This is a genomic window from Variovorax beijingensis, assembly GCF_003951285.1.
In the GTDB taxonomy this organism is placed as follows: domain Bacteria; phylum Pseudomonadota; class Gammaproteobacteria; order Burkholderiales; family Burkholderiaceae_C; genus Variovorax; species Variovorax beijingensis.
The window spans coordinates 56547-392658 of sequence record NZ_RXFQ01000007.1 but is presented as its reverse complement, the minus strand read 5'-3'; the positions used below and the strand labels follow the sequence as shown (position 1 = coordinate 392658).

Here is a 336112-nt window from a genome sequence, read left to right as displayed (position 1 = left end):
AATACGTCGGCTCAGATGTTCCCTATGTCTACACCATCGACATCCTCTCCACTTGGAGGCACGAGAGTGGAGAGTTCGAGCTGATCGGACACGATTGCAAGCCCGAAGAACAGGTCAAGAGCGCCCGCCCATCCAGTCGACTGCTCGCCAAGCTCGAGTTGATGCGATCGTATTGCAGGACAGTTCAATGCAAGTATGTTTTGACGCACCCGGAGCTTATCGGGCTCCACCTGCAGAAAAATTTGGGGGCGCTTGATCCTCGGCTGACGCAACAGCAGATCGAGGCTCTCAGGTCGAGCTCACTCTATCGGCACACCGTCGATCATTGCTTGCGCTGGGCGTATCAGATGCCTGCATCAAAAGCTGGCGAAGAGGTAGCAAAGGCCAACAAATATCCCCCCGCAGAAGTGTTTCGTGCACTGCGTGCCGCGATATGGTTTCAAGACCTCGATCACGACATCTCGGTGCCACTCGAGCTGTACCAGCCACTCATTCGTGGTGGCCTCGAGCTACGTTCGAATCTCTTCGAACGCTGGTGCAAGGAGCGGCAATGAGCGATATCTACGACTTGCCGTTTGCACCGCTTGCTTTGGTCGATGACGTTAAGGGATCAAGCTTCTTCGGTGGTCCTTGCCGAATCCTCGGTTTTAACAAGACAACAGACACCGTCTGGTACATCGAATGCCCTCGCAATCGCCGCCAAAAAGAGCATTCGAACAAGATGCGCAGCTACGTCAAGAAGCCTCAAAAGAAATCATTGAAGCTTTTGAGCAGCCTCTTTGAAGGATCTAATCGAACCGCAATAGTTCTCAGGGTCAAGGAGGAGATCGTGTCTGATACCGACCTCCTGGCACAGATGAAAAACCCCAAGGACCGAGCTCGAGTCGAGGCGTACATAGAGCATCGCGACAAGCGATACGACATCATCTCCCCCTTACTCAGGATCGATGGAAACGGAAGGATTCGAACCTTCGCCGAGATGATCAGCGATGAGTCGCTGCCGGAGAGAATTCGAATCAGAGCGGCGGAGACGGGATGCGCCACGTCGCAGGTGTACGCCCTACTCCATCGATTTTGGGCGGGTGGCAGCCGACGAAACGCGCTGATGCCCGGCTACCCCAGATGCGGCAATCCTGGGAAATCGAAACCGCAGAACAATGCACTGGGGCGGCACTCGCGGCTATACAAAGCGGGACTTACTCCCGTGAAAGGGTATCCGCTCGATCGATGCAAAGGAGCTGATGCCGAGGAAGACGAAGAAAGTGACAAACAGAAACTCGCATGGGGGTATCGCCTCGTCTGTCACGAGATTCCTCCCCATGACGCCTACCTGGTGACGATGGCTTCTCACTGGGCGACTCACGAGGTACGGCCGGATGGCAGCGTATACGCAAAGCTCTTCCCGATACATCTACGCCCTACATACGCACAATTCGAGCGCTGGGGAAAGAAGCTCAACAAGAACAAGTCAGTCGCGCAGATTTACATGGGCGACAAGAAATGGGAGGAGCAGAACGTCGCTCGTGGTGGATCCGTTCAGGACATGACATCGTCTGTTGGTCAGCTTGGAGTTTTTGATGGCACCTCCAACGACAACTATCTCTCTTCGATCGAATCACGCCTGAAGAAACTCCCACCCATGACGAGATCGGTCCTCAAAGAGAATCGAAGCACCGTCATATTCGGGTGGTTTTTAGGATGGGAGAGTCCATCCCCTGCGACGGGCCTTGAGACAATTCTTGTCGGAGCAAGCTCTAAGGTTCCGATTGCTGCACGCGTTGGAATCACCATAGAGGAAGACCAAATCCCAGCTCTCCTCTGCAGAAACTATCTGGTCGACAACGGAGAGTTGAAAGCAGAAAAGCCGACGGAAGCCGAGGTTCAGTTCGGCATTGATATCGAATACACCCCCACATACAGCGGCGCTCGCAAGGGGAATATCGAGTCCGATCATCACACCGTGCAACTGCAACTCGACCATCGCCTATCCGGCACGACGTTCGGCAAACAACGGGAACGTGGGAAGGATCATCCAGCAGTACACGCCCTCTTCAATTTTCGAGAGTATTTGCGCGAGCTGATTCTCTGGATCATCGACTACAACAACGAAGAAGTGATCGAGCTGGCACCTGTCGAGATGCTGCTGAAGAACCCGGAGATCACCCCCACTCGGTTGAACATATTCAAGTGGCTGAGAGCACATGGGCAAACGGCCGAGGTCCCGTACACGATCGAATCGCTCCGAGCCTTCATGTTTCCGGAAGTCGAAGCCGTCGTACGCAAGAACGGGGTCTATTTGGTCGCACTCGTCAATGGCCGAAAGAGACTGATCCCCAAGATGCGATTCAGCAGCCCTGAACTCTTGGCGAGCGGCCTCCTATCGGCCGTCAAGTCGAGCGGCAAGTCAATTCCTACAAATCTGCGAATGGCAGAGACAAACATGACGGAGGCATGGCTACCTACGCAAACCGGAATGCTTCACTTGAAGAACGCATCTCCTGACTCTTCACTCAAGCACATTCCTTTGATTGATTGGATTCAGTTTTTGGAAAAGCACGAGCTCTCGAATGACCTCAAACGCGGAGAAAAAGAGCAGGCCGCGGCGGAACGCGTCGTCAATCGGCTTTCGACCATCGATCACGCTCGCGAGGAGCAGAACGCTGAGATCAAAGCGTTGTCCCGCCCACCCACAAAAAAATCCTACTCGGCCAATCTGACGCGAAACATGAAGGAAGAGATGGAGTTTCTGCGTCGTCAAGATCAGCAGTCCAAGCAAAGCTCATCGCCCCCTTCAGATGCGGAGACAAACGACACAACCAAAGGCGAATCCGATCTGCCAGAACACTCAAACGCGGCGTCGGAAGCAATGGATGCCTTCAATCAGGAGGAGTTTTCCGCATGACGAATGCTACTGTCGACCTTCGGGCCCGGCCTGAACTGGCTTTCGGCCCCAACCCCTTCTTCGAGGCGATGAATCCACATGTCGAGTTCGACGCTTGGGGTCGAGTCCTTCGAAACTACCCTCTGGAACATCACGATTGGCGTCAGGTTCCTCTGCCTGCAAGAACCGCACTATTGAAATTCCGAAGCCTTCACTTTGCCCCGGTGCGAACTATGTTCGAACCGGCCGATGGCCTTCAGGAACTCATTCGACGTTCGTGCATGATGCTGAACCCTACCAAGGTGGAGAACCAAGTTCGGGTCAACAAGCTCCTCGTGAGTGAGACCATGCCCCAGATGCGCATCTACTCCTCGTTGGACGGCGCCGGGGGCATTTGGCAAGGGATGACTGGCACGATGAAATCCTTCACGGCCAAGCGCGTTCTCGAAGTCTGCGTGCCGAATCCTGTCGTGGAGTACGGGCCGTCACAGGTGTGCGGCTGGATCAAGCTGACACAGATCATGTATCTGTATGTCGACTTCCCTTCGAACGGCACTCGGGGAGGTCTGCTCAAGCGCATCCTCTATCAAGTTGATCAGCTCATTGGTACTGACTACTCGTCAGATAACGCCCGCTCGGTAAACATCGACTCACTGTTGGTCGCGGTCTGCAAGGTGCTCATCAGTCATCGGGTCTTGCTGCTCGTCATCGACGAGAACCAGGAAGCGAACTTCGAAGATAGCCAATGGAAGATCCAGTTTGTTCTCTTCTATCTCTCGCTGATGAACTTCGGAATCTCGATATTGCTCTTGGGAAACCCGTTGGCATTCGCCAATCTCGACGCCTACTCTCAGGTGCAGCGCCGGTTCGAGGTAGGCGGTCGACATGATTACCTTCCGGCGGCATCGCCCAAGACAGTCTGGTGGGCGAAGGATCTCACCCCCAGAATGCGTCAGTTCTCCCTCGTCGATGACTGCGATATCTTGCCGGAAGAGCACGACAAGATCGAGTTCGGGCACACAAGTGGTCTACCAGGGCTCGTTGGCCTCCTCCAAGATGCCAGTCAGCGGAACTGTCTTCGCCGCAAAGGGGCCAAGGCGATATTGACCCGGGAAGACTACGAGGCTGGGAGCCGCTCCCCCAACTTCACCCGGGCCAAGAAGCTCGCCCTTGCCATCCAAGACGGCGACGTATCTGAGTACATCGATATTCCTGCACTGCCGGAGGATGACAATGCGGGTGGGAAGGCCACAGCCAAAGAAGATCAGAAGCAGGAAACCTTCATCCCAAATGCGCACGGGATCGCTGCGATTAAGAGGCTTTTGCGGAACTACAAAGCTGAAGTCACTCGAGTAGGGAACAAGCTCACTGCAGACCTTGAAATCCTAAGGCAGTGTTCGCCAGATGACCTGCGCATGTTGGGCGTGACGCAGAAGATGTTGAATGAAGCGCGAAAAATCGAAGATCAATTCTCCCGCGACAAAGGAGCCAAGTCACGGGGTCAGAAAGCAGAAGAGAAATAGCAAGTCGCAGCTCATCGATATCCATGATGAATCTTCCGGCTATTGAGAACGACGAGACGCTCTACAGTCTGTGTGCTACAGCGCATTCGATGAGCGCATCTTCCAGTTCACAGAGGAGCTCTCTTTCGCTGATAGGGACTTTGCACGGAACTCTTCAGCACGATCTCCCTGCCTCCATTCAGTGGCTTGTGGAATGTCGATTGGCAGAAAAAGACACGGCATCGAAAGTGGCGCGCAGGCACAGCATTGCAGCCTACTACTTCCCATTTGTTTCCCCTAGCAGATTGCCACTGATCTCCGACCTCTGGCTTGCCGGGAAGACAACTCATGCGCGCAGGCTGATTCAAAGCTCCTCAAGAACATTGCCTGTGGCGCATCCACTCAAGTGGTGCGGAGCCTGTATAGAAGAAGACCTCAGAAAACTGGGCCGCTCGTACTGGCATGTCGCGCATCAGTTCCCGACGACCTGGCGATGCAGCCGGCATGATTTCTCACTTGCATACATTGAGGGTCGGCACAAGAGATGGCTATTGCCGCGATCATGTCTGTTGCAACGATCTGCTACCGTGCCTTCAGGGAATGCCGCAATGGCCTCAATCCTTTCAACCGTTGGCGAAACGGCATCCAAGCTTGAATCGGTGCAGATTACGAGCATTCGTCAAGCGACCCTGAATCGACTCCAGGCGATGGGCGTGATTCACAGCACACGACGCGTACACCATGACCGAGTCCTCGCGTGGTTTCGCTCGAATCCTCTGTCGACATTTCTCCGGCAAGCCCCTGCGGGTCTCGCGAGGTTCTCCGAAGGAGAATGGATAGCGCCAATGCTTTGGCGTCAGAAACGCAGCAATGCTGTTCGTTGGGTGCTTCTTTGGTCCGCGTTAGATTGGAGCACCTCCGCCGAAGCCGGAGCATTTTTTTGCGACGCGGCGTCCGCCTTGCCGATCGTTCGTGCAGGACAGATCGAACTCTTTGAAGAGGCCCTGCCCACCCCCAATACTCCATTCAAGGTTTCAAGTGTTCTCGAATCGGCCTCCTCCTATGAAGAGGCAATGCGCATTCTTCAAGTACCGCGAAATCAGATTGCGCGATGGCTGGAAGCTGATCCAGAGATGCGTGCACGTTGGCGGCAAAGACTTCAGAAAGAGCGCGTAGAAGGTGCTTTGCAACGCCTTATCGGCTCAGTCCTTCGGGATCCCTCTATCTCATCTGCCGCTTCTCTATCCTCCGCGGATCTCCGCCTTCTCAAGAGCCATGCGCCGCAGGAATACGAGGCAATCACCTCGCGCCTAGCTTCCTTTCGACCGCGGCAAGGGACGCTTCCGTTTATCAACTGAGCTCTTGAGTAACGCAGGCTGCCCCTGTTTCGGCTTGCCCCACCAGTCATCGTGCCTTCACTTCCCCCAGTTTTTTGACAAGCCATTTAGGGCTGTCTTGTCTCAAAAACAGAGTCGCCACGCGTCCGGCTGTCGTAACTTCTTTCGCTGTCAGTTGAGGATTAAGTTCGATCAATTGCGAGATGTACGTTTTGCAGCAGTTCCTTCTATCGACAGTGCTAGCGTATCGGCCCTTCAGGGGCGTATCCGGCCACACAAATGGCGATGCACCCGTGTACCACGAAGGCACAGCTTTGTTGACCGCCCGGCGACGGGATGGAATCATTGCGTCGAACCAAACCTTATCGTTTCTTTCCAGAAAATCCGATGAATTGGAATGGCCCAACAGCCTAATCTGCGTACGAGAAACCTGCGGATTCTCTCGCAACAGGTCAAGAATTACCGCCCGGTGTTTCTCACGCTTTTCTTCGAGCGTCTTGCCCCGCGTATGAATTCGGGCAGGCAGGATTGCTTGCAAATGTGGGCGATCATTTACGAACAGCCATTTATGCTCAGTCGGATGCGCCGCTCTGAATGCGTTTAGGTTGCAGCCAGGATTCAATCTCACAAATTCATCAAGAACTGCGCGATATCCCGGCTGCATGGACAATCGCAGTGCATGCTTTCTTGCTTCACGCTGGCTCGCCCTCCAATTGTGCAACCTCTCACTAACTTCAAAGCCAGGCGGGATCGAACCCTGAAATGCTACTAGCTGTTGATATGCCCCACCATAGTCTCTGCAGAGTCGCAAAGGACTTACACCGTTCAGCAGCAGCTTCACGAATCCAGCAGGGATGCCCTGTTCTACAGCCTTCAACTCAAGCGCGTCCGCATCTGTCAGATGCTGCTGAAACGATGCTTCCGATCGATCAATGAGCCCCATCCTCGTGAGTTGGTCGCCTACCAGAATTCGCGAGAGAAACTGACGTGGTAGAGAAAGCAAAGAGAGCTGGTGCACCACGGACCTCTTCGATATTGCATCAACGAGATGAGGCGCAACGTTTGGCTCCCGACCATAGAGATTTTCTAGTTGGCGGTGCACGTCGTTCGCCAACTTCTCGATGGAGTGCTTCGTTTGAAGATCTTTGACAAGCGCGAGCCAATTCTCAGGGCGCAAGTACTCTTGACTTCCTGAAAATATCTCTTCACACAGCTTGGTCAATGCCGCAGGGGACGATGCGCTTGAATGACGATTCGCATGATGAGCTTGTTGCGAACCACATGAGCGGCACACCTGTCCTGGAAGCCTGAAATGTGTGCCTCGATCAAGAACTTCACCACAGTGCGAACAAGAATGCACGAGCGTGACTTGATGAGCGGCGCATACCTCAACGAAAGGCAACTGATGGATGACTCGCCATATCGGAAAGCCGGAAGTCTTCGCATCTAGGCTTGCACACATCGGGCAGTACTTCATCCTCGATGATCTACTGGGACCGAGATACACGAGGCGCGGATAGACGACGGAGGTCTCACCGGTCATCGAATCCCCCGTCATCCTTTGCGTCCATCCAAACTCGACTGAAGCCGGAACCAACCGGGAATAGAAGCCCCATACAGAGTGATTCATCAGCACATCCTGATAGGACAGTGTTCCATCCCCAATGCAGTCTGTGGCATCCTGCAACCGACGTCCAAGGACGTTAGCGTGCTTGGGCGAGGCGGCCGATCTGTAAACCGTGTCACACGCGTTCTCGAACGACGTGCCCATGCTGCGCCCTACGAAAACAACCGTGCTGTAAAGCAATCCTCCTGGTGGTAGCACAGGCAGGTATGGGGGTCTTCTGAACTCTATTTCGTGATCGGCTTGAGCCAGTTTCCGATTTTGGCGATTTTTTTGAACTATTCCGGACACGGGCAAGGAGGAAGATTGCATAGCTCTCCGAGGGGAAACTGGAGCTTGCTTGTTGCGAACTCTATTAGTGCTTCCCAGGGTGAGGTCGTGGTGAATGGGGGTCAAGGACAAGGCCGCCGGAGTTGCAGGACGACGTCCATTTTGCCCCGGCCGGCCCACCCTGGCACAGCCCCTTACTTGCTGCGCATCTCGTCGCGCAGCCGCTTGATCTGGTCGTGGTTGCGCTTGGCGCCTTCGGCCTGCTGCTGGATCACGGCGCGCACGTCGGCCGGCAGATCGGCCTTCAGCGCCTTGCGGTAGCGCGCCACCGCGGCGTCTTCGCCGCGCTCGCACTCCTCGAGCATGGAGAGCGCGCTGTTGGCGCCCACCGAACCCTTCACATGCACCCAGCCGCGGTGCATGGCGCCGGTCACCGTGCCGCCCTTGTCGGGTGAGCCGCCGAAACGCTGGATGAGCTGGACCAGCTCTGCCGCGCCCTTGGCGCATTCGGCCGAGCGGCTCTGGAAGACCTGCTTGAGCTGCGGCGAGTCGACCTCCTCGGCACAGGCGCGGAAACCGTATTCGCCGTCGCGCGAGTTCTCGAGCAGATCGTTCAGCACCTCGACCACGTCCTCGGTGGTGGCGGTATCGGCGGTGTTCATGTGGTTGGCCATGTATGACTCCTTGGTCTGCCTCATCGATAGGGAGGCGGGTTGAAATTGCCAGCGAAGGCGATGCCGGAGGGCAGCCGCATTGCGCCGGTCCCAGGAGAAATGGTGTTCGAGTGAACGAGGACCGGTGTCGGCTTCGCCTGACGTCGGCTGTAAGCGTTCTTCGGGGCGTGCCCCGGCCCGCGAATCCCCGCAGGCTTGCGGCCGTCGCCGGAATGCTGTACTTGCCTACACGCGCAAGCCAGCAGCGCGTGAGAAATGAGGCTTGCAGCTTTTCGAAGGACCCACAGCCCCATGACTTCCACCACGCAGATCGAGGCCCGCATCGCAGGCGATGTGGCATTCCGCGCCGGCGACGGCCCGCAGCTGAAGATTCCGAAGGGGAACTGCCAGATCGTGATGGCCGACGACAGCGTCGTGCTCACCTGGACCGACCAGGGCCAGTCGCTGACCGCGGCCATTCCCAAGCTCGAATTCGACCGCTACATCCAGGACGGCGCGATCGTGCTGGGCCGGGGCTGACAGGCGGCCCCGCCCTTGCGCTCACTCCTCGCGCAGGCTGCTGGCGCGCGCGTCGAGGGCCCGCGCATACGAAGCGGCTTCTTCGACCGTCATGGAGCCTTCGAGCTCGGCCAGCTCGAGCCGTTCGAAGTCGTAGGCAATCCATTCGAACAAGTGGGACCTGGGCATATCGTCGAAGCTTTCGCTGTCGCTCCATGACTGCAGGCGCACGGGCGCGCTTTCCAGCAGCAGCCGCAGGTACAGCGCGCGCGCAATCTTGATTTCCGCGATCTGGTGTGGATCGTCGATCAGCAGGCGCAGCTGCGCGAGCACCTGCTCGCAGCGCTGCACCCGGCGATGCGACTCGCCGATCGCGGCTTCGCACGCTGCGGGACAGTCTGCCCTCGCCTGCCAGGCCTGGTGGAATTCGCGCGTGATCCGTGCGTAGGCAAGCTGCTGGAGCCCGTGGAGCGCGCAGTCAAATTGGCCGTGCATGGCGTTGCGCCGAACTCGCCTCAAGCGGGCTTGTTGCCGGCGTCCTCCGCTTCGTCGTCGCCGTCGGCCGAGCCCGCGTCCTCGGTGCGGTCCGGCAGGATGTCCGCACCGGGCACCGACGGCGGCGCGTCCGCCGATGCGCGTTCACCGGTACCCTCGGCATCGGTGCTGCTTTCATGCGCAATGGGAATGGCGCCTTCCGCGGCGTCTTCGGGAATGGCGCTGCGTTCGCGCGACGTGCGCACGTCGCTTCCGCTGTCGCTCGTGTCGCTGGGGCCCAGGCTGTCGACGTCCTTTCCCTTCGGTTCCTCCGGCGGGCGCTCGCCTCCCAGGATGCTGCTCGTGGCCATGGCTTCCTTCGGTGATGAACAAAAAAAGAATTGGATGGTTGCGAGTCGCCAGACTGGACATCCGCAGCACCGGCCGGCGTAGGAAATGGGCGCATCCGGGCAGCAGCCATTCGCGGAGATTTCGCGCCCGGCGCTGCGCGCGGCAAACGCCGGCGTCGCGGCGCGGGGACGGGAGCTTGGGCTTTACTCCTACGCGGCGGGCAACCGTGGCCGCTAGCCTGAACGGCTCGTTTCCCAACCACAACACAAGCAACCATTCCCATCCCATGAAGAATTTCCGCCATCTTCTCCTGATTGCCGGCGCCATGGCGCTCGGTGCCTGCTCCAACATGCCCGGCCCCACGCGCTCGGCCAGCCCCACCGCCTCCGCGGACAACCGGCCCGACCCCACGATCCTGCTCGTGCCCGTGCGCATCGAGGACCCTGCGCTGGCCTCGGGCTGCTGGGCCCAGTTCTATACCGGCCGCAACTTCCAGGGCGACATGCTGACGCTGGTGGGACCGGCCGAGGTCCAGAGCATGGACCGCGGCACCGCACGCCAGCTCAAGCGCGACATCGACAGCGTGAGCGTGGGCCCGCGCGCCACGCTGAAGGTGTACGAGCATGCGATGTTCAGGGACCGCACGGTCGACTTCCCGGCGAACAGCCGCGAAGGCGGGCTGATGCGCAAGCTCGGCTTCGGCGGCCGCATCGAGGCGATGAAGCTCGACTGCGCCTGAACACCGCCGTGGCCGCCGCGCTCAGCCGCCGCGCAGCGTGGCGTGCGGATGCAGCGGATGCGCGAGCGTGTCGGCAATGAGCCGCAGCGCCTGGTCGCACTGCTCGCGCGACATCGGGCCGCCCAGGCAGATGCGCACCGCCTCGGGCGGATCGCCGTCGGTGGAAAAGGCCGCGCTCGCCACCACGCCGACGTTCTGCGTGCGCAGGTAGGAGGCAAACTCCACCGGGCTCCAGCCCGGCGAGAGCGGCAGCCAGGCATGGAAGCCCTCGGGATGCGCCTGCAGTCCGCTGCCGCCGAGATGCCGCACGGCCAGCGCCTGCCGCGCCATCGATTCGCCGCGCACGGCCTGTAGCATGGCCTCGGCGGTGCCGTCCTCGACCCACAGGGTTGTCAATGCGTTGGTGATGGGCGAAGCCATCACGGTGGTCGCGCGCATCGCGCCGGCCAGGCGCTGCGACTGGACCACGGTGGGCGAGCAGACATAGGCGCTGCGCAGGCCTGCACCAAAGCACTTGGAGAATCCGCTCACGTAGTAGGTGAGCCCGGGCGCCAGCGTGGCGAGCGCGGCCGGCGTCTGGCGCGGCAGCATGCCGTAGGCGTCGTCCTCGATGATCGGCACGGCGTAGCGCAGCGCCACGTCGGCCAGCGCCTCGCGCCGCGCGCGCGACACGGTGCCCGCGGTCGGGTTCAGCAGCGTGGGGTTGCAATAGAGCGCCTTCGGCTTGAGCGTCCTGCAGGCGTGCTCGAAGGCATCGGCAATGGGGCCGTCGTCATCGAGCTGCAGCGCATGCAGCTGCACGCCCAGCTGCGCCGCGATGGCCTTCACGCCCGGATAGGTGAGCGACTCCACGCAGATCAGCTCGCCCGGCCGCGCGAGCTGCGAGAACAGCGCCGTGAGCACGCCGTGGATGCCCGGGCACACGAGGATGCGGTCGATCCCCGCATCGGGCACGAAGGGCCGCAGCCAGTGCATCGCGGCCTCGCGGTCGTGCGCGGTGCCGCCGAAGTCCTGGTAACGCAGCAGGTCGTGCAGGTTGGCCTCTGCGAGCGCGCGGCTCGCGCTGTCGTGCAGGCGCGCCATCAGGTGCGGGTCGTCGGGCTCGGGCGGCATGTTCATGGTCATCTCGGCGCCGCTGCCACCGCGCAGCCGCAGGCTCGGGCTGCCCGAGCGGATGAAGGTGCCGGTGCCGGCGCGCGAATCGATCAGGCCGCGCTTGCGCGCCTCGGCATAGCCGCGCGCCACGGTCGTGTAGTTGAGCTCCAGCTCGGCCGCGAGCTCGCGCAAGGTGGGCAGCCGGTCGCGCACTGCGAGGCGGCCGGTCTTGATGTCGTCGGCAATCAATTCGGCCAGCAGCAGGTAGGCCGGCTTGGCGGTGTTGCGCAGCTGCTTGCGCCAGTGGGCGGTGATCGTGGTCATCGGCGGAGTTGATTGCATCCATTGATTGCATCGGGCAACCGATCAGGCACGCAGGAATCGCGCCCGCTCCAGAGTTACCGGACGCCTCGATCAGGTGCGATCAACTCCGTTGATCGGGTGCATTGATCGCATGGCGGATGCGTCTTTCCGGTGCAGGCGAGGCCGTGCCGGCCGCCTCTGGAGATGACTTTTCGTGCGTTCTAAAAAAGTTTTCGGGCGCCCAGGCCGCATCCGGGCGAATTGATCGCGCATTGATCGCACGCGCCGCGCCGGGCGCTGGCACATCGCCTGCGAAGAGAAAGGCGCGCAGGACCTGCGTTCATCCCCCTTTCAACCGGAGTACCCCATGCCCAAAGTCACCCGCCCCCGCAACGAGAAAGGCGAGTTCCTCGTCGACTACGAAGAGAAGGTGTTCGAAGACGTCAAGGCCGAGCCCGGCGAGAAGGCGCTCGTCACCTTCCACACCGTGGCCTTCGAGGGCTCGATCGGCTTCGTGAACCTGCTGCAGGCCACGCGCCTCAGGCGCAAGGGCTACGAGACCTCGGTCCTGTTGTACGGCCCCGGCGTGACGCTGGGCGTGCAGCGCGGCTTTCCCACGCTGGGCGACGAGGCCTTTCCGGGCCACCAGAACTTCAACAAGCAGATCAGCAAGTTCATGGAAGAAGGCGGCAAGGTGTATGCCTGCCGCTTCGCGCTGCAGGCGCTGTACGGCCACGGCGAGGGAGCGCTGATCGAGGGCATCACGCCGATCAATCCGCTCGACGTGCTGGACCTCGTGCTGCTGCACAAGAAGGCCGGCGCCGTGATTCTCGACACCTGGACCCTGTAAGGCAGGACCCGAGCGATGGCTTCCCCACCCCGCATCGTGCGTGCCGCGGCGATCCAGATCGCGCCCGACTTCGACCGGCCCGACGGCACGCTCGAGCGGGTGTGCGGCGCCATCGACGAGGCCGCCGCCAAGGGCGCGCAGCTGGCGGTCTTTCCCGAGACCTTCGTGCCCTACTACCCCTACTTCAGCTTCGTGCTGCCGCCGGTGCTGCAGGGCGCGCCGCATCTGCGGCTGGCGGAACGCGCGGTGGTCGTGCCGGGTCCGGTCACCCAGGCCGTGGCCGAGCGCGCGCGGCATCACGGCATGGTGGTGGTGCTTGGCGTGAACGAGCGCGACCACGGCAGCCTCTACAACACGCAGCTGGTGTTCGATGCCGACGGCACGCTGGCGCTCAAGCGCCGCAAGATCACGCCCACGTACCACGAGCGCATGGTCTGGGGCCAGGGCGACGGCGCCGGCCTCAAGGTGGTCGACACGGCCGTCGGCCGCGTCGGCGCGCTCGCCTGCTGGGAGCACTACAACCCGCTCGCGCGCTACGCCCTGATGGCGCAGCACGAGGAGATTCACTGCGCGCAGTTCCCCGGCTCGCTGGTGGGCCCGATCTTCGCGGAGCAGATGGAAGTGACCATCCGCCACCACGCGCTCGAGTCGGGCTGCTTCGTGGTCAACGCCACCGGCTGGCTCAGCGACGAGCAGATCCGCAGCGTGACGCCTGATACCAACCTGCAGAAGGCGCTGCGCGGCGGCTGCCACACCGCCATCGTCTCGCCCGAGGGCAAGCACCTTGCGCCGCCGCTCACCGAAGGCGAAGGCATGGTGGTCGCGGACCTCGACATGGCGCTGATCGCCAAGCGCAAGCGAATGATGGATTCGGTCGGCCACTACGCGCGGCCCGAGCTGCTGTCGCTCGCCATCAACGACCGGCCGGTGCAGACCACCGTGCCGATGCATCTCACGCAACCCCTCGTTCAACGGAGCCCCGACCATGACCACCACAATGACCCCGCCGGACAGCCGGCAGCTGATGACCGAGCTCCAGTCCTTCGGGTTGCGGCTGGTTGATCCTTCGGCCGGCGTGGCGAGCCGGCGCGGCGGCGCAGGCCCTTCGGACCACAAGGCCGTGACGGTGGACGGCCACACGATCATGGTGCCGGTCCACACCTCGAGCGCCTGGCATTCGCCGTTCACGGCCGAGGCGCCCGATGCGGCGGGCATGAGCCGCGTGATGCGCGGCAGCATTCCCATCGCGAGCATCAGCTTTCCGAAGCAGCCGCGCTTCTATGCGATGCAGACCTTCGACGGCGTGCCCTATTCGCACATCGCCACGCTGCACGGCAGCGACGTGCTCGCCACCACGGTGCTGCAAAGCTGCATCCGCTACGAGAGCCGCAGGAAAAGCTGCAAGTTCTGCGCAATCGGCCAGTCGCTCGCGGCCGGCCGCACCGTCGCGCGCAAGACGCCCGAACAATTGGCCGAAGTGGCGCGCGCGGCCGTGCTGCTCGACGGCGTGAAGCACATGGTGATGACCACCGGCACGCCCAACGCCACGGACCGCGGCGCGGCCATCCTCTGCGAGAGCGCCTTCGCGATCAAGGCCGCGGTGGACATCCCGATCCAGGGCCAGTGCGAGCCGCCCGACGACGACCAGTGGTTCCACCGCATGAAGGCCGCGGGCATCGACACGCTGGGCATGCACCTCGAAGTGGTGACGCCCGAGGTGCGCGAACGCATCATGCCGGGCAAGGCCAGCGTCCCCGTCTCGCGCTACATGAGCGCCTTCGAGGCGGCGGTGGGCGTGTTCGGGCGCGGCCAGGTCAGCACCTACATCCTGGCCGGCCTCGGCGACACGCGCGAGGCCATCCTGGGCACCTGCGACCAGTTGCTCGCGCGCGGCGTGTACCCCTTCGTCGTGCCCTTCGTGCCGATCAGCGGCACGCCGCTCGAGGACCATCCCGCGCCGTCGCCGGAATTCATGAAGTCGCTGCTGGCGCCGCTGGCCGAGCGCGTGGTGGCCGCCGGCCTGCGCTCGGCCGACATCAAGGCCGGCTGCGGCAAGTGCGGCGCCTGCTCCTCGCTGTCGGTCTACGAAAAAGAAAGCGGAAGCTGAGCATGCTGTGCATCGACGACCTCAGCGGGCTCGACCCGCACTACGCGCCGGTCGAATACCTGGTGCGCGAAGCGGCGCAGCAGTGGGAGCGCGAAGAGGCCATGGCGCTGCGCCGCGCGGTGTTCTGCATCGAGCAGGGCATCTTCGCGCGCGATGACCGCGACGCGATCGACGGCCATGCGCAGCTGCTGGTCGCCATGTCGTGCAACGGCGGCATGCCCGAGCAGGTGGTGGGCACCGTGCGCATCCACCGCGGCGAGGCAGCGGGCGAATGGTGGGGCTCGCGGCTGGCCGTGCATCCCGCGTTCCGCAGCCAGGGCCATCTGGGCGCCACGCTGATACGGCTCGCGGTGTCGCGCGCCAACGCGCAAGGCTGCGATGAGTTCTTCGCGCAGGTGCAGATGCAGAACGTGCCGCTGTTCCAGAAGCTGGGCTGGCAGCTGCTCGAGGAGAGCGCCGTCCACGGCCGTCCGCATGCGCGCATGCAGGCGGGCCTCGCCTTCTATCCGCCTTGCCACGACCCGCTGAGCGGCTTCGTCACGCGCGCGAAGGTGCTGTCATGACGAGCGTCCGCGACATTGCCGAAGCCCTGCGCGCCACGCGCGGCTTCGCCCACAAGCGCGACATCAGCGACGTGGTGTCGGCCCTCGGCCGGTCGCTGCCCGGCGGCCATGCCGCGCTCGCGCAGGCCGTGCCCATCGGCGACGACTGCGCCGCCATTCCCGACGGCCATGGCGGCTACCTGCTGTTCGCGATCGAAGGCATGGTGGAAGACTTCATCGTGCGCATGCCGTGGTTTGCGGGCTACTGCGGCGTGATGGTCAACGTGAGCGACATCTATGCGATGGGCGGCCGCCCCACGGCCGTCGTCGATGCACTGTGGAGTACCGGCATGAACCCGGCCGACGAGGTGCTGCGCGGCATGGCCGAGGCCTCGGTGCGCTACGGCGTGCCGGTGGTGGGCGGCCACAGCAACAACCGCAGCGAACGGCCGCAGCTGGCGGTCGCGATCCTCGGCCATGCGCGGCGCCTGCTGACGAGCTTCGACGCCAAGCCCGGCGACCTGCTGGTGATGGCGGCCGACCTGCGCGGCGCCTACGAGGAGCCCTTTCCCTACTGGAACGCATCGACCACGGCGCCGGCCGCGCGGCTGCGCGCCGACCTCGAACTGCTGCCCTCCATCGCGGAAGACGGCCTCTGCCGCGCCGCCAAGGACATCAGCATGGCCGGCGCGGTGGGCACCGCGATGATGCTGCTCGAATGCTCCGGCGTCGGCGCGCGCATCGACCTCGATGCACTGCCCAGGCCCGGCGGCGTGCCGCTGCTGCGCTGGCTTTCTTCTTTTCCGAGCTACGGATTCGTGCTCAGCGTGCCGCCTTCGCAGGTCGCGCCGGTGCTCGGCCGCTTCGCCGCGCGCGACATCGCCTGCGCGGTGGTCGGAGAGGTCGATGCAGCGCGGCAGGTGCGGCTGCAGGCAGGCGGCAACGAGGCCCTGCTATGGGACTTCGGCCGCGATGCCTTCATCCAGCCACCACAGGAGGCGCTCGCATGCCCGTGATGCACTTCCAGGTGCGCTGGCCCGACGCCAGCGAAACGCGCTGCTATTCGCCCTCGTCCGTGGTGCAGGATTTCTTCGCGCCCGGCGAGCGCTATGCACTCGAAGACTTCCTGCAGCGCTCGCGCGAGGCATTGGGCATCGCCTCCGAACGCGTGCGCGCCAAGTACGGCTTCGCGTGCTCGCAGGCCATGGACCAGCTCGCCGAGATCGAGCGCATCGCCATCCGCTTCACCGGCACCGCCGATGCCCAAGTCACCGTCGTCGCCTTCGATTGACGCCCCTGCATCCAGAGAGAAAGAAAGAAGACCCCATGTCCTATCCTTTTGGCGGACGCAGCCACTACAGCGTCATCGTCGTCGGCGGCGGCCAGGCCGGCCTGTCGCTGAGCCACGGCCTGCAGCAGCGCGGCATCGACCACCTCGTGATCGAGAAGCGCAGCCTCGTGCACAGCTGGCGCACGCAGCGCTGGGATTCGTTCTGCCTGGTCACGCCCAACTGGCAGTGCCAACTGCCCGGCTGGGCCTACAGCGGCGACGATCCGCACGGCTTCATGGTGAAGGACCAGATCAACGAATGGCTGGCCGGCTTCGTCGCGCATGTGAAGGCGCCGGCCATCGAGGGCGTCACGGTCGAGCGCGTGACGCGCGTGCCGGGCGCAGGCGGGCGCGAACGCTTCGACGTGCAGACCGACACCGGCAGCTACACCGCCGACCAGGTGGTGGTGGCCTCCGGCGGCTACCACCGCCCGATCGTGCCGCGCCTGGCCGAGAAGCTGCCGCCCCACGTGGTGCAGTACCACTCGGCGCAGTACCGCAATCCGGCGCAGCTGCCCGAAGGCGCGGTGCTGGTGGTGGGCTGCGGCCAGTCGGGTTCGCAGATCGCCGAGGACCTGCACCTGGCCGGGCGCAAGGTGTACCTTGCCACCGGCGATGCGCCGCGCTGCGCGCGCTTCTACCGTGGCCGTGAAGTGGTCGACTGGCTCGCCGACATGAAGTACTACGACATGCCCGTGACCGAGCACCCGCTGCGCGAGGGCGTGCGCGACAACACCAACCACTACGTGACCGGACGCGACGGCGGCCGCGACATCGACCTGCGGCGCTTCGCGCTCGAAGGCATGGAGCTGTACGGACTGCTCACCGGCCTGGGCGGCGACGGCACGCTGGAGTTCCAGCCCAACCTGCGCGAACACCTGGACAGCGCCGACGCCACCTACAACCGCATCAACGCCTCGATCGACAAGTTCATTGCCTCCCGGGGCATCGAGGCGCCGCCGCCCTCGGTCTACACGCCGGTGTGGGAGCCGCCCGAGGAGCGCACGCGCCTGAACCTTGCCGGGGCAGGCATTGCGAGCGTGCTCTGGTGCATCGGTTTCTCGCCCGACTTCGAATGGGTGGATGCGCCGGTGTTCAACGGCCGCGGCGCGCCGGTGCACCAGCGCGGCGTGACGGGCGTGCCGGGGCTCTACTTCCTGGGGCTGCCGTGGCTGCACACCTGGGGATCGGGCCGCTTCTCGGGCGTGGCGCGCGACGCGGAGTTTCTTGCCGCGGCGATCGAGGAGAGAAAGAACGCGGCGGCGGCAGGCCGAGCCGATGCGCGGGAGGAAGAACCGGCCGGTGCCCAGCTGCGCGCCGCAGCCTAGGCCGCGGCCTGGCGCATCGCCCGGGTGCGCGGCTCAGACCTGCTGCGCCTCGGTCAGCGCCTGCGCGGCCACCACCGCCTCGGTGCGGTTGCGCACGTTGAGCGCGCGGAAGATGGCCGCCAGGTGGATCTTGACCGTGCCTTCGCTGATGCCCAGGCTGCGGCCGATGAGCTTGTTGGGCTTGCCCTGCGAGAGCAGCTGCAGCACCTCGACCTGGCGCTCGGTGAGCACGCTGCGCAGGTGCTCGAGCGTCTGGGACGAAGCGCCTGCGGAGCGGGCATCGCCGTTCTGCGTGGGCGCCACGCCGGCCACGATGCCGGGCGGCAGCGCCGTGAGCATCATGGGCGGCACGTACACGCCGCCGGCCAGCACCAGCCGCACGGCCGACAGCATGACCTCGGGCGAGTAGGCCTTGGGAATGAAGCCGAGCACGCCGCGCTCCAGCGCGCTGCGCATGATGGCCGGGTCTTCGTAGCCCGAGAGCACGATGACCGGCACGGCCGGATGGCGGCGGCGGATTTCGTCGATGTGCGCCTGGCCGTCGGCGCCGGGCATGTTGAGGTCGATCAGGGCCAGGTCGAGCTCGTCGGTGGCGCCGGCAAGCAATTCGTCGACGCTCATCGCCAGGACGAACTCGATGCCGGGCTCGAGCTCCGACAACTTGGCCTTGACCGCCTCGATGACGAGCCGGTGGTCGTCGGCGATCAGAATTTTCATGGCATGTCCCAGTGTCCCCGCGTGCATCATTGAACTCAGCGGATGCCGAAGATACCGGCGATTGCCCCGCACAGCAAGCCGGTTTGCCCGACGAACGGCATAGTCCCCAAGCGATATGGCGCCCGCCGCCCCGCGTTCGGAAGATGGAATCCTTACTCGAAGGAACCGGGGACATGGGGATGTGCCATCGCAGCAGACGCCGGTGCAAGGCATCCTCCGCAATGCAGGCGCGGTGAGCGGGCGCGGTCATCCATGGTCCGGCTGCTCGACTGTTTTTCCGCATTCGTCTCCTTCGGCCTCGCCCTCGACGCATCGATTGCCGCCGGCCGCGCCGCGCCGCCCTCGCACGATGCCGCGCAGCAACAGGCGCGCCGGCTGCTCGACGCGGCGCGCGCCAGCGCATCGGGCCAGCCTGCCGCGCAGGTCGAATCGGCGGTCTTTGCGATGGTCGCCTGGATCGACGAGATCCTGGCGCGCCACCCTGGAGCGGCCGCGGGCGCGGCGCCGCTGCAGGTGCAGCTGTTCAACTCGAACAATGCGCACAGCGAGTTCTTCCACCACCTCTCGGCGCTGGGCGCCGAGGACGATGAACTGCGCGAGGTCTACTGGCATGCGCTGGTGCACGGCTTCAAGGGCCAGTACTACTTCGAGAGCGACGACCGGGGCGAGCTCGGCAAGCTGAAGGAACTGCACGGCCGCCAGCTGCGGCTCAGGCCCCTGGCGCTCGGCAGCCTGGTGCAGGACCGCATCACGCCGCAGCCCTATGGCGTGGCGGATCCGCCGGGCCCGCACGACCTGCAGCGCCGCGACCGCACGCTGCTGCGCGCGGTCGGCGCGCTCGCGCTGCTGCTGCCGCTGCTCTATCTCCTGTGGTGGCAGTGGTTGGCGGGGCCGTACGCGGGGGCACCGGAACCGGCGCAGCGCATCGAGCAGCATCTTCAGAGCTATGCATGTGCCGATCTCTCGGCTTCCGCCGACAAGGGCGGCAAGCTGCATGTGAGCGGCTTCGTCTCGCTGCCAGCCGACGTCGAGCGGGTGGAGCGCGAGGTGGCCGGCCTGCTCGACGTCGGCGCGCCCACGTTCGATGTCAAGCTGCGCGTATGGCCCCACTGCGAGGTGTTCGCCATCCTGAAGCCTTACCAGCTGCGCAACCGCGAGAAGGCCCACGGACTGGGCGTGACGGCCGTGACGGCCCGCAACGGCCGGCTGCGCGAAGGAGACGACGTGCGCATGCAGGTGGCCGCGCCCAGGCACGACAGCTACCTGTGGGTGGACTACTACACCGCCGACGGTTCGGTCATGCACCTGAACACCGGCCAGGCGCCGGTGCGGCTGCGCGCCGGCGAGAAGCTGGAGCTGGGCCGCGACATCCCGGCGAGCTGGCTTGTGGCCCCGCCCTTCGGCACCGTGCTGGTCACGGTGCTCTCGTCCCCCACGCCGTTCGGCGGCGCCGCCGACCGGCCGCCGTTCGAACTCGCTTCGGCCTACCTGCTGCGGCTGCGCGAAGCGCTCGCGGCCAACAAGGGCAGCGAGCGGCTGCTTGCCGATTTCGAGTTCCTCGAAACCACTGCGCGTTGAGAACCGCAGCCCGCCCTCCGCCATGCCTGCCGCGCTGTCGTCCGCCCATTTCTTCTGGCTCCTGCTCGCGCTGTGCCTGGCCGGTTTTGCACTGCTGTACGCCGCGGTCCGCGACGCGGGCCGCAGTGCGCGCCGCCGCGCGCTGCGCCGGCGCATTGCCGCGCTCGGCCCGCCGGCGGCCGCAGCCGACGAAGCCGCGATCGAAGCCATGAGGGAAGCCATGTCGCACGCACGCCAACTCCTGCGCCAGCCACCGCGGCAGCAAGCCGCGCCGGTGCCCTGGTTTCTCTTTCTCGGCGATGCGGCGGCCAATCTGCCGGGGCTGCTGGCGGCGGCCCATGCCGAGCACCTGCCACCCGCAGGCAGCGAGCCTTTCGGCGAACCCTACTGGCGCTGGTGGCTCACCGGCTCGATGACGGCCATCGAGCTCCACCCGAGCGCCGTCAGCGACCTGGCCGCGGCGCCGCACGCGCGCGCGCTGTGGCTCCAGGCGCTCCTCGCACTGGCCGAACGGCGCGACCGCGTGCCGATCAACGGCGTGGTGGCCTGCGTGGCAGCGAGCGAACTGCTGCACCCGGCCAACCCAGGCGTGAAGCCGCTGGCCGCCAGGATGCGCCGGCTGCTCGACGAAGCCGCGGACACCCTGCGCCTGCAGCTGCCGGTCTACCTGGTCGTGACCGGCCTGGAGCAGCTGGCCGGCTATGCCACGCTGCGCGGCGCGCTGCCGCCCGAGGTGCTGGCGCAGGCCATCGGCCATCGCCTGGCCGAACCGGCCGCCCATGGCGAGACCGCGGCCGAACGGCTCGATGCATTGTTCGACCCGATGGCGCGGCAGCTGCATGCGCTGCGGATGGCGCTGCTGCGCGAACAGCCGGGCGCATCGGGCCGGCTCGCGATCCATGAATTCATCGAGGCGCTGCGTGCGCTGCAGCCCGCATTGCGCGAGGTGGCCGATGCCCTGTTCGAAAGCCATGGCCGCGGCTCGCGCGGCCCGCGGTGGCGCGGCCTCTACGTGACGGCCGCCACATCGGGCGCGGCCGGCGGTGCGTTCGTGCACGACCTGTTCGAGCGCTTCCTGCCCGCCGACCAGCCACTCGCGCGGCCCGGCCGCCCGCCGAACGCCAGCGCGGCGAGGGCATGAACGGCCCGCGCGCGGGGCTTATTTGCTGTCGATGCGGATCTGCCGGGCGCCGAAGGTCACGGTGAGTGTCTGCGGCTTGCCGGGCTCCACCGCGCGCACTTCGCGCCAGCGCGCACGGTCGAGGTCGCGGAACGCGGCCATCACGCCGATGGCCTTGGCATCGGCCGGCAGGGTGAGGTCGAGCTTCCTGCTTTCGCCCGGGCGCAGCAGCATCTCTTCGCGCTGCACCAGCTCGGCGCCGAGCGTGGCCTGGTCCTTTTCGAACAGCGAGAAGAAGTCGGCCCCTTCGAAGGGGCCGGGCGACTTCAGCGCATAGATGCGCACCGTGAGCGGTGATGCGCGGCCGCGCGCATCGGGGTTGGCATCGGCACCGGCCGAGAGCGTGATCGACACCGGCGTGACCACGGGCTTGCTTGCGCAGCCCGCGATCAGAGCGCCGGTCAATGCAAGCCCGCAGGCCAGTGCAAGACGCCGCGAAACCGCAGCAAAGGAGCGTCCATAGGACGAATGGTGTGTACCCAGCGTGCGCATGCTATTCCCTTCGTTGCATTGACCGGTTCGGACGCATCTTTGATTATCACCAGCCAACTCGAACAGGCAACATGCTGACCAACGAACTTGTCGAAGCCCTGCTCACGCCCATCGGCGAGGCCTCGCCATGCGGCGACGATCTGGAGTACGACGCGGCCTTTACCGCGCTCACCACCGCAGCGCAAGGCAAGCCCGAGCAGCAGTTCGGCGACACCGTCATCCCTGCGGTGGAGCCGGAGTGGCGCGAGGTGGCCGAGCAGTCCGACGCGATCCTGCGCCGCAGCAAGGACGTGCGCGCCGCCGTGCTGCTGCTGCGTGCTTCCACGCGGCTGCAGGGACTTGCCGGTTTCGTTGCCGGGCTCGAACTGCTCACCCGCCTGCTCGACAAGTTCTGGGACGGCATACATCCAAAGCTCGATGCCGAGGACGACAACGATCCCACCATGCGCCTGAATGCGCTCGCGCCGCTCGGCGACGAGACGATGGTCCTGCGCGACCTGTACGACGCGCAGGTGGGCGTGGCGCCCGGCGTGGGCGCCATCCGCGTGCGTGACATCGCGGTGGCCAACAATGCATTGAATGCAGTGGGCGGCGAAGCCACCTATTCGCCGGCACAGATCCAGGGCGGCCTCGAAGCGCTCCATGCCGAGCGGCCCGAGCTGATCCAGGCCGCCATCGGCGTGCCCGGCCTGGTCGAGAAGCTGCAGGCCCTGCTGGTGGAGCGCACCGGCCGCTCCGACGCGATCGATCTCTCCCCGGTGCGCACCATCGGCCGCATGCTGCAGAAAGCCTGCAGCGCCGCCATCGGTGCGCCCGAAGAAGCCGGCGCCACCGAAGAAACGCAAGGCGATGCCCCGCAGGCCGGCGGCGCGCCGCGGCCCGCTGCCGCGCGCGGCGAGATCCAGAGCCGGCAGGACGCACTGCAGATGCTGGACCGCGTGATCCGCTTTCTCGAACAGACCGAGCCCGGCAACCCCGCGCCGCTCCTGATCGAGCGCGCCAAGAAGCTCATCGGCGTGAGCTTCCTCGAAATCATGGCCAACCTCGCGCCCGGCGCGCTGGACACGATCGAGACCGTGACCGGCAAGCGCCCGTCCGAGTAGCCGTCCTTCCCCTTTTTTTCCTGTTGATCGAACCGCCCCATCTACCCCCGCAAGGAGCATCGCCATGGCCAAGAGCAGTCAGAAATTCATCGCCCGCAACCGGGCGCCACGCGTGCAGATCGAATACGACGTGGAACTCTACGGCGCCGAGAAGAAGATCCAGCTGCCCTTCGTGATGGGCGTGCTGGCCGACCTGTCGGGCAAGCCGGCCGATCCGCTCGCGCCCGTGGCCGACCGCAAGTTCCTCGAATTCGACGTCGACAACTTCGACTCGCGCATGAAGGCCATGAAGCCGCGCGCCGCCTTCGCGGTGGAGAACTCGCTGACCGGCGAAGGCGAGCTCAAGGTCGAGCTCACCTTCGAGAACATGGAAGATTTCTCGCCCGCCGCCGTGGCCAGGAAGGTCGGTGCGCTCGACAAGCTGCTCGAGGCGCGCACCCAGCTGTCGAACCTCGTGACCTACATGGACGGCAAGAACGGCGCCGAGGAACTGCTGGCCAAGGTGCTCGAAGACCCGGCCCTGCTGCAGTCGCTGGCGGCCACCGCCAAGCCCGACGACGAAGCGGCCAAGCCGGCCGCCTGATCCCCAACACCCGACACACCGGACCCCGAGGAGAACCACCATGGCCGAAGCACTCGAGCAGAGCGCACTCAAGGATGTCGCCTATGCGGGCAGCGATTTTTCGTCGCTCCTGCAAAAGGAATTCAAGCCGCGCAGCGACGAAGCCAAGAGCGCCGTCGAAGCCGCGGTGCTCACGCTCGCGCAGCAGGCGCTGAGCAACAGCACCGTCATCGGCAAGGACGTGACCAAGTCGATCCAGTCGATGATCGCCGCGATCGACGCCAAGCTGACCGACCAGGTCAACAAGATCATCCACCACCCCGACTACCAGAAGCTCGAGAGTGCGTGGCGCGGCCTGCACTACATGGTGAACAACACCGAGACCGACGAGCACCTGAAGATCCGGGTGATGGACATCTCGAAGACGGATCTCGCCAAGAGCCTGAAGAAGTTCAAGGGCGCGGCCTGGGACCAGAGCCCGATGTTCAAGAAGATCTACGAACAGGAATACGGCCAGTTCGGCGGCGAGCCCTTCGGCGCGCTGGTGGGCGACTACCACTTCGACCAGAGCCCGCCCGATGTGGAACTGCTCGGCGAGATGGCCAAGATCGCCGCCTCGGCGCATGCGCCCTTCATCACCGGCGCGAGCCCCAACCTGATGCAGATGGAATCGTGGCAGGAGCTCGCCAACCCGCGCGACCTGACCAAGATCTTTCTCACGCCCGAATACGCCGGCTGGCGGTCGCTGCGCGACTCCGACGACGCCAAGTACCTCGGCCTGTGCATGCCGCGCTTCCTGGCGCGCACGCCCTACGGCGCCAACACCAATCCGGTGGAGGAATTCGACTTCGAGGAAGACACCGCCGGCGCCGACCACAGCAAGTACGCCTGGGCCAACGCAGCCTATGCGATGGCCACCAACATCAACCGTTCCTACAAGCTCTACGGCTGGGGTTCGCGCATCCGCGGCATCGAGTCGGGCGGCGCGGTGGAGAACCTGCCGCTGCACACCTTCCCGAGCGATGACGGCGGGGTCGACCAGAAGTGCCCGACCGAGATCGCCATCAGCGACCGGCGCGAGGCGGAACTGTCGAAGGCCGGCCTGCTCTCGCTGATCCACCGCAAGAACTCCGACTTCGCGGCCTTCATCGGTGCGCAGTCGCTGCACAAGCCGGCCGAGTATGACGACCCGGACGCCACGGCCAACGCCAACCTGGCGGCCCGCCTGCCCTATCTCTTTGCCTGCAACCGCTTTGCGCACTACCTGAAGTGCATCGTGCGCGACAAGGTCGGCAGCTTCAAGGAGCGCGACGACATGCAGCGCTGGCTCAACAAATGGATCATGAACTACGTGGACGGCGACCCCGTCAACTCCTCCGAAGAGACCAAGGCCAGGAAGCCCCTGGCCGCGGCCGAGGTGGTGGTGGAAGAGGTCGAGGGCAACCCCGGCTACTACACCTCCAAGTTCTTCCTGCGTCCGCACTACCAGCTCGAAGGCCTCACGGTGTCGCTGCGGCTGGTGTCGAAGCTGCCCTCTGCCAAGGGCGGCAAGTAACGGGCGGCATATGCCGTCGGGGGGCCTTTGAAAACGGGGCCCATTGCTCGTTCTCTCCATAGCTCCCGGGCACCACCGCCGATCAGGCACCGCACGGAAGCCCTTTTTATCTCTGACTCGCACACAACTGAAAGGTAAGCATCATGGCTGCAGACATGTTTTTGAAGCTCGAGGGCGTCGACGGTGAATCCAAGGACGATTCGCACAAGAAGGAAATCGACGTCCTGTCCTGGAGCTGGGGCGCCAGCCAGTCCGGCACCGGCCACGTCGGCGGCGGCTCGGGCGCGGGCAAGGTGAGCGTGCAGGACCTCTCGGTCACCAAGTACGTGGACGCCTCCTCGCACCTGCTGCTGCTCGATTGCTGCAACGGCCAGCACATCAAGAAGGGCACGCTGGTGGTCCGCAAGGCCGGGGCCACGCCGCTCGAGTACGTCAAGCTCACGATGGAAGACATCCTCGTCAGCAACATCCACACCGGCGGCAGCGGCGGCGAAGACCGCCTGACCGAAACCGTCACGCTGAACTTCTCGAAGTTCAAGTACGAGTACACGCCGCAGAAGGCCGACGGTTCCGGCGATGGCACCAAGGAAACCGGCTGGGACATCGCCGCCAACAAGAAGGTCTGAGGCGCCTTGCGCCGCGGCCGCCCGGTGGACGGCGGCCGCCCCCTTGACCTTCCAGCCGGAGACATGCGATGGCAACACTCAACGCCAAGGTCCTTCAGTGGGCCAGCGCACAGGTCGGCAAGCAGATCGGCGCGGGCGAATGCTGGGACCTGGCCAACTCGGCCCTGGGCCAGGCCGGCGCCGGCACCTCGTCGGATTTCGGCCCGATGGGCGCCGACGACGACTACATCTGGGGCGACGAGGTCGCGCTCAAGGATGCGCTGCCCGGCGACATCCTCCAGTACCGCGACTACGAGATGACGACGACCACCACGACCGACGTCACCTTCTCCGACGACTCGGGCTGGGTCGACGCCCCCTCGGTGACGGTCGGCCACCCGCACCACACCTCGGTGCTTTCCAAGAACCCGGGCACCGGCGCCATCACGGTGCTGGAGCAGAACTACAAGGGCAACAAGGAAGCGGTGCGCTCCAGCACGATCCGCTGGAAGGGCAGCTCGACCTCGACCACCACCCGCAAGCTGATGAAGCGGCAGGACAACGGCAAGATGGAATCGGCCGTCGTGGTGGTCACGGTGGACGTCACCGTGACCGGCACGCTCAAGGCCTACCGGCCGAAAAAGCCCTGAGGGAGCCTGCCGGCGGACAGCCGGCAGCGCGCGTCTAGTCCGCCGGTTTCCCGTTCGCCTCGATGGCCGCCGGCATCGTCTCTTCCTCGACCGCCGGCATCAGGCGCGTGGCATCGTCGCCGTCATCGGGAATCACCCACAGCGTGAGCGCCGTGTAGTTGTCGTACCCCGGCTTGGCGTGCGCCTTGATCTGCGCATCGAGCTGCTCGGTCCACTGGCTGGGCGTGCGCGAAGCGTGCAGCGTGTCGACCAGGCACTCGTCGCCCAGCGGCTCCCACACGCCGTCGCTGCACAAGAGCAGCACGTCGCCGGGCATCAGGCGCATGCGGTCGGACACCGTGATGTCGGGCGCTTCCTCCACCGAGCCGAGCGCCGAGAGCAGCATGTTGCGCTGCGGATGCAGGCGCGCGCCCTCCTCGTCGAGCATGCCGCCGGCCACCATCTGCTGCACCAGGCTGTGGTCGGTGGTGCGCGCCACGATGGCGCCGCCGCGAAACAGGTAGGCACGGCTGTCGCCGCTGTGCACCCAGGCCAGCGCCTGGCTCTCCAGGTCGATGGCCGCGAAGACCACCGTGGAGCGCATGCCGGCAAGCTTGCCGCCTTCGGCCTGGCGCGCCACCACGTCGCGGTTGGCCTGCTCGACCAGCGTGCGCAAGGTGAATTCGTCCAGCCCCGGCGCCGCCGAGAAGCCGCCCAGCACGCTGCTGCGCGCCGTTGCCGCCGCCACATCGCCGCCGCCATGGCCGCCCGCGCCGTCGGCCACCAGGCAGGCGACGTAGCGCTCGTCGTGCCAGTGGCCATGGACGTCCTCGTTGTAGTTGCGGCCGCCCTGCCGGGACAGCGTGACGATTTCGATTTCCAAGCGGGGTGCCTCGCGTTTGCTGGTGCTGTTGTATTCGTGCCTGAGGGAAAAGTTCTTCAGGTGTCCGACTTGAGGCGCGCCATCTGCTCTTCGTAGGCCTCGAGGAAGGCCTTGCCGAAGAGGTTGTGGAAGTCGTCTTCCGCCTCGCTCGCGATGCCGCCGTAGAGCGCGACGAACTGGTCCCAGAGCTTGGCCTTGCGGTTGGCGCTGAAGAGCGCGTCGAGCGCCGACTTCGCGCTGATCTTCTTCTCGAGCTCTTCGGGCTCGAAGCGCGCAATGACATGGGCCAGCGCCGCACGCATGCCCACCATCACGCCGAACTGGTGCGCGCGCAGGTCGTTGAAGGCATCGCGCATCGCGGCCTCCGGCGGCATGAAGCCGCGTACGCCGGGCCCCAGCAGGTGGGCCAGCGCGACCTCGACGGTCGGCGAGAACTTGAGCGGGTTGTTGGCTTGCGCCGCGATCATCGTGACCTCGGCGCGCACCTCGCGCTTGAACTCCTGGCGCGTGAGCAAGAGCTGCAGCGTGCCCTCGGTGGCGCTGCGCAGGATCGAGCCGATGCGCTCCATGAGGCCGGGCGTGAGCATCTCGGGCGCCTGGTGCGTGCTGGCGAGGCCGCGCAGGAAGGCGGCGAGCAGTTCGTCGTCGGAAGCGGTGCGCGGGGCTGCGGCGGGCACCCGCTGGACGGGCGGCGGCGGTGGTGGTGGCGGCGGCAGTGGCTCGAACGGCCGGCTCGCAACCTCGGGGCCGCTGATGCGTATCGGCTGCCCCGTGATGTCGTCGAAGCGCGGCGGTGCTTCCGCCGGCGCGGCGGCCGGTGGCGGCGTGATCGCCTTCGGCGGCGTGAAGCCGAACTGGTCGATCGGCAGGTGGTCGGAGCGCGGTGTCGGCGTGGGCGGCGCCGCGCTCTGCAACGCGGCCAGCGGATCGGCGGAAGAAGCCGTGTTCGGCTGCAGCAGCGGGTCGGCCAGCGGCGACAGTGCGAGCGGATCGCCGCCGATGCCGCCGCCCCCGCCCATGCCGCCGAAGAGCTCGTCGATGCCGGCTGCCTTGCCGTGCGCGGGCGGCGCGCCGAGGTCGGAGAAATCGTCGAGCGCACCCAGGCCTGCGGCCGGCGCGGAGGAAGGCGTGGGCCCGAGCAGGTTGGCGAACGGATCGATCTGCGCAGCCTGCGCGTTGCGCGAGCCGCTTTCCATCGGGTCGGGGAAGAGCAGCGGATCCGCGCTTGCCGGCGCGGCGGCCCTGGCACCGGGCGCACGGCCCCCACCGGCCGCGGCTGGCGCAGGCGATCCGAGCCCCGCAAGCAGGTCGGCAAAGGGATCGTCGCCGGTGCTGGCCGCGGGGGCTGCGCCCAGCGGCGCCGACATCACGGTATTGGGAATGGCCAATGCCGGCGGCGCGGCCGCGCTCATGCGCACGCTGAGTTCGAAGCTGCCCACGACCAGCCGCGCGCCATCGGTGAGCGGAGCCTCCTTGCCCGAGCCCAGCGACACGCCGTTGCACTGCATCGGATTGCTGCCGCGGTCGATGACGAAGTACTGGCCGTCGCGGCACAGCACCTGGGCGTGCACCCGCGAGACCGTGCGGTCGGGATCGACGAGCACCAGCGTGTTGGTGTCGGCGCGTCCGATGGTGCCCCCGTTGGGCCCGAAATCGGCAGCGATGGGCTGCCCCGCCGGAGCGCCTTGCCGGGTGATGACAGCGATATGGATCATGAATCTGCCCCCGAGGCTCTATGCCCTTCTACGCCCGAACACAGCCCGCGCATGCACGGGCGAAAAAACTCAGAAGGAGTATTCATTCCGTGGAGCAGGTTGGCAATCTCGCCTTAAGAGGTATGCCATTGCAGCCAGGCGGCGACGGCGGTGAAGATGAGGGCGATGAGGAGCCAGGTGCGGGTGGCGGGGTCGGTGCGCCGTGGTGTGTTGCGCGCCCAGCGCAACGCGGCCGCGATCAGGAAGGCGATGGCCAACGCAGCAAGGATGTACCGAGCCTGCATGGCTACGCCTCCATCTGCGACAAGAGCCACTGCTGGCGCCAGGCCGGCGCTGCCGCGTTGAACAGCGGCCTGCCCGGCGCCATCAGGGACAGATGCTCGGCGGCGGCGATGCGCTGGCGCTGGAACCCCGTCTTGAGCACGGCGAGGCAGTGCCCCTGCGTGACTGGTTCGCCCACGAAGCAGCGGATGCCGTGCGGAAAGCGGTGGCCGTTGACTTGCCACCATGCATCGATCTTTTCGGCATCGGGCCAGGGAAGGCCTTCGTCCTCGTCCATGGCAACGTCTTCGTCGTCCGGGTCGTCGTTGGGGCCGGCCACGGGGTTCTCCGGGGGCTGCAGTTCGAGATCTTCGGCGGCAAGGTCCAGCCCGGTGATCGTGCTGAAGGATTCGCCCGCCAGCCTTGCGAGCTTCAGGTCGCCCATCTGCGCGATGAGCCAGGGCACGTAGTGCGGGTCGCCGGCGGCACCGATGCCGCGGATCAGGATGCGGACCGAGTCATCCTTCTGGGCGAGCGTCTGGAGCAGCGCATGGGCCTGTTCGGCGGGAAGAACCTTGAGCGCCAGCATCGCAGCTGCCGCCTGGCAAGGACCGCCCTCCCCCGTGAACGCAACGAGCATTCGGAGTGCGGCCTGCCGGTCGCCGAGCAGCAGCGCGGCGCGGGCCGATTCGAAGCGGCGCTGGGCGTCCTCGTGCATCAGCCCGCCCAGGCAGCCGGGCAGCAGATCGATGCGGCCCAGCTTGCCGGCAACGACGATGGCCTGCGCCGAGTGCTCTTCATCGGCCATGGCGGTTTCGAGCACGGTTTGCGGGTCGGCATGGTGCATGGCGCATGCGGCAAGGCCTATGTCCCGGCGAAAGGCGTGCGGCGAATCCAGCAATGCGCGGGTGATGCCGCGCAACGCGGGGGCCGGCACCCAGCCGAAGGCGGAGACCAAGCCCACCCGCGCCTCGGGCACGGCCTCGGCAAGCGACAGCAATCTTTCGAGCAATGCAGGGTCTCGGGCCTCAATCGCGCCGACTGTCGCCACGAATACGGGCCCGGAGCCCGGTGAATCCAACGCGGCCAGGCCGAGATGCCTTGCGTAGTCGCCCGCAACAGCCAACCCATCCAGACTCGCCGCCAGGCGATCGTCCAGGCGCCGCAATCGGTGCAGTTCCACTTGGGGCGCACGCACCTGCACCGACCGCGTCGAGCGCAATGCATCCGCGCTCTCGAGGTGCTGCTGCACCACCGTCGGTACAGGAGGTCGGGCGAATGCGGACATGGCCATGTGCGAGATCAGTGGTCGCTCAGACAATGCGCGTCCACGCCTTTCCGTCGAATTCCATGATGTCGGTTTCTCCGTTCGACCACATCACGTCTTCGCAGGCACTGAGCTGGTAGGTGGTTTTCGGCGTGTGCTTGCCGTAGGCCACCGGACGCAGGCGGTCTCCGTCGAGAACGAAAAGGCCATCGAGCGTCGAGACGTAGAGTTTTCCCGCAAACCATTCCAGGTCCCAGATGTCCTCAGCCGTGTCGCCATGATCGATCAGCGACCATCGATCGGTCTGGCCATGCAGCAGTGTTCCGCCGTGTCCGCCGATGTACACGGTGCCTTCCGCAGTGCAGACCACCGCGGTCAGGTTGCGGTTCGTCGGAACGTCCTGCCGGCGCCATGCCTTGCCGTCGAAATGCCAGACGCCGCCCTTGAAGCCGACCGCAAAAAGGTCGGATCCGCCGAAGCCATGGATGGCCTGGCCATCGAAGCTGCCGGGCAGGCCTTCGTCGATCCGGGTCCAGCGGTCCAGCACGTCCATCCGATAGACCATCCCGCGGATGCCGATCGCATGGGCAACGCCTCCGATCTCGCGCACCGAGCGCAGTCCGCGCGAACGCTTCTCCTTCGGCGGCGGTGCGCTGTTCTCGAAGAGATCCTGCGTCACGCGGTCGTCATCGGTGTCGGCGGTGTAGTACCCGGCTTCGGAGATGTCCACCGTGCCGTCTTCGGGATGGTCGATCAGGCAGACGCTGTGGGCGTCATAGTTGCAGTCGCCGCGGTCGATTTTTCCGTCGTCCCACAGGAACACGTAGGCATGCGGTTCTTCGCGGCGCTCCAGCCTCGGATCGCAGGCATAGATGAATCCGCAGCGCGGCGAGATCACCGCCGCCGTGCGGAAGATCAGATCCTTGAAGGGGGCCTTGCTCATGGTCGACTCCTGTGACGCGCGGCTTCAGCGGCGCTTGGGTTTCTTGGGTTTCATGCTGCGCGGCTTGCTGACTTCGCCGGCCGTCGTGGGGCGGATCTGGTCGGACTCCTCGATTCCCATGGCCTGGTGTCCGGCGCGGACCTGGGACTGGGTGCAGTCCTTGTCGCAGCCCGTCACCGCGGCAACGGCCTTGGCGCCGACATCCTCCGCTTCCCCCACGCTCCAGCGCGGCTCCCCGATGATCGACTTGCCTGTCTTGGAGACGTTCTTGGCGTCCAGCGACTTGTGGTTGACCGTCAGGTTGTTGGTCTCGGTATGGATCTCCCCATGTGCACCGGTCGAATGGCTGTTGCCCTTCGCGCACACGCAGGGCGCGCCGTTGTAGCTGTATTTTTTTCCGGCACCCAGCCGGATGCGCTTGCCCGACGAGTTGTTGAACTGCGAATCGGGAACGACATGGTGGGGCGTCGGCTTCTTGCCCTTGGAGTTGGGACAGCAGTTGTTGGGGCTCTTCTTGGTCATGACGCAGGCCATGGCGTCCCTGCATTTCTCGTTCTTCTTGCTGCACATGCTCTTCATGGCCGCCTTGCGGCTGCGCGCGGGCATCATCTTCCCGCCCTTGCCGTCGGGCTTGAGAAAGGGGCCCGCTGCGGCGGTGCAATGCGTCTTCAGCTTCTTGGCTACCGCGGCGCACGGATGATCGCTGCCGGCGGCGAATGCGGCCTCGTCGATGTAGGGCCAGGTGGGCGAGTTGCCGGGAAAGGATGCGTGGTTGTGGGTCGTGATGTCCAGGTTCCTCACGACGTTCTCGCCCTCCACTTTCACATCCATCGACCACGCGTTGAAGTAGACCTTGCCCATGTTCTTGCTGGTCACCACGCCTTTCTTGGGTGCGCAGCCCGCCTCGTCGCCCGAGCTTCTCTTGAAGTAGCTCTTGTTCTTGAGCATCACCTCCTGGCCGGAGATCTTCACGCTCGTGGAGCCACTCGTCGTATCGGACGCCATTCCGGTATTCGGATAGGGAATGGGAACGCCCGGCGGCGTTGCGGGTGTCTGCGGCGGCGTGAAGCACACGTCCGGGAAGGCGCAGATCGCCTTGCCCGCCGCCTGCTTGCAGGACACCTCCATGTTGTTGGCATAGACCTGGTTGCTCATTCGGGCACCGTGTATTGCAGGCAGAGCGCCACGCGCTGGCCGGCGTCGTTGGCCATGTGCGCAAGGATGTTCGGGCCGGGGGCGTAATGCTTCTCACAGGCCGCCAGCGCACTGGAGACGATGGCAATGCCGGATGCGGCGCCCACCTCTCCGGTGCATTCCGCCGGATGCCAGATGTCGAACGCCTCCTTGCGAACGCGCAGCGTGCGCGACAGCGCCAGCGCCGCCTCCTTGAAGTAGTACTGCTCTCCCGAAAGATCGGTGATGCGCAAATCCATCTGGTGCATCTGGCACCCCGCGTCGGCCAGCGCCGCCTTGACGGCCTGGGCAAGACCTTCGGCGCGCAGCGGCTCTTCGCTTTCGATGTGCGCAAGCTCGCGGCCAAGGCCGATGCCGGTGCACAGCAGTTCGCCGGCACGGCCTTCGGGCGCGCCCAGCAGCAAGGCGCCGGCAGCCTCGCCGGGCATGAAGCCATCGGTATTGCCGGCCGTGAGGAGGCGGTCCCCACGCTCGTAGTGGCCGAGCGTGGGCCAGGACAGCAGGCTGTCGCTGGCGGCCACCAGCACGCGTGTCGCACGCGGCCCGGCCATCAACGCACGTGCCTGTGCGAAGGCCACCGCGACGCCCACGCGGCCCTGCGCAACGATCATCGAATCGGCCGAGAAGCCGACACCCAGCAGTTCCTGGATGCGCTGGAAGAGTTCGTCGTCCACCCCCTCCATCCGCCCGGGTCTGTCCGCTTCCGCAACGCACAGGATCAGGGGTAATGCATCCCACTGTTCCCGCGGGACATCCGCCAACGCCTCTCCGATCGCCATCGCGGCCATCCGCGCCAACCTGGCAAGGCCGCGCCAAGGCTGCTCCAGCGGCACCTGGTGCGCCATGATCCACTCTCCATCGGCATCGATGAAGCGGGTCTCGCTCGGATTCGTCAGCCTGGCGCGGAACGCCGCACAACTCGCCGGCGCAGTCAGCCCGACCGGCGTGACCAGGCCCGATCGAAGAATGGCGAACGGTGGCGAACTCATGTCGCCTCTGCCTCTTCGGACGGCATCGGGATCATCACCACCGGAATCGGGAAGGCCATCTGCTCGCGCTGCTGCCACCACTCCGTGCCCTTCTTTCCGACCAGCACCTGCGCGATCTCGTGCAGGTTCTTCCGCAATGGCCTCGTCACTCGCCACGAGAGGCTGAAGCGCCGCGCGTCCGGCTCGATCGCCACGGTGTCGAGCACGGCGGTGTAGTCCTCGCGCTCGCCGCGCTTGGGGAACACATGCACCGGCGCAATGAGGTGCGGAAGGGTGAAGTGCGTGATGCCTTCCGGCGTGAGATTGCCCAACGCCACCTCGACCGGGCCTTGCTGGAAGAACTCCAGCGGCACCTGCTGGTCCGCCGGTGCGGCCTGGAAGTACTGGGGATCGAAGTCCGGCGGCAGGAACGGAAAGTGCTTCTCCAGCCATTCGTCGTCGTAGGTTCCGGCAAAGCACGCGCGTGTGGACCACCCGCGCCCCACCGGACCGAAAGCCATCGGTTGATAATTGCCGCTTGGATCACGCACGGCATGGCCGATCTGTTCGGTCCGTGGCAGGGGCGCTCCGTCGATCCAATCCATCCGGTTGTGCCTGTGGAATCCGCAGCCCACCGGGTTGGGCATGAAAGCCACGTGCTCCGAGGGATCTTCATGCCGCAGATCGACCCCGCCGAATGCGACGTCGTACGAAAGAGGCTGCCGCACGAAGGTTCCGGGCGGCGACGCGGTGACACCGAGCGGCGCCCAGACCCAATGCCGTGGCCCCACCACGTTGAAGCTCTTGCTCCAACCACCCACCCTGACGCCGACCTCGACCTCCGTGGAGGGCCTCCCCTCCGGCGCGTAGGCAGTGCCCGACAGCAGGATGTCGCAGCGCGGCTTGCACGGTGCGAAATCCACCTCCTGCAAAGGCGCCGAAAGCCCCGGCTCTCCGGTGAAGGTGTCGGCAGTCACGAGCGGCAACTGCTGCTCGTGCAGCTCGAAATGCCCGGCCGCCTCGCCGGGCTGCGGAATGCGGAAGGTGCCCTTGATCACAACCACCAGAGACTCGCGCCCGCTGGGCGCCAATCCGATATTGATTCCCGCGACCATGCGCGTGGCGTTGACCAGTTCCACGAGGTCTTCTCCCGTCTCAGTTCAGCTGCACCGATCCGCCCTTGATCCAGTTGACCCCGCTCGATCGGCTCGAGACGTAGCTGCCCTGGATCAGCACCTTGCCCGCGCTCGTGAGCGTGATGCTGGCCTTGCCACAGCGCAGCACCAGCTGATCGCACGCGCTCACGAGCACGCGCTCCCCGTCGGCCTCGATTTCCACTTGGCCTGGCACATGGGGCACAGGCCAACCCTGCGCGCCGCGCAGTACGCCCATGACGATGGGCCGCACCGGATCCCCCGCTTCGAACATCAGCACGACGCTCTTTCCGATGTGCGCACCGTGCAGGTCGATCACGCTGCGCGCCCGAACGGCCGCCGTGCCGATCTGGCCGGCGAAGGTGACGAGCGGCGTCTGCCCCTCATCGGCGATGGCGATCAATTCTCCCGTGACAACCGAGTTCCACGGCGCAATGGCTGCAGCCGCCTCCAGCTGTGCGTCGATCAGGTCCCTGCCGCTCATGGTCGATCTCCTTGCATGCAGTCAGTTCTGCAGAATCTTCGAGCCCTTCATCACGATATTGCCGCTTGCCTTCGCGTTGATCTTTCCGGAAGCGTCGATCGTGATGTCCTTGCCCTTGATGACGATGGTCCCGTCCTTCTTCATCGTGATGCTGGCGCTGCCTGTCTTGATGGAGATGGAGTCGCCCGCATCGATCACGAGGTTCTTCCCGACGGTGAGCGCGTCGTCCTTTCCCACGCTGGACGTGCGCCCTTCGCCCACGCTGCGCGACTCGTTCTTGCCCACGGTGGTGGAGAGATTCGCCCCCACATCCACCGACCGATCGGCCCCGATGCTGCTCGACTGGTTCGCCCCCACATTGATCGTCTGGCTCGCCCCCACCGTCACCGCCTGCATCGCCCCCACCGTGATCTCCTGCGCGGCCCCCACGGTGATGGTCTCGTTGATTCCCACCGAATGCGTGCGCTGCAGCGCCACGGTCGCCGTCTCGCTCGCGCCCACCGTGATCGATCGGTTCTGCCCGATGGAGATGGTCTCGTTCAGATCCACCGTCTCCGTGCGGTTCTGGTGGATCGTGATGGTCTCGTCCTTGTCCACCGTCTCGGTGCGCTGGCCGTGCACGGTGATGGTCTCGTTGTTGTCCACCGTCTCGGTGCGGTCGTGCTTGACGTGCGTGGTCTCGTCGTGGTCGATGGTCTTGGTGCGGTCGTGGCCCACCCAGTGGGTCTCGTCGTTCTCGACCTCGATGTCCTGGTTCTTCTCGGCGTGCAGGTACACCTGCTCCGAACCCTTCTTGTCCTCGAAGCGGAACTCGTTGCAGTTCGAGGCGCTGCCCTTGGGGGTGGAGCGCGTGCGAAAGCCGCTCTGCGTGTGCGAGCCAAACGGGATCGGCTGGTCGTCGTTGTAGACGCGGCCCACGATGATCGGCCGGTCGGGGTCGCCGTTCAGGAAGTCGACGATCACCTCCTGACCGATGCGCGGAATGAAGTACCCGCCCCAGCCCTTGCCCGCCCACGGCTGCGACACGCGCACCCAGCAGGTCGACTTCTCGTCGCTCTTGTCGTAGCGGTCCCAGTGGAAGTGCACCTTCACGCGGCCGAAGTCGTCGGCGTGGATCTCCTCTCCGGCCGGCCCCACGACGATGGCCGACTGCGGCCCGGGCATGACGACCCGCGGCGTGAGGCGCGGCGGGCGGAACGGCACCTCGACCGGAATCGCGGTGATCAGGAAGGCGCTGGTGCCCTGCAGGTCGGTGCGCAGCGCGGGCGCGTCGGCGATCAGCGCCTCGAGTGCGGGCCGCGCCTGGGCGTTCACGGCGTCGTCGTCGAGCGCCTCGCGCAACGCCTGTTCGATGGGCATCCTCGGCGTGGCATGGGGAATGCTCTCGTAGCCGGGGTGGCTTGCCGCAAAGATGCAGGCGGCAATCACGTAGTCGCCATCGCGCGTGCCGTCGGGGTCGCCCTCGAAGGTGAAGCTGCGCCCCGCCGCCACGTCGGGCCAGGTGGTGAGCGCCCAGTGGCGCTGGCGGCGCGCGACGATCTCCTCGCCGCGCAGCTTGCCCTTGTCATCCGCATCCCCGCCCGTGAAATAGCCGCCGGCAAACTCGAAGGCCTCGAACTCGGCCAGCTCGTGCTTGTCGGGCTGACCGCCCGCGGCCTCGAGCTTCTTCTTGATGGCCTTGAAGTCGCTGTCGCACGAGGCGTAGGTGCCGGTGTCGAACTGGCGCGCGCTCACCCAGCGCGAGATCTCGTTGTGGCGCGCCTCGGTGGTGTCGGTGGCCATGTGGCGCAGCGTGCCCTCCACGGGCAGCTTGTCGTGCGCGATGTCGCTCGCGTCCGACAGGTGCATGGTGCCGGGCGCGTCGTGCGAATCGAACCAGTAGTAGATGCCTTCGTCCTCAAGCAACCGCGACAGGAACTGGTAGTCGCTTTCCTGGTGCTGCACGCAATAGCGCCGGGGATTGTGGGCGCCGATCACGTTGCTTGTCCTGGTCTTCTTGAAGCGCTTGATCGGGCTGTCCTCGAACACCGCGTCGAGCACTTCGAGCACCTTCTTGTCCTGCAGGATGCGCGAGTTGATGCGCTTGGTGAGCAGCCAGAACCAGGAGCGCAGGCCGATGCGGTATTCGAAGTGGCGTCCCACGTGGCCGGTGCGTTCGAAGCGCACGGCGTGGCCCTGGCAGTGGCGCTCGTGCATGCCGCCGTCCTTGTCCTGGAACTGGATGACCACGTCGAAGGCGCGGCCGAGGATGTCCTTGGCATCGAGCGCATGGTTCTTCGACAGCACGGTGAGTTCGTAGCTCGACGCGCGCGCGAGCGCCTCGTGGCCCACGATGCGCCAGAACATCAGCTCGCCGTTGGCGGGCGAATCGCTTTCGATACGGAACTCGTGATCGGACATGGCTTGGAACTCATGCAGGCATTCGTACTGCGGAGTGTGTGGACGATCGTTCCAGGCCGTTCCGTCAGGCCGCCAACATCAGGATCTTGACTTGGCTGGGCACCAGCCGGCACCCCGGCGCGTTGGTGCTGTTTTGCAGCGACACGCTGGTCATGCGCGTGGCCGGCATGCCCTTCAGCAGCACGGTGAAGGCGCCGGTCAGATGCCGGCTCGGCCCCATCACCATGCCCGACGCTACGCCGGTCGCGAGCCCGGCGTTGTCGCCGTTCGTCATCGGTATCGTGGTGCCCATGTTGTGCGCGGGCGCGCCCATGAACAGGATGGTCGGCACATTGGGCACGGCCATCGGCCCCATCGCGATGTTGGGATAGGGGATCGGCACTGGCCCCGCGGGGCTCGGCGTGAGGCAGACGTCAGGAAAGGCCGTGTCGGTGCCCATGAGCTGGCAGTTGGCGAACATAAGTGGCTCCTGAAAGTTCGGCGCTAGCCCAGGTGGATCTGCTCGCCGTCGAGCTTGGCAAGGTTGGCCGCATTCGCAACCAGGTTCTCCGCCTGCAGCTGCATCAACTGGTCGGCACGGTAGTCGATCTGCCGGCTGCGCACCTGGTCGATGCCTTCGACCGTGCGCAGGCTCCAGCGCGAGAACTGCACGAAACGTTCGGCAAACGACTCGAGCAGGTCGCTCACAATCTTGATGCGGCCGAAGGACCATGTCGCCTCACGTCCGACGCCGGTGACCGAGCCGACGCACAAGGCCGCGGAATCGGCCTGCAGCGCCAGTTGCCCGCCCTGCAGGTTCAACGCCTCTGCGCGCAGCGTCAACGCGCCATCCGTCACTTCGATGCTGCTGCCCGCAGGCAGCCGGATGCGCTGCGCGCCGGCCTGCGCGTGCGCTAGCACCGCCGTCACATAGAGGCCCTCGGCCAAGTCGCCGCACAACCATACCTTGTCTCCCACCGCAGGAGCGACCAGGCAGCTGGCGGCTCTGGCGGCAATGCGCTCGCCATTGGCGGTGTCGACCGTCAGCAAACCGCTCGCCGAGACGGCGCGCACCGTACCGCTGCCGTGGAGCGGCGTCGCGCAGAGCTGCATCAACGTGTCTTCTCGAATACTCATGGTCTCACTCCATCAGGAAAGGGGAACCGGCGCCCATCGTTCAGAGGCCAGCACGAGGGGATCGCTCTCGAGCGAGCGCGCCCGATCGGTATAGACGGCGTCCTCGTCGTTCACGGCATGCAGGTTGCAACGGAACATCGATGCGCCGCGCAGGTCGGCTTGGCGCAGGTCGGCATGCGAGAAATCCGCATAGGTCAGATCGCAGCCGTCCAGCCGTGCGCCTGGCAGAACCGCCCTGACCCAGTTGCTCTGATAGAGATTGGCCGAGGTGAAGCTGCTGTCCGCCGCCTGTGCGGCGATGAACAAGGCCTGGGCGAGGTCCGCATGGTCCAGGCGCGCGCCGACGAGCCCCGCTTCCATGAAGATCGCGTTCCTTGCATTGGCGTGGTCGAATCTGGCGCCGGCGAGCTGCGCCTTCTGAAAGTTCGCCTGCACGACCTGCGCATGCGAGAAGTCGCAACCGCTCAGATCGGCTTCCATGAACTGGCATGAGATGAATCGCTGGCCAGCGAATGAATGGCCGGACAGATCGGACTTGAGGAAGACGACGGTCGAGAAGGCCGTGTCCTTGAAAATGGCCTGCCGCAGATCGCACGCCATCAGCACGCAGCGATCCAGCGAAGCGCCACTCAGGTCCAGGATGCCCGTCTTGCAATCGACCACAGTGACCTGCGCGAGCCGCGATTCGACGAACAGGAGCCGGTTCAGTTCGGACTTCACGAAGCTCACGAAATCCAGGCGGCTGCGGCCCATCGCGAGTCCGTCGATGCGGCACTGGAAGAAGGCCACGCTCTTCATGTCGACGTCGACCATCACGACCCGGTTGAACGTGCATTCGGCGAACGAAGTGGAAGTCATCCGGCTGCGCTCCAGCGAGGTACGCTCGAAGCTGCAGCGGATGAAGACGCTCTCGTCGAGGTCGGCGGCAACCAACTGGCCGTCGTGAAAAGTACAGGTGTCGAACACCGCGCCGGACAGGTCCTGCCCGGAGAAATCCATGCCCGACAGGTCCTGGCCCATGATGGGTTCTGCGCGCTGCACGCACGCCAGAACCTGTGCCTTGTCCATCTTCATGCCTGCTCCGCAGTGCGCGCGTGGCGGGGGTAGGTCCGCATCCGCGCGGTGATCGCTTCGCCGAACTCTGCGCCGGCGCCGATGCGCACGCGCGCGAAGTCACTCTGGAAGAGATTGGCTCGGCGGTAGTCGGTGCCGTCCAAATGCGCATGTTGAAAGACGGCATCCACCAGGTTGGCTCCGCCCAGATTGGCATGGTTCAGCCGCGCTCGCACGAAACGTGTCTGCCGAGCGTCCGCACCCCGGAAGTCCGCATTCGACAGGTCGCTTTCGCTGAAATCCGAACCCTGCAGGCGTGCACCCCGGAACACTGTGCCGGAAGCCTCAACCCCGCGAAAGTTCATTGCCGCCAGATGCGCCTGCGAGAAATCGGCGCCTGTGAGCACGCAGCCTTTCACGAAGCAGCCGGACTCGATGCGCAGGCCCTTGAACGACGCGCGCTGCGCCGCCACCGTGACGAATGCGCACTTGCCGATCGTTGCGTTCGAGAAGTCGACACCCGAGAGGTCGCACTCGAGAAAGACGCACTGGCCGAAGCGCGCGCCGGCGAAGCTGCACTGTCGCAGATCGCGCTGACGGAAAAGCAGAACGCTCGCTGCGTGGGCGCCGCTGAAGTCGAGCGCGCCGATGGCCGCCTCTTCGAGCATCACACCGTCGATCCTCGCGCGGCGCCAACTCGTTTCGTCGATCCGGGCGCGGCTGAAGACTACATCGCTCAGCTCGGCACCGGAGAAATCCGCCTTCTCGATCCGGCAGGCCCCCAGGTTCGCGCGCGACAGATTGGCGCCAGCCAGATCCGTGAGCAGAAGTGTCGAATGGGCCAGAACGGCATCGCTCAGATCGGCGCGGCCAAGCCGGGTGCCGGTAAGATTGGCTCGCTCCATCAAGGCGCCCCGGAAGTCCGCGCCCTCCAGTTCCATTCCGGACAGATCTGCCCCGGTGAGATCCCAGTCGCGGAACGTCCCGCCCTGCGCATGGTGTTCCAGCACCCGCCGGCGCAGGGCAAGCGCCGCATCCTTGTCCAGGGCATCTGCCGGTGGCTGGTAGTGCGCACTCATCCGATACCCCACCAGCTGGCTGCGCTCTCCGGCACGCCATGTGGCAACCTGCCCGGCATCGGCCAGCATCTCCTTGAGTTCGTCGACTGCGCCCGGCGTGCGCTCGCCCTGCGCGATGAGCTGCTTCATGTGCGCGAGCAGGCCGTCCACATAGGGACGCGGCGGTCCGCGCATGGCAAGGCCTTTCATCTCGGCTTCGATCGGGGAAAAGGCCATGCCGCTTTGCGCGAACTGCCGCTTCACCGCCGCCAGCGAGGCGGCCTTGCCAGCTTCGGCCTCGGTGCGCATTGCGGCTGCCTGCGCCAAGACTTCCTTGCGCACGCGCAGGAGGTCGTCGATCGTGCGGATCCGCGGAAGCGGCGGTGCTTCGATCGGTGGTGCGTGCAGCGCCGGGTCCAGGCCATGCGACTTCACCAGTTCGTGGGCCGCAACCCGCGCCTCGCGAGCCCCCCGTGCGCCGCGCTCCAGCATGCGCCCCGGCTTCGGTTCCACGTTGAACAGCGAGACGGCCAGGTCCGCCGGAAGCAGATCGTCCTCGCGCAGCGACTCGATGGCACCGTCTTCCATGTCCAGCCGCTTGTCGCGCACTGCGAGGTAGTGTTCGGCCTCGCGCGGCGCCGACAGGTACTCCAGCCCGGCCAGAAGATGAACGATATCTGCACCGTCGTCCTCGAATATCTCGTGCAGCCCCTGGAACACCAGAATCGCCTTCTCGGATTCCGGAAAAAACCAGAGCGTATTCAAACGGTTCTGCACTTCCTTGAACTTTTCCTTCCCGCCGACGCGGTGGGTGACGAAGTTGCGCGCCTTCAACCCGGGCAGGCGGCCTTCGATCAACGCGTGTTCGGGGTGCATGTTCCGCAGCGCGTAGGCCTCGTCGCCGCGAAAGGCATCGGGTTGCTGCTGGTCATGCGGCGCTGCATTGAAGAACTGCCAGTCGGTGTCGGAGGCAACGGCGGGATATTCGTTGCGCAACCACTCGTCGCCGTAGGTGCCACGCAAGCTGGCTCGCTGAGGCCACGCCTGGTCGAGCGGCCCGAATCCCGCGGGCAGCACCTGCTGCTGGCGCGAGGCGATCGGGTTGTCGGCGTATTCGATATTGGGCAGGAGGTGAAGGCGCGCGCCACCGGTCTCCACCGGCGCTGCCCCTTTGCCCAGCGGATTCGCAGCGAACGCCGGCCCGCCGAATGCTCCGCTCCAGCGCAGCGGCATGCGGGAGAACGCGGCAGCCGTGCTGGGTCGATCACCGTCCCAGCAGCGGTCGCCATGAACCAGCAGCGTCTTGCGCAATGCGCCGACCTGCGCCGCGACGATGCAGCTGCGTCCATCGGTTCCGTGCGGGAAGGCGCCCCCCACGACGAGGTATTCCGCCCGGGCCCGCACCATCGCATCGTCCAGGGGCATCTCGGCTTCGGGCTGGCTCGCCCAGAACTGCCACAGCGATTTCTCGGGCCAGACGCGCGGCACCGGCGAGAGATCGACCTGCAGCAGCGTCGAAATCCCCAACCAGCACTTGCCTCGGTACTCGAAGCACCTTGTCAGCAGCGACAGAGGCATCGGCTTGATGACTTTCATACGCGTGCGTCAAAGAAATATCTTGACTGCGGCAAGCGTCAAGGCGAGGCCGGGAAATGCGCCAATGAGTGCTTCTGCCTTCTTGAGTTCGCAATCCTTGTCGGCAAGATTGAACATGGCCTTGTCCAGCTTGATGCCTGTGGAGGCCAGGTTCACGCCGTTGAGCGCGAACTTCGCATTGTCGAGCGCCATGTTGGCCAGATTGGCCGTGATCTTGATGCCGTACCCTTCGAAGATCTTTCCGCCGAACTGCTCCAGCGACATGTCGATGATCTTCGTGCCGCCCGGCGCGACGACGGTGAAGCCGCCCGCCGCGGTGAATGTCATCGGGCCGGCGGACGTCACGTTCAGCGCGCCGCCGAGCGTCTGGGTGAAGTTGGCGCCGATGGTCTGCGTCAGGCTCGCAGCCACCGTCTCCGTGCGCGATGCGCCGACGACGACCGTCTCATTGCCACCCACCGTCAAGTCGCGATTCGCTCCGATGGTCACGCCCTCGTTGGCGCCCACCGATTCCGTGCGGTTGGCACCGATCGTGATCTTCTCGTTGCTGCCGACCGTTTCGGTCCGGTTGCTGCCGATATCGATCTTCTCGTCGACGCCTACTTTCTCGGTCCGGTTGTTCTTGACCTCGACGTTTTCGTCGTTGTCGATCGTCTTCTTTCGGTCATGCCCTACCCAATGCGTTTCATCGTTCTCAACCTCGATGTCTTGATTTTTTTCCGCATGCAGGTACACCTGCTCGGAGCCCTTCTTGTCGTCGAAGCGGAACTCGTTGAAATTGGCCACCCCGCCCTTGGGCGTGGAGCGCGTGCGAAAGCCGCTCTGCGTGTGCGAGTCAAAAGGAATGGGCTGCTCGTCGTTGTAGACCCGGCCCACGATCAGCGGACGGTCGGGGTCGCCGTTGAGAAAATCGACGATCACCTCCTGCCCGATGCGTGGAATGAAATAGCCGCCCCAGCCCTTGCCGGCCCAGGGCTGCGAAACGCGGACCCAACAGGTCGAGTTCTCGTCTCCGTCGTTGTAGCGGTCCCATTGAAAGCGCACCTTCACCCGCCCGAACTTGTCGGCGTGGATCTCCTCGCCCTCGGGACCCACCACGATCGCGATCTGCGGGCCGGGCATGGTCACGCGCGGCGTGAGGCGCGGCGCGCGGTACGGGCGGTCCACGGGAATCACAGTCAGCAGGAACGCACTGGTGCCCGGCAGCGCGGTGTGCAGTGCGGGCGTGCCGGCAATCAGCTCTTCGAGCACTTGCAGGGTGTCGGCGTTCACCGCATCGTCGCGCAGCACGTCGGACAGGGCGGTGTGGATCGGTTGCTCGACCGCGCTGGCCGCCACGCTCTCGTAGCCGGGATGACTGGCCATGAAAGTGCAGGCCGCAATGATGTAGTCGCCGTCGCGCGCGCCGTCGGGATCACCCTTGAACTTGAAGCTGCGGCCCGCGGCCACGTCGGGCCAGTTGGTCAGGGCCCAATGACGGTCGCGGCGCGCGTTGAGTTCATCGCCGCGCAGCTTGGCGCGGTTCTCGGCGTCGTCACCGGTGAAGTAGCCGCCGGGGAATTCGAACATCTCGAGGCCGGCCAGTTCGTGGCCGCCAGGCACGTCGATCACCGCGCCCAGCTTTTTCTTGATGGCCTTGAAGTCGCTGTCGCGGGAGTCGTGCTTGCCGGTGTCGAACTGGCGCGCACTCACCCAACGCGAGATCTCGTTGTAGCGCGCCTCGCTCGCATCGCTGCCTGCATGGCGCAGGGTATCGGTCACGGCCAGCTTCTCGTGCGCCATGTCGCTCGCATCCGACAGGTGCATGGTGCCGGGCGCATCATGCGCGTCGAACCAGTAGTAGATGCCTTCGTCTTCCAGCAGCCGCGACAGGAACTGGTAGTCGGTTTCCTGGTGCTGCACGCAGTAGCGCCGCGGGCTGTGCGTGCCGATGACGTTGTCGGCCTTGGTCTTCTTGAAGCGCTTGATCGGGCTGTCCTCGAACACCGCGTCGAGCACTTCGAGCACCTTCTTGTCCTGCAGGATGCGGGAGTTGGTGCGCTTGGTGAGCAGCCAGAACCACGAGCGCAGCGTGATGCGGTATTCAAAATGCCGGCCCACGTGCCCCGCGCGCACAAAACGCACCGCATGACCCTGGCAGTGCCGCTCGTGCTTGCCGCCGTCCTTGTCCTGGAATTCGATGACCACATCGAATCCCCGCCCGAGGATGTCCTTGGCGTCTAGCGCCCTGTTCTTCGACAGCACCGTGAGCTCGTAGGCCGAGGGGCGCGCAAGCGCCTCATGGCCGACGATGCGCCAGAACATCAGCTCCTTGTTGGCAGGTGAATCGCTCTCGATGCGGAACTCGTGATCGGCCATTTTCGGGGGTCTCTTGTTGAAGCCTCAATCAAAGGCGTAGGTGAAGTCGGCATCCTTCACGTCGAGCGCGACGCGGCGGATCTCGCCGCCCGACGCCAGCCGCTGCAGGTACTCGACCGAAATGGTGGGCAGCACGGTGTTGGTCAGGATCGCGTCGATCACGCGCCCGCCCGACTCCGGGTCCTGGCAGCGCGCAACCACCTGGTCGATGACCGCCTCGCTGTACTCGAAGGGCACGCCATGGTTGGTCTCCACGCGCTTCTTGATGCGGCCCAGCTGCAGCCGCACGATCTTCTTCATCATGTCGGGCGACAGCGGGTAGTAGGGAATGGTGACGATGCGGCCGAGCAGCGCCGGTGGGAACACCTTCATGAGCGGCGCCTTCAACGCGTCGGCCAGCGCGTTCGAATCGGGCAGCAGCTCGGGGTCGCGGCACATGCTCATCACCAGCTCGCTGCCGGCGTTGGTGGTCAGCAGGATGATCGTGTTCTTGAAGTCGATCATGCGGCCCTCGCCGTCTTCCATCCAGCCCTTGTCGAACACCTGGAAGAAGATCTCGTGCACGTCGGGGTGGGCCTTTTCCACTTCGTCGAGCAGCACCACGCTGTAGGGCCGGCGGCGCACCGCCTCGGTCAGGATGCCGCCCTCGCCGTAGCCCACGTAGCCGGGCGGCGCGCCCTTGAGCGTGGAGACGGTATGCGCCTCCTGGAACTCGCTCATGTTGATGGTGATGATGTTCTGCTCGCCGCCGTACAGGGCTTCCGCGAGCGCCAATGCGGTCTCGGTCTTGCCCACGCCCGAGGTGCCGCACAGCATGAACACGCCGATCGGCTTCTGCGGGTTGTCCAGGCGCGCACGCGAGGTCTGGATACGGCGCGCGATCATCTCCAGGCCGTGCTTCTGGCCGATGACGCGCTGGTTGAGCGTGTCGGCGAGCTTGAGCACCGCCTCCACTTCGTTCTTGACCATGCGGCCGACGGGAATGCCGGTCCAGTCGGCCACCACCGAGGCCACGGCCTGCTCGTCGACCGAGGGCAGGATCAGCGGCGACTCGCCCTGCACCGCGTGGATCTTCGCCTGCAGTTCGTGCAGTTCGGCCAGCAGCGCGGCGCGGTCTTCGCTCCCTTCCGCGCCGGGGGAGGGCTGGGGCGGGGGCACGTCGGCCTTCGCATCGCCCTCGGCGGAAGCAGTGTCCACCGGCTTGCTCCCCGCACGCAGTTTGCTGCGCAACTCCAGCAGCCGATCGACCAGCCCCTTCTCCTCCTGCCAGCGCGCATTGAGCGCCTCGAGCTGCACCTTCGATTCGGCCAGCAGCGCAGCCACCTGCGCCGCGCGCCTGGTCACGTCGATGCCGATGGCTTCCTCGCGGCCGATGATCTCCTGCTCGACCGTGAGCCCCTCGATGCGGCGCATGCAGTCTTCAACTTCGGGCGGCGTCGCGTGCTGACTCACAGCCACGCGCGCGCAGGCCGTGTCGAGCAGGCTCACGGCCTTGTCGGGCAATTGGCGCGCGGGAATGTAGCGGTGGCTCAGCTTGACGGCCGCCTCGATGGCCTCGTCGAGCAGCTGCACGCGGTGGTGCTTCTCGAGCACGCTGGCCACGCCGCGCAGCATCAAAATGGCCTTCACCTCGTCGGGCTCGGGCACCTGCACCACCTGGAAGCGCCGCGTGAGCGCCGGGTCTTTCTCGATGTACTTCTTGTACTCGGCCCAGGTGGTGGCGCCGATGGTGCGCAGGTTGCCGCGCGCGAGCGCCGGCTTCAGCAGGTTGGCCGCATCGCCGGTGCCGGCCGCGCCGCCCGCGCCCACCAGCGTGTGGATCTCGTCGATGAAAAGAATGATGGGCGTGGGCGATGCCTGCACCTCGTCGATCACCTGGCGCAGGCGCTGCTCGAACTCGCCCTTCATGCTCGCGCCGGCCTGCAGCAGGCCGATGTCGAGCGTGAGCAGCTTCACGTCCTTCAGCTGCGGCGGCACGTCGCCTCGCGCCAGGCGCTGCGCGAAGCCTTCGACCACTGCCGTCTTGCCCACGCCGGCCTCGCCCGTCAGCAGCGGATTGTTCTGGCGGCGGCGCATCAGGATGTCGACGATCTGGCGGATCTCCTCGTCGCGTCCGGTGATCGGGTCCATCTCGCCCTTCCTGGCCTTCTCGGTGAGGTCGACCGCGAACTTCTTGAGCGCATCGCCCTTGCCCATGGCGGCAGGCGCCATCGCGCCGGAATCTTCGCCCGGTGCGCCGCTGCCCATGCCGGTGCCGTCCTGCGCGCGCATCTGCGATTCGGGCGATGCGTCGCAGATCTTGGCGAAGTTGTCGGCCAGGTCCTCGACCTTGACCTTCTCGAACTGCCTGGACAGGCCGAACAGCGGGTTGCGCAGGCTCTGCGTCTTCAGCATGCCCACCAGGATGTAGCCGGTGCGCACCTGCGCCTCGCCGAACTGCAGCGTGGCATAGGTCCAGGCGCGTTCGATGGCGTTCTCGATGTGCGGGGAAAAGTCGCTGATGGCGGTGGCGCCGCGCGGCAGGCGGTCGAGCGCGGCGGTCATGTCCTTGGCGATGACCGAGACGTCGAGGCCGTAGTGCTGGATCACGCGGTGCAGGTCGGAGTCCTGCGCCTGCAGCAGCTGGGCGAACCAGTGCTCCAGTTCCACATACGGATTGCCCCGCATCTTGCAGAACACCGTGGCGCCTTCGATGGCCTTGTAGGCCAGCGAGTTGAGCTTGCCGAAAAGGGCGGTGCGACTGATTTCACTCATGGAAGACTCCGTATCTGTTGAAGACGATTCATGCCGGTAAATTTGAAGTTCGGCGATCCGTGTCCGGCGTCAATGCGCAGAAAGCCTTGCGCTGGCCAGCCACCCCTGCACGTCCTGCCCCGCTTCGCGGCGCGGAACGATCGGCTCGATGCGCACGGCACCGAAACCGGCGGCCGCAAGGCAGGCCTCCACATGCGCCGCCGCATGGCGGTAGCGGCCGCTGCCTTCGAGCCTGAAGTCGTCCTGCCCCCCGGGCATGGCCTCGACCGTGAACGCCACCCCGCCTGCCGGACGCAGCGCGCGCGCGGCCGCCGCCAGCACCTCGTGCAGGTCGCCGAAGTAGCACAGCGTGTCAGCCGATATCACCAGGTCGAAGCGGCCGGGCTGCGTGTACAGGTAGTGGGTGAGCTCGGCCTTGTGCAGCACGTCGTAGCCACCGCGCTGCTCCGCGCGCTGCAGCATGCCGACCGACAGGTCGCAGCCGGCCAGGTGCGCAGCCCAGGGCCGCAGCAGCGGGGCGCAGAGTCCGGTGCCGCAGCCGGCATCGACCACGGCCAGGCTCGCGGCCGGCGCGCCATGCATTTCCTGCACCGCCTGCGCCACCAGCTCGGGCGCGCGGTAGTGCAGCTTCTCCAGGCTGGCGTCGAAGCTTCCGGCGTAGCTGTCGAACACGGTCTCCACATAGCCGTCGCTGGCGCGCGCGGGCGCCTGCCCCTCGCAGGCGGCCAGCAGATGCGTGACCACGGGATTGCCTGGATCTTCGGCCAGCCACTCCCGGTACATGACAAGGGCCTGCTCATGCTCACCGAGCAGTTCCAGCGCGCGAATCACCTGCGAGCGGGCGCTCAGGTTGCGCGGCTGCAGCAGCACCGCACGGCTGTTGGCGATCACGCTCTCATGGATGCGCCCCTGCTCCATCAATGCGATCGACAGGTTGTACCAGGCCTCGCTGAATTCCGGCCGCAGTTCGATCGCCTGGCGGCTCACGCGCTCGGCAGCTTGCCAGTGGCCCTTGCGGCGCTCGAGCGATGCGATGTTGCTCATCGCGTCGGCGCCTTCGTCGCCTCCTTTCGCGAAGGAGACGCTGTTGCCGTAGGCGAGCATCGCGTCGTCGATGCGGCCGGTCTCGACCAGCAGGTTGCCAAGATTGTTCCAGGCACCGCTGTGCGCGGGTTGCAGCGTGAGCGACCGTCCGATCAACGCGATGCTCTCGTTGCTGCGGCCTTGCGCATGGCGCAGCAGGCCCTGGCAGTGCAGGGCGTCGGGGTCGGCCGGCGCGGCCTCCAGGACGCGGTCCAGCAATTCGCCCGCCGCGTCCAGCTTCTGCGCCTTGATCAGGGCCGCGGCTTGCGCCAGCGCGGCCGCGTGCGTCATCGTGTCCGTGTCCGTGTGCGTTGGCGTCGTCGTCATGCGGCGGCTCCCATGGTGGCCTGGTCGGTACGAGCGGTCATCGGGCGGTTGCCAATGCGCACGTCCGCCGCGTCCTTGGCGCGCGTGCGCTGGCCGAGCCACGAGATCCAGCCCAGGCGCGGCGCGTTGCCCTTGGCCTGGCCGAGGCGCGTGGCGGGCACCTCGGCCTTCTCGAGCGCCAGCTCGGCGTCCCATTCGAGTTCGTCGCCGAGCAGCTGCTGCATCCAGCGCTGCAGCACCGGCTGTGCATTGCCGATCGGCAGGAACATGCGGTACTGCTCGAGCGTGAGCGGACCGATGTGCAGGCGCACGCGGTGCTGCCGGTCCCACGCGCGCGTGCCGAGCATCGCGCCCATGCCCATCGAGCGCGAACTCTCGCCCTGCCCCAGCCGCGTGAGCTCGCCGGCGGGCAGGCTCATCCAGTGGCCGACCCAGCGCTCCAGCTTCACAGGCACGCCGAAGTAGCTGCACAGCACAGACTCCACGCTCTCGGCGTTGTGCACGCGGCGCGCGAGCCAGCCCGAAAAATGGAGGCGGGCATCGTCGTGCACCTCGTCGCGCTCGATGCGCCCCGGCGTGCCGATGCCCACGAACGCGCCGACCTGCAGGCGGAAGCGGTCCTCGCCCGGCCGGTCGAGCGCCACCGCCGGCCGCGCCTGCGCCCATGCGCGGTAGAAGTGCAGCGAGAAGCGATGCAGAAAGCTGTCGAGAAAGGCCAGCCAGGTCGGGTCGCCATGGTTCAGGCTGCGCTCGCGGATGAAGTCGCTCAGGTGCACCGGCAGCGGGCCGTTGGGCCCGACATAGCTGAAGAAATGCTGCCGCAGGCGCGGCGGCGAGTGGGCGCTGGCCGGTTCGAAGCGGCTGAAGCTGGCCGGCGCGAACGACAGCGACGGCTCCTGCCCCACGCGCACCGGCTCTGCGCTCGGCAGCAAGGCGCGGCCCCAGCGCGGCGTGGTCGCGGCCACCGACTCCAGCCGGCGCAGCACCGCGAAATAGTCGTAGGACCACGGCTCGACCGACCACCCGCGCAGCGCGGTGTCGACTCTCCCGGCTACAGAATCTGCCGGGTCCCGCACAGCGGCCTCCATCGCATGGTCTCGCCCTTGCCCGCCACGCGCAGCACGGTTTCGACGAAGTGGTTGACCTCCACGTGGCGCGCCAGAAAGCGCGCCATCACCGCGCCGAACAGGAACACGCTGTGCCCGTGGAATGCGTCCTTGTCGACTTCGAGCGTCACTTCGAGCCCGCGCCCGAAGGCGATCGGGCCCTTGAGCGGCAAGCGGCGCGCCACGGGCTTGGCTCTGACCGAGAGCAGCCCGCGCACCTGGCCCTGGCGCATCTCGTCGGCATGCGTGGCATAGAGCATCAGCGTCTCGCGCAATGCGGCAGCGCCTTGCTCCGGCGTGCTGTCGGAGATCGACAGGTAGTTGAGCGCCAGGTGATCGACCACCCGCCAGCCCAGCCCCTGGCTCACCACCGGCGACACCGGCCGCGAAGGACCGCGCACCATGCGCACCCGCTGCACGGGGAAGGAGTCGACGCAGTCGAAATCGTTGTCGCGGCCCAGCGGCATCAAAAGCGGCAGGTCGCGGTTGGTGCACAGCGCGGCCACCGCGAGCTGCCGCAGCGTGGCGGCGTACGGCGCCTGCTGCGGATCGACGATCTGCATGTAGACCTCGGAGCCGATGTGGCTGCTGCGATGGCCCTCGGTGCGCTGGCGCACCGACAGCATCCGCGGCTCGCGCGTGGTCGTGAAGTAGGCCGGGTGGCTGTGCCGCGTGCCATGGAAGGCCGAATAGAAAGGACGGAACACCTGTTCGGCCGCCGCTGCATCGGCGCCCGGTGCGCCGTGGCCGATGACCTCGGTGACGGTGTGCACCTCGAAGTCCTGCGGCCGCGTGCGGTCGGGCACCAGGTGGAACTGGCTCACGCCTTCGGTCAGCGGCACGCGGTCGAGCCGCTTGTTGAACAGGTTGACCACCGGCACGCAGTGCAGCTGCACGTTGTCGGCGCTCACCAGTTTTTCGAGCGCCGCATCGCCGCGCGAGAACAGCAGCACGAGCTCGACCTCGGCGACCAGCATGGCCGCGAGCACCGGTTGCAGCCCGGCGATGCGCAGGAACTGGAAGCGCTGTGGAAACGCGAAGTACTCCTGCAGCAGGCGAAAGCCCGAGAAGCCGGTGGCCGTGACCGGCAGCAGCGCTTCATCGTCCTCGAAGCCGACCGGCTGTATTGCCGTGGCTGGCAGGCTCTGCGCCGCGCCCTGCAGCGCGCCGGTGGGCGACAGCGGCCGCACCATCACGCCGATGGGCTGGCCCAGTGCGCACTCCTGCAGCTGCCATGCCACGTCTTCGGCGCCGCCCAGATGCAGCACCAGGTCGTCGAGCTGAATCTGGCTGAAGTTGAGCCCCGCCGTCGCATGCAGCGTGATGCGCAGGCCGCCGCGGATGGCGCGGGACTGGGGGTGCGTTGTGAGCGGCAGGTCGGGCGCGTAGGTGAAGTACTGGGCGCGCTGGATCTCGATCGGCCAGATGCGCAGCGCGCTCGAGGTGCGGAACTCGCAATGCGTGTTCTGCCCCACCGCCTGCCGCGCGCGCAGCCCGGCGCCGCGCGGCAGCTTGGGGCCGGTTGCGAGGTTGGCGTCGTCCAGGTCGGGCGAGAACGAGACGACCGCCATGGCCGGCGTGGGTGCGAGGAAATTCGGATAGACGATGTCGAGCAGGTGGCCCGTGAAACGCGGGTATTCGGCATCGAGCTTGAGGTTGACGCGCGCCGACAGGAAGGCCGTGGCCTCGATCAGCCGCTCGACGTACGGATCGGCGACCTCCTGGCCTTCGATGCCCAGGCGGTGCGCGATCTTCGGAAAGGCGCGCGCAAACTCCGAGGAGCTCTCGCGGAAATAGCGCAGTTCCTGTTCATACAGGTTCAGCAGCCGAGGGTCCATGTCGGACTCACCTTGGGTTTTGCGCCATGTCCACGATCTCGATGCGTCCTTCTTCCAGGTCTACACGGCTTCGCATCAGGAACTCGAGCGGCACGGGCTGCGCCCACAGCATGCCGCGGATCTGCAGGCCGATGCTGTTGTGCGAGTCGAGTGCCGAGCCTTCCATGACGAGTTCAACTTCGAGAGTGCGGGACAAAATGCGCGGCTCGAACTGCAGGATTGCGTTCTTCAAAGCCTGTTCCATGCTGACACGCTGCACCGACGAGGTGAACTGGCCAGACAGCATAGGCAATCCGTAGTTGATGACCGAGCGTGCGGCGTTCGGGTATTGCTTGTCGTCCATGGCAAGCCCGAAGCCGGTGGCGTTGAAGAGCCAGCTCAGGTCGCGCAGCACGGCCGAGCGCAGCGCCTGCCTGGTGAGCGTGCGCTTCTCATCGCTCTCGCGCTTTTCGGTGGGCGCGTCGTCGACCAGGCGGTCGAGCAGCGAGGGCTGCAGGCGCTCCTGGGCGGTGAGTTCGGCCACGTTCAGCCGCCTGCGTCGCCGGGGCTGCCCTGCGCTGCGGCAGAGGCGGCCGGCGTGAAGAGGATCTCGCGCACATCCATGAGCGCGTACTCGCCGGCGTCGCTGCCGAGCACGCGCTGGCCGCGGCCGGCCCAGACCTCGGGGCGCAGTTCGCGCCACTCGGTCTTGCGCGCGAGAAGCAGCTCGCCGTCCTCGCTCTGCTCGGTGCCTTCGTAGCGGGTGGGAATGAGCGCCAGTGTCTCGCCGCCGTTCTCGAACTGCAGGTGCGCGGGCATCCAGACGCAGTCGCGCAGGTCCTCGGGCGGCTCGATCTTGATGTGCGCAAGCCGGGCGTAGGGAATCCAGTAGTACTTGCCGTTGACGAAGGCTTCGAGCACGGGGCCCAGGCGCATGTCGGCATCGGCCAGCCATTCGAAGGGCACGCCGTCGATGGTGCCGGCGATGGCGGGCGCGCCGTCGAAGGCGCGCTGGCGAAGGTCCTCGGCCAGCTCGCTCTCGCCGCGGCCCTGGCGCAACAGCGATTCGATCAGCAGCGCCAGCCATTCGTCGGGCTGGCCGAAGATCATCGGCGTGCGCGTGCCGGCAAACACCTCGGCGCGCAGGCCTTCGCAGCGCACGGCGTCGCCATACACCTGCTTCATGGGAACGGCGAGCGCATCGAGCTCGGCCGCGACGGTGAGCTGGTTGAGCGCGCGTTCCCACTGGCCCAGCACGCACAGCAGCTGCGCCATGAAGACGCGGTGCCTGCTGTCGGCGGGCTTGGCGCGGACCTCGTCGCTCAGGGCCTTGAGCGCGGCGACGGGATCGGCGGACTTGAGGAGTTCGGCGGAGGTGGCCATGTCAGTTCCCCGCGAAGGTGCAGGTGCGAACTGCCCCCCGCGCGCCCGTCTGCTGCTGCGGCGCCGAACGGATCTCCAGCTTCGTGTAGTCGAAGAAGATCAGGTCGCAGGGCCGCTTGGGCGTGCCGCCGGTGACGATGGCGTGGCAGTTCACGCGCGCGCCTTCGAGCACGAATTCGAGGTGCGACTGCTGGTCCTTGGAGCTGTCGCCACCGGCCTTGAAGACCGAGATGGTCACCTTCAGGTCGCTGTCCTGGCTCTTCAGCAGGCTGGCGATGGAGGCCGTGGCCGCATCGCAGTCGCGGATCACGATGAAGGCGTGGTTGCGCAGCTTGCCCTTGCTGGAGCCGGGCGGAACGACCACGTCCGACTTGTACGAGTAGCCGCCGATGTCCATGCGCTGCTTGCCGTCTTCGTACGTGCGCTTGGACTCCCCTTCGATCGGCGAGCCCTTGCTCTCGATCATCATCGCGAAGTCGTTGCCCGATTCGCCCGACAGGTAGTCGAGCAGGCGCAGGGCCTCGTCGGGGTCCAGTTTTCCATCGTAGGTCCAGCTCATGTCGATCTCCTGAAAAAAATCCGGTCGTCTGTCGTTACCTGGCGGACAAGGCTTCGCCCGCCCAATGCACCATCGCGGCAAAGCTCTGCCGCTCGCTGTCCGGCTGCAGGGCGCCGCGCACCCGCACCTGGGCCACCCCATCGGCCGTGCCGGCGCCGAACAGGCGCGGCGCGCTGTAGGGCGTTGCCGGCGCGGCCAGCACCAGCAGCCGGCCGCCTTCGGCGTTGAACCAGGGCAGTTCGAAGCGCTTGACGGCGGGCGCGTCGCGCGTGCCGCGCTTGAAGCGGTTGGTCTCGCCCGGGTCCCCGGGGTAGACCTGGCGCGCGCCGCCCTGCGGGTCGATGCCGACGACGACAAGGTCCACCGAGCGTCCGGTGGCGTTGCGCACATGGAGCACGGCGCGCTCGCCGCCGCGCAGCGGCAGCAGCCCGGCGCCGGCTTGGCGGGCCGGACCGCTGCGCACCAGGCGATCGCCGTTCCACACTTCGAACACCGCGTCGAAGCCATCGAACTGGGCATCCCTGGCAATGGTGTAGAGCTGGTTGAGCCACTTGAGCCGGGCCAGCATTTCGAGATGCCGGCGGGCCGCTGCGGAATCGGCCGGCAAAGGCCTTGCGCCCGCGCCGAGCGTGGGCGAGAGCACGTCGAGCCGGGTGGCGCTCCAGTGCACGTCGGCGCCGTCCGCCTCGGCCACGGCGACGACCGAGGCGGGGTAGTCGAGACTCAGCCCGGGCGGCAGGCCCTGCTCCGCGCGCACGCGCAGCGCAACCGAAGCCGGTTCGCCGAGCGGCGTGATGTTCCAGAGCGCGGCGCCGGGCAGCTCGCGCAGCGCGGGCGGCACGGCCATGCGCGCCTTGTCGGTGTAGGCCTGCAACAGCAGGCCCTCGGCGCTGCGCACCGTGCCGTCTTCCATCGTGGCCAGCACGCGCAGCGGCTGCTGCGCCACCAGGCCGTCGAGCTGGCCGGCCTGCAGGACCAGCGCGTCGCCGGAGCGCTGCGCGCGCCAGACCGGCCGCGTCGAAACCGGCTGCGCACGGTTGGCGAAGATCGGCGCATCGAGATTGCCCTCGGCCACCGGCGATGGCAGTTCGCGCGTGGGAAAGCGCTGCGCGAGTTCGTCGATCACCGGCGGATAGGTCGCGAGCACGCCGTCGAACAGGTCGCGCCAGGTGGCGGGCCTGCGCGAGAGCGCCTCCACCACGGCCCAGGTCAGGAGGCCCTGCGGGCGCGCATTGCGGCTCTTGCGCGGCAGGCGCAGCTCGGGCGTGATCTGGTGGCTCTCGGAGGCGAAGAGCGCGACATAGCGCGCACGCGGCACCGGCTCGGCCGCGGCAGGCCGTGCCGTGGCAGTGCGCGCCGCCGGACCAGGCGCGCCGAGCAGCTGGCCGATGCGCAGGCCACGCCAGCGCACCTCGTCGTCGGCCGGCCCTTCGGCGATGAGCGGGCTCTCGGCCGTGCTGCTGCGGGTCATCGAGTTTGCCGAGCAGGTGTCGAAGACGGAGGCGACGAACACGTTGCGCGCCAGGAAGGCCTGGATCCAGGCATCGAAATCGGCATCGCGCAGGTCGCCCGTGAGTGCGCTGTCGCTGCCGAGCGTGCCGCGCACATCGCGTGCGAGAAAGTTTTCCGAAAGGCCGTCGGGCTCCTGGTAGCGCTTGCTGCTGTCGCGCAGGCGGGTGCCGTGGCCCGAGAAGTAGAGCAGCACGAAGTCGCCGCTTCTCGATTGCGCGAGCAGCCGGCCGAGCGCATCGTGGATGGCCTGCGATTCGGGCAGCACCGCGCCGCTCACGCCGTCGGCGAGCACGGTGATGTCGGACGCCGCAAAGCCCTGCTTCAGCAAGGCATCGCGCATCAGCATCACGTCGTTGCGCGGCGCCTGCAGCCAGAGCGATTGCGGCTGGTTGACGAGCTCGGAAACGCCGACGAGCAGGGCGCGCTGCGTCGCAAGGGCGAGATTGCCGGAGGCCAGCAGCGCCAGCGACAACAACAGCTGCAAGCCACGCGACCGGAGCCAGGCAGAGCGCCCGATGGATACGCCGCGTGCCCCCTCCCCTGCCCTCCCCCGGCGGGGGAGGGAACAAGACAGGCGCGCCGCGCACGTCATGGGCGCTCCGCGGCCGGTCCGGCCGACTCGACCAGGGGCGATGCCGCGAGCACCGCGAGGCCGCCGACCGGATCGGCTGCGCGCAGCCGCCAGACGCCGTTCGCGCCCGGCCCGCCCACCACCTCGGCCTGCACCGCCTGCAGGAGCCGGTCGGCCTCGTCGATACGCACGCCGTCCTTCCAGCGCACGACCAGGTTGGCCTGTGCTGCAGCGGGCGCGGCGGGCACGGCACGAAAGCGCACATCGTCCTGTTCCGCATCCCGGCTGCCGAGCAGGCCGGCGTTCTGCACCACCGCGAACAGCGCCAGCACCGCAAATGCGGGACGCAGCCATCCGCCGGAACCGAACCAGTGCCGGATGCTGCCCCACCAGCCGCCCTCGGGCCGCTCCTGCGGCCGGGCGCGCGGGGAAGCGGGTGCGGCGGCCGGCATCGTGCCGGGGGACTGCACCCGCGCCGGGCCCAGTTTCAGGCCGGCGGCGCGGTACAGCGCCTGGTAGTCGGCGCGCGGGTCCTGCGCACCGAGTGGCGTGCCGGACAGCACCGAGAACACGCCGCCCACGGTGCGCAGCGCGATGCGGCCGGGTTCGGGGGCGATGGACAGCGGCACCTGCGCGGCCCATTCGTCGTGCACTGCGCGGATCGCGGCGAGCCGGGTGGCCGAGACTTCGCCGAGCACGCGCGCGCACAGCTGCGGGCTGGGTTCGAGCGTGAGCATGTTCCAGGCCTGCACCAGGCCGAATGCCGGCTCGAAGGGCTCGTCGTCGGGCTCGAGCAGCACGTCGAAAGGCCCGGCCCAATCGGCCTCGCCCGCAGCCATCCAGCCCTGCCACAGGTTGCCGTGGATGCAGCGGTCGAGCAGCACGCCGAGCAGCCGCCCTTCGTGCACCACGCTCACGAGGCGGCCCGGCGCCCAGCGCGCACTGAAGGCGCGCTGGGCGACAGCCTCGCGGCGCCGGGCCAATTCGGTGAGCGGAAGCACGAGATCGAGCACCGCGCGCGGCGGCGCGGCCGCGGTGCCCTGGTGCGCGCCATGGGATGCGGCACCGGGCATCGCGACGGCCGCCACGGCGGCTTCCTGGCCGGGTGCGCCTGGCCTCGCAGGCGCGGCGCCCGCGGCCTGGAACGCGCTTCGGATCACGCTGAGCGGGGGCCAGAGTTCGGTGTTCATGGCGGTCTGTTCCTGAATGGCTATGTCTTCAGGCATAAGACGCTTCAGCACCGAGGATTTTGAAAACCTGCAGGATCGCCGCCATGTTTTCGGGCTCGATGGCGATGCCCAGGGTCTGCTGGATCCAGCCACCCAGGCGGGTCCTGGCGTAGTCGGCGGTGAGGCCCTCGCGCTTGTGCACCAGGCCCAGCCGTCCTGCGCGGTAGTGGTAGGAGGCGATGGCGTGGCGCGAGGCAATGCCCGAGAGGCCGCCCTCGGCCTCCTTGCCGAAACCCTCGCACAGCAGGATGCGCTCGGGCTCGGGCAGTTCGGCGATGAAGGCGCGCGCGGCCAGCTGCACCGCGCCGGCGCTCAGGCCGTGCTCCGCGAGGCAGCCCTCGAGGTCTTCGCCGGCGCCCAGCGCATCTTCGAGCTGCGCTTCGCTGACCTGCTCGCCGATCGAGAGCTTGCGCCGGAACGCGCTCGCGCGCGTGCAGTCGATCAGGTAGCGGCGGAAGTACGCGCACAGCGCAAAGGCGCTGGAGGGTGCGCTGTGGCCCGCGCGCTCGTCGGCCTCGTCGGGATCGGCGTCGAGCCGCAGCACCTTCACGTAGATGAACTGCGCCACCAGCTCCTGCCGGCCTTCGCCCAGCACCTGGAGCTCGGGCGGATTGCAGGCCACGAGCGCGTCGCCCACGATGCGGTACATGGTGCCCATGTCACCGGGGGACAGCGTCTGCCGGCGCCGCCAGAGGCGCACGAGCTCGGTGCTTTCCGCGGACGAAAGGGTTTCTTGCATGGGTCAGCGGCCGCCGCCGGGCCGCCCCAAGGCGGGCCGCGCCTCCCCCTCGGGGGGTGGAGTTACAGGAGCGCAGCGAGTGAAAAGCCGGGGGGCAGACATGACTTAGTCGTCCACGCACACGCCTTCGGTCGGCACCAGGCACTGCGGCAGGCCGGCGCCCACCGGGCCGCCGCGCGTGCGGATGGCCGAGGACACCGCCGCCGTGGCCACGGCCAGGCCGCGCGGCAGCAATATCCAGAGCTGGCCGCGCTCCTTCATGCGGCGCGCGTTGTTCGCGGCCTGCTGGCCGTTGCCGAAGAAATAGTCGGCCCGCACCGCGCCGCGGATCGCGCCGCCGGTGTCCTGCGCAATGGTCAGCCGCTGCATCGGCGCACCGGTGCCGGGCGCACGGGTCGACACGAACACCGGGTAGCCAAGCGGCGTGCTGCGCGGGTCCACCGCGATCGAGCGGCCCGCCGACAGCGGCACGCCGAACGCGCCCACCGGCCCGCCCGAAGGCGACGGCGACTCCTTGAAGAACACGTAGCTCGGGTCCTTGATGCCCGAGCCGATCACCGGTCCGGCGGTGCGCCGCCCCGGCACCAGTACCGCGCCGCTGGCCGTGGGCCGCGCGAGCGTGAAGCCGCGCGTGCGGATGGTGCCCGTCGCGGTGCCGCCGGCGTCGTCGTCTTCATCGTCGCCGTCGTCGAGTTCCAGTTCGATGGACGAGCCGCGCACCTTGACCGGACTGCGAGGCTTGCCGTTGGCCGCACGTGCCAGCGTGGGGCGGAAGGGCTGGCCGTTCTGCTCGGCATAGGCCACGCGGATGATGTCGCCGTTGGCCAGCTTGATGCGGCCCGAGCCTTGGATCTGCATTTCGTAGAGCGCGGTGGCGCTGCTCACGAAAGCCAGCACGCGGGCATTGGGCGCGCCCTTGGTTTCGATCTCTTCGCGGGTGTAGTACGGCAGCAGCTGCTTGCCTTCGATGCGCAGGCGGACCTTGCGGTCGAGCGTGTCGCGCGTGATGCCCGAGAGGTCGAGCGCATAGAGCCCCGGTGCGCCCATGTCGCGCGTGCTGAGGCCGGCCTGCACCACCACGTTGCGGCCTTCGACCCGCGCCGCCACCGTGCCGTTGCCGGCCGGCAGCTTGCGCGCATCGGCAAACAGCATGTCCTCGGGCTGGCCGTAGACCGGATAGATGAACGGCGCCGCGTACTGCCGGCTGCCCGGGATCTCGGGCTCGAAGTAGCCGGTGACCACGCCGTCGGGCTTGCGGTCGTCGTCGCGGATCTGGTAGGCCGAGAACTCCTGCTCGAAGAAGGCGCGGATCGCGGTGTTGTTCTTGCTGTCGACCCGGAGGGCGCGCGCGCACACGTCCTTCCACTCGGCGCCGCGGCCGGTGAGCACCTTGCAGCTGCCGAGGAAGGCCGGCCAGCTTTCGGAGAAGTCGTCGCGCGCCCATCCGGGCACGGCATCGAAGCTGACCGAGGTGTAGGTGGCCAGCTGGGTCGAGAAGGTGCGCGCCTGGCCGGCCGTGCTCGAGCCGGTGGCGGCCGGCCGCAGCGGTGGCGTGGTGGTTGTCGTTGCACCGGCCGCCGTGCCGGCAGCGGCGCTGCTGCCCGCGTCGGCGCCAGCGGTGGCGGTGGCGGCCGGCGGCGTGTTGACGCAACCCGCTGCAAGCACGGCGGCTGCCGTTGCGGCCACCCGGCGCAGGGCGGAAATGAAAATCGGCGACGGTGTTGTGTACATGAAAGCCTCCTTGTCCGGAAAGAACGGCCCATCGGGCCAACGCTCTGCAGACGATTACTTCTCGACGATTTTGAAATTCGCGACGCCGTAGACGTCGTTGCATGGGGTGTTGGGCGCGCAGACCGGCTTGCCCAACAAAGGCGACGGACCTGTGCCGCGGCTGGCTTCGAGCGCCGCCAGCACGGGCAGTGGAAATTGCGGAAACACACCGTCGTTCTGCATCCCCGAGTCGCCGAAGTCGCGCTCGTGCTCGCTCACGAGCACCGCGAACTGGTTGGTGCCGGCCGGGCCGCCCGCATCCATCGGCCAGGAGGCACGCGGCAGCGAGAGCGGGCTGCCGGCGGTGATCTTGTTGTACTTGTCGAGCAGGTTCGGGAACAGCAGGAACATCTCGCCGCCGCTGGACAGCAGGAACACGTAGACGAAACCTTCGCGCTTGCTGCGGACCTCGAAGGCGAGCCTGTCCTTGCCGATCGACACCTCGGCCTTCCTGGGCGCGGCCGTCACGTCGAAGCCCGGCGCCGCGCCCGCGGCCAGCGACTGCAGCGATTCGAGCGGCGTGCGGGGCGCCGGAGGAGGAGGAGGAGGCGGCGGCGGCGCCTGGACCACGCGCGGTTCGGGCGGCGGCGGTGCGACCACGGCGACCTGCTTGCTGCCGGTGTCCCCTTCCGCACCCGCGGTGGTGCGGCCCTGGTACCACCACCAGCCACCACCGGCGGCGACGGCCAGCACGGCCACCGAGGCGATCGCGGCCACGGCCCTGCCGCTGTTCTTTCCGCCGGCATCCGTGCCCGGAGCGGGTGCCGGTGCGGGTGATGCCTTGCCCCTGCCGATCGTCGTCGGCAAGTCGGCGTTGCTGGTGCCTCGCGCACCGGGGCCGCCGGGCGTGGTGCGCGGCGGCGGCGCGATGCTGTGGCCCACCTCCAGGTCGAGCGCGGCGCGGAACTCGGCCATCGACTGCGGCCGCGACTCCGGCCGCACGCCCAGGCCCGCGTCGATCGCCTGCAGCAGACGCAGGCTGTAGCGCTGGCGCAGGATGTCGTTGCCCGCGAGCGGCACGTAGCTGTCGGACAGGAGCCGCGCCACCGAGGGCGGCGGCGCGCGCCCGCAGACGGCCACGTGCATCACCGCCGCGAGCGCGTAGACGTCGGTCCACGCGCCCTGCGACATGTCGGGCATCTCGGCGTACTGCTCGATGGGCGCGTAGCCCGGCTTGAGGATGACGGTGATCGCCTGCGTCTTGTCGGTGATCACGCGGCGCGCGGCGCCGAAGTCGAGCACCACCGGCCGGCCGGAGCCTTCGAGCAGGATGATGTTGTCGGGCGCGATGTCGCGGTGGTAGCAGTTGGCGCCGTGCATCACCGCCAGCGCCTGCGTCACGCCGTCCATGATGCGGATCAGCCAGGCCTCGTCCACGCCCGCGGGAATGGAGACCAGCGCCTGTCGCAGCGTGTCGCCGCGGTAGAACGGCATCACCATGTAGGTGGTGCCGCGCTCCTGCCAGAAGCGGTAGACCTTCAGCAGCGAGGGATGGTCGAACTGCGCGAGCAGGCGGGCTTCGTTGATGAAGCTGCGCATGCCGAGATCGAAGGTTTCCCTGTGGCGCTCGGACAGCGGGACCACCGTGCCGTCCTGCTGCCTTGTCGACAGCGATGTGGGCAGGTATTCCTTGATCGCGACGACGCGTTCGAGCGTGTGGTCCCAGGCTTCGTAGACCACGCCGAAGCCGCCCTGGCCGACGACCCGCGTGATCTCGAATTCCGCGAGGCGGCTGCCTACGGGGAGGAGGCCGGCCTCGCTGGTTTCTGCAGCGGCGGCTGCAGGGGCGTTAGAGAGGCTTGTGGAGCCGGATGTGATGACGGTGGCCGAGGTGTCGTCGAGTTGCTGCGCGGGCCGAGACATGACGCGGGTGCGGTCGTCTTCTGGGGGCATGCTGGTGTTTGGAGCTTCGGTCATTGACTGGCTCCTTTTTTTGTTCTTGGGGTTGTTTGGGTTTCGGGGCCGGGATGTCCGCCCGGCGGCGGACTCACTTTCTTTTGCTTCGCCAAAAGAAAGTAAGCAAAGAAAAGGCGACCCCACTGTCTGCGACCCTTCGCTGCGCTACGGGCAACCTGCGGTGCTCGCGTTTCGCGGGGTCTCGCAGAACTCGCTTCGCTCAAACAGCTGCGAGCCCTGATCCGCGAAACGCTCCGCTCCTCGGCGCATACAGAGGGGCTTGGATACCGAACGGGCCTTTGCTTCGCTCGGCCACCAAGCCACCGCGGCGCTGCGCACCGCGGTGGTTGGCATTGGCTGTTGAGATTGGTATTGGGGCCGAGCGAAGCGAAGGCTGCCCGCTCCCACCCCTTCTGTATGCGCCGAGGAGCGCAGATGGAGGCGGGATCAGGGCCGCAGCTGTCTGAGCGCAACGCAGTGGAGCGAGTTCTGCGGCCCCCCGCCGGAGTCGAGCACCGCAGGTTGCCCGCAGCGAAGCGGAGGGACGCAGACAGTAGGGTCGCCTTTCTTTTGCCTACTTTTCTTTGGCGAAGCAAAGAAAAGTAGGTCGCCCGCCGGGGCGAGACCCGGCCTCCGACAACAAGAGGAAGCAGGAAATTCATTCCCCCTCCCCCAAAAACAAAGCTTCAAACTGCCCATCCAAGGGCAACCCGGCAACAAGCATCCGAGCCCCCTCCCCAGCGCCCGGATCGCCAAGCCACAGAGACTCCCCCACCCCCGGCAGGTCAAGCGACTCCACCGCCCCCTCGCGCACCTCGAAGTCACTGGTGGCAGCAAAGAGCCTCTGCAGCACCGCATCGAACCGCAGCGCATCCAGATCCCCCTCGAGCCCTTCGAGCGCAGCCCGCGTCCCCTGCGCCCACCACCGCAGCGCACCCTGCAGTGCATCGCCCTGCAGCGCCCCGCCCGCGGACCCATCGAGTTCCACCGCCAGCGTGAACGGAAAGTACCGCCCCACCCCATCGACCGACGGCATCAGCACGCCGATCCACGCGCCTTCCCCGGCCACCTGCGGCCCCAGCGCAAAGCACCACATCGGCGCTTCGAGGTAATGCGACGTCCAGTCCGCATGCCGATCGCGCAGCCGCGCCAGTCCGCGCTGCAGCCACGGGTCCCACACCGAGCGGAACGACTCGGGCAGACGCCGGTGCGCGAAGTCGCCCATGCCCGGCAGCTTGCCGAACCATCCGGGCAACGCAGCGGCTTCGCTCACAACCCCTCCGGACAGGAGAACTCGCGCAGCTCCTTCAAGCGGATCGGATGCTGCACGCTGTTCGTCGTCACCTCGAAGCGCGTCTTGCGCGCGCCGATCTGGAAGGTGATGAAGAACTTCTCGGGCGCATCGCCGGCTTCGAGCTGCCCGTCGTCGAGCGCACGGAACAGCGCCCACGGCCCATCGACCGCGGCGCCCGAACTGCCGGTGGCCGAAGGCGGACTCACCTGGATGCGCACCTGGTTGCTGCCCTTCGGCCCAGGCCACTGCACGGCCATGGGCACCACCGGGCCGTGCGCGTACTTCACGAGCTGGCCGTCGACGTCGAGGATGAATTGCGTGATGCCCGCATCCATCTCCACCGGCTTGAAGTCCAGCCGCATCGACGGGCCTCGGCCGCCTCCGCGGAAGAAGATGTCCTTGATGCGCGCGGCCCGCTCGAACTGCGCCAGTGCCTGCGTGGTGACGGCGCCGCGCTCGGCCACGGGCTTGTAACGCCAGGGCTTGGTGCTGGTGTCGACCAGCGCAGCCAGCCGCTTCTGGAAGAACTCATCCATCAGGCCGCCGGCGCCGAACATCTGGCCGAAGTCCTCGGGCAGCACGTCGCGCTTGCTGCTGCCCACGAAGGGATAGCGGCCCGCAATGGCGCGGTTGCAGAAGTCCGTCACGGGACGCAGGTCCTGGCTCAGGTTGCCGCGCTCGGCCACCTGGGCCTGCGCCGCGCCCGACTGGCTCAGGTTCTCGACCATCGTGCGCACCGGCTCGGGCAGGCGGCCCGCGTCGGACTTGAGCTTGCCGGCCACGTCGCCGGGCGGCGGCGAGGTGCGGCCCTTCACGGCCGTGTCGACGGCGTTGAGGTACACGTACACCTCGTTGAAGAGCTTGAGCGCATCGTCGATGGGCGCGGGCTGGTTCGGCCCGGCAGCGGTGACGAGGCGGCGCAGCGGCTCGAAGCGGTCGTCCACGATGCTCTCGATGCGCTTGCCGCTGGCCACGGGCTTGTTGGGGTCGCCGCCGAACAGGTCTTCCAGGCCCTTGCGGGTGCTGGCGACGGTGGCGGTGGCCTTGCTCACCACGTCCTTGGGCTGGTCGGCGGGAATGAGCGTGGTTTCCTTCACCACCGCGCGCAGGAAATTCGCAAGCGGCGAGCCCACGCCCGAGAGAATGCGCGCGGCCTCGATGTTCTTCTCGAGCCCGCTGGCGCGGATCAGCCGCACGTCGGCCAGCAGGGCCTCCCAGACCTTGACGTACTCCGCGAGGTAGAGCCGGCGCACGCGGTCGGTCAGCGCGCCGAGCGCCGCCACGTCGCGCATGCGGTCGGTGGCGCTGCGGTCCTGCCCGAGCACCCACGGATCTTCCTGCGCGAGCAGGCCGGTGAGCACCGTGACCTCGTTCTGGAAGCGCTTGTGGTAGCCGTCGTAGGTGAACATGCCCGGCACGCCTTCGGTCAGCGGCTTGCCGCTGATGCGCTCGAACACCAGCGGCGCCGAGGGGCCCGCGGCCGTGGCGATGCTGAAGCCCGGGATGTCCTTGGTGGCGCGCTGGCGCTTCAGGCGGCTGAACACGCGCTGCTCCAGCGGATAGCTCGCGAGCACGGCGCGCACGCTGCGCACCAGGTTCTCGTCCATCTTCAGCGGCGAACGCGGCGGGCCCTGCGCAATGAGCACGTCGAGCTGGTCCTCGAGTGCCTGGCGCTGGTCTTCCGGAATGCCGCGGTCCAGGCTGCGCGCCCAGTCGAGCGTGATCCAGGCCTTGAGCGCCTCGGCATCGAAATGCTCGGGCTGGTAGAGCATGAGGTAGCTCTTGAGCGCCTCGTAGGTGTATTCGAGGTTGTCCTTCTGCGCGGTGCGCAGCTGGTCCTCGATGCGCTTGGCGATCTGCGGCAGGAAGGCGTCGTTGAGCGCGCGCTGGTGCGTGAGCATGGCGGCGGCGTCGAGCTTGTCGCCCTGGTAGAGGCCGAGCGTCATCGACAGCGGCTCGTCGCCCTGGCGGTTGTCGGGCGTCTTCCAGATGTCGCGCAGGCCCTGCAGCACGGGCGCCACCTCCACCAGGTTCTGCACCCGCGAAGGCAGGGCCGCGAGCGTCTGGCGCGCGGGGTCGACGCGCGCCTCGACCGACTTCAGGTAGTTGACGTTCTGCAGCGTGCTGTAGCCCCAGCCCGCGAGCAGCGCGAGCGTGACCAGCGTCATGGCCGCCACGCCCGCCACGCGCAGCGCATGGCGCCGCCGTTCGAGCTTCACGTTGGCGCCGGCCAGGCGCTGCTCGGGGAACACCACCTCGCGCAGCAGCGCGGTGAGAAAGTAGCTGCGGCCGCTCGACTTCTGCGGCGCGAGCATCGCGCGCTCGATGCCGAAGCTGCGCGAAAGGCTGCCCATCACGCGGTCGATCGGGCTGCCTTCCTGCGTGCCGCTGGTGAAGTACACGCCGCGCACCCATGGCGGCTGTGCGAAGCGCGAGCCGGTGAAGACCTGGTCGAGCAGGTCCGACAGCATCGAGCCGATGGAGCCGAACTGCGCCGGAAAACCGAAGATCGCCGCGCGCCGCGTGCCGTCGGTCTCGCGCTGCATGCGTGCGATGAGCCCGTCGTTGACGCGGTTGTGCAGCAGCGCGAACTCGCGGTGGAAGGCGGTGGACAGCCCCTTCTCGTCGGCCTGCACGTTCTCGTCGGCCGGCAGCGTGAAGCCGAAGACCTGTGCGCGCTGTTCCTTGCCGAGGTCGTCGAAGTAGTCGGTGAAGCCATAGAGCAGGTCGCTCTTGGTGACGAGCACGTACACCGGCAGCCGCGTGGTGAGCTTCGCATCGAGCTCGAGCAGCCGCGCGCGAATGGAGGCGGCCAGCTGCGTGCGCTGCTCGGGGCCCTGGCTCAGCAGGTCGGCCACGCTCACCGTGAGGAACACGCCGTTGAGCGGCCGGCGCGGGCGCGCCTTCTTGAGCAGGCCGAGAAAGCCCTCCCATGCGCTCTTGTCTTCCGACTGGTGGCTGTCCTGCGTGGTGTAGCGCCCGGCGGTGTCGATGAGCACGGCCTCGTCGGTGAACCACCAGTCGCAGTTGCGCGTGCCGCCCACGCCGCGGATGGCGCCGGGGCCGAACTTCTCGGCCAGCGGGAACGAGAGGCCCGAGTTGACCAGCGCCGTGGTCTTGCCCGCGCCCGGCGCGCCGATGAACACATACCAAGGCAGGTCGTACAGGTAGCTGCCGCCGGAAATGGAAAGCCAGTCGCGCCACCCGGGCTTCTTGCCCGCGGCATGCAGGCGCATCTGCTTGAGCGTGGCCACGGCTTCGCTGAAGCGCGTGTCGAGGATCTTCTGCTCGCCGTTGACCGGGGCGTCGGTCTTGACGGTGGGCGCCTTCATGAGGCCGTCGGTCAGGTGCTGGCTCGCACGGCGCGCGCGCCACCGGCGGTAGATCGCGCGCAGCACCACGACGAGCACGATGGCGCCGATCAGCAGCGCGCGTGCGAGCTCGCTTTCGAGCGGCGCCCACGCGCCGATCTTCACCAGCGGGCCGATCCACCAGATCAGCAGCGCGACGATGACCAGCGCCAGCAGGGTCAGCAGCAGCGGGCTGAACAGGAAGCCGAAGAGTTTCTTGATCATTTCGTCACTCCCGCCGCGGCAGCCGCGCGGTCCGGCTCGGACAGCAGCACGATGTCGACGCGCCGGTTGCGCGCGCGGTTGGCCGGCGTGTCGTTGGCGGCCACGGGCTCGGCGTCGGCCTTGCCGTCGGCGCGCATGCGCGCCGGCTCGACCAGCGTGCTGAGCGCGCCCTTCACCGCATCGGCGCGCGCGGCCGACAGGTGCCAGTTGGAGGGATAGCGCAGCGAGCGGATCGGCTGGTTGTCGGAGTGGCCGGTGATCAGCACCTCGCCCCTCACCTCGGCCAGCGCCTGGCCGATGCGGCGCAGCACCGGCAGCGAGGCGGCCATCGGCTCGGCGCTGCCGGAGCCGAAGAAGGAATCGCCGCGCAGCCGCACCACGCTGCGGTCGGCCTCGTCGGTCACGGTGACCAGGCCCTGCTTGATCTCGGGCTCGAGAAAGCGCGCGAGCCGCGGCGACTTGGCCGGCGCGGCGGGCGGCGCGATCTGGATGTTGGGCACGCGCAGGCTCGACACCGCGGCATAGGTGGTGTCGGATCGGTAGTTGAGCGTGAGCCGCAGGCCGAACCAGGCCAGCGCCAGCAGCAAAGCGAAGCCGGCCGCGAACACCCACAGCGGCAGCGATTCGCGCAGCCGCACCGTGCCTGCGCCCTGCCCGCGCCAGTGCGGCGAAAGCTCGGCTTCGAGCGGCGGACGGTCCTTGGCGATCAGGTCGGCCAGGCGCTGGCGCACCGAGTCGAGCTGCGCGCGGCCGTTGTCGACCACGCGGTAGCGGCCTTCGAAGCCGAGCGCGAGCACGCTGTAGATCAGCTCCAGCAGCTGGCGGTGCGTGGGCACGTCCTGCGCGAGCTTGGCGAGCAGCTGGAACACCTTCTCGCCGCCCCAGGTCTCGTTGTGGAACTGCACCAGCAGGCTCTGCTTGTTCCAGCCGGCCTGCACGCCCCAGGGCGTGTTGGCCACGGCCTCGTCGAGCGCGGTGCACAGCACGTAGCGCGCGGCCAGCACCGATTCGTTGCTGGCGCCGGCGCGACGCGCGGCGGCGTCGAACTGGTTCACCGCGTCGGCAGTGGAGGCGCGCAGGGCCGGCACGTTGGGCGGCTGCACCAGGTTGCGCAGCTTTCCGATCAGCACCAGCAGCTTGCCCGCGGCCGACACCAGTGGATTGAGCAGCCCGATCTCGCCGACCTCGGCGGCCGGCGTCGGATCCGCCCCGCCGAAGAAGGGCGCGGGAGCCGGCGCGGGCGGCGTGCCGGCCGGCGTGCGCGGCTTGGGCTTGATGACCGTGCGCTCCGACTCGAAGGCGGCGAAGGGATCGGGTGTTGTCATGATGGTGTTCCGTTTCCGTCAGCCCGATGCGGCTAGGAACGAATGGCCCAGAACGCGAGGTCGAGGCCGGGGAAGTCGCCCGCGATGTGCATCGCGATGCCGCCAGATTGCTCCAGCTGGCGCCACAGGTCGCTGTTGCGCGTTTCGAGTTCGAAATAGTTGGCGCCGGTGTGGAAGGGAATCTGCCTTGGCGCCACCGGCATCGGCGTGAGCGTGACGCCCGGCAGCGCCAGGTTCACGAGGTCGCGGATGCGCTCGACCGGGCCGATCTTGACCTGCGTGGGGAAGCGCGCGCGCAGCGCCTCGCTCGGCATGTTGGCATTCACCGCGAGCACGAAGGTCGCCTTGCGCTGCAGCTCCACGTCGGTCACCACTGCCACGCGCACGCCGTGCTTGCGGTCGTGCAGGTCGATGCGGATGGCCGACTGCTCCAGCACCATCGAGAGGCTGCGCCGCAGGTCGTCCATCAGTGGGCGGAAGCTCAGCGCCAGGTCGTCATGGATGTAGGGGCCGAAGCGCGTGACGCGGCGCGAATCGCGAAAGCTCGCCAGGTCGCCGGCCAGCCCGAGCGCATGCTCGAAGAAATGCTGCGGGTGCAGCATGGCGCTCTTGGCCAGATGCGCGAAGACCGCCTCGTTGCGGTTGACGGTCTGCAGCAGCATGAAGTCGGCGATCTCGGCCACGCCGCCGGTGCCGCCCTGCGTCATGCGGCCGGCCAGCGCCTCGCCGCGCTGGCGCAGGAGGCCCAGCAGCTCGTCGAGCCAGGAACGGATCACCGCATGGCCTGCCACGTCCAGCAGCGGCGGCAGCATGGCGCGGTCGAGCTGCACCTGGTTGTCGACGCGGCGCTCCAGCACGCGCGCCACGCCCAGCGTGGTCCAGGCGTCGGTGGCTTCGCTGGCGCGCATCAGGCGCGTGTGGAGCTGGCCCAGCTGCAGCACGGCGGTGCGCTCGCCCGCGGTGTTGGAGTCGGGCACCTCGGACTCGAGCACGCGGTGGCGCACCAGCTCTTCATAGTCTTCGGCGTCGGCCTCGCGGGCGCCGGCGCGTCGCAGCGGCAGCGCCAGCACCACGGCCTCGTCGCGCATGGCGGGCGGAATGTCGATGGGCTCGGGCAGCGGATCGACCGCCGGCATGTCGAACACCGTGCCGTCGCCGAAGATGCCCACCGCGCGCACCAGCGCGAGCTTGCCCAGCGTGAGCGCGGCCTGATCGATCTCGATCTCCGCGAACCCCCAGGCATAGGGCGTGGTGGAACGCAGCAGCACATGCCTCGCATGGTCGGCATGACGCTCGCTTTGCTGCAGGTGCTGGGGCTGCAGCAGCATCCCCTCGCTCCAGACCACTTTTGTTCGCCAACTCATCCGCACTCCGTCAACGGCAAGGGCTGCCTGAAAGAAACACGAAGTTTCCGGCGCGCGCCGCGGCGGGCAAATCCGCCTAACGGCCTAGATGCGGGGTTTTGGAGCTACGGCGAAGGGAGTAGATGCGCCTTGCGGGGCGTCGGCTCAGCGCGCGGCCGCGCGCAAGGCCTCGACCTGTTCCCGGTAGTTCTTCTCGATGCGCTGCAGGCGCTTCTCGCGCGCGGCGTCGTTGACCCAGGCGGCGGCCATGGCGTTCTGCTTGCCGAGCTGGTATTCGAGCATGGCCTCGGGCAGCAGCGCGCTGTCGTCGGCGGCGGCATAGCCATGGGCCGCGCGCAGGGTCTTCAGCACCTCGCGCTCGGCATCGGCGCCGGGGCCCTTGCCCTGGCCGTAGCCCACCAGGAAGGCCTGCAGCCGGGCCTGGAACTCGGGCGGATAGCTGCGCCGCACCACCATCTGCGCGCCGGGCGGCGGCTCGGACTCCCACACGATGTGCAGCCGCGCGGCCTCCACCGGGAACTGCTCCCTGAAGCGCTCGAAGTCGGTGGTGTTGTTGGTGGCCACGTCGGCATCGCCGTTGGCCACGGCGAGCGCGGTGGCCTGGTGGGTGCCGACGATCTCGCCGCGAAAGCGCGTTTCCATCGCAATCTTGCGCGGCAGGAAAAGCTGGCTCTGCGGAATGAGGAAGCCGGTCACCGAGCGGCTGTCGCCGCGCGCCAGCCGCCAGCGCTCGGGCTCGGCGAGCACGGCCTCCAGCGTGCTGGGCATGCCGGCCTTGCGCGTCAGCAGCACGGCGCGGTGCGTCGGCATGCCGGGCCGGCGCGCGATCTGCGCCACCACCTTCATGCGCCGCTGCATCACGGCATCGAGCGCCATCTTGGCCGAGAGAAAGGCCATGTCGATCTCGTCGCGCTTGATGGCGCGGTCGAGTTCCTCGTACGACGCCACCGAGTAGGCGCTCACGGGCACGCCCATGGCCCGGCTCAGGTCGGCCAGAAGCGGCGTCCACAGGGCGCGCGATTCGACCGCGCCGCCCAGCGGCAGCACACCGAAGCGGATCGACTTGACCGGCGGCGACCCTGCCTTGTCCGCCGTGCCGGCACTGCCCTGCGCCAGGCAGGCGGCGGCAACGGCCAGCAGCGCGAGCGCCGCGGCAACCGAACGCAGGAGACGCAGCATGGCCACCCGCGTCAGGGAGACAGGTCGCGCAGCACGGCGGTCTGTTCCGCGTACCCGCTTTCGATGCGCGAGAGCCGTGCCTGCCGCGCCGCATCGTTGACCCACTGCGCGCTCATGGCATTCTGTTTGGCCAACTGGTAGGCCAGCTTGGCGGCGGGCTGCAGCGAGCTGTTGTCCGCCGCCACGAAGCCGGCCAGGTCGTGCAGCGACTTGAGCACCACGCGCTCGGCATCGCCCTTGGGCCCCTTCGCGCGGCCATAGCCGATCAGGAAGGCCTGCACGCGGCCGCGCAGCTCGGGCGGATATTCGCGCCGCACCACGATCTGCGCATGCGGAATGAGCTCCGACTCCCACAGCACCTGCAGCCGCTCGGCCTCGGCCGGAAAGCGCTGCTTGAAGCGCTCGAAGTCGGCGGTGTTGTTGGTGGCCACGTCGGCTTCGTTGTTGGCCACGGCCAGCGCGGTGGTCTGGTGGGTGCCGACGATCTCGCTCAGGAAGCGCGTTTCCATCGCGATGTGATTGGGCAGGAACAGCTGCAGCTGCGGCACGATGAAGCCCGACACCGACTGCCGCTCGCCGCGCGCGAGGCGCCAGCGCTCCGGCTCCGCGAGCAGGCCCTTCATGCTGTTGAACGGGGGCGCCTTGCGCGCCAGCAGCAGGGCCCGGTAGCCGGGCAGCCCGTCGTGCCGCACCACCTGGGCCACCACCTTCATGCGCCGCTGCGTGACGGCGTCCAGTGCCATCTTGCCGGACAGGAAGGCCATGTCGACCTCGTCGCGCCGGATGGCCTGGTCGAGCGCTTCGTACGAGTTGACCGACAGCACGCTCACCGGCCTGGCGATGGCGCGGCTCAATTCGGCCAGCAGCGGATCCCAGTCGCTGCGCGACTCGAAGGCACCGCCCAGCGGCAGGATGCCGAAGCGCACCGGCGCATCGGGCGGCGGCGCGGACTGGGCAAGGGACGCCAGCGGCAGGCCGGCAAACAGCGTCAGGATGGCGGTTGCGGCGCCGCGGCGCACCACGCACGCCATGATGGCGGCAGCGCGCCCGAAGCGCGGGCGGCGGGAGGCGCCAGAGGCGTCGGAAGCGCCGGAAGCCTTCCGGGCGCGGCATGGGGAGGCCTGCATTTTTGGAACACGAAGACATGGGGCCGCTGCGGACCAGCGGGTCTAACATGGACAACGCGACGCAATTAGATACCAAATAGAAGCTATTTTTGTGATGTTTTCCCATCTTTCGCTCGCGCGGCCACCCCTCTAAGCTCAACTTTCATGCGCCAAATTCCCCCATGAACTGGAACTTCCGCGTCCTCCGGGGGCTTGCGCGCCTCACCTTCGCCCAGCAGCTGATCCTGCTGGCCCTGGTGCCCGCCACCGCGGCCACGCTGGCCGCCATTGCCGTGCTGACGCGCCAGCACCTGGACAACCTGACCGAGCTGATGCGCGCCAACGCGCAGACGGTGGCGCTGCAGGTGGCCACGGCGGCGCAGACGCCGCTGGTGCGCATGGACCGCCGCATGCTGCAGCGCACCGCCCAGTCGGGCACCTACCAGCCGCACGTGCAGCAGGTGCAGATCTGGTCGGAAGACGGCGAGATCGTGGCCAATTCCGAGACGGTCGACCGCGTCCGCGGCGAGGGCCTGCAGGTGGTGGTGCCGATCGTCAGCGACGAGGGCCGGCACAACGGCAAGGTGATGGTGGAGATGAGCCTGGACGCGGTGCAGGACGCGCGCCGCTCGGTGTGGCTCAACGTGGTGCTGGTGCTGGCGATCAGCCTGGTGGGCGTGGGCCTGGCGGGCTGGTGGGCGGCGCGGCGCATCAGCGAGCCGATCCGCGCGCTCGGCAAGGCCGTGGACCGGCTGGGCGCGGGCGAGGATGCGAGCGTGTCGATCGAAGGCACCTCCGAGATCCGGCACCTGCAGCACGGCTTCAACCAGGCGGCGCGGGCGCTGGCCGAGAGCCATCGCCTGCTGCAAAGCCGCATCAGCGAGGCCACCGCCGAGCTCGCGCGCAAGAATCAGCAGCTCGAAGTGGCAAGCCAGGCCAAGACGCGCCTGCTGGCGGCGGCCAGCCACGACCTGCGCCAGCCGCTGCATGCGCTCACGCTCTTTTCGGACGGGCTGGCCAACGGCGAGACCGACCCGGCGCGCCTGCAGCGCATCGGCCACATCCGCGAGTGCGTCGACTCGCTCGACCGGCTGTTCTCCGAGCTGCTCAATCTCTCGCAGCTCGATGCCGGCGTGCTGCAGCCGCAGTGGGCCGACTTTCCGCTGGACCGGCTGTTCGACGAGATCAGCCGCAACTTCCGGCCGGTGGCCGAGCAGCAGGGCCTGCGGCTGGTCGCGCGCAAGACCGAGCTCTGGGTGCGCTGCGACTACGTGATGCTCTCGCGCATCCTCAACAACCTGGTGTCGAACTCGCTGCGCCACACCCTCGAGGGCGGCGTGCTGATCGGCGCGCGGCGGCGCGGCAAGGGGGTGCGCATCGACGTGGTCGACACCGGCGTGGGCATCGCGCCGCAGCACCAGGCGCGCGTGTTCGAGGAGTTCTACCAGGTGGAGGCCACGGGCCGCCAGGCACCGCGCGGCGCGCGCGGCATGGGCCTCGGGCTGGCCACGGTGCAGCGCCTGGCGGAGCTGCTCAACACGCGCGTCGACCTCACGTCCAGGCCGCACAAGGGCACCTGCGTGCGCGTGCTCGTGCGCTCGGCGCCGGCCGCGCTGCCGCAGCCGGCCGCAGCGCCCGCCGCCGGCGGTGCCGAGGACGAGGCGAGCCTCGCGAACCTGCGCATCCTGGTGATCGACGACGAGCGCACCATCCTCGAAGGCCTGACGGTGGTGCTCGCCAACTGGGGCGCCGAAGTGCTGGCCGCACAGACGCGCGCCGAAGCGCTGGCGCTGGCCGACGCCTGGGAGCAGCCGCCCGACGTGGTGGTGAGCGACCTGCTGCTGCAGGGGGGCGACAACGGCCTGGACGTGATCGCCGCGCTGGAGCGCCACCCGCGCGGCATCAGCCCGGGCACGGCGCGGCTGCTGGTCACGGGCGAGACCAAGCCGGACCGCTTGCGCGAAGTGGCGAGCGCCGGCATCGCGGTGCTCTACAAGCCGGTGTCGCCGCGCGTGCTGCGCCAGGCGATCCAGGCGCAGCGCGCCGCGGTGCTGTCGAGCGCCGACGCCTGACGAGGGTAGTGCGTCGGACATAGGCCAAGCGGCTGCCGTACTGTGATCTTCATCACAGCCGCGCGGGGCTGCGGGCTGCGACATAAGCCCTCTGCCTTATCGCGCGACGCAGGCGGCTTCCGTACATTGGGTGCTGCACTTGCTGCTGAAGCAGCCCATGTTTGTCGCCGTGAACCCTCTCATCTCGCTCCTCCGGAAACGGCGACGCCAAGGCGCCTGCGCCGTGCTGGCTCTTGCTTGCATGGTGCAGCCCGCCGCCAGTGCCTCGGCGGCCGAGCTCACGGTGCTGGTGGGCGACGAACTCCCGGCGCATGCCGAGTTCGTGCAGCATCTGCGCGCGAGCCAGGAGCCCGGCAGCCGCTTCGACCTGGTGCGGCTGGCGCCGGGCGGCGCCGATGCCGCGCAGGCGGTGGAAACGGCCCGCGCCGAACCCGAGTCCGAGCGCGGCGCCAATGCCGGCGTGCGCACGCGCAGCCTGCGCACCGCGCCGGCGAACGCCGCACTCACCCTCGCGGTGGGCGCGCCCGCCGCACGCGCGGCACTGGAGCGCCCGGGCCAGCAGCCGCTGGTGCTCGCGATGCTGAGCCGGCTCGACTACGAGAGCCTTCGCGCCAGCAGCCCGGCGCTCAAGCGCGGCGACCGGCGCGTGGGCGTGCTGCTGCGCGACCCGGCCATGGCGGACCAGCTCGCGCTGATCGGCGCGGTGCTGCCGCAGAAGCACCGCATCGGCGTGGTCGCCACGTTCGAATCCGAACCGCTGGTGCGCGAACTGCAGCGCGCCGCGCAGAACGGCAATCCGCCCTGGGACATCCAGGTGGAGTACGCGCCCGATGCCCGGTCGCTGGCCGGCGCGCTGCGCTCGGTGGTGCCGCGCAGCGATGCCCTGCTGGTGCTGCCCGACCTGATCGGCGACAACCAGGCCGCCACGCTCTCGGTGCTGCACGCCGGTGCGGGCGCGGGCCTGCCGGTGTTCGGCGCCAGCGAGGGACTGGTGCGTTCGGGCGGCCTGGCCGCGGCCGTCTCCACGCCGGCGCAGCTGGCCCGGCAGGCGCGCCTGCTCGGGCAGAAGCTCGCGAGCGGCGCCGGCGGCGGCAGTCCGCTGGTGGAATCGGCCGCGCCCGCGACCGTGCGGGTCAACGTCACCGTGGCGCGCGGACTCGGCCTGCGCCTGCCCGAGGAGCGGGAACTGACCGAGCGGCTCACGGTCGTCCGATGAGCGCGAAGCCGCTGTCCGAAGGCAGGCGCGCCGATGCATCGGTGCCGCTTCAGCCGCCCGCGCCGGTGCCCACGCCCACGCTGCTGGTGCGCGGCAACCTGCAGCGCGACCTGTTCCGGCTTGGCGTGGTGCCGTGCGCCGCGGTGGCGCTCGCGCTCACCGGCTGGTTCACCCACAGCCGGCTGCAGACGCTCGAGGCCGCCTTCGACGCCGAAGGGCAGGCGGTGGCGCGCCAGGTGGCGGCCATGTCCGACCTGAGCCTTTATGCCGGCGACCTGCCGGCGCTGCAGAACGTGGCCAATGCCGCGCTGCGCGGCGGCCAGGTGATGCGCGTGGAAATCAGCAACAGCGCCGGCGTCTACGTGACGGCCGGTCCCAAGGCCTCGTCGCTCGCGCAGCTGCGCATGTTCACCTCGCCGGTCACGCTGCGCGAGGCCTCGCGCGCCAGCGCCTTCGCGCCTGCGGGCTCCACCGCCGCCGGCGACACGCCCATCGGCCTGGTGCAGACCTTTCGCGACACCACGGCTTATGCGCGCGAGCGCAGCCGCTCGCTGATCGCGAGCATCGGCATCGCGCTGGTGGCACTGCTCGCGGCCTGGGCCTCGGTGCGCCACATGGCGCGCACGGTGGCGCGGCCGCTGCGGCGCGTCTCGCGCACCGTGGCCGCGCTCCAGGCCGGGCACTTCGAAGCGCGCTGCGACGTGGCCGAGGACGACAGCCGCGCGTCCACCGGCAGTTCCGGCCAGGGCCGCGCGCACGAGCTCACGGTGCTCGCGCACGACATCGACCGCCTGGCCGAGCGCCTGCAGCGCAACCGCCAGATCAGCGAGGAGCGCGTGCGCGAGGCCACCGCGGTGGCGCTGCAGCGCATGGCCGAGGCCGAGCAGGCGGCGCTCTCGCGCGCCCGCTTCCTGGCCGCGGCCAGCCACGACCTGCGCCAGCCGCTGCATGCCATGGGCCTGTTCATCGACGGCCTGCTGCCGGGCGCCAGCCCCGCGCAGCGCCCCGCCATGCTGCGGCTGCAGGAGAGCACCGAGTTCATGGGCGTGCTGCTCGACGACCTGCTGGAGATCTCGCGGCTCGATGCCCAGGTGCTGACGCCGGCGATCACCAAGGTGCCGCTCGCGGCGCTGTTCGACCAGCTCGATGCGCAACATGCTGCCACCGCCGCCGAAACCCACGTGCGCCTGCGCTGGAGCGACCGGGGCCTCGCGGTGCGCAGCGATGCGGCGCTGCTGCAGCGCATCGTCGGCAACCTGGTGACCAACGCGCTGCGCCATGCGCCGGCCGGCGGCACCGTGCTGGTGGCCGCGCGCCGCGCCCGCGGAAAGAACGGCGACAGCGTGCGCATCGAGGTGCGAGACAACGGCATCGGCATTGCGCCCATCCACCAGGGCCGCATCTTCGAGGAGTTCTACCAGGTGGCCAACACCGAGCGCGACCGCCGCCGCGGCTTCGGGCTGGGCCTGGCGATCTGCGCGCGCATCGCGGCGCTGCTGGGCACCCGCATCACGCTGCGCTCGGCGCTGCAGGCGGGCAGCACCTTCGCGCTCACCCTGCCCGCGGCCCATGCGGCCGACGCCACCGCGCCCGAGCCCGCGCCGCTGGCGCTGACGCCGCTGGCCGGGCTGCACTGCATGGTGGTCGACGACGACCCCGCCATCCTCGACGGCAGCCGCGCGCTGCTGGAGCAGTGGGGCTGCCAGGTCGAGTGCGTGGCCACCGGCGCCGAGGCCATCGCACGGCTGGGCACGGGCGATGTGCATTTCGACGCGGTGCTGTGCGACCTGCAGCTGGCCGGCGACGCCGACGGCATGGACGTGATCGACGCCGCCAGGCGCCTGCAGCCCGATGCGCTCGCGGTGCTGGTCTCGGGCGCCACCGGGCCCGAGGTGCTGCAGCGGCTGCGCCACGGCGGCGTGATGCTGCTGACCAAGCCGGTCGCGCCGGCCAAGCTGCGCGCGCTGCTCACCACGCGGCGCCATGCGCACGCGGCCTGAACTGCACGCCCCTCTTCCACCACGCATTCAGCACGCATCGACCCCGCCATGCTCGACACCGCCGCCCTCAAGGACATCCGCCCCTTCGTCGCCACGCCCAGCTACAGCGGCGCCATGGCCAGCCTCTACGTGCGCAGCCTGCTGGGCCTGGTCAATGCGGCGTGGACGCATGGCTTCGCCATGCAGACGCGCTTCCTCGACGGCGACAGCCTGCTCACGCGCGCGCGCAACCGGCTGGTGGCCGAGTTCATGGCCGATGCGCAATGGACGCACCTGTTCTGGATCGACGCCGACGTCGGCTTCACGCCCGATGCGGCGCTGCGCCTGCTGCTGTCCGGCCGCGACGTGGTGGCCGGCGTCTACCCGCACAAGCACGACGGCTGGCCGGCCCAGGGCCTGGCCCGGCCGCTGCCGGCGGGCGCCACGCAGGCCGATTTCGACGCGCTGCATGCGCGCTATCCGCTGAACCTGCGCCATACGCCGACGCAGGCCGATGCCGACGGTTTCGTCGAGGTGCTGGACGCGCCGACCGGCTTCATGCTGATCGCCCGCGGCGTGTTCGAACGCATGGCCGCGGCCATGCCCGAGCTGCGCTACACCCCCGAGGCCGGCGACCACGCCAATGCGCACCTGCCGCACTGGCGCTTCTTCGACACCCAGTTCGAGCCCGCCACCGGCCGCTACCTGAGCGAGGACTTCGCCTTCTGCCGGCGCTGGCAGCAACTGGGCGGCCACGTGTTCGTCGACCTGCAGTCGCGCCTGTCGCACCAGGGCCTGAAGACCTGGCACGGGGACCTGCCGCGCGCACTGGGCGCCGCAGGCGGCCACGGCCTCCCCCCATGAGCCGGCACGCGCCGGGCCCGTCATGCCCGCCGGACCGGCGGATCGAAGGTCCACCGCACCCGCAGCAGGCCCCAGAGCTCCTCCGGCGTCAGGCCGGCGCCGGCCGAGCGCAGCAGCTCGTCGTGCAGCCCCTCGGGCGGCGGCAGGCCGGCCTGTAGATAGGTGGCCCGCCAGTGCGATTCGTACAGCACGGTCCGCTGCCGGGTCCAGCGCACCCGCAGCCCATGGTGTTGCATGAGCCAGCACATCGCCCGGTCGCACACGGGAGTCAGCGAACGCGGCAGCTGCGACCAGGCGCCCCAGAGAAACCCGGCCGAGCGGGCCAGGCTGATGCAGTTGGTGTCCACGAAATCCGAGCCCGGCGCCTCGTCCGGCGGAACGATGCGCAGGTGCTCGTGGCCCGGCAGGAACATATGCCGGGAAGAGAAGACCGCATCGACCGGCCGGCCCCGCTCCCGGGCCTCGGCGTAGGCCTGCACCACCGAGGCGACGTGGCCGGGCAGGAACAGGTTGTCCACGTCCAGGAAGCACACCACGTCGGCACCATCGGCCAGCGCGCACAGCGCGCCGATGCCGCGCGGCGTGCAGCCGAAGTTGGCGTTGCCTGAGGGCAGCACGATGTGCCGCACCTGCGGCCATTCGGCCAGCAGCCCGGGCTGCGGGAGGCCGTCCGCCACCATGTAGTGCACCACCTGCGAATGGCCTTGCGCGCGCACGCTCTGCATGCAGCGGCGCAGCACGGCGGCCGGCTCGCGGTGGTAGGGGGTGACCACGGCCACACTCCGCGGCGCGTCGTTCACCTCAGCCTCCCCGGTCCGCGTGCAGGGGAATGATGCGCGCCACGCCAGCCGCGGGCCGCGCCGCGGGAAAGAGTGCGGCCGGGCGGCGCGACGCGCAGGTGCTGGTCTCCCGTCGCACGCTGTGGCTGATGCCGCAGAACTGGTTGCACCCGCGCATCGCCGCGCGGACGAACTCCGCCTCGCGCCAGAACAGGCGCAAGTCGCCGGGCTTGTCCAGCCGCATGCCCGGAAAGCTGCCCGAGAAGCACAGGCGCGCCACGCCGTAGTGGTCCACCATGATGTTGCGCTCGTAGGTGTTGCAGATGTGTTCCGGCGTGCGCGTGTGCGAGCCCCAGCCGCGCGCCGCGTCCGGGCAGGCGCGCAGCGTGGAGAAGTACATGTGGACCTGATGCAGCCAGAGCGGGTTCAGCCCCAGGCGGAAGCGCTGGTCGCAGCGGCGGATCACCTCGACCAGCCGGTCCGGGTCCACGTCGCGGTGGGCGGCGAAGAAGGGATCGACCAGCTCCATCTGGCCGAAGCTGGGCTGCAGGAAGTTCAGCTTCAGCTTGTCGGCGCCCAGCTCGTCCAGCACGAAGGCGTAGAAGTCCTCCAGCTCGAGGTAGTTCTCGTCGAAGACGAGGCCCATCACGTTGATCCCGGTGTCGCCGCCCGGCGCGCGCGCCGCCAGCAGCAGGCGCAGCGCGGCGACCGCCTTGCCGAAGGCGCCCTTCACGCCGCGCGTGCGGTCGTGCAGGGCCGGCCGATGGCTGTTGAGCGACACCGAGATGCCGTGCGGGCCCTCGCGGATCATGCGCTCGGCCGTGGCCTCGTCGCGCACGCGGGTGCCGTTGATGACCGACAGGCAGGTCAGGCCGAGTTCGCGGCAGGTGCGCGAGATGTGGAAGTAGTCCTCCAGGTCGAGCATGCTCTCGCCGCCGCAGATCACCACGCTGCCCAGGGGATTCATCCCGGCGAACTCCGCCAGCACCTCGTGCCGGCGCGCCGGGCCGAGGTAGCGCGCACGGTCGGCGTCGTCGAGCTTCCAGAAGTCGCAGTGCTCGCAACGCAGGTTGCAGCGCTTGTTCGTCTGGATGAACAGGAACAGGGGCGGCGGCAGTTCCACGGCCAGCTTCGCCCTCAGAAATCCGCGCAGCCGTTCTTGCGGTCCGTGGCCACGCAGCTGGTGAGGTTGGGCCGCGAACGCACGCGCGACCATTCGCGTGCCAGCAGGTCGCCGTCCTGCTGCGCACGTTCGCCTTCCAGCGGCCCGGTGGCAAAGCAGATCGGCGGCGCGCCGAGGTTGCGGTCGAAGGTGTAGGTGTTGGTGTTGGGCAGCTCGCGCACCAGGTCCGCGCCCGGAGAGTCGGGGCGGCGCAGGCTGGCCGTCACGGTCAGGGTCCCGGGCACCACGTCCACCGCATAGCCGGCCGCCGAGGTGAAGCTGCCGTTGATCGCATAGCGCCCCGCGGGGCTGAAGATGCCGGCCAGGCTCGTGGGCGTGCCCATGAAGCCGGCCGTCCCGTCGCCCAGGATCAGCCCGCCGATGGTGAAGCTGAAGGGCGGGTTGGCCATGCCGAAGGGCCGGCTGGCGTCGCCGATGACCACCGTGGCCCGCGGCTGCTGGGCGTAGATGAAGTGGTTGTCGCCCGGCGTGATGCTCACGGTGCACAGCCCCAGGTAGGCGCAGTGGAACAGGTTGGGCGTGGCGCCCGAGCCGGCGAGGCCTCCGCGCGACTCGCCCACCCAGGTGTCGGCCCAGATGCGCCAGGGCGCGCCGCTTACGCTGCCGCCGCCCGCATTCTGGAAGCGAGACGCTGCCACCAGGTCGGTGCCCGAGGTGCTGGTGACGGCGGTGTCCAGCGTGAGGTCGCCCGAGAGCGTGCGCACGAACACCGTGTCGGCCGCCATCGAGGTGGCCGACACCACCTGCGGCTGGTTGGTGCCGGCGTCGAAGCCGGTGACCGACAGCGCACCGATGCGCACGCCGTCCACGTCCTGGTAGCGGAACGCGCCGGCGGCGCTGCCGCCCAGCGTGTTCTCGCTCACGTTGTTGGCCGCCTGGTCCAGCAGCACGCTGCCGCGGCTGGAGCGCGCCAGCAGGTGCTGGGCGGTGATCGGTGCTTTCACCGTCTGCGTGATGTCGCCGGCCGAGAGCAGGCCCAGGCGGTCCGCCGTGACGGCGCCGTTCAGCACGATGCCGCCGGCGCCCTCGCCCTGGCCTTCGTTCTGCAGCGTGAGGGCGCCGCCGCTCGTCAGCGGGCCGGCCACGGTGATGGTGCCTTCGTGCGTGTTGCTGCCCACCACCACGCTCGGCGCATTCAAGCGCGACATCAGCGCATCCGACAGCGTGAACCCGCCCCCCGCCGCACCGCCGACGGTGATGCCGGTGGCCGTGGCGTCGAAGGCATTGAGCGCCGCGTCCATGCCGCCCGGCCGCAGGTTGATGGTGCCGGCGGCGCTCACCGGCACGTCGATCGCCAGGGCCGGCGCGCTGCCGTCGTTGCTGGCGCGCAGCACCAGGTTGCCGCTGCTTTGCACCTGCGGCGTCGCGCCGGGACCGCCGGTGAACGACGAGATGCCGGGCTGGATCGACACGCCGGGCGTGCCCTGGAGCGAGCTGCCGGTCAGCTCGATGCTGCCGCCGCCGGTGGTGGCCAGGCGCGCGCCGTCTTCCAGCCGCACGCCGCTGTCGGTGCTGTCGACCGCCGCGCTGGCAAACAGGCCCTGCAGCGCGATGTTGCCGCTGCCCGTGGTGATGCTGCTGCCGCCGGTGACCAGCACGCCGTGCGTCGCATTGGACGCGCTCGATCCGCGGTCGAAGTCCTGCACGCCCCGGATCAGCACATTGCCGCTGGTGGTCGAGATGGCGGTGGCAACCGGGGCGCCCGTGGTGCTCAGGGAGAGGTAGTCCAGCTGCACGGCGCTGCCGCTCTGGCCCGTGCCGCCGGTCCCGGTGATGGCCACGTCGCCGGTGGCGCTGTCGATGCGCGTTCCGTTGAGGCTCACGCCGCCGCCGGCGATGCTCACGCCGCCGCCGGCGCCCGCATCGGACTGGCCGACGCGCGTGTCGATCCGGGTGCCCTGGAACAGCACGAAACCCGAGGGCGTGCCGGTCTGCCCGTTCAGGATCGACACCGCCCCGCCGTTGGTGATGATCTGGTTGTTGAACCGGCTGGTCACCGAATCGTAGATCCCGCCGGCGCCATGCGCATGGATGGACACCGCGCCGCCGCCCGTATCGATGGTGCCGTCCACGTCGATGTTGATGTCGCTGGACGCGGGGCTGCCGCCGACGAAGCCGGCGTCCAGCGTCACGTTGCCGCCGCGCGTTTGCACGTCGCCGCTGAGTGCGACGAACTGGGTGGTGCTCGGCCCGTCCGTCAGCAGGCGCAGCTCGCCCCCGCCGGTGTCGATGCTGGCGGAATTGAAGACCACTTCCGCATAGCCCGTGCCCGTGGCGTGCGCCAGCACGCGGCCGCCGTTGGTGGAGATGACGGCCTGGTCGGCCCCCGTATTGCCGAAGTAGTGGACGTAGCCGTCGAGCGCCCCGGCCGAGCCGGCATTGAAGATCACGTCCATCGGCCCCGTGGTCGAACGGATGATCGGCGCCAGGTACGAACTGGAAAACACGCGGTCGCCGATCGAATGCGCCGCGTTCAGTTCGAACACCAGCGGTGCGCTGCCCACCGTGCGCTCGATCAGCATGCCGCTGCCGAAGAGGATGTCGCCCGCATCGGTGCCCCCGCTGCCGGTGGTGATGCTCACGCTGGTGCCGGTGTTCAGCGCGCTGTTGATGTCGCCGTCCTGGATGGTCGAGGTGGCCACCGGCTCGAAGGGATTGGTGGGCAGGCTGCCACCGCCTGCCGCGCCGTGGACGATGGTGACGTCATAGGGATCGACGATCCACCGCCCCGCCAGGCCGGCCGGCGCCGAGGCGTCGACGCGGATGCCGCTCACGTCGAACGAGCCGCCCGATGTCTCGATCGTGCCGCCGTCGCCGCCGGCGCTGCCGCCCCGGGCCTGCAGGTCGCCGAAGGCGCGCACCGAACGCTCGCCCACGAGGGTGATGCTGCCGCCGTTGCCGCTGCCCAGGGCGTTGGCCAGCAGCGTGAGGTTCGGGCCGACCGAGACCACGCCCGAGTTCTCGTTGCCGGCACCGGGCGCGGTCGTGCCGCGGATCTCGATGCTGCCGCCGCCCGCGCCGCTGGCGTCCGCCAGGCCGCTGGCGTCCGCCGTCGATTGCGCGAGGATGTTGCGTCCCGTCACGGCGATGCTGCCGCCCATGCCGGTGGCGCTGGCGGCATCGAGCAGCGTGCCTTCGAAGGCGCCGGCTGTCAGGCCGATATCGCCCGTGCCGGCCGCGATCCGGATGCTGCCGCCCGCGGCATGCAGCCCATCGGTCTGCTGGGACGACGAAAGCCGCACACCGAAGGGCGTCACCGTCGCGTCCAGGGGCGCGAAGCCCAGCGCCACGCCCTCGCTGTCGAAACCGAAGCCCGCGCTGCCGGCCGTGCCGGTGACCTCGATGCTGCGGCCTGCGCCGGCCTCGACCCGCGTGCCCTCGATCACCACGCCATTCGAGGCGCCCACGGTATAGCTGGAGCCGAACTCGACGGCTTGCGTGCGCAGATCGGCGGCCATGCCCGACAGGTTGCCGCCCTGGCCCGTGATGCGCACATCGCCGCCGGTGGTCAATTTCGCGCCGGTGATCTGCACGCCGGCGCCGCCCACGGGCTCGCCGACCGGGCCGCCGCTGGTCCAGTCGCGCACTGTGCCGGTCAGGGCGATGTCGCCGCTCGCGGAAGACAGGGCGACCGAATAGTCGTCGCCGTTCAGCCGCACGCCCGAGCCTCCCGCGGCGCCGCGGCCGGCCAGCGTGATGCCGCCGGCCTGCGTGCTCAGCGTGCTGTCGCCGTCGATGCGCACGCCGTCGGTGGCGCTGAGAAAGCCGCTGCCCACCTCGGCGGTGCCGCCTTCGCCGCGCAGCGAAATGCTCCCCGCGCCGAGCGTGCTCAAGGTGCTGCCGCCCAGCCAGACGCCGCTGCGGATATCGCCAGCGCCATCGGCGTCCGGGCCCTTGACCTGCCCGCCGATCGCTCGCCCGTTGTCGCTGTCGCCCTGCCCGAAGAAGCGGATGTTCCCGCCGTTGGCATCGATGCGCGCGCGGTCCAGCCGGATGGCCGCCGCAATGCCGTTGGCCTGGCCGGCCTCGGCGGCGGCCAGGCCCTGCGCGTCGGCATTGAATTCGACGTTCAGCGCGCCGCTGGTGGAGGCGATGGTTGTGCCCTCGGCCGCCCAGCGCATGTCGATGTTGCCCACCGAATTCACGCGCAGCGTGGCCGTGCCGCCGCCGTCCTTGACCACCTGGGCGCCGGGCTGGAAGACGACGGCGTCGTTGATCTGCGCCACCTTGCTGGACGAACGCGTGGTCAGCGTCACGTCGGTGCCCTGGCTGAGCGCCTTGCCGATCACACTGGCCGCGATGTTGCCGGAATCGGTGTCGGCCACGATCGACAGATTGCGGCCCGCCTCGGCCGTCCAGCTGCCGTTGGCGCCACCTTCAATGCCGCCGGCGGCGATCTGCGCGCCCGCCAGCACATTCAGGTTGCCGGCCGTGGTGCGGATGCTGCCGCCGGCCACGCCGGCCGCATTGCCGCGCGCATCCAGCGTGCCGCTCACCTCGAGGCCGACCCCGCTGTCGACCTGCGCGCCGATGGCCTCCAGCACGATCTCGCCGCCGCGCTCGACCAGCGAGCGCGCGCGCACCGTGCCGCTCTGGTTGACCACCTGCTGCACCAGCCCGGAGGCGCCCACCAGCACCACGCGCCCGCCATCGGCCGTGATGGAGCCGGTGTTCATCACCAGCGCCTTGGTGCTGGGATCGGTCGCCTGCACGCTGGCCACCGACGTGTTCATGAGCCCGCCTTCGACCGGCACCGTGAACTTCGTCAGCCCGTCGCCTTCGAAGTCCAGCGTCACCCGGGCGCCCGAAGCCAGGCCCGCCGAGCCGCGCGCCACGTTGATCTCGCCTTCGTTGCGCACCAGCGCGCCGATCAGCCCGGCCGTGCCGCCTTCGCCCACGCTGATGACCGCGCCGGGCTCGACCGTCACGCGGGCAATGCTGGTGGCATCGTTGATGCCGCCGCCGAACACCAGCTGGCCGCCCTTGCCCACCACGCTGGCGTCCTTGGCGATCTGGCTGTCGCTGATGTCCAGCGTGGAGGCCACCACCCCCCCGACGTTGACCCGGGCGGTACCGCCGAAGAGAACGCCCGAGGGGTTGACCACGAACACATGCCCGTTGGCCGACAGCGTGCCGTTGATGACCGACTGCTCGATCACGCCGCCGGTGCCCACCACGCGATTGAGCATCACGCTCGCGGCGCCCATCTGCTGGTTGATGCTGAGCGTCTTGCCGCCGTCCAGCGAAAACGCGTTCCAGTTGACGATGGCATTCATCGTGCTCTGGTTCAGCCCCTGCCTGGCGGCCGTGCCGCCGGGAGCGACGCTCACGTTGCCGAACACCACGTTGCCGCTCTGCGGAAAGCCCGTCGGCAGGTTGAGCTGCGCCCAGGCCGGCACCATGCCCATGCAGGCCAGCGACAGCACGAGCGGCCGGACGCGCCAGTGCCGCGGCAGGGCTTTCGCGGAAAGATCGTGGTTTCTCATGCTGCCCTCAGAAGGTCTTTTGCGCCTGCACGTACAGCCGCGGATTGCGCCCGCCGCCGTCGGTGCGCGCCGGGTCGGTGCCGGCACGCCAGGCCAGCGTGGCGTTGATGGTGAAGTTGCCGGGCCGCGTCCAGCTCAGGCCGATGCCCGCGCCGCGCAGGCTGCGCGAATTGGGGCCGGCGTCGAAGATCGTCGGGTTCTTCGTCGGGCGCCCGCGCGCCGCGTCGTAGAACACGAAGGGCGTGAACTCGGCGTCGAACGACCAGCGCCATTCCACGGTGCCGATCACGCCCTGGTCCACCAGCAATTCGCCCGAGGGGTAGGCGCGCACGGCACGCGCGCCGCCCAGCGAGAGTTTTTCCGAGGCGTCGAGGTTCTTGCTGGCCCACTGGCCGCCCAGCGCCAGGTACAGCGAGTGCCGGGGCAGCACCGCCTGCAGGCGCGAGAGCTGGACGGTGGCCTTGGTGAAGCCGCCTTCGGTGCGGTGGCCGCCCAGGCCCTGGTCGGTCAGCAGGCTGTCGGCATCGCGGATCGAGAGCCGGCCGTGGTAGAGATTGCCGGTGCTGGCCCAGTAGCCGCCGCCCAGCCAGTCGTCGCGGCGCTCCCAGGTCCAGCCCAGGCCGAAGCCGCGCACCCGCTTGCGCGCCGAGAAGTCGACCGCCGTGTACTCGTCGGTGAGCTTCTTGCTGTCGGCCGACAGGCGCAGGAAGAGGTTGTGCTGGCGCTGGCGGATCACCGGGTAGCTCAGCGAGATGTCGAACACGTCGGCCTTGCCCTGGGCGCCCAGCTCCGAAAACTCGCCGCCCAGCTCGTAGTTGACGCGCGCCAGCCCCAGGCCGGCGCGCAGGCCGCTGCTGCCGATGGGCGCCTCGTAGGCGATGCGGCCGAACTGCAGCGCATTGCCGTTGGAGACCATGGCGCGCACGTCCAGGTTGTCGCCGATGCCCAGCGGGCTCGCCCAGCGCATCGTGCCGCCGAGGCGGTAGCGGCCCGATTCCTTGGTGCCGTGGTTGTCGGCCTCGGCCGCGAAGGCCCAGCGCGGCGCCGCCGCCACTTCCACCGACAGGTCGGTGGTGCCCGGCTGCGTGCCTTCCTGCAGCGCCGACGAGACCTTGATGCCGGGCTGGTCCGACAGCAGCAGCATCGAGCGTTCGTAGGCCGGTGCGTTCACGGCCTCGCCGGGCTGCAATGGCGCAAGAAAGCCGCGCACGCGCGCCTCGCCGACGGGCGCGTCGGGTGCAACGATCACCTCGACCTTGCCGAGCCGGCCTTCGATGACGCTGATCTCGACGATGCCGTCGCGCACGGTCTGCACGGGCACCACGGCCTGCGCGAGGAAGTAGCCGCGCTCCTTGTAGCGCGCGGTGATGGCCTGCGCCAGGCTTTCGAGATCGCCGAGCGTGACGTCGCGCCCGATGTACGGTGCAGTGATGCCCTGCAGCTCTTCGTTGCTCAGGGCCTTGACGCCGTTGAGCCGCAGGTCGTTGAGCCGGAACTTGGCCGCGGGCGGCCGCGGCGGCGCGGGCAGGCTCTGCGGCGCGACGCCGCCGGTGGCCTGCGCGAGGGGGCGGTCGCAGCTGCCGCAGGGATCTTTTGTCGGCAGCAGTGCATGGACATCGGCTTCCGCCGCGTGGGTGCGCTGGGCGGCAACCAGCAGCGTTGCGCTCACCAGGGCGGTGACGGCAAGGGCGATCCGGGTGGAGCGTTGGGTTGCGCGCATCTCAATGCTCCGCCGAACAGACATGGCATTTCTTCTTTTCATGTCATCAGCTCCCCACCGTGAGACGCCAGTTGCCGATCAGGTTGAACGGCGCCCAGAAGAAAGGGTGGGACATCTTGGGGTCCTTCAGCACCGCCAGCTGCCCAGCCTGCATCGCCTTCTGGATGTCGCGGCCCTTGGCCAGCTCGCCGTAGAGCGTGCCCATGAGCACCGCGGTCGCGTCGTCCGACACCGGCCACAGCGACGCGATCAGGCTCGAGCTGCCGGCCGAGAGAAAGGAGCGCGTGAAGCCCAGCACCTCGTCGCCCTGCGCGATGCGCCCGAGCCCCGACTCGCAGGCCGACAGCGTGACCAGCGCCGTGCCGTCCATCGGCAGGCCGAGGATCTCGTGCGCCTCCAGGAAATTCTGCTTGCCGCCCTCGTTGGCCAGCAGGATGCGCGAGTACAGCGGATCGACCGCGTCGGCCTCGGCATGCGCCGCCACGTGCATCAGCGGCGAACGCGCGGCCACGTCGCGGAACTGCGTCTTGGTGGCCGCGGCGCCCATGTACACGGTGTTGCGCGGGAACAGCTGCGCGAGCTGCTTCACCTCCACCTCGGCGCCGGGCAGGTCGTACTTGTCCTCGATGCGCGGGTTGCCGAAGGCGGTGAGCGATGCGCCCACGCGCGGCGAGCGCTGCGCGAGCTGCACCGCGATGCTGATCGAAGGCGCCACCGCCACAGGATGCGTCTCGATCACGTAGCGCCCGTCGAGCCGCAGCGCCTGGAACGGCAGGTAGTGCAGCGGCCCGTGCGGCACCACGATCAGCCGCTGCCCCGGTGCCAGGGCCAGCGGCCCGAGCAGCGCGGCGCCGAGCTTGTCGGCATTGGTGATGGCCGCGCGGCGGCCGCGCACGATGGAGTTGCGGAACACCTCGACCAGTTCGGTGAGCTCCTCGCGGCGCACCGCCACCGTCTTGGCCTCGATGCCGGCCGGACCGACGACCCACACCAGCAGCCGGTCGGGCAGCGAATGGAACTGCACCACGCGCTCGTCGGGCGCGAGCGTGCCCTGCAGCGTGGCAAGGTCCACGGTGGTCGCGGCGCGCTCGTTGATCTTCGCGCGGCCGCGCACTGCATCGAGCAGCGCGCGCGAGCGGCTGCGCTCGCTCACTTCGAAGGCCTGGCGCGCATCGCCCGCATCGCTGTAGATCGCGACGCCGCGCTCGAACACCGACTGCAGGTCCGAGAACAGGCCCATCTTGAATTCTTCGCTGCGGAACCTGGCGCGCACCTGGTCGATGCCGCCCAGCGCGCGCGCCACGGCCTCGGCCGCGGCCTGCTTCTGGCCGAGCGCGAGTTCGCTGCGCGCCACGCCGTCCCAGGCCCAGAGGCGGTAGTACTCGGTGTCGGTGCCGACCTGCCGCTCGGTGAGCGCGCGGTAGAGGTCGCGCGCCTCGGCCGGCTTGTTCTCGGCCAGCAGCAGCCGCGCGCGGGTGCGCTCGAGCTGGGCCGTGAGCGGCGCGTCCCTGGGCGGCGCCATGCCCGCGAGCACTTCGCGCGCCCTGGCAGCGTCGCCCGATTCGATCAGCGCATTGACGAGCGAGGCCTGCACCAGCGGCGCATAGCGCGACGAACTGTTGGCCAGCGCCTCGTCATAGCTGATCACGGCGCCCGCGTAGTCGCCGCGGCGGGTGCGCACGTCGCCGATCACCTTCTGCACCGGGCCGACCACCAGCCTGGGGTCGCGCGCCGGATGCTTGAGCGCCTCGCGTGCGAATTCCTCGGCCTTCTCGAGCTGGCCCGAATAGCTGTAGACGATGGCCAGGTCGCGATTGGCCATGGCCAGCAGGTTCGGATCGCTCGTGGCATTGGCCAGGTGCAGCGCCTTGCTGGCGGCGCGCACGCTCTGGCGGAATTCGCCGGCCTCGGCCAGCGCCACCGCCTGGCTGCAGTACTGGTAGCCGGACAGCTTGACCGCGTCCTGCCCGTAGAGCACCGCGCCTTCGCTGGTCAATGCCAGCAAGGTGTCGGTGTCGGCGAGCCGGGCCTGCTCCGCCCGGCCGGCCGCGGCTTCGGCATTCGGCGCCTGTTGCTGCTGCGCCGATGCCGGGGACCCATGGCCCAGCAAAAGAATGGCTGCCAGACCCAGCGCACCCAGGGCCCCTGCACGACGTGCCGAGCGCTCCCATTCCGTTCTTCTCGAAAACCACGTCATTGGACCCCCGCGCGCGGCCCGTGTGCCCGCGGTTGCGGGGGTCGACGTCGCGGAAGTGCGCGCCGTTCAGGCCTCGTGGGGAAAGTCTAGGATCGGGCCCCTGCGGCGCCTATTCGCAAGAAGGTCTAGCGCGAATGGACTACATCAGGCTGGGATGGCATCGATGTTGGCGCGGTCCCAGTGGCGGTGCTTTGCAATGGCGGCAATGAAGGCCTGCGCGATCTGCGTCGCCTCGCTGGTGTCGCCGAGGTTGGTGACCGGCGTGGCCGCGACGATGACGCCGGCGGGTGCGTCCCGCTGCTGCGCGTTCGCGCCGATGCCGAGCGTGGAGAGCAGCTGCACGCCGTCGCCCACGCTGCAGATGGCCTTGCAGTGCTTGTACGCCTCGAGCACGAAGTGCACCGCATCGCCCATGCCCGCCAGCGCCGCAACGCCCTGGGCGCCGCCGGGGATCAGCACGGCATCGAACATGACCGACGGCCCGTTGGCGAAGGTCATGTCGACGTCGATCTGCCGCTTCGTTGCGCTGGCGATGGTGCCCAGGCGGGCGCCGACCACCTTGCATTTGCCGCCGGCCTGCTCGAGCGCATCGCGGATCGGCTTGAGCGAGGCGGAGTCGACGCCGTCGGCCGCGAGGATCGCGATCCTGCGCGTGCGGATCGAACCGTCGCCGGTGTCGGCCATGCTGAGCGCGGGCGACTCCTCGATGGGCAGGGTCATGCGGTGCTCCCGGAACCCTGCGCGGCCCGCGGCCGCCTTGGCATCCGGCGCGCCGATGCCCAGCGGCTCGGCCACCCGGCGCGCGAGCTTCTCGTCGACGTGCGCCAGGTTGTCGACCATGCGCTGGCGAATGGCCGGCACCTCGACCTTGGAGAGCTCGAAGCGGAAGGCCGCAATGATGTGCTCCTTCTCGGCCGCGCTCTGGCTGTTGAAGAACAGCCGCGCCTGCGTGAAGTGGTCGTCGAAGGTCGGGCTGCGCCGGCGCACCTTGGGCGACTCGAGCTCGTCGGGATGCGACTGGAAGCCGGCGCTGCCGCCGTCGACCCTGAACTCCTTGCCGTCGCCCAGCGAGTTGGGCTCATAGGCCACCTGGCCGCGCGCAATGGCCTGGCGGTGCATGCCGTCACGCTGGAAGTTGTGGAACGGGCACACGCTCTTGTTGATGGGCAGCTCGTGGAAGTTGGCACCGCCCAGGCGCGAGATCTGGGTGTCGGTGTAGGAGAACAGGCGCCCCTGCAGCAGCGGGTCGTTGCTGAAGTCGATGCCCGGCACCACGTGCCCCGGATGGAACGCCACCTGCTCGGTTTCCGCGAAGAAGTTCTCGGGGTTGCGGTTGAGCACGAGCCGGCCGATGCGCTGCACGGGCACCATCTCCTCGGGGATCAGCTTGGTGGGATCGAGCAGGTCGAAGCCGAGCGAATTGGCCTTGTCGGGCGGCACCAGCTGCACGCCGAGCTCCCACTCGGGAAAGTCGCCCTGGTCGATGGCTTCCCACAGGTCGCGGCGATGGAAGTCGGGGTCCTTGCCCGCGACCTTCTGCGCCTCGTCCCACGCCAGGCCGTGGATGCCGAGCTTGGGCTTCCAGTGGAATTTCACGAAGTGGCTCTCGCCGCGGATGTTCACGAAGCGGAAGGTGTGCACGCCGAAGCCTTCCATCATGCGCAGGCTGCGCGGAATGGCGCGGTCGCTCATCGCCCACATCAGCATGTGGGTGCTCTCGGGCATGAGCGAGACGAAATCCCAGAAGGTGTCGTGCGCGCTGGCGGCCTGCGGCATCTCGTGGTGCGGCTCGGGCTTCACGGCATGGATGAGGTCGGGGAACTTCATCGCGTCCTGGATGAAGAACACCGGGATGTTGTTGCCCACGAGGTCGTAGTTGCCCTCTCGCGTGTAGAACTTGACGGCAAAGCCGCGCACGTCGCGCACCGTGTCGGCCGAACCGCGCGAGCCGGCCACGGTGGAGAAGCGCACGAAAACGGGTGTCTTCGCGTCCGGGTCCTGCAGGAAATCGGCGCAGGTGAACTGCGACATCGACTTGTAGACCTGGAAATAGCCATGCGCCGCCGAGCCGCGCGCATGCACCGCGCGCTCGGGAATGCGCTCATGGTCGAAGTGCGTGATCTTCTCGCGCAGGATGAAATCTTCGAGCAGCGTGGGCCCGCGCACCCCGGCCTTGAGCGAATTGTGGTTGTCCGGAATCTGAAGACCCTGGTTGGTCGTCAGATTGGGCGCATGATCGGTTGCGAATCCATCGAGCTGCTGCTGCTTGGCGTTGCTGCCGTCCGTGGCCTTCGAGCGGCGTCCGGCGGCGGCCTTGTTCTGAGGCGTCATCGAGGGTCTTTCATGGGAGGGTCAGCTTCGTTGTCGAGAAAAAGGTCCAGCACGTTCACCAGCGCAATCAGGCAGATGAAGCCCGCCACGGCGGCCACCACCCAGAACAGGATTTCATCCCCCCAAGCACCGGTGAGTGAATCGAACAGCGACGACAGATCCATGATTCGCTCCAGCAGATCAGATTGAAAAACTCGATGCTTGCGCTGCGGCCTCCATGAAGCCACGAAAGCGGGTTCGCGGGGGCAGTTGCGAGCGAATCCAAAGGTTATGTTTTTCTCACACTGTTACCCGTAGTGGCGCCTCGCCCACCCTTGTGGGAGAGGCGGTGCCTACGGGGTAGGAGCGCACCGACAGCACCTGGCTGCCGCCTACGCGGCCTGGCGTGTCGGCCCGCATCCGCGCCTCGTTCGCAGCCGTAGCATCGAACACAGGCGGCACGAAGCCTGCTTGGGCATTCGTGGACCGAAGCCATTTACACAGGGAAGAGAGAAAGAAACATGCAGATCAAGATCGGTTTCGACATCGAACTCGCCGTCACGGCGCCCACGGCACTGGTCTACATGCTGCATGTCCACCCTTCGCGCGCGGCGGACCTGCAGGACGGCGAGCACGTCACCCTCACGCCGCCGCTGCATACCGACTACTACATGGACGGCTTCGACAACCATTGCGCGCGCGTGCGGATTCCCGCGGGCGTGCAGAGCGTGCGGCTGCGCAACCATGCGGTGGTGTTCGACCCGGGCTGGGCCGATCCGGTGGACTTCGGCGCCGCCGAGCACGCGGCGGCGGACCTGCCGGTCGCCACGCTGCCCTTCCTGCTGCCGAGCCGCTACTGCGAGGTCGACAGCGAACTGCTCGCGTTCGCCTGGAGCAACTTTTCCAGCGTGGCACCGGGCTGGCACCGCGTCCAGTCCATCTGCGATTTCGTGCACGAGCACCTGCGCTTCGACTACCAGAGCGCGCGCGCCACGCGCACGGCGCTGGAGGGGTTCCGCGAGCGCACGGGCGTGTGCCGCGACTTCGCCCACCTGGCGATCACGCTGTGCCGCTGCATGAACATTCCCGCGCGCTATGCCACCGGCTACCTGGGCGACATCGGCGTTCCGCCCGTGCCCTCCCCGATGGACTTCAGCGCCTGGTTCGAGGTGTACCTGGGAGAGCGCTGGTACACCTTCGATGCGCGCCACAACGTGCCGCGCATTGGCCGCATCGTGATTGCGCGCGGACGCGACGCGGCCGACGTGCCGATCACCATGGTGTTCGGCGCCAACTCGCTCAAGCGCTTCGAAGTGACGACCGAGGAAGTGCCGCAATAGGCCCGCGGCCTTGCTCAGGCGGGCAGGAAGCCGAGCATCTCCATGGCATCGCGAAGGCCGGTGCGGCTGCGCTCCATCGCGTCCCAGGGCGTGTTGCCGGTGGCCAGGCGCGGGCCGATGTTGGCCACCGTCCAGTGGGCGGCGCTGTCCAGGTCGGGCAGCTCTTCCCAGGCCAGCGGCACCGACACGCCCATGCCGGGCCGGGCGCGCGCCGACCACGCACTGACGGTGGTGGCGCCGAAGCCGTTGCGAAGGTAGTCCGCGAAGATCCTGCCCACGCGGTTGCGCGGCCCGCTCTTGGCCACGAAGCGCTCCGGCACGGTGCGCGCCAGGTGCTCGACGATGGCCCGCGAGAAGCCGCGCACCTCGTCCCAGCCGAACTGGCGCCGCAGCGGCACCACCACGTGCAGCCCCTTGCCGCCGCTGGTCTTGAGGAACGACGGCAGGCCGAGCTCGTCGAGCAGCACGCGCACCAGCAGCGCTGCTTCCTGCATCTGCTGCCAGTCGATGCCTTCGCCGGGGTCGAGGTCGAAGGTCATGCGGTCGGGCTTGCCGATGGCGCGCGAGGTGGCGTTCCAGGTGTGCAGCTCGACGGTGTTGTACTGCGCCGCGCCGAGCAGCGCCTCGGCAGTGTCGATCTGCAGCAGCGGGTCGTGGCCCGGGTCGAGCGCGGGATCGAGCAGCTTGATGCCCGCGATGTCGCTGTGCTGCGCGTGCTTCTGGAAGAACAGCTCGCCGCCCACGCCGTCGGGCGCGCGCACCAGCGCCACCGGGCGCCCCTCGAGGTGCGGCAGGATCAGCGGCGCGACGCGCGCGTAGTAGGCCGCGAGATCGCCCTTGGTGAGGCCGCTGGCGGCGTCGATCACGCGCTCCGCGTGCGTGATGCGCGGCGCCTTCTGCGCCGTGGCCATGCGCCCGCTCATGCCGCGCGGCGCCGGGCGGTGGCGGCCTTGGCCGCAGTGCGCTTGCGTGCGGCGCCGCCGCTGCTGCTGCTTTTTGCGGCGGTCTTGCCATGGGCCCCGGGCTTGGCCTTGGGCCTGGGCTTGGCCCTGGTTGCCGCGGGTGCCTCTTCTTCATCGTCGCTGTCTTCGCTGGCCGCAGCCGCCTTGCCGCCCCCACCCTTGCGCAGGCTGCGCTGCAGCAGCTCGGTGAGGTCGATGATCTTCGCGCCGCGGCTCTCGACAGACTGGCCTTCCTCGGGCTCGATCTGCGCCACGGTCTCGGTCTGGCCCGCGGCCACCTTGCGGTCGACCAGCCGCAGGATCTCGTCCTTGAACTCGTCCTTGTACTCGTCCGGGTCCCATTCGGCGCTCATGTCCTCGACCAGCTGCTCGGCCATCTTGATCTCGTGCTCGCGCAGCCCCGCCTTCTTCGCGTCTTCCGACGGCAGCGGGAGCTCGGTCCAGGGCCGGATGTCGGCGCCCCAGCGCAGCAGGTTCAGCACCAGCCCCGGGCCCACGGGCACGAGCGCGGCCAGGTGCTGCTTGGTCTGGATCACCACGCGCGCCACGCCGATGCGCTGGCTGCGCTGCAGCGTCTCGCGCAGCAGCGCATACACCTTGGCACCGCGGTTGATGGGCGCCACGTAGTAGGGGCGCTCGAGATAGACGAACGGAATGCCGTTGGCGGGCACGAAGCTCTCGATCTCGATGGTCTGCGTGGTCTTGGGATAGGCGTCGGCAATTTCCTTGTCGCTCAGCACCACGTATTCGCCATCCTCGTACTCGATGCCCTTGACGATGTTCTCGCGCGCGATCTCCTTGCCGGTCTTCTTGTTGATGCGCTTGTAGCCGACCGGGTCCATCGTGCGCTTGTCGAGCCAGTCGAAGTCGATGCCGTGGTCGGTGGTGGCCGAGTACAGCGCCACCGGAATGTGGACGAGGCCGAAGCTGATCGCGCCCTTCCACAGGACGCGCGGCGCGGGGGCTTTTTTCGAGACTGCCATGGACACACTCCTTCAGCCTCGAGACTCTGCGCCCCGCGCCGCTGCGCGATGTAGGAGCGCGGCGGCGCCTGCCGTAGGTTCAGGCGGCGGCGGGCCCGAGCACGCGCTCGCTCGGATGCGCGAAGTAGAACCATTCGGCGCCGGGCAGCGCCAGCGCGTTGGGAAAGACGATGAATCCGTCGTCCGGCGCGCTCACCAGCGTGCCGTCGTGGCGCATGCCGATGGGTTCGCCGCGCTGCACCGCATCGAAGGTGGCCCAGTCGCGCACGAAGCTGTCATCCTCGTGCAGCCGGTCGGTCACGCTCGCCAGGCGCAGCAGCTGCGGCGGCTTGGGCGGCTCCGCCAGCAGGCCCTGTGGCAGCGCCGCCATGCCGAGCAGCGCGAGCGCGCGGCGGATGGCGCGCCACGCCACCTCGGGCGCCTTCGGGTCCCGGTGCTGGCCGCATTCGAGCGTGACGCCGTAGCCGCCGCAATTGCGGATGTACTCGTTGGTGCCGCGGCCGAAGTCGATCGCGTCCTCGCCCACCGCGATGCCGGCGGAACGCTGCGCGAGCCCGGCAGCATAGATGTCGAGCCAGCCCTCCACCACGATGGGCGTGCCCAGGTGCAGCGCGAGCAGCCCCTCCTCGCTGGCGCGCGCGAAGGGCTCGAGCGTGCCGGTGTTGTCCCGCGGGCCGATCATCGCGAAGGCCTCGCCCTCGCTCTGGAAGGAATGCAGGTCGAGCAGCACGTCGTGCCGCTCGATCAGCGGGCACAGCACGTTGGTGACCCGGTCTTCGTAGTCCGCGGGCTCCGCGCTGGGCTTGAACAGGCGGTTGAGGTTGCGCTCGCCCTCGCGCTGCAGGCGCCGCCGCGCCAGCGGGTTGGCGACCGGCACCAGCGTGAGCTGCCCGCGCCGCAGCCGGAAGGTGCCGCCGTCGAGCTCGGCCAGCACGCGCTCGATGCCCGCGGTACCGCAGGTCTCGTCGCCATGCACGCCGCCCAGCACGAGCAGCCGCGGACCGGGCTCCAGCGCGGCGAAGGTATGGATGCGCAAGTTGTCGGTGGCGGCGGCCGCAAGAGGATCGGAGGACATCCGGGCGATTATTGCGGAGGCCTTCCCCTGTGCGCAAAGCCGCTACTCGTTTCATAGCGGCACATTGCGTGCGTGCGTGCGTGCGTGCGTGCGTGCCTGCGGCCCGGCGCGCCGGGCCTACAGGGCATGCCTGGGCTGTCCTACCGGCTGCGGCCGGCGCGCCATGCAGGCTCGCCGTGGATGCACACAGACACCGCGAAGCGAAGGAACCAAGCGCCATGAGCAGCACCAAGCCCCGTACCAAGGACCCGGCCGAACCGAGCGACCCGCTGCGGGACGCCGGCGGCGGCGACACCAAGACCCAGCAGGGCGGCGATTCGGCGCCGCGCCTGCCGCACGAGCACGACGAGTCTTCCGACAGCCAGGAGACGCAGGACGGGCAGCCGCCCGAGGTCGGCCGCCAGGGCCACGAGGACATCGAGCGCGGCGTCGTGGACACCGACCGCGGGCCGGTCACGGACCGCGTCTACAACGACAAGGTCAAGCGCTGACCGAAGTTCCTACTTGCCGCCCACGCCCGCGAGCTGGTCGCGCATGGACGAGATCACCGCCGCGTAGTCCTTGGCGTTGAAGATCGCGCTGCCGGCCACGAAGGTGTCGGCGCCGGCGGAAGCCACGCGCGCGATGTTGTCGGCCTTGATGCCGCCGTCCACTTCCAGCCGGATGTCGCGCCCGCTCTGCTCGATGCGCTTGCGCGCGAGTTCGATCTTGCGCAGCGCCGAATCGATGAAGCTCTGCCCGCCGAAGCCGGGGTTCACGGACATGATCAGGATCAGGTCGATGTCGTCGATGGCCCAGTCGAGCGCCTCCAGGCCCAGCCCCGGGTTGAACACCAGCCCCGCCTTGCAGCCCGCGCCCTTGATGGACTGGATGCTGCGGTTCACGTGCGGCGAGGCATCGGGGTGGAAGCTGATGTAGTCGGCGCCCGCTTCCGCGAAAGAGGCGGCCAGCGCATCGACCGGCTGGATCATCAGGTGCACGTCGATCGGCACCGCCTCGCCGTCGGCCGTTTTGGCGTAGGGCTTGAGGGCCTTGCAGATCATCGGGCCGAAGGTCAGGTTCGGCACGTAATGGTTGTCCATCACGTCGAAATGGATCCAGTCGGCGCCGGCGGCGATGACCTTGGCCAGTTCGTCGCCCAGGTGGGCGAAATCGGCCGAGAGAATGGAGGGGGCGATGCGGAACGGCGTGCTGCTCATGCCCCGATTGTCGCAGCCGGCGGAAAACCCGGAAAGCAGTGCAAGGGAAGGCTCCAGTTACCATCGCGCGCATGCCGCACAGCCCCATCCGCGTCCAGGTCGAACCGCGCTATCTCGCAGACCAGTCCTCGCCCAAGGACAAGATCTACACCTTCGCCTATACCGTCACCGTGACCAACGAGGGCGAGACGAGCGCCCAGCTCATCGCCCGCCACTGGCTCATCAACGACGCCTCGGGCCATGCGCAGGAGGTCAAGGGCCTGGGCGTGATCGGCCAGCAGCCGCTGCTGGCGCCCGGCGAATCGTTCCGCTACACCAGCGGCTGCCGCCTGCAGGCGCCCAGCGGCACCATGCACGGCAGCTATTTCATGGTGACCGAGGATGGCGAGCGCTTCGACGTGCCGATTCCGATGTTCGTGCTGGAGGCGGACATCGGCGGGGCGCCCGTTTCACGGGTGCTGCACTAGCACTCCCCCAGGCTTCGCGCACTTCGTGTCGCTTCTCCCTCCCCCTCGCCGGGGGCAACACCTGAGGCCGGCAAAGCCGGTTCCTCGGTGTTTCTGGCATTTGGTTCTCCTTTTTAACTTTTTTCATGGCTGCTGCATCGCTTGACCTGCAGGGGCTGCTGGCCCGGCTTGATCCGACCGCGGACGTGGCGCAGCGCCACATCTGGCTGATCGACGTCTTCGACTGGCTGCGCGGCGACCGCGCGTCGCCGCAGGCCGCGGTGGGGCGGGTGTCGCTGCTGCTCGACGCGGTCGAGGCGCGGCCCGAGCTGCGCGAGCGCCTGCGTGCATGGTGGCGCGCCTTCACGCAGGCGGTCGACCTGACCACGCTGCTGGCGGACTACGGCTTTGCGCCGCGCACCGCCTTCGTGAGCGAGCTCACCGAACGGCTGCGCCGCAAGATCCTGCCCGGCACGCCCGAAACCACCGATGCCTCGGATCTTTTCCGTATGGTGCTGCCCGGCGCGTTCGACGCGGGCTGGATCGCGCTGCTGGACGACACGCAGCTCGCGCGCATCGGTGCCCTGCTGGCCGACGCCGCGCTCGACGACATCGACGGCGCCCCACGCTGGCGCCACACCGTGATGGACGCCGTCACCTACTGCAGCAGCCAGGTGGTGGCAGCCGGCTTCTCGCCCGAATTGCGGCTGCGCATGAGCGCGGCGAGCGAGAGCCGCGCCTTCCATGCGCTGATGTCCGATCTCGACGCATTGCGCGAGCAGATGTTCCGGGCACCCCGCGACGAAGACGCGCTGCAGGCCGCGTTCGCGGCCTTCCGCGACCGGCTCGACGCCTGCCGCGCCAGCGCCTCCTCGGTCTACACGCATCTGGAGGCCAACGGCGTCTCGGTCGGCCTGGTGTTCCGGCTGCGCCAGCTGCGCGAGCGGGTGCTGCGCATCCGCGAGCTGCTCGACTGCCTGATCTCGCCCGCACCCGCGCCCAGCGTGGCGCGGCTGGTGGGCCGGCTGGTGCTGGCCGGCGGCGAGCGCAACAGCATCCGCGCGCTGATCGCCTCGAACTCCTCGATGCTGGCGGCCAAGGTGACCGAGCGCAGCGCCGAAACCGGCGAGCACTACATCACGCGCGACCGTGCCAGCTACCTGCAGATGGTGCGCAAGGCCGCGGGCGGCGGCGCGCTCACCGCGCTGACGGTGCTGCTCAAGTTCGGCATCTATTCGCTGGCCCTGTCGGCCTTCTGGAGCGGGTTCTGGTCGGGCCTGATGTATGCCGCGAGCTTCGTCGCGATCCAGTTGCTGCACCTGACGCTGGCCACCAAGCAGCCCGCGATGACGGCGCCCGCCATGGCGGCGCGGCTGCGCGACATCAAAACCGATGCCGCGGTGGCCGATTTCGTCGACGAAGTGGCCAATCTGGTGCGTTCGCAGGTGGCGGCCGTGCTGGGCAACGTGGGCTTGGTGGTGCCCGCGATGCTGGCGCTCGCCCTCCTGGTGCAGTTCGCGCTCGGCCGGCCGCTGCTGGACGCGGCGCATGCCGCGGCCACGCTGCAGTCGCTCTCGCTGGCGGGCCCGACCGCGCTCTTCGCGGCCATGACCGGCGTGCTGCTGTTCGCGGCCAGCATCGTCGCGGGCTGGACAGAAAACGCCTTTGTCCTGCATCGGCTGGACTCCGCCATGCGTTACAACCCTCGCATCGGCGCTTTTCTGGGTGCCGCCCGCGCCCGCCGGTGGGCCACCTTCATGCGCACGAACATATCGGGCTTTGCCTCCAACATCTCGCTCGGGCTCATGCTCGGACTGCTGCCCGCATTCGCGGGTTTCTTCGGGCTCGGGCTGGACGTGCGCCACGTGACACTGTCGGCCGGGCAGATCGCGGCGGCCGCGGCCTCCATGGGCATGGCGGTGCTCCCGCAGCCCGCGCTGTGGTGGGCGGTGGCGGCCATCCCGGTGATCGGCGCGCTCAATGTGAGCGTGAGTTTCTATTTCGCATTCCGGCTGGCGCTGCGCGCGCACAGCGTCAGCCTGGGTGACCGCGCACGCATCCGCAGCGCCATCTGGGCGCGCTGGCGCAGCCGGCCCATCAGCTTTTTTCTACCTGCATGAATTTGACGAATCTCATCAACGACCTGCTGGGCTTCTGGTCCGAGTGGCTGCGCCCTTCGGCGGGCCTGCCCACCGTGCTGTGGTCGCTGCTGCTGGCCGCGGCGGCGGCCTCCGGCCACCTGGTGCAGCGCTACCTGGGCCTGCCCAAGGTGGTGGGCTATTCGATGGTCGGCGCGGTGGCCGGCCTGGCCGGCTTCGAGGGCGCGATCTGGCCGCTGCGCGGCATCAGCCTGTTCCTGCTGGAGCTCGGCGCGGCCGTGGTGCTGTTCGAAGCCGGCGGCCGGCTGCCGCTGCGCTGGTTCCGCCACAACCCGATGGTGCTGGTGCAGAGCCTGCTCGAAGCCACGCTCACCTACTTCGGCGTGTTCTGGATGCTGCAGCTGCTGGGCCTGCCCGATCCGGTGGCCAATCCCATCGCGCTGATGGCCATCGTCGCCTCGCCGGCGGTGCTGAGCCGCGTGATCATCGACACCCGCGCCTCGGGGCCGGTGACCGAGCGCGCCATGACGCTGGCCACGCTCAACACCTTCTATGCGCTGGCGCTCGGCTATGCGCAGGCCGGCCTGATCGAGCGGGCGCCGCAGACGCTGCTGCAGAAGCTCTATCCGGTGGCGGTGGTGCTCGGCCTCTCGTTCGTGGTCGGCGGCATCCTCGCACTGGCGCTGCGCACGGCGCTGCGCTTCATGAGCCCGACGAGCGAGAACACCTCGATCCTGCTGCTCGCGCTCATTGCGGCCGCCAGCGCCCTCACGGCCCACGTCGGCGGCTCGGCGCCGCTGGCCGCGCTGATCGGCGGGGTGCTGCTCAAGACGCTGAACCCCAAGCCCTGGGCCTGGCAGCGGCAGCTCGGCACGGCCTCGTCGCTGCTCACCATGCTGATGTTCGTGCTGGTGTCCATCGTGGCGGCGCAGGCCGATTGGACGCTGCCCGTGGCCAGCGTGGTGCTGGCGGTGATCGGCATCCGCCTGTTCGCCAAGATCGCCGGCGTGGCCATTGCCAACCCGGGCAGCGGCGCCAGCTGGAACCAGGCTTTCTGGGTGGGCTGCGCGATGTCGCCGCTGTCGTCGATCGCGCTGCTCATCGCCTCGAACTTCACCACCGCGTCGCCGCTGCTGGGCACCATGATCACGCAGGTGGCCCTGCCCTCGATTCTCCTGATGGAGGTGATGGGCGCCGTGCTCGCCACCGTGGCCATCCACGCGGTGGGCGAAAGCTCGGTGCCCTGGACGCCCCAGGCCTTCAGCACCACGGAGGACACGCAGCGATGACCGCGGCCATGCCCTTGCCCGACAGCGACGACTTCCGCTCCGCCGCGCTGCCCGCGGACCCGGAGAGCCGCGTGGTCAAGCTCGAACCCTTCAACCGCTCCGAGGCGCTGTCGCTCGGCGTGGAGCTCGAGCTGCAGCTCGTCAACACGCACGACTACGACCTGGCACCCTATGCCGAGGACATGCTGCGGCTGATGGCGCAGACGCCGCTGCCCGGCAGCGTGGTGCCCGAGATGACCTCGAGCATGATCGAGATCTCCACCGACATCTGCCACTCGGCGCAGGACGTGATCACGCAGCTCTCGCCGATCCGCGAGGCGCTCATCAAGAACGCCGACAAGCTCAACATCGCGGTGGTGGGCGGCGGCACGCATGCCTTCCAGCAGTGGCACGAGCGGCGCATCTACGACAAGCCGCGCTTTCGCGAGCTGTCGGAGCTGTACGGCTACCTGAGCAAGCAGTTCACCATCTTCGGCCAGCACGTGCACATCGGCTGCCCCGATGCCGACTCGGCGCTGCTGATGCTGCACCGCATGTCGCGCTACATCCCGCACTTCATTGCGCTGTCGGCCTCGTCGCCGTTCGTGCAGGGGCAGGACACGCAGTTCGACTCGGCCCGGCTCAACTCGGTGTTCGCGTTCCCGCTTTCGGGCCGCGCACCGTTCACGCTGAGCTGGAAGGAGTTCGAGGCCTACTTCGAGCGCATGACCCGCACCGGCGTCGTGCGCAGCATGAAGGACTTCTACTGGGACATCCGGCCCAAGCCCGAGTTCGGCACCATCGAGATCCGCGTGTTCGACACGCCGCTCACCGTCGAGCGCGCGGCCGCGCTCGCGGGCTACGTGCAGTCGCTCGCCGCATGGTTCCTGCAGGAGCAGCCCTTCGAGCCGACGGAAGACGACTACCTCGTCTACACCTACAACCGCTTCCAGGCCTGCCGCTTCGGGCTCGACGCGGTGTACGTGGACCCGGCCAGCGGCCAGCACATGCCGCTGCGCGACCACATCCTCATGACCATGACGCAGCTCGAATGGCACAGCGAGGCGCTCAACGCCACGCAGGCGCTCGGCGAGCTTCGCACCAGCGTGGAAGCCAACCGCAACGATGCGCGCTGGCTGCGCGAGAAGCAGGGCAAGGAGCGCCTCCTGGCGGAGGTGGTGCGGCAGGCGGCGCTGCGCTTTCGCGGCGGGGCCTAGCAGAACTCGAACGCAAAATCGAGTTGGAACGAGCGCAATCAGCTCGTTGCGAGTAGCGGCAGCGGGACGGGCGCCTACGCGTATGACGCCCTCGGTCGACGCCGGGCCAAGACAGTCAACGGCGCGACAGCTAGGTATAGAGTTAATGGGTGCTGGATATGCCTGTGCTGCAAGTGATTTTCGACATAAAAATCATGACCAATGCGTTTGAATTTGCTGTTGGGATCGTAGGCTTGCTGCTGCTTCATGAAGGCTTGGCGTCGCAACCGTCAGCTCGTACTCGCAGTCGCGCGGTTGCATTTGTCGGGCTAGCGATCGTCCTTGTTGGTGCTGCGCTTTTGTATTGGAATGCACAGGCATTGCGGAAATTTGCGAATGTGCTGCAAACACCGCCTCTAGCTGCGAAAGCAGCTATCCAGGCGGCAGAACTAGAGAAAGTGCCGCCAACCGAGCGGCGGGAACTAAGTGTTCGGGTAGCGAAGGCTGAGTTCGTTAGCGGCGGTGAACTTCTTGATGTCGTGACAGAGGATGGCCGGCTGGCGCCATACTCACCGAGCAAAGAAGATCTCGCAGCGCGTGATCGTCAACTGAAGGCGATATCGGAAGTGAACTCCCGGCGGCAAGAGTTGATAGATCGGGCACAACTGACAGAGACAGCTTCAATGCTTTGGCTGATAAGTTTGGTCATCGCCGTTTGCTCTGGGCTGTCGGCCGGGCACCTGCGTAGGCGGAGAAGTTGACTGTGCTGGAAGCGAAGGGCACGGCAAAGCAAGGCTGATTCTTGCAATCCGACATGGCGCTGAGAGCGGCACCTGGAGATCGCAAATGGAGAACCCGCTTATCCGTTCAGGCAACTATATCCGCCAGCGGAAAAATTTTCTGAAGTTCGCAGTCGTGTGCTTTGGCACAGTTGCTTCTGTTCTTTCTATTGCTTTCTTCGGCTCTTACGGCGGATGGCCGTTGTGGGTCTTTCTCATAATTGTTTCGTTCGCGGTGGGATATCTTTGGGGGATCGCGTTTTGGGCGCTGTTCTTGAAGAATGTCTTTCATCAGAAATGACCAGTTGTGCGGCCGTGCCCCTGGCGCTGGCCGATATCGCTGCCACGCCCAAATCCTCGATCGCGATTACCTCCACGTATGACGGAGCCGACATCCTGCGAGAACTGCCTGCGGTAGGCCGTGGGCGACACCTTGAACGCCGCCGCGAAGTGCTTTCGCAGCGACACCGCCGAACCGAAGCCCACGTCGGTGGCCACGCGCTCCACCGGCCGGTCGGAGGTCTCCAGCAGCCGCTGCGCGAGCGCAAGGCGCTGGTTCTGCAGCCATTGGCCGACGGTGGTGCCGGTGGCCTCGCGAAAGCGCCGCGTGAAGGTGCGCCGGCTCATCAGTGCGCGCCGGGCCAGGCTGTCGAGCTCATGCGGGCTCTGGAGATGGCGCCCCAGCCATTCGAGCAACGGCGCGAGGCGGTCGCCGTCGGCCGCGGCAGGCATCGGCTGGCGGATGTACTGCGCCTGTCCGCCCTGGCGGTGCGGCGCCACGACCATGCGCCGCGCCGCACGGTTCGCCGCCTCGGCGCCATGGCGCACGCGCAGCAGGTGAAGGCAGCAGTCGATGCCCGCGGCCGTACCGGCCGAGGTGAGCACGTCGCCATCGTCGACGTACAGCACCTCGGGCTGCAGCCTGACCCTCGGATATTGCCTGGCAAAGGCTGCGGCCAGGTTCCAGTGCGTGGTGGCCGGGCGGCCGTCGAGCAGGCCCGCCTCGGCCAGCACGAAGGCGCCCAGGCACAGCCCGACCACGATGGCGCCGCGCCGATGGGCCGCCTGCAGCGCGCGGATCAGCGCCGGCGGCGCGGGCCGGCCGTCGTCGCGCCATGAAGGCACGACCACGATCTGCGCACGCCGTATCGCCTCGAGCCCGTGCGGCACCACGAGCGTGAAGCCTGCATTGGTCTGCAGCGGGCCGGGCTCGGTGCCGCACACCAGCAGGCGAAAACGCGGGGCGCCCGCTTCCGTGCGGTCTTCGCCGAAGACCATGCACGGCACCGACAGGTGAAAGGGGCTGATGCCGTCGAAGGCGACGACGGCGATGGTTTCCGCGGTTTTTCCAGCCATGGCCCGATCTTATCGATGAATGGCTTCCGGGCCACTTTCTCCCGAAGGCTCCAGCGCGAACAATCGCGCCATCCCAACCACTTGCAACCACGGAGCCACCCACCATGAGCAACCATCCCGCCCCGCGCCGCGCCCTCGTCGTGATCGACGTGCAGAACGAATACTTCGAAGGCGGTGGACTGCCCATCGAGTACCCGCCGGTCGAAAGCTCGCTGCCGAAGATCGCGCAGGCCATGGACGCCGCGCGCGCGGCCGGCACGCCGGTGGTCGTGGTGCAGCACCACGCGCCCAAGGGCGCGCCGGTGTTCCAGGCCGACGCCCACAACGGCCAGCTGCATCCGGAAATTGCCAGGCGGCCGCGCGACCACCTGATCACCAAGACCTTCCCGAGCGTCTTCACCGGCACCGACTTCGCCGACTGGATCGCGCGCCACCAGGTCGACACGCTCAGCGTGGTGGGCTACATGACCCACAACTGCGACGCGTCCACCGTGTTCGAGGCCATGCACCGCGGCCTCAATGTGGAGTTCCTGTCGGACGCGAGCGGCGCACTGCCCTACTCGAATGCGGCCGGACAGGCCAGCGCCGAGGAAATCCACCGCGTCTTCAGCGTCGTGTTCCACAGCAACTTCGCGGCCGTGGCAAGCACCGAGGCCTGGATTGCCGCGCTGCAGGCCGGCCAGCCGATCGAGAAGGACAACGTGGTGATGTCGAACCGGCGCGCGCGGGGGTGAGCGGTTCAGCGCTTATGCTCGCCCCATGGGTGAATTCGACCTGATCACACGCTACTTCCAGCGCCCCGCCAAGCGCTCCCCGCTCGGCGTGGGCGACGACTGCGCATTGCTCGCGCCCGCGCCCGGCATGCAGCTTGCCGTGTCCTGCGACATGCTGGTCGAGGGCCGCCACTTTCTCTCGACCGTCGATCCCGCCCGGCTCGGCCACAAGGCGCTGGCGGTGAACCTCAGCGACCTGGCGGCCTGCGGCGCGAAGCCGCTGGCCTTCACGCTCGCGCTCGCGCTGCCCGGTGTCGACGAGCCCTGGCTCGAAGGCTTCTCGCGCGGCCTGTTCGCGCTGGCCGACGAACACGGCTGCGAGCTCGTGGGCGGCGACACCACGCGCGGCCCGCTCAACATCTGCATCACCGTGTTCGGCGAAGTGCCCGCCGGCGCGGCGCTGCTGCGCTCGGGCGCGCGCGTGGGCGACGACATCTGGGTCAGCGGCACGCTCGGCGATGCGCGGCTCGCGCTCGAGGCGTTCCGCGGCACGCTCGCACTGCCTGCCGACGTGTTCGCGCAGGCGCGCATGCGCATGGAGCAGCCCGCGCCGCGCGTGGCGCTGGGCCAGGCGCTGCGCGGCACGGCCTCCTCGGCGGTGGACGTGAGCGACGGCCTCGTGGGCGACCTGGGCCACATCCTCGCGTCGAGCAAGGTGGGCGCCACGCTCGATGCCGATGCGGCCACCGGCGTGATCGCCGCGGCCGCGTCCTGCGGGCTCGGCACCGAGATCCTGCGCACCTGCGCGCTTTCAGGCGGCGACGATTACGAGCTGGTCTTCACCGCACCGCCCGCGGCGCGCGCCGCGGTCGAACAGGCCGGCAAGGAAAGCGCCACGCGCGTGACGCGCATCGGCCGCATCGACGCCGAAGCCGGCCTGCGCATCGTGGACGCCGGCGGCGCGCCGGTTGCGCAGCGCTTCGGCTCCTTCGACCATTTCGTCTGATCAGGACCCTCGAACCATCGCCTGCATCTTGGCTTGGGCGGCGTTGATGGCATTCGACTGGCCATTGAGGTCCTGCAGCATCTTGTTGAGCTGCGCCTGCACGGCCGGATCGCTCACGCTGACCGACGATCCCGAGACCTGGATCTTCGACTTGTTCTGCTCGAGGTAGTCGCCCACCGCGAGCGCGCCGTCGAACACCTTGTCGAGCGCAGGAAACACCTCCTTGAAGGTGGCGGCCGGTGCCGAGACGGTCTTCTCATAGGCCTTGTCGTAGACCTGCTTCAGGTCGTCGGGCTGCTTGAGCTTCGCATGCGCGGCATCGGCCTTGGCCAGTTCCTGGTCGAGTGCGGTGCGCAGGCCGCCCAGGCCATCCTTGGCGGCCTTGAGGTCGTCGCGGCGTGACGCCAGGTCGGCAATCGAGCGCAGCGCACCCTTGGCCATGACCTGGCCCATCGGCTGGCTGACCGACTTGTTCATGCCCTCGTTGAAATCGGCGATCACCGCATAGTGCTGCGCATAGTCGCCGAAGGAGGTCTTCTCGTCGGCCGTGGGCGTGGGCACGCGCAGGCCGGGCTTGTCGAGCACGCGGGCCTGCAGGAAGCCGATGAAGGCGGTGCGCTGCTCGGCCTCCTTGCTGCCGCAGGCGGCGAGCAGAAGGCTGAACGCAAGGCACAGCCACAACGCGTTGGAACGGACCACGGCTCTTTTCATGATGGATGGGCGCTCGCGCTTGAATGGGTCGCCAAGCATACGATGACCAATGCCGCGGGCGAATACACCGGACGGCATGCAGGAAGGCCTAGGTCGGTTGCTTGAGCACGCCGATCAATCTCCGCGCGGCAACGAAGCGGACCACCAGCCACGCCGCCAGCGCGGGCGCGAACGCGAAGCTCGCGAACAGCCAGGCCGCGGCGGAGCGCGCGCCCGCGGCGCCACCGGGCTCGCTGAGGCCGGCGGCGTTGGCCACCAGCCCCGCCACTGCCGCACCCACCGCCATGCCGTAGAGCTGCACGGTCGTGATCGAGGCCGAGGCCAGGCCTTCCTGCCCGGCCGGCGCGAGCGACATCACGCGCGTGACCAGGTGCGGCCATCCGATGCCCACGCCCAGCCCCACGGCCGCCAGCGCGATGGCGGCCAGCAGCATCTCGAGCCCCGGTGCGAAGCGTCCGGGGGCCGGCAGCAGCAGCGCGAGCGCGGCAAGCCCCAGCGTGCAAGCCACCGGCCCGGCGCGCAGCATGCGGTCGGCGCCCGCGCCGCTGCGCCCCGACGACAGCAGCGAACCCGCGCTCCACCCGCCGGCCATCGCCGCCGTGAGGTAGCCGGCCGACAGCGGCGAATGGCCATGCAGCAGCTGCAGGAAGTACGGCACGAAGATCTCGGTGGTGGTGCCGATCAGGAGCAGCACCACGCTCGCGTAGATGGCACCCATCGGCGTGCGCAGCGCATAGGCGCCGGCGGGCAGCAGCCGCACCGCGGCGCGCCGGTCGATTCGCGTGGCGGCCACGCCGAGCCCGAGCCCCAGCACCACGCCGGCCGCCTGCCAGGCGAGCGCCGGCCAGAACTCGCTGGCCGCGATCACCAGCACCGAGGCCGCCAGCAAGCCGATCTGCAGCGCCGGGATGCGCGGCATGGCCGACGGCCGTTCGTGCCGCACGCCGGCCGCGGGCCGCAACTGCACCGCGACCAGCAGCGCCTGCACCGCAGCCAGCGGCAGCAGCGACCAGAAGGCCCAGCGCCAGTGCCCCGCCTGCGCGAACAGGCCGCCCACCGCGGGCCCGCAGAGCGTGGCCACGCCCCACATGCCCGACACCAGCGCCACCGCCCGCGGCCACAGCCGCGGCGCGAACACCAGCTGGATCAGCGCATAGCTCAGGGCCGCGAGCAAGCCGCCGCCCAGCCCCTGCACCGTGCGGCCTGCGAGCAGCCAGGGCATGGCCGGTGCGAGCGCGCAAGCCATCGAGCCCGCGCTGAAGACCACGAGCGCCGCAAGGCAGGCGCCGCGCGGGCCCAGCCGCGCAAGCAGCCGCACCGACAGCGTGGCGCCGAGGATCGACCCCACAACGAACAGCGTGGTGCTCCAGGCATACCAGTCGAGCCCGCCAATCTCGTTCACCACCGAGGGCAGCACGGTCGTCACGATGTGCACATTGACCGCATGCAGCGCGACGCCGCCCGTGAGCGCGAGCGCGCGCCAGCCGTTGCGGCCGCTGAACAGCTCGCTCCAGGTGGCAGAAGACGCAGGATGCAAAGAGGAAGGGTTGGCGGCAGCAGTGGAGTTGGATGAGGCGGCAGGCATATGGCGCGGTCCTTGGCGGACGACGGGTGGCAAAGCAAGGCCTGGATACTAGGCCCGCCCCGCGAATTAAACAAGCTATTGCTTTGATAAATAGAGGGTCTTGGACAGCCCCTCGAATGCGCGACACTCTGGCCTGATGCAAGTTGCTTCTTCCTCCGCAGGCCCCATGCCGCCAGCCACGCCCCGCCGTCCGTCGATCGCTTTCCTGTTGTCCCATCCGGCGCATTTCATCGCCATGGGCTTCGGCTCCGGCCTGCCGCGCGTGGCGCCCGGCACCGTCGGCACGCTCTGGGCCTGGGCTGCCTTCGCCGTGATGCAGCTGTGGTTCACGCCCGCGGCCATCGGCTGGATCATCCTGGCCGCGCTGCCGATCGGCTGGTGGGCCTGCAGCATCACCGCGCGTGACATGGGCGTGGCCGACCCGGGCAGCATCGTGTGGGACGAGGTGATCGCGTTCTGGATCGTGCTGTGGCTCGTCACCCCCGCCGGCCTCTTCGCGCAGGCCATCGCGTTCGGCCTGTTCCGCTTCTTCGACGCCGCCAAGCCCGGGCCGGTGGCCTGGGCCGATGCGCTGTTCAAGCAGCGCGACGCCGCCCAGGTGCGCTGGTGGCGCGCCGGCTTCGGCATCATCCTCGACGACCTCGTGGCGGCGTTCTGCACGCTCTTGGTCATTGCGCTCTGGCGCGCATGGTGAACTTGATGGAACCTTCGACCCCGGGGAATTCTCTTGCCGACCAGGACACGCCCTCGCTCGTCGCGGCCGCGGCCGAACTGCTGCTGAAGAAGGGCTGGATGCTGGCCACGGCCGAAAGCTGCACCGGCGGGCTCATTGCCGGCGCATGCACCGAGCTCGCGGGCTCCAGTGCCTGGTTCGAGCGCGGTTTCGTCACGTATTCCAACGCCGCCAAGACCGAACTGCTGGGCGTCGATGCCGCGCTGATCGAAGCCCATGGCGCGGTCAGCGAGCCGGTGGCGCGCGCCATGGCCGAAGGCGCCATCGCACATTCGGCAGCGCGCGCCGCGGTGGCCGTGACCGGCGTGGCCGGCCCCACCGGCGGCAGCCCCGACAAGCCGGTCGGCACCGTGTGGTTCGGCTGGTCGGTCGGCGGGCAGGTGCGCACCGAGCGCCGCCGCTTCGACGGCGACCGCGCCGCCGTGCGCGCGGCCACGGTGCACTACGCCCTGCAGACACTGGTGGGCCTGCTCGGCCCGCATCCCGGCACCACAACGAAGGCCCCATGACATGACGACATCAGCAGCCGCAGCCGCCAATGCCCAGACCATCGAACGCTTCTACGAGGCCTTCTCCAGGCTCGACGCCCCCGCCATGGCCGCCTGCTACGCCAGCGATGCGGCCTTCGACGACGAGGCCTTCTCGCTGCGCGGCCGGCACCAGGTGGGCGGCATGTGGCGCATGCTCTGCAATGCCACCAAGGCCAAGGGCGCCGACGTCTGGCGGCTGACCTGGCGCGACGTGCACGCCGACGACACCAGCGGCCAGGCGCACTGGGACGCGCACTACCGCTTCAGCGCCACCGGCCGGCTGGTCGACAACAGCGTCGATGCGCGCTTCGGCTTCACGCCCGACGGGTTGATTGCCACCCACCGCGACAGCTTTGCCTTCTGGACCTGGTCGCGCCAGGCGCTGGGTGCACCGGGCCTGCTGCTCGGCTGGACGCCGATGCTGCGCAACAAGGTACGCGCCACCGCGGCCGCCAATCTCGCCACTTATCTCGCACGCCAACCATGAGCAACAGCAACCTTGCCATCACCAACAACGAAGCCCTGCACCGCTATGAAGCGGCGCTCGAGGGCCAGCTCGCGGCCTACGCCGAATACAACCTGCTGACCGACGCCATCATGTTCACCCACACCGAGGTGCTGCCCGAGCACGAAGGCAAGGGCGTGGGCTCGGGCATTGCAAGGCATGTGCTCGACGAGGCGCGCGCCAGGGGGCTGCATGTGATTCCGGTGTGCCAGTTCATTGCGGGCTATATCCGCAAGCACCGCGAGTACGCCGACCTCGTGCGGCCGGACATCCAGCGCGCCTTCAAGATCTGAGGGCTTGCGCCTTCGGCGCGGGCAGCCAGGCGAAGGCCGCGATGCCCAGCAGCAGCAGCGCGGCAATGGTGGCCAGCACGGCCGTGAGCGGATCGCCGCCATGCGCCGCGGCCACCGAGGCCGCCACGCCGGTACCCCACTGCATGAGCGCAACGCCCAGGAACATCGCCATGGTGAAGACCGCCATCGCGCGGCCCGTGAGCGTCGCCGGGTAGGCCACGCGCACGTCGGCGTACTGCCAGACGATGAAGCCCGAGAGCACGCCGATCAGCACCATGCCGCCGATGTCCAGCCAGGCCGAGTGCGTGAAGGCGATGAGCGCGAACAGCGCCGCATAGCCGAGCGCGCAGACCACGATCCAGCGGCGGCGCGCGGCGCCGTCGCGGTCGAAGCGGCCGAACAGCGGCGCACCGAACAGCGAGATCACCGACACCGCGATGGCGACGTTGCCGCTTTGCACCAGCGAGTAGCCGTGGCGCTCCATCATGAGCGGCCCGAGCCAGAGCCCGCGCAGCGAGATGAAGGCGGCGTAGGTCACGGCCCCGAGCACCACGATGCCGAGCGTGTGGGGCATCGCGAGCAGCGCGCCGAACTGGCGGATGGCCTCGGGAATCGACTCGTTCACCTGCGGCACGGCCGAGGCGGGCTCGCGCACCCAGCGCCAGATCGCGAGCCACGCCAGCGCCGAGGCCACGGCCAGCACCAGGAAGCCCGCGCGCCACGAATACGCCTGCACCAGCCACGCGAGCGGCGTGCCGGTGGCCAGCATGCCCAGGCCGCCGATGGCCAGCACCAGGCCCGAGACGGTGGCAAAGCGCGCGGCGGGAAAGTGCCGCGCAATGAACACGGTGCACACCAGGAAGGCCGGTGCGCAGCCGATGCCGATCAGCGCCTGTCCCGCCACCAGCACCGCGTAGCTCGGCGCGAACGCCGACAGCAGCGCGCCCGCGATGGCGACCGGAAAGGCCACCAGCACCGTGCGCCGCACGCCATGCAGGTCGATGCCGATGCCCATGAAGAGCTGCATCGCACCAAAGGCGAAATGAAAGGCGCCCGAGAAAATGCCCAGCGCCTGGGCCGACAGCCTGAAGTCGGCCTGCAGCGGGCTCGCCATGATGGCGCCCACGGTGCGGAAGGCCTGGCTGAGCGCCACGCCGGCGCACAGCGCCAGCACCATGACCCACGCCGTGCGTGGCGTCAGCCGTGCGCTGGCGGGGCCGCTGTCAGGCACCGTGGCACTTCTTGTATTTCTTGCCGCTGCCGCAGGGGCAGGGATCGTTGCGGCCGGGCGTGGCTTCCTTGCGGAGGGTCTCGACCTTCGGGCCCAGGCTCTTCCAGAGCTGGCGCAGGTCGTACACGGCCCAGATGGCGGCGCCGAAATCGTCCAGCCGCTGCTGGCTCACGCTCGGCGGGCCGTCGTCGCTGAACATCGAGAGCGTGGGCTTGGCCCTGTCGTCCTCGGTCAGCGCCACGATGTTGTCGAGCGCGTCGTCGAGCATCTGGGCGGCTTCCTTGTCGCGCGGGGCGGCCCAGTCCTCGGGCCAGTTCTCGACCTCGTACATGAAGCCCAGCGCCCAGACCTGCGCGAACGAGGGAATCTCCTCGCCCGCCACCTCGGCGCGCTCTTCCTCGGGCAGCGAGGCAATGGCGCCGCGGGTGTCGAGCACCTCGGGCTGCCAGCTGCGCTCGTCGTCGAGCGACTGCACGTCGGCATCCAGGCCCTCCTCGATCTCGAGCCAGCGGCGCTTCCAGTTCCAGACGAACTCCATGTGCTGGGCCGGCACGAAGCCCTCGCCCAGAAGCACCGGCCAGTATTCGGCCGGCTCGATGGACCGGCGGGTGCAGATCAGCGCGGCCATGAAGCCTTCGCAGAATTCCCACTGGGGAATTTCCTCGTCCTGCTCGCGCATGGCGTCCAGCGCCTGGTCGAGGGCGTCGAAATCGTCGGGACCGAGGGGGGCGGAAGCGGCCGCTTCGGCCTGGGGGGTGTCGTGGTTGTTGGTCATGGCAAGTTCGGGGCAGCCCTCTATGATGCAGCAGGCTCCGGTCGACACTATTTCTATGCCCACGATTATTCCGTTTCCGACGCGCTACAGCGCCTTCGCCCTGTGCGTGGTCGGCCTGGCGGCCTGCATCGCCCTGGTGCTGGTGTCGCCCCACCTGTGGCTGGCCTGGGTGGGCGTGGCCGTCTTCGCGGTGCTTTCGGGCACCGGCGTGCACGACCTGCGGCAGGCGCGCCACGCCATCCTGCGCAACTACCCCGTCATCGGCCACCTGCGCTTCCTGCTCGAATTCATCCGGCCGGAAATGCGGCAGTACTTCATCGAGAGCGACTCCGAGGCCGCCCCGTTCTCGCGCGCGCAGCGCTCGCTGGTGTACCAGCGCGCCAAGGGCGAGCCCGACAACCGGCCCTTCGGCACGCAGCTCGACGTGACCATCGCGGGCTACGAGTGGATCAACCACTCGATGCAGCCTACCAAGCTCGAGATCCACGATTTCCGCATCGTGATCGGCGGCACGCCGCATACCGCCGACACGAACCCGCCGCCATCGGGCGCGGCCGGGGCGTCGCACCATCCCTGCACCCAGCCGTACAGCGCGAGCGTGTTCAACATCTCGGCCATGAGCTTCGGTGCGCTGTCGGCCAATGCGATCCTCGCGCTCAACCAGGGCGCCAGGCTGGGCGGCTTTGCGCACGACACCGGCGAAGGCTCCATCTCTCAGCACCACCGCGTGCATGGCGGCGACCTGATCTGGGAAATCGGCTCCGGCTACTTCGGCTGCCGCAACGAAGACGGCACCTTCAATGCCGAGCGCTTCAGCGCCAACGCGCGCGATCCGCAGGTGAAGATGATCGAGATCAAGCTGAGCCAGGGCGCCAAGCCCGGGCACGGCGGCGTGCTGCCCGCGCCCAAGGTCACGCCCGAGATCGCGGCCGCGCGCGGCGTGCCGATCGGCATCGACTGCGTTTCGCCCTCGTCGCACAGCGCGTTCACCACGCCCATCGAGATGATGCATTTCATCGCCAGGCTGCGCGAGCTTTCGGGCGGCAAGCCGACCGGCTTCAAGTTCTGCCTCGGCCATCCGTGGGAGTGGTTCGCGATCGTCAAGGCGATGCAGGCGACCGGCATCACGCCCGACTTCATCGTGGTCGACGGCGCCGAGGGCGGCACCGGCGCCGCGCCGGTCGAGTTCAGCGACCACGTGGGCGCACCGCTGCAGGAAGGCCTGCTGCTGGTGCACAACACGCTCATCGGCGTGAACCTGCGCCACCGCATCAAGCTGGGGTGCGCGGGCAAGGTGATCACCGCCTTCGACGTGGCGCGCATGATGGCGCTCGGCGCCGACTGGTGCAATGCGGCGCGCGGCTTCATGATGGCCCTGGGCTGCATCCAGGCGCAAAGCTGCCACACCGGCCACTGCCCCACCGGCGTGACCACGCAGGACCCGGTGCGCCAGCAGGCGCTGGTGGTGCCGACCAAGGCCGAGCGCGTGCGCAACTTCCACCGCAGCACGCTGCACGCGCTGCAGGAGCTGGTGCAGGCCGCGGGCCTCGACCATCCGCAGCAGATCACGGCGCACCACATCGTGCGGCGCATCTCCGACACCGAGGTGCGCCTCCTGAGCAACCTGGTGATGCAGGTGCAGCCGGGCGCGCTGCTCGGCCCGCTCGACAAGCAGCACAACGTGTTCCGCACCTACTGGCCGCTGGCCAGTGCCGAGAGCTTCCAGCCCCTGACGCAAGGGCCGCACGGCCTGGTGTCGAACCTTCCGCTGGCCGCATGAATCCCTTGCGACGCGGCGCATCGGCGCGGCTGCACAGCGCCAAGGGCGCGGCCTCCGCGCCCGCGCCCCTGGACGCGCAGCCCTTCGTGCCGGCGCCCGGCGACTACGCCGAGTTCCTGCGCCTCATGCTGCCCAAGCAGCAGAAGAACGTGGCCAGCCACCGCCTGGGCAGCGAGCGCGTGTGGCTCAAGAAGGCCGGCCCGCGCCATGGCAAGTGGGGCTACCGCGTGATGGCGGCGGTCGCGCGCATGGCGCGGCTGGACATCATCAAGCCGGTGCCCAACCCGGGCGGCGAGGCCGCCATTGCCACCGAGGCGCGGCGCCTGCGGCAACTCGCGGCCGCGGGCCTGCGCGTGCCGGCGGTGCTGGCGCAGCAGCCCGACGGCCTGCTGATCTCGGACCTCGGCCAAAGCGGCCGCTCCACCGTCGTGCTGCAGGAGCGGCTCGACCAGGCGGCCGCGTCCGGGCCGGCCGCGCTGCTCGCGGTCTGGCACGAAGGGCTGGCCGCGATCGCCAAGGTGCACGTGCGCGGCCAGCACCTGAGCCAGGCCTTCGACCGCAACCTGGTGCAGTGCCCCGACGGCGTGATCGGCTACATCGACTTCGAGGACGACCCGTCCGAGGTCATGACCCTGGCCGAGTGCCAGGCCCGCGACTGGCTCAGCTACCTGCACTCCACGGCCATGATGCTGGAGGCCGCCGCACCCGAAGCCGCCGGCCAGCACTGGCACGCCGCGCTGGCCGAGGTGGACGGGGAAGTGCGCGAGCGCATCGCCGAGGCGGCGCGGCGCATGAAATGGGCGCAGAAGCTGCCCGCCAGCCGCCGCTGGGGCCGCGACACGCAGCGCGTGCGCGCGGTGGCACGGCTGCTGGGGCGCTGGCACCTGGGGCCGGCCGCTGCGCTGCAGAACTAGCGGCGCTTTTTACGGGCGCTGTTGGCGGCCGAGTTGCTTGTGCCGCCATCTGCGGAATGCGAGGTCGCCGAGCCTGCCGCCGGCAATGACGCAGAGGGCCTGCACTGCAAGAGCGACGACGAAAGCCTCGGATACATCGTCGAAGCTCTGGGCTTTGTTCATTTCGTACCACTGCCCAATGGGAACGAGCACGACCTTCGCAACAAGAAAACTGAGTGCAAGTGCGCCGGCCAAAATGCAGAGCAGTCGAATAAGCATTTTCATGGGACTCGGCCAATCGGCGATCGCCACATGAGCTACGGGCGATCAGGCGGCCTCTGCCGCCGCTTGCGAAATGCCCAGTCGCCAACCCAACCGCCCGCTATCAACGCGAGGAATTGAACGGCGAGCGCGACCATGTACGCTTGGCCCAAGTCACCGTCGTTCCTTGCAAAGTTGAGCTCATACCAATGACCCACAGGGCCGATGAGCTTGTAGAAAACAGAGCCGAGTGCAATCGCTCCGGCCAGAATGCATAGCAGTCGAATGGGGGTTTTCATTGGACCGGCCAAGACCATATGGCGCGTTTTCAATGATGCCCTTGCTTCTGTCGCCATTTTCGAAATACCCAGTCGCCTAGCCAGCCCCCCAGGACGGCGCAAATTGCCTGCACCGCAAGCGCGATTACAAAAGCTTGAGTTAGATCGCTCTCGCTTTGGGCCCTGTTCATTTCGTACCACTGGCCAATGGGAACGAGCACTCCCTTTGCCACGATAAAACTCAGCGCCAGTCCCCCTAGCACGATGCAGGCGAAGCGAAGTAGGATTTTCATAGAACCTGCCAAAACCATATGGCTCGCGCCAGACGCATGTCAGTGATGACTCCTTCCCAGGAGAGATGCCACTGAACACGGAGATACGACATGAGTTCCGTCATGCGCGAGCCATTCCATAGGTCGATGTGGTCGCCTTGCCGCCCCTCGCCCCAGTAGTTCTGGATGAACACGATCCCCGTGCGGTTGGCGATTTTCTCGAAGCCTTCTTTTCCCGTGTATTTTTCGGTCCGGGACATCAGCCCGGCCTTGCCGGAATCCAGCCAGTTCGCCAATTCTTGCGCCCTGATCGGGTACTTCGGCTTGTCCTTCTGCCAGGAGAAGACACCGGGGAAGCTCTCAAGGCTCAGGCTGGATCGCATGAATGCTGCCCCCACATTGATGGCGCATTGATCCGTGTAGACGCCCTTGTCCAGCAAAGCGCCGTCGCCCTTGATATTGGGATGATTCGCCCAGAGCGTCGCGAAAGATGGTTGCATGCTTTCCCATCGAAACAAGAATTGAAGGGGTGGCGCCAGTGAAAGCTAACACCGCCCCTCGCAGGTGTCGATGAGTCGGAAGTTGTCAATCCGCCGGTTTTCGCGCATTTCTGCGCGCAGCGGCAATCGACCGGTCCCATGGGTGCAGTTGTCGCGACATGGGCCGATGCGCCGTCACTGTGCCGGCTACGAAAGCCCGAGCGCCGCCTGCACCACCACGCCGCGCAAGGCCAGACGCTTCTTCATCGACAGCACTGCGCGGTCCTTGCTGAGCAGCAGCGCGCGGTGCGCCACCGCAAGGTCGATGAAGACCTGGTCGTCGGGGTCGCTGCAGACGCAGGGTGCGCGCGATGGAACGCCTTCGACCATGCGCACCCGCGCATCGAAGTCGGCCAGCACGGTGGGCACTTGCAGGCCGCGCTGCGCCATGCGCCGGGCGATCAGCGGATAACCGAGCACGCGCTCGAGTTCGACGCGCATCGCGGCCGTCGCGAGCCAGCGCAGCTCGCCCGCGGCCAGCATGGCGATCAGCGGCACCCAGGCGGGGTCTTCGAAGACCAGCAGGTCGAGCGCGATGTTGGTGTCGATGACGACGAGGCCGGATTCTGGAACGGTCATGGTGGCGTGCGATCGCGCACCCGCAGGTGCGCGCAGGGCTACTTCCTGGCCGAACCCGCAACCATGTCGAAGCGGAACAGCCGGCACTCGATGGGCCCGTTCCACATCGGCACGCGGCGAGACTCCTTGAGCCGCATCTGCCTGGGCAGCTTCAGATCGGGCGTGAGCACCCAGGCGGTCCAGCCGGCGTAGTTCTTCTTCCAGTGGGTGGCGAGCTGCGGAAAGAACTCGCCGCCGCCGCCTTCACCGCCGCCCTCGCCCGGAGTCTGCGCGGCTTCGCGGGCGCCGAAGCGCGCCACGCCGCCGACCTCGATGCGTTCGCCATAGGGCGGGTTGAGCATGATCACCCCGCCCTCGGCCGGCGGCATGCGCTGCAGCGCATCGCCGCCGCGGAACTCGATGGCATCGGCGACGCCGGCGCGCTCCGCGTTGCGCTCGGCAAAGTCGACCATGCGGTGCGAGACGTCGGAGCCGAAGATGGCGACATCGCGCGGCACCGCCGACGACTGGGCTTCCTTCCTGATGGCCTCCCACACATGCGCCTGGAACGGCAGCAGCTTCTCGAAGCCGAAGCGCCTGAGCGAGCCGGCCGCAATGCCGCGCGCGATCTGCGCCGCCTCGATGGCGATGGTGCCGCTGCCGCAGCAGGGGTCGTACAGCGGCTCGGCGGCCACGGCGCCGGTTTCGGGGTTCCACCAGCCACTGGCGGCCAGCATGGCGGCGGCCAGGGTTTCCTTCAGCGGCGCATCGCCCTTGTCCTGCCGCCAGCCGCGCTTGAAGAGCGGCTCGCCGGAGGTGTCGATGTAGAGCGTGCAGTGTTCGGTGGTCAGGTGGGCGAACACGCGGCAGTCGGGCCACTGGGTCTCGATGCTCGGGCGCACGCCGCCCGCCTTGGCGCGGAAGCGGTCGGCAATGGCGTCCTTGATGCGCAGGGTGGCGAAGTTCAGGCTCTGCAGCGGGCTGTGCTGCGCCGTGGTCTCGATCTTGAAGGTCTGCTTGGGCGTGAACCAGATCTCCCAGGCCACGCCGCTCGCGATGGCATAGAGGTCGTTCTCGCTGCGGTAGGGCGCGTGGGCCAGTTCGACCAGCACGCGCTGGGCGAGCCGGCTGTGCAGGTTGAGCTTGAGCGCGTCGCGCCATTCGGCGCGCACCCGCACGCCGCCGCGCAGCGTGAGCAGGTCCTGGCCGACGCGGCCGGTGAGCGCATGGACTTCCTGCGCAAGGAATTCCTCGACGCCGGCGGCGCAAGGCAAAAAGAGAGAGAGATCGTTCACGGGGGGTTCGCCATCATTCGGCCGGCTGGGGAACGCCATTGTCGCCGCGCCGGGCCGCTTCTCTATATAGTGGATCGGCCGATGAATTCCACCACCGCGCCCATGGTTGCTCCGGCCGCCGCCGACGACGACGGGCGCTTTGCAATCCAGTGCGAGGTGCTGCGGCTGTCGATCCGCCCGATCGGGCCGGTGCTGCTGGTGCAATACCTGCTGAACTGCGGCGTGGCGGCGCTCTTCGCCTGGCAATATTCTCTCTCGCGCGCACTGGTGTGGATTTCGCTGGTCACCGCCGTGACGCTCATGCGCGGCTTCTTTCCCCAGCGCCTGCCCGACCCCTTCACCCCGCAGAGCCTGCGCGACGCGCAGCGCACGCACACGGTGCGCACCGGCATCTGGGAGCTGGCGCACGGCGTGGCCGGCGTGCTGCTGTTCAACCCCGCCCAGCCGGACCAGCAGCTGCTGCTCGCGCTGATGCTGATGGGAATGACGCTGTCGTCGGCGTTCTCCGTGTCGTTCTACATCCCGGCCACGCAGCTGGCGATCACGCTGCTCTTGGCGCCGGTGATCGTGACCGGCCTCTGGCTCGGCGCGCCGGCGATGAAGGCGGTGGCGCTCATCGGGATCGGCCTGACCGCGATGATGTGGAAGCTGGTGGCGGAGCGCTCGCGCCAGCTCGAGGAGAACATCGGCCTGCGCCTCAATGAGCGCAGCCTGCGCGAGCAGGCGCTGGCCGGGCTGCGCGCCTCCGAGCAGGCACAGGCCGAGCGGCTGCGCTTCTTCTCGGCCGCCAACCACGACCTGCGCCAGCCGGTGATGGCCATCGGCCTGCAGGCCGAGGTCCTGCGCCAGCAACTGGACAACGGCGCCGATGCGCCCGTGGTGCAGCACACGGTGGCCTCGCTCGCGCGCGCACAGCAGGCGCTCGAAGGCCTGACCAACCAGCTGCTCGAGATCGGCCGCATCGAAGCCGCGGCCGATCCGCTGCAGCCGGTGGCGGTGCCGCTGGCGCCGCTGCTGCACGACCTGGCGCGCCAGGCCGGCGATGGCCGCGTCACGGTGCGCTGCCCCGCCGAGGCGGTGGGCTGGGCCGATGCGGTCTCGCTGCGCCGCGTGCTGGCGAACCTGGTCGACAACGCCGTCAAGTTCACGCCGCGCGGCCGGGTGCTGCTGGCCGTGCGCGCGCGCCGGCGCGACACCGGGCGCGCCTGGCGCGTGGAGGTGCGCGACAGCGGCATCGGCATTGCGACGGACTCGCAGGAGCGCGTGTTCGGCGACTTCGAGCAGATCGGCAACGTGGAGCGCAACCTGCAGCGCGGGCACGGGCTGGGCCTGGCGATCGTGCGGCGGCTGGCCGCGCAGCTCGGCATCCAGGTGTCGCTGCGCTCGGCGCCGGGGCGCGGCTCGGTGTTCGGTTTCGAACTGCCCGCGGCGCCGGCCGATGCGCCGATGGCGGCTCCCGCTCCCGCGGCGCAGCCCCGGTCCGGCGCGGCGCGGGCCCTGCGGCCCGGCCTGGCCGTGCTGGTGGTGGAAGACAACGCCGTGGTGGCCGACAGCCTCAGCGCGCTGCTGCAGCAATGGCAGGTCGTGCCGCGCGTGTATGCCAGCGCGGCCGAGGCGCTGGCGCTGGCCGACCTGCGCGCGCTCGACGTGGCGCTGTGCGACATCCGGCTGCCGGGCGCGCTCGACGGCATCGCGCTGGCGGAACGGTTGCAGCGGCAGAAGCCTTCGCTCACCATCGCGCTGGTCTCGGCCGACATCGGCGAAGCCACCCAGCGGCTGGCCGCGCAGCGCGGCTGGCATGCGCTGCGCAAGCCGGTGCAACCGGCCGAACTGCATGCGGTGCTGTTGCAGGCGCAGCAGCCGGCCGCGCGGCGCTGACCGGGCGGCCGGTGCATTTGGCACGGCTCGTGCGATGCCTTCGCTGCTTCCGATATATGCTCCGCGCACAGGCTGCCGGTCCTGCTTCCGATGTCCATCGACACACCTTCCCACCCCGCCGCCATTGCGGAGGCGCCCGCCGATCCGCGCGGCCTGCGCGAACTGCGCTACGACCCGGTCGCGATGGCGCTGCACTGGCTGCTTGCGGCCATGATCGTCGGCTCGCTGGGCGTCGGCCTCTACATGACCGGCCTGCCGCTCTCGCCGGCGCGCATCAAGCTCTACAACTGGCACAAATGGGCCGGCGTGACGATCCTGCTGCTGTCGGCCGTGCGCCTGCTGTGGCGGCTGCGCCATCGGCCGCCGCCGCTGCCAGCCGATGCGGCGGCGGCCATGCCGCGCTGGCAGCGCAGCGGCCATCGGGCGAGCCACGCGCTGATGTACCTGCTGTTCTTCGCGGTTCCGCTGCTCGGCTGGGCCTACAGTTCGGCGCTGGGCTTTCCGGTCGTGTGGTTCGGCGTGCTGCCGCTGCCCGACTTCGTGCCGGTCGACAAGGAATGGGCCGAGGCCGTGCTCAAGCCGCTGCACAAGGGCAGCGCCTTCACGCTGGCCGCGGTGGCGCTGCTGCACGTGGCGGCGGTGCTCAAGCACCACTGGATCGACCGCGATGGCATCTTGAAACGCATGTGGCCCGCGCCACGCAAGGAATCCGCCGGATGAAGCGCATCTTCTGTCTTGCAACTCTGGCATTCGCCGCCCTGGCGCCCGCGCTCGCCGAGCCCGCAGCGGCCACCCGGCTGGTGGCGGACAAGAGCCAGATCGCCTTCGTGAGCAAGCAGATGGGCGTGCCGGTGGAAGGCACGTTCAAGAAGTTCGACGCCCAGGTGGCCTTCGATCCGCGCAAGCCCGAAGGCGGCAGCGTCGCATTGCAGATCGACACCGCCAGCGCATCGCTCGGCGTTCCCATGAGCGATGCCGAACTGCCCAAGGCGCCGTGGTTCGACACGGCGCATTTTCCGCGGGCCAGTTTCCAGTCGAGCGCGATCAAGGCGCTGGGCGACGGCCGCTTCGAGATGGCGGGCAAGCTCACCATCAAGAACATCTCGCGCCAGGTCACGGTGCCGGTGAGCATTGCGCCGGCCAACGGCCACGCCGTGGCCAGCGGAAGCTTTACGATCCAGCGGCTCGACTACAAGGTGGGCGACGGCGAATGGACGGACACCTCGGTGGTCGGCAACGAGGTGCTGGTTCGCTTCAGGCTCACGCTCGCGGGGCTCGGTCCGCTTTGAATTTCTCCTGTTTTTCTTTTTCACGCCACGCACGCCCATTGCCATGAAGAAGCTCCTCCTCGCTGCCGCGCTGTCTGCCGCGGCGGCCCTCGCCATCCCTGCCCTGGCACAGGACTACACCGCGCCGCCCGTCGCCGCCAAGCCCGCCGGCGGCCCGGTGAAGAACGCCAGCTACGTGATCGACCCCACGCACACCTTCGTGATGTACGAGATGGGGCACTACGGCACCACCACCAACCGCGGCCGCTTCAGCACCAAGGACGGCTCGGTGCAGATCGACGGCACCGGCACCAGCGGCAAGGTCGACATCACGATGGACATCAGCTCCATCAACACCGGCGTCGACCTGCTCAACCGCCACGTGCAGAGCAAGGATTTCTTCAACGTGGCCGAATTCCCGACCGGCCGCTTCGTGGCGGACCGCATCGAATTCAACGGCGACAAGGTGGTCGACGTGCCGGGCACGCTCACGCTGATGGGGCAGACCAGGCCGGTCACGCTCAAGGCCGTGCGCTTCAACTGCTACCTGAATCCGCTCATCAACCGCCAGGTCTGCGGCGGCGACTTCGAGACCACGGTGCAGCGCAGCGACTGGGGCATCACCTGGGGCCTGAACTTCGGCTTCGAGAACAAGGTGAAGCTGCTGGTGCAGGTCGAAGCGGTCAACGTGCAGCAATAGAAGAAGGAGCCCACCATGAGCGGCATCACGGTTCCGTTGCTGGGCATCGCGGGCGCGATGATCGTCGGGGCCATGAGTCCCGGACCGAGCTTCGTCATGGTGGCGCGCACCGCCGTGTCGTCGTCGCGCGGCGATGGCCTGGCTGCGGCGCTGGGCATGGGAGCCGGCGGCGTGGTGTTCGCGATTGCGGCGCTGGCCGGGCTGCAGGCGGCGTTTCTCGCGGTTCCGGCGCTCTACCTGGCGGTGAAGCTGCTCGGCGGCGCCTATCTTGTGTATCTTGGCATCCGCATCTGGCGCGGTGCGCGCGAGCCGCTGGCAGCCATGCAGGACGCACGACCGGCCGCAAGCCCCGGCAATGCACGGCGCGCGTTTCTCCTGGGCATGGGCACCCAGATCAGCAATCCGAAGACCGCGGTGGTCTACGCCAGCATCTTCGCGGCCTTCCTGCCGCGCGAGGTGCCGCTGGCGCTGGCGCTCGCGGTGCCGGCGGTGATCTTCTGCATCGAAACCGGCTGGTACGCGGTCGTCGCGCTGGCGCTGTCTTCAGCGGCGCCGCGCTCGGCCTACCTGCGCTACAAGGCCTGGATCGACCGCGCGGCCGGCGGCGTGATGGTGCTGCTGGGCCTCAGGCTGCTGTCGGGCGTACGCAGCGGCTGAGCCGCCCGGGCTACAGCAGGCTTTCGGGCGTCAGCGGCGCCAGCAGCTCGAGCATGGTGCGGCCCCAGAAATCCGAATCGGGCTCCTCGTTCAGCACGGTGGTCCGGCCGGCCTCCTCCTCGCTGATCCACTCGATGCGCGATCCGCCGCTGCCCTCGGCAAAGCGCAGCCGGTAGGCGCCCTGCTGCTTCAGCACCTCGATGAGCTTGAGCGTCTGCTGCGCCATCTCGGGGCTGCGGATGAACAGGCCGATCTCGGTGTTGTGCGTCTCGGAGCGCGGGTCGAAGTTCATCGAGCCGACAAAAAGAACCTGCCGGTCGATCACCGCCGACTTGGCGTGCAGCCGGCCCACCGAAGTGCCGAACAGGCCGAGGCGCACGCTGCGCCGCGTGCGCGTGGTGCTCAGTTCGTACAGCTCGGCGCCGAGCTCGAGCATCTCGGGCCGGTAGCGGCGGTAGGCGGTGTGGACCAGCGGCTCGTCGGTGGCGGCAAAGGAATTGGTGACGATGCTGATCTTCACGTTGCGGCGGCGGATCTCGCGCATCACTTCGAGCCCCGCCCTGCCTGGAATCAGGTAGGGCGAGACGAGCGTCACCTCGGAGCGCGCGCGGCGCATCTGCTCGACCACGTTGTAGCGCACGCTGTCGACGTCGAGCAGCGGCACGCCGCCGTACGAGGCGGTCTTGCCGATCACGCGCTCGGGCGAATCGGCATACGCTTCGGCCAGGGCCCAGATCAGGTTGAGCTTGCCGGCATTCAGGTCTTCGGCGATCGGGCTGTAGCCGAGCAGGTCGTTGGGCGCGGGCCCGGGCGGCGGCGGCGTGGTGTCGGGCCCGGTGGCGGCCTCGAAGCGCTTCTGCAGTTCCTCGCGCGGCAGCTCGCTGGCCACCACCGACTGGACCGGTCGCACGTAGGCGCTGTTCCAGTACTGGTCGAACAGCACGCCGAGGCGCGGAATCAGCGCACCAGCCACGAAGGTGTCGAGATCGAGAAAATTCTCGCCCGCCGTGCGCCTGAAATACTGGTTGCCGATGTTGCGCCCGCCCGCCACCGCCATCGCGCCATCGGCGATGAAGAGCTTGTTGTGCATGCGCCGGTTGACGCGGCTGAAGTCGAACAGCGAGGCGGCGAAGCGCCTGAGCAGGCTGCCGCGCCCGGCCGGAAACGGGTTGAAAAGGCGCAGCTCGACATTCGGCGTGGCGGCCAGGCCGAGCAGCAGCTCGTCCTCGCCCGAGGTATAGAGATCGTCCATCAGGAGCCGCACGCGCACGCCGCGCCGGGCTGCGTCGCGCAGCGTGCGCAGCAGGTAGCGGCCGGTCTCGTCGTTCTCGATCTGGTAGTACTGCACGTCGAGCGTGCGCTGGGCGCGCCGCGCGAGCTGGATGCGCGTGTCGAAGGCGAAGTCGCCGCCCGGCATCAGGCGAAAGCCGCTGAGGTCGGGGTCGGGCTGCGAGGCCAGCGCGATCTTGCCGAGCGCGGTGTCGGCCGAGGCGGCCACGGCCTTGGTGGGCGGGCGCGGAGTCTCGTCGGGCAGGGTGGCGCAGCCGGCGAGAAACAGCGCCGCCAGCATGGCAAGGACTGCGAGCCCACAGCGCGACAGCAGGCGGCGGGCCATCGGCGGCTTTCTACAGGGCCTTGCGCAGGTTGGCCGGCGCGATGCGCAGGGCTTCGCGGTACTTGGCCACGGTGCGGCGTGCGCACTCGATGCCCTGCTCCTTGAGCATCTCGGAAATCTGGCTGTCGGACAGCGGCTTCTTGATGCTCTCGGAGCTCACGAACTGCTTGATCAGCGCGCGCACCGCGGTGCTCGACGCATTGCCGCCGGTCTCGGTGCCGAGCGCCGAGCCGAAGAAGTACTTGAGCTCGACCGTACCGAAAGGCGTGGCCATGTACTTGGCCGTGGTCACACGCGAGATGGTCGATTCGTGCAGGCCGAGTTCGTCGGCAATCTCGCGCAGCACCAGCGGCCGCATCGCGAGCTCGCCGTGCACGAAGAAGCTCTTCTGCCGCTCGACGATGGCGTTGCTCACGCGCAGGATGGTGTCGAAGCGCTGCTGGATGTTCTTGATGAACCAGCGCGCCTCCTGCAGCCGCTGCGACAGCGCCTGGCTGCCCTCGCCCTTGTGCGACTTGAGCGCGCCGGCATAGATGTCGTGCACGCGCAGCCGCGGCATCACCTCGGGGTTGAGCATGACGCGGAACTTGGCATTGGTGCCGCGGCCGATCTTGGTGACGATCACGTCGGGGATGACGATGTTGCGCTCGACGTCGACGAAGCGGCGGCCCGGCTTGGGCTCCAGGCGCGAGATGATCTGCAGCGCCGAGCGCACCACCTCTTCGTTGGTGCGCGTGAGCGTGGCCAGGCGCTTAAAGTCGCGCCGCGCAAGCAGCTCCATCGGCTGCTTGCAGATGGCGATGGCGGTCTTGCGCACCAGCGCCTGTTCCTCGGTCTCGCTTTCGCTGGCGAGTGCGCGCAGCTGGATGCAGAGGCATTCGCCCAGGTCGCGCGCGCCGACGCCGGCCGGCTCCAGGCTCTGCAGCAGGCCGAGTGCCACCTGGAAGTGGTGCACCAGCTCGTCGAACTGGTCGTTGTCGTCGCCCGCAAGGCCCGAGGCCAGCGCCGGCAGCGAATCTTCCAGGTAGCCGTCGTCGTTGAGCGATTCGATCAGGAAGCGCAGCGCGGCGCTGTCGTTCTCGTTGAGCCGCAGGCTCAGCGCCTGCCGGTGCAGGAAGGACTGCAGCGACTCCTGGCTGCGCGCGAGCTCGGTGGCGTCGGCACGCTCGTCGTCGCCCAGGTTGTTCTGGCGCGCGGGGGCGTCGCTGCCCCATTCGCTGTCGTCGGGCGCCATGTCGACGGTGCCGTCGCCTTCCCAGTCGGGCTCGCGCTCGGTGGCATCGGCGGCGGGAACGTCGGACTCGGCCGTGGAGACGGTTTCGCTGGATGCGGTGGTCGCGCTGCTGGCCGGGGCCGAGCTGAATTCGCCCTCGGCGGCTTCACCGGCCTCGTCGCGCGGCACCGGCGTATCGATGGCGTCGAGCCCGAATTCCTCGCGCGCGGCTTCTTCCGCGGTGCGTTCGAGGAACGGGTTCTCGTCCAGCATCTGCTCCACCTCCTGGCTCAGTTCGAGCGTGGACAGCTGCAGCAGCCGGATCGACTGCTGCAGCTGGGGCGTGAGCGCCAGGTGCTGCGAAACGCGAAGGGACAGCCCTTGCTTCATGGAGACCGACTCCTCCCTTACATCCGGAAGTGCTCGCCGAGGTACACCCTGCGTACTTCGGCGTTGTCGACGATCTCCGAGGGTGTGCCTTGTGCCAGCACGTGCCCGTCGCTGATGATGAACGCGTGATCGCAGATGCCCAGCGTTTCACGCACGTTGTGGTCGGTGATGAGCACGCCGATGCCGCGCTCCTTCAGGAAGCTGATGATCCGCTGGATCTCGATCACCGCGATCGGGTCGATGCCGGCAAAGGGCTCGTCCAGCAGGATGAAGCGCGGCTGCGTGGCCAGCGCGCGGGCAATCTCGACCCGGCGCCGCTCGCCGCCCGAGAGGGCGAGCGCGGGCGAATCGCGAAGATGGTCCACCCGCAGGTCGGCCAAAAGGCCGGAGAGGCGCTCCTCGATGCGCTGCCTGGTCAGCGGCGCGGGCTTGCCGCTGGCGTCGGGTTCGCGCTGGAGCTCGAGCACGGCGCGCACGTTTTCCTCGACCGTGAGCTTGCGGAAGATGGACGCTTCCTGCGGCAGGTAGCTCAGACCCATGCGCGCGCGCCGGTGGATCGGCATGTGGGCGATGGGTTCGCCGTCGATGGTGATCTCGCCCGCGTCGGCCCGCACCAGGCCCACGATCATGTAGAACGAGGTGGTCTTGCCGGCGCCGTTGGGGCCGAGCAGTCCCACGACCTCGCCCTTTTGCACGTCGAGCGAGACATCCCGCACGACCTTGCGGCTGCCGTAGCTTTTCTGCAGGCCGCGCACCACCAGGCGGCTGCCCGGCGTGCCGTCGGCGTTCTGGGTTCCAGCGGTTTCGATCACTTGCGCCTTTCCCCTTCGCCGCCCAGCGTGGTGGTCGAGCGCAGGCCGGCGCCGGGCGCCGGCTGGGGCGCGGCCGCCGCCGGCGCGGCGCGGCCGCCGGTGGGCGCCGAGGCACCGGGTGCCGGCGCGGTGGCGCTCTTGGGCGTGAGGATGGTCCGCACGCGCCCGCCCGAGGGTGCGTTCACACCCGTGTTGGGCGGCACGGTGGAACCATTCACCGTGTAGGTGTCGTTGCTCTGGTCGTAGACGATGAGCGCGCCGCTGCTTTCGTCATTGGGCGTGGCGCCGATCAGCCGGCGCATGACGGCATTGCGGATGAACTTGACGTTGTCGGCGCGGCTGTCGTACTCGATGACTTCGGATTCGCCCTCGATCCACTCGTCGGGCGCATTGCGCTTCTGCTTGTAGTAGGCCCGCTTGCCGGGCGCCGCCGTGACCACGCCGTACTGGTAGCCCTCGGCATCCTGGCGCACGTCGATGCGCGCGCCGCGGATGATGATCGTGCCCTTGGTGACCAGCACGTTGCCCGTGAACACGCTCGTCTGCTTGAGATCGTCATAACGCATCGCATCGGATTCGATGTTCATCGGCTTGCTGCGGTCGGCGGTCTCGGCCAGCGCGCCCGAGGCAAGGCCGGCCAGCAGCAGCGCGCCGGCGGCCAGGCGACCGATGCGGCGAACGAAGGGGATGGTGTGAGGATAGAAGGGCAATGTCATAGAGGCACGAAACTTGCTCTGAACCATTGTATGCGGCGGATCAACCCCAGCCACCAACGCCGATGAAAAAGGCCCGCCGAGGCGGGCCGGTGTCCCCATCGGGAGACACCGCGGAACCGGCTTGGCCGGGCCGCAGGTGCTGCCCCTGCAAGGGGGTGGGACAGCGGACACGAAGTGCCGCGCAGCCCCGGGGGGTCAGCCTTTCCTGGCTTCGCCGATCAGGTAGTTGGTGACTTGCAGCGCCTTGGTCATGTTGCCGGCCAGTTCGCCGTCCACGTACCAGCGGCCGGCCACCGCCAGCGCCGGAACGCCGGCCACCTTGTAGGCGTCGGTCAGCTGCGCGGCGCGCTTGGCCTTGCTGGCCACGCCGAAGGAGGTGAAGACTTCCTTGAACTTGGCGCCGTCCAGGCCGTTGGCCGAGGCCCAGGCAATGATGTTGGCATCGCCGTTCACGTTCTGGCGCTGCTTGTGGATCGCGTCGAAGACCTTCGGCTGGAATTCGTCGATCTTGCCCATGGCTTCGAGCGCGTAGTACAGGCGCTGCTTGGCCTCGACGTCGTTGCCCACGAAAGGCACGGGCACGCGGCGGAAAGCCACTTCCTTGGGGGCCGTCTTGAGCCAGGCTTCCAGCTGCGGCTCGAAGTCGTTGCAGTGCGGGCAGTTGTACGAGAAGAACTCGATCACCTCGACCTTGCCGGCCGGCGCGTCGACCGGCACGCGCTTGTCGAGCACCAGGTACTCGGTGCCGGCCTTGGGTACGCGCGCCTGGGCGTGCGCGGTGTTGCCAGCCAGCGAAAGCAGGCCCAGCGAGGTGGCGGCCAGCGAAAAGTCACGACGTTTCATTGAAAGAGTTCTCCTGTTGGGTACGGCAGACTGAGCCGGCGCGCCGCGCGGAGTTCCCGCATGCGGCATGCCCAGGACGATCCTGGCGGCGGCCCGTGCCGCGCGGCGAAGCTTAAAGAATATCCGTGGCGGCTGCCGGCGAGCTCAGCGCTGCACGCGCACGAGCGCCGATTCGAGGCCGCCGCTGTCGAGCCGCTCCTTCAGGCGATCGGCCTCGTCCTTCTTGTTGAACGGGCCCGCGCGCACCCGGTAGACCGTGCGGCCGGCCTGCTCGCGCTCGGTGACCCGGGCCTCGACGCCCATCAGCGACAGCTTGGCGCGCTGGGCCTCGGCATCGTCGGTGGTGCGGAAGGCGCCCGCCTGCACGAAGTACATGAACGGATCGGCACCCGGCGCCGCGCTGTTGCTGCTGGGCGCGGCGGAGGCGGTGGTGGTGCTGCCGCCGGCGCGCGCGCGGGCCAGGTCGCCGAGCGGATCGTTCGACGGCGGCAGGGAATTGGCCTCGGCCGGCACCGGGGCCGGACGCGCGGGTTTCGGAGCCACCACCACCGGCACCGGCGGAGCGGGCGGCGCCGCACCCGGTGCCACGGCGGTGGTGTCGCCGCCGGCCGGTGGCGCCACCGGGCCGGCCGCGGCCGGCGGCGGCTTGGGCGCGCCGGCCTTGCCTGCCAGCGGCGCGTTGGGGTCCCAGTCGCGGTTCTTGCGGGCTTCGGCTTCGTCCTGCTCGGCGCCGCCGCGCTGGGTCTTGGTCACGAACGGGATCGGCACCTTGGTCACGTAGACCGCGATGCCCAGCGCGACACCCAACCCCAGCACCAGGCCGACGATGAGCCCGATGACGATGTTGCCGCGTTGTCTGGTTGTCTTCTTCATAGTCAGTTCACATCTTGCTCGGCGCACTGACGCCGAGAATCGCGAGGCCATTGTGCAGCACCTGCGCGGTGGCCGCGACGAGCGCGAGCCGGGCCAGCTTGACCGGCTCGTCGTCGACCAGGATGCGCTCGGCGTCGTAGTAGCTGTGGTAGCTGGCCGCCAGTTCGCGCAGGTAGAAGGTGACGTCGTGCGGCGCGAAATCCTTGGCGGCGGCCGTGAGCATGGCCGGGTACTTGGCCAGCAGCAGCATCAGCGCCTGCGCGGCCGGGCTTTCGAGCGGCGACAGGTCCACGTCCTTGAGGGCGGCCGCATCGCCGCCCCAGCCCGCCAGCACCGAGCAGATGCGCGCATGGGCGTACTGCACGTAGTACACGGGGTTGTCGTTGTTCTTGGCCACCGCCAGGTCGACGTCGAAGGTGTATTCGGTGTCGGGCTTGCGGCTCAAGAGGAAGAAGCGCACGGCGTCGGTGCTGGTCCACTCGATCAGGTCGCGCAGGGTGACGTAGCTGCCCGCGCGCTTGCTGATCTTGACCTCTTCGCCGCCCTTCATCACGCGCACCATGGTGTGCAGCACGTAGTCGGGGTAGCCCTCGGGAATGCCGACGCCTGCCGCCTGCAGGCCGGCGCGCACGCGCGCGATGGTGCCGTGGTGGTCGGTGCCCTGGATGTTGACCACTTTATGGAAGCCGCGCTCCCACTTGGCGATGTGATAGGCGACGTCGGGCACGAAGTAGGTGTACGTGCCGTCCTGCTTCTTCATCACGCGGTCCTTGTCGTCGCCGTAGTCGGTCGACCGGAGCCACAGCGCGCCGTCCTGCTCGTAGGTCTTGCCGGCGGCCACGAGCTTGCGTACCGCCTCCTCGACGCGGCCGCTGGTGTAGAGGCTCGATTCGAGGTAATAGTTGTCAAAGCGCACGCGGAAGGCCTGCAGGTCCAGGTCTTGCTCGCGGCGCAGGTAGGCCACGGCGAATTCGCGGATGGACTCGAGGTCGTCGATGTTGCCGCTGGCGGTGTATTCGCGCTCATGAGACTTGACGGTCTTCTTCGCCTTGAAGTCTTCGGCGATATCGGCGATGTAGTCGCCGTTGTAGGCGGGCGCCCTTTCGCCGCTCGGCCATTCGGGGTCGCCGGGCTTGAAGCCGCGGGCGCGCAGCTGGGTGCTGTGGGCCAGCGTCTGGATCTGCACGCCGGCGTCGTTGTAATAGAACTCGCGCCAGACGGTGTCGCCCTGCGAGGCGCGCAGGTTGCAGATGGCGTCGCCGAGCGCGGCCTGGCGGCCGTGGCCGACGTGCAGCGGCCCGGTCGGGTTGGCCGAGACGAACTCGACCAGCACCTTTTCGCCGGTGGCGGGCTGCTGCCCGAAGGCGCCGCCGGCGGCCAGCACTTCGCGCACGATCTGCTGCTTGGCGGCGGTCTTGAGGCGGATGTTGAGGAAGCCGGGGCCGGCGACCTCGATGGCTTCGACCCACTGGCCGAAAACCGGGGTGGCGAGCAGCGCGGCACTGAGCTCCTCGGCCAGTTCGCGCGGCTTGCGCCCGAGCGGCTTGGCGAGTTGCATGGCGGCCGTGCTGGCGAAATCGCCGTGGGCAGCCACCTTGGGCGACTCGAACGCGGCTTTGGAGCCAGCGCCGGGCGAGAGGGATTCGAGCGTGTTCGCGAGCGCCGCGAGCAGCTCCTGTTTGACCAATAGCATCTGCGAATTTTACCGGGGGGCCAACCCACGCCAGTTAACGATCGTCATCCGGTGCGCGGCTTCGCCCGTTACGATGGGCAGCCCCGGGGCGGGGCACCTGTCAAAAACCATACTTGCAAGGACATGTCACCATGAAGAAGTTCCTTTCCCTGGTCGCCCTGGGCGCCTGCCTTTCCTTCGGCGCCGCGCAGGCACAAGACAAGGCGCCCGCGCCGGCGGCCGCACCCGCCGCCACGGCAGCCGCCGCGGGCACCGGCTGCGAGGCCAAGGCGGTCGACAAGAACGGCAAGGCCCTGGCCGGCGCCGCCAAGACCAGTTTCGTCAAGAAGTGTGAAAAGGACGCCAAGGCGGCCGCGGCGCCCGCCTGTGCGGCCAAGGCGGTCGACAAGAATGGCAAGGCGCTGGCGGGTGCCGCCAAGAGCAGCTTCATGAAGAAGTGCGAAGCGGATGCCGCCAAGGCCTGACGCCACGGCGCGCTGAAGATTGCGCGCCAAGAAAGAAAAAGCCCCGCCGCGCGCGGGCTTTTTTCAGGGCCGCGCCGGCGGCTGCTACTTCAGTACGCCCAGCAGGTTGTTGAAATCGTCGGTCCAGGGGCGGGCGCCGGCGCGCAGCGCAACGGGCGAGGCCGCGCCGCGCAAGGGCTCGCGCGCCAGCACGGTCGGGTCGCGCGCCACCAGCACCCAGTCGGTCGGGTCGAGTGATTTCGAGGCTCGCGCGTCGTCGCTCACGAGCACCGCATGCAGGCCCTTCCGCTCGGCGATCCGCGCGACCACGGGGGCCAGTTCGAGGAAGCGGTTGGTCACGTGAAAGGCCACGACGCCATCCGGTTTCATGTGCCGCAGGTAGACGTCCATGGCCTGCGCCGTGAGCAGGTGGACCGGCACCGCATCGCCCGAGAAGGCGTCCACCGCGAGCAGGTCGAAGCCCTGCGGCGGCTCGCGCTCCAGCGCCAGCCGCGCATCGCCGAGCACGCGCTCGATGCGCGCGGGGCTGTCGCGCAGGAAGGTGAATTCGCTGTCCGCGAGCTCGAACACCTGCGGATTGATCTCGTAGATCCGGTAGACGTCGCCGCTTCGGCCGTAGCTCGCGAGCGTGCCGGCGCCCAGGCCGATCAGTCCCACGCGGCGCGGTTCATCGGGCGCGGCGGCCATCGCGCGGCCGATGCCGGAGGTGGCGCCGTAGTAGGTGGTGGGTTCGCGCCGGCGGGACGGGTCCAGGAACTGCTCGCCATGCTTGATGGAGCCGTGCGACAGCAGCCGCACGCTGTCCGACGGATGGAGGCGCCGCACGTCGAAGGTGATCAGCGCGCCGTGGAAATTGCGCATCAGGTGGCGCGCGTCCGACCTGTCGCTCGCGATCTGCGCCATCAGGAAGTACGCGCATCCGGCCGCCAATGCCACGCCGGAAACCCGCAGCCAGATCCGCTGGCGCAGAACGGCGGCCGCCGCAAGCGCCGTCAGCACCAGGCCGATGCCCAGCTCGTAGTACGCCGGCAGCACATGCGGCGCCACCAGCCCGACCATGGCGCCGCCCAGGGCGCCGCCGAGCGCGAGCATCAGGTAGAAGCGCGTGAGATAGCGCGGCGCCGGCCGCAGCCTGGCGGTTTCTCCGTGCAGGAACATGCACAGCACGAACAGGCCGCCGACATAGATCGGCAGTCCTGTGCGCACATCCGAGCCGACGTGGTTCTGCAGCCCGAAGGCGCACAGCAGCAGCACGCCCGCTGCCAGCGGCAGGAAGACGCCGCGCCGGTACCAGCGGTCGCTCTCGAAGCACAGCACGAAGGTGAACAGGTACAGCGACAGCGGCAACACCCAGAGAAACGGAACCGCCGCAACGTTCTGGGTGATGTGGTTGGTCACGGCCAGCAACAGCCACGACGCCAGCGCCGGCAGCGCGAGCCAAAGCAGGCCGTCAGACCAGCGCAGCGGTTTCTCGCTGCCGTCGGCGGCCGCGGCCTGGCCCTTCGCCGACGGCGCCGGCTCGGCCGCCGGCCATCGGTAGGCCACGAGCAATGTCGTGCCGGCGCACAGCAGCACGAACAGGCCGTAGCCCCACGACCATCCCCCTGCCTGCTGCAGCAGCGAGCTGCGCGGCTCGATCAGCACCGGGTAGCTCAGCAGCGACAGCAGCGACGCCAGGTTGGAAAGCGAGAAGTACCGGTACACCCGCGCGCTCCAGGGCGTGCGCGCCACCCACGACTGCACCAGCGGGCCGGTGGTCGACAGAAGAAAGTACGGAAGGCCGATGGTCGCGAGCAGCAGCCCGAGGATCAGCCATGCCGGGTCTTCGGCGCCGGTGGGCTTCCAGCGCGCGGCCACCACGATCGGAAGGAACGCCAGGCTCGCCAGCAGCAGCCCCACGTGCAGCGCGGCCTGCGTCCGCACGCGAAGGCGGCGCGTGACCCAGTCGGAGTACGCATAGCCCGCGAGCAGCACGGCCTGGAAGAACACCATGCAGATCGACCACACGGCGGCCGAGCCGCCGAACCACGGCAGGATCTGCTTGGCGATCAGCGGCTGGACCAGGAACAGCAGGAACGCGCTGCTGAAGATGGTGCCGGCAAACAGAAGCTGGATGCCGGCGCGTCCCATGCGGGCCTACTTGCCGAAGCCGCGCGCGAGGAACACGGCGACCAGCGGAATCAGCGCGATCAGGTGGGCCTGCACCATCACCAGCCTGCGCGTCTTGCGGACGTCGGCCTCGGCCGGCAGCGTGCCGTTGGCGCGCAGCGCCTTGCGCCAGCGGAAATAGGTGAGCGTCGGGAAGATCGAGAGCACGCCGACGATGATGAACAGGCCGAGCTTCACATGCAACAGCGGGTTGGTCCAATACCACGCCGTGCCCTTCACGCCCCACACCGTGCGGGCGATGCCGGTGGCCAGCACCGCGATGGCGGCGATGCCGTAGACCATGTCGACCTTGGCGAGCCGCTCCACCACGGCGGCATTGAGCCACTGCACGCGGCACAGCGCCGCTTCGCTCGAGATGAAGACGACCATCGTGAGGATGGCCAGCAAGTGCAGGTAGGCGAGGATGGCTTCGAGGGTCATCGATGGCTTTCTTCTTCAATGGGGTTGCAAATGCTTGCAGATTGTGATGCCGCTCGCGCGCTTTACCCCCTGCCGCCCCAAAATTCGGGCCGCCCATACTGCTCCTTGAGGAAATCAAGCCACAGTCGCACCCGCAGCGGCAGGTGCTTGGTGCCCGCGAAGACCGCGTAGATGCCGTTGGGCGGCGCGGCGAATTCGTCCAGCAGCGGCACCAGCAGGCCGGCGTCGATCTCGGCCTCGACTTCCCAGGTGCTGCGCCAGGCGATGCCGTGGCCGGCCAGGCACCAGTCGTGCAGCACCTGGCCGTCGGAGCAATCGAGCGGGCCTTCGGGCCGCAGGTAGATCAGCTCTTCGCCGCCCTCCTCGCCAGCAGCCGTGGGTGGGCGCTCCTGCTCCTGCCCCTGGGCGGTCCGCGGGACGCGGAACGCCCAGCCGCGCGTCTGCGAGGCGTCGCTCGACAGCGTGAGGCAGGCGAAGCGCGACAGTTCGTTCGGATGCCGCGGCATGCCATGGCGGCGCACGAACTCCGGCGTCGCGACGCAGCGGCGGCGGTTGTCGGCCAGCCGCACGCTGACCAAGGACGAATCGGGCATGTCGCCCACGCGCACCGCGCAGTCGAAGCTCTCGCCGCGCACATCGACGACGCGGTCGCTCAGGTTGAGCGAGATCGTGACCTCCGGGTGCAGCGCATGGAAGCGCGGCACCAGCGGCGCCACGTGGCGGCGGCCGAAGCCGGCCGGCGCCGTGACGCGCAGGTGCCCGCTGGCCTTGACCCCGCCGGCGCTCACGCTCGCCTCGGCATTGGCGAATTCGGTCAGCAGGCGCTGGCAGTCCTCGAGAAAGGCGCTGCCCTCGTGCGTGAGCGTGATGCGCCGCGTGGTGCGCACCAGGAGCTTGACGCCCAGCCGCGCCTCGAGCGCATCGAGCCGCCGCCCCATGATCGCGGGCGCCACGCCCTCGGCCTTGGCCGCGGCCGTGAGACCGCCGCGGGTCGCCACCGAGACGAAGGATTCGAGCTGCTTCAGGCGGTCCATGGCGCCCGAACTATATATGCCGGCTTCTCCCGGGTGTCGCCCGGGTTCAGCGGGCAATGCCGGCTTGGCGCGACTCGAACGCGGCGATCTCTTCCTCGCTGTAGCCCACTTCCCTCAGCAGCTCGCCGGTGTGCTCGCCGATGCGCGGCGGCTGCAGGCGGATGCCGGGGCGCTCGCCGTCGAGCGTGAAGGGCATCAGCGGCACCTTGGCCATGTGGCCGTCGTTCATGCGCACGGGCGCGAGGCCGCCGGTGGCGTTCAGGTGCGGATCGTCGAACAGCGCCTGCGGCCTGGTGATGGGCGCGAAGGGCAGTTCGTTCTGCTCGAACACCGCGCTGAGCTCTGCCGCGCTGTAGCCGGCCAGGTGCGAGCGCAGGATCGGCATCATCCAGTCGCGCGCGAGCACGCGGTCGTTGTTGGTCTTCAAGCGCGGGTCGGCCAGCATTTCTTCCAGGCCGAAGGCCTTGCAGAAGATGGCCCATTGCTTGTCGCTCACCGCGGCGAGGAAGATCTGCTCGCCGTCCTTCACGGTGAACACGTCGTACACGGCCCAGGCCGAGATGCGGCTGGGCATCGGGTCGGCTGCCTTGCCGGTGGCGGCGAACTGCATCATGTGCTGCGCGACCAGGAACACGTTGTTCTCGAACAGCGCGGACTGCACCTCGCAGCCCTTGCCGGTGAGTTCGCGCCGGCGCAGCGCCGCCATCGCGCCGATGGCGCCGAACATGCCGCCCATGATGTCGTTCACGCTGGTGCCCGCGCGCAGCGGGTCGCCCGCGCGGCCGGTCATGTAGGCCAGGCCGCCCATCATCTGCACCACCTCGTCGAGCGCGGTGCGGTGGTCGTACGGGCCGGGCAGGAAGCCCTTGTGGCTCACGTAGATCAGGCGCGGGTTGAGCGGCTTCAGGCTGTCGTAGTCCAGGCCCAGCTTCTTCATGGTGCCGGGCTTGAAGTTCTCGCTCACGATGTCGGCCGTGGCGACGAGGCGCAGCGCGGCCTCCACGCCCTCTGGTGTCTTGAGGTCCAGCGCAATGCTCTTCTTGTTGCGGTTGAAGGTGGGGAAGAAGCCCGAGCCCGAGCCGAGCAGGCGGCGCGTGCTGTCGCCTTCGATGGGCTCGACCTTGATGACCTCGGCGCCGAGGTCGGCCAGCAGCAGGCCGCAGGTCGGGCCCATCACCATGTGGGTGAACTCGACGACGCGGACGCCGGCGTACGGCAGGGGTTGGGATTCAGGCATGTGCGGTGGTTTCCTGTTGGACGGCAAAGCCCTTGGGCAGGCCGGCCTCGGGCGTCATGCCGTAGACCGGTTCGCCGGGCAGGCCGGCCATGAGCGGCGCGCGCGCCGCGATGAGCTTTTGAATGTCGATGCCGGTGCGCACCCCCATGGCCTCGAACATGAAGACGAGGTCCTCGGTGACCGCATTGCCCGACGCGCCGGGTGCATAGGGACAGCCGCCGAGGCCGCCGAGCGAGGCGTCGAAGGTGCGCACGCCCTCGTCCCAGGCGGCCAGGCAGTTCGCGATGCCGAGGCCGCGCGTGTTGTGCATGTGGGCGGCGCCGGCGTGCGTGCCGAGCTCGGCGCGCAGGCGCCGGAAGAGCCGGCGCACCTGTGCGGGGTTGGCATAGCCGACGGTGTCCGAGAGGCCCGCTTCTTCCGCGCCGGCCTCGATGCACTGCGCGGCGAGGCGGATCACGTCGTCCTCCGGCACCAAGCCCTGCAGCGTGCAGCCGAAGGCGGTGGAGATGCCGGCCTCGAGCCTCACATGTGGCGCCATCGCGCGGCGCAGCTCGGAGATGGCGTGCACTTCCAGGACCATTTCGGTCGGCGTCTTGCGCACGTTGGCGAGCGAATGCGCCACGCTGGCCGAGACCGGCATCGTGAGCTTGTGCACGCCCGCTTCGAGCGCCGCCTGCGCGCCCTTGCGGTTGGGCACCAGCGCCATCACGGTGAGGCCGGGCAAGGTGACGGCGTGGCGCACCACCTCGGCGGCGTCGGCCATCTGCGGCAGCAATTTGGCGGGCACGAAGGACGCGACCTCGATCTCGCGCACGCCGGCCGCGTGGAGCGCATCGATCCAGCGCAGCTTGTCGGCCGTGGGCATGGTGGCCTTGACCGACTGCAGGCCGTCGCGCGGGCCGACCTCGCTGATGAGGACATCGGGGGGCGTCATCGGTTTTGTCTCCTTGGAGCGATCGGACATTGATGGGACAGCGATCGCTTGACAGTTCTATCTTACAGAACTAAATTCCATTAAACAGAATTAAACCGCCGAACGACCTTCCCTGTCAAGCCGACGCCATGCCCCGCAAAGCCCAGACCGAATCGGTGTCAGACCTCAATGCCGCGCCCGGCGGCGCGGCCGCGGTCGATCGCGCGCTGAGCCTGCTCTCGGCCTTCCGGCCCGGCGACGAGGCACTGTCGCTCGCGCAGTTTGCCGAGCGCACGCAGCTCTACAAGAGCACGGTGCTGCGGCTTCTGGCCTCGCTCGAACATGCGCGGCTGATCCGCCGGCAGGACGACGGGCGCTATGCACTGGGCACGGAGATCGCGCGGCTGCACGGCCTCTATGCGGCCTCGCTGTCACTGGAGCGCATCGTGCTGCCGGTGCTGCGCGCGCTCGCCGCAACGACGGGCGAGAGCGCGGCGTATCACGTGCGGCAGGCGCAGGGCGACAGCTGGGTGCGGCTGTGCCAGTTCCGCGTCGACTCGTCGCACGAGGTGCGCGACCACGTGCGCGCGGGCGACCTGCTGCCCAATGACCGCGGCGCCGGCGCGCGCGTGCTGATCGCCTTCGGCCCCGAGGCCGAACGGCCGCGCGGCGCCAATGAGCGCAAGCTGTACGACGCGATCCGCGCCCAGGGCTACTGCGCGCTGGTGGGCGACCGCACGGCCGAGCTGGCCGGCATCTCGGCGCCGGTGTTCCATGCCGACGGTCGCCTGGCCGCGGCGGTCACGCTGACGATGCCGGCGCACCGCTACGACGCGCGCCACATCGAGCCGGTGCGCGCGGCGGCCCGCGAGCTGAGCGGAACCCTCTGACAAAAAGGAGGAGAAAACGCAGGTCTTCCTGCAATTACCCTCATTTTTGTCACTGATAAATCCCGATCTTGGTTATTACTTGTCGGCAAAGTATCGAATAAAGTCCAAGCCATGGATCAACCCGGCGCAGTGCTCTTCGATGCCTACGGCACCCTGTTCGACGTCTACAGCGTCGGGCAGACGGCCGAGCGGCTGTTCGCCGGCCACGGGCAGGCGCTGGCCGCGGGCTGGCGCGACAAGCAGATCGAATACACGCGCCTCGTCACCACCAGCAACCACGGCGCGCACTACCGGCCCTTCGGCGAACTCACGCGCGCCGCGCTGCGCTACACCTGCAAGCGGCTGGGCCTCGACCTGACCGAAGCCGTCGAGCAGCAGCTGATGGACCAGTACCGCACGCTCACGGCCTTTCCCGAATGCCGCGAAGTGCTTGCGGCACTCAAGGCGCGCGGCGTGGTCACCGGCATCCTCTCGAACGGCGACCCTGGCATGCTCGACGCCGCCGTGCGCAGCGCCGGGCTCGATGGCCTGCTGGGCCATGTGCTGAGCGTCGACGGCATCCGCAAATACAAGACGCATCCCGATGCCTACCAGCTCGGCGTCGCCGCCACCGGCCTGCCGCCCGAGCGCATCGCGTTCGTGAGCTGCAACGGCTGGGACGCGCTCGGCGCCACCTGGTTCGGCTTCCGCACGCTCTGGGTCAACCGCTACCAGCTTCCGTTCGAAGAACTCGGCACGCAGCCCGAACGCATCGGCAGCAGCCTGCGCGACGTGCTCGGGTTCTTCTGACAGACACCGCTTCTCATTTCATTCAGCATTGCACCGTTCTCAAGGAGAGAAAAACATGACCGCCCGCACCACCACCCACGGCCTCCAGGTTGCGACCGAGCTTCATCGCTTCATCGAAGACAAGGTCCTGCCCGCCAGCGGCGTGGCCAGCGAGGTTTTCTGGAAAGGCTTCGACGCCATCGTCCATGACCTCGCGCCGAAGAACATCGCGCTGCTGGCCGAACGCGACCGCCTGCAGGCCGAGCTCGACGCCTGGCACAAGAAGAACCCCGGCCCCATCGCCGATATGCCGGCCTACCGCGCCTTCCTCGAGAAGATCGGCTACCTGCTGCCGCAGCCCAAGGGCGCGAAGGCCACCACCGCGAACGTCGATTCCGAGCTCGCGCTGCAGGCCGGCCCGCAGCTGGTGGTGCCCATCCTCAACGCCCGCTACGCGCTCAACGCCGCCAACGCGCGCTGGGGTTCGCTGTACGACGCGCTCTACGGCACCGATGCCATTCCCGAAACCGATGGCGCCGAAAAGGGCAAGGGCTACAACCCCGTGCGCGGCGCCAAGGTCATCGAGTTCGCGCGCAAGGTGCTCGACCAGGCCGCGCCGCTCGAAAACGGCTCGCACAAGATGGCGACCGGCTACAGCGTGAAGGACGGCAAGCTGGTCGTCGCGCTGCAAAGCAGCAGCACCGGCCTGGCCGACCCCGCGCAGTTCGTCGGCTACCAGGGCGATGCGGCCGCGCCGTCGTCGGTGCTGCTCAAGCACAACGGCATCCACCTGGACATCCGCATCGACCGCAGCACGCCCATTGGCAAGGGCGATGCGGCCGGCGTCAGCGACCTGGTGCTCGAAGCCGCGCTCTCCACCATCCTCGACCTCGAGGACTCGGTGGCCGTGGTCGACGCGGCCGACAAGGTGGTCGCCTACTCGAACTGGCTCGGCATCGTGCAGGGCACGCTCACCGAGGAAGTCGCCAAGGGAGGCAAGACCTTCACGCGCGGCCTGAACCCCGACCGCGAATACACCGGCGCCGACGGCCAGCCCGTGAAGCTGCACGGCCGCTCGCTGATGTTCCTGCGCAATGTGGGCCACCTGATGACCAACCCGGCCGTGCTGTATGCGGGCGGCAAGGAAATCCCCGAAGGCATCCTCGACGCGGTGGTCACCACCACCATCGCCATGATCGACCTGAAGCGCAAGGGCAACTCGCGCACCGGCAGCATCTACATCGTCAAGCCCAAGATGCACGGCCCGGCCGAAGTGGCCTTTGCCAGCGAGCTGTTCGGCCGCGTCGAGCAGCTGCTCGGCCTGCCCGCCAACACCGTGAAGCTCGGCATCATGGACGAGGAGCGCCGCACCAGCGTGAACCTCAAGGCCTGCATCGCCGAGGCCGCCGCGCGCGTGGCCTTCATCAACACCGGTTTTCTCGACCGCACCGGCGACGAGATGCACACCGCCATGCACGGCGGCCCGATGATCCGCAAGGGCGACATGAAATCGAGCGCCTGGATCGGCGCGTACGAGAAGAACAACGTGCTGGTCGGCCTCTCGTGCGGCCTGCGCGGCAAGGCGCAGATCGGCAAGGGCATGTGGGCCATGCCCGACCTGATGGCCGCCATGCTCGAGCAGAAGATCGCGCACCCCAAGGCCGGCGCCAACACCGCCTGGGTACCCTCGCCCACCGCCGCCACGCTGCACGCGCTGCACTACCACCAGGTGAGCGTCACGGCCGTGCAGCAGGAACTCGAGAAGATCGACGCCGACGCGGAACGCGACAACATCCTGAACGCGCTGCTGCAGGTGCCGATCGCTCCCGCGGCCAACTGGACCGAGGCCGAGAAGCAGCAGGAGATCGACAACAACGTGCAGGGCATCCTCGGCTACGTGGTGCGCTGGATCGACCAGGGCGTGGGCTGCTCCAAGGTGCCCGACATCCACAACGTGGGCCTGATGGAAGACCGCGCCACGCTGCGCATCTCGAGCCAGCACATCGCCAACTGGCTGCTGCACGGCGTGGTGACCAAGGCGCAGGTCGACGAGACCTTCCAGCGCATGGCCAAGGTGGTCGACGAGCAGAACGCGGGCGATCCGGTGTACCAGCCGATGGCCGGCCACTTCGCAACCTCGGCCGCGTACAAGGCGGCGCAGGACCTGGTGTTCAAGGGCATCGAGCAGCCGAGCGGCTACACCGAGCCGCTGCTGCATGCGTGGCGGCTGAAGGTGAAGGGCGAAGCCTGATCGCGCTTGCGCATCGGTTTGGGAACGACGGCGCCTCGGGCGCCGTTTTTTTCTTTGGCATGCCGTTAGGATTCGTGCTGCCTCCGTCTCCAGCGCCGCGCCTCCCCCATGACCCTCTCCCCTGCCTCGGCACGTTCGGCCACATCGATGCTGATCGTGCTGGCCTCCGCTTTCGCGCTGAGCCAGGCCTTTCGCACCGTCGGCGCGATGATGGCCACGCCGCTCGCGCAGCATTTCGGCCTCTCGGCCCAGGCGCTGGGCTTGTGGGCAGGCACCTTCCATTTCATGTTCGGCGCGACGCAGCTCGCGATGGGTGTGTCGATCGACATCTACGGCGTGCGGCGCACGGTGCTCACGGCCTTTCCGCTTGCCATTGTGGGCGCGGTGCTGTGTGCAGCCGCGCCCAGCTTCCATGCGCTGCTGCTCGGGCAGGCCATGATCGGCGTCGGCTGCGCGCCGGCTTTTCTCGCCTGCACCGTGTTCATCGCACGGCACTTCGAGGCCGCGCGCTTCACGGCCATGTCGGGCCTCGTGATGAGCATGGCGGGGCTGGGCATCCTGTTCACCGGCACGCCGCTCGCGCTGCTGATCGAAGCCGCGAGCTGGCGCGCGGGCTACGCCTGCCTCGCGGGCTTCGCGGTGCTGTCGTGGGGCTTCGTGTTCTGGCGCGTGCACGAACCGCCGCGCGCGGTGCCGCACGAACGCCAGACGCTCGCCAAGGCCGTGCGCGAACTGCTGCCGCTCTTTGCCATGCCGCACACGCTGGGCCTGCTGTGCTTTGCCTGCGTGTCGTATGCCGCGTTCATCACCCTGCGCGGCCTTTGGCTCGGCCCCGTGCTGCACGACCGCCACGGGCTGTCGCTGGTCAGCAGCGGCAATGTGGCGCTGGCGATGACCATCGCCGGCATGATCAGCCCCGCCATCTTCGGCCGCCTCGACCCGGGCGGCCGGCGGCGCGGCCGCTGGCTCATGGGCTGCGCGTTCGCGGCCGCGGTGATCTTCGCGTTCATGGCGTTCACGCATTCGCTCGCCGTCGACATCGGCCTGCCGATCCTCTATGGACTGCTCTCGGGCTACTCGGTGCTGCAGTATTCGTACACGCGCGCCGCCTATCCGGCGGCCATGACGGGGCGCGCGCTGTCGCTGCTCAACATGGCGATGTTCCTCGGCGTGTCGCTGATGCAGTGGACCACGGGCGTGGCCGCGTCGTGGGCCACGTCGAACGGCGTGGAGCCGTTTCGCGCAGTGTTCCTCACGATCGCGGGCATGCTGGCGGTGGGCACCCTGGCGTTCCTGTTGCTGCCGCGTACGCACGAAAAAGCGGGCCTCGCCTGCGCGCAGCCCTGAGCGGCATCGCGCAGGCGCTCGCTCAACCGCGCTCGCCCAGCCGCGAGCGCACCTCCGCGCGGCCGAGCTTGCGCATGCACTCCGCATACACGTTGGGCCGGCCGTACATCGCCATCGTGTCGGTGGTGCCGAAGGCGGGCGGCTCGCAGCCGCGGCGCGTGACCAGGCAGCGCCGCAGCACGTCGTAGCAGCGCGGCGCGGGCTCCAGCCGGCGCACCTCGGGCACGCGCGCGAGCGTCACCTCCCACCAGCAGCCGTCGATGCGATGCCACTGCGTGACGGCGTCGATCGCATGGTAGGGCGCGCAGGGCTTCACCACCCCTTGCGCCGCCGCCACCTTCGCCTCGCGTTCGGCCTTGCGGCGCTGTGCCGCGCCGCGCCGATACCGGTTGGGCAACAGGATGCCGGTGGCCGGATGCACGAAGAGCTCGACGTGGGGCGCCTCGCGCAGCGGCACGCGGTCGCTGCCCGCCCACCACCGCGAACGCACCAGCACCTCGCCGCCGTGCATCACCGCATCGCGCACGACGAAGTCGTCGATGTGCAGGAAGATGTGCGCCTGCACCGTGCTGCGCCGGTCGATGCCCCGGCAGAGCTCGCTCCACACCTTGTCCCACGGCCGGTGCACCTGCTTGTGCAGCCAGCGCCGGAGCGGCTGGAGGTTCTCGTTGAGCCCCTTCGGGTGGTCGTAGCCACGCTTCATGCCGAGATGCGAACCGCGCTCCCTGCTGTTTCGAAATGCGCGCCCGTCGCCCTGCACGCCACCTCCGCGGCGCGGGCGTTCCACGATGACCTTGTCCATGTCTTCGCGCATCGTCAGCCCTCCCGCCCAAGGCTGCGCGCAGCCTTCTGCAGCGCGACCTTCTGCGCGCGCCGTTCCGCACGGTGCGTACGCAGGTGGCGGCCCGCCTTCTGATTCGATTCGCCGCGCGCGACGGCGGCCACCACGGGGTTGCGAGGTGCCGCATTCGGCACCGAAAAATAGAACCGGCCCAGACGCTTGTCGTCGTCGCGGGCCTTTCGTTGAGCACTCATGTGCGCACACTCCAGAAACAGGAAAGCCCCGGCGAATGGCTGCGCGGGGCCTTTGTCGATGGGCCTCGGCGGATGCATGGATGCACATCCGGCCGGGGCGGTCGGTGTGCGGGTCAGGTGTTCAGGAAACGGTTCATTGAATGTGTTGCCGCCCGGGAGGTTGGTCGTCGCCAGGCGCGGATGAAAAACTGTTGCTGAAAAACGAAGGGCGGATTCTGGCGAGCACGCGTGCTGTGTGCAAGCGCGGCGCCTGCGGCTGTGGCGCAAAGCCCACGCCTCGCGCCACGCCGGATGCGCGAGGAGTTTCCGCACAAATCCTTCAGGTCCGCTGCGCCGCCTCGGCCTCGTCGCGCAGCCATTGCGCGAACTCCTGTGCGTCGCGATTGCCCGCGGCACGCCGCGAGGTCTCGATGAAGTAGCCGCGGTGCGAAGCCGCGCCCTCGCCGAGCGGCGCCACCAGCCGGCCGTCCTGCATCAGTTCGCGCAGCAGCGGCAGCCGGCCGATCACCACGCCCTGCCCGGCCACGGCGGCGGCCACCGCATCGGCGTACTGGGTGAAGCGCAGCGTGCTCTTCATGCGCAGGTCGTCGAGCCCCATCACCTTGAGCCAGGGTTCCCAATCGGCGGTGGGTGCCTCGCTGTGGTCCGGGTATTCGATGGTGAGCAGCGTGAGGTTCGCGAAGTCCGCCGGCGTGCGCAGCGAGGCGGCGAGTTGCGGCGAACACAGCGGGATCACCGATTCCTCGAACAGCGCCGGACCGATGCCGCGGCCGATCGGCATGAAGCGCACCGCCAGGTCGAGGCGGCCGCTCTCCAGGTCCAGCACGTCGAGCGTGGCCGACACGCGCACGTCGACCTGCGGATGGCTGCCGGTGAAGCGCGCCAGCTTCGGAATGAGCCACAGCGACGCGAAACCCGGCGTGGTGGTGATGGCCACCTGGCGCGGCGCGGAACTGGCGCGCACCCGCGCGGTGGCGTCGCGCAGCCGCTCCAGGCTGTCGGTCACGGCCCGCTGCATCACGCCGCCCGCCTCGGTGAGCGCCAGCGCGCGGTGCCGGCGCTCGAACAGCAGCACGCCCAGGCTGGCTTCGAGCTGCTGGATCTGCCGGCTCACGGCCGACTGGGTCAGGTGCAGTTCGCCGGCCGCGAGCGTGAAGCTCAGCCGGCGCGCCGCGGCCTCGAAACTGCGCAGCAGCTCAAGTGGCGGCAGTTCGCCGGCCCCGGTACCAAGGGCTTTCACATTCTCTGAATGCATGCAACGAGTTCCGAATTACCGTGTGCAAGAGGGAGGCTGGATCACTATATTCATTCATATCACGAATGCAATGGAGCTTGCCATGAGCACCCAGCCTCTCTCTTCCCGCTTTCACCTCAGCCTGCCGACCCGTTCCATCTTTGCCGTGCCCGATGGCGCCGGCGTGGGCATCGAATGCCGCAGCGGCTCGGTCTGGGTGACGCTCGACCGCGATCCGCGCGACATCGTGCTCGCCCCGGGCGAGCGCTTCGAAGGCAGCGAGCACCGGCGCATGCTGGTGTCGGCACTCGAAGCCTCGTGCATCACGGTGTCGGACGCGCAGCCCGCGGCCATGCCGCTGCCGCCACCGGTGCGCCGCCGGTCGCCTTGGCGACTGCTGCCGCTCGGGTTGTCCCCGGCTTGACCTGAGCGGCCCCGGCATCGAACCTCGATGCCATGGACCTTCCACGCACCGAACGCCGCCGCCGTGACGGGCGGCTTTTTTGCGTTGGGCGCCGCGCGGTTCACGCTGTTTTCTTTTCTGAAGGGACATGACCATGGCAGAGGCATACATCGTGGCCGCCGCGCGCACGGCCGGCGGGCGGCGCGGCGGCAAGCTCGCGGGCTGGCATCCGGCCGACCTGGCGGCGCAGGTGATCGACGCGCTGGTGGCGAAGAGCGGCATCGATCCGGCCGCGGTGGAAGACGTGATCCTGGGTTGCGTGAGCCAGGTGGGCGAGCAGGCGACCAACGCGGCGCGCAATGCGGTGCTGGCGTCGAGGCTGCCCGAGTCGGTGCCGGGCACCTCGGTCGACCGGCAGTGCGGCTCGTCGCAGCAGGCGCTGCACTTTGCGGCGCAGGCCGTGATGTCGGGCGCCATGGACGCGGTGATTGCGGGCGGCGTCGAAAGCATGACGCGCGTGCCGATGTTCACGCCCAATGCGCTGCCGGCCAAGGCGGGCCTGGGCACCTACATGAGCCCGGCCATGAAAAGACGCTACCCCGGCGTGGAGTTCAGCCAGTTCACCGGCGCCGAGATGATCGCGAAGAACTACGGCATCGACAAGGACGCACTCGACCGCTATGCGCTCGAAAGCCACCGCCGAGCCATGGCCGCGACGCGCTCGGGCGCGTTCGAAGGCGAGATCGTGCCCATCGAGATCCTGCAGGCCGACGGCAGCGGCACCGGCGAGCAGCACACGGTGGACGAAGGCATCCGCTTCGATGCCACGCTCGAAGGCATCGCGGGCGTCAAGCTGATTGCCGAGGGCGGACGCTGCACCGCCGCCACCGCGAGCCAGATCTGCGACGGCGCAAGCGGCGTGCTGGTGGTGAACGAACGCGGCCTGAAGGCCCTGGGCGTGAAGCCGCTCGCGCGCATCCACCACATGAGCGTGATGGGGCACGACCCCGTGATCATGCTGGAAGCGCCGCTGCCCGCCACGCTGCATGCGTTGAAAAAGGCCGGCATGCGCATCCAGGACATCGATCTTTATGAAGTGAACGAAGCCTTCGCGCCCGTGCCGATCGCCTGGCTGGAGGCGCTGAACGCCGATCCCGCGCGGCTCAACGTGAACGGCGGCGCCATCGCGCTCGGCCATCCGCTGGGCGCCTCGGGCACCAAGCTCATGACGACGCTGGTCCACGCGCTGGGCCGGCGCGGCAAGCGCTACGGCCTGCAGACGATGTGCGAAGGCGGCGGCATGGCCAACGTCACCATCGTGGAAAGGCTCTGATGAACGCACAGCCCTACGTGCTCTACGAGCTGGCCGACGGCATCGCCACGCTCACGCTGAACCTGCCGGCCAAGCTGAACCCGATTGCGCGCGAACTGCAGGTCGAGCTGCGTGACACGCTGGAACGCATCCGCGATGACCGCGCGGTGCGCGCCGTGATCCTGACCGGCGCCGGCAAGGCCTTTTGCGTGGGCGCAGATTTGAGCGCAATGGCGCCCGGCGACGAAGGCAAGTCGCTCGGCGCGCAGACCGCGGAGTGGATGCAGTCGCTCAGCAACCCGCTGATCGAGACGCTGCGCACGCTGCCCGTGCCGGTGGTGGCGGCCGTCAACGGCCCCGCGGCCGGCGCCGGCGTGGGCCTGGCCCTGGCCGCCGACGTGACGATTGCGGCGCGCAGCGCGTACTTCTACCTGCCCTTCCTGCCCAAGCTCGGCATCGTGCCGGACCTGGGCTGCACCTGGGCCATTCCGCGGCGCGCCGGCAAGGCGCGTGCGATGGGCATGGCGCTGCTCGACGAGCGCCTGAGTGCGGGGCGCGCGGTGCAGTGGGGCCTGATCTGGGCCTGCGCGGACGACGAAAAGTTGCTCGAAGAAGCGCGCGCCATCGCGCAGCGGCTCGCCCGCCTGCCGGCACATGCGGTGGTCGAGGCGCGCGAAGCCTTCGAGGCCGCCGAGCGCCACACGCTGGCCGAGCAACTGCACTACGAAAGCGAACGCCAGCGCGAGCTGATCGACCGCCCCAGCTTCCGCGAAGGCGTGAGCGCCTTCCTGCAGAAGCGCCCACCAAGCTTCCCCGGGCGCTGAGGCCATGATCGAACGCACGCTTTTCAGCGCCGACCACGAGGCCTTCCGCGACAGCTTCCGCCGCTTCATGGACAAGGAGATCGCGCCCTTCCACGAGGCGTGGGAAGAACAGGGCTACGTGGACCGCGCCGTCTGGTCCAAGGCCGGCGGGAACGGCTTTCTCTGCATGGCGCTGCCCGAGGCCTACGGCGGCGCGGGTGCCGACCTGCTCTATTCGGTGATCCAGTTCGAGGAACTCTGGGCGCGCGGCTTCACGGGCATCGGCTTCGGGCTGCACAGCGAGATCGTGGCCCCCTACATCCTGCGCTACGGCACCGAGGCGCAGAAGCAGCGCTACCTCCCCCAACTCGCGAGCGGCGAGATGGTCGGCGCCATCGCGATGAGCGAGCCCGGCGCGGGCAGCGACCTGCAGGCGGTCAAGACCAGCGCCATCCGCCAGCCCGACGGCAGCTACCTGCTCAACGGCAGCAAGACCTTCATCACCAACGGCTGGCATGCCGACCTCGTGATCGTGGTCGCCAAGACCGACCCGGCCGCGGGCGCCAAGGGCACCAGCCTGTTCCTGGTCGAGCGCGGCATGCCGGGCTTCGAGAAGGGCAAGCGGCTCAAGAAGCTGGGGCTGAAGGCGCAGGACACCTCCGAGCTGTTCTTCGACGACGTGCGGCTGCCGGCCGACGCATTGCTCGGCGATGCCGCGCAGCTGAACCGCGGCTTCGTCTGCCTGATGGAGCAGCTGCCGTGGGAGCGGCTGCAGATCGCGATCAGCGCAGTGGCCGCGTCGCAGGCCGCCATCGACCAGACCGTGGCCTACGTGAAGGAGCGCAAGGTGTTCGGCCAGCCGGTGGGCAGCTACCAGAACACGCGCTACACGCTCGCCGAGCTGCAGACCGAGGTGCAGGTGGCGCAGGTGTTCGTCGACAAGTGCATCGAGCTGCTGATGGCCGAGAAGCTCGATACCGCCACCGCCAGCATGGCCAAGTACTGGACCACCGACCTGCAGTGCAAGGTGATGGACGCCTGCGTGCAGCTGCACGGCGGCTACGGCTTCATGTGGGAGTACCCGATCACGCGCGCGTATGCCGATGCGCGGGTGCAGCGCATCTATGGCGGCACGAACGAGATCATGAAAGAGGTGATCACGCGGGCGATGGGCCTGGGCGGGCGCTGAAACAGGACCACTGGCGCCTGGCTCGAGGCTGCGGGAGAATGGCCGCATGCCCATCCTCAACGCCTTCTACGCCCAGTCGGGCGGCGTCACCTCGGTCATCAATGCGTCGGCCTGCGGCGTGATCGAGACGGCACGAAAACACCCGGACCGCATCGGCAATGTCTACGCCGGGCGCAACGGCATCATCGGCGCGCTGACCGAGGAGCTGATCGACACCGGCGCCGAGCCGGCCGAGGCCATTGCGGCGCTGCGCAGCACGCCCTCGGGCGCCTTCGGCTCGTGCCGCTACAAGCTCAAGTCGCTCGAGAAGAACCGGCGCGAATACGAACGGCTGATCGAGGTGTTCAAGGCGCACGGCATCGGCTATTTCTTCTACAACGGCGGCGGCGATTCGGCCGACACCTGCTTCAAGGTGAGCCAGCTGTCGCAGTCGCTCGGCTATCCGCTGCAGGCGATCCACGTGCCCAAGACCATCGACAACGACCTGCCGCTGACCGACTGCTGCCCGGGCTTCGGCTCGGTCGCCAAGTACGTGGCGGTGTCGACGCTGGAGGCTTCGTTCGACGTGCGCTCGATGGCCGCCACTTCCACCAAGGTGTTCGTGCTCGAGGTGATGGGGCGGCATGCGGGCTGGATCGCGGCGGCCGGCGGGCTCGTGGCCGACCATGGCATTCCGGTGGTGGTGCTGTTCCCCGAGATCGAGTTCGACAAGGCGCGCTTTCTCGCGCGCATCGACGAGCTGGTGAAGCAGCATGGCTACTGCTCGGTGGTGGTGTCCGAGGGCTGCCACTACCCTGACGGAACCTTCCTGGCCGAGCAAGGCACACGCGACGCCTTCGGCCATGCGCAGCTCGGCGGCGCGGCGCCGGTGGTGGCGCAGATGGTCAAGGAGGCGCTGGGCCACAAGTTCCACTGGGCCGTGGCCGACTACCTGCAGCGCGCGGCGCGGCACATTGCCTCGGCCACCGACGTGAAGCAGGCCTACGAGCTGGGGCAGCGCGCGGTCGAGCTCGCGCTCGAGGGCCGCAACGCGGTGATGCCGACCATCGAGCGCACCTCCGATGCGCCCTACGCCTACCGCATCGGCAGTGCGCCGCTCGATGCGGTGGCGAATGTCGAAAAACCGATGCCGCGCGACTTCATCTCGGAGGACGGCTGGGGCATCACCGACAAGTGCAGGCGCTACCTGCTGCCGCTGATCGAGGGCGAGGACTACCCCGCCTACCGCAACGGCCTGCCGGTGTACGCAACCCTGCGCAACGTGGCCGTGCCCAGGAAGCTGCCGGCCTTCGAGCTCGCCTGACGCGATGGAAACAGCCACCGCCACCATCGACACCACGCGCTGTCCGCTGTGCGGCGAGGAGAACCGCTGCGCGATGGAAACCGCGCGCGAAACCGGCCAGCCACAGCCGCCCTGCTGGTGCATGTCGGCCGACTTCGGCAAGGCGCCGTTCGCGGCCCTGCCGCCGGCATCGCGCGGCAAGGCCTGCATGTGCCCCCGCTGCGCCGCGGGAGCGCCCGCCGGGTCTCGTCAGGACTGAGCGGCGCCCTGCTGCTGGCTTTGCGCCGGCGGCAGCGGCACGCCGGGCGAAGCGGCCGCAGAGACGCCGCGGTCGCGCTGCTGCGTGATCACGCAATGGATGAACTGCAGCTTGCCGACAGCCACGCGCGGCAGCACGAAGGGGTAGTAGTCGGGCTGTCCCATGCTGCGCGAAAGCTCGTTGAGCACGTTGGTGAGCAGCACCCAGCCGTTGAGGAAATCCAGGAACCTGGCGGCGCCGGGATGCTCGGGCTGCCAGAGGTCTTCCGCGGTGAACAGGTCGGTCGCAAGCTCGACGTTGGTGGCGTCCACGCCAAAGCTCATGGCGGTGTCGACGGTGTCGGCCATGTGCAGGTAGTGGGCCCAGGTTTCGGCCCAGTCCTCCCAGGGGTGCATGCTCGCGTAGCTGCTCACGAAGCGGTCGGCCCAGTCGGGTGGCGGGCCTTGTTCATAGTGCTGCTGGAGCGCCGCGGCGTAGTCGGCGCGCTCGTCGCCGAAGAGCGCGCGGAACTCGTCGAGCCAGGGCGTGGGCTGCACCAGCAGGTCCCAGTAGTAGTGGCCGATCTCGTGGCGGAAATGTCCGAGCAGCGTCCGGTAGGGCTCGCGCATTTCGGCGCGGATGCGCTCGCGCACGGCGTCCTCGGCCTCTTCGGCGTTGAGGGTGATCACGCCCTGTTCATGCCCGGTCATCACGTGCGGGCCGCCCGGCATGTTGCCGAGAAAGTCGAAGGCCAGGCCGTGCACCGGATCGGCATGGCGGCTGACCACCGGCAGCCCGAGCGCGAGCAGCTGCGAGATGAGCCGGCGCTTCGCATGCTCGAGCTTGCGCCAGAGTTCGCCGTTGCTCTCCGCCGAAAGATCGGGGATGGTGCGGGTGACGCTGCAGGCCAGGCAGTAGCCGGGCGCGAGGCCGTTGGTGTTGAACGAAGGGTCGTCGCCCTCGCGCGGGGCCGGCACCATCCAGTTGCAGCTGGCGGCGGTCATGAGGTTGGCGCAGCGGCGGTAGGTGCGGCCGTCGGGGTTGCCGAACACGGTGAAGAGTTGTTCGGGTTCGGCGCCGTCGGCCGCGCTGTCGTCGGTGTTGTCTTCGTCCTCGACCGGCGCCAGCGGCACGACGCCCAGGCGCTCGATCACGTAGCCCAGCGGCGTGCGGCAGGCCAGGCACTGGCTGTTGCGCAGGAACACCGGCCGGCCGCACTGGCAGCGGTAGGCGCGGCTCACGGTGGGCGCCGCGAGTTCGGAGGCAAGGTGAGAGGCCGCGCCCGGTTCGGGGGCATCGGCCTGGTCATCGGGTGGAGCATTCATTTCGTTGTTCTGGAAAGGCAGCGCGGGACAGCAATGCATTGTGGGACGTGCGGGCTCCGGCCCCGCCGCGCAAAGCCCGATATGCTTGTAGGACGACGGACCCGCATCGAAAAAGCCGGGGCCACCGCCCATGACCACCACTCCCACGCCCGAAGCCGCTTCGCCGGCCCCGCCTTCCATCGGCACCCTGCGCGAACGCTACGGTCCGCGCTACCGCTGGTACCTGCTGCTTTCGGTGATGGTGGGGGTGATGGCGTCGATCATGTCCTCGACCATCGTCAACGTCGCGATCCCGGGCATGAGCCACCATTTCTCGCTGGGCCAGGATCGCGCGCAGTGGGTGAGCTCGGGCTTCATGGTGGCGATGACGGTCTCGATGCTGACCACGCCGTGGCTGCTGTCGCGCTACGGCTACCGGCGCACCTACGTGGGCACGATGGTGCTGCTGCTCGCGGGCGGCATCGCGGGCGGGCTGGCCAACAACTTCTCGCTGGTGCTGCTGGCGCGCGTGGCCGAGGGGCTTGCGGCGGGCGTGGTGCAGCCGATTCCGGCCATCATCATCCTGCGCGCCTTCGAGCCGCACGAGCAGGGACGCGCGAGCGGCATCTTCGGCATGGGCGTGGTGCTGGCGCCGGCCATCGGCCCGAGCATCGGCGGCGTGCTGGTCGACTTGTTCGGCTGGCGCTCGATCTTCTTCATGGTGGTGCCGTTCTGCCTGGCCTCGCTCTGGCTGGCCTACAGGTTCGTGCCGACCACGGCGCCCGGCGGCGTGGCGGCCGCGCGCGGCAGCGGGCTCGACTGGCGCGGCCTCGCACTGGGCACCGTGGGCACGCTCTGCCTGCTGAACGGCCTGGTCGAGCTGCGCGGCGATTCGCCGGTGCAGGCCGGCCTGCTGCTGGCGGCCGCGGTGCTGGCTTTTGGCGCCTTCGTCTGGTGGCAGCGCCGCTACGCGGCCGGCGGCGGCGAACCGCTGATGAACCTGGCGCTGTTCCAGTACCGCCAGTTCGCCATGGGCAGCGTGGTCGCCTTCATCTACGGCACGGCGCTGTTCGGCTCCACTTACCTGCTGCCGGTGTACATGCAGGTCGGGCTGCAGCTGTCCGCGTCGCACGTGGGCACCATCCTGCTGCCGGCGGGCATCGTGCTGGCCCTGACCATCGCGGGCGTGGGCCGGCTGGCCGACCGGCAGCCGACGTGGATGCTGGTGAGCATCGGGCTGGTGCTGCTGGCGGCTTCGTTCGCGCTGATGGTGGTGCTCCGGCTCGACAGCGCGCTCTGGCTGCTGGTGGCGTTTGCCATCATCGGGCGCATCGGGCTCGGCTTCATCCTGCCCTCGCTCAACCTCGGTTCGATGCGGCCGCTCGCCAAGCCGCTGATTCCGCAGGGCGCCAGCGCGATCAACTTCCTGCGCATGCTGGGCGGCGCGGCCGGCGTGAGCCTGTGCGCCATCGTGCTCGAGTGGCGGCTGGCGGCGCATGGCGATTCGCTGGCCAACGCCGCGAGCAGCCCGGCGCGGCTCGCGGCCTTCGACGAGGTGTTCCTGATGCTGGCCGGGCTCTGCGCGCTGGCGATCTGCGCGGCCTGGCAGCTTCGGCAACCCGACCCGCAAGGGTAAGCACTTAGTAATACTTAAGCACCCATCGTTTCTAATTGTTAGCATTTGTTAGCTAATGATGGGATGGGTTCGATGCAACGCAGAAGTTTTGTCGCCGGAACGGCAGTTTTCGCAGCGGGCCTGGCCCATCTCTCGTCCGCACAGGCCGCCGAGGCGGGGGTGACCGACACCGAAATCGTGCTCGGCAGCTCGGCCGTGCTGAGCGGTCCGCTCGGCTCGCAGATCAAGGTGGTGCACAACGGCGCCGCGCTGGCCTTCGACGCCATCAATGAGCAGGGCGGCGTGGGCGGACGCAAGATCAAGCTGGTGGCGCTGGACGACGAGCTCAAGCCCGAGAAGGCGGTCGAAAACTACGGCAAGCTGCTGAACGACCACCGCGTGTTCGCCTTCTTCGGCTGCGTGGGCTCGGGCACCACGGCCGCCGCGGCCAAGCTGCTGCAGCAAAGCGGCGCACCCAGCGTCGGCGGCTACGGCGTGGGCGACAGCGCGCGCGAACGCGTGGCGGGCTCGGCCTATTTCGTGCGCGCCAGCAATGCGCGCGAGGCGCAGGCGCTGGTCGAGCACCTGTCGACCATCGGCGTGAACAAGATCGCGATCGCCCACCTGGACAATCCGGGCGGCGTCGAGGCGGTGAAGCTGATCGAGGCGGCCATGGCCACGCACAAGCAGGCGCCCGCGTTGGTGGTGTCGGTGAAGGGCGATGGCTCGACCTCCGCGGCCGCCGGCAAGATGCTGGCCGACAGCCAGTCCCAGGCCGTGCTGATGTACCTGGCCGGCACCGTGGCCGGCGAGGTGATCAAGGCGACCTATGGGGCCGGCAGCAAGCCGATGTTCTACGGCATGTCGATCGTGCCGGGCGAGGTCACGGCCAAGGTGGTGCAGTTGCAGGCCAGCGGCCTGGCCATCTCGCAGGTCACGCCCTATCCCTGGGGCGAGGTGGAATCCGTCACGCGCGACTACCGCCGGCTGGCCGAACGCGCGCAGGTGCCGGTGGGCTACGGCAGCTTCGAGGGCTACCTGAACGCGCTGGTGATGATCGAGGCGCTCAAGCGCACCGGCCGCGACCTGACGCGGGCCCGCCTGCATGCAACGCTGCGGGCATTCAGGCTGCGCCTGGCCGGCATGGACATCGACTTCTCGACCGGCGCCAATGCCGGCTCGCGCTTCATCGAGATGGTGCGCGTCACGCCCGAAGGCCGCTTCGTGCGCTGAACGGGCAGCCGGGTTCGCCGGGCGGGCGGCGCTCGCGCTCTAATAGCGCCATGTGCCAACTGCTTGGAATGAACTGCAACACGCCCACGGACGTGACCTTCAGCTTTACCGGCTTCGCGCAGCGCGGCGGCCGCACCGACCACCACGCCGACGGCTGGGGCATCGCCTTCTTCGAGGACCGCGGGCTGCGCCACTTCGTCGACCACATGCCCGCGAGCGAGTCGCCGGTGGCCGAGCTGATCCGGCGCTACCCGATCCAGAGCCGCAACGTCATTGCGCACATCCGCAAGGCCACGCAGGGCGCTGTCAACCTGCAGAACTGCCACCCCTTCGTGCGCGAACTGTGGGGCCGCTACTGGGTGTTCGCCCACAACGGCGACCTGAAGGATTTCCGCCCGCGCCTGCACGGCAACTTCCACCCGGTGGGCAACACCGACAGCGAGCACGCCTTCTGCTGGATCATGCAGGAGCTGGCCAAGTCGCATGCGGGCGTGCCGAGCATCGAGGAGCTCACGCTCACGCTGCGCGAACTGGCGCCGCAGCTTGCGGGCCACGGCACCTTCAACTTCATGCTGTCGAACGGCCAGGCGCTCTGGGCCCATGCCTCCACGCATCTCTGGTACGTGGAACGGCGCCATCCCTTCCTCACGGCGCAGCTGTCGGACGAAGACCTGGAGATCGACTTCGCAAAGCACACCACGCCGAACGACCGCGTGGCGGTGGTCGTGACCGCGCCGCTCACCACCAACGAAAGCTGGACGGCCTTCGCGCCCGGCGATTTGCACGTGTTCGTGGACGGGCAGCGGGCGGCGTTCTGAAGCGGCCCCGCCCAGCCGCCCGATTGACGACTTTTTTCTGACACTTTTCCGCAACATGGCGGGAAAGTTTCGAAATCATGGGCTTTGTTATCGAATAATAACGGTTCTCATTTGTATTACAGATTGAACCGTTCCATGTCCGCTGCTCCGTTTCCCCGGCTTCGCCCGACCGTGGCCGCCTCGCTGCTGGCCCTTCACGCAGTGGCGGCGCTCGCCCAGACCACCCCGGCGCAGCCAGCTCCCGCAGTGCCTGCCGCCTCGCCTTCGTCGGCGTCGACAAACGGCACGCTGGCCACCGTCACCGTCGAAGCCAGTGCCGACGCCTCGGCCGAGGGCCTGACCAAGCCCTACGCGGGCGGCCAGGTGGCGCGCGGCGGCCGCGTCGGCATCCTGGGCAACCAGGACATGATGAGTACCCCGTTCTCCAGCACCAGCTACACCCACGAGCTGATCCAGAACCAGCAGGCCAGGAGCGTGGCCGACGTGCTGCAGAACGACCCGACGGTGCGCGTGGCGCGCGGCTTCGGCAACTTCCAGGAGTCGTATTTCATCCGCGGCTTCATCGTCAACTCGGACGACATCGCCTACAACGGGCTTTATGGCCTGCTGCCGCGGCAGTACATCTCGTCCGAACTGTTCGAGCGCGTGGAAGTGTTCCGCGGTGCGAGCGCATTCCTGAACGGGGCCACGCCTTCGGGCGGCGGCATCGGCGGCAACATCAACCTGCTGCCCAAGCGCGCGCCGAACGAGCCGCTCACGCAGGTCACGCTGGGCACGGCCAGCGGCTCGCAGGCCTATGCCGCGACCGACATCGCGCGCCGCTTCGGCCCCGACCAGAGCGTGGGCGTGCGCCTGAACGCCGCGCACCGCGACGGCGGCACGGGCGTGGACGGCGAGGGCGTCAAGCTCGACGTGTTCTCGGTGGGCCTGGACTGGCGCAGCCGCGACGCGCGCATCTCGGCCGACATCGGCCACCAGGAGCACCGCCTGCGCAGCACGCGTCCCAACGTGACGCTCGGCAGCGGCGTCGCGGTGGTGCCCAGGGCGCCCGACAACAGCACGAACTTCGCACAGCCCTGGACCTATTCCTACGAGCGCGACACCTTCGGCTCGGTGCGCGGCGAGTACGACATCACGCCGGACATCACGGCCTGGGCCGCCGCCGGCGCGCGCAACAGCTACGAGAACAATTCCCTCGCGGGCCCGACGGTCTCCAACGGCCTCACGGGAGCGGCCACGATGACCCGCTTCGACAACACGCGCGAGGACAAGGTCAAGACGGCCGAGATCGGCGTGCGCGGCAAGCTGCGCACCGGCAGCGTGGGCCACGAATGGGTGCTCGGCTATTCCTACTTCGATCTCGAGAAGAAGAACGCCTACGGCATGGGCCTGGGCGCCGGCGGCACGCTCAATACCGGCATCTACTATCCGCGCAGCTATTTCCCACCGGCGCTGACCTACCTGGGCAACGACCTCGCCAACCCCGCGCTCAACGGCACCACCACGCTCAAGAGCCTGGCCATCGGCGACACGCTGTCCTTCATGGACGACCGCCTGCGCCTGACGCTCGGCGCGCGCCACCAGACGATCGAGACCAGCGACATCGGCTACCGCATCGTGAGCAACGGCCGGCAGACCGCCGCCGGCGGCGCCGTCACCTCGTACGACCAGAGCCGCACCAGCCCGCTGGCGGGCATCGTGTTCAAGGCCAACGACCAGCTGTCGGTCTATGCGAATTACATCGAAGGGCTGGCGCAGGGTGAAACCGCGCCCGCGCAGTCCGGCGGCCAGCCGGTGCTCAACGCCGGCCAGCAACTGCGCCCCTACGTGTCCAAGCAGAAGGAAGTCGGCATCAAGTACGACGCCGGCCAGGTCGGCGGCACGCTTGCGTTCTTCTCCACCGAGAAGCCGCGCGCCTTCGTGCAGGGCAACTACTTCTCCGCGAATGGCAAGGACCGCCACCAGGGCGCCGAGCTCAGCGTCTTCGGCCAGGTCAGCAAGGGCCTGCGGCTGCTGGGCGGCGTGACCTGGCTGGACGCCAAGCAGAAGGACACGGGCAGCAGCATCACGGACGGCAAGCGCGTGATCGGCGTGCCCAAGGCGCAGGGCAGCATCGGCGTCGAATGGGACGTGCCGGGCGTGCAGGGCCTCTCGCTCGACGGCCGCGTGGTGGCGAGCGGATCGAGCTACGCCAATGCCGCCAACACGCTGCGCGTGCCGGGCTGGACCCGCATGGACATCGGCGCACGCTACGTGACCGAAGTGCGCGGCAAGCTGCTCACCCTGCGTGCGCGCATCGAGAACCTGGCCGACCGCAACTACTGGTCCTCGGTCGGCGGCTATCCCGGCTCCGGCTACCTGGTGCTCGGCGCGCCCCGCACGTTCAACCTCTCGGCCACGCTCGAGTTCTGATGCGCGCCTTCGCGACCGCCGTACACCGCTGGGCGGGGCTGGCGGTGGCCCTGTTCCTCGTCGTCTCGGGCCTGACGGGCGCCGTCATCTCGTGGGACCACGAGATCGACGGCTGGCTCAACCGCAAGCTCTACGACACCGCGGGCCGCGGCCCCTTCAAGGATCCGTTCGAGCTTGCCGCCGCGGTCGAGGCGCACGATCCGCGCGCGCGGGTCGCCTACCTTCCGCTGGGTTTCGAGGAAGGCCACGCCGCCAGCTACTTCGTGCAGCCGCGCACCGACCCGGCCACCGGCAAGCCCTTCAGGCTCGGCTACAACCAGGTGTTCGTCGACCCGGTGACCGCCGAGGTGCGCGGCCGGCGCGACTCGACCGCGATCTCGCTCAAGCCCGAGACGCTGATGCCCTTCCTGCGCAAGCTGCACTACATGCTGCACGTGCCGGCGATGTGGGGCACCGACCGGCTGGGCTACTGGATCATGGGCACGGTGGCGCTGGTGTGGCTGCTCGACAGCTTCGTCGCGCTCTATCTCACGACGCCGCGCCGGCTGCGCCAGGCAGTGCATCCGGAGCACCGGCCCGCGGGCGTCTGGTGGCAGCGCTGGAAGCCGGCCTGGACGGTGCGCTGGGCGGCCGGCGGCTACCGGCTCAACTTCGATCTGCACCGCGCGGGCGGGCTGTGGATCTGGCTGCTGATCATCGTGATCGCCTTCACCTCGTTCTCGCTGAACCTCTACAAGGAGGTGTTCCATCCGATGCTCTCGCTGGTGTCGAAGACCACGCCCGGACCGTCGGCGCTGGTGCCGCTCGCGCCGCTGGGCACGCGCATCGAGCCCGCCATCGGCTTTCGCGAGATCGTGGCGCGGGCCGATGCCGAGGCCCGGCGCCGCGGCTGGACGACGCCGCTGGGCGGTGTGTTCTACAACGCGCGCGGCGGCTTCTACAACATCTCTTTCTTCGACCGTGCCTCGCACGACGACAGCGACGGCATGGGCCTGTCGAATCTCTACCTCGACGGGCGCGACGGCCACATCATCGGCAGCAACCGGCCGTGGCACGGCACCGCGGCGGACGTGTTCGCGCAGCTGCAGCTGCCGCTGCATGGCGGCCGCATCCTCGGGCTGCCGGGCCGCATCCTGATGTCGGCCATGGGGCTCGCGGTGGCGATGCTGTCGATCACCGGCATCGTGATCTGGGCGCGCAAGCTGCGCTCGCGGCGGCTGCAGGACCGGCGCCAGCGCGAACCGGCCGGCGCGGCCCCGGCGCTCAGGCAGGGCGCAGGGTTTTCTCCAGCGCGTCGATGAACATCGCCGGCACGTCGAAGCCGGTCTGCTCGGTGATCTCCTGGAAGCAGGTCGGGCTGGTCACGTTGATCTCGGTCACGCAGTCGCCGATCACGTCGAGCCCGATCAGCAGCAGGCCGCGCGGCGCGAGGGCGCGGCCCACGGTTTCGGCGATCTCGCGGTTGCGCGGCGTGAGCGGCTGCGCCACGCCCTTGCCGCCGGCCGCCAGGTTGCCGCGCACTTCGGAGCCCTGCGGAATGCGCGCCAGCACGAAGGGCGCCGGCTCGCCCGCGATGATCAGGATGCGCTTGTCGCCCTGCACGATGTCGGGCACGAAGCGCTGCACCATGATGGTCTCGGCGCCGTTCTTGTTGAGCGTCTCGACGATGGAGCCGAGGTTCAGCCCGTCCTGCCTGACGCGGAAGATGCCCATGCCGCCCATGCCGTCGAGCGGCTTCAGGATGATGTCGCCGTGCTCGGCATGGAAGTCGCGCACGGCCTGCGCGCTGCGCGTGACCAGCGTGGGCGTGGTGAACTGCGGAAACTCCATGATCGCGAGCTTCTCGGGATGGTCGCGCAGCGAGCGCGGCCTGTTGACCACGTGCGCGCCTTCGCGCTCGGCCTGTTCGAGCAGGTGGGTGGCGTAGATGTACTCGGCGTCGAAGGGCGGGTCCTTGCGCATGAGCACCGCGTCGAAGTCCTTCAGCGCCTTCGACTCGCGGATGTCCTCGCGGTACCAGGCCTTGCTGTCCCCGGTGAGCGTGATCTGCTGCACGTTGGCCGTGACCACGCCGCCCGACACCCACTGCAGGTCTTCCGGCAGGCAGGCCGCGATGCGGTGCCCGCGGCGCTGGGCCTCGCGCATCATCGAGAAGGTGGTGTCCTTGTAGATCTTGAAATGATCGAGCGGATCGGCGACGAAGAGGATGTTTTTCATCTGGGAGTCTTTCCGGCGCCGGGGGTGGCCGCCACGTTGCTGCTGTCTGGCGCGATGTTGCCGGAAGCGGCGATGCCCTTGCCGGCGGAGGCCTTTGTGCGCCCGGCCTGCTGCACCGCGAGTGCGAGCGCACCCGCCACCACGCCCCAGAAGGCCGAGCCGATGCCCGCGATGGCCACGCCCGAGAGCGTGACCAGGAAGGTGATGATCGCGGCCTCGCGGTGCGGCTCGTCGCGCACCGCGGCAGCCAGCCCGCTGCCGATGGTGCCCAGCAGCGCCAGGCCGGCAATGGCGGCGACCAGTTCTTTCGGAAAGGCCGTGAGCAAGCCGGTGACCGCCGCGCCGAAGAAGGCGATCATCACGTAGAGGGCGCCGCAGCTCACCGCGGCCGTGTAGCGGCGCGCCGGGTCTTCGTGCGCCTCGCGGCCCATGCAGATGGCAGCGCTGATCGCGCCCAGGTTCAGGGCAAAGGCGCCGAAGGGCGCGAGCACCAGCGTGGCAAGGCCGGTCGCCGCGATGAGCTTGCTGATCGGCAGGTCGCCGTAGCCGGCCGCGCGTATCGTCGCCACGCCCGGCAGGTTCTGCGATGCCATGGTGACGATGAAGAGCGGCAGCGCCAGGCTCACGATGGCCTGCCAGCTGAACACCGGCATGGTGAACACCGGCCAGGTGAGCGAGAACTGCACCGCCGACCAGCTGAGCTCGCCGCGCGCCGCCGCGAAGCCCATGGCCACCAGCAGCGTGAGCGGCACCGCATAGCGCGGCAGCAGGCGTTTGGCCGCCAGGTAGGTGCCGAGCATCAGCAGCACCAGGGGCAGCGCGGTTTTCGCGGCGATGAACGCGTCGAGCCCGAAGCGTGCGAGCACCCCGGCCAGCAGCGCTGCGGCAATGGCCATCGGGATCCGGTTCATCACGCGCTCGAACCATCCCGTGGCGCCCGCCAGCACCACCAGCACGGCGCAGGCGATGAAGGCGCCAACCGCCTCGCCCATGCCATAGCTGCCGGCCGCCACGGCGAGCACCGCGGCGCCGGGCGTGCTCCAGGCGATCATCACCGGCTTGCGCCACCACAGCGACAGCACGATGGAAGGCAGGCCCATGCCGATGCCCAGCGCCCACATCCACGAAGCCGCGATCTCGGGCGTGGCGCCGAAAGCCTGCGCGGCCTGGAAGACGATGGCCACCGAACTCGTGAAGCCCACGAGCACGGCGACGAAGCCCGCGGTGAAGGCCGAGAGGCTCAGATCCTTGAAAAAACGCATCGGGCGATTGTGCCGGGGACGCCCCGGCTTCGCCCAACGGCCCTGGTTCAGGCCGCGCCCAGGTAGGCCCTGGCAAGCGCGCCATCGGCGGCAATCTCGGATGCACTGCCCTCTGCCACGATGCGGCCGCCCTCGATCACATAGGCCCGGTCGCACAGCGCCAGCGCGAGCGCCGCCATCTGGTCGACCAGCACCACCGTGAGACCCTCGCCGCGCAGCGCATCGAGCGCCCCGAACAGCTCCAGGATGATCTTCGGCGCCAGGCCCAGCGAAGGTTCGTCCAGCAGCAGCACGCGCGGCTTCGACATCAGCCCGCGCGCAATGGCGAGCATCTGCTGCTCGCCGCCGGAAAGCAGGCCGGCGCGCTGGTGCAGGCGCTCGCGCAGCCGCGGAAAGCGCTCGAGCATGCTTTCCGTCCGCGCATCGATGTCGCGGCTGTCAAGAAACGCCCCGAGCCGGATGTTGTCGCGCACGCTGAGTTCCGGAAACACCTGCCGGCCCTCGGGTACCAATACCAGACCACGCGCCACGATGCGCTCCGCCGGCAGGCCCGCGAGCTCGGTGCCTTCGAGATGGATGCCGCCCCGAACCGGGCGATGCAGCCCGGCCAGCGCCCGCATGAGCGTGGACTTGCCCGCGCCGTTGGCGCCCAGCAGCGCAACCAATTCGCCGCGGCGCACGCGAAGATCGATGCCGTGCAGCACCGGCTCGGCGCCGTAGCCGGCGACGAGCGCGCCGACCCCCAGCAGCTCGGGCGCGTCGACCGGCAACACGGCGCGCGGGGCCTTGTCCATGGAGGCGTCCGCCGCCAGCGCTTCGCCGAGGTAGGCCTTGCGCACCGCCGGGTCGGACTGGATCGCGGCCACGTCGCCCACCGCCAGCCGGTGGCCTGCATCGAGCACCACGATGTGGTCCGAGATTCCCATGACCAGCGCCATGTCGTGTTCGACCAGCAGCACGCCGATGCCCGCCGCCGCGATGCGCCCCAGCAATTGCGCGAGCCGCGCCTTGTCTTCGCGCGAGAGGCCGGCCGCGGGCTCGTCGAGCAGCAACACCTGCGGGGCGGTGGCCAAGGCCCGCGCGATCTCCACCAGCCGCCGGTCGACGTGCGCGAGGTCCGCGGCGGGCGCATCGGGCGAGCCCGCATAGCCGCAGAAGGCCAGCAACTGCCGCACCTGCGCGCGCGCGGCAGCCGAGCGGAAACGGCGCGCACCAAGCAACGGCCCGAGCGCACCGCGGCCGAGCGCCAGCGCGACGTTGTCCTCCACGCTCAGGCTGCCGAACAGCTGCGAGGTCTGGTAGGTGCGCGCCACGCCGGCACGCGCGATGCGGAAGGCGCGCAGTCCCTGCAGCGCCGTGCCGCCCAGCCGGAAAGCTCCACCGGTGGGCCGGTAGAAGCCGCTCAGCATGTTGAGCACCGTGGTCTTGCCGGCCCCGTTCGGTCCGATCAGGCTCGTGATGCCGCCCGCGCGGGAGGCGAAGGCCAGGCCGCTCACCGCGCGCACGCCGCCGAACTGCATCGTGAGCCCTTCGGTGCTGATGGGTTCGCCCGTGCCGCGCCACGGCAGCGCCGCGGCTTCGTTCGCCGAAGCCGGCAACGGCACGGCCGGCTTCGAGAAACGGGCCACCGCGCGCCGCCAGAGCCCGGCGGCGCCGTCGGGTGCCGCCCACAGCACCACCAGCAGCAGCAGGCCGAAGAAGAGCAGCCGGTATTCCTCGAGGCTCGCGAGCACTTCCGGCAGCAGGCCGACGACCAGTGCGCCGACCAGTGGCCCGCCCACCGAGCCGGCGCCGCCGATCATCACCACCAGCACGAAAAGAATCGACTGGCCAAAGCCGAAGGTATGCGGCGTGACAAAGCCCGAGAGCGGCGCGAACAGCCCACCCGCCGCGCCCGCGCACAGCGCGGAAACCGCGAAGGCCACGGTCTTGATGCGCAGCGGATCGAGGCCGATGGATTCGGCCGCCGTCTCGCTGTCGCGCACCGCGCGCATGGCCGCGCCCCAGCCGCCGCGCGACAGCAGCGCGAACGCCGCCAGCGCCACGCCGGCCGTGAGCACCGCCAGCATGGCAGCGGCGCGCTCGCCCTGCGCCAGGCCACCGAGCACCGGACCCGCAATGCCCATGATGCCGTTCTGCCCGCCGGTGAGATCGCGCGCCTCGACGATCGCATGCTCCACGATGAAGCCGAAGGCGATGGTGATCATCGCGAGGTACGGCCCCTTCGCGCGCAGGGCCGGCAGCGCCAGCAGCGCGCCCATGGCACTCGCGATGAGCGCGCCTGCCGGCCAGGCGATCCAGAAGCTCCAGCCGGCCTTGCTCGTGAGAACGGCGACCGCATACGCGCCGATGGCATAGAAACCCACATGGCCGAACGACATCTGCCCCGTGAGCCCGAGCAGCACGTTGAGGCCGATGCCGACAATCGCGAGCAGCGCGACGTTGGCAAGCACGAACACGTAGTACCCGTTGACGGTGGCAGCGAGCGCAACGCCCGCTGCCATGGCCAATGCAAGGGCGACCAGCGCGGGCCAGCGCATGCCGGTTGCGCGGCTCATACCTTCTTCACCGCCGCGCGCCCGAAGAGCCCCTGGGGCCGCAGCGCGAGCACCAGGATCACCAGGCCGAAGGTCAGGATCTGCGTGTAGCCCGAGCCCAGGGTGGCGGTGATCAGCGCCTCGGCCAGCCCGAACAGCAGGCCCGCGAGCATCACGCCCCACGCACTCGTGATGCCGCCGAGGATGGCCACCGCAAAGGCCTTGAGGCCGAAGAGCGTGCCCATGTCCGCCTGCACGTTGAAGAGCGGTGCAATCAGCACCCCCGCCACGCCCGCGAACAGTGCCGACAACCCAAAGGCCGCGGCCACCGCACGCCGGATCGGTATGCCCATGAGCCGCGCCGCCGCCGGGTTCTGCACCACGGCGAGCATGCCGATGCCCCAGCGCGTGCGGCGCGCCACCACATGCAGCGCGGCAGCCAGCGCGAGGCCCACCGCCGGGATCAGCAGCTGCAGCGGATACACGCCCAGGCCGACCTCGCCCAGCTGCAGCGGCGTCAGTGCCAGGGAGGACGGCAGGCTGCGCGGCTCCTTGCCGAAAGTGAACATCACGAGGTTGTCGACCACGATGCCCAGCGCCACCGTGGCCATGAGCCAGGCTTCGGAGCCGCGGCTCGCGAACGGTCGCACGGCCACGAACTCGACCACCAGCCCGTACACGCCGCAAAGCAGCAGCGCGAGCAGCACCGCCAGCGGCATCGGCCAGCCGAGCGTCTGCGCGAACCAGAAGGTGAAGACCGCGCCGAGCATCATCGCGCTGCCCTGCGCGAAGTTGACCGTGCCCGAAACGGCGAAGGTGACGTAGAAGCCGAGGGCGATCAGCCCGTACATGCTTCCGAGCCCCAGCCCGCTGATCCATGCGGAAAGCAGCATTGCGCGCGGTGCCGTTCTCTTATTTCGCAGCGGCCATGCCCACCGGCAGGATGCGGTTGTCGATGAACTGGGCCCACACGTAGTCGCTCGCGGTGACGGCGTCGTGCACAGTAGGCGAAAAGGGCTTGTCGTAGGTCTTGATGAGGCCTTCGTACTTGCCGATCCTGTAGAAGCCCTGGCGCACCGCATCGCCATCGGTCGAGCCGGCGGCGGCGATGGCGAGCGCGGCAAGCTGCATGCCGTCATAGGCATTGGCCACGCCCACGGCCGGCGTGATGTCATCCGGGCCCTTGATGGCCGGGTACTTGGCCTTGAGCGCGGAAATCACCTTTTCTCCGACCGGCGACTGCTTGCCGAAGAAGCTGTAGGTCTGCACGAAGTGCACGTTCTTTCCATTGGGACCGGCCAGCTCCGTGAAGCGCCCGCCCGCGGGGCCCCAATGCGAGACGATGGGCACCTGCCAGCCCATGCGATCGAGCGACTTCACCACCTGTGCCGAGGGGCCGACGTTGCCCACCATGAAAAGCGTGTCGGCGCCGGCAGCCTTCAGGCGCGTGAGCTGGGGCACCACGTCGACGTCGTTGCCGTCGAACTTCTCGACGCCCACGGCCTTCAGCCCCTTGGCCGCGAGTGCGGCGTGCAGGCCCTTCTCGTTCGACTCGCCCCATGGGTTGTTGACGAGGATCATGCCGAACTTGCCTGCCTTGAAGTTCTTCTGCGCGTAGTCGAGCATGCCGACGTTGACGATCTCGTCGACCGCCGACACGCGGAAGGCGTAGTTGGGATTCGCGCCGTTCTTCGTGATCGGCGTGCCCGCGGCCCAGGGGCCCATGAACGGCACCTTCTCCTGGTTGGCGACCGGCACGATCGCCATCGACACCGGCGTGTCGAGCCCACCGAACAGCACGGCCACCTTTTCCTTGAAGATCAGTTCCCGCGCGGCCACCACGCCCTTGGCGGGGTTGGCCTCGTCGTCGCGGCGCACCAGTTCGAGCTTGCGGCCACCGAGCAGGCCGCCCTTGGCATTGATCTCGTCGATGGCCACCGCGAGTCCGCGCGTGATGGCTTCGCCAGCCAGCGCCGATTGGCCCGAGAGGGCCGTGACAAGCCCGATCCTGATGGGATCGGCAGCGAACGCGGTGCCGGATGCGAGGCAGGCCGCAGCGGCGGCAAGGCAAAGATGGCGACGGTTGAGGCGGGTCATGGCGGACTCCTGATCGAATGGGGACAGCAGGTTGGCACACCCAACAGGGTGCATTGGGATTCGCCGAAGCGAGCGGATCGAGCGAATGCAAGCGCCATGCCAAGTCAACAATTTTCGATATAAATTGTCGACAATTCTTTGCCATTAACGTTGACGATCGGCATGAGAATTGCTGCAGCACCGCCGTGCTTCCCGCCATGCACCGCCATGGCCTACATGCTGGAGAACCCATGAACACGCCTGCTTCCTCCGATGCGCCACCATTGCCGGGCCCTTCCACGCCCGCCGAAGTGGTCGACGAATTCCTTCGCCTCGTGATGATTCCCGACCCGCAATCGGCGTCGCGCTTCACTGCGCCCGACATCCGCATCCGCTTCACGGGCAATCGCGAAATGCAGGCGCCCGGCGACACCTCGGCCTTCAATGCGAAGCGCTACGCCTGGGTGAAGAAGAAGATCGAACGCACCGAAGTGGTGGCGGGCGGCACGCCCGAGGAAACCGTGGTCTACAGCCTTGGCACGCTCTACGGCGCCTGGCCCGATGGCACCGCCTTCGAGGGCAACCGCTATGTCGACCGCTACGTGGTGCGCCACGGCCTCATCAGCCGCATGGACGTGTGGAACGACAGCGCCGAATGGCTGCTGGTGCGCGCCGGGCTGGCGGTGCTGTGAGGCGGGGCGCATGACGGCACGCTGGCCCGAACGGCTTCCCACGCACGGCCGCTTCGGCTACAGCCCGATCACGCGGCGGCCGGACTACGCCTGGCCGAACGGCGCGCGGCTGGCCGTGTACATCGGCTTCAACATCGAGCATTTCGCGTTCGGCGACGGCCTGGGTGCATGCATCGGCCCGGCCTCGCCGCAGCCCGACGTGCTGAACCACGGCTGGCGCGAATACGGCAACCGCGTGGGCGCCTGGCGCTGCCTCGAACTGTTCGATGCGCTGGCGCTTCCGGCGGGCGCGCTCGTCAATACGGCGCTCTACGACCATTGCCCGGAACTGGTCGAGGCCTGCGTGGCGCGCGGCGACGAGCTGATCGGCCACGGCCACAGCAACGCGGAGCGCCAGGGCGCATGGGACGAGGCGCACGAGCGCGCACTGCTGTCGCGCTGCCGCGAACGCATGCAGCGCGAAAGCGGCCAGGCACCGGCCGGATGGCTGTCGCCGTGGATCTCGGAAAGCGCCGTGACGCCCGACCTGCTGGCCGAGACCGGCTACGGCTACACGCTCAACTGGTGCCACGACGACCAGCCGGTGCGCATGCGCACGCGCGGCGGCGGCTCGATCTGGTCGGTGCCGTATCCGCAGGAGCTCAACGACATTCCGATGATCGTCGGGCGCCTCATGGACGCCAGGGACTTCAGCGCGATGGTGGTCGACAATTTCGACGAGATGCGCGAGCAGTCGCGCGCGCAGCCGCTGGTGATGGGCCTCGCGCTGCATCCCTACATCGTCGGCCAACCCTACCGGCTGCGCCACCTGCGCACGGCGCTGGCGCACCTGGCACGCGCGCGCGACCGCGGCGACATCTGGTTCACCACGCCGGGTGCGATCGCATCGCACATGCAGCAGCTTGCGGCGGACCGGCCCGCGGACTTTGCATAGGCCCCGGCACGCGCCGCACGCGCTCGATAATGGGCAGGTTCTCTCATCGACTGCGCCATGCCCCGCTCTTCCCCGCCGCCCAAGCCCGCCCCCGCACCGCGACCCGCCCGGCGCAAGCTGCCGCCTACCGACGGCGCCGCGGCAAGGAACGAAGGCCCCGGGGACATCGAGGAACGCATCTACCGCTCGGTCTTCGAAGGCGTGACCAGCCAGCGCCTCGCGCCCGGCACCAAGCTGCCGGAGGCATCGCTGTGCGATCTGTTCGGCGTGAGCCGCGCGCTGGTGCGCAAGGTGCTGCAGCGGCTCGCGCACGACCACATCGTGGAGCTGCGGCCGAACCGCGGCGCCATCGTGGCCATGCCCTCGCCCGAGGAAACACGGCAGATCTTCGAGGCGCGCCGCGCGCTCGAGGCCGCGCTGGTGCGCATGGCCGTGCGCAACGCCACGCGCGCCGAAATCGCCGAACTGCGGCGCCATCTGAAGGAAGAGCATGCGGCGATGCACCGCTATGCGCAGCCCGAGTGGGCGCGCCTGGCCAGCACCTTTCACCTGCGCGTGGCCAAGCTCGCGCGCAATCCGATCCTGGAGCGCTACCTGACCGAACTCATGTCGCGCTGCTCGCTGATCGTGGCGCTCTACGAGCCGCCCGGCAATGCATCGTGCGAGCACGGCGAGCATGCGGACGTGGTCGATGCGATTGCGCGCGGCGATGCGGACGAGGCCGTGCGACTGATGGAAGAGCACCTGGTGGTGCTCGAGAAGAACATCGCCCTCGACAGGCCCGCCTCGCAGCGCAGCCTGGGGCAGATGCTGGGGCTGGGCTGAGGCCGGTCAGATCTCGATCTTGGAGCCCAGCTCCACCACCGCGTTGTTCGGCAGCCCCAGGAACGCGGCGGCGCCGCTCGCGTTGTGGTGCATCTGCGCGAACAGCTTCTCGCGCCATGGCGCCATGCCGCTGCCCAGCGTGGGAATGACCACGTCGCGCGAGAGAAAGTAGCTCGTCGTCATGGGCTCGAGCTGGCAGCCGCGCAGGCGCGCATTGTCGAGCGCGCGCGGCAGGTCGATGTCGTTCTTGAAGCCGTAGTGCACGATGACCTGCCAGCAATGGTGGCCGAGCGCCTCGATCTCGATGCGCTTGTCCATCGGTATCCAGGGCACTTCGTGGTTGCGCACGGTCACGAACAGGTTCTGCTCGTGCAGCACCTTGTTGTGCTTCAGGTTGTGCAGCAGCGCGTTGGGCACCACGCCGGGTTCGGCGGTGAGGAACACCGCGGTGCCGTCCACGCGCGCGGGCGGGCTCTCGAACACCGAATCGAGAAAGGCCTTCAGCTCGATCGCATCGGCGCGCTGCACCTCGCCCATCAGCCGGCGGCCTTCCTTCCAGGTGATCATCAGGGTGAACACGGCGCCGCCGATCACCAGCGGGAACCAGCCGCCCTCGAACAGCTTGAGCAGGTTCGACGCGAAGAACAGGAAGTCGACCACGAAGAACACCGCGGTCGACGCAATGCACAGCGCCAGCGGCAGCTTCCAGGCATAGCGGATCACGAAGAAGGTCAGGATCGTGGTGATCAGCATGTCGGTGGTCACGGCGATGCCGTAGGCCGCGGCCAGGCTGCTCGACGAACGGAACATGACCACCGCGAGCACGATGGCCACGAACAGCCCCCAGTTGACCAGCGGAATGTAGATCTGCCCCGCCGTGCGCACGCTCGTGTGCTCGATGTTCAGCCGCGGCAGGTAGCCCAGCTGGATGACCTGGCGCGTGACGCTGAAGGCGCCCGTGATGAGCGCCTGCGACGCGATGACCGTGGCCGCCGTGGCCAGCAGCACCAGCGGAATGAGCGCCCATTCGGGCGCCATCATGTAGAAGGGGTTCTTCACGGCCTCGGGGTTCTCGAGCAGCAGCGCGCCCTGGCCGAAGTAGTTGAGCGTGAGCGCCGGCATCACGACCGTGAACCACGCCACGCGGATCGGCCGCTTGCCGAAGTGGCCCAGGTCGGCGTAGAGCGCCTCGGCGCCCGTCACGCACAGCACCGTGGCACCCAGCAGGATGAAGCTGGTGCCCGGGTTGTCCCACATGAACTTCAGCGCGAACCAGGGATTCAGCGCCTTGAGGATTTCGGGGTGGTGAATGATCTGCGACACGCCGAGCACCGCAATGGCGATGAACCATGTCAGCGTGATCGGCCCGAAGAACTTGCCAATGCCCGCCGTGCCGCGCTTTTGCACCACGAAGAGGCCGAACAGCACCACCAGCGTGACCGGCAGCACATAGTGCTTGAAGTGGGGCGACACCACTTCGAGGCCTTCGACCGCCGAAAGCACCGAGATGGCCGGCGTGATGACGCCGTCGCCATAGAAGAGCGAAGTGCCGAAGATGCCCACCAGCAGCAGCACATGGCGCAGCCTGGGCTTGTCGGCCACCGCGCGCGAGGCCAGCGCCAGCATGGCGACCAGGCCGCCCTCGCCTTCGTTGTCGGCCCGCAGCACCAGCACCACGTACTTGATCGACACGATGACGGTGAGCGTCCAGAAGAACATCGAAAGGATGCCGTAGACGTTTTCGACAGTGAAAGGCAGGTGGCCGTGGCCGAACACTTCCTTGACTGCATACAGCACGCTGGTGCCGATGTCGCCATAGACGACACCGATGGCGCCGATGATCAAGGCGGCGGCGGAAGAGGATTTGGGAGGTGACACGAAGTCGATGGGAAAAAGGGAGGCTGCTCGCGTAACCAGACGTCACACGCACCGAGATGCTGCCGCGGTGGAATTTCCAGCCGCCGCGCGCACCCCTCCGCCCTTTTGTTTCCTTTGCTGTGGGGCCGCTATTTTGCCGCCGGCCGACGCCCGCGCAAGCCGCTTCGGAAAATCATTCGTAGATTTCGGCGTCCGGATCGGTGGCTTCCATTTCGTAGCTCGCGGCCACCATGGCCAGGCGGCCCACCACGCCATACATGTAGAAGCGGTTCGGGGCACTCGCGCCGGGCTTGGCGCCGGGCTGCGGCAGATGCGCGCTTTCGGAGAAAGCCAGCGGCACGAAGCTCGCGCCCGGAAGCTTGAGGTTCTCGTCGGGGGCGCGCTCGGCATGCACGCGGTAGAAGCCGCCCACCACGTAGCGGTCCATCATGTAGACCACCGGCTCGGCCACGCCGTTGTGCACGCGCTCGTTGGTCAGCACGCCTTCCTGGACGATCACCTCGCGGGGCTCGCGCAGTTCCCTGGCGGCCGCGGCCGCCTTGCTGCCCGCCGAGGCGCCGCGCGGCTTGCCGGCCAGGCCCTCGACTTCCTTCGCGTCGCGCACCGTGACCACGCCCGGGCCGTCGCCGCCGACATGGCCCTTGACGACGACGAAGGGCTTCTCGTTGATGCCGTATTCCTTGTACTTGCGGCGCACCTTGGTCAGCACCGCGTCCACATGGCTGGTCAGCACGTCGATGCCGCGGCCTTCGGAAAAATCGACGCCGTCGGCGCGCGCATAGATCGGGTTGATCAGCCAGGGGTCGATGCCCAGCAGCTTGCCGAAGCGCTTGGACAGCTCTTCGTAGCTGTGCAGATGATTGCTCTTGCGCCGCACCGACCAGCCCGCGTGCAGCGGCGGCAGCAGGTACTGCTCGTGCAGGTCTTCCAGGATGCCCGGGGTGCCGGCCGTCAGCTCGTTGTTGAGCAGGATGGTGCAGGGATCGAAGTTCTTGAGCCCGAGGCGGCGCTTGCTGCGCACCACGGGCTCCAGGCACACGGTTTCGCCGTTGGGCAGCTCGATCTTCTTGGGCGACTTGATGGCAGGATCGATCGACCCCACGCGCACGTTGAGTCCCGCCATGTGGAAGATCCGCACCAGCTGGGCGACGTTGGCGAGGTAGAAGGTGTTCTTCGAGTGGTTCTCGGGAATGACGAGCAGGTTGCGCGCCTCCGGGCAGATCTTCTCGATGGCGGCCTGCGCGGCCTGCACCGCCAGCGGCAGCATCTCCTTGGTGAGATTGTTCCAGCCGCCGGGGAAGAGATTGGTGTCGACCGGCGCCAGCTTGAAGCCCGCGTTGCGGATGTCGACCGCGCTGTAGAACGGCGGCGTGTGCTCCATCCATTCGAGCCGGAACCAGCGCTCGATGGCGGGCGTCGAGTCGAGTACCCGCTGTTCCAGTTCGTTGATCGGGCCGGTCAGGGCGGTGACGAGATGCGGAACCATGCGGCGGCCTTGTTGGATTTGTACTTGAAAGGTAGAGCGGAATTGTAGGATTTGGGGATGGCCGCCCCAATGACAAGACTACGTAGAGCGGACTTGGTTCAGTCCGCCCGCTTCCGGTGCATCAGCTGCGCACTTCGCCCTGCCCGAGCACCACGTACTTGAGCGAGGTCAGCCCTTCGATGCCGACCGGCCCGCGCGCATGGAATTTGTCGGTGCTGATGCCGATTTCCGCCCCCAGCCCAAACTCGAAACCGTCTGCGAAGCGTGTGCTCGCATTGACCATGACGCTGGCCGAATCGACCTCGCGCAGGAAACGCTGTGCATGCACATGGTCGCGCGTGACGATGGCGTCGGTGTGGTGGCTCGAGTAGCGGTTGATGTGCGCAATGGCCTCGTCGACCCCTTCGACCACCTTGATGCTGATCACCGCGGCAAGGTATTCCTCGGACCAGTCGGACTCGACCGCATCGACGATTCTTGCGCCCGAGCCGGCCAATGCATCATCGGCGCGCAGGATGCGGGCCGCCGCCGGGTCGCAGCGCATTTCGACGCCCTTGGCCGCAAAGATGGCGGCGATCCGCGGCAGGAAGTCTTCCGCCACCACCGCCGACACCAGCAGGCCTTCAGCCGCATTGCAGGGGCTGTATTTCTGCGTCTTGGCGTTGTCGACGATGCGCAGCGCCATCTCGAACTCGGCCGTGTCGTCCACGTAGACGTGGCAGTTGCCGTCGAGGTGCTTGATGACCGGCACCTTGGCATCGCGGCTGATGCGCTCGATCAGGCCCTTGCCGCCGCGCGGGATGATCACGTCCACGAACTCGGGCATCGCAATGAGCTGGCCCACGGCTTCGCGGTCGGTGGTCTGCACCAGCTGCACCGCATCGACCGGCAGGCCGGCCTCGGCCAGCGCCCCGGACACCAGCAGCGCCAGCGCCTTGTTCGACTCGATCGCCTCCGAGCCGCCGCGCAGGATGGCGGCGTTGCCGCTCTTGATGGCCAGGCTCGCGGCCTCGATGGTCACATTGGGGCGGCTCTCGTAGATCATGCCGAAGACGCCGATCGGCACGCGCATCTGGCCCACGCGGATGCCGCTGGGCTGCTGCTTCATGCCGATGATCTCGCCGATCACGTCGGCCATGCCGGCGAGCTGCTCGCAGCCCAGGGCCACGGTCTCGATGACCTTGGGCGTGAGCTTCAGGCGGTCGACCATCGGCGCCGACAGGCCGGCGGCCGTGGCGCGCGCCAGATCCTTTTCGTTGGCCTCGGCCAGGCCCGGGCCGGCTTCGCGCAGGCGCCTGGCCAGGGCCTTCAATGCTCTGTTTTTGGTAGCTGCATCCGCACGGGCCATGAGGAATGCGGCGGTTTTTGCCTGCAGGCCGAGGGTCTGCATGTGCTCGCTGACGTTGAACGCGTTCATGCGGGTATTTTCCCACGCGGACCTGCTGCCCGGCTGACGCAGGCCTTTTGGCTGTTCTCGCCGGGAATCAGGCGCGGCGCGCGGCCGCCGGAGCAGCGCTGCTGCAGGCGCGGCACAGCATCAGCGCCAGGCGCTGCAGGGCCTGCCAGCCGCTGGCGGGCCAGTCGGGCTGCTTCAGCCCCTTGCAGATGCCGTCCACCACATGGGCCGCGCGCAGCAGCCGGGCCAGCATGCGGTCGTCGAGGCGGGGCAGCACGCGCTCGAAGGCGCGCTCGCGCGGGCCCCAGATGCGGTTCTCGCGCAGCGCCATGGGCAGCGGCCGGCCCGCGGCCATGGCGTCCTTCACGCGCTTGAGCGCGCGGATGTCCTCGGCGATCGTGTAGTGCACCAGCACCTCGGCCTCGCCTTCGGCCTGCAGGCCGTCGAGCATGCGCGCCACGCGCTGCGGGTTGCCGGCCAGCACGGCCTCGGAGAGCTTGAAGACGTCGTAGCGCGCCACGTTGTTGACCGCGCCTTCGACCTGCTCCCAGCTCAGCTCGCCCGCCGGATGCAGCAGGGCGAGCTTCTGGATCTCCTGGTGCGCGGCCAGCAGGTTGCCCTCGACGCGGTCGGCAAAGAACTGCAGCGTGCGCTGGCCTTCGTCGCCGGGCATCACGCGCTGGCCCTGCAGGCCCAGGCGCTGCGCGATCCACTGCGGCAGCGCGTTGCGCTCGATCGGGTCGACCTGCAGGCTCACGCCGTTGTTCTCGAGCGCCGAGAACCATGCGCCGGTGCGCGTGGCCTTGTCCAGCCGCGGCAGCATCACCAGCGTGAGCGTGCTGTCGTTGCCCTGCGCGGCCTCGGCCAGCTGCTGCAGCGCGGTGCTGCCGTCCTTGCCGGGCTTGCCTGAGGGAATGCGGATCTCGACGATCTGCTTGTCGGCGAACAGCGAGAGCGAGCCGCCCGCCGCAAGCACCGCGCTCCAGTCGAAGTGCGCGCCGGCCACGGTGTACGAGCTGCGCTCCGTATAGCCCGCCACGCGCGCCGCGGCGCGGATGGCGTCCGCCGCCTCCTGCGCGAGCAGCGGCTCGTCGCCATGGATCGTGTAGAGGGACTTCAGCCCCTTCTGCAGATGGGAGCCCAGTTGGGCGGTGGCAAGTTGCATGGAATGTGCGGCAGGCGCGCTCGTGCCGCCTAGAGTTCCTTGACGGCCGCGAGGCGGCGCATCAGCTGCTGCGCGATGTCGGCCTGCATGTCGCGGTACAGCAGCTCGGCCTCGCCTTCCTTGGCGAGCGCATTGGTTTCGTTGAAGCTCAGGTCGCGCGTCTGCGAGACCTCGGTGGGCGCGAGCAGCGTCTTGCCGCCCGGCGTGCGCAGGCTGAAGCGAACGCGCAGCTGCAGCTGCAGCTCCCGCAGCAGGCCCGCCGAATTGGTCGAGATCACGATGCGGTCGCGGTTCTCGCCCAGGATCTCGAGGATCGCGTCGGCGCTCTGGGCCTGCTCGGGCGGCACCAGCGTGACGGTGCCCGCGGCGCGCATCTCGCGCCGCAGCCGGTTGATCAGCTCCGAATTGCCCGACAGCGACAGCGTCTTGAACGCGAACACCGGCGCCTTGCGCAGTTCGAACCCGCAGCCGGCCAGCGCAAGGCTGGCACCCGCGGCGGCCAGGCCCAGAAAAAAGCCGCGGCGCGGCAGCGAGGCGTTGCGATTGTTCATGCTTCTATCGTTCGTTTCGTTCAGATGACCACGTTGACCAGCCGGCCGGGAACCACGATGACGCGCTTGGCCGCCGCGCCTTCGGCGAACTTGACGAAGTCGTCGCACGAGAGCGCGAGCGATTCGATCTCGGCCTTGGAGGCGCCGGCCGGCACGCGCAGCGCGCCGCGCAGCTTGCCATTGACCTGGAGCATGAGTTCGATCTCGTCCTGCTCGAGCGCGCCCACGTCGACCACGGGCCAGGGCGCGTCGAGCAGGTCGCCCAGTTCCTTGTCGTAGCCGAGCTGCTGCCAGAGCTGGTGCGTGATGTGCGGCGTGGCCGGATACAGGCAGCGCAGCAGGATGCCGAAGCCTTCGCGCAGTGCGGCGGCATCGCCGGCATTGAGCGCCGCTGGGCCGCCCCGAGGCGCGAGCGCCCCCTCGGGGGGCAGCGAGGACGCGTCAGCGCCGAGCGTGGGGGCAGACAATGCTCCGTCGGGCTTGAAGCCTTCCAGCGCATTGAGCAGCTTCATCGCGCCCGACACCACCGTGTTGTATTGCATGCGCTGGTAGTCGTAGTCGACCTGGCGCAGCACGGTGTGCACCTCGCGGCGCAGCGCCTGCGCGGCCTTGCCGAAGGCCTGGCCGCCGGCCGCCGCGATCGGCACGTCGGCCTGCGCCACGCCGAAGTTCCAGACCCGGCGCAGGAACCGGTAGCTGCCCTCGACGGCCGCGTCGTTCCACTCGAGCGTGGCTTCGGGCGGGGCGGTGAACATGGTGTACAGGCGCGCGGTGTCGGCGCCGTACTTCTCGATCAGGTCCTGCGGGTCGACGCCGTTGCGTTCGCTCTTGCCCATCTTGCCGACGCCGCCGTATTCGACCTTGGTGCCGTCCGCGGTGGTGCCGCCGACGATGCGGCCCTGCGCGTCGAGCGTGGGCGTGACCTCCAGCGGCGGGTGGTAGTTCTTGCCGCCCCGCTCGTCGCGGTGGTAGTAGATGTGGTTGAGCACCATGCCCTGCGTGAGCAGCTTGCTGAAGGGCTCGTCGACCTTCACCAGGCCCAGGTCGCGCATCACCTTGGTCCAGAAGCGCGCGTACAGCAGGTGAAGGATCGCATGCTCGATGCCGCCGATGTACTGGTCCATCGGCATCCAGTAGTCGGCGCCCTCGGCGACCATGGCCTGGTCGTTCTTCGGGTCGCAGTAGCGCATGAAGTACCACGAGCTGTCGACGAAGGTGTCCATGGTGTCGGTCTCGCGCCGCGCGGGCTTGCCGCAGACCGGGCAGACGACGCCGGCATGGAAGCCTTCGTGCCTGGCGAGCGGGTTGCCCGAGCCGTCGGGCACGCAGTCGGTGGGCAGCACCACGGGCAGGTCCTTCTCGGGGACCGGCACCGCGCCGTGCTCGTCGCAATGGATGATCGGGATCGGCGTGCCCCAGTAGCGCTGGCGGCTCACGCCCCAGTCGCGCAGGCGCCAGGTGGTCTGCATCTCGCCCAGGCCCTTCTGGGCGAGCGCATGCGCCACCGCGGCCACGGCCTCCTTGTGGGTCATGCCGCTGAAGTTGTCGGAGTTGATGGTCACGCCGCGCTGCTTGTCGGCGTACCAGTCCTGCCACCTGTGATAGTCGAAGTGCGGCTCGTCGTCGACCAGCACCACCTGGATGATCTCGATGCCGTACTTGTTGGCGAAGGCGAAGTCGCGCTCGTCGTGCGCGGGCACGCCCATCACGGCGCCGTCGCCATAGTTGATGAGCACATAGTTGCCCACCCACACCGGCACCTGCTCGTCGGTGATCGGGTGCGTCACGGTCAGGCCCGTGGGCACGCCCTTCTTCTCCTGCGTGGCGAGCTCGGCCTCGGTGGTGCCGCCGGCCTTGCACTCCTCGATGAAGGCCGCGACCTTGGGGTCGAGCGTGGCGGCATGCACGGCCAGCGGATGCTCTGGCGCCACGGCGCAGAAGGTCACGCCCATGATCGTGTCGGCGCGCGTGGTGAACACGTACATGCGGCCGTCCTGGATCAGCTTGCCGCTCGCGTCCTTGATGTCGTGCGTGAAGGCGAAGCGCACGCCCTCGCTCTTGCCGATCCAGTTCTCCTGCATCAGCTTGACGCGTTCGGGCCAGCCCGGCAGCTTGTGCTGGGTGTGCTCGAGCAGTTCTTCGGCGTAGTCGCTGATCTTCAGGTAGTAGCCCGGGATCTCGCGGCGCTCGACCGTGGCGCCGGTGCGCCAGCCCTTGCCGTCGATCACCTGCTCGTTGGCCAGCACGGTCTGGTCGACCGGGTCCCAGTTGACGACCTGGGTCTTGCGGTAGGCAATGCCCTTTTCGAGCATCTTCAGGAACAGCCACTGGTTCCACTTGTAGTAGCTCGGGTCGCAGGTGGCGATCTCGCGGCTCCAGTCGATCGCCAGGCCCATGGCCTGGAGCTGGCCGCGCATGTAGTCGATGTTCTCGTAGGTCCACTTGGCCGGCGGCACGCCGTTCTTCAGTGCCGCGTTCTCGGCTGGCAGGCCGAAGGCGTCCCAGCCCATGGGCATCAGCACGTTGTAGCCGCTCATGCGCAGGTAGCGCGTGAGCATGTCGTTGATGGTGTAGTTGCGCACGTGGCCCATGTGCAGCTTGCCGCTGGGGTACGGCAGCATCGAGCAGGCGTAGTACTTCTTGCGGCTCGCGTCTTCGGTGACGCGGTAGGCATCGGCGGCGCTCCATTGCGCCTGGGCAGCGGACTCGACGTCGCTGGGTTTGTAGCTGGGGTTCATGACGGTTCGGCAGAACCCGGCGCGGGGTGGCCGGGGAAGGCGGATTATCGCGCCCGGCCGACGTTGTTCGCGCGCCAGACCCTCGACTTGCGGCACGCAACCTGCATGTTGCCTGGGTAACGTCTGCTTTCGTACTGCCTCAACGCCATGAATCTGCCCTGGAAACACCTTGCCCTGGGCCTCGCGGCCTGCCTTGCCATTGCCACGCCCCTGTGGGCGCAACAGGCCAACGACGCGTGATCGTCGACAACAAGGCGGGCGCGGGCGGCATCGTGGCGGCCGATGCGATAGCCAAGGCGACCGACGGTGCCACCGTGCTGCTGGCCACCGGCGGCGCCATCGCCATTGCGCCCCATCTGCAGTCCAGGCTGCCCTACGACCCCATGCACGACCTCGCCCCGGTGGCCCTGGTCGGCGACACGCCCATGACGATCGCCGTGCAGGCGGTCGGCGCGTCCGCGCTGCCGAATGCCAGCACCGCGCAGGCCATCGAACTGTGCACCGCGCTGTTCGGCGGCGGCCTCTTCGCACAGGAGAACACGCTTGCCAGCGCGCTCGCGAACGTCAACCCGCAGTCCCACGGCCCGCTGGCCGTCTTCAACTGGACCCGCATCGAGCATGCGGAGAACTGGCCGCAGTACCACTGCCTGACGCCCGGCGTGGCCCGCGCGATCGAGGCGCTGGACCTGGAACGGCGCGCCGTGGCCCAGGCCTTCGGCATCGAACTCGGTCCCATCGAGGAGCACTTTTCACGCTCCTTCGGCACCGCATCCGCGCGGCTCGAAGACATCGCGGCCGAGCTGCATGCGAAGCGCGGCGGCCCGCCCGGACCGGTGCGCACCGACACTCGCTATGTGTCCGAGGACATGCCTTACGGCCTGGCTTTCGTGGAAGCGCTGGGGCGGATTGCCGGCGTGCCCACGCCCGCCTATGACGCGGCGGCCGCCGCAGCCGGAAAGACCGGCTCGCCCAGGTTGAGCATCAGCCGGTTGGCCCAGGCGAAGAGCGCCACGGAGTGGACCAGGTCGAGGATCTCGAGTTCGGTGAGCCCCACCTCCTTGAGCATCCGCACATCCTCGGCCGACACCTTGCCGGGCTCGGCGCCGAGCCGGATCGAGAACTCGACGATGGCCTTCTCGCGCGGCGTGGTGCCCGCGGAGGCCGGCTCCTCGAACACCTGGGAGATCACGTCGCTGCGCCTGGCCAGCTGCTCGAAGCGCTGGGCATGCACCGAGGCGCAGTACACGCAGCCGTTGACGCGCGACTCCACCGTGGCGCCCAGTTCGCGCTCCGCGCGCGGCATGCCGCCCGGCGCGAACATGATCGCGTTGAAGGCGATGGAGCGCTGCAGCAGCATCTCGGGCTGATGCGCAAGCACCAGGAAATACGGCGAGGTGCGCGCCTGCGGGCTCATCTCGTCGAGCGCGGCCAGCTGGGCCGGCGTGGCCGCGGCAAGGTCGACCGGATCGAGCCAGGGCTTCCAGCTCAGCACCTCGTTGGTGAAGCCCTTGATGCGGATCGGCGCGTTCGTGCTCGTGCTCATGCTGCAACCTCCGCGGCGGCCAGCGCCTGCAGCCCCGCGACCACGCGGACCTGGTAGGAGAGAAAGGCGATCAGCTGGCCCAGCGCGACGATGGCGGGCGTCGAGAGGCCCGCGTCGGCCAGCGACTGCACCGCAGCCCTGTCGCCCTCGATGGGGCGCTCGATCAGGCTCGCGGTGAACGCCAGCGCCGTGCGCAGCCGCGCATCGGCCACCGGGGCGCCGCTGCCCACGGCCGCGATCAGCTCGCGGTCCACGCCCTCGGCCAGCAGGCGCTCGCGGTAGTGCGCGGCGAGCGTCGCGGCCTTCGACACGCTGCATGCATGCAGCGCGACCAGCAGGCGCTCGGCCACCGAGAGGCCGTCGACCGATGGCGAGAACATCGCGTCGTAGCTGCCCTGCGTGGCCGCCACGACCTTGTCGCGCTGCTGGCGCAGCAGGCGGATCGCGTGGCCGGGCACCAATGGCACCGTGGCGTCGATCACGTCGACGGCAAGGGAAGAGTCGGAAAGAGTGGTCATGCGTTTCGATGAAGAAGTCTGGAGTTCAGCCGCGCTCGGACGGCGGCGGCGCGGGCACCCATTCGTCGCCGAACAGTTCGGGCTCGCTGTAGGCCTCGAGGTTGGCGAAGTGCTGCTCGAAGTCCTCGCGGTAGAACAGGCTGGCCATGCCGCTCGCAAGCCGCCTGGCGCCATCGCTGATCGCGGGAATGTCGCCCGACACCGTGCCGTGCGACAAGGCCGCCGGATAGCAGAAGCAATGGATGCGGTCCAGGCCCGGGCACTGGCCCGCTGTGCGCCCGCGGAATTCGAACACCGGCCCGAGATCGGGCGAATCGGCCAGTTCCTGGTCTTCGTCGCCTGGCGCGGGCACGAAACGGTCCTTCCAGGTGCGCACATGCGATGCAATGGCGTCGAACTCGGGACGGCTGCGCCAGTCGATCTTGAAACCGGTGGAAACAATGAGAAAGTCGAACACGAAATCGCCCCTGGGCGTGGCCACGCGCATCGCCGCGCCCTGCGGCTCGACCGCAAGCACGGGACAGCCGAAATTGAAGAACGCGTTCGGGTAGCGCGACACGCGCAGCGTGCTGCCATGCGGCGGCGGCACGTTGGCCACGTTGATGTAGTGGCGGATGCGCCACTTGAACGCGTCGGGCAGGTCGTAGTGGCCCTGCGTCAGGCCCGGCACGCCGGCGCCCTTGCTCTTGTTGACGCGCGGCAGGTCGGGCCGGCGGATCAGCAGCTCGACGCTGCGCGCGCCGGCCTCCAGTGCGGTGGCCGCGCTGTCCATGGCCGACGAGCCCGCGCCGACCACGCCCACGCGCAGTCCGGCCAGCCGGCCGTAGTCCATCTCGTCGGACGAGTGGGCCCATTGCGAGCGCGGCAGCGCATTGACGAACGCGGGAACCGCGGGGCCGCCGAGCCCGTCGCGCCCCGTTGCAAGGACGACGCGGCGTGCCAGCACCTGCTGCGCACCGGCTGGCATGCGCAACTCCAGCCGCACCATCGCCGCATCGGGCAGCGGCTGGATGCCGGTGACGGCCGTGTCGTTGCGCACATCGACGTTCATCACGCGGCGGTACCAGCGCAGGTAGTCCATCCACTGCAGGCGCGGGATCTTGTCCATCGCGCCCCAGGCCTGGCTGCCGAACTGGGCCTCGAACCAGGCGCGGAAGGTCAGCGCAGGCAGCCCCAGCGCGGGACCGGTCAGCTCCTTGGGGGAACGCAGGGTCTCCATGCGCGCCGTGGTGGCCCACGGCCCTTCGCTGCCCGCGGGCGCGCGGTCGAACACCACGGCCCGGATGCCCTGCTGGGCCAGCGCGGCCGCGGCCGCCAGCCCGGCCTGGCCGGCACCGATGATGGCCACGTCCAGCACGGGTTCGCCGCCGTGCGTGCGAACCGGCATCCATGCGCGCGCGGGCCAGCCGAGGCATTCGAGATCCCGGGCGAGCCGCTGCTCGAGCGCGGCAAGGCCTTGCGGGTGGAGGGATGGGGCGGGGGAGGCGGCGTCGGTGGTCATCTTGCAAAGCGAAACGGGAAGCGGGTTCGCATGGAACCTGTGCCCAGTGTAGAAAGCTTTTCAGGCGGGACCGGAACAGGCCCATGCACGGACCGGGCCCGGATCTCGCATGCCACAATGATTTTCAGACCACAGGGACAGCATGCGCAGCAACAACAGCAGCAATGGCGAATGGTGGCGCGGCGCGGTGATCTACCAGATCTACCCGCGCAGCTTCATGGACAGCAACGGCGACGGCATCGGCGACCTGCCCGGCATCACGTCGCGGCTCGAGCACGTGGCAGGCCTGGGCGTCGATGCGATCTGGGTGTCGCCCTTCTTCCGCTCGCCGATGAAGGACTTCGGCTACGACGTGGCCGACTACCGCGCCGTCGATCCGATCTTCGGCACGCTGGCCGATTTCGACGAGATGCTGGCGCGCGCCCATGCGCTCGGCCTGAAGATCATCATCGACCAGGTGCTCTCGCACACCTCCGACCAGCACGCCTGGTTCGCCGAAAGCCGCGCGAGCCGCGACAACCCCAAGGCCGACTGGTACGTGTGGGCCGACCCGCGGCCCGACGGAACACCGCCCACCAACTGGCTGTCGGTGTTCGGCGGGCCGGCCTGGCAGTGGGATTCGCGCCGCCGCCAGTACTACCTGCACAGCTTCCTCAAGGAGCAGCCCGACCTGAACTTCCATTGCGCCGAGGTGCAGGAGGCGCTGCTCGGCGAAGTGCGCTTCTGGTGCGAGCGCGGCGTGGACGGCTTCCGCTTCGATGCCTGCAACCACCAGTTCCACGACGCGCTGCTGCGCGACAACCCGCCGGCCAGCGCCGCCTCGCTGGACGAGGTGAGCACGGTGCGGGCCGACAACCCCTATGCCATGCAGCAGCACCTCTACGACAAGAGCCAGATGGAGAACCTGCGCTTCCTCGAGAGCCTGCGCGGGCTGCTCGACGACTACGGCGCGGTCGCGCTCGGCGAGGTCGGCGACGAGAACGCGCCGCCCGTCATGGCGCAGTACACCGAGCTGGGCAAGCGCCTGCACCTGGCCTACAGCTTCAGCCTGCTGACGGCCGAGCACAGCGCCCGGCACCTGCGCCACCAGGTCGAGACGCTCGACCAGGCACTCGCGCCGACCGGCGGCTGGGGCTGCTGGGCCGTGTCCAACCACGACGTGCCGCGCGTGGCCACGCGCTGGAGCGGCGGCGGCCCGGAAGACACGCGGCGCGACCGGCTCTGGCTCGCGCTGCTGCTCGCGCTGCGCGGCAGCGCCAGCATCTACCAGGGCGAAGAGCTCGGCCTGCCCGAGGCCGAGGTGCCGTTCGAGCTGCTGCAAGACCCGTACGGCCGCGCCTTCTGGCCTGAATTCAAGGGCCGCGACGGCTGCCGCACGCCCATGCCGTGGAAGGCCGACGAGCTGCACGCCGGCTTCACCACCGGCGGGCCCTGGCTGCCGGTCTACGGCCGCCATCTGCCGCTGGCGGTCGACCGCCAGTCCGCCGATCCCGACTCGATGCTCGCCTTCAGCCGCGCACTGCTGCGCTGGCGCCGCACCCAGCCGCTGCTGCGCACCGGCAGCATCGCCTTCCTCGATGCGCCGGAGCCGGTGCTGTGGTTCGAGCGGCGCGAAGGGAACCAATCGCTGCAGGCCGTCTTCAATCTGGCAGGCGAGGCGGTGTCGGTGGCCCTGCGCGAGGCGCTCGAGCCGCTCGCGGGGCATGCGCTGGCATCGTCGTCGTCCCTGCAGGCCGGCGGCGAAAGGCGCATGCTGAAGCTGGCGCCCTACGGCGTCTTTTTCGGCCGCCCCGCTGGCGAAGAAGAACCGATGTGAAGAACAACATGCCTTCCCTGCTGCTGCCCGAACGCGAAGTCCATGCGCTGATGCGCGCCGAGCACGGCGATCCGTTCGCGGTGCTCGGTCCCCACGAGACGCGCGACGGCCTGCTGGTGCGCGCGCTGCTGCCGGGCGCGCAAAGCGTGGCCGTGGTGCACACGCGCACGGGCTGGCCGCTGGCCCTGTTGTCGCGGCAGGAAGGCTCCGACCTCTTCGCGGGCCTGGTGCCCGCGGCGGAGGCGCTGCTGGGCTATTCGTTCCAGGTCGACTGGGGCACGCACAGCTCGCGGCTCGAAGACCCGTACCGCTTTGCGTTCGTGCTGGGCGCCACCGACGTGTGGCTGCTGGCCGAAGGCACGCACCTGCGGCCCTGGGAGCGGCTGGGCGCGCACCTGTGCGAGATGGATGGCGTCAAGGGCGTGGCCTTCGCGGTCTGGGCGCCCAATGCGCGGCGCGTCTCGGTGGTCGGCGACTTCAACAACTGGGACGGCCGGCGCCACATGATGCGGCTGCGCCGCGAATGCGGCGTGTGGGAAATCTTCGCGCCGCAAGTGGCCACGGGCGACAGCTACGAATTCGAGATCCTCTCGGCCCAGGGCGACGTGCTGCGCAAGGCCGACCCCTTCGCCTTCTCCTCGCGCCTGCGGCCCGAGACCGCCTGCGTGGTCGCGCCGCTGCCCGCGCCGGTGGCGATGCCGCCCGGACGCGCCGCCGCCAACGGCCGCCATGCGCCAATGAGCATCTACGAGGTGCACCTGGGCTCCTGGCGCCGCAAGAACGGCCATGAATGGCTGGACTACCGCGAGCTGGCCGACACGCTGGTGCCGTACGCACGCGACATGGGCTTCACGCACATCGAGCTGCTGCCGGTCAGCGAGCATCCGTTCGACGGCTCCTGGGGCTACCAGCCGATCGGCCTGTATGCGCCCACCTCGCGCTTCGGTACGCCCGGCGACTTCCGCCATCTGGTCGAAGCCGCGCATGCCGCGGGGCTGGGCGTGATCCTGGACTGGGTGCCCGCGCACTTTCCCACCGACGCGCACGGCCTCGGCCGTTTCGACGGCACCGCGCTCTACGAATACGCCGACCCGCGCGAGGGCTTCCACAACGACTGGAAGACGCTCATCTTCAACTACGGCCGCACCGAGGTGCGCAACTACCTGGTCGGCAATGCGCTGTACTGGCTGGAGCGCTACGGCGTGGACGGGCTGCGCGTCGACGCGGTGGCCTCCATGCTCTACCGCGACTACAGCCGCAAGCCCGGCGAATGGGTGCCCAACATCCATGGCGGGCGCGAGAACCTCGAGGCCATCGACTTCCTGCGGCGCATGAACCAGGTGGTGGGCGTCGAGCGTCCGGGCGCCATCACGCTGGCCGAGGAGTCGACGAGCTTTCCGGGCGTGACACGCCCCCCCGAGGACGGCGGCCTCGGCTTCCACTACAAATGGAACATGGGCTGGATGAACGACACGCTCGCCTATGCGGGCATCGACCCGATCCACCGCAAGCACCACCACCAGCAGATCACCTTCGGCCTGATGTACGCGCACAGCGAGAATTTCGTGCTGCCGCTCTCGCATGACGAGGTGGTGCACGGCAAGGGCTCGATGTTCGGCCGCATGCCCGGCGACGAGTGGCAGAAGTTCGCGGGGCTGCGCAATCTTTACGGCTACCTCTGGTCCTATCCGGGCAAGAAGCTGCTGTTCATGGGCAATGAATTCGCCCAGGTGGCGGAATGGAACGCCGACCGCAGCCTCGACTGGCACCTGCTCGAGCAGGCGCCGCACCAGGGCGTGCGGCGGCTGGTGCGCGACCTGAACAACGTGTACCGGCACTTCCCCGCGCTCTACGAACTCGACACCGAAAGGGCCGGCTTCGAGTGGCTGGTGCACGACGACTGGGAGCAGTCGGTGTTCGCCTTCGTGCGCCGGGCCCGCGACGGCTCCTTCGTGGTGGCTGTGTGCAACTTCACGCCGCTGCCGCGCCACGGCTACCGGCTCGGGGTGCCTGCGGCGGGCGCGTACCGCGAGGCCATCAACACCGACGGCGCCGTGTACGGCGGCAGCGGCGTCGGCAACGGCGTGGTCGACAGCGCACCGGTTCCCTGGCACGGCAGGGACGACTCCATTTCCATCAGCGTGCCGCCCCTGGCCACCGTGATGTGGGTGCTGGCTTGAAGCGATGCTGAGTCCGGGTTCCCCCTTCCCTCTTGGCGCGACGCTCTCGCCGAACGGCGTGAACTTCGCACTCGTGGCGCCCAGCGCCGAAGCCGTCGAGCTCTGCCTTTTCGACGGCACGGGCCAGCACGAACAGCAGCGCCTGCGGCTGCCGGCCTTCACCGACGGCGTCTGGCACGGGCTGCTGCCGAGCGGGCGCGCCGGGCTGGTCTACGGCTTTCGCGTGCACGGGCCGTGGGCACCGCACGCGGGGCAGCGCTTCAATCCCGCGAGGCTGCTGCTCGACCCGTATGCGCGCGAGATCGTCGGCCGCTACGACGGCAGCGATCTGTTCGCGGGGCATGATCCCGCGAATCCGGACCAGCGCAACACGCGCGACAACGGCGGCGTGGCGCTCAAGGGGCGCGTGGCGGCAGCCGCCGATGGCTCGGCCGCACCGGGCCATGCCCGCATCCCGGCCGGCGAGCGCGTGCTTTACGAACTGCACGTGCGCGGACAGACCCGGCTGCACCCGGGCGTGCCCGCTGCCTTGCGCGGCACCTATGCGGGCCTGGCCGAGCCCGTGGTGCTCGACCACCTCCAGGGCCTCGGCGTCACCACGCTGAGCCTGATGCCGGTGCAGCACCGCGCCGACGAACAGCGGCTGCTCGCCATGGGCCTCAGCAACTACTGGGGCTACAACACCATCGGCTGGTTCGCGCCCGAGGCGCGCTACTGGAGCGGCCGCGCCGGCACCACGCCGGCCAGCGAGTTCCGCGCCATGGCCGACGCGGTGCATGCGCGCGGCATGGAGCTGGTGATCGACGTGGTCTACAACCACAGCGCCGAGACCGACGAGTTCGGCCCCACGCTCTCGCTGCGCGGCATCGACAACGCGCTGTACTACCACCTGCGCGCCGACGACCGCGCGCTCTACGCCAACTGGACCGGCTGCGGCAATTGCCTCAACCTGGCCGAGCCGCGCGTGCTGCAGCTCGTGATGGACAGCCTGCGCCACTGGGCCTGCGCGCTCGGTGTCGACGGCTTCCGCTTCGATCTCGCGCCGGTGCTGGGCCGCGGCGCCGATGGCAATTTCGACCCGCGCGCCCCCTTCTTCGCGGCCATCGCGCAAGACCCCGTGCTGTCGCGCACGCTGCTGATCGCGGAGCCCTGGGACATCGGGCCGGGCGGCTACCGCCTGGGCGAGTTCCCGCCGGGCTGGCTCGAATGGAACGACCGCTACCGCGACACGCAGCGCGGCTTCTGGCTGCGGCAGGGGCGCGAAGGCGCCGCCGGCCTGGGCGACTTCGCGCACCGCTTCACCGCCTCGAGCGCGCAGTTCGCCCACCACGGCCGCGCGCCCACCGCCAGCGTCAACTTCATCACCGCGCACGACGGCTTCACGCTGCGCGACCTGCTGAGCTACGAAGAGCGGCACAACCTGGCCAACGGCGAGAGCAACCGCGACGGCCATGCGCACAACCTGAGCAACAACTGCGGCGTCGAAGGTCCAACGGACGACCCCGCCGTGCAGGCCGAGCGCGGCCGCCTGCAGCGCGCGCTGCTCGCCGCGCTGCTGCTGTCGCAGGGCACGCCCATGCTGCTGGCCGGCGACGAGCTCGGCCACAGCCAGCAAGGCAACAACAACGCCTACTGCCAGGACAACGAAACCACCTGGCTCGCGTGGATCGGCGCCCACGATCCCGCCAGCGAAGCGGCACGCCTGAGCGCCTTCGTCGCCCGGCTCATCGCCCTGCGCCGCGAAGCGCCCGTGTTGCGCAGCACACACTGGTGGCCGGCGCTGCCGCCAGAGGGCGCGCCGGGCATCCGCTGGCTGCGGCCCGACGGCCAGCCCATGCAGGAGCCCGACTGGCACGGCGGCACGGCTCTTGCAATCCTTTTCGAAGCCGCGGCAGCGGATGCCGGCGCCTGGCTGGTGCTGGTGAATGCGGGGCCGGCGGCGGTGCCGTTCAGGCTGCCGGCGGGTTCTTGGCAGTGGCGGCTCGCAACCGACGATCCGGCGCCCGATGCCGGCGCCGTGCTCCCGCAGTCCCATGTCGGCACGGTGGAGGTACCTCGTTCGAGCCTCCGGATTGCAAGAACGTAGCAGCCAGCCGCGCCGCACGGTGCTAGGCTGGCTGCAGAAACGCTGACGACGAAGCCAAGACGACAAACCGACGAACGAACGGAGACACAGGATGGACAACCACAGCATCAGCGGCAGCGCGCCGCAGGCCCCCCTGCAGGCGCATCAACTGGTCCGCCGCACCATCGCCCTGGTGCTGGCCGGCGGCCGGGGCTCCCGCCTCAAGCAGCTGACCGACCGCCGCGCCAAGCCGGCGGTGTACTTCGGCGGCAAGTTCCGCATCATCGACTTCGCGCTGTCGAACTGCCTGAACTCCGGCATCCGGCGCATGGCGGTGGTCACGCAGTACAAGTCGCATTCGCTGATGCGCCACCTGCAGCGCGGCTGGAGCTTCCTGCGCGCCGAGCTCAACGAGATGGTCGACGTGCTGCCCGCGCAGCAGCGCACGGGCGACGAGCACTGGTACCGCGGCACGGCCGACGCGGTGTACCAGAACCTGGACATCATCCAGACCCGCTCCACCAGGCACGACTACGTGGTGGTGCTGGCCGGCGACCACATCTACAAGATGGACTATTCGATCATGGTCAAGGACCATGCCGAGCGCGGCCTGGGCTGCACGGTCGGCTGCATCGAGGTGCCGCGCATGGAAGCCACCGCCTTCGGCGTGATGGCCGTCGACGACGGCCGCCAGATCACCGCCTTTCTCGAGAAGCCGGCCGACCCGCCCGCCATGCCGGGCCGGCCCGACACGGCGCTCGCGAGCATGGGCATCTACGTGTTCGATTCCGAGTACCTCTACCAACTGCTCGAGGAAGACGCCGCCAACCCCGATTCGAGCCACGATTTCGGCAAGGACATCATCCCGCGCGCCGTGGCGCAGGGCCGCGCGCTTGCGCATCCCTTCGGCATGTCGTGCGTCACGCGCGCCTCGCGCGGGCCGGGCGCCAAGGCCTACTGGCGCGACGTGGGCACGATTGATGCATTCTGGGCAGCCAACCTCGACCTGGCCTCCATCACGCCCGAACTCGACATCTATGACACGGACTGGCCCATCTGGACCTACCAGCGGCAGCTGCCGCCGGCCAAGTTCGTGCTCGACCGCGAGGGCCGGCACGGCATGACGGTCAACACCATCGTCTCGGGCGGCTGCATCGTCTCGGGGTCCAAGGTCAGCAGCTCGGTGCTGTTCTCGGGCGTGCGCATCCACTCGTTCTGCGACATCAACGAGGCCGTGCTGCTGCCCGACGTCGAAGTGGGCCGCGGCGCCCGGCTCAACCGCGTGGTGGTCGACCGCGGCTGCGTCATTCCGGACGAGATGGTGATCGGCGAGGACGCCGACGCCGATGCCGCGCGCTTCGAGCGCACCGACAACGGCGTGGTGCTGGTCACCCGCGAAATGCTCAAGCGCCTGCTGGCCGCCTGAGGCCGCAACGCTTCCCCGATGCGAATCCTCCAGGTCAGCGCCGAACTCTTCCCCCTGCTCAAGACCGGTGGCCTCGCCGACGTGGCCGGCGCGCTGCCGCTCGCGCTCATGGCCGCCGGACAGGACGCGCGCGTGCTGCTGCCCGGCTTCCCGGCCATCCTGGCCGGCGTGCGCGACCTGGTGCCGGTGGCCGAATTCACGGTGCCCTGGGGCCCGGAACGCTTCGGCCTGCACGCGGGCCGCATCGCCATTGACAGCGCAGCAACGCCGATCACCGCCTACGTGATCGATGCGCCCGCGCTCTACGACCGGCCCGGCAACCCGTATGAAGACGCCACGCGCCAGCCCTATGGCGACAACCACCGGCGCTTCGCGCTGCTGGGCTGGGCCGCGGCGCAGCTGGCGCAGGGGCTCGATCCCGCCTGGCAGCCCGAGGTCGTGCATGCGCACGACTGGCATGCGGGGCTGGCGCCGGCCTACCTGCACTTCGCGCGCGAGGCCGGCGCCACCCGCGCGGGCAGCGTATTCACGGTGCACAACCTGGCCTACCAGGGCATCTCGGCGCCATGGAACTTTGCCGACCTCGGCCTGCCCGCGCCGGCGTTCCACATGAACGGGCTCGAATACCACGGGCAGGTGTCGTTCATGAAGGGCGGCCTCTACTTTGCCGACCGCCTGACCACCGTGAGCCCGACCTACGCCCGCGAGATCCAGACGCCCGAGCAGGGCTTCGGCCTGGACGGCCTGCTGCGCCTGCGCGGCAGCGTGCTCACGGGCATCCTCAACGCGGTCGACGGCCAAGTCTGGAATCCGGCCACCGACAGCGCGCTGGTGCAGGGCTACCACACGCCCGAAGGCCGCCACATGGCGGGCAAGGCGCGCTGCAAGGCGGTGCTGCAGCACCAGCTCGGACTGGCCGAGCGCCCCGACGCGCCGCTCTTCATCCTGGTGAGCCGGCTCACCGAGCAGAAGGGCCTGCACCTCGTGCTCGGCGGCCTCGATACCCTGCTGGCCGAAGGCGGGCAGCTCGCGCTGCTGGGCAGCGGCGAGGCCTGGCTCGAGGAAGCCTTCCGCGAGCGCGCGGCGGCCGCGCCCCGCTCGGTCAGCGTCACCATCGGCTACAACGAAACGCTGGCGCACCAGCTCTTCGGCGGCGGCGACGTGACGCTGGTGCCATCGCTGTTCGAGCCCTGCGGCCTCACGCAGATGTACGGCCTGAAGTACGGCAGCCTGCCGCTGGTGCGCCGCGTCGGCGGCCTGGCCGACACGGTGGTCGACTGCACGCTCGAGGACATGGCCAGCGGCCACGCCACCGGCTTTGTCTTCGACCGCTTCGACGCCGCCGACTACGAGCGCGCGCTGCGGCGCGCCTTCGCGCTCTACCAGCGCGCGCCCGACTGGCGCCGCGTGCGCGGCAATGCCATGCGGCGCCCGGCCGACTGGGCCAGTGCCGCCGGCCAGTACATCGAGGTCTACCGGCAGGCGCTCGAGTCCGCCGGCACCTGAACCAAGCGCCACCGCGCACAACCCCACCACTCTTCACCGAAGCCCATGACCATCAAAGACTTCGCCTATGACCATCCCGACCGCGACGTGGCCGCGTTCAAGCGCGCCGTCGCCAACAAGCTGATCTATGCGGTCGGCAAGGACCCTGTCGCGGCCAGCCAGGACGACTGGCTGCACGCCACCGCGCTGGCCGTGCGCGACCAGCTGGTCGAGCGCTGGATGGCGACCACGCGCGCCAACTATGCGCAGGACCTCAAGCGCGTCTACTACCTTTCGATGGAGTTCCTGATCGGGCGCACCTTCACCAATGCGCTGCTGGCGGTCGACCTCTACGACACGGTGCGGGAAGCCCTGGCCGACTTCGGCGTGGACATGGCGGCGCTCGCCGAGCGCGAGCCCGACGCCGCCCTTGGCAACGGCGGCCTCGGCCGGCTCGCGGCCTGTTTTCTCGACTCGATGGCCACGCTCGGCGTGCCGGGCATGGGCTACGGCATCCGCTACGAATACGGCATGTTCCGCCAGCGCATCGTCGACGGCCAGCAGGTGGAGACGCCCGACTACTGGCTCACGCGCGGCAACCCCTGGGAGTTCCAGCGGCCCGAGGTGAACTACCGCGTGCGCTTCGGCGGCCGCGTGCAAAAGCGCGAGGGAAAGAACGCGCCCTACGGCGCGGCCGACTGGGTCGACACGCACGACGTGCTGGCCGTGGCCTACGACACCATCATTCCGGGCTACGGCACGCAGGCCACCAACACGCTGCGCCTGTGGTCGGCGCGCGCCACCGAGGAGATCGATCTCTCGGCCTTCAACCGCGGCAACTACATGGCGGCGGTGGAGAGCAAGAACCACTCCGAGAACGTCTCGCGCGTGCTCTACCCCGACGACTCCACGCCCTCGGGCCGCGAGCTGCGGCTGCACCAGGAATATTTCTTCTGCAGCGCGAGCGTGCAGGACCTGCTGCGGCGGTACCTGCGCAACCACAAGAGCTTCGACCAGCTGGCCGACAAGGTCAGCATCCACCTGAACGACACGCACCCGGTGCTCGCGGTGCCCGAGCTCATGCGCCTTCTGCTCGACGAGCACGGCCTGGCGTGGGACACGGCCTGGGCCCACACGCAGAAGGTGTTCAGCTACACCAACCACACGCTGATGCACGAGGCGCTGGAGACCTGGCCGGTCGAGATGCTCGGGCGCATTCTGCCGCGGCACCTGCAGATCATCTACGACATGAACGCGAAGTTCCTCGCCGCCGTGACGCAGAAGGCCGGCAACGACGTCGAGCTGCTGCGCCGGCTCTCGCTGGTCGACGAGGCGGGCGAGCGCCGCGTGCGCATGGCGTACGTGGCCGTGCTCGCGAGCCATTCGATCAACGGTGTGTCGGGCCTGCATTCGGAGCTCATGAAGCAATCGATCTTCGCGGACTTCGCGAAGATCTTCCCCGAGCGCTTCAACAACAAGACCAACGGCGTCACGCCGCGGCGCTGGCTCGCGCAGGCCAACCCGCCGCTCGCGAGCCTGCTCGACCAGCGCCTGGGCAAGGGCTGGCGGCGCGACCTCTCGCAGCTCGAGGCGCTGCGGCCGATGGCGGCCCAGCCGCCCTTCGCGCGGGCCTTCCGCCATGCCAAGCGCGAGAACAAGCTGCGCCTGGCCAACTGGGTCGAGCAGCACATGGGCCTGGTGCTCGACACCGACGCGATGTTCGACGTGCAGATCAAGCGCATCCACGAATACAAGCGGCAGCTGCTCAACGTGCTGCACGTGATCACGCGCTACCACCGCATCCTCGATGCGCAGGCTGCGGGCGGGCCGATCGACATCGTGCCGCGCGTGGTGGTGTTCGCGGGCAAGGCGGCCTCGGCCTACCAGATGGCCAAGCTCGTGATCCGGCTGATCAACGACGTGGCCCACACCATCAACAACGACAGCCGCGTCGGCAAGCTGCTGAAGGTGGTGTTCCTGCCCAACTACAGCGTGAGCCTGGCCGAGGTGATCATGCCCGCGGCCGATTTGTCGGAGCAGATCTCCACCGCGGGCACCGAGGCCTCGGGCACCGGCAACATGAAGTTCGCGCTCAACGGCGCGCTCACCATCGGCACGCTCGACGGCGCCAACGTGGAGATGCGCGACAACGTGGGCGCGGAGAACATCTTCATCTTCGGCAACACCACGCCGCAGGTGGCCGACATCCGCGCCCACGGCTACCAGCCGCGCGACATCTACGAAGAGAACGCCGAGCTCAAGCGCGTGCTCGATGCGATCCGCGACGGCGCCTTCTCCGCCGGTGAGCCCTCGCGCTACCAGGGCATCTACGACGCGCTGGTGAACTGGGGCGACCACTACCTGCTGCTGGCCGACTACGCGAGCTACGTCGCGAAGCAGGCCGAGGTCGATGCGCTGTACCGCGACCCGGACGCCTGGACGCACATGGCCATCCTCAACGTGGCGGGCATGGGCGCGTTCTCGTCGGACCGCACGATTGCGCAGTACGCGCACGAGATCTGGCACACCAGGCCGGTGATGCTGGGCTGAGCGAGCCGGCCGCCGTCCTTATCTCGGCGGCTGGCTTGGCGCAGGCGCCTCGGTCACGAAGCCGATGCGGTTCAGGCCCGCCTTGTTCGCGATGCCCATCAGCGCGACCAGCTTGCCGTAGGGCACGGTCTGGTCGGCGCGCAACTGCACCTCGGTGTCCTTGCTGTCGGCGGCGGCCTTCTGCAGCCGGTCGGCCAGTTCCTCGTCGGTCACGGCCTGGTCGTTGAGGAAGGTCTTGCCCGAGGCATCGACCGACACGCTCACGAACCTGGGCGTGTCGTTGGGCTGGCCGGCATCGGTCTGCGGCAGGTCGAGCTTGATCGAACTCGCCATCAGCGGCGCGGTGATGATGAAGATCACCAGCAGCACCAGCATCACGTCGACCAGCGGCGTGACGTTGATGTCGGACAGCGGCCGCTGACCGCCCGCCCCCGTCGCGCGCCCGCCGCCGGCGGCACTGCTGCCCAGGGAGGTGCGACCGAAGGCCATGGTTCTGCCGTGCTCCGTTCGGCTAGGCCGACACCGGCATGGGCCGCGCGGGCGGCGGCGCGGCCGGTGGCGGCGGGCCGCCGAAGCTGCCGAGCAGGTCGTGCGCAAAGCCCTCGAGCTCGGCTTCGATGCGGCCGATGACGCGGCCGAACACGTTGTAGGCCAGCACGGCCGGAATGGCCACGGCCAGGCCGAAGGCCGTCATCACCAGCGCCTCGCCCACCGGGCCGGCCACCTTGTCGATGGTGAAGCCGCCCGTCTGGCCGGCAATGCCCGACAGCGCGCCGTAGATGCCCCACACCGTGCCGAGCAGGCCCACGAAGGGCGCCGTGGCGCCAACGGTGGCCAGCAGGATCTGGCCGGACTGCAGGCGCCGCAGCGCACCATGCAGCGCGCCGCGCAGCGCCCGCGTGAGCCGCTGGTTGCGGTCGCCGGTGGTGGCGCCGAGCGTGGAATCGCCTGCATCCGCCGCTGCCGCATTCCTGATGGCGCTCACCGTCGGCCCCACCAGCGTCGCGCGGTCGAAGGCCTGGAGCCGCTGCTGCGCATCGGCGAGCGTGGCCGATTGCCAGAATGCCGCAATGCTGCGCAGCACGTCGCGCGTGCCGCCGCGCAGCAGCCAGGCCTTCCAGAGAATCACCACCCAGCTTGCGATCGACATCGCGAGCAGCAGCGCCGCCACCGAGCGGCTGACGCCGTCGCCCTGGGTCAGCAGTTCGAGGACGCTCATCGTTCGTTCAGCGCAAGCCCAGCACGTCGAACATGTCGAACAGGCCCGCCTTCTGGCCGGCCAGGAAGCGCACGGCGCGCAGCGCGCCCTGCGCGTAGGTGACGCGGCTCGCCGACTTGTGGGTGATCTCGATGCGCTCGCCGGTGCCCGCGAACAGCACGGTGTGGTCGCCCACGATGTCGCCGCCGCGGATCGCGGAGAAACCGATGGTGGACGGGTCGCGCTCGCCGGTGATGCCTTCGCGCGCATACACGGCGCAGTCCTTCAGGTCGCGGCCCAGCGCCCCGGCGATCACTTCGCCCATCTTGAGCGCGGTGCCCGAGGGCGCGTCGACCTTGTGGCGGTGGTGCGCCTCGATGATCTCGATGTCGTAGCCCGTCGAGAGCGCCTTGGCCGCCATTTCGAGCAGCTTGAAGGTGACGTTGACGCCCACGCTCATGTTGGGCGAGACCATGATCGCGATGTCCTTCGCGATCTCGGCGATCTCGGCCTTCTGCGCATCGCTGAAGCCGGTGGTGCCGATCACGGCCTGCACGCCGAGTTCGCGGCAGGCCGCAAGGTGTGCGAGCGTGCCTTCGGGGCGTGTGAAGTCGATGAGCACCTGCGCGTCCTTGAGGCCGGTGCGCAGGTCGGCCACGATCGACACGCCGCTCGTGAAGCCGAGGAACGCAGCCGCATCGGCACCGATGGCATTGCTGCCCGCCATGTCGAGTGCGCCGGCCAGCCGGCAATCGGGCGCCTCGCGCACCGCCTCGACCAGCATGCGGCCCATGCGGCCCGAAGCGCCTGCGATCGCGATGCGCCGCAGCGGGGGCGTGGAAGACTCGGAAAGGAGCGAAGAAGTGGAAATGGATTCAGTCACGCGGATTCAGCCTTGGAAATTGGCATGGAAACCGGCACGCCCGCCTGACCCGGCGGGTGCGCCCGCCCTCGCCCTGTGTTTGGCGCGCGCTCAGCGCGCGGCTTCGAGCGGGGGATACGCGGCGGGAAGCGGCGCCAGGCCGGTGGCCGCGGTGGTGGCATCGGCCTTCTTGCCGTTGTCCTTGGGGGCGAATTTCTTGAGCTCTTCTTCCGACGCCTCGAGCGGCGGCACCTTGCCGCTCTTCTTGCGGGTGTCGAGCGTGGCGACGAATTCCTCCTCGCTGGGCATCGGGTCGCCCTCGAAGCGTTCGAGCAGTTCGCCGTTGAAGAAGACGGTCAGGCGGCGTTCCTGGGGATCGACGCCCTGGCGCCTGATCGTGAAGACGTAGTCCCAGCGATCCTTGTGGAAGACGTCGGTCAAAAGCGAGGTGCCGAGGATTTCACGCACCTGCTGGCGCGACATGCCGGGCTTGAGCGCCTCGACCTGTTCCTTCGACACGAAATTGCCCTGGACCACTTCGACCTTGTAGGGCGTGATGGCCGTCAGCGCACCACGCGTGCGATCGCTGAAGCCGCTGCAGGCGCCGAGGCAGAACGTCGCGGCGACGGCCGCAGCCAGCAGCCAGGGACGGCGTTGGAGAATGGCAGGCATGGGAGGAAAAGGGGGTAGCGATATGATCGGCCATTGTAGCGGCTGGCCCTTTTTGGGGCCCGTCTGCAGCCCAGGGCGCAGGAACCATCATGGCCAATATCGACGAACTCAAGAACACCGGCCTCAAGGCCACTCTGCCACGCCTGAAGATCCTCGAGATCTTCCAGACCGGCAGCCAGCGCCACATGACGGCCGAAGACGTTTTCCGCGTGCTCCTGAACGAGCACTCCGACATCGGCCTGGCCACCGTCTACCGCGTGCTCACGCAGTTCGAGCAGGCCGGCATCCTCGAGCGCAGCCATTTCGAAAGCGGCAAGGCGGTCTACGAACTGAACGAGGGCACCCACCACGACCACCTGATCTGCACCTCTTGCGGCAAGGTCGAGGAGTTCTACGACGCCGAGATCGAGCGCCGCCAGCAGATGATTTCGAAGGACAAGGGCTGGATCCTGCAGGACCACGCGATGTCGCTCTACGGGCTGTGCGGCGACTGCACGAGCAAAAGGTAGCGCGTCAGTCCCCGTCGCGCCCGTTTTCCATCGCCTTGTGGTGGCGCGCCACAAAATCGGCATAGGTGTCGATGCCGCGCAGCTGCAGGATCGAATTGCGCACGGCAGCTTCCACCAGCACGGCGATGTTGCGCCCCGCCACCACCTGGATGATGACCTTGCGCACCGGGATGCCCAGCACGTCCTGCGTGAGCGGCGCCGAGGGCATGCGCTCGTAGTCGCGCTCGAAGCTGTCGCGCCGCACCAGGTGCACGATGAGCTTGAGCCGCATCTTCCGCCGCACCGCGGTCTCGCCGAAGATCGCGCGGATGTCCAGGAGGCCGATGCCGCGCACCTCCAGCAGGTTCAGCAGCAGGTCGGGGCAGCGGCCCTCGATGGTGTTCTGGTTGATGCGGAAAAGGTCGACCGCGTCGTCGGCCACCAGGCCGTTGCCGCGCGAAATCAGTTCCAGCCCGAGCTCGCTCTTGCCGAGCCCCGATTCGCCGGTGATCATGACCCCCATGCCCAGGATGTCCATGAACACCCCGTGCATCGAGGTGCGTTCCGCGAAATGCTTGGACAGGTAGGCCCGCAGCAGGTCGATCACGAAGGCCGACGACTCGCGGGTGGCGAACAGCGGCAGCTGGGCGCGCTCGCAAATCGATAGCAGCTCGTCCGGCGCGGCCTGGCCGTCGGCCAGCACCAGCATGGGCGGCTCCAGCGTGACGATGCGGGCAATGCGCCGGGCGCAGTCTTCCTGGCTGCCGCGCGTCAGGTAGGCCACTTCGCGCGCGCCCAGGATCTGCACGCGGTACGGATGGATGTAATTGAGGTAACCGACCAGATCGGCCGCCGACTGGGCGCGGCTGATGACTTCAGGGTCGAACTGGCGCTCTGACGCCCCGAGCCCGGCGAGCCATTCCCATCGGAGCGACCCGCGGAATTCCTCGAACATGGCATCGGCACTGATGACGGTCGGCTTCATGCGTAGGGAGATGGCGCTCGGCGCCTAGTTGGAGGCCGGCCAGAATACCGCGGAACCGGCCCGGCGGGGCCGCGGGAGCCTGCGGGCAGGCACTTCAGGCGACTTGCGTCGATTGCCAGCCGGCAATGAGTCCGTGCAGTTCGGCCGCGTCGGTGCTCGACTTGATCTGCTCGCGCAGGTTGGCGTCGCTCAGCAGCTCGGCGATCTCGGAGAGGATTTCAAGGTGCTTCTGCGTGGCCGCCTCGGGCACGAGCAGGAAGATCAGGAGCCCCACGGGCTGCTCGTCCGGCGCGTCGAAGCCGATCGGGTTCGCCAGCTGGAAGACCGCGGCCATGGGGGCCTTGAGGCCCTTGATGCGGCCGTGCGGAATGGCCACCCCGTGCCCCAGCCCGGTGGAGCCAAGGCGTTCGCGTGCGAACAGGCTGTCGGTGATGAGCGCGCGGCCGAGGCCGTGAAGGCTCTCGAACAGCAAGCCGGCTTCTTCGAAAGCACGTTTCTTGCTGGTGGCGTCAACGCTCACAAGCACTTGAGCGGGCGGCAGGATGGACGCGAGGCGATTCATGGTGGGGGAAGGGCGGGGGCGATTATGCACCCGCTTGGTAAAAACCCCCACTCCCGTTACTTACTTTTTGGCTACATGTTGCCCGGAGGCCTCGCGGCCCTGTCGCTGCCGGTAACAGGAACGGGCAGCAAAAAGCCGCCCGAAGGCGGCTTGTCGGCAGGGGCCGCAGCCCTCTTGCCCGTGGCCTACATCACGCGCTTGGGCGCGGCGTGATGGTGGTCTTGCAGGCGGTCCTTGTGGCGCACCACCTGGCGGTCGAGCTTGTCGACCAGTTCATCGACCGCAGCATAGAGATCAGCGTGGCTCGACTCCGCGAACATGTCGTTACCCTTGACGTGAATGTTGCACTCCGCCCTTTGGCGGCGTTCCTTTTCCTTCTGCTTTTCCACCGTGAGGAGCACCTTCACATCGACCACCTGGTCGAAGTGCCGTGTGATCCGGTCCAGCTTGCTCGTGACGTAGGTGCGCAAGGCAGGTGTGACGTCGAGGTGATGACCGCTGATCGTCAAATTCATGAATGACCTCCTGAGAATTGACGGTTGGGAAAATGGCCCCGCTCCGGGGTGGGGCGTGGCCGGCGAAACAGATATGGGGGTTGGGAGAAAAGGGGAAGAAAAGAAAAGAAGGGACGGTCGATTCACTATGCCCAAGCTGTCACGGTATTGCAATAGCTGACTTCTCCGGGTGGCGGACGCTGGCGGGCCATGCGCCACTCACGCTAGCGATTCCATAGCTGCCCGCGCATGCGGGCCCGCCGATGCGGCACTTTGGCAGCAAGTGTTTCAGTGCGTCACCAGCGGTGACCCTGCCGGGCGAAGGGCCTGCCGGCTCAGCTCCAGGCCGCGCGCATGCGGTTGCGCAGGTCGATCACCGCGGCCGGCGGCGGCACTGCCGGCGGGCGCTCCGGCGGTGGCGGCCAGGTCTGCTGCTCGAAGCCGGCAAGATCCGACTCGGAGATGAAGCGCGTGCGGTTGGCATACAGATGCCGGTCGCCGCGCACGGCCTGCTGCGTCACGTAGAAGCGCTGCGGCACCAGAAGATGCAGGTGGTCGCGCGCCCGCGTCATCGCCACGTAGAGCAGCCGCCGCTCCTCCTCGAGTTCATGCGCGCTCTGCGCCACGTCGGCCGGCAGGCAGCCGTCGACCACGTTGAGCACATGCACCGAATTCCACTCCTGCCCTTTGGCCGAGTGGATGGTCGAAAGAATCAGGTAGTCCTCGTCGAGCGAGGGCGGGCCCGGCTTGTCGCTCGTGGCTTCGGGCGGATCGAGTGTGAGTTCGGTCAGGAAGCGCTCGCGCGAGCCGTAGCCCGAGGCCAGCCGCGCCAACTGCTCGACGTCGCCGCGCCGCACGCCGGAGGGGTCGTCATAGAGCCGGTCGAGGTGCGGCAAATACCAGCGCACCGCCAGCTCCACATCGGCCGGCCACGGCAGCGAGGGCGCGCACAGCGCGGCATAGGCTTCGGCAAAGACCGCCCACTCCGCGCGGGCGGCCGAGGGCGGCACGAACGCGCGCACCGCCGCCACCGGATCGGCGGCCTGGTCCATGGCATCGAGCAGCCGCGCGCCCGTGGCCGGCCCGATGCCCGGGATGAGCTGCGTGACGCGGAAACCCGCCATGCGGCCGCGCGGGTTCTCGGCAAAGCGCAGCACCGCCAGCAAATCTTTCACGTGCGAGGCCTCGAGAAACTTGAGGCCGCCGTACTTCACGAACGGAATGTTGCGGCGCGCCAGTTCCAGCTCGAGCGGCGCGCTGTGCGTGGCGGCGCGAAACAGCACCGCTTGCGACTTGAGCGCCAGGCCCCCCTCGCGGTGCGCCAGCACTTTGTCGGCCACCCAGACGGCCTGCTGCGCCTCGTCGGGCACCAGCACCAGCTGCGGCCGGCCGGCGGAGGGCTTGTCGGTCCAGAGCGTCTTGGCATGCCGCTCGGCCGCCTGCGCGATGACCCGGTTCGAGACATCGAGAATCGGCTGGGTCGAGCGGTAGTTGCGCTCCAGCGTGACCACGCGCGCGGCCTGCGAGAACTGCGACGGAAAGTCGAAGATGTTACGCACCGTTGCGCCGCGAAACGAGTAGATCGACTGCGCATCGTCGCCCACCACCGTCACGCCGCGGCCATCGGGCTTGAGCGCCTGCAGGATCGAGGCCTGCAGCAGGTTGGTGTCCTGGTACTCGTCGACCAGCACGTGGTCGAAGCGCGCGCCGACCAGCGCCGCCAGCGCGGGCTCGGCCACCATGCCGGCCCAGTAGAGCAGCAGGTCGTCGTAGTCGAGCACGTTCTGCTGCTGCTTGGCCTCGACGTAGGCGCCGAACAGGCGCTTGAGTTCGGCTTCCCATTCGGCGCACCACGGAAAGGCCACGGCCAGCACCTCGGCCAGCGGAGCGCGCGTGTTGACGCAGCGCGAATAGATCGAAAGGCAGGTGCCCTTGCGCGGAAAGCGGTTCACGCTCGACGACAGGCCGAGTTCGTGGCGCACCAGGCCCATCAGGTCCTCGGCGTCGCCGCGGTCGTGAATGGTGAAGTGGTCGTTCAGGCCGATGTGCGCGGCGTACTCGCGCAGCAGGCGCGCGCCGATGCCATGGAAAGTGCCGGCCCAGGGCAGCGCGGGCGGCTTGTCGGACTTGAGCCCCAGCACGCGCGCCAGCACCTGGCCCGCGCGGCGCTCCATTTCCTGCGCCGCGCGGCGCGAGAAGGTCAAAAGCAGCAGGCGCTGCGGATCGATGCCGCCGGCGATGAGGTGCGCCACCCGGTGCGCCAGCGTGCTGGTCTTGCCCGAGCCCGCGCCGGCGATCACCAGCAGCGGCCGCTCGTCGCGCCCCGTCAGCGTGCCGACGCCGTGCTCGACGGCGGCGCGCTGCTCGTCGTTGAGCGCCGAGAGCGCCGCGGCCAGGCGCTCGGCCTGGGTGGCGCCAGTGGTGCCGGCGGTGCCGGTGGCGGAAAAAGCGGGGAGCGCAGCGGTCTGCATGCCCGCGACTTTACTGTATGCCCATCCAGATCGGCAGCCCTGCCGTCACATGGCCGATGACATAATCGCCGCTCGCTGCAACTGGAGACCGCATCATGGAAACCGCACCGTCTCGGCAGCTTTCAACTCCCGCGTCCTGACGCGCCTCGATCGCTGACATCAGGGCCCGGGGATTGAAAGCACCCCTCCCCTCGCCCCATCGCCTCAGCCATTTCACGGGAGTGAGCCCATGCTCAATATCTTTACGCTCGCCAACGGCCGCCTTGTCCAGGAAGAGATCGAGGCGCTCGAGGAGCTTTCCAAGTTCCAGCCGATCTGGGTCGACCTCGAATCGCCCACGCTCGAGGAAAAGCGCTGGATCAAGCAGTACTACGGCCTCTCGATTCCCGAAGACGCGATGGACGAGGACATCGAGGAGTCGGCCCGCTTCTACGAGGAAGACAACGGCGAGCTGCACATCCGCTCCGACTTCCTGATCGACGACGACGAAGACCCGCGGTCGGTGCGCGTGGCCTTCATCCTGAACCAGCACAACACCGAGCTTCGCAGCCGCGGCGTGCTGTTCTCGATCCACGACGAGGACGTGCCCGTGTTCCGGCTGCTGCGCATGCGTGCGCGCCGCGCGCCGGGCCTCATCGAGGACGCCAAGGAAGTGCTGCTCAAGCTGTTCGACGCCGACGCCGAATACTCGGCCGACACGCTCGAGAACATCTACGACGAACTCGAGATCGCGGGCAAGAAGGTGCTTGAAGGCAATGTGAGCGATGAGCTGGCCGGCGAGGTGCTGGGCGCCATCGCGCGCCAGGAAGACTTGAACGGCCGCATCCGCCGCAACGTGATGGACACGCGCCGCGCCGTGAGCTTCATGATGCGCAGCCGCATGCTCAACGCCGAGCAGTTCGAGGAAGCGCGGCAGATCCTGCGCGACATCGAATCGCTGGACAACCACACGGCCTTCCTGTTCGACAAGATCAACTTCCTGATGGACGCGACCGTCGGTTTCATCAACATCAACCAGAACAAGACCATCAAGATCTTCTCGGTGGCCAGCGTGGCGCTGCTGCCGCCCACGCTGATCGCGAGCATCTACGGCATGAACTTCAAGTTCATGCCCGAGCTCGACTGGTCGCTCGGCTATCCGTATGCGCTGGCGCTGATGGCGGCGAGCGCGCTGGTGCCGATGTGGTATTTCCGCCGGCGCGGCTGGCTCAAGTAGCGGCCGGCGTTTCAGGCGAAGAAGGCAGCGTGGCCAGCCACGCGCTCGCCAGCACCAGGCTGTAGCGGCTCGCCACCTCGGCGACGAAGCGCGCGAAGTCGCCATGCGCGGCGTCGTCGGCGCGGTCCGAGATGGTGCGCATGGCCGCGAACGGCACGCCGTAGTCGTGGCACACCTGCGCCACCGCCGCGCCTTCCATCTCGACCGCGAGCGCATCGGGCAGGCTGTGCCGCAAGGCATCGCTTTCGGCGACCGTCGAGACGAAGCGATCGCCGCTCACCAGCAGGCCCCGGTGCACCTTCGGCGACCGAAGGCCGAACTCATCGACGGCCGCCTGCCCTACCAGCGCCACCGGATCGCGCAGCGCGGCTTCGGCCACGGCCGCCAGCGCATCGCCCATCGAGGCATCGGCCGCAAAGCGCGAAAGGCCCATGAGCGGTACTTCGTACTTCGGGAAGATCGGCGAGGCGTCGAGGTCGTGCTGCAGCAGCTGCGTTGCGACCACCACGTCGCCGACGTCCACGCCCGGCGCGAGCCCGCCCGCAACGCCCGTGAACACGATTGCGCGCACGCCGAAGCGCTCGAGCAGCACCGTGGCCGTCACCGCTGCCGCGACCTTGCCGATGCGCGACAGCACGGCCACCACCGGCTGGCCGTGCAGGTGGCCGACCCAGAAGTCGCGCCCCGCGGCGCGCACGCGCTGCTCGTCCGGCATCTGCGCGAGCAGCGCGCTCAGCTCCTCGTGCATGGCCGCGACGATGGCAACGGGTGCATGTGCCAAGGGACCAATCATTCTCTTTTCCAGGAACACCGCGGAACCGGCTTTGCCGGGCCGCTGGTGTTGCCCCCTGCAAGGGGGTGGGCGTAGCGACACGAAGTGCGCGAAGCCTGGGGGTTTACTTAATATCCACGCCGTAGAAGGTGTGGCGGCCGAAGGGGCTCAGTTTGAAATCGACGACCTCCTTGCGCACCGGCTTCAGCTGCACCGCATGCGCGATGGTGAACCACGGCGCCTGCTCCTTGAAGATGACTTGCGCCTTCTTGTAGAGCGCATCGCGGTCGGCCTGTTTGGTCGTGCTCTTGGCCTTCAGCACGAGGTCTTCGTAGGGCTGGTGGCAGAACTTCGAGATGTTGCTGCCGCTGGCCGACTTGGCCGAGGCGCAGCCCAGCAGCGTGTAGAGGAAGTTGTCGGGGTCGCCGTTGTCGCCGGTCCAGCCCAGCATGCCCATCTGGTGCTCGCCGGCTTGCAGGCGCTTGCGGTATTCGCCCCACTCGAAGCTCTTGATCTCTGCCTTGACATTGATCTTGGCAAGGTCGGCCTGCATCAGCTCGGCGATGCGCTTCGCGTTCGGGTTGTAGGGCCGCTGCACCGGCATGGCCCACAGGTCGGTCGAGAAGCCATCGGGGAAGCCGGCCTGCGCCAGCAGCCTCCTGGCGGCTTCGGGGTCGTACGGATCGTCCTTGACCGCGTCGTTGTAGGACCACATGGTGGGCGGGATCGGGTTCTTCGCGGCCACGCCGGTCGACAGGTACACGCCGTCGATGATCGCCTTCTTGTTGATCGCCATGTTGAGGGCCTTGCGCACGCGCACGTCGTCGAAGGGCTTCTTCGTGGTGTTGTACGAAAGGTAGCCCACGTTGAGGCCGGGCTGCTCGAGCACCTGCACATTCGGGTCCTTGCGGATCGCGTCGAGATCGGCCGGGTTCGGGTACGGCATGGCGTGGCATTCGCCCTTCTGCAGCTTGGCCCAGCGCACCGAGGCGTCGGGCGTGATCGCGAACACCAGGTCGTCGATCTTCGCCTTGCCGCCCCAGTACTGCGGAAAGGCCTTGAAGCGGATGACCGCGTCCTTCTGGTATTGCACGAGATAGAACGGGCCGGTGCCGATCGGGTCCTGGTCGACCTTCTCGGGCGTGCCGGCTTTCAGCATCGCAATGGCGTATTCCTTCGACTGGATGCCCGCGTACTGCATGGCCAGGTTGGCAAGAAACGGCGCCTCGGCCTGGTTGAGCGTGATCTTCACCGTGTACTCGTCGATACGGTCCACCGACTTCAGCAGCTTGGGCATGCCCATGTCGTTGAAGTAGGAGTGGTTCTGGCTCGTGACCTTGAAGAAGGGATCGCTCTCCTTCCACTGCCGCTCGAGCATGAAGATGAAATCGTCGGCGTTGAAGTCGCGCGTGGGCTTGAAGCTCTTGCTGGTGCTGTGCCACTTCACGCCCTTGCGCAGGTGGAAGGTGTAGACCGTGCCGTCGGCCGAGATGTCCCATTTTTCCGCCAGGCCGGGCACGACCTTGGTGCCGCCGCGCTCGAACTCGACAATGGTGTTGTAGACCTGCGTGGTCACGTCGAACGAGGTGCCGGTGGTGTTCACGCCCGGATAGAAGTTCTCGGGGCTGCCCTCCGAGCAATAGACCAGCGTCTTGGCAGACACGGCGCCCGCGGCCAGTGCGAGCACGGCGAGTGCCGCCGGCGCGAGCAGCGCGGCAAGCCTGGGCGAGCGGCGCGAAACGGATGGCTGAGTGGTCTTCTTCATGGCAACTCCTTGGGACACGGTTGAAGTGAACTAGGGGTTCATCGCCAGGGGCGCGACGAACGGCGGGGACAAGGGCACATCGGCGCTTGCCGGCGGCGTGCCATCGAGAAACTTCTCGGCGTAGTGGCAGGCCACCAGCCGCTCGTCGAGCGCGCGCAGCAGGGGCCGCTCCTCGCGGCAGCGCTGCGCCGCGTGCGGGCAGCGCGTGTTGAAGACGCAGCCCGAAGGCGGATCGAGCGGCGACGGCAGCTCGCCCTTGAGCACGATGCGCTGGCTGCTGAGCCCGGGCGTGGACGCCAGCAGCGCCTGCGTGTAGGGATGCAGCGGCCGCGCGAAGATGCGTGCCTTGGGGCCCTGCTCCACCGCATGGCCGAGGTACATCACCAGCACGTCATGCGCGATGTGCCGCACCACGCCCAGGTCGTGCGAGATGAAGAGATACGCCAGGCCCAGCTCGGCCTGCAGGTCGGCCAGCAGGTTCAGCACCTGCGCCTGGATCGACACGTCGAGCGCCGACACCGGCTCGTCGGCCACCAGCAGGCGCGGCTCCAGCATGAGCGCGCGCGCAATGGCGATGCGCTGGCGCTGGCCGCCCGAGAACATGTGCGGATAGCGGTTCGCATGCTCGGGCCGCAGGCCCACGCGCGCCAGCATCTCGCGCGCCTTGGCGGCCCGCTCGGGCTTGCCGAGCGCGGTGTTGATGGCGAGCGGATCCTCGAGCACGGCAGAGATCTTCTTGCGCGGATTCAGCGAGCCATAGGGGTTCTGGAACACCAGCTGCACGGCCTGGCGCAGTTCGCGCCGGTAGGCGGGCGGCGGGTTCACCGCATCGTGGCCGGCCAGCACGAGCTGCCCCGCCGTGGGCTTTTCGATCAATGCGACCATGCGCGCGAGGGTCGATTTGCCGCAGCCCGATTCGCCGACCACCGCGAGCGTTCGGCCGCGCTCGATGCGAAACGAGATATCGCCGACCGCGCGCAACTGCGCAGGCGCGCGGAACATGCCGCGCCGCACGGCATAGGTGCGCTGCAGGTTGCGCGCCTCCACGACGACGTCGCCGATGGCATCGCCGCCGACACGCCCGCTCATGGCAGCGTCTCCACGGCCTGCAGCCGCGGCCGGTCGGCCTCGATGGCCGCCATCCGCCCGGGTTCGCCGAGCGGGAAATGGCAGCGCACCTCGGCGCCGGGCTGGGACGCCACCGCGCGCAGCGCCGGCCGCACGTTGCAGGCCTTGGTCGTCACATAGCTGCAGCGCGGCGCGAACAGGCAGCCGGCCGGCCGGTCGTGCACGCCCGGCACCACGCCCGCGATGGTGGCAAGCCGTCCTTGGGGCGCCGCGCGCTCGGGCAGCGCGGCCAGCAGGGCCTCGGTGTAGGGATGCTGCGGATCCGCGAAGAGCCGGTCGACGCGCTGCTGCTCCATCACCTGGCCCGCATACATCACGGCAATGCGCTGCGCCATCTCGCTGACCACGCCCATGTTGTGCGTGATGAGGACCAGCGCCATGCCGCGCTCCTTCTGCAGCTCGCGCAGCAGGTCGAGGATCTGCGCCTGGATCGTCACGTCGAGCGCGGTGGTCGGCTCGTCGGCGATCAACAGGCGCGGATTGCAGGCAATGGCCATCGCGATCATCACGCGCTGGTTCATGCCGCCCGAGAGCTGGTGCGGATAGCTGCCCAGGCGCGACGATGCGGCCGGTATGCCGACCTGCTCGAGCAGCTCGGTCGCGCGCTTCATCGCTGTGCGCCGGTCCAGATGAAGATGCAGCCGCAGCGTCTCCATCAGCTGGAAGCCGATGGTGAAGCAGGGGTTGAGGCTGGTGGTGGGCTCCTGGAAGATCATGGCCACCTCCTTGCCGACCAGCGCGCGGCGGGCCTTGTCGGAGATGCCGAGCAGCTCCTTGCCCGCAAAGCGCATGTGCTGCGCGCGCACGCGGCCCGGAAAGCCCACGAGGCCCATCAGCGCCATCATCGTCACGCTCTTGCCCGAGCCCGATTCGCCGACGATGCCGAGCACCTCGCCCTCCTCGAGCGTGAGGCTCACGCCGTCGACGGCGTGCAGCACGCCGCCTTGCGTCGGAAACTCGACGTGCAGGTCCTTGATGTCCAGCAGCATGTTCATCGCTTGAGCTTCGGGTCGAGCGCATCGCGCAGGCCGTCGCCGAGCAGGTTGAAGGCCAGCACGGCCGCGAGGATCGCGAGCCCCGGGAAAGTGACGACCCACCAGGCGCGCAGCACGAACTCGCGCGCATCGGCCAGCATCGTTCCCCATTCGGGCGACGGCGGCTGCGCGCCCAGACCGATGAAACCCAGCGCCGCGGCATCGAGGATGGCCGTGGAGATGCCGAGCGAGGCCTGCACGATCAGCGGCGCCGCGCAGTTGGGCAGCACTTCTCGGAGCATCAGGCGCAGCGTGCCGGCGCCGCTCACGCGCGCGGCGGTCACGTAGTCGCGCGAAATCTCGGCAATGACCGCGGCGCGCGTGATGCGCACATAGTGCGGCAGCACGACGATGGCCACCGCGACCATGGCGTTGATCAGCCCCGGCCCGAGGATCGCGACGATCACGATGGCCATCAGCAGGCTCGGCATCGTGAGCACGATGTCCATCAGCCGCATGATCGCGATCTCCAGCACACCGCGAAAGAAGCCCGCGACGAGACCGAGCACCACGCCGACGACCACCGACAGCGCCACCACCGCGATGCCGATGGACAACGACAGCCGCGCGCCGTACATCAGCCGCGAGAGAATGTCGCGCCCGATGGCGTCGGTGCCCAGCAGATAGCTTGCGGAGCCGCCCTGCTGCCATGCCGGCGGCAGCAGGAAGACGGCGCTGTTGGTCTCGTTGGGCGCATGCGGCGCGATCCACGGCGCGAACAGCGCGACCAGCAGCAGCAGCGCGACAGTGGCAAGGCCGATCACCGCGCCGCGGTTGGCCGAGAAGGCGGTCCAGAATTCGCGCCAGGGACCGGGGGCTGACCCCCCGGCGCTGCCCGAAACTGCGTGTGTCGTTGCCATGGGATCGGTCAGTGCCGGATGCGTGGATTGATGACGCCGTAGGTCACGTCGACCAGCAGGTTGACCAGCATCACGATGCCGCCCAGCAGCAGCATGCCGCCCTGCAGCACCGGATAGTCGCGCCGGCCGATGGCCTCGATCAGCCACTTGCCGACGCCGGGCCACGAGAAGATGGTCTCGGTGAGGATCGCGCCCGTGAAGAGCACGCCCACCTGCAGCCCGATCACCGTGACCACCGGAATCAGCGCGTTGCGCAGCGCATGCAGCCCCACCACGCGAAGGCGCGAGAGGCCCTTGGCGCGCGCGGTGCGGATGTAGTCTTCGCCCAGCACCTCGAGCATGGCCGAGCGCGTCATGCGCGCGATGACCGCGAGCGGCACGGTGCCGAGCACGATGGCCGGCAGGATCAGGTGATGCAGCGCCGACCAGAAAGCGCCGGTGTCGCCGGCGCGCAGCGCATCGATCAAGAGGAAGCCCGTTTCAGGCTCGACGAAGTACTGCACCGAGATGCGGCCCGACACGGGCGTCCAGCCCAGCTGCACCGAGAAGAACAGGATCAGCAGCAGCCCCCACCAGAAGATCGGCATCGAATAGCCGGTGAGCGAGGTGGCCATCACGCCATGGTCGAAGATGGAATTGCGCCGCACCGCCGCCAGGATGCCCGCCGGCAGCCCCAACAGCAGCGCAAAGACGATCGCGCACGCGGCAAGCTCGACCGTGGCAGGGAACAGCGCGAGGAATTCGCTGGCCACCGATTCCTGCGTGATGAGCGACTTGCCGAGATCGCCATGCAGCACGCGGCCGATGTAGATGCCGTACTGCACGATCACCGGCTTGTCGAAGCCGTAGGCCGCGCGCAGCTGGGCATGGCGCTCGGGATCGATCCCGCGTTCGCCGGCCATGGTTTCGATGGGATCGCCCGGCACCAGCCGGATCAGAAAAAAAGCAAGCAGCGTCATGCCAACGAAGGTCGGCACCAGCAGGCTCACGCGCGTGAGGAGGAAGCGAAGCATCGACCCGCAATATGCAAGATCGATGCCGCGGCCCTACCCGGGCCGAACCCTTACTTCCGGGCGTCGCGCAGCTCGCGCCGCAGGATCTTTCCGACCGGCGTCTTCGGGAGATCGGTACGAAACTCCACGATTCGCGGCTGCTTGTAACCCGTAAGGTTTGCTCTGCAATATTCGCGCACCTGCGCTTCGGTCAGCGACTCGTCCTTCTTGACGATCACCAACTTGACGGCCTCGCCGGTCTTGTCGTCGGCCACGCCGACCGCCGCGCATTCGAGCACGCCAGGAATCTGCGCCACCACGTCCTCGATCTCGTTGGGATACACGTTGAAGCCCGAGACCAGGATCATGTCCTTCTTGCGGTCGACCACCTTGAAGTAGCCGCGCTCGTCGACCATGCCGATGTCGCCGCTCTTGAAGTAGCCGTCGGGCGTCATGACCTTGGCGGTCTCGTCGGGGCGCTGCCAGTAGCCGGCCATCACCTGCGGTCCCTTGATCGCGATCTCGCCGGGCTGGCCCGGCGGCACTTCGCGGCCCTCGTCGTCGAGCAGCTTGAGCCAGGTGCTCGGCAGCGGCAGTCCGATGGTGCCGGTGTAGGCCTTGCTGTCGGTGGGGTTGCAGGTGGCCGAGGGCGAGGTTTCGGACAGGCCGTAGCCCTCGCAGATCGGGCAGCCGGTCTTTTCGAGCCAGAGCTTCGCGACGGCCGCCTGCACGGCCATGCCGCCGCCGACCGACACCTTGAGGTTCTTCCAGTTGACGGTGTTGAAGTCCGGGTGGTTGGCCAGCCCGTTGAACAGCGTGTTGACCGCGGGAAAGCTGTGGATCGTGTGCTTGGACAGTTCCTTGAGCACGCCCGCGAGGTCGCGCGGGTTGGGAATCAGGATCAGCTTGCCGCCCGTGCGCATGTTCAGCATCATGCCCACGGTGAAGGCGAAGATGTGATACAGCGGCAGCGCGCACACGCTCGTGGGCTGCTCGCCCGCCGGCACCTGCGCCATCGCGGGTTCGTTCCAGGCTTCGGACTGCAGCACGTTCGCAATGACGTTGCGGTGCAGCAGCACCGCGCCCTTGGAGACGCCGGTGGTGCCGCCGGTGTACTGCAGCACGGCCACGTCGTCAGGGCCGATGGCCGGCAGCTGCAGGGTGCGGCCCGCGCCCTGGTCGAGCGCATCGTTGAAGCGCACCGCGCCCGGCAGGCTGTAGTGCGGCACCAGCTTCTTCACGTTGCGCACCACGTAGTTGACGAGCGCGCCCTTGAGGAAGCCGAGCCGGTCGCCCATGGCGGCGAGCACGATGTGCTTGATGGGCGTGGCCGCGATGCACTGCTGCAGCGTGGTGCCGAAGTTCTCCATGATGACGATGGCCTTCGCGCCCGAGTCCTTGAGCTGGTGCTCGAGCTCGCGCGGCGTGTACAGCGGATTCACGTTCACCAGGATCAGGCCGGCACGCAGGATGGCCGAGACCGCGATCGGATACTGCGGGCAGTTGGGCATCATGACCGCGACGCGGTCGCCCTTGGCCAGCCCCAGCCCCTGCAGGTATGCGCCGAAGGCCTTGCTGAGCTTGTCGGTCTCCGCATAGCTGACGTCCTTGCCCATGAAGCTGTAGGCCGTGCGGTCGGCGTACTTGGCAAAGCTCTCCTCCATGAGCCCGACCAGCGAGGAATACTGCGAAGCGTCGATGTCGGCGGGAACGCCTTGCGGATAGCTGCTGAGCCAGGGGCGGTCGGTCATGGGTATGTCTCCTCGGAGTCGCGTGTTTTGAAACGACAGCGGCGCACAGGTGCGCCGCGGTGATGATCTGGCCCGCACTGCGCGGGTGCGGACCTTGGGCCTATTCGATGGCCTTGCCCATATCTTCCACTACTTTCTTCGCATCCCCAAAGACCATCATGGTCTTGTCCATGTAGAACAGCTCGTTGTCCAGGCCGGCATAGCCCGCCGCCATGGAGCGCTTGTTCACGATCACCGTCTTGGCCTTGTAGGCCTCCAGGATGGGCATGCCGTAGATCGGGCTGCCCTTGGTGAGCGCGGCCGGGTTCACCACGTCGTTGGCGCCCAGGATGATCGCCACGTCGGCCTGGCCGAACTCGCCGTTGATGTCTTCCATCTCGAACACCTGGTCGTAGGGCACCTCGGCCTCGGCCAGGAGCACGTTCATGTGGCCCGGCATGCGCCCGGCCACCGGGTGGATCGCGTACTTCACGGTAATGCCCTTGTGCGTGAGCTTCTCCGCGAGTTCCTTCACCGCATGCTGGGCGCGCGCCACCGCCAGGCCGTAGCCCGGCACGATCACCACCGTCTCGGCATTGCCCAGCACGAAGGCCGCGTCGTCGGCGCTGCCGCTCTTGACCGGCCGCTGCTCCTTGGCGCCGCCGGCCGCGCTGACCGCCTCGCCGCCGAAGCCGCCCAGGATCACGTTGAAGAACGAGCGGTTCATGGCCTTGCACATGATGTAGCTCAGGATCGCACCCGAAGAGCCCACCAGCGAGCCGGCCACGATCAGCATCGCGTTGTTCAGGCTGAAGCCGATGCCCGCGGCCGCCCAGCCCGAGTAGCTGTTGAGCATCGACACCACCACCGGCATGTCGGCGCCGCCGATCGGGATGATGATGAGCACGCCCATCACGAAGGCCAGCGCCAGCATCGCGAAGAAGGCCGGCCAGCTTTCGGTGAACATGAACACCAGCCCCAGGCCGATCATGGCCAGGCCGAGCACCAGGTTGAGCATGTGCTGGCCCGCGAACTGCACCGGCGCGCCCTGGAACAAGCGGAACTTGTAGGTGCCCGAGAGCTTGCCGAAGGCGATGACCGAGCCGCTGAAGGTGATGGCGCCGATGGCCGCGCCCAGGAACAGCTCGAGCCGGTTGCCCGCGGGAATGGGCGCTCCCTTGGCGATGCCTTCGAGCATGGCCGCGGGTTCGACCACGGCCGCGACCGCGATGAACACCGCCGCCAGGCCGATCATGCTGTGGAAGAAGGCCACCAGCTCGGGCATCTTGGTCATCTCGACCGTCTTGGCGCGGTAGGCGCCGTAGCCGCCGCCGGCCACCAGCCCCAGCAGCACCCAGGCCAGGCCCGTGAGCTGGCCGCCGGCCAGCTTGTAGATCAGCGCACCGGTGGTGACCACCGCGATGGCCATGCCGGCCATGCCGAAGAGGTTGCCGCGGATCGAGGTGGTGGGGTGGCTCAGGCCCTTCAGGGCCTGGATGAAGCAGACGCTGGCAACCAGGTACAGCAGCGTGACGACGTTCATGCTCATTGCGAGGCTCCCGCTTCGGCCTTGGGTGCGGCCTTCTTCTCTTTCTTCTTGAACATCTCGAGCATGCGCCGCGTGACCAGGAAGCCGCCGAAGATGTTCACCGCCGCGAGCGCCACCGCGAGCACGCCCATGGTCTTGCCCAGGGGAGTTTCGGTGAGCGCGGCCGCCAGCATGGCGCCCACGACCACGATCGCCGAGATCGCGTTGGTCACGGCCATCAGCGGCGTGTGCAGCGCGGGCGTGACGGTCCACACCACGTGGTAGCCCACGTAGATGGCCAGCACGAAGATGATGAGGTTGATGACGGTATGGGAAACGGGATCCATGGTTTTTCTCCTCGCGTGACCGCTTATTGCTTCGTGACCTGGCCGTCCTGCGCGACGCGGCAGGCGGCGACGATGTCGTCCTCGAGGTCGATCTTGAGCGCGCCCTCCTTGGTGACGATGAGCTTGAGGAAGTCGAGCACGTTGCGCGCATAGAGCGCCGACGCATCGGCCGCCACCAGCGCCGGCAGGTTGGTCTCGCCGACGATGGTCACGCCGTGCTTGACCACCGTCTTGTCGGCCTCCGACAAGGGGCAGTTGCCGCCCACCCCGTCGGGGCCCTTGCCGGCCGCGATGTCGACGATCACGGAGCCCGGCTTCATGGCCTTGACCATGTCCTCGGTGATGAGCGTGGGCGCGGCGCGCCCGGGGATGAGCGCGGTGCTGATGACGATGTCGGCCAGCGCCACGCGCTTGGCCACCTCGACCTGCTGGCGCGCGAGCCAGCTCGCGGGCATGGGCCTGGCGTAGCCGCCGACGCCCACGGCGGCTTCCTTCTCCTCGTCGGTGTCGTAGGACACCTCGATGAACTTGCCGCCGAGCGACTCGATCTGCTCCTTCACGCTCGGGCGCACATCGGAAGCCTCGATCACGGCCCCCAGGCGCTTGGCGGTGGCAATGGCCTGCAGGCCCGCCACGCCCACGCCCAGGATGACGACGCGCGCCGCCTTCACCGTGCCGGCGGCGGTCATCAGCATCGGGAAGAAGCGCTGGTACTTGTCGGCCGCGATCATCACGGCCTTGTAGCCCGCGATGTTGGCCTGCGACGAGAGCACGTCCATGCTCTGGGCGCGGGTGGTGCGCGGTGCGGCTTCGAGCGCGAAGGCCGTGAGCCCGGCCGTGGCCAAGCGCTGCAGCCCCGCGGCATCGAAGGGGTTGAGCATGCCGATGACCACGGTGCCGGGCTTCATGAGCGCGGTTTCGGCATCGGTGGGCGTGCGCACCTTGAGCACCATGTCGGCCCCGAAGGCGCCTGTCGCGTCGGTAATTTCGGCACCGGCGGCCTGGTAGGCGGCATCGGTGACGCTGGCGGCAATGCCGGCCCCGGACTGCACGCGCACGGTGTGCCCGGAAGCGGCCAGTTTCTTCACCGTCTCGGGCGTTACGGCCACGCGGGTTTCGCCGGCCATTGTCTCGGCAGGCACGCCTATCAGCATAGAGATCTCCTCAGGGCAAGGGCAATACGGGAACGCGGCCAGAGCTTACAGCAAGATTACGGCTGCGCTGTCGCCAAAATCCACCGCCTGTTCGCCGCTTGATGACCGTAGTCATTGCATGTGTAGCTATATAAATGGTAGCGATGCGGCGACATCGGAACCGGCACGCCCGTACATGGGTTGTTTCCCCAGCAGTTGGGCTTCCACGCTTCGGCGTGCCCGGCCGCCAAGCAGCGACGTCCGGCAACCCTTGTCGTCAATTAGCACGTATTTGTTTGCAATTGCCATCAACTCCTAGAAAGATACCTTCATTTCGTGTATTAGTTACGTGAAGGCTTTTTCCGAAGACGCAGATAGATACACTTCTTTCACTCGAAAGCCCGCAGAGGCAAATTTGGCAGGAAGAAGGGGATGCAATGCGTATTGCAGTACTTGATCACGAGCCCGATCAGCTTCAGCTGATCGCCCAGGCGATGTCGGGGCTCGGCCACGAATGTCACTCGTACACCGAAGGGCGCCCTTTGCTCCAGGCGCTGCGCCGGCAAACCTTCGATCTTCTGATCCTCGAATGGAGCCCGCCGGACATGCGCGGCCTCGAGCTCGTGAAGACCGCCCGCAACGAGCGGCGAAGCCGCGCACCCATTCTTTTCGTGACCACGACCCGCGACGAGACCGCCGTGGTCGAAGGGCTCAATGCGGGCGCCGACGATTTCATGGTCGCGCCGGTTCGCACCACCGAGCTCGAAGCCCGCGTCAATGCGCTGCTGCGCCGGTCCTATCCCGCGCAACACGAGACGGAACTGGTGTTCGGCCCTTATCACTTCTACCCACCCGCGCGCGTCCTCAAGGTGAATGGCGCGACGGTCGAGCTGAAGAATCGCGAATACGCGCTCGCGCTGTTCCTGTTCCAGAACCTCGGCCGGCTGCTGTCGCGCGAGCATCTGCACGAGGCGGTGTGGGGCGTTGGCACGGCGGCGCTGTCGCGGTCGCTGGACACCCGCATCTCCCGCCTGCGGACCAAGCTGGGCCTCGGGCCCTCGAGCGGCTTCCTGCTGCTGGCCATCTATGGGCTGGGCTACCGGCTCGAAGTGGTCGACGCCAGCACGCACCCGGAAAGCCTCGTGCGCTAGCCGGGCCTCACGGGAATCTCCGCCCCGATACGGGCTCCAAACGGCTTCGGGCTCCTGTGGGCCTCACAAGGAACGAAGTCGATGCAAGTTCTCACGAGGCTGCTGCTGGCCGCCGCACTGTGCTGGGGCGCCTTCGGCACGGCCGCCGCGCAGGATGTGGAAGCCAGCGCCATGGTGCAGGGCGGCATGCAGGCCATCCGGATGATCGACCAGGGCAGGACCGGCGAGCTCTGGGACGGCGCTACGGCCGCCACCCGCAAGCGCATCGCGCGCGCCGACTTCGCCGCCAAGGTTTCCAGCAGCCGTTCACCGCTGGGCGCGCCGCTGCAGCGCACCTGGGTGGCGGTCAACCGCCGGGCCGTGGCCGACCCTGATGCCGAAACGGCCGGCCAGTATGTCAGCATCGAGTACGAGACCCGTTTCAGCAACAAGCCGGATGGCACACTGCGCGAACTCGTGAGCTTTCACCTCGACCGCGACCGCATCTGGCGCTTCAGCGGCTACGCGCTGCATTAAGACAAAGGGCCCAAGACCATGACGACCCCGCGCTGGAAACCCAACGTCACCGTGGCCGCCGTGATCGAGCAGGACGGCCGCTTCCTGCTGGTCGAGGAGCACACGGCCCAGGGGCTCAGGCTCAACACCCCGGCGGGACACCTCGACCCGGGCGAATCGCCGATCGAAGGCTGCGTCCGCGAAACCCTCGAGGAAACCGCCCATGCCTTCACGCCCACCACGCTGGTCGGCATCTACATGGCGCGCTCGAGCCACCGCACAGGCAGCAAGGAAGACGTGACCTATCTGCGCTTTGCCTTTGCCGGCACGCTCGGCGCGCAGGAAGCGGGCCGCGCCCTCGACAAAGGCATCGTGCGGACGGTCTGGATGAGCGCCGACGAGATCCGCGCCTGCGTGCCGCGGCACCGCAGTCCGCTGCTGCTGCAGTGCGTCGAGGACCATCTGGCCGGCAAGCGGTATCCGCTCGACCTGATCCACGTCCACGAATCGGTGCGCTGACAGGCCCTAGACGATGACCCCGCCGCCAAGGCAGCGCTCGCCGTCGTAGAGCACGGCCGACTGCCCCGGCGTGACGGCCCATTGCGGCTCGCCGAAGCGCAGGCTGAAGCCGGCTGCGGCGCCGCCTTCTTCCAGCTCGCAGGCTGCGTCGGCCTGGCGGTAGCGCGCCTTCGAGCCGTAGCGGCCCGGCACGGGCGCCTCGCCCGAGACCCAGCTCGCATCGCCGGCCGCCAGCGCCGAGGACAGCAGCCAGGGATGGTCGTGGCCCTGCACCACCCAGAGCGTGTTCTTCTCGACGTCCTTGCGCGCCACGAACCACGGCGAGTGGTCGCCCGAGCCGCGCTGCGCGCCCTTCTCCTTGACGCCCCCGATGCCCAGCCCCTGGCGCTGGCCCAGCGTGTAGAAGCTCAGGCCCTGGTGCTCGCCGAGCTTGCGGCCGCGGTCGTCCCTGATGGGGCCCGGCTCCTTCGAGATGTAGCGGTTGAGAAACTCGCGGAACGGCCGCTCGCCGATGAAGCAGATGCCGGTCGAATCCTTCTTCTTCGCGTTGGGCAGGCCGATCTCTTCCGCGATGCGGCGCACCTCGGTCTTGTGCAGCTCGCCCACGGGAAACAGCGTCTTCGACAGCTGCGCCTGGTTCAGCCGGTGCAGAAAGTAGCTCTGGTCCTTGGAGGGATCGAGCCCCTTGAGCAATTCGTGCTTGCCGGTGGCCTCGTTCCGCCGCACGCGCGCGTAGTGGCCGGTGGCGATCTTCTCGGCCCCCAGGCGCATCGCATGGTCGAGGAAGGCCTTGAACTTGATCTCGGCATTGCACAGAACATCGGGGTTGGGCGTGCGGCCGGCCTTGTATTCGCGCAGGAACTCGGCGAACACGCGGTCCTTGTAGTCGGCCGCGAAGTTGACGTGCTCGATCTCGATGCCCAGCACGTCGGCCACGCTGGCGGCGTCCACGAAGTCGATGTTCGACGAGCAGTATTCGCTGTCGTCGTCGTCTTCCCAGTTCTTCATGAAGATGCCGACCACCTCGTGCCCCTGCTGCCTGAGCAGGTGCGCCGTGACCGCGGAATCGACTCCGCCGCTCAGTCCCACCACGATCCGTTGCTTTGCCATAAGCCCGCCATTGTCCCAGCCCGGCGCCCGGGCGGCCGGCGTGGGGGAATCAGGCCTGGCTGCGCAGGCCGGCCAGCAGCTCGTAGGAGCGCAGCCGCGCCGCGTGGTCGAACACCTGCGAGGTGATCATCAGCTCGTCGGCGCCCGTGCGCTCGATGAAGGCCTGCACGCCTTCGCGCACGCGGGCAGGCGAGCCCACGGCCGAGCACGACAGCACCGAATCGAGCAGCGCGTTCTCCGCCGGGCCGACCTTCTGCCGATAGCCCTCGACCGGCGGCGGCAGGCGCCCCGGCCGGCCGCTGCGCAGGTTCACGAAGGCCTGCTGCCACGAGGTGGCGCGGAATTCGGCCTCTTCGTCCGTGTCGGCCACGAACACGTTGAAGCCCAGCATCACATGGGGCTTCTGCAGTTGCGCCGACGGCTTGAAGGTCTCGCGGTAGATCTGGATCGCCTGCATCAGCTGCTGCGGTGCGAAGTGCGAGGCAAAGGCGTAGGGCAAGCCCAGGTGCGCGGCCAGCTGGGCGCCGAAGGTGCTCGACCCGAGGATCCACACCGGCACCTCGAGCCCCGCGCCCGGCACCGCGCGCACGGGCTGCTGGGGCGCCTTGGACATGAAGTCCATGAGCTCGACCACGTCCTGCGGAAACTGGTCGGCATCGGATTCGAGGTTGCGGCGCAGCGCGCGCGCCGTGCGCTGGTCGGAGCCGGGCGCACGGCCCAGGCCCAGGTCGATGCGCCCCGGATACAGCGACTCCAGCGTGCCGAACTGCTCGGCGATCACCAGCGGCGAATGGTTGGGCAGCATCACGCCACCGGCGCCGATGCGGATCGTCGAAGTGCCGGCGCCCACGTAGGCCAGCAGCACCGCGGTGGCTGCGCTTGCGATGCCCGGCATGCCGTGGTGCTCGGCCAGCCAGTAGCGCCGGTAGCCCAGCTTCTCCCCGTGCTGCGCGAGCGAAAGCGAGTTGCGGAACGACTGCGCGGCGTCGCTGCCTTCGGTGATGGGGGAAAGGTCGAGGATCGAGAACGGAATCATGGGCCGGATGATGGCGCGATCCGGCGATCCCTGCTCGTGCAAGCCATTGCCCGCTCTGCTAGGGCTGGCCGGCGCCCGGCTAGGGGCTTCGCTTGCGCCACTGGCCCAGGTCGGCCTCGATGCGCTCGTTGATGTTGCCGCTCCATTGGGCGCCGAAGCCGGCCGCGCGCAGCAGCTCGACGATGCGCCGGCCGACCGCGACGGTGTTGGCCTCGCGCTGGTCGATCTCGGGAATCATGCCGCCGCTGAACGCCAGGTAGAGGCGGCCGGTGCGCACGGCGGCGTCGAGGTCCTGCGCGTGATAGAAGCAGCAGCCGCGAATGCCCGAGGCCAGCCGGCCGGCGGCGCGCCACTGCTCACGCACGTCGTCATGCCCATCGGCCAGCGAGTTGCCGGCGCGGTGCAGCGCAATGATCTTCTCGCTGCGCAGCTGGGCGAACACCGCTTCGAGGCGGTCGTATTCGGTCTGGGCGGGCCAGGAAGCCTCGGCGGCGCGCTTGGCGGCGCAGGCGCGCGCCGCCTCGGCCTTGACCCAGGCCCGGTCTTCGGCCGTGAGCTCGTCGGGGTCGAGGTACTCGTCGGTGATCATCCATTCGATGTCGCCGTCGGGGTGAAAGCCGCACCACGCCAGGCCGTGAATGCGTGCGCGCGTGTCTTCGGGGTCGAGCGTGAGGGCCATGCGTGCTCGGTTCAACCCGCCAGGCATGCGAAGGCATCGGCTTCGAAGCGGCCGGCGGCGTCTTTCAGAACCAGGGTGCAGCTCACGTTGTGGGTATCTTGCGGATGGGGGGCCATCAAAGCCGCGTCGGCCAGCCCCGCCGCGGCGGGCACCATCGTACCGGGCTGCGGCCAAAGCTCGATGTCCGCCCGCAGAGGCGGCGGCCGATTTGTAAGGCAAAAGCATGTGCCTGCGTGGCAAATCAACCACGCCCGGGCTGCGGCCAGCGCGTCCGAGGCGGCCAGCGCGGCAAAGAGCCGGCCCATGCTTTCGCATGGCCGGCTTTTTGGAGGATTGGCGCTCGCCGAGCGCCGGGACCGTTTTACAGCGGCAGTGCGTCGCCGCGGGCAGCAGCGCGGGCTGCGGCGCGCACCGTGGCGCGGTCCACCGTGCTGGCGACGATCGGGGCGACGCCCGACGACGCGCCTTCGGCGTACGGATCGGCGCTGCGGGCCGCGACAGCGGCTTCTGCACGGACCGCATCGCGGCTGGTCGACGAAACGAACACCTGGGCCGGGCCTGCATTGGCGCCGGTGGCGTACGGGTTGGCGCTGTGCGCGGCAGCCACGGCCTGGCCGGCGACGTCGGCGCGGCTGGCCGCCGAGGTCAGCTGATGCACGCCTTCGTAGGTTTCGGCGTGGGCGGCACCGGCGACGGCCATGAGGGCAACAGCAACGGCGGAGAGGATCTTCGAGGCGGTCATTTTGATTTCCTTCAATTCAGTTCAGTTTTGACTTTGGATGATTTCGAACCGGTCTTGGGTGGGTCACCGTCCCGTCGGGGGCGGCCACCTCGCTCGGGGCCCTGTTCACCCAGATCGGCTTGGGGGCCGGTCTGTGAGATGAATTGTGCGCCGTCTTCTACGTAAAAACCCTTAGCAAAAGGAACCGCGGCGTTCACGGAAAGGAAACAATCGCAGCGCCAAAGCGGTGGACCGGGGCCATGGAGATGCCGGCCTTCGCGGATTGGAAAAAACTGCCGCCCTCAAGCGCTGCGGCTAAAGTAGTTGCCCCGAACGGCCCATCCAGCCACAACACAACACAAGGAACATCAGCCATGGGCGCACAGTGGAAAGCAAAGCACAAGGACCTGGCGGCCAATGCCAAGGGCCGCCTGTTCGGAAAACTGGCCAAGGAAATCATGGTGGCCGCGCGCAGCGGCGCCGATCCGGCCTCCAATGCGCGCCTGCGGCTGGTGGTGGAGCAGGCCCGCAAGGTCTCGATGCCCAAGGACACGCTGGACCGCGCCATCAAGAAGGGCGCCGGGCTCACCGGCGAGGCGGTGCACTTCGAGCATGTGATCTACGAAGGCTTTGCGCCGCACCAGGTGCCCGTGATGGTCGAGTGCCTGACCGACAACGTGAACCGCACCGCGCCTGAAATGCGCGTGCTGTTCCGCAAGGGCCAGCTCGGCACCTCGGGCTCGGTGTCGTGGGACTTCGACCACGTGGGCATGATCGAGGCCGAGCCTTCGCGTGCCGATGCCGATGCCGAAGTCGCCGCCATCGAAGCGGGCGCGCAGGACTTCGAGGCGGCCGGCGAAGGCGGCACCGCGGTGTTCCTGACCGACCCGACCGACCTCGACCTGGTGAGCCGCGCGCTGCCGGCCCAGGGCTTCACCGTGCTGTCGGCCAAGCTGGGCTACAAGCCGAAGAATCCGGTCGATCCGGCCAGCCTCAGCGCGGAGCATCTCGAAGAGGTCGAGGTGTTCCTCGCGGCCATCGACGCGAACGACGACGTGCAGAACGTGTTCGTGGGGCTGGCGGGCTGAGCCGCTGCCTCTCGTTCGATGGAGAGTCCGGTGACCAGCCCCGAGAACGCAGCCACCCGCACGCTTGCCGGCCAATGCCTCTGCGGTGCCGTGCGCTACACCGTGGCCGACGAGTTCGCCTATGCGCTGAACTGCCACTGCGCCGACTGCCGGCGCACGACCGGCTCGGCCTTCAAGCCCTTCGCCGGCATCGAGCGGCACAAGCTGGCCATCGCGCAAGGCCAGGACGAACTCCTGGTCTTCGGCGAGCAAGACGCCGGCAATGTGCACTGCCGCCGTTGCGGCTCGCTGCTCTACTCGGTGGTGCGGGACGGCCTGTTCGTGCATGTGACCCTGGGCACGCTGGCCGACGACCCTTCGATCCGCCCGCGCGCGCACATCTTCGTCGGCTCGAAGGCGCCCTGGTTCACGATCACCGACAACCTGCCCCAATACGCGGGCCACGCCGACGCCGGTTGAACCCCGGCCCGGCTACTACACCGCCCGCCCGCCGCGCTTGAGCGGCAGCCAGAGCGTGAACAGCGTGCCCCCCGGCCCCGAGCGCCACGAGACTTCGCCCCCGACGGCCTGCGCCCGGCGCTGCTGGTTCTGCATGCCGCGCCCGCCGGCACCGGCCAAGGCCTTCTCGACGTCGAAGCCCTGGCCGTTGTCCTCGATGCTCACCCGTACGCCCGATGCCTGGCGCTCGGTACTCACCCGGATCTCGGTGGCGCGGGTATGACGCAGCACGTTGGCGATGCTCTCCTGCACGATGCGCAGGATGTGCAGCGCGCTGGTCGGGTCGAGCCAGTCCAGCGCCGGCAGCTCCTGCACCTGCCATTGCAGTGCCACGCCCGAGCTCTCGAGCCGCGGGCCGAGCCGGTAGCGCAGCGTGGCCAGCAGCAGCAACAGGTCGTCCTCGAGCGGCTCCATCGAATCGATGGTGAGCTTGAGGTCTTCCAGGCAGCTCTTGAGCACCTGCGAGACCTTGTCGCCGTTCATGCTGCCGCCCTCCACGGAGCGGATGGCGCTGATCAGCGAGGAGCCCAGGCCGTCGTGCATGTCCTGCGTCAGGCGCTGGCGCTCGTCGCTGATGGTCTGCTTCTTCTCGACCTCGCGCAGCCGCCGGTGGCTGAGCTCGAGCTCGGCTTCGCGCGCCGCAAGGCGCTGGGCCAGGCCGGCGTTGACCCGCTCGACCTCGGCAATGGCATTGACGTAGCGCCGGTACAGCAGCACCCCGAACACGCTGAACGTGACGGCATTGGTGTAGGCGCCCAGGTACCAGCCCTCGGGGCTCACGAAATTGTTCTGCAGCAGCCAGTCGGACACCCCCAGCAGCACGCACACGCCGATGCCCACCGCCACCAGCCGCCCCTCGCTGGAGCGGCGCCAGGCGCTGAGGCCGCCCACCAGCGCAACGGCGACACCCATCAGCGCCGCGCCAAGGTAGATCAGCGGCGTCACCTGCGGCGTGTTCCTCAGGATCGCCAGGTCCGGCAGCGTCAGCATGCCGGTCAGCGCCGTCCACGCCACCACCGCGCCGGTGAACCACCGGAGCGGACGGCCGTGCAGCTGGCGCAGCGCGAAGTGCACCACCGCCACCAGCCAGAACAGCGAGTTGACGGTGAGCCAGGCAAACCAGTCGTTGGCGACCGGAACGCCGACATAGAAATGCAGGCTGCGCAAAAAGGACGTGGTCGCCAGGTTGAAGAAGAGCAGGTAGCCGGTTTCGTGGCTGCGCCTGAACCACACGAACAGCGCGAACACGCCCACGGCCATGAAGGCCGCGCTGAGCATGGCCGGCAGCTCCTGCTGCAGCCACTGCCGCGTGCGATGGCGCGCTTCCAGCGCTTCGGCGGGGCCCAGCCACAGCGATGAAACCGCCACCTGCGCGCCGCGCGTGTGCTCCATCCGCACCAGGATCTCGTTCAACGGCGCGCCGTCGGTCGTCTTGCCCAGCAGCACCCACAGCGGCGTGCGGGTGCTGTTCCACAGCGGGCCCTGGACCTGCGCGCGGTGGACCAGCCGCCCGTTGGCATACACCGCGATGGTGCCGTCGGTCTTGATGCGCGCGCCATAGAGCGCGAGCGGCGCCGGCGTGTCGGGCAGGTTGCGTGTGGAAAGCCGCAGCCAGGTGATGCGGGTCGCGCCGGTCGACACGCTGCCGTCGGCCTGGCGCAGCAGCGCAATGGGCAGGGCCAGCGGCAACTCGACCGGCTGCCAGGCGGAAGGCAGGGCCTTGCTGTCCACGGCAAGCGGCAGTGCGCGGAAGCCGGGTGCGTCCTGCACCTGCCAATCGGCCTGCGTCAGGTGCAGCGCCGCGTTGTGCCGCGCGGCGCCGGTCGTGCCGAAAAAGGCGGCCATGGCCAGCAGCAGTGCGATGGACACCATGAGCACCACGTTCGCCCAGACCGAGGCAAGACGGTATCTGGAGAAATGTTCGAGCAGCCGACGCGCAGACCCGAGGCTCATGCGAGGCTCATCTGCGTGCGGCCTGCCCGGTCCGGCTCAGGAAACATCCACCGGAAGCCGCTGCGCTCCCGGCAAGCCGCGCGGCTGAAGCGGCGATGGAACGGCTTCAGCCACGGTGCGATTCAGTTCAGAACGGAATGTCGTCGTCCATGTCGTCGAAGCCCGACGACGACTTGGCCGGAGCCTGGCGCGGGGCCGGTGCCGGAGCGCGCGGTGCCGCGGCCGGTGCGCGCGGGGCATAGCCGCCGCCGCCACCACCACCGGCGCCTTGCGAGTAGCCACCGCCGCCCTGCGAATAGCCGCCGTCGTCCTCGGGACCGCCCGAGGGGCCGCCCTGGCCCTGGCGGCTGCCCAGCATCTGCATCTGGTCGGCGCGGATTTCGGTGGTGTATTTTTCGATGCCGTCCTTGTCGGTCCACTTGCGCGTGCGCAGGCTGCCTTCGACGTACACCTGCGAGCCCTTGCGCAGGTACTGGCCGGCGATTTCGGCCAGGCGGCCGTTGAAGACGATGCGGTGCCACTCGGTGGCTTCGCGCATTTCGCCGCTTTGCTTGTCCTTCCAGCGATCGGTGGTGGCCACGGTGACGTTCGCGACCTGGTCGCCGCTCGGGAAGGTACGCATTTCGGGGTCGCGCCCCAGATTGCCGACGACGATGACTTTGTTGACCGATGCCATATGCACTGCCCCTGATAAGTAGATGAAGGAGAAGGAGGAAGAGAACCCTAGATTGTGCCCGATGCCGGCCGGCCGGACCCCTTTCGAGGCGCCGCTTCCGTAAAACCGCCGCCACCCGCCCGCTCGCCATGAAACGGCGCCCGGACTATCATGTCCGGTTGCCCTCGGACGATCGCCCCCTTGAATTCCAAAGCCATTGAATACGCCGACGACGACGCGCAGCGCGCACGCGACGCGGAACTCGAACGCGACACCTACCTCGGCGCGGTGCTCGCGCAGCAGCGCATCAGCATCCGCGGTGCGCGCACCCACAACCTGAAGAACGTCGACCTCGACATCCCGCGCAACAAGCTGGTGGTGATCACCGGGCTGTCGGGCTCGGGCAAGTCGAGCCTGGCCTTCGACACGCTGTATGCCGAAGGCCAGCGGCGCTACGTGGAAAGCCTCTCGGCCTATGCGCGGCAGTTCCTGCAGCTCATGGACAAGCCCGACGTCGACGTGATCGAGGGCCTGTCGCCCGCCATCAGCATCGAGCAGAAGGCCACCAGCCACAACCCGCGCTCCACCGTGGGCACGGTGACCGAGATCCACGACTACCTGCGCCTGCTCTATGCGCGCGCCGGCACGCCCTACTGCCCCGAGCACCACCTGCCGCTGCAGGCGCAGACCGTGTCGCAGATGGTCGATGCGACGCTTGCGATTCCCGATGAGCCGCGGCTCATGATCCTCGCGCCTGTTGCGCGCGAGAAAAAAGGCGAATTCCTCGAGCTCTTCGCCGAGATGCAGGCCGCGGGCTACGTGCGCTTCCGCGTCGATGGGCAAACGTACGAATACAACGACCTGCCCAAGCTCAAGAAGACCGAGAAGCACGACATCGACGTGGTGATCGACCGGCTGCGCGCGCGCGCCGACATGCAGCAGCGCCTGGCCGAGAGCTTCGAGGCCGCGCTGCGGCTGGCCGAGGGCCGCGCCATCGCGCTGGAGCTGGGCACCGAGGGCGCGCCCGACAAGGAGCACCTGTTCAACGCCAAGTTCGCCTGCCCGATCTGCCACTACTCGCTGTCGGAGCTGGAGCCGCGCCTCTTTTCGTTCAACTCACCCGTGGGCGCCTGTCCGAGCTGCGACGGCCTCGGCCACCGCGAGGTGTTCGACCCGGCGCGCGTGGTGGCCTTTCCATCGCTGTCGCTCGCGAGCGGCGCCATCAAGGGCTGGGACCGCCGCAACGGCTACTACTTCAGCATGATCGAGAGCGTTGCGAAGCACTACAAGTTCGACGTCGACGCGCCCTTCGAATCATTGCCCGCCTCGGTGCAGCAGGTGCTGCTGCACGGCTCGGCCGCCGAGGAGATCAAGTTCAACTACACCATGGAGTCGGGCAACTTCGCGGGCAAGAAGCTCACGAAGAAGCATCCCTTCGAGGGCATCATCCCGAACATGGCGCGGCGCTACCGCGAGACCGATTCGGTGATGGTGCGCGAAGACCTCGCGCGCTTTCGCAACCTGCAGCCCTGTCCCGACTGCGGCGGCTCGCGGCTGCGGCCTGAAGCTCGCAACGTGTTCCTGGTCGATGAATCGGCCCGGCCCGCGGACGGTGGCGAGCCGCCACGCATGGCGATCTTCGAATTGAGCCACCTGACCTTGCGCGACTCCCTCGCCTGGTTCCAGACGCTCAAGCTGCGCGGCGCCAAGGCCGACATCGCCGACAAGGTCGTGCGCGAGATCGGCCTGCGCCTCAAGTTCCTGAACGACGTGGGCCTGAACTACCTGAGCCTGGACCGCAGCGCCGAGACGCTCTCGGGCGGCGAGGCGCAGCGCATCCGGCTGGCTTCGCAGATCGGCTCGGGCCTCACGGGCGTGATGTACGTGCTCGACGAGCCCAGCATCGGCCTGCACCAGCGCGACAACGACCGGCTGATCGGCACGCTCAAGCATTTGCGCGACATCGGCAACAGCGTGATCGTGGTCGAGCACGACGAGGACATGATCCACGCCGCCGACCACGTGATCGACATGGGCCCCGGCGCGGGCATCCACGGCGGGCGCGTGATGGCGCAGGGCAGCTATGCCCAGGTGGCGGCCAACCCCGATTCGCTGACCGGCCAGTACCTTTCGGGCACGAAGAAGATCGAAGTGCCGAAGCGCCGCACCGCGTGGCTGCCGGTCGTGAAGAAGCCCGCCTTCAACGAGGGCAAGAAGGCCTCGCGCTTTCCGCCGAGCCCCGCGGCCGAGCGGCGCGCCGCGCGCGAAGCAGCGCACCTGGCCTCGCAGACCAACCTGCAGGAAATCCGCGTTGTCGGCGCCACCGGCAACAACCTGAAGGACGTGAGCGTGGCCTTCCCGGTCGGCCTGCTCACCTGCGTGACCGGGGTCTCGGGCTCGGGCAAGTCGACGCTGGTGAACGACACGCTCTACACCGCCGTGGCGCGCACGCTCTACCGCGCGCACGAGGAACCGGCCGCGCATGAATCGGTCGAGGGCATCGAGTATTTCGACAAGGTCATCAACGTCGACCAGAGCCCCATCGGCCGCACGCCGCGCAGCAACCCGGCCACCTACACGGGCCTGTTCACGCCGATCCGCGAGCTGATGGCCGAGACCAACACCGCGCGCGAACGCGGCTACGGCCCGGGCCGCTTCAGCTTCAACGTGGCGGGCGGGCGCTGCGAGGCCTGCCAGGGCGACGGCGTGGTGAAGGTCGAGATGCACTTCCTGCCCGACGTGTACGTGCCCTGCGAGGTGTGCCACGGCCAGCGCTACAACCGCGAGACGCTCGAGGTTCTGTACAAGGGCAAGAACATCGCACAGATCCTCGAGATGACGGTGGAGACCGCGCACGAATTTTTGAAGGCCGTGCCCACCATCGAGCGCAAGCTGCGCACGCTGCTCGACGTGGGCCTCAGCTACATCAAGCTCGGCCAGTCGGCCACCACGCTGTCGGGCGGCGAGGCGCAGCGCGTGAAGCTGGCGCTGGAGCTCAGCAAGCGCGACACCGGCCGCACGCTCTACATCCTCGACGAGCCGACCACCGGCCTGCACTTTGCCGACATCGAGCTGCTGCTCAAGGTACTGCACCAGCTGCGCGACGCGGGCAACACCATCGTCGTCATCGAGCACAACCTGGACGTCATCAAGACCGCCGACTGGCTGATCGACATGGGCCCCGAGGGCGGCGCCGGCGGCGGCACGGTGGTGGGCGAAGGCACGCCGGAAGACATCGCGGCCAACGAGGCGAGCCACACGGGGCGCTACCTCAAGCGCCTGCTGTAGCGGCGCCACCAGCACGAATGCGCGGGCCGCGCCACAATCGCGGCCCATGCCTTCCTTCACGCCGCGCCAGTTCGTTCTTCTCGTCCTCCTCACCCTCGCGTGGGGCTTCAACTGGCCGGTGATGAAGCTCGGCGTGGCCGACTACCCACCGCTGGCCTTCCGCGCGATTTCGATCTGGCTGGGCGTGCCCGTGCTGGCGATCGCGCTGGTGGTGATGAAGGTGCCGTTCCACGTGCCGCGCCGCGCATGGCCCGAGCTGGTCTGGCTGGGCGCCACCAACATGTTCATCTGGCACGCCTGCATCATCCTCGCGGTGAAGGCGCTCTCGGGCGGGCGCGCCGCGATCCTGGGCTACACGATGCCGGTGTTCTCGGCGGTGATCGGCGCCGTGCTGTTCTCGGCCGTGCTCACGCGGCGCTCATGGATCGGCGTGGGCGCCTGCGCAGTCGGCGTGGGGCTCCTGCTGTGGCACGAGCTCACCGACCTTGCGGGGCGGCCCGGCTACGTGGCGCTCGCATTGGTGGCGGCCGCGACATGGGCGCTGGGCACGCAGCTGCTGCGCCGCTCGCGCATCGCGCTGCCGACGCTCACGCTCTCGTTCTGGATGACGGCGATGACGGCCGTGGTGATGACGGTGCTGTCGCTGCTGTTCGAGCGCGGCCCATGGCGCTGGCCCGGCACCGTGACCTGGGGATCGATCGCCTACAACGCGGTGCTGATCTTCGGCTTTGCGCATGCGGCCTGGTTCTACCTCGCGCGCGGCCTGCCGCCGGTGGCCTCGACCCTGAGCGTGATGTTCATCCCGGTGCTGGGCGTGTTCAGCGGCGCCGTGTGGCTCGGCGAAGTGGTGCACTGGCAGGACTGGGTGGCCGTCGCGCTGATGATGGTGGCCATTGCCTCGGTGCTCTGGCCCTCGCGCGGCGCCGCCAAGGCCTGAAGAAAGATCAGGTGGTCGTCTGCACGTGCAGGCGGCTGGTCTTGCAGCGGTGCAGCGCGCGGTAGTGCTCCAGCGGCCTGCCGTTGGCCCCGTAGGCAATCGACTCGATGCGCAGCAGCGGCTCGGGCTGCGGCAGGTCGAGCAGCCTGCAGGTTTCGGCATCGGGCAGCACCGCGTCGATCCAGCGCTCGGCGCGCACCAGGCGCAGGCCGTACTGCCTCCGCAGCACGTCGTAGAGCGAGCGGTCTTCCAGGCGTGCGCGGTGCAGGCCGGGCGCCAGGTCCGCCGGCACCGCCGTTTCGACCAGGAGGCGCAGCTCGCCATCCACGCTGCGCAAGCGCTTGAGGGCCACCACCTGCGTGTCGTCGGCCAGGCCCAGCGATGCGGCTTCGTGCTCGGTGGGTGCGCGCAGTTCCTGCGCGAGGATCTGCGTGCGCACCGAGCGGCCCTTGCGCTCCATCTCGTCGGAGAAGCCGAGCACGGTGGAGACGAAATCCTCGTCGCGTTCGCGCGCCGATACAAAAGCGCCGCGGCCCTTGATTTTGTAGATGAGGTTGTTGCGCACCAGGTCGGCCAAGGCCTCGCGCACCACGATGCGCGAGATGCCGAACTGCTCGCCGAGCTCCGCCTCCGATGGCAGCTTGGCACCGATGGGCAGCACGCCCTGCAATATCTGCAAGCGGATGGCGTCGCGGAACTGCGCCCACAGCGGCGATTCGGAATTGCGGTCGAGCACGGTCGACATGTCGTTGGGACTGTTCACTTTTAGGCTTGGCCGAGGACTGAGCTGGCCGTCAATGATGCATCGAAAGAAGGAGCCTCGCCGGCGGCCACCGCGTGCAGCCGCACGTTGTGCCGCTCGCGCAGCGCGGTGGCGCAGGCGCACAGCTCGTTGTGGGCGTGGATGGCGTCCCAGCCCAGCGCCTCGGCCGCCACGCCCGCGATCTCGGCAAGCGCGGCATCGGTGACGAGGCCGCGAATGGCCAGCAGCGTGCGGCGGATCACAAGGTCGTCCAGGTGCACCACGCCGGTCTCCAGGCACAGGTAGGAGAGCTCCGCGGCCGAGTAGCCGGGCGCATGCCGCAGCGGCAGGTCGCCCGAGGCCGCGAGGCGCTGCGCAAGCGGCAGCGCCTTCGAGCCGTAGCGGCCGAGCAGGGTCTGCGCGCGTGCGCGGTCCATGCCGCAGGCCGCCACCATCTTCTCGACGAAGTGGTCGGCCGCGGACGCATCGGCCGGCAGTTCCGCGCCGCCGCCGATGGGCAGCAGCTCGGTCGATGCGGTGCGCGAGCGGCCGAGCAGCTGCAGCACTTCGTTGGCGGCTTCCTCGGCCAGCGAGCGGAAGGTGGTCCACTTGCCGCCGACGAGGCCGACGATGGCGATGTCGCGCGTCGCGTTCGGCGGATCGACCACCACCGAATGGTCGCGCGAGATCTGGCCCGGCTTGTCGGCCTCCGAACGCGCGAGCGGACGCACGCCGACATAGGTGTAGACCACGTCGCCGCGACCGAAAGCCATGTTGGGGAACACCTCGCGCAGCACGTCGATCAGGTAGTCGACCTCGGCCGGCTCGGTGACGATCTGGTCCGGGTCTTCCACCGGGATGTCGGTGGAGCCCACCAGCACGCGGTCGAGAAACGGGTAGACGATGCACACCCGCCCGTCCACCGCTTCGAAGTAGGCCATGCGGCCGTCGAGCGCATCGCGCAGCGCGGGATGGTCGAGCACGAGGTGCGAGCCCTTGGTGCCCATCACGCGCGGGCCGGCGCCGCCGAGCACGGCCGCGCTGCGGTCGAGCCAGGCGCCGGTGGCGTTCACCACCGTGTCGGCGGTCACGCGCACGAGTGCGCCGGTGATCTCGTCGCGCAGGGTGAGGATGTTGCCCGCGCAGCCCATCACGCGGCAGTAGTTGGCGGCCGCGGAGCGCGGCTGGTCGCGGCAGGCGTCGGCTATCAGCTCGAGGATGAGCCATTCGGGATGGCTGATCCACGCGTCGAAGAAGGTGGCGGTCCAGCGGATGGCCGCGCGGAACAGGCCGCGGTCGGCCAGCGGCACGCGGCCGATGCGGTGCCCCGGCATCACGCGCTGGCGGCGCCCCAGGATGTCGTAGAGCCGCAGGCCCAGCGCCACCGCCAGGAGGCCGCGCGTGCGCTGCGGCGGCGTGCGGCCGAAGAACTTGAGCGCGCTGCTCATCAGGCCGCCGAAGAAGCTCGCGAGCGGCACCACCGTCTTGAGCGGCCGCACCAGGTGCGGCGCATTGCGCAGCAGCAGGTTGCGCTCGCGCGTGGCTTCGGCCACCAGCGAGAAGCTGCCGTTCTCCAGGTAGCGCAGGCCGCCGTGGATCATGCGCGAGGGCGCGCTGCTGGCGCCGGCGCCGAAGTCGCCCTTGTCGACGATCAGGCAGTCGACGCGCTGCAGCGACAGGTCGCGGAACACGCCCACGCCGTTGATGCCGGCGCCCACGATCACGGTGGAGAAATGGCGGCCCGCGAGCGAGGCCGGGCGCACGAAGGGAAGTTGCCAGGCGCTCATAGAAAAACCTTCGCGCTTCCCGCAACGTGGGTGAATACAGGTGACATGCTGTCGATCAGTTCGTTGAAGCCGGCGTTGAAATCCGCATGGGCGCGTGCCTCCCGCGCATCGGGCTCGATCACGTCACAGGGTGCGAGCAAGGCGCTGCCCTGCGACGCGTCGCCCAGCCCTTGCGACATGGCGGCGTAGATCGCGGCGCCGCGTGCACCGGTCTCGTCGTCGGCGCAGCGTTCGACCGGGCGTCCCAGGAAGGCGGCAAGCAGCCGCACGAGGCGCGCGTCGCCCGCCCCGCCGCCGAGCACCGTCGTCTGGCCCACCGCGATGCCGGCCGCGGCCAGGCGCGCCGTGTGCCGCGCATGCAGCGCCGCCACGGCATCGACCACGGCGCGCGCCATGTCGGCGCGCGTGTGATGGCTCTTGAGCCCCACGAAGCCGGCCGTCACGCCGCCGCCGCCATTGACGAAGGGCAGGAAGCGCAACCCGCTGGCGCCCAGCGGCACCGTCATGGCCAGGTCGACCACTGCGCGCGCATCGGGCAGCGCCAGCACGCCGGCCAGCCAGGCGATGTTGGCCATCGAGGACGGGCTGTTCTCCATGTAGAGCCGCGCGTTGCCGCGGCCGAAATTGACGATGGCGGCGACGGCGGGCTTGGGCGCCATCACCGGCCCGACGACGGCGTTCACGCACCAGGTGCCGAGCACCGACACCGCGCGGCCGCGCCCTTCCGCGCGGATCGCGGTCATCGAGGCCAGCAGGTCGATCGCGCCCATCGCCACCGGGATGCCCGCGGGCAGGCCGCACAGCGCGGCCTCGGCGGGCAGGAGCTTTCCGATCACGGTGCCACTCGGCACGATGGGGCCGAAGGCGCGCGCGCCGAGCTCCGCGATGCCCGAGGCCTCGAAGGCCGTGCGCGACCAGCTGCCGGTGGCAAGCGACACCAGGCCGGCGGTGCTCGCATCGCTGGCGTCGGTGGCGATCTGGCCGGTGAGCAGGAAGCCGAGATAGTCCTTGGCGAACAGCAGGCGGTGCAGTTCGCCGCGCTGCACGGCATCCGCACCCAGCAGTTCGGCCGCGATCACCGTGGGCTGCCCGGGCCAGGGGCTGCAGCCCACGTCCTCGAACAACTGCGCGCCGTGGCTCGCGGCCAGCGCGCGTGCCCGGGCATCGGCGCGCTGGTCGGTGGAGGCGATGGCGCGTCCACCGGCGAGCCGGTTGCCGGCATCGAGCGCATAGAGGCCGGCGCCGTGGCCGGTGCAGGCCATGGCACGGACTTCGGCCGCGCGCGGGCCGAGCTGGCGGGCCACGTCCTGCAGCACGCGGGTCAGCGCGGCGCGGATGGCAGGCGCGCCCACCTCGCAGCCTCCGCCGGGCAGCCGGTCGTGCGGCAAGGGCATGCGGGACAAGGCGACGGTGCGGCCGCTCGCGGCTTCGAGGGCCAGCGCCTTCAGGCTGCTCGAGCCCATGTCGACGCCGATCAATATGTTGGACTTCATGTCATAACAGCTTCGGCGAGTTGAAAGCAGCTTGCCAATAGCGTTTCCCCTAGTTATCGCGGCAAACAACCCGCGATTACATTTTACCTGTCATAACAACTGTCGTGACAACGAGGTCCGAAGATCTGCTCGCAAGGCAGGTCGCAAGCTCTGCCAGTCAACGCGAGGAGACACAAGATGAGGCGAAATTTCCTGAAGTCCGCTGCGGCCGCCGGTATCGGCCTGGCCGGCACCAGCGCTTTTGCGCAGTCCACCCCCATGGCCGCCGCCACCGGATTGCGCGGCAACGCGAGCGACGTCTACGTGATGAACGTGATGGTGTCGGGCGTCGAATACTGGTTTCCGGTCTACGAAATGATGAAGCAGCTGGGCCGCACGCTGGGCGTGCGCACGCGCTACACCGGCACGCCCGAGTACGACGTGAACAAGCAGCTGGCCTCGTTCGAGCAGGAGCTGGCGCGCAAGCCCGCGGGCATCCTGCTGCACCCGATGAACCCGGATCCGTTCATCGAGCCGATCAACCGGGCGGTGGCCATGGGCATCCCGGTCGTGACCTTCGCGGCCGACTCGCCCAACTCCAAGCGCGCCTCCTTCGTCACTTCGGACAACGACCGCGAGGGCACGCAGGCGGCCGACGCGATTGCCGCGGCGCTGGGCGGCAAGGGCGAATACGCAGTGCTCGAGAACCCGGGCCAGGACAACCACGACCGCCGCATCGCGGCCTTCGTCAACCGCATGAAGACCAAGCACGCGGGCATGAAGCTGGTGGGCCGCGCCGCCAGCAACCAGGACCCGAGCAAGGCCTACCAGGCAGTGCTGAGCCTGGCGCAGGCCAACCCGAACCTGGGTGCGCTGTTCATGCCCGAGGCCAACTCGGCGCTGGGCGCCGCGCAGGCCAAGATCGAATCGAAGAAGAACATCCGCGTGATGTGCTGCGACGTGAACGCCAAGATCCTCGACATGATCAAGGCCGGCGACGTATTCGGCGCCATCAATCCGAACCAGGGCATGCAGGGCTACATGGGCATGATGATGCTGTTCCTGGCCAGGAACCCGCAGCTCATCGACCCGATGAACGACGCCAAGCGCAACGGCACCAATCCGATGTCGGTGCCGTTCCTGGACAACGGCCTGTCGGTGGTCAGCAAGGCCAACGCGGACGACTTCTACTGGGACAAGTACCTCGCGCGCCGCGGCACCAAGGGAATCGGGGAATGAGCGTCTTGCTCGAACTGCGCGGCATCAGCAAGCGCTTCGGCGCTTCGCGCGCGCTGTCGGGCGTGGACTTCTCGCTGCACGCGGGCGAGATCCACGCCCTGTGCGGCGAGAACGGCGCGGGCAAGTCGACGCTGATGAACATCATCGACGGCATCCACCGCCCCGACGAAGGCGACATCCTGCTGAACGGCGAGAAGGTGGCGATCGACGGCCCGGCGCATGCGATGCGCCTGGGCATCGGCCTGGTGCACCAGGAGATCGCGCTGTGCGCCGACGCCACGGTGGCCGAGAACATCTTCATGCCGGAGATCAACGCCGGCCGGCAGGCCTGGATGGACTACGCCAGCCTGAACGCGCGCGCCGCCAAGGTGCTGGCGCGGCTCGGGCAGGACATAGCCCCCGCCACGCCCGTGCGCGAGCTGAGCATCTCGAGCCAGCAGCTGGTGGAGATTGCCAAGGCGCTCACGCTGGACTGCAAGGTGCTGATCCTCGACGAGCCCACGGCCGCGCTCACCGACAACGAGTCGGCCGCCCTCTTCCGCGTGCTGCACGACCTGAAGGCGCAGGGCATCGGCATCATCTACATCAGCCACCGCATGGCAGAGATCTTCACGCACTGCGACCGGGTCACCGTGCTGCGCGACGGGCGCAACGTGCACAGCGGACCGCTGGCGGACCTGAGCGCGGACGAGCTGGTGCGCCGCATGGTGGGGCGCGACCTCGGCAACTACTACCCGCCCAAGCAAGAGGCCACCGAGCCGTCCGCGCCGGTGCTCGAGGCGGTGGACATCGCCGACGGCGAGCGCGTGCACGGCATCTCGTTTGCGCTCCAGCGCGGCGAGATCCTCGGCATTGCCGGGCTCATGGGCGCCGGCCGCAGCGAACTGGCCGAGACCCTCTGCGGCCTGCGCCCTGCCACGCGCGGCACGCTGCGCCTGCACGGCAAGGCGCTCGCGATCCGCAAGTACAGCGATGCGCTGCGCGAAGGCATCGCCTACCTCAGCGAAGATCGCAAGGCGGCGGGCGTGTACCTGGACCTGCCGATCGCGCAGAACATCTCGTCGATGGCGCTGCGGCGCGTGAGTTCCGGCTGGGGCCTCTTGCAGCGCGCGGCCGAACACCGCCTGGCCCGGGAGCTGGGCGCCAGGCTCAACCTCAAGTCGGACGGCGTGGCCATCGAGGTGTCGAGCCTGTCGGGCGGCAACCAGCAGAAGGTGGCGATTGCCAAGCTGCTGGCCACCAACCCTGTGGTGCTGCTGATGGACGAGCCCACGCGCGGCGTGGACGTGGGCGCCAAGTCGGAGATCCACCACATCCTGCGCGAGCTCGCGAACCAGGGCGTGGGCGTGATCGTGATCTCTTCGGAGCTGCCCGAGATCATCGGCCTGTGCGACCGTGCGCTGGTGATCCGCGACGGCCGGCTGGCCGGCGAATTGAATTCCAACGAAATGACCGAGGAAGCCCTGCTGCGGCTCGCCTCCGGACTCTGCGAACAGGAGATGGCATGAACTACCCGGCACAACTCGATGCGGGCGTTGCCCCGCGTCCATCGGGAGGCGGCCCCGCGAAGCCCGCCAGCAAGCTCGCGAGCATGCGCGAGATGGGCCTGCTGCTGATCATTGCGGTGCTGTGCGTGGCGATGAGCTTCGCATCGCCCTACTTCCTCACCTGGGACAACGTGCGCGCCATGCTGCTGTCCTTCTCGATCGAAGGCATCGTGGTGGTGGGCATGACCATCCTGCTGATCGTCGGCGGCATCGATCTTTCAGTCGGCTCGGTGGTCTGCTTCGCGATGGTGGTCACGGGCAAGCTGTTCCTGATGGGCGTGGACCCATGGATCGCGAGCCTGGTGGCCATCGGCGCGAGCGGGCTGGTCGGCGCGATGATCGGCGGCTGCGTCACGCGTATCGGGCTGAACCATTTCATCGCCTCGCTGGCCTTCATGGTGATCGTGCGCGGGCTGTGCCTGGCACTCACGCAGGGCACGCCGCAGTCGCTGTTCTCGCTGCCGGCCGAGTTCAAGTTCATCGGGCAGGGCACGCTGTTCGGCATTCCGGCCGTGATCCTGATCTTCGTGGCGATCGTCGTGGTGAGCGACTTCGTGCTGCGCCGCTCGACCTTGCTGCGGCGCGTGTTCTACACCGGCAGCAACGAGAAGGCCGCGCTGTACTCGGGCATCCGCGTGGGGCGCGTGAAGTTCTGGGTCACGGTGCTGTGCTCCGCATCGGCGGGCCTGGCCGGCGTGATCTACACGGCCCGCTTCGGCGCCGCCACGCCCACCTTCGGCGTGGGCATGGAGCTCAACGTGATTGCCGCCGCGGTGATCGGCGGCGCGAGCCTCAAGGGCGGATCGGGCACGGTGCTGGGCGCGGTGCTGGGCCTCGCGCTGCTCTCGGTGGTGACCAGCTCGCTGATCCTGCTCGACGTGTCGCCCTACTGGCAGGACGTGATCAAGGGCCTGATCCTGCTCGCGGCCGTGACCATCGACCACCTGCTGAACACGAGAAAGACGACGCGATGAAGACGATGATGATGAAGAAGACGACGCTGGGCCCCTCGGGCATCGAATGCTCGGCCATCGGCCTGGGCACCTGGGCGATGGGCGGATGGATGTGGGGCGGCGGCGACAATGCGGCGGCCGTGGTGGCGATCCAGGCCTCGCTGGACGCGGGCGCGAACCTGATCGACACCGCGCCGGCCTACGGCCTGGGGCGCTCCGAGAGCATCGTGGGCACCGCGCTCAAGGGGCGCCGCCACGAGGCCGTGATCGCCACCAAGTGCGGGCTGGTGTGGCACACGCAGCAAGGCACGCACTTCTTCGAGGAAGACGGGCATCCCGTGTACCGCTACCTCGGCCGCGAGTCGATCTTCCATGAATGCGAAGAGAGCCTGAAGCGCCTGCAGACCGACTACATCGACCTGTACATCACGCACTGGCAGGACAGCACCACGCCCGTGGCCGAGACCATGGACGCGCTGCTCGCGCTCAAGAAGCAGGGAAAGATCCGCGCCATCGGCGTGAGCAACGTGAGCCCCGAGACGCTCGCCGAATACCTGCGCCATGGCCCGGTCGATGCGGCGCAGGAGCGCTACAGCCTGATCGACCGCGAGATCGAGCAGACGCTCGCGCCCCTGTGCAGCGAGCACGGCGTGGCGGTGCTGGGCTATTCGTCGCTGGCGCTGGGACTGCTCGCGGGGCCCATCGATCCGGCACGCGAGTTCAAGGGCGACGACCAGCGCGCGAGCAATCCGCGCTTCAGCGAAGCCAACCGGTCGAAGCTCAAGGCCTTCTTCGAGGAACTCGAGCCGCTGCGCGCGCGGCTGGGCTGCTCGTTCGGCCAATTGATGATCGCCTGGACGATTGCAAGTGGCGCCGTCTCGGTGGCGCTGTGCGGCGCGCGCGTGCGCCAGCAGGCCATCGAGAACGCGGGCGCCGGCGCGGTCGAACTCGGCGGCGATGCGCTGCGCGCGATCGAGACCGCGGCAACGCGCCATCTCGTCAACCTCGCCTGACCCCCCTTTTCATTTCCGATCCCAACAAGGAGTTCCTTCCCATGTCGAAAGACAAGACAGCGCGGCTCAACCGCCTGCTCACCAACGGCCGCTGCCTGGACATCGCGCTGGATCACGGCGTGTGCAACGAGCCCTCCTTCCTCGACGGCCTGGAGGACATGCCCCAGGTCATGGACAAGCTTCTGGCCGCCGGCCCCGACGCGATCCAGCTCAACTACGGCCAGTCCGACCTGCTGCAGGACCGCCCGGGCCGCAACAAGCCCGCGCTGGTGATGCGCATCGACATGGGCAATCCCTACAACGCCACGCTGCACCGCGTGATGTGGGCCCAGCTGCAGAACGAGCACGACCCGGTGCTGCCGGCCGTGCAGCGCGACGCGGCCTGCGTGGTGGTCAACCTCTTCATGCTGCCGAACGAGCCCGACCTGTTCCGCCAGTGCGTGCAGAACATCGCGCGCGTGCGCGCCGACTGCGACCGCTACGGCATGCCGCTGATGATCGAACCGCTGGTGATGCAGTCACCCACGCCCGGCAGCCGCTACCAGGTGGACGGCGACGCCGAGAAGATCGTCACGCTCGTGCGCCTTGCGCGCGAGATGGGCGCCGACATCGTCAAGGCCGACCCGACCAGCGATCCGAAGGACTTTCACCGCGTGGTGCAGGCCGCGCGCTGCCCCGTGCTCGTGCGCGGCGGCGGGCGCGAAGACCTGCAGCAGGTGTTCGCGCGCTCGCGCTCGCTGCTGGACCAGGGCGCCGTCGGCATGGTGTACGGGCGCAATGTCTACCAGCACGCCAACCCCTCGGCGGTGGTGAGTGCGCTGATGGCCATGATCCACCGCGGCGCGAGCGCCGAGGCGGCCTGGGCGCTCTACGAATCGGGCGGCGCGAAGTAAGGCAAAGAAGAAGCGCCGGCGCAAGAACCAAGAAGAAATCAGCACGGCAGGCGATGCACCCGTCGCCTGCCGGGGTGCGTCCTGCGCGCGCACTGGAGAGGGATCGAGCAATGGGTTGCCCTGCGACTTTCCAACAACCTGGAGGCGACGATGAAGATCCGGTATTTCCTGATGGCGTTCCTGGCCCCGCTCGTCACGTTGCTGACGCATGCGGCCATCACCGGGGTCAGCCCGATGACCACCCTCGGCAACATGGCGGCAGCGGTTTCCGAAGCCGTCGCCGACCCGCTCCCGCTGCAGGGGCCGGGCCTGGGCAATCTCACCTATACATCGGCGGAACTGTTCAAGCCGGTGTCGATGATCACGAGCCTCGCGCACCCGCTCGATCCGGCGCACAGCAGCGCCTACGAGTCGCGCGAGGTGCCCGCCACGTACCCGGGCCGCAAGGACTACGGCATGAACGCGGGCATCATGGTCAACGGCTACTTCCTCACCTCCTTCGCGCCGGACAGCGGCCTCGGCCCGGGCGGCTTTTTGCTGTACGACATCTCGAACCCGCGCCAGATCCAGCTCGTCAAGAAGATCTACGAGCCCGAGGGCCGCACCAAGGAGTTCCGCGAAACGCACTCCTTCGGCACCGCGAAGATCGGCGGCAAGACCTACGTGGTGCTGCCCAGCATCAACGGCGTCGAGTTTTGGGACTTCACCGACATCAATGACATCAAGCAGGTGAAGAAGCTGGCGCTGCCCGGCGTCAACGCCGGCGACTACGAGAACGTCGCCTGGCAGCTCTGGTGGCAGGCGCCCTACCTGTACGTGGCCTCGGCGGGCCGCGGCATGTTCATCGTCGATGCCAGGGACCCCGCGAACGCCGTGGTTGCGAACCGCGGCGCCGGCAAGCCCAACCCGGTGCCCACGGGCGAACTCGGCAACTTCCGGATCGGCCCGATCTTCACCATGGGCAACCACATGGTGCTGACCGCGATGGAAAGCAACGGCGGGTTCGCGAGCCTGGATATCTCCGACCCGCTCAACCCCAAGGTGCTCGATTCCATCGTGGGCACCACGCCGTTCTATTACGCCACCTGCTTCGACGGCAGGAGCCTGCACGTCTCGACGCGCGGCAGCGGCGCCAGGATGTACAGCTACGACCTGGGCGACCGCTCGCGCTTCGTGGCCGAGGACAACCGGCTCGTCATCGACGAACAGCTGTACTGCGCCACGCAGGACAACTACGTGATCCAGGGGGCGCAGACGCGCATCCACAAGGTCGACGTGAGCAATCCGCTCAATCACGTGGAGGTGGGCCGCGGCAGCATCCTGCGCGAGGACGACCCCAACTACTCGCATTCGGACAACGGCCAGGTCGCGATGTTCGGCAACCTGGTCTTCGTGGGCAACGACCACGGCTCGGGCAGCGGCTTCGTCGTGCATGCGGTGGACCCCGACACCACCCGGCCTGAAGTGAAACAGGTTTCGCCGGCCAACGGCGCGAAGCAGCAGGCCCTGAGCTCGCGCATCGGCCTGGGCATGACGGACAGCATCCGCCCAGAGAGCGTGAACGCCAACACCTTCATCGTGCGGCCTGTGGGCGGCAACACGCTGGCGGGCACCTACAGCGTGCAGCTGGGCATCATCAACTTCCACCCCGAGCAGCCGCTTTCGCCGGGCACCAGCTATGAAGTCTTCCTGCCCGCCAACGGCGTGAAGGACTATGCGGGCAACGCCATCGGCGCCGACTTCAAGTCGACCTTCCACACCGGCAACGCGACCGACATCAACCTGCAGCACTACTGGACGCTGGCCGGCAACCTGTCCGACTCCATCGGCAGCAACAACGGCACGCCGGCGTCGGGTGACGCCTTCGAAAGCATCGGCATCAACTTCGCGAACCGCACCGCCGGCGTGCCGCTGAAGAACGACACCGTCGCCACCGTGCTCGGTGGCACGGCATCGCTGAGCTTCTACATGAAGACCACGCAGGCCGGCAGCGCGAACCCATGGACCGCGCCCGGCATCTTCGGGCGCGACCAGGCCAGCGGCGCGGACGACGTGTTCTGGGGCTGGCTCGACAACAACGGGCGCATCAAGCTGTCGGTCGGCAATGACGCCGGCACCACCTCCACTGCGGCGGTGAACGACGGCAACTGGCACCACGTGGTGCTGACGCGCGACGCAGCCTCGGGCGCGCAGGCGATGTACGTCGACGGTGTGAAGACCGCGTCCACCGGGCTCACGGGCACCAAGGGCCTCGCGAACAAGTTCCAGGTGATGGGCCAGATCCAGGGCAACACCGCGCTCTTCAAGGGCACGCTCGCGGAAGTGCGCGTGTACAGCCGCGTGCTCACCGACAGCGAGGTGGCCACGCTGCGCGGCCAGGCCGTCATCGGCGACCCGGGCATCGGCGGCGGGCCGAAGATCGTCAACGGCCAGCTGGTGTTCAACCCGGCCACGCTCGGCAGCAGCGGCGCGCAGTTCCGCTGGAACTTCGGCGACGGCACGCAGACCGCCTATTCGAGCCAGCCGAACTACACCTATACCTACACACGGCCGGGGCACTACACCGTGACGCTGACGGTGCGCGACGCGAGCGGCCGCGAGACCTTCTACACCTACAACCTCACGGTGATCATCCCGACCACCGCGCGGACGCCCACGCACACCACCAACATCACGGGCGATGCGAACTCGGTGTATTCGCTCAACCCCGACAGCGGCACGGTCGCCGCCATCGATGCGCAGACCCTGGCCAAGCGCTGGGAAGTACGCGTGGGCGACGAGCCGAAGACGCTGGCCGTGGGCCCCGACGGCCGCATCTGGGTCACGGTGCAGGGCGAGGACAAGCTGGTGGCGCTCAGCGCGGCCGACGGCGGCCTCTCGGCCACCGTGCCGCTGGCCTACGGCAGCGGCCCCTACGGCGTGGCCTTCACGCCCGACGGCGCGAAGGGCCTCTTGACGCTGGAGAGCAAGTCGGTGCTGATGAGTTTCGACCCGGGCAACGGCGCCACCACCGGCGCGGTCGCCCTCGAAGGCAACCTGCGCGGCATCGCCGTGAGCTCCGACGCGCAGGTGGCCTACGTCACCCGCTTCAAGTCGAAGATGACCGGCGGCCAGCTGCACAAGGTGAACCTGCAGAGCATGAGCGCCATGACCACCATCGCGCTGCCGGTGGACACCGCCACGGTGGACACCGAGAGCCGCGCGCGCGGCGTGGCCAACTACCTGAGCCAGGTGGTGATCTCGCCCGACGGCAGGCGCGCGGTGCTGCCTTCGAAGAAGGACAACATCGTGCGGGGCCGCTTCCGCGACGGCGTGGACCTGACACACGACCAGAGCGTGCGCTCCATCCTCTCGCAGGTCGACCTGCAGGCGGCCACAGAGGTGTTCGACGAGCAGATCGACTTCGACGACCGTGCCCCGGCACGCGCGGCGCTGTTCTCTCCGCCCGGCGACTACCTCTTCGTGGCGCAGATGGAAGGCAACCGCGTCGCCATCGTCGACCCGTACAGCCGGGCGGTGCGCGGCGAGATCAACGCGAGCAGCGCGCCGCACGGCCTGTACCTGGACGCGGCGCGCAAGCGGCTGTTCGTCAACAACTTCCTTGCACGGTCTGTATCGGTGCATGACGTGTCGCTGGTGCTGTCGTCGGAATCGGCAGCGGCGACCTTCCTGCAGAACGTGGCGACGGTGGCGCAGGAGCCGATGGCGGCCGCGGCCCTGCGCGGCAAGCAGGTGTTCTACAACGCCTCCGACCGGCGCATGAGCAAGGACAACTACATCTCCTGCGCGAGCTGCCATGCGGACGGCGGCGACGACGGCATGGTGTGGGACTTCACGCAGCGCGGCGAAGGCTTGCGCCGCACCATCAGCCTCATGGGCCGGCGCGGCGCGGGCCACGGCAAGATGCACTGGACCGCCAACTTCGACGAGGTGCAGGACTTCGAGAACGACATCCGCAACGAGTTCGGCGGCACCGGCTTCCTGACGAATGCGGATTTCGCCGCCACGGCCGACCCCTTGGGCGCGCCCAAGGCCGGCAAGAGCGCGCAGCTCGACGATCTCGCGGCCTACCTGAGTTCGCTGAACAAGTACATGCGCAGCCCGGCGCGTGCGGCAGACGGCAGCCTGAGCGTGGAAGCGGTGCGCGGCCAGACGGTGTTCAACACCGCGCAGTGCGCCACCTGCCACACCGGCGGCACCTTCCGCGACGGCCTCAGGCACGACGTGGGCACGATCCAGCTCTCTTCGGGCAAGGGCCACAACCAGCCGCTCGCGGGGCTGGGTTTCGACACGCCGACACTCTCGGGCACCTGGAACACCACGGCCTTCTTCCACAACGGGCAGGCCGCAACGCTGCAGGACGTGCTGAACAGCGGCCACGGCAATGCGTCGAGCCTGCCGGCGACGGACGTGGTGGCGCTGCGCGAGTACGTGCGCTCGCTGGACACGGCCCCGGCGGTGGTGACGCGGCTGCGCTCGGACCTCAACCCGACGATGTGCGTGAACATCAAGGGCGGGGCGACGGCGAGCGGCACGGTGGCGGTGCAGTGGCCCTGCGGCACGGCAAGCAACGAGAAGTTCACGGTGACGTCGATCACGGGCGGCTACGTGCAGCTGGTGGCCGAGCACAGCGGCCTGTGCCTGGCGCAGAACGGCACCGCGACGACCAACGCGCCGGTGGTGCAGCTGGCATGCACGGCGGGCAGCACGGCGCAGTGGAGCCTGGTCGGCGGCACGCTCCGCAACCGCGCCTCGGGCTCGTGCCTCGACGTGCCCAATGGCTCGACGACGCAGGACACGGCACTGATCACGTGGACCTGCAATGGGGGGAACAACCAGAACTGGACGCAGCTGCCTTAGGGCTTGCTCTTGTTTCGGGGCGCTCTGGTTTAGGGCGCCGTGCTTCTTGGCGCTGTTGTCCAGGGCGCGTGCCCAGGCCACCGGGTACTCCCCTCCGCGAATGTCCCCCGGCCTGCGGCCTCCTCCTTGATTTCGCTGCGGGGAGCACCCGATGCCCTGTGCACCTGGGCACGCTCTGGGTGCGCAGCTGATCAACGACCGCTCTGCCCATCGGCGGGAGCGCACCCACGATTCATCCCAACCATGACCTCCCAGGTCATCGACCGCACGCACCCGCTCTGGGAAAGTACCTCCATCGATCAACCCACAGGAAAAAACACCATGACCGGCTTCAGCATCCTTCCCCTCGCAGTCGCCCTGCTCATCGGCGTGGCAGCGCTCGGCTCCTGCCTGGGCATCGGGCTGGTCGGCCAGAAGTTTCTCGAAAGCACGGCGCGCCAGCCCGAACTGGTCGACACGCTGCAGACCAAGTTCTTCCTGGTGGCGGGCGTGACCGACGGCGCATTCATCATCGCCACCGGCATCGGCCTGTGGTTTGCAACGGCCAATCCCTTCGGCTGACCCCAAAAAAGGGCCCACGGAAACGAGCCCCCGCGCACCAGGAAGCGGCACGGACCATTGGCACCATTCGTGCTAGTACCGTTGACAGCGAATTGTTTATGGTTAAAGTATTTAGCTATCAACGGTTCGACGTTTTCGGTGCTGCATGGCGCGGCGCCGGGGCGCCGTTTCACCCTTCCTCTGCCGGAGAATCCATGAGCCACCCGTCCCCGAAGTCGCCCGCGCTGCCGCGCACCCTGCTTTCGCTGCTGCTCTGCGGAGCGGCCCTTGGTGGCGCGGCATCGGCCGTGGCCGCGCCCGTGAAGGTGGGCCTGGCGCTCGACATCTCGGGCCCGTTCGCGGCCTTGGGCGCCGAGGCGCGCGACGGCTTCGCGCTCGGCATCAAGCAGCTGGGCGGCAAGCTCGGCGGGCAGGACGTGGAGTTCGTGCAGGCCGACATGGCCGGCAGCCCCGATCAGGCCAAGCAGCTGGTCGACCGCATGATCCAGCGCGACAAGATCGACCTCTTCAGCGGGCCGATCGGCTCCAATGTGGCGCTGGCCGTGGGCCCGACGCTTTTCAATGCCAAGGTGCCGTACCTCTCGGCCAATGCCGGCCCGAGCCAGTTCGCAGGTGCGCAGTGCAATGCCTATTTCTTCGGCACCGCCTACCAGAACGACCAGTTCCACGAGGCCGCCGGCAAGTTCGCGCAGGACCGCGGCTTCAAGAAGACCGTGCTGATCGCGCCCAACTACCCGGCGGGCAAGGATGCGCTGGGCGGCTTCAAGCGCCAGTTCAAGGGCCAGGTGGCCGACGAGCTCTACACCAAGCTCGGCCAGATCGACTACGCCGCCGAACTCGCGCAGCTGCGCGCGGCCAAGCCCGACTCCATCTATTTCTTCCTGCCCGGCGCGATGGGCATCAACTTCATCAAGCAGTTCGTGGGCGCGGGCCTGTCGAAGGACATCACGCTCGTGACCAGCGGCTTCTCGGCCGACGAGGACGTGATCGGCGCGGTGGGCGAGCCGATGCTGGGTCTCTTCAACACCTCGCACTGGGCGCACGACCTCGACAACGCCGCCAACAAGGCCTTCGTGGCCGCGTTCCGCAAGGAATACAACGGCCGCTACCCCTCGGTGTACGCGGCGCAGGCCTATGACGCGATCCTCGCGATGGACGCGGCCGTGAAGCAGGCCGGCGGCAACGCGCAGAACCGCGAGGCCGTGGTGGCCGCGCTCAAGAAGGCCAGCTACGCATCGACGCGCGGCAGCTTCAAGTACGCGAACAACCACTATCCGGTCGAGAACTTCTACCTGCGCGTGATCGGCAAGGACGCGCAGGGCAAGGTCACGAACAAGCTGATCAACACGGTTCTCACGAACTACGGCGACTCGTACGCCGACAAGTGTCCCCTCAAGTGAGCGGCATCCTCGTTCTCGAGCAGCTGCTCAACGGCCTCGGCTATGGGCTGATGCTGTTCCTGCTGGCGGCGGGGCTGACGCTGGTGTTCGGCATCATGGACGTGCTGAACCTCGCGCATGGCTCGCTCTTCATGTCGGGCGCGTACGTGGCGGCCGAGGCGCACACGCGCACCGGGTCGTTCACGGCGGCCATCGTCATCGCGGTGGCGGTCACCGTGGTGGTGGCGCTGCTGCTCGAAGTGCTGCTGATGCGCCGCCTCTACACGCGCGACCACCTCGCGCAGGTGCTGGCCACCTTCGGCGTGATCCTGGTGGCCGACGACATCGTCAAGATGGCCTGGGGCCCGTCGCCGGTGATGGCGTCGACGCCGGCCGCGCTGTCGGGGCCGATCGAGCTGGTCGACGGCCTGCCCTACCCGTCCTACCGCCTCGTGATCCTCGCCGGCGGGCTGCTGGTGGCGCTCGCGCTCTATCTGCTGGTCAACCACACGCGCATCGGCATGCGGGTGCGCGCGGGCGCGTCCGACCGGCCGATGGCCGAGCTGATGGGCGTGCGCGTGGGCCGTATCTTCAACGGCGTGTTCCTGCTCGGCGCGGCGCTGGCCGCGCTGGCCGGCGCGCTGATGGGGCCGATCGTCGCAGTGCAGGTGGGCATGGGCGAAGCCATCCTGATCCCGGCGCTGGTGGTGCTGGTGATCGGCGGCATCGGTTCGGTGCGCGGCGCCTTCGTGGCCGCACTGATGGTGGGCGTGGTCGACACGGTCGGACGCGCCTTCGTGCCGATGCTGCTGCGCGCCACGCTGCCGCCGGCCACAGCGGCTGACCTGGGACCGCTGTTCGCCGAAGTCGCGATGTACGCGCTGATGGTGATCGTCCTGATCTTCCGGCCTTCGGGCCTCTTCTCGGCCCGGTCATGAAGCCTTCCTCACGCTCTCTCGGCCTCGGGCTGCTCCTCCTGCTGCTCGCGGCCTTTCCGCTGGTCGCGCCGCTGTTCGGGCTCGAGTTCTACATCGGCTTCGTGCGGCGCGTGCTCGTGGTGGCGCTGGCTGCCGCCAGCCTCAACTTCATCCTGGGCTTCGGCGGCATGGTGGCGCTCGGGCATGCGGGCTTCATCGGCATGGGCGCCTACACGGTGGTGGCGCTCAGCGATGCGGGCGTGGTGTCCGCATGGGCGATGTGGCCGCTGGCCGCGCTCGTCGCCGGCATCGTTGCCGCGCTGATCGGCACGGTGGCGCTGCGCACGCGCGGCGTCTACTTCATCATGACCACGCTGGCCTTTGCGCAGATGCTGTACTTCGTGGTGGTGTCGCTGCGGCGCTATGGCGGCGACGACGGCTACACGCTGATGAGCCGGCCCACGCTGCTGCCGGGGCTCGACCTGGGCAACGAATCGAACTTCTACTGGGTCGTGCTGGCCATCGTGGCGCTCGCGCTCTGGTGGCTGCACCGCGCGACGCAATCGCGCTTCGGCCATGCGCTGATGGGCATCCGCGACAACGAGACGCGCATGCGGGCGCTGGGCTACCCGGTGTTCAAGCTGCAGCTCGTGGCTTTTGCGATCGCCGGCGCCATCGCGGGACTGGCAGGCGCGCTGCTCGCGGGCGGCAATGGCTTCGTGAGCCCGGCGACGATGCACTGGACGCAATCGGCCACGCTGTTGGTGATGGTGGTGATCGGCGGACTGGGACGCAGCTGGGGTGGACCGGTGGGCGCCGTGGTCTGGCTGGTGCTCGAGGAGGCCTTGAAGCAGCACACGGAGCATTGGCACATGCCGCTCGGGTTGCTGTTGATTGCTGTCGCGCTGTGGGCACCGAAGGGGCTTGCTGCCTTGTACAAGCGCCGCCTGCCCCTCACCCCCACCCTCTCCCCAGAGGGGCGAGGGAGCAAGGCAACACCATGAGCCTTTTCAGAATCGAAGGGTTGGTCAAGCGCTTCGGCGGCTTGCTCGCAACCGACCATGTGAACCTCACCGTGGAGCGCGGCGAAGTGCATGCGCTGATCGGGCCGAACGGCGCGGGCAAGACCACGCTCGTGAACCTGATCACCGGGCTGCTCAAGGCCGATGCCGGGCGCATCCTGCTCGACGAGAAGGACATCACCGGCCTCAAGGACCACCAGCGCGTGGCGGCCGGCATGTCGCGCTGCTTCCAGGTGACGCGCGTGTTTACCAAGGAAACGGTGCACGACAACCTCATGCTCGCGGCGCAGGCCCATGCGGGCAGCAGCCTGCGCTTCATGGCGCCGCGCGCAACGGAACGCAGCCTGGTGGAACGCGCGGTGGCGCTGGCCGACCGCGTGGGCCTCGGCAGCGAACGCCACCGCATCGCGGGCACCTTGCCGCACGGCGCGCAGCGCGCGCTCGACGTGGCGCTGGCACTCGCGGCCGAACCCAAGCTGCTGCTGCTCGACGAGCCGATGGCCGGCATGGGCCCGGACGAGTCGGCACGCATGGTGGCATTGATCGAGTCGCTGCGCGAGTCGATGGCCATCCTCTTGATCGAGCACGACATGGACGCGGTGTTCCGCCTGGCCGACCGGCTCACGGTGCTGGTGCAGGGGCGCGTGCTGATGAGCGGCACGGCCGACGAAGTGCGCGGGCATCCCGATGTGCAGGCGGTGTACCTCGGTACGGAAGCGGAGGGACACGCATGAATGCAGCCACCACATTGCTCGACGCGAAATCCGTCGAGGCCGGCTACGGCGCGAGCCAGGTGCTGTTCGGTATCGACCTGCGTATTGGCGCGGGCGAAGTGCTCGCGCTGCTGGGCCGCAACGGCATGGGCAAGAGCACGCTGCTGAAGGTGCTGACCGGCACGCTGGCACCGATGCGCGGCAGCGTGCATTTCGGCGGCGATGCCATCGGCGGCCACAAGCCTGACGCCATTGCGCGGCGCGGTGTGGCCATCGTGCCCGAGGGCCGGCACGTGTTTCCGAACCTCAGCGTCGACGAGCACCTGCGCGCCTTCGCACGGCCGCGCCCCGGCAGTGCGCCGCGCTGGACGGTCGAGGCGCTGTACGGCCTGTTCCCGCGCCTCGCGGAGCGCAAGGCCAATGCGGGCAACCAGCTCTCGGGCGGCGAGCAGCAGATGCTGGCGATTGCGCGCGCGCTGTCGACGCATCCGCGCTTGCTGATCCTCGACGAAGCCACCGAAGGCCTGGCCCCCGTGATCCGCGAGGAGATCTGGCACTGCATCGCCACGCTCAAGGCCGAAGGCGAGGCGATCCTGGTGGTCGACAAGTACGTACAGCGCCTGCTGCCGCTGGCCGACCGCCACGTGATCCTCGAACGCGGGCGCGTGGTGTGGCAGGGCGACTCGGCCGCTCTCGATGCCGACCGCTCGCTCTGGACGCGCTACCTGGGCGTGTAGGTCCCGGTTGCTACAGCGGACGGAGTGCGAGGAAGTTGGCCCACGTCACGTTGTCGCGGCCGATCCACTGGCTGTCCCAGTGCATGCGCAGGCCCGCCGCCTCGAGCTGCTCGGCGAAGCGGTCCTTCGCCCAGTAGACGGTCTGGTAGTCGCCGTTGGTCTCGCCTTCGCCGATGCGCATGGCCACCAGGAAGACCCCGCCGGGCGCGAGCGCGTCGAACACCTTGCGCAGGACCGGGGCGATCTGCGCGCGATCGACATGGATCAGCACGCACATCGCGACGATCGCGCTGTAGGGCCCGCCCAGCGCATCCGTGACGACGTTGAGCAGTTCGCCCTTCTTGCCGCGCTCCGCCTGCAGGTCGAGAAAGGCCTGGACCGCATCGGTGCGCCTGACGACCCCGCCCAGGGCCTCGACGAAGTCGGCGTCCTGCCCCGATCCGGAACCGATCTCGAGCACGCTGCCGCCGGCCGGAACGAGCTGCATCATCCGGCGCAGCGCATCCTCGATCTCGGCCGGCCGGTGGCCCGCCACGATCGCGTTGTATTCGCGGGCGGACGCTTCGTAGGACTCGATGGTGCGGCGCATGTTCTCCTGCGCCAGGTCGGAAATTTTCATGAGCACCTTTCCGCTCCGTCGGACATCCGACGGGAACCGCAAAGGTTAGGTACAAGGCGCCACCCGGCTCATGAGGAAAACCACCTAGCTCACTCGGGCGCGGCGTCGAGTTGCAGGATCAGGTCGCGGCTCGCCTGGTTGAGGCCGGCAACCTCCACCGCACTGCCGTGCTTGCGCAGCCGCTCGACCACCTTGTTGAGCGCGGCCACCGCGGTCACGTCCCAGAAATGGGCCTGGGACACGTCGATGTGCACCGGCGCGCCGTCGATCTCGCGCACGTCGAAGGCATCCACCAGCATGTCGGCCGAGGCGAAGAACACCTGGCCCGCGACGCGGTAGACGCGCGCGCCGCCTTCGCCGGTTTCCTGGTGCACGTGCAGCAGCCGCGCCACCTTGAAGGTGAAGAACACGCCGCTGAGCATCACGCCGGTGGCCACGCCCGCGGCCAGGTTGTCGGTGGCCACGGTAACGGCCACCGTCGCGAGCATCACTGCGCTGGACATGCGCGGATGGCGCACGAGTGCACGCAGCGAGCCCCAGTCGAAGGTCGAGGCCGAGACCATCACCATGATCGCCACCAGCGCCGCCACCGGCACCTGCGACACCCAGGGCTTGAGCAGCACCATGAGGATCAGCAGGAAGGCGCCCGCGAACAGCGTCGACAGCCGCCCGCGGCCGCCGTAGCGCACGTTGCTCACGGTCTGGCCGATCATTCCGCAGCCTGCGATGCCGCCGAAGAAGCTGGCCGCCACATTGGCCACGCCCAGGCCGCTGCATTCGCGGTTCTTGGAGCTCGGCGTGTCGGTGAGCTCGTCCACCACGCTGGCGGTCATCATCGATTCGAGCAGGCCGACCATCGCGATGGCGAAGGCCGGCAGCGCAATGATGCGCAGCGTCTCGAGCGTCAGCGGCACCGAGGGGAAGGCGAACACGGGCAGCGCATCGGGCAGGTGCCCGAGGTCGGCCACGGTCTTGAGCGGCAGGCCCAGCCATTGCCCGGCCAGCGTCACCGCCACGATGCACACCAGCGGCGATGGCACGGCCGTGGTGATGCGCGGCAGCAGGTAGATGATGGCCAGTCCCAGGCCCACCATGGCCCAGGTCGCGGCGTTGGCGCCGATGAAATGCGGCATCTGCGCCGCGAAGATCAGGATCGCGAGCGCATTGACGAAACCCGTGCGCACCGATGTGGAGACGAAGCGCATCAGCACGCCGAGCCGCAGCAGTCCGAACACGATCTGCATCGCACCCGCGAGCACGCCGGCCGCCAGGAGGTACTGCAGCCCGTGCGCATGCACCAGCGGCGCGGCCACGAGAGCCACCGAGCCGGCCGCGGCCGACACCATGGCGGGCCTGCCGCCGGCGAAGGCAATGACGATGCCGATCACGAACGAAGCGAACAGCCCGACCGCCGGATCGACACCGGCCACGAAGGAGAAGGCAATGACTTCGGGAATGAGCGCGAAGGTGGCGACGGCGCCGGCCATGAGCTCGCGCGGAATGCTCGGGCACCACTCGGTGCGCAGGCGGCTGTGCATGGAAGACATGGGAGAAAAAGTAAGGCGGCCCGTCTCCACCGGCTGGACGATGCGGGACAAGGGCAGGTGACAGGAGGAAAGGAAGGCGGGCCGGCTCGCAGCCCGAGGATGTCGCGGTGGCCGAAAGCCGCTGCGCGTCGTCACCTCGCAGCCGTCAGGGAGGCGTCGGCCGCGAGCAGCCCGACTGCCGGCGACGGATGGGAAAGCGGGGCATCCTGGGACACATGGATGCGATTGTAGAGAGCGCGGCCGGCGGCAGGCTCCTGCCCGCCGCTCAGGGCTTCACACCGAGCGCGTGATGCCGCCGTCCACGCGCAGGTTCTGCCCCGTGATGTAGCCCGCGCCTTCGGACGCGAGAAAGCCGATCACGGCCGCGATCTCGCTGCGCTTGCCGTAGCGGCCCATCGGAATGCGCGAGCGGAACTCGGGCTTCTCGGGCAGGCTGTCGATGAAGCCGGGCAGCACGTTGTTCATGCGCACGTTGTCGCCGGCGTACTTGTCGGCAAAGAGCTTGGTGAAGGCCGCGAGGCCGGCGCGGAACACGCCGGAGGTGGGGAAAACCGGATCGGGCTCGAAGGCCGCGAAGGTGGAGATGTTGATGATGGAGCCCCCGCCCTGCTTCACCATGAGCGGCGCAACGAGGCGCGCGGGGCGCACCGCGCTCAGCAGGTAGACGTCCATGCCGCGGTGCCAGTCTTCGTCGCTGATGTCGAGGATCGGCGCGCGCGGACCATGGCCCGCGCTGTTGACCAGCACGTCGACGCGGCCCCATGTGTCGGTCACCTTGTCGACGAGTCGCTGGAGGTCGTCGTTCGATTGGTTGGAGCCGGTCACGCCGATGCCGCCGAGCTCGGCGGCGAGCGCCTCGCCCTTGCCCGACGACGAGAGGATGGCGACGCGAAAGCCGTCGTCAGCAAGCTTGCGCGCCGCGGCCGCGCCCATGCCGCTGCCACCGGCGGTGACGATGGCTACTTTTTTCTGTGCTTCGGAAGACATGTGGGTCCTTGGTTCATGCAAAGCCTGCAATTTAGCCAAGGATTCGGGGCGCGTGCACAGGCCACCGGGTACTCCCCTCAGCGCTTGACTCGCAGCATCCCCTCTTGCGCCGTGGACGCCACCAGCCGCCCGTCGCGCGTGAACAGGCTGCCGCGGCACAGGCCGCGCGCGCCGCTGGCGCTTGGCGAATCGAGCGCGTAGAGCAGCCAGTCGTCCATGCGGAAATCGCGGTGGAACCACATCGCGTGGTCCAGGCTCGCGGGACGCACCTGGCCGCTCATGAAGCTCAGGCCGTGCGGCAGCATCGCGGCGCGCAGCAGGCCGTGGTCGGAGGCGTAGGCCAGCAGCGCGCGGTGCACCACCGGGTCGTCGGGCAGCGGCGCGATGGCGCGCATCCAGAGGGCACTGTCGGACGAGCGCACCGCCGGCGCCAGCAGGTCGTCGGCCTCGACGCCGCGGTATTCGATGCCGTGCGGCTCCAGTCCCTTGATGCGCCAGCGTTCGGGCAGGCGCTCGCCGAGCGCGATGCGCTGGTCGAGTTCGCTCGCGAGCCCCTCGGGGCCCGGGGCGGCGGGCATGGCGAACTGGTGCTCGACGCCGTCGTCCACGGTCTGGAACGAGGCCGACATCTCGAAGATGATGCGCTCCTGCTGGCGCGCCACCACGTGCCGCGTGGTGAAGCTGCGGCCGTCGCGCACGCGGTCCACGCTGTATTCGATGGGTGCATGCTCGCCCGGCAGCAGGAAGTAGGCGTGCATCGAATGCACCGGCCGGTCGGCGCCCACCGTGAGGCTCGCGGCCGCGAGCGACTGGCCGAGCACCTGGCCGCCGAACACGGCGGGCGTGCCGATGTCTTCGCTCTGGGCCAGGAACCGGTCGCCCCCGAGCGGCTCGAGCTGCATGAGCGCGACGAGTTCGGCGACAAGGCGGGCGGCGGTGGCGGGATCGGTGGTCATCGGGAAGGAACGTTCAATGCGAGGGAAGCAACCCCAGACCATAGCAAAGGCCGCGCCCGCGGGCTGTCGCGGGGCGGTCAGCGCCCGCCAGGGGCTCAGCGGTCGAGATCGGCGCCGTCGGCGGCCAGCTTCTCCTGAAGCGCCGGCACGTCGACATCGGCGAACTTCGCGCCGGCACCCAGCGAAGCCGCGGCCGTGCCCGCCGCCTGCCCCATCACGAAGCAGCCGCCGCTCGCGCGCGCGGCCGACTGGCCTTCGTGCGTCATGGCGGCGCAGCGGCCGGCCACCAGCAGGTTGTGGACGGTGCGCGGCACCAGCATGCGCCAGGGCAGCTGGTTGTAGGTGCGGCTCTCGTCGCGCGGAAAGGCCCACTCGATGCGGCCGTCGGCATGCATTTCCATGGGCCAGGCGTTGATGCCGATGCTGTCGTCGAAGCTGGCCGACGACAGGATGTCCTCGCCCGTGAGCGCATAGAGGCCCTCGATGCGGCGCGTTTCGCGGATGCCGACCTGCGGCGCGATCTCGACGATGGCCGAGCGCGCGAAGCCCGGCACCTCGGCCTTCATGAACCTGAAGTACTCGGCAATCTGGCGCCGGCCTTCGAGCTCGCCTTCGGTGAGCTCGCGCGCATCGATGCCGTTCATCGCGCGGCCGGCCGCATTGCGGATCTGCGTGACGTTGGCGCGCCACTCGCGCGGGTCGATGTTGGGCCGCAGGATCGCGCCTTCGCGCGGAAACCTGTAGGCGCCCGGCTTCTGCGCCTGCACCCGCTCCATCAGGTCGTTGATGGCCTTGAATTCGCCGACGGCGGCGAGCGCGGGCTGCGCATCGACCTGGCCGACGCGGAACATGGTGGTGGGGAACAGGCCGCTGCCATGGCCGTCGCCCACTTCGAAGGGCACGCCCGCAAAGGCCGCCACGTCGGCGTCGCCGCTGGCATCGACGAAGGCATTGGCGCGGATCGCCTGCCGGCCCGACTTGGTCTCGACCACCAGCGCCGCGATGCGGTCGCCCTCGCGCACCACCGCGGCGGCCCAGGCGTGGAACAGCAGGTGCACGCCCGCATCGAGCAGCAGCTGGTCGGCCGCGATCTTGTAGGCCGAGGTGTCGTAGGAGCGCACGCGGATGCGGCCCTGCATGCCGTCCTGCGGCGTGTTGAGGCCGCCCAGCGCGTCGATGCGCGCGAGCAGGTCGTCGGCCACGCCGCGCACCAGCAGCGTCATCTCGCCGTGGCGCTTGCCGTAGAGGCCAGCGAAGTTGGTGACGCCGCCCGCGGTGCCCATGCCGCCGAGAAAGCCGTAGCGCTCCACCAGCAGCGTGTTCGCGCCGTGGCGCGCTGCGCTCACGGCGGCGGCAATGCCGGCCGGGCCGCCGCCGACCACCACCACGTCGTATTCGCCGAACACCGGCAGCTCGCGCGCCGGCTCGGCCAGGGTCTTCTTGTGCTGGACGGCGGCCATCACTGGATCTTGATGCCGCGCGTCGAGATGATGCGGGTCATGATCGCGGCTTCTTCCTTCACGCGCAGGCGCATGCCGTCGGGCGAGGTGCCCACCGCCTGCCAGCCTTGCTCGAAGAGCTTCCGGCGCACTTCGGGCTGCTTCATGATGACCTCGACCTCGCGGCTGATGCGCGCCTGCGCGGTCTTCGAGAGGTCGGCCGGGCCGAGCAGCGCCACCCACACCTCGAGGTTGAAGTCGCGCACGCCGGCTTCGGCCAGCGGCGGCAGCTCGGGCACCAGCGCGCTGCGGCCGCCCGTGAGGCCGATGGCCTTGAGCTTGCCGGCGCGCACCTGCGGCATGGCCACGCCCGGCGGGATGAGGGCCATCTGCACCTGGTCGCCGAGCATCGCGGTCACGACCTGCGGGTTGCCCTGGTAGGGCACGTGTTCGGCGTTGAAGCCGGCCACGCGGCTCTTGAGCAGTTCCATGCCCAGGTGCCCGACCGAGCCCACGCCCACCGAACCGTAATTCCACTTGTCGCCGCCCTTGCGCGCCGCGTCGAAGAAGGCGGTGCCCGAGGGCAGGCTGTTCTGCGCCACCAGCACCAGCGGGGCCGTGGCAATCAGCGAGAGGTAGGTGAAATCCTTGGCCGGGTCATAGGGCAGCCGCGGGTACAGCATCTTCGACGAGGTGAGATTGCCGTTGATGACGATGCCCAGCGTGTGGTCGTCGGTGGCCTTGGCCACCATGTCGGCGGCAATGTTGCCCGAGGCGCCGGGCTTGTTGTCCACCACCACGGGCTGGCCGAGCGCCTTGGCGAGCGGCTCGGCGATGGTGCGGGCGGCGATGTCGGGCGTGGAGCCGCCCGGAAAACCCACGAGCAGGCGGATCGGCTTGGTCGGCCAGGCATTGCTCTGTGCGCTGGCCGCGAGCGGCAGCGCAGCGGCGGCGGCCAGGCCGCAGGCGATCAGGAGGGCTCTCTTGGTGGCGTGCATGGAAGGTGAAAAGGAAATGTGAAAAAACGTAATGGTAATGAGGCCGCTAGTCGAGGCTGATGTTGCCGCGGCGGACCAGCTCGCCATACACCTTGGACTTGGCCTCGGCGTTGCGCTCGATCTCCTCGGGCGACCAGGCCAGCGGCTCGAAGGCGAAGGTGTCGAAGCGCGCGCGGATCTCGGGGTCGGCAATGACCTTGGCCACGTCGGCGTTGATCTTTGCCTTGACGGCCGCCGGCACGCCCTTGGGTGCGAGCAGCGAGACAAAGGAATTGACCTCGAGCGAGGCCGGCCCGCCGGCCTCGGCCATGGTCGGCACGTCGGGCATCTGCGGAATGCGTTTGGGCGCGGCAATGGCCAGGTAGCGCAGCTTGCCGGCCTTGTAGATGCCTTGGCTCGACGGAATGCTCGCAAAGCTCCACGGCACTTCGCCCGTACCCACGTTCGAGAACAGCTGCGACACCTCGCGGAACGGCGCGTGCCGCATGCGGATGCCGGTGAGCGCCTCCAGCTGCTGCGCGCCCAGGTGGCCCGGGCTGCCCACGCCCCAGGAGCCGTAGACGATGGCGTCGGGGCTCGCCTTGGCGGCCGCGACGAGGTCGCTCATGCTCTTCCACTTCGACTCGCTCGACACCGCCACGAAGAAGGGCGTGCGAAACAGCGAGGCCACGGGGTCGAAGTGCTGCAGCGTCACGAAGTTGCGCGACTTGTACAGGTGCGGCAGCGCCGCGATGTGCTCGCTGTCCAGCTGCAGCAGCGTGTAGCCGTCGGGCGCCGCGCGGCGCGCCTGGTCGATGGCGATGAAGCCGCCGCCGCCCGGCCGGTTGTCGATCAGCACGCGCTGGTTCCACAGCCGCGAGAGCTTGTCGGAGACCAGCCGCAGCACCGCGTCGGGACCGCTCCCGGCGGCGAAGGGCGTGACCAGCGTGACCGGCTTGTTCGGATAGTCGCCGGCCTGTGCCAGCGCGCCGGTGGCGGCAGCCAGCGACGCCAGGGCCAGGATGCCCGTCAGCAATGCGCGTGGTGAGAAGCTCATGTTGTCTTGTCTCCTGGGCCTGTGGCCTCGAATGGTGATGATGAAGGAAACCCGTTCGATCAGTGCGGCGAAAGCACGGCGGCGGCCTCGGCACCGGGCACCGCGGCGGGGCGCCGCAGCGGCTGCGGCGCGTCGTCCAGGCAATGCTCGGGCCGCCAGGCATACAGCCACTCGACCGCATCGTAGAAGCGTTCGGACGTGCGGCCCACCCAGAGGCTGTTGCGCACCAGCCGCTCCACGCCCTTGGCGTGATAGAGCCGGCCCATCTCGCGCACCGACAGCACCACGCGGGCGGTGCGTGCAATGCGCGCAGCCTCGTAGAGCTTGAAGGCGGCCGGCATGTCGAAATCGCAGGCCCGCACCGCGGCGCCCAGCGTGACCGCGTCCTCCAGCGCCATGCAGGCGCCCTGCGCGAGGTACTGCATCATCGGATGCGCGGCGTCCCCGAGCAGCGTGGCCGGGCCGTCGCTCCAGCGCGCCACCGGATCGCGGTCGGCCGTGCTCCAGCGCCGCCACGAGCTGGGCCGGTCGAGCAGCTGGCGCGGGCGCGCATGCACGCCCTCGAAGTAGGAAAGCACTTCTTCCTTGCTGCCCTCGGAAACGCCCCACTCCTCCTGCTCGCGGCTGTGGAAGGTGACGACCAGGTTGTATTGCTCGCCATGGCGCAGCGGATAGTGCACCAGGTGGCAGTTGGGACCGGCCCAGACCACGGGCGCATTCCAGCGCAGGTCGGCCGGCATGTCGGCCACCGGCACCACCGCGCGGTACACCACGTGGCCCGAGACGCGCGCCTCGTCGCCCACGAGCCTGGCGCGCACCACCGACTTCACGCCGTCGCATCCCACGATGGCATCGGCCTTGAAGCGCCGGCCGTCGCGCGTGGTGGCGACCACACCCTTCGCGCCGCCTGCGCCGATGTCGAGGGACTCGACCTGTGCCGAGGTGTGGAAGCGGATCAGCGGATGCTGCTTCACGGCCTCGTGGATGGCGCCGTGCAGGTCGGCGCGGTGGCTCACCGCATACGGATTCCTGAAACGCGCGCGGAAGGCTTCGCCCACGGGCACCGAAGCCACTTCGCCGCAGTCGACCGCATCCATCATCACGAGCCGGTCGGTGAAGACCGAGTTGCGGCGCACCGCCTCGCCCACGCCGAGCGCGTCGAGCGCCGCGAAGGCGTTGGGGCCGAGCTGCAGGCCGGCGCCGATCTCGCCGATGGTGGCGCTCTGTTCGAGCAGGTCGATGGAAACGCCGAGGCGCGCGAGCGCCAGCGCGGCCGCCATGCCGCCGATGCCGCCGCCGACGAGCAGCACGGTGGGAGGGTTCTTCGAGGGGAATATGCTCATCGCGTGGCCTCTGCGCTGCGCTGCTCAGTCGATGCGGACGCTGAGCGAAGGCAGCTTGTCGATGCTTACCTTGAGGGTCTGCCCAGGCTTCACCGCGCCCACGCCTTCGGGCGTGCCCGTGAAGATCAGGTCGCCGGGCTGCAGCGTGAACAGCGTCGAGAGATTGGCGATCACCTCGTTGACGGACCAGATCAGGTGCGTGATGTCGCTGTTCTGGCGCACCTGGCCGTCGACCTCGAGCCTGATGGCGCCGGCGTTGATCTCGCCCACGTCGGCCAGCGTGCGCAGCGGCGCAATGGGCGCCGAGAAATCGAAGGCCTTGCCGATTTCCCACGGCCGGCCGGCTTCGCGCATCTTCATCTGCAGGTCCCGCCGCGTCATGTCCAGGCCCACGGCGTAGCTGTGAATGTGGCTGGCGGCCTCTGCCACCGCAATGTCCTTGCCGCCCTTGCCGATGGCCACGACGAGCTCGGCTTCGTAGTGGTAGTTGCTCGTGAGCGGCGGATATGGAATGGCGCCGGTCTCGCCTTCGGCCACCGGCACCACCGAGGCGTCGTCGTTGGGCTTGCAGAAGAAGAACGGCGGCTCGCGGTCGGGGTCGAAGCCCATCTCGCGCGCATGCGCCGCGTAGTTGCGGCCCACGCAGTAGACCCGGCGCACCGGGAACAGCTCGCTCGAGCCCGCGATGGGCAGGCCGACGATGGAAGGAGGCGTGAAGACGAAGGACATGTGGGCTCCTGCCGCGCGCGGCGGCACAGGGTCAAGACAAGAGAAGAAAGAAAAAAATGCGGACGGTTCAGGCGTCTTCGAGAAAGGCTTCGCGCAGGATGCCCATGGCCTGCTGCACGGGACGGTCCGAAAAGCTGAAGAGCACCACGTCCTCGCCGGGCGCCGAAAGCCGCAGCGGCGCCCACGAAGGCACCACGAAGGTGTCGCGCGGCCCGAACTCGAAGCGCCGGCCCGCGATCTCGGCAATGCCGCGGCCTTCGACCACGCTGTAGACGGTGCCGTCGGTGGCGCGGTGCGTCTTGCCCGCGAAGCCCTGGGGCAGCAGCTGCAGCTGGGTGCCGATGGTGGGCATGGGCGCGCCGCCCGTCAGCGGATTGATGTAGCGCAGCTTGTGGCCCAGCCAGGCATCGGGCGCTTCCTGCTTCTGCAGCAGGGCCAGCGCCTCGCGGCTGCGGGCGTAGGGGTAGTTGAAGATCGGCGAGGTGGGCGATGCGTGGTCGTGGCGCACCGGCACCATGTTGTGGCCGAAGCGCGCGAGGCTGTTGCCCTCGGGGCGCGCCACGTGCTGCACCTTGGCGTCGTCGTTCTCGGCAAAGCCGGCGTCGAAGAAGCGCAGCATCGGAATGTCGAGCCCGTCGAGCCAGACCACCGGCTCCACCGTGCCGCCGACGCCCTCGTTGCCGTGGTCGTGCCAGGCCCAGGACGGCGTGATGATGAAGTCGCCCGGGTACATGGTGGTGCGCTCGCCGCCCACCGTGGTGTAGGCGCCCTTGCCGTCGACGATGAAGCGCAGCGCCGACTGCACGTGGCGGTGCGAGGGCGCCACCTCGCCCGGCATGATGAGCTGCAGGCCGGCGTAGATCGACTGCGTGATCGACGAGTTGCCGGGCAGCGCCGGGTTCTCGAGCACGAGCACGCGGCGCACCGCTTCCTCGGCGGTGATGAGGTCCGCCGATTCCATCAGCAGCGGGCGGATCTCGTCGTAGCGCCAGAGCGCCGGCACGCAGGGCGTGGCGGGCTCGCGCGGCACCAGCGCATGCAGCGACTCCCACAGCGGCGTGAGGTGGAGCGGGCGGATGCGCTCGTAATAGCCGCGGCGCTCCGCGGCATTGGCGGGCGCCGGGGCGGCGGATTTCTGGGCAGTGGGGTTCATGGGCAGCAGCAGCTCCGGCCGTCGTGCGGCGGTTGTCTCCGGGGAAGCGCAATCTTCCGCCGGCACTACTATTGGCGCAATGGGGCCATGGCGATAGGCCCGATCTGGTTTCTTGATAGTGGTCGCCGCAAAGGAGATGTTTCATGGCCCAGCTCGATCTCGAATGGCTGCTGGTGTTCGACGAGGTCTACAAGACGGCCAACGTGTCGAGTGCCGCCGAGCGGCTCGGCCTGTCCCAGTCGGCGGCCAGCACCGCGCTGGCGCGGCTGCGCACGCATTTCGGCGACAAGCTGTTCGTGCGCACCTCGCGCGGCATGGAGCCCACGCCCTATGCGCGGCAGATCCAGCCGCTGGTGCTCGACATCCTCGACCGGCTGAACCGGGCCAAGGGCGGACGCGCGAGTTTCGACCCCGCCACCGCGGCGCGCAGCTTTCGCATCTGCATGACCGACATCAGCGAGGTCGTGCTGCTGCCCGGCCTGCTCGACCACCTGCGGCGCACGGCGCCCGGCGTGCGCATCGAGACCGAGATCATCTCCACCGAGAGCGGGCGACGGCTCGAGGACGGCGCGGTGGACCTGGCGGTGGGCTTCATGCCGCAGCTGGACGCGGGCTTCTACCAGCAGACGCTGTTCATGCAGAACTTCGTCTGCCTGGCCGCGCGCAACCATCCGCGCATCGGCGAGCGGCTCACGCGCAGGCGCTTCGAGAGCGAGGCGCATGCGGTGGTGGCCTCGTCGGGCACCGGCCATGCCATCGTCGACAAGACCATCGCGCGGCTGGGGCTCGGGCGCAACGTGGTGGCCAGCCTGTCGAGCTTCCTGAGCGTGGCGCGCATCGTGGCGCACACGGAGCTGATCGTGATCGTGCCCAGCATCCTCGGCAAGGTGCTGGCCACGCAGGAGCCGGTGAAGCTGCTGGAGCCGCCCTTCGAGCTGCCGGCCTACGCCGTCAAGCAGCACTGGCACGAGCGCTTCCATGCGGACGCCGGCAACGCCTGGCTGCGGCGCACGCTGGCGGAGCTGTTCGGCGGCAGCGGCTGAGCGTGTGCGCCGCGCCGACCGGCGGCGCGCGCCGCGGTGGGCGCTCGCTCGCATAATCGGAACCCCACACACGGCCCATACAAAAGGCGGCGCATGTCCTCCATCACCCTTCGATTCCTGGCCGAGCCCAGCACCGTCAACTTCGGCGGAAAGGTCCACGGCGGCACCGTCATGAAATGGATCGACGAGGCCGGCTACGCCTGCGCCACCAGCTGGGCCAAGCGCTACTGCGTGACGGCCTTCATCGGCAGCATCCGCTTTCACCACCCGATCATGATCGGCGATCTGGTCGAGGTCGAGGCCCGGCTGGCCTACACCGGCACCACCAGCATGAACATCTCGGTCGAGGTGCGAAGCGGCGACATGAAGGGCGGCACCATGGACAAGACCACCGAATGCCTGATCGTCTTCGTCTCGGTCGATTCGCACGGCCGCCCGCTGCCGGTGCAGCCCTACGTGCCGGGCACGCCGGGAGAAATGGCGCTCGCCGAACGCGCCAAGACCCACCTGGACGCCAGCCGCGCCGCCGGTGGAACCACCTAGCGCCCCCGGCCATAGATACAAAGCTCTAAAAACGAGCGGACCGAGCGGCTAGAGTCGCTCGTTGGCTTCACAGGAACATTTCGCATCATGGCTACCCAGGACGACGACGGCAACAAGGGCTCCGACCGCATCAAGGACTCGGCCCAGCAGATCTGGCTGGCCGGGCTTGGCGCCTTTGCCAAGATGCAGCAGGAAGGCAGCAAGGCCTTCGAGGCGCTGGTGAAGGACGGCGCCGGCCTGCAGAAGAAGACCCAGCAGGCCGCGGAGGAAACCCTCGCGCAGGCACAGACGCGCATGGCCGGCTTCGCGAGCGAATTCGGCACCAAGGCCGCGGGCCAGTGGGGCAAGCTCGAGAACATCTTCGAAGAGCGCGTGGCGCGCGCGCTCGAAAAGCTGGGCATCCCCTCGGCCGCCGAGCACGCCGCGCTGCAGGCCCGCGTGGCCGCGCTGGAGGCCGAACTGCAGCGCCGCCCGGAAAAGAGCACCGCCACGGCGCGCACCGCAAGCCGCAAGACCGCGGGCCGCAGCGCCGCACCCGCCACCGCCGCCAAGAAGACCGTGCGGCGCAGCAGCAGCACCAAGCCGGGCTGAACGCCTCCTCGAGCCCCGTTTTTGCGGCGGTGCACAACACGCGCCGCCGCAAAACATTGCGCTGGCGCATTCATGGTGCGGTGCACATACGCTAGAGTGTCCCCAAGAGACAAAAAAACGGGGACTGACATGGCCAAGAAAGCGCCACGCCGCACAGCGCAACGCATCCTCGAAGCCGCGCTCGAGCTGTTCAACCGCTTCGGCGAGCCGAACGTCTCCACCACGCTGGTGGCGGGCGAGCTCAACATCAGCCCCGGCAACCTCTACTACCACTACCCCGCCAAGGAAGAGCTGATCAACAAGCTCTACGAAGGCTACGAGGCCGAACTCAACGAGCTGCTGCATGCCAGCGAAGGCGTGCACGATGTGGAAGACGCCTGGTTCTTCATGCACAGCCTGTTCGAGCTGATCTGGCGCTACCGCTTTCTCTACCGCGACCTGAACGACCTGCTGAGCAAGAACCGGCATCTCGAAACGCAGTTCCAGCTGGTGCTCAAGAACAAGACCCGCGCGATCCGCATGCTGATCGCGGGGCTGAGCCGGGCCGGGCACCTGGACATCGACGCGCACGAGGTCGACACGCTGGCCCAGAGCATGGTCGTGGTGCTGACTTACTGGCTCAGCTACGAGTACGTGCGCAATCCGCGCGAGGCGCTCGAACCCGCGCACGCCCAGGGCGCGCTGATGCGCGGCGGCCAGCACACGCTGCACCTGCTCGCGCCGTATCTCGGCGGCGAGCAGCGGCGGCATTTGCTGACATTGAGCAATGCCTACAGCGGCGATGATCCCGCAAGCGCGCGGCCTGCGGAGGCCACCGCCGATTTGGCAGCCGAGGCCCGTTAACGCCATGCCCCATCCAGATTTCAAGCCGCTCTCGCTGATGTCCGCCAGCCCGGTTGCCACGGCTGCTGCGCAATCCTGGACACCGCTGCCCTATGCCGACCTGCCGCGCTACGACGCGCACAGCCTGCTGCCGCACTGGCCCCGGCTGCACGCCGGCCATGCCCTGCCGCCCCCGCCGAGCGGGCATCCGCTGGCCGACGGCTGGGCGCTTTATCACAACGGCGAGTTCGAGCGCGCCGCCGCGCTCGGCCTGGCGCACGGGCCGGACGGCCTGGTGCTGGCCAACCAGGCCACCGCCGTCTATGCCAACTACCTCGAGCCACGCGAATCGGTCCGGCTTTCGATGTTCCGCCAGGTCATCGAACGCGCCGGCACCCAGGCCAGCGCCGAGCCCGACAACTGCCATGCCCTCTACTGGCAGGCCTATGCGCTCGGGCGCTACAGCCAGGGCATCAGCGTGGCGCGCGCCCTGGCGCAGGGCCTCGGCAGCAAGCTCAAGGGAGCGCTGGAGCGCGTGATCGAGCTGCAGCCGCAGCATGCCGATGCGCACGTCGCGCTGGCCGCCTTCCACGCCGAGGTGATCGACAAGGTGGGCGCGCTGGTCGGCCGCATGACCTACGGCGTGCGCGCCGAAATGTCGGTCGAGCTGTTCGAGCGCGGCCTCGAGCTGTACCCCCATTCGCCCAGCGCGCTGATGGAATACGGCCGCGCGCTGCTCATGCTGCACGGCGACGCGCGCTTGGGCGAGGCCACGCAGCTCTACGAGAAGGCCGCCGCGCTGCAGCCGGCGGACGCCAAGGAACGGCTCGACGTGGAATTGGCGCGCGCCGGGCTGACGGACTGAGCCGCGCGTTGGTACCCGCGGGTACCGCGCGCTTTAAGATGCGGATTTCCCGCTTTTCAACCCGACCGCCATGTCCGACCTCAACGCCCTCTTCGAAGCCGCCCAGGCCAACTCCAAGCTGCTGCCGGAGCGCCCCGACAACCCCACGCTGCTCAAGATCTATGGCCTCTTCAAGCAGGCCACCGAGGGCGACAACACCGCCAAGAAGCCGAGCTTCAGCGACATCGTCGCGCGCGCCAAGTGGGACGCCTGGACCGCGCAAAAAGGCCTGGGCGCCGACGAGGCGAAGCAGAAGTACATCGACCTGATCGAATCGCTGCGCGCCTGAGCCGCACCGCTCAGCCGACGATCCCGCGCGTGTGCAGCGCGGCGATCTGCTCGGCGCTCAGGCCGATCTCCTTCAAGACCGCATCGGTGTCCGCGCCCAGCGCGGGCGCGTTGCGCCGGTGGCTGGCCGGCGTGAGCGAGAGCTTGGGCACGAAGCCGGGCACCGCGAGCGCGTTGCCGTCGGGCATCCTCACCTGCTGCAGCATGCCGCGCGCGGCGTAGTGCGGGTCGGCCGCGATGTCGGCGATGGTGTAGATGCGGCCGGCCGGCACCTGCGCCGCATCGAGCGCGGCCAGCACCTCGTCCACCGTGCGCGCTGCCGTCCATTCGCCGATGGCGGCGTCGAGCATTTCGACCTGCGCCACACGGCCCGCGTTGCCGGCCAGTGACGGATCGGCCGCGAGCTCGGGCCGGCCGATGCATGCCATCAGCCGGCGGAAGATGCTGTCGCCGTTGCCCGCCACGATGGCATAGCCGCCATCGGCGCAGCGGTAGGCGTTGGTCGGCGCGATGCCGGGCAGCGCGCTGCCGGCCGCCTCGCGCACCGCGCCGAACGCGCTGTACTCGGGCAGCAGGCTCTCCATGCAGTTGAAGACCGCCTCGTAGAGCGCCACGTCGACCACCTGGCCCCTGCCCTTCGGATACTCGGCGCTGACGGTGGCATGGCGGTGCTGCATCGCCATCAGCACGCCGATCACGCCATGCAGCGAGGCCAGCGTGTCGCCGATGGACACGCCCACGCGCACCGGCACGCGGCCCGGCTCGCCCGTGAGGTGGCGCAGCCCGCCCATGGCCTCGGCCACCACGCCGAAGCCCGGCCGGTCGCGGTAGGGGCCGGTCTGGCCGTAGCCGCTGATGCGCAGCATCACGAGCGCGGGATTGGCGGCCAGCAGCTCGTCCGGGCCGAGGCCCCAGCCTTCCATCGCGCCGGGGCGGAAGTTCTCGACCAGCACGTCGGCCTCGGCGGCCAGCTGCCGCACCACGGCCTGCGCTTCGGCCTGGCGCAGGTCGAGCGCCAGCGAACGCTTGTTGCGCGACTGCACCTGCCACCACACCGAGGTGCCGTCCTTCAGCAGCCGCCAGGTGCGCAGCGGATCGCCCGCGCCCGGCGGCTCGATCTTGATGACCTCGGCGCCGAAGTCGGCCAGCGTGCGCGCGGCGAAAGGCCCGGCAATGAGCTGCCCGAGCTCGACGACCTTGAGGCCGGCCAGCGGGCCCGCGGCCGGGGGAGAAGAAGAGGTGTTCGTCATGGCGCCTGAGTGTGCCGAAGCATTCCGCCGGGACGGTTCGCACCCGTCGATGAGGCGGCGGCACCGATCATCGCCTGATCGGCGGCCGCTCAGGCGAAGCGGGCGCCACCGCCGCCGGGCGACGCCAGCAAGGCATCGAGCTTGCGCGAGATCTTCTGTTCGATCTGGTCGCTGAAGCTGCTGAACAGGAATCCCAGCGTCGCCTCCAGCGTCAGCGTGTCGGCCGTGACCTCCACCGTGCCGTCGATGCCCGGGCGGCTGAACTGCGCGACGTCGCAGGCCTCGCCTTCGGTGTAGGTGCACTCCAGGCCGTAGTCCTGCCCGACCTGCTCGATCCACTGGCGTGCGACTTCGCGGGCGCCGGCAATGCCGAGTGCGTGGTTTCGTTCGATATGGATGTCAGGCACCGTGGCCTCCGTTGTTGTCGTTGTCGCCGTGGCGGGAATTCGTCTGCAGGATGCCGGTCGCGGTCTGCAATGCGTTGCGCCGCTCCTCCATCGTCGGCAGCGCGGCAATGCGGCGCACTTCCTTGTAGAAGCGCGGCCAGTTGCGGCTTTCGCGCACGAACAGGGCCTCGAAGCCCGGCACCAGGTCGTCGTAGGCACCCTGGGCCCCGAAAGTCGCATTGTTGGCGCGCGCCACCCACAGGTCGTAGGCGCCCTGCCGCGGCCCCTGCCATTGCGCGCGCAGCATCGCGTAGCGCTCGCGAAAGGCATCCATCGCCGCCTTCTTCATGGCGTCGACCGCGGGCCAGTCGCCGGCCTTGGCCTCGGCGGATTCATAGGCCCGGTTGAGCGCGCGGCGGGTCTCGAGGGCCAGCGCGCGAAACTGCTGGCGCTGCGCGTCGAAGCGCGCGTACTCGCTGCGCGCCGCCTCGCTGGCCTCGCGCTGCAACCACATCGCGCCGCCGATGCGCTCCACCGCGGTGGCGTACGACTCGTTGAAGACGATGTCGCCCGGCACATAGAGCACCTGGTGCGCGAGTTCGTGGAACACGATGCGCGCCAGCTCGCCTTCGGGGTAGCCGATGAAGGTGGAAAGCAGCGGATCGCCGCCGGCCCAGTTCATCCAGCCCAGCGTGGAATACGCCGGCACCGGGTACACGGCCGTTTCCAGCCCCTTGGCGCGCTGCGCCTCGGCCTCGGCCCTGGCGGCGGCCTCGTCGTAATAGCCGCGGTAGCCCACGCAGCCCGCCACCGGAAAGCACCAGTTCTTGAGCGTGAGCGAATACGGCGGCGCGGCCACCACGTTCCACACCGCCGCGGGGCGGTGCAGATCGGCGTACGAGGTGTAGCTGGGGTTGTCGGGCAGCGCCAGTTCGTTGACGGCGAAGCGGCGGATGCGCTGCGCGAGTTCGAGCTTGGCCTTCAGAGGCGCGGAAACGGCGGGGTCCGCCAGCCATTCGGGCACCGGCTTGGCCACCCGCAGGATGCCGAGGTGGCCGCTGGCCGACTGCCAGTAGTAGCCGAGGTCGGCGCAGCCACCGAGCAGCAGCAGTGCGGCGGCCAGCGTGAGGGCGCGCGCAGGCCTCACCCCAGCCCGCCCCCGGTGGAGGAAGAAGGAGCAAGACGCTCGACCTCGACCAGGCAGTCGTAGAAGGTCGGCCCGCGGCCGATGTCGGTCAGGCGCTGGCTGGTGAGCTGGTTGACGTTGGTGCCGTCCAGGCCGAGCTTGCGCCACCAGATGCCCATGCCGTGCACCACGCCCGGCCGCGCGCGGCGCGACACCTCGGCGCGGCAGCGGTGCTCGCCGCGCTTGTTGAACACGCGGACCACGGCGCCGTCCTCGATGCCGCGGGCGGCCGCGTCGGCCTCGTGGATCTCGAGCAGCGGCTCGCCCTCGATGGCGCGCAGGCTGGTCACGTTGACGAAGGTCGAGTTGAGGAAATTGCGCGCCGGCGGCGAGATCATGGCCAGCGGAAACTCGGTGGAGCTGCCCGCCGCTTCGTAGTTGGGCACATGGTCGGGCAGGCCGTCCATGCCTTGCGCCTGCAGGCGCGCGCTGAAGAATTCGCAGCGGCCCGAGGGCGTCGGGAAGCGACCCTCGGCAAAAGGCGCCTCGGGCAGCGTGAGGCTGGTGAAGCCTTGTTCCAGCAACTGCGCGTAGTCGATGGCGCCCGGTGCGAAGGCGCTGCGGCACAGTGCCTCATCATCGTCCGAGAAGCAGGGCTCGTCGAAGCCCATGCGGCGCGCGAGCTCGCGGAACACCCAGGCATTGCTGCGCGCTTCGCCGCGCGGCGCCACCGCGGGCCGGTTCAACAGCACGTCGGTGTGGCCGTAGCTGCAGTGGATGTCCCAGTGCTCCAGCTGGGTGGTGGCGGGCAGCAGGTAGTCGGCGTAGTCGGCGGTGTCGGTGCGGAATTGCTCGAGCACCACGGTGAAAAGGTCTTCGCGCGCGAAGCCCGCCACCACCTTGCCCGATTCGGGCGCCACCGCGACCGGGTTGCTGTTGTAGACCACGATGGCCTTCACCGGCTTTGCCTGGTCGAGCAGCGCGTCGCCGATGGTGCTCATGTTGATGGTGCGCGGCTGGCGGCCCGCGAGCAGGTCGGGGCGCTGCAGCGCGGCGCGGTCGGCCGGAAAGTGGCCCGAGCTGCTCAAGAGGAGCCCGCCCGCGCGGTCGCGCCAGGCCCCCACCAGCGCGGGCAGGCAGGCAATGGCGCGCGCCGCGTTGCCGCCGCCGCGCACGCGCTGCATGCCGTAGTTCAGGCGGATCGCGGCCGGCCGGGTGGTGCCGTAGGCCTGCGCCAGCGCCGCGATCTGCGCCTCGGGCACGCCGCACACGGCGGCCGCGCGCGAGGGCGGCCATTGCAGTGCGCGCTCCCGCAGCTGCTCCCAGCCGAGCGTGTGGTTGGCAATGAAGTCGTGGTCGAGCCAGCCGTGCACGATGAGTTCGTGCATCAGCGCCAGGGCCAGCGCGGCATCGGTGCCGGGCAGCAGGGCGATGTGCTCGTCGCACTTGTCGGCGGTTTCGGTCTTGCGCGGGTCGATGCACACCAGCCGCGCGCCGGCGCGCCGGGCGGCCTGGGCGTGGCGCCAGAAATGCAGGTTGCTGGCAATGGAGTTGCTGCCCCAGATCAGGATCAGCTTCGCCTCGGCGAAGAACTCGATCCGCATGCCGACCTTGGCGCCCAGGGTGTGGACCATGGCCTCGCCGCCGGCCATGGAGCAGATCGTGCGGTCCAGCAGCGTGGCGCCCATTTTGTGGAAAAAACGTCGATCCATCGACTCGCCCTGCACCAGACCCATCGTGCCTGCGTAACTATAAGGCACAATTGTTTCCGGATCTGTCTGCAATGCACGGAGATGGGCGGCGATGTCGTCAAGAGCGGCCTCCCAGCTCACAGGTTCGAACTGGCCGCTGCCCTTGGGACCGGTCCGCTTCAGGGGCTGGACGAGCCTTTCGGCGTGGTCGTTGCGTTCGATGTAGCGCGAAACCTTGGTGCAGAGAACGCCGGCGGTGTGCGAATGGGCCGGATTGCCCTGCAGCTTCACGGCCACGCCGTCCCTGACGGTGGTGACCAGCGCGCAGGTGTCCGGGCAGTCGTGCGGACAGGCGCCCAGGACCGTGGACGTGGGGGTGGGGAGAACGGCAGTTGTGGAGACCGGGGCATCGACCATCCGGCAAGTCTAAAGTTTTCCAGGCAGTGGCGCGGCAAGGCGCAAAGGAGGTTTCACATGATCAGTCGCAGACATTTTTCTCTGGCCACCGGCGCGGCGGCGCTCGGCGGCTTCCAGTTGGCGCGGGCGCAGGGCGATGTGCCGCTGGTGCTGGGCCAATCGGCACCGTTCACCGGCCCGGCCGCGCAGCTCGGCATCCAGTTCCACCAGGGTGCCAAGCTGTTCCTGGACCAGTACAACGCCCAGCCCGGCCGGCGCAACGTGGTCATCAAGAACCTGGACGACGGCTACGAGCCCGACCGCTGCGCCGCCAACACGCAAAAACTGATCGAAGAGGATGTGTTCGCGCTCTTCGGCTACATCGGCACGCCCACCAGCATGGCGGCGCTGCCGCTCGCGGTGAAGGAGAAGGTGCCTTTCATCGCGCCTTTCACCGGCGCGATGTCGCTGCGCGAACCCTTCCACAGGAACGTGTTCCACCTGCGCGCCTCGTACAACGACGAGACCGCGCTGATCGTGAAGCAGCTCACGCACCTGGGGCTGAAGAAGATCGCGGTCTTCTACCAGAACGACGCCTACGGCAAGGCCGGGCTCGACGGCGTCACGCTGGCGCTGTCGCAGCAGGACCTCAAGCCGGTGGCGCTGGCCACGGTGGAGCGCAATTCGGTCGACGTGGCGCCGGCGGTGAAGAGCATCACGGCGGCGCGGCCCGACGCGGTGGTCCAGGTGGGCGCCTACAAGGCCTGCGCGGCCTTCATCCGCCAGGCGCGCAAGGCGGGCTACGGCGGCACCTTCTTCAACGTGTCCTTCGTGGGCACCCAGGCGCTGGCCGACGAACTCGGCAAGGAGGGCGCCGGCGTGATGGTGACCCAGGTGGTGCCCTCGCCCTACAACCCGGCCAATGCGATCACGCGCGAATTCAGCGAGGCGGTGAAGAAGGCCGGCGCCGGCACGAGCGCCAACTTCTCGAGCATGGAGGGCTACCTTGCCGCCAAGGTGCTGACCGAGGGCCTGCGCCGCGCGCCGGGCAAGGCCTCGCGCGACGGCCTGATCGCGGGGCTCGAAAGCATCGACCGGCAGCAGTTCGGCGGCTTCGAGGTGTCTTTCTCGGCCAGGAACCACGTGGCATCGAAGTTCGTCGAGCTGTCGATGCTGACCGGGGACGGGCGGGTTCGAACCTAGCTGCAGAGGCCGTCCACGGCCTGGAACATCGCCTGCCGCGCCTGGCTGACGACCTGGCCGCGCCAGGCATCGGTGTCGGTATAGAAGGCCTCGAGCATGCGCGCGCGGATGCCGTCGGCCAGGTCGGCCGGCGCCTCGGGGTGCCTGTGCAGCCAGTGGTCGGCGCGCAGGGCAGCCAGCACTTCCAGCATGGGCAGCGTGCCGTATTCGAGTGCGATGCCGGTGTATTCGGCCTGCGGGCACTCCTGGTGCGCGGTGTCCCACATCAGTCCGCGCAGCAGCGCCGCGCTCGAAGAACCGTCGTAGATCGAGGTGACGGGCGCCGCGGGCGTGCCCCACCAGGCATTGGCGCGCGCGTAGGCCACCTTGTCGTCGCGGCAGGCGAAGATGCGTTCGCCCAGGCCATTGGGCCCAAGCCCGGTGTGCAGGTCGATCCAGGCCAGCCGGCGCGCGCTGGCGGCATGCCGGCGCAGCACGCCGCGCAAGGTCTTGTTGCTCCAGGTCTGCGCCTTGCCGCCGAAGAACAGGCCGTCCTCGAACTGGTACTGCCCGCTGGTGATGGCCGCCTGGTAGGCCTCGGCGCCATGCTTGCCGATCCATTTCTCGATGTCGGCCTCGTTCTCGGGCGTGGGCGGCCAAGTCTCGGGCACGAGCAGCGCATGCAGCCTGGCGTAGGGCTCGTTGGCCGGAAGCGGCTTCGAGAAATCGACGAAGTTGCGGTTCAGGTCGACCTTCTCCTGCGTGACGCGCCGGCCGTACGAAAAGCCGTGCGGGTTGAGCGCATGCACATAGAGCACCGCCACGCCCTGCGCCCTGGCTTTCTCGCGCCATTCGGCGTCGTGCAGCGCGAACACCTGCACGCCGCTGCCGCAGTGGCCCTCCACGCCGTGGCAGCCGCTGGTGACGATCAGCAGGCGCTCGGCGTCCGCAGCGCCGTCGAGCGCCACGTCCATCGAGAGTTCCTCGCCGTCCCGCCCCTTGCCCGGATGCGCGTGCGGCAGGGTCGCGAGGCCCGCACTCACGCAGGCCTGCAGAAACTTCTGGCGGGCCTGGGCGTAGCGCGGCGAAAACGCCTCGCCGATGCCGATCAAGGCGCGGCTCCCCCGGGCTTGAGGAACTGCTCGGCCAGTTGCACCCAGCAGGTGGCGCCCAGGGGAATGAGGTCGTCGTTGAAGTCGTAGCTCGCGTTGTGCAACGTGCACGGCCCTTCGCCGTGGTGCACGTCGCGGTGCGAGCCGTCGCCGTTGCCGATGAAGGCATAGGCGCCGGGCTTGGCCTGCAGCATGAAGGCGAAGTCTTCCGAGGTCATGGCGGCTTCCTGCCGCAGCACGTTCTCGGGGCCCACGATCTCGCCCATCACGCGGCGCGCGAAGTTGGCCTCGGCCTCGGTGTTGATGGTGGGCGGGTAGTAGCGCTCGAAGCGGAAGTCGCACGTCGCGTCGTGCGCGGCGCAGATGTGCTCGGCGATCTGCCTCATGCGCGATTCGATCATGTCGAGCACCTCGATCGAGAAGGTGCGCACCGTGCCCGTCATCTCGCAGTTGTCGGGGATCACGTTGTTGGTTTCGCCGGCATGGATGGTGGTGACCGAGATCACGGCCGAGTCGGTCGGCTTCATCTTGCGCGTGAGGATGGTCTGGAAGGCCTGCACGATCTCGCAGGCGATCGGCACCGGGTCGATGCCGGTCTGCGGCAGCGCGGCATGGCCGCCCTTGCCGATCACGTTGACGTAGAACTTGTTGCCCGACGCCATCACCGGTCCGGGGCTCACGGCGAACTGGCCGGCCTTCATGCCGGGCCAGTTGTGCATGCCGAAGACGGCATCCATCGGGAACTGCGCGAACAGCCCCTCCTTGATCATCTCGCGCGCGCCGCCGCCGCCCTCTTCGGCCGGCTGGAAGATCAGGTAGACGGTGCCGTCGAAATTGCGGTGCTTGGCCAGGTGCTGGGCCGCAGCGAGCAGCATGGCCGTGTGGCCGTCGTGCCCGCAGGCGTGCATCTTGCCGTGGTGCTTGCTGGCATGCGCGAAGGTGTTGAGCTCGGTGACGGGCAGGGCGTCCATGTCGGCGCGCAGGCCGACGGCGCGGTTGCTGGTGCCGTTCTTGACGATGCCCACCACGCCGGTGGTGCCCAGGCCCCGGTGGATGGGAATGCCCCATTCGGTGAGCTTGCCTGCCACCACGTCGGCGGTGCGGACTTCTTCGAAGCAGAGTTCGGGATGGGCGTGGAGGTCACGCCGCACGGCGGCGATGCCGGCCGCCTGCGTGACGAGTGAATCGATGAGTTTCATGGGCACAGTCTAGGCTTTGCGACGACCCCCGCAAAGACCGTGCCGGGCAAACCCTCAGCGGCCGAGGCTCTTCAGGTAGTCGGCGCGCGCGGCGATCGCGGTGTCGGGGAAATCGGTGAACACCCCGTCCACGCCGAGCTTGTAGTAGACCGCGTACTCGTTCCTGCCGTCCTTGTTGTAGTCGGCCGCCAGACGGCGCGATTCGTTGCGGAAGGTAAACGGGTGCACGAAGAGCCCGGCCTTGTGGGCATCGGCGACCAGCGTGGTGGGCGAGACCGAGGTGGCGTCGGCATCGTTGATCTTGCCGTCCTTGTTGACGTCCAGCGGCTTGCCGTCGGAGCCGATGCTGCCCTTGATGCTCACGATGTAGCGCTTCCACGGCCCGATGCCGTCGGCATAGGTCTTGATCTCGGCCAGGCCCGCGGGCGTGACCATGACGTCGAAGTTGCGCTTGTCGCCGGCCTTGGTCCATTCGTAGGGGCGGTCGACCGGCACGGCGTAGGTCATGGCGCCGGTCTTCATGTCGATGCCGTCGCCGTCGATCAGCTGGATGAGCCGGGTTTTCAGGCCCTTGGCCTTCATGTATTTGAGGCTCCCGGGCTCGAAGGACTGCACGTAGATGGGGGCGGTCTTGCTGTTCCAGCCGGCGGCGTTGATGGCTGCAATCACCTTGTCTTCCATTGGCAGCCCGAGGTCGCGGAAGTAGGTCGGGTTCTTGGTCTCCGGATAGATCGCGATGGTGCGGCCGGTTTCCTTCGACTTGGCCTTGGCGAAATCGATGATCTCCTGGAAGGTGGGGATCTTGAACTTGCCGTTGAAATCCTGCGGGCGCTCGGGGTCGGTCGAGATGCCGCCCAGCGTCTTGATCTCGGCCAGCGTGAAGTCGTTGCTGAACCAGCCGGTCTGGGTTTCGCCGTCGACCTTGATGGTCTTCTTGCGCGAGGCGAAGCGCGGGTGCTTGGCCACGTCGGTGCTGATGGCCAGGTTGGGGTCGTGGCGGGCGATGAGCACGCCGTCCTTGGTGGAAACCAGGTCCATCTCGATCACGTCGGCGCCGAGCTCGACGGCGCGCGCGTAGGCTTCGAGCGTCTGCTCGGGCAGCTGGCCCGAGGCACCGCGGTGCGCAATGACCAGCGGCGGGTTGCCGTCGAGCGTGAGCAGCTTGTTGGCGGGACCGGTGGTGCTGCAGGCCGCCAGGCCAAGGGCGGCGGTCGCGGCAAGGGCGAAGTGAACGGTGCGCATCGTCTTTTCCTCCATCCAAAAGAGGCGCAGGGTACCCGCTGCGCATGACAGCCCGGGCGCCCGCCGGCAACCGGCACCGACTTCTTGGACAATGTGTTGCATGTCCCCTACGCTTTCCCCCCAAAGCCTCGCGCTGGCCCAGACGCTGGTGCGCATGAACACCGTCAGCGCGAACAGCAACCTCCAGCTGATCGACCTTGCGCAAAGCCATCTGGCCGCGCTGGGCGTGAAGAGCCGCATCACCTACAACGCCGAGCGCACCAAGGCCAACCTGTTCGCCACCCTCGGCGAGGGCAAGCCGGCCGGCGTGATCGTCTCGGGACACACCGACACGGTGCCGTGGGACGGGCAGGACTGGAGCGTCGACCCGCTCTCCGCCACGCTGCAGAACGAGCGCCTGTACGGACGCGGCTCGGCCGACATGAAGAGCTTCATTGCCATCGCCCTGTCCAATGCCCGGCGCTTCCTGGAAAGCGACTCGCCCTTCGCGGTGCACTTCGCCTTCAGCTATGAAGAGGAGATCGGCTGCTTCGGCGTGAAGGAACTGATCGCCGACATGCGCGACGCCGGCATCAAGCCCCTCGCCTGCATCGTGGGCGAGCCCACCAGCATGGTGCCGGCCATCGCGCACAAGGGCGTGTACCGCTACCGCTGCTGCGTGCGCGGCAAGGAGGCGCATTCGTCGCTCACGCCGCAGTCGGTCAATGCCATCGAGATGGCCGCGCGCGTGGTCGGCAAGGTGCGCGACATGGCCGAAGGCTTCGAGCGCAGCGAACCGCGCTACGAGGGCTTCGACGTGCCCTTCAGCACCGCGAGCGTGGGACAGTTCCATGGCGGCATTGCCGACAACGTGGTGCCGCGCGACGCCGAGTTCCGCTACGAATTCCGCGACCTGCCCACGGCCGATGCGAAGCGCATGCAGGCCGACGTGCGGGCCTACGCCGCCGGCCTCGAGCCCGCGATGAAAAAGGTGGCGCCCGATGCGGGCTTCAGCTTCGAGACCATCTGCGAGATCCCGAGCTTCCTCGGTGCGGCCACGGATCCGGTCACGCTGCTCGCGCAGCGCCTCGCGGGCGAGGACCGCACCACGCTGGTGGCTTTCGGCACCGAAGCGGGCCTGTTCAAGAACGCCGGCATCCCCACCGTGGTGTGCGGCCCGGGCAGCATCGAGCAGGCGCACCAGCCCGACGAATTCGTGAGCCTCGAACAACTGGCGCGCTGCGAGCTGTTCATGGAGCGCCTCGCGACCTCGCACACCATTGGCTGAAGACCACGGCAGCGGCGCGCTGCAGCAGATGAAGCGCGTCGCGCTCGGCCTGCTGTGCGCAGCGGCCCTGCTCTATGCGGTGGCCAGCGCACTGCAGGCGCAACATCCGGCCTGGGGCTACGTGGCCGCGTTCGCCGAAGCCGCGATGGTCGGCGCCATTGCCGACTGGTTCGCGGTGGTGGCCCTGTTCCGGCATCCGCTCGGCCTGCCGATTCCGCACACCGCGATCATCCCGAGCAACAAGGACCGCATCGGCGCCAAGCTGGCCGGCTTCATCTGCAACAACTTCCTCGGCACCGAACAGGTGCTCGCCAAGCTGCGCGAGTTCGACGCGGCCGGGCGCATCGCCGACTGGCTGGCGCGGCCCGCGAGCGGCCAGAAGCTCGGCGAATGGGGCGTGGCGGCCGCGCGCTACGGGCTCTCGGCATTCGACGACGAGCGCGTGCGCAGCTTCATGGGCCGCGCCGCCGCGGCGGGCCTCGAGAAGATCGATCTCTCGCGACTGATGGGCCAGGCGCTGGATGCGCTCACGGCCGGCGGGCGCCACCAGGCGCTGCTCGACGACGTGCTGCAGCAGGTGGCCGGCCTGCTCGAAGGCGAGGAAGTGCAGGCGCACATCACCGAAGCCATTGCGCGCGAGATCAAGACGCTGCGCTACGTGGGCCTGGACCAGGTGGCGGCCAAGCTCGCCACGCGCAAGATCGTGGCGGCCGTGGCGCGCACCATCGCCGAACTGGCGGCCGAGCCAGATCATCCGATGCGCCGGCGCTTCGACCACTTCGTCGACGACTTCGTGGTGCGGCTCAAGCTCGACCCCGGGTTCCAGCAGCGCGGCGAGCAGATCCGCGCCGAGCTGATGGCGCATCCCGCGCTCGGCGACTACCTGCACGGCATCTGGGGCGAGCTGCTGGCCTGGCTGCACGACGACCTGGGCCGGGGCGACTCCACGATCCGCCAGCGCATCGCATCGATGGCCGGCGCGCTCGGCGCGCGGCTGCAGGCCGACGAGGCGATCCGCCACTGGATCAACGAGCAGATCGAGGCGGCCGCGCCGCTGGCCATCGAGCGCTACCGCGAGGACATCCGCCGCTACATCGAGGAGCGCGTCGGGGAATGGAACGCCAGCGAGATGACCGACGAGCTGGAGCGCCACATCGGGCGCGACCTGCAGTTCATACGGATCAACGGCACGCTGGTGGGCGGGCTGGTGGGCCTGTCGATCCACACGGTGACGCAGCTTCTGCGCGGTTGAATCGCCGACGAGGGGCGGGTAATCCGCAGCGAACGAAAGTCCGCATGTCCCGGGAGAGACTGCGCCATCTCCCCTGCCTGCTTCTAGACTGCCTGCACGTCGCAAGACAGGACGCATCCACAAGAAGGAGAGAAGACATGCCCCGCCGCCCGCTGCGCGCCGCCGCACTCATCGCCATCCTCGCCCTGCTGGAGGCCTGCGGCACCATCGCACCGCCGCCACCGCCCACCCGGCCCGCCGCGTGGTCCGAGCCCGAAGTGCTGGTCGCGCCGTCCTCGTTCGCGGGCGTGCACGGCCTGGCGATCGACCAGAAGGGCCGCCTGCTCGCGGGCTCGGTGCTCGGCAACACGCTGTGGGAGGTCGACCGCGGCACCGGCGCGGCCAAGGTCCTGATCGACGCGCCCGAAGGCCAGGCCGACGACATCGCGGTCGGCCCCAGGGGCGAGCTGGCATGGACCAACTACCTCATGGGCATGCTGCGCTACCGCGAGAACGACGGCGCGCCGATGCGCGTGCTCGCCAAGGACCTGCCCGGCCTCAATTCGCTGGACTTCGACCGCAGCAGCGGCAGGCTCTACGCCTCGCAGGTGTTCCTGGGCGACGCGCTCTGGGAAATAGACCGCACAGGCCAGAAGCCGCCGCGGCTCATCAAGAAGGACATGGGCGGCTTCAACGGCTTCGAGGTCGGCCCGGACGGCATGCTCTACGGTCCGCTGTGGTTCAAGGGCCAGGTGGTGAAGATCGATCCGGTCAGCGGCAACATGACCGTGATCGCCGGCGGTTTCAAGATTCCCGCGGCCGCCAACCTCGACGGCAAGGGCAACCTCTGGGTGGTCGATGCGCGCAGCGGCGAGCTGGTCAAGGTGGACCTCGCCACGGGCCGCAAGACCGTCGCGAAGCAGCTGCGCCCATCGCTCGACAACCTGGCCATCGCCCCCGACGGCACGATCTACGTGTCGAACATGGCCAACAACGAAGTGCAGGCCTTCGACCCTGCCACGGGGATGCTGCGCACGCTCACCAGCGGCAAGCTGGCGGCGCCGGCCGGGCTCAAGATCGAAGGCCGCACGCTCTGGGTGGCCGATGTGTTCGGCTTCCGGCAGGTGGACGTGCGCACGGGCGAGGTGCGCGACGTGTTCCGCATGCAGCGCGACCCGCAGCTCGACTATCCATTCGCCATCGGCCTGTCGGGCACGCGCTTCGCGCTGACTTCGTGGTTCACCGGCACGGTGCAGCTGGTCGACCGCCAGACGCTGCGGACCGTCGAAACCATTCACGGGCTGAAGGCGCCGTTCGACGCCATGCCCATGGCCGACGGCAGCGTGATCTATGCCGAGATCGCCACCGGCAGCATCACCCGCGCGAGCGGCCCTCATTTCGTTGAGAAGCAAGTGCTCGCCAGCGGGCTGGCCGGCCCGGTGCAGATGATCGTCGGCCGCGACGGCGCGCTCTACGTCACCGAGGCCGCGGGCAAGCTGACCCGCATTCCGCTCGATGCCAGCGCCCCGCTGCGCGCCGTTGCCGAAGGCCTGGCGCTGCCCGAAGGCGTGGCCGAGACGCCCTGGGGCAGCTTCATCGTGGCCGAAAGCGCGGCGCGCCGGCTGGTGGAGATCGACCCGGTCAACGGCTCGCGCCGCACCGTGGCGGAAAACCTGCCGATCGGGCTGGCCGCGGGGCCGGGGCTGCCGCCGCCCTATGTGGTCACCGGGGTCGCGGTCGGCAGCGACGGGACCATCTACATGGCGGCCGATCGGAACAACGCGATCTACCGCATTCGTCCAAAAAACTGAGCGCAACAAGATGTGAGTAAATCCCATGAAATTGGGTTTACTTTTAAAAACAACTATTACAAACTCCCGGACGGACGTCTCGTTACATCTTCGGCCGGCCGGGTGGCCTGCCGCGGCGAGCCGTTCCTTACCAGGAGAAAAAAAGACATGACTCCCCTCGTCGTTGGCCAATTGCTGTCGCCCGAATATTCGCTGGGGCTGGTGGCACTTTCGTTCCTCATCTCGTTCGCGGGCTCCCTGGTGGCGCTGATCTGCGCGAAGCGCATGGTTGGCGCCGACGGCAAACCCAACCTCGCGGTCGTCGCCTGCGCCGCGGTGGCGCTGGGCGGCATCGGCATCTGGTCGATGCACTTCATCGGCATGCTGGCCTACCGCCTGCCGGTGGGCATTTCGTACAACGTGCCGCTCACGGTCGTCTCACTGGTGGCGGCCATCCTGATCTCGGGCATTGCGCTGTACATGGCGGGCGGGCGGCGCAAGTTCAGCCGGGCCGGCTGGCTGGCCGGAAGCCTGCTCGCGGGGCTGGGCGTGTGCGTGATGCACTACATGGGCATGTTCGCGATGAACATGCGCGCCTCGATGGACTTCGACCCCGCCATCGTGGCGCTGTCGGTGGCCATTGCCATCACCGCCGCCGGCGCGGCCCTGTGGCTGGCCTTCAACCTGCGCCGGCTGAGCCACCAGATTGCGGCGGCGGCCGTGATGGGCGTGGCCGTCTGCACCATGCACTACGTGGGCATGAGCGCGGCCAGCATGATCTGCATCGCGGCCGCGCCCACCGACGCGCTGGCCATCGGCGGCAACTACATGGGCCTGTCGGTGTTCGGCACGGCCGGCGCGGTGCTGATCTTCATCTACTGGGTGATCACGGGCACCAGCATGGACGCGCCGGCTGCTCCGCGGCGGGCCCGCACCAGCTAATTGGCGCAAGCCGGGCGCGCGTGCGCGCCCTAGAGTCGGTGCAGAGCGAAAGCGATCTGCACTGACTCTTCCATGCCCGCCATCGAATCCCGGCTGAACGCGGCCAGCGAATCCTTCCTGGCCCATCGCGCCGGCATGCTGGCGCTGCTCGAGCAGGTGCGCGCGCACGAGGCCCGCGCGGCAGCGGCATCGAACGCCTCGGCCGAGCGCTTTGCCAGGCGCGGCCAGCTGCTGCCGCGCGAACGGCTCGCGCTGCTGCTGGACGCCGGCGCGCCCTTCCTGCCGCTGGCCTCCCTCGCGGGGCTGGGGCACGACAACGAAGACCTCGGCCGGAGCGTGCCCGGCGGCGGCGTGATCGCGGGCATCGGCCGGGTCGCGGGCGTGCGCTGCGTGGTCAGCGCCTCCGACTCGGGCATCGACGCCGGCGCGCTGCAGCCCATGGGGCTGGACAAGCAGCTGCGCGTGCAGGAAATCGCGCTCGAGAACAAGCTGCCCTACGTCCAGCTGGTGGAAAGCGCGGGCGCCAATCTCATGCAGTACCGGGTACAGGACTTCGTGCGCGGCGGCGGCATCTTCCGCAACCTGGCGCGGCTTTCCGCCGCGGGCCTGCCGGTGGTGACGGTGACGCACGGCTCCTCGACCGCGGGTGGCGCCTACCAGACGGGCCTTTCGGACTACATCGTGATGGTGCGCGACCGCACGCGCGCCTTCCTGGCCGGCCCGCCGCTGCTCAAGGCCGCCACCGGCGAAATCGCCACCGAAGAGGAACTGGGCGGCGCCGTGATGCACACGCACGTCTCGGGCCTGGGGGACCACCTGGCCGAGGACGACCGCGACGCCATCCGCATCGCGCGCGCGATCCTCGGCGGCATCGACTGGGCGCGCGACGAGGCGCCGCGCAAGTTCGCGCCGCCGCTCTACGCGGCCGAGGAGCTGCTGGGCATCATGCCGGGCGACGGCCGCCGGCCGGTGGACATGCGCGAGGTGATCGCGCGCATTGCCGACGGCTCCGAGTTCCTCGAATTCAGCGCGCACTACGGCAGCGCCACGCTGTGCGGCCACATGCGGCTCGAAGGCCACGCGGTGGGCGTCGTCACCAACAACGGGCCCATCGACTCCGACGGCGCCACCAAGGCCACGCACTTCATCCAGGCCTGCTGCCAGTCGCGCACGCCCATCGTGTATTTGCAGAACATCACGGGCTACATGGTGGGCCGCGCGCACGAGGAGGCCGGCATCATCAAGCACGGCGCCAAGATGATCCAGGCCGTGACCAGCGCCACGGTGCCGCAGGTCACGCTGCACTGCGGCGCTTCCTACGGCGCGGGCAACTACGGCATGTGCGGCCGCGGCTTCGCGCCGCGCTTCTGCTTCTCGTGGCCCAACGCGCGCACCGCGGTGATGGGCGGCGAGCAGGCGGCGCAGACCATGGCCATGGTGATGGAGGCGGGCATGGCGCGAAAAGGTGCCGTCGACCGCGCGAAGATCGACGCCATGCAGCGGCAGATCGTCGAACGCTTCGAACGGCAGACCAGCGTGTTCACCACCAGCGCGCTGCTGCTGGACGACGGCGTGATCGATCCGCGCGACACGCGCGCGGTGCTGGCCGAAGTGCTGTCGGTGTGCCGCGATGGCGATGCGCGCGTGCCGCAGGCGATGCAGTTCTCGGTGGCGCGGCCATGAGCTTCCACAAGATCCTCGTCGCCAACCGCGGCGAGATCGCGCTGCGCGTGATGCGCACCGCGCGCGCCATGGGCCATCGCACGGTGGCCGTGTATTCGAGCGCCGATGCCGATGCGGAGCACGTGCGCCAGGCCGACCAGGCCGTGTGGATCGGCGAGCCGCTGCCCGCGCAAAGCTACCTGAACATCGCCGCCATCGTCGAAGCCGCGCATTCGAGCGGCGCCGAAGCGGTCCATCCTGGCTACGGCTTCCTGGCAGAGAACGCCGAGTTCGCGCAGGCCTGCCGCGATGCGGGCCTCGTCTTCATCGGCCCCTCGCCCGAAGCCATCCGCGCCATGGGCGACAAGGCCGCGGCGAAGCGGCTGATGCAGGCGGCCGGCGTGCCCTGCATTCCCGGCTACCAGGGCGAAGACCAGCGCGCGGCCACGCTCGCTGCCGAAGCCGCGCGCATCGGCTGGCCCGTGATGATCAAGGCGACCGCCGGCGGCGGCGGGCGCGGCATGCGGCTCGCGCCTTCGGCCGATGCCTTTGCCGAGCTGCTGCAGAGCGCGCAGTCCGAGGCGCTCCATGCCTTCGGCGATGCGACCGTGATCCTCGAGCGCGCCATCGCCGCGCCGCGCCACATCGAGATCCAGGTGTTCGCCGACCGGCATGGCAACGCCATCCACCTTGGCGAGCGCGACTGCTCGGTGCAGCGCCGGCACCAGAAGCTGATCGAGGAATCGCCCTCGCCGGCCGTCTCCGGGGCCTTGCGCGAACGCATGGGCGCGGCAGCCGTGGCGGCGGCCAGGGCCATCGGCTACGAAGGCGCGGGCACGCTCGAATTCCTGCTCGATGCGAAGGGGGCGTACTGGTTCATGGAAATGAACACGCGGCTGCAGGTGGAGCATCCGGTGACCGAAGCCGTGGCGGGGCTCGACCTGGTCGAGCTGCAGCTGCGCGTCGCGGCGGGCGAGCCGCTGCCTCTTGCGCAGCAGGACGTGCGCCTGAGCGGCCACGCCATCGAAGTGCGGCTGTGTGCGGAAGATCCGCGGCAGGGCTTCATGCCGCAGAGCGGAACGCTCGCCGCATGGCGGCCTTCGCCGGCATTGCGCGTCGAGCATGCGCTGCGGGACGGCGCCGCGGTGCCGCCCTTCTACGATTCGATGATCGCCAAGCTCGTGGCCCACGGTCCAACGCGCGAAGAAGCCAGGCGCCGGCTGGTCGCGGGGCTGCAGGACACGGTGGCCCTGGGCCTGGCGACCAATCAGCAGTTCTTGCAGCGCGCGCTGTCGCATCCGGTGTTTGCCGGCGGTTCGGCGACGACGGCGTTCATTGCCGAGCACACCGAGGCACTGCTTGCACCCGATCCCGCCATGGAGCGCCGCGCCGCATGGCTCGCGGCGCTGCTGCTCCAGCTGGGCGATCGCGGATGGCCCTCGCCGCTCGCACACACGCTGCCCAACGCGCTGCGCTTTTCGCTCGATGGCCGGGTGCACGCCGCCCGCGTGACGCCTCGGGGCGCTGGCCGCTTCGATGTCGCGCTCGATGCGGCGGCGCCGGTACCGATCGAGCTGCTTTCGCTGTCCGGCGACGGCGCCCTGCGCTTTTCCTGCGATGGCGTCTCGGAACGGGCCTTGGCGGTGCGCGAATCCGCGGTGCGCCTGTGGCTCCATTTCGATGGCCAGGCCTTCGACCTGCAGGACCTCACGCATGCCGCGGTGCCGCGCGCCGGCGCCGCGGGCGGCGACGGCCTGCTGCGCGCCTCGATGAACGGCCGCGTCATCGCGCTGCTGGTGGCTGAAGGCGAGGCCGTCGCCGCCGGCCAGCCGATCGCCACGCTGGAGGCGATGAAGATGGAACATGTGCACTGCGCGCCGCGCGCGGGCCGCGTCGCCGCATTGCATGTGGCGGTGGGCGCGCAGGTGGCCGCGCGGCATGTGGTGGCCGAGATTGCCGACGCATGACGGCGCACACTGCACCTTGCCAGCCCTTGCGGAAGCCTCAACCATGAACGCTCCTTCCCGGTATCGCTCCGTGTTCTCGCCCGGCCTGTTCGCCGGGCAGGTGATCCTCGTCACGGGGGGCGGCTCGGGCATCGGCCGCTGCACGGCGCACGAACTCGCATCGCTGGGCGCGCAGGTGGTGCTGGCCGGCCGCAAGGCCGAAAAGCTGCGGCAGGTGCAGGCCGAGATCGCAGATGCGGGCGGCAAGGCCGGCATCCAGGCCTTCGACATCCGGCAGGAAGAAGCGGTGCGCGCCGCCATCGCCGACATCGTTGCAACGCACGGCCGCGTCAACGGCCTCGTCAACAACGCGGGCGGCCAGTACATCACGCCGCTCGCCGCCATCTCGGCCAAGGGCTGGGAGGCGGTGATCCACACCAACCTCACGGGCGGCTTCCTGGTGGCGCGCGAGTGCTTCGTGCAGAGCATGCAGGCCCATGGCGGCGCCATCGTCAACATCGTGGCCGACATGTGGGGCTCGATGCCCCACATGGGCCACAGCGGCGCGGCGCGCGCGGGCATGGTGAGCTTCACCGAGACCGCTGCGCTCGAATGGGCCGCAAGCGGCGTGCGCGTGAACGCCGTGGCGCCGGGCTACATCGCGTCGAGCGGCATGGACCACTATCCGCCCGAGGCCGGCGACATGCTGCGCGCCATGCGCGGCACCGTGCCCGCGGGCCGCTTCGGCAACGAGGCCGAGACCTCCGCCGCCATCGCCTTCCTGCTGAGCCCGGCGGCGAGCTTCATCAGCGGCAGCGTGCTGCGCGTGGACGGCGCGCGGCCGCAGGTGCGCATGGGCTGGCCGATGACGCTGCCCGATGCACAGGTGCGCCAGCGCAGCGCCGTGCGGCCCTTCGACGGCTTTCACCTGGCCGAGACGCCGCGCGTGTTCCAGGACAGCGGCAAGGCGAACGACTGATTGGAGACAACCGCATGCAGTACACCCACGAGCACCTCGAGATCCAGAAGACGCTGCGCCGCTTCATCGACGACGAAATCAATCCGCATGTGGACGAGTGGGAAGAGGCCGAGATCTTTCCCGCGCACGAGGTCTTCAGGAAGCTCGGCAAGCTGGGCATGCTGGGCCTGAACAAGCCCGAGGCCTTCGGCGGCGCCGGGCTCGACTATTCGTATGCGATGGCCATGGCCGAGGCGCTCGGCCACGTGAGCTGCGGCGGCGTGCCGATGGCCATCGGCGTGCAGACCGACATGTGCACGCCCGCGCTCGCGCGCTTCGGCAGCGACGAGCTGCGCCGCGAGTTCCTGGCACCCGCCATCGCGGGCGAGACGGTCGGCTGCATCGGCGTGAGCGAGCCCGGCGCAGGCAGCGACGTGGCCGGCCTCAGGAGCCATGCACGCAAGGACGGCGGCGACTACCTCATCAGCGGCCAGAAGATGTGGATCACCAACAGCCTGCAGGCCGACTGGATGTGCATGCTGGTCAACACCAGCGACGGACCGGTGCATCGCAACAAGTCGCTCGTGATGGTGCCGATGGACAGCCCCGGCATCGAGAAGGCGAAGAAGATCCGCAAGATCGGCATGCATTCGAGCGACACCGGGCTCATCCATTTCGACAACGTGCGCGTGCCGCAGCGCTATCGCATCGGCGAGGAGGGCCAGGGCTTCGTCTACCAGATGCAGCAGTTCCAGGAAGAGCGCCTGTGGGCCGCCGCGAGCTCGCTCGAACCGATGGAGGACTGCATCGCGCAGACCATCGAATGGGCGCAGCAGCGCCAGATGTTCGGCGCCACGCTGGCCGATCAGCAGTGGGTGCAGTTCAAGCTGGCCGAACTCAAGACCGAGGTGGAAGCGCTGCGCGCCCTCGCCTACCGCGCCTGCGACCTGCACGTGCAGGGCCAGGACGTGCTCGAACTGGCCTCGATGGCCAAGCTCAAGACCGGCCGGCTCACGCGCCAGGTGGCCGACACCTGCCTGCAGTTCTGGGGCGGCATGGGCTTCACGCTCGAGAACCGCGTCTCGCGGCTGTACCGCGACGGGCGGCTCGGCTCCATCGGCGGCGGCGCCGACGAAGTGATGCTGGGCATCCTCGCCAAGACCATGGGCATCGCCAAGCGGCCGCCGCGCGGCTGAAGCGCATGGACGCCGAACTTCGAGCCGACCGCGCGGCGCTCGCCGACACGGTGCGGCGCTTCGCCGAAAGCGAGATCGCGCCGCATGTCGAGGCCTGGGACGACGCGGGCGAGTTCCCGCGTGCGCTCTACATGCGTGCCGCGCAGCTGGGGCTGCTCGGGATCGGCTATCCCGAGGCACTGGGCGGCACGCCGGCCTCTTATGCGCTGAAGCTGCCGGCGTGGATCGCGCTCGCGCGGCACGGCAGGAGCGGCGGCGTGCTCGCGAGCCTGTTCTCGCACAACATCGGCCTGCCGCCGGTGGTGCTCCATGCGAGCGACGCGGTGCGCGCCGAGGTCGTTCCGCCCGTGCTGCGCGGCGAGAAGATCGCCGCGCTCGCCATCACCGAGCCGGGCGGCGGCTCCGATGTGGCGGCGCTGCGCACCACGGCAAGGCGCGACGGCGGACACTACGTGGTGAACGGCGAAAAGACCTTCATCACCTCGGGCATGCGCGCCGACTGGATCACGGTGGCGGTGCGCACCGGCGAAGAGCGCGGCGCGCGCGGCCTCTCGATGCTGCTGGTGCCCGGCGATGCGGCCGGCCTCAGGCGCACGCGCCTCGCGAAGATGGGCTGGTGGTGCTCCGACACCGCGCAGCTGCACTTCGACAACGTGCGCGTGCCCGCGCGCTACCTGCTGGGTGAAGAAGGCGCGGGTTTCCGCATGGTCATGGGCAACTTCAACGGCGAGCGCATCGGCCTGGCGGCCGGCGCGCTCGGCTTCGCGCAGGCCTGCCTCGACGAGGCGCTGACCTGGTCGCAGGGACGCAGGACCTTCGGCGCCGCGCTCATCGCGCACCAGGCGGTGCGCCACAAGCTGGTGGACATGCAGATGCGCATCGCCTCCACCGAAGCCTGGCTCGAGGCGGTGTCGGCCGAAGGCGATGCGCTCGAGGCGGCGGGCCGTTTCAACGCGCCCGACTGGGTCGCCGAGGTCTGCATGCTGAAGAACCACGCCACGCAAACCCTGCAGTTCTGCGCCGACCAGGCGGTGCAGATCCTCGGCGGCATGGGCTTCATGCGCGGCACGGTGAGCGAGCGCATCTACCGCGAAGTGAAGGTGATGATGATCGGCGGCGGCGCCGAGGACATCATGAAGGAGTTGGCCGCGCGGCAGCTGGGCTGGCTGTAGCTGCCCGGCCAGCGCTCAGTCGTTCTGCTCACTCTCGCCCTGCCTGGCCGCGGCCAGCGCATTCGCCGCGCGCAGCTTGTCCTTCTTGCTCGGCCGCTTGCCCTTGACGCCGCCGGTGCCCGAGGCATCGGCCATCGGCACGGCAGCCTCGGTGGGCTCGAAGCCTTCGATGCGCTCGCGCGGCAAGTGGAGGCCCTGGCGCTTCTCGATCAGGCGGAAGTGCGCCTCGGTGGCCGCGCTCACGAAGCTGATCGCCAGCCCGCTCTCGCCGGCGCGGCCCGTGCGGCCGATGCGGTGGATGTAGTCGGTGGGCGAGCGCGGCAGGTCGTAGTTGATGACCACGGGCAGCTGCGCAATGTCGATGCCCCGCGCGGCCAGGTCGGTCGCGATCACCACGTCCCAGCGGCTCTCCTTGAACTGCGCGAGGATGCCGGTGCGCGTGCCCTGCGCAATGTCGCCGTGGAAGGGCACCGCATAGACGCCGTTCTTGTAGAGCTTCTCGGCCACGGTCTGCGCCGCATGCTGCGTGGCGACGAAGACCAGCACACGGTCCCAGCCGTTTTCCTTCAGCAGATGGCGCAGCAGCTGCGTGCGGCGGTTCGCGTCGACCTCGATCACGCGCTGCACGATGGCGGGCTCGGTGCCCGGCTCGCCCTGCACGTCGATCACCGCGGGATCGCGCAGCGTGCCGTCGGCCAGCGCCTGGATGGCGGGCGGGAAGGTGGCCGAGAACAGCAGGTTCTGGCGCCGCGCCGGCAGCAGCGCGAGGATGCGGCCCAGCTCCTCGGCAAAGCCGAGGTCGAACAGGCGGTCGGCCTCGTCGAGCACGAGCATGGACACGGCGCCGAGCTTCAGCGCGTTGTGCTCCACCAGGTCGAGCAGGCGGCCCGGCGTGGCCACCACGATGTCGGCGCCGCCGCGCAGGCTCATCATCTGCGGGTTGATCGACACGCCGCCGAAGGCGATCGCGATCTTGAGCCGCTCGGGCAGGTGCTGCGCCAGGCTGCGCAGGGTCTCGCCGACCTGGGCCGCGAGTTCGCGCGTGGGCACGAGCACCAGCGCGCGCACGCGCCGCGGCGCCTGTGCGGGCTCTGCGGCCAGCCGCTGCAGCAGCGGGAGGGAAAATGCGGCCGTCTTGCCGGAACCGGTCTGCGCCGAGCCCCGCACGTCGCGGCCCTGCAGAATGGCGGGAATGGCCGCAGCCTGGATGGCGGTCGGCGCGGCGTAGCCGCTTTCGGCGGCAGCCTGCACGAGCGCGGGGGCCAGGCCCAGTGAGTCGAATGGCATGTGAGCAGACAGAGGGATGAACCGGGGACAGTGAAGAAGTGAAGAAGAAGAGATCGATCGAATGGCAACGATGAAAAGCAACCCCGCCAGCGCCCTGGTGTACTCCACCGAGGCGGGCGGCCGCATGTGCCCCGATTGCCGCGCGCCGATGGCGCAGTGCCGCTGCAAGGAAACCAGCGCGCGCATTCCGGCCACCGACGGCATTGTGCGTGTATCCCACGAGACCAAGGGCCGCAAAGGCAAGGGCGTGACCGTGGTCAAGGGCCTGGCGCTCGATGCGGCGGCACTCGCGGCCATGGGCAAGCAGCTCAAGACGGCCTGCGGCTCGGGCGGCACGGTGAAGGACGGCATCATCGAGATCCAGGGCGACCACCGCGAGCCGGTGATCGCCGTGCTCTCGAAGCAGGGCCACACCGTCAAGCGCGCGGGAGGCTGAATTTCAATGAAACCCGAAGACCTGCAGCGCCTCGTCACGCTCGAAATGCCCTTCGGCAAGCACAAGGGCACGCTGATTGCCGATTTGCCCGGGAATTATCTGAATTGGTTCGCACGCGAGGGTTTTCCCTCGGGCGAAATTGGCCGGCTGCTCCATTTGATGCATGAAATAGACCACAACGGGCTCTCCGGCCTGCTGCAACCGTTGCGAAACCGCCCGTCAGGGCGTGATGTTTCGTAATAAGCGCTGATTTCGACACGCTTTTCCCGGATCGGATTGATAATCCGGCTTACGTGTCTGTGAGCTTGCTCCCGTGCACGTAATTCGGTGATCGGTCAGTTTCGCGCCACAGCGCATTTGTTTGTTGTGATTCTGGGACTCCATCGCTTTGTCTTGTTGGTTTGAATTAGGAGTCCCTCAATGGGCAAGAAACTCTACGTAGGCAACCTCGCCTACTCCGTGCGTGACAACGACCTGGAACAGGCTTTCGGCGAGTTCGGCTCGATCGTCAGCGCCAAGGTCATGATGGAACGCGACACCGGTCGCTCCAAGGGCTTCGGTTTCGTGGAAATGGGCACCGACGCTGAAGCGCTGGCAGCCGTTGAAGCCATGAACGGCCATTCGCTCCAGGGCCGCGCCCTGACCGTGAACGAAGCACGTCCGATGGAAGCTCGTCCCCCCCGTACCGGTGGCGGCGGCTACGGCGGCGGCGCTGGTGGTGGCGGCTACGGCGGTGGTGGTGGCGGCGGCGGCTACGGTGGTGGCGGCGGCGGTGGCCGCAGCGGTGGTGGCGGTGGCTACGGCGGCGGCGGCGGTGGTCGCGGCGGCTACTAAGCCCTCCCCCCGAGACCTCGCTCTCAAGCAAAAAAGCTCCTTCGGGAGCTTTTTTCGTTTCTGCCCCTCTCCCGCGCCTGCTTGCGCGAGGCGCGCGGGAGAACCCTTGTACGCATTTGTCCTTACCGGGCCGGTCAGCCAACGGTCAGCCGCGGGCGACGACCCTCACCCGTCCAATCAAGAGGGTCGAGACAATGCGTATCAAGAGTCAGGCTGACTTCTTTTCGGGAGTCATGTTCACAGCCGTGGGCGGCGCCTTCGCCATCGGCGCCACCACCTACAACATCGGCGACGGTGCCCGCATGGGGCCCGGTTACTTCCCGCTCATGCTGGGCATCCTGCTGGCCGTGCTCGGGGCGCTCATCATGTTCCAGGCGATGGTGGTCGAGACCGCGGGCGGCGATCCGATCGGGAAATGGGCCTGGAAGCCGCTGGCCTTCGTGCTCGGCGCCAACCTGGCGTTCGGCGTGCTGCTGGGCGGCCTGCCGAGCATCGGCCTGCCCGCCATGGGGATGATCGTCGCGATCTACGCGCTCACCATCATCTCGAGCATGGCCGGCCAACACTTCAAGCTGCGCGACGTGCTGGTGCTGTCCACCATCCTGGCGGCCGGCAGCTACGTGGCCTTCATCTGGGCGCTCAAGCTCCAGATCCAGGTCTGGCCTACTTTCATTTCGGGTTGAGGAGCACGCCGCCATGGAACTGTTCCACAACCTCGCGACCGGCTTCGGCGTCGCCTTCACCTTCACCAACCTGCTGTACTGCCTGGTCGGCTGCATCCTGGGCACGCTGATCGGCGTGCTGCCGGGCATCGGCCCGGTCGCGACCATCGCGATGCTGCTGCCCGCCACCTACGCACTGCCGCCCGTGTCGGCGCTGATCATGCTGGCCGGCATCTACTACGGCGCGCAGTATGGCGGATCGACCACCGCGATCCTGGTGAACCTGCCCGGGGAGTCATCTTCGGTGGTCACCTGTATCGACGGCTACCAGATGGCCAGGCAGGGCCGCGCAGGCCCGGCGCTTGCCGCTGCGGGCCTGGGTTCGTTCTTTGCCGGCTGCGTCGGCACGCTGATCCTGGCGGCCTTCGCACCGCCGCTGACCGAACTGGCCTTCAAGTTCGGCCCGGCCGAGTATTTCTCGCTGATGACCCTGGGCCTGATCGGCGCGGTGGTGCTGGCTTCGGGCTCGCTGCTCAAGGCGGTGGCCATGATCGTGCTGGGCCTCTTGCTCGGCATCGTGGGCACCGACGTCAATTCGGGCGTGGCGCGCTTCAGCTTCGACATTCCGGAGCTCACCGACGGCATCGGCTTCGTGGTGATTGCCATGGGTGTGTTCGGCTACGGCGAAATCATCGGCAACCTCTCGCAGCCTGACGACGAGCGCGAAGTGTTCACGCACAAGGTCAGGGGCCTGTGGCCCACCAAGGATGACTTCAAGCGCATGACGCCCGCGGTGCTGCGCGGCACGGCGCTGGGTTCGGCGCTCGGCATCCTGCCGGGCGGCGGCGCACTGCTGGCGGCCTTCGCGGCCTATGCGCTCGAGAAGAAGATCAAGATGCGCCCCGGCGAAGTGGCCTTCGGCAAGGGCAACATCCGCGGCGTGGCATCGCCCGAGTCGGCCAACAACGCCGGCGCGCAGACCTCCTTCATTCCGCTCCTGACGCTGGGCATTCCGCCCAACGCCGTGATGGCGCTGATGGTGGGCGCGATGACGATCCACAACATCCAGCCCGGCCCGCAGGTGATGACCAGCAACCCCGAACTGTTCTGGGGCCTGATCGCCTCGATGTGGATCGGCAACGCGATGCTGATCGTGTTGAACCTGCCGCTGATCGGCATGTGGATCAAGCTCCTGACGGTGCCCTACAAGTTCCTGTTCCCTGCCATCGTGCTGTTCTGCGCGATTGGCGTGTACTCGACCAACAACAACACCTTCGACGTGTGGATGGTCGCGATCTTCGGCTTTGTCGGCTACCTGTTCCTGAAGCTCAAGACCGAGCCGGCCCCGCTGCTGCTGGGCTTCATCCTCGGGCCGATGATGGAAGAAAACCTGCGGCGCGCGCTGCTGCTGTCGCGCGGCACGTGGAGCGTGTTCGTCACGCGGCCGCTGTCGGCGGGCTTGCTGGTCGCGGCAGCGTTGCTGCTGGGCATCGTGCTGCTGCCTTCCATCAAGGCGAAACGCGAAGAAGCGTTCGTCGAGGAATAACCCACCCCGTCCCTCGCTCACTTCGTGTAGCTCGACTCCCTCCGCAACACCAGCGGCCCGGCAAAGCCGGTTCCGCGGTGTTCCTGGAATGTCCCGTCTCAAGTTCCGGGTCAACGCATGAGCAGTTGCCAGGCCATGCCGGCGAGTGCGGAGGCGAGCACGACGGGGATCACGCCGGCCTTGAAGCGGAAGAGCGCGATGGCCGCGAGGACGCCGATGACGGCGGAGGGGATCTCGAAGGGCCCGGACAGGCCCGCGGGCCAGAGCACGTGGTAGGCGAAGAAGACCGCCAGGTTGACGATCACGCCGACCACGGCCGCGGTGATGGCAGTCAGCGGGGCGGTGAACTTCAGGTTGCCGTGGGTCGATTCGATGAAGGGTCCGCCCAGCAGGATGAACAGGAACGACGGCAGGAAGGTGAAAACGGTCACCACCGTTGCCGCCGCCGCGCCCGCCGCGAACAGCGCCTGCGGACCGAACAGCGCCTGCCCCCAGCCGCCCACGAAGCCCACGAACGACACCACCATGATCAGCGGGCCCGGCGTGGTTTCCCCGAGCGCCAGTCCGTCGATCATCTGCGTGGCGCTGAGCCAGTGGTAGTGGTCGACCGCGCCCTGGAACACATAGGGCAGCACCGCGTACGCGCCACCGAAGGTCAAAAGCGCCGCCTTGGTGAAGAACCACGCCATCTGCGTGAGCGCGCCGTTCCAGCCGTACAGCGCCATGAGTGCGCCAAGGGCGCCGAGCCACAGCGCGAAAAACACCGCCAGCACGCGCGCGAAACGGCCCCAGCCGAAAAGGGCGTGCTGCGGCGTCGGCGTATGGTCGTCGATCAGCGCCGGCCCGGCCGATGCCTGTGCGCCGCCGTGCCCGCCGCCCGCTGCGAAATACGCCGGCGCGAACCGGCTGCCGAAGTAGCCGATGGCCCCGGCGGCCAGCACGATCAGCGGGAACGGCAGGCGCAGCGCGAAGATCGCCGCGAAGGCCGCCACGGCAATCGCCCAGAGCCATGCGTTCTTGAGCACCCGCGAGCCGATGCGCCAGGCGGCGAACAGCACGATGGCCGTCACCGCGGGCTTCACGCCGTAGAGCAGGCCTGCCACGGCCGGCACGTGGCCGTAGGCCATGTAGGCCCACGACAGGCCGATCAGGATGAAGAGCGATGGCAGCACGAAGAGCACGCCCGCCGCAATGCCGCCCCAGGTGCGGTGCATGAGCCAGCCGATGTAGGTGGCCAGCTGCTGGGCTTCGGGGCCGGGCAGCAGCATGCAGTAGTTCAGCGCATGCAGGAAGCGCTTCTCCGAGATCCAGCGCCGGCGCTCGACCAGTTCCTGGTGCATCAGCGCGATCTGCCCGGCCGGCCCGCCGAAGCTGATGAAGCCGAGCTTGAGCCAGTAGGCGAAGGCCTGCCAGAAGCTGACGGGCGCGGGAGGTTCGACAGGCTCTGGTGGCGGCATGCAGGAGGACTTTCGGGTTTTGCTATTTCAGGAATGCGTCATAGGCGGTCTTCAGGATCAGCGCGCTCACCACGACGATGAACACCACCCGCACGAAACCGGCCCCGTGCTTCAGCGCAACGCGCGTGCCCAGCAGGCTGCCGGCCACGTTGGCCACCGCCATCACCAGCCCATAGTGCCACCAGACGTGCCCCTTGAGCGCGAGCAGCAGCAGGGCCGCGGCGTTGGTGAGCGTGTTGATGATCTTGGCCGAGGCCGAGGCGTTCAGGAAGTCGTAGCCCATCCAGCGCACGAACAGGAAGACCAGGAAGCTGCCCGCGCCGGGACCGAAGAAGCCGTCGTAGAACCCGATCGACAGCCCGATGGCACAGGCCGCCAGCGTTTCGGCCCGGCCGCCGAAGCGCGGGACATGGTTGCGGCCCAGGTCCTTGCGCGCGAGCGTGTAGAGCAGCACGCCCAGCAGCACGATGGGCAGCGCGCGGCGCAGGAAGTCGCCCGGGAACACCGTGACGCCCCAGGCGCCCAGCATCGAGCCCACGAAACCGAGCAGCGCGGCCGGCCACAGGGCGCCCCAGCGCATCTGGACGCGCTGGCTGAACTGGGCCGCCGCGGCCGCCGTGCCCCAAATGGACGCGCTCTTGTTGGTGCCCAGCAAGGTGGCCGGCGGCGCGCCCGGAAAGACGGCAAAGAGCGCCGGCACGAGGATCAGTCCTCCGCCGCCCACGATCGAATCGACAAAACCCGCGAGCAGCGAGGCGCCCGTGACCACCAGCATTTCCATGGCGGGATTGTCGCATCCGGATTGCTACCAAAAAAGGAGCTTCAACCCGAGGCGGGACGGGCACAAGAGTCCTCTTCGGCCAGAGGAAAATGCCTCGATGGGAGGGTTGCGCGGGCAAAAAAAAGACGCCGACCAGCGGCGCCTTTTCAAGTTCAGCACGGCTTCTCGATCGGAAGCCTTGAAGAATTTTTGTTGTAGACCGAATTTGTCTCCTCGGACCCTCGGCAGTACGAGCTGGGCCCGTTCGCGAGTGGGCAGACTTTAGGCGGTGCACCGCCCCAGTGCATTGGGAATTACCCGCTTTGCCTTACCTCAGAGGGTCGGTTCGCAAACCAAAGTGTTTCGGACCGTTAACGGCATGGCATGACTTGTGCACGCTAATGCTTGATCCATCCATGGAGACCGTCATGTCCATGTCCGAAAGCGAACGCATTGCGCTGGCCGCGCGCCTGCACGTGGCGCTCAGGCGAAAGCACGGGCGCGTGACCGACACCGAATGGATGGCCACCAATGCCGAGTACGCCGCGGAGATCGTGCGCATGACGCGCGCGCATGCGGTCGAGACCAAGGACGAAGACCTGTACCTGCTCGCCACCCGCCTGGAGCAGGCGATGGAACCGCTGGCGCGCGCCGCGCGGCTGGCGGCGCGTGCGCCCGACGGCCATCTGCCGAACCCGCTGCCGCGCTATGCGGACGGGCTGCGCTGATTTCTTCAGCCCGCCGCGAGAGCCGCCGTACGGATCGACTGCAGCGTGCTGGCCGGCGTGATGGCTTCGGGATCGAGCAGGCAATGCAGGATCGCGGGCTTGCCGCTGGCACGCGCCCGCGCCAGTGCGGGACCGAACTCCGTGGTGCTGGCCACGCGCTCGCCGTGGCCGCCGAACACCTCGGCATAACCGCGGAAGTCGGGGTTCTTCAGCTGCGTGGCGCTCACGCGGCCCGGGTAGTGCTTTTCCTGGTGCATGCGGATGGTGCCGTACATGGCGTTGTCGAGCAGCACCACGATGATCGGCAGCCCGTACTGCACCGCGGTGGCGAACTCCTGGCCATGCATCATGAAATCGCCGTCGCCCGCGAACACCACCACCTCGCGCTGCGGCCACAGCCGCTTGGCGCCCACGCCGGCCGGCAGGCCGTAGCCCATCGATCCGCTGGTGGGCGCCAGCTGGCTCGCGAACGCGCGGAACGGCCAGAAGCGGTGCACCCAGGTCGCGAAGTTGCCCGCGCCATTGCAGAAGATGGTGTCGGCCGGCAGCACCTCGCGCAGGTGCTGCATGACCTCGCCCATCTGCAGCGGACCCGGAATGCGGATCGGCGCCGGATCGCTCCAGCGCAGGAAGTCCTCGCGCGCGGCCTTGGTCCCGGCCTGCCAGGCGGGCGGCGAGGCCGGGCGCAGCGCGGACACCGCCTCGGCGAAGGCCTGCGGCGTGGCGTGGATGCCCTGGGCCGGGCGATAGAGCCTGCCGAGCTCGTCGGCATCGGCGTGCACATGCACCAGCGCCTGCTTCGGCTGCGGGATGGCGAGCAGTTCGTAGCCCTGCGACGGCACCTCCGACAAACGCCCGCCCACCAGCAGCACCAGATCGGCGTTGCGGATGCGCTCGAGCATGCGCGGATTCGCGCCCAGGCCCAGGTCGCCGGCGTAGCAGGGGTGCTCGGCCGACAGCAGCATCTGGCGGCGGAACGAGCAGTACACCGGCAGCGAGAACGCCTCGGCGAAAGCCGCGAACTGCTGCGTGGCGGCCTCGGACCAGCGGCTGCCGCCCAGGATGGCGACCGGCCGCTCGGCCTGCGACAGGCGCTGCTGCAGCTCGGCGACCTGCGCCGCGCCCGGATGGGTCTCGACCACCGCATAGGGCTGCGCATCGGCCACCGTGGCGGCTTCGGTCAGCATGTCCTCGGGCAGCGCGATCACCACCGGACCGGGCCGGCCCGAGGTGGCGACATGGAAGGCGCGCGAGACCAGCTCGGGCACGCGGGTGGGGTCATCGATCTGCACCACCCACTTGGCCATGGTGCCGAACACCGCGCCGTAGTCCAGCTCCTGGAAGGCTTCGCGGCCCAGCGCCTCGCGCGCCACCTGGCCGACGAACAGCAGCAGCGGCGTCGAATCCTGGTGCGCGATGTGCACGCCGGCCGCCGCGTTGGTGGCGCCCGGCCCGCGCGTGACGAAGCACACGCCGGGCCGGCCGGTGAGCTTGCCCTGCGCCTCGGCCATCATCGTGGCGCCGCCCTCCTGACGGCACACGGTCACGTCGATGGCTGCATCGTGCAGCGCATCGAGCACCGCCAGAAAGCTTTCGCCGGGCACGCAGAACAGCTGCCTGACGCCGTGGGTGATGAGCTGGTCGACCAGGATCTGGCCGCCGGTGCGGGGAGAAGTCATGCTGTGTCCAATGCAATGAAGGTCTTGGTTCTACGCCTTCCCCTTTCGGGGGAAGGTTGGGATGGGGGCAAGCGGCGCAGGAAAAGCCGACAACTACAGACACGCCGCCTGCCCCCGCCCCTGCCCTCCCCCGGAAGGGGAGGGAGAAACGCGGGGTCATTCGAGAGCTTCGCATGCCGCGGCAATGCGTGCACACGCCTCTTCGAGCTGCGCCATCGACGTGGCGTACGAGATGCGGAAGTACGGCGCGAGCCCGAACACGCTGCCCGGCACCACCGCCACTTCGAAATCCTGCAGCAGGTAGTTGCAGAAATCGCTGTCGGCCTGCAGCAGCGCGCCGCCGCGGGTACGCCGGCCGAGCACGCCCGCGCAGCTGGCAAAGGTATAGAAGGCGCCTTCGGGCACGCGGCAATGCAGGCCCGGCGCGCGGTTCAGTGCGGCCACCACGAAGTCGCGCCGCGCCTGGAAGTCGTTGCGCCGCTCGGCCACCACATGTTGCGGCCCCGTGAGCGCCTCGATCGCGGCGGCCTGGCTCACCGACGACGGGCACGAGGTCGACTGGCTCTGCACCACCGCCATGGCCTCGATCAGTGCGCGCGGCCCGGCGCCGTAGCCCACGCGCCAGCCAGTCATCGCGTACGCCTTCGAGACGCCGTTGACGGTGAGCGTGCGTTCGCGCAGCCGCGGCTCCACGGCCGCGGGCGTGGCGAACGCGTGGCCGTCGTAAAGGATGTGCTCGTAGATGTCGTCCGCCAGCACCCACACCGACGGATGCCGCAGCAGCACCTCGCACAGCGGTGCGAGCTGCGCCGCGCTGTAGGCCGCGCCGCTCGGGTTCGACGGCGAATTCAGGAAGAGCCAGCGCGTGCGCGGCGTGATGGCCGCCTCGAGCTGCGCGGCATCGAGCCTGAAGCCGTTGGCCTCGCCGCAGGGCACGCTCACCGGCACGCCGCCGCAGATCTGCACGATGTCCGCGTAGGAGGTCCAGTACGGTGCGGGCAGGATCACCTCGTCGCCCGGGTTCAGGCTGGCCATCAGCGCATTGAAGATCACCTGCTTGGCGCCCGCGCCCACGCTGATCTCGTCCAAAGCAAAGTCCAGCGCGTTGTCGCGTCTGAACTTGAGCTGCACCGCGGCCTTCATGGCCGGGCTGCCGTCGAGTACGGTGTAGCGCGTGTCGCCGCGCTCCATGGCGCGGGCCGCGGCGGCGCGAATGGGCTCGGGCGTGTCGAAGTCCGGCTCGCCCGCGCCCAGCACGATCACCGGCCGGCCGGCACGCTTGAGCGCGTTGGCATGGTCGGTGATGCGCAGGATTTCCGAGACGCCGATGGCGCGCACGCGCTGCGCGGGCTCGAATGCGGTACCGGGAACGGCGGATGTCACTTTGCGTAGGCCTCCAGCGGCTTGTCGTTGGGCTCGGCAATGAGCTGCTTCAGCGCCGCGCTCATCGGCAGGTTCAGGCTGGTGTTCTTCGGCGGAATCGGCGCGACGAACCACCTGGTGTAGATCTTCTCGAGCTCGCCGCTCTTCATGAGGCGGCGCAGCGCATCGTCCACCGCGGCCTTGAAGGCCGGATCGTCCTTGCGGAACAGCAGCGCAATGGGCTCGGAACCCAGCGCATCGCCGACGATGCGGTAGGCCGACGGGTTCTTCGCGTTCGCGATGATGCCCGCGAGCAGGTTGTCGTCGAGCACGAAGGCATCGGCGCGGCCCGACTCCATCAGCAGGAAGCTTTCGAGGTGGTCCTTGCCGAGCATGGTGGTGATGGTGGTGTTCTGCGCGCGCTCGCGCTTGCGCAGCAGCTGCACGGCGGTGGTACCGGTGGAAGCCGACACGGTGCGGCCCGCCAGCTGGTCGAGCGAGCTGATGCCCGAATCGACGCGCGTCGCCATGCGCACCTCGCTCACATAGGTGGTGAGCGCGAACGCCACCTGCTGCTGGCGCGCGGTGTTGTTGGTGGTGGGGCCGCAGCCGATGTCGAGCGTGCCGTTCTGCACCAGCGGGATGGTGTTCTGCGCGGTCACGGCCATGTATTCGAGCTTGGCCTGCGGCGCGATGTCCTTGAGCACGCGCTCGCACAGCTCGACGTGGTAGCCCACGTATTTCTCGTTCGCGCCCAGCATGTAGGCCATGGGCGGCGAGGCTTCGCGCACGCCGAGCACCGCGCGGCCACTGCTCCTGATCTTGTCGAGCGTGCCGCCGGTCGGCACCTGCTGCGCGGCGGCGCCGAAAGCGAACGCGAGCAGCGCTGCGGCGGTGGCGAGGGTCTTCAATTGCATCTTCATTTTTTCTGTCTGGTTGTTTTTCTGTGAACGGGCGCGGCATGGCCTGCGGCGCGGCATGCTTTTTCGTGGGACATCGCGGAACCGGCTTCGCCGGGCCGCAGATGTCGCCCCCGGTAGGGGATTGGAGAAGCGACACGAAGTGCGCGGAGCCTGGGGGCGAGCTCAATCTCCGATGTCGAAGGTCACGCCCTGTGCGAGGGGCAGCGCGGTCGAGTAGTTGATGGTGTTGGTCGCGCGGCGCATGTACGCCTTCCAGCTGTCGGAGCCGGCCTCGCGGCCGCCGCCGGTTTCCTTCTCGCCGCCGAATGCGCCGCCGATCTCGGCGCCGCTCGGGCCGATGTTGACGTTGGCAATGCCGCAGTCCGAACCCGCGCTCGACAGGAAGCGCTCGGCCTCGCGCACGTTGAGCGTGAAGATCGACGACGACAGGCCCGCGCCCACCGCGTTGTGCCATTCGATGGCATCGTCCAGCGAGCTGTAGCGCACCACATAGAGAATGGGTGCGAAGGTTTCGCGCAGCACCGGACCGTCGTGCGACTTGAGTTCGACCAGCGCCGGGCGCACATAGAAGGCGTCCTTCGTGCCGATGCCCTCCACGCGCTGGCCGCCATGCACCGTGGCGCCGATCTCGCGGCTTTCGCCCAGGGCCTTCTGCATGCCGTCGAAGGCGGCGCGGTCGATCAGCGGGCCGACCAGCGTGCCGGCCTCGCGCGGATCGCCCACCTGCACGTTGCCATAAACCTTGGCGAGCTTGGGCACCAGCGCGTCGTACACGCTGTCGTGCACGAACAGCCGGCGCAGCGTGGTGCAGCGCTGGCCGGCCGTGCCCATGGCCGAGAACGCGATGGCACGCAGCGTGAGGTCGAGGTCGGCCGAGGGCGTGACGATGGCCGCGTTGTTGCCGCCCAGTTCGAGAATGGCGCGCGCGAAGCGTGCGGCCAGCTTCGGCCCCACCTGCCGGCCCATCGCCGTGGAGCCGGTGGCCGAGAGAATGGGCACGCGGTGATCGTCGACCAGCACTTCGCCGATGTCGCGCTGGCCCAGCAGCAGGCCGAGCAGGCCTTCGGGCGCATCGCCGAAACGCGCCATGGCGCGCTGCGCGATGGCATGCACGGCCAGTGCCGTGAGCGGCGTTTTTTCGGAGGGCTTCCATACCACCGAATCGCCGCACACCAGCGCCAGCGCCGCATTCCACGACCACACGGCCACCGGAAAGTTGAAGGCCGAGATCACGCCGCACACGCCCAGCGGATGCCAGGTTTCCATCATGCGGTGCTCGGCGCGCTCGGTGGCGAGCGTGAGGCCGTAGAGCTGGCGCGAGAGGCCGACCGCGAAGTCGCAGATGTCGATCATCTCCTGCACCTCGCCCGCGCCTTCGGTCGGAATCTTGCCGGCCTCGAGCGTGACGAGGCGGCCGAGGTCGGCCTTGGCGGCGCGCAGCTCTTCGCCCAGCAGGCGCACCAGTTCGCCGCGGCGCGGCGCGGGCACGCCGCGCCAGGCCTTGAAGGCCTCGTGCGCATGGCCGATGGTCGCGGCCGCTTCCGTGGCACTGGTCTGCCGCACCTGCGCGACCACCTCGCCCGTGACCGGCGAGCGCACAGTCAGCTCGCCGCCGGTATGGGCGCCGCGGGGCACGCCCAGGCGCTGCAGCAGCTGTTCGACTTCGGTGGCGAGGGAGAGAGGGGCTTGGGCTTCGGACATGAGCGCGCTCCGGCAAGGAGGAGGAAGAACAGAGGGGGGGCGGGAAACCCGGCCAATATCAGCGAATCCCGCGCACTTGCCTAGTGAAAAAACGGAAGGACCTGATGCGTTTGGGGAATGAACTGCTCTTTCGCCCAGCGTGCGACGGGCTGCGCGCCTACGCGCGAGCCGCCGCCCGGCACCGAAGATTTCACCCCCACGCGCAACACCCTACTGCCATGAAAGTGATCCACTCCCTCTACGCCGCGATCCACGCGCTGATGGCGCTGGCCTTTGCCGCTGCATCGCTCGTGCTGGTCGTGATTGCGGCGCGTGCCGGCTGGGGCGCGGTCATGCGGGGCCTGGACCTTCCGGCGGCCGAGGCGGTCATCGAGGCGGTGGGCCTGCTGGCGGCCGGCGTGGTGGCGCTGCAGATTTCCCAGACGGTGCTGGAAGAGGAAGTGGTCCGCGACGCGCACATCGGCGCGCCGACGCGGGTGCGCAGGTTCCTCTCGCGCTTCATGGTGGTGATCGTGGTGGCCGTCGCGGTCGAAGGGCTGGTCGCGACCTTCAAGGCGCGCGAGGCGCCCGAGCTGATGCTGCACGCCGCCGCCATGCTCGGTTCCGTGGGGCTGCTGATGGCGGGCTGGGGCCTCTTCATCCGCCTCAACCGCTATGCCGAGGAGCTGGAGCCCGAGGCCATGGCAGAAGCCAAGAGCGAAGACAGGAAGCTGAAATGAACCCCGCCGGGGCGCCTGTCAGGCGGGGCCCGGCGCGTCGGGCAACGGGATCTTCTGCCCCGCCGGCGAGCCCGCCAGGCTCTGCGCCGGCCGCCGCAAGGTCGCATCGAAGGGGTTGATCTTCGGCCCGATGGCCGACGCCTCGCGCTTGAGCAGCTCGACCACCGTGGGCATGCGGTCGGCATTGAGCCGGTCGGCGATGGTGCCCACGCTGAGCGCGGCCACCGCGCGGCCCTCGCGGTCGAGGATGGGCACGGCCACGCCGGCCATGCCTTCGAGCAGGCCGGTGTTGCGCCCCGCATAGCCGGCCTGGCGCACGCGCTCGATCTCGGTGCGCAGATACACCTCGTCGTACACGCCGTACTCGCGCACGCGCGAGAGGTTGAAGCGGATCACTTCCTCGCGCTCCGCCTCCGGCAGGAAGGCCAGGATGGCGAGCGCGCCCTGCCCCACGCCCAGCGCGATGCGCCCGCCGATGTCGCCCGTGAACGAGCGGATCGGGAACGGGCCTTCGCTGCGGTCGAGGCAGATCGCGTCGAAGCCGCTGCGTGCCAGCAGAAAGATGCTGTCGCCCAGGCTCGCGCACAGGCGCAGCAGCACGGGGCGGCAGATCGATCGCAGGTCGCCGGGATTGCCGGCGCTGGCCGCGAGCGCGAAGAAATCGATGCTCAGCCGGTAGAGCTTGCTGCGCTCGTCCTGCTCGACCATGCCTTCGGCCATGAGCGACTGCAGCAGGCGGTGCGTGGTCGCCTGCGTGAGGCCCACGGACCGTGCGATCTGGGTCACGCGGCCGCCCTCGGCCTGCACCGCGCCGAGGGCGCGGATCACCGAAAAGACACGCGGCACGCCGCCGCTGGCCGCCGAGGGGGTTTCCATACCTTGCTCCTGTGGAATTCCTGAGATCAATTTTTCGCATGATATTCCATTGAACGGAATAAATTGGATAAAAATTCTGATTAATGGAATACCCGAGGCAATCTGGCCTGATCGTTGCAATAGAGTGAATTGAAAGTTCTCTCTTTGTCCGCGGCGTGCACCAAGGTGCTGCACGCCATCAAGACCCCCGCAGAAAGGCCCTTCCATGTCGTTCCTACGGCTCACCGACCTGACCAAGTTCTACGGCGCCACGCGCGCCGTGTCGGCCATGAACCTCGCGGTGGAGAAGGGCGAGTTCGTCTCGCTGCTCGGCCCCTCGGGCTGCGGCAAGACCACCACGCTGCAGATGATCGCGGGCTTCGAGGCGGTGTCGAGCGGGCGCATCGAGCTCGCGGGCAAGGACATCACGCATGCCAAGGCCAACACGCGCGGCCTGGGCATCGTGTTCCAGACCTATGCGCTGTTCCCGCACATGACGGTGGCCGACAACGTGAGCTTCGGCCTGGAGATGCGCAAGATGCCGAAGTCCGAACGCGCCGAGCGCGTCAGGCAGGCGCTGGCGCTGGTGCATCTGGAAGCGCATGCCGCGCGCTATCCGCGCGAGCTCTCGGGCGGGCAGCGCCAGCGCGTGGCACTGGCCCGCGCGCTCGTGATCGAGCCGCCGGTGCTGCTGCTGGACGAACCGCTCTCCAACCTGGACGCCAAGCTGCGCGAGGAAATGCAGTTCGAGCTGCGCCAGATCCAGCGCAAGGTCGGCACCACCACGGTGATGGTCACGCACGACCAGAGCGAGGCCATGTCGATCAGCGACCGCGTGGTGGTGATGGAAGGCGGCTGCGCCACGCAGATCGACCATCCGCACCGCGTGTACGAGCATCCGAGCACGCGCTTCATCTCCACCTTCGTGGGCAAGGCCAACCTGCTGGACGGGCGCGTCACGGCCAGCGGCGCGCGCGGCTGCCATGTGGCGGTGGGTGCGCTCGCGGTCGAGGTCGACGACAGCGGCTACATGCCGGGCGATGCGGTGCTGATGAGCGTGCGCCCCGAAAAGCTGCAGCTGGTGGAGGCCGGCCGCGGCCGCCTCGACGGCCGGGTCCTGGAGCGCTTCTTCCTCGGCAGCCAGTGGCTCTACCGCCTGGGCACGCCCGCCGGCGACCTGATGGTGCTGAGCCCCAACGACGGCCGCGACGCGCTCGACGAAGGCCACGCTGCCGGCATCGACTGGCCCGCGCACTGCACGCGCCTGCTGCCGGCCGGCGAGGCGGTGGCCGCATGAGCGGAGTGAAGAACAAGGCCACGCCCTGGTGGCTGTCGGGGCCCGCGCTGCTGCTGTTCGCGGCCCTGCTGGTGGTGCCGCTCGCGCTCACCGCGGTGCTGTCGTTCAACGTCTACGACCCGGCCACGGGGCCGAAGAGCGGCGAGTTCACGCTCGCGCACTACGCGCAGGTGTTCACCGACTCGTACTACCACGGCATCTTCTGGCGCACCTTCTGGATCTCGGGCCTCGTCACGCTGATCTGCGTGCTGGTCGGCGCGCCCGAGGCCTACGTGCTGAGCCGCATGCGCAACCCGTGGCGCTCGGTGCTGCTGCTGGTGGTGCTGGCGCCGCTCCTGGTGTCGGTGGTGGTGCGCGCCTTCGGCTGGAGCATGCTGCTCGGGCCCGAAGGCGCGGTGAACGGACTGCTGCGGCTGGCGGGCATCGGGCCGGTGAAGATGCTCTACACCGAGACCGCGGTGATCGTCGCGCTGGTCCACGTGATGCTGCCCTTCATGGTGATTCCGGTCTGGACCTCGCTGCAGAAGCTCGACGCGGGCGTGGAGAACGCGGCGCTTTCGCTCAGGGCCTCGCCCTTCACCACGCTGCGGCGCATCGTGCTGCCGCAGGTGATGCCGGGCATTCTCTCGGGCAGCCTGATCGTGTTCGGCCTGGCCGCGAGTTCGTTCGCGATTCCGGGGCTCTTGGGCGGGCGCCGCCTGAAGATGGTCGCGACGGTCGTGTACGACGAGTACCTGCACGAACTCAACTGGCCGCTCGGCGCCGCCGTCGCGCTGGTTCTGCTGGTGGCCAACCTCATCGTGATGCTGAGCTACAACCGCCTCGTCGAAGGCCGCTACAAGAAGGCATTGGGGTGATATGACCCCCACGCTCCATCACTTCGTGTATTCGCTGCCCCCCGAGGGGGCGCAGGCCTCCCTTGGGGCGGCCCGGCGGGAGGCCTCATGACCAAGAACGGCCCCCTCGCCCTCGCGTTCAACGCGCTCGTCATCACCTTCATGCTGGCGCCGCTCGTGGTGGTGTGCATCGTCGCGTTCACGCCCGAGAACACGCTGACGATTCCCACCACGCACTTCTCGCTGCGCTGGTTCAAGGCGGTGTTCGCGCATCCGGACTTCATGCAGTCGTTCTGGAACAGCCTGTGGCTCGCGCTGGCTTCGGCCACCATCGCCACGCTGCTCGCGGTGCCGGCCGGCATGGCGATCACGCGCTACGCGTTTCCGGGGCGCGACTTCCTCAACGGCCTGTTCCTTTCGCCGCTGATCATTCCGCACCTGGTGCTGGGCGTGGCCCTGCTGCGCCTGTTCGCGCTGGTGGGCGGCACGGGCAGCTTCGGCTGGCTGGTGATGGCGCATGCGCTGATCGTCACGCCCTACACGCTGCGGCTCGTGGTGGCCGCGCTGGTGGGCTTCGACCGCAGCGCCGAGCAGGCCGCGCTCTCGCTGGGCGCGAGCCAGGCCACGGTGTTCCGGCGCATCACGCTGCCGATGATCCTGCCGGGCGTCACGGGCGGCTGGCTGCTGTCCTTCATCAACAGCTTCGACGAAGTGACGATGTCGATCTTCGTCACCTCGCCCAGCACGGTGACGCTGCCGGTGCGCATGTACATGTATGCCACCGAGTCGATCGATCCGCTGATGGCGGCCGTGTCGGCGCTGATGGTGGCGGTGACGGCCGTCGCCATGGTGGTGCTCGACCGCGTCTACGGGCTGGACCGTGTGCTGGTGGGGCGCCGATAGATGAGCTTGCCAAAGCTTCAACCGCTGCTGCATCGCGTGGCCGAGACCGGCCGCGCCGCGGTGCCCTTCACGCTCGACGGCGAACCCGCCTCCGCCCTCGCGGGCGACACGGTGCTGACGGCCGTGCTCACGCAGGCCGCCCAGCTGCGGCGCAGCGAATTCAGCGGCGCCCCGCGCGCGGGCTTCTGCATGATGGGCGCCTGCCAGGATTGCTGGATCGCCACCGAGCAGGGCGAGCGCCTGCGCGCCTGCTCCACCTTCATCGCGCCGGGCATGGCGCTGGTCACCGGAAGGAGCAGCGCTTGATGGCTCCTTCTTCTTCCGCATTGCAGCCGGTGATCGTCGGCGCGGGGCCGGCGGGCGTACGCGCCGCACAGGCGCTGGTGGCACACGGCCTGCGGCCGGTGGTGATCGACGAGGCTTCGCGCGCCGGCGGGCAGATCTACCGGCGGCCGCCCGAGAGCCTGGCCCAGCGCAGCGCGCAGGCGCTCTATGGCTTCGAGGCCGGCCGCGCCGAGGCGGTGCATGCCGCCTTCGAATCCTTGCGCGAGCGCATCGACTACCGTCCCGACAGCCTGGCGTGGAACGCGCAGGGCGGCCGGCTCGACGTGCTGCACGGCCCGACGCGCAGCACTTCCAGTCTTCCCTATGGCCAGCTGATCGTTGCCACCGGCGCCACCGACCGCGTGCTGCCGGTGCCGGGCTGGACACTGCCCGGCGTCTACACGCTGGGCGGCGCGCAGGTGGCGCTCAAGTTCCAGGGCTGCGCCATCGGCGGGCGCGTGGTGTTCATGGGCACCGGCCCCCTGCTCTATCTGGTCGCTTACCAGTACGCCAAGGCCGGCGCGAAGGTGGCCGCGGTGCTCGACACCGCGCGGCTCGCCGACCAGCTGGCCGCGGCGCCCGCGATGCTGCGGCAGCCCGCCGTCTTCGCGAAGGGTGTGTACTACGTGGCCTGGCTGCGCGCGCACGGCGTGGCGCTGCACAGCGGCGTGCGGCCATTGCGCGTGCTCGGCGATGCACAGGACAGCCGGGTGGCCGGCGTGGCGTGGCACGACGGCCGCGAAGAACGCACGCTGGCCTGCGATGCCGTCGGCTTCGGCTACGCGCTGCGCTCCGAAACGCAATTGGCCGACCTGCTCGGCTGCCGCTTCGAATTCGCGCCGCTGCACCGCGCCCACCTGCCGGTGCGCGATGCGGCCGGCCGCTCCAGCGTGCGCGGCGTGTACCTTGCGGGCGACGGTGCCGGCATCATGGGTGCCGATGCGGCCGAATGGGCGGGCGAACGCGCGGCGCTCGCGCTGCTGGCCGACAACGGCGTGGCGGTCGACGCGGCGCGCACCGCCGAACTCGAACGCAAGCTCCACAAGCTCGGCGGATTCAGGGAAGGTCTGGAACGCGCCTTCCCGCTGCCGTCCGACTGGGCCGCGCATGCGTCCGACGAACTGGTGGTCTGCCGCTGCGAGAACATCACGGCCGGCACCTTGCGCCAGACCGCTGCCGCCGCTGGCGCCGACGAAATGAACCGCCTGAAGGCGCTGTCGCGCGTCGGCATGGGCCGCTGCCAGGGCCGCATGTGCGGCGCGGCGGCGGCGGAGATCCTCGCGCATGCCACGGGGCTGCCGCTGCAGCAGGTGGGCCGGCTGCGCGGGCAGGCGCCGATCAAGCCGATTCCGATCCGCCTGGCCGCCGCGCCATCCGCCGAAGGAGCGGGCGAATGAGCGGGCGCAGGACATTGCGCACCGACGTCGCGATCGTCGGCGGCGGCATCGTCGGCGCGTCCGCCGCGCTGGCGTTGCGGCAGATGGGCATCGGCGTGGTGCTGCTGGAGCGCGACCTGTGCGGCTCGCGCTCCAGCGGCGTGAACTACGGCGGCGTGCGGCGCCAGGGCCGTCCGATCGACCAGTTGCCGCTGGCGCAGCGCGCGCACCGCATCTGGGGCCGCCTGCGCGAAACCATCGGCACCGACGGCGAGTACCTGCGCTCGGGCCACTTCAAGATCGCGCGCAGCGAGGCCGACATGGCGTCGCTGGAACGCTACCGTGCGCAAAGCCGAGACTTCGACCTGGGGCTCGAGCTGATCTCCGACGCCCGCCTGCGCGAGCGCTGCCCCTGGCTCGGCACGCGCGCCGTCGGCGGCTCGCTGTGCGCGGAAGACGGGCAGGCCAATCCGCGGCTGGTGTCGCCGGCCTTCGCGCTCGCGGCACAGCGCGCGGGCGCACAGATCTTCGAGCGCCACAAGGTCGACGAGGTGACGCACGACGGCCAGGCGTTCATGCTGCGCTCGGGCAATGCGCTCGAAGTGCATGCGCCGGCGCTGCTCAACTGCGCGGGCGCATGGGCCGGGCCGATCGCCACCGAGTTCGGCGAAGAGGTGCCGCTGCAATCGGGCCATCCCGCGATGGCAGTGACAGAGCCGCTGCCCTTCTTCATGGACTGGAGCCTCGGCGTGGAGGGCGGCGGCATCTACTGCCGCCAGGTGGCGCGCGGCAACCTCGTGCTGGGTGGCGGCGGCAAGGGCGTGGCGCTCGATGCCGACCGCGCCCGCTCCGACCGCGACGCCATCGCCTCGCTCTCCGCACAGGCCGTCGAGCTGCTGCCCGCGCTGCGGCATGCGCATTTCATTCGCACCTGGAGCGGCACCGAAGGCTACCTGCCCGACCGCCAGCCGGTGCTCGGCCCGAGCCGCACCACGCCCGGCCTGTTCCATGGCTTCGGCTTTTCGGGCGCGGGCTTCCAGATCGGCCCGGCCGCCGGCGAAGTGCTGGCCGAACTCGTGCGCGACGGCCGCAGCAGCACGCCGATCGAGAGCTTCTCGATCGAACGCTTCACCCCCACCCCACCCTGAAAGGAAAACACCATGCCCCGTTTCCAGAAGATTTCCTTCTTCTCTCTTCGCCGGACCATGCTCGGTGCGGCGGCGGTGGCCGCGCTCGCGGCCGGCGGCGCGGCCGGCGCGCAGACCAGGACGCTCTACATCGGCATGAACGGCGGCACCATGGAGAAGGCGTACACGCAGTACGTGTTCCCGGCCTTCGAGAAGCTCCACGGCGCCAAGGTGGTGGTGGTGCCCGGCACCTCGTCCGACATCCTCGCGAAGGCGCAGGCCAACAAGGACCGCCCGCAGATGCACGTGATGTTCCTGGACGACGGCATCATGGTGCGCGCCATCGGCATGGGCCTGTGCCAGAAGCAGCGGCCCAACCCGTCGCTGGCCGAGATCTACCCGGCCGCGCGCTTCAAGGACGACATGGCCAGCGGCGTGAGCCTGGGCATGACGGGCCTGGCCTACAACGCGAAGATGTTCAAGGACAAAGGCTGGGCGGCGCCCACCTCGTGGATGGACCTGGCCGACCCCAAGTACAAGGGCAAGGTGGTGTTCCAGTCGATGTCGTCATCGTCCTTCGGGCTGCACGGCTTCCTGATGTTCAACCGCATCCAGGGCGGCAACGACAAGAACGTGGAGCCCGGCTTCAAGGCCTGGCCCGCCACCATCGGCCCGAACGTGCTGGAGTACATCCCGAGCTCGGCCAAGCTGTCGGAGATGGTGCAGACCGGCGAGGCCGCGATCTTTCCGCTCACGCCCACGGCCGTGGCCGCGCTCAAGACCAAGGGCATTCCGGTGGAATACGCGCCGCCCAAGGAAGGCGCGGTGGTGCTGATGGTGGGCCAGTGCGTGATTGCGAACAACAGCGAGCCCGAGCTGTCGCAAAAACTCGCCGAGTTCCTGCTGAGCCCGCTGGCCCAGGCCAACGTGCTGCAGTACGGCGCGCAGATTCCCACCAACCCCAAGGCCCCGGCGGTGGGCGATGGCGTGAAGCAGGTGGCCGACGTCAACCAGTGGATGAAGACGGCGGTCACCATTGATTGGGACAGCATCAACGCGAATCGTCCTGCGTGGAATGCGCGTTGGAACAAGACTATTGAGAAGTAACTGGCGCGCGAGTATCAGGGGCGTGAGGTTCGGGCGCGATCACGCCGACGGGGGACATTCGCGCAGGGGAGTACCCGGTGGCTTGTGCACGCGCCCTGGACAACAGCGCCCCGAACAAATGTCCTGAAGGGCGCCTCAGCGGTTCGCTTCCAGAATCCACCCCGCGACCTTCTCGGCCATCATCAAGGTAGGACTGTTGGTATTGCCGCTCGTGATGGTCGGCATCGCGCCTGCGTCGACCACGCGCAGCCCCTGCACGCCGCGCACGCGCAGCTTCGAGTCGAGCACCGCCATCGGGTCGCCGTCGGCCCCCATCTTCGTGGTGCCGACCGGATGGAAGATGGTGGTCGCGATGTCGCCGGCCAGGCGCGCGAGGTCCTCGTCGCTCTGGTATTGAACGCCGGGCTTCCATTCTTCCGGCTTGTACCTGGCAAGCGCCGGCTGCGAGGCGATGCGGCGCGTCACGCGCAGCGAATCGGCCGCCACCTTGCGGTCTTCGTCGGTGCTTAGGTAGTTGGGCGCGATCGCGGGTGCATCCTGGAAACGCGGGCTCTTGATGCGCACGCTGCCGCGGCTCGTGGGGTTGAGGTTGCACACGCTCGCGGTAAAGGCCGGAAAGCTGTGCAGCGGCTCGCCGAAGGCATCGAGCGACAGCGGCTGCACGTGGTATTCGAGATTCGGCCACTCATGCTCGGGCGAGCTGCGCGTGAAGGCGCCGAGCTGCGACGGCGCCATGCTCATCGGCCCGCTGCGCTTCATCAGGTATTCGAGGCCGATCTTCGCCTTGCCGTACATGGACGACGCCAGCACGTTGAGCGTGGGCGCGCCGTTGATCTTGTAGACCGCGCGGATCTGCAGGTGGTCCTGCAGGTTGGCGCCGACGCCGGGCGCGTCGACCACCACGTCGATGCCGTGCTGGCGCAGCAAATCGGCCGGGCCGATGCCCGAGAGCTGCAGGATCTGCGGCGAGCCGATGCTGCCGGCGCACAGCACCACCTCGCGCGTGGCATGGGCGGTGACCAGCTCGTGGCCGTCCCACACCTGCACGCCGGTGCAGCGCTGGCTGCCGTCGGGCTGGGTCTCGATGATCAGCTTGGTGACATGCGCGTTGACCCACATCTCGAAGTTGGGCCGGCCGTAGCAGACCGGCCTGAGAAACGCCTTGGCGGTGTTCCAGCGCCAGCCGTTCTTCTGGTTGACCTGGAAGTAGCCGACGCCTTCGTTGGAGCCGCGGTTGAAGTCGGTGCTGTGCGGCACGCCGGCCTGCACCGCGGCCTCGGCGAAGGCGTCGAGGATGTCCCAGCGCAGGCGCTGCTTCTCCACGCGCCATTCGCCGCCGGCGCCATGCAGCTCGTCGGCGCCGAGGTAATAGTCCTCGTGCTTCTTGAAGTCGGGCAGCACGTTCTGCCAGCGCCAGGCGTCGTCGCCCGTGAGCTGTGCCCACTGGTCGTAGTCGCGCGACTGGCCGCGCATGTAGATCATGCCGTTGATGCTGGAGCAGCCGCCCAGCGTCTTGCCGCGCGGATAGCGCAGCACGCGGCCGTTGAGGCCCGCGTCGGGCTCTGTGCTGTAGAGCCAGTCGGTGCGCGGATTGCCAATGCAGTAGAGGTAGCCCACCGGAATGTGGATCCAGTGGTAGTCGTCCTTGCGGCCGGCCTCGATCAGCAGCGTGCGCTGCTGCGATTTGCGGGTCAGCCGGTTGCACATCAATGCGCCGGCCGTGCCGCCGCCGATGACGATGTAGTCGAATGTGTTGTCGCTCATGGCGCTGGCTTGTCTCCGGGGGTCAACGGTATTTATTGTGCTCATGGGCCCGGCAAAGGGCTTCGGCCGGCAGTTTCTCCCAAGCCACGGACAAAAAGCCAATGATTTCGGCGCAGTTGGCATATAAATCGTTCTTATATGACCGCCGCCGCCTTGGACCTCCAGATTCTGCGTGCCTTCGTCCTGGCAGCGCGCGAGGGCAATGTGTCGCGCGCGGCCGAGCGGCTGCACCTGACGCAGCCGGCGGTGAGCCTGCAGCTCAAGCGCCTGGCAGAGGAAACCGGGCTGCAGCTCTTCACGCGCACGCCGCACGGGCTGGCGCTCACGGCCGACGGTGCCGCGCTGCTGCCGCAGGCCGAGCGGGTGCTCTCGGCCGTGGGCGACCTGCAGCAGGCCGCGCGCAACCTGCAGGGCACGGTGCGCGGGGCGCTGCGCATCGGCACCATCCTCGATCCGGAGTTCACGCGGCTCGGCGTGTTCCTGCGCGAACTGGTGGAATCGGCCCCGCAGATCGAGACCGAGCTGCGCCACGGCATGAGCGGCACGGTGCTGGCTCAGGTGCTGCGCGGCGAGCTCGACGTGGGCTTCCACCTCGATGCGGACGACGGCGATGCCGCCACGCCGGCGCCGCTCGCGGCGCGCACGCTCACGCGCTTCACCTACCGCGTGGTCGCGCCCGCGGGCTGGGGCCCGCAGGTGCTGGGCCGCGACTGGAGGGCGCTGGCGGCGCTGCCCTGGCTGGCCACGCCGCCGGAATCGGCGCACCACCGGCTGCTGGAGAAGGTGTTCGGCCCGCTCGGACTGTCGCCGCGCCGCGTGGCGCTGGTGGACCAGGAGGCCTCGATGCTCGACCTGCTGAAGTCGGGCGTGGGCCTGAGCCTGCTGCGCGACTCGATCGCCATCCGCGAAAGCCAGTCGCACGGCCTCGTGATGGCCGACCGCGTGCAGCTGGACTGCGCACTGCGCTTCGTCTCGCTGGCGGCGCGGCGCAACGAGCCGGTGATCGCGAGCGCATGGAACGCGCTCGCGCGGGCCTGGAACTGAGCGGAAAAGGGTTACGAATGACCGGCGAAACGGCGTTCCGCCCTACGCGAAGCGGCGCCGGTGTGCACGGGGAATGTCGATTCATCCGGTTACGATGCGCCCTTCCGGACCGCCTCTTTCTTCTTACTTCGCCCTCCATCGCCGCATCATGCCCATAGCAACCCCGACTGCCGACGCACCCGCCGCCGACAGCGTGTTGCCTCGCGTCGGAGAGCGCGAGCAGGACGGCCGCCGCTGGACCGTGGCCAGCGGCCGCTGGACCACGCTGGCCATGTCGTCGCGCAGCGCATGGCAGGCGCTTTCCAAGGACCTGGCGGACGCGCCGCCGGCCGAAGACCGCGCCTGGGACCTGCGCCCCATCGAGCAGCTCGACCACATCGGCGCGCAGCTGCTCTGGGACCACTGGCGCCACGGCTGGCCCGCCACGCTCGAGATGTCGCCGCAGCACAAGGCGGTGCTCGACCAGGTCGCGCAGTACACCGTGGGCACGCCCGAGGAGCCACCGCCCACGCTGGCCGAGCGGCTGCGGCATTTCTCGCACACCGGTCCGCGCGCGCTGGAGGTGGTGCGCGACTTCGTGGGGCTGATCGGCCAGCTCGCGCTCGACGTGGGCACGCTCGCGCGCGCGCCGCACCGCGCGCCCTGGCGCGATTTCTCGGGGCACCTCTACCAGTTCGGCGCCACCGCGCTGCACATCACGGCGCTGGTCGGCCTTCTGATCGGCGTGGTGCTGGCCTACCTGATCTCGCAGCAGCTGCGCCAGTACGGCGCCGAGGCCTTCGTGGTCAACATCCTCGGGCTGTCGCTGATCCGCGAGCTCGGGCCGGTGCTGGCCGCGGTGCTGATCGCGGGGCGCTCGGGCTCGGCCATCACGGCGCAGATCGGCGTGATGCGCGTGACCGAGGAACTCGACGCGATGCGCGTGATGGGCATTCCGCACGGCTTCAGGCTGGTGATGCCGCGCGTGATGGCGCTGGCCATCGCGATGCCGCTGATCAGCCTCTGGACCTCGATGGCGGCACTGCTGGGCGGCATGCTCGCAGCCGACGCCGCGCTCGACATTTCGCCGGCCTACTTCCTGTCGGCGCTGCCGCGCGCGGTGCCGATTGCCAACCTCTGGCTCGCGCTCGCGAAATCGGCGGTGTTCGGCATCCTGATTGCGCTGATCGGCTGCTACTTCGGCATGAAGGTCAAGCCCAACACCGAGAGCCTGGGGCGCGGCACCACCTCGTCGGTGGTGACCTCGATCACTGCGGTGATCCTGGTCGACGCGCTGTTCGCGGTGCTGTTCAAGGGCGTGGGGTTTCGCGCATGAATGATTTGTCGGCCACCGTCGTCGATATCCGCAAGCTCTGGACGGTGTTCAAGAGCGCCGACGGCGAGGTCGTGGTGCACCGCGACCTCGAGCTGCGCATCGAGCGCGGCGAGGTGCTGTCGCTGGTAGGCGGCTCGGGCACCGGCAAGACGGTGCTGCTGCGCCAGATCCTCGGGCTCGAAAAGCCGACCAGGGGCACGGTCGAGGTGCTGGGCCGGGCGCCGGGCGAGCTCAGCGCCAAGGGCGCGGCCAACGTCGGCATGCTGTTCCAGCACGGCGCGCTGTTCTCGGCCTTCAGCGTGCTCGAGAACATTGCCTTTCCGCTGCGCGAGCTCAAGCTGCTGCCCGACGAGCTGATCCGCAACGCGGCGCTGGTCAAGCTGCAGATGGTGGGCCTGGAGCCGCGGCACGCCAACATGAGCCCGGCGGACCTCTCGGGCGGCATGATCAAGCGCGTGGCGCTGGCGCGGGCACTCATCATGGACCCGCCGCTGCTGCTGCTCGACGAACCCACCGCGGGCCTGGACCCCGAGGCCTCCGACAGCTTCTGCGATCTGCTGCGCGGCCTGCACCGCGAACTGGGCCTGACGGTGGTGATGGTCACGCACGACCTGGACACCCTGTTCGACCTGAGCACCCGGATCGCGGTGCTGGCCGACCACAAGGTCATCGTCAGCGGCTCGGCGCGCGAGGTGATCGCCTATCCGCATCCGTTCATCCACGAATATTTCCTGGGCGGGCGCGGCCAGCGCGCCCTGGAGGCCCTGCATGACAAACCCGCCAAAGCCCCGCCGCCATCCGCCGGCGCGGTCCGCTGAAAGGTAGCCACACCATGGAAAACAAAGCCCATGCCATCGCCGCCGGCGCCTTCGTGCTCGGCCTCATCGCCGTGCTCGTGGGGCTGGTGGTCTGGTTCACGCGCGACAGCACCGTGCGCAACATCTACGAACTCTCCACGCGCGACCCGGTCAGCGGCCTGCAGCCGCAGGCCATGGTGCGCTACCGCGGCATCGCGGTCGGCAAGGTGACCTCGATCGACTTCGACCCCAAGACCCGCGGCAACGTGCGCGTGCGCATCACGGTCGACCAGCGCGTGCCGCTCACCACCTCGAGCTTTGCCACGCTCAGCTACCAGGGCGTGACCGGCCTGGCCTTCATCGCGCTGGACGACAAGGGCGAATCGAGCGTCGCGCTCGCGCCCAACAACGACGATCCGCCGCGCATCCCGCTCAAGCCCTCGATGCTGGCGCAGCTGCAGGACCGCGGCGAAGCCATCATCAACCAGGTCGACGAGGCGACCAAGCGCGCCAACCAGCTGCTGGGCGACGACAACCAGAAGCGCGCCGCCGATGCGCTGGAGAACATCGCGGCGGCCTCGGCCAGCGCCAACACGCTGCTCAAGCAGCTCGACAGCACGGTGAAGACCGGCCTGAACCCGGCGCTCGCGGCGCTTCCGGGCACGCTGTCCTCGGTGAAGACCGCCGCCGGCGACGTCTCGCGCGTGGCCAACAACTTCAACACCACCGTGGGCCGGCTCAACGCGCCCGACGGCCCGATCGAGCGGCTGAGCGACGGCACCAAGGCGCTGGCGCAGTCGGTCGATTCGTTCAACGCCGCCACGCTGCCGCGTGTGAACCGCGTGGCCGACGACACCTCGCGCGCGGTGCGCCGGCTCGGCCGCGCGGCCGACAGCATCAACGACAACCCGCAGTCGCTGCTGTTCGGCAACGGCGGCACCGCCGCGGGGCCCGGCGAGCCCGGGTTCTCCGCGCCGCCGGCCACCCATTCGCTGGCACGTCCCTGAACGTGATGATGACCATGAAGAACGCCATTCACCTCCATCCGTGCCGGGCCGCCTGCGCCGGCCTCGCGCTGCTGCTGCTCGCCGGCTGCGGCGCGCTGCCCGACAAGCCCGCGCGCGCCACGCTGTACGACTTCGGGCCCGGGCCGGTCGCACCGGCCGCGGCCGCCAGCCCCGCCGCGGCCGCATTGCCCACGCTCGCGCTGGCCGAGATCGAGAGCAACACGCGGCTCGACGGCACGCAGATCCTCTACCGGCTCGGCTATGCCGATGCCAACGAGCTGCGCCCCTACGGGCAGTCGCGCTGGAGCCTGCCGCCGGCGCAGCTGCTGCGCCAGCGGCTGCGCGACGCGCTCGCCGATCGGCGCACCGTGCTCGGCCCGGAAGAAAGCGCGACCATCGCACGCGCCGAGGGCAAGGTGCCCGACACGCTGCGCATCTCGCTCGACGAGTTCAGCCACTACTTCGATTCGGCCAGCAGCAGCGTCGGCCTGGTCCGCATGCGCGCCACGCTGATCCGCGGCACCACCGGCGGCGACCGCGTGCTGGGCCAGCGCAGCTTCACCGTGCGCCGCCCGGCCCCGAGCGCCGATGCGCCCGGCGGCGTCAAGGCGCTGGCCGCGGCCACCGATGCGGCGGTGGCCGAGGTCGTGCAGTGGGTGGACCAGCAACCGCGGCAGTAAGCTCGGCCCGACGCGCTTTTTTCCATCAACGGAGGAGACCTCACCATGAACGCAACACGCATCATCGGCATCCTGCTCGTCGTCGCAGGCATCGCGGGCCTCGGGCTCGGCGGCTTCAGCTTCACGAAGGAAACGCACCAGGCCAAGCTGGGGCCGCTGGAGTTCTCGGTGAAGGAAAAGCAGCAGGTCAACTTCCCGGCCTGGGCCAGCGTGGCCGCCATCGTGGTGGGCGGGGCGCTGGTGCTGCTGGGGGGCAAGAAGGGCTGAGCGCCCTTCCAGGAAAGCGCCATGGCCGCCGCTGTTGACGGCAATGCCTTCGCGCCCCTCGACGGGGGCTGTACTTGCGGCGCCGTGCGCTACCGCATGACGGCAGCGCCGCTGTTCGTGCACTGCTGTCATTGCCGCTGGTGCCAACGCGAAACGGGCTCAGCCTTCGCGCTCAACGCCTTGATCGAACCCGCACAAGTGCAGCTGCTGCAAGGCCCCGTCGACGTGGTGCTGACGCCCTCGGCCAGCGGGCGCGGCCAGAAGTACGTCCGTTGTCCGCATTGCCGCGTCGCACTCTGGAGCCACTACGCGGGAGCTGGCGACGCGGTGTGCTTCGTGCGCGTGGGCACGCTCGATACGCCCGATCGCCTGCCGCCAGACTTGCACATCTTCACGATGTCGAAACAGCCCTGGGTGGTGCTGCCGCCCGGAACACCGGCGGTGACCGAATACTACGAGCGCGAGGCGTACTGGCCTGCCGCAAGCCTCGCGCGTTGGCGCGCGCTGCGCGGCCAGTCCGGCGCTTCCGCTTCCGAAAGCTAGCAGGCCCTCAGCCGCCGATTCCCGCCAAGAGCTGCGGCAGCAGAACCTCCGCCGCGCCGCGCAGGACCACCGAAGCCGCCTCGTCCAGATGTGGCAGAGGCTCCGTGTTGAGCGTGACCAGCCGGGCGCCGCGCGACATCGCCAGCTGCGGCAGCTCGGCCGCCGGGTAGACCACCGCCGTGCTGCCGACCACCATGAACACGTCCGACTCCTGCGCCGCCACCTGCGCGTCGTGCAGCACGCCGTGGTTCAGCATCTCGCCGAACATCACGACGTCGGGCCGGGCGCGCGAGGCGCAGCGCATGCAGCGGTGAAAGGGCCAGGGCCCGCGGCGGTTGCCGCAGTGGTCGCAGCGCCAGCGGCGCAGCGAGCCATGCAGTTCGAGCACATCCAGCCCGCCCGCGATCGAGAGCAGGCCGTCGACGTTCTGCGTGATGAGGCGCGTGGCGGGGCGCAGCCGCTGCAGCAGCGCGAGCGCCGTGTGCCCGGGGTTCGGCTGCGCGGCCTCGACGGTGGAGAGCCGCCGGGCCCAGAAGCGGGTGAAGCCCTTGGGGTCGCGCTGCAGGTCTTCGGCATGGGAGAACTGCAGCGCGTTCTGGTTCATCCAGAGGCCGTCGGCGTCGCGGTAGGTCGGAATGCCCGAGGCCCTGGAGAGCCCAGCGCCGGACAGCACGGCGATGCGCCGGGCGGCGCCCAGCAGGGCAATGGCGGATTCGACGGGCGATGTGGAAGAAGAGGAAGCGGTGCCCGGGCTGCTCATGGATCCAGGGGTGCGGAAGCCTTTCTTCCGGCAGACGTTGCGCCCAGCCGCGCGGAGACCGTGCCCGCGCAGGCCTTGAGCGCGCGTGCGATTTCGCCGTCCCAGGCGGTGTCGAAGATGGCGGCCGGGCCGATGGCCGTGACCGACAGCACGATGGCGCCCGTGTGGTCGAACACCGGCGCCGCCATCGCGCTCACGCCCTCGATCACCTCGCCCTCCGAGCGGCTGATGCCGTGCGCACGCACTTCCTGCAGCTGGCGCTCGAACTCGCCCCACGAAGGCAGCGGCGGCTGCGGCGGCATGCCGGCCGCGGGCGGCTCTTCGCCGGCCTTGCGCTGCTTCTGCCGCTGGCGCTCGGCGTCGAGCAGCTGCCGCACCGTCCCGGCCTCCAGGTAGGCAGCAAAGACCCGGCCCGAGGCCGTGTTGGTGAGCGAGAACACCGTGCCGTGACGCATGTTCACGTGCACCGGCGACGGCGACTCGGCCGTGCGCACGATGGTGGCGCCGCGCGCACCCCAGACCGCGAGCGCCACCGTATGGCCGATGCGCTGCGCCACCTCGGCGATCAGCGGCGTCGCAATGTGCACCGGGTCGGCCTGCTGCAGGCTGATGAGCCCCAGTTGCAAGGCCAGCGGGCCAAGCAGATAGTGGCCGCTGGCGCGGTCCTGCTCGATCAGGCCGAGCCGCCCGAAGCTCACCATGTAGGGATGGGCCTTGGCGGCCGTCATGTCGGCTTCGCGCGCCAGGTCTTTCAGCGCCATCGGCCGGCCGTGGTGCACCAGCGCGCGCAGCAGCTGGCCACCCACTTCGATGCTCTGGATGCCGCGCTGGGCGGCGCGGTCGGTGTCATTGGCTGCCATGGCCCGCCTTGGCGTCTGGTTGTTCGTTCATGAAGAAGGGATTAGACATGAACTGATCTCGGGCTTACACTCCATGAATTCGTTAAACACAAATTCATTTGCTTTAGACGAATCAAATTTCGATCCACCCGACGGAGACACACGATGAGCCAAGCCAAGAAGTTCGCCAGCCAGGCCGACATGGAAGAAAAGAAGATCACCTTCAGCCAGATCTCGGCACACGCCTGGGCCTACACGGCCGAGGGCGACCCCAACACCGGCATCGTGATCGGCGACGATTGCGTGCTGGTGGCCGACACCCAGGCCACGCCCGCCATGGCGGCCGACGTGGTGCGCCGCATCCGCGAGGTGACCGACAAGCCCATCAAGTACGTGGTGCTCACGCACTACCACGCGGTGCGCGTGCTGGGCGCGGCCGGGTACTTCGAAAAGGGCGCCGGGCACATCCTGGCCAGCCAGGACACGCGCGACCTGATCGTGGAGCGCGGCGAACAGGACAAGGCCAGCGAAATCGGCCGCTTCCCGCGCCTGTTCCAGAACGTCGAGACGGTGCCGCCGGGCCTGACCTGGCCCACCATGACCTTCACCGGCAAGATGACCCTGTGGCTGGGCAAGCTCGAGGTGCAGCTGATCCAGCTGGGCCGCGGCCACACCAAGGGCGACACGGTCGTCTGGTTGCCCGAGGAGCGCACGCTGCTGTCGGGCGACCTGGTCGAGTTCGGCGCCACGCCGTATGCGGGCGACGCCTATTTCCAGGACTGGCCGCAGACGCTGGACAACATCGCCGCGCTCAAGCCGGCCGCCCTGGTGCCGGGCCGCGGCGCCGCACTCACCACGCCGGCCGAAGTGGCCGAGGGCCTGCGCGGCACGCGCGACTTCATCTCCGACGTGTACGCCAGCGTGCAGGAAGGCGTGAAGGCCGGGCGCGACCTGAACACGGTCTACAAGGACACCTACGCCAAGCTGAGCCCCAAGTACAGCCAGTGGGTGATCTTCGACCACTGCATGCCCTTCGACGTGAGCCGCGCGTACGACGAGGCCTCGGGCCATGCCGATCCGCGCGTGTGGACGGCTGAACGGGATGTCGAGATGTGGAAGGCACTCGAGGGCTGAGATATTGCTCCCTCCCCTTCCGGGGGAAGGAGCAATACAAAGACACGGAGACAAAACGTGATCGACTATCAAAGCCTGCGCTTCGACTACAGGCACCACACCGACCAGGATGCGTCCAGGCCCGCCCATCACCCGGTGGTGATCGTCGGCGCCGGCCCGGTCGGCCTCACGCTCGCCATCGACCTGGCGCTGCGCGAGGTTCCGGTGGTGCTGCTCGACAACGACAACACCCTGTCCAGCGGCTCGCGCGCCATCTGCTTCGCCAAGCGCACGCTCGAGGTGTTCGACCGCCTCGGCTGCGGCGACCGCATGGTCGACAAGGGCGTGTCGTGGCACGTGGGCAAGGTGTTCTTCCATGACGAGCAGGTCTACCGCTTCGACCTGCTGCCCGAACCCGGCCATGAGCGCCCGGCCTTCATCAACCTGCAGCAGTACTACGTCGAGGGCTATCTCGTCGAGCGTGCCGCGGCGCTGCCGCTGATCGACCTGCGCTGGAACAACAAGGTCACGGGCATCGAGCAGCGCGATGACGGCGCGGCGCTGACCATCGAAACGCCCGAGGGCGAGTACCGGCTGTCGGCCGGCCATGTCGCGGCCTGCGACGGCTCGCGCTCGAACCTGCGCCAATTGCTGGGTCAGGAAGCCAAGGGGCGCACCTTTCGCGACCGCTTCCTGATCGCCGACATCACGATGGATGCGGACCTGCCGACGGAGCGCCGCTTCTGGTTCGACCCGCCGTTCCATCCCGGCCAGAGCGTGCTGCTGCACAAGCAGGCCGACGGCATGTGGCGCGTCGACTTCCAGCTCGGCTGGGACGCCGACCCGGTGGAAGAGCGCAAGCCCGAGAACATCACGCCGCGCGTGCGTGCGCTGCTCGACAGCATCGGCTTCGAGGGCGTGCAGTTCCAGATCGGCTGGGCCAGCGTCTACACCTTTGCGTGCCAGCGCATGGAGCACTTCCGCCATGGCCGTGTGCTGTTCGCAGGCGACTCGGCGCACGGCGTGTCGCCTTTCGGCGCGCGCGGTGCCAACTCGGGCGTGCAGGATGCCGACAACCTCGCCTGGAAGCTCGCGGCCGTGCTCAAGGGCGAGGCGCCCGACGCGCTGCTCGACAGCTACGCGAGCGAGCGCGAATACGCGGCCGACGAGAACATCCGCCACTCCACGCGCGCCACCGACTTCATCACGCCCAAGAGCGAAGTGAGCCGGCTGTTCCGCGACGCGGTGCTGGAGCTCACCAAGCGCCACGCCTTCGCGCGCACGCTGGTCAACAGCGGGCGGCTCTCGGTGCCCGCGGTGCTGCGCGATTCGCCGCTCAACACGCCCGATGCCGATGCCGATGCCGATGCCGATGCCGATGCCTTTGCGGGTGCGATGGTGCCCGGCGCCGCGGCGGCCGATGCGCCCATCGTGCGCGCCGACGGCCGCATCGGCTGGCTGCTGCGCGAATGCCATGTGGCCCGGTTCACGGCGCTGCTGTTCGGCACAGGCGAGGCGGCCGAGCGCAGCCTGCAGGCGCTGAAGTCCTGCGACTTTCCGCTGCACGTGGTGCGCGTGGAAGGCGCGACGCCGGGGGGCGAACTCGCCGTGCAGCGCTACGACGCGCAGCCCGGCACCGTCTACCTGCTGCGGCCCGACCAGCATGTGTGCGCGCGCTGGCGGCAACCCACGGCAGAAAACATCCGCGCAGCCATCGCCCGCGCGCTGGCCAAGGCATGAGGACCGCCATGCAACAGCAACAACACCTGATCACCGCACCGAATCTCGAAGCGCCCGACGATTTCTACGAGGCGCTGATCGAGGCGCACCAGGGGCTTTCCACCGAGGAAAGCCACGCCTTCAACGCGCGGCTCGTGCTCGTGCTGGCCAACCACATCGGCTCGCTGGCCGTGCTGCGCGAGGCCTTCGAGGCCGCGCGCGGCAGCTGAACACGGGCCCGACTCATCGCCCTGATTTTCGAAAGAGAACACCATGACCCATCCAACCGCCCATACCGAACGGCGCTACCAGAGCGGCTTCGGCAACGAGTACGCTTCGGAAGCCGTTGCCGGCGCCCTGCCCCAAGGCCGCAACAACCCGCAGCGCGCACCCTTCGACCTCTACACCGAGCTGCTCTCGGGCACCGCCTTCACCGCGCCGCGCCACGAGAACCGCCGCACCTGGCTGTATCGCCGCCAGCCTTCGGTGGTCTCGGGCCGCTACCAGCCGCATGCGCAGGCGCACTGGACCACCGGCGCCGACCGCGAGATCGCGCTGCCGCCCGAGCCGCTGCGCTGGCATCCGCTGCCGCTCGACGGCGCGGCCGAAGCGGACTTCATCGACGGCATGCACACCGTCGCGGCCAACGGCGATGCCGAATCGCAGGTCGGCATCGGCTCGCTCATGTACCTGGCGGGCCGCTCGATGGAGCGCCGCGCCTTCGTCAACGCCGACGGCGAGATGCTCATCGTGCCGCAGCAGGGCCGCCTCGTGATCACGACCGAGCTCGGCGTGCTCGACGTCAAGCCCGGCGAGATCGCGCTGCTGCCGCGCGGCATGGCCTTCAAGGTGGCGTTGCCCGACGGGCTCTCGCGCGGCTACGTCTGCGAGAACTACGGCGCGCACTTCCGCCTGCCCGAACTCGGCCCCATCGGCTCCAACGGCCTGGCCAACGCGCGCGACTTCCAGGCCCCCGTGGCGGCCTTCGAGGAAGACGGCGGCGCCTACGAGCTGGTGAAGAAATTCGGCGGCCGCTTCTGGAAGGCGCCGGCCAAGCAGTCGCCCTTCAACGTGGTCGCCTGGCACGGCAACCTGGCACCGGTGAAGTACGACACGGCCAACTTCATGGTGATCGGCTCGATCAGCTTCGACCATCCCGACCCGTCGATCTTCACCGTGCTGACTTCGCCCAGCGACACACCCGGCACCGCGAACTGCGACTTCGTGATCTTCCCGCCGCGCTGGATGGTGATGGAAAACACCTTCCGTCCGCCGTGGTTCCACCGCAACCTCATGAGCGAATTCATGGGCCTGGTGCTCGGCGAATACGACGCCAAGCCGGGCGGCTTCAAGCCCGGCGGCGCGAGCCTGCACAACTGCATGGTGCCGCACGGCCCCGACGAGGAAGCCTTCGACAAGGCCACGCACGCCGACCTGAAGCCGCACAAGCTGGACAACACGCTGGCCTTCATGTTCGAGAGCCGCTACCGCTTCATTCCGACGAATTTCGCGCTGCAAAACCCCGCGCTCGACACCGACTACGCCAACTGCTGGGCGGGCCTGGCGGACCAGTTCAAGGCATGACCGCCGACTCAAATACAGAAAGACATCCATGACCATCGCACTGAACGCCACCCATGACCCGAAGCTGCGCAGCTGGGTCGCCTCGGCCAACGAGGCCGGCTGCGACTTCCCGATCCAGAACCTGCCTTTCGGGCGCTTCCGCGCGGCAGGCAGCAGCGAGGCTTTGCGCATCGGCGTGGCCATCGGCGACCAGGTGCTGGACCTGAAGGCTGCCGGCCTTGTCGACAGCGACGACATGAATGCGCTGATGAGCGCGAGCGCGAAGGAGCGGCAAGCCCTGCGCGCGGCCATCTCCGCGGGCCTGGCCGAAGGCAGCGGCCGGCAGGCCGCATGGTCCAAGGCGCTGCTGCCGCAGGCCAAGGCCGAAATGACCGTGCCCTGCCGCATCGGCGACTACACCGACTTCTACACCGGCATCCACCATGCCACCACCATCGGCAAGCTGTTCCGTCCCGACCAGCCGCTGATGCCCAACTACAAATGGGTGCCGATCGGCTACCACGGCCGCGCCTCGTCCATCGGCGTGAGCGGACAGGCCTTCAAGCGGCCGCAGGGGCAGACCAAGGCGCCCGATGCAGCCGAGCCCAGCTTCGGTCCCTCGAAGCGGCTCGACTACGAACTGGAACTGGGCTTCTTCGTCGGCCGCGGCAATGCGCTCGGCGAACCGATTGCCCTCGGCGAGGCCGAGGACCACCTGTTCGGCGTGGCGCTGCTCAACGACTGGTCGGCGCGCGATATCCAGGCCTGGGAGTACCAGCCGCTGGGCCCCTTCCTCTCGAAGAACTTCGCGAGCACGCTGTCGCCGTGGATCGTGACGATGGAGGCGCTGGCGCCGTTCCGCGCCCGCTTCGAGCGGCCCGCGGAAGATCCGCAGCCGCTCGCGTACCTCGACGCGCCCTCGAACCGCGAAAGCGGCGCGCTCGATATCACGCTCGAAGTGCTGCTGCAGACCGCGAAGATGCGCGCCGAAGGCGTGGCGCCCGCGCGCCTCACGCGCGGCAACACCACCGAGGCCGCCTACTGGACCGCCGCGCAGCTGGTCGCGCACCACACGGTGAACGGCTGCAACCTGCAGCCCGGCGACCTGCTGGGTTCGGGCACGCTGTCGGGGCCCAAGCCCGACGAGGCCGGCTCGCTGATCGAGCTCACGCAGGGCGGCAAGCAGCCGATCACGCTGCCCAATGGCGAGAAGCGCACCTTCCTCGAGGACGGCGACACGCTGGTGATCCGCGGCTATTGCGAGCGCGCGGGCTCGGTGCGCATCGGCCTGGGCGAGGTCAGCGGCACGGTGGTGGCCTGAAGTTGGAGACTCAGGGTGCGGTTGCGGCAGAGGCCGCCGCGGGCCACGCCACTTCGCTCGCCACGCGCGGCTTGCCGATCGGGGCGGTGGCCTTGCCGATCCTGACGGCCGCCATGTCGGCCTCGCTCGGATACTGGTCCATCAGCCAGTAGTCGAACACGCGGCGGGCAATGGGCGCCGCGGCGCCCGCGCCCCAGCCGGCGTTCTCGACGATCACCGCCAGCGCGATCTTCGGGTCGGTGGCCGGAGCGAAGGCCATGAACAGGGCGTGGTCGCGCTGGTGCTCCTCGAGCGCCTTGGCGTTGTACTTGGTGTTCTGCGCCTGCGTCACGGCCTGCGCGGTGCCGGTCTTGCCCGCCGCCTGGTAGCCCGCACCGGCGAACACGCCGCGCGCGGTGCCGCTGCTGACCACGCTGGTGAGGCCCTCGCGAATGACCGCGATGTTGGCCGCGGTATAGCCCAGGTTCTCGGCCGGCGGCTGTGGCAGCGGTACCACCTGTCCGCTCACGGTGTTGCGCGTGGCCAGCACGAGGTGCGGCTTGCGCTTCAAGCCACCGTCGGCCACGATGGCCGTGGCCTGCGCGAGCTGCAGCATCGTGAAGGTGTTGTAGCCCTGCCCGATACCCAGCGAAATGGTCTCGCCCGCATACCACTTCTTCTGCTCGGGCCGCCTGTAGGCGTTGCGCTTCCATTCGGTGCTCGGCAGCACGCCGCGCACCTCGCCGCCCAGGTCGATGCCGGTGATCTGGCCGAAGCCCAGCGGCTTCATGAAGTCGTGGATCAGGTCCACGCCCATTTCGTTGGCCAGCGAGTAGTAGTAGATGTTGCTCGACAGCTGGATCGAGCGGCGCATGTCGACGCCGCCGATGTTGCCTTCGGGACTGCCGAAGCGGTGGCCGCCGAAGTTGAAGTAGCCGGGGTCGTTCACCACCACGTTCGGGCCGCGCTTGCCGGTCTGCAGCGCCGCCAACGCCATGAAGGGCTTGTAGGTGGAGCCGGGCGGGTAGGTGCCGCGCAGCGCGCGGTTCAAGAGCGGCTTGTCGAGCGATTCGGTCAGCGCCTGCCAGCTCTCGGTGTCGATGCCTTCGACGAACAGGTTGGGGTCGAAGGTGGGCTTGCTCACGAAGGCCAGCACCTCGCCGGTCTTGGGGTCGATGGCCACCAGCGCGCCGCGGCGGTCGCCGAACATGTCTTCCACCAGCTTCTGCAGCTTGATGTCGAGCGACAGCATCACGGTGTTGCCGGGCGTGGCCGGGTGGCTGGCGAGCCGGCGCACCGCGCGGCCGCCGGCCGAGGTTTCCATCTGCTCGACGCCGGTCTGGCCGTGCAGCGTCTTCTCGTAGCTCTGCTCGATGCCGAGCTTGCCGATGTAGTCGGTGCCCTTGTAGTTGGCCTGATCTTCCTCGGCCCAGTCTTCCATCGCGGTCTTCTCGCGCTGGTTGATGCGGCCGATGTAGCCGAGCACATGCGAGGCCAGCTCGGCGTGCGGGTAGTTGCGGAACAGCCGGGCCTTGATCTCCACGCCCGGGAAGCGGTAGCGCTGCGCGGCGAAGCGCGCGACTTCCTCGTCGCTCAGGCGGGTGCGGATCGGAATGGAGTCGAAGCTGCGCGAATCCTCCCGCAGGCGCTTGAAGCGGCGGCGGTCGCGCGGCGAAACCTCGAGCACCTGGGTCAGGCTTTCGATGGTCTCCTCGACGTCGCCCACCTTCGAAGGCGTGATCTCCAGCGTGTAGGCCGAATAGTTGGAGGCCAGCACGATGCCGTTGCGGTCGAGGATCAGGCCGCGGTTGGGCACCACGGGCACGATGGCCGTGCGGTTGCTCTCGGCCTGCTCCGCCAGGTCTTCGTGCCGCACCACCTGCAGGTAGAACAGGCGGGCGCCGAGCAGGCCGAACGCGAAGAGCACCACGAGGCCGATCACGACCACGCGGCGCTTGAAGCGCGCGAGATCGGCAGCGACGTTGCGGATTTCGGTCATGGCGGCGAAGGTGCGAGCTTAGGCGCGGGCCGTTGCCATGGCAAATGCGGGCCTCGGGAGCGAGCTCATAGCGGCCGGTTCTCGTCGGGGTCCGGCGTGCGAAGCTGGGGCGCGAGCAGCAAGGCGGTGGCCAGCGGCCACAGCGCAGCCTCGACGGCCGGCGAGATCAGCACGCTCCAGCCCGGGAACACGCCGCCGCCGACCATCCGCGTGATCACCTCGATGAGCTGCGACAGCGCAAAGAGCGGCAGCACCTGCAGCGCCTGCGAGGCCACCGGGTACCACAGCAGGCGCCGGTGGATGGTGATCGCGAAGAAGCCCAGCGTGGTGTAGGACAGCGCATGCTGGCCCAGCATGGACGCCTGGTGCACGTCCATGCACAGCCCGAAGACGAAGGCCGCGCCGATGCCCACGCGCATCGGCTGGTGCACGCCCCAGAACACGATGGCCAGCGCGAGCAGGTCGGGCATCCACGCGGCGCGGCCGATCGGGATCATGTTGATGAGCAGCGCCACCACCAGGCTCGCCCACATGAACAGCGGGCTCACGGGCAGCAGGAGCTGCTGTTGTCCGGGACGCTTGATCATCGGGCGCGCTCCACGGCTTTCTTGTCGGCCTTGTCCGCCTTGCCGGCCGGCTTGGCCTCGGGCTTCTTGCGCACCACGGCGGCGGCCGGCGCGGGCGGCGGCGCCGACGGCGCCCCGGTAGGCGCGAGCACCAGCACGTAGCGCGCGGCGGTCACATGGGCCAGCGGCACGCAGTAGATGCGGGCAAAGGCCGAATCGGCGCGGCGCTCGATGCGCTCGATCTTCGCCACCGGCAGGCCAGGCGGATAGACGCCGTCGACGCCGCTGGTGGACAGCAGGTCGCCCTCCTGCAGGTCGGCATTGGCGGCCATGAAGCGCAGCTCGAGTCCGCCGCCATGCGCCGACGCGTCGCCGAAGGCCACGCTGCGCACGCCGGTGCGGGTGTTCTGCACGGGAATGGATAGATCGCGATCGATCACCAGCGTGACCTCGCTCGTGAACGGCTGCACCTGCGTCACCTGTCCCAGCACGCCGTGCGCATCGATCACGGGCGAGCCGGCGGCCACGCCCTGCGTGAGCCCCTGGTCGATGACGATCTTGCGCGTGTAGGGGTCGGCCGCGTCGTACAGCACCTCGGCCGCGCGGCCCGGGGCCTGGGTGGTCTGGCGCAGTTCGAGCAGCGCGCGCAGCCGCGCGTTGTCCTGCGCGAGCGTGTCGGCCTGGCTCGCGCGCTCGGCCTGCAGCATGAGCGCCTTGTGCGCCTCGTCCTCGTTGCGCTGGGCCGTCTGCAGGTCTTCGAAATAGCGGCTGCCGCCAACCACCAGCTGCACCGGCTTGAGCGCCAGCCACTGCACCGGATAGAGCACCGCGCCGACGGCCGCGCGCAGCGGCTGCACCAGGTGGAAGCGCGCATCGGCCACCATCAGGAACAGCGAGAGCGCGCCGAAGAAGATCAGCTTGCTGAGCGCCGACTGCCCCTGGTTGAACAGGGGTGGGGCTGTGCGATCGAGCGTGCCCAAGGGCATGGTTCGGACCTGGCTGTGTGCAACGTCAGATGGCAAAAAAGCCGGCCTGCGCAAGCAGAGGCCGGCCGATGATGGCTTGCGCCTTTTACTCGCTCGTGAAGATGCTGCCCAGGCGGTCCATGCGTTCCAGCGCAATGCCGCAGCCGCGCACCACGCAGGTCAGCGGGTCTTCGGCCACCAGCACCGGCAGGCCGGTTTCCTCGGCCAGCAGGCGGTCCAGGTCGCGCAGCAGCGCGCCGCCACCGGTCAGCATCATGCCGCGCTCGGCGATGTCGGCGCCCAGCTCGGGCGGCGTCTGCTCCAGCGCGTTCTTCACGGCCGAGACGATGTTGTTGAGCGGATCGGTCAGGGCTTCCAGCACTTCGTTGCTGCTGATGGTGAAGCTGCGCGGCACGCCTTCGGAGAGGTTGCGGCCCTTGACCTCCATCTCCTTGACCTCGGAGCCCGGGAAGGCCGAGCCGATGTTCTTCTTGATGACTTCGGCCGTCGGCTCGCCGATCAGCATGCCGTAGTTGCGGCGGATGTAGTTGATGATGGCTTCGTCGAAGCGGTCGCCGCCCACGCGCACCGAGCCCTTGTAGACCATGCCGCCCAGGCTGATGACGCCCACCTCGGTGGTGCCGCCGCCGATGTCGACCACCATCGAGCCCGAGGCCTCGCTGACGGGCAGGCCGGCGCCGATGGCCGCGGCCATGGGTTCCTCGATCAGGTAGACGGAGGTGGCGCCTGCCGCCTCGGCCGCGTCCTTGATGGCGCGGCGCTCGACCTGGGTGGACCCGCAGGGCACGCAGATGATGATGCGCGGGCTCGGCGTGAGCAGCGTGCGCGGGTGCACCATCTTGATGAACTGCTTGATCATCTGCTCGGTGATCACGAAGTCGGCAATCACGCCGTCCTTCATCGGGCGGATGGCCTCGATGTTGCCGGGCACCTTGCCCAGCATGGCCTTGGCCTCGCGGCCGACGGCCTGGATCACCTTCTTGCCGTGGGGGCCGCCTTCATGGCGGATGGCAACGACCGAGGGTTCGTCCAGCACGATGCCCTTGTTGCGGGCGAATATCAGGGTGTTGGCGGTGCCGAGGTCGATCGCCAGGTCGGTGGAAAAGTACCGACGGAAAGCTCCAAACATGTGCGGAATCCTCTGGAGCACGCCTGCGCGTCGGCAGGTCGTCGCTCTGTTTTTTGGGTCGTATGACGGGGTGAATTGATCGTTTTTGGCGCAAAAGCCGGCGCGTTCGCGGGGGTTGCGGCAAAGGCGGGATAATACCCGAATCCCCTCTGAATCCCGTGTTAGCACCCTCTCCGGCGTGCGATTACTTCCGGTTTTTTCGACCGGTCCGACCCATGTCACTTTCCGCTTCAGATATTGCACGCATTGCCTCCCTGGCGCGGCTGCAGCTTGCTTCCGACGAAAGCGAGCGCATGCTCAGCCAGATCAACGGCTTTTTTGACCTGGTCGAACGCATGCGTTCGGTCGACACCGCGGGGGTGGAGCCGCTGGCCCATCCGGTGGCGGCCGTCGAGGACATCACGCTGCGCCTGCGCGACGACGTGGCGAGCGAGCCCGACAACCGCGAAGCCAACCAGAAGAGCGCCCCGGCCGTCGAAGCCGGCCTGTTCCTCGTGCCCAGGGTGATTGAATGATGAACGGCGAACTGCACCAGATGGGCGTGGTCGCCCTGGCCAGGGCCCTGGCCGAGCGCAAGGTTTCGGCGGTCGAGGCCTCGCAGGCCTTCCTGGGCCGCATGAAGGCCCACGAATCGCTCGGCACCTTCCTCGACGTGAACGAGGAAGTCACGCTGGCCCAGGCCCGCACGGCCGACGCGCTCATCGCCAAGGGCGATGCCCCTGCATTGGCCGGCGTGCCGATCGCGCACAAGGACATCTTCGTCACCACCGATTTCGCCACCACCGCCGGCTCGAAGATGCTCGCGGGCTACCGCTCGCCCTTCGACGCGACCGTGGTGCGCCGCCTGGCCGAGGCCGGCGCGGTCACGCTGGGCAAGCTCAGCTGCGACGAATTCGCGATGGGTTCGGCCAACGAGAACGTCGCCGTGCCCGCCGTGGGCCACGACAAGGCCGTGCCGGTGCGCAACCCCTGGAACCGCGAGCGCATTCCGGGCGGCTCCTCGGGCGCCAGCGCGGCGGCCGTGGCGGCGCGCCTGGCGCCCGCGGCCACCGGCACCGACACCGGCGGCTCGATCCGCCAGCCGGCATCGTTCTGCGGCATCACGGGCATCAAGCCGACCTACGGCCGCGCCTCGCGCTACGGCATGGTGGCCTTCGCATCGAGCCTGGACCAGGCCGGCCCGATGGCCCGTTCGGCCGAGGACTGCGCGCTGCTGCTGTCGGCCTTCTGCGGCCCCGACCTGGACCGCGACTCGACCTCGATCGACAAGCCCGCCGAAGACTTCGGCCGCTCGCTCGGCGATTCGCTCGAAGGCCTGCGCATCGGCGTGCCGAGGGAGTTCTTCGGCGAAGGTGTGGCGCCCGGCGTGCGCGCGGCCATCGATGCCGCGCTGTCGCAGTACGAGAAGCTCGGCGCCAGGCGCGTCGAGGTGTCGCTGCCGCTCACCGAACTCTCGATTCCCGTGTACTACATCCTGGCCGCGGCCGAGGCCTCGAGCAACCTGAGCCGCTTCGACGGCGTCAAGTTCGGCCACCGCGCCAAGCAGTACAAGGACCTGGCCGACATGTACGAGCGCACGCGCGCCGAAGGCTTCGGCGACGAGGTCAAGCGCCGCATCATGATCGGCACCTACGTGCTCTCGCACGGCTACTACGACGCCTACTACCTGCAGGCGCAGAAGGTGCGCCGCATGATCGCCGACGACTTCCAGCAGGCCTTCAGGCAGTGCGACGTGATCGCCGGCCCGGCCGCGCCGACCACCGCCTGGAAGATCGGCGAGCACGGCGGCGACCCGGTGGCCGACTACCTGGCCGACATCTTCACGCTGCCCGCCTCGCTGGCCGGCCTGCCCGGCATGAGCGTGCCCGCGGGCTTCGACGAAAACGGCATGCCCGTCGGCTTGCAGCTGATCGGCAACTACTTCGGCGAAGCGAAGCTGCTGAACGCAGCCCACCGCTTCCAGCAAGCCACCGACTGGCACATGCGCACGCCGGAGGGCTTTTGAAATGAGCGAACCCGTGAACACTTTCGAAGCACAGCAAGAAGGCCGCCCGACCGGCCCGCTGGTGCGCGGCTATGAAGTCATCATCGGCTTCGAGACGCACGCGCAACTGTCGACCGCGAGCAAGATCTTCAGCCGCGCCTCCACCGCCTTTGGCGCCGAGCCCAACACGCAGGCCTGCGCGGTCGACCTGGCGCTGCCCGGCACGCTGCCCGTGATGAACAAGGGCGCGGTCGAACGCGCCATCAAGCTGGGCCTCGCGCTCGGCTCGCACATCGCGCCGCGCAGCGTGTTCGCGCGCAAGAACTACTTCTATCCCGACCTGCCCAAGGGCTACCAGATCAGCCAGTACGAGATCCCGGTGGTGCAGGGCGGCGCGGTCTCGTTCTTCCTCGGCGAAGAAAAGAAGACCGTGCGCCTGGTGCGCGCCCACCTCGAGGAAGACGCGGGCAAGTCGCTGCACGAGAACTTCATCGGCCAGAGCGGCATCGACCTGAACCGCGCCGGCACGCCGCTGCTGGAGATCGTGACCGAGCCCGACATGCGCTCCACCGCCGAGGCCGTGGCCTATGCGCGCGAGCTGCACAAGATCGTCACCTGGATCGGCATCTGCGACGGCAACATGCAGGAAGGGAGCTTCCGCTGCGATGCCAACGTGTCGGTGCGCAAGCCCGGCGAGAAGCTCGGCACGCGGCGCGAGATCAAGAACCTGAACAGCTTCAAGTTCATGCAGCAGGCGATCGACTACGAGATCAACTCGCAGATCAACGAACTGGAGGACGGCCGCAAGATCGAGCAGGCCACCGTGCTGTTCGACCCCGACACCGGCGAGACGCGCACCATGCGCACCAAGGAAGACGCGGCCGACTACCGCTACTTCCCCGACCCGGACCTGCCGCCGCTTGCCATCGAGCCCGAGTGGATCGAGCGCGTGCGCGCCACCATGCCCGAGCTGCCGCGCGCCATGGCCGAACGCTACGTGCGCGACCACGGCATGTCCGAATACGACGCGGCGCAGCTCACGCAGAGCCCGGCGCTCGCGCGCTATTTCGATGACGCGGTGAAGGCCGGCGCGACGCCCAAGCTCGCGAGCAACTGGATCACCGGCGAAATGGCGCGCCGCCTGAACGCGCAGGAGATCGGCATCGAGGCCGCGCCGGTCACGGCGCGGCAGCTGGCGCAGCTGGTCGGGCGCATTGCCGACGGCACGCTGCCCAACAACGCTGCACGCCAGGTGTTCGACGCGCTCTGGACCGGCGAAGGCAGCGATGTCGACGCGATCATCGAGGCCAAGGACCTGAAGCCCATGAGCGACACCGGCGCGCTCGACAGGATCCTGGACGAGGTGATCGCAAGGAACGCGAAGAACGTCGAGGAATACCGCGGCGGCAAGGAAAAGGCGCTCAACGGCCTCGTGGGCCAGGTGATGAAGGCCAGCGGCGGCAAGGCGAACCCGGCGCAGGTGACCGAGCTGCTCAAGGCAAAGCTGGGCTGAGCTTCAGCGGTTGACGCCCCCGTTCCGGGGGGACCAGAGCTGCTTCAAGCGCGTGCGCTCCTCGTCGAAGCGCGCGTTGACGCGCTTCTTCTCGTCTTCCTGCTCGCCGATGAAGCGGTTCTGCACCGCCACGCTCTGCGCGTTGTCCTCGAGCTTGCGGCGCACGGCGCCGGGCGCCTTGCTCACGTCGTGCTTGTAGAACTCGAGCTCCTCGTCGATCTTGTGGCGGTCTTCGGCGAGTTCGACCAGGCGCTTCTTCGCAGCCTGGATCACCGCGTCGATCTGCACCAGCGCCTCGGCGCGCTCGCGGTCGTGCACCTCGGCATTGGGATAGCGCACCAGCAATGCGCGCTCGCGGCGGCGTTCGTCGGTCAGGCGCGCGGCCTGCAAGGCGGCCTCGCGCGCGCGGTCTTCGCGCTCGGCCAGTTCGCGGGCCGTGTACGTCGGTTCGATCCGGCGGCGCGTGGTGCCGCTCGGGTTCAGTTCGCGCTGCTCCCGGTCGATGCATTCGGCAATCGGGCGGTCGGCCGTGAGCGTGCGGCCGCGCGCATCGGTGCATGAATAGATGCCCGCGGCCGGCGCCGGTGCGGGCTGCGCCGGGGCCGCACCGGCCCACAGTGCCATCAGCAGCAGCACCCAGGGGGCTGCGAACGGCCGGGCCGCCGGGTCGAGCTTGCGCATGGGCACGGCGTCGATCTCAGCTGGCGCCGTAGCGCGCCCGGTAGGCGAGCACCCGCTCGCGATGCACGCCCAGGTCGGCGGCGGCACTTCCAGACAGGTAGTTCAGCAGGTCGTCGAGCGTGGCAATGGCCACTACCTGCAGGCCCAGCTGGTTGCGCACGTACTGCACCGCGCTGTGGTCCACGTCGACGCCGTTCTCGGTGGCTTTTTCCTGCCGGTCGAGCGCAATGGCCACGGCGTGCGGCGTGGCGCCCGCGGCTTCGATGGCGGCAATGGATTCGCGCACCGCGGTGCCGGCCGACATCACGTCGTCGACGATCAGCACGCGGCCCTTGAGCGGCGCGCCCACCAGGTTGCCGCCTTCTCCATGCGCCTTGGCTTCCTTGCGGTTGTAGGCAAAGGGATGGTTGCGCCCGCGCCGGGCCAGTTCGGCCGCCACCGTGGCGCCCAGCGGAATGCCCTTGTAGGCGGGGCCGAAGATCATGTCGAATTCGACGCCGCTCTCGATCAGCCGGTCTGCATAGAATCCGGCGAGCCGCGCGATCTTGGCGCCGTCGTCGAAGAGCCCCGAATTGAAGAAATAGGGACTCATCCGCCCGGCCTTGGTCTTGAACTCGCCAAAGCGCAGCACCCCTGCGTCGAGTGCGAACTGGACGAAATCCTGCGCCACCGCGCTGCCTTGCACACCATCTACAGCCATCGGAAATTCCTTGTGTTCAAACTGACCAGCCTCAATCTCAATGGCCTGCGTTCGGCCGCCACGAAAGGGGTGGCGGACTGGGTGGCCGAACTTGCGCCGGATTGTATTTGCATGCAGGAGATCCGGGTGCAGGCGAGCGACATCGAGGGCCGCTTCGAGGAAATGGCCGGCCTCAAGGGCCACTTCCATTTCGCCGAGAAAAAAGGCTACGCCGGCACCGCGATCTACACCAGGCATGCGCCAAGCGCCGTGGTGGTGGGCTGGGGCGACGCCGAATTCGACGCCGAGGGCCGCTACCTCGAACTGCGCTTCGACACGCCCAAGCGCAAGCTCTCGGTCATCAGCTGCTACTTCCCGAGCGGCAGTTCGGGCGAGGAGCGGCAGGAAGCCAAGTTCCGCTTCCTGAAGGGCTTCTTTCCGCACCTCACCGCGCTCAAGAAGGAGCGCGAATTCATCCTCTGCGGCGACATCAACATCGCCCACAAGGAAATCGACCTCAAGAACTGGCGCGGCAACCAGAAGAACAGCGGCTTTCTGCCCGAGGAGCGCGCCTGGATGACGCGGCTGCTGGACGCCGGCGCCGACGGCGCGGGCCTGGTGGACGTCTACCGCCTGCTCAAGCCCGACACCACGGCCGAGGCCTACACCTGGTGGAGCAACCGCGGCCAGGCCTACGCGAACAACGTGGGGTGGCGGCTGGACTACCACCTGGCCACGCCGGCCCTGGGCGCGCTCGCGCGCAGCGAGCAGATCTACAAGACCATCAAGTTCAGCGACCACGCGCCGATCACGGTGGACTACGACTTCACGCTCTGATCGGCCTGTCAGCCTGACAGCGCGGGCAGTGCCTTCTCCAGCGTCGCGACGAAGGCCTGTATCGCTTCGGTCTCGTGCGCGCCGCGCTTGGCGATGCGGTAGAAGTCCAGTCCCACCTTCGGCTTGACCAGCACGTCGGTGCGCACGCGGTGCCGCCGGCAGGCCGCAAGCGCGAAGGTCGGCATCACCGCGGAGCCGAAGCCGGCCTCGACCATCGAAATCAAGGTACCGAAGAAATTGAAGGCAGGCCGCTGCGCATCGGCACGGCCAATGGTGGCCAGGTGCTGGTCGATCACCTTCTGGATCGGGTTGCCCGCGGGCAGGCCGATGAGTTCGGCGCTGCGCAGCGCGGACCATGGTGCGGTGCCGACGGCCGCAGGCCCGTCGGCTTCATCGCCCGAGGGCTCCACGCGCATCAGGTGAAAGCGCCCGACGGGCGTACGCTCCAGCCCCGCCGCCGCCTTGAAGAAAAAGCCCAGCCCCATGTCGGCATCGCCGGCCGTCACCATTGCTTCGACATCGCGCAGGTCGGCATCGAACAGGCGCAGGCTCACTTGCGGGTGCGCCTGGCGGAAGGTAGTGAACACCTGCGGCAGCAGGTGCGACGACACCAGCGGCGTGGCCGCGATGCGCAGCGTGCGGCGCGATGCATCGCCCGCTGCGCCCAACTCGGCGGCCACGTCGTCCAGGTCGGTCACCAGCCGCTCCACCACCGGCAGCAGCCGCCGGCCTTCGGGCGTGAGGCTCACCACGCGCGTGGTGCGGTCGAACAGGCGGCAGCCCAGCTGCTTTTCCATCTCGCGCACGAGGATGCTCAGCCCCGCCTGCGTGATGTGTGCCTGCTCGGCCGCGCGCGTGAAGTTGCCCAGCCGCGCCACCTGCAGGAAAGCGCGCATCTGGCGGGTCGAGAGGTTCATAAGGATTCATGATAAATCCATATCACATCTAAATTTCCCAAATGGTTTGTCTGCGTTCCTAATGCGGGCCGAGACAAGCACCGAGCGCAATGCGCGAATCACCATGAGCAACGAAGTCATCATCCTGGGCGCCGGCATCGGCGGCCTGACCCTGGCGCTGAGCCTGCACCAGGCCGGCATCCCCTGCCGCGTGTACGAGGCCGTGCCCGAGCTGAAGCCACTGGGCGTGGGCATCAACCTGCTGCCGCACGCGGTGCGCGAGCTCACCGAATTGGGCCTGCTGCCCGCGCTCGACAAGGTCGGCGTGCGCACGCAGGAGTCGGTGTTCTTCACCGAGCATGGCCAGCTGATCTTCCGCGAGGCGGCCGGCCAGCACGCGGGTTACGACTGGCCGCAGTTCTCCATCCACCGCGGCGACCTGCAGACGGTGCTGTACGAGGAGACGCTCGAGCGCCTGGGCCCCGACAGCGTGGTGTGCAATCGCCGCTGCATCGGCGCCACGCAGGATGCCGAAGGCGTGACCGTGCACTTTGCCGACGCGCCTTCGGTGCGCGGCGCGGTCGCGGTCGGCTGCGACGGCATCCACTCGGCGCTGCGCAAGCAGTTCTATCCCGACGAAGGCGCGCCGCGCTACTCGGGCGTGAACATGTGGCGCGGCACCGCGCGCTGGAGGCCCTTTCTCTCGGGCGCGAGCATGGTGCGTGCGGGCTGGCTCGCGGTCGGCAAGATGGTGATCTACCCGATCCGCAACGACATCGACGCCGAGGGCAACCAGCTCGTGAACTGGGTCGCCGAGATCCACGCCCCGCAGCCCGTGCTGCGCGACTGGAGCCGCGCGGGCCGGCTCGAGGACTTCCTCCCCGCATTCGCCGACTGGCACTTCGACTGGCTCGACGTGCCGGCGCTGATCCGCGCGTCGGACACCATCCTCGAGTACCCGATGGTCGACCAGGACCCGCTGCCGCGCTGGACGCACGGGCGCCTCACGCTGCTGGGCGACGCCGCGCACCCGATGGTGCCGCGCGGCTCCAACGGCGCGGGGCAGGCGATCATCGATGCGCGCTTCCTGGCCGGCGCGCTCAAGGACCTGGGCGTGGGCCCCGCGGCGCTCGAAGACTACGACCGCATCCGCGTGAAGGCCACCACCGACGTGGTGCTGACCAACCGCAGCAACCCGCCCGACGCCATCCTGCGCGAGGTGTTCGAGCGTTCGGGCGGCAAGCGCTTCGACAGGATCGAGGACGTGGTGCCCACCTCCGAGCTGCAGGCCATCTCGGACAACTACAAGCGCGTGGCCGGCTACGACCCGGTCGCGCTGAAGGCACGGCCTTCCTTCCTCTGAACCCGCGCAGCCCTCATAAGAACTACCGAGACACGACACCATGCGTTCACTGACCAACACCTTCGCCGCCCTGCTTGCCACGCTCGGCCTGGCCACCGCCGCACACGCCTGGCCCGACCAGCCCATCACCATGGTGGTGCCCTACACGCCCGGCACCGGCATCGACCTGGTGGCGCGCCAGCTGTCCGCGCGCCTGCCCGCGCTGCTGGGCCAGCCTGTGGTGGTGGAGAACATTGCCGGCGCCAGCGGCAACATCGGCAGCGAGCGCGTGGCGCGCGCCAAGCCCGACGGCTACACGCTGCTGGTGCAGGTCAACACGCTGGTGATGAACCGCAGCCTCTACAAGTCGCTCGGCTACGACCCGGTGGCCGACTTCGCGCCCGTGTCGCTCACCTCGTGGGGCACGCTGCTGCTGGTGACCAACCCGAACGTGCAGAAGGCGGCTTCGGTGGCGCAGATGGTGAGCGCGGCCAAGGCGGAGCCGGGCAAGCTGACCTATGCCACGCCCGGCGTGGGCACGCCGCATCACCTGTCGATGGCGCTCCTGATGCAAGGCACCGGCACGGAGCTGATGCATGTGCCCTACAAGGGCACGGCCGGCGCGGTGACCGACCTGCTGGGCGGGCGCATCGACTACATGTTCCTGCCGGTGCACGTGGCGCTGCAGCACATCCAGGCCGGCAAGCTCAAGGCCGTGGCCACGGGCAGCAGCAAGCGCCTGCCACAGCTGCCCGAGGTGCCGACGCTGGCCGAGGCCGGCGCGACTGCCGACGCCGTGGACATGTGGTACGGCGTGCTCGCGCCCAAGGGCACGCCGCCAGACGTGGTGGCGCGGCTCAACAAGGAGATCGCAGCGGTGCTGAAGCAGCCCGAGGTGGCCAAGTCGTTCGAGTCGCAGGGCATGGTGCCTGCGAGCTCGACGCCGGCCGAATTCGGTGCGCTGGTGAAGAAGGATGCCGACCGCTGGGCGGGCGTGGTCAAGCGCGGCAACATCACCGCGGACTGAATTCCTTCAGCGCGGCGCTGCCTTGCCCGCATGCCGCGCCAGGTGCACCTGGTGCAGCGTGATCTTGCGCACCTCCGCCTGGCTGGTCTCGATGTGCGCACGCAGCAGCATCGCGGCCTGGTCGCCGCGGTTGGCGCGAACAGCCTTGAGGATCTTGCCGTGCTCCTCGTAGGTGGCGTCGATGCGCGGCTGCTGCGTGAAGTCGAGCCGGCGGATGATGCGGATGCGCTCGGTCACGTCGCCGTGCACGCGCGCCATCTCGGCGTTGCCCGCGGCGGCCACGAGCGCGCAGTGAAAGGCCTCGTCCCACTGCGCCACCTGCGCGGTGTCGCTGCTGCGCTGGGCCGCGGGCACGAGCCAGATGCCGGCCAGCGCGTCGAGCAGGCTGCGGTCGACGCGGCGGTCGGCTTCGCAGAGGCGGTGCACCGCGGTGGTCTCGAGCACCATGCGCAGGTCGTAGAGCTGCTCGAACTGGTCGAAGTCGAACGGCAGCACGCGCCAGCCGCTGCGGAACAGCACCTCGACGAAGCCCTCCTGCTGGAGGCGGAACAGCGCCTGCCGCACGGGCGTGCGCGAGACGCCGAGCCGGTCGCTGATCTCGTTCTCGGTGAAGCGGTCGCCGGGCACGAGGATGAAATCGGCCACGTCGCGCTTGAGCTGCGCGTAGACCTCGTCGGCCCGCGTGCGGAAAACGGCCGGGTCGGAAGCGGGGGCGGGCGAAGCGGAGCGGGGTCGGACGGTAGACACGTGGGGAATGGTAGTCGCTGTCATTGCCCTTGGCCGAGCGCCGCCAACAGCGCGGTGCTCGGCGCGGTCCAGCCGACGATCGCGCCCTGGGCGCGGACCATGTCGAGCGTGGCCGCCTTGAAGGCCGGAAAGTAGCTTTCGGTGCAGTCTTCGAGCAGCAGGCTGTCGTAGCCCCGGTCGTTGGCTTCGCGCATGCTGGTCTGCACGCAGACCTCGGTCGTGACGCCGCCGAACAGCAGGTGCGTGATGCCGCGGCGTTGCAGCAGTTCATGCAGGCCGGTGGCGTAGAACGCGCCCTTGCCGGGCTTGTCGATGACGATCTCGCCGTCGACGGGCGCCAGCGCATCGATGATCTGGTTGCCGGGTTCGCCGGCGACGAGGATGCGGCCCATCGGTCCTTCGTCGCCGATGCGCAGGCTCGGGTTGCCGCGGTTGCGCTTGGCCGGCGGGCAATCGGAGAGGTCCGCCTTGTGCGCCTCGCGCGTGTGGACCACGAAGCCGCCGGCCTTTCGCCACGCCTGCAGCGCCGATTTTGTGGCGGGAACGATCGCTTCGAGCAAAGACACGTCGTTGCCCAGCGTTTCACCAAAGCCGCCGGGCTCGATGAAGTCGCGCTGCATGTCGATGAGGATCAGGGCGGATTTTTCGATCTCGAACGCGTAGGGGAAAGGATTGGCTTCTTCTATGCGCATGTTGTGTCTCGGATGTTTTGATGCTCTGGGTTCGGCGAAGAGCGGTGTGTCAATGGCCATCGCCTCGGATGCACCGGGGGCGAACACTCCACCTCGAAGCTCGGTGTGCGGCGCGGTGTGGGCGGCCCAGCAACAGCGAGCAGGGCACTCATGCCGCAGCCTTCAAAGGCTCATGGTGCCCGCCACCCATGTGCGCCCCGATCACGTGCCTTTCAGCCCCCGCAGCCGAAGTCTCGAACACGATCCGCCCTTCGCTCATCACGACGATGCGGTCGGCCAGCTCGAGCAGCTCGTCGAGGTCCTCGCTGATCAGCAGCACCGCCCCGCCCTTCTCCCGCACCTGCACGATGCGCTCGTGGATCTCGGCCACCGCCGCGAAGTCGAGGCCGAACACGGGGTTGGCCGCGATCAGCACGTTGATGTCGCCGGCGAGTTCGCGCGCCAGCACCGCGCGCTGCACGTTGCCGCCGGACAGGCTGCGGATCGGCGCGCCCTCGCCCTGCGTCTTCACGCCGTATTCGGCAATCCATTCACGCGCCCGGTTGCGCCAGAACGGAAAGTTCAGCACACCGCCGCGCGACAGCGGTGGCCGGTCGAAATCGCGCAGCGCCATGTTCTCCGCCACGCTGAGGTCGCCCACGCAGGCGTTGCGCAGCGGCTCCTCGGGCAGGCTGCGGACCTTGAGGCTGCGGTTCTCGCCGCGGCGCGCGCTGTAGGGCCGACCCATCACGCTCACCTTGCCGGCCAGCCGCGGACGCTGCCCGACCAGGGCCTCGACCAGTTCGCGCTGCCCGTTGCCCGAGACGCCCGCCACGCCGAGGATCTCGCCGGCCCGCACCGACAGGCTCAGGTCGTGCAGCGCCAGCGTGCCGCGGTCCCCCTGCGCCTCGAGGCCCTCGACCCGCAATGCGACGGATGCCTCATCGGGCACCGGTGCTCTGGCGACGGGCGATGAAGCCGGCGCAGACGCTGAAGCGCCCTCGCCGCCCATCATGGCCTGCGCCAGCTGCGCCGGACTCGTGTCCGCGACGCGGCAGTGGTGCACCGCCTTGCCGCGGCGCAGCACCGTCACGCTGTCGGCATAGGCCATCACCTCGCGGAACTTGTGCGTGATGATGAGCACGGTGCACAGGCCGCTCTTCGCGAATTCGCGCACGTGGCCCAGCACCTCGTCGGCCTCCTGCGGCGTGAGCACCGAGGTCGGTTCGTCGAGGATCAGCAGGCGCGGCTTCAGGTACAGCTGCTTGAGCAGTTCGAGCTTCTGCTTCTCGCCCGCCGCGAGTTCGGATGGCCGCACGTCGAGGTCGAGGCTGAAGGGCGTGGTCGCAAGAAAATCCTCGAGCTCCGCGCGCTTCGTCTTCCAGTCGATCAGCGCCGCCGTCTTGCCGCCCGCGAGCAGCAGGTTCTCGGCCGCCGTCATGCCCGGCGCCAGCGTGAAATGCTGGTAGACCATGCCGATGCCGAGCGCGCGCGCCACGATCGGGTTGGCAATGTCCTGCTCGCGCCCGTCGATCAGGATGCTGCCCTCCTCCGCGCGCTGGAAACCGGCCACGCATTTCACCAGCGTGCTCTTGCCCGCGCCGTTCTCGCCCAGCAGCGCATGCACCGTGCCGGGCTCGACGCGCATCGTCACGCGGTCCATCGCGGTGAAGGCGCCGAAGCGCTTGGTCAGCTCGTAGGTGTCGAGCGCGAGCGCGCCGCTGCCCGCAGGCAGTGCGCCGATGGCGTGGGGCGTGGGGCCGGCCATGCCTTCG

The 336112-nt window shown here is 68.5% G+C and carries 295 protein-coding genes and 1 pseudogene; 140 read left to right on the top strand and 156 right to left on the bottom strand.

Features of this window, described 5'->3' with window-relative positions; translation table 11 throughout:
* From EJO66_RS32560 to EJO66_RS15125, 4 genes are all read left to right on the top strand, one after another.
* A partial coding sequence (locus EJO66_RS32560; RefSeq protein ID WP_164547829.1) for a PDDEXK family nuclease occupies positions 1-554 on the top strand: 554 nt, incomplete at its 5' end.
* Positions 551-2902: a hypothetical protein gene (locus EJO66_RS15135; RefSeq protein WP_125965527.1), complete on the top strand. Its 2352-nt coding sequence runs from the start codon at positions 551-553 to the stop codon at positions 2900-2902. The genes EJO66_RS32560 and EJO66_RS15135, both read left to right, overlap by 4 nt.
* Positions 2899-4404 carry a TniB family NTP-binding protein gene (locus tag EJO66_RS15130; RefSeq protein ID WP_125965526.1) on the top strand — a complete coding sequence of 502 codons (1506 nt, stop codon included), beginning with the start codon at positions 2899-2901 and terminating at the stop codon, positions 4402-4404. The genes EJO66_RS15135 and EJO66_RS15130 overlap by 4 nt, the downstream gene beginning before the upstream one ends.
* A gap of 23 nt (positions 4405-4427) precedes the next feature.
* Positions 4428-5741 (top strand): TniQ family protein, encoded by a 1314-nt coding sequence (locus EJO66_RS15125; protein ID WP_125965525.1) that lies wholly within the window; start codon positions 4428-4430, stop codon positions 5739-5741.
* A gap of 46 nt (positions 5742-5787) precedes the next feature.
* On the opposite strand, the gene EJO66_RS15120 is transcribed toward EJO66_RS15125, so the two are convergent.
* Both EJO66_RS15120 and EJO66_RS15115 read right to left on the bottom strand, forming a co-directional pair.
* A complete protein-coding gene (locus EJO66_RS15120) occupies positions 5788-7656 on the bottom strand; it encodes a TniQ family protein (protein WP_125965524.1) in 1869 nt (622 codons plus the stop codon).
* A gap of 152 nt (positions 7657-7808) precedes the next feature.
* Complete coding sequence (locus tag EJO66_RS15115) at positions 7809-8288, bottom strand: ferritin-like domain-containing protein (RefSeq protein WP_124958633.1); 480 nt, start codon at positions 8286-8288, stop codon at positions 7809-7811.
* A 291-nt stretch (positions 8289-8579) separates the two neighbouring features.
* On the opposite strand from EJO66_RS15115, the gene EJO66_RS15110 reads away from it, so the two are divergent.
* Complete coding sequence (locus EJO66_RS15110) at positions 8580-8807, top strand: hypothetical protein (protein ID WP_124958632.1); 228 nt, start codon at positions 8580-8582, stop codon at positions 8805-8807.
* Positions 8808-8828: 21 nt separating this feature from the next.
* Here the strand turns inward: EJO66_RS15110 and EJO66_RS15105 are convergent, their stop codons facing one another.
* The gene (locus EJO66_RS15105) at positions 8829-9281 is read right to left on the bottom strand and encodes a hypothetical protein (RefSeq protein WP_124958631.1); all 453 of its coding nucleotides are present in this window, start codon (positions 9279-9281) and stop codon (positions 8829-8831) included.
* A 20-nt stretch (positions 9282-9301) separates the two neighbouring features.
* Positions 9302-9631: a hypothetical protein gene (locus EJO66_RS15100; protein WP_124958630.1), complete on the bottom strand. Its 330-nt coding sequence runs from the start codon at positions 9629-9631 to the stop codon at positions 9302-9304.
* 266 nt (positions 9632-9897) lie between these two features.
* Here EJO66_RS15100 and EJO66_RS15095 point away from each other — a divergent pair, with 266 nt between their 5' ends.
* Positions 9898-10350 carry a beta/gamma crystallin domain-containing protein gene (locus EJO66_RS15095; protein ID WP_124958629.1) on the top strand — a complete coding sequence of 151 codons (453 nt, stop codon included), beginning with the start codon at positions 9898-9900 and terminating at the stop codon, positions 10348-10350.
* Positions 10351-10371: 21 nt separating this feature from the next.
* Here EJO66_RS15095 and EJO66_RS15090 read toward each other — a convergent pair whose 3' ends face one another.
* Positions 10372-11769: an aminotransferase-like domain-containing protein gene (locus EJO66_RS15090; protein WP_124958628.1), complete on the bottom strand. Its 1398-nt coding sequence runs from the start codon at positions 11767-11769 to the stop codon at positions 10372-10374.
* A 346-nt stretch (positions 11770-12115) separates the two neighbouring features.
* Here EJO66_RS15090 and EJO66_RS15085 point away from each other — a divergent pair, with 346 nt between their 5' ends.
* The 7 genes from EJO66_RS15085 to EJO66_RS15055 are packed head-to-tail and all read left to right on the top strand — an operon-like array spanning position 12116 to position 17905.
* Entirely contained in the window at positions 12116-12598 is a 483-nt protein-coding gene (locus EJO66_RS15085) for an MSMEG_0572/Sll0783 family nitrogen starvation response protein (protein ID WP_018904096.1), read from the top strand.
* Positions 12599-12613: 15 nt separating this feature from the next.
* Positions 12614-13660: a Nit6803 family nitrilase gene (locus EJO66_RS15080; protein WP_125965523.1), complete on the top strand. Its 1047-nt coding sequence runs from the start codon at positions 12614-12616 to the stop codon at positions 13658-13660.
* On the top strand, positions 13623-14705 hold the full coding sequence (locus EJO66_RS15075; RefSeq protein ID WP_125965530.1) for an MSMEG_0568 family radical SAM protein: 1083 nt from the start codon (positions 13623-13625) through the stop codon (positions 14703-14705). The genes EJO66_RS15080 and EJO66_RS15075 overlap by 38 nt, the downstream gene beginning before the upstream one ends.
* A gap of 2 nt (positions 14706-14707) precedes the next feature.
* Positions 14708-15268 carry an MSMEG_0567/Sll0786 family nitrogen starvation N-acetyltransferase gene (locus tag EJO66_RS15070; protein WP_124958626.1) on the top strand — a complete coding sequence of 187 codons (561 nt, stop codon included), beginning with the start codon at positions 14708-14710 and terminating at the stop codon, positions 15266-15268.
* Positions 15265-16263: a sll0787 family AIR synthase-like protein gene (locus EJO66_RS15065; RefSeq protein ID WP_124958625.1), complete on the top strand. Its 999-nt coding sequence runs from the start codon at positions 15265-15267 to the stop codon at positions 16261-16263. Before EJO66_RS15070 ends, EJO66_RS15065 begins: the two co-directional genes overlap by 4 nt.
* A complete protein-coding gene (locus EJO66_RS15060) occupies positions 16254-16538 on the top strand; it encodes an MSMEG_0570 family nitrogen starvation response protein (RefSeq protein WP_124958624.1) in 285 nt (94 codons plus the stop codon). The genes EJO66_RS15065 and EJO66_RS15060 overlap by 10 nt, the downstream gene beginning before the upstream one ends.
* Positions 16539-16573: 35 nt before the next feature.
* Positions 16574-17905, top strand: a complete 1332-nt coding sequence (locus tag EJO66_RS15055; RefSeq protein ID WP_124958623.1) for an MSMEG_0569 family flavin-dependent oxidoreductase — start codon at positions 16574-16576, stop codon at positions 17903-17905.
* Between the two features lie 33 nt (positions 17906-17938).
* On the opposite strand, the gene EJO66_RS15050 is transcribed toward EJO66_RS15055, so the two are convergent.
* The gene (locus EJO66_RS15050; RefSeq protein ID WP_124958622.1) at positions 17939-18622 is read right to left on the bottom strand and encodes a response regulator; all 684 of its coding nucleotides are present in this window, start codon (positions 18620-18622) and stop codon (positions 17939-17941) included.
* 252 nt (positions 18623-18874) lie between these two features.
* Between EJO66_RS15050 and EJO66_RS15045 the strand changes: the two genes are divergently transcribed.
* Complete coding sequence (locus EJO66_RS15045) at positions 18875-20200, top strand: DotU family type IV/VI secretion system protein (RefSeq protein ID WP_124958621.1); 1326 nt, start codon at positions 18875-18877, stop codon at positions 20198-20200.
* Between the two features lie 22 nt (positions 20201-20222).
* Positions 20223-21341 (top strand): type VI secretion system protein, encoded by a 1119-nt coding sequence (locus tag EJO66_RS15040; RefSeq protein ID WP_124958620.1) that lies wholly within the window; start codon positions 20223-20225, stop codon positions 21339-21341.
* 18 nt (positions 21342-21359) lie between these two features.
* Here EJO66_RS15040 and tssJ read toward each other — a convergent pair whose 3' ends face one another.
* Positions 21360-21872: a type VI secretion system lipoprotein TssJ gene (gene tssJ, locus EJO66_RS15035; protein WP_124958619.1), complete on the bottom strand. Its 513-nt coding sequence runs from the start codon at positions 21870-21872 to the stop codon at positions 21360-21362.
* 71 nt (positions 21873-21943) lie between these two features.
* On the opposite strand from tssJ, the gene tssA reads away from it, so the two are divergent.
* The 5 genes from tssA to EJO66_RS15010 all read left to right on the top strand — a co-directional run bounded on the left by tssA (position 21944) and on the right by EJO66_RS15010 (position 26347).
* Positions 21944-22975 carry a type VI secretion system protein TssA gene (gene tssA, locus EJO66_RS15030; protein ID WP_124958618.1) on the top strand — a complete coding sequence of 344 codons (1032 nt, stop codon included), beginning with the start codon at positions 21944-21946 and terminating at the stop codon, positions 22973-22975.
* A gap of 64 nt (positions 22976-23039) precedes the next feature.
* Positions 23040-23558, top strand: a complete 519-nt coding sequence (tssB, locus tag EJO66_RS15025) for a type VI secretion system contractile sheath small subunit (protein WP_012745713.1) — start codon at positions 23040-23042, stop codon at positions 23556-23558.
* Positions 23559-23598: 40 nt separating this feature from the next.
* Complete coding sequence (tssC, locus tag EJO66_RS15020) at positions 23599-25092, top strand: type VI secretion system contractile sheath large subunit (RefSeq protein ID WP_124958617.1); 1494 nt, start codon at positions 23599-23601, stop codon at positions 25090-25092.
* A 143-nt stretch (positions 25093-25235) separates the two neighbouring features.
* Positions 25236-25718 (top strand): Hcp family type VI secretion system effector, encoded by a 483-nt coding sequence (locus EJO66_RS15015; RefSeq protein ID WP_124958616.1) that lies wholly within the window; start codon positions 25236-25238, stop codon positions 25716-25718.
* A 68-nt stretch (positions 25719-25786) separates the two neighbouring features.
* Positions 25787-26347, top strand: a complete 561-nt coding sequence (locus tag EJO66_RS15010) for a hypothetical protein (protein ID WP_124958615.1) — start codon at positions 25787-25789, stop codon at positions 26345-26347.
* A 34-nt stretch (positions 26348-26381) separates the two neighbouring features.
* Here the strand turns inward: EJO66_RS15010 and EJO66_RS15005 are convergent, their stop codons facing one another.
* From EJO66_RS15005 to phnD, 33 genes are all read right to left on the bottom strand, one after another.
* Positions 26382-27209, bottom strand: coding sequence for a PP2C family protein-serine/threonine phosphatase (locus EJO66_RS15005; protein WP_124958614.1), 828 nt, complete (start codon positions 27207-27209; stop codon positions 26382-26384).
* 56 nt (positions 27210-27265) lie between these two features.
* Complete coding sequence (gene tagH, locus EJO66_RS15000; protein ID WP_125965522.1) at positions 27266-28924, bottom strand: type VI secretion system-associated FHA domain protein TagH; 1659 nt, start codon at positions 28922-28924, stop codon at positions 27266-27268.
* A 113-nt stretch (positions 28925-29037) separates the two neighbouring features.
* A complete protein-coding gene (locus EJO66_RS32555) occupies positions 29038-29208 on the bottom strand; it encodes a hypothetical protein (RefSeq protein ID WP_164547828.1) in 171 nt (56 codons plus the stop codon).
* Between the two features lie 2 nt (positions 29209-29210).
* Positions 29211-30473 (bottom strand): TIGR02270 family protein, encoded by a 1263-nt coding sequence (locus tag EJO66_RS14995; RefSeq protein ID WP_125965521.1) that lies wholly within the window; start codon positions 30471-30473, stop codon positions 29211-29213.
* Between the two features lie 25 nt (positions 30474-30498).
* Complete coding sequence (locus EJO66_RS14990) at positions 30499-31395, bottom strand: hypothetical protein (protein WP_125965520.1); 897 nt, start codon at positions 31393-31395, stop codon at positions 30499-30501.
* A gap of 24 nt (positions 31396-31419) precedes the next feature.
* Positions 31420-32550 (bottom strand): PAAR-like domain-containing protein, encoded by a 1131-nt coding sequence (locus EJO66_RS14985; RefSeq protein WP_124958611.1) that lies wholly within the window; start codon positions 32548-32550, stop codon positions 31420-31422.
* Entirely contained in the window at positions 32547-33578 is a 1032-nt protein-coding gene (locus tag EJO66_RS14980) for a hypothetical protein (protein WP_125965519.1), read from the bottom strand. The genes EJO66_RS14985 and EJO66_RS14980 overlap by 4 nt, the downstream gene beginning before the upstream one ends.
* Positions 33575-34696: a DUF2169 family type VI secretion system accessory protein gene (locus EJO66_RS14975; protein WP_125965518.1), complete on the bottom strand. Its 1122-nt coding sequence runs from the start codon at positions 34694-34696 to the stop codon at positions 33575-33577. Before EJO66_RS14975 ends, EJO66_RS14980 begins: the two co-directional genes overlap by 4 nt.
* A 16-nt stretch (positions 34697-34712) precedes the next feature.
* Positions 34713-35195: a DUF6484 domain-containing protein gene (locus EJO66_RS14970; RefSeq protein ID WP_124958608.1), complete on the bottom strand. Its 483-nt coding sequence runs from the start codon at positions 35193-35195 to the stop codon at positions 34713-34715.
* Between the two features lie 21 nt (positions 35196-35216).
* A complete protein-coding gene (locus tag EJO66_RS14965; protein WP_125965517.1) occupies positions 35217-37595 on the bottom strand; it encodes a type VI secretion system Vgr family protein in 2379 nt (792 codons plus the stop codon).
* Positions 37596-37659: 64 nt separating this feature from the next.
* Positions 37660-38055 carry a DUF4150 domain-containing protein gene (locus tag EJO66_RS14960; RefSeq protein WP_124958606.1) on the bottom strand — a complete coding sequence of 132 codons (396 nt, stop codon included), beginning with the start codon at positions 38053-38055 and terminating at the stop codon, positions 37660-37662.
* Between the two features lie 23 nt (positions 38056-38078).
* Positions 38079-38711 carry a DUF3540 domain-containing protein gene (locus EJO66_RS14955; RefSeq protein WP_124958605.1) on the bottom strand — a complete coding sequence of 211 codons (633 nt, stop codon included), beginning with the start codon at positions 38709-38711 and terminating at the stop codon, positions 38079-38081.
* Positions 38712-38723: 12 nt separating this feature from the next.
* Positions 38724-39785 (bottom strand): pentapeptide repeat-containing protein, encoded by a 1062-nt coding sequence (locus EJO66_RS14950; protein WP_125965516.1) that lies wholly within the window; start codon positions 39783-39785, stop codon positions 38724-38726.
* On the bottom strand, positions 39782-42418 hold the full coding sequence (locus EJO66_RS14945) for a DUF2169 family type VI secretion system accessory protein (RefSeq protein WP_124958603.1): 2637 nt from the start codon (positions 42416-42418) through the stop codon (positions 39782-39784). Before EJO66_RS14945 ends, EJO66_RS14950 begins: the two co-directional genes overlap by 4 nt.
* 9 nt (positions 42419-42427) lie before the next feature.
* Positions 42428-44776 carry a type VI secretion system Vgr family protein gene (locus EJO66_RS14940; RefSeq protein WP_124958602.1) on the bottom strand — a complete coding sequence of 783 codons (2349 nt, stop codon included), beginning with the start codon at positions 44774-44776 and terminating at the stop codon, positions 42428-42430.
* A gap of 24 nt (positions 44777-44800) precedes the next feature.
* Complete coding sequence (tssH, locus tag EJO66_RS14935; protein WP_124958601.1) at positions 44801-47530, bottom strand: type VI secretion system ATPase TssH; 2730 nt, start codon at positions 47528-47530, stop codon at positions 44801-44803.
* A 69-nt stretch (positions 47531-47599) separates the two neighbouring features.
* Positions 47600-48940, bottom strand: coding sequence for a methyltransferase domain-containing protein (locus EJO66_RS14930; protein ID WP_206168851.1), 1341 nt, complete (start codon positions 48938-48940; stop codon positions 47600-47602).
* A complete protein-coding gene (gene tssG, locus EJO66_RS14925; RefSeq protein ID WP_223262253.1) occupies positions 48937-50016 on the bottom strand; it encodes a type VI secretion system baseplate subunit TssG in 1080 nt (359 codons plus the stop codon). The genes EJO66_RS14930 and tssG overlap by 4 nt, the downstream gene beginning before the upstream one ends.
* Positions 49992-51884: a type VI secretion system baseplate subunit TssF gene (gene tssF / locus EJO66_RS14920; protein ID WP_125965515.1), complete on the bottom strand. Its 1893-nt coding sequence runs from the start codon at positions 51882-51884 to the stop codon at positions 49992-49994. The genes tssG and tssF overlap by 25 nt, the downstream gene beginning before the upstream one ends.
* A 7-nt stretch (positions 51885-51891) precedes the next feature.
* Positions 51892-52407, bottom strand: coding sequence for a type VI secretion system baseplate subunit TssE (gene tssE, locus EJO66_RS14915; protein ID WP_124958597.1), 516 nt, complete (start codon positions 52405-52407; stop codon positions 51892-51894).
* A gap of 2 nt (positions 52408-52409) precedes the next feature.
* On the bottom strand, positions 52410-53246 hold the full coding sequence (locus tag EJO66_RS14910) for a type VI secretion system accessory protein TagJ (protein WP_125965514.1): 837 nt from the start codon (positions 53244-53246) through the stop codon (positions 52410-52412).
* Between the two features lies 1 nt (position 53247).
* Positions 53248-53805 carry a type VI secretion system tube protein Hcp gene (locus EJO66_RS14905; protein ID WP_124958595.1) on the bottom strand — a complete coding sequence of 186 codons (558 nt, stop codon included), beginning with the start codon at positions 53803-53805 and terminating at the stop codon, positions 53248-53250.
* 34 nt (positions 53806-53839) lie between these two features.
* Entirely contained in the window at positions 53840-55801 is a 1962-nt protein-coding gene (locus tag EJO66_RS14900) for a caspase family protein (protein WP_223262252.1), read from the bottom strand.
* Positions 55802-55905: 104 nt separating this feature from the next.
* Positions 55906-57078, bottom strand: a complete 1173-nt coding sequence (locus tag EJO66_RS14895) for a hypothetical protein (protein ID WP_124958594.1) — start codon at positions 57076-57078, stop codon at positions 55906-55908.
* A 28-nt stretch (positions 57079-57106) separates the two neighbouring features.
* Positions 57107-57856 carry a hypothetical protein gene (locus EJO66_RS14890; RefSeq protein WP_124958593.1) on the bottom strand — a complete coding sequence of 250 codons (750 nt, stop codon included), beginning with the start codon at positions 57854-57856 and terminating at the stop codon, positions 57107-57109.
* Positions 57857-57961: 105 nt separating this feature from the next.
* Positions 57962-59587: a murein transglycosylase A gene (gene mltA / locus EJO66_RS14885; RefSeq protein WP_125965513.1), complete on the bottom strand. Its 1626-nt coding sequence runs from the start codon at positions 59585-59587 to the stop codon at positions 57962-57964.
* Between the two features lie 54 nt (positions 59588-59641).
* Positions 59642-61543, bottom strand: a complete 1902-nt coding sequence (locus EJO66_RS14880; RefSeq protein WP_125965512.1) for a serine/threonine protein kinase — start codon at positions 61541-61543, stop codon at positions 59642-59644.
* Between the two features lie 637 nt (positions 61544-62180).
* Entirely contained in the window at positions 62181-62795 is a 615-nt protein-coding gene (tagF, locus tag EJO66_RS14870; protein WP_125965510.1) for a type VI secretion system-associated protein TagF, read from the bottom strand.
* Positions 62792-66391, bottom strand: a complete 3600-nt coding sequence (gene tssM / locus EJO66_RS14865; protein ID WP_124958589.1) for a type VI secretion system membrane subunit TssM — start codon at positions 66389-66391, stop codon at positions 62792-62794. Before tssM ends, tagF begins: the two co-directional genes overlap by 4 nt.
* Positions 66388-67716 carry a DotU family type VI secretion system protein gene (locus tag EJO66_RS14860; protein ID WP_124958588.1) on the bottom strand — a complete coding sequence of 443 codons (1329 nt, stop codon included), beginning with the start codon at positions 67714-67716 and terminating at the stop codon, positions 66388-66390. The genes tssM and EJO66_RS14860 overlap by 4 nt, the downstream gene beginning before the upstream one ends.
* A 32-nt stretch (positions 67717-67748) precedes the next feature.
* Positions 67749-69080: a type VI secretion system baseplate subunit TssK gene (gene tssK, locus EJO66_RS14855; RefSeq protein WP_124958587.1), complete on the bottom strand. Its 1332-nt coding sequence runs from the start codon at positions 69078-69080 to the stop codon at positions 67749-67751.
* Positions 69081-69224: 144 nt separating this feature from the next.
* Positions 69225-70259 (bottom strand): phosphate/phosphite/phosphonate ABC transporter substrate-binding protein, encoded by a 1035-nt coding sequence (locus tag EJO66_RS14850; RefSeq protein ID WP_124958586.1) that lies wholly within the window; start codon positions 70257-70259, stop codon positions 69225-69227.
* Positions 70260-70270: 11 nt separating this feature from the next.
* On the bottom strand, positions 70271-71290 hold the full coding sequence (phnD, locus tag EJO66_RS14845) for a phosphate/phosphite/phosphonate ABC transporter substrate-binding protein (RefSeq protein WP_399281408.1): 1020 nt from the start codon (positions 71288-71290) through the stop codon (positions 70271-70273).
* 257 nt (positions 71291-71547) lie between these two features.
* Between phnD and EJO66_RS14840 the strand changes: the two genes are divergently transcribed.
* The 4 genes from EJO66_RS14840 to EJO66_RS14825 all read left to right on the top strand — a co-directional run bounded on the left by EJO66_RS14840 (position 71548) and on the right by EJO66_RS14825 (position 77496).
* A complete protein-coding gene (locus EJO66_RS14840; RefSeq protein ID WP_124958585.1) occupies positions 71548-73437 on the top strand; it encodes an ATP-binding response regulator in 1890 nt (629 codons plus the stop codon).
* 223 nt (positions 73438-73660) lie between these two features.
* Positions 73661-74653: an ABC transporter substrate binding protein gene (locus EJO66_RS14835; protein ID WP_240648579.1), complete on the top strand. Its 993-nt coding sequence runs from the start codon at positions 73661-73663 to the stop codon at positions 74651-74653.
* Positions 74650-76653 (top strand): ATP-binding response regulator, encoded by a 2004-nt coding sequence (locus EJO66_RS14830; protein WP_125965509.1) that lies wholly within the window; start codon positions 74650-74652, stop codon positions 76651-76653. Before EJO66_RS14835 ends, EJO66_RS14830 begins: the two co-directional genes overlap by 4 nt.
* Before the next feature lie 48 nt (positions 76654-76701).
* The gene (locus EJO66_RS14825; RefSeq protein ID WP_125965508.1) at positions 76702-77496 is read left to right on the top strand and encodes a hypothetical protein; all 795 of its coding nucleotides are present in this window, start codon (positions 76702-76704) and stop codon (positions 77494-77496) included.
* A 20-nt stretch (positions 77497-77516) separates the two neighbouring features.
* On the opposite strand, the gene EJO66_RS14820 is transcribed toward EJO66_RS14825, so the two are convergent.
* The 7 genes from EJO66_RS14820 to EJO66_RS32550 all read right to left on the bottom strand — a co-directional run bounded on the left by EJO66_RS14820 (position 77517) and on the right by EJO66_RS32550 (position 91356).
* Entirely contained in the window at positions 77517-78296 is a 780-nt protein-coding gene (locus EJO66_RS14820) for a glycosyltransferase family A protein (RefSeq protein ID WP_125965507.1), read from the bottom strand.
* A gap of 1 nt (position 78297) precedes the next feature.
* The gene (locus EJO66_RS14815; protein WP_124958581.1) at positions 78298-79398 is read right to left on the bottom strand and encodes a radical SAM protein; all 1101 of its coding nucleotides are present in this window, start codon (positions 79396-79398) and stop codon (positions 78298-78300) included.
* 14 nt (positions 79399-79412) lie between these two features.
* Positions 79413-84944, bottom strand: coding sequence for a two-partner secretion domain-containing protein (locus tag EJO66_RS14810; protein WP_125965506.1), 5532 nt, complete (start codon positions 84942-84944; stop codon positions 79413-79415).
* A 7-nt stretch (positions 84945-84951) separates the two neighbouring features.
* Complete coding sequence (locus EJO66_RS14805) at positions 84952-86664, bottom strand: ShlB/FhaC/HecB family hemolysin secretion/activation protein (protein WP_125965505.1); 1713 nt, start codon at positions 86662-86664, stop codon at positions 84952-84954.
* Between the two features lie 46 nt (positions 86665-86710).
* Entirely contained in the window at positions 86711-88861 is a 2151-nt protein-coding gene (locus tag EJO66_RS14800) for a CHAT domain-containing protein (protein ID WP_125965504.1), read from the bottom strand.
* A 144-nt stretch (positions 88862-89005) separates the two neighbouring features.
* On the bottom strand, positions 89006-91192 hold the full coding sequence (katE, locus tag EJO66_RS14795; protein WP_124958577.1) for a catalase HPII: 2187 nt from the start codon (positions 91190-91192) through the stop codon (positions 89006-89008).
* Positions 91189-91356: a hypothetical protein gene (locus tag EJO66_RS32550; RefSeq protein ID WP_012745663.1), complete on the bottom strand. Its 168-nt coding sequence runs from the start codon at positions 91354-91356 to the stop codon at positions 91189-91191. Before EJO66_RS32550 ends, katE begins: the two co-directional genes overlap by 4 nt.
* Positions 91357-91692: 336 nt before the next feature.
* Between EJO66_RS32550 and EJO66_RS14790 the strand changes: the two genes are divergently transcribed.
* Entirely contained in the window at positions 91693-92511 is an 819-nt protein-coding gene (locus EJO66_RS14790; protein WP_124958576.1) for a transglutaminase-like domain-containing protein, read from the top strand.
* 14 nt (positions 92512-92525) lie between these two features.
* Here EJO66_RS14790 and ligD read toward each other — a convergent pair whose 3' ends face one another.
* The 3 genes from ligD to EJO66_RS14775 all read right to left on the bottom strand — a co-directional run bounded on the left by ligD (position 92526) and on the right by EJO66_RS14775 (position 95531).
* Entirely contained in the window at positions 92526-93434 is a 909-nt protein-coding gene (gene ligD, locus EJO66_RS14785) for a non-homologous end-joining DNA ligase (protein ID WP_125965503.1), read from the bottom strand.
* Positions 93431-94456, bottom strand: a complete 1026-nt coding sequence (ku, locus tag EJO66_RS14780) for a non-homologous end joining protein Ku (RefSeq protein ID WP_124958574.1) — start codon at positions 94454-94456, stop codon at positions 93431-93433. Before ku ends, ligD begins: the two co-directional genes overlap by 4 nt.
* A 79-nt stretch (positions 94457-94535) precedes the next feature.
* Positions 94536-95531: a M14 family metallopeptidase gene (locus EJO66_RS14775; RefSeq protein ID WP_124958573.1), complete on the bottom strand. Its 996-nt coding sequence runs from the start codon at positions 95529-95531 to the stop codon at positions 94536-94538.
* Between the two features lie 218 nt (positions 95532-95749).
* Here EJO66_RS14775 and EJO66_RS14770 point away from each other — a divergent pair, with 218 nt between their 5' ends.
* Positions 95750-96022: a hypothetical protein gene (locus tag EJO66_RS14770; protein ID WP_124958572.1), complete on the top strand. Its 273-nt coding sequence runs from the start codon at positions 95750-95752 to the stop codon at positions 96020-96022.
* A gap of 9 nt (positions 96023-96031) precedes the next feature.
* On the opposite strand, the gene rpe is transcribed toward EJO66_RS14770, so the two are convergent.
* A complete protein-coding gene (gene rpe / locus EJO66_RS14765) occupies positions 96032-96730 on the bottom strand; it encodes a ribulose-phosphate 3-epimerase (RefSeq protein ID WP_124958571.1) in 699 nt (232 codons plus the stop codon).
* Between the two features lie 71 nt (positions 96731-96801).
* On the opposite strand from rpe, the gene apaG reads away from it, so the two are divergent.
* The 6 genes from apaG to EJO66_RS14730 all read left to right on the top strand — a co-directional run bounded on the left by apaG (position 96802) and on the right by EJO66_RS14730 (position 102819).
* The gene (gene apaG / locus EJO66_RS14760; protein ID WP_012745656.1) at positions 96802-97197 is read left to right on the top strand and encodes a Co2+/Mg2+ efflux protein ApaG; all 396 of its coding nucleotides are present in this window, start codon (positions 96802-96804) and stop codon (positions 97195-97197) included.
* Between the two features lie 125 nt (positions 97198-97322).
* The gene (locus EJO66_RS14755) at positions 97323-99296 is read left to right on the top strand and encodes a site-specific recombinase (RefSeq protein WP_125965502.1); all 1974 of its coding nucleotides are present in this window, start codon (positions 97323-97325) and stop codon (positions 99294-99296) included.
* Positions 99293-100564, top strand: a complete 1272-nt coding sequence (locus tag EJO66_RS14750; RefSeq protein ID WP_124958569.1) for a cation:proton antiporter — start codon at positions 99293-99295, stop codon at positions 100562-100564. The genes EJO66_RS14755 and EJO66_RS14750 overlap by 4 nt, the downstream gene beginning before the upstream one ends.
* Positions 100561-101760 (top strand): YbdK family carboxylate-amine ligase, encoded by a 1200-nt coding sequence (locus tag EJO66_RS14745; protein ID WP_125965501.1) that lies wholly within the window; start codon positions 100561-100563, stop codon positions 101758-101760. Before EJO66_RS14750 ends, EJO66_RS14745 begins: the two co-directional genes overlap by 4 nt.
* A gap of 158 nt (positions 101761-101918) precedes the next feature.
* Positions 101919-102500: a hypothetical protein gene (locus tag EJO66_RS14735; RefSeq protein ID WP_125965500.1), complete on the top strand. Its 582-nt coding sequence runs from the start codon at positions 101919-101921 to the stop codon at positions 102498-102500.
* 85 nt (positions 102501-102585) lie between these two features.
* Complete coding sequence (locus EJO66_RS14730) at positions 102586-102819, top strand: hypothetical protein (RefSeq protein WP_125965499.1); 234 nt, start codon at positions 102586-102588, stop codon at positions 102817-102819.
* Here EJO66_RS14730 and EJO66_RS14725 read toward each other — a convergent pair.
* The gene (locus EJO66_RS14725; RefSeq protein WP_240648578.1) at positions 102810-103874 is read right to left on the bottom strand and encodes a GlxA family transcriptional regulator; all 1065 of its coding nucleotides are present in this window, start codon (positions 103872-103874) and stop codon (positions 102810-102812) included. The two genes, EJO66_RS14730 and EJO66_RS14725, sit on opposite strands and share 10 nt — an antisense overlap.
* A 104-nt stretch (positions 103875-103978) precedes the next feature.
* On the opposite strand from EJO66_RS14725, the gene EJO66_RS14720 reads away from it, so the two are divergent.
* On the top strand, positions 103979-104608 hold the full coding sequence (locus EJO66_RS14720) for an isochorismatase family protein (RefSeq protein ID WP_125965498.1): 630 nt from the start codon (positions 103979-103981) through the stop codon (positions 104606-104608).
* Between the two features lie 25 nt (positions 104609-104633).
* A complete protein-coding gene (gene thiL / locus EJO66_RS14715) occupies positions 104634-105593 on the top strand; it encodes a thiamine-phosphate kinase (protein WP_124958565.1) in 960 nt (319 codons plus the stop codon).
* On the opposite strand, the gene EJO66_RS14710 is transcribed toward thiL, so the two are convergent.
* Together EJO66_RS14710 and EJO66_RS14705 are read right to left on the bottom strand one after the other, a co-directional pair.
* The gene (locus tag EJO66_RS14710; protein WP_124958564.1) at positions 105594-106304 is read right to left on the bottom strand and encodes a DUF3053 domain-containing protein; all 711 of its coding nucleotides are present in this window, start codon (positions 106302-106304) and stop codon (positions 105594-105596) included.
* Between the two features lie 88 nt (positions 106305-106392).
* Positions 106393-107889, bottom strand: coding sequence for an MFS transporter (locus EJO66_RS14705; RefSeq protein WP_125965497.1), 1497 nt, complete (start codon positions 107887-107889; stop codon positions 106393-106395).
* 166 nt (positions 107890-108055) lie between these two features.
* Between EJO66_RS14705 and EJO66_RS14700 the strand changes: the two genes are divergently transcribed.
* The 4 genes from EJO66_RS14700 to EJO66_RS14685 are packed head-to-tail and all read left to right on the top strand — an operon-like array spanning position 108056 to position 109950.
* Positions 108056-108583, top strand: a complete 528-nt coding sequence (locus tag EJO66_RS14700; protein ID WP_124958562.1) for a phosphatidylglycerophosphatase A family protein — start codon at positions 108056-108058, stop codon at positions 108581-108583.
* Positions 108577-109131 (top strand): CinA family protein, encoded by a 555-nt coding sequence (locus EJO66_RS14695; protein WP_125965496.1) that lies wholly within the window; start codon positions 108577-108579, stop codon positions 109129-109131. Before EJO66_RS14700 ends, EJO66_RS14695 begins: the two co-directional genes overlap by 7 nt.
* A gap of 1 nt (position 109132) precedes the next feature.
* On the top strand, positions 109133-109639 hold the full coding sequence (locus EJO66_RS14690) for a nuclear transport factor 2 family protein (protein WP_124958560.1): 507 nt from the start codon (positions 109133-109135) through the stop codon (positions 109637-109639).
* Positions 109636-109950 (top strand): GNAT family N-acetyltransferase, encoded by a 315-nt coding sequence (locus tag EJO66_RS14685; protein ID WP_124958559.1) that lies wholly within the window; start codon positions 109636-109638, stop codon positions 109948-109950. Before EJO66_RS14690 ends, EJO66_RS14685 begins: the two co-directional genes overlap by 4 nt.
* Here EJO66_RS14685 and EJO66_RS14680 read toward each other — a convergent pair.
* Together EJO66_RS14680 and EJO66_RS14675 are read right to left on the bottom strand one after the other, a co-directional pair.
* A complete protein-coding gene (locus EJO66_RS14680; protein WP_124958654.1) occupies positions 109940-111127 on the bottom strand; it encodes an MFS transporter in 1188 nt (395 codons plus the stop codon). The genes EJO66_RS14685 and EJO66_RS14680 overlap by 11 nt on opposite strands.
* Positions 111128-111173: 46 nt before the next feature.
* Positions 111174-111956: a UPF0149 family protein gene (locus tag EJO66_RS14675; protein WP_125965495.1), complete on the bottom strand. Its 783-nt coding sequence runs from the start codon at positions 111954-111956 to the stop codon at positions 111174-111176.
* 55 nt (positions 111957-112011) lie between these two features.
* Between EJO66_RS14675 and EJO66_RS14670 the strand changes: the two genes are divergently transcribed.
* Together EJO66_RS14670 and EJO66_RS14665 are read left to right on the top strand one after the other, a co-directional pair.
* The gene (locus tag EJO66_RS14670; RefSeq protein ID WP_125965494.1) at positions 112012-113736 is read left to right on the top strand and encodes an FMN-binding glutamate synthase family protein; all 1725 of its coding nucleotides are present in this window, start codon (positions 112012-112014) and stop codon (positions 113734-113736) included.
* The gene (locus EJO66_RS14665; protein ID WP_125965493.1) at positions 113733-114650 is read left to right on the top strand and encodes a BUD32 family EKC/KEOPS complex subunit; all 918 of its coding nucleotides are present in this window, start codon (positions 113733-113735) and stop codon (positions 114648-114650) included. The genes EJO66_RS14670 and EJO66_RS14665 overlap by 4 nt, the downstream gene beginning before the upstream one ends.
* A 9-nt stretch (positions 114651-114659) precedes the next feature.
* On the opposite strand, the gene EJO66_RS14660 is transcribed toward EJO66_RS14665, so the two are convergent.
* From EJO66_RS14660 to EJO66_RS14635, 4 genes are all read right to left on the bottom strand, one after another.
* Positions 114660-114914, bottom strand: a complete 255-nt coding sequence (locus EJO66_RS14660; RefSeq protein ID WP_125965492.1) for a hypothetical protein — start codon at positions 114912-114914, stop codon at positions 114660-114662.
* 543 nt (positions 114915-115457) lie between these two features.
* Complete coding sequence (locus EJO66_RS14645; RefSeq protein ID WP_125965490.1) at positions 115458-115940, bottom strand: type VI secretion system amidase effector protein Tae4; 483 nt, start codon at positions 115938-115940, stop codon at positions 115458-115460.
* 186 nt (positions 115941-116126) lie between these two features.
* The gene (locus tag EJO66_RS14640) at positions 116127-116558 is read right to left on the bottom strand and encodes a putative toxin-antitoxin system toxin component, PIN family (protein ID WP_124958551.1); all 432 of its coding nucleotides are present in this window, start codon (positions 116556-116558) and stop codon (positions 116127-116129) included.
* A 38-nt stretch (positions 116559-116596) separates the two neighbouring features.
* On the bottom strand, positions 116597-117832 hold the full coding sequence (locus EJO66_RS14635; protein ID WP_124958550.1) for a THUMP domain-containing class I SAM-dependent RNA methyltransferase: 1236 nt from the start codon (positions 117830-117832) through the stop codon (positions 116597-116599).
* Positions 117833-117913: 81 nt separating this feature from the next.
* Here EJO66_RS14635 and EJO66_RS14630 point away from each other — a divergent pair, with 81 nt between their 5' ends.
* The 5 genes from EJO66_RS14630 (at position 117914) to EJO66_RS14610 (ending at position 122335) form a co-directional block, all read left to right on the top strand.
* Complete coding sequence (locus EJO66_RS14630; RefSeq protein ID WP_124958549.1) at positions 117914-119710, top strand: hybrid sensor histidine kinase/response regulator; 1797 nt, start codon at positions 117914-117916, stop codon at positions 119708-119710.
* Between the two features lie 90 nt (positions 119711-119800).
* Positions 119801-120430, top strand: a complete 630-nt coding sequence (locus tag EJO66_RS14625; RefSeq protein WP_124958548.1) for a cytochrome b — start codon at positions 119801-119803, stop codon at positions 120428-120430.
* A complete protein-coding gene (locus EJO66_RS14620) occupies positions 120427-120999 on the top strand; it encodes a YceI family protein (RefSeq protein ID WP_185738299.1) in 573 nt (190 codons plus the stop codon). The genes EJO66_RS14625 and EJO66_RS14620 overlap by 4 nt, the downstream gene beginning before the upstream one ends.
* 43 nt (positions 121000-121042) lie before the next feature.
* Positions 121043-121678 carry a YceI family protein gene (locus tag EJO66_RS14615; protein ID WP_124958547.1) on the top strand — a complete coding sequence of 212 codons (636 nt, stop codon included), beginning with the start codon at positions 121043-121045 and terminating at the stop codon, positions 121676-121678.
* A gap of 15 nt (positions 121679-121693) precedes the next feature.
* Positions 121694-122335 carry a LysE family translocator gene (locus EJO66_RS14610; protein WP_124958546.1) on the top strand — a complete coding sequence of 214 codons (642 nt, stop codon included), beginning with the start codon at positions 121694-121696 and terminating at the stop codon, positions 122333-122335.
* A gap of 10 nt (positions 122336-122345) precedes the next feature.
* Here EJO66_RS14610 and EJO66_RS14605 read toward each other — a convergent pair whose 3' ends face one another.
* From EJO66_RS14605 to argS, 7 genes are all read right to left on the bottom strand, one after another.
* Positions 122346-123950 carry a phospholipase D family protein gene (locus EJO66_RS14605; RefSeq protein ID WP_124958545.1) on the bottom strand — a complete coding sequence of 535 codons (1605 nt, stop codon included), beginning with the start codon at positions 123948-123950 and terminating at the stop codon, positions 122346-122348.
* A 10-nt stretch (positions 123951-123960) separates the two neighbouring features.
* On the bottom strand, positions 123961-125553 hold the full coding sequence (locus tag EJO66_RS14600) for an RNA polymerase factor sigma-54 (RefSeq protein ID WP_124958544.1): 1593 nt from the start codon (positions 125551-125553) through the stop codon (positions 123961-123963).
* A 17-nt stretch (positions 125554-125570) separates the two neighbouring features.
* Positions 125571-126365 (bottom strand): LPS export ABC transporter ATP-binding protein, encoded by a 795-nt coding sequence (gene lptB / locus EJO66_RS14595; RefSeq protein WP_124958543.1) that lies wholly within the window; start codon positions 126363-126365, stop codon positions 125571-125573.
* Positions 126362-127081 carry a lipopolysaccharide transport periplasmic protein LptA gene (gene lptA, locus EJO66_RS14590; protein WP_124958542.1) on the bottom strand — a complete coding sequence of 240 codons (720 nt, stop codon included), beginning with the start codon at positions 127079-127081 and terminating at the stop codon, positions 126362-126364. Before lptA ends, lptB begins: the two co-directional genes overlap by 4 nt.
* Positions 127082-127276: 195 nt before the next feature.
* Positions 127277-127924: a thiol:disulfide interchange protein DsbA/DsbL gene (locus EJO66_RS14585; protein ID WP_124958541.1), complete on the bottom strand. Its 648-nt coding sequence runs from the start codon at positions 127922-127924 to the stop codon at positions 127277-127279.
* Between the two features lie 144 nt (positions 127925-128068).
* Positions 128069-128797 carry an SPOR domain-containing protein gene (locus EJO66_RS14580; protein WP_124958540.1) on the bottom strand — a complete coding sequence of 243 codons (729 nt, stop codon included), beginning with the start codon at positions 128795-128797 and terminating at the stop codon, positions 128069-128071.
* 7 nt (positions 128798-128804) lie between these two features.
* Positions 128805-130490 carry an arginine--tRNA ligase gene (argS, locus tag EJO66_RS14575; protein ID WP_125965489.1) on the bottom strand — a complete coding sequence of 562 codons (1686 nt, stop codon included), beginning with the start codon at positions 130488-130490 and terminating at the stop codon, positions 128805-128807.
* Between the two features lie 131 nt (positions 130491-130621).
* Between argS and EJO66_RS14570 the strand changes: the two genes are divergently transcribed.
* Complete coding sequence (locus tag EJO66_RS14570; RefSeq protein WP_124958538.1) at positions 130622-130954, top strand: hypothetical protein; 333 nt, start codon at positions 130622-130624, stop codon at positions 130952-130954.
* Positions 130955-131038: 84 nt separating this feature from the next.
* Here EJO66_RS14570 and EJO66_RS14565 read toward each other — a convergent pair whose 3' ends face one another.
* From EJO66_RS14565 to EJO66_RS14545, 5 genes are all read right to left on the bottom strand, one after another.
* Complete coding sequence (locus EJO66_RS14565) at positions 131039-133084, bottom strand: spermidine synthase (protein ID WP_125965488.1); 2046 nt, start codon at positions 133082-133084, stop codon at positions 131039-131041.
* Positions 133085-133090: 6 nt separating this feature from the next.
* Complete coding sequence (locus tag EJO66_RS14560; RefSeq protein ID WP_124958536.1) at positions 133091-133543, bottom strand: DUF2214 family protein; 453 nt, start codon at positions 133541-133543, stop codon at positions 133091-133093.
* 62 nt (positions 133544-133605) lie between these two features.
* On the bottom strand, positions 133606-134577 hold the full coding sequence (locus EJO66_RS14555) for a LysR family transcriptional regulator (protein WP_124958535.1): 972 nt from the start codon (positions 134575-134577) through the stop codon (positions 133606-133608).
* A 46-nt stretch (positions 134578-134623) separates the two neighbouring features.
* Positions 134624-135814, bottom strand: a complete 1191-nt coding sequence (locus EJO66_RS14550) for a CaiB/BaiF CoA transferase family protein (protein ID WP_124958534.1) — start codon at positions 135812-135814, stop codon at positions 134624-134626.
* Positions 135807-136748 (bottom strand): hydroxymethylglutaryl-CoA lyase, encoded by a 942-nt coding sequence (locus EJO66_RS14545; RefSeq protein ID WP_124958533.1) that lies wholly within the window; start codon positions 136746-136748, stop codon positions 135807-135809. Before EJO66_RS14545 ends, EJO66_RS14550 begins: the two co-directional genes overlap by 8 nt.
* A gap of 128 nt (positions 136749-136876) precedes the next feature.
* On the opposite strand from EJO66_RS14545, the gene EJO66_RS14540 reads away from it, so the two are divergent.
* The 4 genes from EJO66_RS14540 to EJO66_RS14525 all read left to right on the top strand — a co-directional run bounded on the left by EJO66_RS14540 (position 136877) and on the right by EJO66_RS14525 (position 141983).
* The gene (locus tag EJO66_RS14540) at positions 136877-137617 is read left to right on the top strand and encodes an IclR family transcriptional regulator (RefSeq protein WP_125965487.1); all 741 of its coding nucleotides are present in this window, start codon (positions 136877-136879) and stop codon (positions 137615-137617) included.
* Positions 137618-137728: 111 nt separating this feature from the next.
* On the top strand, positions 137729-138406 hold the full coding sequence (locus EJO66_RS14535; protein ID WP_124958531.1) for a haloacid dehalogenase type II: 678 nt from the start codon (positions 137729-137731) through the stop codon (positions 138404-138406).
* A gap of 55 nt (positions 138407-138461) precedes the next feature.
* Positions 138462-140636, top strand: a complete 2175-nt coding sequence (locus tag EJO66_RS14530) for a malate synthase G (protein WP_124958530.1) — start codon at positions 138462-138464, stop codon at positions 140634-140636.
* Positions 140637-140744: 108 nt separating this feature from the next.
* On the top strand, positions 140745-141983 hold the full coding sequence (locus EJO66_RS14525; RefSeq protein ID WP_125965486.1) for an MFS transporter: 1239 nt from the start codon (positions 140745-140747) through the stop codon (positions 141981-141983).
* 22 nt (positions 141984-142005) lie between these two features.
* Here EJO66_RS14525 and EJO66_RS14520 read toward each other — a convergent pair whose 3' ends face one another.
* The 3 genes from EJO66_RS14520 to EJO66_RS14510 all read right to left on the bottom strand — a co-directional run bounded on the left by EJO66_RS14520 (position 142006) and on the right by EJO66_RS14510 (position 144273).
* A complete protein-coding gene (locus EJO66_RS14520; protein ID WP_223262250.1) occupies positions 142006-142785 on the bottom strand; it encodes a hypothetical protein in 780 nt (259 codons plus the stop codon).
* Between the two features lie 14 nt (positions 142786-142799).
* Positions 142800-143018 (bottom strand): hypothetical protein, encoded by a 219-nt coding sequence (locus EJO66_RS14515; protein ID WP_124958527.1) that lies wholly within the window; start codon positions 143016-143018, stop codon positions 142800-142802.
* 319 nt (positions 143019-143337) lie between these two features.
* The gene (locus EJO66_RS14510; protein ID WP_124958526.1) at positions 143338-144273 is read right to left on the bottom strand and encodes a LysR substrate-binding domain-containing protein; all 936 of its coding nucleotides are present in this window, start codon (positions 144271-144273) and stop codon (positions 143338-143340) included.
* An 82-nt stretch (positions 144274-144355) separates the two neighbouring features.
* Between EJO66_RS14510 and EJO66_RS14505 the strand changes: the two genes are divergently transcribed.
* From EJO66_RS14505 to EJO66_RS14480, 6 genes are all read left to right on the top strand, one after another.
* Entirely contained in the window at positions 144356-144676 is a 321-nt protein-coding gene (locus tag EJO66_RS14505) for a DUF2917 domain-containing protein (protein WP_124958525.1), read from the top strand.
* A gap of 133 nt (positions 144677-144809) precedes the next feature.
* On the top strand, positions 144810-145988 hold the full coding sequence (locus EJO66_RS14500) for an acetyl-CoA C-acetyltransferase (protein ID WP_125965485.1): 1179 nt from the start codon (positions 144810-144812) through the stop codon (positions 145986-145988).
* On the top strand, positions 145988-146791 hold the full coding sequence (locus EJO66_RS14495) for an enoyl-CoA hydratase-related protein (RefSeq protein WP_125965484.1): 804 nt from the start codon (positions 145988-145990) through the stop codon (positions 146789-146791). The genes EJO66_RS14500 and EJO66_RS14495 overlap by 1 nt, the downstream gene beginning before the upstream one ends.
* Before the next feature lie 4 nt (positions 146792-146795).
* On the top strand, positions 146796-147959 hold the full coding sequence (locus EJO66_RS14490; RefSeq protein WP_125965483.1) for an acyl-CoA dehydrogenase family protein: 1164 nt from the start codon (positions 146796-146798) through the stop codon (positions 147957-147959).
* 46 nt (positions 147960-148005) lie between these two features.
* The gene (locus EJO66_RS14485) at positions 148006-149262 is read left to right on the top strand and encodes a 6-phosphofructokinase (RefSeq protein WP_125965482.1); all 1257 of its coding nucleotides are present in this window, start codon (positions 148006-148008) and stop codon (positions 149260-149262) included.
* 4 nt (positions 149263-149266) lie between these two features.
* Positions 149267-149500 (top strand): cysteine-rich CWC family protein, encoded by a 234-nt coding sequence (locus EJO66_RS14480; protein ID WP_124958520.1) that lies wholly within the window; start codon positions 149267-149269, stop codon positions 149498-149500.
* Here EJO66_RS14480 and EJO66_RS14475 read toward each other — a convergent pair.
* Positions 149491-150804 (bottom strand): zinc-binding metallopeptidase family protein, encoded by a 1314-nt coding sequence (locus EJO66_RS14475; protein ID WP_125965481.1) that lies wholly within the window; start codon positions 150802-150804, stop codon positions 149491-149493. The genes EJO66_RS14480 and EJO66_RS14475 overlap by 10 nt on opposite strands.
* Before the next feature lie 130 nt (positions 150805-150934).
* Here EJO66_RS14475 and EJO66_RS14470 point away from each other — a divergent pair, with 130 nt between their 5' ends.
* The 5 genes from EJO66_RS14470 (at position 150935) to EJO66_RS14450 (ending at position 158162) form a co-directional block, all read left to right on the top strand.
* On the top strand, positions 150935-152419 hold the full coding sequence (locus EJO66_RS14470; RefSeq protein ID WP_124958518.1) for a DHA2 family efflux MFS transporter permease subunit: 1485 nt from the start codon (positions 150935-150937) through the stop codon (positions 152417-152419).
* A gap of 72 nt (positions 152420-152491) precedes the next feature.
* Complete coding sequence (locus tag EJO66_RS14465) at positions 152492-153631, top strand: ABC transporter substrate-binding protein (RefSeq protein ID WP_124958517.1); 1140 nt, start codon at positions 152492-152494, stop codon at positions 153629-153631.
* A gap of 50 nt (positions 153632-153681) precedes the next feature.
* Positions 153682-154449: a class II glutamine amidotransferase gene (locus EJO66_RS14460; RefSeq protein WP_124958516.1), complete on the top strand. Its 768-nt coding sequence runs from the start codon at positions 153682-153684 to the stop codon at positions 154447-154449.
* A gap of 135 nt (positions 154450-154584) precedes the next feature.
* On the top strand, positions 154585-156861 hold the full coding sequence (locus tag EJO66_RS14455; protein WP_125965480.1) for a TonB-dependent receptor: 2277 nt from the start codon (positions 154585-154587) through the stop codon (positions 156859-156861).
* Positions 156861-158162 (top strand): PepSY-associated TM helix domain-containing protein, encoded by a 1302-nt coding sequence (locus EJO66_RS14450; RefSeq protein WP_124958514.1) that lies wholly within the window; start codon positions 156861-156863, stop codon positions 158160-158162. The genes EJO66_RS14455 and EJO66_RS14450 overlap by 1 nt, the downstream gene beginning before the upstream one ends.
* Here EJO66_RS14450 and gshB read toward each other — a convergent pair.
* Genes gshB through EJO66_RS14425 form a run of 5 tightly spaced genes read right to left on the bottom strand, consistent with a single transcriptional unit; the run spans position 158125 to position 164974 of the window.
* Positions 158125-159078: a glutathione synthase gene (gshB, locus tag EJO66_RS14445; protein WP_124958513.1), complete on the bottom strand. Its 954-nt coding sequence runs from the start codon at positions 159076-159078 to the stop codon at positions 158125-158127. The genes EJO66_RS14450 and gshB overlap by 38 nt on opposite strands.
* Positions 159075-160340: a benzoate/H(+) symporter BenE family transporter gene (locus EJO66_RS14440; RefSeq protein ID WP_125965479.1), complete on the bottom strand. Its 1266-nt coding sequence runs from the start codon at positions 160338-160340 to the stop codon at positions 159075-159077. Before EJO66_RS14440 ends, gshB begins: the two co-directional genes overlap by 4 nt.
* Before the next feature lie 47 nt (positions 160341-160387).
* Positions 160388-162898 (bottom strand): branched-chain amino acid ABC transporter ATP-binding protein/permease, encoded by a 2511-nt coding sequence (locus EJO66_RS14435; RefSeq protein ID WP_125965478.1) that lies wholly within the window; start codon positions 162896-162898, stop codon positions 160388-160390.
* A complete protein-coding gene (locus tag EJO66_RS14430) occupies positions 162895-163770 on the bottom strand; it encodes a branched-chain amino acid ABC transporter permease (RefSeq protein ID WP_124958510.1) in 876 nt (291 codons plus the stop codon). Before EJO66_RS14430 ends, EJO66_RS14435 begins: the two co-directional genes overlap by 4 nt.
* A 19-nt stretch (positions 163771-163789) precedes the next feature.
* Positions 163790-164974 (bottom strand): ABC transporter substrate-binding protein, encoded by a 1185-nt coding sequence (locus EJO66_RS14425; RefSeq protein ID WP_125965477.1) that lies wholly within the window; start codon positions 164972-164974, stop codon positions 163790-163792.
* Positions 164975-165204: 230 nt separating this feature from the next.
* On the opposite strand from EJO66_RS14425, the gene EJO66_RS14420 reads away from it, so the two are divergent.
* Genes EJO66_RS14420 through EJO66_RS14410 form a run of 3 tightly spaced genes read left to right on the top strand, consistent with a single transcriptional unit; the run spans position 165205 to position 167404 of the window.
* On the top strand, positions 165205-165645 hold the full coding sequence (locus tag EJO66_RS14420; RefSeq protein ID WP_125965476.1) for a nuclear transport factor 2 family protein: 441 nt from the start codon (positions 165205-165207) through the stop codon (positions 165643-165645).
* A gap of 10 nt (positions 165646-165655) precedes the next feature.
* Positions 165656-166579 carry a polysaccharide deacetylase family protein gene (locus EJO66_RS14415; RefSeq protein WP_124958507.1) on the top strand — a complete coding sequence of 308 codons (924 nt, stop codon included), beginning with the start codon at positions 165656-165658 and terminating at the stop codon, positions 166577-166579.
* A 57-nt stretch (positions 166580-166636) separates the two neighbouring features.
* Positions 166637-167404 carry a GntR family transcriptional regulator gene (locus EJO66_RS14410; RefSeq protein ID WP_124958506.1) on the top strand — a complete coding sequence of 256 codons (768 nt, stop codon included), beginning with the start codon at positions 166637-166639 and terminating at the stop codon, positions 167402-167404.
* A 6-nt stretch (positions 167405-167410) separates the two neighbouring features.
* Here the strand turns inward: EJO66_RS14410 and EJO66_RS14405 are convergent, their stop codons facing one another.
* The 6 genes from EJO66_RS14405 to leuS form a co-directional block, all read right to left on the bottom strand.
* Positions 167411-169282, bottom strand: coding sequence for a potassium transporter Kup (locus EJO66_RS14405; protein WP_124958505.1), 1872 nt, complete (start codon positions 169280-169282; stop codon positions 167411-167413).
* A gap of 172 nt (positions 169283-169454) precedes the next feature.
* Positions 169455-170768 carry a glutamate--cysteine ligase gene (gene gshA, locus EJO66_RS14400; protein WP_125965475.1) on the bottom strand — a complete coding sequence of 438 codons (1314 nt, stop codon included), beginning with the start codon at positions 170766-170768 and terminating at the stop codon, positions 169455-169457.
* Positions 170769-170889: 121 nt separating this feature from the next.
* Entirely contained in the window at positions 170890-172185 is a 1296-nt protein-coding gene (locus tag EJO66_RS14395) for a glutamate-5-semialdehyde dehydrogenase (RefSeq protein WP_124958503.1), read from the bottom strand.
* 67 nt (positions 172186-172252) lie between these two features.
* Positions 172253-173329: a DNA polymerase III subunit delta gene (gene holA / locus EJO66_RS14390; RefSeq protein WP_124958502.1), complete on the bottom strand. Its 1077-nt coding sequence runs from the start codon at positions 173327-173329 to the stop codon at positions 172253-172255.
* Between the two features lie 29 nt (positions 173330-173358).
* Complete coding sequence (locus tag EJO66_RS14385) at positions 173359-173880, bottom strand: LPS-assembly lipoprotein LptE (RefSeq protein ID WP_124958501.1); 522 nt, start codon at positions 173878-173880, stop codon at positions 173359-173361.
* Positions 173881-173900: 20 nt separating this feature from the next.
* Positions 173901-176618 carry a leucine--tRNA ligase gene (leuS, locus tag EJO66_RS14380; RefSeq protein WP_124958500.1) on the bottom strand — a complete coding sequence of 906 codons (2718 nt, stop codon included), beginning with the start codon at positions 176616-176618 and terminating at the stop codon, positions 173901-173903.
* 147 nt (positions 176619-176765) lie between these two features.
* Here leuS and EJO66_RS32985 point away from each other — a divergent pair.
* Positions 176766-177574, top strand: a pseudogene (locus tag EJO66_RS32985) (NAD/NADP octopine/nopaline dehydrogenase family protein); the annotation flags it as partial.
* Here EJO66_RS32985 and EJO66_RS14370 read toward each other — a convergent pair.
* Genes EJO66_RS14370 through EJO66_RS14360 form a run of 3 tightly spaced genes read right to left on the bottom strand, consistent with a single transcriptional unit; the run spans position 177547 to position 180180 of the window.
* On the bottom strand, positions 177547-178161 hold the full coding sequence (locus EJO66_RS14370) for a peroxidase-related enzyme (RefSeq protein ID WP_125965473.1): 615 nt from the start codon (positions 178159-178161) through the stop codon (positions 177547-177549). The pseudogene EJO66_RS32985 and the gene EJO66_RS14370 sit on opposite strands and share 28 nt — an antisense overlap.
* Positions 178158-178679, bottom strand: a complete 522-nt coding sequence (locus EJO66_RS14365; protein ID WP_125965472.1) for a CMD domain-containing protein — start codon at positions 178677-178679, stop codon at positions 178158-178160. The genes EJO66_RS14370 and EJO66_RS14365 overlap by 4 nt, the downstream gene beginning before the upstream one ends.
* A gap of 25 nt (positions 178680-178704) precedes the next feature.
* Positions 178705-180180, bottom strand: coding sequence for a flavin-containing monooxygenase (locus tag EJO66_RS14360; protein WP_125965471.1), 1476 nt, complete (start codon positions 180178-180180; stop codon positions 178705-178707).
* A 142-nt stretch (positions 180181-180322) separates the two neighbouring features.
* Between EJO66_RS14360 and EJO66_RS14355 the strand changes: the two genes are divergently transcribed.
* The 6 genes from EJO66_RS14355 (at position 180323) to EJO66_RS14330 (ending at position 191702) form a co-directional block, all read left to right on the top strand.
* Positions 180323-181996, top strand: coding sequence for an alpha-glucosidase (locus EJO66_RS14355; protein WP_125965470.1), 1674 nt, complete (start codon positions 180323-180325; stop codon positions 181994-181996).
* Between the two features lie 8 nt (positions 181997-182004).
* Positions 182005-184176, top strand: coding sequence for a 1,4-alpha-glucan branching protein GlgB (gene glgB / locus EJO66_RS14350; RefSeq protein ID WP_125965469.1), 2172 nt, complete (start codon positions 182005-182007; stop codon positions 184174-184176).
* A gap of 4 nt (positions 184177-184180) precedes the next feature.
* Entirely contained in the window at positions 184181-186262 is a 2082-nt protein-coding gene (glgX, locus tag EJO66_RS14345) for a glycogen debranching protein GlgX (protein ID WP_125965468.1), read from the top strand.
* A gap of 91 nt (positions 186263-186353) precedes the next feature.
* Positions 186354-187667 carry a glucose-1-phosphate adenylyltransferase gene (gene glgC / locus EJO66_RS14340; protein WP_125965467.1) on the top strand — a complete coding sequence of 438 codons (1314 nt, stop codon included), beginning with the start codon at positions 186354-186356 and terminating at the stop codon, positions 187665-187667.
* An 18-nt stretch (positions 187668-187685) separates the two neighbouring features.
* Positions 187686-189173 carry a glycogen synthase GlgA gene (glgA, locus tag EJO66_RS14335; RefSeq protein ID WP_125965466.1) on the top strand — a complete coding sequence of 496 codons (1488 nt, stop codon included), beginning with the start codon at positions 187686-187688 and terminating at the stop codon, positions 189171-189173.
* A 45-nt stretch (positions 189174-189218) separates the two neighbouring features.
* Entirely contained in the window at positions 189219-191702 is a 2484-nt protein-coding gene (locus tag EJO66_RS14330) for a glycogen/starch/alpha-glucan phosphorylase (protein WP_125965465.1), read from the top strand.
* Between the two features lie 18 nt (positions 191703-191720).
* Here the strand turns inward: EJO66_RS14330 and EJO66_RS14325 are convergent, their stop codons facing one another.
* The 4 genes from EJO66_RS14325 to EJO66_RS14310 form a co-directional block, all read right to left on the bottom strand.
* Positions 191721-192191: an ExbD/TolR family protein gene (locus EJO66_RS14325; protein WP_124958490.1), complete on the bottom strand. Its 471-nt coding sequence runs from the start codon at positions 192189-192191 to the stop codon at positions 191721-191723.
* A gap of 22 nt (positions 192192-192213) precedes the next feature.
* Positions 192214-192921: a MotA/TolQ/ExbB proton channel family protein gene (locus EJO66_RS14320; protein WP_125965464.1), complete on the bottom strand. Its 708-nt coding sequence runs from the start codon at positions 192919-192921 to the stop codon at positions 192214-192216.
* Between the two features lie 7 nt (positions 192922-192928).
* A complete protein-coding gene (gene dapB, locus EJO66_RS14315; RefSeq protein ID WP_276311978.1) occupies positions 192929-193729 on the bottom strand; it encodes a 4-hydroxy-tetrahydrodipicolinate reductase in 801 nt (266 codons plus the stop codon).
* A 144-nt stretch (positions 193730-193873) separates the two neighbouring features.
* Positions 193874-194434: an outer membrane protein assembly factor BamE gene (locus EJO66_RS14310; RefSeq protein WP_124958487.1), complete on the bottom strand. Its 561-nt coding sequence runs from the start codon at positions 194432-194434 to the stop codon at positions 193874-193876.
* A gap of 89 nt (positions 194435-194523) precedes the next feature.
* Between EJO66_RS14310 and fur the strand changes: the two genes are divergently transcribed.
* Positions 194524-194943, top strand: coding sequence for a ferric iron uptake transcriptional regulator (gene fur / locus EJO66_RS14305; RefSeq protein ID WP_124958486.1), 420 nt, complete (start codon positions 194524-194526; stop codon positions 194941-194943).
* Between the two features lie 4 nt (positions 194944-194947).
* On the opposite strand, the gene hprK is transcribed toward fur, so the two are convergent.
* The 4 genes from hprK to EJO66_RS14285 form a co-directional block, all read right to left on the bottom strand.
* Entirely contained in the window at positions 194948-195907 is a 960-nt protein-coding gene (gene hprK, locus EJO66_RS14300) for an HPr(Ser) kinase/phosphatase (RefSeq protein ID WP_021005175.1), read from the bottom strand.
* Between the two features lie 94 nt (positions 195908-196001).
* The gene (locus EJO66_RS14295) at positions 196002-196469 is read right to left on the bottom strand and encodes a PTS sugar transporter subunit IIA (RefSeq protein ID WP_012745567.1); all 468 of its coding nucleotides are present in this window, start codon (positions 196467-196469) and stop codon (positions 196002-196004) included.
* A 185-nt stretch (positions 196470-196654) separates the two neighbouring features.
* Entirely contained in the window at positions 196655-196984 is a 330-nt protein-coding gene (hpf, locus tag EJO66_RS14290; RefSeq protein WP_012745566.1) for a ribosome hibernation-promoting factor, HPF/YfiA family, read from the bottom strand.
* Positions 196985-197298: 314 nt separating this feature from the next.
* Positions 197299-199434: an ATP-dependent helicase gene (locus tag EJO66_RS14285; protein WP_125965462.1), complete on the bottom strand. Its 2136-nt coding sequence runs from the start codon at positions 199432-199434 to the stop codon at positions 197299-197301.
* 229 nt (positions 199435-199663) lie between these two features.
* On the opposite strand from EJO66_RS14285, the gene corA reads away from it, so the two are divergent.
* On the top strand, positions 199664-200650 hold the full coding sequence (gene corA, locus EJO66_RS14280) for a magnesium/cobalt transporter CorA (RefSeq protein ID WP_124958484.1): 987 nt from the start codon (positions 199664-199666) through the stop codon (positions 200648-200650).
* Here the strand turns inward: corA and EJO66_RS14275 are convergent.
* The 10 genes from EJO66_RS14275 to EJO66_RS14225 all read right to left on the bottom strand — a co-directional run bounded on the left by EJO66_RS14275 (position 200643) and on the right by EJO66_RS14225 (position 211960).
* Positions 200643-201443, bottom strand: coding sequence for a 5'-methylthioadenosine/adenosylhomocysteine nucleosidase (locus EJO66_RS14275; protein WP_124958483.1), 801 nt, complete (start codon positions 201441-201443; stop codon positions 200643-200645). The two genes, corA and EJO66_RS14275, sit on opposite strands and share 8 nt — an antisense overlap.
* Positions 201444-201546: 103 nt before the next feature.
* Positions 201547-203187: an ABC transporter substrate-binding protein gene (locus EJO66_RS14265; RefSeq protein WP_125965461.1), complete on the bottom strand. Its 1641-nt coding sequence runs from the start codon at positions 203185-203187 to the stop codon at positions 201547-201549.
* Positions 203188-203217: 30 nt separating this feature from the next.
* Positions 203218-204276: a peptide ABC transporter ATP-binding protein gene (locus EJO66_RS14260; protein ID WP_124958481.1), complete on the bottom strand. Its 1059-nt coding sequence runs from the start codon at positions 204274-204276 to the stop codon at positions 203218-203220.
* A complete protein-coding gene (locus tag EJO66_RS14255; RefSeq protein ID WP_124958480.1) occupies positions 204273-205310 on the bottom strand; it encodes an ABC transporter ATP-binding protein in 1038 nt (345 codons plus the stop codon). Before EJO66_RS14255 ends, EJO66_RS14260 begins: the two co-directional genes overlap by 4 nt.
* Positions 205307-206209 carry an ABC transporter permease subunit gene (locus tag EJO66_RS14250; protein ID WP_124958479.1) on the bottom strand — a complete coding sequence of 301 codons (903 nt, stop codon included), beginning with the start codon at positions 206207-206209 and terminating at the stop codon, positions 205307-205309. Before EJO66_RS14250 ends, EJO66_RS14255 begins: the two co-directional genes overlap by 4 nt.
* An 8-nt stretch (positions 206210-206217) precedes the next feature.
* Positions 206218-207222 carry an ABC transporter permease subunit gene (locus EJO66_RS14245; RefSeq protein WP_124958478.1) on the bottom strand — a complete coding sequence of 335 codons (1005 nt, stop codon included), beginning with the start codon at positions 207220-207222 and terminating at the stop codon, positions 206218-206220.
* A 50-nt stretch (positions 207223-207272) separates the two neighbouring features.
* Complete coding sequence (locus EJO66_RS14240; RefSeq protein ID WP_124958477.1) at positions 207273-208952, bottom strand: long-chain-fatty-acid--CoA ligase; 1680 nt, start codon at positions 208950-208952, stop codon at positions 207273-207275.
* A 100-nt stretch (positions 208953-209052) separates the two neighbouring features.
* Entirely contained in the window at positions 209053-210480 is a 1428-nt protein-coding gene (locus EJO66_RS14235; RefSeq protein ID WP_125965460.1) for an NAD(P)(+) transhydrogenase (Re/Si-specific) subunit beta, read from the bottom strand.
* Entirely contained in the window at positions 210477-210806 is a 330-nt protein-coding gene (locus EJO66_RS14230; RefSeq protein ID WP_012745555.1) for an NAD(P) transhydrogenase subunit alpha part 2, read from the bottom strand. Before EJO66_RS14230 ends, EJO66_RS14235 begins: the two co-directional genes overlap by 4 nt.
* A gap of 23 nt (positions 210807-210829) precedes the next feature.
* Positions 210830-211960, bottom strand: coding sequence for a Re/Si-specific NAD(P)(+) transhydrogenase subunit alpha (locus tag EJO66_RS14225; RefSeq protein WP_125965459.1), 1131 nt, complete (start codon positions 211958-211960; stop codon positions 210830-210832).
* A gap of 416 nt (positions 211961-212376) precedes the next feature.
* Between EJO66_RS14225 and EJO66_RS14220 the strand changes: the two genes are divergently transcribed.
* The 3 genes from EJO66_RS14220 (at position 212377) to EJO66_RS14210 (ending at position 214104) form a co-directional block, all read left to right on the top strand.
* Entirely contained in the window at positions 212377-213090 is a 714-nt protein-coding gene (locus EJO66_RS14220; RefSeq protein ID WP_125965458.1) for a response regulator transcription factor, read from the top strand.
* An 81-nt stretch (positions 213091-213171) separates the two neighbouring features.
* A complete protein-coding gene (locus EJO66_RS14215; protein ID WP_124958473.1) occupies positions 213172-213606 on the top strand; it encodes a DUF4019 domain-containing protein in 435 nt (144 codons plus the stop codon).
* A gap of 18 nt (positions 213607-213624) precedes the next feature.
* Positions 213625-214104: an NUDIX hydrolase gene (locus EJO66_RS14210; RefSeq protein ID WP_125965457.1), complete on the top strand. Its 480-nt coding sequence runs from the start codon at positions 213625-213627 to the stop codon at positions 214102-214104.
* Between the two features lie 6 nt (positions 214105-214110).
* Here the strand turns inward: EJO66_RS14210 and mnmA are convergent, their stop codons facing one another.
* From mnmA to EJO66_RS14185, 5 genes are all read right to left on the bottom strand, one after another.
* Positions 214111-215214, bottom strand: coding sequence for a tRNA 2-thiouridine(34) synthase MnmA (gene mnmA, locus EJO66_RS14205; protein WP_124958471.1), 1104 nt, complete (start codon positions 215212-215214; stop codon positions 214111-214113).
* A gap of 49 nt (positions 215215-215263) precedes the next feature.
* Positions 215264-216250 carry an LLM class flavin-dependent oxidoreductase gene (locus tag EJO66_RS14200; protein WP_124958470.1) on the bottom strand — a complete coding sequence of 329 codons (987 nt, stop codon included), beginning with the start codon at positions 216248-216250 and terminating at the stop codon, positions 215264-215266.
* Positions 216251-216329: 79 nt separating this feature from the next.
* Positions 216330-216929 (bottom strand): DUF6891 domain-containing protein, encoded by a 600-nt coding sequence (locus tag EJO66_RS14195; protein ID WP_124958469.1) that lies wholly within the window; start codon positions 216927-216929, stop codon positions 216330-216332.
* A gap of 11 nt (positions 216930-216940) precedes the next feature.
* Entirely contained in the window at positions 216941-217234 is a 294-nt protein-coding gene (locus tag EJO66_RS14190; protein ID WP_124958468.1) for a hypothetical protein, read from the bottom strand.
* Positions 217235-217290: 56 nt separating this feature from the next.
* Entirely contained in the window at positions 217291-217671 is a 381-nt protein-coding gene (locus tag EJO66_RS14185; RefSeq protein WP_021005154.1) for a hypothetical protein, read from the bottom strand.
* Between the two features lie 353 nt (positions 217672-218024).
* Here EJO66_RS14185 and EJO66_RS14180 point away from each other — a divergent pair, with 353 nt between their 5' ends.
* Positions 218025-218738 carry a YebC/PmpR family DNA-binding transcriptional regulator gene (locus EJO66_RS14180; RefSeq protein ID WP_124958467.1) on the top strand — a complete coding sequence of 238 codons (714 nt, stop codon included), beginning with the start codon at positions 218025-218027 and terminating at the stop codon, positions 218736-218738.
* A gap of 18 nt (positions 218739-218756) precedes the next feature.
* Positions 218757-219197 (top strand): GFA family protein, encoded by a 441-nt coding sequence (locus EJO66_RS14175; protein ID WP_124958466.1) that lies wholly within the window; start codon positions 218757-218759, stop codon positions 219195-219197.
* Positions 219198-219212: 15 nt separating this feature from the next.
* On the opposite strand, the gene EJO66_RS14170 is transcribed toward EJO66_RS14175, so the two are convergent.
* Together EJO66_RS14170 and ssb are read right to left on the bottom strand one after the other, a co-directional pair.
* A complete protein-coding gene (locus EJO66_RS14170; RefSeq protein WP_185738298.1) occupies positions 219213-221189 on the bottom strand; it encodes a sensor histidine kinase in 1977 nt (658 codons plus the stop codon).
* Between the two features lie 127 nt (positions 221190-221316).
* Positions 221317-221865 carry a single-stranded DNA-binding protein gene (gene ssb, locus EJO66_RS14165; protein ID WP_124958465.1) on the bottom strand — a complete coding sequence of 183 codons (549 nt, stop codon included), beginning with the start codon at positions 221863-221865 and terminating at the stop codon, positions 221317-221319.
* A 150-nt stretch (positions 221866-222015) separates the two neighbouring features.
* Here ssb and uvrA point away from each other — a divergent pair, with 150 nt between their 5' ends.
* Together uvrA and EJO66_RS14155 are read left to right on the top strand one after the other, a co-directional pair.
* Complete coding sequence (gene uvrA, locus EJO66_RS14160; protein ID WP_125965456.1) at positions 222016-225132, top strand: excinuclease ABC subunit UvrA; 3117 nt, start codon at positions 222016-222018, stop codon at positions 225130-225132.
* A gap of 46 nt (positions 225133-225178) precedes the next feature.
* A complete protein-coding gene (locus EJO66_RS14155; RefSeq protein WP_124958463.1) occupies positions 225179-226069 on the top strand; it encodes a DMT family transporter in 891 nt (296 codons plus the stop codon).
* Between the two features lie 7 nt (positions 226070-226076).
* Here the strand turns inward: EJO66_RS14155 and EJO66_RS14150 are convergent, their stop codons facing one another.
* The 3 genes from EJO66_RS14150 to EJO66_RS14140 are packed head-to-tail and all read right to left on the bottom strand — an operon-like array spanning position 226077 to position 230091.
* Positions 226077-226814, bottom strand: a complete 738-nt coding sequence (locus tag EJO66_RS14150; protein ID WP_225612860.1) for a GntR family transcriptional regulator — start codon at positions 226812-226814, stop codon at positions 226077-226079.
* A gap of 20 nt (positions 226815-226834) precedes the next feature.
* The gene (locus tag EJO66_RS14145; protein ID WP_124958461.1) at positions 226835-228598 is read right to left on the bottom strand and encodes a glycerol-3-phosphate dehydrogenase/oxidase; all 1764 of its coding nucleotides are present in this window, start codon (positions 228596-228598) and stop codon (positions 226835-226837) included.
* Complete coding sequence (locus tag EJO66_RS14140) at positions 228595-230091, bottom strand: FGGY family carbohydrate kinase (RefSeq protein ID WP_125965455.1); 1497 nt, start codon at positions 230089-230091, stop codon at positions 228595-228597. The genes EJO66_RS14145 and EJO66_RS14140 overlap by 4 nt, the downstream gene beginning before the upstream one ends.
* A gap of 177 nt (positions 230092-230268) precedes the next feature.
* Here EJO66_RS14140 and EJO66_RS14135 point away from each other — a divergent pair, with 177 nt between their 5' ends.
* The 12 genes from EJO66_RS14135 to EJO66_RS14080 all read left to right on the top strand — a co-directional run bounded on the left by EJO66_RS14135 (position 230269) and on the right by EJO66_RS14080 (position 245904).
* On the top strand, positions 230269-231309 hold the full coding sequence (locus EJO66_RS14135) for a substrate-binding domain-containing protein (RefSeq protein ID WP_124958459.1): 1041 nt from the start codon (positions 230269-230271) through the stop codon (positions 231307-231309).
* On the top strand, positions 231306-232817 hold the full coding sequence (locus EJO66_RS14130) for a sugar ABC transporter ATP-binding protein (RefSeq protein ID WP_124958458.1): 1512 nt from the start codon (positions 231306-231308) through the stop codon (positions 232815-232817). Before EJO66_RS14135 ends, EJO66_RS14130 begins: the two co-directional genes overlap by 4 nt.
* Entirely contained in the window at positions 232814-233830 is a 1017-nt protein-coding gene (locus tag EJO66_RS14125) for an ABC transporter permease (RefSeq protein WP_124958457.1), read from the top strand. The genes EJO66_RS14130 and EJO66_RS14125 overlap by 4 nt, the downstream gene beginning before the upstream one ends.
* Before the next feature lie 5 nt (positions 233831-233835).
* The gene (locus tag EJO66_RS14120; protein WP_124958651.1) at positions 233836-234822 is read left to right on the top strand and encodes an aldo/keto reductase; all 987 of its coding nucleotides are present in this window, start codon (positions 233836-233838) and stop codon (positions 234820-234822) included.
* 41 nt (positions 234823-234863) lie between these two features.
* Positions 234864-235715: a class I fructose-bisphosphate aldolase gene (locus tag EJO66_RS14115; protein WP_124958456.1), complete on the top strand. Its 852-nt coding sequence runs from the start codon at positions 234864-234866 to the stop codon at positions 235713-235715.
* 150 nt (positions 235716-235865) lie between these two features.
* A complete protein-coding gene (locus tag EJO66_RS14110; RefSeq protein WP_124958455.1) occupies positions 235866-240575 on the top strand; it encodes a LamG-like jellyroll fold domain-containing protein in 4710 nt (1569 codons plus the stop codon).
* 321 nt (positions 240576-240896) lie between these two features.
* Positions 240897-241136, top strand: a complete 240-nt coding sequence (atpE, locus tag EJO66_RS14105) for a F0F1 ATP synthase subunit C (protein WP_124958454.1) — start codon at positions 240897-240899, stop codon at positions 241134-241136.
* A gap of 194 nt (positions 241137-241330) precedes the next feature.
* Positions 241331-242536: an ABC transporter substrate-binding protein gene (locus EJO66_RS14100; RefSeq protein ID WP_124958453.1), complete on the top strand. Its 1206-nt coding sequence runs from the start codon at positions 241331-241333 to the stop codon at positions 242534-242536.
* Positions 242533-243453: a branched-chain amino acid ABC transporter permease gene (locus EJO66_RS14095; RefSeq protein WP_124958452.1), complete on the top strand. Its 921-nt coding sequence runs from the start codon at positions 242533-242535 to the stop codon at positions 243451-243453. Before EJO66_RS14100 ends, EJO66_RS14095 begins: the two co-directional genes overlap by 4 nt.
* Positions 243450-244436 (top strand): branched-chain amino acid ABC transporter permease, encoded by a 987-nt coding sequence (locus EJO66_RS14090; RefSeq protein ID WP_124958451.1) that lies wholly within the window; start codon positions 243450-243452, stop codon positions 244434-244436. The genes EJO66_RS14095 and EJO66_RS14090 overlap by 4 nt, the downstream gene beginning before the upstream one ends.
* Positions 244433-245188, top strand: a complete 756-nt coding sequence (locus tag EJO66_RS14085) for an ABC transporter ATP-binding protein (RefSeq protein WP_124958450.1) — start codon at positions 244433-244435, stop codon at positions 245186-245188. The genes EJO66_RS14090 and EJO66_RS14085 overlap by 4 nt, the downstream gene beginning before the upstream one ends.
* Entirely contained in the window at positions 245185-245904 is a 720-nt protein-coding gene (locus tag EJO66_RS14080) for an ABC transporter ATP-binding protein (protein WP_124958449.1), read from the top strand. Before EJO66_RS14085 ends, EJO66_RS14080 begins: the two co-directional genes overlap by 4 nt.
* Positions 245905-245914: 10 nt before the next feature.
* Here EJO66_RS14080 and EJO66_RS14075 read toward each other — a convergent pair whose 3' ends face one another.
* The 10 genes from EJO66_RS14075 to gtdA all read right to left on the bottom strand — a co-directional run bounded on the left by EJO66_RS14075 (position 245915) and on the right by gtdA (position 256711).
* Positions 245915-246523, bottom strand: a complete 609-nt coding sequence (locus tag EJO66_RS14075; RefSeq protein ID WP_124958448.1) for a methyltransferase domain-containing protein — start codon at positions 246521-246523, stop codon at positions 245915-245917.
* An 89-nt stretch (positions 246524-246612) separates the two neighbouring features.
* Positions 246613-248061: a SulP family inorganic anion transporter gene (locus EJO66_RS14070; RefSeq protein ID WP_124958650.1), complete on the bottom strand. Its 1449-nt coding sequence runs from the start codon at positions 248059-248061 to the stop codon at positions 246613-246615.
* A 282-nt stretch (positions 248062-248343) separates the two neighbouring features.
* Positions 248344-249057, bottom strand: a complete 714-nt coding sequence (locus EJO66_RS14065) for an SDR family oxidoreductase (RefSeq protein ID WP_124958447.1) — start codon at positions 249055-249057, stop codon at positions 248344-248346.
* Positions 249058-249134: 77 nt separating this feature from the next.
* Positions 249135-250013: an acyl-CoA thioesterase gene (locus EJO66_RS14060; RefSeq protein WP_124958446.1), complete on the bottom strand. Its 879-nt coding sequence runs from the start codon at positions 250011-250013 to the stop codon at positions 249135-249137.
* Between the two features lie 95 nt (positions 250014-250108).
* Entirely contained in the window at positions 250109-251473 is a 1365-nt protein-coding gene (locus tag EJO66_RS14055) for an FAD-dependent oxidoreductase (protein ID WP_124958445.1), read from the bottom strand.
* Complete coding sequence (locus EJO66_RS14050; RefSeq protein WP_124958444.1) at positions 251473-252450, bottom strand: Bug family tripartite tricarboxylate transporter substrate binding protein; 978 nt, start codon at positions 252448-252450, stop codon at positions 251473-251475. Before EJO66_RS14050 ends, EJO66_RS14055 begins: the two co-directional genes overlap by 1 nt.
* A gap of 46 nt (positions 252451-252496) precedes the next feature.
* Positions 252497-253486 (bottom strand): Bug family tripartite tricarboxylate transporter substrate binding protein, encoded by a 990-nt coding sequence (locus tag EJO66_RS14045; RefSeq protein WP_124958443.1) that lies wholly within the window; start codon positions 253484-253486, stop codon positions 252497-252499.
* 59 nt (positions 253487-253545) lie between these two features.
* Positions 253546-254829, bottom strand: coding sequence for a 3-hydroxybenzoate 6-monooxygenase (locus tag EJO66_RS14040; protein WP_124958442.1), 1284 nt, complete (start codon positions 254827-254829; stop codon positions 253546-253548).
* A gap of 24 nt (positions 254830-254853) precedes the next feature.
* Positions 254854-255558, bottom strand: coding sequence for a fumarylacetoacetate hydrolase family protein (locus EJO66_RS14035; protein ID WP_124958441.1), 705 nt, complete (start codon positions 255556-255558; stop codon positions 254854-254856).
* A 67-nt stretch (positions 255559-255625) separates the two neighbouring features.
* Complete coding sequence (gene gtdA, locus EJO66_RS14030; RefSeq protein ID WP_124958440.1) at positions 255626-256711, bottom strand: gentisate 1,2-dioxygenase; 1086 nt, start codon at positions 256709-256711, stop codon at positions 255626-255628.
* 143 nt (positions 256712-256854) lie between these two features.
* Between gtdA and EJO66_RS14025 the strand changes: the two genes are divergently transcribed.
* From EJO66_RS14025 to EJO66_RS14000, 6 genes are all read left to right on the top strand, one after another.
* A complete protein-coding gene (locus EJO66_RS14025; RefSeq protein WP_124958439.1) occupies positions 256855-257754 on the top strand; it encodes a LysR family transcriptional regulator in 900 nt (299 codons plus the stop codon).
* A gap of 93 nt (positions 257755-257847) precedes the next feature.
* On the top strand, positions 257848-258297 hold the full coding sequence (locus EJO66_RS14020; RefSeq protein WP_124958438.1) for an acyl-CoA thioesterase: 450 nt from the start codon (positions 257848-257850) through the stop codon (positions 258295-258297).
* Between the two features lie 87 nt (positions 258298-258384).
* Positions 258385-258888, top strand: a complete 504-nt coding sequence (locus tag EJO66_RS14015) for a phasin family protein (protein WP_124958437.1) — start codon at positions 258385-258387, stop codon at positions 258886-258888.
* A 129-nt stretch (positions 258889-259017) separates the two neighbouring features.
* Positions 259018-259731 carry a TetR/AcrR family transcriptional regulator gene (locus EJO66_RS14010; protein ID WP_124958436.1) on the top strand — a complete coding sequence of 238 codons (714 nt, stop codon included), beginning with the start codon at positions 259018-259020 and terminating at the stop codon, positions 259729-259731.
* A gap of 4 nt (positions 259732-259735) precedes the next feature.
* Positions 259736-260575, top strand: a complete 840-nt coding sequence (locus EJO66_RS14005; RefSeq protein WP_185738296.1) for a tetratricopeptide repeat protein — start codon at positions 259736-259738, stop codon at positions 260573-260575.
* Positions 260576-260645: 70 nt separating this feature from the next.
* Positions 260646-260903, top strand: a complete 258-nt coding sequence (locus tag EJO66_RS14000) for an acyl-CoA-binding protein (RefSeq protein ID WP_012745510.1) — start codon at positions 260646-260648, stop codon at positions 260901-260903.
* A gap of 10 nt (positions 260904-260913) precedes the next feature.
* On the opposite strand, the gene EJO66_RS13995 is transcribed toward EJO66_RS14000, so the two are convergent.
* The 4 genes from EJO66_RS13995 to EJO66_RS13980 all read right to left on the bottom strand — a co-directional run bounded on the left by EJO66_RS13995 (position 260914) and on the right by EJO66_RS13980 (position 265772).
* Positions 260914-262152: a CaiB/BaiF CoA transferase family protein gene (locus tag EJO66_RS13995; RefSeq protein ID WP_124958435.1), complete on the bottom strand. Its 1239-nt coding sequence runs from the start codon at positions 262150-262152 to the stop codon at positions 260914-260916.
* 89 nt (positions 262153-262241) lie between these two features.
* Positions 262242-262559 carry a polyhydroxyalkanoic acid system family protein gene (locus EJO66_RS13990; RefSeq protein ID WP_124958434.1) on the bottom strand — a complete coding sequence of 106 codons (318 nt, stop codon included), beginning with the start codon at positions 262557-262559 and terminating at the stop codon, positions 262242-262244.
* Positions 262552-263685, bottom strand: a complete 1134-nt coding sequence (locus EJO66_RS13985) for an aminopeptidase (RefSeq protein ID WP_124958433.1) — start codon at positions 263683-263685, stop codon at positions 262552-262554. The genes EJO66_RS13990 and EJO66_RS13985 overlap by 8 nt, the downstream gene beginning before the upstream one ends.
* Complete coding sequence (locus EJO66_RS13980) at positions 263682-265772, bottom strand: molybdopterin-containing oxidoreductase family protein (RefSeq protein WP_124958432.1); 2091 nt, start codon at positions 265770-265772, stop codon at positions 263682-263684. Before EJO66_RS13980 ends, EJO66_RS13985 begins: the two co-directional genes overlap by 4 nt.
* 57 nt (positions 265773-265829) lie before the next feature.
* On the opposite strand from EJO66_RS13980, the gene EJO66_RS13975 reads away from it, so the two are divergent.
* A complete protein-coding gene (locus EJO66_RS13975; protein WP_124958431.1) occupies positions 265830-266954 on the top strand; it encodes an ABC transporter substrate-binding protein in 1125 nt (374 codons plus the stop codon).
* Here the strand turns inward: EJO66_RS13975 and EJO66_RS13970 are convergent.
* From EJO66_RS13970 to EJO66_RS13960, 3 genes are read right to left on the bottom strand one after another with little or no spacing between them, the layout of a single operon-like run.
* The gene (locus EJO66_RS13970; RefSeq protein ID WP_124958430.1) at positions 266951-268045 is read right to left on the bottom strand and encodes a M14 family metallopeptidase; all 1095 of its coding nucleotides are present in this window, start codon (positions 268043-268045) and stop codon (positions 266951-266953) included. The two genes, EJO66_RS13975 and EJO66_RS13970, sit on opposite strands and share 4 nt — an antisense overlap.
* A complete protein-coding gene (locus tag EJO66_RS13965) occupies positions 268042-269244 on the bottom strand; it encodes a M20 aminoacylase family protein (RefSeq protein WP_124958429.1) in 1203 nt (400 codons plus the stop codon). Before EJO66_RS13965 ends, EJO66_RS13970 begins: the two co-directional genes overlap by 4 nt.
* A 54-nt stretch (positions 269245-269298) precedes the next feature.
* Positions 269299-270486, bottom strand: a complete 1188-nt coding sequence (locus EJO66_RS13960) for a glycerophosphodiester phosphodiesterase (RefSeq protein WP_124958428.1) — start codon at positions 270484-270486, stop codon at positions 269299-269301.
* Positions 270487-270586: 100 nt separating this feature from the next.
* On the opposite strand from EJO66_RS13960, the gene argE reads away from it, so the two are divergent.
* The 9 genes from argE (at position 270587) to EJO66_RS13915 (ending at position 282650) form a co-directional block, all read left to right on the top strand.
* Positions 270587-271753: an acetylornithine deacetylase gene (gene argE / locus EJO66_RS13955; RefSeq protein ID WP_125965454.1), complete on the top strand. Its 1167-nt coding sequence runs from the start codon at positions 270587-270589 to the stop codon at positions 271751-271753.
* Positions 271746-273005, top strand: a complete 1260-nt coding sequence (locus tag EJO66_RS13950) for a DUF445 domain-containing protein (RefSeq protein WP_223262249.1) — start codon at positions 271746-271748, stop codon at positions 273003-273005. The genes argE and EJO66_RS13950 overlap by 8 nt, the downstream gene beginning before the upstream one ends.
* Before the next feature lie 137 nt (positions 273006-273142).
* Positions 273143-274795: an NHL repeat-containing protein gene (locus tag EJO66_RS13945; RefSeq protein WP_124958426.1), complete on the top strand. Its 1653-nt coding sequence runs from the start codon at positions 273143-273145 to the stop codon at positions 274793-274795.
* A 147-nt stretch (positions 274796-274942) separates the two neighbouring features.
* Complete coding sequence (locus EJO66_RS13940; protein WP_124958425.1) at positions 274943-275716, top strand: MHYT domain-containing protein; 774 nt, start codon at positions 274943-274945, stop codon at positions 275714-275716.
* A 72-nt stretch (positions 275717-275788) separates the two neighbouring features.
* Complete coding sequence (locus tag EJO66_RS13935) at positions 275789-277399, top strand: acyl-CoA carboxylase subunit beta (RefSeq protein ID WP_125965453.1); 1611 nt, start codon at positions 275789-275791, stop codon at positions 277397-277399.
* Positions 277396-279345: an acetyl-CoA carboxylase biotin carboxylase subunit gene (locus EJO66_RS13930; RefSeq protein ID WP_124958423.1), complete on the top strand. Its 1950-nt coding sequence runs from the start codon at positions 277396-277398 to the stop codon at positions 279343-279345. The genes EJO66_RS13935 and EJO66_RS13930 overlap by 4 nt, the downstream gene beginning before the upstream one ends.
* A 43-nt stretch (positions 279346-279388) precedes the next feature.
* Positions 279389-280303 carry an SDR family oxidoreductase gene (locus EJO66_RS13925; protein WP_125965452.1) on the top strand — a complete coding sequence of 305 codons (915 nt, stop codon included), beginning with the start codon at positions 279389-279391 and terminating at the stop codon, positions 280301-280303.
* 14 nt (positions 280304-280317) lie between these two features.
* Positions 280318-281478, top strand: a complete 1161-nt coding sequence (locus EJO66_RS13920) for an acyl-CoA dehydrogenase family protein (RefSeq protein ID WP_125965451.1) — start codon at positions 280318-280320, stop codon at positions 281476-281478.
* 5 nt (positions 281479-281483) lie between these two features.
* Positions 281484-282650, top strand: a complete 1167-nt coding sequence (locus tag EJO66_RS13915; protein WP_125965450.1) for an acyl-CoA dehydrogenase family protein — start codon at positions 281484-281486, stop codon at positions 282648-282650.
* A gap of 15 nt (positions 282651-282665) precedes the next feature.
* Here EJO66_RS13915 and EJO66_RS13910 read toward each other — a convergent pair whose 3' ends face one another.
* The gene (locus EJO66_RS13910; RefSeq protein ID WP_124958419.1) at positions 282666-283937 is read right to left on the bottom strand and encodes a DEAD/DEAH box helicase; all 1272 of its coding nucleotides are present in this window, start codon (positions 283935-283937) and stop codon (positions 282666-282668) included.
* A gap of 61 nt (positions 283938-283998) precedes the next feature.
* Here EJO66_RS13910 and EJO66_RS13905 point away from each other — a divergent pair, with 61 nt between their 5' ends.
* The 5 genes from EJO66_RS13905 (at position 283999) to EJO66_RS13885 (ending at position 287415) form a co-directional block, all read left to right on the top strand.
* Complete coding sequence (locus EJO66_RS13905; RefSeq protein WP_124958418.1) at positions 283999-284373, top strand: translation initiation factor Sui1; 375 nt, start codon at positions 283999-284001, stop codon at positions 284371-284373.
* Between the two features lie 6 nt (positions 284374-284379).
* Positions 284380-284613, top strand: a complete 234-nt coding sequence (locus EJO66_RS13900) for a DUF3820 family protein (RefSeq protein ID WP_012745483.1) — start codon at positions 284380-284382, stop codon at positions 284611-284613.
* 180 nt (positions 284614-284793) lie between these two features.
* Positions 284794-285207 carry an RNA recognition motif domain-containing protein gene (locus EJO66_RS13895; RefSeq protein ID WP_125965449.1) on the top strand — a complete coding sequence of 138 codons (414 nt, stop codon included), beginning with the start codon at positions 284794-284796 and terminating at the stop codon, positions 285205-285207.
* A gap of 194 nt (positions 285208-285401) precedes the next feature.
* Positions 285402-285890, top strand: a complete 489-nt coding sequence (locus EJO66_RS13890; protein ID WP_124958416.1) for a tripartite tricarboxylate transporter TctB family protein — start codon at positions 285402-285404, stop codon at positions 285888-285890.
* Between the two features lie 13 nt (positions 285891-285903).
* Complete coding sequence (locus tag EJO66_RS13885; protein WP_124958415.1) at positions 285904-287415, top strand: tripartite tricarboxylate transporter permease; 1512 nt, start codon at positions 285904-285906, stop codon at positions 287413-287415.
* A gap of 110 nt (positions 287416-287525) precedes the next feature.
* Here the strand turns inward: EJO66_RS13885 and chrA are convergent, their stop codons facing one another.
* Both chrA and EJO66_RS13875 read right to left on the bottom strand, forming a co-directional pair.
* Positions 287526-288872 carry a chromate efflux transporter gene (gene chrA, locus EJO66_RS13880; protein WP_124958414.1) on the bottom strand — a complete coding sequence of 449 codons (1347 nt, stop codon included), beginning with the start codon at positions 288870-288872 and terminating at the stop codon, positions 287526-287528.
* Positions 288873-288894: 22 nt separating this feature from the next.
* Positions 288895-289653 (bottom strand): TSUP family transporter, encoded by a 759-nt coding sequence (locus tag EJO66_RS13875; protein ID WP_124958413.1) that lies wholly within the window; start codon positions 289651-289653, stop codon positions 288895-288897.
* A 407-nt stretch (positions 289654-290060) separates the two neighbouring features.
* Here EJO66_RS13875 and EJO66_RS13870 point away from each other — a divergent pair, with 407 nt between their 5' ends.
* Positions 290061-290360, top strand: a complete 300-nt coding sequence (locus tag EJO66_RS13870; RefSeq protein WP_399281406.1) for a hypothetical protein — start codon at positions 290061-290063, stop codon at positions 290358-290360.
* Between the two features lie 5 nt (positions 290361-290365).
* Here EJO66_RS13870 and EJO66_RS13865 read toward each other — a convergent pair whose 3' ends face one another.
* The 4 genes from EJO66_RS13865 to amaB form a co-directional block, all read right to left on the bottom strand.
* On the bottom strand, positions 290366-292039 hold the full coding sequence (locus EJO66_RS13865; RefSeq protein WP_124958411.1) for a thiamine pyrophosphate-binding protein: 1674 nt from the start codon (positions 292037-292039) through the stop codon (positions 290366-290368).
* A 156-nt stretch (positions 292040-292195) separates the two neighbouring features.
* Positions 292196-293422, bottom strand: a complete 1227-nt coding sequence (locus EJO66_RS13860) for a pyridoxal phosphate-dependent aminotransferase (RefSeq protein ID WP_124958410.1) — start codon at positions 293420-293422, stop codon at positions 292196-292198.
* Complete coding sequence (locus EJO66_RS13855; RefSeq protein WP_124958409.1) at positions 293419-294324, bottom strand: amino acid ABC transporter substrate-binding protein; 906 nt, start codon at positions 294322-294324, stop codon at positions 293419-293421. The genes EJO66_RS13860 and EJO66_RS13855 overlap by 4 nt, the downstream gene beginning before the upstream one ends.
* A 162-nt stretch (positions 294325-294486) precedes the next feature.
* Complete coding sequence (amaB, locus tag EJO66_RS13850) at positions 294487-296025, bottom strand: L-piperidine-6-carboxylate dehydrogenase (RefSeq protein WP_124958408.1); 1539 nt, start codon at positions 296023-296025, stop codon at positions 294487-294489.
* A gap of 218 nt (positions 296026-296243) precedes the next feature.
* Here amaB and EJO66_RS13845 point away from each other — a divergent pair, with 218 nt between their 5' ends.
* A complete protein-coding gene (locus EJO66_RS13845; RefSeq protein ID WP_124958407.1) occupies positions 296244-296744 on the top strand; it encodes a hypothetical protein in 501 nt (166 codons plus the stop codon).
* Positions 296745-296762: 18 nt separating this feature from the next.
* Here the strand turns inward: EJO66_RS13845 and EJO66_RS13840 are convergent, their stop codons facing one another.
* Positions 296763-297620, bottom strand: a complete 858-nt coding sequence (locus EJO66_RS13840; RefSeq protein WP_124958406.1) for an IclR family transcriptional regulator — start codon at positions 297618-297620, stop codon at positions 296763-296765.
* Between the two features lie 205 nt (positions 297621-297825).
* On the opposite strand from EJO66_RS13840, the gene EJO66_RS13835 reads away from it, so the two are divergent.
* The 7 genes from EJO66_RS13835 (at position 297826) to EJO66_RS13805 (ending at position 304569) form a co-directional block, all read left to right on the top strand.
* Positions 297826-298896, top strand: a complete 1071-nt coding sequence (locus EJO66_RS13835) for an ABC transporter ATP-binding protein (protein WP_124958405.1) — start codon at positions 297826-297828, stop codon at positions 298894-298896.
* The gene (locus tag EJO66_RS13830) at positions 298893-299753 is read left to right on the top strand and encodes an ABC transporter permease (protein WP_124958404.1); all 861 of its coding nucleotides are present in this window, start codon (positions 298893-298895) and stop codon (positions 299751-299753) included. Before EJO66_RS13835 ends, EJO66_RS13830 begins: the two co-directional genes overlap by 4 nt.
* A gap of 87 nt (positions 299754-299840) precedes the next feature.
* Positions 299841-300635 carry an ABC transporter permease gene (locus tag EJO66_RS13825; RefSeq protein WP_124958403.1) on the top strand — a complete coding sequence of 265 codons (795 nt, stop codon included), beginning with the start codon at positions 299841-299843 and terminating at the stop codon, positions 300633-300635.
* On the top strand, positions 300636-300941 hold the full coding sequence (locus EJO66_RS13820; protein WP_124958402.1) for a (2Fe-2S)-binding protein: 306 nt from the start codon (positions 300636-300638) through the stop codon (positions 300939-300941).
* Positions 300941-302356, top strand: coding sequence for an FAD/NAD(P)-dependent oxidoreductase (locus tag EJO66_RS13815; RefSeq protein ID WP_185738295.1), 1416 nt, complete (start codon positions 300941-300943; stop codon positions 302354-302356). Before EJO66_RS13820 ends, EJO66_RS13815 begins: the two co-directional genes overlap by 1 nt.
* Complete coding sequence (locus EJO66_RS13810) at positions 302353-303483, top strand: NAD(P)/FAD-dependent oxidoreductase (RefSeq protein ID WP_124958400.1); 1131 nt, start codon at positions 302353-302355, stop codon at positions 303481-303483. The genes EJO66_RS13815 and EJO66_RS13810 overlap by 4 nt, the downstream gene beginning before the upstream one ends.
* Before the next feature lie 12 nt (positions 303484-303495).
* The gene (locus tag EJO66_RS13805) at positions 303496-304569 is read left to right on the top strand and encodes an ABC transporter substrate-binding protein (RefSeq protein ID WP_124958399.1); all 1074 of its coding nucleotides are present in this window, start codon (positions 303496-303498) and stop codon (positions 304567-304569) included.
* A 135-nt stretch (positions 304570-304704) separates the two neighbouring features.
* On the opposite strand, the gene EJO66_RS13800 is transcribed toward EJO66_RS13805, so the two are convergent.
* Complete coding sequence (locus EJO66_RS13800; protein ID WP_124958398.1) at positions 304705-306333, bottom strand: GMC family oxidoreductase; 1629 nt, start codon at positions 306331-306333, stop codon at positions 304705-304707.
* Positions 306334-306471: 138 nt separating this feature from the next.
* On the opposite strand from EJO66_RS13800, the gene EJO66_RS13795 reads away from it, so the two are divergent.
* The 7 genes from EJO66_RS13795 (at position 306472) to EJO66_RS13765 (ending at position 311986) form a co-directional block, all read left to right on the top strand.
* Complete coding sequence (locus EJO66_RS13795) at positions 306472-307377, top strand: LysR family transcriptional regulator (RefSeq protein ID WP_124958397.1); 906 nt, start codon at positions 306472-306474, stop codon at positions 307375-307377.
* Between the two features lie 148 nt (positions 307378-307525).
* Positions 307526-308692, top strand: coding sequence for an MlaE family ABC transporter permease (locus tag EJO66_RS13790; RefSeq protein ID WP_124958396.1), 1167 nt, complete (start codon positions 307526-307528; stop codon positions 308690-308692).
* On the top strand, positions 308689-309510 hold the full coding sequence (locus EJO66_RS13785; protein WP_124958395.1) for an ABC transporter ATP-binding protein: 822 nt from the start codon (positions 308689-308691) through the stop codon (positions 309508-309510). The genes EJO66_RS13790 and EJO66_RS13785 overlap by 4 nt, the downstream gene beginning before the upstream one ends.
* Before the next feature lie 14 nt (positions 309511-309524).
* Positions 309525-310496 carry an MlaD family protein gene (locus EJO66_RS13780; RefSeq protein WP_124958394.1) on the top strand — a complete coding sequence of 324 codons (972 nt, stop codon included), beginning with the start codon at positions 309525-309527 and terminating at the stop codon, positions 310494-310496.
* A 14-nt stretch (positions 310497-310510) separates the two neighbouring features.
* Entirely contained in the window at positions 310511-311176 is a 666-nt protein-coding gene (locus EJO66_RS13775; RefSeq protein ID WP_420856687.1) for an ABC-type transport auxiliary lipoprotein family protein, read from the top strand.
* Between the two features lie 45 nt (positions 311177-311221).
* Entirely contained in the window at positions 311222-311443 is a 222-nt protein-coding gene (locus EJO66_RS13770; RefSeq protein ID WP_021005054.1) for a hypothetical protein, read from the top strand.
* Between the two features lie 21 nt (positions 311444-311464).
* Positions 311465-311986 (top strand): GFA family protein, encoded by a 522-nt coding sequence (locus EJO66_RS13765; RefSeq protein WP_124958392.1) that lies wholly within the window; start codon positions 311465-311467, stop codon positions 311984-311986.
* Positions 311987-311993: 7 nt separating this feature from the next.
* On the opposite strand, the gene EJO66_RS13760 is transcribed toward EJO66_RS13765, so the two are convergent.
* Positions 311994-312746 carry an SIR2 family NAD-dependent protein deacylase gene (locus EJO66_RS13760; RefSeq protein ID WP_124958391.1) on the bottom strand — a complete coding sequence of 251 codons (753 nt, stop codon included), beginning with the start codon at positions 312744-312746 and terminating at the stop codon, positions 311994-311996.
* Positions 312743-313606: an IclR family transcriptional regulator gene (locus EJO66_RS13755; protein WP_124958390.1), complete on the bottom strand. Its 864-nt coding sequence runs from the start codon at positions 313604-313606 to the stop codon at positions 312743-312745. The genes EJO66_RS13760 and EJO66_RS13755 overlap by 4 nt, the downstream gene beginning before the upstream one ends.
* Before the next feature lie 144 nt (positions 313607-313750).
* On the opposite strand from EJO66_RS13755, the gene EJO66_RS13750 reads away from it, so the two are divergent.
* From EJO66_RS13750 to fahA, 5 genes are read left to right on the top strand one after another with little or no spacing between them, the layout of a single operon-like run.
* Positions 313751-314719 (top strand): MBL fold metallo-hydrolase, encoded by a 969-nt coding sequence (locus tag EJO66_RS13750; RefSeq protein WP_124958389.1) that lies wholly within the window; start codon positions 313751-313753, stop codon positions 314717-314719.
* 57 nt (positions 314720-314776) lie between these two features.
* Positions 314777-316438 carry an FAD-dependent oxidoreductase gene (locus tag EJO66_RS13745; RefSeq protein WP_125965448.1) on the top strand — a complete coding sequence of 554 codons (1662 nt, stop codon included), beginning with the start codon at positions 314777-314779 and terminating at the stop codon, positions 316436-316438.
* Between the two features lie 8 nt (positions 316439-316446).
* The gene (locus EJO66_RS13740; RefSeq protein WP_124958387.1) at positions 316447-316647 is read left to right on the top strand and encodes a DUF2783 domain-containing protein; all 201 of its coding nucleotides are present in this window, start codon (positions 316447-316449) and stop codon (positions 316645-316647) included.
* Between the two features lie 43 nt (positions 316648-316690).
* Positions 316691-318001, top strand: coding sequence for a homogentisate 1,2-dioxygenase (gene hmgA / locus EJO66_RS13735; protein ID WP_124958386.1), 1311 nt, complete (start codon positions 316691-316693; stop codon positions 317999-318001).
* Between the two features lie 28 nt (positions 318002-318029).
* Entirely contained in the window at positions 318030-319301 is a 1272-nt protein-coding gene (gene fahA, locus EJO66_RS13730; RefSeq protein ID WP_124958385.1) for a fumarylacetoacetase, read from the top strand.
* Between the two features lie 10 nt (positions 319302-319311).
* Here fahA and mrdA read toward each other — a convergent pair whose 3' ends face one another.
* From mrdA to EJO66_RS13710, 4 genes are all read right to left on the bottom strand, one after another.
* Positions 319312-321279: a penicillin-binding protein 2 gene (gene mrdA / locus EJO66_RS13725; protein WP_124958384.1), complete on the bottom strand. Its 1968-nt coding sequence runs from the start codon at positions 321277-321279 to the stop codon at positions 319312-319314.
* Positions 321280-321344: 65 nt separating this feature from the next.
* Positions 321345-321866 (bottom strand): rod shape-determining protein MreD, encoded by a 522-nt coding sequence (gene mreD, locus EJO66_RS13720; RefSeq protein ID WP_124958383.1) that lies wholly within the window; start codon positions 321864-321866, stop codon positions 321345-321347.
* Positions 321863-322831, bottom strand: a complete 969-nt coding sequence (mreC, locus tag EJO66_RS13715) for a rod shape-determining protein MreC (protein WP_124958382.1) — start codon at positions 322829-322831, stop codon at positions 321863-321865. The genes mreD and mreC overlap by 4 nt, the downstream gene beginning before the upstream one ends.
* A gap of 85 nt (positions 322832-322916) precedes the next feature.
* Positions 322917-323960: a rod shape-determining protein gene (locus EJO66_RS13710; protein WP_007833435.1), complete on the bottom strand. Its 1044-nt coding sequence runs from the start codon at positions 323958-323960 to the stop codon at positions 322917-322919.
* Between the two features lie 215 nt (positions 323961-324175).
* Here EJO66_RS13710 and gatC point away from each other — a divergent pair, with 215 nt between their 5' ends.
* The 3 genes from gatC to gatB are packed head-to-tail and all read left to right on the top strand — an operon-like array spanning position 324176 to position 327457.
* Positions 324176-324475, top strand: a complete 300-nt coding sequence (gene gatC / locus EJO66_RS13705; RefSeq protein ID WP_124958381.1) for an Asp-tRNA(Asn)/Glu-tRNA(Gln) amidotransferase subunit GatC — start codon at positions 324176-324178, stop codon at positions 324473-324475.
* Positions 324475-325965 (top strand): Asp-tRNA(Asn)/Glu-tRNA(Gln) amidotransferase subunit GatA, encoded by a 1491-nt coding sequence (gene gatA, locus EJO66_RS13700; RefSeq protein WP_124958647.1) that lies wholly within the window; start codon positions 324475-324477, stop codon positions 325963-325965. Before gatC ends, gatA begins: the two co-directional genes overlap by 1 nt.
* Before the next feature lies 1 nt (position 325966).
* Complete coding sequence (gene gatB / locus EJO66_RS13695) at positions 325967-327457, top strand: Asp-tRNA(Asn)/Glu-tRNA(Gln) amidotransferase subunit GatB (protein WP_124958380.1); 1491 nt, start codon at positions 325967-325969, stop codon at positions 327455-327457.
* Positions 327458-327460: 3 nt separating this feature from the next.
* On the opposite strand, the gene EJO66_RS13690 is transcribed toward gatB, so the two are convergent.
* Both EJO66_RS13690 and pyrE read right to left on the bottom strand, forming a co-directional pair.
* Positions 327461-328138, bottom strand: a complete 678-nt coding sequence (locus EJO66_RS13690) for a DUF4124 domain-containing protein (protein WP_399281407.1) — start codon at positions 328136-328138, stop codon at positions 327461-327463.
* Positions 328139-328154: 16 nt separating this feature from the next.
* Entirely contained in the window at positions 328155-328838 is a 684-nt protein-coding gene (gene pyrE, locus EJO66_RS13685; protein WP_124958378.1) for an orotate phosphoribosyltransferase, read from the bottom strand.
* A 12-nt stretch (positions 328839-328850) separates the two neighbouring features.
* On the opposite strand from pyrE, the gene EJO66_RS13680 reads away from it, so the two are divergent.
* On the top strand, positions 328851-329654 hold the full coding sequence (locus tag EJO66_RS13680; protein ID WP_124958377.1) for an exodeoxyribonuclease III: 804 nt from the start codon (positions 328851-328853) through the stop codon (positions 329652-329654).
* An 8-nt stretch (positions 329655-329662) separates the two neighbouring features.
* On the opposite strand, the gene EJO66_RS13675 is transcribed toward EJO66_RS13680, so the two are convergent.
* A complete protein-coding gene (locus tag EJO66_RS13675) occupies positions 329663-330571 on the bottom strand; it encodes a LysR family transcriptional regulator (protein WP_124958376.1) in 909 nt (302 codons plus the stop codon).
* A 103-nt stretch (positions 330572-330674) separates the two neighbouring features.
* Here EJO66_RS13675 and EJO66_RS13670 point away from each other — a divergent pair, with 103 nt between their 5' ends.
* A complete protein-coding gene (locus EJO66_RS13670) occupies positions 330675-331913 on the top strand; it encodes a flavin-dependent oxidoreductase (RefSeq protein WP_124958375.1) in 1239 nt (412 codons plus the stop codon).
* A 40-nt stretch (positions 331914-331953) separates the two neighbouring features.
* The gene (locus EJO66_RS13665) at positions 331954-332919 is read left to right on the top strand and encodes a tripartite tricarboxylate transporter substrate binding protein (RefSeq protein ID WP_125965447.1); all 966 of its coding nucleotides are present in this window, start codon (positions 331954-331956) and stop codon (positions 332917-332919) included.
* A gap of 6 nt (positions 332920-332925) precedes the next feature.
* On the opposite strand, the gene EJO66_RS13660 is transcribed toward EJO66_RS13665, so the two are convergent.
* From EJO66_RS13660 to EJO66_RS13650, 3 genes are all read right to left on the bottom strand, one after another.
* The gene (locus EJO66_RS13660) at positions 332926-333690 is read right to left on the bottom strand and encodes a GntR family transcriptional regulator (RefSeq protein WP_124958373.1); all 765 of its coding nucleotides are present in this window, start codon (positions 333688-333690) and stop codon (positions 332926-332928) included.
* Positions 333687-334358, bottom strand: a complete 672-nt coding sequence (locus tag EJO66_RS13655) for a cysteine hydrolase family protein (RefSeq protein ID WP_124958372.1) — start codon at positions 334356-334358, stop codon at positions 333687-333689. Before EJO66_RS13655 ends, EJO66_RS13660 begins: the two co-directional genes overlap by 4 nt.
* Before the next feature lie 148 nt (positions 334359-334506).
* Positions 334507-336105, bottom strand: coding sequence for an ABC transporter ATP-binding protein (locus EJO66_RS13650; protein WP_124958371.1), 1599 nt, complete (start codon positions 336103-336105; stop codon positions 334507-334509).
* Positions 336106-336112: the final 7 nt, after the last annotated feature.

Bases quoted from the DNA above. Each gene is read 5' to 3' on its own strand.
- EJO66_RS15135 (WP_125965527.1), top strand. From the start codon at position 551: ATGAGCGATATCTACGACTTGCCGTTTGCACCGCTTGCTTTGGTCGAT.
- EJO66_RS15130 (WP_125965526.1), top strand. From the start codon at position 2,899: ATGACGAATGCTACTGTCGACCTTCGGGCCCGGCCTGAACTGGCTTTC.
- EJO66_RS15125 (WP_125965525.1), top strand. From the start codon at position 4,428: ATGATGAATCTTCCGGCTATTGAGAACGACGAGACGCTCTACAGTCTG.
- EJO66_RS15120 (WP_125965524.1), bottom strand. From the start codon at position 7,656: ATGCAATCTTCCTCCTTGCCCGTGTCCGGAATAGTTCAAAAAAATCGC.
- EJO66_RS15115 (WP_124958633.1), bottom strand. From the start codon at position 8,288: ATGGCCAACCACATGAACACCGCCGATACCGCCACCACCGAGGACGTG.
- EJO66_RS15110 (WP_124958632.1), top strand. From the start codon at position 8,580: ATGACTTCCACCACGCAGATCGAGGCCCGCATCGCAGGCGATGTGGCA.
- EJO66_RS15105 (WP_124958631.1), bottom strand. From the start codon at position 9,281: ATGCACGGCCAATTTGACTGCGCGCTCCACGGGCTCCAGCAGCTTGCC.
- EJO66_RS15100 (WP_124958630.1), bottom strand. From the start codon at position 9,631: ATGGCCACGAGCAGCATCCTGGGAGGCGAGCGCCCGCCGGAGGAACCG.
- EJO66_RS15095 (WP_124958629.1), top strand. From the start codon at position 9,898: ATGAAGAATTTCCGCCATCTTCTCCTGATTGCCGGCGCCATGGCGCTC.
- EJO66_RS15090 (WP_124958628.1), bottom strand. From the start codon at position 11,769: ATGACCACGATCACCGCCCACTGGCGCAAGCAGCTGCGCAACACCGCC.
- EJO66_RS15085 (WP_018904096.1), top strand. From the start codon at position 12,116: ATGCCCAAAGTCACCCGCCCCCGCAACGAGAAAGGCGAGTTCCTCGTC.
- EJO66_RS15080 (WP_125965523.1), top strand. From the start codon at position 12,614: ATGGCTTCCCCACCCCGCATCGTGCGTGCCGCGGCGATCCAGATCGCG.
- EJO66_RS15075 (WP_125965530.1), top strand. From the start codon at position 13,623: ATGACCGAGCTCCAGTCCTTCGGGTTGCGGCTGGTTGATCCTTCGGCC.
- EJO66_RS15070 (WP_124958626.1), top strand. From the start codon at position 14,708: ATGCTGTGCATCGACGACCTCAGCGGGCTCGACCCGCACTACGCGCCG.
- EJO66_RS15065 (WP_124958625.1), top strand. From the start codon at position 15,265: ATGACGAGCGTCCGCGACATTGCCGAAGCCCTGCGCGCCACGCGCGGC.
- EJO66_RS15060 (WP_124958624.1), top strand. From the start codon at position 16,254: ATGCCCGTGATGCACTTCCAGGTGCGCTGGCCCGACGCCAGCGAAACG.
- EJO66_RS15055 (WP_124958623.1), top strand. From the start codon at position 16,574: ATGTCCTATCCTTTTGGCGGACGCAGCCACTACAGCGTCATCGTCGTC.
- EJO66_RS15050 (WP_124958622.1), bottom strand. From the start codon at position 18,622: ATGAAAATTCTGATCGCCGACGACCACCGGCTCGTCATCGAGGCGGTC.
- EJO66_RS15045 (WP_124958621.1), top strand. From the start codon at position 18,875: ATGGTCCGGCTGCTCGACTGTTTTTCCGCATTCGTCTCCTTCGGCCTC.
- EJO66_RS15040 (WP_124958620.1), top strand. From the start codon at position 20,223: ATGCCTGCCGCGCTGTCGTCCGCCCATTTCTTCTGGCTCCTGCTCGCG.
- tssJ (WP_124958619.1), bottom strand. From the start codon at position 21,872: ATGCGCACGCTGGGTACACACCATTCGTCCTATGGACGCTCCTTTGCT.
- tssA (WP_124958618.1), top strand. From the start codon at position 21,944: ATGCTGACCAACGAACTTGTCGAAGCCCTGCTCACGCCCATCGGCGAG.
- tssB (WP_012745713.1), top strand. From the start codon at position 23,040: ATGGCCAAGAGCAGTCAGAAATTCATCGCCCGCAACCGGGCGCCACGC.
- tssC (WP_124958617.1), top strand. From the start codon at position 23,599: ATGGCCGAAGCACTCGAGCAGAGCGCACTCAAGGATGTCGCCTATGCG.
- EJO66_RS15015 (WP_124958616.1), top strand. From the start codon at position 25,236: ATGGCTGCAGACATGTTTTTGAAGCTCGAGGGCGTCGACGGTGAATCC.
- EJO66_RS15010 (WP_124958615.1), top strand. From the start codon at position 25,787: ATGGCAACACTCAACGCCAAGGTCCTTCAGTGGGCCAGCGCACAGGTC.
- tagH (WP_125965522.1), bottom strand. From the start codon at position 28,924: ATGATCCATATCGCTGTCATCACCCGGCAAGGCGCTCCGGCGGGGCAG.
- EJO66_RS32555 (WP_164547828.1), bottom strand. From the start codon at position 29,208: ATGCAGGCTCGGTACATCCTTGCTGCGTTGGCCATCGCCTTCCTGATC.
- EJO66_RS14995 (WP_125965521.1), bottom strand. From the start codon at position 30,473: ATGTCCGCATTCGCCCGACCTCCTGTACCGACGGTGGTGCAGCAGCAC.
- EJO66_RS14990 (WP_125965520.1), bottom strand. From the start codon at position 31,395: ATGAGCAAGGCCCCCTTCAAGGATCTGATCTTCCGCACGGCGGCGGTG.
- EJO66_RS14985 (WP_124958611.1), bottom strand. From the start codon at position 32,550: ATGAGCAACCAGGTCTATGCCAACAACATGGAGGTGTCCTGCAAGCAG.
- EJO66_RS14980 (WP_125965519.1), bottom strand. From the start codon at position 33,578: ATGAGTTCGCCACCGTTCGCCATTCTTCGATCGGGCCTGGTCACGCCG.
- EJO66_RS14970 (WP_124958608.1), bottom strand. From the start codon at position 35,195: ATGAGCGGCAGGGACCTGATCGACGCACAGCTGGAGGCGGCTGCAGCC.
- EJO66_RS14965 (WP_125965517.1), bottom strand. From the start codon at position 37,595: ATGTCCGATCACGAGTTCCGTATCGAAAGCGATTCGCCCGCCAACGGC.
- EJO66_RS14960 (WP_124958606.1), bottom strand. From the start codon at position 38,055: ATGTTCGCCAACTGCCAGCTCATGGGCACCGACACGGCCTTTCCTGAC.
- EJO66_RS14955 (WP_124958605.1), bottom strand. From the start codon at position 38,711: ATGAGTATTCGAGAAGACACGTTGATGCAGCTCTGCGCGACGCCGCTC.
- EJO66_RS14950 (WP_125965516.1), bottom strand. From the start codon at position 39,785: ATGAAGATGGACAAGGCACAGGTTCTGGCGTGCGTGCAGCGCGCAGAA.
- EJO66_RS14945 (WP_124958603.1), bottom strand. From the start codon at position 42,418: ATGAAAGTCATCAAGCCGATGCCTCTGTCGCTGCTGACAAGGTGCTTC.
- EJO66_RS14940 (WP_124958602.1), bottom strand. From the start codon at position 44,776: ATGGCCGATCACGAGTTCCGCATCGAGAGCGATTCACCTGCCAACAAG.
- tssH (WP_124958601.1), bottom strand. From the start codon at position 47,530: ATGAGTGAAATCAGTCGCACCGCCCTTTTCGGCAAGCTCAACTCGCTG.
- EJO66_RS14930 (WP_206168851.1), bottom strand. From the start codon at position 48,940: ATGACGACGACGCCAACGCACACGGACACGGACACGATGACGCACGCG.
- tssF (WP_125965515.1), bottom strand. From the start codon at position 51,884: ATGGACCCTCGGCTGCTGAACCTGTATGAACAGGAACTGCGCTATTTC.
- EJO66_RS14910 (WP_125965514.1), bottom strand. From the start codon at position 53,246: ATGGCCACCTCCGCCGAACTCCTCAAGTCCGCCGATCCCGTCGCCGCG.
- EJO66_RS14905 (WP_124958595.1), bottom strand. From the start codon at position 53,805: ATGAGCTGGACCTACGATGGAAAACTGGACCCCGACGAGGCCCTGCGC.
- EJO66_RS14895 (WP_124958594.1), bottom strand. From the start codon at position 57,078: ATGAACACCGAACTCTGGCCCCCGCTCAGCGTGATCCGAAGCGCGTTC.
- EJO66_RS14890 (WP_124958593.1), bottom strand. From the start codon at position 57,856: ATGCAAGAAACCCTTTCGTCCGCGGAAAGCACCGAGCTCGTGCGCCTC.
- mltA (WP_125965513.1), bottom strand. From the start codon at position 59,587: ATGTACACAACACCGTCGCCGATTTTCATTTCCGCCCTGCGCCGGGTG.
- EJO66_RS14880 (WP_125965512.1), bottom strand. From the start codon at position 61,543: ATGACCGAAGCTCCAAACACCAGCATGCCCCCAGAAGACGACCGCACC.
- tssM (WP_124958589.1), bottom strand. From the start codon at position 66,391: ATGATCAAGAAACTCTTCGGCTTCCTGTTCAGCCCGCTGCTGCTGACC.
- EJO66_RS14860 (WP_124958588.1), bottom strand. From the start codon at position 67,716: ATGACAACACCCGATCCCTTCGCCGCCTTCGAGTCGGAGCGCACGGTC.
- tssK (WP_124958587.1), bottom strand. From the start codon at position 69,080: ATGAGTTGGCGAACAAAAGTGGTCTGGAGCGAGGGGATGCTGCTGCAG.
- EJO66_RS14850 (WP_124958586.1), bottom strand. From the start codon at position 70,259: ATGCTGCGTCTCCTGCGTTCGGTTGCCGCGGCGCTCGCGCTGCTGGCC.
- phnD (WP_399281408.1), bottom strand. From the start codon at position 71,290: ATGGCGTGCGTGGTGCGCCGCGGCGCCGCAACCGCCATCCTGACGCTG.
- EJO66_RS14840 (WP_124958585.1), top strand. From the start codon at position 71,548: ATGAACTGGAACTTCCGCGTCCTCCGGGGGCTTGCGCGCCTCACCTTC.
- EJO66_RS14830 (WP_125965509.1), top strand. From the start codon at position 74,650: ATGAGCGCGAAGCCGCTGTCCGAAGGCAGGCGCGCCGATGCATCGGTG.
- EJO66_RS14825 (WP_125965508.1), top strand. From the start codon at position 76,702: ATGCTCGACACCGCCGCCCTCAAGGACATCCGCCCCTTCGTCGCCACG.
- EJO66_RS14810 (WP_125965506.1), bottom strand. From the start codon at position 84,944: ATGAGAAACCACGATCTTTCCGCGAAAGCCCTGCCGCGGCACTGGCGC.
- EJO66_RS14805 (WP_125965505.1), bottom strand. From the start codon at position 86,664: ATGCGCGCAACCCAACGCTCCACCCGGATCGCCCTTGCCGTCACCGCC.
- EJO66_RS14800 (WP_125965504.1), bottom strand. From the start codon at position 88,861: ATGACGTGGTTTTCGAGAAGAACGGAATGGGAGCGCTCGGCACGTCGT.
- katE (WP_124958577.1), bottom strand. From the start codon at position 91,192: ATGACGCCTCAGAACAAGGCCGCCGCCGGACGCCGCTCGAAGGCCACG.
- EJO66_RS32550 (WP_012745663.1), bottom strand. From the start codon at position 91,356: ATGGATCTGTCGTCGCTGTTCGATTCACTCACCGGTGCTTGGGGGGAT.
- EJO66_RS14790 (WP_124958576.1), top strand. From the start codon at position 91,693: ATGCAGATCAAGATCGGTTTCGACATCGAACTCGCCGTCACGGCGCCC.
- ligD (WP_125965503.1), bottom strand. From the start codon at position 93,434: ATGAGCGGGCGCATGGCCACGGCGCAGAAGGCGCCGCGCATCACGCAC.
- ku (WP_124958574.1), bottom strand. From the start codon at position 94,456: ATGGCAGTCTCGAAAAAAGCCCCCGCGCCGCGCGTCCTGTGGAAGGGC.
- EJO66_RS14775 (WP_124958573.1), bottom strand. From the start codon at position 95,531: ATGTCCTCCGATCCTCTTGCGGCCGCCGCCACCGACAACTTGCGCATC.
- EJO66_RS14770 (WP_124958572.1), top strand. From the start codon at position 95,750: ATGAGCAGCACCAAGCCCCGTACCAAGGACCCGGCCGAACCGAGCGAC.
- rpe (WP_124958571.1), bottom strand. From the start codon at position 96,730: ATGAGCAGCACGCCGTTCCGCATCGCCCCCTCCATTCTCTCGGCCGAT.
- apaG (WP_012745656.1), top strand. From the start codon at position 96,802: ATGCCGCACAGCCCCATCCGCGTCCAGGTCGAACCGCGCTATCTCGCA.
- EJO66_RS14755 (WP_125965502.1), top strand. From the start codon at position 97,323: ATGGCTGCTGCATCGCTTGACCTGCAGGGGCTGCTGGCCCGGCTTGAT.
- EJO66_RS14750 (WP_124958569.1), top strand. From the start codon at position 99,293: ATGAATTTGACGAATCTCATCAACGACCTGCTGGGCTTCTGGTCCGAG.
- EJO66_RS14745 (WP_125965501.1), top strand. From the start codon at position 100,561: ATGACCGCGGCCATGCCCTTGCCCGACAGCGACGACTTCCGCTCCGCC.
- EJO66_RS14735 (WP_125965500.1), top strand. From the start codon at position 101,919: ATGCCTGTGCTGCAAGTGATTTTCGACATAAAAATCATGACCAATGCG.
- EJO66_RS14730 (WP_125965499.1), top strand. From the start codon at position 102,586: ATGGAGAACCCGCTTATCCGTTCAGGCAACTATATCCGCCAGCGGAAA.
- EJO66_RS14725 (WP_240648578.1), bottom strand. From the start codon at position 103,874: ATGGCTGGAAAAACCGCGGAAACCATCGCCGTCGTCGCCTTCGACGGC.
- EJO66_RS14720 (WP_125965498.1), top strand. From the start codon at position 103,979: ATGAGCAACCATCCCGCCCCGCGCCGCGCCCTCGTCGTGATCGACGTG.
- thiL (WP_124958565.1), top strand. From the start codon at position 104,634: ATGGGTGAATTCGACCTGATCACACGCTACTTCCAGCGCCCCGCCAAG.
- EJO66_RS14710 (WP_124958564.1), bottom strand. From the start codon at position 106,304: ATGAAAAGAGCCGTGGTCCGTTCCAACGCGTTGTGGCTGTGCCTTGCG.
- EJO66_RS14705 (WP_125965497.1), bottom strand. From the start codon at position 107,889: ATGCCTGCCGCCTCATCCAACTCCACTGCTGCCGCCAACCCTTCCTCT.
- EJO66_RS14700 (WP_124958562.1), top strand. From the start codon at position 108,056: ATGCCGCCAGCCACGCCCCGCCGTCCGTCGATCGCTTTCCTGTTGTCC.
- EJO66_RS14695 (WP_125965496.1), top strand. From the start codon at position 108,577: ATGGTGAACTTGATGGAACCTTCGACCCCGGGGAATTCTCTTGCCGAC.
- EJO66_RS14690 (WP_124958560.1), top strand. From the start codon at position 109,133: ATGACGACATCAGCAGCCGCAGCCGCCAATGCCCAGACCATCGAACGC.
- EJO66_RS14685 (WP_124958559.1), top strand. From the start codon at position 109,636: ATGAGCAACAGCAACCTTGCCATCACCAACAACGAAGCCCTGCACCGC.
- EJO66_RS14680 (WP_124958654.1), bottom strand. From the start codon at position 111,127: ATGGTGCTGGCGCTGTGCGCCGGCGTGGCGCTCAGCCAGGCCTTCCGC.
- EJO66_RS14675 (WP_125965495.1), bottom strand. From the start codon at position 111,956: ATGACCAACAACCACGACACCCCCCAGGCCGAAGCGGCCGCTTCCGCC.
- EJO66_RS14670 (WP_125965494.1), top strand. From the start codon at position 112,012: ATGCCCACGATTATTCCGTTTCCGACGCGCTACAGCGCCTTCGCCCTG.
- EJO66_RS14665 (WP_125965493.1), top strand. From the start codon at position 113,733: ATGAATCCCTTGCGACGCGGCGCATCGGCGCGGCTGCACAGCGCCAAG.
- EJO66_RS14660 (WP_125965492.1), bottom strand. From the start codon at position 114,914: ATGAAAATGCTTATTCGACTGCTCTGCATTTTGGCCGGCGCACTTGCA.
- EJO66_RS14645 (WP_125965490.1), bottom strand. From the start codon at position 115,940: ATGCAACCATCTTTCGCGACGCTCTGGGCGAATCATCCCAATATCAAG.
- EJO66_RS14640 (WP_124958551.1), bottom strand. From the start codon at position 116,558: ATGACCGTTCCAGAATCCGGCCTCGTCGTCATCGACACCAACATCGCG.
- EJO66_RS14630 (WP_124958549.1), top strand. From the start codon at position 117,914: ATGAATTCCACCACCGCGCCCATGGTTGCTCCGGCCGCCGCCGACGAC.
- EJO66_RS14625 (WP_124958548.1), top strand. From the start codon at position 119,801: ATGTCCATCGACACACCTTCCCACCCCGCCGCCATTGCGGAGGCGCCC.
- EJO66_RS14620 (WP_185738299.1), top strand. From the start codon at position 120,427: ATGAAGCGCATCTTCTGTCTTGCAACTCTGGCATTCGCCGCCCTGGCG.
- EJO66_RS14615 (WP_124958547.1), top strand. From the start codon at position 121,043: ATGAAGAAGCTCCTCCTCGCTGCCGCGCTGTCTGCCGCGGCGGCCCTC.
- EJO66_RS14610 (WP_124958546.1), top strand. From the start codon at position 121,694: ATGAGCGGCATCACGGTTCCGTTGCTGGGCATCGCGGGCGCGATGATC.
- EJO66_RS14605 (WP_124958545.1), bottom strand. From the start codon at position 123,950: ATGGCCCGCCGCCTGCTGTCGCGCTGTGGGCTCGCAGTCCTTGCCATG.
- EJO66_RS14600 (WP_124958544.1), bottom strand. From the start codon at position 125,553: ATGAAGCAAGGGCTGTCCCTTCGCGTTTCGCAGCACCTGGCGCTCACG.
- lptA (WP_124958542.1), bottom strand. From the start codon at position 127,081: ATGACATTGCCCTTCTATCCTCACACCATCCCCTTCGTTCGCCGCATC.
- EJO66_RS14585 (WP_124958541.1), bottom strand. From the start codon at position 127,924: ATGAAACGTCGTGACTTTTCGCTGGCCGCCACCTCGCTGGGCCTGCTT.
- EJO66_RS14580 (WP_124958540.1), bottom strand. From the start codon at position 128,797: ATGAAGAAGACAACCAGACAACGCGGCAACATCGTCATCGGGCTCATC.
- argS (WP_125965489.1), bottom strand. From the start codon at position 130,490: ATGCTATTGGTCAAACAGGAGCTGCTCGCGGCGCTCGCGAACACGCTC.
- EJO66_RS14570 (WP_124958538.1), top strand. From the start codon at position 130,622: ATGAAGAAGTTCCTTTCCCTGGTCGCCCTGGGCGCCTGCCTTTCCTTC.
- EJO66_RS14565 (WP_125965488.1), bottom strand. From the start codon at position 133,084: ATGGGACGCGCCGGCATCCAGCTTCTGTTTGCCGGCACCATCTTCAGC.
- EJO66_RS14560 (WP_124958536.1), bottom strand. From the start codon at position 133,543: ATGACCCTCGAAGCCATCCTCGCCTACCTGCACTTGCTGGCCATCCTC.
- EJO66_RS14555 (WP_124958535.1), bottom strand. From the start codon at position 134,577: ATGGACCGCCTGAAGCAGCTCGAATCCTTCGTCTCGGTGGCGACCCGC.
- EJO66_RS14550 (WP_124958534.1), bottom strand. From the start codon at position 135,814: ATGCCTGAATCCCAACCCCTGCCGTACGCCGGCGTCCGCGTCGTCGAG.
- EJO66_RS14545 (WP_124958533.1), bottom strand. From the start codon at position 136,748: ATGACGCCCCCCGATGTCCTCATCAGCGAGGTCGGCCCGCGCGACGGC.
- EJO66_RS14540 (WP_125965487.1), top strand. From the start codon at position 136,877: ATGCCCCGCAAAGCCCAGACCGAATCGGTGTCAGACCTCAATGCCGCG.
- EJO66_RS14535 (WP_124958531.1), top strand. From the start codon at position 137,729: ATGGATCAACCCGGCGCAGTGCTCTTCGATGCCTACGGCACCCTGTTC.
- EJO66_RS14530 (WP_124958530.1), top strand. From the start codon at position 138,462: ATGACCGCCCGCACCACCACCCACGGCCTCCAGGTTGCGACCGAGCTT.
- EJO66_RS14525 (WP_125965486.1), top strand. From the start codon at position 140,745: ATGACCCTCTCCCCTGCCTCGGCACGTTCGGCCACATCGATGCTGATC.
- EJO66_RS14520 (WP_223262250.1), bottom strand. From the start codon at position 142,785: ATGGACAAGGTCATCGTGGAACGCCCGCGCCGCGGAGGTGGCGTGCAG.
- EJO66_RS14515 (WP_124958527.1), bottom strand. From the start codon at position 143,018: ATGAGTGCTCAACGAAAGGCCCGCGACGACGACAAGCGTCTGGGCCGG.
- EJO66_RS14510 (WP_124958526.1), bottom strand. From the start codon at position 144,273: ATGCATTCAGAGAATGTGAAAGCCCTTGGTACCGGGGCCGGCGAACTG.
- EJO66_RS14505 (WP_124958525.1), top strand. From the start codon at position 144,356: ATGAGCACCCAGCCTCTCTCTTCCCGCTTTCACCTCAGCCTGCCGACC.
- EJO66_RS14500 (WP_125965485.1), top strand. From the start codon at position 144,810: ATGGCAGAGGCATACATCGTGGCCGCCGCGCGCACGGCCGGCGGGCGG.
- EJO66_RS14495 (WP_125965484.1), top strand. From the start codon at position 145,988: ATGAACGCACAGCCCTACGTGCTCTACGAGCTGGCCGACGGCATCGCC.
- EJO66_RS14490 (WP_125965483.1), top strand. From the start codon at position 146,796: ATGATCGAACGCACGCTTTTCAGCGCCGACCACGAGGCCTTCCGCGAC.
- EJO66_RS14485 (WP_125965482.1), top strand. From the start codon at position 148,006: ATGCCCATCCTCAACGCCTTCTACGCCCAGTCGGGCGGCGTCACCTCG.
- EJO66_RS14480 (WP_124958520.1), top strand. From the start codon at position 149,267: ATGGAAACAGCCACCGCCACCATCGACACCACGCGCTGTCCGCTGTGC.
- EJO66_RS14475 (WP_125965481.1), bottom strand. From the start codon at position 150,804: ATGAATGCTCCACCCGATGACCAGGCCGATGCCCCCGAACCGGGCGCG.
- EJO66_RS14470 (WP_124958518.1), top strand. From the start codon at position 150,935: ATGACCACCACTCCCACGCCCGAAGCCGCTTCGCCGGCCCCGCCTTCC.
- EJO66_RS14465 (WP_124958517.1), top strand. From the start codon at position 152,492: ATGCAACGCAGAAGTTTTGTCGCCGGAACGGCAGTTTTCGCAGCGGGC.
- EJO66_RS14460 (WP_124958516.1), top strand. From the start codon at position 153,682: ATGTGCCAACTGCTTGGAATGAACTGCAACACGCCCACGGACGTGACC.
- EJO66_RS14455 (WP_125965480.1), top strand. From the start codon at position 154,585: ATGTCCGCTGCTCCGTTTCCCCGGCTTCGCCCGACCGTGGCCGCCTCG.
- EJO66_RS14450 (WP_124958514.1), top strand. From the start codon at position 156,861: ATGCGCGCCTTCGCGACCGCCGTACACCGCTGGGCGGGGCTGGCGGTG.
- gshB (WP_124958513.1), bottom strand. From the start codon at position 159,078: ATGAAAAACATCCTCTTCGTCGCCGATCCGCTCGATCATTTCAAGATC.
- EJO66_RS14440 (WP_125965479.1), bottom strand. From the start codon at position 160,340: ATGCGTTTTTTCAAGGATCTGAGCCTCTCGGCCTTCACCGCGGGCTTC.
- EJO66_RS14435 (WP_125965478.1), bottom strand. From the start codon at position 162,898: ATGAGCCGCGCAACCGGCATGCGCTGGCCCGCGCTGGTCGCCCTTGCA.
- EJO66_RS14430 (WP_124958510.1), bottom strand. From the start codon at position 163,770: ATGCTGCTTTCCGCATGGATCAGCGGGCTGGGGCTCGGAAGCATGTAC.
- EJO66_RS14425 (WP_125965477.1), bottom strand. From the start codon at position 164,974: ATGACCCGCCTCAACCGTCGCCATCTTTGCCTTGCCGCCGCTGCGGCC.
- EJO66_RS14420 (WP_125965476.1), top strand. From the start codon at position 165,205: ATGAACACGCCTGCTTCCTCCGATGCGCCACCATTGCCGGGCCCTTCC.
- EJO66_RS14415 (WP_124958507.1), top strand. From the start codon at position 165,656: ATGACGGCACGCTGGCCCGAACGGCTTCCCACGCACGGCCGCTTCGGC.
- EJO66_RS14410 (WP_124958506.1), top strand. From the start codon at position 166,637: ATGCCCCGCTCTTCCCCGCCGCCCAAGCCCGCCCCCGCACCGCGACCC.
- gshA (WP_125965475.1), bottom strand. From the start codon at position 170,768: ATGGTTCCGCATCTCGTCACCGCCCTGACCGGCCCGATCAACGAACTG.
- EJO66_RS14395 (WP_124958503.1), bottom strand. From the start codon at position 172,185: ATGAACGCGTTCAACGTCAGCGAGCACATGCAGACCCTCGGCCTGCAG.
- holA (WP_124958502.1), bottom strand. From the start codon at position 173,329: ATGCAACTTGCCACCGCCCAACTGGGCTCCCATCTGCAGAAGGGGCTG.
- EJO66_RS14385 (WP_124958501.1), bottom strand. From the start codon at position 173,880: ATGAACAATCGCAACGCCTCGCTGCCGCGCCGCGGCTTTTTTCTGGGC.
- leuS (WP_124958500.1), bottom strand. From the start codon at position 176,618: ATGAACCCCAGCTACAAACCCAGCGACGTCGAGTCCGCTGCCCAGGCG.
- EJO66_RS14370 (WP_125965473.1), bottom strand. From the start codon at position 178,161: ATGAGCACGAGCACGAACGCGCCGATCCGCATCAAGGGCTTCACCAAC.
- EJO66_RS14365 (WP_125965472.1), bottom strand. From the start codon at position 178,679: ATGACCACTCTTTCCGACTCTTCCCTTGCCGTCGACGTGATCGACGCC.
- EJO66_RS14360 (WP_125965471.1), bottom strand. From the start codon at position 180,180: ATGACCACCGACGCCGCCTCCCCCGCCCCATCCCTCCACCCGCAAGGC.
- EJO66_RS14355 (WP_125965470.1), top strand. From the start codon at position 180,323: ATGCGCAGCAACAACAGCAGCAATGGCGAATGGTGGCGCGGCGCGGTG.
- glgB (WP_125965469.1), top strand. From the start codon at position 182,005: ATGCCTTCCCTGCTGCTGCCCGAACGCGAAGTCCATGCGCTGATGCGC.
- glgX (WP_125965468.1), top strand. From the start codon at position 184,181: ATGCTGAGTCCGGGTTCCCCCTTCCCTCTTGGCGCGACGCTCTCGCCG.
- glgC (WP_125965467.1), top strand. From the start codon at position 186,354: ATGGACAACCACAGCATCAGCGGCAGCGCGCCGCAGGCCCCCCTGCAG.
- glgA (WP_125965466.1), top strand. From the start codon at position 187,686: ATGCGAATCCTCCAGGTCAGCGCCGAACTCTTCCCCCTGCTCAAGACC.
- EJO66_RS14330 (WP_125965465.1), top strand. From the start codon at position 189,219: ATGACCATCAAAGACTTCGCCTATGACCATCCCGACCGCGACGTGGCC.
- EJO66_RS14325 (WP_124958490.1), bottom strand. From the start codon at position 192,191: ATGGCCTTCGGTCGCACCTCCCTGGGCAGCAGTGCCGCCGGCGGCGGG.
- EJO66_RS14320 (WP_125965464.1), bottom strand. From the start codon at position 192,921: ATGAGCGTCCTCGAACTGCTGACCCAGGGCGACGGCGTCAGCCGCTCG.
- EJO66_RS14310 (WP_124958487.1), bottom strand. From the start codon at position 194,434: ATGCCTGCCATTCTCCAACGCCGTCCCTGGCTGCTGGCTGCGGCCGTC.
- fur (WP_124958486.1), top strand. From the start codon at position 194,524: ATGGCCAATATCGACGAACTCAAGAACACCGGCCTCAAGGCCACTCTG.
- hprK (WP_021005175.1), bottom strand. From the start codon at position 195,907: ATGAAGCCGACCGTCATCAGTGCCGATGCCATGTTCGAGGAATTCCGC.
- EJO66_RS14295 (WP_012745567.1), bottom strand. From the start codon at position 196,469: ATGAATCGCCTCGCGTCCATCCTGCCGCCCGCTCAAGTGCTTGTGAGC.
- hpf (WP_012745566.1), bottom strand. From the start codon at position 196,984: ATGAATTTGACGATCAGCGGTCATCACCTCGACGTCACACCTGCCTTG.
- EJO66_RS14285 (WP_125965462.1), bottom strand. From the start codon at position 199,434: ATGCAGACCGCTGCGCTCCCCGCTTTTTCCGCCACCGGCACCGCCGGC.
- corA (WP_124958484.1), top strand. From the start codon at position 199,664: ATGCTCAATATCTTTACGCTCGCCAACGGCCGCCTTGTCCAGGAAGAG.
- EJO66_RS14275 (WP_124958483.1), bottom strand. From the start codon at position 201,443: ATGATTGGTCCCTTGGCACATGCACCCGTTGCCATCGTCGCGGCCATG.
- EJO66_RS14265 (WP_125965461.1), bottom strand. From the start codon at position 203,187: ATGAAGAAGACCACTCAGCCATCCGTTTCGCGCCGCTCGCCCAGGCTT.
- EJO66_RS14260 (WP_124958481.1), bottom strand. From the start codon at position 204,276: ATGAGCGGGCGTGTCGGCGGCGATGCCATCGGCGACGTCGTCGTGGAG.
- EJO66_RS14255 (WP_124958480.1), bottom strand. From the start codon at position 205,310: ATGAACATGCTGCTGGACATCAAGGACCTGCACGTCGAGTTTCCGACG.
- EJO66_RS14250 (WP_124958479.1), bottom strand. From the start codon at position 206,209: ATGGCAACGACACACGCAGTTTCGGGCAGCGCCGGGGGGTCAGCCCCC.
- EJO66_RS14245 (WP_124958478.1), bottom strand. From the start codon at position 207,222: ATGCTTCGCTTCCTCCTCACGCGCGTGAGCCTGCTGGTGCCGACCTTC.
- EJO66_RS14240 (WP_124958477.1), bottom strand. From the start codon at position 208,952: ATGACCGACCGCCCCTGGCTCAGCAGCTATCCGCAAGGCGTTCCCGCC.
- EJO66_RS14235 (WP_125965460.1), bottom strand. From the start codon at position 210,480: ATGAGCATGAACGTCGTCACGCTGCTGTACCTGGTTGCCAGCGTCTGC.
- EJO66_RS14230 (WP_012745555.1), bottom strand. From the start codon at position 210,806: ATGGATCCCGTTTCCCATACCGTCATCAACCTCATCATCTTCGTGCTG.
- EJO66_RS14225 (WP_125965459.1), bottom strand. From the start codon at position 211,960: ATGCTGATAGGCGTGCCTGCCGAGACAATGGCCGGCGAAACCCGCGTG.
- EJO66_RS14220 (WP_125965458.1), top strand. From the start codon at position 212,377: ATGCGTATTGCAGTACTTGATCACGAGCCCGATCAGCTTCAGCTGATC.
- EJO66_RS14215 (WP_124958473.1), top strand. From the start codon at position 213,172: ATGCAAGTTCTCACGAGGCTGCTGCTGGCCGCCGCACTGTGCTGGGGC.
- EJO66_RS14210 (WP_125965457.1), top strand. From the start codon at position 213,625: ATGACGACCCCGCGCTGGAAACCCAACGTCACCGTGGCCGCCGTGATC.
- mnmA (WP_124958471.1), bottom strand. From the start codon at position 215,214: ATGGCAAAGCAACGGATCGTGGTGGGACTGAGCGGCGGAGTCGATTCC.
- EJO66_RS14200 (WP_124958470.1), bottom strand. From the start codon at position 216,250: ATGATTCCGTTCTCGATCCTCGACCTTTCCCCCATCACCGAAGGCAGC.
- EJO66_RS14195 (WP_124958469.1), bottom strand. From the start codon at position 216,929: ATGGCCCTCACGCTCGACCCCGAAGACACGCGCGCACGCATTCACGGC.
- EJO66_RS14190 (WP_124958468.1), bottom strand. From the start codon at position 217,234: ATGGGCCGGCTCTTTGCCGCGCTGGCCGCCTCGGACGCGCTGGCCGCA.
- EJO66_RS14185 (WP_021005154.1), bottom strand. From the start codon at position 217,671: ATGACCGCCTCGAAGATCCTCTCCGCCGTTGCTGTTGCCCTCATGGCC.
- EJO66_RS14180 (WP_124958467.1), top strand. From the start codon at position 218,025: ATGGGCGCACAGTGGAAAGCAAAGCACAAGGACCTGGCGGCCAATGCC.
- EJO66_RS14175 (WP_124958466.1), top strand. From the start codon at position 218,757: ATGGAGAGTCCGGTGACCAGCCCCGAGAACGCAGCCACCCGCACGCTT.
- EJO66_RS14170 (WP_185738298.1), bottom strand. From the start codon at position 221,189: ATGAGCCTCGGGTCTGCGCGTCGGCTGCTCGAACATTTCTCCAGATAC.
- ssb (WP_124958465.1), bottom strand. From the start codon at position 221,865: ATGGCATCGGTCAACAAAGTCATCGTCGTCGGCAATCTGGGGCGCGAC.
- uvrA (WP_125965456.1), top strand. From the start codon at position 222,016: ATGTCCGGTTGCCCTCGGACGATCGCCCCCTTGAATTCCAAAGCCATT.
- EJO66_RS14155 (WP_124958463.1), top strand. From the start codon at position 225,179: ATGCCTTCCTTCACGCCGCGCCAGTTCGTTCTTCTCGTCCTCCTCACC.
- EJO66_RS14150 (WP_225612860.1), bottom strand. From the start codon at position 226,814: ATGTCGACCGTGCTCGACCGCAATTCCGAATCGCCGCTGTGGGCGCAG.
- EJO66_RS14145 (WP_124958461.1), bottom strand. From the start codon at position 228,598: ATGAGCGCCTGGCAACTTCCCTTCGTGCGCCCGGCCTCGCTCGCGGGC.
- EJO66_RS14140 (WP_125965455.1), bottom strand. From the start codon at position 230,091: ATGAAGTCCAACATATTGATCGGCGTCGACATGGGCTCGAGCAGCCTG.
- EJO66_RS14135 (WP_124958459.1), top strand. From the start codon at position 230,269: ATGAGGCGAAATTTCCTGAAGTCCGCTGCGGCCGCCGGTATCGGCCTG.
- EJO66_RS14130 (WP_124958458.1), top strand. From the start codon at position 231,306: ATGAGCGTCTTGCTCGAACTGCGCGGCATCAGCAAGCGCTTCGGCGCT.
- EJO66_RS14125 (WP_124958457.1), top strand. From the start codon at position 232,814: ATGAACTACCCGGCACAACTCGATGCGGGCGTTGCCCCGCGTCCATCG.
- EJO66_RS14120 (WP_124958651.1), top strand. From the start codon at position 233,836: ATGATGATGAAGAAGACGACGCTGGGCCCCTCGGGCATCGAATGCTCG.
- EJO66_RS14115 (WP_124958456.1), top strand. From the start codon at position 234,864: ATGTCGAAAGACAAGACAGCGCGGCTCAACCGCCTGCTCACCAACGGC.
- EJO66_RS14110 (WP_124958455.1), top strand. From the start codon at position 235,866: ATGAAGATCCGGTATTTCCTGATGGCGTTCCTGGCCCCGCTCGTCACG.
- atpE (WP_124958454.1), top strand. From the start codon at position 240,897: ATGACCGGCTTCAGCATCCTTCCCCTCGCAGTCGCCCTGCTCATCGGC.
- EJO66_RS14100 (WP_124958453.1), top strand. From the start codon at position 241,331: ATGAGCCACCCGTCCCCGAAGTCGCCCGCGCTGCCGCGCACCCTGCTT.
- EJO66_RS14090 (WP_124958451.1), top strand. From the start codon at position 243,450: ATGAAGCCTTCCTCACGCTCTCTCGGCCTCGGGCTGCTCCTCCTGCTG.
- EJO66_RS14085 (WP_124958450.1), top strand. From the start codon at position 244,433: ATGAGCCTTTTCAGAATCGAAGGGTTGGTCAAGCGCTTCGGCGGCTTG.
- EJO66_RS14080 (WP_124958449.1), top strand. From the start codon at position 245,185: ATGAATGCAGCCACCACATTGCTCGACGCGAAATCCGTCGAGGCCGGC.
- EJO66_RS14075 (WP_124958448.1), bottom strand. From the start codon at position 246,523: ATGAAAATTTCCGACCTGGCGCAGGAGAACATGCGCCGCACCATCGAG.
- EJO66_RS14070 (WP_124958650.1), bottom strand. From the start codon at position 248,061: ATGCACAGCCGCCTGCGCACCGAGTGGTGCCCGAGCATTCCGCGCGAG.
- EJO66_RS14065 (WP_124958447.1), bottom strand. From the start codon at position 249,057: ATGTCTTCCGAAGCACAGAAAAAAGTAGCCATCGTCACCGCCGGTGGC.
- EJO66_RS14060 (WP_124958446.1), bottom strand. From the start codon at position 250,013: ATGACCACCGATCCCGCCACCGCCGCCCGCCTTGTCGCCGAACTCGTC.
- EJO66_RS14055 (WP_124958445.1), bottom strand. From the start codon at position 251,473: ATGGCCGCCGTCCAGCACAAGAAGACCCTGGCCGAGCCGGCGCGCGAG.
- EJO66_RS14050 (WP_124958444.1), bottom strand. From the start codon at position 252,450: ATGCACGCCACCAAGAGAGCCCTCCTGATCGCCTGCGGCCTGGCCGCC.
- EJO66_RS14045 (WP_124958443.1), bottom strand. From the start codon at position 253,486: ATGAGCTTCTCACCACGCGCATTGCTGACGGGCATCCTGGCCCTGGCG.
- EJO66_RS14040 (WP_124958442.1), bottom strand. From the start codon at position 254,829: ATGAGCATATTCCCCTCGAAGAACCCTCCCACCGTGCTGCTCGTCGGC.
- EJO66_RS14035 (WP_124958441.1), bottom strand. From the start codon at position 255,558: ATGTCCTTCGTCTTCACGCCTCCTTCCATCGTCGGCCTGCCCATCGCG.
- gtdA (WP_124958440.1), bottom strand. From the start codon at position 256,711: ATGAACCCCACTGCCCAGAAATCCGCCGCCCCGGCGCCCGCCAATGCC.
- EJO66_RS14025 (WP_124958439.1), top strand. From the start codon at position 256,855: ATGGCCCAGCTCGATCTCGAATGGCTGCTGGTGTTCGACGAGGTCTAC.
- EJO66_RS14020 (WP_124958438.1), top strand. From the start codon at position 257,848: ATGTCCTCCATCACCCTTCGATTCCTGGCCGAGCCCAGCACCGTCAAC.
- EJO66_RS14015 (WP_124958437.1), top strand. From the start codon at position 258,385: ATGGCTACCCAGGACGACGACGGCAACAAGGGCTCCGACCGCATCAAG.
- EJO66_RS14010 (WP_124958436.1), top strand. From the start codon at position 259,018: ATGGCCAAGAAAGCGCCACGCCGCACAGCGCAACGCATCCTCGAAGCC.
- EJO66_RS14005 (WP_185738296.1), top strand. From the start codon at position 259,736: ATGCCCCATCCAGATTTCAAGCCGCTCTCGCTGATGTCCGCCAGCCCG.
- EJO66_RS14000 (WP_012745510.1), top strand. From the start codon at position 260,646: ATGTCCGACCTCAACGCCCTCTTCGAAGCCGCCCAGGCCAACTCCAAG.
- EJO66_RS13995 (WP_124958435.1), bottom strand. From the start codon at position 262,152: ATGACGAACACCTCTTCTTCTCCCCCGGCCGCGGGCCCGCTGGCCGGC.
- EJO66_RS13980 (WP_124958432.1), bottom strand. From the start codon at position 265,772: ATGGTCGATGCCCCGGTCTCCACAACTGCCGTTCTCCCCACCCCCACG.
- EJO66_RS13975 (WP_124958431.1), top strand. From the start codon at position 265,830: ATGATCAGTCGCAGACATTTTTCTCTGGCCACCGGCGCGGCGGCGCTC.
- EJO66_RS13965 (WP_124958429.1), bottom strand. From the start codon at position 269,244: ATGAAACTCATCGATTCACTCGTCACGCAGGCGGCCGGCATCGCCGCC.
- EJO66_RS13960 (WP_124958428.1), bottom strand. From the start codon at position 270,486: ATGCGCACCGTTCACTTCGCCCTTGCCGCGACCGCCGCCCTTGGCCTG.
- argE (WP_125965454.1), top strand. From the start codon at position 270,587: ATGTCCCCTACGCTTTCCCCCCAAAGCCTCGCGCTGGCCCAGACGCTG.
- EJO66_RS13945 (WP_124958426.1), top strand. From the start codon at position 273,143: ATGCCCCGCCGCCCGCTGCGCGCCGCCGCACTCATCGCCATCCTCGCC.
- EJO66_RS13940 (WP_124958425.1), top strand. From the start codon at position 274,943: ATGACTCCCCTCGTCGTTGGCCAATTGCTGTCGCCCGAATATTCGCTG.
- EJO66_RS13935 (WP_125965453.1), top strand. From the start codon at position 275,789: ATGCCCGCCATCGAATCCCGGCTGAACGCGGCCAGCGAATCCTTCCTG.
- EJO66_RS13930 (WP_124958423.1), top strand. From the start codon at position 277,396: ATGAGCTTCCACAAGATCCTCGTCGCCAACCGCGGCGAGATCGCGCTG.
- EJO66_RS13925 (WP_125965452.1), top strand. From the start codon at position 279,389: ATGAACGCTCCTTCCCGGTATCGCTCCGTGTTCTCGCCCGGCCTGTTC.
- EJO66_RS13920 (WP_125965451.1), top strand. From the start codon at position 280,318: ATGCAGTACACCCACGAGCACCTCGAGATCCAGAAGACGCTGCGCCGC.
- EJO66_RS13915 (WP_125965450.1), top strand. From the start codon at position 281,484: ATGGACGCCGAACTTCGAGCCGACCGCGCGGCGCTCGCCGACACGGTG.
- EJO66_RS13910 (WP_124958419.1), bottom strand. From the start codon at position 283,937: ATGCCATTCGACTCACTGGGCCTGGCCCCCGCGCTCGTGCAGGCTGCC.
- EJO66_RS13905 (WP_124958418.1), top strand. From the start codon at position 283,999: ATGGCAACGATGAAAAGCAACCCCGCCAGCGCCCTGGTGTACTCCACC.
- EJO66_RS13900 (WP_012745483.1), top strand. From the start codon at position 284,380: ATGAAACCCGAAGACCTGCAGCGCCTCGTCACGCTCGAAATGCCCTTC.
- EJO66_RS13895 (WP_125965449.1), top strand. From the start codon at position 284,794: ATGGGCAAGAAACTCTACGTAGGCAACCTCGCCTACTCCGTGCGTGAC.
- EJO66_RS13890 (WP_124958416.1), top strand. From the start codon at position 285,402: ATGCGTATCAAGAGTCAGGCTGACTTCTTTTCGGGAGTCATGTTCACA.
- EJO66_RS13885 (WP_124958415.1), top strand. From the start codon at position 285,904: ATGGAACTGTTCCACAACCTCGCGACCGGCTTCGGCGTCGCCTTCACC.
- chrA (WP_124958414.1), bottom strand. From the start codon at position 288,872: ATGCCGCCACCAGAGCCTGTCGAACCTCCCGCGCCCGTCAGCTTCTGG.
- EJO66_RS13875 (WP_124958413.1), bottom strand. From the start codon at position 289,653: ATGGAAATGCTGGTGGTCACGGGCGCCTCGCTGCTCGCGGGTTTTGTC.
- EJO66_RS13870 (WP_399281406.1), top strand. From the start codon at position 290,061: ATGTCCATGTCCGAAAGCGAACGCATTGCGCTGGCCGCGCGCCTGCAC.
- EJO66_RS13865 (WP_124958411.1), bottom strand. From the start codon at position 292,039: ATGACTTCTCCCCGCACCGGCGGCCAGATCCTGGTCGACCAGCTCATC.
- EJO66_RS13855 (WP_124958409.1), bottom strand. From the start codon at position 294,324: ATGAAGATGCAATTGAAGACCCTCGCCACCGCCGCAGCGCTGCTCGCG.
- amaB (WP_124958408.1), bottom strand. From the start codon at position 296,025: ATGTCCGAAGCCCAAGCCCCTCTCTCCCTCGCCACCGAAGTCGAACAG.
- EJO66_RS13845 (WP_124958407.1), top strand. From the start codon at position 296,244: ATGAAAGTGATCCACTCCCTCTACGCCGCGATCCACGCGCTGATGGCG.
- EJO66_RS13840 (WP_124958406.1), bottom strand. From the start codon at position 297,620: ATGGAAACCCCCTCGGCGGCCAGCGGCGGCGTGCCGCGTGTCTTTTCG.
- EJO66_RS13835 (WP_124958405.1), top strand. From the start codon at position 297,826: ATGTCGTTCCTACGGCTCACCGACCTGACCAAGTTCTACGGCGCCACG.
- EJO66_RS13830 (WP_124958404.1), top strand. From the start codon at position 298,893: ATGAGCGGAGTGAAGAACAAGGCCACGCCCTGGTGGCTGTCGGGGCCC.
- EJO66_RS13825 (WP_124958403.1), top strand. From the start codon at position 299,841: ATGACCAAGAACGGCCCCCTCGCCCTCGCGTTCAACGCGCTCGTCATC.
- EJO66_RS13820 (WP_124958402.1), top strand. From the start codon at position 300,636: ATGAGCTTGCCAAAGCTTCAACCGCTGCTGCATCGCGTGGCCGAGACC.
- EJO66_RS13815 (WP_185738295.1), top strand. From the start codon at position 300,941: ATGGCTCCTTCTTCTTCCGCATTGCAGCCGGTGATCGTCGGCGCGGGG.
- EJO66_RS13810 (WP_124958400.1), top strand. From the start codon at position 302,353: ATGAGCGGGCGCAGGACATTGCGCACCGACGTCGCGATCGTCGGCGGC.
- EJO66_RS13805 (WP_124958399.1), top strand. From the start codon at position 303,496: ATGCCCCGTTTCCAGAAGATTTCCTTCTTCTCTCTTCGCCGGACCATG.
- EJO66_RS13800 (WP_124958398.1), bottom strand. From the start codon at position 306,333: ATGAGCGACAACACATTCGACTACATCGTCATCGGCGGCGGCACGGCC.
- EJO66_RS13795 (WP_124958397.1), top strand. From the start codon at position 306,472: ATGACCGCCGCCGCCTTGGACCTCCAGATTCTGCGTGCCTTCGTCCTG.
- EJO66_RS13790 (WP_124958396.1), top strand. From the start codon at position 307,526: ATGCCCATAGCAACCCCGACTGCCGACGCACCCGCCGCCGACAGCGTG.
- EJO66_RS13785 (WP_124958395.1), top strand. From the start codon at position 308,689: ATGAATGATTTGTCGGCCACCGTCGTCGATATCCGCAAGCTCTGGACG.
- EJO66_RS13780 (WP_124958394.1), top strand. From the start codon at position 309,525: ATGGAAAACAAAGCCCATGCCATCGCCGCCGGCGCCTTCGTGCTCGGC.
- EJO66_RS13775 (WP_420856687.1), top strand. From the start codon at position 310,511: ATGAAGAACGCCATTCACCTCCATCCGTGCCGGGCCGCCTGCGCCGGC.
- EJO66_RS13770 (WP_021005054.1), top strand. From the start codon at position 311,222: ATGAACGCAACACGCATCATCGGCATCCTGCTCGTCGTCGCAGGCATC.
- EJO66_RS13765 (WP_124958392.1), top strand. From the start codon at position 311,465: ATGGCCGCCGCTGTTGACGGCAATGCCTTCGCGCCCCTCGACGGGGGC.
- EJO66_RS13760 (WP_124958391.1), bottom strand. From the start codon at position 312,746: ATGAGCAGCCCGGGCACCGCTTCCTCTTCTTCCACATCGCCCGTCGAA.
- EJO66_RS13755 (WP_124958390.1), bottom strand. From the start codon at position 313,606: ATGGCAGCCAATGACACCGACCGCGCCGCCCAGCGCGGCATCCAGAGC.
- EJO66_RS13750 (WP_124958389.1), top strand. From the start codon at position 313,751: ATGAGCCAAGCCAAGAAGTTCGCCAGCCAGGCCGACATGGAAGAAAAG.
- EJO66_RS13740 (WP_124958387.1), top strand. From the start codon at position 316,447: ATGCAACAGCAACAACACCTGATCACCGCACCGAATCTCGAAGCGCCC.
- hmgA (WP_124958386.1), top strand. From the start codon at position 316,691: ATGACCCATCCAACCGCCCATACCGAACGGCGCTACCAGAGCGGCTTC.
- fahA (WP_124958385.1), top strand. From the start codon at position 318,030: ATGACCATCGCACTGAACGCCACCCATGACCCGAAGCTGCGCAGCTGG.
- mrdA (WP_124958384.1), bottom strand. From the start codon at position 321,279: ATGACCGAAATCCGCAACGTCGCTGCCGATCTCGCGCGCTTCAAGCGC.
- mreD (WP_124958383.1), bottom strand. From the start codon at position 321,866: ATGATCAAGCGTCCCGGACAACAGCAGCTCCTGCTGCCCGTGAGCCCG.
- mreC (WP_124958382.1), bottom strand. From the start codon at position 322,831: ATGCCCTTGGGCACGCTCGATCGCACAGCCCCACCCCTGTTCAACCAG.
- EJO66_RS13710 (WP_007833435.1), bottom strand. From the start codon at position 323,960: ATGTTTGGAGCTTTCCGTCGGTACTTTTCCACCGACCTGGCGATCGAC.
- gatC (WP_124958381.1), top strand. From the start codon at position 324,176: ATGTCACTTTCCGCTTCAGATATTGCACGCATTGCCTCCCTGGCGCGG.
- gatA (WP_124958647.1), top strand. From the start codon at position 324,475: ATGAACGGCGAACTGCACCAGATGGGCGTGGTCGCCCTGGCCAGGGCC.
- gatB (WP_124958380.1), top strand. From the start codon at position 325,967: ATGAGCGAACCCGTGAACACTTTCGAAGCACAGCAAGAAGGCCGCCCG.
- EJO66_RS13690 (WP_399281407.1), bottom strand. From the start codon at position 328,138: ATGCGCAAGCTCGACCCGGCGGCCCGGCCGTTCGCAGCCCCCTGGGTG.
- pyrE (WP_124958378.1), bottom strand. From the start codon at position 328,838: ATGGCTGTAGATGGTGTGCAAGGCAGCGCGGTGGCGCAGGATTTCGTC.
- EJO66_RS13675 (WP_124958376.1), bottom strand. From the start codon at position 330,571: ATGAACCTCTCGACCCGCCAGATGCGCGCTTTCCTGCAGGTGGCGCGG.
- EJO66_RS13670 (WP_124958375.1), top strand. From the start codon at position 330,675: ATGAGCAACGAAGTCATCATCCTGGGCGCCGGCATCGGCGGCCTGACC.
- EJO66_RS13665 (WP_125965447.1), top strand. From the start codon at position 331,954: ATGCGTTCACTGACCAACACCTTCGCCGCCCTGCTTGCCACGCTCGGC.
- EJO66_RS13660 (WP_124958373.1), bottom strand. From the start codon at position 333,690: ATGACAGCGACTACCATTCCCCACGTGTCTACCGTCCGACCCCGCTCC.
- EJO66_RS13655 (WP_124958372.1), bottom strand. From the start codon at position 334,358: ATGCGCATAGAAGAAGCCAATCCTTTCCCCTACGCGTTCGAGATCGAA.
- EJO66_RS13650 (WP_124958371.1), bottom strand. From the start codon at position 336,105: ATGGCCGGCCCCACGCCCCACGCCATCGGCGCACTGCCTGCGGGCAGC.